The organism is Aliivibrio sp. EL58, from assembly GCF_900312675.1.
GTDB lineage: Bacteria > Pseudomonadota > Gammaproteobacteria > Enterobacterales > Vibrionaceae > Aliivibrio.
This window is the reverse complement of record NZ_OMPC01000001.1, coordinates 519,043-980,415: the sequence shown is the minus strand read 5'-3', so window position 1 is coordinate 980,415 and position 461,373 is coordinate 519,043. Positions and strand designations below refer to the sequence as shown.

The 461,373-nt window shown below is 38.3% G+C and carries 409 protein-coding genes and 4 pseudogenes (2 of these 413 cut by a window edge); 172 read left to right on the top strand and 241 right to left on the bottom strand.

Features of this window, described 5'->3' with window-relative positions; translation table 11 throughout:
• On the bottom strand, positions 1–44 hold the beginning of the coding sequence (malE, locus tag ED622_RS04225) for a maltose/maltodextrin ABC transporter substrate-binding protein MalE (protein WP_122032684.1). Its footprint begins 1,141 nt before the window's first position; only the first 44 of its 1,185 coding nucleotides appear in the window; it begins with the start codon at positions 42–44; its stop codon lies off the left edge, out of view.
• 425 nt (positions 45–469) lie between these two features.
• Here malE and malK point away from each other — a divergent pair, with 425 nt between their 5' ends.
• Both malK and glgX read left to right on the top strand, forming a co-directional pair.
• Positions 470–1,579: a maltose/maltodextrin ABC transporter ATP-binding protein MalK gene (gene malK, locus ED622_RS04220; protein WP_122032683.1), complete on the top strand. Its 1,110-nt coding sequence runs from the start codon at positions 470–472 to the stop codon at positions 1,577–1,579.
• Between the two features lie 66 nt (positions 1,580–1,645).
• The gene (glgX, locus tag ED622_RS04215; RefSeq protein WP_122032682.1) at positions 1,646–3,601 is read left to right on the top strand and encodes a glycogen debranching protein GlgX; all 1,956 of its coding nucleotides are present in this window, start codon (positions 1,646–1,648) and stop codon (positions 3,599–3,601) included.
• Between the two features lie 366 nt (positions 3,602–3,967).
• On the opposite strand, the gene ED622_RS04210 is transcribed toward glgX, so the two are convergent.
• Complete coding sequence (locus ED622_RS04210; protein ID WP_122032681.1) at positions 3,968–4,912, bottom strand: chemotaxis protein CheV; 945 nt, start codon at positions 4,910–4,912, stop codon at positions 3,968–3,970.
• Positions 4,913–5,109: 197 nt separating this feature from the next.
• Between ED622_RS04210 and sstT the strand changes: the two genes are divergently transcribed.
• Positions 5,110–6,354 carry a serine/threonine transporter SstT gene (gene sstT / locus ED622_RS04205; protein ID WP_122032680.1) on the top strand — a complete coding sequence of 415 codons (1,245 nt, stop codon included), beginning with the start codon at positions 5,110–5,112 and terminating at the stop codon, positions 6,352–6,354.
• Positions 6,355–6,439: 85 nt separating this feature from the next.
• Here the strand turns inward: sstT and ED622_RS04200 are convergent, their stop codons facing one another.
• From ED622_RS04200 to glgC, 3 genes are all read right to left on the bottom strand, one after another.
• The gene (locus tag ED622_RS04200; RefSeq protein WP_122032679.1) at positions 6,440–7,102 is read right to left on the bottom strand and encodes a YoaK family protein; all 663 of its coding nucleotides are present in this window, start codon (positions 7,100–7,102) and stop codon (positions 6,440–6,442) included.
• 163 nt (positions 7,103–7,265) lie between these two features.
• Positions 7,266–8,714, bottom strand: a complete 1,449-nt coding sequence (glgA, locus tag ED622_RS04195; protein WP_122032678.1) for a glycogen synthase GlgA — start codon at positions 8,712–8,714, stop codon at positions 7,266–7,268.
• Positions 8,704–9,921: a glucose-1-phosphate adenylyltransferase gene (glgC, locus tag ED622_RS04190; protein ID WP_122032677.1), complete on the bottom strand. Its 1,218-nt coding sequence runs from the start codon at positions 9,919–9,921 to the stop codon at positions 8,704–8,706. The genes glgA and glgC overlap by 11 nt, the downstream gene beginning before the upstream one ends.
• A 303-nt stretch (positions 9,922–10,224) precedes the next feature.
• Here glgC and ED622_RS04185 point away from each other — a divergent pair, with 303 nt between their 5' ends.
• Positions 10,225–10,872 (top strand): YdcF family protein, encoded by a 648-nt coding sequence (locus ED622_RS04185; protein ID WP_122032676.1) that lies wholly within the window; start codon positions 10,225–10,227, stop codon positions 10,870–10,872.
• A 75-nt stretch (positions 10,873–10,947) separates the two neighbouring features.
• On the opposite strand, the gene glgB is transcribed toward ED622_RS04185, so the two are convergent.
• The 3 genes from glgB to ED622_RS04170 are packed head-to-tail and all read right to left on the bottom strand — an operon-like array spanning position 10,948 to position 17,841.
• Positions 10,948–13,098: a 1,4-alpha-glucan branching protein GlgB gene (gene glgB, locus ED622_RS04180; RefSeq protein WP_122032852.1), complete on the bottom strand. Its 2,151-nt coding sequence runs from the start codon at positions 13,096–13,098 to the stop codon at positions 10,948–10,950.
• Between the two features lie 53 nt (positions 13,099–13,151).
• Complete coding sequence (gene malQ / locus ED622_RS04175) at positions 13,152–15,329, bottom strand: 4-alpha-glucanotransferase (protein ID WP_122032675.1); 2,178 nt, start codon at positions 15,327–15,329, stop codon at positions 13,152–13,154.
• 58 nt (positions 15,330–15,387) lie between these two features.
• Complete coding sequence (locus ED622_RS04170; RefSeq protein WP_122032674.1) at positions 15,388–17,841, bottom strand: glycogen/starch/alpha-glucan phosphorylase; 2,454 nt, start codon at positions 17,839–17,841, stop codon at positions 15,388–15,390.
• Positions 17,842–18,237: 396 nt separating this feature from the next.
• Between ED622_RS04170 and malT the strand changes: the two genes are divergently transcribed.
• Both malT and ED622_RS04160 read left to right on the top strand, forming a co-directional pair.
• The gene (gene malT, locus ED622_RS04165) at positions 18,238–20,943 is read left to right on the top strand and encodes an HTH-type transcriptional regulator MalT (protein ID WP_122032673.1); all 2,706 of its coding nucleotides are present in this window, start codon (positions 18,238–18,240) and stop codon (positions 20,941–20,943) included.
• Between the two features lie 134 nt (positions 20,944–21,077).
• Positions 21,078–21,998, top strand: a complete 921-nt coding sequence (locus tag ED622_RS04160) for a DUF368 domain-containing protein (protein WP_122032672.1) — start codon at positions 21,078–21,080, stop codon at positions 21,996–21,998.
• Between the two features lie 107 nt (positions 21,999–22,105).
• Here the strand turns inward: ED622_RS04160 and ED622_RS04155 are convergent, their stop codons facing one another.
• Positions 22,106–22,711, bottom strand: a complete 606-nt coding sequence (locus tag ED622_RS04155; protein ID WP_122032671.1) for a TetR/AcrR family transcriptional regulator — start codon at positions 22,709–22,711, stop codon at positions 22,106–22,108.
• 181 nt (positions 22,712–22,892) lie between these two features.
• Here ED622_RS04155 and ED622_RS04150 point away from each other — a divergent pair, with 181 nt between their 5' ends.
• Positions 22,893–24,008: an efflux RND transporter periplasmic adaptor subunit gene (locus ED622_RS04150; RefSeq protein ID WP_122032670.1), complete on the top strand. Its 1,116-nt coding sequence runs from the start codon at positions 22,893–22,895 to the stop codon at positions 24,006–24,008.
• Positions 24,009–24,010: 2 nt separating this feature from the next.
• Positions 24,011–27,058: an efflux RND transporter permease subunit gene (locus ED622_RS04145; protein WP_122032669.1), complete on the top strand. Its 3,048-nt coding sequence runs from the start codon at positions 24,011–24,013 to the stop codon at positions 27,056–27,058.
• A 92-nt stretch (positions 27,059–27,150) separates the two neighbouring features.
• On the opposite strand, the gene focA is transcribed toward ED622_RS04145, so the two are convergent.
• From focA to ED622_RS04130, 3 genes are all read right to left on the bottom strand, one after another.
• Positions 27,151–27,999 carry a formate transporter FocA gene (gene focA, locus ED622_RS04140; RefSeq protein ID WP_045104140.1) on the bottom strand — a complete coding sequence of 283 codons (849 nt, stop codon included), beginning with the start codon at positions 27,997–27,999 and terminating at the stop codon, positions 27,151–27,153.
• Positions 28,000–28,167: 168 nt separating this feature from the next.
• Positions 28,168–28,353, bottom strand: a complete 186-nt coding sequence (locus ED622_RS04135) for a hypothetical protein (protein ID WP_122032668.1) — start codon at positions 28,351–28,353, stop codon at positions 28,168–28,170.
• 9 nt (positions 28,354–28,362) lie between these two features.
• Positions 28,363–28,929, bottom strand: coding sequence for a DNA-3-methyladenine glycosylase I (locus tag ED622_RS04130; protein WP_122032667.1), 567 nt, complete (start codon positions 28,927–28,929; stop codon positions 28,363–28,365).
• Positions 28,930–29,046: 117 nt separating this feature from the next.
• Between ED622_RS04130 and ED622_RS04125 the strand changes: the two genes are divergently transcribed.
• From ED622_RS04125 to ED622_RS04110, 4 genes are all read left to right on the top strand, one after another.
• Positions 29,047–29,487, top strand: a complete 441-nt coding sequence (locus ED622_RS04125) for a hypothetical protein (RefSeq protein ID WP_122032666.1) — start codon at positions 29,047–29,049, stop codon at positions 29,485–29,487.
• Entirely contained in the window at positions 29,484–30,041 is a 558-nt protein-coding gene (locus ED622_RS04120; RefSeq protein ID WP_122032665.1) for an SCO family protein, read from the top strand. The genes ED622_RS04125 and ED622_RS04120 overlap by 4 nt, the downstream gene beginning before the upstream one ends.
• A gap of 48 nt (positions 30,042–30,089) precedes the next feature.
• Positions 30,090–30,536, top strand: coding sequence for a copper chaperone PCu(A)C (locus ED622_RS04115; protein WP_122032664.1), 447 nt, complete (start codon positions 30,090–30,092; stop codon positions 30,534–30,536).
• A 122-nt stretch (positions 30,537–30,658) separates the two neighbouring features.
• Positions 30,659–31,555, top strand: a complete 897-nt coding sequence (locus tag ED622_RS04110; RefSeq protein ID WP_122032663.1) for a DMT family transporter — start codon at positions 30,659–30,661, stop codon at positions 31,553–31,555.
• Between the two features lie 85 nt (positions 31,556–31,640).
• Here ED622_RS04110 and sigZ read toward each other — a convergent pair whose 3' ends face one another.
• The 14 genes from sigZ to ED622_RS04040 form a co-directional block, all read right to left on the bottom strand.
• Positions 31,641–32,186 (bottom strand): RNA polymerase sigma factor SigZ, encoded by a 546-nt coding sequence (gene sigZ / locus ED622_RS04105; RefSeq protein ID WP_122032662.1) that lies wholly within the window; start codon positions 32,184–32,186, stop codon positions 31,641–31,643.
• A 105-nt stretch (positions 32,187–32,291) separates the two neighbouring features.
• Positions 32,292–33,002: a glutathione S-transferase family protein gene (locus ED622_RS04100; RefSeq protein WP_122032661.1), complete on the bottom strand. Its 711-nt coding sequence runs from the start codon at positions 33,000–33,002 to the stop codon at positions 32,292–32,294.
• A 143-nt stretch (positions 33,003–33,145) separates the two neighbouring features.
• Complete coding sequence (locus tag ED622_RS04095; protein ID WP_122032660.1) at positions 33,146–33,403, bottom strand: YdcH family protein; 258 nt, start codon at positions 33,401–33,403, stop codon at positions 33,146–33,148.
• A gap of 83 nt (positions 33,404–33,486) precedes the next feature.
• Positions 33,487–34,281, bottom strand: a complete 795-nt coding sequence (locus ED622_RS04090; protein ID WP_122032659.1) for a siderophore-interacting protein — start codon at positions 34,279–34,281, stop codon at positions 33,487–33,489.
• An 11-nt stretch (positions 34,282–34,292) separates the two neighbouring features.
• Complete coding sequence (gene vctC / locus ED622_RS04085; RefSeq protein ID WP_122032658.1) at positions 34,293–35,054, bottom strand: iron chelate ABC transporter ATP-binding protein VctC; 762 nt, start codon at positions 35,052–35,054, stop codon at positions 34,293–34,295.
• Between the two features lie 8 nt (positions 35,055–35,062).
• Positions 35,063–36,013: an iron chelate uptake ABC transporter family permease subunit gene (locus ED622_RS04080; RefSeq protein ID WP_122032657.1), complete on the bottom strand. Its 951-nt coding sequence runs from the start codon at positions 36,011–36,013 to the stop codon at positions 35,063–35,065.
• Complete coding sequence (gene vctD, locus ED622_RS04075; RefSeq protein ID WP_122032656.1) at positions 36,006–36,941, bottom strand: iron chelate uptake ABC transporter permease subunit VctD; 936 nt, start codon at positions 36,939–36,941, stop codon at positions 36,006–36,008. Before vctD ends, ED622_RS04080 begins: the two co-directional genes overlap by 8 nt.
• A gap of 84 nt (positions 36,942–37,025) precedes the next feature.
• Entirely contained in the window at positions 37,026–37,931 is a 906-nt protein-coding gene (locus ED622_RS04070) for a siderophore ABC transporter substrate-binding protein (RefSeq protein WP_122032655.1), read from the bottom strand.
• Between the two features lie 234 nt (positions 37,932–38,165).
• Positions 38,166–38,408, bottom strand: a complete 243-nt coding sequence (locus ED622_RS04065) for a hypothetical protein (protein ID WP_012552096.1) — start codon at positions 38,406–38,408, stop codon at positions 38,166–38,168.
• A gap of 271 nt (positions 38,409–38,679) precedes the next feature.
• A complete protein-coding gene (locus ED622_RS04060) occupies positions 38,680–39,039 on the bottom strand; it encodes a glutathione S-transferase N-terminal domain-containing protein (protein WP_122032654.1) in 360 nt (119 codons plus the stop codon).
• Positions 39,040–39,193: 154 nt separating this feature from the next.
• A complete protein-coding gene (gene putP / locus ED622_RS04055; RefSeq protein WP_122032653.1) occupies positions 39,194–40,690 on the bottom strand; it encodes a sodium/proline symporter PutP in 1,497 nt (498 codons plus the stop codon).
• Positions 40,691–40,839: 149 nt separating this feature from the next.
• Positions 40,840–41,547, bottom strand: a complete 708-nt coding sequence (locus ED622_RS04050; RefSeq protein WP_122032652.1) for a 1-pyrroline-5-carboxylate dehydrogenase — start codon at positions 41,545–41,547, stop codon at positions 40,840–40,842.
• A gap of 14 nt (positions 41,548–41,561) precedes the next feature.
• On the bottom strand, positions 41,562–44,729 hold the full coding sequence (putA, locus tag ED622_RS04045) for a bifunctional proline dehydrogenase/L-glutamate gamma-semialdehyde dehydrogenase PutA (RefSeq protein WP_122032651.1): 3,168 nt from the start codon (positions 44,727–44,729) through the stop codon (positions 41,562–41,564).
• Positions 44,730–44,874: 145 nt separating this feature from the next.
• Positions 44,875–45,654, bottom strand: coding sequence for an AraC family transcriptional regulator (locus ED622_RS04040; protein WP_162922446.1), 780 nt, complete (start codon positions 45,652–45,654; stop codon positions 44,875–44,877).
• 501 nt (positions 45,655–46,155) lie between these two features.
• Between ED622_RS04040 and ED622_RS04035 the strand changes: the two genes are divergently transcribed.
• From ED622_RS04035 to ED622_RS04025, 3 genes are all read left to right on the top strand, one after another.
• Entirely contained in the window at positions 46,156–48,003 is a 1,848-nt protein-coding gene (locus tag ED622_RS04035; RefSeq protein ID WP_162922445.1) for an SUMF1/EgtB/PvdO family nonheme iron enzyme, read from the top strand.
• Between the two features lie 103 nt (positions 48,004–48,106).
• Positions 48,107–48,898, top strand: coding sequence for an ABC transporter permease (locus ED622_RS04030; RefSeq protein WP_122032649.1), 792 nt, complete (start codon positions 48,107–48,109; stop codon positions 48,896–48,898).
• Positions 48,899–48,931: 33 nt separating this feature from the next.
• Positions 48,932–49,984, top strand: a complete 1,053-nt coding sequence (locus ED622_RS04025) for an aldo/keto reductase (protein WP_122032648.1) — start codon at positions 48,932–48,934, stop codon at positions 49,982–49,984.
• 98 nt (positions 49,985–50,082) lie between these two features.
• Here the strand turns inward: ED622_RS04025 and ED622_RS04020 are convergent, their stop codons facing one another.
• On the bottom strand, positions 50,083–53,139 hold the full coding sequence (locus ED622_RS04020) for a DUF748 domain-containing protein (protein WP_122032647.1): 3,057 nt from the start codon (positions 53,137–53,139) through the stop codon (positions 50,083–50,085).
• Positions 53,140–53,516: 377 nt separating this feature from the next.
• Here ED622_RS04020 and ED622_RS04015 point away from each other — a divergent pair, with 377 nt between their 5' ends.
• Positions 53,517–54,425, top strand: coding sequence for a M15 family metallopeptidase (locus ED622_RS04015; RefSeq protein ID WP_122032646.1), 909 nt, complete (start codon positions 53,517–53,519; stop codon positions 54,423–54,425).
• Positions 54,426–54,486: 61 nt separating this feature from the next.
• On the opposite strand, the gene speB is transcribed toward ED622_RS04015, so the two are convergent.
• Complete coding sequence (gene speB / locus ED622_RS04010) at positions 54,487–55,413, bottom strand: agmatinase (protein WP_122032645.1); 927 nt, start codon at positions 55,411–55,413, stop codon at positions 54,487–54,489.
• A complete protein-coding gene (gene speA / locus ED622_RS04005) occupies positions 55,413–57,305 on the bottom strand; it encodes an arginine decarboxylase (RefSeq protein WP_371413427.1) in 1,893 nt (630 codons plus the stop codon). The genes speB and speA overlap by 1 nt, the downstream gene beginning before the upstream one ends.
• Before the next feature lie 344 nt (positions 57,306–57,649).
• Here speA and ED622_RS04000 point away from each other — a divergent pair, with 344 nt between their 5' ends.
• Positions 57,650–58,909 (top strand): hydroxymethylglutaryl-CoA reductase, encoded by a 1,260-nt coding sequence (locus ED622_RS04000; protein WP_122032643.1) that lies wholly within the window; start codon positions 57,650–57,652, stop codon positions 58,907–58,909.
• A 60-nt stretch (positions 58,910–58,969) separates the two neighbouring features.
• Here ED622_RS04000 and ED622_RS03995 read toward each other — a convergent pair whose 3' ends face one another.
• The 3 genes from ED622_RS03995 to ED622_RS03985 all read right to left on the bottom strand — a co-directional run bounded on the left by ED622_RS03995 (position 58,970) and on the right by ED622_RS03985 (position 60,989).
• On the bottom strand, positions 58,970–59,497 hold the full coding sequence (locus ED622_RS03995) for a lipocalin family protein (RefSeq protein WP_122032642.1): 528 nt from the start codon (positions 59,495–59,497) through the stop codon (positions 58,970–58,972).
• Positions 59,498–59,649: 152 nt separating this feature from the next.
• The gene (locus ED622_RS03990) at positions 59,650–60,681 is read right to left on the bottom strand and encodes an HlyD family secretion protein (protein ID WP_122032641.1); all 1,032 of its coding nucleotides are present in this window, start codon (positions 60,679–60,681) and stop codon (positions 59,650–59,652) included.
• Positions 60,678–60,989: an Mg2+ and Co2+ transporter gene (locus tag ED622_RS03985; RefSeq protein WP_122032640.1), complete on the bottom strand. Its 312-nt coding sequence runs from the start codon at positions 60,987–60,989 to the stop codon at positions 60,678–60,680. The genes ED622_RS03990 and ED622_RS03985 overlap by 4 nt, the downstream gene beginning before the upstream one ends.
• A 210-nt stretch (positions 60,990–61,199) precedes the next feature.
• On the opposite strand from ED622_RS03985, the gene ED622_RS03980 reads away from it, so the two are divergent.
• From ED622_RS03980 to ED622_RS03965, 4 genes are all read left to right on the top strand, one after another.
• The gene (locus ED622_RS03980; RefSeq protein WP_122032639.1) at positions 61,200–62,120 is read left to right on the top strand and encodes a LysR family transcriptional regulator; all 921 of its coding nucleotides are present in this window, start codon (positions 61,200–61,202) and stop codon (positions 62,118–62,120) included.
• Positions 62,121–62,290: 170 nt separating this feature from the next.
• Positions 62,291–63,430, top strand: a complete 1,140-nt coding sequence (locus ED622_RS03975) for a DUF1214 domain-containing protein (protein WP_122032638.1) — start codon at positions 62,291–62,293, stop codon at positions 63,428–63,430.
• 252 nt (positions 63,431–63,682) lie between these two features.
• Positions 63,683–64,828, top strand: a complete 1,146-nt coding sequence (locus ED622_RS03970) for an OmpP1/FadL family transporter (RefSeq protein ID WP_122032637.1) — start codon at positions 63,683–63,685, stop codon at positions 64,826–64,828.
• A gap of 142 nt (positions 64,829–64,970) precedes the next feature.
• Positions 64,971–65,903, top strand: coding sequence for a LysR family transcriptional regulator (locus tag ED622_RS03965; protein WP_122032636.1), 933 nt, complete (start codon positions 64,971–64,973; stop codon positions 65,901–65,903).
• Here ED622_RS03965 and ED622_RS03960 read toward each other — a convergent pair.
• The 3 genes from ED622_RS03960 to ED622_RS03950 all read right to left on the bottom strand — a co-directional run bounded on the left by ED622_RS03960 (position 65,894) and on the right by ED622_RS03950 (position 68,686).
• Positions 65,894–67,045 (bottom strand): GGDEF domain-containing protein, encoded by a 1,152-nt coding sequence (locus tag ED622_RS03960; protein WP_162922444.1) that lies wholly within the window; start codon positions 67,043–67,045, stop codon positions 65,894–65,896. The two genes, ED622_RS03965 and ED622_RS03960, sit on opposite strands and share 10 nt — an antisense overlap.
• 10 nt (positions 67,046–67,055) lie before the next feature.
• The gene (locus ED622_RS03955) at positions 67,056–67,748 is read right to left on the bottom strand and encodes a hypothetical protein (RefSeq protein WP_122032850.1); all 693 of its coding nucleotides are present in this window, start codon (positions 67,746–67,748) and stop codon (positions 67,056–67,058) included.
• A gap of 116 nt (positions 67,749–67,864) precedes the next feature.
• Positions 67,865–68,686, bottom strand: coding sequence for a hypothetical protein (locus tag ED622_RS03950; protein ID WP_162922443.1), 822 nt, complete (start codon positions 68,684–68,686; stop codon positions 67,865–67,867).
• A 204-nt stretch (positions 68,687–68,890) separates the two neighbouring features.
• On the opposite strand from ED622_RS03950, the gene ED622_RS03945 reads away from it, so the two are divergent.
• Positions 68,891–70,081, top strand: a complete 1,191-nt coding sequence (locus ED622_RS03945) for a leucine-rich repeat-containing protein kinase family protein (RefSeq protein WP_122032634.1) — start codon at positions 68,891–68,893, stop codon at positions 70,079–70,081.
• A 52-nt stretch (positions 70,082–70,133) separates the two neighbouring features.
• Here the strand turns inward: ED622_RS03945 and ED622_RS03940 are convergent, their stop codons facing one another.
• Together ED622_RS03940 and ED622_RS03935 are read right to left on the bottom strand one after the other, a co-directional pair.
• The gene (locus ED622_RS03940) at positions 70,134–70,598 is read right to left on the bottom strand and encodes a hypothetical protein (protein ID WP_122032633.1); all 465 of its coding nucleotides are present in this window, start codon (positions 70,596–70,598) and stop codon (positions 70,134–70,136) included.
• An 11-nt stretch (positions 70,599–70,609) separates the two neighbouring features.
• Positions 70,610–72,754, bottom strand: coding sequence for an LruC domain-containing protein (locus ED622_RS03935; RefSeq protein ID WP_122032632.1), 2,145 nt, complete (start codon positions 72,752–72,754; stop codon positions 70,610–70,612).
• A 361-nt stretch (positions 72,755–73,115) separates the two neighbouring features.
• Between ED622_RS03935 and ED622_RS03930 the strand changes: the two genes are divergently transcribed.
• From ED622_RS03930 to ED622_RS03920, 3 genes are read left to right on the top strand one after another with little or no spacing between them, the layout of a single operon-like run.
• The gene (locus ED622_RS03930) at positions 73,116–74,078 is read left to right on the top strand and encodes an HlyD family secretion protein (RefSeq protein ID WP_122032631.1); all 963 of its coding nucleotides are present in this window, start codon (positions 73,116–73,118) and stop codon (positions 74,076–74,078) included.
• Positions 74,071–74,997 carry an ABC transporter ATP-binding protein gene (locus tag ED622_RS03925; RefSeq protein WP_122032630.1) on the top strand — a complete coding sequence of 309 codons (927 nt, stop codon included), beginning with the start codon at positions 74,071–74,073 and terminating at the stop codon, positions 74,995–74,997. Before ED622_RS03930 ends, ED622_RS03925 begins: the two co-directional genes overlap by 8 nt.
• The gene (locus ED622_RS03920; protein WP_122032629.1) at positions 74,994–76,094 is read left to right on the top strand and encodes an ABC transporter permease; all 1,101 of its coding nucleotides are present in this window, start codon (positions 74,994–74,996) and stop codon (positions 76,092–76,094) included. The genes ED622_RS03925 and ED622_RS03920 overlap by 4 nt, the downstream gene beginning before the upstream one ends.
• A 105-nt stretch (positions 76,095–76,199) precedes the next feature.
• On the opposite strand, the gene ED622_RS03915 is transcribed toward ED622_RS03920, so the two are convergent.
• Positions 76,200–77,669: a NarK family nitrate/nitrite MFS transporter gene (locus tag ED622_RS03915; protein WP_122032628.1), complete on the bottom strand. Its 1,470-nt coding sequence runs from the start codon at positions 77,667–77,669 to the stop codon at positions 76,200–76,202.
• 488 nt (positions 77,670–78,157) lie between these two features.
• A complete protein-coding gene (astB, locus tag ED622_RS03910) occupies positions 78,158–79,492 on the bottom strand; it encodes an N-succinylarginine dihydrolase (RefSeq protein ID WP_122032627.1) in 1,335 nt (444 codons plus the stop codon).
• 322 nt (positions 79,493–79,814) lie between these two features.
• On the opposite strand from astB, the gene ED622_RS03905 reads away from it, so the two are divergent.
• Complete coding sequence (locus tag ED622_RS03905) at positions 79,815–81,017, top strand: putative manganese transporter (protein ID WP_122032626.1); 1,203 nt, start codon at positions 79,815–79,817, stop codon at positions 81,015–81,017.
• An 80-nt stretch (positions 81,018–81,097) separates the two neighbouring features.
• Here the strand turns inward: ED622_RS03905 and yghU are convergent, their stop codons facing one another.
• On the bottom strand, positions 81,098–81,958 hold the full coding sequence (gene yghU / locus ED622_RS03900) for a glutathione-dependent disulfide-bond oxidoreductase (RefSeq protein WP_122032625.1): 861 nt from the start codon (positions 81,956–81,958) through the stop codon (positions 81,098–81,100).
• 52 nt (positions 81,959–82,010) lie between these two features.
• The gene (locus tag ED622_RS03895) at positions 82,011–82,631 is read right to left on the bottom strand and encodes a DsbA family protein (RefSeq protein WP_045104190.1); all 621 of its coding nucleotides are present in this window, start codon (positions 82,629–82,631) and stop codon (positions 82,011–82,013) included.
• A gap of 152 nt (positions 82,632–82,783) precedes the next feature.
• On the opposite strand from ED622_RS03895, the gene ED622_RS03890 reads away from it, so the two are divergent.
• Entirely contained in the window at positions 82,784–83,635 is an 852-nt protein-coding gene (locus ED622_RS03890) for an EamA family transporter (RefSeq protein WP_122032624.1), read from the top strand.
• Here the strand turns inward: ED622_RS03890 and ED622_RS03885 are convergent.
• On the bottom strand, positions 83,622–84,491 hold the full coding sequence (locus ED622_RS03885; protein ID WP_122032623.1) for a GyrI-like domain-containing protein: 870 nt from the start codon (positions 84,489–84,491) through the stop codon (positions 83,622–83,624). The genes ED622_RS03890 and ED622_RS03885 overlap by 14 nt on opposite strands.
• Before the next feature lie 113 nt (positions 84,492–84,604).
• On the opposite strand from ED622_RS03885, the gene ED622_RS03880 reads away from it, so the two are divergent.
• Positions 84,605–85,759: a PLP-dependent aminotransferase family protein gene (locus ED622_RS03880; protein WP_122032622.1), complete on the top strand. Its 1,155-nt coding sequence runs from the start codon at positions 84,605–84,607 to the stop codon at positions 85,757–85,759.
• A gap of 45 nt (positions 85,760–85,804) precedes the next feature.
• On the top strand, positions 85,805–86,929 hold the full coding sequence (locus ED622_RS03875; protein ID WP_122032621.1) for a M14-type cytosolic carboxypeptidase: 1,125 nt from the start codon (positions 85,805–85,807) through the stop codon (positions 86,927–86,929).
• A 70-nt stretch (positions 86,930–86,999) separates the two neighbouring features.
• On the opposite strand, the gene ED622_RS03870 is transcribed toward ED622_RS03875, so the two are convergent.
• From ED622_RS03870 to ED622_RS03845, 6 genes are all read right to left on the bottom strand, one after another.
• Positions 87,000–89,156, bottom strand: coding sequence for a c-type cytochrome (locus ED622_RS03870; RefSeq protein ID WP_122032620.1), 2,157 nt, complete (start codon positions 89,154–89,156; stop codon positions 87,000–87,002).
• A 2-nt stretch (positions 89,157–89,158) separates the two neighbouring features.
• Positions 89,159–89,773: a cytochrome-c oxidase, cbb3-type subunit II gene (ccoO, locus tag ED622_RS03865; protein WP_122032848.1), complete on the bottom strand. Its 615-nt coding sequence runs from the start codon at positions 89,771–89,773 to the stop codon at positions 89,159–89,161.
• Positions 89,773–91,188 (bottom strand): cytochrome-c oxidase, cbb3-type subunit I, encoded by a 1,416-nt coding sequence (gene ccoN, locus ED622_RS03860; protein ID WP_122032619.1) that lies wholly within the window; start codon positions 91,186–91,188, stop codon positions 89,773–89,775. Before ccoN ends, ccoO begins: the two co-directional genes overlap by 1 nt.
• A gap of 5 nt (positions 91,189–91,193) precedes the next feature.
• Positions 91,194–91,532, bottom strand: a complete 339-nt coding sequence (locus tag ED622_RS03855; protein WP_122032618.1) for a cytochrome c — start codon at positions 91,530–91,532, stop codon at positions 91,194–91,196.
• 491 nt (positions 91,533–92,023) lie between these two features.
• A complete protein-coding gene (locus ED622_RS03850; RefSeq protein WP_174213421.1) occupies positions 92,024–92,686 on the bottom strand; it encodes a hypothetical protein in 663 nt (220 codons plus the stop codon).
• A 75-nt stretch (positions 92,687–92,761) separates the two neighbouring features.
• On the bottom strand, positions 92,762–93,100 hold the full coding sequence (locus tag ED622_RS03845; RefSeq protein ID WP_371413426.1) for a hypothetical protein: 339 nt from the start codon (positions 93,098–93,100) through the stop codon (positions 92,762–92,764).
• Between the two features lie 273 nt (positions 93,101–93,373).
• On the opposite strand from ED622_RS03845, the gene ED622_RS03840 reads away from it, so the two are divergent.
• Complete coding sequence (locus tag ED622_RS03840; protein ID WP_371413425.1) at positions 93,374–93,715, top strand: ArsR/SmtB family transcription factor; 342 nt, start codon at positions 93,374–93,376, stop codon at positions 93,713–93,715.
• A 181-nt stretch (positions 93,716–93,896) separates the two neighbouring features.
• Positions 93,897–94,940, top strand: a complete 1,044-nt coding sequence (arsB, locus tag ED622_RS03835) for an ACR3 family arsenite efflux transporter (RefSeq protein WP_122032615.1) — start codon at positions 93,897–93,899, stop codon at positions 94,938–94,940.
• Between the two features lie 82 nt (positions 94,941–95,022).
• On the opposite strand, the gene ED622_RS03830 is transcribed toward arsB, so the two are convergent.
• Together ED622_RS03830 and ED622_RS03825 are read right to left on the bottom strand one after the other, a co-directional pair.
• Positions 95,023–97,446 carry an EAL domain-containing protein gene (locus ED622_RS03830; RefSeq protein ID WP_162922442.1) on the bottom strand — a complete coding sequence of 808 codons (2,424 nt, stop codon included), beginning with the start codon at positions 97,444–97,446 and terminating at the stop codon, positions 95,023–95,025.
• A gap of 315 nt (positions 97,447–97,761) precedes the next feature.
• Positions 97,762–99,645 carry a methyl-accepting chemotaxis protein gene (locus ED622_RS03825; protein ID WP_122032613.1) on the bottom strand — a complete coding sequence of 628 codons (1,884 nt, stop codon included), beginning with the start codon at positions 99,643–99,645 and terminating at the stop codon, positions 97,762–97,764.
• Between the two features lie 508 nt (positions 99,646–100,153).
• Here ED622_RS03825 and ED622_RS03820 point away from each other — a divergent pair.
• The 5 genes from ED622_RS03820 to ED622_RS03800 all read left to right on the top strand — a co-directional run bounded on the left by ED622_RS03820 (position 100,154) and on the right by ED622_RS03800 (position 105,788).
• Complete coding sequence (locus tag ED622_RS03820; RefSeq protein WP_122032612.1) at positions 100,154–100,660, top strand: winged helix-turn-helix domain-containing protein; 507 nt, start codon at positions 100,154–100,156, stop codon at positions 100,658–100,660.
• Positions 100,661–100,667: 7 nt separating this feature from the next.
• Positions 100,668–101,111: a hypothetical protein gene (locus ED622_RS03815; RefSeq protein WP_122032611.1), complete on the top strand. Its 444-nt coding sequence runs from the start codon at positions 100,668–100,670 to the stop codon at positions 101,109–101,111.
• Between the two features lie 97 nt (positions 101,112–101,208).
• Complete coding sequence (gene norR, locus ED622_RS03810) at positions 101,209–102,747, top strand: nitric oxide reductase transcriptional regulator NorR (RefSeq protein ID WP_122032610.1); 1,539 nt, start codon at positions 101,209–101,211, stop codon at positions 102,745–102,747.
• A 240-nt stretch (positions 102,748–102,987) separates the two neighbouring features.
• Positions 102,988–104,649 (top strand): hydroxylamine reductase, encoded by a 1,662-nt coding sequence (gene hcp, locus ED622_RS03805; protein ID WP_122032846.1) that lies wholly within the window; start codon positions 102,988–102,990, stop codon positions 104,647–104,649.
• Positions 104,650–104,756: 107 nt separating this feature from the next.
• Positions 104,757–105,788: a hybrid-cluster NAD(P)-dependent oxidoreductase gene (locus tag ED622_RS03800; protein ID WP_122032609.1), complete on the top strand. Its 1,032-nt coding sequence runs from the start codon at positions 104,757–104,759 to the stop codon at positions 105,786–105,788.
• A gap of 287 nt (positions 105,789–106,075) precedes the next feature.
• Here the strand turns inward: ED622_RS03800 and ED622_RS03795 are convergent, their stop codons facing one another.
• Together ED622_RS03795 and ED622_RS03790 are read right to left on the bottom strand one after the other, a co-directional pair.
• Complete coding sequence (locus ED622_RS03795) at positions 106,076–106,570, bottom strand: hypothetical protein (RefSeq protein ID WP_122032608.1); 495 nt, start codon at positions 106,568–106,570, stop codon at positions 106,076–106,078.
• A gap of 830 nt (positions 106,571–107,400) precedes the next feature.
• Positions 107,401–107,871 (bottom strand): YhcH/YjgK/YiaL family protein, encoded by a 471-nt coding sequence (locus ED622_RS03790; protein WP_122032607.1) that lies wholly within the window; start codon positions 107,869–107,871, stop codon positions 107,401–107,403.
• 104 nt (positions 107,872–107,975) lie between these two features.
• Here ED622_RS03790 and ED622_RS03785 point away from each other — a divergent pair, with 104 nt between their 5' ends.
• The 3 genes from ED622_RS03785 to ED622_RS03775 all read left to right on the top strand — a co-directional run bounded on the left by ED622_RS03785 (position 107,976) and on the right by ED622_RS03775 (position 110,700).
• Positions 107,976–108,986 (top strand): AraC family transcriptional regulator, encoded by a 1,011-nt coding sequence (locus ED622_RS03785; protein ID WP_122032606.1) that lies wholly within the window; start codon positions 107,976–107,978, stop codon positions 108,984–108,986.
• A gap of 126 nt (positions 108,987–109,112) precedes the next feature.
• Positions 109,113–109,484 carry an MFS transporter gene (locus ED622_RS03780; protein WP_122032605.1) on the top strand — a complete coding sequence of 124 codons (372 nt, stop codon included), beginning with the start codon at positions 109,113–109,115 and terminating at the stop codon, positions 109,482–109,484.
• A complete protein-coding gene (locus ED622_RS03775; RefSeq protein ID WP_122032604.1) occupies positions 109,477–110,700 on the top strand; it encodes an HlyD family secretion protein in 1,224 nt (407 codons plus the stop codon). The genes ED622_RS03780 and ED622_RS03775 overlap by 8 nt, the downstream gene beginning before the upstream one ends.
• Before the next feature lie 47 nt (positions 110,701–110,747).
• On the opposite strand, the gene ED622_RS03770 is transcribed toward ED622_RS03775, so the two are convergent.
• Positions 110,748–111,611, bottom strand: a complete 864-nt coding sequence (locus tag ED622_RS03770; RefSeq protein WP_122032603.1) for a LysR family transcriptional regulator — start codon at positions 111,609–111,611, stop codon at positions 110,748–110,750.
• A gap of 162 nt (positions 111,612–111,773) precedes the next feature.
• Between ED622_RS03770 and ED622_RS03765 the strand changes: the two genes are divergently transcribed.
• From ED622_RS03765 to ED622_RS03730, 8 genes are all read left to right on the top strand, one after another.
• A complete protein-coding gene (locus ED622_RS03765; protein WP_122032602.1) occupies positions 111,774–113,294 on the top strand; it encodes an arylsulfatase in 1,521 nt (506 codons plus the stop codon).
• 76 nt (positions 113,295–113,370) lie between these two features.
• A complete protein-coding gene (locus ED622_RS03760; protein ID WP_122032601.1) occupies positions 113,371–114,669 on the top strand; it encodes an anaerobic sulfatase maturase in 1,299 nt (432 codons plus the stop codon).
• Between the two features lie 25 nt (positions 114,670–114,694).
• Complete coding sequence (locus tag ED622_RS03755; protein ID WP_122032600.1) at positions 114,695–115,675, top strand: MoxR family ATPase; 981 nt, start codon at positions 114,695–114,697, stop codon at positions 115,673–115,675.
• Between the two features lie 5 nt (positions 115,676–115,680).
• A complete protein-coding gene (locus ED622_RS03750; RefSeq protein ID WP_122032599.1) occupies positions 115,681–116,637 on the top strand; it encodes a DUF58 domain-containing protein in 957 nt (318 codons plus the stop codon).
• A 5-nt stretch (positions 116,638–116,642) separates the two neighbouring features.
• Positions 116,643–117,173, top strand: coding sequence for a DUF4381 domain-containing protein (locus ED622_RS03745; protein ID WP_122032845.1), 531 nt, complete (start codon positions 116,643–116,645; stop codon positions 117,171–117,173).
• The gene (locus ED622_RS03740) at positions 117,166–118,215 is read left to right on the top strand and encodes a VWA domain-containing protein (RefSeq protein ID WP_122032598.1); all 1,050 of its coding nucleotides are present in this window, start codon (positions 117,166–117,168) and stop codon (positions 118,213–118,215) included. Before ED622_RS03745 ends, ED622_RS03740 begins: the two co-directional genes overlap by 8 nt.
• The gene (locus ED622_RS03735; protein ID WP_122032597.1) at positions 118,208–119,986 is read left to right on the top strand and encodes a VWA domain-containing protein; all 1,779 of its coding nucleotides are present in this window, start codon (positions 118,208–118,210) and stop codon (positions 119,984–119,986) included. Before ED622_RS03740 ends, ED622_RS03735 begins: the two co-directional genes overlap by 8 nt.
• Complete coding sequence (locus ED622_RS03730; protein ID WP_122032596.1) at positions 119,986–121,236, top strand: BatD family protein; 1,251 nt, start codon at positions 119,986–119,988, stop codon at positions 121,234–121,236. The genes ED622_RS03735 and ED622_RS03730 overlap by 1 nt, the downstream gene beginning before the upstream one ends.
• Positions 121,237–121,482: 246 nt before the next feature.
• On the opposite strand, the gene ED622_RS03725 is transcribed toward ED622_RS03730, so the two are convergent.
• The 3 genes from ED622_RS03725 to ED622_RS03710 form a co-directional block, all read right to left on the bottom strand.
• Positions 121,483–123,759, bottom strand: coding sequence for a hypothetical protein (locus ED622_RS03725; protein ID WP_122032595.1), 2,277 nt, complete (start codon positions 123,757–123,759; stop codon positions 121,483–121,485).
• Between the two features lie 564 nt (positions 123,760–124,323).
• Entirely contained in the window at positions 124,324–125,121 is a 798-nt protein-coding gene (locus ED622_RS03715) for a RecX family transcriptional regulator (RefSeq protein ID WP_122032593.1), read from the bottom strand.
• Between the two features lie 126 nt (positions 125,122–125,247).
• Positions 125,248–125,805 carry an NAD(P)H-dependent oxidoreductase gene (locus ED622_RS03710; RefSeq protein ID WP_122032592.1) on the bottom strand — a complete coding sequence of 186 codons (558 nt, stop codon included), beginning with the start codon at positions 125,803–125,805 and terminating at the stop codon, positions 125,248–125,250.
• Positions 125,806–125,916: 111 nt separating this feature from the next.
• Between ED622_RS03710 and ED622_RS03705 the strand changes: the two genes are divergently transcribed.
• Positions 125,917–126,828 carry a LysR family transcriptional regulator gene (locus ED622_RS03705; RefSeq protein ID WP_122032591.1) on the top strand — a complete coding sequence of 304 codons (912 nt, stop codon included), beginning with the start codon at positions 125,917–125,919 and terminating at the stop codon, positions 126,826–126,828.
• Between the two features lie 4 nt (positions 126,829–126,832).
• Here the strand turns inward: ED622_RS03705 and ED622_RS03700 are convergent, their stop codons facing one another.
• Entirely contained in the window at positions 126,833–128,260 is a 1,428-nt protein-coding gene (locus ED622_RS03700; RefSeq protein WP_162922441.1) for a PLP-dependent aminotransferase family protein, read from the bottom strand.
• A gap of 131 nt (positions 128,261–128,391) precedes the next feature.
• Between ED622_RS03700 and ED622_RS03695 the strand changes: the two genes are divergently transcribed.
• Positions 128,392–129,282: a DMT family transporter gene (locus ED622_RS03695; protein ID WP_122032589.1), complete on the top strand. Its 891-nt coding sequence runs from the start codon at positions 128,392–128,394 to the stop codon at positions 129,280–129,282.
• A 48-nt stretch (positions 129,283–129,330) separates the two neighbouring features.
• Here the strand turns inward: ED622_RS03695 and ED622_RS03690 are convergent, their stop codons facing one another.
• On the bottom strand, positions 129,331–129,597 hold the full coding sequence (locus ED622_RS03690) for a hypothetical protein (protein WP_162922440.1): 267 nt from the start codon (positions 129,595–129,597) through the stop codon (positions 129,331–129,333).
• Positions 129,598–129,778: 181 nt separating this feature from the next.
• Here ED622_RS03690 and ED622_RS03685 point away from each other — a divergent pair, with 181 nt between their 5' ends.
• Positions 129,779–130,495 carry an ABC transporter ATP-binding protein gene (locus ED622_RS03685; protein ID WP_122032587.1) on the top strand — a complete coding sequence of 239 codons (717 nt, stop codon included), beginning with the start codon at positions 129,779–129,781 and terminating at the stop codon, positions 130,493–130,495.
• Positions 130,495–131,367: a hypothetical protein gene (locus ED622_RS03680; RefSeq protein WP_122032586.1), complete on the top strand. Its 873-nt coding sequence runs from the start codon at positions 130,495–130,497 to the stop codon at positions 131,365–131,367. Before ED622_RS03685 ends, ED622_RS03680 begins: the two co-directional genes overlap by 1 nt.
• A 51-nt stretch (positions 131,368–131,418) precedes the next feature.
• Here ED622_RS03680 and ED622_RS03675 read toward each other — a convergent pair whose 3' ends face one another.
• The 6 genes from ED622_RS03675 to ED622_RS03650 all read right to left on the bottom strand — a co-directional run bounded on the left by ED622_RS03675 (position 131,419) and on the right by ED622_RS03650 (position 139,221).
• Positions 131,419–132,852: an EAL domain-containing protein gene (locus tag ED622_RS03675; protein WP_122032585.1), complete on the bottom strand. Its 1,434-nt coding sequence runs from the start codon at positions 132,850–132,852 to the stop codon at positions 131,419–131,421.
• A complete protein-coding gene (locus ED622_RS03670) occupies positions 132,853–134,178 on the bottom strand; it encodes a GGDEF domain-containing protein (RefSeq protein ID WP_254052579.1) in 1,326 nt (441 codons plus the stop codon).
• On the bottom strand, positions 134,168–135,499 hold the full coding sequence (locus ED622_RS03665) for a GGDEF domain-containing protein (protein WP_162922439.1): 1,332 nt from the start codon (positions 135,497–135,499) through the stop codon (positions 134,168–134,170). The genes ED622_RS03670 and ED622_RS03665 overlap by 11 nt, the downstream gene beginning before the upstream one ends.
• A 217-nt stretch (positions 135,500–135,716) precedes the next feature.
• A complete protein-coding gene (locus ED622_RS03660) occupies positions 135,717–136,997 on the bottom strand; it encodes a hemolysin family protein (RefSeq protein ID WP_122032584.1) in 1,281 nt (426 codons plus the stop codon).
• Positions 136,998–137,188: 191 nt separating this feature from the next.
• Positions 137,189–137,740, bottom strand: a complete 552-nt coding sequence (locus tag ED622_RS03655) for a sugar O-acetyltransferase (protein WP_122032583.1) — start codon at positions 137,738–137,740, stop codon at positions 137,189–137,191.
• A gap of 110 nt (positions 137,741–137,850) precedes the next feature.
• The gene (locus ED622_RS03650) at positions 137,851–139,221 is read right to left on the bottom strand and encodes an MATE family efflux transporter (RefSeq protein ID WP_122032582.1); all 1,371 of its coding nucleotides are present in this window, start codon (positions 139,219–139,221) and stop codon (positions 137,851–137,853) included.
• 205 nt (positions 139,222–139,426) lie between these two features.
• Here ED622_RS03650 and ED622_RS03645 point away from each other — a divergent pair, with 205 nt between their 5' ends.
• A complete protein-coding gene (locus ED622_RS03645) occupies positions 139,427–139,870 on the top strand; it encodes a dCMP deaminase family protein (protein WP_122032581.1) in 444 nt (147 codons plus the stop codon).
• Between the two features lie 68 nt (positions 139,871–139,938).
• Here ED622_RS03645 and fre read toward each other — a convergent pair whose 3' ends face one another.
• From fre to ED622_RS03610, 7 genes are all read right to left on the bottom strand, one after another.
• The gene (gene fre, locus ED622_RS03640; protein WP_122032580.1) at positions 139,939–140,649 is read right to left on the bottom strand and encodes an NAD(P)H-flavin reductase; all 711 of its coding nucleotides are present in this window, start codon (positions 140,647–140,649) and stop codon (positions 139,939–139,941) included.
• A 3-nt stretch (positions 140,650–140,652) separates the two neighbouring features.
• Entirely contained in the window at positions 140,653–141,795 is a 1,143-nt protein-coding gene (locus ED622_RS03635; protein WP_122032579.1) for a long-chain fatty acid--CoA ligase, read from the bottom strand.
• A gap of 83 nt (positions 141,796–141,878) precedes the next feature.
• Positions 141,879–142,859 carry an alkanal monooxygenase gene (locus tag ED622_RS03630; protein ID WP_122032578.1) on the bottom strand — a complete coding sequence of 327 codons (981 nt, stop codon included), beginning with the start codon at positions 142,857–142,859 and terminating at the stop codon, positions 141,879–141,881.
• Between the two features lie 35 nt (positions 142,860–142,894).
• Positions 142,895–143,959 carry an alkanal monooxygenase gene (locus tag ED622_RS03625; protein WP_122032577.1) on the bottom strand — a complete coding sequence of 355 codons (1,065 nt, stop codon included), beginning with the start codon at positions 143,957–143,959 and terminating at the stop codon, positions 142,895–142,897.
• Positions 143,960–144,000: 41 nt separating this feature from the next.
• Positions 144,001–144,924: an acyl transferase gene (locus tag ED622_RS03620; RefSeq protein ID WP_122032576.1), complete on the bottom strand. Its 924-nt coding sequence runs from the start codon at positions 144,922–144,924 to the stop codon at positions 144,001–144,003.
• 15 nt (positions 144,925–144,939) lie between these two features.
• Positions 144,940–146,376, bottom strand: coding sequence for an acyl-CoA reductase (locus tag ED622_RS03615; RefSeq protein WP_122032575.1), 1,437 nt, complete (start codon positions 146,374–146,376; stop codon positions 144,940–144,942).
• A gap of 82 nt (positions 146,377–146,458) precedes the next feature.
• Positions 146,459–147,040 carry an acyl-homoserine-lactone synthase gene (locus ED622_RS03610; RefSeq protein ID WP_122032574.1) on the bottom strand — a complete coding sequence of 194 codons (582 nt, stop codon included), beginning with the start codon at positions 147,038–147,040 and terminating at the stop codon, positions 146,459–146,461.
• Between the two features lie 241 nt (positions 147,041–147,281).
• Between ED622_RS03610 and ED622_RS03605 the strand changes: the two genes are divergently transcribed.
• Positions 147,282–148,025, top strand: coding sequence for a LuxR family transcriptional regulator (locus ED622_RS03605; RefSeq protein WP_122032573.1), 744 nt, complete (start codon positions 147,282–147,284; stop codon positions 148,023–148,025).
• 91 nt (positions 148,026–148,116) lie between these two features.
• On the opposite strand, the gene ED622_RS03600 is transcribed toward ED622_RS03605, so the two are convergent.
• Both ED622_RS03600 and ED622_RS03595 read right to left on the bottom strand, forming a co-directional pair.
• Positions 148,117–148,917, bottom strand: a complete 801-nt coding sequence (locus ED622_RS03600; protein ID WP_122032842.1) for a mechanosensitive ion channel family protein — start codon at positions 148,915–148,917, stop codon at positions 148,117–148,119.
• A 178-nt stretch (positions 148,918–149,095) separates the two neighbouring features.
• Positions 149,096–149,290, bottom strand: coding sequence for a hypothetical protein (locus ED622_RS03595; RefSeq protein WP_122032572.1), 195 nt, complete (start codon positions 149,288–149,290; stop codon positions 149,096–149,098).
• 317 nt (positions 149,291–149,607) lie between these two features.
• On the opposite strand from ED622_RS03595, the gene ED622_RS03590 reads away from it, so the two are divergent.
• Genes ED622_RS03590 through ED622_RS03580 form a run of 3 tightly spaced genes read left to right on the top strand, consistent with a single transcriptional unit; the run spans position 149,608 to position 151,946 of the window.
• A complete protein-coding gene (locus ED622_RS03590) occupies positions 149,608–150,345 on the top strand; it encodes a nucleoside recognition domain-containing protein (protein WP_122032571.1) in 738 nt (245 codons plus the stop codon).
• Positions 150,345–150,812, top strand: a complete 468-nt coding sequence (locus ED622_RS03585; RefSeq protein ID WP_045104213.1) for a YjiG family protein — start codon at positions 150,345–150,347, stop codon at positions 150,810–150,812. Before ED622_RS03590 ends, ED622_RS03585 begins: the two co-directional genes overlap by 1 nt.
• A gap of 9 nt (positions 150,813–150,821) precedes the next feature.
• A complete protein-coding gene (locus ED622_RS03580; protein ID WP_122032570.1) occupies positions 150,822–151,946 on the top strand; it encodes a M20 family metallopeptidase in 1,125 nt (374 codons plus the stop codon).
• A gap of 107 nt (positions 151,947–152,053) precedes the next feature.
• Here ED622_RS03580 and ED622_RS19925 read toward each other — a convergent pair whose 3' ends face one another.
• The 11 genes from ED622_RS19925 to ED622_RS03525 all read right to left on the bottom strand — a co-directional run bounded on the left by ED622_RS19925 (position 152,054) and on the right by ED622_RS03525 (position 163,593).
• A complete protein-coding gene (locus tag ED622_RS19925) occupies positions 152,054–152,224 on the bottom strand; it encodes a hypothetical protein (protein WP_162922438.1) in 171 nt (56 codons plus the stop codon).
• Between the two features lie 802 nt (positions 152,225–153,026).
• Positions 153,027–153,980, bottom strand: a complete 954-nt coding sequence (locus tag ED622_RS03570) for an LPP20 family lipoprotein (protein WP_122032568.1) — start codon at positions 153,978–153,980, stop codon at positions 153,027–153,029.
• 1 nt (position 153,981) lies between these two features.
• Entirely contained in the window at positions 153,982–155,142 is a 1,161-nt protein-coding gene (locus tag ED622_RS03565; protein ID WP_122032567.1) for a transglycosylase SLT domain-containing protein, read from the bottom strand.
• Positions 155,143–155,146: 4 nt separating this feature from the next.
• Positions 155,147–155,761, bottom strand: a complete 615-nt coding sequence (locus ED622_RS03560; RefSeq protein ID WP_122032566.1) for an LPP20 family lipoprotein — start codon at positions 155,759–155,761, stop codon at positions 155,147–155,149.
• 68 nt (positions 155,762–155,829) lie between these two features.
• On the bottom strand, positions 155,830–157,458 hold the full coding sequence (locus ED622_RS03555; protein ID WP_122032565.1) for a hypothetical protein: 1,629 nt from the start codon (positions 157,456–157,458) through the stop codon (positions 155,830–155,832).
• Position 157,459: 1 nt separating this feature from the next.
• Positions 157,460–158,566 carry a hypothetical protein gene (locus ED622_RS03550; protein ID WP_122032564.1) on the bottom strand — a complete coding sequence of 369 codons (1,107 nt, stop codon included), beginning with the start codon at positions 158,564–158,566 and terminating at the stop codon, positions 157,460–157,462.
• Complete coding sequence (locus ED622_RS03545; RefSeq protein ID WP_122032563.1) at positions 158,566–160,113, bottom strand: hypothetical protein; 1,548 nt, start codon at positions 160,111–160,113, stop codon at positions 158,566–158,568. The genes ED622_RS03550 and ED622_RS03545 overlap by 1 nt, the downstream gene beginning before the upstream one ends.
• A 2-nt stretch (positions 160,114–160,115) precedes the next feature.
• A complete protein-coding gene (locus ED622_RS03540; RefSeq protein ID WP_174213420.1) occupies positions 160,116–161,135 on the bottom strand; it encodes a penicillin-binding protein activator LpoB in 1,020 nt (339 codons plus the stop codon).
• Between the two features lie 61 nt (positions 161,136–161,196).
• Positions 161,197–161,844 carry a hypothetical protein gene (locus ED622_RS03535; RefSeq protein ID WP_122032562.1) on the bottom strand — a complete coding sequence of 216 codons (648 nt, stop codon included), beginning with the start codon at positions 161,842–161,844 and terminating at the stop codon, positions 161,197–161,199.
• Between the two features lie 395 nt (positions 161,845–162,239).
• Entirely contained in the window at positions 162,240–163,040 is an 801-nt protein-coding gene (locus tag ED622_RS03530) for a helix-turn-helix transcriptional regulator (protein ID WP_254052578.1), read from the bottom strand.
• Between the two features lie 34 nt (positions 163,041–163,074).
• Positions 163,075–163,593, bottom strand: coding sequence for a YbhB/YbcL family Raf kinase inhibitor-like protein (locus tag ED622_RS03525; protein WP_122032561.1), 519 nt, complete (start codon positions 163,591–163,593; stop codon positions 163,075–163,077).
• A 390-nt stretch (positions 163,594–163,983) separates the two neighbouring features.
• Between ED622_RS03525 and ED622_RS03520 the strand changes: the two genes are divergently transcribed.
• Positions 163,984–164,199 carry a hypothetical protein gene (locus ED622_RS03520; protein WP_122032560.1) on the top strand — a complete coding sequence of 72 codons (216 nt, stop codon included), beginning with the start codon at positions 163,984–163,986 and terminating at the stop codon, positions 164,197–164,199.
• 82 nt (positions 164,200–164,281) lie between these two features.
• On the opposite strand, the gene ED622_RS03515 is transcribed toward ED622_RS03520, so the two are convergent.
• Positions 164,282–164,746: a hypothetical protein gene (locus tag ED622_RS03515; protein WP_122032559.1), complete on the bottom strand. Its 465-nt coding sequence runs from the start codon at positions 164,744–164,746 to the stop codon at positions 164,282–164,284.
• A 235-nt stretch (positions 164,747–164,981) separates the two neighbouring features.
• Between ED622_RS03515 and ED622_RS03510 the strand changes: the two genes are divergently transcribed.
• Genes ED622_RS03510 through ED622_RS03500 form a run of 3 tightly spaced genes read left to right on the top strand, consistent with a single transcriptional unit; the run spans position 164,982 to position 167,094 of the window.
• The gene (locus tag ED622_RS03510; protein WP_122032839.1) at positions 164,982–165,371 is read left to right on the top strand and encodes a nitrous oxide-stimulated promoter family protein; all 390 of its coding nucleotides are present in this window, start codon (positions 164,982–164,984) and stop codon (positions 165,369–165,371) included.
• Positions 165,368–166,249, top strand: a complete 882-nt coding sequence (locus ED622_RS03505; RefSeq protein WP_122032558.1) for a LysR family transcriptional regulator — start codon at positions 165,368–165,370, stop codon at positions 166,247–166,249. Before ED622_RS03510 ends, ED622_RS03505 begins: the two co-directional genes overlap by 4 nt.
• 11 nt (positions 166,250–166,260) lie before the next feature.
• Positions 166,261–167,094 carry an SGNH/GDSL hydrolase family protein gene (locus ED622_RS03500; protein ID WP_371413424.1) on the top strand — a complete coding sequence of 278 codons (834 nt, stop codon included), beginning with the start codon at positions 166,261–166,263 and terminating at the stop codon, positions 167,092–167,094.
• A gap of 98 nt (positions 167,095–167,192) precedes the next feature.
• Here ED622_RS03500 and ED622_RS03495 read toward each other — a convergent pair whose 3' ends face one another.
• The gene (locus ED622_RS03495) at positions 167,193–167,852 is read right to left on the bottom strand and encodes an HAD family phosphatase (protein ID WP_122032556.1); all 660 of its coding nucleotides are present in this window, start codon (positions 167,850–167,852) and stop codon (positions 167,193–167,195) included.
• A 175-nt stretch (positions 167,853–168,027) separates the two neighbouring features.
• Positions 168,028–168,642 (bottom strand): LysE family translocator, encoded by a 615-nt coding sequence (locus tag ED622_RS03490; protein WP_122032555.1) that lies wholly within the window; start codon positions 168,640–168,642, stop codon positions 168,028–168,030.
• Positions 168,643–168,719: 77 nt separating this feature from the next.
• On the opposite strand from ED622_RS03490, the gene ED622_RS03485 reads away from it, so the two are divergent.
• Complete coding sequence (locus ED622_RS03485) at positions 168,720–169,244, top strand: outer membrane beta-barrel protein (RefSeq protein WP_122032554.1); 525 nt, start codon at positions 168,720–168,722, stop codon at positions 169,242–169,244.
• A gap of 75 nt (positions 169,245–169,319) precedes the next feature.
• Here ED622_RS03485 and fruA read toward each other — a convergent pair whose 3' ends face one another.
• Genes fruA through fruB form a run of 3 tightly spaced genes read right to left on the bottom strand, consistent with a single transcriptional unit; the run spans position 169,320 to position 173,215 of the window.
• Positions 169,320–171,062: a PTS fructose transporter subunit IIBC gene (gene fruA / locus ED622_RS03480; protein WP_122032553.1), complete on the bottom strand. Its 1,743-nt coding sequence runs from the start codon at positions 171,060–171,062 to the stop codon at positions 169,320–169,322.
• A 29-nt stretch (positions 171,063–171,091) separates the two neighbouring features.
• On the bottom strand, positions 171,092–172,075 hold the full coding sequence (gene pfkB / locus ED622_RS03475; RefSeq protein WP_122032552.1) for a 1-phosphofructokinase: 984 nt from the start codon (positions 172,073–172,075) through the stop codon (positions 171,092–171,094).
• 3 nt (positions 172,076–172,078) lie between these two features.
• Entirely contained in the window at positions 172,079–173,215 is a 1,137-nt protein-coding gene (gene fruB, locus ED622_RS03470) for a fused PTS fructose transporter subunit IIA/HPr protein (protein WP_122032551.1), read from the bottom strand.
• Positions 173,216–173,508: 293 nt separating this feature from the next.
• Between fruB and cra the strand changes: the two genes are divergently transcribed.
• Positions 173,509–174,486 carry a catabolite repressor/activator gene (gene cra / locus ED622_RS03460; protein WP_045104256.1) on the top strand — a complete coding sequence of 326 codons (978 nt, stop codon included), beginning with the start codon at positions 173,509–173,511 and terminating at the stop codon, positions 174,484–174,486.
• 21 nt (positions 174,487–174,507) lie between these two features.
• Here cra and ED622_RS03455 read toward each other — a convergent pair.
• The 3 genes and pseudogenes from ED622_RS03455 to ED622_RS03445 form a co-directional block, all read right to left on the bottom strand.
• A pseudogene (locus ED622_RS03455) lies at positions 174,508–174,726 on the bottom strand (IS6 family transposase); the annotation flags it as partial.
• Positions 174,727–174,919: 193 nt separating this feature from the next.
• Entirely contained in the window at positions 174,920–175,543 is a 624-nt protein-coding gene (locus ED622_RS03450; RefSeq protein ID WP_162922437.1) for a DUF922 domain-containing protein, read from the bottom strand.
• Positions 175,544–175,607: 64 nt separating this feature from the next.
• Positions 175,608–175,838: a hypothetical protein gene (locus ED622_RS03445; RefSeq protein WP_122032549.1), complete on the bottom strand. Its 231-nt coding sequence runs from the start codon at positions 175,836–175,838 to the stop codon at positions 175,608–175,610.
• A 219-nt stretch (positions 175,839–176,057) separates the two neighbouring features.
• Here ED622_RS03445 and ED622_RS03440 point away from each other — a divergent pair, with 219 nt between their 5' ends.
• From ED622_RS03440 to ED622_RS03410, 7 genes and pseudogenes are all read left to right on the top strand, one after another.
• Positions 176,058–177,296 (top strand): HlyD family secretion protein, encoded by a 1,239-nt coding sequence (locus ED622_RS03440; RefSeq protein WP_122032548.1) that lies wholly within the window; start codon positions 176,058–176,060, stop codon positions 177,294–177,296.
• Complete coding sequence (locus tag ED622_RS03435) at positions 177,296–179,416, top strand: peptidase domain-containing ABC transporter (RefSeq protein WP_122032547.1); 2,121 nt, start codon at positions 177,296–177,298, stop codon at positions 179,414–179,416. The genes ED622_RS03440 and ED622_RS03435 overlap by 1 nt, the downstream gene beginning before the upstream one ends.
• 50 nt (positions 179,417–179,466) lie before the next feature.
• Positions 179,467–179,688 (top strand): annotated as a pseudogene (locus ED622_RS03430) (catabolite repressor/activator); the annotation flags it as partial.
• 213 nt (positions 179,689–179,901) lie between these two features.
• Positions 179,902–180,636 (top strand): DUF1538 domain-containing protein, encoded by a 735-nt coding sequence (locus ED622_RS03425; protein ID WP_122032546.1) that lies wholly within the window; start codon positions 179,902–179,904, stop codon positions 180,634–180,636.
• Entirely contained in the window at positions 180,633–181,424 is a 792-nt protein-coding gene (locus ED622_RS03420; RefSeq protein WP_122032545.1) for a DUF1538 domain-containing protein, read from the top strand. The genes ED622_RS03425 and ED622_RS03420 overlap by 4 nt, the downstream gene beginning before the upstream one ends.
• 23 nt (positions 181,425–181,447) lie before the next feature.
• On the top strand, positions 181,448–181,798 hold the full coding sequence (locus ED622_RS03415) for a P-II family nitrogen regulator (protein ID WP_105056329.1): 351 nt from the start codon (positions 181,448–181,450) through the stop codon (positions 181,796–181,798).
• The gene (locus ED622_RS03410) at positions 181,795–182,193 is read left to right on the top strand and encodes a CBS domain-containing protein (protein ID WP_122032544.1); all 399 of its coding nucleotides are present in this window, start codon (positions 181,795–181,797) and stop codon (positions 182,191–182,193) included. Before ED622_RS03415 ends, ED622_RS03410 begins: the two co-directional genes overlap by 4 nt.
• Before the next feature lie 73 nt (positions 182,194–182,266).
• On the opposite strand, the gene ED622_RS03405 is transcribed toward ED622_RS03410, so the two are convergent.
• The gene (locus ED622_RS03405) at positions 182,267–183,394 is read right to left on the bottom strand and encodes a DUF3103 domain-containing protein (protein ID WP_122032543.1); all 1,128 of its coding nucleotides are present in this window, start codon (positions 183,392–183,394) and stop codon (positions 182,267–182,269) included.
• Positions 183,395–183,772: 378 nt separating this feature from the next.
• Between ED622_RS03405 and ED622_RS03400 the strand changes: the two genes are divergently transcribed.
• Genes ED622_RS03400 through ED622_RS03390 form a run of 3 tightly spaced genes read left to right on the top strand, consistent with a single transcriptional unit; the run spans position 183,773 to position 186,038 of the window.
• The gene (locus ED622_RS03400) at positions 183,773–184,627 is read left to right on the top strand and encodes an ABC transporter ATP-binding protein (RefSeq protein ID WP_122032542.1); all 855 of its coding nucleotides are present in this window, start codon (positions 183,773–183,775) and stop codon (positions 184,625–184,627) included.
• Positions 184,627–185,559, top strand: coding sequence for an ABC transporter ATP-binding protein (locus ED622_RS03395; RefSeq protein WP_122032541.1), 933 nt, complete (start codon positions 184,627–184,629; stop codon positions 185,557–185,559). Before ED622_RS03400 ends, ED622_RS03395 begins: the two co-directional genes overlap by 1 nt.
• Positions 185,559–186,038: a transcriptional regulator gene (locus ED622_RS03390; protein WP_122032540.1), complete on the top strand. Its 480-nt coding sequence runs from the start codon at positions 185,559–185,561 to the stop codon at positions 186,036–186,038. The genes ED622_RS03395 and ED622_RS03390 overlap by 1 nt, the downstream gene beginning before the upstream one ends.
• A 119-nt stretch (positions 186,039–186,157) precedes the next feature.
• Here the strand turns inward: ED622_RS03390 and ED622_RS03385 are convergent, their stop codons facing one another.
• From ED622_RS03385 to ED622_RS03310, 16 genes are all read right to left on the bottom strand, one after another.
• Positions 186,158–187,042 (bottom strand): metal ABC transporter solute-binding protein, Zn/Mn family, encoded by an 885-nt coding sequence (locus tag ED622_RS03385; RefSeq protein WP_122032539.1) that lies wholly within the window; start codon positions 187,040–187,042, stop codon positions 186,158–186,160.
• 52 nt (positions 187,043–187,094) lie between these two features.
• A complete protein-coding gene (locus ED622_RS03380) occupies positions 187,095–187,970 on the bottom strand; it encodes a metal ABC transporter permease (RefSeq protein WP_045104276.1) in 876 nt (291 codons plus the stop codon).
• Positions 187,970–188,734: a metal ABC transporter ATP-binding protein gene (locus tag ED622_RS03375; protein WP_012551535.1), complete on the bottom strand. Its 765-nt coding sequence runs from the start codon at positions 188,732–188,734 to the stop codon at positions 187,970–187,972. The genes ED622_RS03380 and ED622_RS03375 overlap by 1 nt, the downstream gene beginning before the upstream one ends.
• Positions 188,734–189,657: a metal ABC transporter solute-binding protein, Zn/Mn family gene (locus tag ED622_RS03370; RefSeq protein ID WP_122032538.1), complete on the bottom strand. Its 924-nt coding sequence runs from the start codon at positions 189,655–189,657 to the stop codon at positions 188,734–188,736. The genes ED622_RS03375 and ED622_RS03370 overlap by 1 nt, the downstream gene beginning before the upstream one ends.
• A gap of 22 nt (positions 189,658–189,679) precedes the next feature.
• Positions 189,680–190,243 (bottom strand): DUF6162 family protein, encoded by a 564-nt coding sequence (locus ED622_RS03365; protein ID WP_122032537.1) that lies wholly within the window; start codon positions 190,241–190,243, stop codon positions 189,680–189,682.
• Positions 190,240–190,557, bottom strand: coding sequence for a hypothetical protein (locus ED622_RS03360; RefSeq protein ID WP_017021649.1), 318 nt, complete (start codon positions 190,555–190,557; stop codon positions 190,240–190,242). The genes ED622_RS03365 and ED622_RS03360 overlap by 4 nt, the downstream gene beginning before the upstream one ends.
• Before the next feature lie 57 nt (positions 190,558–190,614).
• Positions 190,615–191,445, bottom strand: a complete 831-nt coding sequence (locus ED622_RS03355) for a DUF4198 domain-containing protein (protein ID WP_122032837.1) — start codon at positions 191,443–191,445, stop codon at positions 190,615–190,617.
• A gap of 50 nt (positions 191,446–191,495) precedes the next feature.
• Positions 191,496–191,978 (bottom strand): DUF2271 domain-containing protein, encoded by a 483-nt coding sequence (locus ED622_RS03350; protein ID WP_254052593.1) that lies wholly within the window; start codon positions 191,976–191,978, stop codon positions 191,496–191,498.
• A 75-nt stretch (positions 191,979–192,053) separates the two neighbouring features.
• The gene (locus ED622_RS03345) at positions 192,054–192,698 is read right to left on the bottom strand and encodes a PepSY-associated TM helix domain-containing protein (protein WP_122032836.1); all 645 of its coding nucleotides are present in this window, start codon (positions 192,696–192,698) and stop codon (positions 192,054–192,056) included.
• A 159-nt stretch (positions 192,699–192,857) separates the two neighbouring features.
• On the bottom strand, positions 192,858–194,060 hold the full coding sequence (locus ED622_RS03340; protein ID WP_122032535.1) for a hypothetical protein: 1,203 nt from the start codon (positions 194,058–194,060) through the stop codon (positions 192,858–192,860).
• Positions 194,057–194,677 (bottom strand): energy transducer TonB, encoded by a 621-nt coding sequence (locus ED622_RS03335; RefSeq protein ID WP_065592692.1) that lies wholly within the window; start codon positions 194,675–194,677, stop codon positions 194,057–194,059. The genes ED622_RS03340 and ED622_RS03335 overlap by 4 nt, the downstream gene beginning before the upstream one ends.
• Positions 194,677–195,081 (bottom strand): biopolymer transporter ExbD, encoded by a 405-nt coding sequence (locus tag ED622_RS03330; protein ID WP_017021643.1) that lies wholly within the window; start codon positions 195,079–195,081, stop codon positions 194,677–194,679. Before ED622_RS03330 ends, ED622_RS03335 begins: the two co-directional genes overlap by 1 nt.
• Positions 195,078–195,587 carry a MotA/TolQ/ExbB proton channel family protein gene (locus ED622_RS03325; protein WP_045104286.1) on the bottom strand — a complete coding sequence of 170 codons (510 nt, stop codon included), beginning with the start codon at positions 195,585–195,587 and terminating at the stop codon, positions 195,078–195,080. The genes ED622_RS03330 and ED622_RS03325 overlap by 4 nt, the downstream gene beginning before the upstream one ends.
• Positions 195,587–196,942, bottom strand: coding sequence for a MotA/TolQ/ExbB proton channel family protein (locus ED622_RS03320; protein WP_122032534.1), 1,356 nt, complete (start codon positions 196,940–196,942; stop codon positions 195,587–195,589). The genes ED622_RS03325 and ED622_RS03320 overlap by 1 nt, the downstream gene beginning before the upstream one ends.
• Before the next feature lies 1 nt (position 196,943).
• Positions 196,944–197,711, bottom strand: a complete 768-nt coding sequence (locus ED622_RS03315) for a DUF3450 domain-containing protein (protein ID WP_122032533.1) — start codon at positions 197,709–197,711, stop codon at positions 196,944–196,946.
• Positions 197,712–197,821: 110 nt separating this feature from the next.
• Entirely contained in the window at positions 197,822–199,918 is a 2,097-nt protein-coding gene (locus ED622_RS03310; protein WP_122032532.1) for a TonB-dependent siderophore receptor, read from the bottom strand.
• Positions 199,919–200,247: 329 nt separating this feature from the next.
• On the opposite strand from ED622_RS03310, the gene ED622_RS03305 reads away from it, so the two are divergent.
• Both ED622_RS03305 and ED622_RS03300 read left to right on the top strand, forming a co-directional pair.
• Entirely contained in the window at positions 200,248–201,339 is a 1,092-nt protein-coding gene (locus ED622_RS03305; protein ID WP_122032531.1) for a NapC/NirT family cytochrome c, read from the top strand.
• A gap of 10 nt (positions 201,340–201,349) precedes the next feature.
• The gene (locus ED622_RS03300) at positions 201,350–203,803 is read left to right on the top strand and encodes a molybdopterin guanine dinucleotide-containing S/N-oxide reductase (RefSeq protein WP_122032530.1); all 2,454 of its coding nucleotides are present in this window, start codon (positions 201,350–201,352) and stop codon (positions 203,801–203,803) included.
• 118 nt (positions 203,804–203,921) lie between these two features.
• Here the strand turns inward: ED622_RS03300 and ED622_RS03295 are convergent, their stop codons facing one another.
• Together ED622_RS03295 and ED622_RS03290 are read right to left on the bottom strand one after the other, a co-directional pair.
• Entirely contained in the window at positions 203,922–205,310 is a 1,389-nt protein-coding gene (locus ED622_RS03295; protein ID WP_122032529.1) for a sensor histidine kinase, read from the bottom strand.
• A gap of 16 nt (positions 205,311–205,326) precedes the next feature.
• Complete coding sequence (locus tag ED622_RS03290; protein ID WP_122032528.1) at positions 205,327–205,992, bottom strand: response regulator transcription factor; 666 nt, start codon at positions 205,990–205,992, stop codon at positions 205,327–205,329.
• Between the two features lie 233 nt (positions 205,993–206,225).
• Between ED622_RS03290 and ED622_RS03285 the strand changes: the two genes are divergently transcribed.
• From ED622_RS03285 to ED622_RS03275, 3 genes are all read left to right on the top strand, one after another.
• Positions 206,226–206,606, top strand: coding sequence for a DUF3316 domain-containing protein (locus tag ED622_RS03285; protein WP_122032527.1), 381 nt, complete (start codon positions 206,226–206,228; stop codon positions 206,604–206,606).
• A 104-nt stretch (positions 206,607–206,710) separates the two neighbouring features.
• Positions 206,711–207,394: a heavy metal response regulator transcription factor gene (locus ED622_RS03280; RefSeq protein ID WP_122032526.1), complete on the top strand. Its 684-nt coding sequence runs from the start codon at positions 206,711–206,713 to the stop codon at positions 207,392–207,394.
• A 4-nt stretch (positions 207,395–207,398) separates the two neighbouring features.
• Entirely contained in the window at positions 207,399–208,739 is a 1,341-nt protein-coding gene (locus ED622_RS03275; protein WP_122032525.1) for a heavy metal sensor histidine kinase, read from the top strand.
• A gap of 3 nt (positions 208,740–208,742) precedes the next feature.
• Here ED622_RS03275 and ED622_RS03270 read toward each other — a convergent pair whose 3' ends face one another.
• Genes ED622_RS03270 through ED622_RS03260 form a run of 3 tightly spaced genes read right to left on the bottom strand, consistent with a single transcriptional unit; the run spans position 208,743 to position 210,618 of the window.
• Positions 208,743–209,786 (bottom strand): potassium channel family protein, encoded by a 1,044-nt coding sequence (locus ED622_RS03270; RefSeq protein WP_065592681.1) that lies wholly within the window; start codon positions 209,784–209,786, stop codon positions 208,743–208,745.
• 50 nt (positions 209,787–209,836) lie between these two features.
• Positions 209,837–210,310 (bottom strand): methylated-DNA--[protein]-cysteine S-methyltransferase, encoded by a 474-nt coding sequence (locus ED622_RS03265; RefSeq protein WP_122032524.1) that lies wholly within the window; start codon positions 210,308–210,310, stop codon positions 209,837–209,839.
• 14 nt (positions 210,311–210,324) lie between these two features.
• Positions 210,325–210,618: a helix-turn-helix transcriptional regulator gene (locus ED622_RS03260; RefSeq protein WP_122032523.1), complete on the bottom strand. Its 294-nt coding sequence runs from the start codon at positions 210,616–210,618 to the stop codon at positions 210,325–210,327.
• Positions 210,619–210,725: 107 nt separating this feature from the next.
• On the opposite strand from ED622_RS03260, the gene ED622_RS03255 reads away from it, so the two are divergent.
• From ED622_RS03255 to ED622_RS03245, 3 genes are all read left to right on the top strand, one after another.
• Positions 210,726–211,646 (top strand): permease, encoded by a 921-nt coding sequence (locus tag ED622_RS03255; RefSeq protein ID WP_122032522.1) that lies wholly within the window; start codon positions 210,726–210,728, stop codon positions 211,644–211,646.
• A 197-nt stretch (positions 211,647–211,843) separates the two neighbouring features.
• Positions 211,844–212,368: a DUF3087 domain-containing protein gene (locus ED622_RS03250; RefSeq protein WP_122032521.1), complete on the top strand. Its 525-nt coding sequence runs from the start codon at positions 211,844–211,846 to the stop codon at positions 212,366–212,368.
• A gap of 128 nt (positions 212,369–212,496) precedes the next feature.
• Positions 212,497–213,375 (top strand): NAD(P)-dependent oxidoreductase, encoded by an 879-nt coding sequence (locus ED622_RS03245; protein ID WP_122032520.1) that lies wholly within the window; start codon positions 212,497–212,499, stop codon positions 213,373–213,375.
• Positions 213,376–213,469: 94 nt separating this feature from the next.
• Here ED622_RS03245 and ED622_RS03240 read toward each other — a convergent pair whose 3' ends face one another.
• The 12 genes from ED622_RS03240 to ED622_RS03185 all read right to left on the bottom strand — a co-directional run bounded on the left by ED622_RS03240 (position 213,470) and on the right by ED622_RS03185 (position 231,076).
• Complete coding sequence (locus tag ED622_RS03240; RefSeq protein WP_122032835.1) at positions 213,470–215,101, bottom strand: methyl-accepting chemotaxis protein; 1,632 nt, start codon at positions 215,099–215,101, stop codon at positions 213,470–213,472.
• A 535-nt stretch (positions 215,102–215,636) separates the two neighbouring features.
• Positions 215,637–217,262, bottom strand: coding sequence for a methyl-accepting chemotaxis protein (locus ED622_RS03235; RefSeq protein ID WP_122032519.1), 1,626 nt, complete (start codon positions 217,260–217,262; stop codon positions 215,637–215,639).
• Between the two features lie 284 nt (positions 217,263–217,546).
• Positions 217,547–217,999, bottom strand: coding sequence for an NfeD family protein (locus ED622_RS03230; protein ID WP_122032518.1), 453 nt, complete (start codon positions 217,997–217,999; stop codon positions 217,547–217,549).
• Between the two features lie 9 nt (positions 218,000–218,008).
• On the bottom strand, positions 218,009–218,932 hold the full coding sequence (locus tag ED622_RS03225; protein ID WP_045103573.1) for an SPFH domain-containing protein: 924 nt from the start codon (positions 218,930–218,932) through the stop codon (positions 218,009–218,011).
• 192 nt (positions 218,933–219,124) lie between these two features.
• Positions 219,125–221,296 (bottom strand): TonB-dependent receptor, encoded by a 2,172-nt coding sequence (locus tag ED622_RS03220; protein WP_122032517.1) that lies wholly within the window; start codon positions 221,294–221,296, stop codon positions 219,125–219,127.
• A 125-nt stretch (positions 221,297–221,421) separates the two neighbouring features.
• Positions 221,422–222,735, bottom strand: coding sequence for a lysine N(6)-hydroxylase/L-ornithine N(5)-oxygenase family protein (locus ED622_RS03215; RefSeq protein ID WP_162922435.1), 1,314 nt, complete (start codon positions 222,733–222,735; stop codon positions 221,422–221,424).
• 12 nt (positions 222,736–222,747) lie between these two features.
• Entirely contained in the window at positions 222,748–224,508 is a 1,761-nt protein-coding gene (locus ED622_RS03210) for an IucA/IucC family siderophore biosynthesis protein (RefSeq protein ID WP_122032515.1), read from the bottom strand.
• Positions 224,508–225,419 carry a GNAT family N-acetyltransferase gene (locus tag ED622_RS03205; RefSeq protein ID WP_122032514.1) on the bottom strand — a complete coding sequence of 304 codons (912 nt, stop codon included), beginning with the start codon at positions 225,417–225,419 and terminating at the stop codon, positions 224,508–224,510. Before ED622_RS03205 ends, ED622_RS03210 begins: the two co-directional genes overlap by 1 nt.
• On the bottom strand, positions 225,412–227,187 hold the full coding sequence (locus tag ED622_RS03200) for an IucA/IucC family siderophore biosynthesis protein (protein WP_122032513.1): 1,776 nt from the start codon (positions 227,185–227,187) through the stop codon (positions 225,412–225,414). The genes ED622_RS03205 and ED622_RS03200 overlap by 8 nt, the downstream gene beginning before the upstream one ends.
• A gap of 181 nt (positions 227,188–227,368) precedes the next feature.
• On the bottom strand, positions 227,369–229,324 hold the full coding sequence (fhuB, locus tag ED622_RS03195; RefSeq protein ID WP_254052592.1) for a Fe(3+)-hydroxamate ABC transporter permease FhuB: 1,956 nt from the start codon (positions 229,322–229,324) through the stop codon (positions 227,369–227,371).
• Between the two features lie 59 nt (positions 229,325–229,383).
• Positions 229,384–230,274, bottom strand: coding sequence for an iron-siderophore ABC transporter substrate-binding protein (locus tag ED622_RS03190; RefSeq protein WP_122032511.1), 891 nt, complete (start codon positions 230,272–230,274; stop codon positions 229,384–229,386).
• A gap of 34 nt (positions 230,275–230,308) precedes the next feature.
• Entirely contained in the window at positions 230,309–231,076 is a 768-nt protein-coding gene (locus ED622_RS03185; protein WP_122032510.1) for an ATP-binding cassette domain-containing protein, read from the bottom strand.
• 133 nt (positions 231,077–231,209) lie between these two features.
• Between ED622_RS03185 and ED622_RS03180 the strand changes: the two genes are divergently transcribed.
• Positions 231,210–232,418: an MFS transporter gene (locus ED622_RS03180; protein WP_122032509.1), complete on the top strand. Its 1,209-nt coding sequence runs from the start codon at positions 231,210–231,212 to the stop codon at positions 232,416–232,418.
• Here ED622_RS03180 and ED622_RS03175 read toward each other — a convergent pair.
• On the bottom strand, positions 232,413–233,141 hold the full coding sequence (locus ED622_RS03175) for a siderophore ferric iron reductase (protein WP_122032508.1): 729 nt from the start codon (positions 233,139–233,141) through the stop codon (positions 232,413–232,415). The two genes, ED622_RS03180 and ED622_RS03175, sit on opposite strands and share 6 nt — an antisense overlap.
• A gap of 42 nt (positions 233,142–233,183) precedes the next feature.
• A complete protein-coding gene (locus ED622_RS03170) occupies positions 233,184–234,653 on the bottom strand; it encodes a diguanylate cyclase (RefSeq protein ID WP_122032507.1) in 1,470 nt (489 codons plus the stop codon).
• Positions 234,654–235,068: 415 nt separating this feature from the next.
• Between ED622_RS03170 and dbpA the strand changes: the two genes are divergently transcribed.
• Positions 235,069–236,457, top strand: coding sequence for an ATP-dependent RNA helicase DbpA (gene dbpA / locus ED622_RS03165; protein WP_122032506.1), 1,389 nt, complete (start codon positions 235,069–235,071; stop codon positions 236,455–236,457).
• A 294-nt stretch (positions 236,458–236,751) separates the two neighbouring features.
• Here the strand turns inward: dbpA and emrD are convergent, their stop codons facing one another.
• The 6 genes from emrD to ED622_RS03135 form a co-directional block, all read right to left on the bottom strand.
• A complete protein-coding gene (gene emrD, locus ED622_RS03160; protein ID WP_122032505.1) occupies positions 236,752–237,954 on the bottom strand; it encodes a multidrug efflux MFS transporter EmrD in 1,203 nt (400 codons plus the stop codon).
• Positions 237,955–238,219: 265 nt separating this feature from the next.
• Positions 238,220–239,533, bottom strand: coding sequence for a diguanylate cyclase (locus ED622_RS03155; RefSeq protein ID WP_254052577.1), 1,314 nt, complete (start codon positions 239,531–239,533; stop codon positions 238,220–238,222).
• 353 nt (positions 239,534–239,886) lie between these two features.
• Positions 239,887–241,428: a DEAD/DEAH box helicase gene (locus ED622_RS03150; protein WP_122032503.1), complete on the bottom strand. Its 1,542-nt coding sequence runs from the start codon at positions 241,426–241,428 to the stop codon at positions 239,887–239,889.
• Positions 241,429–241,594: 166 nt separating this feature from the next.
• Positions 241,595–242,317, bottom strand: a complete 723-nt coding sequence (locus ED622_RS03145; protein ID WP_122032502.1) for a YebC/PmpR family DNA-binding transcriptional regulator — start codon at positions 242,315–242,317, stop codon at positions 241,595–241,597.
• A 92-nt stretch (positions 242,318–242,409) separates the two neighbouring features.
• Positions 242,410–242,616 (bottom strand): DUF3283 family protein, encoded by a 207-nt coding sequence (locus ED622_RS03140; protein ID WP_122032501.1) that lies wholly within the window; start codon positions 242,614–242,616, stop codon positions 242,410–242,412.
• Between the two features lie 171 nt (positions 242,617–242,787).
• The gene (locus ED622_RS03135) at positions 242,788–242,982 is read right to left on the bottom strand and encodes a PA3496 family putative envelope integrity protein (protein WP_122032500.1); all 195 of its coding nucleotides are present in this window, start codon (positions 242,980–242,982) and stop codon (positions 242,788–242,790) included.
• 307 nt (positions 242,983–243,289) lie between these two features.
• Here ED622_RS03135 and ED622_RS03130 point away from each other — a divergent pair, with 307 nt between their 5' ends.
• Positions 243,290–243,646 (top strand): YkgJ family cysteine cluster protein, encoded by a 357-nt coding sequence (locus ED622_RS03130; protein ID WP_122032499.1) that lies wholly within the window; start codon positions 243,290–243,292, stop codon positions 243,644–243,646.
• Positions 243,647–243,678: 32 nt separating this feature from the next.
• On the opposite strand, the gene ED622_RS03125 is transcribed toward ED622_RS03130, so the two are convergent.
• Positions 243,679–244,170 (bottom strand): M48 family metallopeptidase, encoded by a 492-nt coding sequence (locus ED622_RS03125; protein ID WP_122032498.1) that lies wholly within the window; start codon positions 244,168–244,170, stop codon positions 243,679–243,681.
• Between the two features lie 114 nt (positions 244,171–244,284).
• Here ED622_RS03125 and ED622_RS03120 point away from each other — a divergent pair, with 114 nt between their 5' ends.
• Positions 244,285–244,569 (top strand): hypothetical protein, encoded by a 285-nt coding sequence (locus ED622_RS03120; RefSeq protein ID WP_122032497.1) that lies wholly within the window; start codon positions 244,285–244,287, stop codon positions 244,567–244,569.
• 50 nt (positions 244,570–244,619) lie between these two features.
• Here ED622_RS03120 and ED622_RS03115 read toward each other — a convergent pair whose 3' ends face one another.
• Together ED622_RS03115 and gbpA are read right to left on the bottom strand one after the other, a co-directional pair.
• A complete protein-coding gene (locus ED622_RS03115) occupies positions 244,620–245,168 on the bottom strand; it encodes a cytochrome b (protein ID WP_122032496.1) in 549 nt (182 codons plus the stop codon).
• Between the two features lie 62 nt (positions 245,169–245,230).
• A complete protein-coding gene (gene gbpA / locus ED622_RS03110) occupies positions 245,231–246,703 on the bottom strand; it encodes an N-acetylglucosamine-binding protein GbpA (RefSeq protein WP_122032495.1) in 1,473 nt (490 codons plus the stop codon).
• Between the two features lie 455 nt (positions 246,704–247,158).
• Between gbpA and pflB the strand changes: the two genes are divergently transcribed.
• From pflB to ED622_RS03095, 3 genes are all read left to right on the top strand, one after another.
• A complete protein-coding gene (gene pflB / locus ED622_RS03105; RefSeq protein WP_122032494.1) occupies positions 247,159–249,456 on the top strand; it encodes a formate C-acetyltransferase in 2,298 nt (765 codons plus the stop codon).
• A gap of 348 nt (positions 249,457–249,804) precedes the next feature.
• A complete protein-coding gene (locus ED622_RS03100) occupies positions 249,805–251,193 on the top strand; it encodes a DASS family sodium-coupled anion symporter (protein ID WP_122032834.1) in 1,389 nt (462 codons plus the stop codon).
• A gap of 175 nt (positions 251,194–251,368) precedes the next feature.
• Positions 251,369–252,631, top strand: a complete 1,263-nt coding sequence (locus ED622_RS03095; RefSeq protein ID WP_122032493.1) for an alpha/beta hydrolase — start codon at positions 251,369–251,371, stop codon at positions 252,629–252,631.
• A 93-nt stretch (positions 252,632–252,724) separates the two neighbouring features.
• On the opposite strand, the gene ED622_RS03090 is transcribed toward ED622_RS03095, so the two are convergent.
• Positions 252,725–253,678 (bottom strand): hypothetical protein, encoded by a 954-nt coding sequence (locus tag ED622_RS03090; protein ID WP_122032492.1) that lies wholly within the window; start codon positions 253,676–253,678, stop codon positions 252,725–252,727.
• Between the two features lie 554 nt (positions 253,679–254,232).
• Between ED622_RS03090 and ED622_RS03085 the strand changes: the two genes are divergently transcribed.
• Together ED622_RS03085 and ED622_RS03080 are read left to right on the top strand one after the other, a co-directional pair.
• Positions 254,233–255,279 carry an alpha/beta hydrolase gene (locus ED622_RS03085; RefSeq protein WP_122032491.1) on the top strand — a complete coding sequence of 349 codons (1,047 nt, stop codon included), beginning with the start codon at positions 254,233–254,235 and terminating at the stop codon, positions 255,277–255,279.
• Between the two features lie 81 nt (positions 255,280–255,360).
• Positions 255,361–255,945 (top strand): bifunctional 2-polyprenyl-6-hydroxyphenol methylase/3-demethylubiquinol 3-O-methyltransferase UbiG, encoded by a 585-nt coding sequence (locus tag ED622_RS03080; RefSeq protein ID WP_122032490.1) that lies wholly within the window; start codon positions 255,361–255,363, stop codon positions 255,943–255,945.
• Here ED622_RS03080 and ED622_RS03075 read toward each other — a convergent pair.
• Positions 255,940–257,067 carry an HNH endonuclease gene (locus ED622_RS03075; protein ID WP_122032489.1) on the bottom strand — a complete coding sequence of 376 codons (1,128 nt, stop codon included), beginning with the start codon at positions 257,065–257,067 and terminating at the stop codon, positions 255,940–255,942. The genes ED622_RS03080 and ED622_RS03075 overlap by 6 nt on opposite strands.
• Before the next feature lie 223 nt (positions 257,068–257,290).
• On the opposite strand from ED622_RS03075, the gene ED622_RS03070 reads away from it, so the two are divergent.
• On the top strand, positions 257,291–259,150 hold the full coding sequence (locus tag ED622_RS03070) for a nuclease-related domain-containing DEAD/DEAH box helicase (RefSeq protein ID WP_122032488.1): 1,860 nt from the start codon (positions 257,291–257,293) through the stop codon (positions 259,148–259,150).
• A gap of 190 nt (positions 259,151–259,340) precedes the next feature.
• On the opposite strand, the gene ED622_RS03065 is transcribed toward ED622_RS03070, so the two are convergent.
• Positions 259,341–259,577, bottom strand: coding sequence for a hypothetical protein (locus ED622_RS03065; protein WP_122032487.1), 237 nt, complete (start codon positions 259,575–259,577; stop codon positions 259,341–259,343).
• 202 nt (positions 259,578–259,779) lie between these two features.
• On the opposite strand from ED622_RS03065, the gene ED622_RS03060 reads away from it, so the two are divergent.
• Positions 259,780–260,586 carry a crotonase/enoyl-CoA hydratase family protein gene (locus ED622_RS03060; protein WP_122032486.1) on the top strand — a complete coding sequence of 269 codons (807 nt, stop codon included), beginning with the start codon at positions 259,780–259,782 and terminating at the stop codon, positions 260,584–260,586.
• A gap of 15 nt (positions 260,587–260,601) precedes the next feature.
• Here the strand turns inward: ED622_RS03060 and ED622_RS03055 are convergent, their stop codons facing one another.
• The 3 genes from ED622_RS03055 to ED622_RS03045 form a co-directional block, all read right to left on the bottom strand.
• A complete protein-coding gene (locus ED622_RS03055; RefSeq protein WP_122032485.1) occupies positions 260,602–260,946 on the bottom strand; it encodes a rhodanese-like domain-containing protein in 345 nt (114 codons plus the stop codon).
• Positions 260,947–261,133: 187 nt separating this feature from the next.
• A complete protein-coding gene (dtpA, locus tag ED622_RS03050; RefSeq protein WP_122032484.1) occupies positions 261,134–262,618 on the bottom strand; it encodes a dipeptide/tripeptide permease DtpA in 1,485 nt (494 codons plus the stop codon).
• A gap of 353 nt (positions 262,619–262,971) precedes the next feature.
• Positions 262,972–264,438, bottom strand: a complete 1,467-nt coding sequence (locus ED622_RS03045) for a peptide MFS transporter (protein WP_122032483.1) — start codon at positions 264,436–264,438, stop codon at positions 262,972–262,974.
• Positions 264,439–264,776: 338 nt separating this feature from the next.
• Here ED622_RS03045 and ED622_RS03040 point away from each other — a divergent pair, with 338 nt between their 5' ends.
• On the top strand, positions 264,777–265,889 hold the full coding sequence (locus ED622_RS03040; protein ID WP_122032482.1) for an NADH:flavin oxidoreductase: 1,113 nt from the start codon (positions 264,777–264,779) through the stop codon (positions 265,887–265,889).
• An 87-nt stretch (positions 265,890–265,976) separates the two neighbouring features.
• Here the strand turns inward: ED622_RS03040 and ED622_RS03035 are convergent, their stop codons facing one another.
• The 4 genes from ED622_RS03035 to ED622_RS03020 all read right to left on the bottom strand — a co-directional run bounded on the left by ED622_RS03035 (position 265,977) and on the right by ED622_RS03020 (position 268,703).
• Complete coding sequence (locus ED622_RS03035; protein WP_162922434.1) at positions 265,977–266,426, bottom strand: PTS sugar transporter subunit IIA; 450 nt, start codon at positions 266,424–266,426, stop codon at positions 265,977–265,979.
• The gene (locus tag ED622_RS03030) at positions 266,423–267,679 is read right to left on the bottom strand and encodes a PTS ascorbate transporter subunit IIC (RefSeq protein ID WP_122032480.1); all 1,257 of its coding nucleotides are present in this window, start codon (positions 267,677–267,679) and stop codon (positions 266,423–266,425) included. Before ED622_RS03030 ends, ED622_RS03035 begins: the two co-directional genes overlap by 4 nt.
• A 12-nt stretch (positions 267,680–267,691) precedes the next feature.
• Positions 267,692–267,961, bottom strand: coding sequence for a PTS sugar transporter subunit IIB (locus ED622_RS03025; protein WP_122032479.1), 270 nt, complete (start codon positions 267,959–267,961; stop codon positions 267,692–267,694).
• Between the two features lie 271 nt (positions 267,962–268,232).
• On the bottom strand, positions 268,233–268,703 hold the full coding sequence (locus tag ED622_RS03020; RefSeq protein WP_174213426.1) for a hypothetical protein: 471 nt from the start codon (positions 268,701–268,703) through the stop codon (positions 268,233–268,235).
• 408 nt (positions 268,704–269,111) lie between these two features.
• Between ED622_RS03020 and ED622_RS03015 the strand changes: the two genes are divergently transcribed.
• Together ED622_RS03015 and ED622_RS03010 are read left to right on the top strand one after the other, a co-directional pair.
• The gene (locus tag ED622_RS03015) at positions 269,112–270,725 is read left to right on the top strand and encodes a methyl-accepting chemotaxis protein (protein ID WP_122032477.1); all 1,614 of its coding nucleotides are present in this window, start codon (positions 269,112–269,114) and stop codon (positions 270,723–270,725) included.
• A 152-nt stretch (positions 270,726–270,877) separates the two neighbouring features.
• A complete protein-coding gene (locus ED622_RS03010; RefSeq protein WP_122032476.1) occupies positions 270,878–271,537 on the top strand; it encodes a nitroreductase family protein in 660 nt (219 codons plus the stop codon).
• 60 nt (positions 271,538–271,597) lie between these two features.
• On the opposite strand, the gene ED622_RS03005 is transcribed toward ED622_RS03010, so the two are convergent.
• From ED622_RS03005 to ED622_RS02985, 5 genes are all read right to left on the bottom strand, one after another.
• Entirely contained in the window at positions 271,598–272,554 is a 957-nt protein-coding gene (locus ED622_RS03005; RefSeq protein ID WP_122032475.1) for a LysR family transcriptional regulator, read from the bottom strand.
• A gap of 93 nt (positions 272,555–272,647) precedes the next feature.
• Entirely contained in the window at positions 272,648–273,475 is an 828-nt protein-coding gene (locus ED622_RS03000) for a CPBP family intramembrane glutamic endopeptidase (RefSeq protein WP_122032474.1), read from the bottom strand.
• 143 nt (positions 273,476–273,618) lie between these two features.
• Complete coding sequence (locus tag ED622_RS02995) at positions 273,619–274,542, bottom strand: Gfo/Idh/MocA family protein (RefSeq protein WP_122032473.1); 924 nt, start codon at positions 274,540–274,542, stop codon at positions 273,619–273,621.
• Positions 274,543–274,654: 112 nt separating this feature from the next.
• Positions 274,655–275,191: a GNAT family N-acetyltransferase gene (locus tag ED622_RS02990; protein ID WP_122032472.1), complete on the bottom strand. Its 537-nt coding sequence runs from the start codon at positions 275,189–275,191 to the stop codon at positions 274,655–274,657.
• 4 nt (positions 275,192–275,195) lie between these two features.
• Complete coding sequence (locus ED622_RS02985; RefSeq protein ID WP_122032471.1) at positions 275,196–276,374, bottom strand: MerR family transcriptional regulator; 1,179 nt, start codon at positions 276,372–276,374, stop codon at positions 275,196–275,198.
• A 135-nt stretch (positions 276,375–276,509) separates the two neighbouring features.
• Here ED622_RS02985 and ED622_RS02980 point away from each other — a divergent pair, with 135 nt between their 5' ends.
• Together ED622_RS02980 and ED622_RS02975 are read left to right on the top strand one after the other, a co-directional pair.
• Positions 276,510–277,199, top strand: a complete 690-nt coding sequence (locus tag ED622_RS02980; RefSeq protein ID WP_122032833.1) for a DNA-3-methyladenine glycosylase I — start codon at positions 276,510–276,512, stop codon at positions 277,197–277,199.
• Between the two features lie 265 nt (positions 277,200–277,464).
• On the top strand, positions 277,465–279,246 hold the full coding sequence (locus tag ED622_RS02975; RefSeq protein ID WP_122032470.1) for a methyl-accepting chemotaxis protein: 1,782 nt from the start codon (positions 277,465–277,467) through the stop codon (positions 279,244–279,246).
• Between the two features lie 55 nt (positions 279,247–279,301).
• Here ED622_RS02975 and ED622_RS20075 read toward each other — a convergent pair whose 3' ends face one another.
• Positions 279,302–279,424 carry a hypothetical protein gene (locus ED622_RS20075; protein WP_256372588.1) on the bottom strand — a complete coding sequence of 41 codons (123 nt, stop codon included), beginning with the start codon at positions 279,422–279,424 and terminating at the stop codon, positions 279,302–279,304.
• Positions 279,425–279,875: 451 nt separating this feature from the next.
• On the opposite strand from ED622_RS20075, the gene ED622_RS02970 reads away from it, so the two are divergent.
• Entirely contained in the window at positions 279,876–280,361 is a 486-nt protein-coding gene (locus ED622_RS02970; protein WP_122032469.1) for a hypothetical protein, read from the top strand.
• On the opposite strand, the gene ED622_RS02965 is transcribed toward ED622_RS02970, so the two are convergent.
• From ED622_RS02965 to ED622_RS02955, 3 genes are all read right to left on the bottom strand, one after another.
• On the bottom strand, positions 280,353–280,781 hold the full coding sequence (locus tag ED622_RS02965; RefSeq protein WP_122032468.1) for a hypothetical protein: 429 nt from the start codon (positions 280,779–280,781) through the stop codon (positions 280,353–280,355). The genes ED622_RS02970 and ED622_RS02965 overlap by 9 nt on opposite strands.
• Positions 280,782–280,819: 38 nt before the next feature.
• Positions 280,820–281,107 carry a hypothetical protein gene (locus tag ED622_RS02960; protein WP_122032467.1) on the bottom strand — a complete coding sequence of 96 codons (288 nt, stop codon included), beginning with the start codon at positions 281,105–281,107 and terminating at the stop codon, positions 280,820–280,822.
• A 267-nt stretch (positions 281,108–281,374) separates the two neighbouring features.
• Positions 281,375–283,252 (bottom strand): methyl-accepting chemotaxis protein, encoded by a 1,878-nt coding sequence (locus tag ED622_RS02955; RefSeq protein ID WP_162922433.1) that lies wholly within the window; start codon positions 283,250–283,252, stop codon positions 281,375–281,377.
• Between the two features lie 521 nt (positions 283,253–283,773).
• On the opposite strand from ED622_RS02955, the gene ED622_RS02950 reads away from it, so the two are divergent.
• Positions 283,774–286,182, top strand: coding sequence for a glycoside hydrolase family 2 protein (locus tag ED622_RS02950; RefSeq protein WP_122032466.1), 2,409 nt, complete (start codon positions 283,774–283,776; stop codon positions 286,180–286,182).
• 108 nt (positions 286,183–286,290) lie between these two features.
• Here ED622_RS02950 and ED622_RS02945 read toward each other — a convergent pair whose 3' ends face one another.
• The 4 genes from ED622_RS02945 to ED622_RS02930 all read right to left on the bottom strand — a co-directional run bounded on the left by ED622_RS02945 (position 286,291) and on the right by ED622_RS02930 (position 290,400).
• Positions 286,291–287,217, bottom strand: a complete 927-nt coding sequence (locus tag ED622_RS02945; protein ID WP_122032465.1) for a LysR family transcriptional regulator — start codon at positions 287,215–287,217, stop codon at positions 286,291–286,293.
• A 90-nt stretch (positions 287,218–287,307) separates the two neighbouring features.
• Entirely contained in the window at positions 287,308–287,985 is a 678-nt protein-coding gene (locus tag ED622_RS02940; RefSeq protein ID WP_122032464.1) for an NAD-dependent epimerase/dehydratase family protein, read from the bottom strand.
• A 93-nt stretch (positions 287,986–288,078) separates the two neighbouring features.
• Positions 288,079–288,699: a response regulator transcription factor gene (locus ED622_RS02935; RefSeq protein WP_256372587.1), complete on the bottom strand. Its 621-nt coding sequence runs from the start codon at positions 288,697–288,699 to the stop codon at positions 288,079–288,081.
• 3 nt (positions 288,700–288,702) lie between these two features.
• Complete coding sequence (locus ED622_RS02930) at positions 288,703–290,400, bottom strand: sensor histidine kinase (protein ID WP_122032463.1); 1,698 nt, start codon at positions 290,398–290,400, stop codon at positions 288,703–288,705.
• 403 nt (positions 290,401–290,803) lie between these two features.
• Here ED622_RS02930 and ED622_RS02925 point away from each other — a divergent pair, with 403 nt between their 5' ends.
• The 7 genes from ED622_RS02925 (at position 290,804) to ED622_RS02895 (ending at position 298,187) form a co-directional block, all read left to right on the top strand.
• On the top strand, positions 290,804–291,790 hold the full coding sequence (locus ED622_RS02925; RefSeq protein WP_122032462.1) for a sulfurtransferase: 987 nt from the start codon (positions 290,804–290,806) through the stop codon (positions 291,788–291,790).
• 29 nt (positions 291,791–291,819) lie between these two features.
• The gene (locus ED622_RS02920) at positions 291,820–293,616 is read left to right on the top strand and encodes an FAD-dependent oxidoreductase (protein WP_122032461.1); all 1,797 of its coding nucleotides are present in this window, start codon (positions 291,820–291,822) and stop codon (positions 293,614–293,616) included.
• Positions 293,613–294,386, top strand: a complete 774-nt coding sequence (locus ED622_RS02915) for a (Fe-S)-binding protein (RefSeq protein WP_122032460.1) — start codon at positions 293,613–293,615, stop codon at positions 294,384–294,386. The genes ED622_RS02920 and ED622_RS02915 overlap by 4 nt, the downstream gene beginning before the upstream one ends.
• Before the next feature lie 15 nt (positions 294,387–294,401).
• Positions 294,402–295,079 (top strand): TVP38/TMEM64 family protein, encoded by a 678-nt coding sequence (locus tag ED622_RS02910; RefSeq protein ID WP_122032459.1) that lies wholly within the window; start codon positions 294,402–294,404, stop codon positions 295,077–295,079.
• A gap of 183 nt (positions 295,080–295,262) precedes the next feature.
• On the top strand, positions 295,263–296,924 hold the full coding sequence (locus ED622_RS02905; protein ID WP_122032458.1) for an ABC transporter permease: 1,662 nt from the start codon (positions 295,263–295,265) through the stop codon (positions 296,922–296,924).
• 14 nt (positions 296,925–296,938) lie between these two features.
• Positions 296,939–297,586 (top strand): ATP-binding cassette domain-containing protein, encoded by a 648-nt coding sequence (locus tag ED622_RS02900; RefSeq protein WP_122032457.1) that lies wholly within the window; start codon positions 296,939–296,941, stop codon positions 297,584–297,586.
• Positions 297,579–298,187 carry a CDP-alcohol phosphatidyltransferase family protein gene (locus ED622_RS02895; RefSeq protein ID WP_122032456.1) on the top strand — a complete coding sequence of 203 codons (609 nt, stop codon included), beginning with the start codon at positions 297,579–297,581 and terminating at the stop codon, positions 298,185–298,187. Before ED622_RS02900 ends, ED622_RS02895 begins: the two co-directional genes overlap by 8 nt.
• Before the next feature lie 97 nt (positions 298,188–298,284).
• Here ED622_RS02895 and ED622_RS02890 read toward each other — a convergent pair whose 3' ends face one another.
• Together ED622_RS02890 and ED622_RS02885 are read right to left on the bottom strand one after the other, a co-directional pair.
• Positions 298,285–299,655: an NCS2 family permease gene (locus ED622_RS02890; protein WP_122032455.1), complete on the bottom strand. Its 1,371-nt coding sequence runs from the start codon at positions 299,653–299,655 to the stop codon at positions 298,285–298,287.
• A 236-nt stretch (positions 299,656–299,891) separates the two neighbouring features.
• A complete protein-coding gene (locus tag ED622_RS02885) occupies positions 299,892–300,887 on the bottom strand; it encodes a methyl-accepting chemotaxis protein (protein WP_162922432.1) in 996 nt (331 codons plus the stop codon).
• Positions 300,888–301,488: 601 nt separating this feature from the next.
• On the opposite strand from ED622_RS02885, the gene ED622_RS02880 reads away from it, so the two are divergent.
• Positions 301,489–303,048 (top strand): PAS domain-containing methyl-accepting chemotaxis protein, encoded by a 1,560-nt coding sequence (locus ED622_RS02880; RefSeq protein ID WP_122032453.1) that lies wholly within the window; start codon positions 301,489–301,491, stop codon positions 303,046–303,048.
• A 152-nt stretch (positions 303,049–303,200) separates the two neighbouring features.
• Here ED622_RS02880 and ED622_RS02875 read toward each other — a convergent pair whose 3' ends face one another.
• The 4 genes from ED622_RS02875 to ED622_RS02860 are packed head-to-tail and all read right to left on the bottom strand — an operon-like array spanning position 303,201 to position 305,573.
• On the bottom strand, positions 303,201–304,037 hold the full coding sequence (locus ED622_RS02875; RefSeq protein WP_122032452.1) for a CsgG/HfaB family protein: 837 nt from the start codon (positions 304,035–304,037) through the stop codon (positions 303,201–303,203).
• 22 nt (positions 304,038–304,059) lie between these two features.
• The gene (locus ED622_RS02870) at positions 304,060–304,461 is read right to left on the bottom strand and encodes a curli assembly protein CsgF (protein WP_122032451.1); all 402 of its coding nucleotides are present in this window, start codon (positions 304,459–304,461) and stop codon (positions 304,060–304,062) included.
• Positions 304,462–304,470: 9 nt separating this feature from the next.
• Positions 304,471–304,932 carry a curli production assembly/transport protein CsgE gene (locus ED622_RS02865; protein ID WP_122032450.1) on the bottom strand — a complete coding sequence of 154 codons (462 nt, stop codon included), beginning with the start codon at positions 304,930–304,932 and terminating at the stop codon, positions 304,471–304,473.
• 2 nt (positions 304,933–304,934) lie between these two features.
• The gene (locus ED622_RS02860; RefSeq protein ID WP_122032449.1) at positions 304,935–305,573 is read right to left on the bottom strand and encodes a LuxR C-terminal-related transcriptional regulator; all 639 of its coding nucleotides are present in this window, start codon (positions 305,571–305,573) and stop codon (positions 304,935–304,937) included.
• A gap of 261 nt (positions 305,574–305,834) precedes the next feature.
• Between ED622_RS02860 and ED622_RS02855 the strand changes: the two genes are divergently transcribed.
• The 3 genes from ED622_RS02855 (at position 305,835) to ED622_RS02845 (ending at position 309,515) form a co-directional block, all read left to right on the top strand.
• Positions 305,835–306,404 carry a curlin subunit CsgB gene (locus tag ED622_RS02855; protein ID WP_122032448.1) on the top strand — a complete coding sequence of 190 codons (570 nt, stop codon included), beginning with the start codon at positions 305,835–305,837 and terminating at the stop codon, positions 306,402–306,404.
• Positions 306,405–306,426: 22 nt separating this feature from the next.
• Entirely contained in the window at positions 306,427–307,443 is a 1,017-nt protein-coding gene (locus ED622_RS02850; RefSeq protein WP_122032447.1) for a curlin associated precursor, CsgA like protein, read from the top strand.
• Positions 307,444–307,667: 224 nt separating this feature from the next.
• The gene (locus ED622_RS02845; protein ID WP_122032446.1) at positions 307,668–309,515 is read left to right on the top strand and encodes a M3 family metallopeptidase; all 1,848 of its coding nucleotides are present in this window, start codon (positions 307,668–307,670) and stop codon (positions 309,513–309,515) included.
• A 33-nt stretch (positions 309,516–309,548) separates the two neighbouring features.
• Here the strand turns inward: ED622_RS02845 and ED622_RS02840 are convergent, their stop codons facing one another.
• Entirely contained in the window at positions 309,549–310,550 is a 1,002-nt protein-coding gene (locus tag ED622_RS02840; protein ID WP_122032445.1) for a triacylglycerol lipase, read from the bottom strand.
• 277 nt (positions 310,551–310,827) lie between these two features.
• On the opposite strand from ED622_RS02840, the gene ggt reads away from it, so the two are divergent.
• The 8 genes from ggt (at position 310,828) to ED622_RS02800 (ending at position 322,320) form a co-directional block, all read left to right on the top strand.
• Positions 310,828–312,582: a gamma-glutamyltransferase gene (gene ggt / locus ED622_RS02835; protein WP_122032444.1), complete on the top strand. Its 1,755-nt coding sequence runs from the start codon at positions 310,828–310,830 to the stop codon at positions 312,580–312,582.
• Between the two features lie 360 nt (positions 312,583–312,942).
• The gene (locus ED622_RS02830) at positions 312,943–313,470 is read left to right on the top strand and encodes a Tfp pilus assembly protein FimT/FimU (RefSeq protein WP_122032443.1); all 528 of its coding nucleotides are present in this window, start codon (positions 312,943–312,945) and stop codon (positions 313,468–313,470) included.
• On the top strand, positions 313,460–314,008 hold the full coding sequence (locus tag ED622_RS02825; RefSeq protein ID WP_122032442.1) for a type II secretion system protein: 549 nt from the start codon (positions 313,460–313,462) through the stop codon (positions 314,006–314,008). Before ED622_RS02830 ends, ED622_RS02825 begins: the two co-directional genes overlap by 11 nt.
• On the top strand, positions 314,008–314,838 hold the full coding sequence (locus tag ED622_RS02820) for a PilW family protein (protein ID WP_122032441.1): 831 nt from the start codon (positions 314,008–314,010) through the stop codon (positions 314,836–314,838). Before ED622_RS02825 ends, ED622_RS02820 begins: the two co-directional genes overlap by 1 nt.
• Entirely contained in the window at positions 314,810–315,229 is a 420-nt protein-coding gene (locus ED622_RS02815; RefSeq protein WP_122032440.1) for an MSHA biogenesis protein MshP, read from the top strand. Before ED622_RS02820 ends, ED622_RS02815 begins: the two co-directional genes overlap by 29 nt.
• On the top strand, positions 315,226–319,629 hold the full coding sequence (locus tag ED622_RS02810; RefSeq protein WP_254052576.1) for a DUF6701 domain-containing protein: 4,404 nt from the start codon (positions 315,226–315,228) through the stop codon (positions 319,627–319,629). The genes ED622_RS02815 and ED622_RS02810 overlap by 4 nt, the downstream gene beginning before the upstream one ends.
• Positions 319,630–319,665: 36 nt before the next feature.
• Complete coding sequence (locus ED622_RS02805) at positions 319,666–320,586, top strand: M14 family metallocarboxypeptidase (protein ID WP_122032439.1); 921 nt, start codon at positions 319,666–319,668, stop codon at positions 320,584–320,586.
• Between the two features lie 264 nt (positions 320,587–320,850).
• Entirely contained in the window at positions 320,851–322,320 is a 1,470-nt protein-coding gene (locus ED622_RS02800; RefSeq protein ID WP_122032438.1) for a peptide MFS transporter, read from the top strand.
• A 60-nt stretch (positions 322,321–322,380) separates the two neighbouring features.
• Here ED622_RS02800 and ED622_RS02795 read toward each other — a convergent pair whose 3' ends face one another.
• The gene (locus ED622_RS02795) at positions 322,381–324,114 is read right to left on the bottom strand and encodes an ATP-binding protein (RefSeq protein WP_122032437.1); all 1,734 of its coding nucleotides are present in this window, start codon (positions 324,112–324,114) and stop codon (positions 322,381–322,383) included.
• Positions 324,115–324,133: 19 nt separating this feature from the next.
• Positions 324,134–324,667, bottom strand: a complete 534-nt coding sequence (locus ED622_RS02790) for a heme NO-binding domain-containing protein (protein WP_122032436.1) — start codon at positions 324,665–324,667, stop codon at positions 324,134–324,136.
• A gap of 115 nt (positions 324,668–324,782) precedes the next feature.
• Here ED622_RS02790 and ED622_RS02785 point away from each other — a divergent pair, with 115 nt between their 5' ends.
• The 5 genes from ED622_RS02785 to ED622_RS02765 all read left to right on the top strand — a co-directional run bounded on the left by ED622_RS02785 (position 324,783) and on the right by ED622_RS02765 (position 329,656).
• Entirely contained in the window at positions 324,783–325,319 is a 537-nt protein-coding gene (locus ED622_RS02785) for a DUF924 family protein (protein ID WP_122032435.1), read from the top strand.
• Positions 325,320–325,420: 101 nt separating this feature from the next.
• Positions 325,421–327,541 carry a diguanylate cyclase gene (locus ED622_RS02780; protein ID WP_122032434.1) on the top strand — a complete coding sequence of 707 codons (2,121 nt, stop codon included), beginning with the start codon at positions 325,421–325,423 and terminating at the stop codon, positions 327,539–327,541.
• Positions 327,542–327,659: 118 nt separating this feature from the next.
• Positions 327,660–328,124, top strand: a complete 465-nt coding sequence (locus tag ED622_RS02775) for a hypothetical protein (RefSeq protein WP_122032433.1) — start codon at positions 327,660–327,662, stop codon at positions 328,122–328,124.
• 131 nt (positions 328,125–328,255) lie between these two features.
• Positions 328,256–328,438, top strand: coding sequence for a hypothetical protein (locus tag ED622_RS02770; RefSeq protein ID WP_122032432.1), 183 nt, complete (start codon positions 328,256–328,258; stop codon positions 328,436–328,438).
• A gap of 9 nt (positions 328,439–328,447) precedes the next feature.
• Entirely contained in the window at positions 328,448–329,656 is a 1,209-nt protein-coding gene (locus tag ED622_RS02765; RefSeq protein ID WP_122032431.1) for an MFS transporter, read from the top strand.
• Between the two features lie 88 nt (positions 329,657–329,744).
• On the opposite strand, the gene ED622_RS02760 is transcribed toward ED622_RS02765, so the two are convergent.
• Genes ED622_RS02760 through ED622_RS02735 form a run of 6 tightly spaced genes read right to left on the bottom strand, consistent with a single transcriptional unit; the run spans position 329,745 to position 334,998 of the window.
• A complete protein-coding gene (locus ED622_RS02760; protein WP_122032430.1) occupies positions 329,745–330,491 on the bottom strand; it encodes a phosphatase in 747 nt (248 codons plus the stop codon).
• A gap of 9 nt (positions 330,492–330,500) precedes the next feature.
• Positions 330,501–331,235, bottom strand: coding sequence for a nucleoside/nucleotide kinase family protein (locus ED622_RS02755; RefSeq protein WP_122032429.1), 735 nt, complete (start codon positions 331,233–331,235; stop codon positions 330,501–330,503).
• A gap of 9 nt (positions 331,236–331,244) precedes the next feature.
• On the bottom strand, positions 331,245–331,763 hold the full coding sequence (locus ED622_RS02750; protein WP_122032428.1) for an MltR family transcriptional regulator: 519 nt from the start codon (positions 331,761–331,763) through the stop codon (positions 331,245–331,247).
• A gap of 58 nt (positions 331,764–331,821) precedes the next feature.
• Positions 331,822–333,093, bottom strand: a complete 1,272-nt coding sequence (locus tag ED622_RS02745; protein ID WP_122032427.1) for a zinc-binding dehydrogenase — start codon at positions 333,091–333,093, stop codon at positions 331,822–331,824.
• A gap of 50 nt (positions 333,094–333,143) precedes the next feature.
• Complete coding sequence (locus ED622_RS02740) at positions 333,144–334,541, bottom strand: PTS mannitol transporter subunit IICB (protein ID WP_122032426.1); 1,398 nt, start codon at positions 334,539–334,541, stop codon at positions 333,144–333,146.
• A 13-nt stretch (positions 334,542–334,554) separates the two neighbouring features.
• Complete coding sequence (locus ED622_RS02735) at positions 334,555–334,998, bottom strand: PTS sugar transporter subunit IIA (RefSeq protein WP_122032425.1); 444 nt, start codon at positions 334,996–334,998, stop codon at positions 334,555–334,557.
• Between the two features lie 564 nt (positions 334,999–335,562).
• Here ED622_RS02735 and ED622_RS02730 point away from each other — a divergent pair.
• The 3 genes from ED622_RS02730 to ED622_RS02720 are packed head-to-tail and all read left to right on the top strand — an operon-like array spanning position 335,563 to position 340,264.
• A complete protein-coding gene (locus ED622_RS02730; RefSeq protein WP_122032424.1) occupies positions 335,563–337,746 on the top strand; it encodes a TonB-dependent receptor plug domain-containing protein in 2,184 nt (727 codons plus the stop codon).
• A gap of 2 nt (positions 337,747–337,748) precedes the next feature.
• Complete coding sequence (locus ED622_RS02725) at positions 337,749–338,330, top strand: YfiR family protein (RefSeq protein ID WP_122032423.1); 582 nt, start codon at positions 337,749–337,751, stop codon at positions 338,328–338,330.
• Positions 338,327–340,264, top strand: coding sequence for a diguanylate cyclase domain-containing protein (locus ED622_RS02720; protein ID WP_122032422.1), 1,938 nt, complete (start codon positions 338,327–338,329; stop codon positions 340,262–340,264). Before ED622_RS02725 ends, ED622_RS02720 begins: the two co-directional genes overlap by 4 nt.
• A gap of 22 nt (positions 340,265–340,286) precedes the next feature.
• Here the strand turns inward: ED622_RS02720 and ED622_RS02715 are convergent, their stop codons facing one another.
• Together ED622_RS02715 and ED622_RS02710 are read right to left on the bottom strand one after the other, a co-directional pair.
• On the bottom strand, positions 340,287–341,588 hold the full coding sequence (locus ED622_RS02715) for a diguanylate cyclase domain-containing protein (RefSeq protein WP_122032830.1): 1,302 nt from the start codon (positions 341,586–341,588) through the stop codon (positions 340,287–340,289).
• 149 nt (positions 341,589–341,737) lie between these two features.
• The gene (locus tag ED622_RS02710; RefSeq protein ID WP_162922431.1) at positions 341,738–342,628 is read right to left on the bottom strand and encodes a LysR family transcriptional regulator; all 891 of its coding nucleotides are present in this window, start codon (positions 342,626–342,628) and stop codon (positions 341,738–341,740) included.
• A 165-nt stretch (positions 342,629–342,793) separates the two neighbouring features.
• Here ED622_RS02710 and ED622_RS02705 point away from each other — a divergent pair, with 165 nt between their 5' ends.
• Complete coding sequence (locus ED622_RS02705; RefSeq protein WP_122032420.1) at positions 342,794–343,513, top strand: SDR family oxidoreductase; 720 nt, start codon at positions 342,794–342,796, stop codon at positions 343,511–343,513.
• A gap of 130 nt (positions 343,514–343,643) precedes the next feature.
• Here the strand turns inward: ED622_RS02705 and eutH are convergent, their stop codons facing one another.
• The 19 genes from eutH to ED622_RS02610 form a co-directional block, all read right to left on the bottom strand.
• The gene (eutH, locus tag ED622_RS02700) at positions 343,644–344,762 is read right to left on the bottom strand and encodes an ethanolamine utilization protein EutH (RefSeq protein WP_122032419.1); all 1,119 of its coding nucleotides are present in this window, start codon (positions 344,760–344,762) and stop codon (positions 343,644–343,646) included.
• Between the two features lie 65 nt (positions 344,763–344,827).
• A complete protein-coding gene (locus ED622_RS02695) occupies positions 344,828–345,376 on the bottom strand; it encodes a BMC domain-containing protein (protein WP_122032418.1) in 549 nt (182 codons plus the stop codon).
• A gap of 13 nt (positions 345,377–345,389) precedes the next feature.
• Complete coding sequence (locus tag ED622_RS02690) at positions 345,390–346,751, bottom strand: 4Fe-4S dicluster domain-containing protein (RefSeq protein ID WP_122032417.1); 1,362 nt, start codon at positions 346,749–346,751, stop codon at positions 345,390–345,392.
• Between the two features lie 15 nt (positions 346,752–346,766).
• Positions 346,767–347,423, bottom strand: coding sequence for an ethanolamine utilization microcompartment protein EutL (gene eutL / locus ED622_RS02685; RefSeq protein ID WP_122032416.1), 657 nt, complete (start codon positions 347,421–347,423; stop codon positions 346,767–346,769).
• 12 nt (positions 347,424–347,435) lie between these two features.
• Positions 347,436–348,332 carry an ethanolamine ammonia-lyase subunit EutC gene (gene eutC / locus ED622_RS02680; RefSeq protein ID WP_122032415.1) on the bottom strand — a complete coding sequence of 299 codons (897 nt, stop codon included), beginning with the start codon at positions 348,330–348,332 and terminating at the stop codon, positions 347,436–347,438.
• A 10-nt stretch (positions 348,333–348,342) separates the two neighbouring features.
• Positions 348,343–349,707, bottom strand: coding sequence for an ethanolamine ammonia-lyase subunit EutB (locus ED622_RS02675; protein ID WP_122032414.1), 1,365 nt, complete (start codon positions 349,705–349,707; stop codon positions 348,343–348,345).
• 15 nt (positions 349,708–349,722) lie between these two features.
• Entirely contained in the window at positions 349,723–351,153 is a 1,431-nt protein-coding gene (locus ED622_RS02670) for an ethanolamine ammonia-lyase reactivating factor EutA (RefSeq protein WP_122032413.1), read from the bottom strand.
• A gap of 2 nt (positions 351,154–351,155) precedes the next feature.
• A complete protein-coding gene (locus ED622_RS02665) occupies positions 351,156–352,397 on the bottom strand; it encodes an iron-containing alcohol dehydrogenase family protein (RefSeq protein WP_122032412.1) in 1,242 nt (413 codons plus the stop codon).
• Positions 352,398–353,237: an ethanolamine utilization protein EutJ gene (gene eutJ, locus ED622_RS02660; RefSeq protein ID WP_122032411.1), complete on the bottom strand. Its 840-nt coding sequence runs from the start codon at positions 353,235–353,237 to the stop codon at positions 352,398–352,400.
• A 3-nt stretch (positions 353,238–353,240) separates the two neighbouring features.
• Positions 353,241–354,659: an aldehyde dehydrogenase family protein gene (locus tag ED622_RS02655; protein WP_122032410.1), complete on the bottom strand. Its 1,419-nt coding sequence runs from the start codon at positions 354,657–354,659 to the stop codon at positions 353,241–353,243.
• Between the two features lie 28 nt (positions 354,660–354,687).
• Positions 354,688–354,981, bottom strand: a complete 294-nt coding sequence (locus ED622_RS02650) for a EutN/CcmL family microcompartment protein (RefSeq protein WP_122032409.1) — start codon at positions 354,979–354,981, stop codon at positions 354,688–354,690.
• Positions 354,982–355,039: 58 nt separating this feature from the next.
• Positions 355,040–355,321, bottom strand: a complete 282-nt coding sequence (gene eutM / locus ED622_RS02645; RefSeq protein ID WP_122032408.1) for an ethanolamine utilization microcompartment protein EutM — start codon at positions 355,319–355,321, stop codon at positions 355,040–355,042.
• A 23-nt stretch (positions 355,322–355,344) separates the two neighbouring features.
• Positions 355,345–355,674 (bottom strand): ethanolamine utilization microcompartment protein EutM, encoded by a 330-nt coding sequence (gene eutM / locus ED622_RS02640; RefSeq protein ID WP_122032407.1) that lies wholly within the window; start codon positions 355,672–355,674, stop codon positions 355,345–355,347.
• 40 nt (positions 355,675–355,714) lie between these two features.
• A complete protein-coding gene (gene pta, locus ED622_RS02635; protein ID WP_122032406.1) occupies positions 355,715–356,686 on the bottom strand; it encodes a phosphate acetyltransferase in 972 nt (323 codons plus the stop codon).
• On the bottom strand, positions 356,683–357,531 hold the full coding sequence (eutT, locus tag ED622_RS02630; RefSeq protein WP_122032405.1) for an ethanolamine utilization cob(I)yrinic acid a,c-diamide adenosyltransferase EutT: 849 nt from the start codon (positions 357,529–357,531) through the stop codon (positions 356,683–356,685). Before eutT ends, pta begins: the two co-directional genes overlap by 4 nt.
• A 2-nt stretch (positions 357,532–357,533) precedes the next feature.
• Positions 357,534–358,232, bottom strand: coding sequence for an ethanolamine utilization acetate kinase EutQ (gene eutQ, locus ED622_RS02625; RefSeq protein WP_122032404.1), 699 nt, complete (start codon positions 358,230–358,232; stop codon positions 357,534–357,536).
• Positions 358,233–358,276: 44 nt separating this feature from the next.
• Positions 358,277–358,729 (bottom strand): EutP/PduV family microcompartment system protein, encoded by a 453-nt coding sequence (locus ED622_RS02620; protein WP_122032403.1) that lies wholly within the window; start codon positions 358,727–358,729, stop codon positions 358,277–358,279.
• A 3-nt stretch (positions 358,730–358,732) separates the two neighbouring features.
• The gene (gene eutS / locus ED622_RS02615) at positions 358,733–359,083 is read right to left on the bottom strand and encodes an ethanolamine utilization microcompartment protein EutS (protein WP_122032402.1); all 351 of its coding nucleotides are present in this window, start codon (positions 359,081–359,083) and stop codon (positions 358,733–358,735) included.
• A 348-nt stretch (positions 359,084–359,431) separates the two neighbouring features.
• Positions 359,432–359,845: a VF530 family DNA-binding protein gene (locus ED622_RS02610; protein ID WP_045103503.1), complete on the bottom strand. Its 414-nt coding sequence runs from the start codon at positions 359,843–359,845 to the stop codon at positions 359,432–359,434.
• Between the two features lie 229 nt (positions 359,846–360,074).
• Here ED622_RS02610 and ED622_RS02605 point away from each other — a divergent pair, with 229 nt between their 5' ends.
• From ED622_RS02605 to ED622_RS02595, 3 genes are read left to right on the top strand one after another with little or no spacing between them, the layout of a single operon-like run.
• Positions 360,075–360,995 carry a permease gene (locus ED622_RS02605; protein WP_162922430.1) on the top strand — a complete coding sequence of 307 codons (921 nt, stop codon included), beginning with the start codon at positions 360,075–360,077 and terminating at the stop codon, positions 360,993–360,995.
• A gap of 55 nt (positions 360,996–361,050) precedes the next feature.
• Positions 361,051–361,446, top strand: coding sequence for a metalloregulator ArsR/SmtB family transcription factor (locus ED622_RS02600; protein WP_122032400.1), 396 nt, complete (start codon positions 361,051–361,053; stop codon positions 361,444–361,446).
• Between the two features lie 8 nt (positions 361,447–361,454).
• Complete coding sequence (locus tag ED622_RS02595) at positions 361,455–361,904, top strand: pentapeptide repeat-containing protein (protein ID WP_162922429.1); 450 nt, start codon at positions 361,455–361,457, stop codon at positions 361,902–361,904.
• Between the two features lie 99 nt (positions 361,905–362,003).
• Here the strand turns inward: ED622_RS02595 and ED622_RS02590 are convergent, their stop codons facing one another.
• The 3 genes from ED622_RS02590 to ED622_RS02580 are packed head-to-tail and all read right to left on the bottom strand — an operon-like array spanning position 362,004 to position 367,200.
• Positions 362,004–365,066 carry an efflux RND transporter permease subunit gene (locus tag ED622_RS02590; RefSeq protein WP_122032398.1) on the bottom strand — a complete coding sequence of 1,021 codons (3,063 nt, stop codon included), beginning with the start codon at positions 365,064–365,066 and terminating at the stop codon, positions 362,004–362,006.
• A complete protein-coding gene (locus ED622_RS02585) occupies positions 365,066–366,127 on the bottom strand; it encodes an efflux RND transporter periplasmic adaptor subunit (RefSeq protein WP_122032397.1) in 1,062 nt (353 codons plus the stop codon). The genes ED622_RS02590 and ED622_RS02585 overlap by 1 nt, the downstream gene beginning before the upstream one ends.
• Positions 366,127–367,200 carry an efflux RND transporter periplasmic adaptor subunit gene (locus tag ED622_RS02580; RefSeq protein ID WP_122032396.1) on the bottom strand — a complete coding sequence of 358 codons (1,074 nt, stop codon included), beginning with the start codon at positions 367,198–367,200 and terminating at the stop codon, positions 366,127–366,129. The genes ED622_RS02585 and ED622_RS02580 overlap by 1 nt, the downstream gene beginning before the upstream one ends.
• 242 nt (positions 367,201–367,442) lie before the next feature.
• Between ED622_RS02580 and ED622_RS02575 the strand changes: the two genes are divergently transcribed.
• Positions 367,443–368,183 (top strand): TetR/AcrR family transcriptional regulator, encoded by a 741-nt coding sequence (locus tag ED622_RS02575; protein WP_122032395.1) that lies wholly within the window; start codon positions 367,443–367,445, stop codon positions 368,181–368,183.
• Between the two features lie 101 nt (positions 368,184–368,284).
• Here ED622_RS02575 and ED622_RS02570 read toward each other — a convergent pair whose 3' ends face one another.
• Positions 368,285–369,349, bottom strand: coding sequence for a DUF1214 domain-containing protein (locus ED622_RS02570; protein ID WP_174213418.1), 1,065 nt, complete (start codon positions 369,347–369,349; stop codon positions 368,285–368,287).
• A gap of 144 nt (positions 369,350–369,493) precedes the next feature.
• Here ED622_RS02570 and ED622_RS02565 point away from each other — a divergent pair, with 144 nt between their 5' ends.
• Positions 369,494–370,462 carry a LysR family transcriptional regulator gene (locus tag ED622_RS02565; RefSeq protein ID WP_122032394.1) on the top strand — a complete coding sequence of 323 codons (969 nt, stop codon included), beginning with the start codon at positions 369,494–369,496 and terminating at the stop codon, positions 370,460–370,462.
• A gap of 322 nt (positions 370,463–370,784) precedes the next feature.
• Here the strand turns inward: ED622_RS02565 and ED622_RS02555 are convergent, their stop codons facing one another.
• Positions 370,785–371,624, bottom strand: a complete 840-nt coding sequence (locus ED622_RS02555; RefSeq protein ID WP_122032392.1) for a LysR family transcriptional regulator — start codon at positions 371,622–371,624, stop codon at positions 370,785–370,787.
• Positions 371,625–371,879: 255 nt separating this feature from the next.
• Here ED622_RS02555 and ED622_RS02550 point away from each other — a divergent pair, with 255 nt between their 5' ends.
• Positions 371,880–372,716, top strand: a complete 837-nt coding sequence (locus tag ED622_RS02550; RefSeq protein WP_122032391.1) for a delta-class carbonic anhydrase — start codon at positions 371,880–371,882, stop codon at positions 372,714–372,716.
• 114 nt (positions 372,717–372,830) lie between these two features.
• On the opposite strand, the gene ED622_RS02545 is transcribed toward ED622_RS02550, so the two are convergent.
• Complete coding sequence (locus tag ED622_RS02545; protein ID WP_122032390.1) at positions 372,831–373,718, bottom strand: AraC family transcriptional regulator; 888 nt, start codon at positions 373,716–373,718, stop codon at positions 372,831–372,833.
• A 205-nt stretch (positions 373,719–373,923) separates the two neighbouring features.
• Between ED622_RS02545 and ED622_RS02540 the strand changes: the two genes are divergently transcribed.
• Positions 373,924–375,129 carry a sugar efflux transporter gene (locus tag ED622_RS02540; RefSeq protein ID WP_122032389.1) on the top strand — a complete coding sequence of 402 codons (1,206 nt, stop codon included), beginning with the start codon at positions 373,924–373,926 and terminating at the stop codon, positions 375,127–375,129.
• 186 nt (positions 375,130–375,315) lie between these two features.
• Here ED622_RS02540 and ED622_RS02535 read toward each other — a convergent pair whose 3' ends face one another.
• Complete coding sequence (locus tag ED622_RS02535; protein ID WP_122032388.1) at positions 375,316–376,230, bottom strand: hypothetical protein; 915 nt, start codon at positions 376,228–376,230, stop codon at positions 375,316–375,318.
• A 429-nt stretch (positions 376,231–376,659) separates the two neighbouring features.
• On the opposite strand from ED622_RS02535, the gene ED622_RS02530 reads away from it, so the two are divergent.
• Both ED622_RS02530 and ED622_RS02525 read left to right on the top strand, forming a co-directional pair.
• A complete protein-coding gene (locus ED622_RS02530) occupies positions 376,660–377,034 on the top strand; it encodes a hypothetical protein (RefSeq protein ID WP_122032387.1) in 375 nt (124 codons plus the stop codon).
• 254 nt (positions 377,035–377,288) lie between these two features.
• The gene (locus tag ED622_RS02525; RefSeq protein ID WP_122032386.1) at positions 377,289–377,924 is read left to right on the top strand and encodes a CatB-related O-acetyltransferase; all 636 of its coding nucleotides are present in this window, start codon (positions 377,289–377,291) and stop codon (positions 377,922–377,924) included.
• Between the two features lie 57 nt (positions 377,925–377,981).
• On the opposite strand, the gene ED622_RS02520 is transcribed toward ED622_RS02525, so the two are convergent.
• The gene (locus tag ED622_RS02520; RefSeq protein WP_122032385.1) at positions 377,982–378,344 is read right to left on the bottom strand and encodes a DoxX family protein; all 363 of its coding nucleotides are present in this window, start codon (positions 378,342–378,344) and stop codon (positions 377,982–377,984) included.
• Positions 378,345–378,443: 99 nt separating this feature from the next.
• Here ED622_RS02520 and ED622_RS02515 point away from each other — a divergent pair, with 99 nt between their 5' ends.
• On the top strand, positions 378,444–379,322 hold the full coding sequence (locus ED622_RS02515) for a LysR family transcriptional regulator (RefSeq protein WP_122032384.1): 879 nt from the start codon (positions 378,444–378,446) through the stop codon (positions 379,320–379,322).
• On the opposite strand, the gene ED622_RS02510 is transcribed toward ED622_RS02515, so the two are convergent.
• Complete coding sequence (locus ED622_RS02510) at positions 379,300–380,208, bottom strand: DMT family transporter (RefSeq protein WP_162922428.1); 909 nt, start codon at positions 380,206–380,208, stop codon at positions 379,300–379,302. The genes ED622_RS02515 and ED622_RS02510 overlap by 23 nt on opposite strands.
• A 299-nt stretch (positions 380,209–380,507) precedes the next feature.
• Here ED622_RS02510 and ED622_RS02505 point away from each other — a divergent pair, with 299 nt between their 5' ends.
• Together ED622_RS02505 and ED622_RS02500 are read left to right on the top strand one after the other, a co-directional pair.
• Positions 380,508–381,605 carry an alkene reductase gene (locus ED622_RS02505; protein ID WP_122032382.1) on the top strand — a complete coding sequence of 366 codons (1,098 nt, stop codon included), beginning with the start codon at positions 380,508–380,510 and terminating at the stop codon, positions 381,603–381,605.
• A gap of 274 nt (positions 381,606–381,879) precedes the next feature.
• A complete protein-coding gene (locus ED622_RS02500) occupies positions 381,880–383,115 on the top strand; it encodes a dipeptidase (protein ID WP_122032381.1) in 1,236 nt (411 codons plus the stop codon).
• A 49-nt stretch (positions 383,116–383,164) separates the two neighbouring features.
• Here ED622_RS02500 and ED622_RS02495 read toward each other — a convergent pair whose 3' ends face one another.
• A complete protein-coding gene (locus ED622_RS02495; RefSeq protein ID WP_122032380.1) occupies positions 383,165–384,169 on the bottom strand; it encodes an AraC family transcriptional regulator in 1,005 nt (334 codons plus the stop codon).
• A 208-nt stretch (positions 384,170–384,377) separates the two neighbouring features.
• Between ED622_RS02495 and ED622_RS02490 the strand changes: the two genes are divergently transcribed.
• The 4 genes and pseudogenes from ED622_RS02490 to ED622_RS02475 form a co-directional block, all read left to right on the top strand.
• Positions 384,378–385,019 carry a DUF3299 domain-containing protein gene (locus ED622_RS02490; RefSeq protein ID WP_122032379.1) on the top strand — a complete coding sequence of 214 codons (642 nt, stop codon included), beginning with the start codon at positions 384,378–384,380 and terminating at the stop codon, positions 385,017–385,019.
• A gap of 11 nt (positions 385,020–385,030) precedes the next feature.
• Positions 385,031–386,203, top strand: a complete 1,173-nt coding sequence (locus tag ED622_RS02485; RefSeq protein ID WP_122032378.1) for a dipeptidase — start codon at positions 385,031–385,033, stop codon at positions 386,201–386,203.
• A gap of 208 nt (positions 386,204–386,411) precedes the next feature.
• Positions 386,412–387,737 (top strand): carbohydrate porin, encoded by a 1,326-nt coding sequence (locus ED622_RS02480; RefSeq protein WP_122032377.1) that lies wholly within the window; start codon positions 386,412–386,414, stop codon positions 387,735–387,737.
• Between the two features lie 11 nt (positions 387,738–387,748).
• Positions 387,749–388,156: pseudogene (locus tag ED622_RS02475) on the top strand (NADH oxidase); the annotation flags it as partial.
• 11 nt (positions 388,157–388,167) lie between these two features.
• On the opposite strand, the gene ED622_RS02470 reads toward ED622_RS02475, so the two are convergent.
• From ED622_RS02470 to ED622_RS02460, 3 genes are all read right to left on the bottom strand, one after another.
• Positions 388,168–389,109 (bottom strand): LysR family transcriptional regulator, encoded by a 942-nt coding sequence (locus ED622_RS02470; protein WP_122032376.1) that lies wholly within the window; start codon positions 389,107–389,109, stop codon positions 388,168–388,170.
• A gap of 21 nt (positions 389,110–389,130) precedes the next feature.
• The gene (locus ED622_RS02465; RefSeq protein WP_122032828.1) at positions 389,131–389,613 is read right to left on the bottom strand and encodes a GNAT family N-acetyltransferase; all 483 of its coding nucleotides are present in this window, start codon (positions 389,611–389,613) and stop codon (positions 389,131–389,133) included.
• 414 nt (positions 389,614–390,027) lie between these two features.
• On the bottom strand, positions 390,028–390,330 hold the full coding sequence (locus ED622_RS02460) for a DUF3861 domain-containing protein (RefSeq protein ID WP_122032375.1): 303 nt from the start codon (positions 390,328–390,330) through the stop codon (positions 390,028–390,030).
• Positions 390,331–390,476: 146 nt separating this feature from the next.
• On the opposite strand from ED622_RS02460, the gene ED622_RS02455 reads away from it, so the two are divergent.
• Complete coding sequence (locus ED622_RS02455) at positions 390,477–390,902, top strand: MarR family winged helix-turn-helix transcriptional regulator (RefSeq protein ID WP_162922427.1); 426 nt, start codon at positions 390,477–390,479, stop codon at positions 390,900–390,902.
• 26 nt (positions 390,903–390,928) lie between these two features.
• Here ED622_RS02455 and ED622_RS02450 read toward each other — a convergent pair whose 3' ends face one another.
• The gene (locus ED622_RS02450) at positions 390,929–391,879 is read right to left on the bottom strand and encodes a LysR family transcriptional regulator (RefSeq protein WP_122032373.1); all 951 of its coding nucleotides are present in this window, start codon (positions 391,877–391,879) and stop codon (positions 390,929–390,931) included.
• A 178-nt stretch (positions 391,880–392,057) separates the two neighbouring features.
• Here ED622_RS02450 and ED622_RS02445 point away from each other — a divergent pair, with 178 nt between their 5' ends.
• The 3 genes from ED622_RS02445 to ED622_RS02435 all read left to right on the top strand — a co-directional run bounded on the left by ED622_RS02445 (position 392,058) and on the right by ED622_RS02435 (position 395,237).
• Positions 392,058–392,870, top strand: coding sequence for an enoyl-CoA hydratase/isomerase family protein (locus tag ED622_RS02445; RefSeq protein WP_122032372.1), 813 nt, complete (start codon positions 392,058–392,060; stop codon positions 392,868–392,870).
• A gap of 80 nt (positions 392,871–392,950) precedes the next feature.
• On the top strand, positions 392,951–393,832 hold the full coding sequence (locus tag ED622_RS02440) for a radical SAM protein (RefSeq protein WP_122032371.1): 882 nt from the start codon (positions 392,951–392,953) through the stop codon (positions 393,830–393,832).
• Positions 393,833–394,115: 283 nt separating this feature from the next.
• Positions 394,116–395,237 carry a DUF1254 domain-containing protein gene (locus tag ED622_RS02435; protein WP_122032370.1) on the top strand — a complete coding sequence of 374 codons (1,122 nt, stop codon included), beginning with the start codon at positions 394,116–394,118 and terminating at the stop codon, positions 395,235–395,237.
• Positions 395,238–395,302: 65 nt separating this feature from the next.
• Here the strand turns inward: ED622_RS02435 and ED622_RS02430 are convergent, their stop codons facing one another.
• Entirely contained in the window at positions 395,303–396,817 is a 1,515-nt protein-coding gene (locus ED622_RS02430; RefSeq protein WP_122032369.1) for a peptide MFS transporter, read from the bottom strand.
• A gap of 356 nt (positions 396,818–397,173) precedes the next feature.
• On the opposite strand from ED622_RS02430, the gene mepA reads away from it, so the two are divergent.
• Positions 397,174–397,983 (top strand): penicillin-insensitive murein endopeptidase, encoded by an 810-nt coding sequence (mepA, locus tag ED622_RS02425; protein WP_122032368.1) that lies wholly within the window; start codon positions 397,174–397,176, stop codon positions 397,981–397,983.
• Between the two features lie 53 nt (positions 397,984–398,036).
• Here the strand turns inward: mepA and ED622_RS02420 are convergent, their stop codons facing one another.
• On the bottom strand, positions 398,037–398,222 hold the full coding sequence (locus tag ED622_RS02420) for a hypothetical protein (protein WP_045103419.1): 186 nt from the start codon (positions 398,220–398,222) through the stop codon (positions 398,037–398,039).
• A gap of 271 nt (positions 398,223–398,493) precedes the next feature.
• The gene (locus ED622_RS02415) at positions 398,494–399,492 is read right to left on the bottom strand and encodes an NADP-dependent oxidoreductase (RefSeq protein WP_122032367.1); all 999 of its coding nucleotides are present in this window, start codon (positions 399,490–399,492) and stop codon (positions 398,494–398,496) included.
• Positions 399,493–399,609: 117 nt separating this feature from the next.
• On the opposite strand from ED622_RS02415, the gene ED622_RS02410 reads away from it, so the two are divergent.
• From ED622_RS02410 to ED622_RS02400, 3 genes are all read left to right on the top strand, one after another.
• Positions 399,610–400,515 carry a LysR family transcriptional regulator gene (locus ED622_RS02410; protein WP_122032366.1) on the top strand — a complete coding sequence of 302 codons (906 nt, stop codon included), beginning with the start codon at positions 399,610–399,612 and terminating at the stop codon, positions 400,513–400,515.
• Positions 400,516–400,686: 171 nt separating this feature from the next.
• Positions 400,687–403,536: a M66 family metalloprotease gene (locus ED622_RS02405; RefSeq protein WP_122032365.1), complete on the top strand. Its 2,850-nt coding sequence runs from the start codon at positions 400,687–400,689 to the stop codon at positions 403,534–403,536.
• Between the two features lie 214 nt (positions 403,537–403,750).
• Complete coding sequence (locus tag ED622_RS02400) at positions 403,751–403,984, top strand: D-fructose-6-phosphate amidotransferase (protein ID WP_122032364.1); 234 nt, start codon at positions 403,751–403,753, stop codon at positions 403,982–403,984.
• 319 nt (positions 403,985–404,303) lie between these two features.
• Here the strand turns inward: ED622_RS02400 and ED622_RS02395 are convergent, their stop codons facing one another.
• The 9 genes from ED622_RS02395 to ED622_RS02355 form a co-directional block, all read right to left on the bottom strand.
• Entirely contained in the window at positions 404,304–404,555 is a 252-nt protein-coding gene (locus ED622_RS02395) for a hypothetical protein (RefSeq protein ID WP_122032363.1), read from the bottom strand.
• Positions 404,556–404,739: 184 nt separating this feature from the next.
• Positions 404,740–405,186: a redox-sensitive transcriptional activator SoxR gene (soxR, locus tag ED622_RS02390; RefSeq protein ID WP_045103403.1), complete on the bottom strand. Its 447-nt coding sequence runs from the start codon at positions 405,184–405,186 to the stop codon at positions 404,740–404,742.
• 231 nt (positions 405,187–405,417) lie between these two features.
• Positions 405,418–406,479, bottom strand: a complete 1,062-nt coding sequence (rsgA, locus tag ED622_RS02385; protein WP_122032362.1) for a ribosome small subunit-dependent GTPase A — start codon at positions 406,477–406,479, stop codon at positions 405,418–405,420.
• A gap of 471 nt (positions 406,480–406,950) precedes the next feature.
• Positions 406,951–408,060 (bottom strand): hypothetical protein, encoded by a 1,110-nt coding sequence (locus ED622_RS02380; RefSeq protein WP_162922426.1) that lies wholly within the window; start codon positions 408,058–408,060, stop codon positions 406,951–406,953.
• A gap of 72 nt (positions 408,061–408,132) precedes the next feature.
• Complete coding sequence (locus tag ED622_RS02375; RefSeq protein ID WP_122032360.1) at positions 408,133–408,792, bottom strand: energy transducer TonB; 660 nt, start codon at positions 408,790–408,792, stop codon at positions 408,133–408,135.
• The gene (locus ED622_RS02370) at positions 408,764–409,171 is read right to left on the bottom strand and encodes a biopolymer transporter ExbD (RefSeq protein WP_122032359.1); all 408 of its coding nucleotides are present in this window, start codon (positions 409,169–409,171) and stop codon (positions 408,764–408,766) included. The genes ED622_RS02375 and ED622_RS02370 overlap by 29 nt, the downstream gene beginning before the upstream one ends.
• The gene (locus ED622_RS02365; protein WP_122032358.1) at positions 409,161–409,670 is read right to left on the bottom strand and encodes a MotA/TolQ/ExbB proton channel family protein; all 510 of its coding nucleotides are present in this window, start codon (positions 409,668–409,670) and stop codon (positions 409,161–409,163) included. The genes ED622_RS02370 and ED622_RS02365 overlap by 11 nt, the downstream gene beginning before the upstream one ends.
• Positions 409,664–410,968 carry a MotA/TolQ/ExbB proton channel family protein gene (locus ED622_RS02360; protein WP_122032357.1) on the bottom strand — a complete coding sequence of 435 codons (1,305 nt, stop codon included), beginning with the start codon at positions 410,966–410,968 and terminating at the stop codon, positions 409,664–409,666. Before ED622_RS02360 ends, ED622_RS02365 begins: the two co-directional genes overlap by 7 nt.
• Positions 410,969–410,973: 5 nt before the next feature.
• Entirely contained in the window at positions 410,974–411,738 is a 765-nt protein-coding gene (locus ED622_RS02355) for a DUF3450 domain-containing protein (RefSeq protein WP_122032356.1), read from the bottom strand.
• A 539-nt stretch (positions 411,739–412,277) separates the two neighbouring features.
• Between ED622_RS02355 and ED622_RS02350 the strand changes: the two genes are divergently transcribed.
• The 5 genes from ED622_RS02350 to ED622_RS02330 all read left to right on the top strand — a co-directional run bounded on the left by ED622_RS02350 (position 412,278) and on the right by ED622_RS02330 (position 420,411).
• On the top strand, positions 412,278–414,578 hold the full coding sequence (locus ED622_RS02350; protein WP_254052573.1) for a TonB-dependent siderophore receptor: 2,301 nt from the start codon (positions 412,278–412,280) through the stop codon (positions 414,576–414,578).
• 109 nt (positions 414,579–414,687) lie between these two features.
• Entirely contained in the window at positions 414,688–416,394 is a 1,707-nt protein-coding gene (locus tag ED622_RS02345; RefSeq protein ID WP_122032354.1) for an ABC transporter ATP-binding protein/permease, read from the top strand.
• Positions 416,391–419,171, top strand: coding sequence for a pitrilysin family protein (locus ED622_RS02340; RefSeq protein WP_174213417.1), 2,781 nt, complete (start codon positions 416,391–416,393; stop codon positions 419,169–419,171). Before ED622_RS02345 ends, ED622_RS02340 begins: the two co-directional genes overlap by 4 nt.
• Before the next feature lie 82 nt (positions 419,172–419,253).
• The gene (locus ED622_RS02335) at positions 419,254–419,730 is read left to right on the top strand and encodes a hypothetical protein (RefSeq protein ID WP_122032352.1); all 477 of its coding nucleotides are present in this window, start codon (positions 419,254–419,256) and stop codon (positions 419,728–419,730) included.
• Positions 419,731–419,865: 135 nt separating this feature from the next.
• Positions 419,866–420,411, top strand: a complete 546-nt coding sequence (locus ED622_RS02330; protein ID WP_122032351.1) for a type II secretion system protein — start codon at positions 419,866–419,868, stop codon at positions 420,409–420,411.
• A gap of 94 nt (positions 420,412–420,505) precedes the next feature.
• Here the strand turns inward: ED622_RS02330 and ED622_RS02325 are convergent, their stop codons facing one another.
• The 9 genes from ED622_RS02325 to ED622_RS02285 form a co-directional block, all read right to left on the bottom strand.
• Positions 420,506–422,473, bottom strand: a complete 1,968-nt coding sequence (locus tag ED622_RS02325) for an alkyl/aryl-sulfatase (protein ID WP_122032350.1) — start codon at positions 422,471–422,473, stop codon at positions 420,506–420,508.
• Positions 422,474–422,614: 141 nt separating this feature from the next.
• Positions 422,615–423,526 (bottom strand): LysR family transcriptional regulator, encoded by a 912-nt coding sequence (locus ED622_RS02320; RefSeq protein ID WP_122032827.1) that lies wholly within the window; start codon positions 423,524–423,526, stop codon positions 422,615–422,617.
• 83 nt (positions 423,527–423,609) lie between these two features.
• Positions 423,610–424,248, bottom strand: a complete 639-nt coding sequence (locus ED622_RS02315; RefSeq protein WP_122032349.1) for a PolC-type DNA polymerase III — start codon at positions 424,246–424,248, stop codon at positions 423,610–423,612.
• A 143-nt stretch (positions 424,249–424,391) separates the two neighbouring features.
• A complete protein-coding gene (locus ED622_RS02310; protein ID WP_122032348.1) occupies positions 424,392–426,005 on the bottom strand; it encodes an ABC-F family ATPase in 1,614 nt (537 codons plus the stop codon).
• Between the two features lie 228 nt (positions 426,006–426,233).
• Positions 426,234–426,773: a porin family protein gene (locus ED622_RS02305; protein ID WP_122032347.1), complete on the bottom strand. Its 540-nt coding sequence runs from the start codon at positions 426,771–426,773 to the stop codon at positions 426,234–426,236.
• Positions 426,774–426,985: 212 nt separating this feature from the next.
• Entirely contained in the window at positions 426,986–428,173 is a 1,188-nt protein-coding gene (locus ED622_RS02300) for a lytic polysaccharide monooxygenase (protein ID WP_122032346.1), read from the bottom strand.
• A 225-nt stretch (positions 428,174–428,398) separates the two neighbouring features.
• The gene (locus tag ED622_RS02295) at positions 428,399–429,379 is read right to left on the bottom strand and encodes a rhodanese-related sulfurtransferase (RefSeq protein ID WP_122032345.1); all 981 of its coding nucleotides are present in this window, start codon (positions 429,377–429,379) and stop codon (positions 428,399–428,401) included.
• A 270-nt stretch (positions 429,380–429,649) separates the two neighbouring features.
• On the bottom strand, positions 429,650–431,101 hold the full coding sequence (locus ED622_RS02290) for a catalase (RefSeq protein WP_122032344.1): 1,452 nt from the start codon (positions 431,099–431,101) through the stop codon (positions 429,650–429,652).
• 55 nt (positions 431,102–431,156) lie between these two features.
• Positions 431,157–432,029 (bottom strand): patatin family protein, encoded by an 873-nt coding sequence (locus tag ED622_RS02285; RefSeq protein ID WP_122032343.1) that lies wholly within the window; start codon positions 432,027–432,029, stop codon positions 431,157–431,159.
• 602 nt (positions 432,030–432,631) lie between these two features.
• Between ED622_RS02285 and gfa the strand changes: the two genes are divergently transcribed.
• Complete coding sequence (gfa, locus tag ED622_RS02280; protein ID WP_122032826.1) at positions 432,632–433,195, top strand: S-(hydroxymethyl)glutathione synthase; 564 nt, start codon at positions 432,632–432,634, stop codon at positions 433,193–433,195.
• A gap of 85 nt (positions 433,196–433,280) precedes the next feature.
• Here the strand turns inward: gfa and msrB are convergent, their stop codons facing one another.
• A complete protein-coding gene (gene msrB, locus ED622_RS02275; RefSeq protein WP_122032342.1) occupies positions 433,281–434,420 on the bottom strand; it encodes a peptide-methionine (R)-S-oxide reductase MsrB in 1,140 nt (379 codons plus the stop codon).
• Positions 434,421–434,650: 230 nt separating this feature from the next.
• Between msrB and ED622_RS02270 the strand changes: the two genes are divergently transcribed.
• Positions 434,651–435,757 (top strand): M20/M25/M40 family metallo-hydrolase, encoded by a 1,107-nt coding sequence (locus tag ED622_RS02270; RefSeq protein WP_122032341.1) that lies wholly within the window; start codon positions 434,651–434,653, stop codon positions 435,755–435,757.
• A gap of 593 nt (positions 435,758–436,350) precedes the next feature.
• A complete protein-coding gene (locus tag ED622_RS02265; RefSeq protein ID WP_122032340.1) occupies positions 436,351–437,439 on the top strand; it encodes an EAL domain-containing protein in 1,089 nt (362 codons plus the stop codon).
• Positions 437,440–437,686: 247 nt separating this feature from the next.
• On the opposite strand, the gene ED622_RS02260 is transcribed toward ED622_RS02265, so the two are convergent.
• From ED622_RS02260 to ED622_RS02250, 3 genes are all read right to left on the bottom strand, one after another.
• Positions 437,687–439,444 carry an Ig-like domain-containing protein gene (locus tag ED622_RS02260; RefSeq protein WP_122032339.1) on the bottom strand — a complete coding sequence of 586 codons (1,758 nt, stop codon included), beginning with the start codon at positions 439,442–439,444 and terminating at the stop codon, positions 437,687–437,689.
• Between the two features lie 228 nt (positions 439,445–439,672).
• Positions 439,673–443,755, bottom strand: a complete 4,083-nt coding sequence (locus ED622_RS02255) for an Ig-like domain-containing protein (RefSeq protein ID WP_122032338.1) — start codon at positions 443,753–443,755, stop codon at positions 439,673–439,675.
• Positions 443,752–444,774, bottom strand: coding sequence for an OmpA family protein (locus ED622_RS02250; protein WP_122032337.1), 1,023 nt, complete (start codon positions 444,772–444,774; stop codon positions 443,752–443,754). Before ED622_RS02250 ends, ED622_RS02255 begins: the two co-directional genes overlap by 4 nt.
• Before the next feature lie 290 nt (positions 444,775–445,064).
• Here ED622_RS02250 and ED622_RS02245 point away from each other — a divergent pair, with 290 nt between their 5' ends.
• Together ED622_RS02245 and ED622_RS02240 are read left to right on the top strand one after the other, a co-directional pair.
• Positions 445,065–445,268, top strand: coding sequence for a hypothetical protein (locus tag ED622_RS02245; protein WP_122032336.1), 204 nt, complete (start codon positions 445,065–445,067; stop codon positions 445,266–445,268).
• Positions 445,261–445,782 (top strand): superoxide dismutase family protein, encoded by a 522-nt coding sequence (locus ED622_RS02240; protein WP_122032335.1) that lies wholly within the window; start codon positions 445,261–445,263, stop codon positions 445,780–445,782. Before ED622_RS02245 ends, ED622_RS02240 begins: the two co-directional genes overlap by 8 nt.
• Before the next feature lie 45 nt (positions 445,783–445,827).
• Here the strand turns inward: ED622_RS02240 and ED622_RS02235 are convergent, their stop codons facing one another.
• A complete protein-coding gene (locus ED622_RS02235; RefSeq protein WP_162922424.1) occupies positions 445,828–446,187 on the bottom strand; it encodes a hypothetical protein in 360 nt (119 codons plus the stop codon).
• Between the two features lie 506 nt (positions 446,188–446,693).
• Between ED622_RS02235 and ED622_RS02230 the strand changes: the two genes are divergently transcribed.
• Complete coding sequence (locus tag ED622_RS02230; protein WP_122032333.1) at positions 446,694–448,241, top strand: methyl-accepting chemotaxis protein; 1,548 nt, start codon at positions 446,694–446,696, stop codon at positions 448,239–448,241.
• Positions 448,242–448,285: 44 nt separating this feature from the next.
• Here the strand turns inward: ED622_RS02230 and ED622_RS02225 are convergent, their stop codons facing one another.
• Positions 448,286–449,050 carry an AraC family transcriptional regulator gene (locus ED622_RS02225; protein WP_122032332.1) on the bottom strand — a complete coding sequence of 255 codons (765 nt, stop codon included), beginning with the start codon at positions 449,048–449,050 and terminating at the stop codon, positions 448,286–448,288.
• A 759-nt stretch (positions 449,051–449,809) separates the two neighbouring features.
• Here ED622_RS02225 and ED622_RS02220 point away from each other — a divergent pair.
• Positions 449,810–449,966 (top strand): annotated as a pseudogene (locus ED622_RS02220) (peptidase M20); the annotation flags it as partial.
• Between the two features lie 80 nt (positions 449,967–450,046).
• On the opposite strand, the gene ED622_RS02215 reads toward ED622_RS02220, so the two are convergent.
• Positions 450,047–451,957, bottom strand: a complete 1,911-nt coding sequence (locus ED622_RS02215; RefSeq protein ID WP_122032331.1) for an amidohydrolase — start codon at positions 451,955–451,957, stop codon at positions 450,047–450,049.
• Between the two features lie 147 nt (positions 451,958–452,104).
• On the opposite strand from ED622_RS02215, the gene ED622_RS02210 reads away from it, so the two are divergent.
• The 9 genes from ED622_RS02210 to ED622_RS02175 all read left to right on the top strand — a co-directional run bounded on the left by ED622_RS02210 (position 452,105) and on the right by ED622_RS02175 (position 458,281).
• Positions 452,105–452,995 (top strand): LysR family transcriptional regulator, encoded by an 891-nt coding sequence (locus ED622_RS02210; protein ID WP_122032330.1) that lies wholly within the window; start codon positions 452,105–452,107, stop codon positions 452,993–452,995.
• 119 nt (positions 452,996–453,114) lie between these two features.
• Positions 453,115–453,285 (top strand): hypothetical protein, encoded by a 171-nt coding sequence (locus tag ED622_RS19920; RefSeq protein WP_162922423.1) that lies wholly within the window; start codon positions 453,115–453,117, stop codon positions 453,283–453,285.
• 145 nt (positions 453,286–453,430) lie between these two features.
• Positions 453,431–454,657, top strand: a complete 1,227-nt coding sequence (gene gltS, locus ED622_RS02205) for a sodium/glutamate symporter (RefSeq protein WP_122032329.1) — start codon at positions 453,431–453,433, stop codon at positions 454,655–454,657.
• A 174-nt stretch (positions 454,658–454,831) separates the two neighbouring features.
• On the top strand, positions 454,832–455,179 hold the full coding sequence (locus ED622_RS02200; RefSeq protein ID WP_122032328.1) for a hypothetical protein: 348 nt from the start codon (positions 454,832–454,834) through the stop codon (positions 455,177–455,179).
• Between the two features lie 2 nt (positions 455,180–455,181).
• Entirely contained in the window at positions 455,182–455,622 is a 441-nt protein-coding gene (locus ED622_RS02195) for a hypothetical protein (protein ID WP_122032327.1), read from the top strand.
• A 2-nt stretch (positions 455,623–455,624) separates the two neighbouring features.
• Positions 455,625–456,122 carry a hypothetical protein gene (locus ED622_RS02190; protein WP_122032326.1) on the top strand — a complete coding sequence of 166 codons (498 nt, stop codon included), beginning with the start codon at positions 455,625–455,627 and terminating at the stop codon, positions 456,120–456,122.
• A 44-nt stretch (positions 456,123–456,166) separates the two neighbouring features.
• A complete protein-coding gene (locus ED622_RS02185) occupies positions 456,167–456,577 on the top strand; it encodes a hypothetical protein (RefSeq protein ID WP_122032325.1) in 411 nt (136 codons plus the stop codon).
• A gap of 2 nt (positions 456,578–456,579) precedes the next feature.
• Positions 456,580–457,047, top strand: coding sequence for a hypothetical protein (locus ED622_RS02180; RefSeq protein WP_122032324.1), 468 nt, complete (start codon positions 456,580–456,582; stop codon positions 457,045–457,047).
• 70 nt (positions 457,048–457,117) lie between these two features.
• The gene (locus ED622_RS02175) at positions 457,118–458,281 is read left to right on the top strand and encodes an alpha/beta fold hydrolase (RefSeq protein ID WP_122032323.1); all 1,164 of its coding nucleotides are present in this window, start codon (positions 457,118–457,120) and stop codon (positions 458,279–458,281) included.
• Between the two features lie 39 nt (positions 458,282–458,320).
• On the opposite strand, the gene ED622_RS02170 is transcribed toward ED622_RS02175, so the two are convergent.
• A complete protein-coding gene (locus tag ED622_RS02170) occupies positions 458,321–459,958 on the bottom strand; it encodes a DUF4832 domain-containing protein (RefSeq protein ID WP_122032322.1) in 1,638 nt (545 codons plus the stop codon).
• Positions 459,959–460,163: 205 nt separating this feature from the next.
• Between ED622_RS02170 and ED622_RS02165 the strand changes: the two genes are divergently transcribed.
• Positions 460,164–460,937 (top strand): DUF4344 domain-containing metallopeptidase, encoded by a 774-nt coding sequence (locus ED622_RS02165; RefSeq protein ID WP_122032825.1) that lies wholly within the window; start codon positions 460,164–460,166, stop codon positions 460,935–460,937.
• A 64-nt stretch (positions 460,938–461,001) separates the two neighbouring features.
• Here the strand turns inward: ED622_RS02165 and ED622_RS02160 are convergent, their stop codons facing one another.
• Positions 461,002–461,373: the final stretch of an alpha/beta fold hydrolase gene (locus tag ED622_RS02160; RefSeq protein WP_122032321.1), read on the bottom strand. Its footprint extends 936 nt past the window's final position; the window shows 372 of its 1,308 coding nt (coding positions 937–1,308); the start codon falls outside the window, past its right edge — the gene reads right to left on this strand; its stop codon occupies positions 461,002–461,004.

Here is a 461,373-nt window from a genome sequence, read left to right as displayed (position 1 = left end):
GCTGCCATTGTGCATAAAGCGACAGTGCTGAGGACTTTTTTCATTGTGAATCCTTCCTTTATAATTAGCGAATCATCCGTAGGGTTAGGTAAAAATAGGTGATGATTCAATTTTCAGGATGTATTTTCGGTAATTACGCCCCTTTAATCATCCTCCTACTCTCTACGCCTTTTCACTTGTCACTTAAAAGCGTGATCTTAATCTAGATTAGAGTTGAGCCAGCTCACAAAAGCATTCCTAAATGAGATCTTATTCACGTTGAATTTTAAAAAAACTTTGAACTCCGTCGACATTTATTAAAAACGTGATCTAAGTACTCCTCCCCCCTACTCCCCCAAAAAAAAGAAGAAGGAGGAGGATGACGAACGCCTCCTTTTGCATAAGAATGACACTATAAAAGCGCTTAGCTAATACCAAACTGAATAAGTAGTTGGTAAAAATTATTTAAAATTAAATGAGGATAGACACAATGACGAGTGTCACTTTACGTAACGTTTGCAAATCCTATGGCGACGTTAAAATCTCGAAGAATATTGATTTAGATATAAACTCTGGTGAATTTGTTGTTTTTGTTGGGCCATCGGGCTGTGGTAAATCAACATTATTACGTTGTATCGCGGGTTTAGAAGACATTACGTCTGGCGACTTATACATGGGTGAAAAGCGCATGAATGATGTCGAACCTTCTAAACGTGGCGTAGGTATGGTTTTCCAGTCTTATGCGCTTTATCCACATTTAAACTTGTTTGATAACATGTCTTTTGGCTTGAAGTTAGCAAAAGCAGATAAATCTGAAATCAAAAAACGTGTTGATCACGCTGCTGATATCCTACAGCTAGGTCATTTACTAGAACGTCAACCTAAAGCACTTTCTGGTGGTCAACGCCAACGTGTTGCTATCGGTCGTACTTTGGTGTCTCAACCAGACGTTTTTCTTCTTGATGAGCCTTTATCAAACCTTGATGCGGCATTACGTGTTCAAATGCGTATCGAAATTGCCAAACTGCATAAAAAACTAGGTTGCACCATGATCTACGTTACCCATGATCAGGTCGAAGCAATGACAATGGCTGAAAAAATTGTGGTACTAGATGGCGGGTATGTTTCTCAAGTTGGCGCGCCATTAGAACTGTACCATTACCCAAAAAACCGTTTTGTGGCTGGCTTTATTGGCTCTCCTAAAATGAACTTTATTAGTGTCTTCATTGAAGATGTTGAGAAGAATCAAGTTAAGGTTCAATTTAAGAACGGCGCTTCATTTTGGATCCCAGTCGATGGAACACAGGTCACTCGTGGTGAAAGAATGTCACTAGGTATTCGTCCTGAGCACTTAGTTGCTGCTGAAAATGGCGACGCAGTTATTAAAGGAGATGTTTTAGTTGTTGAAAAATTGGGATATGAAACACAAATTTATTTAACAATTGAAGATGCTGACGCCGATATGATATACCGTGTCCCTGATACAGCGTTAATTGAAGCAGGCGATGCCTTCTCTATTGGTATTCCTGCAAATCGATGCCATTTATTTCATAATGATGGAAAAGCATGCCAAAGGCTCTATAAAGAAGTCGGCGCTTAACAAACGTTACTAATTATAAAAAGCCCAATCTGCAATTGGGCTTTTGTTGTTTATTTGAGGAATATTGTGAACACACATCATGCATTCCCGTACCCTCTTGGTGCGACACTTACTCGCGATGGTTGTAATTTTTCTGTACATCACACCTCCGCATCTCCCGTTTCATTAATCATTTTTAATGATGACGGTACATATTGTGAATACCCGTTCACCGCAGAGTACGCCTCTATAAAATATACTTTTATCGATGGAATCACAGAAAATACCGCCTATGGCTTTAAAATCATTCAAGACCAAGAAGCCCTTCTTTTACTTGACCCCTATGCAAAAGCACTAAAAAATACACCTCACTATCAAGTACCTTACACTGCAGAACAAAGTTGGACACTCGCTCAGTCAGTGGTTGTCGACGACCAATTTGATTGGCAAGGTACTGCTAATCCAATGATCCCTCGTGCAGAAACCATCTTATTAGAAACTCACGTAAAAGGCTTTACGCTGTTAAACCCAGAAGTTAATAAGGATGTAAGAGGTTCATATCTTGGTTTAGCGGATGCTGCCTGCATCGCTCACTTAAAGCAACAAGGGATCACTACCGTACAATTACTTCCTGTAGCTGCTTGTATGCATGAACCACATTTACTTGAAATGGACATGGTGAATTATTGGGGATATAACCCTATCTCTTTTATGGCTCCAGATCCTCGCTATGCCAAAACTGATGCAGTTCGCGAGCTAAAAACGGCGATACGAGAATTACATAAAAATAATATTGAGGTGGTCTTAGATGTGGTATACAACCACACAGCAGAAGGTGGTAATGGCGGAACAACCTTTAATCTAAAAGGTTTAGACCAAGACTATTACTTACACCATAATGGTAATTACACTAACTATACCGGTTGTGGTAATACGCTGGACATTACACATCAACCAAGTTTAAACCTAGTTATGGATACTTTGCGGTATTGGGTTGAGCACTACCATATTGATGGCTTCCGATTTGATTTAGCTGCGACATTAGGTCGTAAGTATGACCAATTTAATCCTAACAATGCGTTCTTCAAAGCCGTTGCTCAAGATCCGATCCTTAGAAAAGTAAAACTGATTGCAGAGCCATGGGATATTGGCCCTAACGGCTATCAGGTTGGCCAATTTCCTGATGGTTGGAATGAGTGTAGCGATAAATTCCGTGATACCGCTAAGAGTTTTTGGCGCGGGGAGCAAAATTACCTAAAATCCATTGCGACTCGTCTTATGGGATCTCGAGATCTGGTTAGCGCTTCTCGTTGGCCACATAAACTTCCTGTTAACTATATTAGCTACCACGATGGATTTACTCTTCAAGACCTTGTTAGCTATAAAGAGCGTCATAATTACGCTAACGGTGAAGAGAATAGAGATGGCCATGGCGACAATCGTTCTGATAACTATGGTGTTGAAGGACCAACAAGTAACCCTAGAATTATCGCCCTTCGTGAGAAACAGAAACGCAATATGATGACAACGTTATTATTTAGTTTTGGGATCCCTCACCTTCTTGCAGCTGATAATTGCTCACACACTCAACAAGGTAACAATAACGCTTACTGCCAAGACAGTGATATTAGCTGGGTAAATTGGACATTAAATAAAGAAGCACAAGAGTTTAAAGCATGGTTATCAGAAATGATCCAAGCTAGACAAACTCATATGGTGCCTATTATAAATGCATTTAGCGGTTCAAATAGAACGAAACAAAAAGTTGAATGGTATACACCTGAAGGCAACTACATGACACACAGTGATTGGCATGGTGCTGAATCTTTATGCCTTCACCTTAATATCTATAATGGTGAAAAAGAATTACTGATTATAATTAATCAATCAAATGTGCCTACACGCTTTGAATTACCAAAGCCCAAAAAATACTCTCGCTGGTCTTTAATCTGTGATACTCAAGATACAAGAACCAGCACAAAACAGTTTATTTTCGATTACAGCTTATCACCACTATCAATCGCGATATTTAATGCCGAATAGGAAAAAAGATAACCACTAGTATTGGTATAAATAGACCGCAATAAAAAAAGGAGGCTCATAAGCCTCCTTTTTAATTTATCCACTAAGCTAATCAAGCTCAGCTTCAGATTTTACACGTCCTTTGTGATATGTTCTATACGCTAAAACCATCAGCGTAATTATTAACTTGGATGTCATCCAGATCATATGCGAACAAACTACCTTAAATTTGATGTGTAAAAGACAAAGTGCCTTGCTCTAATGCGCTCCAATGTCATGGAACTGTCAGAACTCTACCAAAACCAAACATAATTGTCACATTTAATATACAGCTTACCGTACCAATACTTTATATAACCCACCTATTTTTATAAGCAGGTTGACCCATTATTTAATAATTTGAGCAAGACGATCTTGCACTACACCAACAATGAGATCCGGCTGAAACTTAGAGATAAAACGATCACAGCCGACTTTTTGTACCATTGCATCATTAAAACTACCACTCAACGACGTATTCAGAGTAATAAAAAGATCATTCATTCGAGGATCGTTTCGAATTTCATGTGTCAGTTTATAACCATCCATCTCAGGCATTTCAGCGTCAGTAATCATTAATAAGATCTCATCCGTAACGACTTTCCCTTCGTTACACCACCCTTTTAGTAAATTCAGAGCCTGAAGCCCATCACTGCACTCAATAACTTCTAAACCCAACTGCTGCAACGTATTTCTAACTTGAGCACGAGCCGTACTCGAATCATCAACAGTAAGAACTTTACGTCCATGCATGTGGGCAAGAAGCTTCTCATCTAATACACCTTCAGAAATAGTAATATCATACTCAATGATCTCTGCCAGTACTTTTTCTACATCGATAATCTCGACTATACGAGTAACATTTGGCTCAACTTCAACTTGAGTGATTGCTGTAAGATAGTTATGACGCCCAACAGTTTTAGGTGGCGGTTGAATATCTGCCCAAGTCGTATTTATAATATTTTGAACTTGTCCAACTAAAAAACCTTGGGTGGTACGATTATATTCTGTGATAATTAATGTCGCCTCTTCATCACAACCCATCGATTTCATCCCAATAGCTCCTCGTAAATCGATCACAGGAACAGACTCACCGCGTAAGCTAGCCACTCCTGAAATATGATAATGAGAGCCTGGTAGTTTTGTTAATTTAGGAACTTTTAAAATCTCTTTTACTTTAAAAACATTGATCGCAAAAATTTGAGTAGTGTTAAGCTTAAAAAGCAACAATTCCAATCGATTTTCACCCACAAGCTGGGTGCGCTGATCAACACTATTTAATATTCCACTCATACATAACACCCACTCAGCCATTCAAATTATTAATAATATAACCAACAATTATTTATGTAACACGTTATTTATAATTATTATCGGCATTTATTGAGAACTCTTTAACAAGTTAGTGCAAAAAAATAGACAATAATGTTACTATTCTTCGCATAAGCATCAGATAAGATGTATGTTGTACTAAATTAAAGGAATTTAATATGCCGCAAGCCCAACCCTTACTCGTTCGTATGATGAATACCAACATCGTTATACAAATTTTAATCGGTATCGTTGCAGGTGTTGCTCTAGCAACATTATCACCAGATCTTGCTGTTTCTGCAGGTCTATTTGGTCAATTGTTTGTTAGTGCGCTAAAAGCAATTGCTCCTATCCTTGTATTCATTTTGGTCGCATCTTCTATCGCTAACCAAAAACGAGGCCAAGATTCAAATATGAAACCTGTCGTGGTTTTATATTTAGTCGGTACCTTTTGTGCTTCATTAACTGCAGTAGTTATGAGCTTTCTTTTTCCGACAACTCTTACTTTAGTTACAGATGCTGCAACAAACAGCGCACCAGAAGGAATAGCTGAAGTCCTTCACACTTTACTGTTTAAAATTATTGATAACCCAATCAATGCATTAATGACGGGGAATTTCATTGGTATCTTAGGCTGGGCTGTAGCGTTAGGTCTAGGGCTACACTCTGCATCTGATGCAACGAAAAAAGTATTTATTGACCTGTCTAACTGTATCTCAGATATCGTAACTGTTGTTATCCGTTTTGCTCCAATTGGTATCTTTGGTTTAGTATCAAGCACATTTGCAGAAACAGGTTTTGACGCGCTAGCAAGTTACTCACACCTATTAGCGGTACTGCTTGGTTCAATGGCGTTTATCGCGCTAATTGTGAATCCATTAATTGTATTTATTCGCACTAAGCGTAACCCATACCCACTTGTGTTCTTATGTCTACGTGAAAGCGGTGTAACTGCATTCTTTACACGAAGCTCTGCAGCAAACATTCCTGTAAATATGGCATTATGTGAGCGTTTAAATCTACATAAAGACACTTACTCTGTATCTATTCCACTAGGTGCAACAATTAACATGGCCGGTGCTGCGATTACTATCACTGTACTTACCCTTGCAGCCGTTCACACTGTTGGCGTAACCGTAGATTTACCTACGGCAATACTGCTTAGTTTAGTTGCGGCAGTATCTGCATGTGGTGCATCTGGTGTTGCTGGTGGTTCATTACTTTTAATTCCATTAGCATGTAGCCTATTTGGTATTCCAAACGAAATTGCAATGCAAGTCGTTGCTATTGGTTTCATCATTGGCGTTGTTCAAGATTCAGCTGAAACAGCGTTAAACAGCTCAACAGATGTTATCTTCACAACTGCAGCTTGTCGTAAAGCGGATAACCCATACAAACCACTAGTTCAACCATCAAATTCTTAATATTGAGTTAATAGTTGAAACTAAAATGGCCGCTAAATTAGCGGCCATTTTTATTTGATTATCTTCAGTAAAGACTTAAGAACGCCTAATGATCTTTATGCTGATATAAATAAACTGAGTAAGAAAACGCTAACAACGCACATAACGTTGCAGGAATCGCTAGTGTATTTATTCCAAGAAAAGGATAGAAATAACCACCAATCACCCCGCCAAAAACAAAGCCAAATGCGATAAATAGATACAATGCTAAACGACGACGATGAATGGGCTCTCCCTTTAACTTCATGCCTAGCATAATACCAAGATCAGTAAGCACACCAGTTACATGAGTGGTTCTAACCACAGCTCCACTGTAGGTAGTAACCAAGCCGTTTTGTAATCCACAAGCCGCAGAAGCAAAGTAATGCCCCCACTGGCTTCCTTCACCTAAAATAATCATTGCAGCAAACAACAAAACACTTTCAATACACAGTGCGAAATTATATCGTCGCCCTAATTTTAATGCCGTACAACCGACAATTAAGCTACTTAATGAAGAGCCTAAAATAAAGCTAAAGATAATAAAGAATAAGTGCCATGTTGTTTCATTGAACCCAAGTAATTGAGTTCCAAGTAACGTGGCAGTACCAGAGAGATGAGAGATAGATTGGTGCTGAAAACCCAGTAGGCCTACTGAGTTAGTGATCCCAGCTAAAAGTGCTAGAAAGAAGGTGCCGTATTCGACCCATTTAGGTAGTTTTGAAATCACGATGCGATACCTAACCAGTAAAGAGCGTTATTCTATACCCAAGTAACGTCAAGATACAGTTTCAGTACAATTTATCTGATCCTATACGCTTATCGACAGTAAATAAAAAGGAAAGACGTAATGTCTTTCCTTTAAGTATTTTTAATTGGCTGCTTTATTCAAATTATGATAAATACATTTTTATGTATTTTTCAGCCGCTTCATCCCAACTAAAATTTTGCGTCATTGCATGTAATTGAACACGCTTTATTTCATTTAGGTTCTGACTATAAAGTAATAATGAACGCATCAATACTAATAATAACTCAACCGGTTCTGGGTTTTTAAAACTAAAGCCAGTTGCATTATCAGGATCAATATCATAATCAATCACACTGTCCTTAAGACCACCGACTTCACGTACAATTGGAAGGGTACCATAAGCCATGCTATAAATTTGATTTAGTCCACAAGGTTCAAACTCTGAAGGCATTAAAAAGAAATCAGCAGCCGCTTCAACCCAATGTGCTAGCTTATTACTGTAAGCTTCTACAAAGGCAAATTTATCACTGTGTATTGCTGCAATCTCTGCCAATTGGTTAGCCAGAATAGGATCACCTGTACCTACTATTACAACTTGAGCATCATTCTTTAAGAACTGCTCTAAAATAGGTAATAGGTAATGAATGCCTTTTTGATTAGTTAAACGACAAACCATGCCATACATAGCAACGTCTTTTTGAGGAAGATTAACTTCTTCTTGCAACGCTGATTTACATGCTTTTTTACCACGAACCATACTAATGCGATTGGCCTTAAATTGCTTAGGAATGAAAGTATCCACTACAGGACTCCATTCTCCATAATCACAGCCATTTAAAATACCAAACAAATCGGCTTCTCTTGCTTGGAAATCAGCGGCCATGCCGTGAGAACCAAGTTCGGTCAGTAACTCTTTTGCATAAGTAGGGCTTACCGCATTAATTTTATCGGCACATAACACACCGGCTTTTAACATACTGATGTGCGTATGACTGACTGAGGCTTCAGGAACGTAATGCGTTTTGAACTCTGCAAGGCAATTAATTTCATCGTAATGAAAAATACCTTTAAACACCGCATTATGAACAGAAAGAACACTGCGTGTGTGTGCAAAAAAAACATCATTATTATAACGTTTCTTCAGTAAGTATGGCACTAAACCTGTGTGCCAGTCGTTTGCATGAATAATGTCAGGTTTCACATTGAGCTTTGGCAGCATATCAAGACAAGCTGCACTAAAAAAAGCGAAACGCTCACCATTATCAGCATAGGCTTGATTATTTTCAGCGTACATTTCTGCACGATCAAAATACTGAGCACACTCAATACCAAAGACAGAAACACCATCCACTTCTAACGCCCTTACTTGATAAGGTGTATGTGGCCAATGCTCTAAATTTGTCTCTAACAAAATCTCTGCGTCGTCTCGACCTGAAATATTTTTGTAAGCTGGCATCGCAATATTTACTCGATGCCCTAATGTGTTAAGGGACTTAGGCAGAGCCTTGGCTACATCAGCCAAGCCTCCACTTTTGATTAATCCTTCGACCTCAGATGCTACAAATAAAATTGAAAGCGTCTTAGTAACCAATTCTCTCTCCTTTAGGGATAACTACAATGCCTTCATCTGAAACATGGTATCTCTTCTTATCTTCCTGAAGATTAACACCAATTTCAGTTCCAGGGGCAATATCTACGCCTTTATCAATGATAACTCGGCGTAAAACGCATCCTTTTCCAATTTTCACATCACCTAAAAGAATACTTTCACTAATATCACAAGCAGAGGCAATATTACTACGGAAACCAAGTACCGATTTCTCAATACGAGAGCCGCGAACATAACTGCCACCACACACTAAACTGTCAATGATTTGAACACGACCATTGTCAGAGTCGCTGAATGTCGCAGGAGGAAGTGGCGGATAGTATGTATGAAGCGGCCATTTACGGTTATATAGAGAGAATGGTGCATCTTTCTTAAGAAGATCCATGTGCGCTTCCCAGTACGATTCAATCGTACCTACATCACGCCAGTAAACTTCTTCTTTTTCACCAGTAATATGATTGGTGCTGAAGTCATAAACATATACATTTCCTTCCGGAAACATCTTTGGAATAATATCTTTACCAAAGTCATGTGATGAGTCAGCAAGATCCGCATCATGTCTAAGCTCTTTACATAAGCTTTCTGATTCAAAAATGTAATTACCCATAGAAACAAGAGCAATACCAGGGTGGCCGGGAATACATTTTGGATTTGCCGGTTTTTCTTCAAAACCAATCATTTTTCCATGCTCGTCCACTTCGATAACACCAAAACCCGTCGCATCTTTAGCTGGCATACGAAGTGCTGAGACAGTTAACGCTGCTTGTTTTTTCTTATGGAAATCGAGCATTTGTCGAATATCCATTTTGTAGATGTGATCCGAACCAAAGATACATACGTGCTCAGGCTCTGATGCTTCAATAAAGCTGATATTTTGATAAATCGCATCGGCGGTACCTTCATACCAACGCTTCCCTGTTCGCATTTGTGCAGGGATAGGGTCAATAAAGCGATCTGTAATTCCATTTACATTCCAACCCTTTTTCATATGTTGGAATAATGATTGTGACTTAAACTGAGTCAATACATAAATTCGCATTAAATCTGCATTCACAAAATTGTTTAATGCAAAATCAATTAAACGATAGCTGCCACCAAACGGTACAGCAGGTTTTGTGCGAGACTCAGTTAACGGACGCAGACGTGAGCCTTCACCACCAGCCAAAATCATTCCTAATACACCAGCCATTTTCTCTCCTTGAGATTATTTTTAATATAATCACTATTAGTTAATAGTGCTTATTATCATTATTTGAGATTAACTTAACATATTTTATATGTAAAATTGAGAAAATTTAAGCTTATATCTATTTTCAATATTAATTCATCTGAGAGTGTGCTTCAGTTCAATCTTTCCGGCCAAAGCAACACAAACAGTTAACATTATATTCACCAATCTAATATATAGCTCATCATTCCATAAAAAATAGGAGTTGAAAGTTGTTTAAGGCAGTGCAATTATTTCATAATATCGTTTAACAGGAATTATTATATGCCGCTTCATTTGTTTCAACAGCTTCAACTTATCTGGGATTATCATCTTTTAAATCAACCAATAAAAAAAAGTGACGCTATTTTTGTACTATGTAGCTACGATTTACGTGTTGCTGAACATGCAGCTCAACTTTATCTCGACGGGTATGCCCCTTTGCTTATCTTCTCAGGAGCACAAGGACGTGCTACAGAAGGCTTATTCAACTTAAGCGAAGCTGAAACTTTTGCAAATGTGGCTAAAGATATGGGGGTTCCCTCTTCTGCTATTCTTGTTGAAACAAAAGCGACTAATACGGGTGAAAATATTTTCTTTACTCAAGATTTGCTTAAAGAAAAAAATATCAAGGTTGAATCTCTACTGTTAGTTCAAAAGCCTTATATGGAAAGAAGACTACTCGCTACATTCTTAAAAAACTGGAGCAATATAGAATTCTGTATTAGCTCGCCTAATATTAGTTTTATCAATTACCCTACTGAAGAGGTTACTTTTGATCATGTCGCTAGTATTATTTTAGGTGAATTACATCGATTAAAAATCTATCCAACATTAGGTTACCAAGAAGCACAAAATATTCCCAAAGAGGTATGGGAAGCGTTTGAAAACCTTACTCAACTTGGTTTTGATGAATATTTATTACCAGAATAAAATACATAAATTAAAATAGCCCTGAACCACAATCGTCATTCAGGGCTATGTATTATCTTACTATTTTTGAACTGATTACTTTAAACGATAGAATACCGTTGAAAGTGGCGGTAATGTAATCGAGATAGATTGAGGTAGTCCCTGAGACTCAATAGTTTCTGTTTTTACTTCGCCAATAACATAATAGTTACTGCCGCCATAGAAATTCGCATCACTATTAAGTAATAACTCATATTCACCAGAAACAGGCATACCTAAGCGGAAGTTTTCTCTTGGTGATGGCGTAAAGTTACTCACCACCAAAATACGCTCACCATTATCGCCTAAACGTTCATGAGCCAATACACTCATTTCGGCTTCATCTTGCAATCGCCATTCAAAACCTGAAGGGCTACAATCATTTTGATATAGTGCTGGTTGCGAAGTGTACATTTTATTCAAATCACGGACTAATGCCTGCATACCAGAGTGACGGTCAAATTCTGTTAAGAACCATTGCAGTTGACCATCATGATCCCACTCTGCACTTTGAGCAATTTCAGCACCCATGAAGTTCAGTTTCTTACCTGGCTGACCATACATATAACCCATGTATGCTCGCATATTAGCCGTCTTCTGCCATTCATCACCAGGCATTTTATCTAAAATAGAGCCTTTGCCATACACCACCTCATCGTGAGAAAGTGATAACACATAGTTTTCACTAAATGCATACACCATAGGAAAAGTAATGGTGTCATGATGGTAACGACGGTGAATAGGATCTTCTTGGATATAGCTCAGACTGTCATGCATCCAGCCCATATTCCATTTAAAACCGAAACCTAAGCCGCCATCAAACGTGGGTGCTGAAACCCCAGGAAAAGCCGTTGACTCTTCAGCAATAGTCATTGCATTTGGATAATGAGTGTAAACCTCTTCATTCATCCATTTTAATAAGGCAATGGCACCATGGTTGTGATTTCCGCCATCCCAGTTAGGGATCCACTCACCATCTTCACGTGAATAATCAAGGTAAAGCATTGACGCAACCGCATCAACACGTAAGCCATCGATATGGAAGTGTTCAAACCAATACAGTGCATTTGAAACTAAAAATTCACGTACGTGCTGTTGGTCATAGTTATAAATAAAACTCTGCCAATCATTGTGCCAACCACGACGCGGGTCAGGATCATTAAACAGTGACGTTCCATCAAAGTTCGCTAAACCGTGAGAATCAGATGGAAAGTGAGCTGGAACCCAATCCAAAACAATACCTACGCCTGCTTGGTGACACTGATCAACAAAAAATTTGAAGTCATCAGGTGTACCAAATCGACTTGTTGGTGAGAATAAACCAATTGGTTGATAGCCCCACGAACCATAAAACGGATGCTCCGAAACTGGCATCAACTCAATGTGCGTATAACCCATCTCAACGATGTATGGGATTAATTGCTCAGCCAATTCACGGTAAGTTAAAAACTCACCTTGTTCATTTCGCTTCCAAGAACCGGCATGAAGTTCATAAAAAGATAAGGCTTCTTTTTGCTTTTGAGTAACAGGCCGTGTTTGCCATGTCGTATCCTGCCACTGATATTCAGCTTGATCGTAAACAACAGAAGAGAAAGACGGGTATTGCTCGTTAAACGCACCAAATGGGTCCATTTTATGAGGAAGCGCTTCCCCACTAGGCCCTTTGAGTTCAAATTTATATTTTACTCCAGCCACATGCTCTGGAATAAATAATGCCCAAAGTCCATTATCAATGCGCTGCATAGGGTGACGACGGCCATCCCACTGGTTAAAATCACCAATAACACTGACAGCAGATGCATTCGGTGCAAACACAACATATCGCACACCTTGAACACTCTTTTTACCACGCTCAAGCGTAACTAAATGAGCACCCAAATGGTTATACATCTCTTTTGGCGCATGAGCCTGAGCATCTGTCGGGGAAATGTCGTGATATTGATAAGGATCATCAATGATTTGCTCTATGCCATTCCAATTAACGACTAGTTGGTAATGTTCATTGGTAATATCAAGGGATTCATTAAGAATAAACATCTCTTCTTGAGAAGGTTCAGAGCTTAATGCATAACTTTTCTGATTTGAAGAAAGACGCACACTAACCGAGGTTGCTCCAGGAAGCCAAACACGCAAGGCAATGTCAGAAGATTGATATTGTGGACCTAAAAAAGAAAATGGATCTGAAAATGCAGCCCTTTCAAGCTGCATGTAAATGTCCTTTTCTTTACGTTCAACAAGTAAGTTCAACGTAAATACTCCTATTATTTTCGGCTAGCTTGAGCACGAATGTCAGTTAAACGCTTAGTTAATTCATTCACTTCTTGGCGATTAAAAATCTCATCCAAGGTGACTGATAACTTACGACGCCAGTTTGGATATTCATCAACAGTTCCCGGTATGTTAACTGGTTTATCCATTTCTAGCCAATCTTCAAGCTGTAAACTGAGAAGCGTGCTCGATCCTGCAGCCAAATGACATTGCAATGCATCACTTAAATGTCTATCCATTGGTACAAATGACGCATCACGACCCACACCTTCAGGTAGGAAACCATGGAAATCAACGCTGTTTAAAATCTCTTGTTTAGATTCTGCTCGCGTTTCAAATAAGGCTTTTAACTGCTCAGCATCTGGATATAAGCCGATCTCTTCGCCCATTTTTAAGTCATCACAGTGCCAAAAGCCACGTAATGTTGGCATATCATGCGTACATAGTGCCGACATCGACTGCTCTTGATAATGAGTAGGCGAATAAAAACCACCATCTTCTGCTGTTTCAAAAAAGAAGACTTTATATGAATGAATACCGGCATCAGCAAGTAAATTCACAATTTCATCAGGCACGGTACCTAGATCTTCACCAATCACTGAACACTCATAACGATGGCTTTCTAGCGCAAGAATCGACAGCATATCTTCAACTGGGTAATACATGTATGCGCCTTTTGTCGCATCTTCACCCTTTGGTATCCACCATAAACGCAACAGACCCAATACATGATCAATACGTAATGCACCACAAGCTTTCATGTTTGCACGAAGCAGTTGAATATAAGCATCATAGCCTGTTGCTTTTAATGCATGCGGATTAAGTGGTGGTAAGCCCCAGTTTTGACCAAGAGGACCTAAAATATCAGGTGGCGCACCAATACTAGCATCTAGACATAGATTTCCGTGATCTGCCCATGTTTCAGAACCAGAATCCGCAACCCCTACCGCTAAATCGCGATATAGACCAATATCCATCCCTTTATCTTCAGCAAAATGCTGAACATCATTAATTTGAGTAAAGGCAATCCATTGTAGGTACATGTACAAATCAACCTGATCACGGTTGTCTTTAATAAATTGCTGTACTTGTTTATTATCAAAATGTTGTAATTCACTTGGGAATACAGGCCAGCCCCAAATGCTTTGATCTTTGGTATAAAGTGAATTATGCAGTGCATCAAATGCAGCTTGATGAAGTAGGCTTTCACCGCCCTCTTCTACAAATGCAAGGAACGCATCAGAGCGAGCGCTATTTTTATCTAAATGGCGCGCTTTAAATTCCGCAAATAATAGCGGCAACACACTCATTTTAAGCGCTGACACTTCGGTATAATTTACCCAATGAGATTGTCGAGCTTCAATCAAACGCTGCTGGAACTCCGCACTACCAACCAACTCTTGTGCTTGATTACACAGTGCAAACTCTGGTACTGAACACACGTCAATATACAGAATATTTAACCAACGACGAGAAGATGGGCTGTATGGACTTGCGCCTTCAGGGTTTGCAGGGAACAGTGAATGAATTGGGTTTAAACCAACAAAATCACCACCACGGTTTGCAATATCACCAACCAACTGTTTTAGATCACCAAAATCACCAATACCCCAGTTATGAGCGGTTCTTAGTGTATAAAGTTGAACACTTGGACCCCACAGTTTCTTCCCCTGATTAATTGCATCTTGTTTAAAACAAGCTTGAGGTGTCACGATTAATGTCATCACGTAAGGAGCTTTACGGCGCTTACGAATCACTTCTAATGTGTGATATCCCCAAGGTAATGTTGGTAAAGAAAATAATAATACCCCACCCTTTTCACGCTTATCCGCTACAATTTGAGATTGCAGGTAACCTTCAAGGACCTCACCATTTTCAGTCGTTACTTTCCAACTGAATTCACTAATGCGAGCACTTTTACCTAACTGCATAGAAACTTGAAGTGGCTCGTTATCACGAATAACAGACACCGGCGCTAACACGTCTTGCTTCTGCATTTTTTCAGAAGAACGCTGCAATGTAGCTTCATTCTTAGTGTCATAACCCAAAGAAGCCAGTAAACGAATTAAGGTATCGTCACTGACTTTTTCTTCATCGCCCCAAGCACTTACGTAACTATTTGCTAGCCCAGCCTGCTCTGCGATTTGATGTAGAGTATTATTATCTTTCATCGCTTTTTCTCCAAGGGCAGCATAATACTGCCCTCATTGTTATATTTTTAATTTCAAATTAACGGTTAACGGCTTTTAATTTCCAGATGTTATTCACATAGTCACGGATACTACGGTCAGAGCTGAATTTACCCACAAGTGCTGTGTTTAAAATCGCCATTTTCGCCCAATGCTTTTGATCACGGTAAGCCGCATCGATGTTATTTTGAGCACGAACATAATCTGCGAAATCTGCCAATACTAGGTACGGGTCACCGCCATAAAGTAGGTTGTCACGCGTTGCAGATAACAGGCCTACTTGACCTGGAGTAAATTCATCACCAGCCAATAGGTCTAATGACGCTTGCAGTAATGAATCGGCTTCGTAATATTTGTATGGGTTGTAACCAGATGCTTTTAGCGCTTCAACTTCATCAACATCAAGACCGAAGATAAAGATGTTTTCATCACCTACTTCTTCACGGATCTCAACGTTTGCACCATCCATTGTACCGACAGTCAACGCACCGTTTAGGGCCATTTTCATGTTACCAGTACCTGATGCTTCTTTACCTGCGGTAGAGATTTGTTCAGAAACGTCAGCTGCTGGAATGATGATTTCAGCCATGCTCACTCGGTAATCAGGAATGAAGACGACTTTTAAGAAGTCAGATACACGAGGGTCGTTATTTACTTTCTCTGCCACTTTATTAATAGCGAAGATGATCTCTTTAGCTAAGTGGTAACCCGGCGCTGCTTTCGCTGCAAAGAAGAACACACGTGGGTGCATATCAAAGCCAGGTTCATTCAAAATACGGTGGTATAAAGAAAGAATATTTAACAGATCTAAATGCTGACGTTTGTATTCGTGCAGACGTTTGATTTGAACATCAAAAATAGCATCAGTATTTAATTCAATACCCATGTTCTCTTGAACCCAATCCGCAAGACGTTGTTTGTTTTGCTTCTTAACGGCCATAAACTCTTTTTGGAATTTCGCGTCATCAGCAAATTTTGCAATATCACGTAGCTGATCTAGATCTGCTGGCCAGTCATTACCAATCTTAGTTGAAATCAAGTTAGAAAGACCTGGATTACAGAACTTCAACCAACGACGAGGAGTCACACCATTAGTTACGTTCGTCAGTTTACCTGGGAAGTATTCATTAAACTCTGGGAATAAATCACGCTTAACTAACTCAGAATGAAGTGCCGCAACACCATTCACCGCGTAAGAAGAAACCACACATAAGTTTGCCATGCGCACCATACGATGCGTACCTTCCTCAATGATTGAAAGCTTACGTAGCTTATCAACATCACCCGGCCATTTCAGTTTTACGCCTTCTAAGAATAGATAGTTAATGTGATAAATGATTTCCATATGACGTGGAAGTAAGCGAGAAATTAACGATTCGCTCCACGTTTCTAATGCTTCTGGAAGTAACGTATGGTTAGTGTAAGCAAATGTCTTCGAACAAATTGCCCACGCTGCATCCCATGTTAAGCCACGCTCATCAATTAGAATACGCATCAACTCAGGAATACCAATGGTAGGGTGAGTATCGTTTAGTTGGATAGTTTCGTATTTTGGAAGATCTTCAATCTTATGACCTGCCGCATCGTGGCGACGTAAGATATCCGCAATCGAACATGCACAGTGGAAATACTGCTGCATTAAACGCAGTGTTTTACCTTTCTCGTGGTTATCATTCGGATACAAGACTTTCGTTACGTTACCCGCATCAATCAGAGCATGTTGCGCTTCAAAGTAATCGCCATTGTTAAAGCTAGCTAAGCTAAACGGTGCTTTTGCACGACATTCCCACAAACGCAGTGGATAAACCGTATCACTTTGGTAACCAACAATTGGTAAATCCCAAGGCATACCTTCAACTGACATGCCAGGAACCCAGCGACGTTTCTCTTCGCCATTTTCAGTGTACGTTTCAACTTTACCGTAAAAACCAACGTTTTGTGCAAAGTCAGGACGAGCCACTTCCCACGGGTAACCTTCTACGCCACGCCATGCATCAGGTGCTTCTTGTTGGCGACAGTCATCAAAAGACTGACGGAACAGACCGTATTCATAATGCAGACCGTAACCAATAGCAGGGAACTCTTGCGCTGCTAATGAATCCATAAAACACGCAGCTAGACGACCAAGGCCACCATTACCCAGTGCAGGATCGCGCTCTTCTTCTAACAAATCCGTTAAGTTATGTCCTAACTCACCCATTGCATCGGTAATGTCTTCATAAAGACCCATGCTAATTAAGTTGTTACCTGTTAAACGACCAATTAAGAACTCTAAAGATAAGTAGTTCACACTACGTGCGTTCTTAATTTTCTCATCATTTTCAGTACCAACAAGGTCAAATGTAGTTAGTTCAGCTAGGGCTTTACCCATCGCTAAATACCATACCTTAGAAGTGGCTATTTTTTCATCAGCACCAAATGTTGTTACTAAATGCTGCTTTACAGAAGCTTGAAATGCCGCTTTATCAAAATCTTTGATGTTGTTCGTTTTCATCTTGTATCTCTCACGAAGGTTCATAAATCAACTGTGAGTAATCCTGCCTGTTTCAAATAATAGTCGCATCCTCCTCCTTGGGGGCGGAGACTAAAATCAAGAAAGGCGTAGTAAAAACGAGCATAATTTAGCGTGATATAACTCAAACTTTGTAGGCTTACAGGCTAATTTGACGTGATAACTGACACAGTTTTGCGGCATTAAATACAAAATGATAACAAGATCACAGTTTGGGACATTTTTGAAATTACATCATACAACGCAATAGAAGCGATTGATTTATAAAACAAACCACAACTAAAAAGAAACATAGATCACACTTATGGGGCGTAGATGAGACATTCTTTTCCAATATTATGGATAATCTTCTTAGTATTTTTAAGAAGAACAATAATTATGTTAATACCATCGAAATTACATTTTCCTAGACGCTTGCATAACGCCATCATAAGACAACGTGTGCTTAATACACTTGCAGATGCCATTCATTACAAACTGGTCTTATTTCGATCTCCAGCTGGCTATGGCAAAACAACAATGGCTGCACAGTGGCTATCAAATAAAGAAGCAACAGGTTGGTATAGCCTTGATGATGGTGATAATGATGAATATAAATTTGCTAAATATTTTGTTCAAACCATTAGTAATGCTACCGGACTAGATCTTCCTCACTCCAAAGCATTAACAGAGAAACGTCAATTTGCCTCTTTATCTAGCCTATTTTCTCAAGTATTTACTGAGCTGATCCCATTTCAAGAAGAAGCCTATTTCGTACTCGATGACTATCACTTAATTACCAATGACGCGATTCATCTTGGGCTAAAATTCTTCCTTAAGCATTTGCCTGATAATCTCACTCTGGTTATTACCAGTCGTTCTCAGCCGCCACTCAACACAGCAAATTTGCGAGTTCGAGATCTATTGATTGAAATTGACAATCAAAGTTTAGCTTTTGACCAATCAGAAACGTCTCTTTTCTTTAACCAACGTCTTAACGATGACATTGACCAAGAATCGATTACCAATGTTCGTAAACACGTTGAAGGTTGGCCATCTGCCTTGCAGCTCATAGCCCTGCATAGTATTCAAAATAATCAGTCTTTAAGTAACTCAACACAGGCGATGGCTCAGCTTAATCATGCTCATTTGTGGGATTATCTTGCCGAAGAAGTGTTTGATCATTTAGATAAAGAAACCCAACAATTTTTAATGCGTTGTGCGGTATTTGAACACTTTAGTACCCAGTTACTGGTCAGTGTCACAGGCCGAAATGACGCACAGCTATTAATTGAGAATCTAAACCGATTTGGCCTATTCATTAATAGCGATAGTGATAAAGAAGACTGGTATAAATTCCATAATTTATTTGCTGAATTCTTAACGCATCAACGCCAAAACTATTTAGCGCATGAAGAAGTACAGCTGCAGCAAAAAGCCGCAAACGCTTGGCTATCACAAAAGAATATTTATCAAGCACTTCGCCACGCGAAAAATGCTAAAGATGATCAATTGGTCGCAGAGATCTTAACGCAGTATGGCTGGCACCTATTCAATAATGGCGAGCTTACGTTGCTTGAATCTACCATTACGCAATTGGATCCTGAGGTGTTATTTACCTCTCCTCGATTAGTTATCATTCGAGCATGGTTAGCGCAAAGCCAGCACAACTACTTACAAGTGGATGATCTGTTATCTGAAGGGCAAAAAGAGATGTCTGCACGTAATATTACGTTAGACAGACAAATGCAGGGCGAACTCGATGCTTTACGCGCTCAAGTTTCTATCAACAAAAATGAACCTGAAGCTGCCCTCGCCTTTGCAGAAAAAGCCCTTGAAGAGTTAGATACCAATAAATATCGCAGCCGTATAGTCGCGACATCTGTAATTGGCGAATACCATCACGTTTCAGGAAACCTTGCACAAGCACTTGCCTTAATGCAGCAAACTGAAAAGATGGCAATGACCTATAATATTTATCACCAAGCGTTGTGGGCTATTTTGCAACAAAGTGAAATATTAATGGCACAGGGCTTCATGCAAGCCGCTTTTGATTTACAAGATAATGGCTTCAAACTGATTGAAGACCAAGATTTAGGCCAGCTGCCTTTACATGAATTTTTATTACGTTCGCGCGCGCAGATCTACTGGTTCTGGTTTCGTTTTGATGAAGCAGAACAGTGCACATGGAAAGGGTTAGATGTTCTTTCTCCATTTGATGAAACCAAACACCTACGTGGTTACTCAATGCTTGCTCGTTTAGCGGTAGCTCGTGGTGAACTAGACAAAGCCGAGCGCTATCTAGAAAAATGCCAGCAACTATTAAGCCAAGCAGATTATCATATTGATTGGAAAGCCAATGCCTCTTCAGCTCAGCTTTTCTATTGGCAGGCGAAAGGCAATACGGAAGCAATCAGCTATTGGTTAACGCATACAGAAAAACCTGAAACTCGTTGTAATCACTTTACTCAGCTTCAATGGCGCAATATTGCCAGAGCCTATTTCCATTTAGGAGATATTGAAACGGCGATTACAACACTGCAAGCTTCTCAAGCCATTGCTCAGCAACATAAATTACTCACCGATATTAACCGTAATGCCATTATGGAATCAGTATTGTTGTATGAGAATAAGCAAATAAATGAATCAATTGAAGCAATGCACCTAGCAATAAAGCAATCGAATCAAACGGGGATCATTGGCAGTTTCTTAATGGCAGGCCGAAACACCTTAAAGCCATTAGCAAAATTACTGCAAAAAGGAAATCTTACTGAGCTTGAAAAGCATCGTATTGAGCAATTACAAAAAGCATTATCAAATAATGAGCGCTCTCGCTCTGCCCATTTTGATGAAACCTTTATTGAAAAAGTGATTAATAACCCAGAGGTGCCAGAGCTGATAAGAACAAGCCCTCTTACTCATAGAGAGTGGCAAGTATTAGGATTAATTTATTCAGGTTTCAGTAACGAGCAAATTGCTGCAGAGTTTGATGTGGCTCCAACAACAATCAAAACTCACATTCGTAATTTATATCAAAAACTAAATTTAGCGAATAGAAAAGCAGCGATTGCCATGGCTGATGAGCTAGTAAGTATGATGAAGTAGTGCCTATGCCAACAATTATCTCATTAATGATATTGGGATAATCATTTTTACGACATTTTTTATACAAAACTTATGTATAATCACGTACCTTCGTGCATTATGCATAAGTTTTTTTTCATCTATATAGAGCTAAAATGAACTATTTAACGACATTCTTTAAAGGTATGGCAATGGGCGCAGCTGATGTTGTTCCTGGTGTATCTGGTGGTACGATTGCCTTTATTACTGGTATTTATGACACGCTTTTAGAAAGCATCCGTCGCATTAATCCTTCTATTTTAGGGTTATGGAAACGTGAAGGATTTAAAGCGGCATTTGCACACATTAATGGTTTTTTCCTTATTTCTCTTTTTGGTGGCATTTTAACGAGCATCTTAACACTCGCAAAAGTCATCACATGGATGCTGCACACGCACCCAATTCCTCTGTGGTCATTCTTCTTTGGTTTGATCATCATCTCAATCATTCATATCGCAAAACAAATTGAGAAATGGTCATTAGATCGTTTTGTTATGTTATTAGCAGGTGCCGCGTTTGCTTATAGCATTACGGTTCTAAACCCAATGACAATGACACCATCAACCTTTACTTATATTCTTGCTGGTTCAATTGCCATTTGTGCAATGATTTTACCTGGGATTTCAGGCAGCTTCATTCTTCTACTTATTGGTATGTACAGCCCTGTTCTTGGTGCAGTAAAGTCTCTTGATTTGGTCACAATGGGACTATTCGCGTCAGGTTGTGCCATTGGCCTACTGAGCTTTTCACACGTACTTTCTTTCTTATTAAGAAGATTCCGTGATATTACCTTAATCTTTTTAACCGGCTTAATGGCGGGCACATTAGGTAAGATCTGGCCTTGGAAAGAAGTGATTGAATGGCGCACCAACTCAAAAGGCGAGCAAGTACCATTGATTGAGCACAATTTATCACCATTCAACTATGAGCAAGTAACACAACAACCTGCACTTATTGGTTTTGCTGTTGTTGGTGTAATTCTAGGTATCGGCTTAGTAGTTGGTTTAGAAATGTACGCAAAGAAAAACGACAAGTAATACGTATTTTTTGAACAAGCTATAGAAACAAAAATGGCGGTGAAAGAAAGGTTATCCACCTTATCTTCACCGCCATTTTTATTAGATCTCTATTTAGTTGGGGCCACTTATTTAATACCATAAGATTGAATAAAAATAGACGTCACCGTATCTACCTTACTCTTCACCGCATCGCCTGCCGGTTCAGTATCTAAATTCATTACCTGCGGCCAAAATAGCAAGCCTTGAAACAGACTCACGTACACATCTGTCATTAATTTTGAATCGACATTCTTTAATCGCCCAGCTTCAATAGCCGTATTGAACCACTGCGTTATCGCGCGAATACTATAGATATTTTTTATTAAGTTTTTAGCCATATCTGGCTGACGTAAAAATTCCATCACTATGGTGCGAGCAAGAGAGATACCATAGATTTGATAAAGTATTTCTATCTCTTTATAAGCAATATCATTCAATTGCTCTTCGGTACTTTTCTCTTCATCAAATTGATAAGAAACGTTTTCGTTTACTGAGTCATTAATAATGGTTAATACCGATTCAAATAACACTTCTTTACTTTCAAAATGACGATAAAGGGTACGTTTAGACACTTCAGCCGATGAGGTAATTCTATCCATATTGGCAGCAAGAAAACCGTGCTCAATAAATTCTTCTTTTGCCGCATTGATAATATCAAGGTGCTTTTGCTGTGATCGTGTCAGTTTTTTCATAGTCCCTCCATCACTAAATTTAGAACATTCTACCCATTCAAAATAAAAATGTACACTCAAGAGTTTACTTTATTGCAATTTAGCCATAAAATAAACTCACGAGTTTACTTTAGTAATTGAAAAATGATTTGCTCGATTATTTTATATTCAACCAACCACTCTTTTCATGAGGAATGAGTCAATGAATTCACGTATTTCGACTGTTATGTTAATGAAGAAAACCGTACTGGCTGTCAGCCTTGCGATTGGCACACTAATAATCTCTGGTTGTGACTCAAACAAAGCACAATTAGAAACAACAAAAGTCGACACTATTCGCCCTGCACTTATTGAAGTGATTAGCCCAAGTATAAATGCGCAATTACGCTTTAACGGTGTTGTACGCTCTGCCGAACGTGCTGATTTAGCTTTTAGAATGAATGGACGTGTTATTAATGTGCTTGTTGAAGAGGGCCAACAGGTAACAAAAGGACAATTACTGGCGCAATTAGATCCTCGTGATGCGAAAACGGCACTAGAGTCAGCACGTGTTGAATATAAAAATAGCCAAGCAGAATACAACCGTGGCAAAGCGATTTATGAAAAAAGCCAAGCCATTGCTAAGAGCGATTTAGATACGTTAAGCACTCGCTATAACCTAGCTAAAAATCGACTAGAAGAAGCAAAACGTCAATTAGAGTACACCCAATTGACCGCTCCTTTTGATGGTATTGTTGGTCGTAAGATGATCGACAATCATGTGCAAATACAAGCAAATAGCCCAGTATTGACCATTCATGATCTTGATAACTTAGAAGTACTTATCAATATTCCAGACAGTGTCATGTTGGGTGAATTAAAAGGCTCAGAAGCGATAGCTCAAATCAGTGCTGTTCCTAATGTCCGCTTTCCTCTTGTATTAAGTACGTATGGCACTCAAGCGGACCCAATAACGCAAACCTACCCTGTGGTACTAAAGTTTAAAGAATTAAGCGGCTTTAATGTATTACCGGGCATGACAGTAAAAGTGACTCCTGTGTATCCAAAAGACTCAGCAGAAGAGAACACTCTTATTACCGTGCCTTTAACCGCTATCGTCCCAGATAACAAAGGCAGTCAATTTGTGTGGGTGGTTGATGCTCAAAATCAAGTACAGCAACGCGCGGTTAATACCGGTGAATTACTGGCAAACCGAGTGGTTATTACTCAAGGCTTGCAAATGAACGAGCGCATTATCATTGCCGGTGTAACCAGTATTAAAACCGACATGATCGTAAAACCATATTCTGAACAATCAGCAATGAGTGACGGGGAATAAAAATGGACATTGCACGTTATACCATTACTAAGCGTACCTCAGTGTGGGTGCTTATCACTCTGATCTTATTTGGTGGTTACTTAAGCTATTTAAAACTAGGTCGTTTTGAAGATCCTGAATTTGTCATTCGTCAAGCGGTAATCAATACCCCATATTCTGGCGCAACCGCTCAGGAAGTATCAGACGAAGTAACCGATATTATTGAAGGTGCCGTTCAATCACTTCAAGAAGTAAAAGAAGTGAAGTCTGTCTCTAAACAAGGCATGTCTGAAGTGACGGTTGAAATCAAACTTGAATTTGCTCAAAGCCAAGCCGCTTTGCAACAAGTGTGGGATAAACTGCGTCGTAAAATTGGGGATGCACAACGCCAATTACCACCAGGAGCAAGCGCATCTATTGTTAATGATGACTTTTCTGATGTGTACTCGCTATTTTTTGCCGTAACAGGCGAAGGCTTTAGTGACAAACAACTGCAAGATTATGTCGATGACTTACGACGTGAACTTGTTCTTGTCCCTGGCGTTGCAAAAACAGCAACACTAGGCGAGCGCCAAGAAACCATTTTCGTTGAAATGTCGAGCGAGCGCATGGCGCAATTTGGCGTGTCTGCAGAGAAAGTGTATCAGGTACTACAAAAGCAAAACATCGTAACGGTTGCCGGAAGTATTGAAACGGATGCAATGCGTATTCCTGTGATCCCAAACTCTGGAATTAACTCAATTAATGACTTAAATAACCTGCAAGTAAGCCTTGGGGATAATAATACTGTCCTTCGTTTAGGTGATATTGCAACGGTTATTCGTGGCTACCAAGAACCGACTTCTATGCTGGTTCGTTACAATGGTGAACGTGCCGTAGGTTTTGGTATTTCAAACGTATCAGGCGGTAACGTGGTTGATATGGGCGATGCCGTAAAAGCGCGCATTGCAGAGCTAGAAGGTCAACGTCCATTAGGGATAGAGCTTAACGTTATCTCTATGCAATCGGATTCGGTTCGTGCGTCGGTAACCAACTTTATTGATAACCTCATTGCTGCTGTTGTAATTGTATTTGTCGTCTTACTGCTATTTATGGGGCTACGCTCAGGCATCGTCATTGGCTTTGTTTTGCTACTGACGGTTGCAGGCACGTTATGCATCATGTTAATCCAAGACATCGCAATGCAAAGGATCTCTCTGGGTGCATTGATCATTGCATTAGGCATGCTGGTAGATAATGCGATTGTGGTGACAGATGGTATTTTAGTACGCTTACAAACCACACCAAATGATAGCCGTGAGGAGATTGTTTCTGATGTGGTTAATGCAACTAAATGGCCTCTTTTAGGTGGTACGGTTGTAGGTATTTGTGCTTTTAGTGCTATCGGTCTTTCTCCATCAGACATGGGCGAATATGCAGGATCTCTGTTTTGGGTGATTTTATACTCAATGCTATTAAGTTGGGTATTTGCGATTACAATCACGCCAATGCTATGCCACGATTTTCTAACCGTGAAACCAATAGATAGCCAAGCACCACCAAGCCGTATTAGTCAACAATACCGTCAATTATTAACTTGGGTATTAGCACATCGTGGTATCAGTGTAGGTCTTTTACTGGTTGTTTTATTTACTTCTATTTATGGTGTTCGTTATATTCCACCGGGCTTTATGCCAGAATCTCAACGTGCTCAATTTGTGGTTGATGTTTATTTACCACAAGGATCAGACATTAAGCGCACAGAGCAAACTATTGCGGCCATAGAGCAAGATGTAAAACAGAAAGAAGGCATCACAAATATCACCAGTTTTGTGGGCGGTGGCGGTTTACGCTTTATGCTAACCTACTCACCAGAAGCTCGTAACCCAAGTTACGGCCAGCTACTGATTGATATTGATGACTATCAAAACATTGCTCCACTGTTGGTTGAACTTCAAACTGAATTAGATGCAAAATACACCAATGCATCGATTAAAGTATGGAAATTCATGCTAGGTCGCGGCGGCGGTAAAAAAATTGAAGCTGGATTTAAAGGTCCAGATAGCTATGTACTGCGACAATTAGCAGAGCAAGCAAAAGCGATCATGATTAATGATCCACAATTGATTGCGGTGCAAGACGATTGGCGTCAACAAGTGCCAGTGCTGCGTCCTCAGTTTTCAGAAGAAAAAGCACAACAATTTGGATTAACCACACAAGACATAAATAAAGCCATCGCTCAGACATTATCTGGACGAAACGTTGGCGTTTATCGTGAAGGTAATGACTTAATTCCAATTGTGGCTCGCTCACCAGAAACAGAGCGTAATCATCAACGTGCGATAGAAAATACAGAGGTCTTTAGCCCAACAACCGGCAGTTTTATCTCAGTAAGCCAACTAATTGAATCATCAAACTTAGTTTGGGAAGATGCGATTCTACGCCGTATTGATAGAATGCCGACAATTTTAGTGCAAGCTGATCCTGCACCTAGAGTACTGACTGCGGATGCCTTTAAACAAGTAAGAGAGAAAGTTGAAGCAATAGAACTACCATCTGGATACCAGTTGATTTGGTACGGGGAATATAAAGCCTCTAAAGACGCCAATGAAGGATTAGTTATTTCGGCACCTTATGGGTTTGCAGCGATGATCTTAGCGGTTATTTTCATGTTCAACGCACTACGTCAACCATTGGTTATTTGGTTAACCGCACCACTTGCGATCATTGGTGTATCAATAGGATTAGTCATATTCCAAACGCCATTTGAGTTTATGGCGATACTTGGGTTCTTAAGTCTTATTGGTATGATGGTAAAAAACGCAATCGTACTTGTTGACCAAGCGGATGTTGAAGTCGGAAATGGTAAGCACCCTTATAACGCGATTATTGATGCGTCATTAAGCCGCGCAAGACCAGTATTACTCGGAGCACTAACAACCATACTTGGTGTTGCTCCCCTGCTTATCGACCCATTCTTTAAAAGCATGGCAGTGACTATTATGTTTGGTTTGTTGTTCGCAACCATACTGACATTAGTGGTTATCCCACTCTTTTATGCGATGTTCTTTAGGATCAAGGTAAACCACTAGTTGAAAATTACTAAATAACAGGCATAAAAAAGGAGCGTTCAATACGCTCCTTTTCTTTATCTAACGTCTACATAAGCAGTTAACGAATCAAATTAATGATGGTTTGGCTCACGTAGATAGATAATCCAGTAACCCATACCAACGAAGATACCACCACCAATGATGTTACCAATTGTCACAGGGATAAGGTTATTAATAACAAAATTACTTAATGTTAAGTCTGCAAAATCTAATGCAGAATAACCGCTTGCCGCCCAGAATTCAGGAGAAGCAAATGTTTTAATACCGATAGCCATTGGAATTTGGAACATGTTTGCAATACAGTGCTCAAAGCCCGCAGAAACAAACATAGCAACCGGAAGGATCATCACTAAAATTTTATCTGTTAATGTACGACCTGAGAATGTCATCCAAACACCAACACACACCAATACGTTACACATTAAGCCTAGTGCTATTGCCTGCCAAAAACCGTGATGAAGTTTATGCTGAGCAATCTTCATGGTATTAATACCAACAGCACCGCCATCACTCATGTATTGTTTTGCAACTAACATGATACCAACAAGCAGCATAGCACCAATAAAGTTACCTACATACACTACAGCCCAGTTAGCACAAAGGCTTTTCCAGCTAATTTTTCCACTTGCACGAGCAACCAGTGTTAACACAGAACTGGTAAATAGTTCGCCACCCGTTACTACCACTAAAATGAGACCAAGACTGAAGGCTAAACCACCAATAAAGTGAGTCATACCCCATGGCATATCTTCAGCACCGGTTGTTACCGTAGTATAAAAGATGAAAGCAATACCAATGTGTATACCAGCGGTAATTGCTAATAAGAATGATTTAAATGGGTCTTTAGTTGCTTTTGCTACGCCAACTTCAGCAGCGCGTTCAGCCATTTGTGGCGGTAATAAAGAGTCGAACTGGTTCATATTAGAAACATTTTGATACAAGTGAAAAGGAAAGCGGATAATCCTCCTATTTTGTACGGAATACAAGCGATTTTCTGACTTGCAAGCATTAAAATTGAGAAAATTTACAACTATTTCCAAAAAACACAAAATGTGACATGATTCACACTCATTAAGTAAATATAAGATTTAAATTTTGATGTCTACCTTGTCTTTATAACGACGATCCTCTTTAAATCGTCTCTCATATAAAACAGGTTTAGAAGGGTAATTTCGACGTTCCTTTTTCTTACGTAGCTCTTCTTGATACGTTCCGTCCACATCCACCGTTTCAATAACATTTTCTTCTACATCAGGTAATGATTTCTTATCCATTACTTCTCCTTACTGTTCTTTGTTATAACAAGGGCAACTAACCAAATGATCATTAACAACGCCTGTTGCTTGCAAAAAGGCATAGCAAATAGTTGAACCGACAAACTTAAAACCACGTTTCTTTAAATCTTTGCTGAGCTTATCTGATAATTCAGTTGTTGCAGGTACCTCAGACATACTTTGCCAGTGATTGTTGATCGGTGTTTTATTAACATAGCCCCACAAGTAATCAGAAAAACTACCAAACTCTTTTTGTATTTCAATAAAAGCGTGAGCATTAGTGATCGTCGAATTAATCTTTAGGCGATTGCGTATAATTCGTGCATCCAACATTAAGGCTTCGACTTTCTCTTGATCGTATTGACTGATTTTTTCAATATCAAACTGATCAAACAGAAGTCGATATCCTTCTCGCTTCTTTAAAATTGTAGACCAGCTTAACCCTGCTTGCGCGCCTTCCAAGGTTAAATACTCAAACAATTCATCATCAGAATAAACAGGAACACCCCATTCATTGTCGTGATAATCTCTATCTAAATCAGAAACCTCTGCCCATTCGCAACGCTTTTCATCCATTGTTATAACCTCTTTTCTTAGACAACTTAACTGAGCTCACACTACAGTAACTAGTACTCTATCCTGTATTTTCATTATGCTACCCTTTGCACACTTTTTTCTTGAGTTACTGTCTGTATGAAAATACTTTCTACTGTATTCAAAATATTATTTGTTGTTGCCTTATTACTTATCGGCTTCTTTTTCTCTGACATGACTAATTTTGTCAAAAACAAGATGAAGCCAAGCATTGCAATTGAAGATACTTGTCAACTGTCCAGCCAACCTTGCACCCAGCATGGGGTTGATATTCGTCTACAAAAAGACACTCTTACGCCTTTAGAGCCTAGCCCTATTACCGTTAAATGGCCAAATACAAACTCAGAAAAGCTCCTTATTTCTCTCCAAGGGGTAGATATGGAAATGGGTAATCCTATTTTTCAACTAACCAAAACCAACGACAGTACGTTTGAAGGCGAGATCCTATTACCTATTTGTACTCAAAATACCATGGTGTGGACAGGAACCCTCACTGATGGAAATACAGAAGTCACTATTTCATTAAAGGCTCAACAATGAAAAAACTCTTACTCATTATCGCGATCATCTTCGCAGGATTTGCGTTAAAACAGATCTACTTAGCAAACGTCACTGACGATGTGTCTCTTTATGGTGAAAGCAATAATGCCGTTGATCTGTTTGATCTGAACGATCCCCGTATTCGCATTGTCTATTTTGGCTTTACTCGTTGTCCTGATGTCTGCCCGACCTCATTAGCCATGCTTTCAGGCGCATTCAATCAAATAGAGGACACCACATTATCTCAATTTCGCCCTATCTTTATCACTCTTGATCCTGAAAGAGATTCACCAGAACACTCAGCTGAATACGCCCATTACTTTCATAAAAAGATAGAAGGCAGTTCTGGCTCACTGCAAGCGGTCAATATGTTAGCTGAGCGTTACGGCGTCACCTTCCATAAAACCGAACTCAAAGACTCAGCTCTAGAGTATACGATTGATCACTCCTCTTACTTTTACTTTTTAAAACCAGACGGAACATTAATCACAAAAGTGCCTCATACCGTGACACCTGATCCAATAGTGAAAGCGATGCTATCTCTTTCACAATAAAAATAACTCGTGTCCCTAAGGGACCATTACTTCTTAAAGGAATATCCGATGAAAAAAACAATCTTTGCTCTAAGTGCCCTTTTACTTAGCTCTAGCGCTTTTGCTCAAAGCGACTTAATCATTGAAAATCCATACGCACGAGCAACACCACCCAATGCGGTAAATAGCGCGATTTTCATGACAATTAAAAATGACGGTGATAACGATCGAACACTGGTATCAGCCACTACCTCAGCAGCAAATAAAGTTGAGCTTCATACTGTAATAAACACAGATGGCATGATGAAGATGCGTGAAGTGAAATCCATAACCATTACAAAAAATGCAAACACCGCTCTAAAACCGGGTGGATTACACATTATGCTTTTTGAATTAACAGGCCCATTAAAAGAAGAAGAGTTTATTGATGTCACCCTGAATTTTGCCAATGGTGATAAAGAGCAATTTAAAGCTCCTGTGAAAAAAGTAATGGCTGGAATGAAACACAAAATGTAACCGTGATCTGGTTTAATACCATAATGTCTTTCTACTAAATCAAAGTGTCTGATTAGAGATATATACATTTCAATAGACCTGTCAAACTGCATCTCATTAACCCCTAACGAGATGCAGATCACATGTATTATCTTTTACCGCTATTTACCGTACTTATTTGGGGCGGCAATTCTATTATCAATAAGATGGCAGCTTCTGCTATTGAGCCAAGTGCAATGAGTTTTTACCGTTGGGCTTTTGCGATGCTTTTATTGACTCCATTTTGTTTACCTTCGGTCATAAAATCTCGTCATGTTATTCGCCCGTATCTTTCTAAATTGGCATTTTTGGCGCTGCTTGGTATGGTTTTAAACCAATCTTTAGGGTATTACGCCGGCCTAACGACAACGGCTTCTAACATGTCTCTTATTACGTCGTTAGTACCGTTAATCAGTATTTTTCTTAGTCTGCCTCTATTGGGTAAACGTATCTCTAAATTAAGTATTGTCGGTGCAGTGATCTCACTGGCGGGCTTAACCTTTATGCTTGGTCATGGTGATATTACGTTCTTTTTACACCAACCAATTACAGAAGGTGATGGCTTAATGGTCATTGCTGCAAGTTGCTATGCGACTTATTGTGTATTACTAAAACGCTGGAAAATGCCCATCACTAGCTGGCAGCTAATTTATATGCAAGGGTTGTTTGCTGTCGCCATGCTAGCGCCATTATGGTTAACCAGCGACAATTTATTACCAACAGAAAGTTCTATCCCATTAATCATGTATGCATCTATTGCTGCGTCTATTTTAGCGCCTTGGATGTGGGTAAAAGCGATTGATGTTATTGGAGCTGAATCAAGCGCCATGTTCATGAACTTATTGCCTGTGGTAGCCGTGTCACTTGCCGCAATCCTATTGGGCGAGAAGATTGAAAGCTATCATTTAATGGGTGGTTTAATGGTAATTTCTGGTGTTATCTTGGCTCAAGTTAAAACCAAAAAAGCCAAGCAAGAAGCAAGCTTACTTATCAAAGCGTAATTATTGTTAGTAGTAAAATGATATAAGAAAGCCGACTGTTCATAAGTCGGCTTTTTTGTAAACGTTAGATGCACTTTAACTAAAATCAACAGCGATCACACTCACCTGATTTGGATTTATATTCGATTAAATTTCCTTGAGAGTCTATCGAGAAATCACAACAAGTCATAAATAAACCATGCAATTTTTCACGACTTTTCTTTACTCTGGATTTTAACGTTGAATACTTTAACCCGCTTTTTTCAGCATACTCTTTTTGAGATATCCCCTCGATTTCAATCAAAGATAATAACTCAGCATCCTCATCAGGCAATTGCTTGATAAACGGTAAAAGACATCGAGAAAGATCTTTCACTATTTGCTCTTCGTTTTGTTCATCGAACCACAAATCATCTTCAGTTAGCTCTGTGCGTTTTTTATTTTGGCGATAAAAATCAATAATGGTGTTATTTGCTATCTGAAATAGCCAAGATTTAACTTTTTGATTATCCGATATCGTTGTAAGGTTTTTATGCGTTTTAATCAAAATTTCCTGCAGCAGGTCTTCTACATCTTCAGGATTAGAGACTTTACTCCGTAAAAACGCTTTTAAACTTGATTGATACTCAGACCAAATCACTTCTAATTTCATACAAATAACTTACCTTTACACTGCTAATTTTTGAATGACACAACCAATTTAAGGTAACCAATAACATTGATTACCTTAATTAAAGCATATAAGTTACAAATATTGCTAGTTACAACATGAACTTGATGATGTTGAGCATGTGCCTGTTGCACACTCTTCTTCTGTACCATTCATCACATGTGCAAGGTAGGTATTCTTCAGATAGAACCCACTAAAAGTAGCAACAAAATCATGTGGTACTGTTTTCTCTGTAAGGCCAGATTCAATAAGAGCTGATTGCCATTTTTGAACTTTTGGAAAACCATCTAGCATATCAAACCCTGATTGAGCTTTAATCACAGCCGCACGGTGCAGTAAGGGTAGCCAAGCGATATCTACATTTGAGATATAATCCCCTTTAAAGAATAATGATTCACCTAATTTACCTTCTGCCTTCGCAAACGCTTTAGAAAGGTTCGTCAAACGCGTTTCGAATGTCTCTTTATCTTTACTACCCATGGCTCCGCATTGAGGCATATAGTGTTTACTTGCTTGATATGACCATGCACGATCTAACGCTTTTTGTTCTGCTGATAAGTCCTCGATTGGAGCATATTTATCATCTAGGTATTCAACAATTGCATCAGACTCAAATAATACCGTTTCATTTTCAGTAATTAATACAGGGACTTGACCATTGGGAGCTATATCTAAGAACCATTGTGGCTTATTATTTAATTCAATGTACTCTATTTCAAATGGCACATTTTTGGTCACAAGAGCTCCCATTACACGTTGTACAAATGGGCAGTTTTTAAAGCTAATTAATTTAATCATTGTGTTACTCCAAATAGGTTCAATATTTTCTACTTACATCTATAAGACGAACACCATTTGAAAAAGACGATATTTTTTAAAATTTATGCAAAAAAAATCCCCATCAATAATCGACAGGGATTCATTATTCATAAAATGTTAAATTAATGAGTGACTTGCTCATGATGTTCAGTCAGCTGCTTATACAGGGTGTCTTTTAACTCCATGCGCTGATGTTTAAGTGTATTCATGTTTTCATCATCAATTGGACTGCCTGATATCTCTAACTCTCGAATGTCATAATCCAATTGATGGTATTTTTGAAGTTCTGCTTTGAATGCGGGATCGTCATGATTTAGCTGAACAATGTCTAATTTAAGCTCTGGAAAATCTAAGATAAAAGCATGGTTTTCATTAAGCATTGGCATTTCCTTTTCTATTAGATTGTTTACCAGTATAGGAGCAATCCATCAAAAGAAATGTGGGCCATCACGCAAAGTTTATCTTAACCTTCAGCGAGTTGATCTTCATGCTTTGCTACTTTATGCCCATCTTCAGTACAGCCTTCTTTCCAATAGCTACTGATATAAAGATCGTCTTTATCCACTTCTTTTTCACTACGGAAATACGTACGAAGCGCTCTCATTTGATTAAACTCACACGCACTCCAAACCGAAACTCGACCCGCTTTCCACCCTTGCTCTCGAACCGTATCTGTTAAATCTTGCGGATCAGATTTAATAACCCATACAAGCTCAATACCTTGTGGTTTAATTAACGTCTGTTTATCTGATTGATGGTTAATTTCAATCACTGCGTAGCCTACCGCGGTTGCTGGTAGAGACTCAAGTTTTGCAGACAAAGCAGGTAACGCTGTCATATCTGCCACTAAAAAGAACCAATCTGCACCATGGTTAAGCCCTTTGATACTGCCTGGTCCAGCAATTGAAATCGTATCACCATTTACCGCATTCTGAGCCCAAGCAGAAGCAAAGCCGCCTGTTTCAGCACTCATCACTGTATTCGCATGGTGATGGCGAACAAAATCCACATCTAGCTGATTTTGCTCTTTTCTCAAATTACGCACGGTATAAGTACGCATCATTGGACGAGTGCCTTCAGCGATACCAGAAAGATCGGTTCCGCCATTTTCATTAAACATCAGCTTAATGTAACCACCCTCTGTTTCCATATCAAAATTTGAAAGATCTTCTGCTTTAAAAGTAATGCGCTGCATATTGGCGGTAAGCTGTAGATTATTAACCACGGTCAATACACGTGGAGAAGGTTTCTTATTCATAACTTAATCCTTTATTGTCCGTAATACATACAGATACGTTGACCATTAACTTCATGGATATCAAATTCAGTTTCGTATATTTCTGATAACACGTCTTTTCTGATCACTTCAGCAACCGTGCCATTAGCAACTACTTTGCCTTTTTTAAGTGCCACAATATTGTCTGAATAGCATGATGCGAAATTAATATCATGGATCACTATCACTACCGCTTTTCCTAATTCATGGGCTAACGTTTTAATGTTTTTCATGATTTGCAATGAATGCTTAATATCTAGGTTATTTAACGGTTCATCTAAAAAGACATAATCCGTATCTTGTGCAACCACCATGGCAATGAATGCCAATTGACGCTGGCCACCACTTAATTGATCTAAGTACTTATTCTGAATAGGAGCAAGATCTAAATAATTGATCGCCTTATCCATCACTTCATTATCGTGCTTTGTTAGCTTACCTTGGCTATAAGGAAACCGACCAAAGGCAACAAGCTCACGCACCGTAAAGCGCATGTTTAAATTGTTCGATTGTCTAAGAACGGCTAGTTTTTTCGCTAAAGCTTTTGTTTCCCAATCCACCACTTCTTGGTTTTCAATGAGCACACTGCCACTGTCTTTGGCCAATAAGCGACTTGCCATAGATAACACGGTACTTTTACCTGCGCCATTAGGTCCAATGATTGACGTCACTTCACCTTTAATAAAAGAAGCAGAAGCTTGATCAACCACTTTTTGCTGACCAAATGATTTTGAAAGTTGAGATAATGAAATCATACGTTTCTCTATTGAATTTTTTGTCTAACTAACAGTGATAAGAAGTACAAACCACCGATAAAATTAATCACTACGCTTAATGTCGTTTCAAACTTAAAGATGTTCTCAATCGCCCATTGCCCTGAAAGCAACATCGACATTGCCATTAAACTGCTTCCCAGTAGCAAAGTTCGGTGACGATAGGTATTGAAAAACTCTTTTGCTAAGTTTGCCACCAATAAACCAAAGAACATCACTGGACCAACTAACGCGGTAGATACCGAAATTAAGATAGCCACTAAAATAAGCACCTGCTTGGTTATTTTGCCCACATCAACGCCTAAACTGGTCGCATTATCGTTATCAAGCCAGAACACATCAAGCACGTTAGACATTCGAAATAACACGGCACTAATTAGTAATAATGGGATAACACAAAAATAAACTAAGTCTTTGTTAATATTATTAAAGCTAGCAAACATACTTGATTGAATCGAAGCAAAATCATTTGGATCAACCAACATCATAAAAAATGACGACACATTAGAAAACAGCTGTCCAAAAATCACACCAAGTAATAATAAGGTGATTACGTTACTGTTGTTTTTCTTGAAGTAAAAACCAAATAACAATAAAGAAAACCCGACCATTATCACCACTGACATAGCAAAGTTAACAAATGGGTTTAATAAGAAAATACTAAAGCTGCCAAAAATAACCACAACCAATACTTGAGTCAGTAAATACAAGGCATCAAAGCCCATAATACTTGGTGTTAAAATGCGATTATGTGTAATAGTTTGAAATACCAAAGATGACTGTGCAATCGCAATACTGGCTAAGATCATCGCTAATACTTTAGGCACGCGACGTGACAAAAAGTACTCATAGTTAGAAGCATCCAGTCCAATACCAATAAACAAAAAGGTGAATAGAACGGTTATGAATGCCAATGCCGTTAGTTTAATTGAATCAGACATTCTGCTTACCTTTAACGATAAAGAAAATAAACACCATTCCACCAAGAATACTAATGATCATAGAGATTGGGATTTCATAAGGGAAAATGATCACACGTCCTACAACGTCACACACAAGGATTAATATCGCGCCAACAATCGCCGTTAGAGGGATGTTTCTTCGTAGGTTATCACCATAAAACTGAGCAACTAAGTTTGGTACGATTAAGCCAAGGAAAGGCAATTGACCGACAATCATCACTACCGTTGCTGACATAACAGAAACTAAAATAATGCCGAGAAATAGAATTTGCTTGTACTTCAAACCAATATTGGTCGCAAAATCTTTCCCCATGCCAACGGCAGATAAACGCGTCGCGTACCAATAGCTGATCACTGAAATTGGCACAGCAATGTATAGCAGCTCATAGTTACCTTGCAGAATATTGGCGAAATTCGCGACCGTCCATGCAGAAAGGTTCTGAACTGCATCGTATTTATACGCGACAAAGGTTGCAGCAGATGAAACAACGTTACCAAAAATGATGCCAATTAGAGGAACATAGATAGCGTTTTTAAATTGAATACGATGAATGAATTGAATAAAAAGAAGTGTACCGCCAATCGCCGTTGCAAAAATTAGCAGTAAGTTATCGCCATGCCCAAAGATCACCAAGCTTAATACGTAACCCAACATTGCACACTCAATGGTGCCAGAGGTTGATGGGGCTGCAAATCGGTTTTGGCTTATCTGTTGCATGATTAAGCCTGCAATACTCAGACCTGCACCTGATAGCAGAATAGCCAATAAACGTGGGAGACGACTTACAACAAGGAGTTCTAGAGCTTCTGTATCTCCTCGGAAAATAGCTGACAACGGCAAGTCAGCAACACCGATGAATACCGAAGCAAAGCTCAACACAATAAGAACAAGCAATAACTTTTTCAAAGCTAACCTCAGCCTGCACAAAGCGTGCTATCTCAAAGAAATAGCACGCTTTACAGTGGAATTAAAAATAAATAACGATCAAACTTAAAGATGAATAGACTGTTTTACATCAGCAATCATTTGGTCTGTTGCGGTAACACCTGCAATTGCTAGGTACCATGCATTGATATCAAGATACGTTAAGCTGTCATTCTTATAGGCATCGGTTGCTTTCACTAATGGATTAGCAAACTCTTCACGAGTACGGCTTTTATCTTTGCTAATTAACTTATCTTTATCAACAATAAGAAGGTTTGATGGGTTCACATTACGAATAAACTCATACGATACCAAATCACCATGGCGAGATTCTTTAATGCCTTCTACCGCTTCATTAAAACCAAAATCTTTATAAATAGAAGAAAAACGAGATTGAGCACCAAAAGTCGTAATATTACCGCCTGCGCTCATTACTGTTAACGCTGCAACATTATTTGTTTTGTTGTGTTCAGCAATCGCTTTGAACTCACTGTCTACACTAGCAATTTTCTCTTCTACTTTATCTTGGATCTCAAAGACATTGCCTAGCATACGCCATTGTTGCTGTGTACTTTCCCAATAGCTTTTTGAATCCGCAGTAAAGACGATTGTTGGTGCGATTTCAGATAACTCTTTGTAGGCTTTAACAGCACGAGAACCAATAATGATCACATCCGGCTTTTGCATATAGATAGTTTCAAAATCTGGCTCACTTAAACTACCAGAAGAAGCAAACTCTTTTGTTTTGTATTTTAATAGATACGGAGGCATTGTGGTTGCTTGAGTAACCGCTACTGGTTTGATACCAAAGTAATCAATGGCATCTAAGGTTCCCGTTCCAATAACAACAACACGCTGAGGTTTTGTCTCAAGCGTTGTTTTACCTAATTGGTGAGAAACCGTAATAGTTTCTGCATAAGAAGACGCAGAAAACATCAAACCAAATAACATTGTAGCGATACTTTTTTTCATATTTTTTACACTCAAGTGATAATTGTTCGTATTTAAATATCACTATAATGAAAACGATTCGCATTCACCAGAATAAAAAAGTAAAGATTGTAAAGACGCACTTAATGTAAGGTTTATTGCGTTCAAAGAGGTTTTTTAGAGAGTAGAAAATGATTAGTTTGGTTTATAACAGACAATAAAAAAGGCCATTATTGGGGAATAATAATGGCCTTAAAAATACATAGCTTGTTTACTTTAGTGTAAGTGTCTCTTCGTTACTTCACATGAAAGAGTCTCATGATCAAATAAGAAGCGAAATGCGTGAGAATTGAAATATTTCCCATCACTCCATAAAACTTCACCAAAGATCTTACAGAGATCCATATCTGATGCTGAACCTTTCTTATCGATTAATCCAATAACAGATAAAACTTGGCTCTCTATATCCTTGGGACAATTTTTAATTGACCATTTATGAGTTGTACTCATTTTATCCATAATCACTAGCCTAATGTGTTTTTATTTTATTGTGAATCAAGTCACGAAGAACAGTTTAACTGAACTATAACTTAAAACCAAGTATTTTGTGACTTGAGTCTCATAAAATAAATAGAATAGCTAGTAATAGAAGTATTAACAACCAATTATCAAAAGTAAGACTATTAATAATTTACATATTTTAAACATAAAAAAGGCGTACTATTAATGGTACGCCTAGATGAAATCAACCAATAAATACCACCTTAGTAGTATTACAAGCTTATGAAAATTAAGGGTATTGCTTCTCTAAAAACGCCATAATATCTGACGATTCATACATCCATGTTGTCTCTCCGTTATTATCAATTCGCAGGCATGGCACTTTTACACGGCCACCGCCGGCTAATAATTCAGATCTATGCTGCTCATTATTTTTTGCATCTCGCAGTTCGATCTTTAATGATTGACGCTTAATTGTACGACGAACTTTCACACAGAATGGACATGCTTCAAATTGGTATAGTGAATAGTTTGCTGTTTCTGCATCTATCTCGGCTTGCTTTGCAGGATCGCGTTTTACCCCTGATGGTGTAAATACACAATCTGCCGCCAAAATAATCTTGCCAAGCACCAAACGAATTAATTTCATGTTTACTCTCCTAATAATGCAATCTAATTGATTATAATTGTTATTTCTTTTTGAAGTGTTTGGATTGTAACAGTTTCATTTCATTGAACCTACAAAAAAGCCCCAAAAGAGAGCACTCTAATGGGGCTAAATTCTATTATTGATTTACGTAAGCTTATTCAAACTCAACCAAGTTACGTTCAAATTTCTTATGTTGCTGAGCGACCGCCTCTTCAGGTTTACCTGTCAACTTACTCACAGCAATAATTGCCGTCGTTGCGAAAATGATCCCAGGGACAATTTCGTAAACATCGAACCAACCGCCTGTTAGCTGTTTCCAAACAACAATCGTGATACCACCGACAACAATACCAGCAAGAGCCCCATTACGGTTCATTCCTTTCCAGTAAAGACTTAGTACAATGGCAGGACCAAATGCTGCACCAAAACCAGCCCAAGCATAAGAAACTAAACCAAGTACTGAGCTATCAGGATTCATCGCTAACGCTAATGCGATAAGTGATAACGCAATCACTGCAAGACGTCCTACATTAACGACCTCTTTACTGGTTGCGTCTTTTTTCACTAGTTGTTTATATAGATCTTCAGATAATGCTGAAGAAGAAACTAATAGTTGTGAATCTGCAGTACTCATGATGGCAGCAAGGATCGCAGCCAATAAGATGCCAGCAATAACTGGGTGGAACATCGCATTCACTAATAGCATGAAGATTTTTTCGCCATCAATCGCTTGACCTGCCATTGAGCCATTTACATAAAGTAAACCAACAAGACCAACCAACACAGCACCAACCATCGATAACGCAGTCCATACTACGGCGATTCGACGAGCAGTCGTCAGCTCTCTGTTTGTGCGAGAAGCAAGGAAACGCGCTAGGATGTGTGGTTGACCAAAGTAACCAAGACCCCAAGCCGCTAATGAAATAATCGCAATCGCACTTAGCGGTTTGCCATCCATGCCTGTCCATAGCGTCATAAGCTCTGGGTTAATCGCAACTAAATCCGCACTCAACTGACCAAAACCACCTTGCATGGCTGCAATAGGAACAATCATAAGCGCTGCTGACATTAATAGACCTTGAACTAAATCAGTCCAAGCTACCGCTAAGAAACCACCAAATAAGGTATAAGACACAACACAAAGCGTACCAATAACCACCGCTACTTTGTAATCTAGACCAAATACAGTTTCAAATAATTTACCACCAGCAACCAAACCAGAACTCGTATAGAAAAGGAAGAACAGCAAAATAAACAACGCTGAAATGGTTTGAATTAGTTTAGATTTATCATTGAAACGGCGTGATAAAAACTCTGGCAGTGTTAATGCATCATCGGTTGTCATGCTGTAGGTTCTTAAACGTTTAGCACAGATTAACCAGTTCAGCCATGTACCCACTAATAAACCACCAGCAAGCCATAAAGACTCTAAACCCGCAGCGTAAGCATAGCCAGGTAGACCAAGTAACAACCAACCACTCATATCAGAGGCACCCGCTGATAGTGCTGCAGGCCAAGGTCCTAGAGTTCGACCACCTAAAAAGTAATCAGATGAGCTGCTCGTTCGCTTGTAGGCATAAACCCCAATCGCAAGCATCATTATCAGGTAAGCGATAAACGTACCTGTAATGGCAAAATTATTTTCAATCATTGTATTTCCTTTATGTTATTGGCAGTAAGTTTAACGTCGTTACTGCTGTATGAGCATCTTAGCCCTATTGTTATGGTGCAATAACGACGATGGGATCCAACACCAATGTGGACAACTACTTTATCCAAATTGATATCAATCATTCAATATCAGTGGTTACCACCCCCAAGTTCAAGCAATGTTGCGTTGCCGCCAACCGCTGTCACATTGATTGTTCGTGTACGCTCTGTAATAAAACGTAGAACAAAATGAGGATCTGTAATTACTGGTAAGCGTTCTTGATCGGTTTCTGCAACCAATTGCGCTAATAATCCATCTCGTTTTGCTAATTGTTGGTTAAGCACTATCGACTTTTGCTCGTTACCAACAAAGCAGACGCCCGCTAAACGAACATCATTAATGTCTGTTATTGCAAACTCTGCTTGTTGAGCCGCTAATCTTGGCACTTTAGCTTGGTGCAACCCTTCAAGAATAACTGAAGTTAGTTTCGCATCCTGACTCGAAAGGGCGACAATAATAGCGTTTCCTGCGATTAATGACGCAGTTATTTGTCCAATCAATGCAACAACCGATGCTTTTTCATCCGATGTGATGTAAAAAACGCCTCTTGCTGCTGTGTAAAGCTCATTGCTCTCCCCTGTTGGACCTGGCATTAGCTCAGTTTCTGAAATTAAATGCTGCGCGCGTTGGCATTGAAAACGAACCATTTTTGCTGCTAGAACACCAAAGTCAGGATGTTCAGCTAAACGGTGCGACCATTGCCATAGTTTCTCCATTCGAGTTGAGAATGAATCAACTTGCCACTCTACTTGGCCTTGAGAAAGAGCTGAGTCAATAATGTGAGTAATCGTTGTCATGAGGATCTCCTTTCTCATTTAGTAGAGGTAGTCGCAATTGAAGTGATCTGCTGTGCTTGGGTATAGCGGAATAAATAACGTGGTCCGCCCGCTTTTGGTCCCGTACCAGACAGCCCTTGCCCACCAAATGGTTGAACGCCAACAACCGCACCAACTTGATCTCGGTTGATGTAACAGTTACCGACTTTACTGTTTTTCTCTATTCGTGTGTACGTCACTTCATTTCGACTGTGGATCCCCATTGTTAATCCAAAACCGGTGCAGTTAATCTCAGTAACTATGTTATCCAGATCTTCTGCTTTAAAACGAACAATATGTAAAATTGGCCCAAATTGTTCATTCTCTAATTGACTAATAGACTCAATTTCAAAGGCCGTTGGCGGAACAAAATCACCCTTTTCAGCCCAATCAGGTAACTCTGCTTGAGCAACCAATTTGCCTTCAATGGTCATTTTCTCAATGTGAGCTAATAATTTTTCTTTTGCTTTCGAGTCAATAACAGGGCCGACATCAGTACTGTGCAGTTCAGGTAAATCAACACTTAGTTCTGCCATCGCCCCTTTTATTAAGTTCACAATTCTATCGGCAATGTCTTGTTGAACAAAAAGCACACGCAATGCAGAACAACGCTGACCTGCAGATGCAAAGGCTGAGCGAACGACATCACGCACCACTTGTTCAGGTAATGCAGTACTGTCCACTATCATTGCGTTTTGACCACCAGTTTCAGCGATAAAAGGAACCGGAGCTACGCCATTACCTTCAAAGGTTCGATTAGCTAAAGTTCGATTAATTAATTGCGCGGTTTCTGTTGAACCAGTAAAGGCTACGCCTGCTACACGATGATCTGAAGTTAATGGTGCCCCCACTGTTTTACCATCACCCGGTAATAGGTGAACGGCTTGCGGTGCGATACCCGTTTCTAATAGCAACTCCATCGAACGAACGGCGATCAACGAGGTTTGTTCCGCAGGTTTTGCAACGACGGTGTTACCTGCGACTAATGCCGCGGAAACTTGACCTAAGAAAATAGCTAATGGAAAATTCCACGGGCTGATACACACAAATACACCACGACCTTGGCGTGCAATTTGATGTGACACGTCATCAAAACCGACAATAGTTTCAGGCGTTGTAAAATTTAGCTTAGCTTGAACGGCATAGTAACGACAAAAATCGACTGCTTCACGCACTTCATCAATGCTGTCATGAATAGTTTTTCCCGCTTCTTTATGACATAAAGCAACCAACTCAGGCATGTTCTCTTCAAGTTTATCCGCCAATAAGTCTAAATACTCGGCACGTTCTGATACTGGCGTAGCCTGCCATGTTGGAAAGAAATCATGAGCGATAGTTAATGCGTCTGATACTTGCTCTTCAGAGCTCCATACTAATGAACCTACATTATTGCTTCTGTCATATGGCGAAGTAATCTTGTGTAAGTCAGCAGAGCTATCCTTGATCATGTTTTCGTAATAACGGCTATTGTTAACGATTGGACCACCTTGCCAATACGTAGTCATCTGCTCTTTAACCAATGCTTCAAACGGCTGAGCTTCACTCTCTACATCAAAATTAATGCTGTATGAGTTTTTACGATCAGAAAATATCTGTGGCGGTAATGGGATCAATTGATTATCTAGGGATGGACACGCTAATAATGTATCAACCGGGTGCTCTGTTAAACTTTCGATTGGGCAGTTTGCATCAACTAAACGGTGAACAAACGAGCTGTTTGCCCCATTCTCAAGTAAACGGCGAACTAAATAAGGCAATAGATCCTTATGGCTGCCAACAGGTGCATAAATTCGAACACTGCGCTTAAACATATCCATTGCGTGATCGTATAATGCATCTCCCATTCCATGTAGACGCTGAAACTCAAACTCATCATGAGTAGCCATTGACGAAATAGCAGCAACCGTATGGGCATTATGGCTAGCAAATTGTGGGAAAATATTACCTTTAACATGGGCACTTAATAGGTAACGTGCACACGCTAAATAAGAAACATCGGTCGCTTCTTTTCGAGTAAACACAGGATAACGAGCAAAGCCAAGTTGCTGAGATATTTTAAGTTCGGTATCCCAATAAGCGCCCTTCACTAAACGAAGCGGGATCATATCACCCTGCTCTTTTGCTAACGCAGTTAACCAGACTAATACTGGCAACGCGCGTTTAGAATACGCCTGAACAACGATACCAAACTTACCCCATCCTTTAACAATGTCACTGCGATACAATTTCTCAAATAACATTAAAGACAGTTCTAAACGATCGGCTTCTTCAGCATCAATGGTAATACCAACATCAAGCTCACGAGCACGTTCTAGTAACTTAAGTACTGAATCACACATTTCACCCATAACACGGGCTTTGTTCGCCATTTCATAACGAGGATGTAGTGCTGATAATTTAATTGATACGGTTGGATCAGGAGAGCCCGCAATCGTTGTAGCTCTACCGACACTTTCGATTGCGACAATGTAGTCTTTGAAATATTTATGTGCATCAGATTGTGTTAATGCTGCCTCACCTAGCATATCAAATGAATAGGTATAGCCCTTTTCGCGCATTGGCTTGCCTTTCTTTTGCGCTTCTTCAATCGTTCTGCCCAACACAAATTGATGGCCCATGATCTTCATGGCTTGGTTCATTGCTTGACGAATAACAGGTTCTGAAAACTTATTCACTAAACGGCTAATAGCGTTAGAGGGAGAACCATCAGTTTTTACATCCATACTAACCACTTTACCAGTCAGCAATAGCCCCCAGGTAGAAGCGTTAACGAACGTTGAGTCTGAATTTTTTAAATGAGATTTCCAATCGGCTACGCTTAATTTGTCACGAATAAGTGCATCTGCTGTTGCTGAATCAGGAATACGCATTAACGCTTCAGCAAGACACATTAATAAAATGCCTTCTTTTGTGTCTAAGCTGTACTCTAGCAATAGCGCATCAATCATCTGTACGGCTTGCTTATCATTGCGGACACGTTGAATAAGTTCACCAGCCTGATCTCTCATAATGTTGGCTTCTTGCTCACTCGGCTGAGCTAATGGGATCAGCTCTTTTAACCATTGAGCTTCATCGACCATATAAAGAGGGGAAATTATTGACCATAAGGAAGTTAATGGCTGGTCAACAATGGATGACACCAATACATCTTTCGCTTGAAACATATCTGTTCCTCTTATTAATCTGTTCGTTAGTAAGGCTAATTGCGAAAGAGTCTATTTTCTATTTACTTAAATTACTTGTCAAAACCTACGATTTAATTGTTAAATCGTCCATACGGTTACAAAATGAGAACAAAAGCGGTAAATTTTAATTACGAATAAAGTGTAAATGACGATATTTACTTGGTGAGATCCCTTTATATTTCACAAAAGCATGACTAAACGCGCTCTGATTCGCGAATCCTGTTTGTTGAGCAATTTCTCCAATACTCAATAGACTTTGATTCAGTAGCTTTTTGGCAAAATCTAGCCGCTTTACGATAATATATTGATGTGGGGTAGTTCCAAATTCTTGCTTAAAAATGGCATAAAATTGACTCTCCCCGAGGAAAACTGTACTAGCCAACTGAGCAATTGTGATCTTACTTCCAATGTGCTGCGTTATAAAATTGTCAATCACATCAGAATTTAGTCGTTGAACTTTTTTTTCTGAATTTTCATCAATTAAATGACGGTGGAGCAAGGAAATTATCGTGTCACTGCAGGCTTTATTTAAAAGGTGATCATTAACACTCGCTTGAATTTCACAGACCAATAATTGAATCAAATTCTGGATCTGACCATCTAATTCATAATACCCAGACTGACTAAACAATTCATTGACCCTCGAAGCTAGCTCACGATCTTCAAAAAACTGAGGAAAATTAAGTACTAAGACTTCAGCTTGATGCAAACTAGAAAAAGCATGTTCTTGGTAAGCAGGTATTACTCCGACTTTAGCTGCGTAAATCAAACTGCTTTTTCCATTGATTTCAAACTCAGCTTGGCCTTTTAAACCTATTACTAATTGATGGTATTCATGTGAATGAAGATCTCTCTCTTCGGGCAGCATGATAATTTGTGCGGGTGAAATCCAATTCTTTTTCATGATAAATCCATCTATATCTAGGTAAAGTCTTTTCGTTAAAATGTTATCTACATCATAGTACCACTCTATTTCAAATATCACTACGAAAGCATGATCATGTTTTCGTATGATACAGTCGATGTACTTTCAACTAGTCACATTAGATTTAACTTTGTGGATTTTATATAAAAAATCTTTATTTACAGTAAATTAGAGTGGTTATTCAGATTTAAGAAAGTACTTTCTTATTTATAACCTTGATCATCGTTCTTAGTTATTGAAACGATGATCAAGTAAAGCTCTAATTTACACTCTCGGTGTCGTCTATATTTGGTATAGAAATTGCATCAGCACTTAGTGTCAAAACTATGAATACACGGATACTCATCTGCCTAGGATATTTTTAAAAATGGGCTATGCAGATCAGTATCGAGATACCGTAACCCTTATAATCGAAGGGTTAACTAAAAATGAATTAAAGAACCAAATTATCTTATGTCTAAAATTAAAAGCAGAAAAATTATGAACCGTAAAGGATTACCCGCACTAGCACTACTGTTATCGCCGGCGCTTTTTACCTCTGTTGCGCTTGCTAATACCGACACTCAATCAACAACTATTAGCGTTGATTCTGTTGCTTCAATTGATACCAAATTAACTCACAAGCGTGATGAAGTTAAGCAATTAGAAAGCACCGTGGTAAACGATCAACATCGTCTTCGTGATTTGCGTAATCAAAGTGATGCTTTAGATAAAAAAGCAAAGCAGTTAGATTCAAAACGAAAACTTGCTCAACGTAATTTAGATGAGCAATATAACCGAATGATTGATGATCCTGAACTTGACATTACTCCTTTCCAAAAGCAATACCAAGACTCTTGGAAAGAAGTAAAAGAAAACCAAGTCGCTAAATTATCTATTCAACAAGATATCCAAGAACAGACTCGTGTATTAAAAGCAAGCAGTACAAAAAAACAACGCGCATTAGATGAGCTTGAAATTCTCGGTGAATCTCGTCAAGAAGCTCGTGTTCTTCGCCTACAAGAAGAACTATCAACTCAAGATTCTTTAGATGTGGTTCATACGATTACTTGTAAAATGTCGATGACATTAGATGCGTGTTCAAGCCAAGGTAAAACACTGAGTATGCAAAAAGCAGTAAATAGCTTTCAGCAGCAGTTAATTAACGGTTTTACAGAAGCGGACACAGTTAAGCAACACGTTGAGAATGTATCCCTTAATATTCACGTTCTTGATAGCGCAATTATTGACAGTGGTTTTAATGGTAGTAACCGTTACACAACTAAGCTGCAAGCGTCACTACGCGCTCGTCCAAATTCAACGGCAGCATGTCAACTGCTTGGTTTAGAAAACCGTTACTGTATTGAACCAGGAACATCACAAGCATCTAACGATAAAATCAAAAAAGAAAAAAAATGGGTTGGTATTACCATTCGCTCTAACCGTCATGAAGATAACGTAACTGTTAATGGCGTTAATTACGGCAGCACTCCTGTAGATGTAATGCTACCTGCAGGTCAACATCAAATTACAGTTGAGAAATCAGGTTTTGAACCATACAGCCGCCAAATGTCATTATCTAAAGACATGACAGTATGGGCTGAATTAAAATTACAAGAAAACCGCCCAAAGCCAGGTAAAAAGTTTGCTGACCGCCTAAGTAACAACCAAAAAGCACCACAAATGGTTGTGATTGGCTCTGGTAATTACCACATAGGTAAAGATGCTGCAAAAAACATCAATATCTCAACAGCCTACTCTATTGCAGCAACACCAGTAACGGTTAATCAATTTGATGCCTTTGTTGCGAGCTCAGGCTACATCACTGAAGCAGAAAAAGGCGCGGGTTGTAATGCTATCAATGGCGGCGAGACTAAACGTCACCAAAATCAAAACTGGCGCAAACCTGGTTTTGAACAGTCAAAAAATGCGCCTGCTGTATGTATCTCTAAGAAAGATGCTGAAACCTACGCACAATGGCTGACAAAACAAACTGGCTTTAAATACGCACTGCCTTCTGAAGCGCAATGGGAAATTGCAGCTCGTGCAGGAAGTAAAGAAGCTTACTGGTGGGGCTCTGACATTGGTTCAGGCAACGCAAACACTGGCTGGGGTGGTTCTTCTTGGGCAAACAAGTCAACTTCCCCTGTAGGTAGCTTTGGCGCAAACCCTTACGGTATCTATGATACAGCAGGTAATGTTTGGGAATGGACAAACACTAAATCAGGGGTTGTTCGTGGCGGCGCATGGAGCTTTGCACCAACAAAAGCAAAAGCATATGAATCTCTAGAGCTTAACCCATCTACAAGCGCTAACTACACTGGTTTCCGTGTGGTTCGAACTCTGTAGTTAATCAATATGCTTTAACTAAATTCATAAATAAAAAAAACCGCTGACATCAGCGGTTTTTTTATGTTCAAATAACGTTAATTAACCGCTTTAGGCAAAACGCATGCAAGAATCTTTAGATATCAGTTGGGCATTGATGGGGCTATTTAGCCTTACTCTCATTATTCCCTTTACCATTAACCGCATTTACCAATTGGATCTCGCTAAAGAGATCGGTATTAGTGTGTTTCGTATGGTGGCACAACTGGCTTTTATTGGTTTATATCTTGAGTTTATTTTCCAATTAAATGATCCACTACTGAATACCCTTTGGATTATTTTAATGATAGGGATTGGATCTAGCTCTATCATTTCTAAAGCTAAACTCCCTAGAAAACAATTACTGCTTCCGGTTGCAACTGGTTTACTGGTTGGGCTATCGCCATTAGTTATTTTACTCAGCTCTGTGATTATTCAACCAACCCCACTATATAGTGCTCAGTATGTGATCCCTTTAGCCGGAATGCTGCTAGGTAATAGTTTGAGTGGAAATATCGTTGCATTGCAAAACTTATTCACCGCGTTTAAAGAGCGTGAAAGTGAATATCACGCAGCTATCGCTCTTGGCGCATCTCCTCACTATGCGACTCTTCCTTTTGTTCGTGCTGCGATGCAAAAAGCGTTTGCCCCTATTATGGCATCAATGGCCACCACTGGATTAGTTACGCTACCCGGCATGATGACAGGTCAAATTTTAGGTGGGGTAAACCCAATGGTTGCTATCAAATATCAATTACTTATTTTAATCGCCATTTTTGTTATGCTGACAATATCAGTCACCATCACGTTACAACTGACCCTCAAACATAATATTTCTAAAGAAGGGAAAGTATTGGTACGTTTTCTAGATCAATGATCTAATAAAAATCAAATAAAGGAACCTTCTCAAATGGAATACTCAACACTTGGTAGCAGCAATCTCTCTGTCTCTCGTATCTGCTTAGGTAGCATGACTTGGGGAAAGCAAAACAATCAAGAAGATGCCAATCAACAAATTGACTATGCACTTAGCCAAGGTATTAATTTCATTGATACGGCTGAGATGTATGCAGTGCCACCCTCGCCTGATACCTACGGTAAAACAGAAACCATTATTGGTAATTGGTTAGCTGCAAACCCTGAACGACGTAAAGAGATTATCTTAGCCTCTAAAATCGCAGGTCCGGGATTACCTTGGGTTCGTGAAGGTGCACCGATTACAGGTGAAGCCGTCATTGCTGCGGTAGATGCATCACTTGCTCGTCTACAAACGGATTATATTGATCTGTACCAATTGCACTGGCCAAACCGTACTTCTCCACATTTTGGTAAGCATTTTCCTAATCAGTTCAAGTTCAGTAATTTTGATGCGAAAAAAGAAGAAGCCGATATGCTTGAAATCTTACAAGCATTAAATGAATGTGTTAAAGCAGGTAAGATCCGCCATATCGGATTATCAGACGACACGCCTTGGGGCATCAACACTTACCTTAAACTGAGTGCTAAATACGATTTACCAAGAATGGTATCAATTCAAAATGAATTCAGTTTATTACACGCTAAAGACTGGCCTTATTTAATCGAAAACTGCATTCACGAAGAGGTGGCCTATTTGCCGTGGTCACCATTAGCGGGCGGAATGTTAAGTGGCAAATACTTAGATGGAAAAATGCCAGAAGGCAGCCGTTGGACGTTCTCACAACGTAATGGTATTTTCCGAGATACGCCAGCTGCAAATGAAGCGGTACGAGCGTATATGCAAGTGGCAGAAAAACACGGTTATACACCTTGTCAGCTTGCATTAGCATGGTGTGACCAAGTGGATGGAGTGACATCAACTATTATTGGCGCAACGTCTCTAGAGCAATTGAAAGAAGACATTGACGCTTTTTCAAAACCATTAAGTGACGAAGCTATTTCAGATATTAATCTAGTCTTTAAAAAGTACCCAATGCCGTTCTAAAAAAGAATCTAAATAACAAATAAAAATGGCGACCAGATTCATTTGGTCGCCATTTTTCTATCTCACTGAATCAATCCCAGTAACTATTGAGCTTGAGTTTACTTAGCTTCAAGTGTTAGTAATACGCTACTCGTGTCTTGCTCAATATCGAATCGGCTATCAAGTAAAAATACACGAGATGCATCAACTTTAACGATATCAACCAAATAGGCTTTTACTGCTTGAGCACGTTGTTGCGCCAGTTGACCTAATTCACCTTTTGCGATTTCTTGCTTATTAAGCACTAAATTATACAACGCAATATGCCAGCGCTGATCTAACTCTTCATCGGTTAGCTCTACACCCTTTTCATCTTGCTCATCTTCAATTTTATCTTCTACTTTACTCGCTTTTTCACCAAATTCGGCTTTATAAAGCTTTTGTAATCCATCAGATAATTTCCCAGAAGTTGGCATCGTACTCGCACTTAAATTCGCAGGAAATTCGGCAACGCTCATTTGCGCGCTCTCGGCAAGTTTCTCATTAAATTGCGCAAGAGCTAACGCTTTACTGTCTTCTGGTGCATTTACTGCTCCATCAACGGTTAGCTTTAATTTCGGGCGAGTTTCTAGTGCAGAACCCAGTGTTTTTAACTTCTCTTGCTCTTCCGTCGTTAACGTATTCGTACCAAAATCAAACGCGATCACATTTAATTCTTCATCTGAGTCCGCAAGGCCTGCAATAAACGAGAATGGCGCAGTTACTGCTTTAGTTATGATGTTTGAAATCGTACTCCAAATCACCGCACCAAGGCTGAATTCTGGATCGTTGACATCACCAGAGACTTCAACCCCTAAGTCAATTACTCCATTATTATCTTGCAGTAAAGCGATAGCCAACTCTAATGGCAGTGAGGTCGCGATATCACTATCACTGGCTTTACCTAGCTGTAGTTGGTCGATAATAACGTGATTTTCACCCTTTAATTGGTTATTTTCTAATTTATAGTTAAGCGCTAATGTTAATTGGCCTTTATCAATGTAATGGCCTGCGTACGTACCTGAGTAAGGGTTTACCGTTGTTAGCTCTACACTTTGGAATATGACATCAAGATCCAAGTAAGGCTGTTTAAGTAATGGGTTTATTTCGCCCTTCACTTTTACCGGTGCGTATTTTTCAATATTACCGCTGATATCAACCGTTGCTTTCGTTCCTGGAATACTCGATACATGACCGACATTGCCTTTTAATTGCTCAATACCTGAAGAGAAATTCGGCGTGAGTGAGTTATCAGCAAAGAACGCTGAACCATTATTAAACGCTATTTTTCGAACACTTAATGCAAACGGCTTCTCTTTCTTACTCTTCGCTTTTACAGATGCTGCCTTTTTCTTTTTCGTGCTTGGTTGAGCGACAATCAAGTCACCGATATTAGTTGTACGATCTTCATTGATCACCACTCGCGCATAAGGTTGGCTTAAACTTAGCGTATCGACTGCTAATTTGTTTTTTTGCAAATCAAAATCAAACTTATTGACCGCCAATGAACGCCATTTTACAAACGGTTTTCTTAACTTATTATCACGAATTGAAAGGTGGTTTACTTGAACGCCACCGCTCACCTCAACTTTACCTTTTGCATTTGCGTCTAACTTAGCTTGCGTACTCACTTCCCCTTTGGTTAGCGTCGCATTTACAGCGGTTGCTAAATAAGGCTGGAATTGCGCTAACTTCAGTGATTTCACATCAATATCAGCTAATACGGCTTGTTGTTTAGCATCGGCTTGGCCTTTAACGCTAATGTCACCTTTACCATTAACCGACGTGAAGAAATCAAAATCTATCGGTTTAGATAAATCACTTACAATCTGACTTGTCGTTAAGTTAATTGGGGAGATCTGCCATTGGTTGGCTTTTTTGGTAACGACTTTTTCTTCGACGTTTAACTGATAGTTTTTAATTTCTACACCATCAAGTGTCACTAACCATGAAGGTGCATCAACCGTTGATTTTGGCTCTTTTTCTATAGGTTCCGCTTTATTTTCTTTTGCTGCTTCTGTAATAAATTTAGGAGTGAATAATCTAACAAGATCGGCCCCTTTATCATCAACCTTTGCTGATACATTTAAACCATGAGAAGTAACAGAATCAATGTTAACGGTTTGCTTCTCTACATTCGTCGCAATACCATTGACTGAAAAATCAGGCAAAGAGACAATCGATTTGCCCTCAGCATTAAAATTCAAATCATTAACAGAGAACATGCCCTTATCAGTAGTAATACTAATCGTATCACCACTCTCGGTGTCACCGATGGTTTGAGCCAAATGATAGTTTGATGAAAAATTTACATTACCCGAGGTTAATTTGGCAATAATGTCTTTTTCAATAAAGCCCCATAAGCGTGGCAATTGAATGTGTTGAACCTTAATATCACCAAGCACTTCTAGCGGTTTTAATTGCACTTCGCCTTTAAGCTCTACCTTGCCAGAATCTGCATCGGTAATTTGCAAATGGTAGTTATTCTTTTTCTCTGCATCTGTGAATAAGCTTTGGGTAGAAAACGCACCTAACGTGACATTAATATCTGGATACGCTAATTCTGTTGCTGTCACACCATCAAAAAAGCGCACATTACCTTGAGTCAATGCAGTTTGTTTAATTAGAACAGGGAATAGCGGAGCATGTCGATCAGTAGTCTCATCAACGTTAGGTTCTGGAGCCTCACTTGTTACAGTATTACGAGCAACTGCATCTAAAATATCGCTAAAATTAAAAGCTAATGTGTCACTATTATTCAAACGTTCAATATTAATGTAAGGCTTATCTAATGAGATATATTCAACTGAAATTGCGGCATTGAAAATAGACTCCCAAAAGTTAACTTGAATACGGGCATCTTCAAAGCTAACAAAAGGCGCCGATTCTTCTAAAATAGCAAACTGATGAACGTCAAACTGAAGGGTAAATGGATTAATCGAAATATCCGTCAATGTCACTGGCCGCTCGATCAACTTAGACACTTGCTCTGGGATCTGCTGTTTAGCAATATAAGGAACGAGTAAACCAAGCAATGCTGCGTAAAAAAGGTAGCTACTTATCGCATAAGTACTCCAACGAATTCGACGCGGAAATGCACGAAACTTGGCTATTGCTATTTTGAATTTGTTCGACATTATGACTCTCTACTCCTACGTCTATATCGACAAGAATCGGATACTCATCTGGATAACCCTTAATACTAAAACTTATCCAGATAGGTATCTTTCCCTGATTTTATAAAAGCCATCAATGGCATAAATACAAGAATGATTACTTTTGTCTATAGACACTAAGTAAAACATCAAAATTCTATCCCTAGTGTTTGTTTATGTCCACCACTCTCCTCTTATCCTTTCTTAAAATTAGACAAAAGTAACTTTGAAGCAGTATCACCTTAATTAATGGGGTGATATTTACTCTACATCGCTAAATAAATACTGTCATAGTCCTGCTATACATTTATTATCAATACATAAAGTAATTCATCAGTACATGGTTAGGTACCCTAAAAATGAAAATCATTCCTATAATAAGCGCGGTTATTGTCACTGCTTTTTCCACTTCGCTTTGGGCTAACGTGACTCCACTTAGTTCATCTCAATGCCAAGCCATGATTGGTAAAAGTGTTATGTCTACTAAAGCACCAGTGCAATGTGACCGTTTGCGTAATGTGACCTTTCAGCATTACACCTTTAATGGAAAAACTGCGTCAGGTAAGCTGATTGTATTAGATGCTGTGGCGCCTCATGTTGAACGTATTTTTGCTGAGCTTTATCAACAAGGTTTCCCTATTGCCCAAGCAAAACCCATCGAGTATTACGCTGGCAACGATATTAAATCAATGGATGCCAATAACACCTCAGCATTTAACTACCGACCGATTGCGGGGAAATCATCGCTTTCTTTGCATGCTTATGGCGTTGCTATTGATATCAATCCCCTACAAAATCCGTTCGTTGAATTTACCTCTTGGGGAACCGCAACATTCAAACCGCTAAAAGGCCACGAATATTCAAATCGAATGTTACAACGTTTAGGTAAGGAAGATAGAAAAGGATTTGCAGAAGAGGTCATTAATCTTTTTGCTAAAAATGGATTCATCTATTGGGGTGGCTATTGGGACACACCAATTGATTTTCAGCATTTTCAAACCAGCCGAGATATGGCGTATTTGATGACAGCAATGCCAACCAAAGAGGCATCGAAATTTTTTACGAACTACGTTAATTGGGTTCAATCTTGCCAAAACAACTATGGCTCAGAAAATATGAATAGCTTTAAAGATTATAGTTCATATTTACAAACAGAATTAAAAACAATGACCTCTTTAAATCGCCTATATAAAGCAAACCCTAACGCGGTTATGCAAGCGATAAACAAGAAAGCACAAGTATCAGAATCTCGCTGCTTTAAATCCTGAAAAGCATAAACCCGTTGAACTCTCATTCAACGGGTTTATTTTTACTCAAAGCTTATCATTCTTATTTGTTTAAACGATTCGCCGTCCAAACATATAATAATTCAAGAGCTATCGTCGCGCCTGCTAATGCTGTGATATCACTTTGGTCATACGCAGGTGATACTTCTACCACATCCATACCTACCATGTTGATACCTTGCAAACCACGAATGATTTTTAAGATCTTATCTGAGTTCAAGCCACCACACACAGGGGTTCCTGTACCCGGAGCAAACGCAGGATCAAGACAATCAATATCAAACGTTAGGTAGACTGGTTTGTCGCCAACAATACCTTTTACTTGTTCGATAATTGCATCAACACTCATGTCATTCGCTTGCATCGCATTGATCACATTAAAGCCATGATCTTTTTGGTCATACTCAGTACGAATACCAATCTGAACAGAATGCTCTGGTGAAATTAACCCTTCGTTTGGTGCATGATAGAACATAGTGCCGTGATCGTAACGGCTACCATGACTATAAGTATCCGTGTGAGCATCAAAATGAATCAATGCCATTTCACCGTATTTTTTCGCATAAGAACGAAGTAATGGAAGCGTGATAAAGTGATCGCCGCCTAAACCTAACAGCGTTTTACCATTATCTAGAATCGCATCAGCCGCCGCTTCAAGACGTACAGTAAAGTCTTCAGCATCACCGGTATCAAACACTAAATCACCGGCATCAATGACTTTAGTATGATCAAATACATTGAAGTCCCATGGGAATTTTTTACCTTCCCACGATAAATTTACTGACGCACGACGGATCGCATCAGGGCCTAAACGCGCACCAGGACGACCAGAGGTAGCCATATCTAATGGCGCACCTAGAACAACGATATCTGCATCGTTATCAATTGGGTTTTGCACCAATGGACGACGCATAAATGTCATTGCATTTGAGTACAATGAATAATCTTTTTTGGTGAATAAATCGTTCATTAAAAATCTTCCAAATAGGTGTAACCCATCAAGCCCTGCTCTAACTCTTCAAGCACGCTTTGTTGTTCTTCTTTTGCTACTTTCGCTGTTACCATGTCTTTGTAGTTTTGACGGATCAAATCTACATCGATATGCACATAACGCATCATATCTTCAACGGTATCGCCTTCATTGATGTAATCAATATTCGCTTCACCATTTTCATCAACATTTACAACAACGCTGTGGGTATCACCAAATAGGTTATGCATATCACCCAAGATCTCTTGGTATGCACCCACTAAGAAGAAGCCCATCAAATAAGGCTCATCAGGGTTCCAAGCTGGTACTGGCAGTGTAGTTTCAATACCTTGGCCATCAACGTATTGGTCAATCGTACCGTCTGAGTCACACGTTATATCCAATACCACTGCGCGATGTTCATCCGCATTATCAAGACCACTTAATGGCATTACAGGGAATACCTGATCAATGCCCCATGCATCGGGTAATGATTGGAACAGAGAGAAGTTCACAAAGAATTTATCCGCTAAACGCTCACTCAATTCATCTAGAATTGGACGGTGGTAGCGGTTCTTGGTGCTCATTTTTACGCTTAATTCATAGTTAATGCGTAATGATATTTGCTCTGCCCATGCACGATGCTGAAGGTTAATCATGCCTGTTGCAAACTGATTATGCGCTTCTGCTACGTCACATTGAGTATCGTTATAAATCTCAATTAATGCGCGATCATCGCCGCCATTTTCTAACTGTTCTAGGTTACGCCACATATTGTGTAATAACAAAGGATCATCACCACAAGGCGCTTCTATTGCTTCTGGCGTGTAGCTTTCTGTACCAATAACGTTGGTAATTAACACGGCGTGATGCGCGGTTAACGAACGTCCAGATTCAGAAATAATCACTGGCATTGGTTGTGAGTAAAGCTGACAAATATCACCAATGGTCATCACGATATTACGCGCGTATTCCGCCAAACCGTAGTTCATTGAGTTAGATGATTGGCTACGTGTTCCATCATAATCAACTGCTAAACCACCACCTACATCGAGGTATTTAAGTTTTGCGCCAATATCACGTAATTCGCAATAGAATCGTGCCGCTTCACTTACGCCATTTCGTACATCACGAATGTTCGCCATTTGTGAGCCAAGATGAAAATGAACAAGCTCTAAAATATCTAACTGATCTTCTGCTTTTAGACGATTAATTACCGTCAATACTTGAGAGGCAGACAGGCCAAATTTCGATTTTTCACCACCACTTGCTTGCCATTTACCTGCACCTTGAGAGGCCAGACGAATACGCAAACCAAGGCGAGGTTTTACACCTAATGCCTTTGCTTCAGATAGAACTAAATCTAATTCTGATAATTTTTCTAGAACGATAAAAACACTGTGGCCAAGTTTCTCACCAATCAACGCTAAGCGAACGTATTCACGGTCTTTATAACCATTACATACAATCACTGAACTCGCTTTTTGAGCTAATGCTAATACGGCCAATAGCTCAGGCTTACTGCCCGCTTCTAAGCCTAATTGCTTTTGCTCTAATTGCGCCTGACTTGCAAGAATTTCATCAACCACTTCTTTTTGTTGGTTTACTTTAATAGGGTAAACAAGAAGATAATGGTTTTCATATTGGTATTCTTCAATCGCTTGGTTAAATGCGTTACAAATATTATGTACACGCTGATGTACGATTTGAGGAAAACGAACCAAAGCAGGCAATCCAATATTTCGCTGCTCTAATTGATTCACAATATGACTTAATGGGACTTGATGATCTGATTCACTACGTGGTGAAACATACACTTCACCATTATCATCAATACCGTAAAAACCTTGGCTCCAATGCTTTACATTATACTCAGCACGGATGCGTTCCAAATTAACCGAATGTTCCAAATCTAGAGACCTCACACAATAGGGCCATCAACAGAAAATACCTCGTTGGAATATCGAGGCATAACCCAACAAACATCGCAATCTAGCGAAGTGTTGACGGCATTAACTAACATTATTAAAAGGTAGTCCAATAATGAATATTTATCGTGATAATCAAAAAAACTTGTCGATAAATGTGATCTTTATAATGTTGTTTTATCTGCATCTCTTAGCCCTAATAAGCCCCTAAAATATAAGCAAACTGTAACCGTTTATATCTATCTCTTGTTTCTCTCTCATTACTCAGTAAAATCACTCTTAACATTTGCTGTAATTAATATGTTCCTATGCCAAAACTGAATCTGCACCGTCGTGACTATGTATCAATCTTAGGAGGCGATATCTCCGCAGATAAATTAGAGCAATCGCTCAACCCTCATTTTGAAAGACCAACCAATAGAATCACCCCTAGCCCTTATCTAACAGAAAAGAACCTTACTCGCCGTTGGGATAAGCTAGCAAAGCCTGAGCTGCAATCAGAATTACTCGATCCGCACACTCAAGCCCAAAGCCATGTGTACGAGAAGAATATCGAGCATTTTATTGGCACGGTGAAATTACCCGTTGGTCTTGCTGGCCCATTACGTGTGAATGGATTATTTGCCAATGATGATTACTTAGTACCTCTTGCAACCACAGAAGCGGCTTTAGTGGCCTCTTATAATCGCGGGGCACAACTGCTAACAGCAAGTGGTGGCGCAAGTGCCATGCTATTAAACGAAGGGGTTACTCGTACTCCTGCTTTTGCATTTTTTGGTTTAGCTGAAGCTGGACAATTTGTGGCATGGGCCGTTACCCAATACGACACCTTTAAACAATTAGCAGAAGCGACAACTTCACACGGTAAACTCAGCGACATTAATATAAGTATTGAAGGCAATCATGTTTATCTGGTCTTTGAGTTTTTAACTGGTGATGCTTCTGGACAAAATATGGTCACCATCGCTACCAATGCCGTGTTTAGTTACATCATGGAGCACTCTCCAATTACTCCAGAAAATGCCTATTTAGATGGCAACTTATCAGGAGATAAAAAAGCAAGCAGCCAAACTTTGCGCAGTGTTCGTGGTAAAAAAGTCACCGCTGAGGCGCATATTCCTGCCGAATTAGTTAAAAAGTATCTCCACACGACACCTGAAAAAATGATGCAATTTACTCAGATGAGTACGGTTGGCGCAACACTAAGTGGCACCATAGGTATTAATGCTCATTATGCTAATGCGCTTGCTGCCCTTTATATTGCGTGTGGTCAAGATGCTGCGTGTGTGGCCGAATCTGCTATTGGTATGACACGAATTGAAGTGGATAAAAATGGCGATTTATACGCAAGTGTAACCTTACCAAACTTAATGCTGGGTACGGTTGGCGGTGGAACTGGATTACCGAGTCAAAAAGCCTGTTTAGAATTGATGGGACTGCACGGTGCAGGAAAATCACAAGCGTTAGCTGAAGTATGTGCTGCCTTATGTTTAGCAGGAGAGTTATCTATTGTAGGTGCATTTTGTGCGGGGCATTTTTCACGAGCACACCATAAGTTAGCGCGCTAGTTAATAGACAGGGATATCCCTTAGATCCCAAGAATATCCGTTAACTAACGCGACATTTAATTATTGCTCAACAAAGATAAGTTCATTTGTTTTAAAACCGAGTGATTGAGCCGTTGATACAAAGTGCTCAATCACTTCTTGGTCAACTTCTTTTGTTCGAGATAGTAGCCATAAATAATCAAGATCAGGGCCTGATACAAATGCATATTGATAATTTTCTTTATCTAATTCAAACACCACGTATGAGCCGTAGAAAGGACCAAAGAACGAGACTTTAAGATAACCTTGATCTTCTGCATCAATGAACTTAGCTTTCCCTTCTGCTTCATTCCACTCTTTCTCTTCTTTTGAATAGCCTCGGTTAATGACCTTAACGCTTCCATCTTCATTAATGCTGTACTCGGCGCTGACTTTACTCAACCCTTCTTCAAAAGAATGATTTAACCGTGCCACTTCATACCATTTGCCTAAATAGCGATTTAATTCAAAGCCTGATACGGGTTCAACACCCTTTGGCATCCCTAAGCAGCCGCTTAATATCATTAATACTGTTCCTATGAAACCTATTTTAGTTATACGCTTTATCATCGTTAGCTCCCTTAACTTTATCTTTTTAATATTACGGCAGATTAGCGTAAAAAGATCACTTAGTTAATCAGTACATACATAAAAAGCGAGCTAACTTCACTTACTGAAATTAACTCGCCTTTTTTAACATTGTATTGATCTATATTGTAGAACTACAAAGCTTGTAAATAAGATTTAGCTGCACTTAAACGAACCGTCGCTCCACCAATAATATCCATAAAGCCTAAGATTGAATGTGGCTTCTCAGCACTGATCCATGCCGAACCTGTCGCTCCAATCGGTAGCATATCCATCGTATCTTGATCTATTTCAAGAATAACCGTTCGACCAACTGGCGCAGATCCTCGTTGAATATGACTCGATACTGACTGCTCTTGAGGTAATAAACTGCCTTGAGCTTCACCTGTTGCTTTTACTACGCTATGCACTTTTGATCTAAAAATCTCACCTGGGTAAGCACTAACAAAAAACTCACTAAATTGCCCCGGCTTAATATTTTTATACGATTGATCTGGTATACGCATTTCAACAAACTTTTTACTCGTATCCCACAAGTGAAGTGAACCAATACGAGAGCCATCAGCAATAAAAATATGTGTCACCATGCCATCAAAGGGTGCGGTAATAGTTAAGCGGTCCAATTCAAAATTTAGATTGGTTAACTGCGCTTTTAAGCCTAAATCTTTTGCTTCTAAAACATGAATTTCAGCGATTAGCATTTCAACTAAGTCCTGTGATTCCTCGGTATCACGTACTGACACATGTTCTTTCATACCTAAGTTTCTCAGGTGATTACGCTCTGCTTGTTGTAAAGCGACCTTTTTTGCTTCAATACTTTTTTCTACTTCCAATTGAGCTGACTCAACCTCGATTATCGCAGAAGTAATTTTGTCATCTTTTAGTAGATAAAGTACATCGCCTTTTTTAACATGTTGGTTATGTTCAATGTAGATCTCATCAATATGTTGGCCAACTGATGGAGACAGAACAGCATGAGGAGCTTTAACTGTCGTAGAATTAGTTAAATCCGCAGGCGAATAGAATCGATGTCCAAAAAATAGTGCTAGCGCTAAAATTACACCAACAAAAGTTGTAATAAAGTAATTCCCTGCGGTTCGCTTTAATACATTAAATTTAAACAATAACCACACGATTAAAATGTACGGCAACATTATCTCTTTCATGATTGCGCCCCTTTAAACCACGTTTGAACTTTATCCCAATCGGTTACTATAGCTAGTACAGCCAGTACCCATAATGGCTTCCAAACTAAGCCTAAAATACACATCCAAAAAATCAATTTGGCCTGTGCTAATCCCTTTTCTTTCGCCAAATGCTTTGGAATGGAATGAATGTGCCAAACCTTCGCCGCTACCCATGAAATAATGCCAACCGTAACTAAAATGATAAACCACATAAATACAATGGAATCGAGAAGTGCATAAACACTAGGGAGGTTTTCAAACTCTAAACTTGTAGGATGTATCTGCATTGGAACACCTATTGTCGTTATTCTATTTATCCTTAGATTTAAAAGCCCTCTTATTCCTTAAAATGGCACATCTAAACTATTTGTTGATAAAATAATCAAATTTAATCGTTTTACCAATGGCATACACGTATTTCTGATATAACAGATTTGATATTTCTAATGAATGACGTTAGTTTATAGTTAATCGATAGCTATCAATAAGGGCATAAAATGGATTTAGCCAAATTTGATCTTAATCTACTTAAAACTCTCTTAGTGCTACTGCAAGAAAAAAACACCAATAAAGCAGCAGAGCGACTTAACACTAGCCAGCCTGCGGTAAGTCGCACTCTAGCCAAGATCCGAGAAGAATTTGATGATCCTCTATTTATCCGGCAGTCTCGCGGATTGAAACTCACACCAAAAGCTGAAGAATTGGCGATCAGTTTACCTAAGATCTTCGAAGCGCTTGAAGGAACTCTAAAGAACGACAGCTTCTCGCCCAAGCAGCTAACAGGGAAAATTAAGATCGCAATGAATGGATTTGTAATTGAAACTCATGGATATCAGATCTGCCAAGCAATTAAAAAAGATGCGCCTAATATCAGCATTGAACTGCATAGTTTTACTCAAACCACTGCGGATGATTTAATTAACGGCGAGCTCGATTTTGCTCTTAACTATTATCCTATTGATGTCTCCAAAGAGTTACGACAAGTACCGGTCGGTTTATTTACTTATGCTGGTATCTGTAATATTAATCATCCGATGGCAAATAAGACTATCGACCTTCAAGAAATCTTTAATTATCCCCTTGCCGGATTAATCGTTCCTGAATTTAACTTTAAAACCATGTTAGCGCCTCAATATTCAGATAGAGATATTACTAATCAACCTGAATTCCGTTCTCAGCAAGTCAATCCCATTTTGAAAGCGCTTGAAAACTCAAACATGCTGTTTATTGCTCCACAGAGCTTAATGGATGTACTTGATCCTAAAAAATACGCTCTTATTGAAGTGGAAGACAAACTAAAGCGCCATGAGATGAAAATCGCATTAATTTACAATACTAAGTACATGAACTCAGAAAAATTTAACTGGCTAGAAAAGTTAGTAGACACCATCTTACCGCCTAAGATGACCAAGCATTAGAAAGAACGACATTTAAATTAGCCATAACAAATTTGTTATATTCAAGATAGACGTTATCAATTAGTCAAATCCGCGGTGATCGATAAAAATAGCACTCAGTTAACGAGTTTGAGCCAACGGGATATTCACTCGTAGCTCTGTATGAAAATACTATTTTTTACGAGGTCACTATGAAGAAAACACTTATCGCATTGAGCTTATTTACCGCTTTTAATGTCTCAGCATTTACATCAACCACTGCAACAAATAATGATGTAACTTCTGCTATAAAACCATCCGTTTTCCCAGCTATTGATTCATCAAACTGGAAAGTAAACCCTGAAGATTATGGAATGACAGTAGAAGAGTATTTTCTTGCTGAAAGTCATGCCTTTATGAATGAGTTTGCAATCAACCGTGAATTAGGCGTAAACAATTTCTTTCATTTCACTAAGCTAGCCAAAGCAGAAGATAAGTGGGTTGTATCACCATCATTAGATCACCTTTACTCCATCGCAATTGTTGATGCATCAAAAGGTTTTAGTATTACGGTTCCAGAAAATATCGACAAACGGTTTGTATCGCTACACATTCAAGATGAAAACCATACCTTTGTTGATTATGAAGTGGGTGCGGGTACTTTTACTTATGATGCTAAAGATGTGGATACTAAATACGTCGTTGTTGGTATTCGTATGGCTTCAGATGGAACAGAACAAAACCTTGATTACATCGCCAATACTTTACAGCCACAATATCAAATCAATGCAGGTTCAGCCGATTCTAATATCCCTAGCGTAGATCTAGCTAAAATGATGAAAGTACGTACTGCATTAATTACAGAGTATGACAAACTGCCAAATACGTATGAAACGGTTACTTACGATATCAATGATGTTTCTAATTGGGAAAAAACCACCTATAGCATTGCGGGAGCGTGGGGATTATCACCAGAAGATACCGCAATGTATCCTGCTTATGCATTAAAAGGAGTGGAAGGTGGTTCTTGTTACCAAGCCAACTACCCTGCGCCACCGACAAGATTAGAAGATGGAGGATATTTTTCTATTACTGTTTATGGTGAAGACAAATACTTAATGTCTGATGAGTACAATATCGTTTCATCAAACCACGCCTCGACTAAATACAACTCGGATGGATCGTTTGACGTTATCTTTGGTTCTATGGAATGTAAAACCGTAGCAGATATAACAGGAAGCAATTTTGCTTATACGCCAGATGATAACTGGGGTTTCTTAATGCGCGTATATTTACCAAAAGTTGATGAAATGAAACAATATAAAATGCCTGAAATAACACCGATAAAATAGTTCGGTATTCCTTATTAAGGGTAAATAACTAAGTAAGACATAGTAAATTAATCGGCCTTAATTGTTGTTGAGGTCGATTTTATATATCCATAACGTAATTAATATCGCAAGTGACCGCTTCACACTTTTCTATTACTTTTAGATATATTCATTATTCCTAATCGTAATCCATTTTTCTTTATCATGAAGTGAAAACTCGCGTTTTTAAGCGTAAGTATTTTTATACTCTAAACTCCATAATAAGAGCACTTTATGAAACCTATTTTTAATTACTCTTTAACTGCTTCTGCTATCCTTCTTAGCTTTAATGCCTTTTCTAGCGGACTCTTTCTTCAAGAAGCCATTGTTGCAAACGCCGGTACCACTGGAGCAGGTGACGGTGTGTACACTAAATCTGCTGCTGCCATGTGGACAAACCCTGCAACAATGTCGTCAATGGGTGAAAGAAAAACCACCATTAATGCACTCGCGTTTGATCTGGAAATGAAATTCGATGATAAAAATGGCTCAGAAAACGGTAAAGCACATTCAGTTTTACCTTCTGCAGGTGCATTCCATGTAGAACAGATAACAGACAAACTTCATTTTGGATTAGCCCTTGGCGCTGTTGGTGGCTCAAGTCTAGACTATGGCAGTGAATGGGCCGGAAACCATTTATTAGAAGATATCACTCTTACGGCCATGCAACTAAACCCTGCCCTTAGTTATAAAGTGAATGACAAATTATCACTTGGAGCTGGGTTACAGTTAAGCTGGGCTTCTTTTGAACAATCAATGGGATCTATCACCGCAGAACAAGATTCTGATTGGGCGTATGGTTATAACCTTGGAGCTATGTATCAAGCATCAGAAAAGCTCTCTCTTGGTTTAAGTTATCGCTCAAAGCTAGAGCACGAATTTAATAATGATTTGGCCAGAAATCAGACATTATCTAGCGGAATGATCATGCCTGAGATTGTCGATATGAGCTCAAGCTACGCATTAAGTAAGGACCTAAACCTACTTGCAAGCATACAATTCCATCGTTGGAGTCACTGGGATTCTACCGCTTTGAATTTAAATTACGGTAATGGAATAGAGATCCAGCGAGATTGGGATGATGTATGGAAGTTTGCTATAGGTACTGATTATCGCTTAAATGCAGATTGGCGCTTAAAAGCGGGCTTCTCATATGAAACATCACCACAAGATGACCCTTCGATGCAATGGGTTGATTTACCCGTTGGTGAACAATACCGCTATTCAGTTGGTGCATCTACCTCATGGGATGACATCACGATGGACATGTTTTACGAATACGCAGATCTTGGCTCTGTTGATATGAACCGCCCTAATGTCAACGTAAATGGGACTTTCGACGGACGTATTCATTTTGTCGGAGTGAATTTTACATTCTAATCAATCATAAACATCTAACCTCATTTAAGCAGCATACCCTCTATGCTGCTTGTTATCCTCATCACTAATCCATAACAAATAAGTTATGTCTCTAATGAAAACAGCTATAGTTCATGTAAGGAATAAAAATAAAGAGAGCATAATGACCACTAAAAAATTAGCACAATTAGATCTCAATTTACTTAAAGTTCTAAAAGTATTGATCGAAGAAAAAAACGTTACAAAAGCAGCGGACCGATTACATCTAGCTCAACCATCTGTCAGCCGGCAATTAAGGAAATTACGCGATAATTTAGATGATGCTCTGTTTATTTCCTCTCCCAAAGGACTCATTCTTACGCCGCGATGTGAACAAATTGCGCAAGTATTACCTGATTTACTCGATGCAATTTATCAAACGCTATCACCCGAGCAAGAATTTGATCCCGCAAAAAAAGAAGGCCATATATCACTCGCTATTAATCCAATTCTAGGTCAAACATTACCGGCAGAAATTTATTTATTACTGGCTAAACACTCACCTAAAGTCACTTTTTCTTGTCACTTATGGAATAAATACACCTTAGAGAATATTGAAACAGATCAAATCTATATGGGGATTCACTACGATATAGACGTGCCAAATAAATTGGTCGTTGCTTCATGTTTACTAAAAGATCGTTTTAAAGCTTATGTTAGTGATAAACACCCTCTAAACAAGCAATCCAAGATCACGATTAATGACTTATCACACTACCCAATCACAACAGCCATTTTACCCAACTGGAATGATAGGAAAGGATTACTCGAAAGATTATTTGAACTTGAAGGACGAACATTTACAAAAGGGTTTAGCTCAGAAGTCATTTCAAATATCTCAAAAGTCGTTTCAGAAACAGATTCTATCTTCCCTGTTTCTGAATTATATATAGAACCTCATCAAAACTTGACCCCTATATACCATGATCGACTACCAAAAATAGAGCCAAGAAACATTCTTTTATATAGTAATTATAAATACCGTAATGACCCTTACTTTCAATGGCTACAAGAGCAAATTACGACATTAATCCAACAGATCATTAATCATGAGTAACGCAAAATACAGGCACCATCTCGTCCGTTATGCTTTACCGTATACAAATTTTCGTCAGCCTTTTTGATAAATGCTTTTTTATCCGTAATTTTATTAGAGGCGACGGCACCACCAATACTGACAGTGACATGCTCCATAAATGGGTGCTGTAGATTTAATCTTCGAATATATTGATTAATATGATTGGCAAGCCCCAAGGCACCAGCAATGTCTGTATTAGGCAATAAAACAATAAACTCTTCGCCACCATAACGAGCAACTACATCGTCTTTTCGTGTTACACATTGATTAAGAGCTGTTGCGATTTGACGAATACATTGATCTCCACGGTCATGACCAAAACTATCATTAACCGCTTTAAAATGGTCTATATCAACCAATAGCACCGCTAATGAACGGCAACTTCTATTCATACCAAGAAGTTCATCATTGTAGGCTTTTTCAAAAAAACGACGGTTATATAGTGCCGTTAACTCATCCACATTCGATTTACGTTCTAAAATCATATTATGAGATTCAATCAACATTCTTTGTAGTGTAATTTGACTCAATTGCCGAGCTTGCCTTCTCTTATATACAAATTGATTTCTCTCTTTCTTATAATGGTCTAACCCTAGGTAAAGTAACCAAATAAATAACATAACCAAGAAAAAATAAAACTGAATGCCTAAGGTTTCTGTATCATGAAACTCTACAATGGTTAAAAAGCCAAAGAGAACATAGCTACCAAAAAGAAAGATCAACGATATCGTTTTAAGAATAAATATTTTCGCCATTAATGTAATAGCGATGATACTAATAGGAGAAAAGGTTAATGCGTCGGTTAATATGACGGTATGTATAGCTGCAAGACTGGCATTCAACGAGAAAATACCACCTATATTCAAAGGATTACTTGGTAAAGAAAACCTAAAAACCAAACCAACGCATAGACATATAATTGGTATCCCCATTAATAACGTATTATATAATACAAACAATTCATGTTCAGAATCGATAATTGCACTACGTGAGATCCACAAATCTAAGGTTAATCCTAAAAATACAGAAATAAATAAAATCACTAATGAAATAGTAAAAATACGTTGATGGTTATGCACATTAACATAATCCGAAAATTGTTTAGTATAATGGCTCTGCATATTCAAATTGCTACTTAAACTCATAGGTATAAGACAAGCCTACTTTTTCATTGTGACCAAAATCATCTTCACTAATTACCCCGTAGAAATTAAAAGATTGGTGTTCATTTATCTTATAGCTAAGGCCACCGCCTCCCCAATAACTGCTGTAATCATCAGAACCTAAAGCCCCTCCACCAAAAGCGAGAATACTCCATGTATCTGTAAGTGGTTTTAATGCAAACGCCCCTAAATAGCCACTATGATTTGAGTTAGACATCAAGACATAATCACCAGATTGCATTTCATTATGTTGCTCAACAGCAAATTCACCATCGTTATAAGCATAACCAGCCATTGGGAAAATTTGCCAGCCCATAGGCTCTACCCCAAAATAGGATAATGGTATAAAGGTTCCAATACTGTAGTTATTTTTATAGGCACTATGGTCATACTCTGTACGGCTAAAATTGACATTAATAATACCTATTGGTAATAGCCATGAACCACCAAGACGCCAATCATCCCCATCAGCAGTGGTTCTCATATTTAGCATTCGCACCGGATCTAACCCGATGGAACCAGAAATAGTTAAATCATCGTTATACCCAAAACCCAATTTTGTCACTATTTTTGTTGGATCATCTTGATGCTTTTCTTCAGTAGAAGCAAAAGAAGGATTAACAAGAAAAAGGCTTAAAATAGGAAATACACCTTGGTACATTGATGTAGATTTTAGATTCATGAATTACTCAATATTTATTTTTAAAAGGCAAAAAATCCAACGAATTAATTAATCCATTGGATGATATAAGATCGAATTTTTAAATGATGAATATTTTAAAATTGATAGTTAAATTCAATTCTATGGTCACCATCGGAATAATGAGTATCTTCTGTCCAGTTTGCAAAATAACGAACATTTGAACGCTTAGTTATTTGGTAACTAATCGCTGCTTCATGAGTTAGAATGGCATCATTATCAATGCCATAAGCATTATCTTTATATTCTTCAGAACCAGAAATCGTACCTAAATACATTGGATTATAGTTAATCCAGATCTTATCGGTAATTTCAATTTTACTGTAGAGGCCAGCAACATAAAAAGACCCATGCAAGTCATAACGGTCTTGTGCTTGAGCTGCCCCTTTATCCTGAGGATCGTATGCTTCACCAGCTGCCAAACCTAATCCTGCTAAAGGATATAAACTAACAGGTCCCATTTTTGGAAGTGCCTGTATGAAACTATAAGAAGCTGAGCCTTGGTTGCTATCAAAGTTCCAATCGACATCAACCTGAGCACCACGGCCATTGGTTAAATCGACACTAAAATTACGAAAACGAAGAGAATCTATACTGTCATCGTTGTCTGAACGAGCGTCCCCATTCCATCCAACGGCTTCACCACCGATGCCTTTAATTTCAATAATATTCATCCCCATCGTTGTATCACTACCTGTATCGTAGGTCTGTCCAACTTTTAGGTTCAACCCTTTATCCGTATAACCTGCACCAGCTTGGGTGTATACAGCTAATGGATCTGACATATCTTGTATATCGTCATTTGACTCTTGAGCCGAAACACTCGTAGAACATAATAATAGACTTGTAATTATCAACCCTGCTTTTGATACTTTATCTCTATTTTTTAATACAGCCATTTGAACTTCTCCACGTAATTTGAAGTAAGTTCCATTTACTCCCTTATCCACAATATATTTCAATGGGACAAAAGATACGTGATGACAATTCAAGAGCCAATGACCCATCCGTTATATCCATTATAACCAAATAGGTATATTAGATTTTCATACTGAAACACCGTACAATCAGCGGCAAAATATAAACAACATAGGTAGATTAGTTTGCATACATTAGCGCAGTTACAATCCGGTGAATTACAAGGTATTACTCGATTACAATTAAGTGAAGGGTTAACAGAGTTTCCACTTGAGATCTTATCTCTTGCTGATTCATTAGAAATCTTAGATTTATCGAATAATCAACTAACTACGCTACCGATTGAGATCGCTCAATTACCTAACTTGAAGATTTTCTTTGCATCAAACAATCCATTTACTGTGTTCCCTGATGTTCTGGTGCAGTGTCAAAATCTTGAGATGATTGGATTCAAATCGTGTCAAATTCAGCATATTCCTGAAGATGCCTTTCCGCCAAAATTACGTTGGTTGATCTTAACCGATAACCAAGTAGAAGTATTACCAAACTCATTGGGTGACTGCCACTTAATGCAAAAACTGGCATTAGCAGGCAACAAACTGACTGAACTGCCAAACAACTTGTCTCAACTTCATAACTTGGAATTACTGCGTATTTCAGCAAACCAATTGATTGAGTGCCCAGAGCAACTGCTTAATTTACCAAAACTGGCGTGGTTTGCGTTTGCCGGTAATCCATTCTGCAAATCTGATGTGAAAGTGAAATCCGTTCCTAGTATCGCCTCATCAGACTACACATTAGAAAATGTATTAGGCCAAGGCGCATCAGGTGTCATTTCTAAAGCCCGTTGGAATAAAGAACAAATGGATTTTCCACAAGAAATTGCAGTTAAAGTATTTAAAGGCGAAGTCACCAGTGATGGTTACCCTGAAGATGAGTTACAAGCGTGTTTAAAAGTCGGCAATCATCCAAGTTTGGTGCAATCATTAGCACAGGTGAATGAAGACAATCATCTGGCGTTGATCATGAACTTGATCCCTTCACATTATAAAAACTTAGGTTTACCACCAAGTTTAGAAAGCTGCACGCGTGATACTTTCCCTGCAGGGTTTACCTTATCGTTAGAGCACATCAATAAAATGACCGCTGAAATGCGTAATGTGTTTGAACACCTGCATGATAACCAAGTGTGTCATGGTGATTTGTATGCGCATAACACCTTATTTGATGCAGATGCGAACATTATCTTTGGCGACTTTGGTGCCGCGAGTATGTACCACATGCTAAGTGAGAGTCAGCAACAGAAAGTTAGAGCCATTGAAGAGCGTGCATTGAATCACTTTGTCGATGATTTAATGAATATTTGCACTAAATAAATATGACAACCGCCTTTACTAAGGCGGTTTGTCAATCGCATTATTTATACTCTTAATTAATTAACCAATAATTTTCTTTTTGATTATTATGCGACAAAGTATAGATAAGAGGCTCCCTATCTTTTTCCATGATCCATATGATGGTAATTAACTCTTCACAATGATTCGCAACACGAAGGTCAAATTTACCAACACCTTGCTCTAAGCGACCTTTAAGTAAACACATATCAAAATCTACTTTAGATAAATCACCTTGTGCTTGACTATTATCACAAATAGAAATAAATGCACGCTTAGTGGAACGCTCTGAAATATCAACATCAATATCAACGCTATATACCGAACTAAGGCTATTCTCAGCACTAATTTTTAAATCTAAAACCGATAATTGAGGGCTCACAGATGACCCTGTACCTGAATCATTTGAGCCACCAGAACTATCACTATTACAAGCAGTGAGTAGACTAAAACTAGCAGCAAAAAGTAATAAATACATTTTATTCACGATACTATTCATAAAATATTTCCTTAATCTATATAAGTTTTTCCAGCGCTAGGCGTGGTATACCAATCTGCAGCTGTTTGTCCTGTTGCATCCTGAGAAAAACCTGCAAATTGAGGATACGCTTCAAGAATGCTGACTGACTCATTTGGATGCTCCCAATTAAGCGGAATTTCAATTGCCCATGGAAGCCCGTTATCTGTCTGGAAGTAAGTGCTGTTCGCGGTATTGGTTGCATCATCACTTCGACCAATATAGCGATAATCAAACTTAGAGGTCGGTTTTTTGTTTTTCAGGTGTACTTCTAAATTACGTCCAGGATGGCCACCACTCACTTGTAAGCCATTCTCCCCGTAGTAATAACCTGGAGTCGCAAAAATGAATGGGTCGTAAGGTAAAGCAGGCATTTGTCCTTGAGAAATAGGTGATTCAAACGGGACGGTAAGTGACCAACTAGGACGATATTGAGTCCCACAACCGGGTTCAGTTCGGAACATATTACAACCGTCAGCCTCACCGGACTCGGTAAGAGACCAAAGATCTTCATGAATAATCAAAACGGCATCTAAAGTGCCACTCTCTAACACTGTTGTATTTTGTAATTCTCCATCAATGAATAATTTAACTGAATCAGCCTTTATTTTATCTGGGCTGATATTAGGCAAACGAATAGCAAAACCAGAGTGATAAGTACCGCCAAGAGCTGCAACTTGCCCTTCAATTTTAAGTTGAATCACTTGGTTATTATGACTAAATTCAGTGTACTTGACGTTCATAAGGACGTCATTCATATCGTAGTCACCGACTTTAGGAAATTGATCTTCATAAGCGAAAGTGGTGTAGTCAGATCCTACAGGGTAAAGCTCAACGGATACACCTTGGTCTGTAACAGTAACTTGATAATCTTCAACTTCACCTGCACTTACCCCACCATTTGGACCAACATCATAAGTATGGCTTAAACGAAAACGAGCCCAAGTATCTCCTGCTAGAGCCCAGCTTGGTACTTCAAAATAGAGTTGATTCTGGCCATCATCTACCCATTCACTGTTAAGGATCATTTCATCATCATTAAACACCCCGTCTTGGTCCCAATCAATCCAAGCACTAAGTACCCCTTCTCCCTCTGCACCTTCAACATCGGCATAAATGAAGCTTGTTTCCTTAATTTCAAGTGGTACAGGAAATGAAATACCATCATCATCATTACTTGAATCTGATGTGTCATCTGAAAGCGGGTACACATAAGCTTCACTTTCTCCATCAACGATAGGACCCAATTTTAAATCAGAAATACCATGACGAGCACCAAATGAATCATATAAAGTACCGTAAGTATCGGGAGCATCCCCGTAATCGCTATTATCATTTTGTCCCACCGCAGCAAATGCACAGCGAGCACCATCATTTGAATTACTCGATGGTCCATAAGCAAAAAAGGCTGAAGTTGAATTTACATCATCAATATTAATAAGATAGATATACCCATTCCCATTATTACTGAGATAAAGATTACCATCGACATCAAAATATTGAGCACCAAAAGCTAAACTATGACCAACATTATCACTGCTGATAACTTTGTTTAATTGGGTACTTAACCCTGTATTTGGATCAATTCTATAAAGATATCCAGAATTATCAACACTGTAGATAAGTCCATCATCTGGATGAAAAGCCATATCAAGTATACGAATATTGCCAATAGTGCCAGAGTTGGCAACTTTAGTCATAATCAAGTCATCCAAGCCAATTCTAAAAAGTCCTTGATTAACTCTGTAGCCATACCAAGCATTTTCAATGGTCGATACATCACCAACATAAATTGAAGTAGGCCCAACATTTAGGTTAGAGACCGATAATGGCGTTGATACGAAATCGGAACCAATTTTAGTTAAGGTTTTCGCTCCATAATCCCACCCATAAATATAATCATCATGAACGCTATATCCAATAGCATTAATTTTTCCGCTTCCAACTTCCCAAGATAAAGTGCTATAGCTACCTACATCCAAATTAATGCCATAAGCTACCGGAGTTCCAGAAGGGTTTTGTATCATAAATGCTTGTCCTGGACAGGAAGCAAATGGAATTGCAGCTTCCACTTGTCCACTGACTCCAACAGTAAGACTTAATGTAGCGATACAAGAAAGTAATCTGCTTTTTTTCATAATATTCCCTCATTTATACCTAGCGTATAATGAAGAAAAGCACAACCCATACCAAACTTTTAAAACATTGATATTAATGGTATTTTAATGTAATTGAGATAAATAGAATCAAAATAAGAATTCTGTATTATCTTTTTGAGACGCAAACTGATAACAGTATATTGATGATTTGCAGAAAGGAAGTCCGTTAAATCAACCTAAATTAAGCGAAAGCGCATTTTAAATTGAATTAAATAATTTGCGCTTCTCGTTAATTGAGTATAGTTTCTTTAAATACCTTATAAGCAATTGATATTACTTTAAGCTATGACGATCCCCTGATTAGGCTATAAGTAAACAATCAATGTCAGGAGATTTAAAGATGAAACAGCTATTCTTAGGATTCTTATGTGTCGCACTATTACAAGGTTGTGGCTCAGACAAAGGAGATGAAGCATTAGGAACCTTAGAGCGAGACCGGGTCACTTTCTCCGCGACTTCAAATGAAATTATCCGAGCTTTACCTATCAAAGAAGGCAGTGAAGTCAAAGTCGGTGACGTATTAGTCCAATTGGACACAAAAAATCAAAACGCCATCCTTGCCCATGCCATTGCAAACGCCGCGAAAGCCCAAGCCTATTTATTACGCTTAACCAATGGTGAGCGCCCTGAAGATATTGCATCAGCCAAAGCCAAAGTAGACCAAGCAAAAGCACAGCTTATTGATGCTGAAAAAAATTACCGTCGAATGGTTGAGCTAGTAAAGAAAAAACTCACTAGCCAATCCAATAAAGATACTGCCCTCGCCTCCCGAGACTCTGCGCGCGCTACATTAAACTCAGCTAATGAAGAATTCTCAAAATTAACCGCAGGAGCAAGACCTGAAGATATAGACCAAGCAAAAGCAGAACTTGATGCGATGGATGCTGAAGTTGTATTGCAGCAACAGAAACTGGATGAATTAACCATCGTCGCCACTCGTAACGGCATTTTAGATAATCTTCCGTATAACCTTGGCGAGCGTGTTCCTGTAAATGGTTTTGTTGCTGTTATTCAAGCCAATCGTATCCCTTACGCTCGTGTTTACGTTCCTGCCTCTTATCGTGTTGGATTCATCCCAGGGAAAACATTTTCAGTGACTGTGGATGGTGTTAGCTCTCCATTTAAAGGAACCGTTCGTTGGGTTTCCTCTGAACCGTCATTTACGCCATATTACGCCTTAACAGAAGAAGACCGATCTCATTTAATGTACTTAGCAGAAGTAGATTTACCTGAATCTGCGGCCTCTTTACCTTCTGGCGTACCTGCCCAAGTCCTCTTAGAAAAGGACAATGAAAATGACTGAGTTTGCTATTCAAGCCACTGATGTTATGAAAAAATTTGGGGATTTTACCGCTATTGATGGCATTAACTTATCCGTACCCAAAGGCTGTATTTATGGCTTTTTAGGCCCTAATGGTTGTGGTAAATCTACTACCATTCGTACCTTAACCGGCCTATTAAGCCCTACCTCTGGTCAGGTGAATGTCCTTGGTTTAAGTATCCCTAAAGAATCAGAAGCTCTGCGTTTAAAAATTGGCTATATGACGCAAAAATTCTCTTTGTATGATGATTTAAGTGTAGAAGAAAACCTCGAATTCATTGGCCAAATTTTTGGTATGGAAAAACAAACGTTACTCCAACGCATAACGGAGCAACTCTCTACCTATGGGCTTGATCAATTACGAAAACAACGAGTATCAGGCATGAGTGGAGGTCAAAAACAGCGCCTTTCACTAGCTGCTGCAACCATGCATAAGCCTGAACTATTGTTTCTAGATGAACCAACCTCTGCGGTTGACCCTGAGAATCGTCGAGATTTCTGGGAGCAACTATTTGATTTATCAGATAAAGGAACCACCATCCTTATTACAACCCATTACATGGATGAAGCTGAACGCTGTCATCGATTGGCAATAATGGAATCAGGTATTATCCGTGCCGATGGAGAGCCAGAGACATTAATGGCTAACATGGGGGTTAATATCGTTGAAGTGAAAACAAATAATTTACGCGCATTAAAAAACACATTAATTCAACGTAATGAAATCAGATCTGCAGCCCAAATAGGTATTCGATTACGAGTACTTATTCATCAAGATATTAATGACCCCATTTCATGGTTAAGATCTGAATTCCCTGAATTAAAAGATTCCGAAATGAATATCGCGCGTCCAAGTTTAGAAGATGTCTTTGTTACCGTAACAGGGAAGGGTCGTCAATGAAGTCACTCAATCGAATGAAAGCCATCATGGTCAAAGAAATTCGTCAATTATCACGAGATAAGTTGACCTTTGGTATGGTTATTATGATCCCTTTAATACAATTGTTATTATTTGGATACGCTATTAATACTGATATTAGAGATATACCTATTGCGGTTGTTGACCAAAGTGAGAGTACTTTTGGTCGACTCATTACTGAATCAGTGAAAGTCACGCAAGTCGTCAGTGTTAAACAACATTATCCAACAGTAAAAGAAGCCGAAAAAGCAATTCAGCAAGGCGTTGTGCGTGCTGCACTGATATTACCCAAAGACATTACACAACGCATGGTACAAGGCAGAGAGCTAGGCCAATGGATTGTAGATGGTTCAGACACCATGATAAGTGCAGCCATTCTTGGATTGCAAAGCATGCCATTAAGCGATTTGGATTTTGATATTCGCAATAGTGCCCACGCTAAGACATTTGAGGTGACGCTATTTTATAACCCTAGCCGACAATCCGCAGTGAATATTGTACCGGGACTATTAGGCGTTATATTAACCATGACAATGATACTCTTCACCAGCTCAGCCATTGTACGAGAACGTGAAAGAGGAAACTTAGAATTACTTATTACTACCCCTATTCACTCTTTTGAACTAATGGTTGCTAAAATCATCCCTTATATCTTTGTCGGTTTGATTCAAGTATTTATTATTCTTGGGTTAGGATATTTCATTTTTGACGTTCCGATTAATGGCTCATTAAGTCAAATTTTGCTTGGTACATTGTTATTTATTTCAGCAAGTCTTACGCTTGGATTAGTTATTTCAACCATTGCTAAAACACAGCTTCAAGCGATGCAGATGACGATATTTATTCTATTGCCATCGATTTTATTATCAGGTTTTATGTTTCCCTATGAAGGAATGCCTGTCGTTGCTCAATGGATAGCTGAGATTTTACCCGCGACTCACTTTATGAGATTAATTCGCGGTATTGTTTTACGTGGCGCTGATTTAATTGATTTATGGCGAGATACTGTCTGGATGATCATTTTTACCATCATTGGTTTATTTATTGCCTCAAAACGATTTAAAAAATCATTAGATTAAGTAAACAAACTCATGCTGAGAGGTTATTTGATGCGACATGAAACACGCCTCCTTGCTATTACCCATTGAAAAGCCACTTTCAAAGATGGCTACCCAAAGCTTAGTTTAATGAGAGACATCGATAAGTGTAATGCTGCCGTCATCATTCACTTCGGTGATCTTCCCTTTTGGCTCTTCCATCAACAGTGATGTTGCAAAGCCAAGTACTGCCGTTGCTGCTATCACCAAGAAAAAGGTTTGGTACTCAACAAAGGAAAGTATGGTTAGATAAACTACAGCACCTACATTGCCATACGCCCCAGTCATCCCCGCTATTTGCCCTGTCATACGACGTTTAATTAATGGAACGGTAGCAAATACGGCGCCTTCACCTGCTTGAACAAAGAAAGAACACGCCATAGCTGCCACCACAGCAAGCCATAGTGGCCACTCACTATCGACTTGACCCATGATAAAATAGCCTACTGCCAACCCTGCGGTTAAGATCATTAATGTCAGTTTTCGACCAAATCGATCCGATATCCATCCACCTCCGGGACGTGACATTAAGTTCATAAACGCATACGCCGAGGCCACCATTCCTGCCATAATAGGCGTCAATTCAAACGTATCTAAAAAAAACAATGGCAACATAGATACAACTGCTAACTCTGATCCAAAGGTCGCAAAATACAAAACGTTTAATACCGCTACTTGCTTAAATTTATATTGGTGATGTGGCGCAACATTATTGGTAAATATGGCTTTATTAACCTTCCAAACTTGTGATACTTCATAAAAATAAATCACAATTAACGCCATATAAATTGCATTAACCATCACGCTTGAAAGAATATCGATACCCGATGGTAACAATTTCCAAGCCAACAATGCTAATGCGGCATACATTGGTATTTTCATAATCAAAAGCAGATAGAAGTCACTGATAGAGGTCACTTCCATTGCCGTTAAATGGGTAGGTTTAAAATACGTCGCGCCTTTTGGTGTATCAGTAACATTCGAATAAAATACAAAAGCAAACAGTAAACTCATGACTCCGGTGATCGCGACTGCATAACGCCAACCCTCATCACCACCAAACCATAGGGCAACCGTTGGCAATGTAAATGCAGCGGCGGCAGAGCCAAAGTTACCCCAGCCCCCATAAATCCCTTCAGCAGTACCTAGCTCATGATGAGGAAACCATTCTGAAACTAAACGAATACCGACGACAAAGCCTGCTCCTATGAACCCAAGTAAAAAACGAGCAATAGCTGCTTGCATAAACGAATCAGAAAAAGCGAACATAAAACAAGGAAGAGAGCAGACCGCAAGCAAGACAGAATAGACAATTCTTGGTCCATATTTATCCGTTAGCATTCCGACAATAACGCGTGCAGGGATCGTCAAAGCGACGTTAAGAATTAATAAAGTTTTTATCTGCTCAGAGCTTAATCCAAGCGTTTCTTTAACGACATTAAGTAAAGGAGCAAAGTTAAACCACACCATGAATGTAATAAAAAAAGCCATCCAGCTTAAATGCAGTACTTTCATCTTTCCTGAAAATGAAAACAGTGAAAATTTATCTGTCATCATTGAGTCCTTTAATGAGTTAGACATATTTGTACATAGTGATCCATCACACGCACAGAGTAAGTCGTTAACGATATATCCGGTGATGCTTATAAAGCGATGAAGATAGGTAAGGTTCACCTTCTAATGACCCCATACTCCTAGTGAGATCACATCGCTTGACCAATTTGATAACGCTCACTTAGCTTACAGTAAAGGCACATCAACTCGAAACGACCATATAGCGACGATTTACAATGTAAACAATGAAATTCAAGCACGAGTTAAAATCACCAACGACATTGCTGAATCCTCCCTGTTTATGCCAATTCATTGGAACAATTCAACACAGTTATCGAGTATTTAAACCAGTTAGGATGATCAGTTATTTACTACGATTGATATTACTCTATAACTAAATCGAAGAATAAAAAATGGCTCTATAATCAAATTTAAACTTAGCATACGACTTAATTCGCTTAAGCATAATCTGATGTAAAGCCATTAATCACTTATTTTTGGAAAGGATACACAGAACCAAGCTGCATGATTTGTGTTAACTCATCCAGCGCTGCTCGTGATTCTAATAATAACTGTGGATCCGCAAGATCTTTGTCTTCAATACGATCTCGATAATGCTTATCAGCCCACAGATTTAACGTTGTAAATAGCTGTTCGTTCATCAAGGTATGTTGATTGACGGCTTTTTTCTCTGCTTCATTTAATACAACCCGTAGACGTAAACACGCTGGCCCACCACCATTTTGCATACTCTGTTTTAAATCAAAGGTATGCAACTCATCAATACCGCGTTTTTGCTCTACTAGCTCATTTAGATATGCCCATACTCTTGGATTCTCACGACAATGTTGTGGAAGAATGATCAAGGTAGTCCCATCCGACTTGGTGATTAGCTGACTGTTAAACAGGTAAGTTTCGACTGCATCTTGCACCGACACTTTATCTGTTGGAACCTCAATAACATTAAAGCCAGAACCATAAGAAGCACTTAGAGCTAACTTCACTTGTTCTTGATTCAAAAATGCTTGTTGATGGCAAAATAAGGTGTTCTTATTACCGACAGCAATAACGTCATTATGAAATACACCTTGGTCAATAACATCAGGGTTCTGTTGTGCAAATACCGTAAATTGAGCGCGTAAACCATGCGTTCGTGCAATCGCTTCACTGGCTTCTAACGTCTGGCGTGCTGGGTATTTTTTCGGAGCAAGGTAGCTCTCATCAAATGCACTTTTACCAAAGACAAAGAACTCAACACCTTGTTCGCCATATTCATTACAAAAACGAGTGTGGTTTGCCGCCCCTTCATCACCAAAGTAGTCACTATGTGGCAAAGCTTCATGATGAGCAAAGTGCTTTTCATCCGCAAACGTGGCTTTTAAGATATTACCCGTCACTTCATCTTCAATTGAACGGTGAAACTTATTAATTAAGTTAGCAGGAGTAAAATGGACTTTGCCATCAGAGGTATCTGCACTTGGAGAAACCGTACCTGCGTTTGCTGTCCACATACTTGAGGCAGAGCTACACGCAGCGAGTAGTTGTGGTGAATATTGATGAGATTTTTGTAACACTTCAGCGTCTGAACCAGAAAAGCCTAAACGACGCAGAGTATGAATGTCTGGACGCTCTTGTGGCGCTAACACCCCTTGAGTAAAGCCCATATCATGCAGAGCCTTCATTTTTTCTAGGCCTTGCTTTACCGCTTGTTTTGGGTTCGATGCGCCGGATTTATTATTTTTAGAGGCGATGTTCCCTACCGATAAACCGCTGTAGTTATGCGTTGGCCCAACAAGGCCATCAAAATTCGCTTCAACTGCTTTCATATGTTCCCTCATAACCGTTCTCTTATCAGCTAACTAAGCACTTTGGCCTAATCTATTTATTGGCCTGATAGTAGCAAATTAAACTGAGTCAGCAGCATTTGATCTCACCAAACAAGCGCACAATCACAACTTTTATTTAACATTTAATGACTTTTAATTAACTATTCTCTGTTATCAAATAACTATGCAGATTTTTATTCTAATTATTTTATGTATACAAAAATATCTTATCCATCGGGAAAAACTATTAAAATGATAGTTGATAATAATTCTCATTTGCATATACTGATAATCATTCGCATTTACTGATGGCTTTATTCTTATGATGACTACTCATTCATTTTCACAATCACTCTCGCTTTCGCAGTTTTCACTGCAACACAAGCGTCTATTATTGCCTATCACTTTATTGGCCTTAGTCGGGGCAGAAACGACAAGAGAAATCACCGTAACAACCTTATCTGATGCTTTTTGGGCGGTATCTACCTACGTAGCTTTCACATTGGTTATTTACCATTACCTATCGAATATAATGGGTAAAACCAATCGTATTACTGCACTTTATAATAAATCTCGTACCAACCAAGTGGTGTTTTCATCTTTACTCGGTGCTCTGCCTGGTTGTGGTGGTGCCATTGTCGTTACCACTCAATACATTAGCGGTAAAGTTGGTTTTGGCTCAGTCGTCGCGGTATTAACGGCTACCATGGGTGATGCGGCGTTCTTATTAATTGCCGCACAACCTAAAGTGGGATTTGGCGTAATGGCATTAGGCGTTGTGGTTGGTGCAATCTCAGGCATTGTTGTAAATGCATTACATAAAGACGATTTTTTACGCCCTGAGACTCAAGATAAACAACAAGATCAAAAATCTGAAAATTCAGAACAAAACACATCATGTTTACAAGTAAAGGCGATCAACTTACAGGGTGTATTTTGGAAATGGGTATTAATTCCAGCAACTGTAATTGCCCTACTCGGTTCGTTTCAAGTGGATATAAATCAGCTGTTTCATTTACCACAACACAGCATTGAATGGATTGGCGCAATATTAGCGATTGGCAGCATGATGTTATGGTCGTTAACCAAAGAGATCAGTGATTATCAATCAACGGTTTCAGAAGATAATAAGTGTGTAAGTTCGCACCCAATGCAAAAGGCTGCGCAAGACACTAACTTTATCTCTGCTTGGGTAATTGTCGCTTTCTTAATTTTTGAACTAACCACCTACTTCTCAGGCATCAATTTACAAACGGTCTTCTTAGGCTATGGAATGTGGATGCCACTGATTGGCTTGGCGATTGGTTTACTTCCGGGTTGTGGTCCTCAGATTTTAGTGACGAGCCTATATTTATCCGGTGCGATGCCAATGTCAGCACAGCTTTCAAATGCAATTTCAAATGATGGTGACGCGCTATTCCCGGCAATTGCTTTAGCACCAAAAGCGGCAATGGTTGCGACCTTCTACTCAGCAGTTCCTGCCTTTGTAGTTGGCTATGGTTATTACTTCTTGTTTGAGATGTAAGTTATTGTTCAGAACATGCGAATGAAAAAGGCGACAGTATAATACTGTCGCCTTTGGTATATAAAAAATAACAACGAAATTTACTTCGGTTTTTTCTTTAATACTTCATCAATATCCGCGGCACTATGACGTTCTGGCACTTGCTCCCACTCTTCGCCCCACCCACGGTTGACAATTTTACCGCGCTGTACTGCTTCTCTGGCTTCAAGCATTTTTGCCCAACGGACCACATTGGTGTAAGAGTCTACTTGTAAAAACTCCGCAGCATCATACAAGTTACCTAATACTAGGTTGCCATACCATGGCCAAATCGCCATATCAGCAATGCTGTACTCTTCACCTGCAACATAAGTATTTTTAGCAAGTTGCTTATCAAGTACGTCTAGTTGGCGTTTTGCTTCCATTGAAAAGCGGTTAATTGGGTATTCTTGTTTTTCATCAGCATACGCATAGAAATGACCAAAACCACCACCTAAGAATGGTGCAGAGCCTTGAGCCCAAAATAGCCAATTAAAGGTTTGGGTTCTCGCACTGCCTTCTTTTGGTAAAAACTGACCAAATTTCTCAGCCAAATGAACCAAGATAGAAGCAGATTCAAAAACATGAACTTCAGGATCAACAGAATGATCAACTAGCGCAGGGATTTTTGAATTTGGATTAACATCCACAAAGCCTGATGAGAATTGGTCACTCTCACCAATATTGATTAAGTAGGCATCGTATTCAGCCTCTTTAATGCCTAGTGCTAATAACTCTTCTAATAGAATCGTCACTTTTTGGCCATTAGGCGTCGCTAAAGAATAAAGCTGTAAAGAATGCTCGCCTACCGGAAGCTTTTTCTCATGCCTTGCACCTGATTCTGGGCTATTGATATTCGCCCATTTATTACCGCCATCAGTGTCATTAACCCAAATTTTCGGTGGTGTGTATTCAATTGCCATCGTCATTCCTTATCCATTTAGAAAGTTAAGTACATCGCTACCTTGTTATCTATTAATATAGACGACTTTTTAATAATGCTACGGTTCCTTCTGATTTTTCATAATCAATTGGAAACTCAATCAGCTCATCTTCTGTTTTAAAAAATAAAGAAGGAAAGCCACTTCGACCAATTGATCGAGAAAATGTAATTTCATCTAACAATGCTTGGTTTGTCTCTGGAGATAATAAGTCTAACTCGAAGCGAGTCATATCTAAGCCAATATTTCTAGCACAGTCGAGCAATACGTCATTATCACTTGGATTCTTAGCGTCTAAATAATAAGCGGTTTGGATTGCTTCAAGCATTGCTAATTCAGCACCTTGAGATCGTGCAGCAAGAATGGCACGGCAAGAGGGATATGTAGAACGACGCGGTGTATTTTTCTCCCAAAAGTCATGATTGAAAGAAGTACCTAGGTAATTTTCTATTTTTTGCCAATATGACGCAATTTGAACCTGCATCTCTTGTGGCATAGGCTCGGCTGAATCTGGCGCTAACCCACCAAGAACATAGACAATATCGACATCATTAGAAACGGCTTTCTTCACCTTATCCCATACTGGTTTATAGCCCCAACACCATGAACACATTGGATCATAGACGTAATAAAGTATCGCTTTTTCATCTGACATAATTTAATTCCTTTATATTAATATCAGTAATCATTCCTTTCATCATATGGGATGCATTACTTAATAGCAAAAAATCAAAGAAGGGCATAGAATCGACACCATTCAAATAGCGCACTACTGTCATGTTGATGTAGATTATTAAAAGGTTCGTTATGTATACATTTTTTGGGGCTTTGGCTTTTATTATATGGGGATTAGTGCCTGTTTACTTCCACCAACTGGAAGGCTTCAGCCCTGCATTAATTCTATCTAACCGTATCTTTTGGTCGGCTGTGATTCTAATTGCTGTTTTTTGCTTTAAACCCAACTTAATAGATAAGAAACAATGTACAGCTAAAAATATCTCTATCGCTTTTGTGGCGGGGATCTTGATGAATTTATCGTGGTTGGGATTTGTGTATGCAACCATCACCAATAATATCATGGCAGCATCATTAGCCTTTTATATCACGCCTGTTTTTGTGTTCTTTATGGGCTTTGTCTTTTTTAAAGAAGAACTTAAATCTCCCCAAAAAATTGCTCTATTTCTGATGGTATTGGCCATTGTTAGTTATGTTTATTTAGATCAACAATTGCCTGTTTTAAGTTTGGCTATTTCACTCTCTTTTGCTAGCTATATTGCCATTAAAAAACTGATTAAATTAAATACGTTTGGTGCGATTTTCTTTGAGCATATCCTTTTTGCACCTATTGCCTTGTGGTACATCATGACTCACTCTGATGGCCTCTTATTGGCAGATTTTGGCAAGTTAATGGGAACGGCACCATTGCAACTCGCTTCAATTCTGCTATTGAGTATCTCTATTCTCAAAACACCATTAAGCAAGATAAGCTTACTTCAATATATTGAACCGACTTTGCATCTCGCCTTAGCAATATGGATTTATCATGAGCCTATCTCTAATGGTCAAAAATGCGCCCTAATATTGGTTATTCTTTCTATCATGGTTGCTAACATCAAAATGAAGAAACCAAATAAGCCGAATCTTGCTAATAAAAGCTAATTGGCAGATAAAAATCCAACTCAAATTCTTCGGTTTCATTTAAAAAATGGTTTTTGTGGTAACGCACATACGCTGGTGTCGATCTTAATTTAAAGCCTGACGCCGGCAACCATTTCTCTAATACTGTACTGATTTGTGGCAGTAGTTGCCCATATACACCATGTAACCGAAACACCGCATGTAACCCACCAGGGATCACCATTTGATTTACCACACCACGATATTTCAATGGTTTATCAATCGCAATACACGCTACATAACGACACTTATTAAGCTCAACCCATGCAGGATTTGAATGGTGTAAGCCAAACTGAGTAGAGAAATCTCGATTCTCTGTATCTGCCCACGCTTTTAATACCAGCCACGCATTACGAATAGAGCGGTTATAGCCATCGTGTCTCACATAAGCCGCCAGCAGTTCTGAAACTTCTGTGATTTTTGGTTGAGGTAACACTCTATCAGCCACACTTAAATACCCCTCTGCAATTTCAGGATCTTTCAAATACGGTTTATCTGATATCTGTAAATCATGCTTGCGCCATTCCCCCGGAGACATATCAAAAGTCGACTTAAATGCACGACTAAAAGAAGAGAGCGAACTAAACCCACAGGTATTGGCAATGTCTAAAACGGTCGATTTAGTATCAAACATAAGCTGATTCGCTGCATATTCCATGCGAGTTCGACGAATATACTGATGAATAGACTCTCCGACCACTTGTTTAAAGATGCGATGAAAATGCTGCTCTGAATACGCCGCTACCTCAGAAAGCTCTTTTGCCGTAAGCTCTTTGCTGATGTCTTTATGTATATAAAACAGAACATCATTGATTCTTGATATATGTTGTTGGGTCATAAACTCAAAATAGCATAAATGGACATATTTATAAGCATAAACGGACAAACATAGTTGTGCAACGCCTTGTACTATCAAAGGATAAAATAAATAAGATAATGATGGGAACACATATGGAAATAGCTCACTCACTGCAACAGATCCAATCTTCTTATATCAGAGAGATCTTAGCGGCAGCAACGGACAAGAATGTTATCTCTCTCGCTGGTGGATTACCTGATGAGAAAACGTTCCCAATTGATTTAATGAAGCCAACATTAGAAAGCCTGTCTGATATGCCAGAAGTCTTTCAATACGGTGCGACTGCAGGTTATGGCCCTCTGTTAGAACTACTGACAGAAATGTACCAATTACCAGAAACGCATATGCCAATGATCTGTACTGGCTCTCAGCAAGGATTAGATCTTATTGCGCGAGCTTACATTAACCCAAATGATACCGTAGTAATGGAAGCGCCGAGCTACCTTGGTGCTATGCAAGTATTTGGTTTGGTTCAAGCAAATATTGCAACCGTATCTCAAACAGATTTTGGTCCTAACCTTGAAGAGCTAGAGCAATGCTTTATTCAAGACTCACCAAAAATGTTCTATGCCGTGCCTGATTTCCACAACCCAACGGGTGTATGTTGGTCATTAGAAACACGCAAAAAAGTGGCTGAATTGTGCATTAAATACAAAGTCGCTTTCATTGAAGATGCGCCATATCGTGAACTACGCTTTACCGGCGAAGCGCTGCCAATGGTTTCAACTTTTTGCCCTGACGATTCTATCGTGCTGCGTTCATTCTCAAAAATTGCCTCTCCGGGTTTACGTATTGGCGCAGTAACAGGTAAGAAAGGCTATTTAGAACCTCTGATTAAAGTAAAACAAGGCGCTGATTTACATTCAAGCGTACCAATGCAAGCTCTACTGGTTGGTTTATTAAAACACGCTGATTTTGGTCTGCACATGGAACAAATTCAAGCACTGTATAAAACTCGCTATGAAGTGCTATTTGCGGAACTTCAGAAGCAATTACCTAAAAACTGTGTGCTTAATCCTGTTGATGGCGGCATGTTCATTTGGTTATCTCTACCAGATTGCGACACTTTCGCTCTGGCTAAAACATTAATTGCTAACGGTGTAGCAGTGGTACCAAGCCCTGTATTTTATCCAAAACCAGAAGGCGCACCCTCAGCACTACGTCTAAACTTTACTAATGCAAATACTGAAGAGTTGGTTGAAGCCGTAGGTCGTTTAACTAAAGTATTGAATGAAGCGCTAAACTAGGCGTAGACTAATCATCATAAAATTTATAATTTAAGTGGTATATAAATGAAAATATTCAGTAATTTTGAAAGTGGTAACATCCATGTCGTTGCAGCGAATACGCCTAATGATATTCAGCTGACTATTCCTGCCGATAACCAAACTGAGATCTCTCAATGGTTTCACTTTCGTTTAGAAAGCCAGCCTCAACAGCAGCATTCATTTAAAATTTTAGGATTGGCTAAATCTGCTTATCCTGAAGGTTGGCAAGATTACGATGTGGTTGCTTCTTATGACCGTGAAGAGTGGTTCCGCATTCCAGCTGAATTTGATGGTGATACACTTAGCTTTAATGTAATGCCAGAGTACCGTTCAATGTATTTCGCGTACTTTGCACCTTACTCGTACGACCGTCACCAAGACCTACTTCACGGTGCACAAACGCACCACAGCTGCCAGTTAGAAACGCTTGGTGTGACATTAGATAACAATGACATCAGTATTCTAACGATTGGTGAGCCTGCCGAAGGTAAGAAAAACATCTGGATCACTGGTCGTCAGCATCCGGGTGAGACAATGGCGGAATGGTTCATTGAAGGCTTATTATCACGCCTATTAGATGAAACCGACACGGTTGGCCGTGCCCTACTTGATACAGCTGTTTTCCATATTGTCCCTAACATGAACCCTGATGGCAGTATCCGTGGTCATTTACGTACCAATGCGATTGGCGTGAATTTAAACCGTGAATGGCAAACACCATCAATGGAAAGATCACCGGAAGTATTCCTTGTCCGTGAGCGTATGCTAGCAACCGGCGTTGATATGTTCTTAGATATTCACGGCGATGAGGCTATTCCATACAACTTCGTTGCAGGCAGTGAAGGCCTTCCTTCTTACAATGAGCGTATAGCTAAATTAGAGAATACCTTTAAACAAGCGCTACTAACGATTACTCCTGAGTTTCAAGACGAGATTGGCTACGACAAAGATGAGCCAGGTACTGCAAACTTAACCGTTGGTTCTAACTGGGTTGGTGAGCAATTCAAATGTCTATCTTATACGGTTGAAATGCCATTTAAAGATCACATTAGCCACGCTGATGAACTGTATGGTTGGTCTCCAGAGCGAAGCATCGCCTTTGGTCAAGACACGCTATCTGCAATCTGGGCTACCGTTGGTAAGCTGTAAATTTATATAACTAAAGCCGATCATATGATCGGCTTTTTATTACATCAGCGTTTATGTTCACAAATCTGAATTAATCGACATTGATATTACGATCTCGTTTATCGTACATGTCAGGCGTAGTATGGAAATTCCCAGCATAACCTGCTTGTTGAAGTTTCTCTCGTACCGTTTTTACCTCTTCTGTCGTCACCACCTCAGTTCGGTCTCCAAGGTAATCTCGAATAAACGAAATCAATTCAGACAACTGTGCATCCGTTAATATATTTTGGAAGCTCACCATTGGCATAAAATTTCTTTCTTCATTAAGGTAGCTTGGTTCTAACCCTCGAATGACCACCGCAATGGTATTGTATGGGTCTCGGTGCATGATAATACCGTTATTTAACAACGTCGGAGCAATAGGATCTCGCCCTTTACCGTCTTCACCATGGCATGCGCCACAGGTTGATACAAATAAAGAATACATATCAGATTGTTTGGCTTCTTCTGTGAATCCTGTCGGTTGCAACTGCTTCGTATTTGGCGGAATGGTATTATTTTCATCCCCCACCAATAGATACGTCGCCATTGCTTCTACATCTTCACGCGTCATAAAGCTTGTGCTGTTCTTAATCACATCAGCCATACCACCAAAAGCAGAACCCTTATCTGAATGCCCTGTATGTAAGAAATCAGTCAGTGATTTAATATCCCAGCGGTCTTGATATAACTCACGAGATGAAATATCTGGCGCATTCCAACCATCAATAATATTACCTTGGAAGATCTTATCCGTTTCTAATGCCTGAGCAATATTACGTGGCGTATGACACTCCGAACAATGCCCAAGCCCCGCGACTAAATATTTACCACGAGCCCAAATATCCGCCTCTTCTTTTGTGGAGCCTTCTGGTATGTTGCTGGTTAAATCAAGAGGGTCCCTGTCCATAAATACGATATTCCAACCTAACAACCCTAATCGAATATTTGACGGAAACATCATGCTATTGTCATCATTACGACGTGAAACCGCAGGTATTGATTGCAAATAATCCCACAGTATTTTTACATCTTCTTCTGTCACATATTGATAAGACGTATAAGGCATTGCAGGGTACAGGTAGCCATGTTTTCCTTTACCATCATAAAGGGCCGCTTTGAATTCTTCATAACTGTAATCACCAATCCCTTCTGTGTAATGAGGCGTAATATTGGTTGAATACACAGTTCCAAATGGTGTAACAAAAGGCAGCCCACCCGCAAATGGTTCTCCTCCTTCTGCACTATGACAAGCAACACAATCCCCTGCATAAGCAAGGTATTCGCCTTGTGTTAATTCCTCTTGTGGAATAGCGGCCATTTTTTCATCATAAGCTAGGCGCTGAGAGGTAATAAACGCCCCTAACGCTAGGATATCGTTATCACTGAGTTGTTCTTCAAACGCAGGCATGATGTTATTCAAACCATAATTAATGGTGTGCTGTATTTCTTCAATGCTTCCTCCATGCAACCACACATTATCAGATAGATTTGGTGCCCCAATCGCTTGGTTTCCTTTTGCATCTACCCCATGACACGCAATGCAACTTTTCATAAAGGCTGTTTTACCAAGATCTATCTTTAATGAAGGGGCATTAAGTGGGCGCTGCTGTAAAGAAGCCAGATAATAAGAGATGTTTTGAATATCCTCTTTAGGAAGAATATTTATCCACCCAGCCATTGCTCCATAACGTCCCTTTTGAATCGAATGCAAAATGGCATCATCAGAGCCACCATATAACCACACATTATCAATTAAATTAGGGAAATGCTTTTGACCTTGCCCATTAGCACGATGACAAGCTGCGCAATGGGTTTGAAATAGCCCTTTGCCAGAAGCCACAATATTAGGCTCGGCAGTGAGTACCGTTAAATCGGCCTCACCTAATTGAGCTATTTGTTCATCCAAAGACTTATTGTGATCCTGAACCGTATCATCACTTTGCTGCCACCCTAACAGTCCTTGCCAATTACCTAGCCCCGGATATAAAACGAGGAAAACCAAAGAGCAAGCGAAGGCGACAAAGTAGCCCACAAACATAATGCGTGGCGGTGGTCCGTCGTTCTCATCAATATCATCAAATGAATCAATAGTTTTATCTTTATCGGCAAGGTGATTGGTTCGCCAATATTTAATCACCACATAGACCATTAGCGCTAAGAAGATAACAGTAAGACTAATGACCCATACGTTCCAAAATCCAGTCATAATTATTCTCCCTGATCTTGCATGGTATCAACACCCAAGCTCTGCAAGTAACGGATTAACGCTTCACCTTGAGTTTTCCCAATAACTTGAAGTCGAGCTCCATCAATGTCTGCATCCGTATAAGGTACACCAAGCTTACGTAACGCTCGCATTTTGTCGGAAATGGCCTCTCCATCGAGCGTTTGTTCAAACAACCATGGATAGCTTGGCATGATAGAGGTTGGCACCACATTACGAGGGTCCATTAAATGAATCACATGCCATTGATCTGAATACTTACGCCCCATGTTCGTCAAATCAGGACCGGTACGTTTTGAACCCCATAAATTTGGAAACTCATAAATATCATCGGCTTCTTTATTGGCACGGCCATTACGCAGTATTTCTGCTTCTAACGGACGCACCATTTGAGTATGACAAACATGACACCCTTCGCTGATATAAATATCTCGTCCTGCAAGTTCAATCGCCGTCAGTGGTTTAGCCAAGGATATTTTCTTCAAATCCGAGGCCATAAACACATTAGGAACGACCCAAACTAACAACGAAAAAGAGGCAACAATAACCGTTGAAAGAATTAAAATGAACACCGATTGGGTAAAGTCTTTACTTAAGATCATGATTTACCCTCCATTGCTGCCGTGGGAACCGAATTTGAGGTAACCGTTTTATACAGATTAAAGACCATCATCAATAAACCGACGACAAAGAACACACCACCAAGGAATCGAACAAACAACCACGGCGCTTTAAAGTCCATCGCTTCCACAAAACTGTAAGCGAGTGAGCCATTATCTAGCTGGGTAAGCCACATGTACCCTTCACCAATCCCTGCAACCCATAGGGCAATAGCATAAAGAGCAACCCCAATATGAGCGAACCAGAAATGCCATTTTAATAGACGGAGTGACCACAGATCTTCTTTTCCCCATAAACGAGGAATAAAGTAATAAAATACAGCAATGGCAGACATACCAACCCAACCTAAGGCAGCAGAATGCACATGACCAATGATCCACTCGGTATTATGAGCAACCATATTAAACCAACGAATCGCCAATAATGGCCCTTCAAACGTCGCTAGACAGTAATAAAGAATGGCCGAGAAAAAGAACAACATAATGTAGTCTTTTTTCAGTTTTGCTTTGTTAGAAAGTAAGGTCATCGCACTATTAAATGCGCCTGCCCATGATGGGATCCACAAAATCAGCGACATAACTATACCAATATTTTGCACCCACTCTGGTACAGAGGAATAGATCAGATGATGCGTTCCTGCCCATGTATAAAAGCCTACTAATCCCCAAAAATGAATGATAGATAAACGGTAGGAATAAATAGGACGTTCTGACACTTTAGGAATGAAGTAGTAGTTCATGGCAATAATGCCCGCTGTTAACAAGAAACCTACTGCATTGTGACCCCACCACCACTGAACAATGGCATCTTGCGCACCTGCATAAACAGAATAAGATTTCCACATCGACACGGGTAATGCCAAATTATTAATAATGAAAATCATCGCGATAACGAGAATAAATGCCCCGAAAAACCAATTGGCAACAAAGATATGGCTGACGGTTCGTTTCGCAATAGTACCGAAGAACAAGACCGCATAAAGCACCCAAACTAAGGCGATTAATATATCGATTGGCCACTCTAATTCGGCGTATTCTTTGGTGGTTGTGTATCCTAATGGGAGGGTTATCAAGGCGAGAATTAAAATAAACTGCCATCCCCAGAACACCATCCAAGACAGGCTTTTATTAAATAACTCAATTTTACTTGTTCGTTGAACAATATACAGCGAGGTCCCCATTAATATATTGACGACGAAACCAAAAATAACACCCGAGGTATGCAGTGGTCTCAACCGTCCAAACTGAAAATATTGTGAATCAAAATTGAGTGATGGCCAATAAAGCTGGGCGGCGAGTATGACGCCAACGCTCATGCCAATAACGGCCCAAATAACTGCGGCAATAATAAAATAGCGTACAACTTTTGTATCGTAATCCCTGATATCTGTCATCGCCTTTACTCCATTTTATCTTGAGACTCAGAACCTAACATCGAGTAATAGTAGGCAATATCTTTCATATCTTGATTGGATAAAGTATCTGCTTGTTGCTGCATTAGAATGGCTAACCCACTCGTTCTCTCGCGGGATTTATAATCTTTTAGTGCAGACACAAGGTAAGAAGCACGCTGGCCTCGTAGGTTTGGATAGGGATCAATCAATGCAATACCATCAGCACCATGACAAGTCATACATACTTTGGCTTTTTGTTTTCCAATTTCAAACTGATTTGATTCTTCAGCAGAAAGAAAACCACTAAATAAAAAAGCAAAATAAACGACAATCCACTTATTCATATTTAAAACCCTTATGGTTTAACAATAATAATAAGCTTAGGTTATTTATTTTAAGCTTGCCTAATTTAGGTCGTATAAAATCATAAATATAAGTGCTAAATGTGGCTTACTCACTATTCAGGATAAGATGCGAAGCTCCTTGTTATAGATTGGTCAATTATCTAATATCAAACGCTCATACCTTTCAATCCAAACTGAATCAATGAAATCAAGAATATCCATTCCAATTTTAGAGCTATGTTTCTTACTATTATCTAACAGCAACAAGGTAATATGAAGGTATGTCGAATTATATAGAAAAGTTCCTGGTTCGTAAGAAAGTGTAATAATGGACCTTTCTGTTTTATATTCGAGCAATTTCATATAGCGACCAATAACGAATGGCCGAGTATTATTGCAAACTGCCCCTACACCTTAATGGCATCTATAAACATTCAATTTTTTAAAATGCTATGGCGAACACCTTAGAAGCAATTTGATAAAAGTAGTGGTTATTTCTGAACTTTAGATTGAATCTCCGTTCCCGCTTCTCTCAATAGATTAAACGGCGACATTATTACTCCTTTCACAGCACCTTGGGTAGCTTGTTGAGATAACTCTTCCGTTTTATCGATAATTTGATCGGCTTTTACCATGATTGGAGGAACTTCTTTACGCAATCTCTCCGATTCTTTAATCACAGCAGGAATTGTTGTTATTCGATAACCTTTACTTTCTACAAAGGCTTTAGGGAAAACCTGTTCGCGATAATGTTTCAACTCAACCAGTGTATTAGGCACAGTTTCTTTATTAACAGCATTCATGACTGTGAACACTTCAGGTAACGATTCTGTGCGAATAGCCTTAACTTCATTAAGGATAAGCGGGATTTTATTATCAACAGAAGCAACGGTCTGATTTACATCCTTTACCGTATCTTTCACTTCACTGACTAAGGTTAATATTTGAGGGGTGAGATCATCAATGTGCTGAGCTAATAATAACCACTGATCAATTTCCAATTTATCAGCCGTTTTATTCACCTCAGTCATTAATTCTGGATATTTCTCAACTACAGTATTTACTGAGTTAGTAAACGCGTAAATAGTATAGCCCAAATAAAAAATTGAGATCGCTAATAACGCCTGTATTGCTATTCCTAATCGAGCCAACATAATCATACCTATTATTGTATTTTCTTAACGATAACCTAAGTTTAGATAAGAATACACAATAACGAGAATAGATTATCAAACTAGAGCCAATAACACCCCACCTACGGTTAATGCTGCTGACAAGTATTGCCCAGCAGAATAAGAGGAATCATTTTCTTCTTCGATTTTATCCGGATGATCCATTCCTAAAGCGCCATGAGCAAAAGATTCGACGTCATCACTGACATCTTTGGTTAAATTACGGTTTAGCTGGCTTTCTTTTTCAATATCTTGAAGCGCATACAATAAAGCTTTCCCTTCACTTGATAAGCTGACTTGGTTATCACTCACTGTTACTGCCGTTCCCATTGAAGAGACCTTCACACTTGGACTAGCAGCCATTACAGTAGAAGGCCCTGCTTTACTGTATGTCATTGCATTTTGATATGAAGAAACGCCACTTATCATTACCCTGTCCTTTGATGAATAATTAACCGTCTATATATTATATCGGTCATAACGTAGAAAACTTGTGAATATTTATCGCCCATTGATTTGATTTTTTGATGCACTTCACTCTTTTTTGCTGCCTTTACTTATTGTTTATTTTCCATAAGTGGAATTCAGGGCTTGATCTCTTTCTTAACTCCGCCTATAGTTAATCGTAATTCGACGATTGATCTTAGTAGCTGTAAAAAAGGTAAGATAATAACGATGACTTGTAACGTAAATGATGTTTGTACTTTTAGCTCAACAGAGCAAGATCTTCAAAAAGAGAAAGAATTTGCACTATTAGCAAAAGCCCTTTCACATCCTGCACGTGTGCGAATTTTACATATTCTATCTGCACTAGAAAAAGCAGGAGGCTGCCTAAACAGCGATTTAGTATCAGAATTAGGCTTGGCACAATCAACCGTTTCTGAGCATTTACGTATTTTAAAACTGGCAGGGTTTATTACTGCTGAGTCGATACCACCAAAAATGTGCTATCGCATAAATCGAGAGTGCATTCGTCAATTCAAAAATCTGACACAAAGTATTTTAGATTAATACCAAAGCGATTATTAGCGACACACTGTCACGAATGCTTAATGACCTAACTGTTAAATGAACTGGTCACTTTAAACTTTGTAATAAAGAAGCTTCGTGATAATTTTTAATCTCATCAATCGATTTTCGACGATGTACGATTAAATTATTTGAAATTTACAACATTAATTAAGGCGAGACTATGCAACCTAAACTGGGCTTTCTAGATAGATATTTAACACTGTGGATTTTTATCGCCATGGCTATAGGCGTATTACTTGGGGTTCAGTGCCCCCAAGTTGCACAATGGAATGAATCGATGTCGGTCGGTACAACCAATATTCCATTAGCTATCGGTCTGATCTTAATGATGTATCCACCGTTAGCAAAAGTGAATTACAACTTACTTGGTACGGTCGTAAAAGACAAACAAGCGATTACCCTTTCTCTAATTATGAACTGGGTTGTCGGCCCAATTCTTATGTTTATTCTGGCCTTGACCTTTTTAGGTGATCACCCAGGTTACATGGTTGGTATTATTCTTATTGGCCTAGCTCGCTGTATTGCCATGGTATTAGTTTGGAATGATATTGGTGGCGGCAATAAAGAGTATGGTGCGGCTTTAGTTGCGATAAACTCTGCATTTCAAATCGTAACGTACAGCTTTATGGCGTGGTTATTCATTAGTGTGCTACCACCAGTATTTGGTTATGAAAGCATGGTGGTTGATATCTCTATGATGGATATTGCTGAAAGTGTTCTGATTTATCTTGGTATCCCATTTCTAGCTGGATTTTTAAGCCGTAAGATTTTAGTCTCTAAAAAAGGCGAAGAGTGGTACAACACAGTTTTCATCCCTAAGATCTCACCAATCACCTTGATTGCGCTGCTAGGTACGATTGTACTTATGTTTAGCTTAAAAGGAGAGATGATCCTTGAGCTTCCAATGGACGTGGTTCGCATTGCTATTCCACTGGCTATTTATTTTGTCTTAATGTTCTTCACTAGTTTCTTTATCGGTAAGAAAATGGGGATTCCTTATGATAAGAACGCCTCTATCGCTTTTACAGCAACGGGAAATAACTTTGAGCTAGCTATTGCGGTTTCTATTGCGGTATTTGGTTTGAACTCTGACCAAGCTTTTGCAGGTGTTATTGGGCCTCTGATCGAAGTACCCGTCTTAATCGCTTTAGTTAATGTTGCTTTGAGAATGAAAGGAAAAGAAAAAGCAAACTCAGTCGCTTAAATTATCGATATCTAAGAAGACGCATGTGGAGCGTTAGTGTTTGAATCATTCAACACTAACGCTCCATTTTTAATGCCACTAATTAACTCGCCAATATTTGTTTATCAGTATAACGCTCAATCAAATCAGCAATAATTAATGGCTTATCAAAGTAATACCCTTGCAGTAAATCACAATGATATTCTTTTAATTTTTGATGTTGCTCTATAGTTTCGACCCCTTCTGCCACCACCTTCATATGACAAGAAGAGCCAATCGCTATAATCGCTTTCACTAACGTATCACTTTGCTTATTACTCAGTAATTTATCAACAAAAGAGCGATCTATTTTAATTTCAGTTATAGGAAGGTTATTTAAGTAATTCAGTGACGAATAGCCAGTACAGAAATCATCCAATGAAATCCCAAAGCCATGATCTCTAAAGCGATTTAAGATAGGAGAAATAGAGTGTAAATCTTCAATAAAAATGTTCTCAGTGATCTCTAATGTAATGCGCTCAATATCAATACCAACTCGCTTAACAATTGACAGTACCTTATCTTCAAAACCAGGATATGAAAATTGCTTTGGCGAAATATTAATTGATACCCCTATCGCATTAACGCCATTAGGCATAAGCGCTAAGGTATCTCGACACGCCGTTTCAAATACAAACTCACCCACTTGGTGGATCAAACCCGTCCGTTCAGCTAAAGGAATAAAATCCAGTGGCGAGATAAAACCAAGAGCATGGCTATTCCAACGGCATAACGCTTCAACAGCACAGATTTGTTGTGTTTCCGCATCGATCTGAGGTTGATAAACAACACTTATTTCATTGTTATCTAGCGCTTGTCTTAAATGGTTTTCTAATTGGAAATCATGTTGAACTTGTTGATTAATTTCAGCATCATAAAATAAAATATTCCCTTTTTCTTGGTCTTTCACCTTGTATAAAACAATATCCGCTTTTGATATCAAGTCTTCAACACTATGGCCGTCATCGGGGTACATAGAAACCCCAATAGAACAACTGGTTTGCACAGACTGTCCATTTAATAAAAAGGGGATCTCAAAGGATTGTAAAATTTGTTCCACTTTGAGCTTTGCTTCATCGATATCTTTTAGTAAAGAAAAACAAAACACAAATTCGTCGCCGCCAAATCGTGCGACAAAATCAGAACAATCAATAATACTCTCAAAGCGCGCACCAATTTGCTGCAATAGTTGATCACCCGCAGAGTGGCCAAACTGATCATTCACATTTTTAAAATCATCAAGATCAACAAAAACAACCGCTACCTTTCTATCTTCCAATCTGGATAAACCAATACTTTTTTGAATATGAGTCGATAATAAGGTGCGATTTGGTAAATTCGTTAGCACATCAAACTCAGCCATGTACTGCATCTCATTTTTAGTGCTTTCAAGACGCTCATAATCTCCAATGACCCGCTCTTCTAAAAAGATAACGTGATTAGTCACTCGTTTACCAATCACAAGAACAACTACCGTTAACAAGATGGTTAACATCACGCTGAATGCCAGCATAATTTGTAATTCGAAATGGGATTCAGCAATCAATTTTTGTTTCTTTTCTTCTGTAATTTTAGTGATATCAGAAGTATAAAAACCAGTTCCAATGACCCAATTCCAATCTTCGATGAGGCGGACGTAACTTATTTTTTCTTCAAGCTTTTTAGAATATGCATCAATATGTTCATAGGTAAAAAAGTCCCCAGTTTTAGCCGTTTGAATTAATTTTTGATGCACTTCGTTATTATCAGCCAAAAATGAAGAGGAATGATCAGTAATCACTTTTTGATTCTGTAACTTCACATCACCGTTAATGTCCGAAACAAAAATGTAGCCTGTATTGCCTAAATTCACACTCGATAACATGCTTAATACTTGAGCTTGTATTTGCTTTTCAATATCTTCCACATAAGCACCAGAGCCTATATACCAACCAAGAGACTCTAAATGACGATCAAAACTAACTTTTTCAAATTCTCTATCTTGCTGACTTGGTTTTATATACCAATAATGATTATATGCTTGACCAGTTTCTTTTAGTGATTTGAGTTGATTCTGAATAATATAATTACCACGCGAATCAACCATATCAAGCACCAATGTATTTTCCACTTCAGGTAAAATTGGGTGCATGATATTTCGCCCCTCCATATCATAGATATAGAAATAGCCAGTCCCATCATCAAACCTCATCGCTCTTAAGGCATCTATTATCTGCTGTTTGGCTTCACTGACTGGCTTAACTTTATTTATCTTAAGTAAACCATCGACAATACTAAAAGCGGTCTGCACACGAAGACGTAATTTTTCACGAGCAATCCTATCAATCAATGCTTTTTCATGCTCAACCTGTTGATAAGCTTGTTCAACAACGGCTTGTGCTTGCCGTTGTTTTGTTTCTAACACCTCACTATGAACCGCATCAAGTAATGCTGTTATTTTCCTTTCGTTACTATTAATAACATTCAAATTTAGAACGATAGTAAACACAACGATCACCATAATTGGTAAATACTGTAGTAATCGTAGTAATTTACTATTTTTTAGTGAATGCATAGATACTCAAACTCGCTTAGAAAACAAACAGTGATATTTTGCCCTATATTTTATAATACATCAAACCCTAAAATTAAAAGTATCAAAATTGAGCTATTTTACCGACACCTAAACAAGGGGTATTTATTCCTATAAGTATGAGTCCTATTATGCTTATCTTCTATTTATGCTTGGAAGGCCAGAATGAAACCTAGTCATAAACCTATAAAAGCCTTTAGACATAATGGTCTAAAGGCAATTATTGTAGATTTACTTCGCTTTAAAAAAATCCAGCTCCATTTTTTGAGCAACAGCTAATTTAGATAGTTCACCAGCTGCTTGTTGAGTTTGATTTATGGCTGATACATTCTGTGTAACTAAATCAAACGTTCGGGTCGTATTCTTAGCGATATCTTCAGTCACACTAAACTGCTCTTGCGATGCCGTAGCAACTAACGTATTAATATCAGAAATAGACTGAACAGCATTTACAATTTCATTAAACGATTCTTTGACACTTTCAGTCAGATTCACTGATTCTTGAATTGAGTGGACATTTTCCAACATATTCTTATTAGCGTTTTCTGATTGAGCTTGTAATTTACTAATAATTCCCTGAATATTTATTGTTGATTCTTGAGTTTTCGCAGCAAGATTTCTAACTTCATCTGCTACAACAGCAAAGCCTCTCCCTGCCTCTCCGGCTCTCGCCGCTTCGATGGCCGCATTAAGAGCAAGCAAATTGGTTTGTTCTGATATGCTCCTAATCACATCAGTGACTTCGCCAATATTTATAGCATCATCTCTTAGGGCCGTAATCATTTCCGCAGTTTGCTGAACTGATTCATTAATATTAATAGTTAATGATATAGAATCTTCCAATGTCGAGCGGCCACTTGATACATTTGTAATGGCTTTTTGTGCTTCTTCTTCTGCATGAGATGCATTTGTTGTTACTTCTTTAGAGGTGCTCGATAATTCACTAATTGCTGTCGAGATCTCCTCTATCTGCGCTAGTTCATGCTGTGAGTTTTTTGCAGTATCAGACATCACAACAGTTAATTCCTCAGATGAAGCAGATACATTATTTGAAATTGAATGGCTACTTGTTACTATCTCAGAAAGCTTAGCATTTAAATCTAAAAGGGATAAATATATGCCGGTATCTTTACCTGATGAAGTCAACTCTTGTGATAGATCACCTTTTGATATATTAGATAAAATCCCTGATATTTCAACAGGTTCACCACCTATTGGTTTGTATATTAAATGAATAATCGAATAATAAACAAGCGCTAATGATGAAACTAAAATCACAAAGAAAGCCGCTAATGACTCTTTAAGCATATTATTACTTTCTGCATACACTTCATCTTCATACTGATAAATTATCAGCCTCCAATCGGCTGAGTCAATATCCGCAACTGAGGCTATAACATAATCATCCCTAAAAACACTTTTAAACCTTAAAGTTCCATCAATGAAACCGTCTAAATCCGGATTAATATTAAACAATGATTGCCCTATATGCTTCTTATTTTTAGAGCTAATAACCTGTTCGGAGTCTATCTCATATAAATATATTTGCCCATCTTCAGCTATATCATCCATTATTTTATCAAGAGCATTAACCTTTACACCTACAGCAACAATTGCTACAACTTTCCCTTTATTAATTATCGGATGGGCAATACCAAAAACCGTATCTCCATTAGAATTCAAATAACTACTCGTTACTATTCGCTCTTCACCCTTAATACCTCTAAAATACCATTCTCTCTTATCTTCTATTGCATTAAAAGTAGGATGAAATTGACCTGTATATTCTAAAGCTCTACCATCAGCCATTCCTAACCAAGCATCATCGGCTCCTAATCTGTTATAAATCAATCTTAATTGCTCAACAACTAACTCTTGATTTGATAACTCTCCATCATTATCGAATTCCACACTAAATGTTTCTAATGCGATAAAATATTTATCAAGAGCACTTTCTAATGATTCTGAGTAAAGGTCGTCATTTTTATCTAAACTAGAATATGTTATTTTCTCGTTATAAGCCTTAAATGAAGAGTATCCAAGCCATGTTAACCCTGCTGATACTAAAAAAAGTAATGCAAATGTAGATATTAATATCTTGTTTTTCAAATCCATATAACTAACCCTAAGTAATATTACTATTTACTATGCCATCAAATAACATAGATATATTTATCTTCATTCTAAATACATTTCATCACATAATTATGTAAAAATTCGACATTAAATAATTTCATCCTCAAACTCATAAAATCTATCGTTATTAACGTCAACTATAAATATTATTTCAAATACATCATTAAGATAAGAGATTTCATCTATAGTTAAGTAATCAATTGAATTTGATTTTTTATGACTCCCACATAATGACACCTTCACCTCCCTTTCTTATCTATTTATGTTTTTTTAGAAAGTAAAGTATCTGTAAACTTTTAACACTTATCCAGTAATAATATTTAATTTAAGTATAAACACATTAAAATCAATAGTTTAAATCAAAACAAACTTACGATAAGATTATTTAAATTATAATGACAAATTTATTAACTGTGATCTTGATGCTGTATTTTATAAAATCTAAATGATATATTCCCAATCACAAACAAAACTAATAATGATAACCATGGCAACTTCAATAACACATTTCAATAACTCAATGCTATCAATGGAGGATAGGCCAGAGATTATAATAGATAAGCAATCTCACCCTATTTCAATACCTGAAAGTAAAATACTTCAACTTTTAATTAAAAATAAAAATGAGTCAATAGATAAAAACACATTAATCATTGCAGCTTGGGAACATCCTGATTTCATTGGTCCAAATTCTTTAGCTGTAGCCATCTCTAACCTAAGAAAGATACTAAAACACGACAATATAAAAATAATAAACACACCTAAAGTTGGGTATAAGATTAGTTTCAAGGAAAAGGAAAAGGAAAAGGAAAAGGAAAAGGAAAAGGAAAAGGAAAAGGAAAAGGAAAAGGAAATATACCAAGAAAATATCAGCCCTCCTAATAATTACAATAAATTAATGGATGTATTTTCATCATCACCAACTCAATTGTTAATATTTTTATTATTAACATATTTTATATTAAACGTAATTCATTCATGGGTAATAATTTAAAATTATAATGAAAAGAATAAATTTAACATTAGCTACTCTTATTACTACCATTACTTTATATTCATTTGTAAATGGCAGCGGGTGTAACTATAAAGTGAACATTATAGATTCAGTTAATCCAAACCATAAAATAAAAATGACCTGTTATAGAGGAGATTTTGTTGCTCTTCATACATTAAAATATGGCGATAACATAGCAAAATGGAAAGTCACAGGAAAACAATTCAACTTATCAAATCAATTAATTTACTTTATTGAAACCAGAACGCCTTTAATTGAACCAAATTACAAAAACAAATTAGACGATACGATTCAAATGTCAAAAGAACATAGATTACTATTTTATGCCTACAAATTAGATGGGGATAATTTAACTATTTATGAAGATTTTCCTGAAGTTAAAACGTTAACAACAAATTTTACAGGCCAAATGAGTCAGTGGAATAACTAACAAAGCCAGAGTAATTAATCCCATTATTGTTAATAATACTATTAATTATGATATGGTAGATGATGTTATTTTTACATCATCTACCAAAGTGATTCGTATGAAACCTTCTGTTGAAAAAATCTTATTACAAATAGCTCTGGATTTAAGCTCTAATCTAGCCAGTGATCTGCACTACCAAAGACTGATTAACTCTATTCATCAGGTTTTTCCTTGTGACGCTAGCGCTCTATTTGTTCTCGATGATAGTGGGTCATTAACGCCTGTTGCGGTTAAAGGCTTATCTCAAGCGGTATTAGGTCGTCGTTTTCAACCTGAATTACATCCTCGGTTACAGGCTATTTTAGAAAGCAAACACCCTGTTCGTTTTAAATCAGACTCAGACTTACCTGATCCTTTTGATGGTTTACTGCTCGTCGATGAACACATCAGTATTGAAGTGCATGACTGTTTGGGTTGTAGCTTGTATGTCGATAATACGCTCGTAGGACTATTAACATTAGATGCACTAGAGGTTGGCGCATTCAATAAAATAGATAACATTACCATTGAAACCTTTGCAGCCCTTGCCGCTGCAACATTGCACAATAAAACTCTGATAAAATCCTTACAAAACAGTAATCAGCATCAGAAATCGATAAATAAAACCTTAATCCAACAAGCTAGGCATCAAAAAGGTAAGTTAATCGGTATTAGCCCACAAATGACGCACCTTAAAACTAATATCAATACCGTTGCTCATTCTGACTATGCGGTATTAATCAGTGGTGAAACTGGCTCCGGTAAAGAGTTAGTCGCCCACTCAGTTCATGCAAAGTCACAGCGTAACGAGCAACCAATGATTTACGTTAACTGTGCTGCATTACCTGAGTCTTTAGCTGAAAGTGAATTGTTTGGTCATGTTAAAGGGGCATTTACTGGTGCGAACAGTCATCGTGCAGGTAAATTTGAACTCGCTAATAACGGCACTATTTTCTTAGATGAAATTGGCGAACTACCACTGCTTATTCAAGCAAAGCTGTTACGTGTTATCCAGCAAGGCGAAGTACAGCGCGTAGGGTCAGATAAAAATAGCATGATTGATGTCCGTATCATTGCAGCTACAAATCGAGATTTAGAGCAGGAAGTTGAACAAGGACGCTTTCGTGCGGATCTCTATCATCGCTTAAACGTCTTCCCTATTCATGTTCCACCACTGCGTGAGCGTGAAGGTGATGTGGCAGTATTAGCGGGCCATTTATTAGAAAAAGTACGCCTACAGTTTAATGTACCTAATTTACACATTCATCCAAGAACCCTATCTCATCTAGAGCAAAGCCCATGGCTTGGTAATGTTCGAGAATTAGAGCATACGTTAATGCGTGCAGGGCTTCGAGCCATTCAGAACAATGAATCCAGTATCACACTGGCGCACTTCTTAGGAGATATCGCAACAGGTCGCGATGTAAAAATGACATCAACCCTTTTACCTAATGAAAGCAAACCAATGCGAGAGTTAGTAGAAAGCTATCAAAAACAGTTAATTGAGCACGCTTTAGCTGAATCGAACGGAACTTGGTCAAAAGCCGCCGAATTTTTACAAATGGATAGAGGGAATTTATACCGAATGGGAAAAAAATTCGGGATATCTAATTTATAAAATATGATCCGGCGATGTATTTATTACAACAACCTCGATGTAATAAATACATCAAATCGATTTCAAATACAAATTAACGACAATAAAATCAATAACTTAAAATTGGCACACCCTATGCAATAGAGAGCTCATCAATGTCGATTCAAATCGAGATGAGTTCAGCAATCTATTCCACAAGGATAGAACGCACTGAACTGACGTGATTTGAACAATATGTATTCAATGACTGGAGTTCCAACTATGTTCTGTATCCAATGTGAACAAACAATTCAAACACCAACAACGAAAGGCTGTTCTTTTGCACAAGGTATGTGTGGTAAAACAGCTGAAGTATCTGACTTACAAGATATTCTAGTTTACGCATTACAAGGTGTTTCTTTCTGGGCAGAGCAAGGCCGTAAAGTAAACGTTGTGATTGATGAGATCGACCAATGGGCGCCAAAAGCCTTCTTCGCAACACTAACTAACGTTAACTTCGACCCTGAGCGTGTTATCGAATTCGCACTGCAAGCACACGCTTACAAAAAGCAATTAGAAGAACAAATTCGCGCTGCGGCTCTTCTTAGCAATACCGAACTATCTGAACTTTCTCCTGCCGCCTTATTTGATTTACCAACTAATGCAGAAGAACTTATCGCATTAGCACCACAAGCCGCGGTTAACCGTGGTCACGAATCGCAACATGAAGATGTAATTGGCCTACGCCTACTTTGTCTTTACGGCTTAAAAGGCGCAGCTGCTTACATGGAGCACGCTCGAGTTCTTGGTCAAACTGATGATGCTGTATTTGCTGAATATCATGAAATCATGGCGTGGTTAGGCACTGATCCTAGTGAGCTTGGTGAGTTATTAGATTGTTCAATGAAAATTGGCCTAATGAACTACCGTGTAATGGAAATGCTAGATGCGGGTGAAACAAAAACATTTGGTCACCCAGAGCCTTCACAAGTAAACGTAAAAACTATTGAAGGTAAATGCATTCTGGTTTCTGGTCACGACTTACATGACTTAGAGAAAATCCTTCAACAAACGGAAGGCAAAGGCATCAACGTTTATACTAACGGTGAAATGCTTCCTGCTCACTCTTACCCTGAACTTAAAAAATACCCTCACCTTGTAGGTAACTACGGCAGCGCATGGCAGAACCAGCAAAAAGAATTTGCTAACTTCCCTGGTGCTATCGTAATGACATCAAACTGTCTATTAAACCCAAATGTAGGTCAATACGCAGATCGTCTATTTACTCGTAGCATCGTAGGCTGGCCTGGTGTTGCTCACTTAGAAGGTGACGATTTCACAGCGGTTGTTGATTGTGCATTAGCGCAAGAAGGCTTTAAGCATAACGAAATCGAGCAAATGATCACGGTTGGATTTGGTCGTAACGCACTAATGGCTGCTGCGCCTGCGGTTATTGAGCAAGTTAAAGAAGGTAACATCAATCACTTCTTCCTTGTTGGTGGTTGTGATGGGGACAAATCAGAACGTAGCTACTACACAGATTTCACAGCTCAAGCACCTGAAGATTCAGTAATTTTAACACTTGCTTGTGGTAAATTCCGTTTTAACAAAAATGAATTCGGCGATATTAATGGTATCCCGCGTTTATTGGATGTTGGTCAATGTAACGATGCTTACTCAGCGATTCAACTCGCACTTGCACTCGCTGATGAGTTTGATTGTGGCATTAACGAACTTCCATTAACGCTGGTACTTTCGTGGTTTGAACAAAAAGCGATTGTTATCCTACTAACTCTATTCGCTCTTGGTGTTAAAGGTATTTACACAGGCCCAACAGCGCCTGCGTTCTTAACTGATAACCTGCTTGCTATCATTCAAGATAAGTTTGATATGCGTAGTATCACGACAGTTGAAGAAGATCTAAAAACGATCTTAACTGCGTAATCGACGTTTATTAGTCTTAATCTATGCCTCAGTTTATCTGGGGCATTTTTCGCTATAAAACGAGCAATAACATTTGACCAATAACTTCTAAGTAATAGAGAACCAATATGACACAATTTATTTGGCCAACAACCCCTGTTCAACTTCGCTGTAATAAAAAATGGTTTGAAACCACTGATACCATTAGCTTACAACTAACAAACCAACACCAAGAAAGCTTTGATTTTAAACCGGGTCAATTTATTAGTGTCGGTATTGAAATTGAAGGAAAGATGGAATATCGCGCCTACTCTATCAGCTCAATGCCAAATCAAGATTTTCTACAATTAACCATTAAACGCGTGGAAGGTGGGAAGGTATCAAACTACTTAATTGATCAACTAAGTGAAGGGGACGAGGTTGCCGTTTTAGCACCTACAGGTCCATTCAACTCAATCGATTGCAAGCCAAGAAAAAAAGTCGCGTTATTAAGTGCTGGTTGTGGCATTACACCAGTTATGTCGATAGCGAAATCATGGATAGCTCAAGATATTGAGATCGATATTACCTTTATTCACATGGCAAAAAACAAAGAACAGACCATCTTTTTTGAAGAACTTGAGCTGCTACATGAGACTCACGCCAACTTTCATTTAAAGCTGTTATTAAAAGATAATACAGAGACAATTCACCCACAAGGACGCCTAGATCAAGAGTGGTTACATACCCTTTGTCCTGATATCAACGAGCGCACGGTTTACTTATGTGGTCCTAACTTATTTATGCAAGACATGAAAGCCAATGTAGAAAACCTTGGTTTAGATATGGCGCACTTCTTCCAAGAAAGCTTTACCCCAATTGAAGCCGAAGTAACAGAAACAGCAGGAAACACTGGCGTAGTGCAATTTGAAGTCCCTGCTTTTGGTGTATCAAAAGAAATCGATAAAGGCGCAACCCTTGCTGACGTATTAGAAGAGAGTGGTGTTCCTATTATTATCGCTTGTCGCAGTGGTATGTGTGGCTCATGTAAATGTAAAGTAGAGAAAGGCGAAGTAAGCCGAACCAGCACTGAAACCTTAAGCGAAGAAGATATTGCTCAAGGGTATACGCTTGCGTGTTCAAGCCAAGTGCAGAGCGATGTTGAAGTGAGTTTGGTTTAAAATAAGTCTTATTCTGTAAACATACCATGGTGCTTTTAGGAGCAGTATAAGATTCAGATAGGCATCAAAAATGATTCTATTACATCAAATTATTGCATTAAAAAAAAATACGGCATAAACTAACTACGTGAAAGGGCTTTTATAGTTAACTCCCCAGATTATGTTATCTATAAGTAGAGTCACCAAGCTTAACTGGGATAGCTTGTTTAATAGCTACACAATTATTGTGTTCTCTGACCCCTAGAGCTAAAGAGAAGCCACGCGCTATTACTAATTTGCCCAATCGATTATTCGATTGGGCTTTTTAATGTCCCAATGACGGTACCTGGTGCATTTTTGTTACCATACGCAGAGACAATACTATAATACGTTTTACCAGCCTTCATTTCTGGCTCAAGAGCAACACGGCCTAATTTTGTATTTAGAACTACAGGTCTCTTGTTATTTTTAATAGCAAAGTTAACCAAAACATTAGTACCCTCTACCAACATATCCGCGATAATCTGAGGCAACATCTCTTGTTTTGGAATACATAAATCTACGTTATGTTTTTCCCAGATATGCCTTGCACCAAATGCGCCATACCTTTTAAACCCTCTTCCCATAAGGCCGAGTTTTAAATAAATATCACCACTTGGTATATCATTATTATTATCCGGCACTCTTCCAAAAGATAATTTACCTGTCTTGGGATTTACTATTTTTGCATTCTTTTCATTTTTTCCAGACATTAACTGTTCGTTTAAATCTGTAGATTGGTAAATGGATGTCTGGTTATTCATGTTACTTCCTACGTCAATTAATCAAAATTAAATATCCTATATAACCATAGCTATAACTCTATATAATATATAGACTCAATGGGCTAGTAATAATACGGTACCACGATTTGATAAGGGAGCAAGTCGGAAATAAAGAGAGCGCTGTGGATAAGTAACGAATTTAAAAAAACAGTAAGTAAATACTAACATGCTACATTTATTGATAGTAAACAAATACATCATAAATGCTAACCGATAAAGACAATGAATTTTTTACTTTCCTTTTCAATTAATTAACACTCTTTTATTTTAAAAATAATCAATAAATTCAGTAATTAATACATACAAGCGACTCTCAATATTCGTCATCAATTTTCTATTTCAAAAGTAGCTCTTAGCTCCCACCATAACCGATACACTTTGGTATAGAATAGATAAGAGAGTCAGTTGTCTATTAAGCTGTAAGATCCAACCAATAAGCCAAGATAACCACATGGAAACCAATATAAGCAACTCTCAATATTCATTATCACCTTTCTATTTCAAAGGAAGATTACGGTATAATCCCCTCAACATTTCTGCCTAATATAATCTATTTTTCAATTCATAAATTCTATAAAAATATAACTCTGGCATCAGTTTTCTAATTTTTACTTAGTCTAAAAACTGTACACTATCGTTAATTACTCCTCATTCTACAGTTCTCTATTATTGTTATCGCGTTCATTTCGCACTTAACACCTTGCTGAACGTTCATTACTGCTCAGTAAGGTGCATTTTATTTATATGTCTAAAAAATAGAGCTATGGTGATATAAATTATTTACCTGAAGTAATATTTCTTGAATACAACTACATCAACAGCGCACTGTTCACTTTAATGATCAGCTTCTTCACCGCTGCTGGCTTATCATCAACAGCAACCAATGGGCGATGCGGTTGCTTAGGATTAAAGACAATAAACTCACCAGCTTCTAACGTTACAAATTGCTCATCTTTCACGTCGTTGCTAAAAGCAATGTCTTTCTCTGCAAGATAGTCATCTTCAATCGACAGTAACGGATAGTCACTGTATCCAAAGGTTTCTGTGCCTTCTAATATCAATTGTACATCAAGGTATTTATGATGAATTTCAGAGCGACGTTTTTCTCTTAACTCGGTTTTATCATCAACAATAAAATACACCGACTCATCATAAGATAATGGGTAATTCCCAACCTCTGTATTGTTGGCCGTTTGCTCTTTTACTTTCTGAATAATCTCAATGATAACAGGGTGTAATGCAGCCCCTTGAATATCGTCACTCCATTTACCTTTAAACAAAATAGCCTCTCAATGATATCGATTATGAAGTTAAAAATAGTAGCATGAGATATTGATATCAGTAAGATATAATGCTGTTTAAAAGTGACTTTTAATGAGGCTTCATGGCTAAACCAAACGCAACTTATCTCGTGCGAGTGCATAGTGCAAAAATGCTGATAGACCATGCTATGAAATATTATGGTTTAACCTATGCCGATTTTGATATGCCTCCTCACTTATTTGATTATCAACTAAAATTGATGCCATTAAGCGATCTCGAAGCGCTACTCTGTAAAATTGAATTATTAACCCAAGATCCAGCTTATACAGCAAAGTTGACACAATCAGACAGTTTGAAACAGTTTGGCCCTTTTGTGCAGTTACTAGCAAGCTCGACCAATTTGGGTATGGCAATCAAGCGTATGAATACCATACATAATGCCCTTCAGTCTGGGGTGCAGGTCAATATGCTACTGAGCGGCTCGATTGCAAAATGGCGAATTTTAACGCCAACAATGCTTCCTCAAGCTCGCATCCATGAGAGTATTTTGGCGGCGGGATCATTCGTTCGATTATTAAAACTGTTCCATGGCGACGACTATCAACCCGTCGCCATTCACTTATCAGGTAACATGATTGGTAAAACAGGAGAAATCGAAGCTATATTTAACTGCCCTATCGTGTGGAACAGTCCAAATACTCAAGTCTGGTTTCCCGTTAAAGACATCACTTGCCCTCGCCGTTTTAAGCTACCAACATCACAAGTGAAGGCATTTACCGTAGAACAAGCGATGAGTTATATGCTTATTCCACAGCCTCAAGATACGTTAAAAGTGGTATTTGAACTCACTAAATATGCCTTATTTTTTGGTTATCCTACGCTTGAGTTTGTCGCCCAAAAAATGGGGATGAAGCCACTTACGCTTCAACGTCGCTTACAAGACCAAAGCATTGCCTTTACCGATATTGTCCACCACAGCATTTGTGATGAGGCTATCGCATTAATGGGTAGTGATTTATCTATGCAAGAAATTGCACAACGAGTTGGCTATAAAACTATGGCTTCATTTTCTGTTGCGTTTAAACGTATGTACGGTGTTACCCCTGTTCAATACAGGAAAACACTACTTTAATAACCAAACAAATATTTCCATACATCATTTATATCTATTTTTTGATATATATAAACCCATTTAATCGACATATTACTCAGTTACCCTTCATGCTTACTGCTCATTATTATTTAAGGTAAATCATTTATGAGTTTAGTCAGCATGCCCTTCGTTGGATCAGGTCAGGATCTTGGGCTGCATATTGCTGCGAGCGTCGTCATGATAGGAAGTATTGTCGCTCTCGCGTATGGTTTCTGGAAACTTCATGAACTACCAATCAACAAAGCACACAGTAAACAACACCAACAAATAGGACTGATCACTGCCCTCACCTGGATAGGATTTGTCTGGCATTGGGTCTGGGTTTTAGCCGTGATTTGTGCTTTTGTCGATGCAGAAAAAGCATTAATTAAAATTCGTGATATTTGGCATCAACCTACTTCACCATCACAGACACAAGCACCAATAACAGAAACAGGCACAACAGCATCAACTCAAGAGGAGAATCACAATGCTTGAGGGATTAGCGGTATGGGCTCTGTTTATTTATCTTCTTCGTCTGGTTGGAATGCCCTGGAATAAGTTTACTCAAGGGTTTGCCTACATTGGCGGTGGGTCTTGGTTATTATTTGTATGGGCGGGCTTACTTAATTTTACGCCAATGGATCTTTCTGGCGGCTCTGTAGTGCAATCACCACACATTCAACTTCGTCCTGCCAGTACGCAAATTAAAGGCGTTGTGACTAAGATCCACGTAAAACCAAACCAGGAGATCACAAAGGGCCAATTAGTGTATGAAATTGATGATGAGCTATATCAAATAGCACTAAATAAAGCAGAGGTCTCTTTAGAAGCAAGTCAGGTCGCCCTTGAAGTTGCACAGCAAAATGTGAAATTGGCACGCCAAGCTATTACCGCATCAGAAAGCGATATCGTGGTTAGCCAAAAACAAATTGAAGCAAAAAGCCAAGATTTGAAATACAAAAAACTCACACTGCAGCGCTATATCGAGCAAAATCGTAAAGTAAAAAACACCATTACTCAAAGTGCATTAGATGAACAAGGTACACTCGTCTCTATCGGTGAAATTGAAGTAGCCAGTGCAGTTGCTCAATTAGATAAAGCCAAACTTGCCAATGAGAAAGCATTGCTTGATTTTGATAACGCAAAGCTAGGTGTAAAAGCCAAAGAAAGTGAGCTTGCAAGTGCCAAAGAAAGCGTCGCTCAAGCACAGTGGAATTTAGACAACACTAAAGTCTATGCCCCTGCTGATGGTTATGTAACAAACTTTATTCTGCGTGAAGGTCAATATATTGGTGCCATTCCACGTATGCAAATGTATACCAATGAGAAGTACGTATTGATGCGAGTAAACCACCAAGCAATACGTAATGTCACGGTTGGTCGCCCTGCTGAGTTCTCTAGTGCAGTTTATCCTGGCAAAGTATTTATTGCCGAAGTGGAAGGCATTGTTGAAGCGACAGGTGAAGCACAAGGAAATCTATTAGGTCGAGAAACTAATGTACGCCAAACCACAGGTTTAAACGTCAATAACAAGCACCACTTTGTACGTTTAAAACTGGAAGAAGGTGAAGGCTATGATATTCCTGTTGGGTCGGTTGGCTTAGCGTGGATATCTGGTGAAAAACCAATTGGCTTCATGGCTTTCTTGGATGTGATTCGTGGCATTATTATCCGCATGAAATCACAAATCTACTTCTTCTATTCACTATAAAACTTCCATGTTTTCCCTCTGCTCTGCTCTCTCGAGCAGAGGGCTTTTTACAATCTCATCCATTCCATTAATGGTTTCTTCTTACTCAACTTATCAATAATCTGCTGCCTCACCTTCTTATGCTGAGGGTCATTAATATAACGCTTGTGATAAATAAATTTATAATCTGCCAAGTGCAACTTTACAGGGCAAGGATAAATCGCTAAATCTAGCTGTTTTTGCCAACGTTTTGCAAATGATTGAGAAACTAAACCTAACGATTCACCATGAGAGACGAACATTATTACGCTTGATAAGGAAGAAACACTAAGTGCTATTTTCCGCTCTTTTATTGGCTCTTGCGCAATTTGTTCAAATCCATTTAGCCCCTGCCAACGTCCTGAATAAATCACATGTGATTCACGATAATAATCTTCTTTCGTTAATTGTTCTTGAATTCGAGGATGATCTTTTGCACAGACAACAACTAAAGGTTCAGTGTATACATCTTCAATAATGAACGCAGAATCTTTTATAGTGACAACATCTAATACCAAATCTACTTTTTGTTCTCTAAGGTGTTCAAATATCATTGATTGGCTTCGAGGAGATTCGGAGAAATCGATTTGCTCTAAACCAACTAAAGAGTGAAGAATAATCTCCGCACAATAGACCGATAAAGTATTTTTATCATTAACTGCATCATTAATCGTATCTAAAGCAAATTGAAATTTGTTCGCTAACGCATGAGCTTTAGACGTCGCTTCTATCCCCCGCCCTTTTTTAATAAATAATTGCTTATCTATCTCAGTTTCAAGACGTTTAATCGCAGCACTCACTGCAGGTTGGGTTAATTCCAGTAACTCTGATGCTTTGGTGTATGACTGGCATTGATATACCGCCATAAATGTACGAATCAAATTTAAATCCATTCTTGCTCCACTACCGATAAATAGGCCTTAAATAACCACACTCATAAATAAAACTTAGGTAATACCGTTGTTTAACCTTATTTATCAAAACCAAACCACAGGTATATTTATTGTGCACTGCCTTTTTTAAAAGAGCAAACTTCTCTACTTTACGGATCTTTTATGAACTTAAAAAAAAACAACGCTAAAAAATTTGTGCTTAATGCTTGCACACTTGCACTTGGTGCAGCTTCAGCTGTTGCTCACGCTGCAGATCAACCTAACATCGTCGTTATCTTTGGCGATGATGTCGGTTACTGGAACATCAGCGCTTACAACCAAGACATGCTGGGATACTCAACACCAAATATCGATAGTATTGCAAAAGATGGGGTGAAGTTTACTAACTTCTATGCACAACAAAGTTCAACTGCAGGCCGCTCAGCTTTCATCACCGGCCAAATGCCAAAACGAACAGGCTTATCAAAAGTTGGGATGCCTGGTGCACCAGAAGGCATTAGCGAAAAAGATCCAACTATCGCAACACTATTGAAAGATCTTGGTTACGCAACTGGTCAATTTGGTAAAAACCACTTAGGCGACCGTGATGATATGCTTCCTACAAATCACGGCTTTGATGAGTTCTTTGGTAACCTGTATCACCTAAATGCAGAAGAAGAACCTGAAAATGTCGATTATCCTAAAGATCCTGAATTCCGTAAACAATATGGTCCTCGAGGCGTAATTAAGTCGTCTGCGGATGGAAAAATCGAAGATACGGGCCCATTAACTAAAAAGCGTATGGAAACAATCGATACTGAAGTCTTAGGCATGGCTGAAACCTTCATTGAAAAACAAGTAAAAGCAGATAAACCATTCTTTACTTGGATCAATACCACTCGTATGCATAACAATACTCATATTGATGGTAAAGCCCGTGGCAAAACCGGTTTAGGTGATTATGCCGATGGCATGGTTCAACACGATGAACAAGTTGGCCAAGTACTAAAACAAATCAAAGACCTTGGTATTGAAGATAACACGATTGTTATTTACACCACTGATAATGGCCCAATGATCGCAACATGGCCAGATGCAGCAATGACACCATTCCGCAGTGAGAAAAATACGGGCTGGGAAGGGGGTTTCCGTGTACCAGCAATGGTTAAATGGCCAAACCATATCCCTAAAGGCAAAAACGTAAATGGCATGATGTCACTAGAAGATTGGATGCCAACACTGCTTGCAGCTGCAGGTAATAATCACGTTAAACAAGACCTTCTAAAAGGCGAACGTATCCAAGGGAAAAAATATAACGTTCATCTAGATGGTTATAACCAATTACCAATGATCACTGGAAAAACAGAAGAAAGTGCTCGTAAAGAGTTTGCTTACTGGAGTGATGATGGTGACTTACTCGCAATCCGTTACGATCGCTGGAAATTCCACTTCATGATTCAAGAACATGAGACAGGGTTAGACGTATGGAGATACCCATTCACAAAACTTCGTGTACCACTGATCTTCGATTTAAAAGTCGATCCACTAGAACGTGGTGACGGCGGTATGGGCTATGACAAATGGATGTATGACCGCTCTTATGTACTTGCACTCGCTAAACGTGAAGCTGGCAAGATCTATAAGTCTTTTGAAAAATTCCCGCCTCGTATGAAAGCCGGCAGTTTTGTTCCAAAAGAAGATTAATCATTTTTAATTGATGATTTGTAATGTGCAGTGGCTCATTTCTGAGCCACTCTCTTTTTAATATATAAGTGATTCTATGTCTTATTCTTCTGTAAAAAATTCAACGTTCTTGGACGTTGTTCCATTAAAAACAGCAACAAAAAACACAGACTATCAACGTCGATTTCACGTAATGTCTAAACCCGGTGGTTCAAAATGTAACCTTGATTGCCAATATTGCTTTTATCTTCATAAGGATGAGTTGCTTCACCAACCAAAACAACCCGTAATGGATGATGCGACTTTAGAAGCCTTTATAAAGAGCTATATTGAGAATCAAGATGGCAACGAGATTGTCTTCTCATGGCAAGGAGGAGAACCTACCTTATTGGGTGTCGATTACTTCAGAAAAGTCGTCCAACTACAACAAAAGCACTGCCCTAAAGGCGTAAAAATTGAAAACGATTTACAAACCAATGGCATTTTATTGAATGACGAATGGTGTCAATTTTTAAAAGATAACGGATTTCTAGTTGGCTTATCAATTGATGGACCAAGAGAACTGCATGATAAGTATCGTGTGACTCGTAGTGGTAAACCTACTTTTCATTTAGTAATGGCGGCGGTTGAGCGCCTGCAAGATTATCAAATACCTTTTAACGCTCTGGTTGTCGTAAATCGCCATAACGTAAAACACCCACTCGAGGTTTATCGATTCTTAACAAAAGAGCTTGGTGCTACTTACATTCAGTTCACTCCTTGTGTTGAAGCTAAAGATTTTGCCACTACTGCTCCTCAGTTTTGGAACGAATCAATGACACCAGAAAAAAGCAATGAGTTAGCTAAACCCGGACACCCAATGTCAATCGTCACTGACTGGTCTGTCGATCCAGATGACTGGGGCTACTTTTTAAATACCGTATTTGTGGAGTGGGTTAATAATGATTTAGGTCGTGTGTTAGTTAACTTATTTGAAACCGCAGTTGCTCAGGTAATGGGTAAAGAATCTCAATTATGTGTGACTGCCGAGTTCTGCGGTAAAGGCCTAGCAATGGAACACAATGGTGATGTATTTAGCTGTGATCATTACGTATACCCTGAATATAAGCTTGGCAATATCAACGAACGTGGCTTAAACGAATTTGCTTTTTCAATCCGGCAGCATAGCTTTGGAATGGCGAAAAGAGACAGTCTTCCTGCCTACTGTAAAGCCTGCCCTTATTTAAATTTATGTTGGGGAGAGTGTCCTAAAAATCGATTCATAAAATCTCCTGATGGTGAACTTGGATTGAACTATTTGTGCAGTGGCATTCGCGCTTTCTTCGATGAAAGCCTCCCTATGCTTACCGGATTATCTGTTTTATTAAAAAAGCAGCAAGACGCACTTAACCAATAAATATATGAATACTTCTGGAGTCATTATGCACAAAGCTCAAGATGCGGTTGCCAAATTAATTAATCATGTAAACCAATCGGTTGTTGGCCAACCTCATGTCGTTAAATCTCTGATTATCGGTTTGTTAACCAATGGTCACGTCCTACTTGAAGGCTTACCAGGAACGGCAAAAACACGCTCAATTAAAACGCTAGCGAATGCATTAAATACATCGTTTGGTCGAATTCAATTCACTCCAGATCTACTGCCTTCTGATGTAACGGGGACAGAGGTTTATCAAGAGATCAGTGGCAAACCTCAGCTGCATTTTCAAGCTGGTCCAATTTTTAACAGCATCGTTTTGGCTGATGAAATAAACCGTGCTCCTGCAAAGGTACAAGCAGCATTACTCGAAGCCATGGCCGAAGGCACTATCACAGTCAATGATACCACCCATACCTTGCCTGAACTCTTTATGGTACTCGCAACACAAAACCCAGTAGAGCAAGAAGGAACTTACCCATTACCAGAAGCACAAATGGACCGCTTTATGATGAAAGTAAGTGTGAGTTATCCCGATGATGAAGCCGAAAAAGAAATCATTCGTTTAGTTCGCGATGAAGAAAATGAGCAAGCGAATCAATCACAAAAAGAAACCGTAACGATTGATCCAAAAGCTATTTTAGAAGGACGTAAAGAGCTGCCTTTTATACATGTCTCTGACATTGCAGAGAACTATATCGTCGCTTTAGTCATGGCAACTCGCCACCCCAAGCGTTACCCACATACTCAATTATCACAATGGATAGACGTTGGAGCTAGCCCTCGAGCCTCTATCGCATTAGACAAATGTGCTCGTGCCCACGCTTGGTTAGAAAACAGAGAACATGTACTTCCCGATGATATTCGAGCGGTTGCTCATTCGGTACTAGGTCACCGTATCAGCTTAAGCTATGACGCTCTGGCGGATGGAATATCCACACAAGATATTGTAGCAATACTCTTAAACACCGTAGTTATTGGTTAATCCTGATGGATTTAATAAAAAAAACCTCATCAAATCAAACTATAGATCCTAGGATCCATTGCGAACACTCTCAGCTTGTTAAACTTCAAGCTCATATCAATGGATTCTCGTTATTTCCTCATTTAAAAACCAGTCGTTTACTTTCTGGTCGTCATCTCTCAGGCTATCGTGGTAGAGGATTAAACTTTGAAGAACTGCGTCATTATCACATCGGTGATGATATTCGCAACCTCGATTGGAAGGTCACCTTAAGAACCGGTAAACCTCATGTAAGATCGTATACAGAAGAAAAAGATCACAATATTATTCTTTGTGTTGATCAGCGTTCAACCATGTTTTTCTCTTCCGTTAATACCATGAAATCCGTTGTTGCTGCAGAGCTTGCGAGCTTATGTGCATGGCGTGTAATTAAAGAAAGTGACCGTGTGGGACTGTTTTTAATTAAAGACGACAATACACAATGGATGCCACCAAAACGCAGTCAATCTGATGTATTACATTATCTCAAACATCTTGCTTTTGTTAACCAACAATTAAACGCAGAAAAAAATAGTCCCCACCCTATATCTTTATCTGATGCCCTTCACTCGCTTAATCGTCGAAAAATCAAAGACAGCGTCATTATTATCTTCAGTGACTGGCTTGGCATGACAGAAAAAGACACGTCATTACTCAAGCATCTTCAAAAAAGTAATGATGTATTAAGCATGTTAATTAGCGATCCTATGGAAGCCTCTCTTACTTTCAATCCCACCTCAAAATGGGTGTTTAGTGATGGGACTCATCAAATTAATGTAGAGAAAAAAAAAGACGTAATAAAAGCCAACCAATACCTCCAAACTGAGCATCAAAAACGTTGTGATACGTTACGTCATTTAATGGCAATTAAACGCTTACCTTTCATGGAAATTTCAACGTCAGGAACACACATAGCTCAATTTACTCATCTACTGAGAACGTAATGACCATGACTCATACCCCTCCAAATACTTATACCTTAAAAGGTATTATTGATGTTCAAGTTCCTGAATCAATCGCTTGGTTCCCTCAGACGCTGGGTTGGCAAATTCTATTCACCTTACTCAGCGCTCTTATGCTTTTTGTGATTTATAGAGCCGCTAAGATCCATCATAAAAACCGATATCGCCGTCAAGCATTAAAAGATCTTAGCGAGATCAACAGTGACCGCCCTTATCAAGCAACCTGTGAGCTCTTTCATTTAATGAAGCGTATTGCCGTTTATTTAGATAAAACAAATGCATCAAAATCAGGTGATGATTTATTGCAGTTCTTTGTGTTAACCAAAACGTCCCGCTGTGTGCATTTTCATCACGCTTTAAGCAAGCGTGCATTAAATGAAATTTGGCTTCCTGAGGCTAAATTTACCCTTATTCCAGAACAAGCAGAAGTTCTTATTAGTCAATTCAGAGAGTGGGTAATTCACCACACAATTGAAGAAAAATGCAGCTCAAAAAATCAGGTGAAAATTAATGAGTAACCTGTCTTGGTCTAGTATCGAGTTTCTATATCCAATGTGGTTATGGTTACTGCCTTTACCTTTGCTTATCACTCGTATTGCCCCCTCTTATCGCACTCAACAGGCTGCGATAAAAGTGCCATTTTTCAATCTACTCGTTGATGCTTTAAAGCTCCCGACATCAGATGGGGCAAGTCAGTTGACCCCTGCCAAATGGCAACGCATCTTACTTTGTCTTTCTTGGGTATTAATTTTACTCGCTGTAACCAAGCCGACCTTATTAGGCCCTCCTCAGGTTCGTGAACAAATAGGTCGTGACATCATGGTTGTCGTTGATTTATCAGGCTCAATGGCTGAGAAAGACTTCACTGCCAAAAACGGTCAAAAAGTGAGTCGATTAGACGCAGCCAAAGAAGTATTAAAAGATTTTGCTAAAACACGAAAAGGCGATCGCCTTGGTTTGGTTTTATTTGGTGATGCCGCTTTTGTACAAACACCTTTCACTTCAGACCATCAAGTTTGGCTCGATTTACTTGAACAAACCCGTGTAGAAATGGCAGGTCAAAGTACCCATTTGGGAGATGCTATTGGCTTAACTATTAAACGATTTGAAGACAGTAAAAAACCGTTACCAACCGATAAATCCCGCGAAAAGGTCGCAATAATCCTCACCGATGGCAATGATACCGACAGCTATGTCCCCCCAATCGACGCTGCAAAAGTAGCGAAAGTTAAAGGAGTACGCATACATATGATTGCAATAGGTGACCCACAAACTGTAGGAGAACAAGCTCTTGATATGGATACTATTAATACTGTTGCTAATGCATCTGGCGGTCAAGCATTTCAAGCGCTAAACCAAAATGAATTACGTAACGCGTACGCTGAAATTGGCAAATTAGAACCACAACTTTATCAAAGCACAACCTACAGAACAAAGCAGAGTATTCATCAATACCCTGTGATGTTTTTAGTCTTAATACATCTGTTCTTCTTTGGGTTTATGTCATGTAAACGTGCAAAGCAAAAATCTCATCAATCCAAAGGGGAACATCATGTTTGATTCACTCTCAACACAATGGCTTTTGATAAAACAAGGGGTTGTTCAATTTCATTTTATTCGCCCATTATGGTTGTTATTATTGATTCCTTTTGTTGTGATTATCTATCTAAAATGGCGACAAGAGACGCAAAACGACCAGAAAAATCAACTTCCCGAACATTTACAAAAAGCGTTAGTAGTAGGAAATGAGGGATGGAAACAGCAACTACCTTTAAAATTACTCGCGGTTGTATTATCGCTTACCATACTTATTTGTGCCGGCCCTACATGGCTAAAAGAACTGTCACCTTTTGGAGAAGATAAAGCGCCATTATTAATCGTATTAGATACGAGTGCGTCCATGCTTGAAAAAGACGTATTACCTAATCGATTAACGCGTTCTAAACAAAAGATCCAAAATTTATTAGCGCTACGAGAAGGTGGAAAAACAGGGTTAATCGTTTATTCAGGTACCGCACATATTGCGATGCCATTAACACAAGATTCTGCGGTATTTAAACCGTATCTTGCAGCCATTAGCCCTAAAATAATGCCTGTAGAAGGAAAATCAGCTTACAAAGCATTACCATTAATCAAACAGCAGTTTTCAACCTTATCTTCTTTACAACAACCACAAATCACAGGGACGGTTGTATTAATCACTGATGGGGTAACCACACAAGATTATGAACGTTTTGAGGAACACTTTACTTATTCTTCCAACCAATTACTTATTCTTGCTGTGGGTGATGAAAATAGAACCAGTAATTTCCCGTTAAATATGGCTTCTTTAAATGAATTAAAGCGCTTGAGTCATGGAAAAATAATTCAAATCTCAATTGATAACAGCGATGTAAATTGGCTCAATCATCAAATCAAACGTCACATGCAATTAAACAATGATTCCGTTATGCCATGGGAAGATTTAGGTTATTTTCTGCTGTTCCCTGTTTTATTACTCATACTATTATGGTTTAGACGAGGTTGGTTAGTTCAGTGGTGCGCCGCCTTTATTCTTGTAGGGAGTCTTGGACTTTATTCACCCTCAACATTGGCTGAAATGGTTCAATCAACAGCAACACACTCTACAGAAAAAGAAGATAACAAGAAAGATATGTGGGATAAAACCACACAATGGTGGATGGATTTATGGCTCACTCCAGATCAACAAGGCCAATGGTATTTCAACAAAAATGACTATATTAAAGCCGCGCAACATTATCAAGACCCATTGCAGAAAGGGGTCGCGTTCTATTATGCAGCAGAATACCAACAAGCCTATACGGCATTCATTGCGGGAATTCCAGATCTTCAAACTGCATTAGAAAACACTCAGCAAACAAATAATAACCAAGAGTCTAAAGAAGATTCGAACATCGAGGTTTTATTATTTAATACCGCGAATTCACTTGCCAGACAGAGAGAGTATATTGCTGCTCGGGATTTACTTAGCTCCACTGTGAAGCGCTATCCAAACAACAAGCCTGCTAAACATAACCTGAATCTAATACAAAATATGATTGATGAGATTAACCGCTTAAGTGAAAGCCAAGCCAACACAGGTGAACTTGAGCCAGCTCAAGAACTGCCAGAAAACGAACCTCAAACCTCCGACGGTGCTAACGAGCAAGTATTTGAATCTCAGATAAAAAAACAAACTCTCTCTGCGGAACAAATCTTGGCTAATGAGAAAATAGCCGATAAGTGGTTACGTCGAGTAGAAGCTGATCCTAAATATTTTTTACAAAACAAATTCCACCTACAAACGCTTTCTAAAAAAGGAAATGAATAATGCGCCGAGCACACACATCCCTTTTACTTTTACTTATGCTTTTCGTAACCAGTTTTCCTCTTTACGCCAAAGAAGAAGCATTACCAACAATGCAAGAATTGCTAAACAATCATCAAATTACGCTTACGAGTTTTCTAAGCTCGGAAAACGAAAGCTCAGATAAGAAAAGACCGACCATTATTGCGATTAACCAACCTGTTATTCTGACTATTGATATTGCGACGCCTCGATGGTTTACCGATGGAACCGTAATTGAAACCATTTCAATCCCAAACCTTATTGCTCAACAACGTAATTTACAAGCAACCAATTATAGCCAGATGGAAGGTGGGCAAACATGGTCACACCAACGTTGGGAGATCCCTCTATTTCCCCAGCAAACAGGGCAATTTATAGTACCCTCTATCGGTATTAAAATTACGGTTTCGGTAGCTACAGGGAAAAATATTCAAGGCGTTTTATTTACCCAACCTCATCGTTTCTCAGCACAACGACCAACAGTAAAAATGACTGCCCCTGAAGAATGGGTTGTCTCTTCAGACGCCATATTAACTCAAACCTGGGAGATCTTAACTTCAAAAATAACAACAAAAGAATCTGCCAAACCGATTTTTACTGTTGGGGATACAGTGACTCGACAAGTATCATTACAAGCGTCTAATTCTCTGGCAATCCTACTGCCTACCCTAATCCCTATACAACAGGACAAAGCGGTCCTAACTTATACTAATCCCGTGCAACTCAAAGACATGAATAACAGAGGAAAACATACTGCACTAAGAAAAGAGTCTGAAACTTATATTCTACAAAATGGTGGGAAAATAACCTTACCAAGCATTATTATGCCTTATTGGAATACAACAACACAGCAGTCAGAAATACTCCTTCTTAAAGGTAAAACTATTCAAGTGAAACACTCTCTGGCTTCTTGGCTAAAGGCTTATTGGGCGTTATTAGCGTTAGCTTTAACCATTATTGTTTTTTTTGTTTTCCTAATAAAAAAGATAACCAACTATTACCAAACAAATCCTTACCCTGATTGGCTATTATTTTTTCAGGCTACCAAGTGCCATTCTTCGCCTGAAATTAGGCTATATCTATATCGTAAACTCTTTAAGAAAACAGAATTACTAGAACTGAAAAAGTATCAAATAAATAATCAAGAAGCATGGAATTCAGATAGTGAAGACGTGCAAAAAACAATGCTATCACCCCATAAGTTATGGCGATTTTGGTTAAAAATAAAGTAACAATTTAAACCGTAAAAACACCCTAACCTATAGATTTACAAGGAATTTATTAAATCCTTGTGGGCTATCTCTCACAACTCAAGAATTGAATTTATTTAAAACCTTAATAATAGAAAACATCACTCAGGCACAATGGAGTGTAGACAATACTAAAGTTTATGCCCTTGCTTTTACTTCTTCTATTCATTGTCATTCTTAGCTATTTTTAGCCCCATGATTCACTCTCTCGAATCGTGGGGATTTTTTCTATTGACTACAAATAATAAGCGCCCCTTTATCAACTTCTTTAATGCTTGATGGCCTATATGTGGTGGGAACAGAAATAGCAATTGGCAACCCTGTCTCGTAAGAAATACCAACCTGCGAGCCATATATTTGGTATTTTGATTGAAATTCCATCATCTCATCTGAACGAAAAGGCTTAAGTATGCCTAGGTTTAAACCTTTATTTTTACAAATCATTTCGGCTTCACTTGGTGAGTAAAGTTGAGCTTCACGTGTAAAAATACCATTATCATTTTTTTCTCTATTCTTAAACAAGTAGATGTACTCATTATCCACAGTAGCAAACCCACTTGCTCCAGAATAACCAACAATGAGGTTAGCTTGCTGTCTATTGTCTTTTTCACTTCCTCCAATAAATGTTAAAGAGGCAGGAACATCGTTTATAATAGCTTGCTCTGGTTTATCAAAAATAAAAACAAGCTTTGACGGAGTAGCTTCTGAATTTGTTTCATTGATACTTAACGTATTTAAATTATTTATATCTTTAAAAGTATAAGTACCTTCATACACAGAAGGTTCTTCAGGAAAAATTCTTATGGCCTTTGAACTATTATCTATGAAGTAGCTTTCTTTTAATTTAGGTAATGACGTTGTTAATAAGATGAACTTATCAATACTTCTTGGCCCTATGTTTGATGCAGCTTTATCTAAAAATGAAACCTCAAATTTAAACTGAGTACCAAGGTCTTCAAATTTATAATTACTTGCTATAGTCGATGTAGATATTTCAACAGCTTTATCTTCATAGAAATCTCTCCAATAATGATTTACGAACGTACCTGTTTCAGCAGGATAGCCATACGTCATCCCCCCAGAGTGCCCAAAACCGTGATTATGCATTTTTTCATGAAGGTAAGTAGTCTTAGGAGCTGTTGCACCTTCCGTGAACAACCTAAAATCACGTACACTTAGCCAGCCATCCCCAATAGTAGCAACTCCATTCGAAGTTCTCGTGAGCATCATATAAGTTGCACTAGGTTTGTTAGCTATTAGACTCACATGTTTTAGAGTATTCGGGGAGGTATCATTACCTCTAAATTTAGTAAAATCATCAGAGCTACTTTCAAATGAATGCGGTATTTGAGTAAGTTCTTCAACTTCACACCAATGACCTTCATGTTTTATTGAGCGTAATTTTGAATTCATGTAATTATCAATGAAACTAATAAACCTAAAATTATAATCGTAATTATTCATTAATAGTTTGAAGGCTCGTAACTCTTTTTCGTATTGATATACGTTCTCTTCTGTCGGCTGAGCATACTTATCATCATCTTGTTTTATATCAGCATAAGCTCGTACATTGGCTTTAAATAAAGGTTGTTCTTCGACAAAATAGGCTGAGGTAACTTGCTCATCAAACCATTCTGGTAATTTAAAGTTAACCGCTTGAAATGGGTAAATAAAAGAGTCCATTCGAAAATATTGTTGGTTAACCTTTACTAGCGGATTATTTAAATACCTAGGAGTTGTGTTTAATAAATCAAAATTAGTTGAATAGTTATGACGAACCTGTACATCATCGAGATCATAACCTTCAAACATAGAACGAGATATCTGGGATACCGAATTATTCGAGACACTAATTACATAATTTTTAGGGGTAACAATAAATGTACTGTGCGCTTTAATAGATGAAGAAGAGCCAATGGACACTGTAACCTTAACTTCGCCTTCTTTATCCCCTCTTATTACCATACCTTCATCAGAAGAAGTAAGCGTCACGGCATCACTCTTATTAACCTCCCATTCTAGTTCTGAATTATTAGTTACACTCACTTTAGAACCGTCAGAAAGAGTTGCGGTTACTTGTAATACGACAGGAACACCAACAATAATTTCTGCAGGTATTGATTCAATAGCAAGCTCTCTAATCGTGGGGTTAGTTATTTTCACTTTCATAACACTTTGATATTCAGATGCATCAAAAGTACCAGAGGCAGTAATGGACACCATACCAATATTCTGACCTAGAAGTACATTCTGTTCATTTTCTTTAAAAAGCGCTATATTTTCATCACTAATAATAAAATTAATATTTGATGTATCAGAGATCTCCGTAACACTACCGTCAGACAATAACGTATTTACCTTTAAAGTGTAACTTCTCCCTAAAGGAAGAGATACTTCTTGTTCATGAAAAGTTAAATTTACAATGACAGGTTCTTCTTCTGTCAAATCACATCCAGTTAAAAGTAGCAGGTAAAAAATAATAAAATAGATAGGTTTATTTTTCATTTACTTATAATCTCTAGCTTTTATTAATATATAATAAATATGAATTTCTTTATGGCCGTCACTCATCTTATATAGAGAAGAACTAGGAGAAACGAAACCTTTAACGGCCCTTAAAAATCAATCATATGTCATTTATAATCAAAAGCTTGTAAGACACTCCCTTCCGTCGCGTAGGAAACGTCTTGAAATCATTCTTATCTCCAATCGAATAACGATATATTTAATAAAAATTTCTATTATCTTAAATTATTTCTCTAATCTAAAGAACTGCATTGAAGACAATCATCGATCAACCTTTTATCATGAATGCAATAACCCAATACAGTTTGTTGTTTTATTATTCGCTCACCTTTAATTTCATACTGCTTAAATGGCAATATAGATTTACTTTTCCCTCTTATTAATAGTGCCGCTCTACTTTTATCATCAATAATAATTTTTTTATTATTTAGAATATCTATCACAGTTACAACCAAACCCTTTACAAAAGGAAAACTATAATAAGATAATCTTGTAGTGTAAATTCAGACTTTTCTGAAAAACAATTAAATAAAGGTGATATTTTTAACTAGACAACGTCTCTTTAATTTCATCAGAGCTAAAACCATGAGAATACAGATACGCATAAGCTTTGCTTTTGTCTTTTGAATTACTTAAATCAAAGCGCTTTTTGTCTAATCTTGCTTGGCAGTTCTCATAAAAATCAATCGAACCGTCCATCTCTAACTTTTCAATTTCTTCATCAAAAGTAGATACATCGATCAGTTTTTGTTTTAGCTCCCGCTTGATAACAGACTTACCTTTTAGTTTACGGGTAAGCTTCTCAATTTCTTTAACGAGATCCGCTTTATCGGCTTTTATTTGCATTTTAGAGGGTAGCGCAGAAGCAACAGGGTGAGATTTGATTGCCTCACGAACATCGGCAGATTTAAAACCATATTTAGTTAGCGTTGCATAAAGTTTATCACTCGATAATGAGCCTAAATTCATATTCGCTAATCGGTTATTCAATAACGTTATTTCACACACTTCATCGCGGTTAGATACATAAGCAATCGCTTCATTAACGATAGATTCATTAATGCCTTTCTCTCTTAATTTAGACAGAATAAACTGACTGCCTTTCTCGCCACTAAACGCCATTTCTACAAAGTTAATTGCAAAGTTTTTGTCTGATTTTAGATAGCCACGGCCGATCAGATCTTCAAGTACGGTATCAATCCACTCTTGATTATCAGTCTTAGCAATTAGCTTCTTTCTTAACTCATCGATAGTTCTGTCTTTGGCTTCAAGATGGTAAAAAGCACTGCCATATACATTATCAATAGTTTTTGCGGGTTTGACTGGACGTTGGCTGAACATAAGAACCTCGGGTAATTGCGTTAACTTATTACCCCAGACTCTAATGCAGATTAAGATTAGTTACTATCATTAAATCCGATGTGTAAGCAGAGTTGCTACCCATTCAAACATATCATCAATCTATAATCACTCAATCATAGACAACACTTTATTTGCGTGAATTACAGAACGTGATTGAATATCGTCAATTGAACCATACATATTAGGGATATAAAGCATATTACAGCTGTATACATAATCGATATCGGATACTTGGCAATATTTCAGGATCTGTATCAATGGTTTCATTAACTCTTCAATCGTTAACGCAATTTCGTCTTCATTACCATAAGCGGACTCCTGTCCACCAAGCGTAAAAGAAAAAACAAACTTCTTATCTTTTAACTGCGTGCCTTTTTCACCACCAAAAGCGAAACCATAACAAATTACGTCATCAATCCATTTTTTCATTAATGCAGGGAATGAATACCAAAATAGTGGAAACTGGAAAATAATAGTATCTGCTTCCAACAAGGCGACTTGCTCTTTTTCAATATCAAACTCAAAATTAGAATGTAGATTTTCCAACATTCTCACATGCAAATTATCTTTAATAATACTTTGCTCTAAATGACTAATAACCCCATGATTGCTAATTGAATTATCATTATTTGGATGTCCCGAAATTACTGTAATATTTTTCATTTTCTACACCTGATTAAGTAAACACCTAGACAGGATAGCGAATTTTTTATATTTGATAATATGGTACTATCGGATAACACTTTACCAAAAATGGGATAATAAGGATGTGGTATGTCAAATGATGATTGGTTACTATTTGCAAAAGTAGCTCAATACAAAAGTTTTTCTGAAGCGGCTAGACGACTAGCTATTCCGACAACAACCGTTAGTAGACGTATACAACAGCTTGAATCTCAATTAGGTGAAAGGCTATTTATTCGCAGTACAAGAAACGTAGCCCTTACCGAATTAGGGCTGCGCTTACTACCGAAAACAAAGCGTTTAGAAACTGTATTAGAAGAGCTAAGAACAACCATAGAAAATAACTCTATTGATATAACAGGAAAACTAAAATTATCTACCTCAGATACTTTAGCCCAATTTTTGATACCAACTCTCGTAGCCTCTTTTTCTGAACAATATCCTTTTGTTAATGTGGATATATCCTCATCAAATAGGAACGAACAAATCATCAATGAAAGTATTGATTTCTCTTTTCGTATTGGCAATTTAGAAGACTCAAACTTAATTGCTTATAACATTTGCGAAATAGAATATGTTTTTGTCGCCTCTCCTCAATTTATTGCTAAGTCTGATTGCGAAATCACCCTATCGGCTCTAGAACAGCTTCCGTGTACTGTCATTAATATTGATGGTAAAAATGTTCCTTGGCTCATTTCAGAAAGCAATAATGCTCTAGAGTTAAACATAAATACAAAATACCAAGTAGATAGCCTTTATGTCGCTAAATCTCTGGCTAAAGCAGGATGTGGGATAGCTTTGTTACCTAAATTCATCGTAAAAGATCCAATAAAGAGTGGCACACTTGTAACTCTATTAGATGAAGTAAATATACAAAAAAAACCACTGAACCTAATCTATTTTGATAAACACTTTCTTTCTGAGAAATCTAAAGTATTTCTAGAACATATTAAGGCTCAACACTCGCATCTAGAAAATATGATTAATCCCGTAATAAGTTGATGACTTAATCACACGAAAGGCATTGATTTGCAACAATACTCGCTAGACTTTCTATGCCCTTTCTCCATTTATCGTTCTCTCGATAAGAGGCAAAACTAATTCGAATACAGTGTTTATATTGATCTTGAGTACAAAACATCGAGCCAGGTAACACACTGATGTTCTCTTCTAACGCTCTTTTATAAATCTCTGTACCATCAGTGCCTAAAGGTAAGGTTAGCCAACATAAAAAGCCGCCCTCAGGCTGAGAAAGATAATAGCGCCCCTTCATATGTTCATAGTTATCTAGTGCTTCTGTTAATTGCTGAAATAGTCGTTTTTGATTGTTTTTATAACTACGTTGAGCCTTATGAATATGCTGTTTATATTTACCTTTTTTTAAGAAATCACTCACCGCCGATTGAATAAGGTTAACGCTACCCATATTTTCTGACATTAAGCGTTTTTCTATTTGAGTTTGATATTTTCCAGCAAGGATCCAGCCTATCCGTAAACGCGAATCTAAGGTTTTTGAAAGTGAACTGCAATAGATCACCCTATCTTCAGTATCTAACGCTTTAAAGGTTTTCTGCGTCCCTTCGTAGGTAAGGCCTCCAAAGATATCTTCTTCGATAAATGGAATACCTGATGTGGCCTTCAGTAAAGCCAAACGTGCTGATTCAGATTGAGTGTAACCGGTTGGATTATTATGAGTGGGATTAACTAATATAGCTTTCACATCCCAAGTTTCTATCGCCTGCTTTACTGCATCAATGTCCAATCCATAGGTAAAATGATTTGGGATCTCAATTACTTTTAAATTCAGGGATTCAAGTAATAACAAAGAGCCAAAATAACAAGGGGAATCAACCAGGACAATATCTCCAGGTTTGGTTAACGCCTGCAAACTTAAACTGATGGCTTGCTGTGCTCCATGAGTTATCAATACCTCATTCGAAGAAACTGAAACGCCTAGCTCTTGTGTAATGTTTGCGATGTATTTCAGTAAAGAAGCATTACCCGGTGGTAATTGATAACAACTAGGTATATTGATTTGCTGACGACTATGGCGACCAATTTCTGCGTATAGACTGCGTATGGCTGGAAAATCAATATCAGGGTGAGCCGATCCCATTGGCAATAAGTTCTGGTGATTTGGTTGGCGTAAAATGGCTTTGCTGAGCGACAGTAAATCAATATCACAAGGCTCGTTCAAGTATTCATTCATGTTATTTAGATGAATATTTTTACTTCCAACTCGGTAGCCCGAACGATCATGGGCAACCACGATTTGTTTTGCTTCAAGCTCTTCATAAGCACGAATAACCGTATTTTTTCCTACCGATAAAGAATCGCTTAACTCTCGGATCGAAGGCAGCTTATCTCCTTTTAGATACAAGCCACGCTCAATCCCTTGTTGTATATGTTCCTTTATTTGTTGATATTTCTTCATCACCCTAACCCAATTATCAACAGTTATCATCTGTACCCAATAAAATAACGAAAACTGTCTCTTACCTCAATAGCTGTACCTAGTTAAAGTACGCGAAAGACAACAATATAAAACAATACACAGGAATTCTCATGCTAACTAAATTCATCCCTTTTATCTTCGTCGCTTTATGGAGTTCTGGCTTTATCGGTGCTCAATATGGATTGCAATTTGCTGAGCCTGCCACTTTTTTATTGATTAGAATGGTTGGGAATATTGTCGTTTTTATTTTATTGTTATTTATATTCAAAGCTCATCTTCCAAAAGGTAAAGATGCAATTCACTCTTTGATTGCCGGTGTATTGATTCATGGATTCTATCTAGGAGGGACTTATCAAGCTATTGCTCTTGGAATGTCATCGGGCTTGTGTGCGTTACTTGTCGGGGTTCAACCGATTCTTACTGCGGTATTATTGGTTAACTTTGGCAACCAACGCCTAAAACCTGTGCAATGGGTAGGCTTAGCGCTTGGTTTAATAGGGATAACCTTAGTATTACAAGGTAATATCGAATGGCAGGACACCAGTAATCAATACACCGCATACTTGTTTGCGTTTATCGCATTAATTGGCATTACCTTTGGCACTTTATACCAAAAAAGATACTGCCAGAACGTAGATTTAGTCGGTAGCATGGTTTGGCAATACAGTGCCGCTTCTTTGGTCTTTTTACCTGTCGCTTTATTAAATGAAACCATGGTGGTGACATGGAATGCTGAATTTATTTTTGGTTTATCATGGTTAGTTTTGGTTGTCTCTGTTACTGCTATTTCATTACTGCTTTATATGATAAAAAAAGGCGACTCTTCTAGCGTGGCTTCTACTTTTTATCTCATACCGCCAATGACTGCATTTCAAGCATGGATAGTATTTGGTGAACACTTTGATACCCAAGGTGCTCTGGGCTTTGCTCTTGCGGCTATTGCGGTTTACTTAGTAATAAGAAAGCCTAAACCATTATTAATTAAAGAACTTAATACATAGTTTCACCAGATTACCCTCTCATTTTCACTCATGTGATAAGTGCAGAATTTAAGCAGCTTCACGCTTTAATTTCTGCACTTTATTTGCTTTATGTAACGCTTTACGCATCTGTTCTAAACGATCTAAAGGTATATTTTGCGTATAAGTGGTGAAAGGTTGTAAATCAGCACACTTAATTGGTTCAAAATCATTAGGCTCTTTTCTATAGAAAAAATAGCTACTTGCAATAGCTTCTAAAGATATATAGCCAAACCTTTCATGAGTTTTTTGTAACCGCTGTTCAAATCTTTTTATTCTCAAACCTTTCTTACTCACATGTAGGGCCTCTAATTTTAAAGTCGCCTTTAGCTTACCAATTAGAGGGGGGTATTCATTTAGCATCTAAACTTAAATTTATTTTAAAATGCACAATTAATGATTATTCTTTCTTTAATGAACTTATCGTGATATTGCTACTCAACATACAATATGCAATTTATAATCGATAAGGTATAGGATGACTTCTCTTGTCCATGTAAGAAATGTCTCAAAACACTATTCAGACTCTAATAAAAATCAACAAGCATTAAGCGATATCAGTTTTGATTTAAAAGCAGGGCAAGTTCTCGGTTTGCTTGGGCACAACGGCGCGGGAAAATCGACACTAATTAATGCCTTATTGGGAACCCATCGTTATGATGGTGAGATCAGTATTAATGGTCTGCATCCTATCGATCAGCACGCCAAATTAATGCAGCATTTAGCGTACATTTCTGATGTGAATGTGTTACCTGAATGGATGAGTGTGAAACAACTTTTAAAATATACCTCAGGAATACACCCAAGCTTTGATATTAATAAAGCGACTTCTGTATTGAGTAATACCAATATCAAATTAAATAGCAAGATAAGCTCACTATCAAAAGGCATGAAGGTACAAGTCCATTTAGCGATAGTCATAGCAACCGATACTAAAGTTCTGATTTTAGATGAACCAACCTTAGGGTTAGATTTATTATATCGCGACACGTTTTATCAGCACTTAACAACTTGGTTTAATGCAGGAGAGCGCTGTTTAATTATTGCAAGCCATGAAGTGGCTGAAATTGAGCATCTATTGACGGATGTATTGATCTTAAAACAAGGTAAATGTGTGAAGAAAGATACTATGGATAACATACCTCAAGGTACATTAGCTGAACTCTTTATTGCTCTTCAAAAGGAATCTATTTAATGCGTCCATCATTATATATGCTTGAAAAAGAGCTTATTGAACACAAAACGATTACTCGTGTCCCTCTGTTTATTCTTCTTTGCGGTGCGGTACTTTTTATTAGCTTAATGATGAACACTAGCCTACAAGATAATTTATTTATTTCCGTCGAGACTCAAGGTAACTTCACTCCGTTTAGCTCTGAGTTTTCAAACGATCTACAACTCGCATTAAGCTTTATCGTTGGTATTTTATCATTAGCTCTAACAACGACTTACCTTTCAAAAACATTACGTAAAGAGCGTAATGAAGGCAGCTCTGCATTTTGGCGCAGCATGCCAGTATCCAGCCAATATACACACGTGGTAAAACTGGCTTTTGGTTTAATTGTAATTCCATTGATTTTTTCTGCATTAGTACTTATCGCCAATCTATTTTTCTGGATAATGAGCCTATCAAGCGACACTGTATTAGTGATGCTTCATGAACACACCTCGTTTATGTCAGTAATTACCAATTGGCTGCAGTTTATGGGAAGAATGCTGCTGGTTAGCGTGGTTATGTTACCTATTGCAGGATTAGTTTTAGCTATATCTCAAGTCAGTAATTCCCCTTTAATCATCTTACTATTAGGTGGTTATGCACTGAAACTGCTTTCAACTTGGGTGCTAAACTGGGATGGTATTGCCGTATTTCTAACTCATATGTATAAGATCCCAACAACGATCTTGCTCTCTTCAAATCCTTTGATGAGTTTTTCACAAGCTGGGATTGGATTCTTAAGCTTGTATAGTTTACTTGGCGCTATTTCATTGTTCGTTAGTATCTCTTTGTATCGAACCACAGAGATCTCTTGGCAATCACTAAACCCACGTTGGTTGTTTAATAAGTAAATAAAAAGGGAGAGGCGCATAAACTGACCTCTCCCTTACTCTTGTTAGTTACTACTTATCTTTAACTACTATATTAAAATCTTTAAGTGACATTGGCTTAAAGTACAAGAAGCCTTGATGCGATGAGATCTGTAACTCATTCAGCATCTCTTGTTGATTCTTATTTTCTACCCCTTCTGCAATCAATTTAATATCTAGATTGTTTGCCAGTAAAATAATATTTTCCAGTATCTTAAGTGACTGTGAATTAGTTTCAATGTCATCAATAAATGATTTATCAATCTTAATAAAATCAAACTGATAATAATTTAGATACCGCAAAGAAGAATAACCAGTACCGTAATCATCCAAAGCAAACTTCACTCCAATCGCTCGAAATTTTTGCATATAACTTGTTATTTTTTCTCTATTTTCAAACTCAGTTGATTCTGTAAATTCTAATACTAACGTAAGTTTTTTAGATAACTGCTCACATAATGTATAAATTTCATCATCATAAAGACAACTTTCCGTCAGGTTCACGCTTATTTTTAAATCAGTACCGTTCAAATCTTTATAACCATCATTAAGTTGGCACAATATCGATTTTGTCATTGCACCAATCAATCCAAATTTTTCCATTTGAGGGATAAAATCCAGAGGTGAAATGATGGTACCACACGGCTTAATCCAGCGAGCCAATACTTCCCCCCCAATGATTTTTTCTTTCTCATTAACTATTGGCTGAACATACGGTGTTATTTGATTTTTTCTAATTGCTTTTCTTAGTTTATAAAAATCAAAATTTAATCGCGTACTTGTGCTTGGTAAAACACGTAACAATATCGACATTAACAGCAAGATGACAATAAGGATTCGATTATCAACAATATAAGCTTTAATTGAACTCCATCTATCGTATTTAAGTAACAAATGAAAATCATACTTATCTGATGAATATATTTTCTCACCGTTTAGAATATGGATACTAAATTGATTTCCTTTCGATATCACATATTGTGAGTTTGATAGTGACATCTGGCCAAGTCGAGAATCCTCTAACTCCATTGGTATTTCTTTCATGAAAAATTGAATACCATTACTATCATCATAACGGTGATAGTATGAAATGCTTGGCTTACCCGTTAATAGGTTCTTTTCTTTTATGTATATCTCTTTTTCAGGTATGCTTTTTTTCGATATGTTGCTACCAACAATCGAGCTACAAAAATACTGGCCATCTTGGATCACTGAGATACTATTGATAGATGGAGAGTCTGCTACCTGTTTTTGCAATGGTAACATCATCTCTTGGCAAGTTTTGCCTTTTAGGTAAGTGAACTCATCGACTAACACTGCCACTTTATCAAATTTCAATTCTATATTTTTAACCGTTTTCTGGATATTTGATTCAACATAGCGTTGATAATCGGTACAGATAGCATACTCAAACAAAATAAATAGGATAACAACGCCAACTATATATTTATTAACAATAAATTTCATTTAGATTACGTCTTCTAATACAGTAACTCTGTTTCTACCAGAGTTTTTTGATTGATATAATGCAGTATCTGCCAGTTTAAATGCTTTTTTAAAAGACATTTTTTTACCCGTTGTTGCACCAATAGAAACTGACACACAGATCTCCGCTATAGGCTCTGCGCAGATTGCTCTTCGAATAGCCTCAGATCGTTTTAGTAACTCACTATCCGATATATGATTAAGAACGATAATAAATTCTTCACCACCCCATCGAATGGCCATATCATCTCTTCTCATATGCTGTTTTATTCGATGACACACTTCTTTTATCACTACATCACCTTTCTGGTGCCCATACTGATCATTAATACGTTTAAATTCATCGATATCAATCACGATAACAGCTCTCCCAAACGTTAAGTTTAGTTTTAATTCATAAAAATCACGACGATATAAGCCAGTCATATGATCTAATCGACAATATGAAAGAAACCGATATAGTGACCTATTAATTGAAAACAATAGAAATGTCATCATCAATGCAATGCCTGAACTTAGCATAAACAAATCAACCATATTTATAGATAGATTTAGTTTTTTACTTACCGGTGTACAAGGGATCTCAATTAAACCACTTGATAAGGATAATGTATGATCACCACCGTAATTCAGAAAGCTATATCTCTTTTTATTGAAATCATTCAACCAATTTGAAAATACACTTACTTTCATATCTAAAATAAACATAGCTCTTAACTGTTTATTTTCATAAATTGGATAGAATATACTTCTAACATTTTTACCTGTAAGCGGTTCTACATAAGGCTCTGTTAATTTAAGATCACATTGAGCAAATGCTTGATAACTTTTTGACATTTTTTCGTTATCTACAATCCGATCAATCCAACTGGAACCTGATGCTTCCTTAGAGTTCAATTTCTCATGCACTTCATGTAATGGTTTAAAATGACCGATATTAACATTAGATTCTAACTTCTCTAGAATAGCTAGACTCCAATAATCATCATTTATATAAATCTTCAACTCGTCTTCTAATAAATTAATACCGCAAGACAAATTTTTGACCTTGCTATCCTCATCAACCATAATAGAAACATCATCACGTTCATGAGTTCCCTTACTAAGAACTACTGTTGTTGTATTTAAATAAAAAGGCGTAATCTTTCTAACAGTATCATATAACTTTGTTATTTTTTCATGAAACTCCATTCTAAATGAATTAGCTTCTAACTTGTTATATTGATATAGCATATAAAAAGACAATAGGAACAAGAATGAGAATGTCTTCAAATACGCATTATTAATACTAATTATTTCACGCATCATCTTCATTCTTATCTAAAGTCACGCGGTTACGCCCCGTATTTTTTGATTGATAAAGAGCTATATCTGCCCTTTTTATTGCATCAAAAGCCAATTCAGAGTGTTGCTGTTTAGAGCCCCCAATAGAAATGGTAATATGCATATTTTCTATCCTCTCTCTTTCTATTCTTGCTCGAATCATTTCTGCTTTTTGATGAAAGAAATCATGCCTCATATGATAGAAAACAATAACAAACTCTTCACCACCCCAGCGGATCGCAATGTCATCTTCTCTAATACTCTCTTTTATACGTTGGGTTACCACTTTGATAACTTTGTCACCAACATCATGACCATAGTTATCATTTACTTGCTTAAAATGGTCTATATCAATAATAAGAAAGGAAGCGCCTTCAACCCGCTTCAGTTTACTTTCAATAAAATCTCGACGAAAAAAACCAGTCATCCGATCATTGCATCGAATATTGTTAATTTTTAGATAAAAGCAATACAAGAATATCGAAAATAAATAAATTGCAGAAGATAAATAAAAACTAACACTTAACAATTTAAATATATCAATACTAACCATTAATGATGGCGCATTTAATGTATATGGGACTTTTATATTAAATGTAGCCCAGTCAAAACCTTTATTTCTAGTAATAAATATCCATCTTTTATTACTCAGGTCACTAACTAATGAATCATTCCAACCTTCTTTAATATCAACAATGATAACTGACACTAATTTTGATTTTAAATAAATAGGATATATAACAGAATGTATTCTTTCATTCGATGAATCTTCTGTATACACCTCTGTGATTCTTATATCATAATTATGAAAGCCTTTATACGTTTTATCTAAACCTTCTAATTTAACAATTCGATCTAACATTAATGAGTCATGCAGTGTTTTATCATTAAATTTTATATAGATATCTCTTAAAGGTAAGAAATAGGAATTACCTGTATTCTCGCCATGCAACTTTTCAATAACTGCAATAGTCCATATATATTTTTTATCTATCGCCTTTAAAAGACTTTGCGAAAGTAAGTTTATCGCTGGTGATAATACTTTGACGGGTCCTGTTTTATTAACAATAATACCAACATTATTAAAATTGTGGATCCCCTCTTCAAGCTCTACTGTATTAGAGTTAATGTAATAACCATGAAATCGTTTTGTTATATCCACAATCTCTTGATATTTTATATTAATTTTCTTTTCTAAAATTGGAATCGATAATACATTATAATAAAACAATGATGAGTATATTCCAGAAAACAACACAAAAAACAAACAAGGTTTAAAAAACCATAATCTTTTTATATTATTCATAGCGCTTAATTATTTATCACTAATCATATATGACTAAAATGCACTCTTACTAAAACAGTGTGATGCACTACAAATGAAAGCATTAATAAGATCCCTCATCGCTTTCAATATGTCCTTTATTTTTGTTTAAAAAAATCTTTAGTCGACAGCACGATCAAAGAATCACTACGATATAATTATCGTAGTGATTCTATTGCTACTGGTTTTATTCTATTTCTTAAATCTGAGTAACTCGTACTTTACTTGCTCTATTATTATCTATTGAAAGTACTTCAAAGTTCCAATCTTGATACTGAACAGAATCACCTACCATAGGAACATTCGTTGTTAACCACATAAACATTCCTGTTAGCGTTTGATAATCTGCTTCTTTCTCTTCAGGTAAAGAATCTAAACTTAAGGTATCTTTTAACACCGTTGTGGGGATAGAACCATCTAGTAACCATTCCGTTTCAGATACTTTTTCCGCCCATGAATCATTTGGGTTTTCAGATTTAAATTCACCCGCTAGTGCCTCAAGTAAATCTTTTTGAGTCACAATACCTTGAGCGTCACCGTATTCATCAACAACCAGCACGATTTCATCACCAGTCGTTTTCAACAACTCAAGCAGTTCACTACCAAACTTATTTTCTAAAATCGTTAAACACGGCAATAAATTACGCATTAACCATTTAGTTCTATGCTCTTGATGTGCTGCTTTCAATAAAAATCGAGCAGTTGTAAACCCAAGTACATTATCCATTCCACCACGAGTCACAGGGTAAATTGAATAATCTGAACGTAATAATTTAGGTAAGTTTTCATCCCATGATTGTTCAGTATCAAAATAAACAAGCTCACTTCTTGGTGTCATTAAGGATGCGACTTTTCGGTCATCTAACTGAAAAATATTACGCACCATTGTGTGTTCTTTTTTCTCAATAACACCCTGCTCTGAGCCTTCATGTAACAGAGCATGAATATCATCTTCCGTAATAGAAGCTCCATCTTGATTTGAACGCCCAAGCAAACGCAGCAAAGCATCCGTAGAGATCGAGAGTAAGAAAACAAAAGGTCTAGAAATAGACGCTAGCACACTAATTAATGGTGCAATAAGTGTAGATATACGCTCAGCATGGAACTGTGCTATACGTTTTGGTACTAATTCACCAACAACAATAGAAACGTAGGTAATAACAACAACTGTAGAGATAGTTGATATGGTCGGCGCTATCGTTACAGGGACACCTAACGATATGACCAACTCTGATATTGGTCCTGCAAGTGCAGCTTCGCCTAAAATACCATTAAGAATACCAATAACGGTAATGCCTATCTGTACAGTAGATAAAAACTGTGTCGGCTCTTCAGCCAGTTTTATTGCTTTAGCCGCAGATGAACTTCCTTCTGCTGCTAGTTTTTGTAATCGACTCTTTTTTGCTGTCATCAATGCAATTTCAGACATAGCAAACACACCATTAATCACAATTAAAAAAAGTAAAATGGCAATATCCAATGTAAACCTCGAATTAATAAATAATGAAAATCAACATAAAGTATGCTGAAATTTTCTACACTTATATGCCTGATTTACAAGAAGGTCAATCATTATATTGAACTATTTTTAAACAAGAAGCTTAATATATACATATAGAAATAAGCTGAAATAATTTGTCGCTAATAGTTCATTATTTTATATATTAATCGCTATTTTTGGTCTAGTTTTTTAATAAATTTAGCAGGACTTCCACCATATAAACAATCAGTTGGCACATCATGATTTACGACAGAGTTTGCTGCAATAACAGAACGAGCACCAATAGTTACGCCTTGATTAATGACTACACTTCCTCCTATCCACACATCATCTTCAACGACAATAGGCTTACAGAAAGTTTCCCAGCGACGACGACTTTTATAATCCAATGAATGTGAAGCCGTGTAAAACTGAGCATTTGGGCCAATTAATACATGATTGCCAATGGTAATTTCAGCACCATCAAGCATGGTCACGTTCATATTAATGAAGGTTTCATTACCAATAGAAATCGTTTTACCAAATTCACAAAAGAAAGGCGCCTGAATAAAACTGTTTCCAAATGCGCTAAATACACTGGGTAAAATGGTTAACTTTTCTTCTGTTTCAACACTCTGATTAAATTTTTTAAGGTATTGTTGTGTTTGATTACGAATAGTATCGATCTCAGGATCGGCGCCATTAAATTCTTGCCCACTTTTCATTTTTTCAAATTCTGTCATCACCGTCTCCCTAAAAAACAAAAATCGAATAGACCAAGTAAAGTCTATTCGATTGAATTTATAAAAAAAGAGTAAATCTTCGTCTAAAAAACTTCCTATTTTAGCGAGGCTTAATGACTCATTACTGATGTCGATGCAATCGGTAATGGTTTAATCAATTTCTGAGCTTTCAAATGCTTCCATACCATTGGTGTAATACAGATAATCAGGGCAATATTAGAGATAGGCATCGCTAGCCATACCCCATCAATGCCAAACCATTTTGGAAGTATCAGCAAGAAAGGCAGTTGAATAATGATATTACTCATTGAGATCACCATCGCTTTTTTGCCTTCATTCACCGATAAGAAGTAGATAGTAACAAGTACAATAATACCGTCTAAGAACATAGCAAACAGGTGATAGCGGATACCAACAATCGTTTCAGCAATTAATGACTGATCACCGTTAGTAAACAGGGCTGTCGTTAGCTCTGGTGAAATATTTAAAATAGCAACCCAAGCTATACCGGTAATAGTTACCCATTTAAGCGCCAGTTTAAAGATTTGGTACACTTTCTTATTTTCTTTCGCGCCATAATAGTAACTAATTGGTGGTTGTGCGCCTTCCGCAATGCCCTGCGCTAGAAGGTAATACAACATAAATAGGTAACCTACAATGGCATAAGCCCCCACTGTCGTTGCCGAGCCATAATGCATCATTAACGCATTATGCATTGCCACAACAAAGCTACCATATAAATACATCACTAGTGCTGACGAACCCAAAGCTAAAGACTGCTTAGCTTTATTTAACGAGAACACAATGTCTTTTAGTGTGATCTGAATACTTGAGCGCTTAGTAAAGAAGTAACCAATACCAAAGACAGTTACAAATGCCTGAGCAATTAATGTCGCTAACGCTGCACCTGATAACCCTAAGCCCATCACACCGATAAACAAATAATCCAATACGATATTTATTAAAGCACCAAGCATCAATAAAAAGGTGGCTACATTAGGCGACTCATCATTTCTGACTAACATCGGCAATGCTGTTGCACAGGCAGTAAAAAAACCACCAAACATTAGTACATTGATGTAATCCATTGCATAAGCAAAGTTCTGGCCTTCAGCCCCTTGTGCAGACAAAATATCTTTAGCGAATAAAACGATAAAGAAGATAGCTATCGCACTTAAAATAGCTAATAGCCAAAAACCCGTAGTAAGCGCGACTTTAGTTTTTTCTAACTTATTTTCACCACGATAAATAGACATTACACTGCCTGTGCCCATGCCTATCATTACGCCTATTGCGCCTAACACACAAATAGCAGGCCATGCCATATTTATACCCGCAAGACCTTCAAAGCCAATATAATGGCCAACAAAGACCCCATCGATAATTTGATACAGACCACTCACCACCATTGCTGCAATAGAAGGGATGGCATAACGCCAAAAAGTACGTGTGATGGATGACTCTGCATGAAATGTTGTCATAATTTACCTCGGTAACAACAAAGAATTGCGGCGAGTATATGGCAGAAATAATGATTGAAAAAGTTAGTATCCATCCGATTTTAAGATAGATGAGTGGTTATTAGAACGGATTATTGCTTTGCGCTTATTGACACTCACAAATTGTGTTATAAGCTTATGAAATAGATATAATTATTCGATATATTCAGTAACAAAGGGCAGAATTATGGTTTCTAAATGGGCAAAACGATTTTTCCAAATGGCTGAATTAGTCGGTTCGTGGAGTAAAGACCCATCAACACAAGTTGGTGCCGTCATAACCAAACACAACCGTATTGTATCAGTTGGGTTTAATGGCTATCCACATGGGGTATCCGACAGCGCAGATACCGATGATCGTGAACTTAAATACTTAAAAACACTTCACGCCGAAGAAAACGCAATTTTATTTGCTAAGCGAGATTTAGAAGGCTGTGATATTTGGGTTACTCATTTTCCTTGCCCTAACTGTGCGGCGAAGATCATTCAAACCGATATTTCAAAAGTATATTGCCCTGAGCAGACCGAAGATTTCTTATCTCGTTGGGGTGAGAAGATCCAGATCAGCCAAGATATGTTTGCTCAAGCAGGTGTTGAGGTGACGTGGTTGCCTTTGGATACATTAAAATAACCGGATAATGAATAATATTAATCCGGCTATTGATGTTGTGGTATTAAATAATAAATACCACAACATTATTACAAATAAGCAAAAGCATCTGCATACATTCGTTCTTGTTGCGCCTTCTTTTTTGCCACTAATTGTTCTTTTACTGCTTTTGCCATCATTGGTGGTCCGCACACATAAATATCAAATAAGGTAAGATCTATAAAATCTTCCATAATGGCATCAAGCACCGTTCCCCGCTTTCCTGACCATAAATTTGAATCGTCATCAATAACAACAGGTACATAAGATAAATTGGTGTATTTTATTGATAACAGTTTCAGTTCTTCATCTATATATAAAAATTCACTGTTCTTTACTCCCCAATACACATAAATCGGCTGAGTAAATCGTCGATTTAAACAATTTTTAAGAATGCTGTTGATATAAGATAATCCTGTCCCACCAGCGATTAATAATAAAGGTTTTCGACTGTCTTCACGCAACCAAGCATCACCATGAGGAGCATCAATTTCAATCGTAGAATTTTTAAGTAAAGCATCCACAAAATACTCCATCGCCTCTAATGAACTGTCTTTGTCAGAACTGCCGATATGCAATTCAATTGCACCTGTCTCAGTAGGGCAACTCGCAATTGAAAAAGGCTGTTTTTTGTTGTCTTCTAAATAGGCAAAGATATATTGCCCCGCTTTAAACACAATAGATTCACTTGACGTAATATAGACTCTATAAATATGATTTTTAGCCGCCTCTATTTTTAAAACCTTACATTTAACTCGCATACGCTACTCCTGATTGTCGATTCTTTCTTGCATTATGTTTGCCATAGAAAGTGCACAGCCTTTTTGTGCTCGGGTATTTAACCGTCGAACAATATTCACCGTCGTACCTGGATAAGCATCAGGCGCTTTTACATGATGAACCGTGCCAATATCATCCGTGACAATAAACGCGGGATAACCTGTTGCAGATGCATCCATATAGCTTAATAAGCCTAATTCCCCCTCATCAACAGGTTGTAAGGTTTCTGGATCTAATGCACGTGCGTATACCCATGGAGGTACATGCTTTCGTTGCTGCTTGTCTTCAAAAAAACAGGTATTTAATTCAACTTGATTAAAAGTGTCACGAATTTGATTGATATTAGATAAGTGAAAAGTATCCATCACCATGTCATTAAACTCATTGCGATTTAACGATTCACTTTGATTTGATTTCCAGCCACCTCCAGTAATGACATGCAAGCGATCTCCCGCTTTTAATTGAATTTCATGCTCTTTCATGTATTGGCATAACAGATAAACAAAATAAGGAGGGCCGATTAAACACATGTCCTTTTTAGAATAATAAATACGAAATAGGTGATCAATCGTACTTTCAAAATCAATCTCATCATCATTAACAGTGAACTCTGTCGGGTACAGTAATTCAACTAAGCTCATGACATATTTAAACCATACATTATTGGTATTAAATCGATCTGGCCCAAGATTGACTAACTCCATTTGGTGATCAAACCAATCTCCCACATATTTCATTCCAAAATTTACAGATCCTAATAAACGTTCAATACTGAGACGATCACGTCCAATATAACTTTTGACTCCACTGGTTCCGCTGCTGGTATACCAATTTTCTATTTCGGCTTCACTTGCAGTATGGACTTTCAATTGCTTAAAAACAGAGGTTGGAAATACAGGAATATCGTCAAGTGTGTGAATGTTTTCACTAACGTGTTGAGTGACACAATAATTTCGGTAAGTTTCATTTCGATTATAGTGAAAGTGAAACGCTTCTCTCACTAGTTTATCTTGTATTCTTTGTTGCTCTTCAAATGTCCATTCTTGCGGAGAACTCATAAAAATAAGATCATCAATTTCTGAGCTTGCTATAATTTCATGCTTCTCAACAGATACCTGAATACTCATATATACTCCAAATTATTAAAGTAATAATTAGCATTATAAGATATAGATAATGGCAGAAGAAATCTGCCATTATTTAATCATGATTAAGTAAGATTCTGATGAATTTTCTGATTGACCATATTAATAACATTCTCAATGTTATTTTGATCTCTCATTGATTCAAAAGATAAAAGAACAGTCGAGGCGCCGGTTTTTTCAATCGCTAATTTAGTCGATTCATAATAATCACTATCCGTTCCCACTGCATTCTCTTGAATGATCCTATTCATTTTTTCTGCTGGGTCGATATTTGGCCAAGTTTCTATAATATAACTTTCTAAATATTGCCTAACCTCTTCACGAGCTATGTCACCATCAGCATTTAGATTAACAATAACGGTTAATTGGTGATCTATTTTTGAAGTATCAACGCAATATTGTGTCGCTATTTTATTATAAAGTAAGGCGTACTCTTCTTTCATATTAAGATCGTCATCCCATTTAAAGGTTAACGGTAACCCCTTTCTCGCAGCCCAAGCGACTACTTCATCACTGCTTGCAACAACGTATTGTTTAGGGCCATTTTCACTATAACAATGAGGGTTAATTGACACTCTAGGAAAATCATAAAAATCATTTTGAGGGTGACAATAACCTGTAGTTAATGCCTCATTAATAATGGCGTAGCAAGCTTCAAATTGTGTGTGTTGAGACAGGGTATTACGTTTAAAAAATATCATTTCAAAGTCATTTTCGCTATCACTAAAACCAAGTATAAAACGCCCTTCAGATACTTGATCCAATAAACTGACTTCTTCAGCAATACGAACAGGATGATGGGTTGTTATCACCTGATTTAATGAACCAATGTGCAACTTATCTGTTAACCCAAGTAAAAATCCAGCCGCGGTAATTGGAGCGCCTATAATGCCATTTTTCGAAAAATGATGCTCATGAACAAAAACGGTGTCAAAATGGTATTTTTCAGAATCAATGAGCGTTACCGTATTTATCATATTATCGAGCGTTTCTTCGGAGGTAGATCCATCAACTTGAAAGTTGAGGAAAAATAATCCAAATTTCATAATGTATTCCTTACGCTATTAAAATGTATTTATAATCACTTAGGGTCTTTTAAGAAAGGGGCGACTTCTGTCATGAAAAGCTCCATGGATGCTATTATTTCATCTTCAGTACCGTTAGCTTCAAAACCACACGTAATATTAGTGATACCTGTAGCATCAATGTCACGCTGAATGATATCGATACAATCTTCAGGCGTTCCTACCGGATTGAGATTATGGCTGTAATCAACACGTCGATTTGTATTTGTGTGACCTTGTAAAACGAAATCTCGCCACTGTCCTTTATGGTAATCATAACCACGAGTCTGATTACTATCACTGAAGATATTTGTGGCATTAACATAAGACTCATACCAATTTACTAGGAATTTTCGACAAATTTCGCGCGCTTTTTCTCTATCGTAATCCACAGAACAAATGTAGGTTAATGAATGATCAATCTTGGTAATATCGTGACCATACTCTGTCGCGATCTCATTATAGAGTTCCATTTGTGCCTTCTTCTCATTCGTTCCGATAATCCAACTTAGAACCATAGGAAGCCCTTGGCTCGCCAACCATTCTGTTGTGCTAGCTGATTCTGCAGTCATGCACGTTGCTATTTCTTTTGAATATGTCGTTGGATAAATCTCAACACTAGGGAAATCAATATGTTTACCATCAGTGCTAATGGTTCCAGTTTTAAAGCTATTAGTAATCATCTTATGAAAATCTTGTGTTATTTCACGAGACTCTTCCATATTAGCCCCAAACACTCGGAAGTCTTTATGATACAACCCTCTCACAACACCAAAGTTGAAACGCCCTTTCGACAGTTGGTCTAATAACAAAACATCTTCTGCCTGACGAACTGGATGAGCAGTTGGAATAACCACTCCCATTGTTCCTACTTTCAGAGTTTTGGTTCGTCCCAGTATATTCGCGGCTGACACAAAAAGACTCCCTGTAAGGCCAAATTCTGTGAAATGGTGTTCAAGAGTCCAATAAGTATCAAAACCCAGTTCTTCAGATGCAACGCCAAGCCGAACAAAGCGGTCCATTACTTGTTTATGACTTTCATCAGGTGGTTGGTATGAAAAACAAATATTTCCGAACTTCATAATATCTTCCTTTATTGTGATATGTCGTTTACGCTATCGAACTAGGCCAATATGAAAGATTCATTTTCAATTTGGCTTTTTAATCGACGTTCTTTTACTGTCACACTCGTCACCTCTTGAAATTTTGGTTCGATGATTTTGAACTCTAAATCTAAAGATCCTTTATCTAAAGCCATTGCGGCTTTCGTTACTGATTGATAAAAATTTCTTAAAACAACAAGGTTTTCCCCTAAATCATGTGAGCTACCAATTAATGAATACAGTTTGCACTTTTTAGGATCAAGCGTATTAATTAATGTAATAACCTCATCTTGTTTAACCCAATTATCATCGTTAGCCGTAAATGCAATAAATGGAACATCGCTGTTTTTCATCTTATTAATTGTCGAATGTAACGTGTCCCACTCATGCTTAAAGCAATCGGTAACAAAAGTCTCTGAACCTAAATTATGTCCCTCAAAATCTAAATCTTCGGGTAAATCATGAATCGCTAATTGAAGATAATCATACTTTAATGCTCGTTCCAATGTATCCCGCAAGTTAACAACACCAACCGCAGTCACTAAGAAAGAAATGTCTATTTCATTCGCTATCTCATAAGCAATTCGAGCAGATAAACTGGCGGCAATAAGCCCCAAGTTATTAATACCGCGTTCATTAAGCCAATCAATAACCGTCAATAAACTATTCTTTCCGATCGTCATGGAGAATTCATTAATATCACCACTGCTTAAACCTACATGATGAAGAGAATCATAACGAATGACATGGAATCCATTACTTGATAGGTATTCTGCAAGACCAGCAAAATGATCCATTCGTCGAGCAAAACCAGAAGCAATGAGGATCGTGTTATTTTTTATCTTTGTATTTTCTTTGGGCAACGTTTCCCAAACCCTAATGGTTTGACCATTTACAAGAGTAATAACATGATCAATGGTTGAGAACGTGTCTGTATTTTCCATGTAATATCCTTTTGGTTATGGAACAAAAACAAGAAACTTGTCTTCTTCTAAATAACGGGTTTGTTCTATCTCTACTGCAACATCCTTAGTGGTATAAGTAGAGGGTCTTTCTTGTGAAATGTAATTAACGAGGTGCTGAAGTGGTCGCATGCCATCATGAGAACCTCCAACACGAAATATATTATTCATACCCGATTCAACAATTCGTTCCGCCCCACATTCAGCCAGTTGATCTCTATATTTAAATGAAGAATCCCATGGCGTAATAGAAACAGTTTGAGTCGTATTTTTATTAATAAATGGGTATACGTCTGCAATATTATAAATTTGGTGGATATAAACAGAGCGAGACAGTGGCTGATTATTAAAACTATTTAATGGTGATTCTATTAGTAGCCAACTCTGATTTTCTCCTTTTCTTACTTGGTAACCGGAAAACAAACATTCTTTTTCTGTTAAACTGAATGCCGCTTTTTCATCGAAGCTTTGGTCGCCTTTCGGTAAAATTCGAGCATATAGCATTAGTTGTTTCTCAAGCTCATTAATGAACTCGTTTAACCTACCGCCAATGTAGTAAATATTTTGAGTTGAAAAGCACGCTTGTTGATCATAGAAACAAATATCATGCGCAACGCCAGTCGCCGATTCGATAAGATCTTCTGGATTATCAACAATAGTTAGGCTTTTCTTAGGACCAAATTTTAAAATGTTCACATGAGGAGGTGTATGGTTAACCGCCCACTTAATTGCCTCTTCACCTCCCCACGCAACCACAACATCTGCACTATCCATTATCCTTTGCGGTAAGCTCATGTCTTCATGATACGACCAATACATGACCGACATAGACCTTGTGATTGGGTGTTCAGCATTAACATCAATAAAACTAGAAACTAAGGCATTTGCAGTAAATGGGTCTGCTGCTGGGGTTTTAATGATGCATTGATTTTTAGTTAAAATAGCTCGGAGAATAGAAGTAACGCCCGATAAGGGGACATTACCCGCGAGTAAATGAACAGACTTACCTTTAGGCAACGCTTTTACATAGCAATCTCCCTGAGGTAGCCATTCATCAGTAATATACTGTGAACCTAAATCGTTTTTTACAATATCATACAGTGCACTTTTTGAGCACAATAGCATCGCAATCCAATTTGCTTCTAACTTTGCCATTTCGCTCGAATAGCCAAGATATTTTTCTAAATCCCGAATATAAGCTCGGCGACGTGTGTATTCTTCACTTTTCCAACGCTGTCCAACAGTATATAAAAAATTAACGGTCTGATTTAATGTCAATTTATTCTTTACGTTATTATTTATAGCAAGATCTATATTTACCTCATCTGGAATTGTAATAAATAAGGTATTATCGTTTAATAACACCTCCCTAGCGTATGTATTTTCACTCTCTTTTATTATTCCAGAGATTATCATTGGGATATTTTTTTTCATTATAATCCTATACACAATCATTAAATAGCCAACTAACGATGTTAATATATCGTCAGGTCATTGCATTCTTAATACAGATATATCAACTTGCTATTGCTTCTTTAAACATATTATTAATAGGCATTGATAATACAATAGATTTGGTTTCACCTAATAAATGAACCTTTTGGTCTCCAATTCGTTCACAAGGAATATTCATACGTTTTAAAAGTCGTTCAATCGCAATAGATGTAACTGTTACGTATTCTTTTATGTCATTTTTAATTGCATGAAAATATATTGCTTCAAATAACTTCATAGTTATTTCACTAACAGATTCATTCATTTTTGAAGTACGTTTTCCTACCGCAAAACGACTTAATTCCACCACTTGAGGGTCACTGGGTGCCTTATGATGGCCGAGTAATTCAGAAAATATGCTTTTTAACATATAATCACCAGTAGTCGGCAATAACCTCCAACATCCATTTACATTTCGGCTGTCATCACACGCATAAATATATTCTGCTGAGTCATTGTCATACTGATCAGATTCTAAATCATTTTCAGATGCTAAATCCCATTGTAATCTTTTCTTAAAAACCTGATATCGAAGACTTAATATCCCTAAATACTCACCTTTTGAGATTGTAGTAAATTCTGCATTTTTAATCATTATAGCCATCATATACTCCTTCGTTTTGGTCACTATAACAATCAAATCTCATCCGTAAACCTGTACAACTCTACAGGTGATTAACATTAAACCTACATTTAAACTTACTTATACCATTGTGTGATGTAAGCTATGTTTATAGTAAACATTTTTCACTAAACACCTGTTTTAATGATATATAACACGCAAAAATATAATTATAAAAGTAACAAATATTAAACTTTAATCAGACTAACTAGGGGATTAACAAATGAACATTGAGAATATAGATTCAACACTTGAATTAGTTAATAGTATTCAAACATCTAAAAAATATCAGGATATAGATAATAATTTAGAAAAACTTACAGATATGATCCATTGCGAATATTATCTTTTCGCAATTATAAACCCAAAGTCGATGATCAAATCAGATGTATTAATATTAGACAATTACCCAAAACAATGGCGCGACTATTATGATGAAGAAAACTTAATAAAGTATGACCCAATTGTCGATTATTGCTTCTCTAATCACTCACCAATATCTTGGAATCTCTTTGATCAAAAAACACAAAAAAAAAGCAAACCTAATGTAATTAAAGAAGCGAAGATCTCAGGATTACATTCAGGATTTAGTTTTCCTATTCATACCATAAATGGGGGGTTTGGAATGATAAGCTTTGCTCACTCAAACAAAGAAAAGAATATAGATTATATCTATTCTAATGCTTGCATGAATATCCCTCCTATTATTCCAGCCTTGCTAGACAGCTATCATAGAATTAATCAAAATAAACCAACATCAAGCACCTACTTAACAAAGCGAGAGAAAGAATGCTTATCATGGGCTTGTGAAGGGAAAAGCTCATGGGAAATATCTAAAATTCTAGGTTGTGCTGAACGCACAGTTACATTTCATCTCACCAATTCACAAACGAAGTTAGGTACGAACAATCGTTGTCAAAGCGTCTCAAAGGCCATCTTAACTGGCGCTATCAATCCTTCATATTAATCACTTTTATACACGGATAAAAAATGAGCGCGACTTAAATAAATCGCGCTCACATAAAAATTCAATCCTGTCTCTAATACAAAAACGTTACTTAACCCTCTTTCTGAGGAAACTTCTCTTCATACATCACCATAAAATCTTGGCGAATAAGTTGCTCCAAATGAGATGCTTTTTCTGTTGGGCAAAAAATCATGTAGTGAACTTTTTGATCCCCAAGTGACGTTGTCGTGATGTGGATATGAGGCTCAGAGCCTGGTAAATCAACCCCTGCATGTTTTTCTATCACACTATTATAGCGTCTAGCGACATCAATAAAATCTTCACAATGCACATCAATTTTATGTAATAAGTCAGGAAGCACTGGATACAAGTTTACAAACTCTTTTACACAAATAGAAAAGTTATGATAAACATAGCGCTTCATGAAGTTAAGGTTTTTGACTGGGTATGTGAAGAACATACTATTAGGTAAGGTTGCTGTTTTTCCGGTGTAGTCGTACTGTCCATGATGCAAGTCAATCTCTTGAATCACAGTTGCCATCATATTGTGCTCAATCACTTCACCACACAAGGAACCAACTTCTATCCAATCACCGATACGAAAAGAACGTGAACTCGCACGTTGAATTGAACCAGTAAAACAAAGAATAATCTCTTTAGAGGCCACTACTAATGCCACTGCGATCGCTGTAACAGATAAAGCAAATTCATTAATCTCTGATTGCCAAAGAATAAATAGAATAATAACAATGAAGGTGAATGAGCCGTTTTTGGTACGGGAGATCCATTTTCGCTGATCTTCGGTTAAAAAAGGAATATCCCCTCTAATCCTCTTGACCGCATAATGACGCAATAAAAAGATAAAGCTAATAATCAACACACTAAAAATCATTTTATGTGTTAATAAAAAATCTATGACTAATAACAGTCTATCCACACTCACCTCTTCTATTTACCGCTGCTTTCTAAAATCAACGGTAAATATCCCATAGGTAAGCAATAATTTCATCCCTATCGCCCCATTTCCTCGAACTTGATTCACTTTATACTAATCAATGGCTCTCAATTGATTAATAATTCGTCACGTCAGAGTATTCACCTTCAATAATTCTCGCTTCTCTGTCTTCTTTAGTACTCATTCTCTTGCTCTGTGTTTTTGACATAATAAAGCCAACAATACTCAATCCAATCGCAAAAAATAAGCTTGAAACAAGAACAAAAAAACCAACAAACAAAGCGACTATCGTTGCAAATAACTGTTTCATATTTTTACTCTCTCTATAAATGAAGTCTCACTCTATCACCTCATTTCTGAATGGAAGATGAACAAGCCTATCTTGATATAAAAAGACTCAATATATAATCCTCTATTAAAAATAACAAAAGACAAAATTAAACAACAAATCAACATAAAACTCTACAATTTCAGATAGATCACAAAATAATAATCTTCATATATAGAATATTACTTTTAGAAATAGTTATTGATACGTATCAAATCCCATAAGCCAGATTAACGCACAATACCACTAAATAGTTAACCACTTACAATTTCTAATCTTAACTTTTAAACGAGGTAATTATGACTCAATCGACTGACAAAGATTCTAAAGTCGGTATTGGCAGCTACGTGGCTCTCGCCTTCGCTGTTGTGTTCTTTTCTGGCTTAATGCAATCTAACGAATGGTATGGTGTTCTCGATTTCACCACGCTAAATGGCTCTTTTGGACAAGTCGCTTATTCTGTTTCTGAAACAGCGGATGGTGTTCAAGCAGCAACAACTTCACTACGCGGTAAAGGCGGTAGTGGTGCTCGTGACGGTTTCATCTTTGCATTAACTCTTATCCCTACCGTGATGTTTGCATTAGGTATGATCAATGTTCTTGAGCATTACGGCGCACTTAACGCAGCTCGTAAACTGCTTACTCCTCTTCTACGTCCTTTAATGGGTATTCCTGGTAACTCTGGTTTGGCTTTAATCGCCTCATTACAAAGTACCGATGCGGGTGCGGCGATGACTCGTCAATTAAAAGACGAAAAACATTTAACTAAACGCGAAACCGACATCTTCACTATGTTCCAATTCACTGCTGGTGCAGCAATTGTAAACTTCTTCTCGTCTGGGGCGGTGCTATTTACGTTAACAAATCCTGATGGTTCTTTGGCGGTTCCTTCTTCTATCGGCCTAGCGGTTGTTGTGATGTTTGCTTTCAAATTTGTTGGTGCAAACTTATTCCGTATTTACCTAAACATTACGGAAGGTAAAGAAGGCCAAGACAGCGATAAGCAAGACAAGAAAATGACTGAGGAGACTGCATAATGAGCGACGTTAAAGCGAAAAAACCAATGGTGACTGACATCTTCGTTGAAGGCGCTAAAAAAGGCTGGGTTATTGCAACCACTTCAACGGTTCCTAACGTACTAATGGCGTTTGTTATCATTAAAGCACTTCAGATCACTGGTGCTCTTGAACTAATGGGAACTCTGTTCTCTCCTATCATGGCTGTCTTTGGTTTACCGGGTGAAGCTGCTGCAGTATTAATTGGCGCATGGATGTCAATGGGTGGCGCGGTTGGTGTAGTTATCACATTGTTTGACCAAGGTATTTTAGATGGTAACCACATTGCCATTCTTGCACCTGCGATTTACCTAATGGGCTCGCAAGTACAGTATATGGGCCGCATCATGGGTCCTATAGGTACTGAAGGCCGCTATATTCCAGTAATGATTGCAATTTCAGTATTGAACGCATTCGGTGCTATGTTTGTTATGAACATGATTCTATAAGGACTCAAGATGAATTTTTCTCTAAACGATTATCTAGAAGAGCTACGCCCACTGATTGATGTGGATTGCGGTACGTATACCGTTGAAGGCATCGAAGTAATTGCGAATCATATGGCTGCAAAATACGAAGCAATGAACGGCTGGTCTGTTAAGCGCATTGATTGTGGTAAAGCAGGCGTTGGTCTTGAAGTTCGTAACAAACCAGATGCTGAACATATTGATGTAATGATGATTGGTCACATGGATACGGTTTTCCCTGTAGGTACTGCGGCAGAGCGCCCAATGTCTATGGATGCTGAAAAAGCGTATGGCCCTGGTGTTTCTGATATGAAATCGGGTCTATTAAACGTGGTGTATGCACTGCGTAACCTAGACCAAGCGGTATTAGATAAACTGTCTATTTGTGTCTGCATGAACCCAGATGAAGAGACGGGTTCTTTAGATTCAGTTGATTGGATCCAAGAAACAGCTAAGAAAGCGAAAAACGTATTAGTCGCAGAAGCAGCTCGTGCGGATGGTGGCTTAGTTAAAGCTCGTAAAGGCATGGCTCGCTATAAAATGACCTTCAATGGTAAAGCAGCTCATGCTGGTAACGAACCAGAAAATGGTCGCAGTGCTATCACTGAAATGGCCAACTGGATCTTAGCGGCGAATGCGATGACTGACTTTGAATCAGGCACGACATTAAATGTTGGTGTAGTTTCTGGTGGTGCTGGCGCAAACATCGTTCCTGATTTAGCAACGGCGATTGTGGATGTTCGTTTCTGGGATAACTCAGAATACGATCAAGTAGATACTACGCTAAACGGCATGATTGAAACGCCATTTGTTGACGGTGTCACTATCACTCTAGAGCGTGAAGCGTACAAACCATCAATGGTGCCATCTGATTTAACAGAATCATTAATGGCTATGATTGAAGAATCAGCTCAAGAGCTAAACATTGATATCAACTGGAAAGAAGTAGGCGGCGGCTCTGATGCTAACAACACCGCAATCTTAGGTGTTCCAACATTAGATGGTTTAGGTCCAATCGGTGCAGGCTTCCACAGTGCCGATGAGTACTTGCTACTTGAATCAATCGAACCACGTATCAAGTTGTTAATGAGTGTACTGACTAAACTGGCGAAGTAGATCTCTACTTATTCAGGGTTAAAAATAAAAACAGCGAGCCTAAGTGCTCGCTGTTTTTTATGTTCGTTGGGAACGCCACTAATCTACTGAAAAACCGTGTTATTTAATTAATTCTTAGCTTCTTCAAGCTTATCAATAACTAGGTCTTTGCTATTTTCTACCTTGTCTTGAACTTGTTCAAAAACATCAGTATCCATAATACTTTCAATTTCATCTGAATAGTTCATTCCAAGGTAAATACCGACACAGATAAATATAAGTGCAAAAATTTTAAACATGAAAAAACCTCTAATTAATAATTTAAAAAGCTCTATAAAATTGAGTTAAATAATTTAGCAGTACAAATCAAAATGATACTTGTAAGAATAATCACTATATAAAACGATAATAGAACTGAAACCAAATTCAAAATTACGGGTAATAACATTGAACTTATTACTGAGACACCAAAAGTAAATAATAATAATGAAACGAGTAATATTAAAAATATTAGTCCATCTTTAACACCTTCAAAATCTGATGAAGAAGGTATTATGTGTGTAATAATAGATGATATAACAAACAACCAAATAAAATATTTGACATTACTTTCTGTGAATAATATTACGTGTAAATCTATACTAGAAAACAGATTACTGATGAATAACCCTACGATGTCTGTAAACCTTGTGATTTCCAGTAAATCATTATAAATAGGTCTGTTGAATGAGGCGAAATCTATTTCTGAAAATAGCAATTTAGTAAATAAAACGCACAATATTAAGCCTATATATATCGGTGCTAGCCCAATAAATAAATTGCCTATTCTATGATAAACATTCCTTTTAGAGTAACTATGGTTAACATAACCCAGTGTAGGTGTACCATTAAACTGTAATAGCTTAATTTCATTGATTTTATGCCCGAATATCAAACATGCAATGGCATGTGAGATCTCATGGGCAGGTACACCAATAAATGCAGTAGCAAACCTAAGTTTTGGATAACCTAATCGTGTAAGTTTTGCTGTTGTATATAACTCAACTTGCCTCTGAATGAACAAAAGAAAGAAAAGAGTCATCAATCCGATGATTATTGACATTATTTTATAGTTAGCTCAGGTAAATTTGAATCTAAAAGGTAGTGTACTAAATTATTACGTTGATCAAAATGAGATAAAAATTTACTCGAAACATCACTCATTGCTGCTTTTTTTGAACCCGAACTACTACCAATAACTGATATTACTTTTGATGCAATAGCAGGGCTTCCCAAACTAATGTGTATTTTTACACTTTCAGTTCGGATCCCATTATTTTTACTTGTTGTACTATTTGAATTGAAAGTGACTAATTCACATGAAGACTCTGATTTTAGCTTTAAACCAGAGTTCTGAATCGCACTTTCAATCGATGGTTGTAACATTTTTCTTTCAAAAGAAGAATGCCCTTTATATGTTACCGTCATACACATACTGTTTTTAAACGCATTTTTCTTATCTAGAATACTCATTACCTTATTGTATTCATTTTTAGCAATTTCAGATCCTGACATTATGATTGTCGACTGAATGAGGTGTGTTTGCAAAGCTTCAGATGATTGGGTTATAGCTAGATAATCTGATAGATCAATTTCCTTTTCGCTTAATAAATAATCAAATCGTTTTGATTGAGAGCGAAGCGTATTTTCATACAACTTAATAACTTCAGTTTTATCCACACTACCTTGAGTGTAGTAAATCCCATGTTCTGCTTCTATATGTTTCCATGTGATTTTAGGCAATAAAATTGATTTATTTACCATTTCCGTAGATGATTTTGTTTCCATTATTCCGCTGTTACCCACGGTTTTTATTGTTTCGTTTAGACTGCTAGATATAGTAGAAGAAAGAGTAAATGAGATCTGTTTTATAGCTTCTTGTTTTGCTAAACCAATACTTTCACCTAAACCCGAACCTATATATTGGTTAGAATTAAGTTCTGGATTATCGTACCAAGATGGGGCAGCGATAACTAGACTAGGTAATAAACCTAAAAGAATGAATGTAATTCTCATTTTACATACTGCCTGTATTCAGCACTTTAGCGTAATACTCTCGTTTATCATTTACTTTTTTTAAGTAATCTCGTGCTTCTTTCGCAGGATGGTCTTTAGATAATTTATGATAAATCTCATCAGGGGTTAGTTTGTTTGCATTAACAGCTAATGATGATAATTTTGAATTTCGGTTACCATTAATTACTTTTGCTGCTGCACCAATCCCACCATTATATGAGATAATAGATAAATACAACCGTGACTGTTTATTATCAACTCGTTTTAAATAACGAGTGTCCAAAATATTTAGATAAGCAGTACCTATATCAATATTGAATTCTGGATTAAATAGTATTTCAGGGGAAAGTAATTGTTCTTTCCCTAAATAGATCTTAGTCACATCTCTACCCGCAGATGTCGGGACGACTTGCATTAAACCATAAGCAGGAATATGAGATTGTGCCATTGGATTAAAGTGACTTTCGGTATGCATAATCGCAAGGATTAACTCAGGTTCAACCCCCCACTTCTCCGAAGTTTTACTCACATGTGGCAGATAGATCATAGCTCGTTTGGCAACTTTATTCTGCGGTACGGCCATGCTAACACGAGTTACTTTCAATCCATTTTTCTGCGTGTAACTCGACTTTGTTTGTGCCATCAATAATTCTTTAGAGCTGACATCTGGTAGCACTTTCGCTTTTGATTCTATTTTATTAGGTTTTATTTTTGTCGCTGCTAATACACTATCTTTAGTATAGGCATTTGTTGTTGTTTGATTTTCTAGCTCAGAAACTTGGCCTTTAATGATTTTATTTATTTGTTCTTCTGAAAGATCATTACCAACAACCTCAACCACAACACTACCGGTTTCAAAATCTACAGAACGTTTTACTTGATCATTATTAGAATATTGAACCCACTTTGATTTATTCGTCAGTTCTGGAATATCCCATGTTTTACTTAACTTTTCTTTTGCTTTATTAAAAGCAGATAAATAAGAAGTCTTAGACTGTTCAAATTTATCAACATTCTCTTTTTTAGAGCTTTCAAAAGAAGAAAGCATACTCGCTTTCTTCTTTTCAAAAGCATCAACTGAATCAGACGCATGCACTACGGCTAAGCTCGAAAAACAACTTAAACCGATTACAAGTGATTTTACAAATTTAGCCGTAGTCATTGGATTACATACCTTCTAGTGCTTTAGCGATATCGTCAGATAACTGCTTATTTTGTGCAGGCGTTACATTAGTAGGTAAGGAGTTTGGTGCTTTCTCTTGTACAACCTCAAGCGCTAAATCAATATTCTGTTGTAACGCGGCACGTGGCATACCTACATGAACATAAACATGACCATTTGGACCTGTCATCGTACGAATGATTTCAGTTCCTTTTAGTTCGAAATTAACTAATGCTTCTGAAACATCTTTAGTTGCACCAGCACCACCAGCTGCGCCATCAATACCTAACGTCCCGCTCGATGATTTAATCGTAGCAATTACATCCGTCTTAAACTGACCAGCAAGTGTTCTATTTGCATCTAAAATAGCTAACTGACGCTGATGAGCTACTCCACCTGATTTATTTGCACTTGAACCAGACGCCTGTTTTGCATACATTTCGCGGTTAGTATTTGGTTCACATTTCCATTTTGGAGCTGCTACTTCGTAATATTCCCCACCAAAATTACACTCTAAATATGCAGGAGATTTCTCTACTACTGGCTTGCTTTCTTGTTGTGTTGACTGGCAACCAACCAAAGCCATTGCCACTACCGATAAAGCTAAGATCTTTTTCATTGTAATATCTCTTGGTTATTTAATTTTAGGGAGTTCTCACTCCCTGTTTTAATTTATGATTTGTTTGATTAAAAATCATCTTCATCAATTGTTGGTGCATTCAACAACGAACTACTATTAGATTTAACCTTACTTGATGAAGTAGAATGAGATGCAGAACTTCTCGTCGAATTAGATACATTTTCTATTTCTTGCTCTACATCATTAACCGATACAGATGATGTTTTTGACGTTTCAAGTTGCGTTTCTAAAGTTTTATGAACAGCTTGGCTTACTTTATTACTTTTATTTGCGCTACTTGCGGCTTGATAAGCGGAATACTCCATCTTTAATGCTTCTGAAGCACTACTTGAAGAAATACCATAAGCTACAACATAAATCTTTTGTTGAGATATTGGATGTAAGACTGTTTTTGTAAATAGGGGTGATAAACCATTTACTTGACGGTTTTCTATTGATTGGCGCGTTGTTTCTGCAAAACTTGTTGCTATCGCGGTATGATCTTTTCCTTTCAAGTCACCAGAACGAGTTTGCATCGCTATTTCAGCTTGCTTTTGAGTTTCGACATCAGCATATAATGCCATCGCAGCCTCTTTTTTAGCCATCAAGTCTGCAATTCCTTTATTTTTACGAACTAATGAAGATGAACCTTCAACAGGCATTGAATACGCACCAATAAACCAACGGTCCCCATTTTTATCAACGTACTGTCTAGGTCCAACTAACGTTGCTGCTTCTTGAGAACGTAACCACTTTTGCACTGTTAAAGCTTTTTTAGGTTTTAAAGTAGCCTTCTCACCAGTAACAATTGCTTTAGCTGCTTTCTCTAATTTAGGGCTCCAAACCATCAATGTAGATACTTCGTATTTTTCTTCCTCAGAATCCCAAGATTCAGCTTGAAGTAATACAGATGCCCCCATGATTGGTGCTTTTGCTAAAGTTTCAACACGACTTGATGATTCTAGTTTTGTCTTACCTTTAATTGCGCTAGCTTGTTTCATGATCTCAGACATTTCTGTCTGTGCTTCAACATAGCGCTGTTTTGCCTTTTGATACTTCTTAACTTTTTTTTCTTCAATCTTTCCTGCACTGTATGATTCATCAATTTTTTTAATTAATGCATCCATATAAGCATCACGGCGATCTTGCCAAGTTACACCTTTTAATTTTTCTGCTTCAGTTGCATTAACTTCTGCTAATAATTTCTCTAATGTACGCTGTTGGGCTTCTACTTTTTTGTTTAATTTTACATATTGTGCATTCAATTCAGCGTGAACATCAGTGCCGGGAGCAGTTAGCTGGTCAACTGCACTCATTTGGGTACGCATGAATTCAACCATCTTCGCTTTAGCGCCCATAGTTGCCATCATTGCGTATTGAGAGCGTTTAGTAATAAATGAATCATCATAAGTCGGATCTTCAGAATCAAACATCTCAGTGTTGACTACAAACAGACGCTTTTTATTAGCATCCCAACCTTGACTCCAACCTTTTTTATTTAATTCATCTAAAATTTGCTGCTCTGCTGAAACGTAAGTTTCCTCATTGATTTCAGCTTGAACGAAGGGTTCTTCTACCATTGCTGATACCGCTTCTAATGCAGAGGAGTCAGCTTTCGGAATAAAGTCCTCCGCTATTACATTACTTGATAATGCTAAACTAATTACAATAGCCAAAGGTGTTAGAATTTTTTTCATTTTAATTACCTATTTGTTTCTTCGCCCATGACGAAAATTGAACATGATTTTTTAAAAGGCTTAACCAATGGTTAAGATCTTCAGATGATTCTGTATGTATTTTTTTCCCTGCTAAATAAAAATAAACCCAAGTTTCTGCATCGTTTGGATTTTGCAAAACATATTGAACTGTAGCTGCATACGCTTCTTTGTTTTTGCCTAGAGCTCTATATATATTCGCTAACATTTTCCAGTACTTACTATTATTCGGTTCTAAATTAACAGCTAGAGTTAAGTCATTAATAATTTCTTCTGGATTCTTACCATGATTAAAATTAATAGATGCTTTTTTATATAAGTGCTCTGCTAACTTATTACTTGGGTTTTTATTCTCAAACTTTACAAAGCCTTGATTTAGAAATGAGGTAGATACAACATGGTTGATATCAAATTCAGAAAATGGCTTATTTGCTAATCGGCAATATGTTTGAGTGCAAACTTGATTACGGTCTGTTGTTCTAAGATTGATTGATATTACATCTTCAAGTACTAACATTTCATATATAGCAGCTAACTTACTCAGCTCTAAGCTATGTAAATATACTGATAACGTCGAATAGTCCCCTTCAGATAAAACGTTAATCAATAGTTTTACCACTATATTTTCAACTTCATCATTAGGAATTTTAATACCGTTATTCTTAAATAAATCAGTTTTAACAGTTGCAACATACTCTTGAGTACATGGGAAAACCTTTGAATTCCTATCAAAAACAAGTTGATACGGTATATTTGATACCACATTATAATTAGCTGAAATTACATTTTTAACATCAGTCCTTAATGGCTCTGAGATCCCTGAAATATCATTCGAAAATGATACATTCCGTTTTGCAACTTCACTAACTAACTGTTTATAAAATGTTTTCTCTGCTTCTTTTGACTCTTGAGTTCCTGCATATTTCTTTTGAGTTAGGCATTCTTGTTTAATGACAAAGAATACCCATTGCTCATCATCATAAACACCTGTTTCTTTTTCACTAAATTTAGATTCATAAACATCATAAACGGTATTTCCGTATGATGAATAAGAAACTAGCAATGAAAACAATAGTAAAATATATTTCATTAGCTTCTCACAATGTCAAAGTATGCAGCATCACGTTCCACTTTTTTCATATGTGGTCTACGGCCTTTGCCTTCTTTTTTAAATGTGGAATATATTTCTTTCAGGCTTTGGTCAAAAGCTTCACTTAACGGTCCTGAAAAACGGTAATCTAATGTCATCGTTTTATGTTTTTTATCCCATTTCCAGGTTTCAACATTTCCACTTGTGCCGTTATTTAAAACATGTTTAAAAATATCAACGTCTGTTCGTTTTGCGTTCTTTAACACAATTTGATAAACAATGCCTTTTTCTGCATGACGTGCTAAAGATTGAATTACTTCAACACCCATTTTTTTCTTCATTTGCTTATAAGCAACATGCTCTGAAACTTGTTTAGCTCTTGATACTGGCTGAACATAAATACGGGTTTTCATCGGGTTATTATTTATCGTAAATAATATGTCTCCAGAGTTATTATCTTTAAGGACAATACTCAGCACCGTTTCAATACCTTTAGACCCTTTATGGTCTTCTACATTTGATTGTCTTTGCTTTAAATAGAAAGTATGCGTTGCTTTTTTCTTACCATCATTAATTGTAAATCCAAGGCGCTCAAGTTCATCAATCACCCAATCTGATTTCTTATCATTTTCAGAATTAATAGAAAAAACAGGTTGCCCTAGTACTTGAGTATAAAAATTAACATCATTTAATAATTTACCTGCATCAACAATTGCTTCAATAATCACGTAATATTGACCACGAGAAATATCTTCATCAAGCATTTCATAGCTACTTACATAGCCTTCTGTTTTTGTTGATATTGCAACAGCAATTGCATCATTAAATTTGCCAGACTTGCCCTGCATCATAACGCCCTGTGCTTGTTGAACAGCGTTGTGAATAGCATCATTTAATGCTTTTTTACGAGCCTCTGTTTCACCAACCTTCATTGATGCTAAACCTTTAGATTCTACGGTTTTAGCTCCTTGTTTGACTTGAGCAATAGATTGATTACTTGCATCAGTGGCAATGATAATTGTATTGCCTGAATGACTATTACCAGAATTAGCGGTTGAGCGAAGTGATGCTGCCTGTTTAAGATCAGTTTGTGTAATAACAATTGCAACAAAATAGTCACCATCGTATTTACCTGATTTCAATTGTTTAGCAGCAGAAAGTTGACCTTTGAAGCTAGTATTAACGACATCAACGAAACTTTCTCGAGAAAACTCTTGAGTGCCATTTTCATCTGATACTGTAATATATTTCATTGAAGCACTAGTATTACCGCTCATGGTTACGCCATTGATCATTTCAGATAATTGACGTAATGCCTCCATTCTTGCTTCTTCAAGGCCTTTATTTTCATTTGAACGACTTGATGTACCCATAGCTACTACGTAATAACCATCAATTTTATTTTTACCAGTACGAGTTCCACCTCCATCTTCTAACATAGAGAAAACATCATCCATTGGTTCCGCAGATAAAGAACCAATAGTAAATAAATTTATTGTTGCAGTGATTAAGATACCTGCATAAATATTACGTAGTAGTTTAAGCATAATTATAGTTTCCAGTCTTCTGGCGTACCTACTGATACTGCATAGATTTTATTGCGCTTAAGGTAATCTTTACCCATCGCTTCTAGTTTCTTCTTCACATCATCAGCATCAAGGTCATCTTCTTTCCAAATAAACATAACGCCTGAGCCACCATTAGTCTTTGGTGTTACTTCACCAGAGGCGATTGGTATATCTAAACCATCATCACTTAAAAATAAAACTACTGGCTGCTTAGTCGCAAAACCTTGATCGATACCGGCATCAATAGCAAAACGTCCATTTCTAAAGTTTGTTACACGACCACCAACTGGGTAGTAATCCATTGTTCTATTAACTAATACTTGAATTGCTTTTTGAGCAGCTTCTTTGTAAGCTTCTTGAAGTTCATTTTGTTTTCGGTAATCAAAACCACCTAAAAACTTTCCTTCCATTGCAAAAAATCGTTTAGCTGGCATGTTGTGACGAATTGGTTCAAATGAGTGGATTATTTTGCCCGATGTTGGGTCAACGACTTTTGTTGTCACTAAACTTCTAAAGATGATCTCATTATGATCACTCATTTTTTTAATCACAGTTCCCAATGCAATTGAAGTCTCAAAAACATATTCAGGATTTAATTGCTCACCAAGTTGAATAGATCCTTCTTCAACGGTATTTTCAGCTTGAAAAGCAACTTCATAGTCACAAGCATCACAATTACGAGTTAATACTTCATAGCGCTTAGTTCTTGCCAACTCATTTTCTAATAATTTGGCGATAATCCCATTATCAATTTGAGTCTTTTTAGCATCTTTTTCAAAACGCACATGATCTACGTACGCTGCAATACTCATTTTATTAAATGCTTTTACATCGTAATTGCTTGGTAATTCAATATTTTCACTTTCGAATAAAGCGTCTCTACTGACTTTCTCTATTTGAGAATTTGATTCAATATCAGCTTCAGAATTTACTTTTAAACTAGTTGATTGGCAGCCAACCAAAAATAAAGATACGACTAATAAATATGAGATCTTTTTCATTTTATCCTCTCAAAAAAAAGCCGGTAAATAATCACCGGCTTTAATAAGTTTTTAATTGAAATTATTGTGCTGAGCTAAAAGCAGAAATGATTTTGTAGTTTTCATATGCAGAAACTACAGTCTTATCCAGATAAATAACCTGTTCAGCAGTTAAAGAAACTGCATCTTTTTCATCCATCAGTTTTGAGAAATCAACATCAGATAACATTGCTGTTGTATCTGCTTTTAAGAATACAGCTGAATTTTCTAGAGCAACCAATGCTGCATCTTTTAGGCCAGACATAATCTCATCACTCACTGATGACTTATTAAAATCGTCAACTTTTACTTTCATTTCATCACTTAAAGAGTCATATACCGCACGTTTTTCTTCCTCAGTATCTTTTGCTTCTACTGCAGAAAAATAATTACCTAGTTCTGGTGTAGCAAGAAGTTCATCCGTGTAACGCTCATAAGCTGGTTTCGCTGATAAAAATGCTGAATTAACAAGTAAACGAATAGCTTCTAATTGAGCTACATCAGATACTTGGTAACCTTCTTCAATTATCTTTCCTTCGTCATCTCTTACTGCTGGTTTTGACTCTGCATATAACGCATCACCTTCAGCTCGAAGATCTGCATATGATGTAGTTTCAGAACCACCAATCATTGAACAACCAGATACCATTGTTGCAGCTAAAACCATTGCTAATACTGTCTTTTTCATCATTATTCACTCATCAATCATTATTAATTTTAGAACATGCTGTTCCACCAACTAGATGCAGAATACTATATCTTAAATTTAATGCAATACGATATGTCATATTTTATATATTATGTGATTAATTCATGTAATTAGCCATAAAAAACAAAGAAATAAACACCAAAATACATCATTAAACAAACAATTTCACAACAATTGAGAGGGGGATTGATATATACATCAATAGCGGGAGGGAGAGGTAAGTAAGGAAACAATCAGATGTTATAAATATTTTCTATTTTAGGTATTTTATACTATTAATAAAATAACATGACAAAGATCTATTTTAATAATTACACATAGTATATTTTCACCGCTCTCAATAACTCAAAGTATGTAATTATTAAATTGCAAAAACATCAATAAGCCACCGTCTTCATATACTGCTTTGGCGTCATCCCAAACTGCTGATGGAAACGCTGGCTAAAACGACTTTCTGATTGATAACCACACTGCAACGCCAAGTCTAACTGGGTTTGGCGTTTCTCTTGCATTAAAGACAGAGCATGAGTCATTCGAACGTTCGATAATACCGTTCTAAAATTGGTGCCATCTCGCTGTAATCGACGGATTAGCGTTGCGCGACTCATAGAAAAATCATCGCATACCGTTTCTAAATGATAAGGTTCGGCTGGATCTTTAGAAAAGTACGCACTCAACTCATTTTGAAAAGAAGTGAACGTTGGAGAGAATAAAACATGCAGCACACCCAATTCTGCCAATTGCTGATATAAGGCCAACAAGTGAAATTGCTGTGTTTTAGAACTTAGCTTTTGGGTATTCGTATCGGTTAAGAATGTGAATCCATAAGCCAACAATGATGAAACAGTGACCGCATGAGTATGTAAGCGAGTGCTTTCGTTACTTTGACTTTCTTCTAGCATCTCCTTAGGGGGCGCTAAAAAAAAGCAGATCTGAATAGAATAAAAATTATCCTCTGTCGTTTTATTAATAAAGTTTAAGCCTTGGTTGGCTGACGTAAGCAACCAAGAGTGTGCATCAATATCAAATTGCTCACTCTCTTGAAAGACGGTTTTTACACCAGACTTAACCCAAATAATACTAGGGGCATAAATATGAACATTACGTAAATGTTGATCGCTCTGGCCTGAATAGGTTTGAACTCGGAACATGGGTTCGTTCAACATCACTTTATCCATTTTATACCCCTATATTTTTATATTTAAATGGTAATTAACGTACATATGTCGCTGTTAATACGGCTTTGTCTAATGCCATGCTATTTAAAGTATAACCGACTACCGCTGGTGAGATATCTGCTGGTAAATCAATTTTCTCTTGTGGTAATGCCCACACTGTATATTGATATCTGTGCATCCCATCACCAGCAGGAGGACACGCACCGCCGTAGCTCATTGTGCCAAAGTCATTTTTAGTCTGTAGTACATTTTTCATTGGAGAGCCTTGGGCAACACTGCTTACATTAGCAGGAATGTTAAGAGCTAACCAATGCCACCAACCACTACCTGTTGGAGCATCTGGATCAAATACCGTAATAGCAAAGCTTTTTGTTCCTTCTGGTGCATCTTTCCAGCTTAGTTGTGGTGAAATATTGTCACCAGTACAACCCATGCCTGAGAAAACAAACTCACTGCTCATCAACTGACCTTCGTGAATATCCTTACTCGATACTTCAAAAGCCTGGCTAGAGAATGATGCAAGAGTCAGTAACACTAATAATGCTTTGTTCATAATAATTTCCTTTACTGTTTATAGGGGATCTTAATAAGTACAGGAACAATATTAAAGATCACACAAAAACAAAATCACCTAAAAGTTTCAATATGAGATTATAAAAAACAATAAATGATACTTTGAGTAACCTAAGAGACCAAAACAATTAATGACTCATTTGAATTAAAGGGTTTAAAATAGAAACAAAACGTATTCATACGCTTCATTAACTAAGGGCTAACATAGCATTACAGATACTAAAAAATACGATATTAAAGACGCCTCACAAGTTTAATGATTACAAGTGATGTACATCTAACTATTCATTTTTTTAGCTATCAACTACCTCTAATAGGCGTATTGTAATTATTCGATATTGCTATTAAACATTAATGATTAGAGGTGGTTATGAGTTTATTTTATGTAGATAAAAACGAACAAGCTAATGGTGATCATGAAGTTCACACTGCAACATGCACTCACAGTCCTGGGATCGCAAAGTGCGAGCCTCTTGGTTATCATACTGCATGTAGCACAGCACTAAATGCCGCTAAAGAAATATATCCAAAATCAAATGGTTGCTATTACTGCTCGTACTCTAGTTACACATCAGAAGATAAATAGAGCCTATTATTCAACGTTTTCATTTACCGTAAAATATTAATAATTAGTGAGATCCACTCCACATTAATACTTTACGGTACTCTTAAGGCTTATTTCGAATATCAATGTGGTACATCATCGTCGAAGAAGCAGACGGCCCTTCGGTTGGAGGAGAAATAAGTCCAGAAACCGTATTTTCAAAAAATAAAAGGTATGTTGTTTCTTCTGTAATAGCGGAATGTAAATCTTGCCAGCCCGATGAGTGCTTTCCAGATAATGGGGGGAAGTGGTAATAACCATAAATATCAGCATCTTTAAAACCAATATTTTGAGTATCAGACACCCAGTCATCGTACAAATCAGGATGAGTTATCGACGTCTCAGCTAAAACACTACTAAGATCAGTTACTGTAATATTCACTTGTTGCCCAGGCTTTAACGTAAATTCCACCACTTTATATTCATTACGCTTTACTAATACTGAATCAATATCGTTATCATCTTCAGTATCGCAGCCCATCAATATCCCAGTAGAAAGTATGACACCTAAGACTTTTAAAATATTCATTATTTATATACCTAAGTCATTTTTTAACAGTATACCTAATGATAACTAATAATCATAAAAAAAAGCCACTTAGCGTGATGCTAAATGGCTTTTGGCGCATACACTTAGGAGCAATATGCTTTAGGGGATAACTAAATACTAAGCCATATTTCATTTATGAAAAAGTGAACACTTCACCCAATATCATTTCCCCTTTATACTGGTTTGATTAGGATTTAACATGCATGGGTTAGACATGAAAAGCAGTAATATTCTACTTGGTAAACTCAATACTGAGTTCAAAACCGTATCAGCAATGATTGAGATTTATTGTAAAAAAAACCATCACTCTCAATCACTATGTGAAGAATGCCAAAACTTAATGGATTATGCTGAAGTTCGCTTAGATCGCTGCCCTTACGGTGAAAACAAACCCACTTGCAATACCTGCCCTATCCACTGCTACAAGCCTGAACCTAAAGAACAGATGAGATTAGTGATGCGCTTTTCTGGTCCACGAATGCTATTAAAACATCCCATTTTAGCTATCCGTCATTTACTGTCTGAAAAACGAACAGTGAACCCTAAGCCTTCAGCAAATTGCTCTAACCGCCATATACGTTTACAAAAAGGTGAGAAAAAATGAATTGGACTTTAGATCAACTCAATGCCTTTGTTACTTCCGTAAAATGTGGTTCATTTTCTGCTGCAGCACGCAAAATGGGGAAGGCGCAATCGCGAATTAGTACCGCAATTGCCAATCTAGAGGCAGATCTTGGGTTTGATCTCTTTGATAGAAGTGCCCGCTTACCGGTTTTAACACAAGATGGCGAAGACATGTTTATTGAGGCTCAGGCAATTCTTGAGCAATGTGAACGCCTACAAGCCAGAGCTGATACCGTTGCGACAGGTGAAGAGATAGCATTAACGGTTGCACTCGATGAAGCAGTGCCTATTGATGTATTTGAAGATTTCTTTCAAAAATTATCGATCAAATTTCCATTATTAAAACTGACGATCATTAATGGCTCTCAGGCTGATATTGCGGAATGGGTCAATGATAAAAAAGCAGATCTTGGTTTTCTATTTCGCGTAAATACCTTATCTGATTCTTTAGAATATCTTTCGCTAGGCTTTTTTAATCAGGCACTTATCGTATCTCCAAAACACCCATTGGCTAAAATAAGAAAACCGACGTTAGTAGACTTAAATCAACATCGTCAACTTGTAATTCGTGACCGTGTTGGTCATTCACATGAAAAGGCCATTTCTGCCAACCATTGGTATATAGACAGTTATTACTACATTACAGCCTTGGTGATCCGCAATGTTGGTTGGGCTTTAGTACCTGAGCATGTATTAGAATCAGACTGGTATCGAGATCAAACTATCCGACTGTCGGCTTTTCATGTTCCTGATGCATTACAGATTGAGATAGGAGTAGTAAAGCGCCGTGACAGTGGAATGGGGAATGTCATGGAGTGGATGCTTGATGAAATTGAACATACATTTGAAAAATTATAGAAGATGAATGAATAATGAAAGCACAACTAAGAACCTATTTACTTAATAATCAAGCTATCGATTTATATGATCTGTTTCATCAATTTCAATCGATCTCAGTGTATACATTAATCAATGAACTACATGCTTTAAAAGAAGAGTTACAGCTCTCTATCAAACTCAGCGCTCTTGTTTCTCAGATTGATGGATTATTGCCAAAACTGGATGCCATCGAAGATCCAACCCAACAAGTTAAGTTTCTTTGCAAAGAAATAGATATAGCTCAACGAGGACATAGCATAAGCCGTTATATTCATTTAGTCGATTCACATCAGACATTTACGCCGGAAGTGGATGTGGTTCTATTTGGTGACTCAATTACGGAATGGGGACCATGGCAAGATGTTTTTACTCACATTCCTCACGTAAACCGAGGAATTGCTGGTGACACTACGCTTGGCATGCTACGTCGAATAGAAACGACACTAGCCGTTAAACCTAAACTCATTTCAATCATGGCAGGGATCAACGATTTATCTCAAGGTTTTGCTGTGGATTCTGTTTTTGATAATTACATCGCAATGCTAACTTATTGGCAAAAGAATGACTGCTCTATATTGGTTCAAAGCACTTTATATTGTGGTAATAGACTCGCTCATTTAAACCCAAAAGTGACAGAGTTAAACTCTCGTTTAGAATCTTATTGTCAACAGCACAATATTCATTATTTGAACGTTAATCAGATCCTGAGCCCTAATAGCTTCTTATCGAATGACTTTACTTGTGATGATCTTCATTTAAACGCTAATGCCTACTCTGCTTGGATTAAAGTACTTCAGCCTAAATTAGAAACTCTATTATCTTAATCCTAACTATATCTACTAATACACGTTAAACAAAAAAGGCGGACACTACACAGTGATCCGCCTTTCTTTTATTTCTACATTATTGAGTTCAAAACAAGCTAGGCTTTGCGGTTTTTTAAATCAACCAACACATCAATCATAGAAGGTAGGATTTGATGACCAAGTTTAATAACTTCTGCACTTGGCTCTACTAAATCTGGAATTTGATAAGTGATCATATTTGCTGCAACGGCAGCATGAGTTCCGTTATTTGAATCTTCAAACGCAAGACAAGTATTAGCAGCAATACCTAAACGCTCTGCCGCTAAGAAGTAGATCTCAGGGTGCGGTTTACCATGTTCAACTTCACAGCCTGTTGCCAGTACATCAAAGTAGCCATCAAGACCTGCTAATTCCAATTTTTTAATCGCAATATCATGCTGTGTGGATGTCGCAACGGCCATTGGGATTTCATTTGCTTTTAGCCACTCTAGTAGCTCAATAACCCCTTCTTTTACTGGGATTGCTTGATGCTTAACTACAGCAGTATAACGCACTCGCCACTCTTGATTTAATGCTGGGTAGTCAACACTTGGTCCATAACCTTCGCGAAACAGTTGTTCAATACGCTTTGCATTACAGCCAATAATAGAAAGATACAGCTCTTCAATAAATGGGACATTTTGAGCTTCACATGCCTCTTTAAAGATCCCCATACACACACGTTCAGTGTCTAATAGTAGTCCATCCATATCGAAAATTGCAGCTTGAAATGTCATGAGAAACCTTATGTATTAATAACAAAAAATAGAATAACTTTACGTATAAAATGACAATGCTATACGTTTGAGACTGCTCATACTAAGCCAAAACTATTGGATAAAAAAGTGAACTCTTCTTTTAAGCTCACTTCCTCTTTTAAATTAAGCAAAATAAAGATTGTAGAGTAATTTACTACGCAGAAAACACCACTCGAATTGCAAGAAGAATAAGCACGACACCAGAGAGGCGATCAATCCATTTGGCTTGATTTCGAAGCTTATCTACAATCTTAGGAGCCGACAATAAGTAGCTAATAATGGTGTACCACAAACCATCAATAATAATAGGCGTAATCACGATAATCGCTTTATCTAATGGATCGTTACCGACAGCCACAAATTGACTAAATAGGGCTAAAAAGAACAGTGCAATTTTGGGGTTTAACAGTGAAATCAATAAACCTTCTTTTGCTGATTCTAGAATAGAAACTTGTTCTCCAGATTCAAGCTTTGCTGCTATTCCCCCAGTAGATCGCAATGCACCAAATCCTAGATAAGCAAGATAGGCGGCACCTAGATAGCTGATAGCTTTAAATACTGTCGGTGACTGCTGTAAGACGACCGCTAACCCAATAACGGTAACAAATGCATAGATACCAATCCCAATGGAGTGTGCCCATGCCGCTGCAATGCCATTAATACGGCGGCCAGATAACGTATGCTTTGCGACAGTTGCCAGACTCGGCCCCGGCGACATTGCTCCCAACATTGATACCAATAATAATGAAAACCAAATAGTTAATGTCATTTCTTCTTTAATTCCTCTTTACAACATTGTCTCATTCACAATAAAATCGCGCATTAGGTTAAAAAGACGAGTTTATAATGAAAAGGTTACTTCCACTTTTGTTGCTAGGTGCTTCTGCATCTGCACAAGCAACAGACACTTTACACCAAATCTATATTCAGCCAAGTTTTGCTAACCTGAAAATTGATGACTCACATGGTAGTGGTTTAATGACCCAAGTCGGATATAACTACCATTTCGCGCCGATGATAGCGATGGATCTAAGCTATTACATGACTGCATCAATGAATGATATCGCAATTGATAATGATAAAGCATCGGCTACGGGTGCGACTATTGCAGCAAAAATGTATTTCCCTATGTCTTATTATGGCTCTTTCTATGGGAAGTTCGGTTTAAATCGCACTAATGTTGAATATAAATATAACGAAGGTAATCAAACCTTAAAACAAGAGGCGGTATCAACTAAGCCTTACGTTGCAGTCGGTACGGTAATGAAACTGTTTCCTTCTGTAAGCTTCAATCTTGAATACCAATATATGCCTTTAGCTTCTGACGATTACATATCTTCAATTGGTGCTGGTGTGAACTTTATGTTCTAACTTTTAAAAAACATAAAAAAGGGCGCTTCCAATCACCTTGGAAGCGCCCTTTTTATATCAGTATATCTGCACTTATTAAGCTGCTACTGCTTCTTTCTCATCTGCTTTATTTTTCAAGAAAGCATAAGTGAAACCCGTTACCGCAGTACCTGCTGCAATTGCTACTAAGTACATGAACACTGGCGTAATCGCGTTTGGAATAAGAAGTACGAACAGACCACCGTGTGGAGCAAGTAGTTGAGCACCAAATAGCATAGATAGACCACCCGTTAATGCACCACCCGCCATACAGCTTGGAATCACACGCATTGGGTCTTTCGCTGCAAATGGAATCGCACCTTCAGAGATAAAGCATAAGCCAAGTACAAATGATGCTTTACCTGCTTCACGTTCACCCGCTTCAAACTTGTTCTTAGCAAGGAATGTCGCTAAACCCATACCTAGCGCAGGAACCATACCTGCCGCCATGATAGCCGCCATTGGACCGTACGTTTGTGAAGCCAGAAGACCAACACCAAATGTATATGCTGCTTTGTTTACTGGACCACCTAAGTCGAAACACATCATACAACCAAGAATCACACCCAGTAATACAGCGTTAGTTGAACCCATGTTGTTTAGGAACTCTGTCAGTGCAGACATGATGCCTGATACAGGACCACCAACAACATAAATCATTACCAAACCAGTGAACAAACTCGCCACAAATGGAATGATTAGGATTGGTTTAAGCGCTTCCATTGATTGAGGAAGAGACACTTTATCTGCGATGAATTTTGCAGAATAACCCGCAATGAAACCCGCCGCGATACCACCAAGGAAACCTGCGCCAGTTGAGCTCGCCAACATACCACCAATTAAACCTGGCGCTAAACCAGGACGGTCAGCAATTGAGAATGCAATGAAACCAGCAAGAACAGGGATCATCAACGCAAATGCCGCGCCGCCACCAATGTCCATCAGCGTTGCTGCAATAGTACCCGGCTCTTTAAATGCTTCGATACCAAATACAAATGACAATGCAATCAATAAACCACCCGCGATAACAACAGGAAGCATGTGCGATACCCCTGTCATTAGGTGTTTGTACATTCCTTTTTTCTCTTCGGTTTGAGAAGATTGCGCTTTACCTGATGATTGGAAAACCGTCGCATCTGAGAAGGCTTTATTCATCTCTTGTTCTGTTTTCTTCAGCGCTAAACCTGTGCTTGTTTTGTACAGGCGCTTACCATTAAAGCGATCAAGTGCAACTTCGATATCCGCTGCGATGATTACTAAATCAGCCTCGGCAATTTCTTGGTCCGTTAACTGATTTTTTGCACCCACAGAGCCACGAGTTTCTACTTTAATAATGTGGCCTTGGCGTTTACCTTCTTCTTCTAGCGCTTCTGCCGCCATGAAAGTATGCGCAACACCCGTTGGACATGCCGTAATCGCTACGATTTTCTTAGGTCCTGTCGCGTCAGTCGATGCCACTGTCTCTGAAACCGTCACTTCTGAAGCGGTTAGTTCTTTGGCATTATTTACTGCATTTTCTAACCAAACTTCCGAATTAATTGCACATTCAGAAATTGAACCTTGGTGTACTTTTTTACCAACAAAACGAGATGTATCAACCACCGAGTTTGCGGCAATAACAATTGCATCCGCCGTATCAATGACTTCTTGAGTTAAAACCTCAACGGGTAACACGCTTGATTGACATTCAATCGTCGCTTTCCAATTTAGTTTGGTTGCTGCTTGTTCTAATAAACCTGCTGCAATAATGCTGTTTGCTACACCACTTGGGCATGCAGTAACGATAGCTATATTTTTCATAATCTGTCCTTAAACTAAGTCTAAACGCATTACTGCACGTTTGTAGAAATAGGGTTATGTAGGGTTACTTGTTTTTGTAATTCTTTTACGTCTTCGACATTTGGTACGCCAACGCCAACCTGCGATACAGCTAAAGCAGATAAAGCGGTAGCAAAAGATAAGATTTGTGAACGATCCCAATCTTTCTGCATGTGACCCCAACATAGGCCAGCAACTAACGTATCACCAGCACCTACAGTACTTACTACGTTCATTTTTGGCGGTTGAGAGTAGATCCATTCCGTCTTGTTTTGCTCATTATTGCCAAGCCACATTACGCCTTTTGAGCCTAATGACACGACGATATTTTCAATGCCTTTTTGTGCAAGATCTTGAGCCGCTTTCTGACACGCTTCTGGCGTTTCTAACTCACGCCCAACAAATTCAGATAGCTCTTCATCGTTTGGTTTAATTAACCAAGGGTGAGCCTCTAAACCTGCTGCCAATGCCGCACGACTGCTATCAAATAGTACTTTTTTACCCATTTGATGCAGCTTTTCAATCCACTCAGCACACAGCTCAGGAGAAATACCTTTTGGTAAACTGCCTGCTAATACGAAAAAATCATGTGTTTTAGCTAATTCAAATAAACGAACTTCAAACTCGGCAATCGCTTGTTCAGAGACATCAACACCCGGAAAGTTGATGTCACTCACTCGGCCATCTTGCTCTACTAATTTCACATTAATGCGAGTAGCACCATCGACACGGATAAACTCATCGTTAGCGTTCATCTCTTCAAATAATTGACAGAACAGCTCTTCATTATCACGACCTAAAAAACCGGTAACCGTCACTTCAGCACCTAAGTCAGACAGTACTTTAGCAACGTTTACGCCTTTACCCGCCGCATGAAGTGAGCCTTTACTAACTAAACTCACAGAGCCAACCGATAACGCATCTAAACTGCCTGTTAAATCTAAAGCAGGGTTTAGCGTGATAGTAACTACTTTGCTTTTTGGATTAGTACTCATCAATTAACCCTCGCCTAAACCAGAAGCAATTGCAGCACCAATGCCAGCAAGCGCTTTTTTTGCATCTGAGCCATCTGCAATAAATTGCAGTTCATGACCGTGTTTAACGCCAAGCGCAATCACTTTCATTAAGCTTTTCGCATTCACCGCTTTACCGTCACCATTTATGTTTAATACGGTGATTTTTGATTCGTATTTTTTCGCTTCAGCAACAAGCATTGCACCCGGGCGAGCGTGTAAACCGTGTGCATTTTTAATTTTAAAGGTTGCTGTATTATCAGCATCAGCACTTACTGTTGTTTCTTCAGCAGAAGTAGAGAACATCGCAAGTAACTGCTCAGAAGTTGCAGATAGAATCGAGTCTTGTTTTTGCCCAGCTACTGCTTTGGTGATCGTTGTTAAGAACGATTTATGAGAGGCGTTACAAGAAGCAATCGCAATCAAACCTTTAACAGGCAAGCCATTAAACTCGCACCCATTTGCTGTCGTTACGATAGACATACCAGAGCGTTTAACGCCTTTGTCAGTACTTACCAACCATAAACCGTTGCCTAGATGCGTAGGCTCTTTAATGACTAACTCTGCAACAAATTGGCTTTCTGCATTACCACTGTTCTTTAGTAAACCGCCCGCAACCGCACTCATTTGGATCATATCGCTTGCAGGGAAAAGCAATTGGATTAGTGATGCATCAAAATCGGCTTCAAACTGCACTTCACCATTTAGTAATGCAATAATGTCAGCTTCTGTTTTTGCTTGTTTTAATTTCTCTTCTACGCCATCAGCAGAAAGAACTTTAGTCAGTTGTTTTAAAATACCTAGGTGCTCATCTGATTTAGCCGCAATACCAATGGCTACATAAACCACATTACCATCACCCCAGTTAACGCCTTGCGGGAAATGATGCACAGCAACGCCGGTGTTATTAACTAAATCACGAGTATCTGTTGTACCGTGTGGGATAGCAATACCATTGCCTAAAAACGTTGAGTTCTGTTGCTCACGATTTAACATCCCTTCTACGTACTTCTCTGCAACTAAACCTTTTTCTGTCAGTTGCTTTGCAATCGCTTTGATTGCTGTTGTCTTATCCGTTGCTGCTTGTTGCAACGTAATGTCATTCTTTGTCAATGTCAGCATGGGTCTTAGCCTCTCGCTTGTTTATCTGTAATTTGTGCTCTGCTAAATCACCGTTTAAGCGTTGCTTGAGTAAAGCTTAATCGATTCAGCAAAACAGTTAAAAAAGTTCAGCAAATGCTTTCTACTTATTAATACGCTTCATAAAAAGTAAAAACAACGTAAATATCACGTTTTTCAAATTTGCTGAATCGTTTCAGCTTTTATACTGAAACGATTCAGCATATAATTCAACTCATAAAATGATTGGATCTAAATTTATATGATCCGACCCACAGAATTTAAGGATCTTATCCATGACATTAGATGAAATTGCCAAACTTGCTGGCGTCTCTAAAACCACCGCAAGCTATGTCATTAATGGTAAAGCACAGAAATATCGCATCAGTGAAAAGACCCAATTAAAAGTCATGGCTGTGGTTGATGAGCATAATTATCGTCCAGACCATGCCGCTTCTGCATTACGTGCGGGCAGTAGCCGTTCGTTTGGTTTAATCATTCCTGATCTTGAAAACACCAGTTACGCCAAGCTGGCTAAACTTTTAGAATACAACTCTCGTAAAGCGGGTTATCAGATCTTAATTGGTTGCTCTGATGATGATCCTGAAACAGAAAAAAACGTAGCCCATGCTTTAATCAGTCGTCGTATAGACGCGTTGTTTGTTGCAAGCTGTTTGCCCGATGGCAGTGAGTACTATTTAACGATTCAAGAAAAAGGCACACCCATTATCGCGATTGACCGCTCTTTGGATGATGAACATTTTGGTTGCGTGATCAGTGAAGATTTTGAAGCGGCTTATGAGCTAACCAAATCGGTAGTTAATGAAAACGTAAAATCGATCGGCTTAATTGGGGCATTACCTGATCTCAACATATCTCGTCAGCGTCATTTAGGCTTTAAAGCAAAAGCTAAAGAGAAAGGTTTAGCGAGTATCACTGGTTATGGCGAACACTTTAACAGTGAATCAGGCAAAGCAATTTTTGAACAATGGATAAAAGAAGAGACGATTCCAGATGCGATCATTACAACCTCTTATATCCTACTTGAAGGCATTTTGGATGTACTCATTGAAAAGCCTGAATTGATGACCAAAATAAAATTAGGCACTTTTGGTGATAATCGTTTGCTTGATTTTTTACCTATCAAAGTAAACTCTCTACCACAGCAATTCGAACTGATTGCTGATAGTGCCTTGGCATTAGGGTTGAATGCTTCAGCAAAGCGTTATCAAGCAGGAATAGAGTTAATTCCTAGGAAAATTGTTATTCGCTAGGGTTCTGTCGCACGGTGGAGTACGCCACGATGATGATACTTTACGTTTTAATTGACGAGATTTGTGCTCAAGCATTGGCGAAAAAGTAATGACCCAACGGTTAATTGTAGAATGATCAATAGCGCTACCACGTTCTGTAAAAATCTCTTCGATATCACGAGTGCTGAGTTTGTATGAGACGTAATAACGTACCGCTTGAAGAATGATATCTGAAGGGTATTGGTAGTCAGTGAAATCCATTAATGACTCGAAATGATATTAAATATAACTATTTTGAACTTACAACGTCACTTTAGTTCCTTACCGTGCGACAGAACCGAAAAAAGTTATGCCCGATATACACAAAACAATAACTTTCGACTGCGACTTTCAGTGACAGTCATGTTATTAAGTGCAGTAGAAAGAATTGAATGATGATAAGTCTTAGTGCCTATTAATTATTTTTAAACACAGGCAACGAAATCTTACAGTAAGCCAAATACTTTTCTTCTCCAAAAGGTGAATTAGCTAATTCTATTTCACCATGATTGGTATACATATCAAATGCTTCTTGGTTTTTGCTTATATCTTGTTCTAGTCTATCAGCAATTTCACGTTGATCATTACAATTACTAGATTGTCCCTTCTCAATAGCTATATAAATATCATGTAATAACTTAACAGATATAGCGCAATGTGTCTCTTCATGGCGGTATAAACGCTCTAAATATGATTTAAATAAATTCGCAACCTCTTTATTTGAATCAGAGATTATAATCTGAGGTAATATATAAGTAACACTCACAGAAAACTTGTTTATTTCACATGTGGTGTCATCATTAATTATATTATAATTCCACTGTGTATAAGCATCAATATATATAATATCTATATTTTCTATAAATTTAATTTTATTATTAAAGGAAGTATTAATTTCAGTTTCAGTTTCACCTATTACATTATAAGTTTGATAATTAATTTCTAAAGAATACCCAATGTCTGGTTGTGACTCTGCTTTGGCATAATTAAAAATTATTAATATCAGAGAAATAAATATAGGTAATAATTTACTTGTCACTTCTATCTCCATTTGTATGGCTACACTCACATGAAGCCACACTTAAATATCACATTAACTATTTTTAACGCTCTGTTGAACGACCGCCACCTTCTCTTCTACTGCGATCCCCACCCTTACGTCTCCCACCCTCATGTGACTTATGGCCATTATTTCGAGCATCTCTTCCCCGCTCTCTTCTATCTTGAGATCGACTTCCTCCTCTAGAAGAGCTTAAATTCCCACCGCCACCAGCTCTGTGCTCTAGTCTACCGCCAATCACAAGTTCTAAATCTTCCCTAGTTATTTCTTTCACAATATTATCCTTATTTTACATGAGTTTAGGTATAACATTAACCAACAAAAGTATTTTTCAAATCGAAAGATACCATTGAAAATATTTAATTTTCAAGTTTATTTTCATATATTTTATAAATGAATGACATCAATCACATAACAAATACTTATTAAGTGACTCACAATTACAAAAAATACATAGTAAATTTACTACATTTCATTGACAATTAAAGAGCACATGTTATTCCGAAAAGAAGTAACTAATCTTAAACAAAATCGACTTACCGGTAAGATGATTCTTACTCAACCTCCTTCCTTTTATGTTATATCAATCGTTACATTCGTATTTTTAGTTATTTCAATAATTTATTTAATCGAATCTAAATATTCACGAAAAGAAACGGTTAAAGGTTATTTATTACCTCAAAAAGGAGTAATTAAAGTCTATTCAGGTAGAACTGGAATTCTTGATGAATTATTTGTCCATGAAGGAGACATAGTTGAAGAAGGACAATTAATCGCTAAAATTCGAAATAGTCAAAGTTTAGTGAATGGTGTGGAAGTATCAGAAGCTTTGAGTAAAGAAATTAAAATTCAAATTGAAGCTCTTACAAAAGAGAAAAATGTAACAGAAATTTTATTTAAAAAAGATGAACAACGTATAAAGCGACAATTGGTACAATTACAAAAGAGCTTACAAGCAATGAACAAAGCTAAAGAAACCAGTCAACAAAGATTTCGACTCAAGGAGAATCTATTTTATAAAAATAGAAGCTTGCACCAAAAGGGATTTCTTTCGTCTGCTCTACTCTCTTCAATTCAAGAATTGTATTTAGAAGCCTTAGAGGCCACTAATAGATTAGAAAGAGAGATAGCTTCAGTATCTGTCGATATAGATAATTTGAAATCCGAGCATATAGCTTTGCCAGAAAAGCGTCTTTTAAAAAAAGCAGTAATTCAACGACAAATTTCTGAATTACAAGTTAAACTGGTCGAGCTCAATAATACGTATGAATTCATTAAAAAAGCGCCAGAATCAGGCATGGTTACTGCGATTCAACCTTCAATAGGTACTCAAATTAATGCTGATTCACCTATTTTAAGTATTATACCTGAGGGGTCTCCCTTAGAAGTTGAATTGCTACTCCCCACAAGTTCTGCCGGATTTGTACAAATAGGAGATGAAGTAAAAATTAGATTTGATGCCTTTCCTTATCAAAAATTTGGTTTATCTCAAGGGTTTATTATAAACATAGATAAAGCATTAATTCTCCCAACAGACAAAATTCTCCCGATAAAAATGGACGAAGCTATATATCGAGTTCGAGTTAAGTTAACTAATCAAATAATTTCAGCTTATGGGAAAAAATTTCCATTAAAAGTAGGGATGATTGCCGATGCTGATATTATTTTGGAAAAAAGAAGTCTTTTAGAATGGTTACTTGACCCTATCTATGCAATAAAAGGGAAAATGTAATGACAAGGTTACAAACATTAAAACAAAAAATAAAAGTACAAAACCCTCTGGATCTATTATCGTATTCAGGAAAAAAAAGAGTCCCTTTAATCGTACAGTCTGAAGCGGGGGAATGTGGATTAGCTTCTCTAGCTATGGTTTCATCATATCACGGTCATCAAATAAATACTTCTTCTCTTAGAAAGTTCCTAACAATTGATACCCAAGGAATGAATCTAAATCAGATTATGGAAATCGCGAGTGAATTAGGATTAGCTTCTCGTGCAATTCAGTGTGAATTACATGAAATTAAGCAATTAACCTTACCTTGTATACTTCATTGGAATTTAGACCATTTTGTAGTGTTAACCGAGGTATCAAAAAAAGGGATATTAATTAATGACCCATCGATTGGAAAACGTAAACTTACATTTACTGAATTTAGTAGGTGTTATACAGGTGTAGCTTTAGAGTTGACACCTACAACATCTTTTAAAAAACAAGATGTAAGAACTGTTATGAAAATATCTCAACTTTGGGACAAAATAACAGGATTAAAACGATCTCTAACTTCTTTGTTCCTTTTGTCTACTATTATGCAATCAGCAGCATTATTCTCTCCTTATTACATACAATGGGTAGTAGATAACGTCCTAATGAGTAATGATAAACCTCTCTTAATTGTATTAGCTATTGGATTTGGATTATTAGCACTAATTCAAGTTGTAGTAAGTGCTTTTCGAAACTGGCTTATTATTCGATTTAGTAGTGCCATCAACATCCAAATGGGATCAAACTTATTTTATCATTTAATCCGATTACCCATGAATTACTTTGAGAAACGTCATATTGGAGATGTTATTTCTCGTTTCAGTTCAATGAGCTCTATCAAGGAATTACTAACTACAGGGGTCATTGAATCAATTATTGACGGTCTCATGGCAACAGTCGTATTGCTCATGATGTTTTTATATAGTCAAAAGCTTACCTTTCTAGTGATCTTTGTTGTTCTCGTTTCTTTCCTCATACAGCTTATATTTTATTTCCCTAATAGACGAATAACAGAAGAAGCAATTTTGGCAGATGCGAAAGAAGATTCTATCTTTTTAGAAAGTATTAGAGCAATCCAAACTATTAAATTATTTAATCATGAAACGAGCAGACAAAATACGTGGTTAAACCAATATTCTGAGGTTATCAATATAGATATTCGTTTAGGTAAATTAAGGATAGCTGAAGATAGCCTGAATAATTTAATATACAGTTTAGAAACCATTTTAGTTGTATTCTTTGGTGCCTTAGCCGTAATAGAAGGAGACCTTACAATTGGAATGTTATTAGCATTTATTGCTTACAAAAACCAGTTTACGACAAATATATATGCTTTCATTGATAACATGTTCTCTTTTAAATTATTGAGTTTACATTTGAATCGTTTATCAGACATTACGTTGGAGCAAAGAGAGCAGCATTCAATGCATAATAAACTTCCTAACGTGCTTAATGCTCACCTACGAGTTGAAAACTTAAGCTTTCGTTATACGGACAATTCAGAATGGCTATTTAGCAACCTAACATTTGAAATTCAACCTGGTGAATGTATTGCCATCATAGGCTCTTCTGGCTGCGGTAAAACTACCTTAATGAAGTTACTTCTCGGTTTATTAAAACCTACTTCAGGAAATATTTATATTGATAATATAAACATTCAAGATATTTCTTTAAATGACTATCGAAAACATTTAGGCAGTGTCATGCAAGATGATACATTACTTTCAGGAACCCTTTCAGAAAACATTACCATGTTTGATTCAAGTTATGATGAGAAGCGATTAATACAATGTTGTAAACATGCTAATATTTTAGAAGATATTCAATCACTTCCTATGGGGTTTCATTCTTTAGTTGGGGATATGGGTAATAATTTTTCTGGTGGACAATTACAGCGTATTTTTTTAGCAAGGGCCTTATATAAAAAACCAGACATTCTCTGCTTAGATGAATCAACGAGCCATTTAGACTGTGACAATGAATATAAAATAAATAAACATATAAGTAGATTAGATATAACAAGAATTATTATTTCTCATCGAAAAGAAACAATTGAATCAGCAGATAGAGTAATAGATATTACAAAATAACATTTGAGTGATTTGTAGTAACCAAGAAAAACTAGCCTCCGTTTTATATTCTATTAGATGTACTAATTGAAAAGCCTGAATTGATGACCAAAATAAAATTAGGTACGTTTGGTGATAATCGTTTGCTTGATTTTTTACCTATCAAAGTAAACTCTCTACCACAGCAATTCGAACTGATTGCTGATAGTGCCTTGGCATTAGGGTTGAATGCTTCAGCAAAGCGTTATCAAGCAGGAATAGAGTTAATTCCTAGGAAAATTGTTATTCGCTAGTCGTTAAATTGGCTGTTACGGCAGCCAATTTATATTGAATTCCACACCAAAATAAACACGTTCGAACCACACCACAAATAATGACCTTTCTATTCAATTAACATTTTGAAACATTCTCTTCGTAAATAAACGAAAATCTATCTTTGATCACACTCTCATTTTAATTCGTACAGTATAAAGAATATACAGATGCGAACTTAAAAAGGAGAATAAATGAACGCGATTAAAGCAATGTTAAGTGCCATGTTTGGAAGTTTTCGCGATCTCCTACCTATTATTCTGGTCATTGCTTTCTTTCAACTCGTAGTACTGCAAGAGCCATTACCAAACATTGGTTCCATCCTCTTTGGCTTGCTACTTGTTGTATTGGGTTTGACCTTTTTTATCTTTGGTTTAGAGATGGGGTTATTTCCTATTGGCGAGTCGATGGCCCAAGCCTTTGCCAGAAAAGGCAGCGTGGCTTGGTTATTACTTTTCTCTTTTTGTTTGGGTTTTGGAACGACTATTGCGGAGCCTGCACTCACAGCCGTAGCGGCAGAGGCGGCTGAAGTCGCCGCCGAAGGAGGAATGATCCCACATACAGAAAACGATATGGATGATTATGCCAACGGACTACGTTTAACCGTCGCACTCTCTGTTGGTTTTGCCATTGTGATTGGGGTGTTACGTATTTTAAAAGGTTGGCCAATCCATATCATGATCATCGGGGGTTATATTACCGTGGTCGCTCTTACATGGTTAGCACCTGAGAACATCATCGGGATTGCTTATGATTCTGGTGGCGTGACGACATCTACCATTACCGTTCCCTTAGTTACCGCTCTTGGTGTCGGCCTTGCTTCTACCATTAAAGGGCGAAATCCTATGCTTGATGGTTTTGGTTTAATCGCCTTCGCCTCCCTCCTTCCGATGATTTTTGTCATGCTCTATGGGATGGTATTAGCATGAACAGTCTAACTCTATTTTTTGAAACCTTCTTATCAACCATTCGTGATGTATTACCGATTGTCGTTATTATTTTTGGTTTCCAATTTGCGGTATTAAAAAAACCAATAACCAATTTACCTAAAGTCATTCTAGGGTTTTTCTACGTAATTTTAGGATTGTCCCTCTTTTTAATGGGATTAGAACTCGCGTTGTTTCCACTCGGTGAATCGATGGCTGCACAATTAACCGCGCCTGATTTTATCTATGAAGGAAAAGATTTATTAATCCAAACCTTTGATTGGGTCGATTACTATTGGGTCTATATTTTTGCGGCGACGATTGGTTTTAGTACCACTATTGCTGAGCCATCACTCATTGCTGTTGCTATAAAAGCCAATGCGGTTTCTGGCGGCAGTATCAGTATTAATGGATTACGAATAACCGTTGCTTTAGGTGTTGCCTTTGGTATCTCGCTAGGAAGTTATCGAATTGTAGTTGGTGATCCCATTCATTATTACATCATGGTGGGCTATGTCATTGTGGTTGTTCAAACCTTCTATGCCCCTAAAATGATCATTCCACTGGCTTACGATTCTGGTGGTGTAACAACCTCAACGGTCACCGTACCTTTGGTAACCGCACTAGGGTTGGGACTTGCTTCAACTATTCCCGGTCGAAACCCAATGATTGATGGCTTTGGATTAATTGCCTTTGCCAGCTTGTTCCCCATTATTTCTGTTATGGCTTATGCGCAGATCAGTGCTTATAGAGCCAAAACAAAATCTAGTCCTCAAGAAAATACGAATTAATCGATGAATTTAGGAGAAAGCTGATGCGTTTTAAATTGTTACTCGCTTTTGTAGAAGAAGCCAAAACTGATGCGGTTCTCGATGCTGCGCGTAATGCAGGAGCAACAGGAGCAACAGTTATTAATCATGCTCGCGGTGAAGGTCTCAATAAGAAAAAGACTTTCTTTGGCCTAACACTCGAAGTCCAAAAAGATGTTTTATTATTCGTGGTTGAAGAGCACCTTGCACGCTCTATTTTAGAGACCATCAATGATGTCGGAGAGTTTGATACTGAATCAGGCCAAGGAATTGCCATTCAAATAGATATTGAAGATGCAGTAGGAGTCGCACATCAAGTTGAGACATTAACCAAGGTTGTAGAGGAAAAACTATGAATAAAGTAAAAGTAGAAAACGTTATGTCAAATACCTACGTCATGGTTGATGGATTAATGACGGTAGCCGAAGGAATTCAATTAGCTAAGCAGAAGCAAGTAAAAGCACTGATTGTAAAAAAACGCCATGATGATGATGAATACGGCATTGTCCTAATGAATGATATTGCTAAAAAAGTACTCGCACAAAACCGTCCAACAGAGAGAACGAATATTTATGAGATCATGACAAAACCTGCGCTTTCTGTCTCTCCTGATATGAACGTAAAGTACTGTGCACGATTATTCGAACGCTTTGGGATAAGCAGAGCACCTGTCATTAAAAATGGTCAGATAGTTGGAATGGTCAGTTATAACAACATTGTTTTGAATGGGATGGCTGGCGTAAGCCCCTAGTCCAAAGATGCGAGTTTCGGTGACTTAAAGCTTAGTTCCCAAGAACATAAACCTCTCTAAGCCACCGATTTAATTACTCTGTTTTTTTAATGACCAAAGGTGCAAAGTCAGCTACTGCATTATTACCAGCACCTGAATGATCAGTGTATTCCGTATCCTTCATTATGGTGTAAAACACATCAACGAAATCATCATCATTAATAAATAAATCATCAGGAAGCAAAGCAATGATTGCACTCGTCATTTGAGGAATAATCAAATATGCCTGTGCTTCTTTATCTGGAATAGTCGCTAAAAAATCACTTGCTGCTTTTAGAATCGTTTGAGCTAGCTCTTTATAGTCCGTTTTATCATCTTGCTCCATCAAAATAATATCAGCAGCTCCCCAACGATAACGTTGCCAGAAAATCATAATTTGATTTGCAGGGTAAGACTGCTCGGCGTAATCAAGATACGGCATTTCAATCAAATCGATCATTGGTTCATCACGATCAGGGCTGACACCAGAAACAATCGCATACACTTCTGCTTTACCAGAGATCCATGGTTCATGATCATCCTTTAGCTGAATTTTTTTCAATATAGTCGTATTGATTTCAGTTGGCTCTACTGGTGCACTTTGGCTCATAGAGTAACGAGCCATTTTTTCTGCTTTCGGCTGCTCTTGTAATGCTTTTAACTCATCACGCATTAACGCTAAGCCAGCTTTTAGTTCTTCACGGTTATTGGTATCAACCACTAAAACAGGACGCTCTGGAATATCATAAATATCTAGGTAATGGACGTTGCCATCAATATCAAATGCTTCAATATATTGCCATTCACTTTCTGCCCCTTCAGGTTCAAAAGCAAATAATGGACTTTGCCCTGCCTGCCAACGAGCAAGCATACTTGGATCAGCAAGACGTAATTCCAACAATTCATCAGTATAGTGCTGTAACCCACGAGATTCGATCTCTGTATCATTAGCCGCACTCATTGCAGCCATAAAAGTTCGAGCTTGAGGTTTGGGTTGAATAGGCAAATCAGATAAAGAGGCACTTAACTGGTACTGATTAATCGTACCTTTTAAACTCTTCTCTAATTGTAGAAAAGCGCGACTCAGTTCCTGAGCTAAGTCACGTTTAGACACTTCATCTTGCGCATTCGCTGAAACAGGAGTCATCAAACAAAGTACGAGTAGCGCTGTTAATTTGTTCATACAGCATTCCTTTTTATAATTATTGTATTTATTTACATCCGTTTACATTTGTCCTTCCCCCCCACTGTAACAAAATCATGCAAAAATTAAAGTCAATACTCTAAAATAGATTTCCGACACTCAGTCTTATACTTGAAACAGTTAAATACCTGGCAATTTAAACAAAAAATGAAAACCAGCTAAAAAATGGCATCATGCTCCTCTTTGTATTTTTCTCATATGTTCAATATCACCGGCAACTCCGATTGAAACGAACAACAAATTGCATTCATACTTCGAGTCACTTCACTAATTAACCTTAGACTCCTTTCTTACCTAAATAACGCATGTTAATACTAATGATAATTATTATCTTTTAAGTTTTTAACGAGTGACTACATGAGTAATATAAACATCACTAACGGCTCTCACCCTGAACCGTTAATTCAAATAAAAGAACTCTGTGTTGATTACATCACTGATAATGGTGATTTCAATGCCGTGAAGTCCGTCAGCTTTGATGTCGGTAAAGGAGAAATATTTGGTCTTGCGGGAGAATCTGGTTGTGGGAAAAGTACCATTGCCTTTGCTATTAACCGCCTTCATAAGCCACCGGCATTTATTTCTGGAGGGAGTATTTTATTTCAAGATAAAGACTTACTCCGATTATCTGATGGACAATTAAATGTTATCCGATGGAGTGAGATAGCAATGGTTTTTCAAAGTGCCATGAACTCACTGAATCCTGTTCTTCCTATTCAGGAACAATTTGCTGATGTATTACGCCACCACAAAGGCATGACAAACGAACAAGCGAAAGACAGAGCAGAGAAACTATTGGATTTAGTTAATATCCCTCGTGAACGCTTAGCCGATTATCCCCATCAATTTAGTGGAGGGATGAGGCAACGTCTAGTCATTGCCATTGCACTTTCTCTAAGCCCAAAACTGATCATAATGGATGAACCAACAACCGCTCTCGATGTCGTCGTCCAACGAGAAATCTTGCAACAAATCTATCAATTAAAGCAAGAATTTGGCTTCTCAGTCTTATTTATTACCCACGATTTAGCGCTAATGAGTCAGCTTTGTGATCGTATTGCGATTATGCGCCACGGTGAAATTGTTGAAGTTGGTACATCATCAGACATTAGAAATAACCCACAACACCCTTACACTCAGAAATTATGGGCTTCATTCCCAAATATTCATGAAGAAAGACGTCAATCCCCAACATTAGAAGGAGTTTTATAATGGATAAGCCTCTTATTCAAGTTAAGAACATCGTTAAAGAATTTACTGTTGGTGGAGGCTTCGCAAAGGAAGATACCTTTAAAGCATTACAAGGGATCAGTTTTGATCTCTATGCAGGACGCACCTTAGCCCTGGTTGGAGAATCTGGTTGTGGCAAAAGTACCTGTGCTCGCCTAATTACTAAGGTATACCCTGCGACGAACGGGGAAATTCTGTTTGATGGAAAAAATATCAATGAGATAACATCATCAAAAGAGATCTTGAAGTATCGCAGCCAAGTACAAATGATATTTCAAGACCCATTTGGTTCATTAAACCCAACGCATACCATTGCACATCATTTAACTCGACCACTTAAAATTCATAAACAAATAGCGAATGATAAAAACATACCTGCACGCCTACTTGAATTATTGGATTTGGTTGAATTGGATCACGACACTTTAGCTAAGTTTCCTCATGAACTCAGCGGTGGTCAGCGTCAAAGAGTCAATCTTGCCCGCGCTTTAGCGGTTGGTTCTAAGATCATTCTAGCTGATGAGCCTACCTCGATGCTTGATGTATCAATTCGATTAGGCGTTCTTAACCTAATGCAGAACATGAAAAAAGAACTCGGTATTGGCTTTTTGTATATCACACATGATCTCGCTACTGCTCATTATATCGCCGAAGAAACCGCCGTGATGTACAAAGGCCAAATTGTAGAATGGGGAGACACTCGCTCAATTTTACGTAACCCTCAGCACCCTTACACCAAGCTATTAATCTCAGCAGTGCCTGATCCTGATTTACCGTTTGGCAATTTAGTCGAAAGTGAACCAAACTATTCTATAGACGCTGATGAAATTAGAAAACGCAGCAGTATTGTAATAGAAGGGTGTAAACAGGTCGGCGATAATCATTTTGTTAAACATTGGGATGAGGCAGCATAATGACATTAGATACTTGGTTAGTTTCAATTTCTAATTGGTATGAAGCAAAACAATATGACCAAATAGAAACGCTTGAAACACTCTTATATTCTGCACCTAATTCGGTGTGGGGACCAGCATTGACAGATGATCAAAGTAAAGCGATAGCCTGTTGGTTAGACGGATGTTTAAGAGTGTTTGAGCACACTAAGTATCATAATACGAAAAAAGCATACCAAACATTACAATACGCCAGTGCAAAGTTAGAAGTGGCCGCCTTTAACTCTGCAGCGGATATTGATATTAAAGATTGGTGCTTAAAACGATTACAACACCTCACCGTACTCAGCTTGGAGTTTTGTAATCAACAACAAGATCAATCCACATGGAATAAGAAAGCCCATTCACTCATTGAAATGCACGTTAAATTAATGGCGAGCCTTTCTTGGAATGAATCGTTAAATAGCAGTAACACTCCAAGTTTAATGTCCCCCCATTAAATGTATTACCTTATAAAATGACCATAATAAAACCATAAAAAAAGCAGTAGGTGCTAGATCGTAACGATAGGCCCCTACTGCTTTTCTGTTTAGAGTAAACTCGCCAAATTTAGACCAGGCTATAACGCTAATTGCCATCTCTGTAATGGCGCTTTACTGTTTATTCCTGCTCTGCCCCAACGATCAACCGCATCAACAACTAATACACGTTCCATTGGCAGCAACGCTTGCATCTGCTTGTTTGGTTTTTGAGTTGTGATAATCCAAACTGACTCATCTTCTTCAATTAAGACTTTCAACTGTGCTTTATCATCTTCAGTCCATTCAAGAGCAGGTTTTGTTAAACGATCAACCACAAATAATTGATTGCCAGAAGCAAAGTCTTCTAACTGCTCAGACAACAAAATAACCGAGTCGATATCATTCTCTAAAATCACTTTTTGCTGCTGGTTGATTAATTGACGTACCGACAACATAAACTGCTCTTGGTTTTTTTGGATCTGCTCTGATTTATCAGGCCAGATACGTTGAAAATCATCACTAACAATCGCTACCATTCTGATTAAGTTTGTTGGATTTAACCATGCGTATTTTGAGGTCGTTCCATCAGATAAACGTAATGCTGCTACACCTTGTGCTCGAGGCGTTATCGCTTGAGAGGCGTCAACCTCAATAATCTGAATATTGCTGTATCTTGCGTTCACATACAGAGGATCATCAGCCCATACTGCCCCAATCGTCACCACCACTTGGGCTGTTTTTGCCAAGTCTTGAACGGTTTTAGCCCCTTTATTGGCAAACCAATTGGGTAAACGCTCAATCCCATAACGATTTGGTGGTAAATATTTTGTCGTTAATGAGGTCTCTTTTAATAACTCGCTTGATAGCATATACGTCACAGGGGTTGCCGTTAATACATCTGCTGCGATTGCTGCTTTCATATTAAATAGTGAGGCTACACATACACTAGCAATCACTATCCATTTCATTGAATTCTGTTTCATTTCTTATCCTATCTATATCCATATTCTTCGATTATTATTGAGGTCTACTCTGTTAATTCTTACGAATAATTCGGTAGGTGGTCGCAAGTAAAAAGAAGAAAGCTGAAACAATAATAATCGCAGCCCCAGAAGGTACTGGCATTTCTAATTCCATCGGTAATACGGTGCCAATCAAGCACGATATTGTCGCTAATAGCGCAGACATCAAGACAAAACTGCCCATATTCTTAGTTAACAATCGAGCCGTCGCACCAGGTATGAGCAATAACGCGCCAACTAAAACCGCACCGACAATTTTTACCGATGCAATCGTCACAAGGGTAATCATCATCACAAAAAGGTAATCATAAAAATTAGTTTTGTAGCCACGAACTCTGGCAATATCAGGGCTAATACAAGTTAATAAAATACGATTAAACGTCGGAATTAATACCACCACAATCAATAAGCAACTGCCTGCTAGAATCGCAATGTCTTGGTCCGTAACCGTTAGGATAGAACCGAACAATACGTTCTCTAGCATGTGAATATTAATTTTACGTGCTACGTACATCAGTAATGCAGCGCCCACAGCCAATGCCAAGGCAAGGAAAACCCCAACTAACGTATCGTAAGGCACGTTAGTTCGGTTTCTTACAAAATGCAGCAACAAAGCAAAGATCATACAGAAACTAAATAAGCCGATGATTGGATTCTCTGCGGGCTCTCCCAATAACACACCTAACGCGATACCCGTTAAGGCAGCGTGACCAACGGCTTCAGAGAAAAAGGCCAAACGCTTTGCAATCACTAACGTCCCCAAACCACCTAACAATGGCCCTAAGAGGATGGCGGCAACAATAGCATTAACCATAAAGGCATACGAAAAACTGTCACTTAAGAAACCTTGCTCGACGCCATATAACGCCCACTGACGAAACAGTTCCATTACGCAGCCTCTCCATTGTTGGTTTTTGATGCATCGTACTGAGCACTTGCACCCGTATAATGATTGAATAATCGCTCAATTTTCTCAGGTTTTAATACTTCTGAATAACAACCAGAATCAACCAAATTACGATTGATAACATGAACATGTGCTTTAAGACGGCGAACAGCGGTCACATCGTGGTGAACGGCTAATACCGTTTTACCTTGCGCGATAAATTCATGCATTAAGGATTCAAGATAACGAACCCCGTGCTCATCCATGCCTGTGGTTGGTTCATCAAGAACGAGTAGATCAGGGTTATCCAATAGCGCTTGAGCGAATAACACGCGCTGTTGCTCCCCACCAGAAAGTTGCCCCATTCGACGATCGGCACGGTTAGACATGCCAACGCGCTCTAACTGCGCCATTGCAAATGCTTCTTGGCTGCTTTTCTTACGCCATAACGCACTTAAAAACAGAGGCACTCGCGTTTGATTCAATAAAATGAAATCTTTCACTGTTAGCGGCAGGCTAGATTCAAAGACGGCTTTTTGTGGTACATAACCAATCACGCCTTTCTGCTCTGGCCACTCAATATTAATTTCCCCCTGAAACGCGGTTAATCCTAAAATTGAACGCAATAACGAGGTTTTACCACCGCCATTAGGACCCATCACCACATGGCATTGACCGGCTTCAAAGCGTTGGTTAACTCCTTCTAAAATGGTATTTTCACCATAAGTAAGCCCAACATTGGTTAACGAAATTGCTGGTCCTGACATTATTTAGCGTCCTTATCAGCGGCAAATTTCATAGCTTCGATTAGAGTGTCTAAATTTGATTTCATTTCAATTTCAACTTTATTGTCTTCATAAGGACCGTGCGTCATGTGCGAAAAGCGATACAACTGAACGCCTGTCGCCTCTTCAATCGTGTCGACAAAACGGTTTGGCATGTTCAATTCATAAAATAAAACATCAATGTCGGATTCACGGATCTTTTCAATCGTCCCTTGCAGTTGACTCGCACTTGGTTCTACACCGTGAGCGGGTTCAATGACAGCTGCCACATCCACACCAAACTCTTGAAGAATATAACCATACGCATTGTGCGTTGTTGCTACCTTCATTCCTGCAGTGTCTAATTCACCCAGAGAGAGCATGGCATCACGCTTCATTAATCGGAATTTTTTCGCGTATTTACGCGCATTTTTACGGTAGAACGAGGCATTTTCAGGATCAATTCGAGATAGCTCATTGGCAATGGTGTAAACCTTTTGAATTGTTGTAGATAGACCAACAAATGTGTGAGGATTCACCGCCCCTTTACCGACCGATTGCCCCATCGCTGGTAACAAAGGAACGTCTTTATTGGCTTCTAATACCATTAATTCGCTGTTATTTGCTGCCGAAATTACTTTTAACGCAAAGTCATCATGACCAATACCATTAACAACAATCACATCCATTTTATTTAAACGTTTTAAATCGTTTGGTTGGGGTAAATAATTGTGTGGATTAAACCCTGCATCAACCAAAGGAAGGATTTCTGCTTTATCTCCCACAACCGCTTTTACATAGCTGTAGTAAGGTTGTAAGGTAATGCCAATCACCAAAGGTTTTGTTGCCGATATCGCCGATGCAGAAAACAAAGAGAGTAAGCTAAGCAGAACAAAAGAACGTACGTATAAAATAGATTTCATCATTATTATTTATCTTTTATTGGTATCAATTTAAATGAGAGTCATGAGTAGGAAAGATAACTTGTACCCAGTGCTGTTGAATGAGTTCGCTTTCATTCCAAGAGATTAGAGCAGGAGAGATGGTTGTCGACATCAATTCAGAGTTTAGCCAAAGCTCAATATCATCGCCTTTCACATTAAAAATGAATGACGCAGCGCCTTCTTTTTTCACTTTTAAACCCAAATAAACTCCAGAACCTAAATGCTGCCATTGGTGTTTTCCGCGACGCTCCCAGCTTTGGTCTTGCACAAAAGGTGGTAACCATTCATCCGCTAGGTAAGCAATCTCTGGCCATGCATTTTCTTCTGTTGATTCAGCCTGAATATCGTAAATTTCTTCATAGGCTAAACGTAATTCAGCGATCATAGCTAAATCATCTTGCGTTAAATCGGTAATTAATACTTGGTGTGATTCAAGCTTTACGCCCTCATCGTTCGATTGATGATATGGCAATGCGACCACCGCAATAAGCAAAATGCACCCAATAATGAGTGCTATCCATTTTCCTTCTGCGCTTCCATTATCTGGAATGACTGATTGAATGATCATTTCTCTGAGATCTCGACAACATCGACTTCCACTGGGCTTTCGTGTCCTGAATCAAACACCAAATAAAAATCTGTTTCAGGATTTGTAAATTCCGCAATTGAGCGTTTATCAGTGGTGACTTTTGCAATCAAATTATCATCGTAATCATACATATTTACGTCATAATCAACGGCTTTACTGCCATCACTGTAGCCTGTTTCACACAATACTAAATCCGATTCAAACCAACAGCTCATTAATGGAAAATGAGCAAAACTCGCAGAAGAAAAAAGAAGAGAAGAAACAAAAAGGGTTTTCAGGTTTACTTTAGTCATGGATAAATCTCGATAAAAAAGCACCACAAACTTTTATGGAAAGTGGTGCTAACTACATTATTGAAGTAGAGCTTCAAACGTTAAGTGAACATTTACACTGGCTTGTTCTGCAAGTGGGTGGTCTTTCAGCTCACCTTTGTAATTTGATTTCATCAGGTAACGACCCGCAGTTTCAGGAGTAAAGGTGATCTTTCCGTCTTTATCACTCACTACGTCAATTTGTTCTTGATGATTACGATATAGTGTCCCTTCACGAGTAATATCAGCCGTTACACCCGCTTGAGGTTTACCATTAAAGAAGAACTGAAAAATCACAGGTTCACCTTCTAGAATATCCGACGGATGAGTTAATGGCTTAAGCTCTAACAAGGTATTATCAAGCTTCATCGCTTCTGTTGTTGGCTTACCTACTGTTACGTAACTCTCAGCACGAGTGAAACTCACTTGGCTTACAACATCTCGTGCTTTTTCTGGAAGTACTAACGCACGATCTGCCTTGGTTGCTTTAATCCATTTCACAGTATCACGACGGCCTGCTTTATATTGGGTATAGTAAGTAGGTTCATTGTTGATACGAACTTTATGTGTGCCTTCTTCTTCAAAATAGAAATCAAACATTGAACGGCGTTTGCCTTTAACAACAAAGTTTGGGCGCTCAGTACGGCCATCAGGCATCACTACTTGTGCCTGATCACTACCCGCCGGCTTATCAAATACAAACGTACCGTGTGACGCGGTAACATCAAACGTAAGCCAATCACCACCTTCTTTAGATACGGTAAAATGAGAAGGTAAAACCCAACGAGGGTGTGCGTTAGCCGTCGTTGCAGCCAATAAACCTGCAGCCATCACGCCGGTTAATACTGCCGCTTTGAACTTACTGTTCATTAATGTTGTTTTCATAATGTGTTTAATTCCCTGATAAATAGACATCTAAATTATTTTTTATAATGAATGGTAATTTCGCCAGTCTCTTCTGTTGGCTTTAATTGGTAAGTCATATCACTATTCGCTAACGTCATTTTTTGACGTAAATAGTTACGGCCACCATGCTCGCGAACCACTTCGATATGTAACGTATAATCCCCTTGTGGTAGCACCTGACCTGAGTCATCTTTGCCATCCCAACTGAATTTGTATTTACCAGCTGGTCGTGTTGCAGAAGTAACAGCATCAACTAATTCACGATCGTAACGACCGACTTTACGCCACCAACTTCTTAAATCTTTTAGCCACTCATCTTTACCTACCCACAGCTCAATCGTTTTTACTGACTTACGTTCGCTGTTTTCAATCCATACCGCTACATAAGGGCGTGCATACATGGTGGTCGTAATCGTTGGAAGCTCAAAAGCAACATCGACTTTTGCACTCTCAGAAATAGCCGCTGAATTAACAAAAAGAGGTGTTGTTAATACCATTGCAGCAATTGAATGACGTAAATAGGTAGAGAGTGAAGCCATTGTGATGTCCTTATGGATACAAGATTAAAAGGGTTAAGGTACGGCAATAAAATACAATGCAAGCGTGATTGATGAGCCAAATACCATCCACTTCATTGATGTCATTAGTGTTCTTTTTTTCGGTAAAATTAAGCACACACCTGTTAGTACAAAAAAGATCATTAATAACGCGGTAATATCAATGAATGCTTTCCAAACTTCACCGCTGTTTCGTCCTTTATGTAAATCATTTAATAACGCAACAACGCCATAGTTTGAGCTTTCGATATCTGCCATGCCTGTCGTTAAATCGATATAAACAGACGCGTTATAACCGGGTCCTTTGTAATTTAATGACAATTCCCCCTCGACTAGTTCACCATCTTCAACGTCGGTAAAAACATCAACATTAGAAGGCGTTCCAGAGAGATCGGTGTGTTGATTTAAGTAATCAAGCAAAGCAGCGGTATTTGGTTTATTCCAAAGGGTGTGTTGTTTTTCATCTTGAGAAAAAAGCACATTGTTAGGAACAGAAAGAGTGGTGTTTTTGATGTCTGGAGAGCTACTAACAAACCAATCAGGACGATTTAGCGTGATCCCGGTGATCGAGAAAAATAAGACAACGAGTAGAAGCGCCATTGATACATAGACATGTAAGCGACGCGCCCACAATTGTACTTGTTTATTTTTCAGCAACATGAATAAAACAGGATCATTTAAGAATAATGGATGGTAATGTAATTGATAATGATTTGCGTTGACATTCAATTTACATTGTTTACGTTTGGGGATTCTTTACTGTTTATTTTACGAGCAATAGAAAAGCCCTCATCATTCGATAAGGGCATTAAATGGAGTTTACGCTGAAGTATTGGCTGTTTTTCTCAATTGAGACAAATACTTTATCCACCCTTTCGCTTCATTTGAGGGCGTAAAATCATTGGCTCTTTTCGCATAAAGTAAGGCTGAATCTATTTGGTTTAATTTGTAATAAGCTCTGACTTTAGCTAATGCAATATCATCTGTCTTTTTGTAATCCTTAACCTTATCTAAAGTCTTCAAGCCTTGTTGATGATGACCCTCTTGGATCTGTAATTGGGCCACTTGCCAATAATAACGTGAATCTAGCGTTGCAGCCTTTGACCAAGTGACAGTGGCTTTATCCCACTCTTTTGCTGCTTGCCAATAACTTGCTTGCATAGTCAGTAAATCAATATCACTTTGCGCTTCATCTAACTGACTTAATACTTCAGCGGCTTTCTCTGGGATACCACGCTGAGCATAAAGTTGAGCCAACAATTTCAACTCTGATTGACTCAATTCAATTCCTTGTCGCTCTGCAAGAATAAGAGTATCTAACGCATTTTTAGGTTGATTCAAACGAAGCTGAATACTCGTTAACTGCTGCCACCATGTCGCTTTATTTGGTTCAAGTACAATTAAACGGTTCAAGGTAGGGATCGCCGATTTCCATTGTTTTAATTGAAGTTGCGCCCCTAACTTCAGCACTAGCGATTGGCTTCTTTCACTTTGTTTCTTATATATCGCAACACGTTCATGCTTATTTAATGCAGAAAGGACCTTTTTCCATTGCGCCAACTGGTAATGGGTTTGAGAAATACGGAACCATAAATCGCCTATTTTTTGTTTTTCAGGCACTGAGTTCGCTAATTGATAATAATGCGGTAACGCATCACTAAAGCGCTGCTCTGTTAATAATAAATCGGCAAGCATACGTTGCGTTATCCATGCTTGCTCATCGGCTAATTGCTGGCTATTTACTGCTTTAGTGAGATATTTAACTGCCGACTTACTACTCCCTGCCTGCCAATGAAACACACCCAACATACGTTGAATATAGGCTTTATCATAATCCTGAGAAGGGGTTAATTCTGCCAAAACAGCAATTGCCTCAGGCATTTTTTCTTGCTGTTGTAATTGCAACGCTCGCTGTACTTTACCTGCATTGTATTGACTAAGTTGCTGAGCTTGCACTGCCCCAGCAAAAAATAAAGCGAAGCTAAGAATAAGAACAGAAGAATGTAATTTTAATTTCATCATTTTGCTAACGTAAACTCCAATTTCACCGTTTGTCCAACTTGAGCAATGGCTTTCCCACCGACTACTTTTGGTTGATATTTCCATTTTTTCAACGCTTTAACTGCTTCTCTTTCAAACATTCGACGCGGTTTAGCATCCGTCACTTTTACATTAGTTGGGCGACCTTGTTCATCAATGGTAAATGACATAACAACAAAGCCCTCTGCGCCTCTTTTCATCGCTTTTGATGGATAACGAGGCTCAACACGATACAACGGCATCGCTTGTTGGTTACCTGTAAAATCTGCGAAACTCGGTGCATTTATCGCTAACCCCGAAATACCAGAATCCAAGCTCATTGGTGGCATTGAACTTTGTGGCGTCGCCATTGAAGTTTGAGTTTGAGACGCCATTGGTTTTGCCTCTGGCGGCGGCTCTGGTGTTTCTGGTTTTTCCGGCACTCGACGTTGACGGCGCTGAATATCTTGTTCTTGCTCAACCATCACCATATCAAAGCGGATCGTCTCACTGCTTTCTGGTTTCCCGTTATGACCGTTGTCTACCATCCACGCCATAAAGGTGAATAGTCCTACCGTCATAGAAAGCGCAATAGGCACTGCCAACAATAATCGCCACATTAGTTTTTCTCCGCAGCCAATGCGATGCCTTTAACTCCCGCACCTTTAGCCGCATCCATTACTTTTACAACCGTCCCGTTATACGCATGCTCATCTGCTTGGATCACTAATGATGCATCAGGTTGTTCTAATAACAAATGCTCTAATGTCGCTTGAACTCGCTCTGCATCCACCATACGTTTATCAATGAAAATATCATTTGAAGCGGTAATAGCGACAAAGATACCCGCGTCTTTTTGACTTGATACATTACTGGCTTGAGGGCGATTCACCTCAACCCCTGATTCACGTACAAATGAGCTTGTTACGATAAAAAAGATCAGCATGATAAATACGATATCGAGCATTGATGTTAAATCTATTTGTGCTTCTTCTTGGTTTGAAGAACGGCGGCCAAGTCTCATGACTGACTCCTTAATGCTTTTTCTAAATGATGTTCTTTACGGCGGCATACTTTGGCTAAACGAGCATGAACAAACATACCCGCTAGCGCAGCAACCATTCCTGCCATGGTTGGTAATGTGGCTAATGAGATACCAGAAGCCATCAGTTTTGGCTGGCTACTGCCTTGATTTGCCATTACATCAAACACTGAGATCATGCCTGTTACCGTGCCTAGCAAACCGAGCATTGGGCAAATGGCGACAAGAACTTTGATGAAATTCATGTATTGATTAAGCTGAAGATGTGCTTCGCTTACCCAGCCATCACGGATCGTTTTCGCATACCACGAATCATGATCGTCTCGCTGTTGCCATTTATCTAACCATACTTTTCGCTGTGCCGGAAAAGTGAAAGATAAGAAAAATACACGCTCAACCACTAGTAACCAACACACAGCAACAACAGCGCCTAACCACCATAAAATGGGGCCGCCTTGTGCCATAAAGTGAGATAAGAAGGCCGTCATTAAGCTGCGATTCCCATTGGTTTATTTATTGTTTCTTTTTCTGCTTGTTCAGCCACTAAACTCAAGCCCTGTTTTTCAAGGATGGTACGAATACTCTCTGCTTGTGAGCTTAAGATATTGTGAGTTAATAACAGAGGCATCGCTGCAACTAAGCCTAATACCGTAGTCACAAGAGCCATTGAAATACCGCCCGCCATTACTTTTGGATCGCCATTACCAAATTGCGTAATCACTTGGAATGTTTCGATCATGCCAGTAACAGTACCTAAAAGACCTAACATAGGTGCTAATGCAGCGAGAAGCTTAAGCATTGAAAGACCTTTTTCTAAGCCTTGTTGCTCATCGACAATGGTTTCTAGTAAGCGAAGTTCTAACGCTTCTACCGAACGAGTTTTTTCTGCATCATAAACAGATAAAACACGACCAAGAGGATTATTACCGATGTGTTCAGGATCTTTTAATTGAGTACGGATCTGCTGACGAATAACCAACAATCTTGCACCATTAAATAACGAAATAAGCAGGCCAATTGCCAATAGAGCGATAATGATTTGTCCAACCACACCACCCGCTTGAAGGCGATCTTTTAGCGTTGGCGAATTTGCAAGTTGCTCTAGCATGATGCCACGCGATGGATCCACTGCCATCATGATCACTTGTTTCTGCGCCATATCAGATAATGTTGCTACTGATGGCGCAAGCTCTGGCTGTTGTGCATAATACGTCGCAACTTGTTTTTTGTTATCCCAACGTAAAAAGCCTTCGTCGCCAACCAATGCCATATTTCCTAAACGGTAAGCATTCACTTCTGCGCGATGACCTGCACCGTTAATAACAGTTACAGGAACTAAAGTCAGTTGTGAACTTACCTGTGCTTGTTGTGCCATTGTTTGCCATAAACCGGTCAATTGGCCCATCGAAGGCAAAGATTTCGCAGCAACGATATCATTAATTACTTGGCTATTTTTCTTATCATCAAAGCCTGTTACTGAGTTCTTTAACTCTAAATCGACATCTTTTGCTGTTTGTCTTACAACACCAAACAGCTCTCCCAGACTGCCAGTTTCTAGATGTAATTTTTGCTCTAAAGAGGCTAACGTTTTTTCATTATTGCTGAACGTTGAGCTTAATTTATCACTCTCTTTCTGTAGCTGTTTTCGTTCTGCTATTAACGCATTTCTTTGTGCTTTTAAACTTTGTTCTGTTTGTTTAAAACCAGACTCACGCTGTGCATTATGTTGTTTTTGAATTTGGCTTGCTTGCTTGGTGTCTTGAACTAATTCAGAGCTTGCTGCCGATGTGTTAGCTGAAAAACTTAATACTGAAATAGCTAAAATAAGTGGTTTGATCGTCATGTTATTTCACCTCTTTCAGTGATAAAGAAACGGGTAGAGTCAATAAGCTCGGAGCCACTTGTTTATAAGCGACAGAGTAAGCTTTAGCTAAGTCGTCATTAAATGATGAATCCAATAATGTCCACTGATTACTGTAGGTATTCCAGCTCCAGTATTGTGAAGCATCCAAACGACGAGCAAGCAATGAAACACGGCCTAAATGCAACATATCAGCATCGATTAATTCATCATTATCAACCGTGATTTGAGTTTGATATGTACCTAGCTTCGAGCCGTAATCCATCTCAATTTGATACGCTTCGAGAATACGACGGTATTTTTCTGCATCGCTCACATCGGCTCTTGTCATCATGTGTTCAAGTTTTTCAATACGTTGTTGGCGTTCTACTATCTTGATTGGTTTATCTTGCTCAACTAACACAGTAAGGCCCGATAACATTTTATACATCAATGGCACGACACCTTGTCTTGTCTCTTTAATTGTCTCTATTTGATTATTTAGGTTACCCATTTCTTGTTGCTGACTATTCACCAAACCAGTGAGGTGATCACGATAAACCGCAAGATTCTTTACTTCTTCTTGCAGTTGTTCGATCTCTGCTTTATATGCCAATGTTGCTTCTGAGCTTTTATCAATTTTTGTTTGGCTCACAGCAGAGGCTGTATTCGATTTATTTTCGATAGATCGAGCTTGATCAAGTGTAGATGCTTGAGCCGTTGTGATCACGGTAGCTAACGCTATTCCAATACTGGTTTTTAAAATATTCATATTATCTATTTCTTAACTGTTATTTTTTAAGATCTATCTCTTAAAGAATTTGCCTTTAAATAAACGCACTAAAGGGAGACCGTAGTCTCCCTTATATTTAATGCGCTAAATTAGTATTTAACTTGTAGTGTCGCCATGTAGTTTCGGCCCTCGCCAACCACTACACCACTTGCACTACCACCTGCTAGGTAATCGGTATCTAATAGGTTTTCCACATTGAACCGAGCAACAAAGTCTAAGTTCTCGTCATACTTAATCGTATGAGAAACACCCATATCTACTCGTGTATACGCGTCCTTTTTAAACTCATTTTTAGAATCGCCGTAACGTTCACCTACATGATAAACACCAAGGTTAATTCCTGTGCCGTTATTGAAATCGTATTGAGACCAAATACTTGCACTAAATTCAGGAACATCAGCAGGCGTTTTACCTTCTAACGATGGATCATTTTCATATTTTGCATCAAGTAAAGTTGTTGATGCACTTAATGAGAATGCTTCCGTCAAATAACCTGTTGCCGCTAATTCGATACCAGTATGAACTTGTTCACCGACTTGAGTCGTTCGTGTATCAGTAGTACTGATATCTTCAGACACTTGCATGTTTGATTGTACAATTTGGAATAAAGCACCAGATACATACAAGCTATTGTCTAGTAGTTCCCACTTAGAACCAAGTTCGTATAATTTACCTTTACTAGGGTCTTGTTCGGCACCATTATTAACATCATTTTCGTCATCAATTGTAGCAATAGGTTCAAAGCTTTCAGAATATACAGCATAAATAGAACCATTATCAGCAGGATGATAAATCACACCAACCTTAGGAAGGATATTTGTATAATCTTCTTTTTTTCCTTTACTATCTTCTGTTTTATCTACCGCAAAACGAACACCAGCAAGTACTTGCCATGACTCATTAAATGTCACCAAGTCTTGAAGATAAATACCATAATGCTGACTCTTAGAGTGAGCAACTTCAGTGTCATTTTTATAGCTCAAATCACTAGGACGATTAAAACCATCACTACATGTATCAGGAGAGGCATTCTTGCACGACTCAACACTGTCATAAAGCATCTTATAATCGTAATGCAATCCATTAGCGCCCACTAACAAACGATGATTAACCCCTAAAGCGTCAACATCACCCGTAAAGTCAACATAAGCAGTATCAAACGTCCATTCATCATGGCGATCAGATGATTTATAAAATGTATCACCCGCTTTATTACTATCTAAATGGATATCAGATTCTGTACGTTGACGTTCATAAAACTGACGACTAATACCAGTTTTAACAGACCATGAATTTGTCAAATTTGCAGTTAAACCAACACCGTAGTTTGCAACGTCATTGTCTGTCTCAGCCCAGCTTTGGTCTTTAACTGTATTTGGGTCAATCACTTCACCTGTTGTTGTATCAACCTTTGAGCCATTATCCAAATCACCTAGTTCATTTGTTCTGTCGTAGTGAGCTGACAGCATAATGTCTTCATTAATATCGTAATCAACAAATAAACCACCAACAGTACGGTCCGTTTCTACATCAGTACCATCAAAACGTGTACGCCATGAATCTTGGTTTTCTTGAGATAAAATAACACGAGCACGTAATGTTTTATCTTCATTCAATGCACCACTAATATCTGCCATTGAACGAGTATAATTGTTTGACCCTATATCTTGGCTGATAGTTACTTGTGTTTCATACGTTGGTTTTTTAGAGATCATATTGATCAAACCACCAGGAGTTGACTGACCATAAAGCAAACCTGCAGGCCCTTTTACAACTTCAACTCGTTCTAATAATTCAATTGGTTGGCGATAATGAGACCAGTGTTGAACACCATCACGTAAAAAGCCTGATTTGCTTTCAAGCTCAAAACCACGTAAATAGAAACGCTCACGGTTAGTTGATTTAGAACCTTCAGAAATACTCGCATCATTCTTCAGAACTTCACCAAGCGTACTTGCACGTTGCTCATCAATAAGCTGCTCATCAATCACACTTACTTGTCCTGGAGTTTCTAGCTGAGTTGCTTCCATACGCATTGATGTTGAGTTTGTATCGGCTTTATAACCGTAATCACGGCCTGTAACGACCATGTGCTCATCAGTAGTTGATGTATCTGTTTCAGCGTAAGCAAGAGGGGTAGACAAAACTGCGCCAATAACAAGAGCCAACTGACTTTTAGAAAACATATTCCATTATCTCCAAAGATTTATAAAAGGGGTGATAAAATCTGAGATGGAATATAAATGATAATTGTTATTATTTGCATTAAATTTACATTCTTTGCATTCGTAAAGGTTTGTAAAGAAAAAGAAGAATGACTTAACAAAACGTTAAACCAATAAAAATGACACCAAAATAAACAATAAAAATGAATCTTTATTAATAGAACTCTCAATTATGAGCTACCGCTTACATTTATTGACATAACTTCGATTTAAATTACAAAAAATAATACAAAAGTGGTAGGATTTTAGGTTGACCACACAAAGATTGTGGCTAATTAAAGGATCATATTATGAACAAACGCTATATTGCTTTAATCATCGCCGTTGGTATTGCCATTGGCTGGATAACCTTAGGGGGTACCCAAGCAGTACTTCACGCAACATCAACCACTGAATTTTGTGTTTCATGCCACACAATGGAAAAACCACTACACGAATATCAAGGTTCTGTTCATTTCAGTAACCAAAAAGGCATCCGTGCCGAATGTGCAGATTGCCACATTCCTGAAGAACCAATTGATTACCTAATTACCAAAATCCGTGCGTCTAAAGACATCTATCACGAATTTGTTACTGGCAAAATTGACACTGATGAAAAGTATGAAGAACATCGTTTAGCGATGGCTGAAACTGTATGGGATCAAATGCGTGAGAACGATTCTGCTACTTGTCGTTCTTGTCACAGCTTTGATGCAATGGAAACTTACGACCAATCTGCTAGTGCACAAAAAATGCACGCATACGGAAGAGAAAATAACCAAACCTGTATTGATTGTCATAAAGGCGTTGCTCACTTTGCACCACAAGCCACATTAGATACGTCTGCTTTTGATCACCTTTTTGATATGGCGAAAAACACCAAAGCTGATGCTGAAAAAGTTTACCCAATTGAAAGCATCAAAATGGCCGATCTTGCTACAATTAACCCTACCGTTGAACTATCAACTGTTAGTAACGATGAAGGTAAACGTACAGTGACTGTTTCTGGTTACCAAATGAAAGACGCAGAATCTGTTATTTACATGGGTGAAGGCCAACGTTCAATCATTGCGACTCTTACTGATACCGGCATCAAAGCTCTGACACTAGGTGAAGCAAACACTGATGCTTATGGCAACGAATGGCGCACGGCTGAGCTAACAGGCACAATTGAAGCACCTGTTCTTGCATCAAATCAACCATTATGGGACTACGCAGAAGAGCTAGACAACGTCTACTGTGCAACGTGTCACGCGAAAATTCCGGCAAATCACTTCACTGTTAACTCTTGGGGGCCTGTTGCAAAAAGCATGGGCGCACGTACTGATATCTCTGAGCTAAACCTTGAGATCTTAACTAAATTCTTCCAAAACCACGCGAAAGACGTGGCAAACCATAAATAAGGGAGTGACTATGACTACTATTACTCGTCGCGGCTTTTTAAAAGGCGCAGGTGCATCTGCTGGTGCATTAGCGATCACGTCTATCGCTCCGTTATCTGTAAACGCCTCTACACTTGGTCGTACAGATTCATTAATTCTAACCGCTGGTCGTATGGGTCCATTACTTTGTGAAGTCAAAGATGGTCAACTTATTTCAACCAAAAGTGGCTTAGCGCAAACCGTACCAAACAGCTTGCAACAAACAGGTCCATCACAGGTTTACACCAAGGCTCGTGTTAAATACCCAATGGTTCGTAAAGGCTATTTAGAAAACCCAAGCAACCCTCAAGGGGTTCGTGGTAGCGATGAGTTTGTGCAAGTATCATGGGATGACGCTTATAAGCTAATTCACGAACAGCATATGCGCATTCGTGAAGCTTACGGTCCTGAATCAATCTTTGCTGGCTCTTATGGTTGGCGCTCAAGTGGTGTATTACATAAAGCTCAAACACTACTTCAACGTTACATGAGTATGTCTGGTGGTTATGCTGGTCACCTAGGTGATTACTCAACGGGTGCAGCTCAAGTTATTATGCCTCACGTTGTTGGCTCTATCGAAGTATATGAACAACAAACGACTTACCCGGTAATTTTAGAAAACAGTGAAGTGGTTGTGTTATGGGGCTTAAACCCAATTAACACTCTAAAAATCGCATGGTCTTCAACCGATGGTCAAGGTCTTGAGTTTTTCCATCAACTGAAAAAATCAGGCAAAACCGTTATTATTATTGACCCAATGCGTTCAGAAACCGCTGAATTCTTTGGTGATAAAGCAGAATGGATTGCACCTAACCCGCAATCTGATGTCGCTATGATGATGGGTATTGCTTACCAATTAATCAAAACACAACAGCACGATGCTGAATTCCTAGCTAAATACACTGTAGGCTTTGAGGAATTTGAAGCGTACTTGATGGGTAAAGAAGACGGCATCGAGAAAAGCCCACAATGGGCTGAAGCGATCTGTGGCGTTCCTGCAAAACAAATCGAACTACTGGCTAAGATCTTCAAAGAAAACCGTACCATGCTGATGGCGGGTTGGGGTATGCAACGTCAACAACACGGTGAACAACGTCACTGGATGCTTACCGTTCTTGCTTCAATGCTTGGTCAAGTTGGCTTACCTGGCGGTGGTTTTGGTTATTCATACCATTACTCAAATGGCGGTAACCCAACACGTGACGCAGGTGTATTACCTGCAATGTCTCCATCGCTAGGTGGCAGCTCAGCAGGTGGTAATGACTGGGCTATTCAAGGTTCAGTTACGGCTTTCCCTGTCGCTCGTATTGTTGAATGTTTAGAAAAACCGGGAACTGAGTACCAACACAATGGCCATACGCTAACCTTCCCTGAGCTGAAAATGATCTGGTGGGCGGGCGGTGCTAACTTTACCCATCACCAAGATACAAACCGTTTGATCAAAGCATGGCAAAAACCTGAGATGATCGTTATTTCAGAACCATACTGGACTGCTGCGGCTAAACACGCGGATATCGTTCTCCCAATTACGACGTCATTTGAGCGTAATGATATGACGATGACAGGCGATTACTCTAACCAGCATCTTGTTCCTATGAAGCAAGTCGTTGAGCCACAAAACGAAGCTCGTAGTGATCTTGACGTATTCGCAGATATGGCTGAGTTCCTAAAGCCTGGCGGTAAAAATGTGTATATGGAAAACAAAACGGAGATGGAATGGCTTCGTGATTTCTATAAAACAGCACAAAAAGGCGGCCGCAACGCACGTGTACCTATGATGAATTTCTCTAAGTTCTGGGAAGCAAACAAGCTTATCGAAATGAAGTGGAATGCAAAGAATGCAGAGTTTGTACGTTTTGGTGATTTCCGTAAAGATCCAATCATGAACCCACTAGGCACGCCAAGTGGTAAGATTGAGATCTTCTCTAAAACTATCGAAAGTTACAAACTGGATGATTGTCCTCCACACCCAGTATGGATGGAACCAACAGAGTGGATGTTTAACTACACTGATGGCGAACTACAGTTAATGACATCGCACTCAGCACACCGTTTGCACAGCCAATTTAACTATGCCGATCTTCGTAAAAAATACGCGGTACAAAACCGTGAGCCTATTACGATTCACCCAGAAGATGCAAAAGCACGTGGTATTAAAGATGGCGATTTAGTTCGCGCTTATAACCAACGTGGCCAAGTTCTGGTTGGTGCTTTTGTTTCTAATGGCATCAAAAAAGGCAGCGTATGTATCCACGAAGGAGCATGGCCTGATTTAGATCCTAAGACAGGTATGTGTAAAAACGGTGGACCAAACGTACTAACGATGGATATTCCGACCTCTCGTTTAGGTAATGGTAACTGTGGTAACTCTGGTGTTGTAAAAATTGAAAAATACACGGGTGTTGCACCAACATTAACGGCGTTTACGCCACCAATGAATGGTTAATATGATTTAGTTCATATCCATAAATAACAAACCCGAGCATGTAATGTGCTCGGGTTTATTTTTATCTTCACTTCAATGTTTCTTATAACCATCGCAGTAATTCTAATCAAAGCAAATACTAAACAGGAAACAGCAGTGAGATCCTCAGGCCGCCCTCTTTTCGATTCTCAGCCTTCACTTTCCCCTTCATTACTGACATCGCTTCTTTAACAATCGCAAGCCCTAAACCATAACCACCAGATTGCTTATCTCTAGCTGACTCTAAGCGGGTAAATGGAGAAAATATATCCGATAACTGATGTTCTTGGATCCCTAAACCATCATCTTCAACGATTACCGCCACATACTCTTTATCTTGCTCTGTATATGGCGTCACGATAACCTGAATCACCGCACTGTCACCGGCATATTTAATCGCATTACCAATCAGATTGCTAATAATCCGAGTCACCAAACGAGGATCTGCCATCGCCATTGGAATAGGTTGTGTGGCTGTCATTTCTAAACTTTGATTTAATTTTAAATCGACGCGACGTTGAGCCACTTGAGCGCTGCAGTGGCTCTCTAACATAATCGCTTCTAACTTTGTGGAGTAACGAGCGTTCTCTAAACGGCTAAACTCTAAGATCTCACCCACTAATTCATTCATCTCATTAGATTCACTCTCTAATCTATCCAATAAATGTTGATGCTCGCTGTCCACTTTCTTTCTCAGTAAATGCAGCGCTAAATTATGTCGAGCTAATGGCGTTCGTAATTCATGAGAAACATCACGGATCAGTCTCTGCTGCTTTTCAGCTAAAGAGTGGATCTCATGGGTCATATTATCAAAGTCATGAGCTAACTCGCTAAACTCTCGAACCGAATGTCCTATCTCTTCTCCCACTTTAACGTCAAAATCGCCTTGCGCTAATTTATGACTTACTTCGCGTAATTTAGCGAGTGGCTGCTGTAAATAGTGAGCAATAACCCAAGAGAACAACCCTAGGATCAACCCTGAAATAACGAACTTTATAATGCCAAAATAAAGAGGGAAATCTTTTGCGGGATGGTACTGATACGGCATTTGAATTACTATCGTTAAACCATCCTTTAATGGAATACCGATAATCGGACGGTTCACTTCATTATCTAATTGCGTATCTAATGGACGTAGATATCTGAGTTTAAATGCAAAATGAGGATGCATATCACGATGAGTAATTGGTCGTTTATTTTCATCAAGAACAAAAAGATAATACTCTTGTGCTCTTGCCCAATCGGCTAACTCATCCATATCCCCATCTTCAATCATCACATTTGCTTGGTCAGCCAAATCTAACATCTTAGTTTGTATGGATGCAGGAATACGCAACATTGATTTCATTAAGGCAATTTCAGCCAAGCTTTGTAGCGATATGATCAAAAATAAGCTGACTGCGAATGCACTAAATAAACGAAACGCTAATCCATTTTTATGCTTACGTACAAAAGAGGGACAAGTACAAAACCAATGAAGCATATTCATTAAACCTTACCCATCATTAGTTATTAACCGTTTTGATAAAGCTATAGCCACGCCCACGAACGGTTTTAATGTGCTGTTTAGATAAACCAGATTGAAGTAATTTACGACGAATATTACTGATATGCATATCTAGGTTACGATCAAACGGGCATAACTCTTTTTTGAGAATGTTAACTTGAAGATCAGATTTAGACACCACAACATCAGCATTCTTAATCAGATATTGCAGTAATTCGGATTCCGTTTCAGTCAATGGTAAACGTAAAAATTGCTCTGCCAGATCTTCGGTCGCACCCACATAATTTTGGCGCTGACGCTCTAAACCGACACGACGTAAAATAGCGGTAATACGCACCAATAATTCAGGAACATTGAAAGGTTTAGCAAGAAAATGATCTGCGCCTGCTTGCAAACCATCAAGCATAGACTCTTCATCACCTAAAGCAGTAAGCATAAGAATAGGAGTGGCAAAGCGCTGACAAATGCGTCTCGCCACTTGATAACCATCTAATTTTGGTAACATGACATCAAGTAAAACAAGGTCAACTGAATGCGTCTGAATAAACTCTAGCGCACTTTCTCCACAATGTACGCAATCGACATCGTAGCCTTCATCTTGTAATACTTCTTGTAATAAATTGCATAACGCAATGTCATCATCAACCACTAAAATACGGGACACGTTTACTCACCAATTAAATGAAAATCGTTCGCATTCTAATCTCAGCATTACCTCAGTGCAATAAAGAATTTCAAATGGCGACAGTTTCTCTCTTCTTAATGATATCAGTCATAAAAACACGACCCATTCCCCAAACCAACATGACAAAAATGTCATATACCAGACCCCGTCATGTCACTTTCAGTCCACTATTATGAACCTACTTAAACCAAACAGCTCATTAAGGGATCATCATGAAATCATTCAAAACACTTGCTCTATCAGCCGTTATTATTCTTGCAAGTTCAAATGCGATGGCTAACTCAGTTATCACTAGCGGCAACTATATTAGTAAAACAAGCAATACGACGCTCTATACTGACCATGTAACAACGAAAAAAGAAGCCTACAATCAAGCTTTAACTCAATTAAATAAACTTGATACAAGCTCACCGTCAGAACTTAAAAATGCATTAAAAATCAAATCATTTGAATCAAAAACAACCCAAAGTATTAGCTTAGATGACAAGAGTTACATCACAGTTCAAGAAACAATGAACATGGCAGGGCAAATACAATACACAGGATTAATACACGCAAATTATCATTACTTAGAGCACACCTCTAATGACTAGTTTTTTTGTACTATTCTTTATAAATCAACGTGCCATATAAGAAAGATGCGACTATATTGTATTGATACCCACTGATTGTTCTCCATATTTAAAGAAATAACGTGATGAAACTACTTATAATAGAAGATGAAACGAAAGCTGGAGATTATCTAAAAAAGGGATTAACAGAGTCCGGTTACACTGTTGATCTTTCGCGTGATGGCGTTGATGGTTTGTATAACGCAACGACATATCAATACGATTTAATTATCTTAGATGTCATGCTGCCAAAATTGAATGGGTGGCAAATTTTGCAAACGCTCAGAAACTGCGAAAATAGCACGCCTATTATTATGCTGACGGCAAAAGATCAAGTAGATGACAAAGTAAAAGGGTTTGAACTCGGCGCGAATGATTACCTAATCAAGCCCTTTGCCTTTGCTGAATTAAAAGCTCGTATTGAAAATGCACTGAGATCTCAAACTGCAAACTCGCACACCCAAAAAGTAAACGAGTTAGTCTTATGTGATTTACAACTCGACCTTTTAAAACATACTGCGACAAGAAATCACGATAATATTACGTTAACAGCAAAAGAATTTTCATTACTCGAATTGTTCATGCGAAAGCAAGGAGAAGTACTATCAAGAACCACCATCGCTTCTCTCATTTGGGATATGAATTTCGACAGTGATACCAATGTCATTGACGTTGCCGTTAAGCGACTCAGAGCAAAAATCGATAAACCTTACGACACGCCATTGATCCATACGGTGCGAGGTATGGGCTATAAAATGGACGAGGTGTGATGCGATGAAAACTCATTATCTTTCAATGAAATTAAAGCTCACCCTCATGTTTTTCTCCACCTCGGTATTTGTGTTTATTGGCCTTGGCATCGCCATTCAGTATCTCGTTCAATCCCATTTCTATGAAGAAGACCGTAATCAACTAACCTCCAACCGCACTTCCATTTCCGTCTTACTGCAAAACAAAGGGATTACTAGTACCGAGATATTTTCATCGTTAAAAAGCAGAGGAATTAATGTATGGATAACCAAAAAGAACGGAGAGCAAACCCAAAACACCAACGTAATCGCAAATGATGATGCATTTTCTCCATCAAAAGACCTTAACGAGTGGACGTATAATAACTACACATTTAGAACCTTATATTATCCTCTAAACGCACATGATGAGTACACTGGCCTTCTCATTGGCATTAACATTGATCACCACATTCAATTTAATAAAAAACTCAAAGTTATTTTAATGTGGTCTATTAGCATCGCGAGTTTGCTGTCTTTTCTTTACAGTTTTTTGATCGTGAGTATGGGGTTTAAACCGCTTAGATCACTGCAAAATCAAATCAAAGAAGTTCAACCAAATAAATTGCATATCCGATTATCTGATGAGAGGTTACCCACTGAGCTCATTGAGTTTGCGAGGGTGCAAAACCAAATGCTTGAACGATTAGAATTGGGGTTTCAGCGCTTAAGTGACTTTTCTTCTGATATTGCCCATGAGTTAAAAACCCCATTATCGAACATTGTGACACAAACTCAAGTCACGCTATCACACCCAAGATCCACACAAGACTATCAAGACATTTTATCGTCTAATTTAGAAGAATTGGAACGGATCAATAAAACCATTAACGATACTCTTTATCTTGCTAAGTCAGAAAATGATTTGCTATTAAAAAGTAATATCCACTTAGATTTAGTCTCATTATTTGAACCTATTGTAGAATATTACAGCATCATTTCTGAAGAGTCAGACGTTACTATTCGGCTTTCTGGTAAGGGCATACTATGGGGGGATAAATCGATGATACAGCGAATTGCTAATAATCTCTTATCAAACGCAATTCGTCATTCAGCACCAAATAGTTCTATTTTAATTGATATCAAAGAAAGCCCAAATAAAGTGCAATTATCAATTTCAAACACAGGTGACATCATCCAAGAAAAGGATCTGCCTTTTATTTTTGAGCGCTTTTACAGAGCCGATAAATCACGAAGACATTCAAGCAGCACAGGCGCAGGGCTTGGATTAACTATCGTTCGCTCGATTGTAAATGCACATAATGGAAAGATAACAGTGCAGTCTGCCGATACACAAACAACGTTTACCGTTTCTTTCCAAAAATAATGATTAATTCGTAATGTTAGCCCAATTAAGATCGACAATACGTTCATCCGCAATGTAATAAATCACATCGCCTGGCGATAGTATGGTTTCTAGACTTGGGTTAATTTTACACCCTTCATTATTTGTCTGTATGGCAATAATAATCGCTTCATACTGCTTCTTAAATGGCGTATACACCGATTCAATCGTAAATGGCGTGATGTCGCTCGGTATCTCAATTGAGTATTGAGTCTGACCTTCATGCGCACTCACCAACTCAGAATGAATAAAACTTGAGCCTTTATCCATTACAGACTTCGCCACTAATTCTGTCGACAGTGACGAAATACACTCTGAATTCGGGCAATATTTATGCAATAAATCTCGTTTGATTGGGTCTTCAAAGTGAGCAACTAAATGCGCATCGCTGTTTTGCTCTGCGACAAACAAGCTAATGGTTAACGTTGCATCATCTAAATCGGTATCAACAATAACCGCACTGGCTTTCGATAAGTTTGAGCGTTCCATTTCTGTTGCATCGGTAAACGAGTTAACGCGCACAAAATGAATATCAGAATCAAAAGGAGACTCTTCATACTCACAAGAGACAACCACCACTTCTCGTCGGCCTTGCTCTTCTCTTCTTAACATTTGAACAAGGTGAGGCGTTCGCCCACTGTTTATTCCAATAACGATAATGTGATTTTCTAAGTTCAAGTTTCGTCTCCCTCTTCTGTTTGTACGCCAAAAATCGGTAAAAAATACCGCGGCACGTCCCACTGACAACGCAAATAAACCAACACCACATGGAATAATAAACAAGGCTGAAAAGAGTCGACCATGATCGGTTGTTGGGCTTAAATCGCCATACCCTACGGTACTACTGGTGGTAACGATATAGTAAAAAAAGCTGGATAGGTTATCGGTTAAATGAGGTTCATTAGCCAAGGTTAACCCTAGCCAACTTAACGCGACGTAACTGATAAGAAGAAACATCAGCGTATACATATTAATCGCCATAAAATGCTTATTAATTAAGTTAGCAATGACTTTTAATATTGCGTGCATTGTTATTCCTTCATCATCCATAATTCCGATCAGTGTAGCGTACTACAAAATTAACGTATACCTTCTAACTTTAATAATGCTTGTTTGATGTCAACTCCACCAGCGTATCCCGTTAGGCTGCCATTTTTACCAATCACACGATGGCAAGGAACGATAATTGATATTGGATTTTTACCATTAGCTCCACCAACCGCTTGAGACGCCTTTGGGTTACCGACTGCAATGGCAAGATCTTTATAGCACCATGTTTCACCATAAGGGATTGTTGTTAATGCTTTCCATACCTTATTTTGAAACTCTGTGCCATTTGCCGCTAATGGAATAGAAAACTCACGGCGGTTTCCTGAAAAATATTCCTGTAATTGAAGAACGGTAAGTTTCAAAACAGGATGGTCATCTGCTTGCGTTCCAAAATCACTTAATTCCATCTCATGACTTTCAAACCAAACACCAAGCAAGCCATCGTCATTCGCGTTGGCAGTCACAAGACCTAACGGGCTTTCAAATTGAGTATACACATTCATTTCATTGCTCCTTTTTAACATTCTTCATCAAAACAACATTCATCTTGTAAGAAACCAATCACCGAAGATAGTTTCTCATATTCAGCCACACAAAAAAGAGTTCGCCCTTCACGGCGTTGAGAAATTAATCCTGCAGAAGCCAAACCTGATACATGATGAGACAAGGTAGAACCCGGAATATCTAATTTTTCTTGTATTCCACCAACAGCAATCCCTTGGTGCCCAGCACGAACTACAACATTATAAATAGCTAAACGGGTGGGATGCCCTAATTCTTTCAATGCTTTAGCAACAATTTCAATATCCATTATGTATTCCTCTTTAAATTTATATTTCGATATTACTAGAAATAACTTGATCGCGCCAATAGTTATGTATATATTTCGACTATTCCAGAAATATAGAGATTTAGATTATGTTTACAATTACACAAGACATGGTGATGGACACCTTAAATATGTTCGCGTTTTTAGCGGCAGAATTAACCGTACTGTTCCTATTAATTAGCTACCTTGTTGGCGTCTTACAGGAATACATTCCACCAGCGAAGATCCAAAGTATTCTGAGCGGGAAAAATGGCCGAGGCTATATTGTTGCCGGCTTACTTGGTGCAATTACTCCGTTTTGCTCATGCTCAACCATTCCTTTTTTGAAAGGTCTATTAAGAGCTAAAGCTGGTTTTGGTACGATGATGGTGTTCTTGTTTGCAAGCCCACTATTAAACCCAATCATTATTGGACTATTCGCTGTCACCTTTGGTCTTAAAGTGACTGTGTTCTACTTTGCAATTGCAATGGGTGTATCCATTATTGCAGGTTACACCTTAGAAAAACTGGGCTTTGAAAAATACGTAAAAGAAAGCGCGTATATCGCACCTGAATCAAAAGGCTGTGGTTCAACCTGTGGCGCTGCGAAAAAAGCACCTCAAAGTAAATGGATGAAAATTTGGAACAGTACTTGGACTGATTTTAAGAAAGTATTGCCTTATTTAATTGGTGGTATTGCTCTTGGCTCAATGATTTATGGCTTTATGCCAACAGAATTCGTTGCTCGTATCGCAAGTGAAAATAACCCATTTGCTATCCCAGTTGCGGCGGTCATTGGTATTCCTCTTTACATTCGTGCTGAAGCGGTTATTCCACTAAGTGCAGCACTAGCAGCAAAAGGAATGAGTCTTGGTGCAGTAATGGCGTTAATCATTGGTAGTGCAGGGGCAAGTTTAACCGAAGTAATTTTGCTTAAATCTATCTTCAAAAACCAAATGATTGCAGCGTTCTTAGTCGTAATTCTAGGCATGGCAATTGGTGCGGGCTTCTTGTATCAATTTATCTTCTAAAGATTAAACACCTCAAAAAATAATACGCAATATTAACGAAGCCATATCACTCAATTTGATATGGCTTTTTGTCTTTAACATCATCTATTTCTTGATAAAACTTTGATGAAACTAACGGTTACTCTTTCTTAATTCCAATTTTATTCCTTTTTGCACTACACTGCCCTTCTATTTACTATCATCGAGAGCGGTGTGACATGAAAATTCTAAATATAGACAAAGACACGTATCGTAAAAAAACTAACTTGGTTATGGTGGGTTTTGTTGGTTGTCTTGCGGTGTTAGCCCTTGCATTCGGCTCAATTCTTATTGCTTTATTTGGCTCAGAAGGCATTACTGAATCCGGCTCTACTGGCAACTTTCATCTCAATGTTCTTGGCGTTATCTTAGCGGTAATAGTAAGTTCTGTGGTTATGAACAAAGTTAAAAGTAATCCGTATTTTGATGAGATCATGTACGCATGGCAACTAAAACAAATTCATAATCGTATCTATCGTAAGCTAGCAAAGATTAAAGAAAAAGCGGCCAGAAATGATCACAACTCTCTGTTGATACTCGCTTTCTACTACACGACTCAACAACAAGTATTCACCTTGGATAACAACACGCTTACCATTACAGCAGTTCAAAAAAGCTTAAATGAAGTATATGAACAAGCAGCAGAAATGAACTTTACGCTTGATCTTGATGATTTTACTGTCGACTTACTAGATAGATACTAATAACAGATACAACTGATCATGAATTAGTTTCATAACAATATTACAAATAATCTCAATATTGACCTATGTCAAATTGTTACGAGCTGTGTTTTAATCGCTAATAACAACAGCACATAATAAGGAATGACATGGAAATCACTAACGTTAGCTTCATTGGTTTGGGCGTAATGGGCTACCCAATGGCCCGCCATTTAAAAAATGCAGGCTTTTCAACTACGGTATATAACCGCACAGAAGAAAAAGCAAAACAATGGGCTGCGGAATGCCAAGGTCAATCCGCCGCTACTCCTCGTGAAGCATCAGAAGGCTCAGACATCGTTTTTGTTTGTGTTGGTAATGATGACGATGTTCGTAGTGTTATTTATGGTGAAGATGGTGTTCTTGCAGGTTTAAAACCTGGTGCTATTTTAGTCGATAACACCACCACATCAGCTACCTTAGCGGTTGAACTTGCAAAAGCGTCTGAAGCACAAGGTAATCAATTTATTGATGCGCCGGTCTCTGGTGGTCAAGCCGGTGCTGAAAACGGTGTATTAACCGTGATGTGTGGCGGTAATGAAGCAGCATTCAATACAGCAAAACCTGTGATTCAAAGCTTTGCTAAAGCGATTACTCTTCTTGGTGAAAATGGCCAAGGCCAACGCTGTAAAATGGCAAACCAAATCTGTATCGCTGGTGTATTAAAAGGCCTAAGTGAAGCGCTTATTCTTGCTGAAAAAGCCAACCTAGATATCGATCTTGTGGTTGATACGCTAAAACACGGCGCGGCGGGTTCATGGCAGATGGAAAACCGTGCAAGCACCATGGCACAAGATAAATTCGATTTCGGTTTTGCCATTGATTGGATGAGAAAAGATCTTGGCATTTGTCTAGATGAAGCAAAAGCTCATGGGATTAAACTGCCACTCACAGAAGAAGTAGATCAGGAATACAAAAACCTGCAAGAACAAGGTTTAGGTCGAATGGATACGTCTGTGCTAATCAAAGCGGTTAAAGCAAAAAGCTAATACCAATTTAATATAGATAAGATACAAAAAAGGAGATCATACGATCTCCTTTTTTATTTTAGTTTTTGATTTCAACGATAAACGCTAAATCAGCTTACACTTTAAAGCGAGATAGAGACATTTGCAGTGTGGTTGCTAACTGCGCTAGCTCAACACTTGATTGTGCAGTTTGCTCTGCACCTAATGCGACTTCACTTGCTGATAAGCTCATGCTTTGAATGTTGCGACCAAGTTCTTCTGTTACTGAATCTTGCTGGCTACACGCACTCGCGATTTGAATACCAGTATCCGCCACCTTCATCATGGTTTCTTCAATCATTTGGATTGATTGACCCGTTTGAACACTTTGCTCTACACAAACACGGATCTTAGAACAACTTTGATCTGTTGCATTTTTAGCATGTGCTGCACTTGCTTGTAGTTTTTCAATGATCTCAACGATTTCGCTAGTTGATGATTGAGTACGACCCGCAAGAGAACGAACTTCATCCGCAACTACCGCAAAACCACGACCTTGCTCACCAGCACGCGCCGCTTCAATTGCTGCATTCAGTGCTAATAAGTTTGTTTGATCAGCAATACCGCGAATCACTTCAACCACAACGCTGATGTTGTTTGATTCACGCTCTAGCTCTTCAACCAACTCACCTGCTTGTTCAATATCACGAGACACAACTTGAATTTGTTCAATATTCGACTGAACATCTTGGTTGCCTTGTTTAGCCTCTTCAGATGCTTCTAGAGCTGATGTAGACGCTGTTTCAGTGTTATTTGCTACTTCTGCTACGGTTGCTTTCATTTCTTCCATTGCAGCGGCTACCGTTGTAATGTCAGATTGTTGTTGTTGCATACCGCGAGCTGATTGTTCTGAGATTGCACTCATTTCTTCTACTGCTGCAGAAAGTTGCGTTACCGCTGAAATCGTATCTTCAATCAAAATGCGCAGTTGATTTTGCATCTCAATATTAGTATCAGCCAGTTCACCTAGCTCATCGTTACCAATTTCATTACGTTCAAGACGGAATGTTAAATCACCAGCAGCAATCGCTTTAGACTGTTCTACAACTAAATTTAATGGGCGACAAATTTGGCGAGCTAAGAAGAACGTAATAAAGATCATAAATGCAATTAATGCAGTAAACGACACTTGAGTCGCTGTTGTTACATTATCAACACTCCCCATAATTCTAGTGCGGTTATTAGCAACAAAACCTAGATTAATATCAATCAATGCATCCATTGCTGAACCAACAGTATTAAAAGCATCTAATGACCCCGATAAAACTTGTTGAGCTTTACGTAAATCTCGATCTTTTACTGATTGATTAAAGCCTGAAAGAATATTTGAATAGCTCTTCCAAGAGTTCAATACATTATCAAAAACTCGACGCTCATCGTCGCTACCTACTGTCGCATCATAACGATCAAGCATAATTTGAATTTCTTGCTTCGTCTTTTCTTGACGGCCAAATAATGCTTTTAAACTTTCATTATATTCAGGATACGTTAGCGATGCGTATTGACTACGACGTAGCACTGACATTTCAAAATATAAATTTTCAACCGAGATTACACTTGGTATTGTCGAATCAGTAAAGTTAATAACCTCTGATTCCACTTTATTTAATTCTTGTAATAGGAAAACAGCAAACGCTATCATCACTAAACTGATCGCCGAAAATACAACGGCAATCTTATTACGTACTGCTAAATTTTTATAACTCATGTTTTGACAACCTTTAGATAGTTCTTCATAACTCATCCATGAGTGTTATTTTATAGAGAAAATTGCTTAACTCTTTTACCTTATAACGGCAGATTGACGAGAAAATAAAATAAAAACAGATAAAAGTCACACACTTTTATAATTCAAAAAATGTAAATAATAACAATGATTTGTAATAAAAAAAAGAAAGCAAACCATTGCTAAATTAGAGATGTGACAAAATGAGTGCCCAGTAATTTATTAGGTTAATTAATTGGTCGTTTTACTTTGAAAAGCATGACTATTTACTTTCTAGTTAGCTCAATAGTCAAAATAACACCGCCAATAGTTCATTAATAAACCAATAATTCAGTAAAATAAATTTTACCTTTTTCTTAAAATAGTGATGTTTTAGTCATTAATATATTCAATATTCCATTACAGCTAAAATTTAAATGCGACATTCATTCTAAAAAAGATTACTTTCAACATAAAAAAAGGAGATCTAGTGATCTCCTTTTCTATTTATACCAATACTGGTTTAACGTCGTTTTTATTACACTTTAAAGCGTGATAAAGAAGTTTGTAGTGTCGTTGCTAATTGTGCTAATTCAACACTCGATTGTGCTGTTTGATCAGCCCCTAATGCCACTTCACTTGCTGATAAACTCATGCTTTGAATGTTACGACCAAGCTCTTCTGTTACTGAATCTTGTTGGCTACATGCACTCGCAATTTGAATACTCGTATCTGTTACTTTCATCATGGTTTCTTCAATCATTTGGATTGAATTACCCGTTTGAACGCTTTGCTCTACACAAATACGGATCTTAGAACAACTTTGATCGGTTGCTGCTTTTGCATGTGTCGCACTTGCTTGAAGTTTCTCAATGATCTCAACAATTTCTGTTGTTGATGATTGAGTACGACCTGCAAGAGAGCGAACTTCATCAGCAACTACCGCAAAACCACGACCTTGCTCACCAGCACGCGCCGCTTCAATTGCTGCATTCAGTGCTAATAAGTTTGTTTGATCAGCAATACCACGAATAACTTCAACCACAACGCTGATGTTATTTGATTCACGTTCTAGCTCTTCAACCAATTCACCTGCTTGTTCGATATCACGAGACACAACCTGAATTTGTTCAATATTCGACTGGACGTCTTGGTTACCTTGTTTTGCTTCTTCTGACGCTTCTAAAGCCGATGCAGAGGCCATCTCAGTATTATTTGCTACTTCTGCTACCGTTGCTTTCATTTCTTCCATTGCAGCGGCTACCGTTGTAATGTCAGATTGCTGCTGTTGCATACCACGCGCAGATTGTTCTGAAATCGCACTCATTTCTTCTACTGCTGCAGAAAGTTGCGTTACCGCAGAGATAGTATCTTCAATAAGCTCACGTAATTGATTTTGCATTTCAATATTGGTATCAGCCAGTTCACCTAGCTCATCATTACCAATCTCTTCACGTTGAAGGCGGAAAGTTAAATCACCCGCCGCAATCGCTTTAGACTGCTCTACCACTAAATTTAATGGGCGACAGATTTGGCGTGCTAAGAAGAAAGTAATAAAAATCATGAACGCAATTAAAGCAGTAAATGACACTTTGGTTGCCATTGTTACGTTATTAACACTGCTCATAATTGAAGTACGGTTGTTTGCTACAAACCCAAGGTTAGCCTCAACTAACGCATCCATTGCTGCACCAACTTCTTCAAATTGACGGAATGAATCAAGTAATTCAGCTTGAGCTGACGTTTTTTCGCCATTACTGATCTTTTGAGTAAAACCATTTAAAAGACGTAAATATTCTTGCCAACCATTATTAACACGATCAAATACACGACGCTCATCAGCACTTGCCACTGTCGCTTCATATTTTGCAAGATCAACTTTGATATCGTTTTTTTGTGAAGACAAAATCGACACTAAGCCAGGTAAATCCTTTTCTTGATATGTCAAAGCTGCATATTGATTTCGACGATACGCATTCATTTCAAAATATATGTCTTCCACAGATAACACGCTTGGTACAGTAGAGTCAGTAAAGTTAATCACCTCTGCCTCTACCTTGTTTAATTCTTGTAATAAGAAAAAGCCAAATGCGATCATCACTAATCCAATGCCTGAAAAAACAACGGCAATTTTCTTTCTTACTGCTAAATTTTTGTAACTCATGTTTTACACCTTCAACTAATTATTAATAACTCGCTCCATGAGTATTTACGATAATAGAAATCATTTTTAACGCTTTGAGCCTATATCGGCCAAACCTCAAAAAACATGAAATAAAAAGCTACAAAAACCACACCAATTTATAACACACGATACGTTAAAAACAACCATAAAAGGTTAATAAAAAAGGTAAATCACAAGAACTCAAATAACAGATGTAAAAAATGAGCAATTCACGAACGCATTGCGCTAATAAATTGCTCATTTTAATTTAAAGCAATGTTAACTTATTTCTTAACTGGCTCAATGGTCAAAATAATACCGTCAACAGACACAACATGAACTAGCGTACCCTTTGGGATATCTTGAAAACTTTTTGCGGACCATGTGGTATCTCCTAGGACAATTCTGCAAGAACCCGCAATAACGTCTTCTTCCAAACGAGAAGTTTGTCCAATTAGTTGCTTATCTTTTTGATTCAAAGCTCGTTTAGCATCCGATGAACCGTCTTTTTTGTGCTGATATCTCCACCACAGCCACGTTGCAAAAAGAGAGAAAACAGCAAAGCTTACCCATTGTAATTGCCAGCTAAGTGGGATAACGGCATACAATACACCAACGGTAACAGCAGATAGCCCTATCCATAAAAAGTAACCTGCCGTTCCTAATAATTCACCTGCAAGTAGCAATAACCCAAGCGTTAACCAGTGCCAGTGATTCATTTGCTCAAAAAATTCCATTATGAACTCCTATTTAGAACCCTCTTTGTCTACCTTAAACATTTCAGCAATACCCGCAACTGATCCCATTAAGCCCGATGCTTCTAAAGGCAGCATAATGATCTTGCTGTTTTCTGCCTGTCCTATGGATTTTAGTGCTTCAGTATAGCCTTGCGCAATAAAGTAATTCACGGCTTGCATATCACCTTGAGAAATCGCTTCTGATACCATTCTTGTTGCATTTGCTTCGGCTTCGGCTGCACGTTCACGGGCTTCGGCTTGAAGAATTGCAGCTTGTTTATCACCTTCTGCTTTTAGGATCTCGCCTTGTTTATGACCTTCTGCTTTTAGTATTTCAGCCTGACGTTTACCTTCAGCTTCTAGTACATCGGCACGTTTATGACGCTCAGCCTTCATTTGTGCATTCATCGCTGCCGTTAGATCTGCAGGTGGTTGCACATCTTTAATTTCAATACGTGTAATTTTGACGCCCCATGGATTGGTTGCTGCATCAACAATAGCTAAAAGCTTCACGTTAATCATGTCACGTTGACTCAGCATTTCATCAAGCTCCATAGAACCTAACACTGTACGCATATTCGTTAATGTTAAATTACGAATGGCATGCTGAAGATCGCTCACTTCATAAGCCGCTTTTGCAGCATCAACCACTTGCACAAAACACACGGCATCAATGGTTACATTGGCATTATCTTTTGAAATCACTTCCTGTGCAGGAATATCTAATACCTGCTCCATCATATTTATTTTGTGACCAATCGTATCAATAAATGGAATGATCAAATTCAAACCTGGTTGTAACGTCTGTGTATATCGACCAAATCGTTCGACAGTCCAATTGTGGCCTTGAGGTACCGTTTTAACACCAAGGGCAATTAATATGAGTACAAGGAATACCAGTACTCCAATTGTTATTAACGTATCATATGCCATTATTTTTCTTCCTTGTATAATTGATAATTATCTTAATATATCCGCATCTTACAAATAAACGTTTGTTTTTTAATCATACCTAATTTTATTATAAATGTATGGACGCATTCCGCAGTATTAATGAAAAATAAGACTACCTCTTACGAAATAGTCTTATTTAATTGTGGTACAAAATGTAGAAGTAACTAAATATTAATATTTAACTTGGTAATTTAGCGTATAGGTTCGTCCGCGGCCTTTGTAATCATAAGCCGCTGCACCATAGTGGCTAGAATATAGGATTTGAGCTCGTTGGCCCCATGCCGTCGTGTAATCTTTATTAAACAAGTTTTGAATACCAAACCCTAAACTACCCACTGGTAACTCATAACTACCGACTAAATCAAACACGGTATAACCAGATAACTCATTATCGTCTGCATCTTTGTAATCAAACATTGTCTGGCTTTGTACTTTCAGCGCAAGATCTGATTCATACCACCCAACCCACGAGTTCGCTTTTGATGTACTTGCTTCACCCGCACTTAAATCATCCCATTTATCATCGGTTTGAAGTTCAGAAACAACATAATGACCAGATGCACCGACTTGAATATTATCCATTACCCAATAAGAAACTAGCGCTTCAGCTCCATAGACACGCTTTTCATTATCAACATCTTCAATTAGCAATGTCTGCTTATTGTATTTAACCGACTTATCCGATTGTGAGAAATACGCCGCGGCCTGAAAACTTAATGCATCTTGTTCAGTTCTAAAGCCAATTTCATAACTGTTAGTTTTAATCCCTGACATTTTAGAATCAGAAACATTAATGCTGTTTTGCAGAGCATAATGTCCATTAGCATCAACCGCTGAATAACTTCCTTGCCCATAATATTTCGCAGGATCAGCAAGATCGAAACCTTGCGAGAAACTAGCCCATACTTGTGAATCAGACGTGAGTTTATAAATAGTCCCTAAATTAAATAAACCGACAGAATAATTAGTTTCTCCCCCAGGAACGGCATCAGCAGAAGAGCCATTTCCTGCAGCAATTTTCTTTTGAATTTTATAATCAACAAAATCATCGATCTTATTGTTCATATATTGGTAACGGTAACCCCCTTGAATTGACCAATCATCGGTAATATTCATATCAGCTTGAATAAACCCAGCAACCGAACCGACCTCTACCCCAGGGTAGCGCCCCACTTCAGCGTAAGTTTTATTCACTAGATTACCTGAGTTATTCGCAATCGTTGGATCAAAGAGCGCTTGGTTACTATCGAACTTATCCATGTAAGCGTCTACACCGTAAACCAAATTCACTTTACCAAACGATTTAGCTAAAGCGGTTTTTAAAGAGATGACATCAGTCGTTTGCTGTGAAGCACTTTGGTAATACGGTGTATAAGTTTGATCTTCTTTTCGATAAGAGGCTTCAACAACTAATTGATGGCTCAGAAATTCAGAATCACTATAAGCCGCACTTAGCATGATTCGTTCTGTACCGTGTTGACGATCAGATTCGAAACCTTTACGCACATCAATAAACTTATAATTTTTAATATAAAGGCCGTATGGCGAGTCTTGTTGACTATCGTAATATTGCGCTAAAAAGTTAATATTTTTAGTATCAGAAATCGAAACATCAACCGTACTTTGTAGATCTATTGTTTTATTGTATTGCAGCGAGCCTTGAGATATATCAGGGGTAATGATATCGCCTTCACCATCATAATAACCTTGTGTTTCGGTATAAACCGCTGATACTCTCGCTGCGACATTCTCTGTTCCACCAGAGATAGATTGGGCCACTTTGTAATCAAAGTCATCACCCCCATTAAAGCCAGTCGTGCCACTTACATAACTTTCAAACTGCAACTCATCACTGTCTGATTTTTTGGTTATAATGTTTATCACACCACCAGTTGCACCGGCCCCATAAATAGAGGTCGCCCCAGAAAGTACCTCAATACGTTCAATATTAAATGGGTCAATCGCATCTAATTGGCGACTAATAGGACGAGAAGATTGAAGCGATACCCCATCAATCATGACGAGCATTGCACGGCCACGTAAGTTTTGACCGTAGTTAGTTCTTGCACCACTACTCACATCTAGTGATGGAATGGTTGTTGCTAAAATCTCACCCAGTGTTTTACCACCACGATATTCTTGTTCAATTTGTTCTGAGTCAACAAACCAAACCGTTCCTGGGATCTCACTAATTGCTTTAGGCGTACGACTTGATACCACCACCATGGTTTCTTCTGTATTTTTATACGCTTCTGCTTGAGCTGCTACAGAGACAAAAGTAGTCGCTGTTGCAACGGCAATAGCGACTAAGGTGAGCGGATAATTCCCTTTTTTAACGTTCATTTATGTTCTCTTTTTTATATTGATGTTGCACTAAAATGAATACGAATGATAAAAATCCGTATTCAACTATTTATTACTTAAAAAATAATATTAATTAAAAAATAAGTGTCGGTTTGCTAACAAAACTAAGCATTTACTAATTCATCAACAACCGACTCTGAGATCCAATCAATCATCCCTTTATCAGAAGCAATGTCGTATATCTCTTTTTCTGATAATCGATTGATAATACTGGCACTTCGCCACGCCATTAAGCTGAGTTGAGGTTCCGCAATACCATGACTATGCATGCCTGCATTCACCGCAAATATCTTATTATTCTTGCTGCCTTTCCATTTCAGTTCAAAGTCAGGCGTAAGTTGGTAACGTCCCTCTTTATCTAAATCCAATAGAGGAAGAATTGAGTTTAAACAAGCAGGATAAGGAGACTTAAATCCCGTAGCTAAAATCACAATATCTGCTTGATGCATTTCTGATTTTTGGCTTAACGCATTCTGCACTTCCAAAGAAAAGCCTGATGTTGTTTGTTCTAATTTATCCATCGTTCGATGCGGTAATAAACGCACCCATTTGTCTTCTTTCATCACATCAAAACGATGATATAGCTCTCGATAGATATCCAATAACGCTAATTGAGTAATGCCGTCTGATGTCAATTTCTGAGCTGTGATCTCTGAGTGCTTTACTTCAGGGTTAAGCTGAACAAATGCATTTACATAATCAGGAGTGAAGAACTCATTAGTAAATGAAGCCTCATCAAGAGGTTGGAAATTAGAGCGACGAGAAACCCAATCTAATGAAGCGGCCTTACCCCATTTTTCACGTAATACATTTAAGAAAATATCAGCGCCACTTTGTCCACCACCAACAATCATGACCCTTTTTCCAGTAAAGTCACGATCACGTAATCCCATTTCGGCGGCATGAAAAACGGTTGGGCCGATATGGGGAAATGCACATTCAGGAATGAAAGGGACTTTACCTGTTCCTATACAGAGATTCTGCGCTTCATATATTCCATTACTGGTTTTAATTTCAAAACTATCACCATTAAATTCGATCTGTTCAACTTCAGTAGAAAACTGAACATTACTAAGTTGTTGAGCAACCCAAGATAAATAGTCAGAAAACTCATGGCGGCTAATACAGTTAAGCTCTGCGGATAAAAATCGATAAAACTTTTTATTTTTCACCAAGTAAGATAAGAATGAATAAGGGCTTTCAGGACATACTGCACTGACTAAATCCTTTAAAAACATCGTTTGCATGTTAGTGTTATCAAGCAACAAACCAGGATGCCAAGCAAAAGAATCTCTACTTTCAAAAAACGTCGCTTTAATTTGTTTTTTAGGCTCTAAAAGAGAGGCCACACTCAAGTTAAACGGACCAACACCGATACCTGCCAAATCCAATTTGATATTCATATTATTATTCTCCATTTAATATTATTGTTATTTATTCATCGCCATATATAACGGGTTATCTAACTGGTTCTCCATATCTGGAAGCATGCGAGATGCACTAGCATCCGTACTGTGTCTAAACTTCGCCAGATTAAGCCCAATACGTAATATTTTTGGTTTAAACAAATCTAAACGCTCAAACCTATCTTGATAATCAGGATTTTCTTTTACATATGCTTTAATTCGTAACCCAAGCAATTGATAAAAATCGATTTCAGGTAAACCTAGTTTTTCAACCAGTGGAGAAATAAAGCGAAGAACCGTAACAAAATGGCCTGTTTGTAAATCATGAATAATCAAATCTTCAGGCAAAGAGACCGTGACATCTCTAGCTAAAGGGTCTAAGGTTTTTTGCTCTGGAATATCACGTTCAATTAAACGCATATCCCCTTGAAAGTCCTTTAATAAAATTCGTTTGGGTTGAGCATTTTCCATTACTAACGTTACGTTTTGTCCGTGAGCAATTAAAGAAACCCCGTATTTACAAAGTAAGTGATAATAAGGAATGACAACCGCATCAAAAAGCTTGTTTAGCCACTCTTCTATTGATAGCCCTGACGCTGTAATATATTCAGAAATTAATGGGATCCCTTCTTCATCTGATTCCATCAACGCCGCCATTAAAATTGCCGTTTCATTATTAGAAAGCTTAGATTGAGCGGATTCTCGCCATATCACACCAAGTAATTCATGATAACGATATGGAGCGCCAACCAGTAATTTATAATCAGATTGAGCTACAAAACCAGCGGCAGGCTCTTGTAAGATTTCAGCCTGTTTATCAATAAATAAATCGTCTGATTTAAAAATAGAATCAAGCCAATCAGAGGCCATTGGACCCGCTAAAATATAGCGCCCAGGGATACCTCGATAGCAAGAGGTATTCATAATGGTTAAAGGTAACTTAATGTCATAGCTATCTGGTCTTGTGGTATTACTCAAGGTTCGAATTGACAGCTGAGGCAAAAATTCATCACCGAATTCACCTAAATAGATCAGTGTTTTTTCTGCCATTTCTCGTGCAAATAATATTGATAACTTTTGACACCACTGCCAAGGATGAACAGGGACATAAATATAATCACTGATATCCACATTAAATGACGAAAGTAATGCGTCCATCTCATACTGTTCAGTTTCATTAACAGCGGATTCGATTAGCTGTTCCCACTCTACTTTATGGTTTGTTGCTTTCTGTAAAATAGAGTGATGCACTGCAACCCAGCTTAATTGAAAAGAACGTTCAGATTCTGGTGCATATAATGCGAGATCATCACTTCCCCATCCTCTTCGTCCTTTATTGAAGGCAAACTTAGGATGTCCATCAAACAAAAGCTGTTGCTGTTCACACGACAAAAAAGCAAGTTCTTTCGCCGACATATTCGCTTTACGTAATGCAAGTTTACAGTCACCTAGTAGCGTCGCATTCAGATCTTCAAAATGCTCGGCTAATACATCATCATCGATACCAATTAAGCATTGAATATCACGCATAAATTGCGTTGCAGTTATCTCCGATGAATTCCCAGCAGGTCTACGATCTAATGAAATCGGGTCAATCACAATTTGCCCCCAAATATTGCGTTTACCAGAGAAGTAATACCCAACACCTTGAGAAGGAGTGAACGAAAACTCAGCGTTATTTTCTTCAATAGTAAACGCTTGTTCATACGCCAATTCACTGATCAACTTTGCTACCATTTTCCGGTTTGCCGCTGGCCAGTGAGCATGTAATGCTATTTGATCCATCAACATTGCTCCGTAAAAAAGGCTTTTCGTTCAAGCATCATTAATGCCGAGCGTTTGTGAGGAAAATTAAACTCGAAACATTTTTTATAGCCAACTTCTTGAATACGATTAAATAAACGCTGGTTATCCGCTCTCGGTTCTAAAACAATGCGCTGGGTTCTGACATCATCCACAAACAAATAATGACTAATAGCTCTCATCCAACAATTGAAATAATCAGGACCTCGAAACGCCTGCTCACCCACTAAGAGATGGATACCACGGTCATAAGGTTGAACATCATAATATGGACTTAATCTATCCTCGCTAACCCAATACGCTTCAACATAACCAAAAGGTTCACCATTAAACTCACCAATTAATGGGATGATATGATCATCACTCAAACGCTCTTTAATAAATTCGGCGAGCTTTTCATAACTCCACGCTTGCTCCCAAAAATTTGCCACTCTAGGATCATTCATCCAAGCAGTAAAACGCTCGATATCTTTATCAAGATCAAACAATCTAAAACTAATTTCTGCATCAATATTATGATCATAGCGTTGATATACCTTCCCTGTTGGCATTTCAGGACGAACGGGATGATGTCGATATTGCAATAATGATTGCACCTCTACCCAAGGAAATAGCGTAGAAGGCGCATGCAAATGCCATGGTCGCACTTGTTGATAAAAACCCTGGCGTGACAAACTATTCTTGTAAAGCGATGGTAACGATTGTGCAAGCAGGCTCGGGACTTCTGACTCAATAATAAGCTCATTAACCGTTTTATTCGTACTAAATATATGATCAATTTCTTTTAGACATTGAGTGATAACTGATGGGTCCTCAACATCTTGTTTTGATAATGTAATCGCAATTGTTGGATTAGTATTTAAACTTAAAAGTAACGTCCTGTAATTAAACATTCATAGCATCCTTTATATGAACCAATGGGTTAGGTAGATCAAAATAAATAACGGCAGGATCAAGAATTGAGTTCTCGTTCATGTTCTGTAAATAACAATAGAAATTGCCTTTACAACACAGAGCTTCACTGTCTAATACATAGTTTAAACATTGCTGATCTCTAACGCCTTTATCTCTCAATACTTCTAATTGTTTACGCAGCTCTTTCACTAATGTCTTTTCACTAACGTCACAATAAGAAGCGATGGACGCAATAACATTAAACGTAGAATTAATAATAAGGTAATAGGCAAAATAACGACGTACTTTGTCATTATTCCAATAGTTTTCAATATCTTGCTTAGTTTGATTTAATGCTTCAGGAAAACGTTCAAAAGCCAAGTCTGTATAGCCTGTCCCTTGGCAATCACGATAGTACATACCAATTGGAAACCCTCTCTTTAACTGCATAACAATATTCTGCTGATGAGCCAAAAAGACAACGCCATAATTTGCTTGAAGATTAAATAATGGAACAACAGCATATTGGCAATACGCACTAAACCATTGTTGGGCAACTTGAGCTAACGGCAGTATGCTTGAATCAGCATAATCTTTGATTCTTTTAGCCAATAAACTCTCACCACCATAAGGGTTTTGCTGAGTGAGTGTTGCAAGAACAACAGCTTCTTCATCAGGTTTACAGCTTAATGGGTTTTCTCGAAATGCCACAAGGCTCTCGTCTATTACCTTGTTATTCTTATCCATTAACCCAAGGTAGCAGGGCTCTTGCATCACTTGAAAACCTTGCTGATGACCTAACTCATTACTAATGTCTGTATCGGTGAACAATTGATTTAATCTGGTTCCTCTGATCACCTCTTTAAGCGATAAATTACGAATAGAATTGGTCAATTTAACACTGAGTGAAAACTTCAACATATAAGGCAGTTTAGGCGAATAAAGCGAACGAGTTGATGACGTTGGGTACCATATTGCACCTAATGAGCCCAGCTCTCTTATTAACCCTGTCGTTAAATAACGTTGAATGTCTTCTTTCTCTTGTAAGACTTTCCACTGCCATGGATGCACAGGAAATACACTTTCATTTTCATTCACAATTCCATTGATCGCTAAAGTCAGCATCTGATCTGAAAAAACCAATTCATCCAATCGCTCTGCTGCGGTTTTCTCTCCTGAAGAGCCTGACATAAGAATAGAATGATTAACCGCTAACCAAAGTAGAGGAAACTCACCTCCTAGCTCTGGGGAATACGTTTTGGCATCTTCAGCACTAAATTGCTCTCTACTTTTTGGAGCAGGATGGAAAGAGTGACCAATCAATAACCCTTGCTCTGCTTGTTGAAAATTAAGCGCCTCTGAAAATAGTCTCTCTGCATAAGGGCTTCTACTTATTCCGGTATAGGTATTTGTATAGCTCTCTGTCACTCGATCTAAAAAGATATTTCTTTGCTCTTCTGAGATAACCCCAACTAAGGCCGGTTGGTCTAAAACTCGGCATAATATTTGTCCAAAACCGACAGTAACTGCTTCTTCTGCGTATAACACAGCAGGAAAACGATATTCATGTAAACCAACCGATGAGACATAGCTCAATGGAATTTGAATTTCACCCTCGTCACCCAGAGGGATCAAATAATAGGCCCCGTACTGATTTTCAACAATTTGAATTGCGGAACACTCTCTTGCTAAAGAATTAAGAAAACATGCTGCAGGAACGTCATTACCGCCGTTTATTATGTAGCCCAATTGGTCATTAGTTGTCATAACACTTCCATTGTTTTTAATTAACAGATGCGAATGCTAATGATTCTCATTAAAATGATCAACTACTTTTTCACTATATTTATAAAATAAATCATTTACGCTGTATTATTTAACTTAGCTATGGGAACAATTAACAGAAATCACTTTAAATACTTATTTATCAATAACTAAATCAAGATAACTACTTCCTCATTAAATACAAAAAGTACACTCCTCCAAGTAACGAGGCCAATAAACCCGCAGGAAACTGCCATGGGAACCATACCGTTCTTCCTATCCAATCAGCGATAATCATCAAACATCCCCCCAGCAAACTAGCCGTTAACAATTGATGAGAAGCCCGATATTGATGAAGTGAACGTGCCATGTGCGGGGCTAACAAACCAATAAAGCTGAGGGGTCCTATAATGATGGTACAGAGGGTTGTTAATGCAGCCACAAGGAGTAATAAAGAGACTCTAACCTTACGGCAATGTAATCCCACACTGGTTGAGGTTATTTCACCCAAACCAATAATATCTAACCATCGATGACAGCACATTGCCGCAATAAAAAATAATCCAACACCAACACCCAACAAATAGACATCACTCATGCTAACTAAATAGGTTGAGCCGGAAAGCCACGTTAATAGCGCCCTTACATTATCTTGACCTGATGACATGGCAATGCGTAAAAAAGCGTCTAGTCCTGCACTCAACGCAATGCCGGTTAATAACATTTGAGCAGGTGCAAAGTTTTGTTTGCGTCCCATCAACCAAATAATACCCGTTACAAACAATGCGCCGAAGGTACCTAGTAGCATTTGCTCATGCCTTTCAGCAGCAATACCAAATATAGCCCCTAGCACCAAAGCCAATGCCGCTCCTGAACTAATACCTAAAATCTCAGGGCTTGCCATCGGATTGGTTGATACTCGTTGAATTACTGTTCCTGCAACAGCTAACCCTACTCCTGCTAAAAACGAAACAAAAACTCTAGGAGTACGTAATTCGACTATCGATGGATTTACCGAAACTAGCCAACCACTTTGTCCCTTACCAATAAATACCGCGATAATAAATAAAGCAATAATCAGAACACCCAGAGGCAACACCACTTTCTGTAACGGTTTATATTTATAATGAACTTGAGCTGTTTCTCTGCTTTTCATATCCGATTGAAAAACTTTACGATTTAACAACCAAAGTAAAAATGGCGCTCCCAATAATGCAGTCATTGCCCCTGTGGGTAATAACTCACCTCCAACGCCTGAAAATGGCTGAATAATCAAATCAGCAAGCAATAACATCACGCTGCCAACTGTGCCACTGACGATGATCTGTGGTACTAACTTCCTTGCCCCACACATACGAGCGATAGCAGGGGCAACAACCCCAACAAAGCCAATTAAACCGACTTCACTCACAACCGCGGCAGTCATAAATATAGCTAACGTCAGTGAAATGACTTTAATTTGCTTAATATTTACACCAATAGAAGCTGATACATTATCTCCTAATTGAAGGGCAGATAAGGGTCTTGATAGTAATAAAAGAGCAAGAACAGGGAGTATAATTAATGGAAGAAGCGTTTCCACACTTGACCAATCGTTTTGGTTTAATGTCCCCGCCCCCCAAACAAAAACACTTGCTAATTGTTGCTCATTCAATAGCAATAACATGGTATTTAGTGAACCAAAAAACAGGCTAATCACCATACCAGAGAGCACCATATGAACAGGTGAAAAACCACGTTTAGCTGACAGTAAGAAAACCAGTCCTGTTGCAAAACCACCCCCTAAAAACGCAGGAATAAATCCACTAATCATACTGTTTACTGGCAAGAATAAGATCCCAAGAACCATGCCTAATTCAGCCCCTGCAGCAACACCAAGAGTCGTCGGGGATGCAATAGGGTTACGTAATACAAATTGCATTACACAACCAGCAACAGCAAGAGAAAAACCACACAGCACAGCAATAACAAGACGAGGGAGGTACGTAAGATGTGTGATTAAATGTTGATAATTACTTGAATCATAATCAAACACCGTTTGCCACAATAAGCTCAATCCTTGAGAATAAGGCGCAGTCCATTGCAGTAACCCTAAGATGATAATGATTAATAATATCGCAAAACCAATAGGTATTCTCATGATGTGTAGAGGTAGAATGGATCGCTGTTTTGATATCAACATAGGGACGGTTTTCACAATTATTGAGTAAGTTGTTGAGTAATATTGTCACTAAAACGCTGCGCTGAAATTAATCCACCAAACGTCCAAATAGCAGGAAGTTCATACACTAAATTAGATCGAGTAAAAGCCATCGCTTGCCATAAAGCCGATTGAGTTAATTGCTTCTTTTCTGCCTCTTTTAATGGACCAAAGATCAATACATTTGATTGCTGATGTTGTGCTAGAGCTTCAAACCCTGCTGTTGTAAATCCCCACATATTCGTTACTTCTTGCCATGCGTTTACTAACCTCATTTCATCAATCGTTGCTTGGGCTAATGAACCTTCACTGTGGACTCGTACGGTTTTATCATTAATAAAACGAATGAAAAGCAGTGGTTTATGATTTAATTGAAAACGGCGGACCTTATCGCCATTATCGCTTAACCGTTGCTCCGTTTTTATTATTACTTCTCGAGCTTGTTGATCTTTATTCAACAACTTACCAAGCTGAAGCGTAATTTCTTTTGCTGAAACCAAAGGCGTTTTTTTATTGCTATAAACGGTATAAACCAACGTTGGAGCAATCGCATTGAGCTTTTCGTACATTGATAACATATGCTGACTGATCAAAATAACATCTGGCTTCAACTCTGTAATTAACTCTAAATTAGGCTCTCTTCTTGAGCCTACATCCATCACAGAATCATTCAATTCTGGTTTTTTTACCCATGACTGATAACCTTGTACATCTGCAACACCAATTGGATTTACGCCTAAACTCAATACCGTTTCTGTTAATGCCCAATCAAGGGCTATTACTTTTTTCGGGGGTTTGTCTAACTGAACCTGGCCTAGATCATGTTTAATATCCATTGCCTGAGTCGATGGAATAAAAAACATCATTATCAAACCAAAAATCTTATTCATCTCACTTCCTTGTTGTTCATTTTATGTATTAAATTTATGGGATATAGCTTATCGCTTGACCTGTTTCTGGATGGGGAAATAACGCTAATTCCATTCCATAGATTTGCTGTAATGTGTCTTTATTCATTAACGTCTCAGGTGAGCCTTGAGCAATAACTTCACCTGAATGTAATGCAACAAGATAGTCGCTGAACTTGGCCGCCATGTTGACATCATGTAATACCATAATGACCGTCAGCCCTAGGGTTTGATTTAATTCTCGAATTAACGTTAATAATTCATATTGATGAGCAACATCCAGTGCAGAAGTCGGCTCATCAAGTAAAATACACTGACTTTGTTGAGCTAACAGCATCGCGACCCAAGCTCTTTGACGCTCTCCACCTGATAACGTAGCGACAAAGCGATCACTAAATAGCGTTAGACCCACCTTTTCTATTGCCTCATCAACCAGTTGATAGTCTTTTTTACTGTATCGTCCAAAGGCTCCTTTCCACGGATAACGACCAAAACAGACAAGTTCACGAACAGTAACTCCATCAGTTATGGGTGGGTGCTGGGGAAGATAAGCAACATTAAGAGCAAATTCTTGATGAGATAAGAGGTTAACGCCTTTTTGATTAAATAGAACCGTTCCTGACGTTGGTACATTCTGGCGGCTGAGCAGTTTAACTAACGTAGACTTCCCACACCCATTATGTCCAAGTAACGTTGTCACTTTCCCTTTTGGAAAAAGTAAGCTAGTAGGATAAAGGATCTGTTGTCCGTCAATTTCAAACGAGGCGTCGACAAGTTGGTACATGAGATAAACTAATTATTCGGTCCATGAATGATGGGCAGAACTGTAACACAAAGAAATCGTAATGATAATTGTTTTTATTCTCATGAAATAAACGTAGGATACTGAGGCTTATCAATTCAAACAGGACGTTTAAATGCCTCTCTTTCGAAAAATACAAAATTCAAAAATTCAATTAACCATTATTGGATTAATTGCCGCATTAATGGGGGTTGGTCAAAATGGATTATTGGTCTCTTTGCCTTTTTTGGTAAGCCACTCAGCTTTCTCTTTGCCAACGTGGTCTATCGTTATTGCCATTGGTAGTTTTCTATTCTTACCATCAGCACCATTTTGGGGAAGATACAGTGATAAAAAAGGCCCTAAAAATGTGGTATTACAAGCATTGTGTGGCATGAGTATCAGTTTTTTACTTTTGCTTTCTTTTGCATTTTTAAGTGGTCATTACTCTGAAACAACAAACTATTGGTTAATCGGCTTAATATTAGCAAGGGTAATTTATGGCTTCACTGTTGCCGGAATGGTTCCTGCAAGCCAACATTGGGCAATTCTAATTTTCGGAGAAAACAACAGACTAAAAGCGATCACCTCAGTCAGCATTGGGCTTAGTTTAGGTCGTCTTCTTGGTCCAGTATTATCCATTATTTTATTAAAGCTAGGGCCTTTCTCTCCACTAGCCATGATGGTGATTTTCCCGTTCTTAGCTTTTTTAATCGCCATTTTCTTACCTAGTCCAAAAATAATAGAAAGAACAACTAGCAATAACACGACGAAACATTCTTTTATTCCTAATCTAAATTTACTGCCTTACTTATTCACTGGCTTATCGCTTTGTTTAGCCATTGCGTTATTGCAATACAGTTTCTCGCCACTAATAGAAAATATCACTCAATGGGACACCAATAAAATCAGTGACACAATTGGCCTATTACTAACGATTAGTGCCGCTGTAACCTTAACGACTCAACTTGCTGTAATTAAAAAGAAAAAGCTTAAAATTTCAATCATGTACCAATCAGGATCTTTATGTTTACTACTTGGGTTTTTACTCTTTTTGATTTCCAACATTTGGACACTAGGTATCGCAATGGCAATAAGTGCATGTGGAGCAGCATTACTCGTACCGGCTTATACATCAAAGGCCACAGCGATGGATCCTAACAACCCTGGGGTTGTTGCAGGTTATGTTTCTATGTCACACACATTAGGATATGGCATCGCTTCATTATTAGCTTATACATCTACGCTCTCCCCTATTTACCCTATCTATATTTGTATTCTATTTTCTAGTGGGATAATGGTAATCGCTTTTATGAAGCCTCAAATAACAAAAATAACCTTATAAGCCTTTATTATCAGGGTGACGCGGACAATCTAAACACAGCTTTCGACCATCGCATTTATAAACTAAACAACAACTAGTACGAACCAATTTAAGTTTGTTAGTCACAGTATCAATCTTCAAGCTTGATAAATGCTTACTTGGTAATTCAAAAACCTCTAACCATAACTGAGCCTGTGCTATTAAATATTCACTCGATAATGTCGGCTCAAAGGATTGAAGCTTGATAATGCAATTAAGTAAACCATCTGCAATTAAATGATTAGTAAACCCTGGTCGAATACGGGTCCAATGAGAAATATCCTCTCGATATGAATCAAACAAAGTTCTTAATTGTAAAGCGGCGGTAGGGACGACATCTTCAGGAGAACCGAAGATCAGTTCTGAACGATGGAAAGTAAAACCTGAAATGAAATACGACTGAATTGATTGGCTCATATTTTTAATATCAGGGAGCGCATTTAGTCGATAAACAGAAATAAAACTAATATAGATAGGCTGCCAGCAAAGTAAATCCCATGTTCGAGTTAACCAATATGCATGACCGCCTTCAGGAGACTCTTGAGATAATTGCTCGTAAAGCCCCTTTATCGTTGTACTATTATCATGAACTATATTGATGTCGGCAATATCTGGGCTGCTACCTTCAATTATATTACCTGAGAGATAAGGGGTTACTTGTTTTGATAATTTAAAAAGTGACTCAAAGTATTCATTCGTTGGCATATAGAGCGATCGTTATAAAATGTAAACGCGAGGTTAATCATTCTATGATACAAATGCAAGTGGTTCGCATTTACATTTAACGCAGTTGCGGCCTGCTTTTTTAGCGTCATATAAACAATCATCTGCAATACTCAGTAACTCTTGAATCGTCATCTTAGGATCAGAAATTGTACTGACCCCCATACTACACGTCATCGTTAACTCTTCATCTTCCACCAATACCGAGATATCTCTGATCACTTTTTGTAGCTTTTGAGTCACTATCAATGCTTGCTTATTGTTTTGCTCAGGAATAAGAATAACAAACTCATCACCGCCAAAACGTCCTAAAATATCTGAATCTCTCAAATTAGATAAACACGCCTCAGCAAAAGAAGTAATCATTATATCTCCTACCTCATGGCCATATTTATCGTTATATTCTTTAAAATTATCAATATCACACATAATAATAGAAAACGGCTGCTTGCTACGACGATAAGTTGCTAATACCTGAGATGCTTTTAACTCAAATGATCGACGATTATTAGTTCCAGTTAAGTAATCGTTATAGGCTAACTCTGAATATTTTTCTGTTTGTTCTTTCGTGCGATTCATATATTTAAGATTAAAAATAAGTAAACCCATAATAATAAAAAAACAGCTTACAATACTTAATAATGACAACGACAGCATGGTTCCCCAATATTCTTGCTGTTTTGTCACGACAACAATAAATGGGAGATCTTTAATCTTACGAACATAAATGGTATCAACATAACCATCATTATAAATATCCGAGCTAAAAACCACTTCGCCTTTTTGATAAAACACTTCAAACACATCCGGGGACACTCTTGAAATTTCAATCGTTTTGCCAATTTCCACATTAGTTTTTGGTACTGACGCTAATAAATTAAGATTAGAGCTCAAAATTGAAATACCTGTTGATTCAGGTAAATTTAAGTGACGGATGGTCGAATTAAAAAAATTCAGGTTAGTCGAGATCCCAACCATTCCCGCAAAGTGACCATCATCATCAATTATTTTATGACCTTGCACTACAACGTTTCTCTGCTGTAAGTCACGAAAAGGAAGCGTGACTACAAGCTCTTGATCTTGATTTTTTTTAAAAGTTTTGCAGTATTCACGTTCAGAAAGGTCAATGTTTTTTAAGGTTTTACTGTGAGTTAATCTGCATTCTTTATCAATAACAAACGCCAAGATAGCATTTGGTAATGCATCTTCTTTTTCACGCAAATAGGCCAATTCAGCATTATGTTTTAATTGGTCTTCATTAAAAGTATGTAAACCATTGATTGATAAATCACTTACCATGTCTTTTAACACAAGAGAGGAATCATCAAATGACTTCGTTAACCACAACTCTACAAAACTTGCGTTGAGATGCAAGCGATCAATAACCCTTTCACGATCAGCCTTATATGCACTGTAAACATATGATAGTGAAAGGATAATCAAAAGAAAACCAATAATTAATGAGCTGTAAACAAATGCGTTTCTATTCCTCATACCTTCCCTATCATGTTAAAGCAATTCCATTTCGTCGCGGAATATAACATAGGATAGAAATTTGTAAAATCAATGAGGAATATTAATCTTTTCATCCAATTTAATATAACGATTTTACAGCGAATATATAGTTGCAACATCTAAAAGATATGACTAAATATTAACTTAATTTTTACTTGTCTTGGGTTATTATTACTCTAATCAACCGTTGCTGCATATTTCAATTAACTCTATTGCTATTTATATCATTGCCTCAGCTTAGAGTATCATAGGATTAATTTATTCCAGACTTCTTAATTGCTGTTTTTTTGTACACAAAAAGTGTGATCCTTCTTGCTTTTTAGGCCTCTTCTCTTTACTCTGCTTTCCATTAGGCAAATCTTACTTTGCTTCTACTTGTTTATAGGAAATCACCTTGAGCCAAACATCTTTCTCATCATTAGATCTAAACCCATCTCTTCTTCAAAACCTAGAAACTTTAGGCTACAACGAGATGACTCCAATTCAAGCTCAAAGCTTACCATTCATGCTGAAAGGGAAAGATGTCATTGCCCAAGGAAAAACGGGCTCAGGTAAAACAGCTGCGTTTGGTTTAGGCTTATTGGCTAACCTAGATGTAAAACGTTTTCGCGTTCAATCACTAGTATTATGTCCAACACGTGAACTTGCAGACCAAGTTGCGGTAGAAATCCGTAAGCTTGCTCGCTCTATCCACAACATCAAAGTTCTAACGTTATGTGGTGGTGTTCCATTTGGTCCACAAATCGGTTCACTTGAGCACGGTGCACACATCATCGTTGGTACTCCTGGCCGTGTTGAAGAACACCTACGTAAAGGTTATTTAAACCTAGACAACCTAAATACATTTGTTCTTGATGAAGCTGACCGTATGTTAGAAATGGGCTTCCAAGACGCGATTGATATGGTATTGGATCACGCACCAGCTAAGCGTCAAAACTTACTGTTCAGTGCAACGTTCCCACCACAAATCAAATCAATTGCAGATCGCATCATGAACGATCCGATCATGGCAAAAGCAGAAGACAAAGTAGAAAATACTTCTATTGAGCAGCATTTCTACAAAGTTGATGATTTTGAAGATCGCCTACGTGCACTTCAAATCCTACTGCTTAAGCATCGTCCTGAATCAGCGGTGATCTTCTGTAATACAAAGCGTGTTACTCAAGAAGTTGCTGACGAGCTTCGTCACTTTGATTTCAGCGTAACTGCACTTCACGGTGATTTAGAGCAACGTGACCGTGATAAAGCATTAGTTCGCTTTGCTAACAAGAGTACATCTATCCTAGTAGCGACTGATGTTGCCGCTCGTGGTCTTGATATCGAATCTCTAGATGCAGTAATCAACTTTGAATTATCGCGTGATCCTGAAGTTCACGTTCACCGTATCGGTCGTACTGGCCGTGCTGGTAAAAAAGGCATCGCATTAAGCTTATTCAATAACAAAGAAACGAACAGCTTTGCTCAAATTGAAGATTACATGAGCATCACTATTAATGATGAACCGCTACCAAGTGAAGATTATCTAAATGAGCGTCCTCACTACCCTGAGATGGTAACGCTTTGGATCGACGGCGGTAAGAAAAACAAACTACGCCCTGGCGATATCCTTGGTGCATTAACTGGTAAAGACGGCGTTGATGGTAAAAAAGTAGGTAAAATCAACGTGTTTGATTTCCACGCTTACGTTGCCGTTCACAGCTCAATTGCTAAAGCAGCACTAGATAAGATCGCAACAGGTAAAATGAAAGGTCGTACGTTCCGCGTAAGCCGTATGCGCGGTTAATAGCAAATACAAAACAAGTAACGTCAACTAATGCCATACATCGCTTAGTTGACGTCACATACCAAAAAGGCCGAGTAGACATTTCTACTCGGCCTTTTTTAATTGCGATCAATTATTTATACCATTCTGGATAAGTAGTTGTTCAGATAATTGCGTAGGAAAAATCGATTAGAGCAAGGCATAAATTGCAGTAACTAGTTGATCTAATTACAAAATTTATAACGCAGATATAATCGATTTTAACAAGCAAGAATGATCAAATACTTATGTAGATTGGTATTACTACGATTGGTATTACACCGCTAATGGCATTTCGCTTGATGGTGGAATTGAATGTACTTTACGTAAGCCGTACACCGCAAGTAACGCCATTAAAAACATAATTAACCCTACAGGCATTTGGCTATTAGCAGGGATCATAGAAGCCACCATTGTCGCTAAACCCGCACCCAAGTTTTGCATGCCGCCCAGTAATGCGCCTGCTGTTCCTGCATGTTGTGGGAAAGGTGATAATGCCCCTGTTGTTGCAGCAGGAAATAAAATACCCGCGCCTAAGAAATACAATACTGCACCACCAATTAGAGTTGGTGCTGTTGTTAATCCCATAATGCCAGGAACCAACACAATCGCCGCGCCTAAAACAATAGAGACAAGACCGACATCTAATGACTTCTTCTCAGACCAACGCTTTGCAATCACACTTGATAAACCAGCACCCGCTAAATAACCAGGGATAGGTAAAATAAACAGAATACTTACTGTTGTTGCTGCTAATTTAAGTTTGCCACCTAGCAATACCCCTGCAGCCGCTTCAAATACGGCAACCCCTGCAAATGTAGCAACCAAGCAGATCAAATAGCCTTGAAATCGGTGCTCAGATAATACGTGACGGTAACTCTTCAATACTGGCTCTTTACGACGCACTTCTAACGGTAACGTCTCTTTCATTGACGTTGTCATTATGATCAATACCGCAATACTGAACAAAGCCAAGAATAAGTAGCTTGAACGCCAACCAAATGCTTCTGTTAAATAGCCACCTAACACTGGAGCCAAAAGTGGTGAAAACATCATGCACATACTAATAATACTGTTAGTTCTATGTAGTTCATCACCAGAGAAGCAATCACGAGGAATAGTACGGCACATCACACCTGCAGCACCAATACCTAAACCTTGCACAAAACAGCCCGCTAAAAATAACGAATAATCATGAGCAAATAACGCTAGGATTGTGCCAGCAATATATAAAGTAAGACCTGATAAGATCACTACTCGACGGCCTATACGATCAGAAATTGGGCCGTAGAAAAATTGTGATAAACCATAAGGGATCAAATACACAGCCATAACCGCTTGTAATGATGCAGGGCTTACTTTGAATTCACTTGCCATGTAGCCAATAGATGGTACATACATAGTTTGGCTCATTTGACCAACAGCAACTAAAATAACGATCAGGAAACTGAACGTCGCAAGTGAATACGACTTTTGCATGACTGCTCTCCGAAAAACAGCAAATATTAATAAGATAAGTTAATTAGTTACATTACCTTATTAATTAAATAATAAAAATTGAATGAATAGAGCCGATATTATCCTGCCCTTATGGCGCGAGATAATAAGGTGATTCTATAAAACTGGCAATCAAAATCCGTTGTATTTCAGGAGAGTTTTTTTGTGATATTTGGATAAGTTTTTCTAATGCAAAAACCAATAAATTAACATATTGGGTTTTGCATTTTTTTAACAGAAAAATCGGCTAATATTGATAGATAACGACTTGATTACGTCCTAGCTTTTTGGCTTGATAAAGTGCTTCGTCAGCCTTATTTAGAACTTCCGTACAATCTCGAGTTGCTTTACTTACTTCAGCGACACCAATGCTACAGGTTAATCGAATGATACCGGCATCTGTCGCTATTTCTATCTTACAAATAGATCGAAGTAACTCGTTAAGTATAGCTTTAACTTGCAACCCAGTGGTATTAACTAAAACCATTACAAATTCATCGCCACCTAAACGGGCAAATAGACCCCCATTCGTCACCTTAGCTTCGCAAATAAGGCTAAATTGTCGTAATACTTCATCACCAATGTCATGACCATAGGTATCGTTAATTTGCTTAAAATAATCAATATCAAAAAGGGCAACCGAGAACATACGATCCCTCTCATGATAAGCCGCGATATAATCCATCATTTTAGCTTTAAAACAACGACGGTTGCATGAGCCTGTTAAATCGTCATAAAGAGCTAGTTTAGAGTAATGCTGAGCCTTGATGTCTAGCCTAGAAAAGTAATTTACATTTTTAATCAAAAATAGAGTTAAGGCCAAAAGTAGGAAAATCACCGTTGCTATTGTGATATAAAGGGGCATAAACCAATAATTTTTCGCTTTTGTTACCAAAATAATAAAGGGTAAATCAGACGCCTTCTTAACAAAAACACCTTGATAAGCACCGTTATATTTTTTATTTGAATCAAACATTAATTCTTGGTTATATTTTAAGCCATTGATTTTGTCATAAGGCACATAATCAAAATCCATCGGCTCACCAATAGGTAAATACCTAGGTACAGTCGTCGCAAGTACTGTGAAATCACGACTCAGTATCGTAATGCTTGAGCCCTCAGATAAATTGGCACTTCTCAATGCTTTGGTAAAAAACGTAAAGTCAGTTAACAATCCAACAATTCCGGCAAAGTCTCCTTTTTTATTGGTTATCCTCACCCCTTGTACTACCACATTACGATTGAGAATATCTTTAAAAGGCGCGGTAATAACTGATTTTATCTCACCGTCGTTATTGCGTAATTTCTGGCAGTACTCACGAGAGGAAAGATCAACCCCACCGATGGTTTTCGTTTTTAGTAATACACAATCTTTATCTACCGCAAATACATGAATCGCATTCATTAACGTTTGATAGTGTAACTCAAAGACTTCTGCTTGCTCTTGATAATGGTTGTCAGAAAGGGCTAATTGAGCAAAGCCGTCTTGAGTTAAATCTTTAGATAATTGAGTCAATACAAAATTGGAGTGATTAAAAGCGGTTTGAAGCCAAATAGACACAAAGTTCGCATTAAACTTTAATTCACTTTCAATAAGTCGACTCTGCTTTTGATAACTCTTCACGACATAAGATACCGCGCAAGTGAGAGCAATGCACAATAGCAGCAATGACCCACCCAAAATAATTCGTTTTACCCTCATTTTTCCTCAAAACATTCACACTAGCGATCAATATTCACACGGTACATGAATATATTTTGCATAAAAATAAATCATTGTTAATTTTAATAACAGTATTAATAATGGTGCACTGTCTTTTAATTGATAATCTTGTTATCTAAAAATCTAGACACGACAGGCACAAAAAAGCCAGCTACATGAGCTGGCTTCTGTTTATCTTTTTTACCTAACCATTATTGCTGTGGTTGAGGCTTACGTGCTGGGCGTGGGCCTTGACGACGAGGCTTTGTGTTACTTGTTGATGATCCACCAGTCTTTGGCTTTCCACCACTAAAGTTGCTGCCATTTCCACGATTTTCACCGTTGCCTTTTGACTTTGGTTTTCCAGAGCTAGTTGGTTTGCCAGAACCTGTAGGCTTACCAATGATAGAACGTCTCTTATTATCCGCCCCACCTTCTTTTTTAGCGCCACCGTCTTTATTATCAGTATTACGACGTTGACCTGGCTTTGCACCTTGCTTATGACCATTACGGTTTTCGCCAGAACGTTGACCATCTTTATGTTCTACACGTGGTGCGTGTGTTTTCTTTGGTTTCTTAGCTTTAATAGGGCGAGTATCTAATCTAGATTCAGGCACTTTCATTTCAGGTTCAAAACCTTCAAGCGTATGACGAGGTAAAACTTTTTGAATTAAACGCTCAATAGCGAATAACTCTTTAGCTTCATCTTCACTCACAAAAGAAACCGCTTTACCCGTTGCACCAGCACGACCAGTACGGCCAATACGGTGAACGTAATCTTCAGGCACTTTTGGTAAATCAACGTTAATAACTTGAGGCAGTTGTTCGATATCTAAACCACGAGCAGCAATGTCTGTCGCAACTAATACACGAACTTGACCTGATTTGAAGTTAGCTAACGCTTTAGTACGTGCGCCTTGGCTCTTATTACCATGAATAGCAGCCGCGCTAACGCCTTTCTCTTCAAGTGTTTTTGCTAAACGGTTTGCACCATGTTTAGTCTTACTGAACACCAATACTTGCTTCCAGTCATTATCTTTAATTAGCTTAGTAAGCACACGTGCTTTTTTCGTTTTATCTACAACGTATACTGATTGCTCAACGGTCTCAGCGGTTGTATTGCGTTGTGCAACTGAGATCTCAACAGGGTTATTCACTAAGCCTTTTGCTAACTGACGGATCTCATCAGAAAACGTTGCAGAGAAAAGTAGATTTTGGCGATTCTTAGGTAATTTATTTAAGATCTTTTTGATGTCATGAATAAAGCCCATATCTAACATACGGTCAGCTTCATCCAGAACTAGGATTTCTAGTTGGTCGAATTTAATCGCGTTTTGGTTAGCAAGATCTAATAAACGACCTGGCGTTGCAACCAATACATCAACACCCTTACGAAGACGCTGCATTTGTGGATTAGCTTTAACGCCACCAAAAACTACATCAGAAGTAAGAGGAAGGTTTACACTGTACTTTTCAACACTCTCATGAACTTGTGCTGCAAGCTCACGTGTTGGCGTTAATACCAATGCACGAACTTGATTAAACTTACGTGTAGGACCTTTTGATAAACGCTCAAGAAGAGGAAGAGTAAAGCCTGCTGTTTTACCTGTACCCGTTTGAGCTGCCGCCATAACATCCTTCCCTTCAATTACCGCAGGGATAGCTTGTAATTGGATTGGTGAAGGTGTGCTGTAACCTTGAGCTTCTACAGCTTTTAAAATAGGGGCAGATAAGCCCAGAGAGGTAAAACCCATACTAATATTTACTCTATAATGTTCATTAAGCGCAAAACTGCGAGCGCTGTAGGATACAGTAACTGAGAGATTACTCAATCTTTGATTACCATAACCCATAAAGTACCGTTATAAAAAAACCGAGCATAATAGCTCGGCCTTTTTAGTATTAATTGAAACGAATCAATTAATCTTCTAATTCCGCATTATGATAAACCTGTTGCACGTCATCACAATCGTCAAGTAGGTCTAAGAATTTTTGGAATTTCTCAGCGTCTTCGCCTGTAACCGCCATTGGGTTTTGAGGTACAAACGTAATTTCTTCCACATCTACAACTAGATCTGGGAATTCAGCAGCCAGTGCTGTTTTCACTTTAAAGAACTCAGTGTTTGGTGCGAATACTGTGATCACGCCATCTTCAAGTTCGATATCAGTCACGTCAGCATCTTGCATCATAAGCGCTTCAAGTACAGCTTCTTCGTCGTCGCCTTTAAACTGGAATACAGCTTGGTGATCGAACATGTGAGCACTTGTGCCTGGGCTACCAATTTTAGCGCCAGTCTTAACGAAACATTGACGAACGTCTTGGAAAGTACGGTTACCATTATCTGTTAAACAGTCAACGATTACGCTTGCGCCGCCTGGAGCAAAACCTTCATAACGAGCGTGTTGGTAATCTTCACCACCGCCGCCATTTGCTTTGTCGATTGCTTTATCAATAATGTGTGTAGGAACCTGATCTTTTTTCGCTTTCGAAATAAGATGTTTTAGAGACAAGTTCATGTCTGGATCAGGACCGCCATTCTTAGCACACATGTAAATTTCTTTACCGTATTTAGAATAAACTTTGATTTTTGCGCCTTGTGTTTTAGCCATTGAAGACTTGCGCACTTCAAAACTTCTTCCCATCGGAATTCTCTCTTTGTTGTTTATGGACTTAAAAAGTATCGGCAGATTCTACCAAATTACTGAGGCTGTAGGCTAGTAAAGATCAAGGAACCTTACGCTACGCCCATTTTTGATTTATATTTTTCGATAGATTGCTGAAAAAACAGGCGTTCTGTCTCATCTTCAAGCTTTTCTGCTTCAACAATCCAAAGGTCTGGGCCTGCTTTTGCATTTTTTACCTTCCAAACAAAGAACGCTGCTTGTTTATCAAGTTCGATTTCATTTTTTTCTTTTGGGGGTAATAGTGACAAGTTTTTCATAACAAGCTCATTTAATTAATCACATCTTATAATAGCCACAAAGTGTAATGCTTCATCGCTATATTATCTACCTCTAAAACTGCAGGGGACTTTTCTTACCGGCAACAAAAATGCGCCGTAATAGACGCATTAATAATAAAACACTGAAGGTATGAAGGTAGAACTTAAACGTTAATGGATAAGACCTAAGTCTCTGGCTTCTGAAAGCGTAAGACCACTTTCTCTGATTTCTCGCATTGCTTCAATACGACGACGTGCTTCTGTTCTCTTTTGACATTGCGTAATATCTGTAACTACTTCATCGGCAATTTCATACTTGCCTTTAATGTCGGTGATTTCACCGTGATCAATAGAATTAATAGACATAATAACCTCCTAAATCCATACTCTTCAGGTGTATATTTAGCAAAGCCGATTACGGTTGTTAAACCAATTTATCCCATAATGTGACCTGAGTAATATTTGTGATTTTTTTTCTAAAAAACACTATCTTTAATTATATCAGTTGAACTACATTTAAGGTTCTACCCTAGAGAAAAGTCATTGCGCAACATCACTTTTTATCCCTCTATTTTCTCACGACTTTCTTTTTCTTCTATTTGGTTTTTATTATTCGAGATATCTCACTATCTGAGTTATCCTAGTGCATATATTGATAAAAATAATGATACCTATGACCATCAACGCTATCGACATCACAGTCCTGACTGAATCATCGTCTACAGAATCTCTGCTAACATCAGCCTCATCAAATACCGCTTCTGGCATCACTTGTGAGAACTGCCAGGCGTGCTGCTGTAAATTAGAAGTGATGATCATTACCGACACTGGCGTACCAGAAGAGTATATTGATCATGATGATTGGGGAGGCGAGGTTATGTTACGCCTAGATGATGGCTGGTGTGCTGCAGTTGATCGCGAAACACTAATGTGTACTATTTATGAAAACCGACCGTGGATCTGCCGTGAGTTTGAAATGGCCTCTTACGAATGCGAAGAAGAGCGCAAAGAACAGGGCATCGATAAATAGACACCCCCAAAACTTGCTAGCCTATATAAAATCTATAATGTTTCTAAATAGGTTAAATACAAACGCGCATCAAACTCTAACTGGTGGTAGTCCGGCTCCATATGGCAACATAAGGCATAAAATGCTTTGTTATGTGCCTTCTCTTTAATATGAGCTAACTCATGCACCACCAGCATACGAAGCAATGGCTCAGGCGCTTTACGAAAGACACTCGATATACGTATCTCATTTTTTGCTTTTAACTTATTGCCATGTATACGTGACACGAACGTATGTAAACCCAGCGCATTATTTACAATATGAATTTTAGGGTCATACACCACCTTACTTAATGGTGAAGACTTTTTGATGTACTTATTTTTCAATGCTTGAGTGTAATCAAACAATGCCTTTTCAGAAGTAATATCATGCATTGTTGGGTATTTATTCTTCACCCACTCCGCTAATTTACCATTCGCAACCATCGGCTCAACTTGTGCCAAGATATGCTCAGGATAGCCTTTTAAATAACGTAACTTAGTCATGCTTTATACTCATGATCTCATTTTACTCATAATGCGCTATTGTACCCTACTTTCTTTATCGCTACTCTACCCTCTCTTCTTTCTTCACTTTTCTATTTTACCCTAAGAGATTTTATGAACTTTCGTCACTTACTCTCTAACACCATCAAGCAAATAAAAACGGCAATTGGTGAAGTCATCGAGTTTCAATCACGCATCTGGGTAATCAATATCCATGAAGGTACGCTAAACGATGAATCCTTCATTATTAATGAAGATAACTTCCAAGAACCAATGCAGTGGATGGTAAAAAGGCAGTATAGCCCTGAAATGATTGAAAAAGTCGATGCGATGAAACGATCCCAAATAGTGGTACTGATACTTAATAATGTAGAGCATCGATTAATACGAGTAAAATAAAAAAGGCCCTTATTTCTAAAGGCCTTTTAACGCAGCATATTTTGGTCGTATTAGATTGCTTTCAAAGATTTATTACTTTTGGTCATTCTATCAAACAGATTATTTTTTCGAACATAATGATGGTAGCAAGCCGCTATAATATGAATTATCACACTACATGCTAACGCAATACACCCCACCCGATGAACCATAAAAAAGAATTGATTAATCACGAGTTCTTCGACCATGTTATCTATACTAAATAGCCAGAAAAATTGATACGGGCTTTCTAGCATCAGATAACCAGAAATAAAAACAATGAACATTAAAAAGTACAATAGAGCATGCATAAAGTGCGCAATATTTGCTTCTGTCATATTATTGTGTTTGACCGCCTTAACCGCAGGACGGAAATAAGACCAAAGCCAGCGAACAATAAACAAAATGGTTCCCACCGTTGCTAGTGACATATTCATAATTGATAGCGTATAAAACAGTTCTTTATTGCTATTAATGACTAAATGCATAACATAGCCTGCGATGGTGGCGTAAATAATAATAACAGCCATAACCCAATGCAATATTTGACTAAAACGATCATAAGAAGTTTGTAAATTCATATAAACTCTTTAAAAAATTGGCCATATTAAAAATATACGGCCAATGATGATATCAATTTTAGTTAGATCTTATCCCATGCCATTGTCCAGTGAGAACCCACCGCTGGAGAATATTGAGTTGCCACGTCTGACCATTGTGAACAGTAACCAGAATATGGGAATGGTTTACATTGGTAGATAGCGCCATCTTCCGCTAACACTTTTGTTCCTGCTGTGTAATTTTTCACATTCTCAGGGAACACGAAATCATAATCACCCGCTGGTGGTGGAGTTTGCTCTTCCATCAAATGGAAATCAGATGTGGTTTGTTCAATTAACTCGCCCTCTGTATTTTTGATGCGAGAAACAAGCATATGATGACCTTTTTCTGATTTAGATAATGTCATTAATACTGACTTAGTATCACCATCTTTTAGATCAACAACCGCGTTCGATAATGCTTCTTTTGCATGGTTATAAACCGTCAGTTCTACATTCATATCACCCACAGCATATAGATTAAGATCTAATTCTGTCGCTGTATCACCAATGGTATACATAGACTCTAGACCTTGAATATCTAACTCATACGTTGGCTCTGGCGTTTCAATTTGGTAACCAATCTCAACACTCTTTAGGCCACTTCCTGCTTTTAAATACACAGGGTTTGAACCAAATACAGGTACAAATTCACCTTTATCGTTTAGCTGACCAGCACCAATATTAGTTTGCTCTTGGTTCACCTTAGTTGCTAATGCATGCGTCCAGTTATTTGCTTGACCTTGAGTTGCATTTTCAATCGTTACGCTTGTCGATAAAGCGCTGTTTTCGCCCGATGCATCAAATACACGAGTAAACACACGGTCGCCCACATTTAGATCACGCGTAGGATTAATTTGACCACCTTGAGTCCAAGTTGGGTCAACCACACCGCCATCACCTTCAAATTTCACATCAATTACGTTATAGAATGCCGCTGCAGTATCGCCCACATCCCAAACAGCAAGGATCACTTGATAACCTTTACGCTCAGGAACCACACACTCATGAGAGAATGTTTGTGGGTATAGCGGCGGTTTTGCCATGTTGTAATCAAGTTCACAGAACGGCGTCAAGTCAAAAGAGTCACGCGTTAATACTGAATTTTGATTCCAGTTCTGTTTTGTCATGTAGTACTTCCACGTTTTTGTTACGTGGTTAGCTGTGAACGTCCATTCAAACGTTTGTGCACCTGCAGTAATTGGACGCTTTACCCAACGATCAGACGTTTGTTCATTTAGCTCAGAGAACTGAACCAAGCCTGCTCCTGCGATTTGACCATCTGCTGGGCCATTTTCAGGAAAGCCTTCAGGGCCTTCAACACTTTGAGGCTCCCATTGCACAGAGCCACAATTTGTATTTTTTTCTTGAGTATCAGAGGTTGGAAACTTACACAGTGCCGCACGAGAACCAGCAATACCACCATTTGTTTCAGATACATAACCATGGGCTGAAGCACCCGTACTTGCAGCCATTAACGACAACGCTAAGGCCATTTTTTTTGAGCATTTGTTCATAATATTTCCTTTTAGTATTATTGTTTTTTCTCGCAAAAATTTAGTCGATAATAAGAATATAAACGACTGATATTGCTACTAATTGGAAGTCAAATCACAAAACAAAATAGCCATACAAACCTCGTTACAATTTGTTCATACACCCATTCATAAAACTCTATTACTTATTTTATAAATCACGAATTTGAAATAAACATCGTCTATATATTTATCCAAATGAAACCAAAGCAAGGTGTAAATTCACATAAAAACAACGTAATTATTAGATGAATCAGTTAATTAATACAGTAAATCCCCTCCTTAATATATGCATTAAATGCATTTTAAAAATGAAAAGCATTCATTTTACTCATATAGCTCTTAGGAATAAGATCATTTCCAGACAAAAAACGGCTTGTTATTTATTTCTTAAAATATCATGCCCGATTAAAAATAATTAAAGATAGGTAAGCATTATGACTATTCCAACTACTGGTATGATAGAAGCATGGCACGGTTTTAATAACGGTGAATGGCAAAAGAATGTTAACACTCGTGATTTTATTCAAACCAACTACACTCCTTATGAAGGTGATGAATCTTTTCTTGCTGAGGTAACCGAGTCAACAACCTCTCTTTGGAACAATGTATTAGAAGGCATTAAACAAGAGAGCCGAACTCATGCTCCTGTTGATTTTGATACCAGCTTACCTTCAACCATCATTTCTCATGACGCGGGTTACATTAATAAAGATCTCGAAAAAATCGTCGGTCTACAAACAGATAAACCACTAAAACGATCTATTATCGCTAATGGTGGTATTCGTATGGTGAAAAGTTCATGTGAAGTTTACGGTCGTGAATTAGATCCAAGCGTAGAAAAAATATTCACGGAATATCGCAAAACACACAACAAAGCATGCTTTGATCTTTACACTAAAGACATCCTTGCATGCCGTAAGTCAGGCATTATCACAGGGCTTCCAGATGCTTATGGCCGCGGCCGTATCATTGGTGACTACCGTCGTTTAGCGCTTTACGGCATTGATTTCTTAAAAGCTGACAAAAAAGAGCAATACAACTCAACTCAAGCCTTCCTTGAACAAGGTCAAGATCTTGAAAAAACAATGCGCCTTCGTGAAGAATTAGCAGACCAAATTCAAGCCTTAGAAGACATTCTTCAGATGGGCCTAAAATACGGTATTGATATGTCTTTACCGGCTAAAACAGCCCAAGAAGCGATTCAATTTACCTACTTTGGTTATCTTGCTGCGGTTAAATCACAAAATGGGGCAGCAATGTCACTAGGCCGCACGTCTACCTTTATTGATGTCTATGTAGAGCGTGATATTGCCAATGGATTGATCACTGAAGAACAAGCGCAAGAAATGGTTGATCACTTCATCATGAAATTGCGTATGGTTCGCTTCCTACGTACACCAGAATACGATTCACTGTTCTCTGGCGACCCAATTTGGGCCACAGAAGCAATGGCAGGTATGGGGGTTGATGGCCGTACATTAGTAACGAAAACCACATTCCGTTACCTACATACACTACACACAATGGGCCCAGCACCAGAGCCAAACATGACCATTCTTTGGTCAGAACAACTGCCTATCGCCTTTAAAAAATACGCAGCAAAAGTGTCTATTGATACCTCATCAGTTCAGTATGAAAACGACGATTTAATGCGTCCAGATTTCGATAACGATGATTACGCTATTGCATGTTGTGTCAGCCCGCAAGTAGTGGGTAAACACATGCAATTCTTTGGCGCTCGTGCCAACCTTGCTAAAGCATTGCTTTATACCATCAATGGCGGTGTCGATGAAAAATCAAAATCACAAGTTGGACCAAAAGTAGACAAAGTAACCGATGAGGTTCTTGACTTTGATAACTTAATGCCACGTTTTGATTCAATGCTAGATTGGTTAGCGACCCAATACGTAACTGCATTAAACATCATTCATTACTCACATGACCGTTATAGCTACGAAGCGTCACTAATGGCATTAATGGATCGCGATGTGCGCCGCACTATGGCTTGTGGTATTGCTGGTCTATCAGTGGTTGCTGACTCATTAGCAGCGATTAAATTTGCGAAAGTAACACCAGTTCGTGACGAAGACGGCGTAGCCATCGATTTTAACATCGAAGGGGATTACCCTAAATTCGGTAACAACGATGACCGTGTTGATGACATTGCTTGTGATCTTGTTGAACGCTTCATGAAAAAAATTCAAAAAATGAGCATGTACCGAGAAGCCATTCCAACACAATCGATTCTTACCATCACCTCAAACGTTGTGTACGGTAAGAAAACAGGTAACACTCCGGATGGTCGCCGTGCTGGTATGCCTTTTGGACCTGGTGCAAACCCAATGCACGGTCGTGATGAGAACGGTGCTGTCGCGTCACTAACATCAGTATCTAAACTGCCGTTTGCTTATGCTAAAGATGGTATTTCTTACACCTTCTCAATCGTACCAAGTGCATTAGGTAAAGATGACGAAGCACAAAAACAAAACCTTGCTGCTCTTATGGATGGTTACTTCCACCACGAAGCTGCAAATGTTAATGACGGGGTTGAAGGTGGCCAACATCTTAATGTTAACGTGCTAAACCGCGATACATTATTAGATGCAGTTGATCACCCAGAAAAATACCCACAATTAACCATTCGTGTATCAGGTTATGCAGTGCGTTTTAACTCACTGACTCGTGAACAACAGCAAGACGTGATTACCCGTACATTTACAAACCACATGTAAAACAGAGTTACTGTTTTTATGAATTAAAACCAACGTTCATTATTTATGATGACGTTGGTTTTTTTTGATTTAACCTACTGTAAATTGATAAAAACACCACGCCACACAGCCCCAAAAAACCTCTCAAATCAGTACCATTTCCGCAAATAACAATTAACACAAAAACAACAACTTTAGATGAAAATCTGTTTAAAAAGTGAGTCCCCGCATAGTTATGAAAACAGTAAAACGATCAAAACGACAATCTTAATAACCTTTTATTTACTCAGGTTAATATTCTGTAACAATGACGCCCAAGTTAGTCTGAAATTCATCGTTAGAATGGAGCTCGTCATGCACAAAAATGAAATAGATAAAAATGAACACATCCCATTACCCACAAATACCAAGGAATGGTTCTTAAGTAGAAACAGTTTTATTATCCTCGCCGATATTGTTCTTTTTGCTTTAATGTATAAATTTTTACCGTTTGAGCAAAATGTCGTTCTTGGCTTAAGTATCTTAGTTTTTGTTGCCATCTTATGGTTAACTGAAGCACTGCACGTCAGTATTACCGCATTACTTGTTCCCCTACTTGCCGTTGCTTTTGGGATCTTTGATACATCAAAAGCCCTGAGTAATTTTTCAAATCCAATCATCTTCTTATTTTTAGGTGGCTTTGCTCTAGCTGCTGCTCTACATCGACAAGAACTTGATAAAGTCATCGCCGATAAAGTACTGGTCTTAGCCAACGGCAAAATGAGTACTGCGGTTTATATGCTATTTGGTGTCACTGCTGGTTTATCAATGTGGATAAGTAACACCGCCACCACAGCCATGATGTTGCCATTAGTATTGGGCGTACTAAGTAAAGTAAACTCAAAAACCGGTCATAACACTTACGTATTTGTGCTTTTAGGTATCGCTTATTGTGCAAGTATTGGTGGTATATCCACTATCGTAGGTAGCCCACCAAATGCAATTGCAGCGGCTGAAGTCGGGTTAAGCTTTACAGAATGGATGGCATTTGGGGTCCCTGTAACCTTAATTCTATTGCCTGTTACCGTTGCTCTATTGTATGTAATGCTAAAACCAAATCTAAATGAAGTATTCGAACTAAACCATGAACCTGTAACTTGGGATAAAGGTAAAATCGTTACCCTTATGATCTTTGGTCTTACCGTTACGCTATGGATATTCAGTAAACCAATCAATGCCATGCTAGGTGGTTTCTCGAAATTCGATACCTTAGTCGCACTAATGGCTATCGTCTTACTTGGATTCTCTCGAGTCGTGCATTGGAAAGACGTTGAAAAAACCACAGACTGGGGCGTTCTACTGTTATTTGGCGGTGGTATTTGTTTAAGTAACATCTTAAAAGCGACAGGAACAAGTAGCTTCTTAGCGCACAGCCTAAGTGATATTTTATCGCAAGCTGGGATCTTATTTACCATTTTAACTGTTGCGGCGTTCGTTGTGTTCTTAACCGAATTTGCCAGTAATACCGCCAGTGCTGCACTGCTTATTCCTGTGTTTGCCAGTGTTGCCGAAGTACTTGGGATCTCGCCTGTGGTGCTTTCAGCCATGATAGCTATCTCAGCCTCTTGTGCCTTTATGCTACCCGTTGCTACACCACCAAATGCCATTGTGTTTGGCTCGGGTCATATAAAACAATCTGAGATGATGCGCGTTGGTGTTTATCTAAACCTAGTGTGTATTGTTATCTTAACGGCATTTGCTTCTATCTTCTGGGCATAACCTAGACCGCGCTTAATTAAGAACCACTACATAAACAACATGACCTTGGCCTTTATCGCCAAGGTCATTTTTTTATCATACTTCTAATAAAAATAACGATTACTTAATCCTCTTTGACATTTTTTTTACATTAAGCCTCTTATACTGAACTCAATCTCATATAGGAGCCGACATCATGAAAAAACCACTTCTTGCTCTATTTATTGCTGCTTCACTTTCTGCCTTTGGCACCTCTTCTACAGCAGCTGAAACATCCATTGATATCGTAAGTAATACCGCGACAAACATCGAAGGTCACCAAAACTTTCGTGGCGCAGAGCTTATTGTAGAAGGGCAAGAAAATTGGTATCGAGAACTACGTTTAGATAGCTGGGTTGAGATGGGGGTAACAGAGTCTGAAATTGCAGCGGTGCTTACTCGCATTGATGCAGGCAAAAAACTGCGCGATGCAACTAATGAAAACACACAAGGCCACTGGACGTTTGAGTTTGCAAAAGAAGCCGAACGCTTTAACCTACAAGCCAAGCAAGTAACAGGCATAGCCGCTGCCGCTTTATATCAAAAAGCATCAACGTTTTGGTTAATCGCAAGCTACCCGAACCTGCACCAAGCTAACGAACTTACTGCACTAAACAAATCGGTTGATGCGTATATACAAGCAGCTACATTACGTCGCGAGAATGTAGAAAAGGTAAAATTACCATTAGCAGATAAATCAATCTCACCAGCATACATCACTGGCATCCTTCACCTTCCAAAAGGGACGAAAAAAGCCCCTGTTGTATTATGGACAGGCGGCGTAGATAAAGCATTAGTTGAACATCATAGCTCTCTTATTGACACCGTAAACAACGGCACAGCAGTACTAACGTTTGATATGCCAGGTGCAGGCTTAAACAACAACATCATATTAGAACTAGGTAAAGAGACCGAAGCACACGATGCCGCTCTTGCGTTCGTAAAAAATGACGATCGTATCGACAACACACGCATTGCTGTTCTGTCACAATCTGGCGCTGGTATTCCATTAATGGAATTTGCGATAGATAACCCAGAGCTAAAAGCCATTGTTGCTCGTTGTGCCGTTGTGGATGGCGTATTAACCAAGCCTTTCTTATTCCCTAAACTGCCACTAATGACCTCACAATCTTTTGGTCAACGTATTGGTGCAGACATCACTAAACTGGATTCATTTGGTGAGCTGACGGTTCCACTGTCTTTAAAAACTAAAGGTTACTTTGATGGCAAACCACGCATGAACACCCCACTGCTAGTGATCAACACATCAGGTGATATGGTTGCTTCAGCAGAAGACATGCAAAAAACAGCGGCGCTATCAACACAAGGTGTGGTTGAGTTTTATGGTGAGGAAGGACACTGCCCAGAAGGCCAAGAAGCTGCAGATTCAATCACTAACTTTATTAATGATCGCATCTAATTCACGATTTTTAGTCATACCGTAAACATTAATGGCCGCGCTTCTCACTTATACTGCCTTAGTGAGAGTCGCGGCCATTTCTCATTTCAAACCCTAAGCTTCACGCCAAAACTCATCGTTAGGATCGCTCTCTACACACCATGTATTATCTCGACGCGCCGCCAAATACCATTGCAACCCATCAAATAGCGCAAACGCCGTTGGTCCGCCCAAGTGCTCAAACGCATCAAAAAAAGCATCTTCTTGCTCAATTAAGCACTCTAATGTGGTGCATGAATGGGTAATCGCCCACTCAATTGCCTCTGGCTGAGCCGTCGCTTCATTCATAACAACAGCAACAAGAGGAAGAACAACACTTGATTTCTCAGCCTCATTTAACGCACGAAGATCGTCTTTATCTTGCTCTTGGTTTTTTATCTCATCAATAATTGACAAACGCTCTCGATAAGAGACATCACGATTTAGCTCAGCAATACGCAGCGCATAAGCAAAACGCTCAGAACCAACAATCTCGATTAAGGTTTCTAGCAACACCAGATCCAACGACATCGCTTTTACATGATACTCAATACAAGTCTGAATACTTAAATAACGCACACCGTTAAATTCATAACCATAACTTTCATCAAACCCATCTAAAGGCTCGCCATTCACCATTAAATCCCAACCAATATACTCAACACGCTCTTTCGCAATTTCATACATCGGCCATGCACTTTTACCAAAGCCTTCTAGTATCGCCCCATGAAATTCAGAAGCTTCGAGCTCTTCTTTAGTCCATTGCAAGCCAATACCCAAATGCTTAGCGTACTTATTCATTAATGCGTGTTTGATTTGATCACGAAACGACCAGATAGATTCAGATACCCCAGCCGATGGCAGCGCCAAACACTCTTTGCATGCGGGCAATTCAATCGGTTGATGAGCAATTTTACTTACTTGATGTGATGATTTAGGAAAAGAGAGGAGATCGAACGAAGGCTCACCACAAAACCAGCAGGTGTGTCTGAGGTTAAAAGGAATATCGATAAGTGAATAGTGAGACATTAGGGCTTCCGATCTAAAAAAGAAAGCCCTAGTTTAACTGATACTGCGTATTAAGAAATTACTCTTTTTCCCTTAATATGCGAAATGTGTGTATTGCCATAGGAATGATAACAACAGCTAATCCTGTAATTAAAAAACCCATAAATATCATGAATGTGCTTTGTCCACCCATATTAAACATACCCTTATCTTATTACTAATTAAGCCAATATCACCTAGTCCAGCCGTGCTTATATGCATCTTTTTGCTGAAATTTTACTTAAAAGAGTGTATCTCAAGTTGTTATAGGGCGAATTATGCTTTATTTATTGTTTAATGGAAACGTTTTATTCACAAACTCATGATCTAGGTTCATAAATACAAATATAATTTAACTTATTGATATAACACATAGTTAATTCAAATACAGACTATAAAGTCTTAAGAGTGATACACTTATACATCGCTTTCATTGCTCTTTTATCCTCGTTCACAATTTCTTTTATTGCAGTTTGTCACCTTTATAAAAGCTTTTATTCTAGTTACCTCTAAAAATAAGGTTACAAGGATGTCACATGATATTCATATTAAGCACTCGACAAATCAAGAATACTATTCCAAATAGTCAATACTCAAATGAGCCAGGGGATGCGCACTATCTTATGCTACCCAACAACGCCACCACTCCCGACCCAAACACCCATCAATTAACGCAAGAGCAGTGGATAAAGAAGTTAACCCAAGACGCCACAACAGGACATCACCCTAACGAGCACCCACTCGCCCAATTTAAAACCGGTAATATTCTGTTCTTTGCTCATGGGTACAACAACAGCCAAGAAGAAGTCATTGCACGCCATAAATTGTTAGATACCCACTTAAAACAACACGGATTCACAGGCACCATTGTGAGTTTTGATTGGCCTTGTGCAACTTATACGCTCAACTACCTTGAAGACAGAATGGACGCCTACCAAAGTGCACTAAAATTAGTGACTGCGGGTATTACTCCACTGGCGATAAATCAACTTAAAGAGCACGAGAACCAGTGTGATATTGATGTGCATTTACTTGGCCACTCAACAGGGGCTTATGTCATACGAGAAGCCTTTTACCAAGCCAGTAAAAACCGGACCCTACAGCGCATTCACTGGAACGTTGGCCAGATCTGCTTTATAGGTGCCGATATTGCCAGACAATCATTACACCAAGATGACAACAAATCTAACCCATTATTTTCTCAAGCCGCGCGCATTACCAACTACCAAAGCCCATTTGATAGCGCTTTAAAAATCTCAAACATAAAACGCGCAGGCCTAGCCCCACGTTGCGGACGCGTAGGTTTACCAGAGGATGCACCAAGCAATGTTGTTAACGTGAACTGTGGCGCTCACTGGCAGCAATTAACCGAGCCAAATAAAGACCAAACTATTGGGAACTGGACTCACTCATGGCACTTTCACTGCAGCCACTTTGCCGAAGATTTGGCGCACACCCTACAAGGCGATATTGATAGGTTAGCCATACCAACCAGAGAACGAGTGGATGGAGAATTGCGATTAAAGGTAAAGAAAGCCGATATACCAAAGAAGGAGACACGTAGGATTAAAGAGTGGGAGTGAGCACAGTAAATAGCTAATTATTTCATTACAAAAGAAAAGCTTGGTATGATTTGAGGAAAATAATCCATATGGTTAAACGTCATGGCTACTCGAAATTATTACAGTAACAACGCAGATGCTTTTTTTAATAATACGATTGATGTAAATGTTGAATCTCTCTACCAAGAATTCATACCTTACTTACCAGCCAATGCAAAAATTATTGATGCAGGGTGTGGCTCTGGCCGTGACACTCTGCATTTCTCAAATCAAGGTCATGATGTTATCGCTTTTGATGCAAGTAAAGAACTAATCACTCTTGCAGAAAAGTATACTAATCACCCTATTCAGCATTCCACTTTTTTAAGTTTTACTACTGAGCATAATAGCCAAGATGGTATTTGGGCTTGCGCTTCATTACTTCACGTACCAATGAATGAGCTAGTAGCAACACTCCTTCATTTAAGTCAATTTCTTAAAACCGGTGGTATTTTCTATTGCTCATTCAAATATGGGAATGCTGAAGTAGAACGTAATGGACGTCGTTTTACTAACTTAAATGAAATACTATTAAACCAATTACTGTCTACGCTGCCTCTTTCAATTCAAAAGACATGGATTACAGAAGACTTGCGACCAGATAGAGCCGATGAAAAATGGTTAAATGTAGTTTTATTTAAATTATAATCCTTTAAATAAAGTCATTCGATGGTGCTTTAAATATTTCTCATGTTCTCTATTTACATGAAAGGACATTCCATCAGTAATGCCTAATACTTCTGGCTTCTCTAATTGTTTCGATACCATGACTTTTCCTGAATTCTCAAAAGAAATAAACCCAAGATCAAACGCTTTGTCTAAGTTTGCAAGTAATAATAAACCATTAAATTTATCTAATCGCTCATCATTATTAGCATCTCGCCAAGGTTTAATGTGCGATGCAACTAACATCTGTGTATTTTTATATCCAGTTACCGAGCATCCCTTCCACATTTCAATAAGTTGCTTTCTAAAGGTTCCCTGTCCCATTCTGGTATTAATCATTATCGATTTTTCAGTTTGGCTTAGTTTTTTATCTTGAAAAATATCTTGGATATCAGCTTTTACATCTATTTGAGATAAATCAGCAAGAAATCGCTGATATGAGTTTAATGCAGCACTATACATACTGTTTCCTCTAGCATTAAATTCTTTGAATTTCTCAAGAGAGCGAGCTCTTTCTGAAAGACGACAAAACTCTCGAAAAGACTTCACTTCTGTTAATGGCGCATCTATAAGATTCTCTTGTACCATCCAGTTGGAAATAGAGCCTCGAATCGCGTGAGAATAATTTTTAGCTGTTTTTTCTGATTTACCAATATCAATAAGCCATTGAATATAAAGATCGGTTAGATCAGATAAATTCTCGACTAATGCATCTTTAAAGTCATTAACCACTATTGAACTTTTTAAGTAATCAAAAAGCTCACAATCCAAATAAGCATAATCAACCGCTTTGTTTGAATACCCTTTAATAAGAGAAGCATCAATACCCTCTTGATAACTTAAATGCCAAAAACCTTCACTTTTTAAATGATAAAAAGGATTTTCTGGAGTATCTCTATCCTGACCTTGCTTACGCTCATTAAAAAAATAAGTGAAGCGCTCTTTCAAAGTCACATCGAGTTTAATCTTATTTTCATAAATATATCCTGCCTGTATTAAATCCATAACAGCAAGTAACATGCATACTTTATGAGGACTTTTCTTCCCCTTACAACTATTCATGTTTAAATTACGGAACTTGTCTACATAATACTCAACAGACATACATCACCTTAATAAACTAAAATCAAACGGTATAGACAGTCAATAAAGATACAACAACACGGTGCACAAAGCATTATAAAGTACTATTTTCTAATAAAAAATATCCACTTAGACTCTATATAAATATATTTAAATCAAAGTTTTACTTTAGTTAGTCATCCCTCACAAATTTTAATCGAATATAACCCTATAATTTAGCCAAAATTATTGTCTTGAGTAGTACATGGCTGAGTTAATACCTACATTAAACACCTGCTTATCAAAAATGACATCAGGTGAAAAACGTTTTGCTCAACGTCTAGAAAGCTTATTAGAAGATGATTATGTTTGCTGGTATGACATTCCTGTAGGTCGTCTGCGTCGCTATCCAGACTTTATAATTCTTCATCCTGCTCGTGGATTACTATTTCTTGAAGTAAAAGACTGGAAACTTGATACAATCAAAAATATTGATGCCGCTCGAGTTGAATTACTGACCCCTAAAGGAATTGAAACAACCAGTAACCCTATTGAACAAGTTCGTCAATGCAGTTATCAGGTTATCGATAAGCTCAAACGAGATAAATTACTTATCAATCAAGAAGGGAAATACAAAGGCAATTTATGCGTTCCTTATGGCTATGGTGTTGTGCTAACCAATATTTCTCGAGCGCAATTAGATAGAGCTATTCCCTTAGAAGCCCAAGACTCAATACTCCCTCATCATCTGGTAATCTGCAAAGATGAAATGGTAAGTACAATAGATCCTGAGCATTTTCAATCTAAGCTGTGGCATATGTTTAATTATCAGTTTGGAAACAAATTAACATTGCCTCAAATTGACCGTATTCGTTGGCATCTTTTCCCTGAAATTCGTATTTCAACCTCTGAACAACAAACTCTATTACCTTTAGATAATGACGACGAATCAGTAAATACCAATGCCCATATCCCTGACATTATAAAAATCATGGATATTCAACAGGAGCAATTAGCTCGAAGTTTAGGTGACGGACATCGTGTAATCCATGGTGTAGCAGGCTCTGGAAAAACACTCATCTTAGGCTATCGCTGTTTACATTTGGCTGAACAGCTAAAAAAACCAATTCTAGTTCTTTGTTTTAATATTACGTTAGCTGCAAGATTACGCAGTTTTATTGATGATAAAGGCATTTCAGGACAAGTTCAGGTTTATCATTTTCACGACTGGTGCGGTCAACAAATTAAAACCTATCATTTAGACGTAATAAAAGGTGAAGCGCCTTACTGGGAGCGACAAGTAGAAACCGTTATTAGTGGTGTGGAAAAAGGAGATATTCCAAAAGGACAATACGGTGCATTATTAATTGATGAGGGCCATGATTTTGAAGCTGAATGGCTGACATTAATTACTCAAATGATCGATCCAGATACCAACTCTCTATTACTTCTTTATGATGATGCTCAATCAATCTATAAAAAGAAAAATAACTTAGATTTTAGCTTAGCAAGTGTTGGTATTCAGGCTCAAGGTCGAACAACTGTACTACGTTTAAATTATCGTAATACAAGAGAGATCCTGTCTTTCTCATATAATTTTGCTAAGCAATATTTTGAAAATTCAGACGCTAAGGAAATCCCATTAATTCACCCAGAATCTGCTGGTATTACTGGTACTCATCCTGTTGTTAAAAAGTTTTCAACAATGGAGCAAGAAGTTGAATATGCAATAAAATGTTTATTACATTGGCAAAAAAATGGTTATGCGTGGAGTGATATTGCCATTATCTACCCTTGTAAGCATATTGGAACAAAAGTGTCTGAAGCATTAAAAGCTAAAAATATTCCTTATATTTTACTCGCTAAATCTGAGTATAAGAAAAAATATAACCCAAGCACAAATGTTGTTAATGTCCTGCCAATCCCAAGTAGTAAAGGGCTAGAGTTTAAAACTGTTGTCATTCTAAACTCATCAAATATCCCTAAAAAAAGCAGTGATAGATCAGAAGATATTCGTCGTCTATACGTGGGTATGACCCGCGCAACTCATAATTTATTAGCCACTTATCATAAAGAAAATGAGTTAAGTGAAAGCCTTGAGGCTGCCGCTACTATAAATACCTAACCCATAGTTCTGATTGTGACCCGTAGAGACAAGACACAGCGAAGGTGGGCTATAAAGACGTGGATGAAGAGTTTGTTGATAACGATGCGTTCTATGCCGGCATTGCGATTCGTTTTAAATAATGGGCAATAAGCAGATATGACGATCTTGATGACTAAGAAATGGGGCTCATTGTCTTAATCATCAAGCGTTAGGCGATGTTGTTTAAATTACGCTGTTGGTCCATGTAGACTTTTAATCGGTTCACTCTTGATTCGATTTCTTGCTCTCTTAATTCTCCGCGCTTCATAGCGAAATTAATGGCTTTTTGGTCGTACACACCTTCGTTCTGCATTTTCATGTTACTAATGCTGTTTTTTAACTCTTCTTGGCTTCTATCTCTTTCAATAGATTCGGTTTGAATTTTACCAATTGCTTCTACTTTCATAACGTCTCTGAACCCCTACCTGCTTTTTTATAAATTTAGTTCTAAGCGCTATGTTGGTCAAGCAATAGTGAAGCAACTTTCACAACTTTATGGCATAGATCAGTTCTTCGTGTTCTATCTCTTATATCTATCACGCTTATCCTGCCCTTTTTTGCTTTTTAACTATACTGATGGCGGGATTGAAAGATTAAAAAGGATTTGTATGAACTACCATCATATTCAGGTTGAGCAAGACAATAATATTCTAATTGTTCGTTTGCACCGCCCTGAAAAGTTAAACGCGATAAATTACCCTATGTTTGATGAGTTAATTGATGTTAGCCGCAAGGTTAAGCATGATCGCGCTATTCGAGCGGTTATACTTACTGGCAGTGGCGATAATTTTAGCTCTGGTTTGGATTTTAATTCGATCATTAAACAGAAATCTCATGCCATTAAGTTGCTGTTAAAGATCTGGCCGGGTAATGCTAATAAGGCGCAACAAGTAAGTGCTAATTGGCGTGGGCTTTCAGTGCCTGTGATTGCGGCGATTGATGGTTATTGTTGGGGAGCGGGGCTTCAAATTGCACTTGGGGCTGATTTTAGAATCGCCTCTTCTCGCGCTAACTTGTCGATTATGGAGTCGAAAATGGGGTTAACGTCTGATATGGCAGGGTCTTTAACGCTTAGAGAAATCATGCCTAAAGATCAGGCGATGAAGATAAGTATGTGTGCGACTCAATTAGATGCAAAAACAGCACTGCAATATGGGTTAATTACCGAGATACATGAACAGCCCTTAGAGGCGGCGATTGAGTTAGGCCAACAGCTTTCTCGTACTTCTCCTGATGCAATAGCGGCGACTAAGCATATTTATAACCGCTATTGGACGGCGCCTAAATGGAAGCTTCTGGCTTATGAGAGTTATAGCCAAGTGCGTATTTTGGTGGGTAAGAATTTTATGCAGGCGCAATATGCATTAAAGAAAAAAGCGCTGCCTATGTTTAAAAATAGACAACGCTTTTGGTGAGTTAACTGGCTGAGTTTATGGCTTAGTCGATAACATTTCGTCTAAGCCACCACCATTATGAACTTGGGTGAAACCTGCTTGTTTTAAGTAACTCATGGCTTGTCCTGAGCGATTTCCACTGCGGCAATACACCACAATTGGCGTGTCTTTATCCATATTGGCAAAGGCGGTATCCACGGTATTTAATGGCAAGTTTGCGGCGTCGGTTAGGTGTCCTTGGCTAAATTCACCTGGGGTGCGAACATCTATTAATAATGCGCCTTGCTCGACAAGATCCCACGCTTGTTCACTGCGCTCTGATGCCCAGCTATTAAAAGATAGCATTGCGAATAGTAGACATAATCCAGCTTTAATTTTCATTTATTGTCCTTTTAAAATGCTCAGTAAAATTTGTCCTTATTTTAATCTGGATTGCGCGTTTTCACATAGGTTGTTGATCGTATTTATAGGCTAGATCAAAAAAGCCAGCGTATTCACTTTAATAAGGAAATAACACTGGCTTTCTTTTCTATCTACTTTGTTACATGTCGCTAACTGTCTTTAGCGCTTATGCATTGGCTGTTTCAACTTGCTCGGTTGTTTCACCACGGATAATTCGCGTTAGCTTAGGTGCGATTAGTAATGTGATCACAGCAACAGCTGCGGTTGCATACCCAATTTTACCAAAAACATCGCTGTAAATAGCCAGAGTTTGGTTGGCATCGGTTAAACCTGCTGGTGCTGTTGTTAATGTTGCTACCCAACCTGCAATAACTGCGGCAGTTGCTGAGGTTAAGAACCACATACCCATTGCAAAACCCATCATGCGTTGTGGTACAAGCTGTGCCACCATCGCAAGACCTAAACCAGACACAAGAAGCTCACCTAATGATTGGAAAGCATAACAAACCACAAGCCAGTTAGAGCTCATGATGCCCTCTGCATTGGCAAAGCTTGCACCAAACTTTAGCACTAAGAAAGATAACGCACACAGCACCATACCAAAGGCAAACTTGTACGGCATGGCAAAGCGCTCACCTAAGTTGTTATAAGCAACCGCTAAGATTGGGCTCGCTATCATGATCCAAAATGGATTCAATGCTTGGAACTGCTCAGGCGCAACTGAAATACCAAATAAGTTATGCTCGATATTATGGATTGCAAAGAAGTTCAATGAGGTTGGCATTTGGAAGTAAAGCACAAAGAACACCACGCCTTGTAGCATTAGTGCAAACGCTACGAGCATTTTTGCACGCTCTAGCCCTTGGATTTTGAATGCTTCTTTCATATAAAGAACAACAATCGTTACGCCTACCACCACTAAAATAGCGTGGGCATAGAATAGGTGTTGCAATAATATTGAACATAGAAAGCTTAATGCCACCGCGCCAATAACAACGCCTAAATAACGCGTTTTATTTAGAGGAATAAGATCAGGATCTGAACCAACACCTTTTACCATGCGAGAGCACATTAAGAAGTTTATAACGGTAATGATAAGACCAACCGCACTCACACTAAATGCCATGCCATAGCCAAACTGACTCGCTATCCATGGCGTTAATAACATTGAGAAGAATGAACCAAGGTTGATAGCCATATAGTACATAGTGAATGCACCATCTAAACGCTTATCATCTTGGTCATATACTTTAGCAAGTAAGCTTGATGGGTTGGCTTTAAACAGACCATTACCCATAGTAATAAAGCCCATTGCAACGTAGATAAGGCCTGAGCCACCAATGTTCCCTGCCGATGCCGAAACACCTAATAGTGCGTAACCAATGGTTAATATTAGCGCGCCAAGAGTGATGGTGCGTTTGGTGCCGATGACTTTATCTCCGACCCAACCGCCTATCGCTACCGAGCCAAAAATAAGTGCTGAGAATGCCCCAAAGAGTACAAATGATTCTGACTCTGACATTCCTAAAATTTTAACAAGATAAACGGCGAGAATGGCTTGCATACCATAGAAGCCAAAACGCTCCCAAAACTCGATTGAGAAGATTAAATAAAACTGCTTAGGCTGCTTGAATACATTCAAGTTAGACATAAATAAATCCCTGTATGTTGTGATTAGCTATTTTTCTTATGCATTTTTACGCATTACACAACCAACTTACTTATTTAACATTTACTTATCACTAGCCAGAAATGGGATCTCAATTATCATTTATGGAAAATGAATTAAAACTTCATAAGATCATAGGGTTACAATAAATTACCAAATGAAACATTTTGAAACATTTATTACTGACACTATGATGACAAATTGAATGCGTTATTAGGGAAGGAAATAAATACTGCTCTAGATAAGTATTTAATCTTAAAAGAAGTTTTAAATGAGGTAACAGCAGAGGTGATTCTCTGCTGTTGTTTTAGGGATTCGTTTATATGAAGTGGAAGTTACATTGCTGCTTGTTTACGGTGTTTGAAATCGACAAGCAGACCTAATACAAACACACCGATAGTCACAAATAAGATACTTTGAAATACGTGGTGATATTGCGTTGCTGAGACAATCAGATCTAATGCATCTGCGTTCGCACTTGTGTCTGTTGAAGTGAACTGAGCAATATCTGCCGCTAAGTAGTTCGCCACAGAGCCTCCTGCAAGCATATAGATACCCGCTAATGTACCTGTTGCGCCTTGTGGGTTTAAGCGAGTAATGGCAGCAAGTGCGACTGGGTCAATAAACAGCTCAGCAACACCAATACACAATAAGCCAACCATTAACCAAACGAAGGTTGTCTCACCGCTTGCCATCGCTAGTTTTGATGACAAGGTAATCAAGCTAAAGCCTGCGGTTAACAGTAAAAGACCGATATTCAATTTGGTCAGTGTTCTTACTGAGATACTTTTTGAATCTAATATTTTCCATAACCATGCTACAGCTGCACCACCAACAATAACCGCAACAGGGTTAATGGCTTGGAAGAACGCGGTTGGAATGGTAAAGCCGCCAATATTGGTGTTGATGTTGCGCTCAATGAACAAGCTAATTGAGCTGCCGCCTTGTTGATCAAATGCCCAAAACACGGTACCAAAGAGCATGAAGTACATAATTGAGTTTAGCTTTTGGCGATCTTCTGCATCACTTTTACGATATAAGTTGATGATGTGAACCACTGAGATGAAACAAATCACAAATAAGATGTAACCTGCCCATAAGTTTTCAAGTACAAATACTAAGCCTAATGTCGCCACAGCAATAGCGATAATCAGTAGAGACCAATGAGGGATCCCCGCACTCTTTTGTTGCAGTGCAGTGAAGTTCGGCTGGCTTACATGAGCAAAGTTTTTACGACCTGAGATAAATACCCCCAAGCCAATAAGCATTCCTACCCCTGCCAATGAAAAGCCGATGTGCCATCCCCATTTCATGGCTGCAAAACCACATAAGATAGGTGCAATCATTGAGCCGATGTTGCCACCAATATAAGAGATAGAGAAGCCAGCTTCACGTCCGTGCTCTTGCTCTTTAGTTTGGTATAACTCGCCTAACAAACAGCTTGAGTTGGTTTTAAAGAAACCGTAGCCACAGATAATCAATGAAAGTGCTACATAGAGTGTGGTGTGATCGCTACTTGGAATACTGAGAACAAAGTGCCCCCCAACCATCAATAAGCCACCTAAGATCACTGACCAATAGTTACCTAAATATTTATCCGCTAGATAACCACCAATGATTGGCGTCACGTATACCAGTGAGGTATAGGCTCCATATAAGGCGTAAGCATGTTGATCTGACATTAATAGCTTTTCGGTTAAGAAAAGGATCAATAAAGAGCGCATGCCGTAATAGCTGAAAAACTCCCACATTTGAATCGCAATAATGTGGAATAGCCCTTTAGGTTGTTTGATCGTGTTCATCTGCTGTCCCATGATGGTTTCATCGAATAAGTATCACTATTATCTACTGGTACTTATTCACTAATATTGGCTAAACATACACAGCAACGATAAAAACACCAAGAAATTTGCGGCAAATCCCGTGTAACATAAGTTTTCAAAAATGAAGGTAAGAAAACAGACTGATTTTGACAATAACTCAGCTCAGTCTCATTGCTAAAAATAGCGCTTTTTTTTGCCTTTTTAGCGACTGATATGCCCACTTCTTAATATAGATTAAGGTTTTGCTCTTTTCTTAGCGCTACTATTGCCGCCCTTTTATCCCAACGACATGACAGAACACTTCTAGAGGATTGCACTTGAGCACTTTGTTTACACAAACCCAGATTGGCAACATGACACTAAAGAACCGCTTTGTTCGAAGTGCAACGTGGGAAAATATGGCAACTGAAGATGGCCATATGACAGACAAACTTTACGATATCTATGAAGAGCTAGCCCAAGGTGAAGTCGGCTTAATAGTGACAGGTTATGCAAATATCGTTGAGGAAGAAAAACCTAATGCAGGCATGATGGGCATGTACAACGACTCTTTTATTGCTGAATACCAAAAGCTGACTGAGTTAGTGCACAAGTATGATTCTAAGATTGCGATGCAACTGGCGTATGGTGGCACAAAAACCACGTATAACGTCGGCGAGCGTGTGATCTTTGCACCAAGTGACGTATGCGAAAGAGGCACGCAAACTCTTGGTAAAGCGATGACTAAAGATGAGATTGATTACATTGTTGATGCTTTTGCTCAAGCAAGCCGACGAGCACAAGAGTCTGGTTTTGATGGCGTTGAAATTCACGCGGCGCACACTTATTTAATCAATCAATTTTTAAGCCCATATTATAACCGTCGTGAAGATGAATACGGCGGTAGCTTAGAAAACCGCATGAGATTCTTAATTGAGATTTATGCCAAGATCAGAGAATTAGTGGGTAATGATTTCCCTATCTTAGTTAAGCTAACGGCCACGGAGTTTTTTGATGGCGGCTTAACCTTTGATGACACTCGCCTTATCTGTAAAAAACTGGAAGAGATTGGGGTTGATGCCATTATCGTTTCAGGCAATATTCACGGCAATGCGAGCACCATGATTGGCGAATCGTTCGATGGTTATACGCTGCAAGATGAAGGCTATTTCCGTGAGTATGGTGCGGTAATCAGTGAAGATATATCTATCCCTGTGATTACGGTGGGTGGTCTTAACGATATTGGTGCGATTGAAGCCATTGCAGAGAACACCAATATTCAATATTTTGCTTTATCACGCCCTTTGCTTGCTGAGCCTCAGTTAATTAAGCGCTGGAAAGAAGGCAGCAGAGCAGAAGTGGATTGCGAGCGTTGTTCTAAGTGTCGCACCAAACGCGGTAATTTCTGCGTGGTGTATAAAAAGAGAAAACCAAAGAAAGACCAAGCGTAAGATAGATTAATGGTTTAAATCGCCAAAACAAAAAAACGCCGCAGGTATTAACTGCGGCGTTTTAGTTTGATTTACTAGAGGGGAATTCTAGTATTTTTTTAGGATCTCAACGATGTCACTTTGGCTATCTGAATTGATGATTGCCTCGATATCTTCATCGTTTTGGAACAACTCAGATAACGCCATAATAGTATTGATATGGCTGTCTGAATCCATCGCGGCTAATGTCACTGAAAAGTACACATCGCCATTGTCTTCTGACTCTAGGTTCACACCATTCTTAAACACGGTGATTTGAAGCGCCGCTTCGTTTACCCCATCTTCAGGTCTTGCGTGTGGCATTGCAATTTTAGGAGCAAGCACATAGTAAGCACCAATTTCATTGTGTTTCTGTTTGATGGCTTCTAAATAACTTGGTTCAATCTTTCCGTTTTTTAGCAATACTGAACACGTTAGCGCTAACGCTGAATCGACACTTAAATTGCTTTCAGATGTGATAACGATACCGTCGTCACCAATTAATTCTAATAAACTCATGATACAAACCATCCAAGTAGTAGACCAACAACACCAAAGTCAAAATCAGAGAAGGTTGTTGCTTCTAATCCTAAACCACCAAGTACCGGAAGCAGTAACATTGGCAAGATAGAGATACAAATACCTTGTGTAAATGAACCTAAGATAGCACCACGTAAACCACCCGTTGCATTACCGTATACACCAGAAGCGCCGCCCACGAAGAAGTGAGGAACAACACCAGCAACAATAATCGTCCATCCCATCATGCCTTGTACACCCATCATTAATAGGCCAGCAGAGAATGAAGATAAGAAGCCAATTAATACCGCGTTAGGCGCAACAGGGAATACCATTGGGCAATCTAGCGCAGGTTTTGCACCTGGAACTAATGTGTCTGAAATGCCTTTAAACGCTGGAACAATCTCAGCAATCAACATTTTTACACCTTGAAGTACGATGTAAACACCGCCAGCAAAAGTAAGTGATTGCATAAAGGTGAATACCACCCAGTTTTGCCCACCAGATACACTCTCAACAAATTCACCACCAGCAAAGCTAGAAGCCAATAAGAAGAACAATGCCATAGTTGCAGCAACAGCCACTGGCGTATCACGTAAGAACATTAGGCTTTTTGGTACGTTAATGTCTTCTGTTGATTTTGATGTATCACCAAACTTGCTGCCAATATAGCCTGAAACCACATAAGATAACGTTGAGAAGTGACCCATTGCAAGTTGGTCTGTGCCCATTACTTTTTCAGTATATTTTTGAGCAATCGCTGGCATGATAACCATTAGCGAACCAACAATGATAGAGCCTACTGCAACTAACGTTGTACCTGTAATATCTGCTGTTGATAAAATTACCGCAACAAGCATCGACATAAACATGGTGTGGTGGCCCGTTAAAAATATATATTTTAAAGGAGTAATACGAGCCAGTACGATATTCACAATAAATGAGAAGAACATAATTAATGCCATTTCATAACCAAACGCTTCTTGTGCTAATGCCACAATCGCTTCGTTATTTGGAATAACACCACTTACACCAAAGGCTTCGGTAAATACCACTGAAAAGTTATTTAATGCGCCAACTAATGCACCAGCACCAAAACCTAGAATTAAGAATCCCATTACGGTTTTGATGGTACCTTTTAGAATCGTTGATATATCAGACTTTTGAGCAACAAGGCCAATAAAAGCAATAAGGCCCACCATGATTGCTGGCTCTTTTAATAAGCCGAGCATGAATTCAAAGAAATTTATCATAATAATAAGACCTTACATGAATGCTTTTAGTTGCTCTTCAATAGACACTTTGTCAAAAATATTTTTAAGACTAATGATATTCTGTTTGCCAGCTTCTTCTAATTGACTTGCTACATCCGTTGCTGCAACCCAGATATCAGCGTTGCTTGATGTTGCTGATGATAGATCTTCGTGATCAACTTCTGCTTCAAAACCTACTTTTTTAATTACATCTTTTACGGCCATTTCCATCATTAATGAAGTGCCTAAACCGTTACCACATACAACTAAGATCTTTTTCATTTTATATACTCTCTGTAGGATTAATTTGGAATGTAACATTCATTCCCTATTTATTATGTTGAGAATCTTAATGGGTAAATCGAAGATTTAAATAGATCTAAATCACAAAGCCAAAATGAGATTGTGATGCAGATCTACTTAATACGGTCTTATTAACAAAAAGCTTTGTTAATTTTTTCTGAGGAATTTGAAACTGTGATGGGTGTTGTATTTATAAATGGATGAGCTTTTTTAATTCGACCTGTAAAAATAATCAATAAGTATTAGTCTGTTATTTCCCGTAATCTGTCAGCATTTTTTTCAATAGATTATTTACGTCTTTGGTCTTTTTATTTCGTTTTGTTAGCGCGCTTAATGACATTGGCATTTTCGGCTCTTCTTTTTGTATTTCGCCTTCGCCTGCTTTGAGCTTCATTTTTTGTACGGCAGGTAATAGCATTCGTACTTCTTCACCTTTTTCATCGGTTAAGAGAACAATGTTTTCTGACTCCACTTGAACAATGGTTAATAAGCCATGTTTTACTGACTCTATTTTTTCCCCCACCATTATGGATTCAGGCGGCACTGAACGATCAGCCAATTGACCACTTCTTAATTTAGCAGCGCTAATCGCACGAACATTCCCTGTATTCTCAAACGCTACAATCACGGTATGCGTATTGTAGTATTCGATCACGGTAACATAGCCGTGCTTTTTGGTTTTAAACCTTGCGCCATTTTGCATATCTAGCGGCGCGTCCATCTTCTTTGCTAACATCTGTCCTTCCTATCTCACACACCTTAACAAATCAAAGCACACTCTTTTGCACCTAGATCGGCTTAGCCCACCGAGAGTATATACATATAAAACATCAAGATAAATCTATCATTTAGGTTACAACTCACGCTTATATATAAAGCATAATCTAAAATATTGTATTTATCCTACTCTTAGGAATGGTTCTTATTTTGCAGGAAAATCGCTCTTCTAGTGTTAATTTCATTAATTAGGGGGCGATATCCATGACAGGACAAGACTGTGTACAGAACATTTGTCACATAACAATAACCCTGTTTTGTTTATGGTCACATTACAGAATCGAACTCTTAGCCCCCATTAACAGTTAACTATATAGTTACACAATTCTAAATAATTATTATAAATAGCCCTATGTTCTCAACAATTACCTCTAAACTTCTCATTACTTTACTAAGTGTTTTTACTTGCGTGCTCGTGGTATCGACAACTTATCAGTATTTCCAGCAGAAAAACCTCATTAATGTCATGCTAAGTGAACAACTTCATGACAAAGCAAGTAACTATTTTGATAGTTTAAATATGATGATGCTAACAGGGACTATGTCTCAAAAAGAAACCTTACGACAAAAATCACTGGCTCAAGATGGGATCGAACAAGTTCGTGTTCTACGTTCAGAATCAGTAAGTAAACTTTATGGACCTGGAAACAAAAACCAAATCCCTGTTGATGACATTGATCGTAGAGCGCTTGCTGGAGAAACGGTTATAGAAGCATTTAGTGCCGATTGGGGTCGAGGTTTAGTTGTCGCTTTACCAATGAAATCAAGTAAAGATTACCGTGGAACCAATTGTGTAGCGTGCCACATGACTCCTGAAGGTGAAGTTTTGGGCGCTATTCGATTAGAATATAACCTTAGCAACGTAAATAAACTTATCAGCAAACAGACTTTTTTAGCGATTGTAATTATGGCTAGTATTTCTTTTGGTGGTTTTATGATCACGATGTGGTTAATACGAAAAATAGTTATCCGCCCAATTCAACAAACCTCTGCTTACATGGCAACAGTGAGTGAAAATAAAAACCTCTCTTTACGATTAGATAACAAACAAAATGATGAGGTAGGTACGTTAGCACAGGCAATCAACTCTTTTATGGATACCGTCTCTGATAGCTTAATTAGAGTCCAAGAAACATCTCATTCTCTCTCTGGCTCTGCTTCTCAATTAACAAATGTCGCTCAAATTACAAATAAAGCCGCCAGCAATCAGCAGTGTGAAACCGCTGAGGTTCAGAACAATATTGAAAGTATGCAAAGCGAACAAATGAATGTTGAACAAGCAACATTGAATACATCAGCATTAATAAATCATACAACAGAAGTTGCTCAAGCCAGTGCTGAACAGGCACACCTAGCTAGTCAGGATATCAATATTCTGGTGGGTGATATTGAATCAGTAAAAGACAAGATCTCAGAGCTTAATCAACGTACTGGCCAAGTGTCTTCTATTCTAGAGGTCATTAATGGCATTGCTGAACAAACTAATTTACTCGCCCTTAATGCCGCAATTGAAGCTGCACGAGCAGGTGACCAAGGACGAGGATTTGCCGTTGTTGCTGATGAAGTCAGACTCTTATCTTCTCGTACCGCAGAAGCTACCGGTAATATACGAACTATTATTTCAGATCTACAAAAAGGCAGTGAGTCTTCTCTGCAATCTGTTGATACTGTCTGCGCCCTTGCTCATCAACGATCATCTGAAATTGAAGAATTATCACTGACGATTAATACGATGGTAAGTGAAATGCAACAAGTGCTACAGCATGCAACTCAAATACAGCAACAGACTCAAACGACGACTCGCTTAACTCAAGATGTGCAGACAAAAGTAGAGATCATTACCCAACACGCCAACGACACCTCACACTCTGCGGAGCAAACCAGAGATATCAGTGTCGGGCTAGAACAATTGGCAGATAGGTTGGAAGTATTACTTAATCAGTTCACTTTATCTAACAAGCGATAGCTAATTACATCATTATGGAACTTTTCTTCCATAGTTATTGGGTAATTACGCTATTTCTCTCTTAGCGAGTTTTGTTTATCTTACACCCATCAACAGCGCGTAGGTCGGATGTTCCCTCTTACGCTTTTGTTCACCGAATTTAGGAAGTAGATATGACTCACCCAATTATTGCCGATTTAAACACTCGTTACACAGCAAAAAAATACGATGCAACTAAACGTATCTCTGCAGAAGATATGGATGTGATTAAAGAGGCAATCCGCCTGTCTGCTTCTTCAATTAACTCACAACCATGGAAATTCATTGTTCTTGAAAGTGATGTAGCAAAAGAGCGTTTCCACGGTACGTTTGCGAATATGTTCCAGTTTAACCAGCCGCATGCAAAAGAAGCGTCGCATACAATTTTGTTTGCACACAACCCGAAATTTGATAAAGACCAATACCGTAAAGTGGTTGATGCTGAAGTAAGTTCTGGGCACCTTCCTGCTGAGCGTTACAACGACATGCTTGATGGTGCTTACGGTTTTGTTGAGTTGAATACTGATGAAAATGGCTTTAATGGCAACTGGACTAAAGCACAATCTTACATCGCTTTAGGTAACACGCTGCACACACTTGCACGTATGGGTATTGCTTCTACTTCTATGGAAGGCGTTGATGCTCAACTAATTGGCGAAGAGTTTAAAGACGAACTTGATGGCTATGTGTGTGATTTTGCTCTTGCTCTGGGTTACCACAAAGAAGTTGAAGATTATAACCACGGTCTTCCAAAAGCACGTCTAGCTATGGAAGATGTGATTACGGTTCTTTAAGAATAGATAGTTACAGAAATGAATATTACGTTAACCCTGCTCTTTTGAGTGGGGTTATTTTTATTTATGGATTTGGTACATGGTTTCAAAATTTGGGATATGTTGCTCCCAACGAGGTGACTCTCCAATATACTCTTTCACTGCCGCAATAAACTCTCTCACTAACGCGGTCTGTTTTCTGTGTGGATATAAGGCATAAACCGCAAGCCCTTTATTACAAATAGCATAATTCGTTAATAACGGTTTTAGTTTCATCTCTTCAATTGAACAAGCTAAATTGGAAGAGGCGATAACGGCATAACCTAAACCATCTTTTACACCTTCCAATAAAGTTCTTACGTCATTCACCTTGTAGTTCCCCTTCATCTTGTAGTTTTTAAACTGCTTTGAATCTGGTGTTTCACTAAACCTAACAGTATCCACTGTTAGCGTACCATTGCTATAGATAACAGAAGGCAAACTGACCAATTCTTCTGGGGTGCTAGGCTCCCCATATTGCTCAATGAATTCATGAGAGGCTAAAACAACCGCACGAATATCCGCTATTTTTTTGGCAATCAAACTTGAATCATCTAAACGACCTAAGCGAAAAGCGACATCGAAGTGATCGGTTATAATGTCAGAGCGTTTGTCGTCCATTAGCAGCACAATCTCTACATCTGGGTACGATTTCATGAATTTACTGATCACAGGTTGCAGATATTGCTGTCCAATATGCACTGGTGCTGTTATTCGAATACGACCTTTTGGCTCTGCATGATAAGAATCAGCAATAGTTTGTACATGGCCGATGGTGTTAACCAGTTGATGAGCTTGCTCTAAGATCTCTTCACCGGCAGGAGTTAAAGAAAAGGAACGAGTCGAGCGATTGAGTAGTTGCACTCCAAGCTCTGTCTCTAATTTTTTTATCTGCTTAGAAAGCGTTGAATTGTCCATATCATGCAGCGCAGCGGCTTTGGTAAACGAGCCTTGTTGTACAACATCAATAAAGAGTGAAAGCTGATTAACCAGAGACATGACGGATCCTTTGTTTAAATAGAGAGGCGTTAACTAATGACATTATAAATCATTAACTAAAGCCTATCATCTTTGTCTAAATATAAAGTGCTATCAACGCATCAATGGATAAGTAAAAAACACTAGATGTAAAAAGTTAAACAAAAAGTGGAAACCGACCGCGACCCATAAACGATTGCTGTAATGAAACGCTAAACCATATCCAACGCCTGCTAAGGTAGCAAAAGCAACGAGCAACCAGCCACCGCCAATATGCGCTAAGCCAAACAATACACTTGCTACTGCTATCCCTAAAACCCAGCCAAAACGTTTCCCTAATTCTTGTTGAATAAAACCACGGAAAAAAGCCTCTTCTGCAACACAAGTCAGTAATAAATTATTTAAAGCAAATACCCACCACCAACTTGGAATTGTAAACTCTGGCTTTAATGCCCCTAATCCCCACGCAAGAGGCAGTAAAGCAAATAAGGGAACAGCAATAAGCATTAATGCTTGTTTGTTGAAGGTGTCTTTTTTACCTAATAAAGCAGGGTAAGCCAGTAACAATCCAAAAAATATCAGCGGCTTATCTAAGTTCAAATACATCGTAAACGGAATACTTAATGGTCCAGAAACGACAGAATCTAAAACTTTAGCATTATTAAAACCGGGGATAAAATGTAGGAACAACGCAATCGACCAAATAAAAATAAAAGCATAAGCGCCATACTGCCACTTACGCTCTAAATTTGGTGCTTTATAAGCAATGACTAAGCCGACCATCACCCCAGCTAGTCCTGTAAAATTTAATCTCTGCTCTATAATTGCACCGATTAAACTTATTCCAAGTAAAATAAAACTCGCTTTCATTTGTTGGACAAAAGCCAGAACAATAGCTAAAGCAAGTGATATCCAAATCCACATCGAAAAATCAAAGACCAAAATAATACCTACAAAACAACAATAAAAATTGATGGAAATAATACAGGGTAATAGATTTTATAGAAAGACAAATGAATATCATTATCATCAATATATTTGGCTATTAGTATACATTTACGGATATATTTTTCTTTATTTTACTGTTACTTACCAAGGATCTTTTGATAAATGCGTTCTGCTAATTGATGACTGGCAATATTACGATCTACCGTTGTTGTGGCTAACTTCCCTTTCTCTACAACACTAATCCAATCTTGGATCATATGGTCAAATCCTTTACTGGTTAGCATTGGCGTCCAATCTTTAAGAGAAAGCTTTTGCTCTGTACTGTTATGCCAGATTTTCCCTTCAACAAAAGAGTTAAATTCAACGGCTTGATTTACATAACTTGCCGATACTCGCTCTGTTGTGATGCCAAAATGACGATCCATTGAAGCATGCAATAAAGTCTCACCAACTTGCCATTGCACATCTAATCTTGCTAGTTGATTGCCTTGCATTTGATGTGTGATATACAAATCATCAATCGTCGCCTGAGCATTTAAGTTGATACTGTCTAATGGATGGATAAAATCATCAAAAATAAAAGTGCGAAGATCACCCGGCAAAGCATGACGGTGTTTCTCCCAGCGCAGTGAGCGTAGCTGACCTACTTCTCCGTTTGCCAACTCTGGTAAATGTTGATTATAGAGCGGGATGTGGCGACGATTAAAACCAACATAGAGTGGCTGATTATGCTTGGCAGCAACAGTGTAAAGTTGCTCAACCTCTTCTGCTGAATCCGCTAACGGTTTATCTACAAAGGTAGGTACTCCATTTTTAAGAAAGAAGGAGGCGATGTCAAAATGCACGCGAGTAGCCGCATGGATCATTACCGCATCAACGCCCAAAGTTAATAGCTCTTGGTAATCTTCACAATATTGATCCACACGATATTTCTGTGCCAATTGTTTAAGTACCTCTGGATTGCGAGTACAAAAAACCGGCTGAACATTCTCAAGCTGTGTGATGATAGGCAGGTACGCTTTTTGAGCAATATCACCCAAGCCAATGATTCCAATTTTCATGATGATCCTTGTTTAAATACGATAGGTATACTGCAACGCTATCACAACTTTATAAGACTGCCATCAAGAATTAAATAGAAAAGCTAGCGGTAATGATTAACAAAAATCATAATCACCAAAGTTCCGGTTTATTAAACGCAGGAACACATGAAGAGTCACCATCAATCCCGATCAGCTCTTGACCACTTAGAGATTGTGCTAACCAGCCATGAGGGTAACTAAGGGTAAGCGGTGCTTTAAATTGCGCTTCTGTTACTGGTTGGAAAGCCACTTTTGAATAAAAGCTAGGATCACCATAAGTAAACGCCAATTCCACACCCTCTTTTTTCATTGCTTGAAGGCCAAAATTAATCATCTCCTGACCAACGCCTTTACCTTGATAATCAGTATGTACAGCTACTGGCGCAAGTAAGAAGACACTGATAGCCACTTCAAAAGTCAGTCTGGTGAATAAAATACTGCCTATTACTTTCTCGTTTTCTGTTGCTACAAATACATATAAGTCTTCAGCTTTAGTGGTTCCAATAAGATCTTCTACTAACTGACCAATTAACTGCCCCTCTTGCTCTCCTTCTGAGTCAGAAAAAGTTTTGGTAAATAGTGCGTTAATCTCGTTTGTTTGTGTTGCTGTATATAAAGAATATTTCATTGTCTTATCCTATCTTTGAATTTTTTAATATAAACATTTGGTAATCATACTCACCGGCTCTTTGATGAAAAATTGCGATTTCGCGCTTGATATCAGCCAACACAGAAGATCCGTATAATTCTTCTTTTAGCTCGTTTAATCTTGCTTCTAATGGGCGGTAATAGGCTTGCCAAGCTTCTTCGCTGAGTGAGAAAGTATCAATCAATTCATAACCCGCGGCTTCTGCCTGCTTAATGCGAGCAGCCGTAGTTGTCATGTCTGGATATTCTTTTTGCCAAAAATCGACGCTCTCTTGCTTTGGCTTATCAACGCTCCATACGGCGTCACTTAATACAAGGACACCATCTTCTTTCAATAACGGTTTCCACGCTTTTAATGCCGCTTCAACTCCCATGATATAAGCACTGCCCTCTGACCAAATAAGATCAAAACTTGCAGCTTCACAAGGTAGGCTTGTCATGTTGGCGCAAAGGGTTGAGATCCTATTATCGAAGCCTTTTGCTTTCATTTTTTGCATTAACGCGTCTAGGGCAAACTCTTCATTATCTACCGCTGTGATTGTCGCTTGAGTATTCTCCGCTAATATCTGAGTCGCGATACCTTGCCCACAACCAATTTCCAGTATGGTATCAATTTGGTTCGGTACTATATTTAATGCTTTCAACCTGTCAGCTTTACTGCCTGGCCCCCACGTTTCTAACGCTTCAAATACCAAGTTAAAATCTTGCATATAACGATCATGTTCATTCATGTCTTTTGATAACCACTTTAATCTCATGGCTTGTTTTTCATCAAACCCTTGTTTTATTAGCCATTCTAAATGTGCTGAAGGCGCTTGTTGTTCAATGGTTTGATGCCACTCTCTCATTGAGTTCATACCAAGCATTGAGGATAGAAGCTCTCTCGCTTTTTGTTTCTTTGCGATTTCATCATCTAATACATCTAGCCTATGCAGCAGCTTCTCTCTGTCTATTTTGGCCTCTAAGCAAGCCTGACACTCTTTTAATGATAAGCCTCCTGCTTGCAGTTGTTGCAATAACACTAGACGCTGAAGATCGTTTTCTGAATAGCTGCGATAACCATTGGCTTGTCGTTTTGCTGAAATCAGGCCTAACTTCTCGTAATACAACAAGGTTGAACGACTTAATCCCACGTGCTGTGCTAACTCAGAAATACGATACATACACTCTTTCCTCTTGGTTGATAACAAACACTATAAACTATGAAGCTTTAGACAGGTCAAGCGTTCACTCTTTTTAATACAAAAATAGATCCATTTATGCTTCAATCTCTTCATGCTTTTAAATCAGAGACAATCATGACTATTGAAAAATTTGAATCCATTTATCAACGAGCGGCACAGCGTAAAGGTGGGGAAGCGCAACTAGAGCTGATGCTACATAAGCCATTATCACCAGAAGAATTAGCCGCGATCCCTGATGATCGTTGGTTAGCAGTATTTACAGAAAAGGTTTTTCAGTGTGGTATTTCATGGAATGTAGTTCGTAAAAAGTGGCCTGAGTTTGAAGAGGTTTTCTTTCAATTTCGCATTCAACCGTTGCTACTCCAACCCGATGAAACATGGGAGGAGAAAGCTAAAGATCCGCGTATTATCCGCCATCTAACTAAGGTAATGACGATCCCTGCTAATGCCATGATGATTAATATGGCAAGCTTAAGGTATGGATCATTTGGCAAGATGGTAGCAAATTGGCCTGAGGACGATATTACGGGGTTATGGGCATATCTTAAAAAACACGGAAAACGCTTAGGTGGAAATACTGGTGCTTATGCATTACGCCAAATGGGTGTCGATACCTTCATTTTATCTTCCGATGTAGAGTGGTATTTACGTCATTGCGATATTATTGATAGTGGCCGAGATACGAAGCGAGCACTTCAAGCAGCAACTCAAGCATTTAACCAATGGAAAACTGAGTCAGGGCGATCTTTGTCTGAAATTAGCCAAATAATTGCTTATAGCTGTGGGGATAATCGAGTCGTGTAATTTTCTTCATTCTAAGGGGGAGCATTCTAATATCCCCCCAATTTTGACTCTTATTTTGTTTTGAAAATTAAATTTATCCATATGATATATGTAAGGTTATCATTTTATTTATTATTCAGGCCAAAAAACTCTATCCATTAATTTCCTTTACCACCCTAACACATCAAAAAATCCGATGATTTGCAATGCTATATTCACACTATTGATAATTTACAAAATAGTAGGTATGGTCGCAAAGTAATCGAAATTATGGACAGCCAATTAAATGAAAATTAAACATATACTTTACTCTTTATGCCTAGTCGGTGTTCTAGGTATGACCTTTACCCTTGGGTATGCTTACAAAATCAGCCAAGATTCAAACCAACTAAACCAAGCCCGTTTAGATTTAGCAGAATTAGAAATTAATTTGCTTAATATGCGTCGTAATGAAAAAGACTTTATGGCGAGAATGGATTTAAAATACCTTACGAAGTTTGATAAAAATGCTCAAAAATTCATGGATAAGAGCCAAGAGATATCTCAAATATTTGATGATTTTGATATTAAACTTGAGCGCAATGATCTAATAAAGAAAGAATTAGAAGAATACCAAGTCACGTTTAAAAACCTTATTAGTGCCTATCAAGTATTAGGACTAACTCAGCAAGGTGGATTGCTTGCCAATTATCATAAAAATCGAAAAATATTATTCTCTAAAGCGTTTCGCCAGCAAAACATCAGTTTATTAGAAGGGATTCTACGCTTTGATGAAAGTGTAGCTAACGGTAACCTTATTACGCTAAATAATTATACTGGCGAGCTATTTTCCTTAGCTTCTCAGGCCAATGCGGTAATTCAGCAAAAAATCAAATTAGGCTTAAAATACGATCAAGGCTTGAAAGGCGAAACTCGTGTAGAGTCTTCTGAAGTTGAAAGTAATTTCTCTCTGTTAGCTCAAGAGCTAAACGAAAAAGTGGATGAACATATTGCCTATTTAAATTGGAAAAAATACCTTGTCTCTGGCTTTTTAATCCTCTCATTAATTGCCCTGTCTATTACACTCTCATTAATGATTGTTCGCCGTATTTCAAACCAAGCTAATGTCATTAAAGAAATCACTGATACCAATAATATTTCATTACGTGCTCAAAATATGGGCAATGATGAGATCAGTAAAATAGGGTTAAGTTTTAATCAATTACTAGATAACATTCAGTCTCTGGTTGGTGATACACAACAAAAATCAATTCATTTAGCAGGCAGTGCGTCTGAAATGAGAGAGCAATTAGAAGGTGTGTTACGCGATTTTGATCAGCAGTCACAACATACAATGATGATGGCAACGGCAGTCAATGAAATGAGTCTAACCGTCGCTGAAATTGCGAACAATACTGAGGCTGCAGCAAGTAATGCCACTCAATCACATCAACACGCTACAGAAGGCCAAGAGACCTTACATGCGGCATCTCAGGAGATCTCTCAGTTATCAAGTACTCTGCTCTTAAGCCAAACAGACATTTCGCATTTAAGCGGTTTAGTTGGTCAAGTAGGTAGTGTGGTTGAGATGATTCAAAGTATTGCTGAACAAACTAATCTTCTAGCGCTTAATGCCGCAATTGAAGCCGCTCGTGCTGGTGAACAAGGTCGAGGATTTGCCGTCGTTGCTGACGAAGTTCGCTCTTTAGCCACAAGAACACAATCATCGACTGAAGAGATACGAACGATCATTGAATCCATTCAAACTCAAACGGATAAAGTGGTTACGAATATTGAGAAATGCAGTGACCAAGGTGAAAGTTCGGTTGAAAAAGCCAGCAGTGCAGAAGCGATATTAAATAAAATCATCGTGGATATGTCGACCATTTCTGACTCATCAATTCAGATAGCTTCAGCCATTGAAGAGCAGAACACAACAACCAACGAAGTAAGCCAAACTATTACAGAGCTTAATGACTTAACTGACAGCAACATTAATTCAGCACAAGCATGCTTAACAGAGCTGCAACAGGTAGCAGAACAAGCTGAAGAGATGAAGGTGCAAGTTTCACAATTTAAGACAAGTTAGAAACTAGCCTTAAACTAAAAAAGACAGCCATATGAAAATATCGCTGTCTTTTATTTTACTCTTTTTTATTGAACTCGATCAAAATACTGACACCGAGAACTGCAATCACAATGGTTATTGCATAACTCATCCAAATGACTAATTCTGTCAGTGGACTTAACCCTTCCGATATAAACATTACTCCTCCTTGAGCAAACTTTTGTTTCGGTAACTTATTCTACCTCTATTCGTTACATTCAAAATGTGACACTCGCCAAAAACATGACTAAATATCGAGGTTTAAAAGACTATTTATCAAAACATTGTTACTGTTATTTCTAACAGTTACATAAAAACATTAGTTAACTCTAAATGAACCTCATGAGCTCAAATATTGGTTTGCCAAAAAGAAAATAGATTCCATAATTAATAAAAGAAAGAATATTAAGTGAGGATATATGGATAAGATGATTTGCCCATGTTGTCGCCAGCATCAAGAGTGGTTTTATAGCGAAACCAGCTGTATTTGGTATTGTATTTGTGGTCATGTTATTTTTATAGCATAAGTCCAAAAAACCAGAAATAAACAAGAAAAATCAAGATTATCTGACTACCATTACATTTTACCTTCTTACTTTTTAGGAGCCTGAATGAAATGGATTTCACTGCCTGGTTTACTTTTAATTTTCTTTACAACTAATGCATATTCAAACTCTGTCGAAGTCGTTTTTTTAGGCTACAGTAACCATTATGTGGACCGAGATTATGATTATAATGAAAGCCACCAGTTAATTGGATTAAGCATTAATAATGGCTTTAGTGTTGCGCACTTTGTTAACTCTTACCATAACAAATCTACGTTAGTGGGTTGGAAGTTTCTAATGGAGGATAGCGTAAAAATATACGATCTATCCGTTCATTTAGGTGCTGTCGCTGGCGTAGTTACTGGTTATGAAAAAGACCAAATAATCACTTACATTAATGACGACATTAGTCTTTATTTAATACCCCAACTGATCTTTACTTACCCTATTACCGACACAATCGCCTTTTCTGTTGTTAATGGCATTGTGCCGGATTCCAAAGGTGTTATTTTCATGCACCATCTTCAGCTATCTTTTAACGATTTATTTTAGCTTTTTAGCCTCAACAAAGGCCACTAATAGCTTATCAAAATCTAATCGATGGATGCATTTTCCTATGGTTCCTTTGTTCCCATTGGCTTTCTCTAACTCTAATGTGTATCCCTTACGAGAAAGGTAACCTAACACACTAAAAAAGATGAAAACTAATGAAGTAACGGCTTCAACTAAATAATCAGATAACTCATTCCCACTTAACGCATCGAGGATTGGCAATATTAAAAACCAGCCAATGGTATAGAACATGATCACACTGAATATGCCTAGTCCCATTCCATACTTAATACGCTCTTTTCTCCCCCACTGAATTATATTAAGACTTAAAATATGTTCTAATTTTTCCTTGTGGCCTTGATAGGTAAAACTGCTTTCGGTGAGCTGATATTTCTTCGAATCAAATAATACCTTGTCCATGCTTTTTCCTTTTCATGCACTGTTATTGTTACGATAAGTTATTTAACTTTCTTAGAAAAAATCATTTTATAGATCGATTGTAGAAAGACGACAAAGCCATAACTAACATTTGCTTTACCATATTCATCAACCGCATAAATGAAATTTGATTTAAATTTTTCAACAGCGTCTTCAGGAGTATCTGCATAGATGACATCATCCTCTACTTCAAAACCTTGATCTAAAATCGCAGATTTCTCTTGTAAGAACGAGCTTGATGCCATATCAAGAAAGGTGTATTGCTTACGATTGCTATTGGGAATGCAAAAGAATTGGTATTTAGCCATAGTTAGTTTCCTCTATTAAATAAAACGTCTCAAAAATGATTTAAAATTGGATGCGATATTTTATTATTTAGAGTTAACCGTTTTTTATAAAACCTATGAATGAATCTATTTATTCACAACAAAACAATCAATAGATAGTTCAGCAAAAATAGACCTATATCTCACTATACTCAATTAATGTATACAAAAATGCCTCCATTGAAGATTATTAACAAATAACATAATTAATAAGTTCAACAGAGGCATAGGTACTATTTTTATTACCGTTTAATATTTAAATAAGTGTACTTGATTATTCAACTGCGTTGCGATCTCACGCAACTCTTCAGATAGCTGCTGTGAATTGCTTGCTTCGTTTGACATTTGATCGGATACATCACTTGCTGATTGAATGTTTTGGCTTACTTCGTCCGTCACGGTTCTTTGCTCCGCTGCCGCATTTGAGATCTGCATTGCCATGTCTGAGATTTGTTGAATAGAAAACGAGATTTCTTCTAATGCAGTCGTAGCATTATTTGCATCATCGACACTTGATTGAGCAAACTTCTTACTCTCGTCCATACTATGAACTGCGCTATTGGTATTGCGCTGCAATGTTTCAATCATCTGGCGAATTTCATCTGTTGAACTGTGAGTTCGCTGTGAAAGCACACGCACTTCATCAGCCACAACCGCAAAACCTCGACCTTGATCACCTGCGCGAGCTGCCTCTATCGCCGCATTTAGCGCTAATAGATTCGTTTGTTCAGCAATATCACGGATGGTTGAAAGTATGGTGTTAATCTGTTGAGCATTGCTTTCAAGCTCTTGAATTATCCCAGACGCGTTATCAACTTGGTTTGCTAGATTCGTAATTGATTCTTGGTTGCGAATAATGACTTGCTTGCCTTGCTCGCAGCTTTCTGTTGAGTTAATTGCTGATTCTGCGGTTAGCTGAGCGTTATTAGCCACTTCTTGAGCCGTCGCGGACATTTCATGTACTGCCGCTGCAATTTGAGTGATTTCATTCACTTGAATCGCTAAACCATCACTGGTTTTACATGCCACCTGCGTACTTACTTTTGATTGGGAGTTAAGCTCTGATGATGATGTTGCGATATCTTTAATGATGGTGTGCAACTTCTCAATAAAGGCATTTACATGAGCAGCTAAATGACCAATTTCATCTTTTGAATCAACTTCAATGCGCTGAGTTAAGTCACCTTCTCCTTTAGAAAGATCTTCCATCGCTTTGCTTAATATATTCAATGGCGCCAGTGCTTTCTTGATTAAAAACATAGCTAAAGCGGCAATAATCACCAGCTGTAAAACAACCATAAATGCAGAATCACGGATCACGCTGCGAACCGAGGCGAATGCAAGATCTTTATCAACAACAGCAATAAAGTACCAACCAGAAGTCGTCTCTTTAGCTGCTGTGATGAATGCCTCTTTGCCATTAACGATGCCTTCTGATTGAGAATGATTACGAGCCAACTTCTCAATATTATTCATCGTAAATCCACTGCCTAAAACTGTCGCGGATTTTTGCAGCATACTGCGGTCATCGTGAGCAACAAATTTACCATCACTATCCACAAGATAAGCAGTTACACCATCTTGATTAATCGACAAAACATCATCAACAATAGCTTGAATGCTAATGTCTGCGCCAATAACCCCTGTGTATCCATTAGTATTGAATGAATCAGCAATAGTAATCACTAACTTACCTGTACCCACATCAATATAAGGGCTCGTAACAATGGCATTGGTTGAGTTTTTCGCTTGGTTGTACCAATCTCTAGTTCGTGGGTCATAACCATTAGGTACCGGTATATTTTTACTTTGATAAAACTCACCCGTTGAAAGGCCTGCATAAGTAATATCAAATCGGCCTGAATGTTCCGATTGAGAAAAATAACTGATTGGCTCTGCTGAATAGTTAAAGGCTTGTTCTGTTGCTTGTAAGATCTGAATTTTACCGTCAATCCATTTCTCGATACCAAGTACACTCGATTTGGTAATTGCTGCGGAGAACTGGTTAACAGAACGATACGTTTCTTCCATTAACTGCTTACCCGTCATGTATGTTTGTATTGAAGCCATGATTAATATAACTGCGACAAACATGATAGTCAGTTTGTTCTTTATTGAAATATTCATTTTTATGTTAACCCGTTTATAAAATTCCGCACATGCTAATAATAATAGTATCAACAGCAAGATATAACAGAATATCATACCACTTAAGTTGAAGGTTTTGGAATGGCATTTTCTATATTGTGTTTACTATTCCATGAAAATAAATTCAACCTCTCATTATTACAATGGTTAATACTGATAAATTTAAGATTTTATAAATACAGAGCACCGAAGAAAAAGACTTTATCTGTTTATGGATGAAATTTTTTATCCATCAGTCAAATGGATTGCATAACTCAAGTAATGGTTAATAAAAGAAAGCCACAGATAAGTGGCGACCGGACATGAGAACAGCCTACTTTTCTAACTCTCTTAAACAGTTAAGTATCAATAAGTATTTTGTGCATTCACTCTAATATATAGAAAAATAAGCCTATGGTTCGCTCTTATCCGAGAGTGAACTCACATTTTTTTTCTCATCTCAAACATACACTCCCTCCTTACTTACGGTCTCTATATCAACGGCATCAGAAGGATTTTTTATGTCGCAGGTTTCTCTTAATGGTGATTGGACACTGACCTCTCCGACACACCCAACTATCTGTATTCCCATGACTATTCCAGGGGATAATTATCAAGCTCTCTATCATGCGAATATTATTACTGATCCCTACCAAGGAGTGAACGAGAAAGACGTTCAATGGGTAAGAGAATGCGATTGGCATTTATCTCATACTTTTTATTTGTCGCAACAAGAACTCAATGCCTCTTCATTGCTATTAAATCTAAGTCGCTTAGATACCCTTGCCGATGTATTCATTAATGGTGAACTGGTGTTACACAGTACCAATATGTTTCAGTTACATCACATCAATATCAAACCGTTTGTTGAACTGGGCGACAATATCATCTCTGTGCATTTTTCTAGAGTTGATAAAGAAGGAGAGCAACGAGCCGAAACCTTACCGATGCCTATTCCATGGGCGGTAGGTAATAACAAAGTGCCGCACATGAATCTGATCCGTAAAACACAATGCCATTCAGGATGGGATTGGGGGATCTGTTTATTAGTCTCTGGTATTTATGATCCTGTTTATATTGATGTAATTGAACACATCACTTTATTGTCTGCCCAAACAGAGCAGATTTGGCATCAAAATAGGGTTGAAGTTAATGTCACGATTAACCATGATCCTATTGCTGATCATGAAATAACGGTGACGTTTGGCGATCAAATTCAGATGACTACCACCAGTAAAACGGGGATGACGACGGTTAGTTTTCATATTACAGAGCCTGAACTTTGGTGGCCTTCAGGCTATGGTGAACAGCCTTTATATTCTTTGCATGTTGATCTTAATAACCAGACTATTTCTAAAAAAATCGGTCTTAGAGAGCTAGTACTTAACAACAAGCCTGACCAAATTGGTTCAGCAATGGAGTTTGTCATTAATGGCTTTCCTATCAATTCAAAAGGGGCAAATTGGATCCCGATGGATGCCATGCCAAGCCGAGAATCAAAAGTGCGTTATCGTGAATTATTAGGCAGTGCGAAAGACGCTAATATGAACATGATCAGAGTATGGGGCGGCGGGCAATATGAGTCCGATATGTTCTATGACATCTGTGATGAGCTAGGGTTAATGGTTTGGCAAGACATGATGTTTGCCTGCTCACTCTACCCTTCTACTGATGCCTTTATAGATGAAGTTGAGCCTGAAATTCGCCAACAGATCCAACGGTTGAAAGATCACCCATCTATTGTAATTTGGTGTGGTGATAACGAAGTCATTGGTGCCATTGGTTGGTATGATGAATCTAAAAACAACAAGACGACCTACACGGTTAATTACGATCGTTTAAACCGAAATATTGCTAAATGGGTTGCAGAGGAAGACCCAAACCGTCGTTTTTGGACGAGCTCACCTTGTAATGGCGATATGGATTTTGGTGATGCGTGGCATAACGACAATCGTGGTGATATGCATTTTTGGGATGTTTGGCACTCAGGTAAATCATTCGATGCCTATCTCGATATTAAGCCTCGTTTTTGCTCTGAATTTGGCTTTCAATCTTGGCCCTCTTTTGCCGAGGTGAAAACCTTTGTCCCTGAAGAAGATTGGAACGTCACCTCTCCAACCTTTGAAGCACATCAAAAAAATGGCCGCGGAAACAGCATCATCACTGAGATGTTTACTCGCTATTTCCGTTTCCCATCTAGCTTTGAAAACATGCTGTATTTAAGCCAAGTGCAGCAAGCTATTGCGATTAAAACAGGGTGTGACTATTGGCGAGCAATTAGCCCAATTTGCCGTGGCATGTTGTATTGGCAGTTAAATGATAACTGGCCTGTCAGTTCATGGTCGAGCATTGAATACAGTGGTCGATGGAAGCAACTTCACTACCATGCTAAACGATTTTTTGCACCGACATACCTTCCTTTTGAGATCTCAAATAATGAGGTTCGTATTAGAGCGGTAAATGACTGTCGTAATGAAAATCATATTGATGGTACGGTTTATTGGATGGACTTTAATGGAGAGATCTTAAAACAATGGTCAATTAATTACTCGATTGAGCCTGATGGTAATGATGTTATTTGGTCATTAAGCCATGAGAAATACCACGATTGTGCTAATAACAGCTTCTTCTTTGTTGACGCATTCGTTAACGGAAAACAGCTCCAAAATACGTGGTTTGCAAATCAACGATTAAAACAGCTCACTCTAAAAAAAGCGAATATTGAGGTGGTTCAAGAAGGCGCGAGCATTACGTTACGAACCGATAATCCTGCTTTTTTTGTGCATTTAGAACACGATGGAAAGGGCAGATTTAGTGACTCAAGCTTTACATTGTTACCTGAAAATCCAGTCACCATAACCTACATTGGAGATGATCTCGAAACGCTCACGAACACGTTGCGAGTCTATGATTTATCTAACAGTTATTAGTTCTTATACCAATGTAATTAATTAGCTGTTCTATATATTAAGCCGAAAAATAAAAGCCAATGACTCTCACCATTGGCTTTTTTCTATCACTCATTTTGTACTAAAAAATTAAACCATCCCTTTTACTTTATCGATGATTAACTCTCTAAACCAACGATGGGAGTGGTCAAAATCGAAATGCTTATGCCACATCAATACATAACATCCGGGCTCCATTTTTAATGGTGCTTTGAGTTTTTTAAGTGGTGATCCCTTGAGCATCGTATCGACGTACTTTGCCGGAGCACATAAAATTAAATCACTGTTTTCACATAACTCCATTGCTGAATGGAAGTCAGTTAAGTTAACCGCGATGTCTCGTTTTAGGTGCTGTAAATTAAGAATATCATCCAATAACCACTGCTCAATACCACCAAAAACCACTTGTAAATGACGATATTTTAAAAAGGTATCTAGATTCCATTCCTCTTGAAACAATGGATGATCTTCACGGACTAAACACACCGCGTGATCTTGGATCAACTCAACGTAGTTCAACTCCGAGGGAATGTTCTCAATGTGCCATTTTGAGCGAGGATCCCACTCCCAACAACTGATCGCCAAATCAATTTCACAACGTAATAATTGCTCTAAACTATCACGACGCCAAGTTTTAGCGTGCACATTAACTTGAGGTGCTTGCTTTAATAAATCGGGCATAAAGTAGGGGTAAGTCAACGAATACGCAGGCTCTACCATATGAATATCAAAGGTTCGTTTACTTTTATCTGGCTCAAAGTCATTTGGTCGCGTAAATAACTCTAATCGTTGTAATACTTGACGCAGCTCTGGTGCTAACTGTTTTGCTCTTGGTGTGGCTCGTAATCCATAAGGTGTTCGCTCAAACAAGGGATCATCAAATACTTCTCGTAACTTTGCCAATTGCTTACTGACTGCCGATTGGCTTAAATGTAATCTTGATGCGGCTGCAGTTACGCTCTGCTCTTCTAGCAATACTTCTAATGTATTCAATAAATTATAATCAAACTGCAACACGGGTTACTCCACTAATTTTTACAAACCAGAATAAGCTGGCTTGGTTATCATCTCTTTTATTGTAATCCCTATTGTTATCTCAAGGTCATTTTACTTCTTTTGTAATCTAAACATCTCTTTTGAGGTATAACGATGAATACCCATAAGATCTTGATTTTCGAATGCTAAATCAAGCATGCATTGCGCCACGACTTCTCCCTCAATAGGCTTATAATTTAATAAAAAGCCTTTCATTAAAGGATTTAAAACAGTCATAACCCCTTGTAGGAATGTCTCATCTTTTCGAACTTCTGTTCTGTCTCCTGCCAGTGGTCCTGGTTGCATAAACGTGACACTTTTAAAACCAACTTGAGTCACCTTATCTTCCATCTCACCTTTGCATTTTAAATAGTGCGATAACGCTGATGATGAAGCGCCAATGCAAGAGACAATATAAACATGCTCGACACCAACCTCATGCATAGATTGCGCGACGTCCACTACCAGAGAGGCATCTACCGCTTTTAATGCTGCTTTGCTGCCTGCTTTTTTAATCGTAGTTCCTAGAGTAATAAAACCAATGCTAGGTTTATTATCGGCCAGTGCCATTTTATCTATGGATAAGTCAGGAGTGACTAACTGAGTCAACTTAGTACAAGCTTCTTCAATAGGTCGACGACTTAGGCTATACACACATTCTACGTCTTCACTTTTTAACGCAAAATTCAATAAATGATGGCCAATTAACCCTGTTGAACCAGCAATAATGATCGATATTGAATCTGACATAATGTACTCCTGAGTATTCACTTTCATCACTGTAATTTTAGCTTAATAATGTCATTGAAAACACAGGTTCACCATTCTTTATATCGATGACAACTAATTACTGATGCTATTGCCATATCTCATGATCAAATCAACCACGCTATTTACCCCTAATTTTTTCATTAAATTAGATCGATGAACTTCAATCGTTCGCAAAGAAACACACATAGAATCAGACATTTGTTGATTTTTAAAACCTTTTACAATCAGTTGTAGAACTTCTTGCTCTCTAGAGGTTAAATTTTGATATGCTCGTTTAACATCCAAATCCTTACACTGCCTATCTGATAACTGTAACCCCTTCTTTATGGCTGCACAAAGGTCTTCACCTTCGACTGGCTTTTGAAAAAAATCAACGGCACCACATTTTAGAGCTTCAACTGCCATGGGAATATCGCCATGGCCCGTTAAAAAAATCACACTTAATGGGCTTTTTTCATTATTCAATAAGCTATGTACGTCTTGCCCTCTAAGTTCTGGCATTCGACTGTCTAAAATTGCACATCCCGGTAAAGTGATATCAACCTTATCTAAAAATTGTTGGCCACTAGAAAATTCAGAAACGGTAAAACCATACCCTTCAAGCATAAAAACCAGAGATTCTCGTACTGAATTTTCATCATCAACGACATAAACATTATAAGCGCTTAGCTCTGTGTATCCCTTATCTAACAATTGTCATCCCTTCTGATATGGTAAAACTACCACCACACGGCAGCCTCTTGGTTGTACTGAGTGATACTCTATGGTGCCATTGTGGTTTTCGATAACCTCTCGACAAATAGCTAATCCTAAGCCCAATCCATTGTTTTTTGTTGTATAAAATGCCTGATCCAACGGTATTTTATTGTTTTCAATTCCAACTCCATTATCGGTCACAGAAATCTGAACCCGGTCTTCTTGATAGATTATTTCAATCGTAACCAATAATGCTTGTTGCAAGTCATTCACCATGACACAGGCATCTTTCGCATTATTTAATACGTTAAGCAGCAACTGTTGAAAACCAGTAAAGTCCGCTAAAACCATACTCGGCTCACCATAACTATTGATTTCTAATTCAATATTATTTCGTTGAAAATCATGCTCTAACAATCGATAGGTGTCATTCACTAACGTACCTAACCAGAAGCGTTTTTTTTCTGTCGGTTTCTTATGGATCAAATCTCGAAGACGTTGAATAATGTCACTTGCCACATTAACTTGTTGTTGAATTTTTTCCATCACAGGCAGTAACTCTTCAGGTTTACTTCCCCTTTCAACTCGCAATTTAACGCCTTGGCTGTAATTTTTTATTGCTGACAATGGTTGATTGATTTCATGAGCAAGACTACTGCCTAATTCTCCCACTATCATGATACGTTGAGCATGCTCTAGCAGAGTGCTTTTTTGACGTAAATCTTCTAATGTTTTCCGCAATGCTTTCTTACTGCGCTTAAAACGCCATTCCAGTAATAAATGGTAAATATTTAAACCAAATAAGCCAATTATCATCATCAAGGCTAGATAAGGATTTCGATGTAACCAATCTTCCATTTGCTGCGTCCATGGTGTTTGTAAAGGATGCATATCTAGATGTTGGTAAGCCTTATCAACATTCAAACTGCTTTCTGGCAATGTCCAACCAACATTACTCGCAGCTTTAGCTGCCTCTGCATTCGCAGGCATTGCTAATAAAGCTTGGGTAACTTGCTTACCTATCTCATTGGTAGCTCTACTTGTCTTTGCAAAAGTCCAATTCGGATATAATGGCGTGCTCACTGCACACGTAAATCCATCATGTTGTTGTTCACCTAAAACTCTAAATTGAGAGCGCTCAACAAAACCTTCTTCGACCATTTCTTCTAGTGTACAAGCGGGGGCAATCGCTACGTCTAGCTCCTTTTTCTCAATCGCTCGAATCAAGTTATCCGTTGGTGGTCCTGGAAATTGAATGCGATCATAAAAAGCAGTATTAAAATAGCCACGTTTATCCATCTCAAAATGGAAAGCAATAAAACCGCCAAAGGCCTTTTCAGAAACCGCCGCTACTCTCGCATATTCGATATCTTGTAAAGAATGATAGGGAGAATCAGCCCGAACAATCACCGCCGATGCAATGGCTTTACTCAATGCGACTTCATGCTGTTTTTTCTGTGTGGCTAACCAGTGAATCGGAAGCTGTCTTGCAAAAGTGGTGGCTTGCCCCGGACTCGTTAATAAAAAATCAAGCTCTCCAGATTTGAATGCATTCTCCAAGCCATCAAAATTATAAGAATGTAATACAAACTTTGAGTTTGGTATTTGCGATTCCAACCAATTCATTGTTGGCTCCCAAGCAATATTACAATGATAGTGGCCTCTTAACGCCAAAACGCCCACGTCATATTGCTTCACTTTTATTTCATTGGCATAACACAACGATGGACAAATAAGCAGCAAGAATGCACTGCAAAACAGACAGAAAGCCGATAATTTTGGGGAATGGTTATCAAACAATGAAAATAGCCTTAAACATCATATTTTATATGTGCAGTTATCATCGATTTTCACAATATTTTTATTGTTTTAGATCAAGTCCTTATCAATATTGTGGTTTACCACAATAGTTGTGAATTACTGAATAACTCAAAATCACCCTACTACCTTGGGGGTAAGTGAGTGATTATGATTTGTCACCACGATCTAACACCAACAATTATAAAAAAGTTAGTTATCACACTCTCCAGTATTGGTTCAAAAAATGCTAACCGCCTTGCTTTTGCGAGGCTTAAAAACTTTAACTTACTGGAAATAGACAATGAAAAAATCAACCCTTGCTCTTGGCATTCTTGCCGCTGCTGTCGCCATAGGATATCCAACCTATAACGCTATGTTCTCTGCTCCTTCGTTTGAAATCAGTGACGAGAAACTCAATGCGAAATTCTCTCATTACTCCCAACCAGAACACTTCATTTGTGCTCAAGACCTTAAGAAATTGATGGATAGTAATGAGGATGTCGTGGTTATTGGCGCTCTTAACCCAATGAAACCTGATGCACCTATCGAAGGATCTTTTACTATGTGGCGTGATGGCTACTCAGCAAAAGAAGGCGCGTATGAATTTGATGGCATGAGTAACACCACGGAAGAAATGGAGAAAATCCTAAGTACTTACGGCGCAACTTCTGACTCAACCATCGTTGTTTATGCAGCAACATCACACCACGATGCTGCGCGTTTATTTTGGCAAATTGAAGCGCTAGGCCATAAAGACATTCGTTATTTAGATGGCGGATTAAACGCCTGGGTTGGCGCAGATTTACCAACAGGCAATGCAAACCCTTCACAAGAAGAGTCTGATTATCAAGCAGCAGAACCAACTCATGAGCACACAGCTCTTGCTACATTGGATATGGTCATTCAAGCACAGAATAATGATGAATGGGTAATCATAGATACTCGTGGTAATGACGAATTTAACGGTACTACGACAGTTGGTGGTGCATTTGGCCCGGGGACAATCCCAAACAGTGTTCACATTAACTGGACCAAGGCAGTAAATGAAGACACTACCTTAAAATCAGTAGAAGAATTACAAGCACTATACGGTGATGTAATTAAAGGCAAAAAAGTCATTGCCTACTGCCAATCAGGCGTTCGCTCTGCACACACCACCATGATTTTACAAAACGTTCTGGGTGCAGACGAAGTTTACAACTACGACGGCTCATGGATTGAGTACAGCCACGCTCACTATGAAGAAAAACAGCCGAACGTTACCGTTATCAACGGCCAACAAAGCTAATTCAATCTTAAATTGGAATCATAATAAAAATGAGCAATGTAATTTTTAGTCAAAAACTCTACGATACGGCTCAGCTGATTGTAGATGGCTGTATGGGTGATGCCGATCCAGCATGTCAAACCGCATGTCCAATGCACACGGATGTAAAACAGTATGTACGTTTAGCAGGAGAAGGACATTATCAAGAAGCCTTAGATTTAATTCGCGGCAAACTTTTCTTACCTCAAACGCTTGGTCGTATTTGTGCTCACCCATGTGAAGCTGCATGTCGCCGTAATACTGAATTTAATCAACCAATCAGTGTTGCTGGGATCAAACGCTTTGTTGCTGAAAAAATGGATAAACAAAGTAACTGGGATCTAACCGTTGCAAATGATAGTGGTAAAAAAATCGCTATCATTGGTGCTGGACCCGCAGGTGCGCAAGCGGCAATTGAGCTTCGTCGTAGCGGCCACCAAGTCACTATCTTTGAAAAACTGAATGTCTATGGTGGCATGATGCGTGTGGGTATTCCTGAATACCGTTTACCACGTGATGTTATCGATTTTGAATACCGTTATTTAGATATGCTAGGTATCGAAACAAAATTCGGTGTAGAGATAGGTAAAGACATCTCTTTTAATGAACTTCGTCTTTCTCATGACGCAATTGTATTGGCTCATGGGGCTCATGTAGGTTCTATCATTCCTCTTCCAGGACACAAAGCACAAGGCGTATTCTCTGCAGTTGAATACCTAAAAGAAGTTTCAGAAACACGAGATTTTCCTCGCGCTGGCAAACGTATCATGGTCATTGGCGGCGGTGATGTTGCTATGGATTGTGCTCGTTCATCGTGGCGTATTGGTGCTGATGAAGTACACCAATGTTCGTTAGAAGAGATGACAAAACTTCCTGCGAGCCAAGTTGAAATTGATGAGTCTCTCGAAGAAGGCGTACTATTTAATGCGGGCTGGGGACCGATATCAATTGAAGAAACAGACGGAAAAGTAACGGGCGTAGTGCTTAAAAAAGTCATCTCAATTTTAGATGAAAATGGCAACTTTGCACCGAGTTACTCAGATGAAACCCGCACTATCGCTGTAGATACGGTTATTTTCGCAACAGGCCAAGTCGTCGCAGATATCACTGATGGCGCACTTGAGCAAACTCGTGGCGGTCGTTATGTGGTTGATAAGCAAACCTTAGTCTCTTCTGTTGATGGGGTTTATGTTGCTGGTGACGCTTGTGGCGGTAACATTGTCGTTGAGGCAATGGCATTGGGTCATAAAGCCGCACTGAGCATTGAGCGTCAATTTGCAAAACGCCCTCTCACCGAAGAGCGTAATTTCGAGCAAGAGTACAGTTACCCCTCTCGCCTTGAAATTCCTCTTCCAAAAGGCACAACAGACACTCCTCGTTTGCATGGTCAATTACGCAACATAGAAGAACGTAAGCAAGACTTTAAACAAGTTGACCTTGGTTTTTCTGAAGAACAAATCAAGCAAGAAGCATCTCGTTGTCTGCAATGTACTTGTAAATTATGCATGAACGAATGTGTGATGATGAATGACTTTGGAGATTGTCCTAAAACCTTGTTTAGTGACTTCATTAATAACAAAGCCATGGACCCGCTATTGGCTTACTCATGTAATGCCTGTGACCAATGTACGATTGTTTGCCCTAAAGATTATCCAATGAAAGAGATGTTCTTAGGCGCTCGCGTGGATTTTGTTAATGCCAATGGCGGTAACTCTCCAATACCTGGGCACAAAGCAATCAATATGCATCAGAAGCTTGGCTTCTCTAAACTCTTTACTATGGCTAAACGTACGGTGACTTCAAAATGAGTAATAAAGTATTTATGCCAGGATGCAGTCTGCCATCCTACTCGCCAGAAGGCGTTGCAAGCATCGCAAAATATCTAAAAGAAGTGTATCCAGACATGGGTGCCGTCCAAAAGTGTTGTGGCAAACCAACCGCAGCTATTGGTCAATATGAATTATTTAAAGAACGTTACGGCCAGCTACAAGCTGATTTCGATAAGCTTGATGCGCAAGAAGTAATCGTGGCTTGCCAAAGCTGTTACGGCATGATCAAAAAGTCAGGGGGAAATCAAACACCAGTATCACTTTGGAAGTTGTTACCTCAAATCGGACTTCCTGCTGAATTAATTGGTAAAGCAAAAAACAGCGATGTGGTGTTCACCATTCATGACTCTTGTTCTACACGCTACGAGAGCGAGCTTCAAGCGGGTATCCGTTGGATATTAACTGAGCTTGGCTATCAAATTGAAGAGCCTGAATACACCAAAGAAAACACGCGTTGTTGTGGCTTTGGTGGCATGGTAGTTCCAGCTAACCCAGATGTAGCAAACCGAGTAATCAAACGTCGTGTTGAAGAGTTTAAAACCGGTCACGTCGTTGTGTACTGTGCCGCATGTCGTGCCTCTATGATGGGTGTCGATACTAAAGCATGGCACATCCTTGATTTAATGTTTGGTCCTGTCGTAATGAATGGTGATGAACCACCAGCAAACGTATTGGCGAGCCCTGTTAAATCATGGTTCAACCGCTATAAGTCAAAAGCGGGTCTAATCAAGTGTATGTCAGTCGATTAATTAAAAGGATTTAAAATGAAATTTGTAAAAATTGCTCTTATCATTGCGGTAATTGCACTGGCACTTTTTGCCGCTAAACAAACTGGTATTCTTGAAATCATCACTGATATTAAGAGCCTTCAAGAGTGGATCGCAGGCTTTGGTGCATGGGGCTATGTCGTCTTTATCATTGCGTTTGTTTTTGCTTGTGTGTTCTTACTTCCTGGCAGTGCATTTACCATCGTTGCAGGTATTGTTTTTGGTCCAATCAAAGGTGGGATCTTAGCTCTATTTTCAGCGACACTAGGGGCTGTTGTTGCATTTATTGTTGCTCGTTTTCTTCTTCGAAATACCATCATGAAGAAATTCGGTGACAATCCAATGTTTAAAAAGATTGATGATGGCGTCGCAAAGAATGGAACTAGCTTCTTAATTTTAACGCGCTTAGTTCCTGTATTCCCATTTAGCTTACAAAACTACGCTTATGGCCTAACTAGTTTGAACTTAGGTACTTATGCATTGGTCTCATTAGTAACAATGGCTCCGGGTGCATTCATTTTCGCTTACATGGCTGGGGATATTGCAACGAACGGTGTCTCGGCAATGTTATTAGTTAAATTCGCCGTTGCTGGGCTAATCCTATTTGGTATGTCTCTTATTCCTAAATACATAGCAAAGAAGAAAGGCATCAACATGGAAGAGTTAGCAAAGTAGTTGCTGAATAGCTATGACAGGGATAGTAATTGTTTGAATCTATTATCAAATTAAGATGCATAATAGAGATAGATAACTTACTATCCCTTTTATTGTTACCTAAACATAACAACTATTTTTTACTCTATAATTACACGGATGAATTTATGAAATACCACGCAAGCCGAGTTAAAGTTAATTAAGATGTTACGAGTTTTATATCTCCTCATTATTGTGATTTGTATTCTACCCACCTTACCTGGTTTACTGGGTGTAGCTCTGTCTGCATTTGGTTATATTCCACCATTAGGTATGAACCGCTTTTCTCTCACAGGCTTTGCTATGGTGTTTGATTGGCAAGGTGTATGGCGATCCATTGGTCTTACGGTTTACTCTGCTATTGCCAGTAGCTATCTTGCGTGCTTAATTACCTTTGCTATTTTACAGGCGACATGGGGCACTCGGATTTGGCGTAAAATCGAACTCTCTCTATCCCCTTTGCTTGCAATGCCGCACGTGGCTTTTGCCATTGGCTTTGCCTTTTTATTTGCTCCAACCGGTATGGGCATTAGAGCGCTGCACAGTCTGTTTGGTTATGATCCTGCCACCCAAGGCGTTAATGATGCGGTTCTATTGATTAAAGACCCTCACGCACTTGGCCTAATTGTTATGCTCGCATTAAAAGAAGTGCCCTTTTTACTCTTAATGAGCATCTCTATCTTAGCGCAACTAAAAGTCACTCAAATAGAAAAAGTCAGTGCTTCATTAGGCTACAGTAAAAACCAAATGTGGTGGAAATGCATCTTGCCACAATGGTTTGCGAAACTTCGCTTTCCCATGTTAGCGGTGATTGCTTATAGCTTATCCGTAGTCGATGTCGCTCTGATCATTGGCCCAACAAACCCACCTACCTTTGCCGTGTTAGTTTGGCAATGGTTTAGCGACCCTGACTTAAGTTTATTACCTCGCGCTGCAGCAGGAGCGGTGATTCTATTTGCTATTGCCTCACTATTAATTGCATTTGCTCGTTTAGTTGAATGGACAATAATCAAAGGGGTTAAATGTTGGCAATTCTCAGGTCGATATGGCATATCACTGCCTGGAAAATCTTTATTTATCACGCTTATTTCACTGACTATTTTAATGGTTCCTCTAATGGTCATGTGGAGCTTTGCACAGCGTTGGCGTTTTCCTGATCTTTTACCAAGCCGATACAGTAATCATTTTTGGCAACTCGAATGGGACAGTATTGTAAGTACGATTAATCAGAGCCTCATTATCGCCATAATCACCGCCACTATTACGTTGGTACTGGCACTATTAGCTCATGAATATCGCATCAAATATAAATGGCAAATTCCAGGTTATGTCATTGCTATTCCAATGCTTATTCCACAGCTATCTATTTTATTTGGCTTGCAAGTCGCTACACTATATTTAAGCAGCGATTCATACCTTTTTTGGGTATGTTGGGCACACATCTTTTTTTCTTTCCCGTTTGTCTACTTAGCCCTTGATGGACCTTGGCGCAGTTTCGATATAAGGCTTATTCGCGCAGCCCTCAGTCTTGGTAAATCACCTCTGCAAGCGTGGCTCAAAGTGAAAATGCCGATTCTTCTGCCCGCCATTATATTTGCGTGGGCGGTTGGTATCAGTGTCAGTTTAGCTCAATATTTACCTACACTAATGTTAGGTGCTGGGCGTATTAGTACCATCACAACCGAAGCGGTTGCGCTTTCAAGTGGATTTGACCGCAGGGTCACTGCCATTTATGCAATTTGGCAGGCTTTATTACCATTAATTTTCTTTACCATTGCGATAGTTTTCAGCCGAGTTCAAGGCAGGTATCGCCGTATTTCAACCTAAGGGTATTTCTCACAATGTGTCTTAACCTTAACAATATCACCATAAAGAAAAACAGCGGTGATGCCTTATTCTTTTCACTTAATATGACAGTGAAACAAGGAGAGATCTTAACTCTTATGGGGCCAAGTGGCTGTGGTAAATCAACCCTATTAGATGTGATCGCAGGACATCTTTCTGAAGAGTTTTCCTACTCAGGTACGGTCATGCTCGACAGTGTAGATTTAAGCCAATTACCAGCCCATAAACGCAATGTAGGTATACTCTTTCAAGATGACTTACTTTTTCCTCACCTTTGCGTTTGGGAGAATCTTGCTTTTGCTTTACCAAACTCAGTTAAAGGTAACGAGCGCAAAATACAAGCCATGCAAGCACTAGAACATATCTCTCTCGTTAAACTGGCTGAGTCATTTCCTGACCAAATTTCAGGAGGTCAACGAGCCCGTATCAGCCTTACTCGTATGTTACTTGCTAAACCTAAAGTCGCTTTGCTTGATGAGCCCTTCAGTAAACTTGATAAAGATTTGCGTATTCAATTTAGAGATTGGGTGGTAGAGCAACTTAAAGAGGCCAATATTCCGGCCTTAATGGTAACTCATGACAAAGAAGATGTTCCACAAGGAAGCCGAGTATTAACTTGGCCATGGGAGATGAATCATGCTTGATAGTTTTAGTATAAAAGTGATCCGCTGGCCGCTTACGCAGAGTGCTAAACTGGTTAATAAATTCGGTGTCACTGCCAATCAAACCACCTTATTTGGCTTCTTTTTAGGTTGCTTGGCTTTTCCTGCACTGATCACAGAACATTATCTAGTCGCCTTAGTGTTTATTGTACTCAATAGAGTTTGTGATGGACTGGATGGTGCATTAGCCCGTATTCAAGGCATTACCGATGCGGGAGGATTTTTAGATATCAGTCTCGATTTTCTATTTTACTCACTCATTCCTTTTGGTTTTGTTCTCGCAAATCCAGAGCAAAATGCAGTAGCTGGTGCTTTTTTAATTTTCTCATTTATTGGCAGCGGCAGTAGCTTTCTTGCTTTTGCTGTCATGGCGAGTAAACAAGGCATTGATAATCCAGTTTATAAACATAAATCACTTTACTACATGAGTGGCTTAACCGAGGGAACAGAGACTATTGGCTGCTTTGTCGCTATTTGTTTGTTCCCTGCTCATTTCGCCATTATTGCTTATATCTTTGGTGCTGCTTGTTGGTTTACTACCTTTACTCGGATCTATTCTGGGTTCCACACCTTGAAATCCTAGTTCTGTAAATATTCTAAAAAAGCAATAAAAAAACGGATGGTATCACTACCATCCGTTTTTGTTTTATTCTGATTTGTTGCTGTGTTTTTAACGTAGACTAGATAGCCCAACCACCAACATAAAATACAATCAAAGCAACCGTAATTGAAACAATACCAACGTTTAACTTCTTAAACTCACCAGCAAAAACACGACCCACGACCAGCGTAGTAAAGCCAATCATAATGCCTGTTACAATGTTTGCTGAAAGAATAATGAATACCGCACAAACCAAGCCAGAAAGTGCATCAACAGAGTCTTCAAAATCTAACTTTGATACATTACTTAGCATCAACAAACCTACGTACATCAGTGCAGGAGCCGTTGCATAAGCAGGAACCAAGTAGCTTACTGGCGATAAGAAGATCATCACTAAAAATAGCGCACCAACCACTGTTGCCGTTAGGCCTGTTTTACCACCAGCAGCTGTACCTGCTGCTGATTCAATATAAACCGCCGCAGGAGCACCACCAACAAGACCAGCGACCATTGAACTTGCAGAATCCGCTGTTAATGCCTTACCGCCGTCGATGATTTTACCGTTCTTATCTAACAAGTTTGCTTGACCCGCAAGAGCACGGATTGTACCTGTTGCATCAAATACTGCCGTCATTACCAAAGCAATCACCACAGGAAGGATAGCTGGTGTTAATGCACCCATAATATCCATTGAGCCAATCAAAGAGCCACCATCCGCTGTTTGCAAGCTTGGTAATGCAAAGAAGCCGTTGTAGGTTACGCTTGGATCAAAGATTAAGCCAATAATTGAAATAGCCACAATCACCAATAAAATACCACCTGGTACGCGTTTCTTCTCTAAGCCAAAAATAGCAGCAAGACCAAGTACCGACATGATCACAGAGAATGACTTAATATCACCTAACATGATTGGAAGACCAGCGTGTGCATTTTTAACGATTAGACCAGTTCCATCCGCAGCAATAAGCAGTAGGAATAAACCGATACCAATACCCGTACCATGTGCAATACCTGATGGTAGGTTATTCAAGATCCACTGACGAATACCTGTTACCGTAATAAGCGTAAATAGCGCACCCATAATAAATACAGCACCCAGCGCAACAGGAATACTAACCCCTTGACCAAGTACCAAGCTAAATGCAGTAAAAGCGGTTAATGAGATAGCACAACCAATAGCCATTGGAAGGTTTACCCATAATCCCATTAGTAACGAACCAAATGCCGCCACTAAACAGGTAGCAACAAAAACAGCCCCTGTATCAAAACCTGCAGCACCTAGCATACTTGGAACAACGATAACGGAATAAACCATCGCTAAGAATGTAGTTAAACCTGCGATCATCTCTGTTTTAACGGTACTGCCACGCTCAGAAATTTTAAAAAAGCCATCTAGCTTTTTATCTAAATTAGATTGTGGTGCTGTATTCTGTACATTGTCCTGCGACATTAGAACATTCCTTAAATAGGTAACAGTAAAGTGGAGTTAATTTTCTGCGCGCATTTTTGCATAAACTGAGCAAAATATAAATAAGCAATCGTTATCGTCACGAGATTACAATTACTTACCATTAATCGTTAAGCAAATGAAATTACTGTTAATTCTTCCTAAAATGCTCTAAAAACAAAAAATGAGAATCAATTTTATTTCACTGATTCTCATAAAAGTGGTCTTTAAACTTCAATTTATAACTTAAAAGTGTGTAGCATTTCTTTCAACTCTGCATTTTTATCAGCCAAAAACTGACCTTCAAAATTGATCTCTTCACATAATTTAAAGTTGGTAGCAACGTGAGATCTTGTATCATTAACATCATCAAATAATCGATGAATACTAGATTTTATACCATGCAACCCTGATTCAGACTGATTATCAGCAAGCAACTCTTTCACTTCGGCAATGGTATTATGTGCATTCTGAACTGATATTTTATTGATTTGGTATTGTTCACCTAACTTAATTAGTTCTGATTCTTGGTAGTTAATCTGCTCTTGAGTTTGAGCTATCGTCTGATTGACCGAAGTAACAATACTGGTAATTTCTTCAAGACTTGTTTGTGTAGATAACGCTAAGGTTCTAACTTCATCCGCAACAACAGCAAACCCTCTACCTTGCTCTCCGGCACGAGCGGCTTCAATCGCCGCATTTAAAGACAATAGATTGGTTTGGTCTGAAATTTTTTGAATCACAGTAACAAATTTATTAATCGCATTTGTTTGTGTTAATAAGGAATAAAAATTATGACTCAGCTCTGTTGTACTTTGCGCATAATTATCGAGTTGAACCATGATCTTTTCATTAGTCGTATTTACTTCAATTAACTCTTCTTGAGCGATCGTCGCCTTTTTCTCTGTGCTTACTGAACGATTAATTAATATTGCAGAGTTACTGTCTAGATCTTCTAACTGGGTATAAATCGAATCAAACAATTGAGATTGTTCTTGTAGATGTCGCGTGATATCTGCGGTTTTTTCAGTTAATACATGTGATGTATGATCAGAAGTAATCGACAAATGGGTGATCTCAGAGAGTGCTTGATTAATATTAATTCTAAAACTTTCAATAACCGATAAGACCCCACTCATTTCACTATTAAACGAGCTATTGATGACATTTTTAAGTGCTAAGTTTTTCTGCTCAAAATTGGCCATATAAACTTGAGTGTCTTTTAACGTATCCACACCCCAATGCTTTTCATCTCTATCATGAATAAACAGAAAGAGCGCCAATATGCATTGAATAATTTGAGACGTTATATTTTCTGTAAAGAGGAAAGCATTCAAGATTAACAGAATAATACCAAGCCAATGAGTCATTCTCATTCGGAAAAAAAGGGATTTGAGCATAAGTAAGCCTTTAAAAGATAAAAAGAAATTTGATATTTCACATTATCTACACAGCAAATACTGAGCCAATCGTAAGTCATTGATAATTAATGATACAGACGAAATTCTGTGTCTATATGACATCATAACAAGTGTCAAATAGACACCTACACTGTCTTTATGACACTTATTTTAATGTTCTATTTAAATCATTTACTTAATCGGTTTAGACATCTTATAAAACTTATTTCAACTTTCTTGCTAATTTTTGACATACCATTTAGGTATAGTTCAAGCAATAACCATTCATCATACCAAAGGATTTTCTTTTAGAGTCTCTATATAGGTTAAAGAATGCTCATTAAATGTTAATTGAAGTAGAAACTTCGGCATACACATCAAACTGGTGCAATATTTGCTTACATTAGGAAATAAATACTAATGAGAATAATCAAACATGACGTCTAAAATACATATGAGCAATAAGGAGATTCTGTTTCCTAAAGAGTACAACTTGTTATCTATTACTACTCCTTCAAGCCATATTTCCTATGCCAGTAAAGAATTTTGTGAGGTCGCAGGTTTTACATTAAATGAGATCATTAATAAACCTCATAACATTGTGCGTCACCCCGATATGCCTTCTGACGCATTTAAAGATATGTGGGCTCACCTTAAAGAAAAAAAATCATGGATGGGGTTAGTTAAAAACCGCTGTAAAGATGGCAACTATTATTGGGTTGACGCTTTTGCTTCACCTATTTTAAAAAATGGTGCTATTCAAGAGTATCAATCAGTTCGTTTATGCCCTTCTCGCGAACACGTTAAAAATGCAGAAAAAGTATATGCCGCGTTAAAATCAGGTAATAAACCATTAAAAATGAAGCTACCAAGAACGCGTTTATGGCAACGTTATGCGTTAACTTTGATTCCTAATTTTGCAATTTCAGCAGCAGTAACTCAAATATCACCATTATTGGGCCTTGCTTCTTTCGCTGGAATTTCACTCATAAGCACCTATTCATTAACTCGTCGATTAGAGGCCTTAACAACCAAAGCCAGAAAAGTGTTCGATAATCCATTAATGGAATTGGTTTACACCAACCATATTGATGATATCTCAGAGATCGAACTGGCGCTAAAAATGCGTCAATCAGAAATCAATGCGGTTATTGGTCGTATTCAAGATTCCAATGAAAAAATTGAAGCATTAGCACAATCATCAACAAGTAACTGCCAAGACACCGTAAATAACATTACGATTCAAAGCAAAGAAACAGCTCAAGTTGCCAATGCAATTCAAGAGATGAGTACTTCTGTTAATGATATTTCAAGCAGTGTTCAAACAACAGCGAGTGCAACAGAGCATACACACCAAATCGCTTCTGAAGGTATGTTAGCTGTTACCGACACAGTAAAATCAATTGAAATGCTAGTATCGCAACTAACCAACGCTTCAGGTGTAATTAGTACATTACAGGAACACGGTAACACCATTGGTTCTGTATTAACTGTCATTCAATCTATTGCTGAACAAACAAATTTACTAGCATTAAATGCCGCTATTGAAGCTGCGCGTGCTGGTGAGCAAGGCCGTGGTTTTGCTGTTGTTGCGGATGAAGTAAGAGCCTTAGCGCAAAGAAGCCAAGAATCGACCAAAGAAATCCAAGAAATCATTTTACATATTCAGTCAAGTACACAAGAAGCAGTACAAACGATAGAAGAAGGTAGAGATCTTTCTGAAGTGTGCGTTGATAATGCAAAAAAATCAGGAAATAAACTGCAGGAATCATTAGATCAAGTCACTAATATTTCAGCGCAAAACACCCAAATTTCTGTTGCGGTAGAACAAATGGTAAAAGTAGCAGACGAGATGAATACCAATATTCAATTAATTAATAATGTCTGTTTAGAAACAAATAGCATTGCGAATGGAACAATGGAGCAATGCCAAACACTTTCAAAAACTATTCACTCTCAAGGAGATTTAGTGTCTCAATTCAGGACGTTAAGCTAAAGTAAGAGCACCTACACAAAATCCGTTTATCATCATAACAATGATAAACGGATTGCTCCTTACACTTATCTTTACTACTTTTATATCTCTTCCTTGATATTGCATTGCTGTTTCTATTTCTATTTGTTGTTTTCTATTTAACTGGGCAACCTTTACAGAACCTGATGGGTTTCTGAAGCGTATTTACGGAAAATTGGATTATCTATACTGTCCTTATTTTCTGGACGCCATAACCCTTCCTCAACCCCTTTAACGATCAAATGAATCACCGCAGAGTCAATCGCTGACATTAAGGCTATATTTACCGGTTCATTATTTGTATAACCTAATTCAACTTCCAATAGTTCTTTATAATCTACAAATCGAAAAGCACCGGCTGAAACTTCATACGAGAGTATCGTTTTACTGGTTGTAACACTTGTTAAGATCTTACCACTACGAACATCGACCGCTCGAATATTAACAGTAACTTGATCCGCTCTGTATTGTCCTGAACCACCAATACCTAAGTATCTAGCCCCTGCCCCTCCCGTTTTAATATTTGAATCATAGGCTACGATTCCACCTTCAATCATTACGTTTGCAGATAACAAAGATGGAAGCGTAGAACCATGATTAGAAATAGATTCTTGTTTTTTTTGTGCCGCTCTAATAATTTTTCTTTCCGTTAAAAGGTTTTGTAAACCTTGACGCTCTAGTGGATAGAACCATTCAGAATCTAATAGAGCCATCGTTAAAAGAGCAGTACCACCTTGAGGTACAGCCGTTGAGAAATTACTGTTTGGTTGTGGCTTATATTGACCCGTTTGGTCTCTAAAATCATACACCGAAACAAATATTCTCCCTCTTGGTTTAGGTAAAGAAATGAGTTCTACATAATTAGCACCACGCTGCATTAATGTCGGCAATTCTGAAGTTTCAGGTACATCAATAGAATTAGAGCAACCTGAAATAATAAAAAGTAATAAAAATAACATTGAATATTTCATTGCTGATTCCTTAGCTTAGAAATTAATCTGGAGTAAGACCACTTACTTGGATTTCCGAGCTTTCACCCGTTTCTTTATCTATGATTTGAATAAGCAGCGCTCCAGAATCATCAACAATATTTAGAACAAAATCATCGGTGACAAGCTGCCCAGTATTACCATTACCTACATCAGCTAATAACTGGCTTATTAATCGAGATTCTAAACTTGAAGTGAGACGATCTAACGCTGACTCTTCTTCAAACAGTGAATCATCTTTTGGTGCTTTATAATCATTAATCGCATTTGCGCCAGCAAAAAGATGAGATGTATTTAGAGGATTCCCTCCAAAATTAGGGTTCACTGGCGTATAAACTAACTCACTGGCTTGACTTAATGGTATAAAACTACTTATTAGAACAAGAAATATAATCCTTATGCTCATACTAAATCCTTAGATCTCAGGCAGTTCAAGATCGTATGTGTCTGTAAATAATTTCTCTGTTTTCCATCTTATAATATATTGATTTACAGACTCTATCGCTTGCTCTGCTTTCTCATCAGCCTGTCTTTGACCCGGTGAAAGCGCTCCTCTGTAAATAACTTTATCAAAATGGTAAACTCCTATAATGCTTCCAGATAATGCGGTTGGCCTCTCTTTTACTGTTAAATTCACATCTATTCCATCGTATTTACTATTCATTTTCATAGAAAAAGCAACGTAAAAATCTCTTCCTAATCGAGTCAATGTTCGATCAATGATTAAGCCATCAATCTCAACTAAGTCATCGACTTCATTAACCTTATTATTTTCTAACGGTGTTTTTGATTCCAAATCATTTTTATTATCAGACGCATAAGTGAATAACGAAATAAATAGAAATATAAAAAAAGAAAATATAGCCTTAAAATTCATGCTCAATCCTCTTTAAAGTCATATCCTTTTGCCCACATCATTGCTTGCAAACGATTTTTAACATTAATCTTTTTAAAAATATTATAAAGGTGTGTTTTAACTGTATTTTCACTAACAAAAAGAGATTTAGCCATATCTATATTTGAAGAACCTAATGATAATAATTTTAATATTTCTTTTTCTCTTTCAGTTAACGACACTGCTGTTGTTAAAATTCCATCTTGCTTTTCGCGATAAGAAAATATGATTTCTTTTGTAATTTCTCTACTAAGCCATATTTCTCCGATTATTATTTTTTTAATTCCTTGCGATATTACTTTGATATCATCACTCTCATAAAAAACACCAACAACATTTGGATATTTCATTATCTCTTTTAATATATTACAACCAGTTACATTGAAAAGAATCTCTTTGAATTTCATTTTCCCTTGATTAATCATATATAAATAATTTTTATAATTTTTATCTGTTTGATTTTTCAAATCTAAAATAATAAAAACATCTTCATCTGACTCATTCATGATGCTTAATTCATCAAAGCTAAGAGAGACAATATTCATACATGACGATTTTTCTAACAAATCAATCAGTAATGATGAATATAGGGTTTGGCATGATGACAAGTAATAAATGGTCATATCCTACCTCCACAATTAACATTATTTAAAACTAGTTCAATACATAAGTATATCCAGGAATAAGTAGTAAACTAATGGACATTATTGCTTTATTCTCAAGTTTGAGAATTTAATAATGACAGTAAAAATGAGCCTTCTCATGCTTTAGTTTATTTCTATTAAATTAAAATATCATAAAAAAGTTCATGGTTGTTCTCTCTGTAAAACCCATACTTTTGGAGTAGCAAAAAATGCTATTACAAAAGAAAGAGGGACACTGATATGAAAAAATTATCAGTAAGTTATCTCTATTTATTATTAACTGTAAGCAGTTACACCTATGCAAATAGTGATTTAGGCATTAGTGAATTCAATGCTCCTGAAGAACTAACGGCATTATCAGAATTAAATACTGGCAATGATAATCATGCCATTGTAGAACTTACAAATTCAACAAATTCTAGTGTAATTATTTTACAGAATAACGTGAATGGGGCAGGAAGTAATAAAGCAAAAGTACAACAAACTGGCTATGAAAATAATGCAATCATAGCGCAGGTTGGAAGTAGTAATATAGGCCTAGTTATCCAAGATGGAATTAATAATCATGCTTCTCTTGAGCAATGGGGAGCTAATCATGAAGGAGCCATAATACAAAATGGTAATGACAATATCGCTCATTTAAAGCAAACGGGTAATGGTAAAAAAAATGCAGTAAATCAGACAGGTGATTCAAATATTGCAGCAGCAGTCAACAAAAGTAATGGAGCAGGTTTTTCCATTAATCAAACTGGCAATCAAGGAATTATCTTAGTCAATGGAATGGATAGATTTATATCCATCATAAATTAAAATCATTTCAAGGAAGTTTATTATGAAAAATTTAGCAATCGCAATCTCAACCATCTTACTTTCTGGTGCAGTGTACGCAGGAAATACCGCTGATGTTGAATTAGTTAACGCTGATGATAACAATGTGAATATTTTCCAAATGTCGCCAGTAATGGGTAATGATGCAGATGTTTTAATCAAAAATTCAGATCTAAATGATGTTGAAGTTTATCAAATGGGCCGTCATAACGATGCTGTAGTTAGGGCTCGTAATAACAGTGATGACAATGACCTATTCATTGGTCAACAAGGTCGACACAATGAAGCTGTAGTAAAAGCTCGTCGCCATAGTGATGGTAATGATCTTACTGTTGAGCAAGATGGTCGTCGTAATTTCGGTAAAATTGAAGCTTATGACAGTGATAATAATATGGCACTGATTGACCAAGATGGACGCCATAATGACGCTCTAATTGATATGGATTATTCTGATAACAATATGGTTAATACGATTGAGCAAGATGGTCGTCGAAATGATGCGGCTATTTACCTAGATGGTGCTGATGGCAATATGAGTAATACCATTGTACAAGATGGCCGTCGAAATGACGCAACCATTGGTATTTATGGTGGTTCTAACAATGACTCACTTGCCATTGTACAAGATGGTCGCCGAAATGACTCCACGATTAGTGTTTATGGTGGCTCTGGTAATACCGCTTTAACTGATATTGATGGCCATGATAATGACACTTACACTGCCTTTTATGCTGGTGCGTCGGATAATGACACTGAAATCCTACTAGAAAATGGGGCTTTAGATAATACAGTTTACGCCGTTGTTGTTGGCGGGAATGATAATGAGGCAGATATACTTATTGATGCCAGTCACGATAACTTCGCTATGGTTGGTCAATGGGGTAGTAACTCTGATGCAACCATTAACCTAGTAAACGACTCTAACAGTAACGTCGTTGTGGTTAACCAAACTAACAACGATTCAGCCACTGTTCTAGCAGACAATAGTAATAGTAATGCTGTCTTTATTACTCAATTCTAAATTTAAAGATAGAACTAACTATTATTTAATCTAAACTATTGAAAAAATTAAATAAAAATCCTAATCAGTAATTGATTAGGATTTTTCTATTTTAGCGATGATAAATGATAAGTACTTAAAGTAGAAATAGGGTTAAACATAATGTCATTCATTTTAATCTCCTCATCCCTATACAATCTATGTCATAATAATCCTTTGTATATGCTGTATTTAAAGGGACGAAAATGACTGCCACTACTTATCTTAATGACTTAAACCAACGTTATTTATCGATTCATCGCACCAAAGAAAACTTCTTTTGGGATACCTACATGGGTTTAAGCGATGATCACCAAGGCTCTACGGAAGCAGAAACTGCATGGACGAACTTTTTAAGCAATGCAGAGCAAATCTCCGCAGTTAAAGAACAAATCATACTGGCTGAATCAATCACTGATAATGAAGAAAAAAAACAAACCTTGATTGGTTTAAAAGGCTGGTTAGCAACATTTGAATCTCACGCAATAGAATCAAAACAAGCTCAACAACAAAAAGCAGATCTAATAAAATTTGAAGCGGGTCTATTTGAGAAAAAGCAAAACCACACCATGACGTATGTAAACGAAGAAGGTGAAACGGTTGAAGGCTCTCTTCCTGTACTCGCTTCTATTGTTCGCACCAGTGCTAATGCCGCAACACGTCAATCAGCTCATCAAGCGTTTCTTGGCTTAGAGCAATGGCTATTACAAAACGGATTTATTGAATTAATTAAACTTCGCAACAAATTTTCTCGCTCTCAAGGGTTTGATACTTTCTTTGATTACTCGGTAACAAAAAAAGAAAAAATGACGACAGATCAACTATTTACTATTTTAGATGATTTTGAAATTCGTACTCGTGATTGTCACCAACGTAGCTTAGATCAACTTACAACGGATAAAGGCAATGAAGCCTTACTCGCGCATAACTTTATCTTCTCGTTTGCAGGCGATGTGATGCGAGATCTAGACCCTTACGTACCGTTCTCAAAATCATTACGTCGTTGGGTTGAATCGTTTGGCCGTTTAAATATTGAGTTCTCAGGCGCAGAATTAACGCTTGATTTATTGGATCGTAAAGGCAAATACCCTAACGGTTTTTGTCATGGCCCTATTCCTTCTTTTTATAATCAAGATCAATGGGTTGCTGCTAAAGTTAACTTTACTAGCAACGCAAAACCAGACCAAGTTGGCAGTGGTTATGACGGTATGAACACCTTATTTCACGAAGGTGGCCATGCGGCTCATTTCTCTAACGTGAAGATGAACGCACCCTGCTTTTCACAAGAATTTGCGCCTACCTCAATGGCCTATGCAGAAACCCAATCCATGTTCTGCGATAGCTTGCTAGAAGATGCAGATTGGTTAAAACAGTATGCGCTTGATGAAAATGGCAACGCTGTACCTGATTCGATTATCAAAGCAATGATCGACAGCAAACAACCTTTCCGTGCATATCAAGAACGCAGTATTTTAGTGGTACCGTATTTTGAACGAGCGCTTTATCAATTAACTGATGAAGAACTTACGCCAGAAAACATCACAGCATTAGCTCGTACTACAGAAAAGAAAATTCTTGGATTAGCGTGTAGTCCACGTCCATTAATGGCTATCCCTCACTTAGTGTCTGATGAAGCCTCATGTGCTTATCATGGTTACTTGTTGGCACACATGGCGGTCTACCAAACTCGCGCCTATTTCACTGAGAAATTTGGTTACTTAACTGATAATCCTGAGATTGGTCCATTACTAGCAAAACACTATTGGAATGCCGGTAACAGCGTTAACCATAATGACTCAATCATAGCTCTTACTGGTGAAGGCTTTAACGCTAAATATTTAGCTGATAAGTGTAATTTATCTGTTGAAGAGGCGTGGAAATCTGAGCAAGAAAAAATGGCAGAGTTAGATTCTAGAACTCAAGCCGAAGTGGCACCGCTAAACGCAACAATCTCTATTATTGATGGTCCAAAAACATTAGCAAGTAATACAGAATCAAACACAAAAATGTGTGACGAGTTTGAAGCCTATATTATGAAAACGTACGGACGCTAAACTGATTTCAGGGTGGTATTTATGCCACCCTGCTTATTTCAATATAGATAAATTAGAGCTATCGTCTTGAGAATAAAGTTGCTCAATTAAACGTGCTTGCTCTAGCTGGCCAACCGTTCCATTATCAATCAGCAATTGTTGTTCTTTTAAGATATCAATCAAATCCGTCGGAACAGAATTGCCATTACCGACAATCTCAACATGACCTGCTTTCACCGTTATTGGATTCGCATGAACGACATCATCCACGTTTTGATTTGACTGCTCACTAACACTAAAAACGTAATCATCTTCAACGCATATTCCGTCATCATTGGTTCTTCGACACGTATCACGCTCATCCGTTTTAATTACTAAATGCTGAGAAACTGAAGGGAGAAGCTCTCCCGGTTGTTCAATAAAATCAGCATTAGGTGGGATCTGTTGATATTTCTCGCCTGTCACTGCATAGCAGATCAAATCAACAATACCCAAAGACAAGATCCGTAAAGAAGTCATTCCACAATGTGACGATATTTCAATGCCATTAAATGGGGAAGAGACAGTGGTAAGTTGCAGTTGTTTTGTGGCGACTTTTTTCTCATCTTCTCTATCAACCGTAAGTGCTCTACGAGCGACCAAACCACCTTGGCTATGACCAATAATATGGAGAGGCTGATTGGGATTTTCATTTGATAATTGATTTAGAGCAGAAACAAGCTCGCCAGAGGTCTCTTCTAGACTCTTTCTGTCATCATATTCAAAACAGATAGCTTGTTGATCATATAAACCATAAACATCCGCTAAGGTTTTAAATTGACCCGCAGAAGCAAAGCAGCCATGAGCAATAATGGTTAATGGTTCATCTGGATTTAAATGAATACGACTATCATTGGCATTATTACAATGCTTTAGCCCTTCAATATTTAGGGTTTGCTTGGTCAACATCGTTGGTTCTTCAACCTCATCAATATCATTGACAGAGTTTGACGAACAACCAGCTAGGCCGAAAAGTACTCCCACACTGGCACATCGCAAATAATCCATTTGATTCATTAAGTTCATCCATAAACACAATATAAAACCATCATAGGGTATTTCTCATTCAATTATTACTTTTATATGAGGACCAAATAGTGATATCGGTGATTGATGTGATATCTATCCTCCTGCAAGTAAGATTGTAATTCTCAATTCGTTTAAAACGTGAGCATTAACCAAGAACGCTAATAACCTATTCGACAGGCCTTCTTTCCTCTGCCAATCTTTTCTTCTCAGTGTATTTTACTCGACGCCTTTACCTACATCCAATTGATACAATTAAGGAATATCTATGCAGTGGAAAGCATCAACTCTTGCGTTACTAGTTTCAACCTCTCTTATTACGCCAATATCATTTGCAGCTCAAACGGCAGACAATGTTGCCCCTGAAGCCGCAACGGGCTTAACCAAGCAAAACCTCGTTGAAGGAAAAGAGTGGATGATCGCCTCCGCAAACCCTTATGCCAGTGAAGCGGGGGCTGAGATGCTACGCAAAGGCGGTAATGCGATTGATGCCATGGTTGCTACGCAATTGGTGCTTGGGCTAGTAGAGCCTCAGTCATCAGGTATTGGGGGCGGTGCATTTCTTGTCTATTGGAATGCAAAACAGCAAGAGCTTACTACTTTTGATGGAAGGGAAACGGCACCATTAGAAGTGACACCTCAATTATTTCAAGATGACAAAGGCCAACCTCTTAAGTTTTATGATGCCGTAGTCGGAGGGCGATCTGTTGGTACTCCTGGCACAGTAAAATTGATGTGGGATACTCATCAAAAACTAGGCAAACTGGATTGGAAAACCCTATTTGAACCAGCCATTGATCTTGCAACTAATGGATTCACCGTAAGTCCTCGTTTAGCAAAATTGGTTGATAATGACCAAGAGTTTCTACAACGCTCTCCTGCCGCTAAAGCCTACTTCTTTAACCAAGACGGTTCACCAATAAAAGCTGGTCAGAAGCTTAAAAATCCAGATTATGCAAAAACACTGCAGGTTATTTCTGAGCAAGGCGCAGTCGCTTTTTATCAAGGAAAAATGGCACAAGATATTGTGAACACAGTAAGAAATGAGACCTCAAATCCTGGGGTACTTAACCTCATTGATTTTACGGCTTATCAAGTAAAAGAGCGTGAACCCGTCTGCGCACCTTATCGCCAATACGCAATTTGTGGTATGGGGCCACCAAGTTCAGGAGCATTGGCACTTGGACAAATTATGGGGGTACTCAGCCATTACCCAATTTCAGATATGGGTAAAGACAATGTACAAAGTTGGAGATTATTAGGGGATGCTTCTCGCCTAGCCTTTGCTGATCGCGGTAAATACATGGCAGACAGTGATTATGTTCCAATGCCAACTCAAGGCTTATTAGATAAAACGTATTTAGAAAAACGTGCTGAACTACTAAAAGGAAAGAATGCATTAGCTGAAACTTCTGCGGGCTCTCCACCGTGGTCTCATGCCAACAATTACGCATTAGATGAAGCGATTGAATTACCCTCTACCAGTCACTTTTCGATTGTCGATAAAGACCGTAATGTGGTTTCAATTACCACCACAATAGAAAATGGCTTTGGCTCTCGCTTAATGGTTGGCGGGTTCTTACTGAATAACGAATTAACTGATTTCTCTTTTAGAAGTCATGTCGATGGTGTTCCTATTGCCAATCGCATCGAACCGGGTAAACGTCCACGTTCATCCATGGCACCCACTATCGTAATGAAAGACAATAAACCGTATATGGCAATTGGATCTCCCGGTGGTAGCCAAATTATCGGATACGTAGTAAAAACATTGGTTGCTCATCTAGATTGGAGTTTAGACCTACAGCAAGCCATTGATTTGCCTAACATGAATAATCGCTTTGGGGCATTTGAAATAGAAAAAGACACCACCGCTGAAGCATGGGTCCCTAAGTTAGAAAAGCTAGGATTTAAAGTTCAAGTTAAGGAATTAAACTCAGGGGTTCAAGCGATTAAACTGCAAGGAAATTCTCTTGTGGGGGCCGCCGATCCTCGCCGTGAAGGTAAAGTGATTTCGCAATAAACTAGTATCCGTTTATTTATGGCAATAATGATGATCTCATTGTTGCCATTTTTGTATTTAATCAATGTCACTTAAACACCGCTTTCACACTTCATGCCCCAGCCACAGACGGATCAATCTAAGGTGTGCTTTTTACTTCATAAATATCGATTGACAGTTTATAAAAAGCGAGTATTTTTCATTGACATTAATTATTTGAATTGAATCGCAAAATAAATACTATAAATGCAAATAATTTAACGCTTTACAAACATGAAAAAAGCAAAATAATTACGTTAATAGACCTTATTTCACTTCTATTAAAAACTTTCTTCCGTACACTACACAACTCCTATATGACTTACATTTTGTAACGAAAAAATGACTAGAAATCATACCTCTGGATTCACTTTGATTGAGCTAATTGCTGTTATTGTTTTGCTCTCAATTCTCTCCCTCAGCGCGAGCAGCTATTTCTCAGGAATTAGCAGTATTTCTGCGCACACATTACAAACGGAACTGCTGCGCTCTTTGCGTTTAACTCAAACTCGCGCCATGCACAGAAATGGGCAATGTAATCGATGGTTAATTGATGAGCATAGAGCACAACAAGTGAGCTTAGATAAACTATCTAACGATTGTTCATCAGTCTTTCCTAGTACTCAAAAAAGAGATGTTTATCTTGAAAACGAAGATATAAGTTATGTCGCGATATTAGCTAACCAAAATGCATATTTCTCTTTAATCGCAAATAATACCCTTATCAATTTGGCCTTTCCTTATGCACTAGATTTTGATGGCATGGGTCGTATCGAACAATGTAAAACAGATAAGTGTGAAATTACTATTTTTGGCCAATCACAACAAAAAATCTGCATTGAAAAAGAGGGGTATATTCATGCCTGTTAAGCATCAGCGTGGATTCAGTTTAATCTCCATTGTGTTGTCTATTATATTAATGAGTTTTGCATTACTTACCGTAACAACCGCCTTAGTACCTAAATCGCAGCAAAACGTAGAATTAATCTACTCAACAAAAGCGGCTGAACTTGGTGCTGCTGTGATGGATGAGATATTAGGTCGCCAATTTGACCAAAACAGTGGGCCTAATGGGGGTTTGCCTGTATGTGAACCGACCAAAAAACCTTTTTGTACAACTCCTGACAAATTAGGACCAGATGAAGAAGCTAACGAAGATAAAACAACACGAACTCTCTACAACGATGTCGATGATTTTGATGGACTCTCTGGCAATATTCAGGATGTATTAGGCGATAACTTAGGGTCTGTGTATCCTAATTTTTCAATTTCTATCACCGTTTTTTATGATACAAATCTAGATGGAATTGCCGATACCGTAAGCGGAAACCGAAAGCGCATTGTTGTTGATGTTATTGACCCTAGTGGCCAACACTATCCTTTCTCTGTCTTTCGAGGAAACTTCTAATGCTATTTAAAAAACAGCAAGGTTTTACCTTAATCGAGATGGTTATCTCTATTGTTTTATTAGGGGTTGTCGGAGTTTCGCTCAGTGCCATTATTCAGCACAGTATGACAATTTATACCGATACCACCACCCGTGAAGAACTGCTACTTCAAGGTCGTTTTGTTACTGAACATATGCACAAAGAAATTCGTGATGCCGTACCAAACAGTGTACAAGTTAACGCATCTACCCACTGTATTGAGTGGTTACCAATCACTAATACTGCTGTCTATGAGGCATTACCATTAGCACCAGAATCGGCAGAGACGATGAGAGTATTACCTGAACATGGGTTCACTAAAGCAGAGCGTATCGTGATCATGCCGATGAATGCAGATGCCCTATTAAAGGACATTTCACCTTTAGATACCATAAAGATAGAGCCCACAACAATTGCAGAAGTAAAACAAGATGTGGATTTTATTCCATTGCTTGAGACAAACACATCACAATCAACCATGGTTGTACTTCCCTTTACTCAAGAGACAAGCTTTAAAGCAAACTCCCCTGCACATCGTTTATTCGCCTATAAAACCCCAGTGGCTTATTGCTTAGAGGGGAGCCAACTATATCGTTATGCGAATTATCCGCTGTCTCGTAGTGAGCTTTCCCCTGCAGAATTAAGCGTAGGAGATCGTGACTTAATGGCTGAAAAAATCAAAAGTGTACAATTTGATGTAGAGCACGCCTCTCTTGTACGTAATGGTTTAGTTAAGCTGCAGTTTGTCTTTAATGATAACAATGAAGAAGTGAGGTTGGATCATGATGTCCTTATCGCAAACACGCCGTAGTCGTAATAATGGCTCTGCGCTTATCCTTACTATTTTTGTCATTATCGTTGTTGGTTTTCTCGCGCTAATGGCGACTAAAAATCAACAAAAAATGAGTCATCATATCGTGACATCTATTATGGGGACTCGCACTAATATGGCGGCGCAGTCAGGAATACAGCTGAGTTTAAGTGAGTTTTATGCAACAGAGACTACCGACAGATGCGCAAATATAAACTCACCTTATACGTTTTCTGGTACAGGGCTATCTCAATGTACTGCCACTGTAGAGTGTAAGCGTATTGGAATTTTAGATTCAGGAATTACAGTAAATCAATTGGTTAGTACAGCCCGATGTCAATTTGGCACCACCACATTACAACGTGTTATTGAAGTAGGAATTCGTCAATGATGGCTACACTTTTCTCTCGCTCACTTATTATTTCAGTTTTCAGCTTATGTTTGATGCCCCTGAATGCATCCGCTTTTCCAACAATTAATCCAAATACTTACTTTCAGGGTATTGCACAAGGGCATTCGATGCAATGCTCTAGTCCAAAACAACTGACCATGTACAACGATGCAAAAATCGAAGGTACACAAGGTCGTAGTTTGGATTTTTGTTCAAGTATCAACCAATACGAATTACCAGATGATAGCTGTGACGATGGAAAAGGGGGTTATCATCAATGTTCAATTACAGGAAGAAATACTCCAACACTTAACTTGGGGTCGTTTATTAATAACAATTCTCACAGATCAAATACCTGCGATTCTGGTACTTCCTACTTTGATAAGAAAAAATACTCCAATATCACCTTACGTGGGTCATGTGATGGTTATTTAGGTCATAATAGCCAAGAACAACTGATCAAAACTCTGACATTAGAAAGTACTCAAGTCACTTTAAGTTCTGGCGATTACTGGATCGAAAGTTTAAATATGTTCGGGTTTGCGCATATTAACGTGACAGGCAATGCACGTTTATTTGTAAAAAATGATATTGAATTAAACAACGATGCAAAAATAACGAAAACAGGAAGTGGCTCACTTTTCGTTGTTGGCTATGATGATATTTCCCTCCATGATAATAGCTATATCGAAGGCTATGTTTATGCGAATGATAAACTCACATTAAACAACCAGTCTCATATTGATGGTCGAGCTTCTAGCCGAAGTTTATTTATGGAAGGTGATACCTATATAAATAAAACACTAACCCCTCCTCCAACCCTTCCAACTGCGGCATTATCTCTTCGCTTAGATGAAGACTCGTGGAACGGCTCTATTGGCGAAGTCAAAGATAGCTCTGGTAACAGCTATAACGGTACAGCTATAAATAATCCTGCTCCTCAAAAGGACAACCCTGCTCTGCCTATCGATTTAGCCAAGATGGGAACTTGTGGCTATGGCGCGTTTAATAAATCACAGCAACAATATATTGAAGTTCCTAATAATAGCAAACTCTCTAATGAAGATACTATTACGGTCAGTGCATGGATAAACCCTAGCTCATACCCTTCTAGCAATCGCCTTAATACTATTGTCTCTAAAAATGGTAATTATGAATTTCATTTAAATTCATACGGTCAAATCAATTGGTATTGGGAATTAAAAAATACAAACTACCCAATGAACCTAACGACTAGAGAGAGTATCCCAAAGAATCAATGGTCACATGTGGCAATTCGCTATAATGCACACAACACAAAAAAAGCGACTATTTTTATTGATGGCGTTGAAGTGATATCTAAGTCAGAATCAGTTAACCCTCTCAAATACTTAAAAGAAAACAATCAACCGCTGCAAGTAGGTAATGATTATGATTTAACTCGTACTTTTAATGGCTTAATTGATGAAGTCAACGTATTTGATCAAGCCTTATCAGACGACCAAATTGAACAGTTATATGAACAACGTCATCCCTGCCCTGATGTGGTTTTACCTACCTGTTATGAAGATAATTTCAATAATGGCAGCTTAGACAGTAACTGGGTGACCAGCTCTAGTAGCGGTAATTTTATACCTAAAATAATTAATGGCCGCTTGCAGTTAACTCAAGCACAACGAGCACAATCAACAGCATCTTCTTATCAGTATTTATACCCTGCTCTTGGTAACAAAATTGAAGTTGAATTCGATTATATGGCGTATGGAGGTAATGGTGCTGATGGTCTTGCCATTGTATTTTCTGATGCCGAAATAACTCCTCAAGCTGGTGCATTTGGTGGGCCTTTAGGCTATGGATTTAAGAGAAATTCAGAAGCAACAAAGCCTGGTTTTGCGGGTGGTTGGCTTGGTATTGGTCTTGATGAATATGGTAACTACTCTAAAGAAGGCGGTTCAAAAAACCACAACTCTTACTCTACCAATCAATCTGTTGTGCTCAGAGGTTCAGGCCAACAATACTCCGGATATAATTACATTAGCGGTAATAAAGTCAGCCCCAATATTGATGGAAATAACGGTAATAGCAAAACTCATCGCTATCGTATTACCATAGATTCAAGAAGTCATAATACCGCTAATGTAACGGTTGAACGTAGTGTTGAGAATAAAGGAAGTACTCCTCGCTTTAGCAAAATCATTGGCCCAATCAATGTCTTAAGCTCTCAATACAATCAAGATGATATTCCTGAAAATTTCATCATGTCATTAACCGGTTCTACTGGCCAGCTGTATAACACCCATGAAATTGATAATTTCAAAATGTGTGCTTTGTATTCAAAGCCTATTGGTGAACAAATTGATCATTTTGAGTTTGACCACTCAGGGCAAGGCTCTACTTGTGATGTATCTAACGTAACATTACGAGCGTGTGCTGATGCCTCTTGTTCAAGCTTATTTACTGATGAGATTGATGTCACACTTAATACCAGTAACTTAGGGACTGATGGTTATTGGCTTAACGGCAACAACATAACAATGAGAAATGGTATTGCGAATCTATCCATAGGTAAACCGACTCAAGGGAATGTAGGACTAAACGTTGATAGCTCATCTCCTTCAACAAAACCCTTCAGTAACACTTTATGTAGTATCAATGGCGATTCATTAAGTAGTCAAAACTGTACTCTCAATTTTAAATCGGAGGGGTTAACAGTTGTTGTCCCTGATAAATTTGCCAATAAACCCGTTACAGCAACCATTAAAGGCTGCGGTAGTACATTTACTGGTACAAAAAACATTCAATTATGGTCTGATTATATTTCACCAAGTAAAACAAATATTATTGGCTCACCAAGCTTATATGGACTCGTTAATAATTCATGGAATGAGATAGGGAAACAAGAAGCATCTCCAACAACCTTTGCGTTAAATTTTGCCAACAATGAAGCACAAATTACCGTAAATTACGCCGATGCGGGACAACTGCAACTCAATGCTAGATACACAAAATCGTATAATCAAGACATTGAAGGCAGTGATCAATTTGTCAGTTTTCCAGTTGGCTTAAGTGCGTCAGTAAGCGATAAAAACAATTCAAGTTCTAACAGTCTTTGTCAATCAGAAGACACGAATTGCTCCATTTTTGCTCGCGCTGGTGAAGAGTTTAACTTAATCATTAAGGCTCACGCTTGGGAAAAGGATAACGATTCTGATCTAGCTAATAATCTGGTAACACCGAACTATGCTCAAGATAATTTAATACTAGATCATACTCTCGTCGCCCCTTCTCAAAAAATTGGAGGCAATACAGGTAACTTATTAATTAATACTTATAATCATGCGGCAAAACAAGGCAGCACAAATACGTTTAAGCAAAGTATCAGTGAAGTCGGTGTTTTCGATATTTCAGTAACACCACCTGCTGGCTATTTAGGTAGCAATGCGTTCCAAATTAAAGCCGCCAATACCGGCTCAATTGGTCGATTTACCCCCGCTTATTTTGACTTATCTGCGGTGCAACCAACAATAAAAGATGCCTGTGGTGATTTTACGTACATGGGCCAAACGTTCGAGTTTGATACCTTACCAACATTAGAGTTAACACCGCTGTCCTACACTGGTGGTCAACTACAAAACTATAATATTGGTCCATGGTGGCGCTATAACAATAAATGGGATTTTAGAACCTATTCGGCTTCACCTTCCGACATTGCAGTAATAGACAGTGACTCACTTTCTATCCTTGGTCGTAGAGATGGATTTGCAACATCAGGTAGCGTAGATAAATTACCTCTACAAAATAAAGTACAGCTGCAAAATGCCAAATTGCGTTATAACAAACCATTTGATCCTATATCGCCAACGAATGACACTATCACTTTAACGCTTAGTGCTGAAGATACGAAAGACCAAGATAAGGTTTGCTACAAAACTAACGCGACAGGAAACTGCCTTGAGTATAATTTCCCTGCTACACCAGAGCACCAGCAAGAGTGGGGCCGAATCACAATGGAAGATGCCTATGGCTCAGAGTTAAATGATCTTCAATCAAGAATTGAGACTGAATCTTACGTGGGTGGTCGTTTCATACGTAACAGTGATTCTTGTACAATATTTAGCTTGTCTAATTTTCGCTTTGATGTAGGTACCGATCCGAATGCCCTTCCTGTAGGAAAAGGAACAACGAAAGCGAGTTTAACCAGTACCGATATGAGTAATGGATTAACAAGCATGAATTTCACTGCCCCTGGAAATGGAAATCAAGGGCAGGTCATTCCTACCTTGTCATTAGTTAACCTACCTTGGCTGCAACAAGACCAAGATAATAATGATTCTTTTGAGGATTTCATTAAAGCGACCATTCATTTTGGGATTTATCGCGGAAGTGATCGTATTATATGGAGTCATGAACAAACCAACTAAGTTCATACAGATAGCCATAATTAATAAGGAAGCATCATGAAAGACGATTACAGCTACCCAATTGGAACAAAAGGCAAACCTTGGGGCGAAGCAGAAAAAGCGGCTTGGCTTGCAAGCATGACAGTAAAGCGCTCTTACCAAGAAGAAGTAGCAACTAAAATTCATGCGCTTTCTGATCGCTTCGATGTCTCTCAATATGGTGCGCTATCGTATGACGAAACGCGCTTTCCATTATTGTGTATTAAAACTCGCCAATGGGATAATGCCAAACCGACACTACTAATCAGTGGTGGTGTTCATGGCTATGAAACTTCAGGCGTTCACGGTGCATTGCAATTTGTAGACACAAAAGCTGAGCACTATAGCCAATGGTTTAATATTGTTGTTGCCCCTTGTGTTAGCCCGTGGGGTTATGAAGTGATTAATCGTTGGAACCCAACAGCGACCGATCCAAACCGTTCTTTTTATGCAGATAGCCCTGCTGAAGAGTCAGCAGGATTAATGGCATTAGTAGCATCACTTGAAACACCTATTTTTGCCCATATCGATCTGCATGAAACGACAGACAGTGATGAGACAGAATTTCGTCCTGCATTAGCCGCACGCGATGGCTTAGAATATATCGAAGGTTATATTCCTGATGGTTTCTATACTGTGGGCGATACCGAAAAGCCAGCTACGGCATTTCAAACAGCAATCATTGATTCAGTTCGTACTGTTACGCACATTGCCCCACCTGATGAAAATAACCAAATTATTGGATCTGATGTCGTGCAAGAAGGTGTTATTGAATATCCGACTAAAAAACTAGGCCTATGTGCAGGTCTAACCGATGCTGATTTTGTATCAACAACTGAAGTCTACCCTGATAGCGATAAAGTCACTGCGCAAGAGTGTAATGATGCTCAAGTTGCAGCTATTGTTGGTGGTGTAGAGTACTTATTAGCTCAAAAATAATACACACTCCGTTCTATTTGCGAAATAGATGATTCTAGTCAAAAAGTTTACACTTTGAATGATTCATCTATTTCCCATCAACATATTGAACACTTTCTAACCACCAAAAGTGTAATATATAGAATTATTAATAACGAATAAAATATACTGCTAAAACATACCCTTGGTTACAATATTTCCACAATGCCTCCTTGATAAATCCGTACTTTGTTACATTCTTTTAATGGTAAAATACCTAGAGTAATTATCTAAAAGAGAACCCTTATGTGGAACAAACTAAATAAGTCCATGATGTTTTGCCAAATGATGTTTGGCTTATCATTTTATGGCGTAATGGTTATATTAACTCGATTTTTCCTTGAAGAACTTAACTACAGCGAAGCTGATACCATGATGGTAGTCGGGGCCTTTTCATCAATTGGCCCTCTATTTGCTATTGCTGGTGGTTTTATTGCCGATAAATTTTTAGGCGCTTACCGCTCATTAACCATTAGTTATCTTGGTTTCTCTGTGGGTTACGCTTTACTTGTTCTAGGCTCATACACCGCCAATGTTCCAATGGCATTATGTGGTATCGCATTAGCAAGTTATGGACGTGGCTTAATGTCACCTTCTTACCCAAGCCTTTACAAGCGTACCTTTGATACTCAAGAACATTTTGAAAACTGTTACCCTGTAAACTACTCTGTTAACAACGTTGGTGCATTATTAGGGCAATACTTATTCCCTATGTTTGTTCTTGTGTTAGGCTTCCACGGAAGCTTTATGTTATCTGCAATCCTTGCCTTCTTTGCATTAGCAACATTAGTGATTTTCCGTAAATCATTATTAACAGTTGGTGCAGATATTGATCAGCAACCAGTAAGCACTAAAAACTGGATTGCATTTCTAGTCACCTCTGCCGCCATGATTGGACTTGTATTCTTCATGTTCTCAAACATGGATATCGGTCAAAACATTGTTTATGCGATTGGACTTGCAGCGATTGGTTATTTCGTACTTCTAATGATTAAATCTGAGAAATCCGACGCACTGAAAATGGGGACGATCCTTATCGTAACGGCATTGACTACTGCTTTCTTTGTGTACTACGGTCAAATGATGACATCGATGACCATGGTAACTATCAATACTATGCGTGGTAATCTATTCAACCTTATTCCTATCGCACCAGAAGCATCAATGGCGATGAATCCATTATGGTGTATTATCGCAGGCCCTGTAATTGCAATGATATTCTCGGCTCTTGAGAAACGTGATATTCACTTTTCAACAGCAACGAAGATTGGCTTTGCCTTTATCCTAACAGCTATTGCATTTGGTATTTTAACCATGGCAGTGATGAGTATTGGTGAAAATGTAATCATTCGTCCAGAAGTATTCCTACTTATTCACTTCTTCCAAGCATTTGCAGAAGTTATTGTAGGTAGCTTGGTCGTTGCATTCATCTTATCTGTGGCTCCAAAACATATTGAAGGCTTCTCAGTAAGTCTGTTCTCTGTTGCGATGGCATTAAGTGGTATTGTTGGTGCGGTATTCTCAACCTCAATCGCTCAAGAGAAAGGCCAAGTCATCACTCAAGAGTTCGTACAAACGGTTTATGGCGATTACTTCCAACTACTGACTGTACTTGCTGTTGTTATGGTTGCTGTTGCTTTTATTGCTTCATTCATTATTCGTAAGATGCTTGAAAGTAGCAAGCATGCTGCGGCTCTAAAAGAACAAGAAGCATAACCAAGAAATTATAATTTTAAGATCAAAGCCTTACTTTATTTATCGATAAAGTAAGGCTTTTTAAGTTCGACAATTATGCCCCCATCGCTGCAACATCCTTTGAAGCTCTTCCGACTTATAGGGCTTATTCAAAATATCATCCATTCCTACTGTAATACATTGTTCAACTTCCATTGTCGTAGTCCCAGCGGTCAATGCAATAATCGGTTTACGATAACCGGATTTTCTAAGCTCTTTTGTTGCTTCAAACCCATCCATGATCGGCATTCTGCAATCCATTAGTATGATATCAACTTCATTTTCACTAAGGAAATCAATTGCCTGTAGACCATTATCTGCAAATTCTGGAATAACCCCTATTTTAGCTAGCATCATTTTTAAGATTATTTGATTCATCTTAATATCTTCTACCGCCAAAATAGATAATTGTTCAACCGGAAAAGGAAAGTCCACCTCATTATCATTATCACCTTGCTGAATTGAAGGTTCCTTGAGTGGAATTAAAACGGTAAAACTAGAACCTATACCCTCTTGGCTTGAGAGAGAAATCTCCCCATGCATAACTGAAACCAAAAACTGACAAATAGATAAACCAAGACCAGTACCTTCAAACTGTCTCTGGCTCGAATTATCTACCTGTGTAAAAGGATCAAATAAGCTTGCTTGCTTATCTTTAGGAATTCCACACCCAGTATCTGAAACGATTATTTGTAGATTTTTATCAATCCAAGATACTGAGAATACTATCGTGCCTTCTTTAGTAAACTTAATTGAATTACCAATTAAATTGACGATAATTTGTTGAATTCTATCTACATCACCTTGCAATAAATCGGGTATGTTATCTGTCACATTAACGTCAAAAGCCAATCTTTTTTCTTCAATTTGTTGCGTAAAAATTTGCTGAACGGTCGATATTAATCGATTAGGTTCAAAGCTATCCACTTTAAGGTCTAGCATTCCTGCACTCATTTTACTGAAATCAAGTAAGTCATTAATAATAACCCGAAGCATCTCCCCTGACTGATGTATGGTGTTGAGCAAGGTTTGTTGATATGACGTAATGACTGTATCTTCCATCAACTCAGCAGAGCCTAATAATCCATTGAGAGGCGTTCGTAATTCATGATTGATCATAGCAACAAAATCACGAGTTGCTCGTTCTGATTTTTCCGCTCTTTGTTTCTCTTTAAGCGTATCTTCTAATAGTTTCTGTCTTTCAAAAGCAGAACTGATCATCTCAGAAAATAAACTAAATTGCTTTTCAATCGTGTCATACCAAGTAGAGTTAGGAATTCGAGTGAAAATAAAATGCAAGGAACCACAGCGCAGATCCTCATGATGAAGAAAAACAACTAATTGAGTATGATCTGAGTTCCAATTAAGAGAGTGTTCAGAGAGAGATAAATCACTAAATAACATGCCATTATCTAATCTAAAAACACTAATATCTTGCTCTTGTGTAGCGACATTTGAAGAAAGGTGGATAGCTTGTATTAACTCAAGATTAAGCAAATCTTCGAGGAGTTTAGTTAACAGCCCTTTGACTAATTTCTCTTGCAATAATCGTTGGCTATACTCTAGCAATATAGCATCAAGATCATTTTTAAACTTCAATAAAGCGACATCATTTTCAGACTGTTTTTGAACTATCAGCAAGCTTTCTTCTACCAATTTCTTGGCGTAATATAACTCATTACTTTTCTTTTCAAGTAATGTTTCAGCTGCTTTTCGAGCTTGTTTCTCTCGCTGAATTTTTTTATTCAGTAGCTCAATCATTTTCTCGCTATCCATCTTTACCCCCTTAATGAAATTATACTTTCAATAAAGTAAAACGAACTTGAGAACCATCTTGTTGTATCGCCTGCATTTGAATATCTATATTTTCATTGAAGTACTCTGCGCACCCTTGGATTAGGCCAAAACAAACATTAGAAAAACAACGTGCCGAAATATAGTCCATCACCATTTCAGATTCAGTATTCGAAATAAAAATAAACTCTGGAGGGCTAGCTTCTGCAGACAATTTTTTAACTTCAAGATGAATATAACTTTCTACCTGCTTAATAAAATCAAAGGTATTCGACGATTTTCCTTCTAAACTTGGCATACTTTTGTAGAGAGTAAGAAAGACAGATTTTCCATACACCTGTTGTAAATCTTCAATGCTGATATTCGTTAATTTACTTAACGAGATAATCAGCTTCACTAAGTCTTTATGATCATAAGTGCCCACAGAGGTATAAGCACCTTCATCATTACTATCGTCCAGCATTTTCTGACAAACTTCTAAACCAAAAGTATCTTCAACTAACTCTAAAAACTCTGAAAAAATAATCCCTTTCATATTTCATCCTATTTCTCGATAACATCTCTCTAAGTGTAGGAAGTAATAACTAGATAAGGTAGGTTTTATCTTTATCATCTATACTCGGATGAATAAAAATATGAAGGAAGTCTATATGTATCAAGAAATAATTAAATTTTGGTTTGAAGAATTAGAGCCTAAAGATTGGTTTGTCAGTAGTGATGACGTTGATAACAACATAAAACTTCGCTTTCTTTCAGTACTTGAACAAGCCTCACAAGCAGAGCTATTTACATGGCGTGCAGAGCCATTGGGACGTTTAGCTGAAATTATTGTATTAGACCAATTCTCTCGTAACGTCTATCGCAACACTCCAAAAGCCTTTGCACAAGATGCCCTTGCCTTAGCTCTGGCCCAAGAAGCCATCTCACTTAAGGCTGACCAATCTTTATCAGAAGAGCAACGTAGCTTTCTATATATGCCTTTTATGCACAGTGAATCTCAGCTAATTCATGAAGAAGCCCTAACATTATTTAAATCATTAGGCCGCGAAGGCAACTACGAATTTGAAGTAAAACATAAAATCATCATTGATAAGTTTGGTCGTTATCCACACCGAAATACCATTTTAAATAGAGAAAGTACACCTGAAGAGATTGAATTTTTAACTCAACCAGGATCTTCTTTTTAAAATAGAATTATCTCCCATTAAACTAACAAACAGATAGCGATACTGTTTGATATCAGATATTGATACCGCTAAGATACGGCATCAATATCTGAGGATGCAGCATGAGTGATAAGGTTTATTCTCAATTAATGGGAATCGTTACTAGGGTTCAAAACTACCCAGGGTTAGATGGACTGGAACAGATTAAGTCCAAGGTGGATCTTATCTGCCAAGAAAATAATTACCCTTGCCCTAAATCTATTGAACTCTTTCTCAACGCCTATACATTTGATCGAGAAGATAAACTTAAATCGGCAGTTGTTGCTTATAACCTCTGTTTATCATCTTTAATTGATGATGAACTGCCACTTCGTATTTATATAAATGCATTATTAGCATCCATTTATATTGACGCTGAAAACTACACAACCGCTTATATTCTGTATAAAGAAGTTTTAGAAAACATACATCTACTTGATGATAATATTCGTTCTCTGATTTACTGTAATATCAGCGATATGTATTTATGTTTAGATCAATATGAACAAGCTATTGAGTATGCAAAACAAGGTGTCACTGCCGCTAAAAATTCAAATAATTTACAGAACAAAGCCATCTCACTACTTAATATTGGTTATGCCTACGGGCACTTATCGCAGTTTAAAAAAGCCATAAGCATTATCCATAGAGCAAAAAATATCGCCAAAAAGAACCATTCTAGTCGTATTATGGCTCTTTCTTATGGTTATTTAGCTCAGATATTGGCTAAACAACCTAATGCCTCACAAGAGCTTGTCATTGAGTATTTTAAAAAAGCAGAAGCTCTCTACACTGATATTCACGATAAGCATAACCAATTAGAAAACTGTATCTTTTTCGCTCAATACTTAGAAAGCATTAACCACAACGATGATGCTTTATTACTGTGTAAACAAATAGAAAAGAAACTACAATCCGCTAATAATTATGGGTTTTATAGTGTATATGCCAATGTGCAAGCAAACCTGATTGAAAAACAACAACAGTGGCCTCAATTAATTGCCCATCAAAAACTGCATATCCAAAAAGCAGAAAAGACATTAGACGCATTAAAACAACAGCAAAATAAAGCGCTCATAAAAAATGTAGATGTGATTGAAGACAACCAGCAACAGCAAGTATTAAGCGACATGCAAGAGCACATGGGAGCGATTACCGAAATTGGTCAATATATAGCAACAACACCAGATTTAACTGCATCACTTACAGAAATATTGGCTAAAATAAACACTATCTTACCAACTTTCGAGTTCGGTATTGCCTTATATGATAAAGAAACTCATGATCTTGATTATCGCTATTTTGTTGATACAAATGGCCTAGTACCTCTTCTAACAATTAACTGTCAACAGCATAAAACCGTTGGTACTTACGTTATTAAAAATCGTGCTACTGTACATCTAAATACCGTGACAGATGATGCTCTCGCTCCCTTTGTTGATAACGAACAGCGTAAAAAAAATGACATGGTTGTGCGTAAAAATAGCCCTGCGGTGCATTCTATTATTCTGACGCCTATTATTTTAAAAGACGACGTACTTGGTTTGTTATCTGTTCAACATCATAATGCAAATCAATACCATGAACACCATCGTCATCTGATAGAGCATTTAGCCAGTTTTATCGCGGTATCATTAGAAAATCAAAAACAAAGACAACGATTAGAAGATGCCAATAAAGCATTAGAGCAACTCTCTACAACAGAGCCATTAACGGGGTTATACAACCGTTATCAACTAGATAAAATTACACCAAAATTAGTCGATCAAGCACTAAAAGAAAACACCAATATTGCTGTTTTGATGTTGGATTTAGATGACTATAAAACCTATAACGATACGTATGGCCATATTGCAGGTGATAATATCCTTAAAGTTATCAGTCAATTAATGAAAAATGCATTCAGCGACAGTAATGATTATTTATTCCGTTATGGGGGTGATGAGTTTTTGATCATCTCTTTCGATCAGACCTCAGATGCAGTAGAAACAAAAATACGCAGCTTACGAGATTCTTTACATCAAGCTAATGTACAGAACCCAAAGTCACGCTATTCTGATCGCTTAAGTTTATCGATTGGCGGTATTAATGCACAATTAAACCAAGCCTCATCAATTGAAAGCTTTAGCCAACTTAGCCAGATTGCCGATAAACAACTCTATAAAGTAAAAAAAGCGGGACGTAATAATTACTTATTGATCTAATATGATAAATACTTCTGTTTCAACATTTATCAAAATAAAGACACCATATTTGTCTTCTACGTTATACACTAGTCTTCATAATTATTAATAATAGTAACGATAGATAGAGCCTCTTTTTATGAAGCCAGTACTTCCATTATTTTCATTACTGACTCTTCTTGGTGGTTGCCAATTAGATAGTAATGTAGAGCAAAATACAGTCCAGTGTAGTAATAATGAATTCTTATTATCATTGCCAAAGGATATTCCAGATTACCGTCATGCTATGGCTGAATTTTCTCAAATAGGAGGAGAGAGCCCACTTAACTCAATGACATTTGTGAGCCAGTGTATCCATAAAACCTCTTTTAAAGAACTTGCTGAACGAAGTGCAAAAGAAATCTTACTACCGAACTATAAAAGTGCAGGTCAAGTCACCCACTTTAGAATTAAAAACAACGTTGCTTATGTTGAACTTGCTGCTCATACTGACCATTGGGCAGGCTCTTCTGCTGCACTAGCCGCTGTCGATCCTATAATTAAACGTAATCTATTTTTAAATAGCAAAGTTGAAGATGTCATTGTTGGTGAAATTACAGACTAACAACGTTATTTATTCTTAATCTAAATCAATATATGCATAAAAATCATAGACTCACTGAAAAATAGTCATTTGCTTCATAGTCCCCCTTTCCCTACTATGCGCGCTCTTATTTTTAACCCTAAGAGCGCAGCATGTTTTCACAATCCATTTTCGCTCAATTGGTCAGAATGAATGTGTTATTAGTTTTATCCCTTATTGCCGTTCATAACTCACCTGCTTTGTTGAATTTATTAGCTCAACAAGCAGTAAATAGTGGGTGTCATCAGCAAACAGGTCAAGACGATAACCACCACCATTCTCATCACCACCATTAAGAGCACATTATGAGTATTTTTCGCTTTCCACCACTAGTATGGCTTGGGATCGGGATTTTAATTATCAGTCTAGGGATCAGACAATCATTCGGCATTTTTATGATGCCAATTTCAGACCATTTCCAAACTGGACGTGAATTTTTTAGCTTTGCTATTGCACTACAAAACCTATTATTTGGTATTTTCCAGCCATTTGTTGGCATGGCATCAGATAAGTGGGGCTCTAAGCGCATTATCATGTTAGGCGCTGTCGCTTATGCTTTAGGGCTTGCTCTCACATCGGTGGCGACTGAGCCAAGCATGTTGTATTTATCTCTTGGCGCGCTAGTTGGCTTTGGTTTAAGTGCCACCAGTTATGTAATTATTTTAGGGGCCGTCGCTAAAGTCGTTCCTGCTGAACACGCAGCAAAAGCGTTTGGCTTAACAACGGCTGCTGGCTCTTTTGGTATGTTTGCGGTCATTCCTGGCGCTCAAACCTTAATGCATAATTTTAACTGGCAGTTTGCATTACAAATATTCGCTATGCTATGTACGCTTATTATTACCTTTGCTCTGTTTATGAAAACAGCAAATCCATCAGAAAAACAAACAGAAGAAGAAAATACACAAACATTAACTGAAGCGCTAAAAGAAGCATTTGCTAACAAAAGTTACTGGTTAATCCACGCAGGCTTTTTTGTATGTGGTTTTCACGTGATGTTCATTGCTACGCATCTACCTAGTTACTTAGCCGATAAAGATCTCCCTGCTTCAAGTGCGGCAATGGCATTGGCTTATGTCGGTATTTTTAATATCTTCGGTTCATACTTCTGGGGTGTGATGGGCGATAAGTACAGTAAGCGACACGTAATGTCTGCACTGTATTTTGTTCGTACTATTGTGATTGGTGCATTTGTAACGCTACCAGTTACTGAACACACAGCGGCTATTTTTGGTGGTGCAATTGGTTTCTGTTGGTTAGGGACAGTGCCATTAACCTCTGGTTTGGTTCGTCAGATCTTCGGCGCTCGTTATTTATCAACTCTGTATGGTTTAGTTTTCTTTACTCATCAGGTTGGTAGCTTTTTAGGCGCTTGGGCTGGCGGTCGTATTTATGATTACTATGGCTCATACGAACCAATTTGGTGGTCTACGGTTGTTCTTGCTTTCTGTGCAGCATTAATTCACTTACCAATTAATGATAAGCCAATACAAAGGCTGAAATTACAAACCGCATAAATACGTTTTTAGACAACACTAACAATAAAGCCGATACTACCCATGTGGGTATATGTATCGGCTTTTTGTTGCCTGTTAGACTGATCTATTAATACAGGCTTTCAAACTCTGGAATCGCTGACTTTCCTCTTAATAAAAGAAAGTTAAGAAAGCGAGGCGTCGACGTTGTAATGATTTTGTCTTCCGTAATCTCGTATTTTTCGAGCAATGTTATCGCAAGATCTAACCGTGCTATTTCCTCACAAAAATGAGCATCAGAGCCTGTTGTAAAATACACACCAATCTCTTTGCCTATTTCTACAATTTTATCGCAACGAACATCACTTCCTTTACGGCTTTTCCCTGTTAGCGACGTATTATTTACCTCTATCGCAACATTATACTCTTTTGCACACTGTAGCACTCGTTCAATATCAAATGGATAATTAGGGTTTCCTGTATGACCAAGCACATCAATACGCCCACTTTTAATCACATTAATCAAAGCAGCCGTATGTTCAGCTTCACTCGCTGGAGCAAATACAGGCTCATGAAAGCTAGCAATAACCCAATCGAGGTGTTGATCTGACGAGAGTGGGAGGTCTATTTCACCTTTCACATTTAATATATTCGCCTCAACACCACGAAGAATACCGACGTGATGAAGAAAGCGGGGCAAAATTCTCTGATTATTGAAATACCAGTAATGGGGGGCACCCGGCATTTCTGGGGCATGATCAGTGGTGCAAAGAAGTTTTAGCCCCTTGTTCTGCGCAGAGTGTGCATTTTCAATGATCGTACTATAAGCATGACCACTCGCAAGAGTATGGGTATGAGTGTCTACAACGATATTCATGATGCTCTCCTACTGAATTTCAAACGATCCATTTTGATGCATATACAAATTTAAATTCGCTTTAACTGAATGCGTTAATACTTTCTCTACATTTACCGCGTCTGAATCCTCGTAAAAAGCTAAAGCCTCTTCTTCTGATACTCCACCTCGTATTTTGCGATTAACTAACCTGTCCTTTAAGAAATTCGGATCAGTATCAATAAACACAGTAAAGTCAGCAAGCTTATGTAAATCACACCAAACGGGCTCATTGAGCAATAACCAATTGCCCTCTACCACCACAATATTCTGTTCAACTTGAATCGCATCATCAACCGGATCATGCAAGTTACGATCATAATATGGCCACTTTGGCGATTGAGTTTTTAACCTTTTCAACTTACTGATCAAGTCGGTTAAGTTAAAGGTTTCAAATCCACCTTTAATACTTCTTAATGAAACCGTTTCACCATTTCGTTGTGCGGTATTGCTTTCTAAGATTTCATTGGTGTAATGAAAGCCATCAAAAGGCAACACTTGTAATGGTTCTACATTTGGAAGTTGATGAGATAAGTGCTCCCAGAATGCAGCTAACGTTGACTTACCACTACCCGGAGGCGCACAGAGAAAAATAATGACTCGCTCTTCTTGCTCTTGGTACAAACGGGTAAATTTTTCGACTAACGGTTTATGAATCTTAGTAATGTCTTTATCTGGGAAAAATGCTTTTGTATCAAAACCACTAACGTTTAAATTCACTTTCATTACGAAACCTTATTGAGTGATTTCCTCTTCAATTTTTTCTAATAACATTTCACAAGAAAGCTTGAGAACGGTTTTTATTAGAGATTCATATCTCATTTGAGAAAAGACTTCAAAAGAAGAAAACTTTAACTGATTGATTGACTCAAGATAAAAGCTGTCTTGCTGTGTTGATAATACCGCTTGATTACTAATGAAGTCATAAATCATATCATCACCAAATGATACGTGATTAGGCTGACTCTGTGCATACTCTAAAACTTGTGCATACAAGCCTATGTCTGCATAAGTTTGTATTGAGATTTTTCCCATCGCCAAGACTAATTTAGATACCACATCAGTTGTCACAAGCGGACCATCTTCTTTTAAAAGTGGCTCGACCGCATGCTCCCTAACCAATTCATCTTGAACAAAGACTTTAGGGAGTAATGCTTTTAATTTGAGATTAACTAATTGATTAGACAGCACAAGAAAAGAGGTCGCATCCTCACAATCATCTAGTGCTTCTAACAATTCAACTTTTTGTGACAAGGCTTAAACCTCTCTGTATGTGGTAACCCCTAGAGGCTACCACATAAAGTTAATAGAATTAAACGCTTAAGCTCACGTCGTAGAACTCTAGTAATGCTTTTTCTGCATGTTGATCCCACACATAATTATTCTTCGCTAAAATCACATCCAACTCAGCAAAAAATGAGTCTTGATCTGCAAGTGAAGCAAAATTATCAATGGCTGTTAGTGGTAAATCAATATGTGGATAAATCAGCTTTTTACCACCTGGAATATCCAACTGATTTAAAATGGTATGGGGCGTAGCTTGTAAGCCTCCAACATGAGTAATCATGAACGAAGGGTTAATATTACCTTTAGCTGATAATTCTAAAGACTCCACCATATCACCTGTAGAACCGCCTGATGTTCCCACAATATGCGTTGATTCATAGTGCACGTTATAGAAATTAAATGGCACTTTAAACTCTTTATCCGTAGGTCCTGCAAAGAAATTTAAACAACCATCGTTACCTAAAAGGGCATCGGCTTGCTCTAACACTTGTGCAACCGCAGCATATACCATTACATCATCATACCCTTGATCATCGTTCAGGGATTTAAGATAAGTAACCGGATCTTCCATCTCTATCGTGTTGACATAAACCAGTTCAATACCTTGTGCTTTTGCTGCACTAACAGGGATCAAACTTTCAGCACGGGATAAGCGATCTTCATCAATATCCGTAACCACAATTCGTCTTGGTTTTACTGACCCATTAATCGCATAATCAATCGCACCTATCCCCATAGGCCCCGCACAAGCAAGTAACGCCAGCGTTCCCCCTTCCTTGATACCCATATGATGCTCATACACAAACTGCGTGGTGTGATAACTTGCATGGAAAGCACCAATAATGCATGACATTGGCTCAGCCAAAGAAGCATCGGCGTAATATGAACCGTCATAAGGCAATACACAGCCTAAATCGATAGCAATTTTAGGAATGATAGAATACGTTGCATTTCCACCAAAAGTTTCATAACTATAACCCGCAGAATAACCTGTTGGTAAACCCATTGCTGGTTGAAGTACAAAAGAATCACCCGCTTTAAATTGATCTTTTAAATTATCACCAACTTCAACAATTATTCCTGCATATTCATGACCTGTGATAACAGGAACTTCATCAATATTTTCTGGTACTCGCTTATGTTGACTACCAAGTAATGCCGCTTTATATGTTGATAAACATACGCTGTTTGAAATATTTTTGACCAGTAATTCGTCGGCAGAAATTGACGGTAATTCAAATGTTCTTAATTGGATGTCTTTCTCACCACAAATAACCGCAGCTGTTGTTTGTACCATAATTTTTTCTCCTACTTGGGAGATATACGATCCCCCAGAAATAAATATCGTTAGGCCTGTTGGGTCTCAATAGTACTGAGTAACTCATTAAGCGCAGGGTCATTAAGGAAGTTAGTAATTGTAATTACAGGTAAGCCCGTCGCTTTAATTGCACGTTCTTCTAGGCTTTCATGGGTCACCACAACATCCGCATCACTTGGTACTTTTTCTATCGCGAAGTTTTTAACCTCTACGTCATAACCTGCTTTAATCAGTTTTCGCTTAAAGGTTGACGCTCCCATTGCACTTGAACCCATTCCTGCGTCACAAGCAAAAGCGACAAATTTAATTGGTAGCGCATCCGTTTTTTCTACTGATGCTTGAGGCTGTGCTTTACCTTCAGCTTTCATTTCTTTCATATCGATAACAGATTGTTCAAACTCTTCTTCTAATTGTTCTTTCTTACTCACTTTAAGAATTGCGCTTGCTACAAGGAAAGAAACAACTGTGGCACTTGCAACACCCGCAAGCATAGCCATGAAGCTGCCTTTTGGTGTTAAAGCTAAATAAGAGAAAATAGAGCCCGGACTAGGACCAGCAACTAAACCAGCATCAAGTAGGTTGAATGTTGCAATACCTGTTGCCGCACCTGCAATCATGGCAACAATCATTACTGGCTTCATAAGAACGTATGGGAAATACAATTCATGAATACCGCCAAAGAAGTGAATGATAATGGCACTTGGTGCAGATCGTTTACTTAACCCTTGACCAAATTTCGCATAAGCCAGCAACATACCTAGACCCGGCCCTGGGTTAGATGCCACCATGAAAAAGATGGATTTACCAGTTTCAGCGGCCGCTTGTAAGCCAAGTGGGTAATAAATACCTTGATCGATAGCGTTGTTTAAAAAGAGAACTTTTGCAGGCTCATTAATTACCGCAAGTAAAGGAAGAAAACCTGTTGCTACTAATGCTTCGATACCTGATTTTACAAACAAGTTAGCGGCAGTGACCGCTGGGCCAACAATTTCATACGCAATCAAACAGCAGATCATACCGATAATGCCAAGCGAGAAATTATTCACTACCATCTCAAAACCTGATGGAATTTTATGTTCAACTCGTTTATCAAACTGAACAATCGCCCACGCACTCACAGGCCCCATGATCATTGCACCAACGAACATAGGAATATCAGCACCCACGATGACACCCATTGTACCGATAGCACCAGCAACAGCACCACGCTTATCACCGACTAGCTGACCACCGGTATAGCCGATAAGTAGTGGCAATAAATAAGTAATCATAGGTCCAACAATTTCACCAAACTGTTCATTTGGCATCCAACCCGTTGGAATAAATAACGCAGTAATAAAGCCCCATGCAATAAAGGCCCCTATATTTGGCAGTACCATCGCGGTCAAATGACCCCCGAAGGCCTGTACTTTTGCTCTAGCGTTCATGAGATATCCTTTCTTAATATGCTTTAATAATATCGAGCACTTCTTTTTTTGAAGTAGCTGCGGTTAATTTGGCAATGTTCTCTTCATCTACTAGCATTTCACTCAATGCTTGAATAACTTCAATATGGGTATCTGAATCTTTTGCGGCTAAGGTAAGTAATATATTGGCAGGACCAAGATCTGAGCCAAATTCAATGCCTGATGGGAATATATGAATACCTAATCCTGTTTTTAATACTCCAGTTTCAGGACGAGCATGAGGCATGGCAATACCTGGACAAAGTACGTAATATGGACCATTATCATATGTGGATTGAATAATGGCATCAGCATAACTTGCCGTAACGTATCCTTTTTGTTCTAAATAACGTGTTGTGGTTTTTACTGCGTCTTCCCACGCATCAATATTATGATTAACAACATCAATTAAATCATGATCAATTAAATCGTATAGCATGAGCAAGCCTTCTTCTTGGTTTGTATTTGATGTTGTTATTATCAATATAAATGAGGTATTTCAGCAATAGACTGAATATTGTGAAATAAGCCACACTTTTCATTCAGTCAAGCTAATATAAAGAACCACTACCTCAAATATAGAAAGTAATATAAGAACAAATTTTGTTTTAACTACATAGCAATAGAGAAAGTAAGACAAGGAACACGTTTCAGTAATTTTCTTTTAAATTTTAAATTAAGACATTAATCACACTTAGGTGATTGACACTTCAAAATATGTGATAAATAACTTCTTTTATTTCTGCTAAATACGAATTCCCTTTCATATCTTAAGTGATCGAAATCACCATTCTTCTTTTACTAGCCAATAATGTTATTTTCTTACCTAAGCATTCGGCATCACAATACTGCAATGAGATGAAATAAATTACACGAATATAGAGTTAAGTCGTAAATATGTTTCCTAGTGTTATCTTAAATCTAAGAATTGAATCAAAATATACAAAATAGGTATTTACTTAGTACCGTTCATTCATTCTCCATATGTAGTGTGTTAGATATTATGTTAATTCGTCCTAGAGCATCACTCCTATATGCTGTATGTGTCTTTATGTCTTTTCCCGCAATTGCAAACATAGAGCAAGAGTTTGATGAGCTTGATGCACTGTTAAATATGCCTCTCGATTCATTGGCTGAAACAAAAGTCGTTACTGCAACCAAAACCTCCTTAAGCTTATCGGATGTTCCAGCTTCTGTGCATGTTATTACCTCAAAAGAAATTGAACGCTCTAGTGCACGCTCGATTGCTGATGTCCTTATTCTTGCTCCGGGCCTTCATGTCGCTAAATTTTCAGATTATGACTGGACAGTCTCTGCTCGTAGTAAAAACCAAGGAGAAAACAATACATTACTAGTAATGATTGACGGAAGAAGTGCCATTAATCCGATGTACTCTGGTGTAAATTGGGATACTTTGCCCGTAAGCCTAGATAATATTGACCGTATTGAAGTGGTATTAGGTTCAGTCGGTACCCTCTGGGGAGGAAACGCGGTTAACGGCGTAATAAACATCATCACTAAAGATGCAGAAGACGCTCCAAAAGCACAAGTGAGTGCCGCTGCCGGTAATTATGATTATAAAGAGTTTAAAGCTCATCATAGTGGTCAACTCAATGAATATACCCATTTGTCTGGTTATATAGAGTCATTACAACATTCACCATTTACTGATGAAGACCCTCACTTTGAAGAGCTTCGCCATTTAAAAGTATTAACCGAACGTTTTGGTATGCGAGCTGATTATCAAAACCAACAAAATACCGTTTCAATGCAATTTGGTGGGAGCAGCTCTCGTGAAGACTACCAATGGTTGCAATACACACCCGCCTTTTTAGACCCAGCATCACATCAAAATGATTACGACGCTTTCTTTACAGAAATGAACTCTCAAGAACTGTTTGCTGGCTTTCAATATTTGCACGAAAAGTTGGATGGCGACCAATGGGAAAATCAAGTTTGGTTAACTCATAGTGAATCAGACGGTACCAATGAACCCGCCAGTTTTACTCGTTTGGATCTCGATAGTCGCTATACCTTTAATACTCAAGAATGGGGCATTTTAACTCTAGGTATTAACGCTCGAATTATTGATGAAGAATACGCTACCTTCTCTCAAGAAGAGCAATATTTTTCACCTTATGTACGCACAATCGAAGATCATGAGTTCTTAAACCAAAGTTATGGTATCTACACAAACTGGAGCATTAACGTAACTGACAGTACAGAAGTTACTCTTGGTAATCGCATTCAATATGCAAACATTACTGAAGAGTGGTATTCACAACCACAAGTGCGTGCACTGCAAAAATTAACGGATAATCAACGTCTATGGATGGGTTGGGGTCGCGCAGTGATTACGCCTTCTCGCTTAGAGTTAGATACTCAGTTTCAAGAAAACAGTTATTGCAGTAGCTGTGCTTATACCATCAACCCTGATGGCAGTTTGAATTACTATGACTACATGATGTCATATCACTACCTTGGTAATCGCGATCTAAAACTAGAATCTATCGACACTTATGAGCTAGGTTATCGCTATTGGCAAGATAACCAGTTTCAGTTAAGTGTGAGCCTCTTCTACAGCCAACATGACAATGTTCGTGCTTATAAAGGATTAGGAGGTAATCGATACTTTACTCCCGACAGCTCAGAGCACTCTAGTGGCACCATCATTGATGATATGTTTGCTCAGCTTATCGACCCTCTATCTCAAGAAACTTTGGGTGGCGAAATCAGTGCTCAGTGGAAACCTACTGATGTACTGCAAGTTAATGCTAATTACAGCTACAAAACCATTAAAGGGGGTTGTACTGGGTCTATTTGTGGCTCAAATGAATTACCTATTTTAGATCTAGAAAATACCCCAAACCATTACGCTACTTTGCATATTATGTGGGATATCCATCCAACCGTTTGGGTATCATCTGTTGTTAACTATACTTCAGCATCAGAACCTGATGACGCGCTCATTGCTGCCTATAAAGACTATGGTGATGATTACTTAGTGTGGCCAGAGATAATCACTCTTGATATGTCGGTTAACTGGCAGCACAAACCGACATGGCCAAGCATAAAAGTGAGCGCAGAAAACCTAGGTAACGATCAACTAAAAGAATATCCTGAACAATTTGGCTCCTTTGCTAATGGTACCCAATACTACGCTGAAATCAGCTGGAACTTCATATAGCTATGCTAAATACAAAAGTACAGGCAAGTTCAGTGACCTCTTTTTTTTACAGCTTACGTTGTAAAATCATGGGCTGCCTGTTTCTTTTACTTATCGGGTTTCCTCTAAAAGCAAATGATAACAACATTCAAGATCACAACCTAAAAGCGGTCTATCTTTTTCGTTTTGCCTTTTTAACCACTTGGGGTGAGTTTGCTCCAACCAATAAGCAATTCAATTTTTGCTCTGACAAAGAGCTAGACACTAGCCATTCACTACAAGCCCTTATTAAGAAAAGACCTTCACAAGCGGTATTTACCCCTTACACATCAATAAAAGAATTAGAGCAAGAAAACTGTCATATCATTTATCTTTCAACTCAAAATTCTAATGTCATTCAGCAATTAAAAACGACGCAACCACACGCACTGCTCATCGGTGACGGAAAGCCATTTGTGCAATCTGGCGGGATGATTGCATTTATTAAAGTAAACAACAGAATTAAACCTTTGATCAGTTTAAATAATATTAAGCCAACTGGGCTATCAATTCGTTCACAGCTGCTTTCAGTGTCAGAAATAGCAATCAATAAGGAGTCATTATGATTCATCATTGGTTTAGTGCATTACCCTTGCGTAAAAAAGTCATTTACCCAATTTGGACGCTATTAACACTTAGTAGCCTTATTCTTGGGGCCAGTGTTTCCCATTTTGTTGGGGTTACTCATAGCACGAATTTGTATACGAGAACGTCCATTCTTGCCCAAGGGATCGCGAGCAATCTACCTGGTGCTTTAATTTTTAATGATAAAGAAACGGGGTTAGACCAAATGAACGCCCTCTCTTTTGACCCCGAAATCATTGCTGCTCACGTTGAACATATAAATAATGAACCTTTTGCAAAACTGGATAATTTACCAGAAAGCTGTCAGTGGAAAGGTAAAGCCATTCATTGCTCTGACTCTGTTTTCTTTGCTGTGACCCATCCAATTACACTAGATAATGAACATCTTGGAAATCTAACGGTATGGGCATCCAAAGATAATATGTTTAAACAGCGTAATCAGATCATCGTTATTTTCTTAGTTACTTCAATAATGCTGTCTATCTTAGCACTCTTTTTTGCCCATGGATTACACAAATTAATTGCCATGCCTTTATTGTCTTTGTTTCATTCAATGCAGAGTGTTATTAAGAAAGGCGTAACCACTAGACGTCTTGATGTTTTACACCCTGATGAACTCGGTATGGTGACTCACTGTTTTAATGAAATGCTCGATAATCTTAGTCATCGAGACGACTTATTAACTCAAGCATTCCAAAAACTAGAGGATCGAAATCACTATATTAACCAAGTTCTTGATTCTATTGAGCAAGGTTTATTAGTCATTTTGCCAAGTCAAGAAATTACCTATTTCAACCCTGCTGCCTGTTTACTTTTTCCTGATATTAAAAGCCAAGGTAATAATATCAATGGAAATTTCACCCCTAATGGCATGCTATATGAATTTGAACCAAACGCACGCATCACAGAATTACTCGATCATATTGAGCACCATAAACGCTTACTCCCAGTTATCATTCGCCATCAAATTACTGGTGTACGCTATCAAATTTCGTCATACCCAATTTCAGGTGAACAAAGCTCGTTATTGCATATTGAAGACATCACTACACGCTATGCAGCAGAGCAACGTCAACGATTAGCTGAGACCATTTTTGATCAGAACCCAAGCTCTGTCGTGGTTCTTTTACGAGATATGACAGTTGAAACTAAGAATACCTCCTTTATTCACAATTTTGGTGACATTAATGATTTAAATCAACTAATTATTCGTAATCCTCTTGAGTTTTCTTATCGCATATTAAAGCAATTACTCACTCGTGGTTCTTTTCAAATCAAAGCAGATGTGTCTAGTTGTGGAGAGTGGCTGCCTTGCTTAATTACCATTAAAATCATTAAAAATAGTGAAAACAAAATAGAGTCTTTTGTTGTCTCCATTAGTGATAAAACACAAGATGTAAAATTAAAGCAATTAAAGTTTGAAGCGAATCATGACGCATTAACGCATTTAGCCAATAGACAGAAGGCTTACAGAAGCTTACTTAAATACCACCAAAACAATACATCGGTTTATATTTTATTTCTTGATTTAGATGGTTTTAAAGCCGTGAATGATACTTATGGTCACCAGTGTGGTGATGACCTACTTAAGATAATTGCACAACGGTTGAAAAATTGTGTATTAAAAGAAGATTTAGTCGCTCGTTTAGCTGGAGATGAATTTTTATTAGCATTTACTTTAAAAAATGATGAAGAGAAAACTCATAACCATATACATACCGTTCTAAATCGAATTTTAGATACGATTAATCAACCAATTATTATTAATCATTGTGAGCCGATGATCTCAGCAAGTATTGGTGTGTATTATTGGAAAGCAGATGAAGACTTAAGTGTCGAAGCCGCACTCAACAAGGCAGATAAAGCAATGTATTGCGCAAAAGTATCAGGAAAAAATCGATACCATATCGCTTAATGGTATCGATATAATTTATTCTTTAATCACTCTCTCTTTTAAGCATAGAGGGAGTGAAATCGCAACATGTCGTGCCTTCGTCTTTTTTAGCTTCGTACATGGCAATGTCGGCATACTTAATCAACTCCTCCCCCTGTTGAGCGTGATCGGGATAAATCGCCACCCCAATACTTAGCGATACATCCATCGGTTCCGTACCTATCATCATAGGAACACTAAATTGCGCTAACAACTTTGAAGATAATCTTTTGATACCTGAGTTTTGAGTGATTTCTTGACCAATGATCAAAAACTCATCTCCCCCTAAACGATAAATATTATCTCTTTTGCGCACTGTTTTAGTTAATAATTGCGATGTTTTAACCAAAACTTCATCACCAACATCATGACCTAGCGTGTCGTTAATTTCTTTAAACTTATTTAAATCAATAAAATACACTGCAACTTTAGAGTGTGAACGTTTAGCATGTTGAAGCGCATACTCAAGATCATCATTCACCATGCTGCGGTTTTTAAGGCCAGTCAATTCATCGTGGTGTGCTTTATAAGTCAGAGTTTCTGTTTTCTCATGAACAATTTCATTCATGGTAAAGAATGCAGATAAAAGATTGCCCATCTCATTTTTTTCAACAATGTCAGAAATATCTAATTTTTCACCTTGTTGCATTTTTTTAGTACTAGAGAGTAATAGATGAAGTGGGTCGAACAGATTTCGCTTCATAAAGAAGATCGTTGCAATGGCTAAAAAGACGAGAAAAACCATTTGCAGTTTGATGAAGGTCACTAGCTGGCTACGGTTCTCTTTATAATCACCCTTACGCTTTTCTAATAATAACAACTCAATATTTATGAATTGAGTTAAGTCTTTTCTTAAGTCATCCATATACACTTTACCTTTGTCTTCTTTAACAATGGCTAACGCTTCAGTCTGTTGATTATTTTGAGCTAATTCAATGGTTGATCTTAATTCATCAAATTTCAATTGCATTACACCGGAAAGATGATCAAGGGCTTTTTGCTGTTCTTTATTATCACTAGTTAGCTGATATAAACGGTCTAAAACATTTTTAGCTTCTGATTTCCCAACATAATATGGCTTAAGGTAACTGAGATTATGAGTTAATAAAAATCCTCTTTGGCCCGTCTCGGCATCTTTAAGACTACTTAATAGTTTTTCTGAACTTGTTATCACATTATTGGTATGAATAACCCACTCAAGCTTTTCATCGCTATAAGCTTCTAACTTAAAGGTCAACATCGAACTTGCAATAGATACAGAGAACAATACCAACAAATATAACGCTAATTTTAATCGAACACTCATATCATCCATGACCTTACTACTATTCATTATAGTGAATAGTAGGCGTTATAAAAAAAAATGCCAAAACTCTTTATTAATAAAGTGCACAATATCAACTTTAATTAATATTGTGCAGTTATCTCACCCATCAATAGCAAATAATAAAACACCTAGAATTGACAAGCATTAGCGATAAACTCAATGAAGGTTCTTAATCGTTTTGGCTGGTAACGGTCACGATGATAAAGAGCAGAGAAATCGACACTTGGAATTCCCCACTCTTCAAATACTTGCTCAAGCTTATTATCATCTAACTCTTGCTGGCAATAAATCAGTGGAACACGAATAATCCCATTGCCAGCTAACGCACCAGAGACCAATACTCGACCATTTTTACACTGTAAATTACCCTTCACCGTAACATCATAATGCTCTTTACTATTAAGAGATTGAAAATGCCATTTTCGTACTGAACCCGTTAAACAATAATGTTGATTCAACTCTTTTGGGTGAGTTGGCCTTCCATGTTGAGCCAAATAAGAGGGACTTGCTAGCGTTCCCATTTCAATATTCAACAGTTTTTTAGCGATAAAACCTGAGTCTTCAAGTGAGCCCATACGAAACGCAATATCAAACTCTTCTTCGATTAAATCAACACGGTTACTGCTGAAATCTAAGCTGACAGAAACATCTGGGTATTGCTGCATAAAATCATTTACTAATTCCGCAAGAAACACCTCACCTAAATAACCACCAACACAGTTTATCTTTATCTCGCCTTGTACTTTTTCTACATCATCGACGGCAGATAACAGCGCTTGATCTATAGTATGTAGGGCTTGCTCGCATTGATGATAAAAGTGCTTACCGGCCTCAGTTAAACGAAGTGTGCGTGTTGTTCGTATTAATAAGGTCACGCCCATTTGCTTTTCTAAGCTACTTATTTGGCGTGATACATGTGAACGAGAAACATCTAAGGTTTCAGCCGCTTTAGTAAAGTTGCCTAAACGAGCAATAAGAACAAAAGATCGGATATCGGTAAGGTTAATATGATTAATCATAATTTAGGCATCATAAAGTAAAGATGGCCTATTGTTGCAGTACAGCAACAGAGTTTCAAGTAAATGACTATATATCAACAATACGAGTCGCAGTAATATACCTCCATCGCAACGAAGCAGGGTTCTGCATTCGATTGTTCATTGAATTTATTGAGGAAATAGAAGATGAAAAAATTAGTTGTTATTACAGGTGCAAGTTCTGGTATTGGTGAAGCAATCGCACGTCGTTTAAGCGATGAAGGCCATCCTCTGCTTCTTCTTGCTCGTCGTGTTGACCGTCTTGAAGCGCTTAACTTACCAAACTCTCTATCAGTAAAAGTAGACGTTACAGACAAAGCGTCTTTTGATGCTGCAATCGCTCAAGGTGAAGCAAAATTCGGCCCTGTTGATGCACTAATCAACAACGCAGGCGCTATGCTTCTTGGTCAAATCGACACTCAAGACGCACAAGAGTGGAAGACCATGTTTGATGTAAACGTTATTGGCCTTCTAAATGGTATGCAAGCGGTTCTAGCGCCTATGATGGAGCGCAACACAGGTACTATCATCAACATCAGTTCTATCGCTGGTAAGAAAACATTCCCAAGCCATGCGGCTTACTGTGGTACTAAATTTGCGGTTCACGCTATCTCTGAAAATGTACGTGAAGAAGTGGCTTTATCAAACGTTCGTGTAACTACGATTGCACCGGGTGCAGTTGAAACTGAGCTTCTGTCTCATACAACTTCTCAAGAGATCAAAGACGGTTACGGCGAATGGAAAGAAAGCATGGGCGGCGTACTAGCTGCTGACGATATCGCACGCGCTGTATCTTTTGCTTACCAACAACCTCAAAACGTATGTATCCGTGAGATTGCACTTGCTCCAACAAAGCAGCAACCATAGTTGGTACTAACTACTTGATGCTATAAAAAGTAGTAAATAATAAACACAAAAAAGCCAAGCTTGGGTAACCTAATAATTGGGTTTCCTAACTTGGCTTTTTTATAGTAAAAATAACAAAATAAGTAAACCGTTATGCTACTTTTTCTTCAACCTTTTCTTCTGTATCTGGCTTGTCTGCAACGCTCATATTGCGAGTAATGTATACCGCAATAAAGAGTGCTGTTACACCACCGACCAATTTACCTAATACTACCGCAGAAATAAGCTCACTGTTTACCGCTGCAGTAAAACCTAAATGATCCCCAAAAGCAAAAGACGCACACACCGCAAAGGCAACGTTAATGATTTTTCCACGGTCATCCATATCTTTCATGATATTAAACATAGCGATACTGTTGGCGAGGGTTGCCACTAAACCAGCCGCGGCGGTTTCACCCATGCCCATAGCACGACCAAGCTGAATTAACGGCTTATTAAAGTGCTTAGTAATGAAGTGAACCATTGGGAAAGCACCTGCAAGTACAATAGCAATGGCACCGATAATTTCAATACCATCAGAGATTGGAGCCATACCTGGAATGACGACAAAACCTGTTAGTGTTTCAACTACAATTGCGGCTAAAGCTAATGTGATAATGGCAATAACGCCTTTACCAAAGATCTCAAAACCTCGGATCATAGCATCCGGTTTAAGCCATAGACCTACAGCAATTAAACCAGCCACAATAACGATAGGGATCAGGTTACCTAAGATCATTGCAAAATCGAACCCCGCAAATAATCCACCAACCAAACAACCTACTGGAATAGTCGTTAAACCAATCAACACACCACGAGCTAAAAATGGGGTATCTTCTTTATTGATGATCCCAAGAGCAACAGGAATAGTAAATACAATCGTTGGTCCCATCATTGAGCCTAAAATAAGACCAGCAAAGTTACCCGCTTCTGGTGTTTGAGCCATGCTCATCGCTAGTGGGTAACCACCCATGTCATTTGCTAATAAAGTACCAGCAAACATCGCAGGATCAGCACCTAAAGCGGTGTATAACGGCACAACAACAGGACTAAGTAAGGTTGCAAGTACAGGCGCTAAACTCACGACACCGACCATGGCTAAGGCTAATGCCCCCATTGCCATAAAGCCTTCATCGAATTTCTCTCCGTACCCCCACCTATTTCCAAGTGCTTTATCCACTGCACCAAGAACCATAAAGCCGACCATAATGTATATAATAATGTCATTCATGATATTTTTTCCCTAAAATTCTATTCACTCACTGATGAATATTCAAAGTGTTAATCACTATTAAACTAAATCGTACCTTGCAATATTTCTTTAGAAGGTTGGGCTATTACTACTTTATCCACCAACACTCCTTTTCCTTTTATTCTCTCAGCTGCGGCATCGACTGCGGCTTGCACTGACGCGACATCTCCTGTTAACGTTACAAATCCTTTGCCACCTATTGCCATTGCCATGTGAACTTCTAATAATTCAACATTAGCTGCTTTTACCGCGGCGTCTGCTGCTTCAACAATGGCAGCAACAGAGAAAGTCTCTACAATTCCTAACGCTCCGGTTTGCTCAACAATGCGAGTACCTGATATAGCAGGGAAAACATCAGGATGAACGTTAGCAATGATCAAGTCATCCACCACTTCTCCGCCACCTATTCGAAGTCCAGTTTCAACGGCAGCATTCACCGCAGCCACGTCGCCCCCTACCATGATCATGAATTTCCCAGGACAAATAGTGCGATTAAATAGAATCTCAACACTGGCTGCTTTTAGCATCGCATCAGAGACTAAAAAACCACGAGCAATAGAATTTAATTCGATACAACCTATTGAATTTAACATCACATTCTCTTTCTTAAATTCGTTCAATAACAATACTATTGCCAACAGAAACTACAGTTCCATTAACACTTGAGTGCACAGCAACACTTAACCCATCTGGTGCTGCTTGTCCTAACATTTGCCCCTTTTTAACTTCATCACCCACGCTTACCATTGCTAATGCTGGCTTACCTATATGCTGAGATAAGGGAATAGACACCTGCTTCATGAAGTTAGAGTTTTGAGATAAAGCGGCACTAAATAAGGCATCAAACTCCATGAATTCCGCTTTTGTACAGATATAATCAGTCAACTCTAAGCGACGAACCAAGCGCTTAGTTGGCACGCCTCGATACTCTCTTAATGGATGCACATCTATCGTTTTCGCTTGTAATTGAGCTGGCGTTTGTAGTTGATTATTATCTCGCAGGGTTCTTTTAGTTATGCCACAGACTCGACTTGGATCTAACCCCTCAGGGCATGACCACATCGTACATAAATTACACCCACTGCACGCTTGAGCCGCCAATGCATCAGGCAAGTTATTCACGCCAGAAACTTGCAATGAACGCATGGCCAAATGCGGTTGAATGGGGTAGCCGAGTAACCCTCTTGGACACATGGAACTGCACAAACGACATTGATCACACGCCGCTTTTCCAATACGCAATAAATCCTGTTCACTGCGTAATTTAATACGAGCGACTCGATTGTTTTTTGGCAATACTAGTAAACCACTGGAAATCTTAGTAATTGGTAAGGAAAGATCTTCTGTCACAGAGCCCATCATGGGGCCACCTTCTACAATTACGTAATCTTGGCAAGTGATCCCACCCGCTAAATCAATCGCTTCTTGGTAACTCATACCCACAGGCAACCACGCAGTGTAAGGCTTTGATACCTCTCCATGTACTGTGATCATCGTTTCAGTTGTGACGATGCCTTTTGATGCACGGTATACATTGATAAAGGATTCAATGTTATTCACCATGACACCAATATCTTTTGGTAAACCACCTGATGGAATGCGCTTACCTGTCGCTTCATAAACTAATTCAACTTCATCACCAGCAGGGTATACGTCCTCCATCAAACATAGCTCAATGGTTTCTGGTAATGAGGCTTCTAAAATAGCGATGGTATCAGCGTTTTTCTTTTTAATGCCTATCACACCACGGCTTGCACCGACTTCTTTCATCGCAAGCAGCATTCCGCCAAAAAGATCTCTTGCCCAACGCTGCATAAGAACCTGATCTTTATATAATAATGGTTCACACTCTGCGCCATTGGCTAAGATAAGATCCACCTGACAGTCTAGTTTAACGTAAGTGGGGAACCCTGCCCCACCTGCGCCAATCACACCACTGTCTTGAACCTGTTTTAACAACGGATTCATCGACTACTCCTACACTCAGTTAGAAATTGGGTTACAAGCAACATCAATCACTGCTGCTTCAAACGCTTCACAAGCCGCACGACACGCTGCTTGAGAACCCGTTAAATGACCACCACCAAAGTTAGTTTCAGAAGGTGGAGCAAATAGATTCACCAGTTTCACATCAGCCGCTTTTAATGCGGCATCTAGCCCCACCATGGCTTCAAGCGGCGGCGCAATTAAGTACGCCAGCGCTTCGCCCTTTTCAACGCCCGCTTCTTGAGATAGGAAAGTTCCAGTCGATGACACAAGATGAGCAAAATACGCAATATCGCCGTCTTCACTTGCACATTGAAAGCCCGCTTCAAATTCAATGAAGGCTTTGATTCGCTCAAGCCCAGCAATCACATCTGCAGGGTTGGTGGCAGCAATAATGCCAATCACTTCACCCGATGTTGGACCTGAAGAGTGCGCAGCACCCGCATAGAAAGATTTGGCGTAAACCACATCGACATTGGCCGCTTTTGTCGCTTCATCTAACGCACAATATGTCACATCATCACAATCAGCCGTGATTAAACCAATGCTGTTATGGTGTGCTGCTAGCCCCAATTTTTCTTTGTATACTGGGTCAACAGAAGCAATAACGCGAGTTGCTAAAACAGCGGGTTGGATCTTGTCATAAATAGCCATGTTACTCTCCTGCTAACGCTTTAAATTAATGCCGCTGGCTTTCTTCGCCAACATATCTTTTACTAGGTCAACAATCACTGCTGCCGCTTCCACTGGTGGTGTACCGCCGGCGTGAATGTTTGAAATCACAGTACGATCGGATTCCACTGTATTTTCTGTTGGATTATAAATGGCGTAACAACTAAGTGACTCTGATTGACCAAGCCCCGGACGTTCACCAATCAATAGAATGTTCACTTGTGCATTCAATAACATACCAATTTCATCTTGCGCTTTTACTCGGCCATAACGCAGGAAGAAAGGCGTACCTACATCTAACCCCGCATTTTTAAGACCATTTAGTAACGCAGGAAGAATTTCACCGTGATTACTGGTCACCGCATCTAGGCTCAATCCATCCGATAGGACCACTTGCACTTGAGGCGCTTGTTTACATTTATCTTTTATGATTAATTTTGCTTCATCATTTAACTTACGACCAAGATCTGGGCGTGTTAGATATTGGTCTTTATCTATTGCGCATGTTTGCACTTCCATCAAACCGCGCTCTTCTAACCACGAAGATTCCACGTTTTTGATTACCGTGTCTTTTGAGCGAGAGTGATCCGCCAAAAATCGCAATAACGCCACAGTACGAGGGCGAGGGCCTGCACGACCAGTCCCCATTCGGGCGTTCGTTTGGCTCATTAGATCGTCAATGATTTTTGGATCTGCAGCGTTTTGCACTCCATTCCATTTTTTAAAACGAACTTCACCAAGGTCTGGCAACGAACCCTCATCCATTGATGGGGATTGAATCGCATTAACAGAATCGTCAACAATTTTAGTAATAGTGGAAGACTGTATATTCGTTTCACCAAGTTGAGCTAATACCGTCGCTACAATGTTTTGAATATTTTGATCGTTCATTACCTATTCCTTACTTAAAGAAAATTGACGGGTCGCCCGCTTTCGATGTTAAGCGACCATTTTCCATTAATCCCATGGTTTCCATCCACGCTTCAAACTCTGGCGCTGGGCGTAAGTTCAATAGCTGACGAGCCGTTGCGGTGTCATGAAATGCCGTTGTTTGATAATTCAGCATAATGTCATCACCCAATGGCATGCCTATCACGAAGTTCACGCCGGATGCCGCTAACAATACCAATAGGTTTTCATTTGAGTTTTGGTCAGTATCTGCATGGTTGGTGTAACAGGCATCACACCCCATTGGCATGCCTGATAATTTCCCCATGAAATGATCTTCTAACCCTGCACGAATGATCTGTTGATGGTTGTATAGATACTCAGGACCGATAAAGCCAACAACGGTGTTCACCAAGTGTGGATTATAACGTTGAGCCAATGCGTAACAGCGGGCTTCCATGGTCATTTGGTCAGCGCCGTTGTGTGCATTTGCTGATAACGCAGAGCCTTGCCCCGTTTCAAAATACATCATATTATCGCCGGCTAACTTGCTGTATTGCTTACCTATTTCATATGCTTCATCCAGCATATCTACCGTAACACCGAACTCATTAAGCCCTTTCTCTGAGCCTGCAATACTTTGGAATAACAGACCCGCAGGTGCGCCTTTACGTACCGCTTCCATTTGGGTCGTAATGTGCGCTAATACACAGGGCTGCGTAGGGATATCAAACTTGGTGATCACTTCTTGAATCGAATTCAACATTTGAGTGGTGTTTTCAACGCTGTCGGTCACTGGGTTAATACCAATAACCGCATCACCACAACCAAAAGACAGCCCTTCATACGTTTGCGCTAAAATAGAACCCACATTATCACGCGTGTCGTTTGGTTGTAGACGGCAGCTAAAGCGACCCGGAAGGCCTACCGTTGCATTCGCTTTTGTGACTACGTTAAGTTTTTTACCACCATACATAAGATCACTGTTTGAGCTTAATTTAGCCGTTGCCGACACCATTTCTGCGGTTAAGCCTTTACGTAGGCGTTGGTAATCTTCTTTGGTTGGATCATCAGACAATACGTATTCACGCAGTTCACTCACCGTCCAGTTTTTAATGCTTTCAAAAACAGAGCGGTTCAAGCTGTCTTGGTTAATACGCGTAATAATGTCTGATTCGTAACTCACGACTGGGTTTTCACGTAAGTCGTTAAGTGTCATTTCAGATAATACATGTTTTGCAGCAATACGCTCTTGGGCTGTCTCTGCTGCAACCCCTGCCAATACATCACCTGATCGAAGTTCTGATGCTTTTGCTAACACATCTTTTACATCCCTAAATTGATAGCTTTGACCAAACAGGTTCGTTTTCAATTTCATAAAAATACTTCCTAATTAAGATGGAAAGGCAAGAGATTTAACGGTTAACGGTACAATCTCCCCACCGAAATAACTTTTACCAATGTCGATGTAATCCCCTTCGTGAGTGGCTACCTCGTCAATAACACTTAACGCATTTGTTGCTAATAAAGGCTGTAATTCCATGCCTACCGCTTTACCAATATCGTTATGCAGGATCACTAAAAACATCGTATGGTGATTACCATGCTTGTCATAAAATGCCGCTAATTCTCGGGCGACATGCTGCACTGCTTGATAAGTTATGGGCATGGTTTCGTCAAAAGAGATGGCGTAATGGTCATGTGATAACGCCAGATCCATTCTTTCTGCAGCAAGAACAATTTCATTACAGATCTCAGGCGTAACTTGTTGCCAATCAACCGATGGATGCACTACAGGAATGTTCTTTAAAGGCAATTCATCTGAGTTCAACCAAATCGTTGAGCCAGAGAGCGTTAATGAATAAGCACCCGCTCCAATCACTGTGGCTCTGACCGTTTGATTTGGTTTTTTTATCGTGAATTTTTCTAATTCTTGATGGCGTAATAACGCACGAGCCAGCAATGGCCCAATATCACCAAATTCCGTAATATCTTGTTCTTCTTGTTGTTGAAGATAGAAACAATCACCGACGCCACCGCTAATAAACACGGCATCAATATCGGTAATATCTTTTAGTTCTGGTGTTTGTAATAAGCGCGCGGATAACTCCGTTAACTTGCCATTCATTTGCTCGATAATTAAATCGGCCATGCGTGCCACAATACGTAATAAGTGATCACGACTGATCTGTCTTGGGTTTAACGCTTCACCAAATAAATCATTAATAACGGCAATGGCAGGCTTATGTAAGTAACTTACTTCGCCTTGTGCATTCAGCTCAACCAAGCGCCCACCAATGTTTAAGCACGCGGTATCCACTACTTTTCCGTTGTTAAACACCACATAATTTGATGTTCCACCACCAATATCAATGTTGACTACTTTCGCATGATTTTTTTCTGAAAATTCTTGAGCGCCGCTCCCTCTACCCGCAATGATCGACTCTAGATTAGGACCTGCGGTAGCGACCACAAAATCACCTAATTGATGTGATAAATCCATAATGGCATCACGTGCGTTATGGGCTTTTGCGGTTTCACCTGTGATGATGATAGCCCCCGTTTCAACCCCTTTCGCATCAAATCCTGCCTGTTCAATTTGCTGATCAATAAACTGGCGCAGTGCCACTACGTCTATCACGCCATCGTGCGCAATTGGAGTAAATGACACTGGGCTTTGGTAGCTAATTTCACGGTCAATAAACTCATACATAGGCACTTGTGACGCAGGTGCTCGGTTAACCACTGTCAGGGTAGAAAAAATAACTTGTGTTGTCGTGGTGCCAATATCAATACCTACGCTGTGAATGATTTTTCTTTCCATGATTAATCTTCCATTCTCAAGTCACCCACTAATGCTTGTTCAAGTAACGTTACAATTTGAGTTGCATTTACTTGGCGAGGCGTTCCCGCTAAACAAATGTCTGACATGGCTTGTTCTGCAATAACACTAAAATCACTTGGGTTAACATTAAACTCAGCTAATGAGCTTGGTAGCCCTAAATCCGAGATCAATTGTCTTACTTTTAGAATGGCTGCCTGACAACGCTCTCTTGGTGTCATCATGTCGCGATCAACCCCTAATGCTTTTGCAATTTCAGCGTAGGTGTTTTCACAACATAAACGGTTAAACACCATCACATAAGGCAGTAAAATGGCATTCGCCACACCATGAGGGATATGATAAAACGCCCCAACTTGATGAGAAATTGCGTGAACTAACCCAAGCCCAGCATTACTGAATGATAAACCTGCTTTATAAGCGGCAATCGCCATGCTTAAGCGCATATCCATATCGTCGCCACACCCAACCGCAGTAGGTAGCGCTTTTACTACCATCTCAATCGAGTGGTATGCATAAGCCTGAGCTAATGGATTAGAATGTCTTGAGGTATAGGCTTCAATGGCGTGCGTTAAAGTATCTATCCCTGTTGCTGCTGTGATGTGAGAAGGCACACCTAGCATTAATGCAGGATCAAGCAAGGCTAGATCTGGCACTAATGCTGGCCCCTTGATTGGCACTTTAATGTTGTTAATCACGTCTTTAATAACGGTAATATCGGTGGCTTCTGAACCAGTACCTGCAGTGGTAGGAATGGCACCTAACCCCACATGACGAGAAGCCAAACCACCTACCTTAAACTCAGTCAATGCGCCGTTATAATCGCCCAACACAGCAATCGCTTTTGCGGTGTCTAACGCTGAACCACCACCTAAACCTAAAACAAAATCAGCACCACTTTCATTTAAGATTCCGATACCTTTAGCGACCAACTCGCTGTCTGGTTCGCCTTGAATATCCGTAAATAAGGTTAACGTTAGCCCCGCTAATCGAATGGCAATTTCACAGCTTGCGGTTAACCCTAATTGCCACACCATTTTGTCGGCAACCAATAAAACATGCTTCGCCCCAAGTTCATTCAATGCCGAACCAAGTTGGTTAATACAATACGGTCCAGTTACGGTGATCGCTGGAGAGCGAAAAGTGAAACCCGTAGTAAAATGGCATTGCTGTAACGTTTGAGTCACTATGGTTGCGATCGTATTTGGAGTGAGCGTTGTCATCATTTATGCCTCTTCTTGCAAGGTCAGTCCGTAACTTGCTATCGCTAACGGCGTTAAGTACAAGGCACGAGACAATTCAATAATTTCAATGGTTGGAAAGGTGTGTTTGAAAATATCAGAAAACCCTTTTATTAAGGTGCCACCGCCCGTCAGATAAATCGCTTCAGGTTGATGGTTTTCAATGTGACCTGCCACAATGTCTGACATTTTTTCAATCACAGGTCTCACCATTGCAGCTATCATTGGATCTTCATGGCTGCGGCGTTTGCATACCTCAGCTTCTTCCATATCAACCCCTAAACCACCTGCAATCGTTAAGCTTACGTGACGACCGCCTGACGGTTCATCTAAAGATAATTGAAGCTCACCATTTTCAATAATGGCCGTCCCTGTTGTGCCTCCTCCTACGTCAACGACTGCTCCATTTTTAATATGAAGAAGTGCCGCTACGCTGCAAGGTTCATCAATTACATGACTTACTACGACACCTGAAGATTCCACTACATTGATTGAAATTCTAGGATCGGTTCCCGGAGGATAAGAGGTAATCACCTCTTTTGGTTCAATGCCTAACTTCTGTTGAACTTTGTTTAGTTGACTGCGCACAATATGACACGCACCTGCGTAATCGACGACCACGCCATCTCTTACGACATCCGCCCAATCTAGGAACGCCGCAATTGGCGTCCCTTGATCATTAATGACGACGGTTTGAATGTCTGCTGTGCCTAAATCAACGCCAATAAAGATCGTTTCTGGAGCGATAAATGGCGTTTCGTCATTCACGATATCATCAATGATCAATAGGTTTTCATTAGCTTTAGCTAGATAATCCGTCTTCATGGTTTATACAATCCTAAATGAATTTACTGCGGTACAACGACGTTTACGGGTAAAGGTCAGCGCATTAGTTACGCCTTCACCTGTTGGGGTCGAGATAGTCATAGTTGTCCAACCTTCGCCACCAGCACCAATCGCAGCAATAGCAGGACCGTTTTTCGCTAATAAACTACAATCCATTTCATATGCCATGCGTGTTAACACATCGATGTTTTTAGAGTGAATTGCTGCGGTATGACGATTTTTGTTCTCTAACTCAACCGCCCAATCAATTGCTTGATCCGCATTTGCAGCACGGATTAACGGTAAGATAGGCATCATTTGCTCTGTCACTGCAAATACGTGAGATTTCTCAGCTTCAAAAATCAACAAACGGGTCTCTTCTGGCACCTCAATACCGGCAGCGGCTGCCAACTTAGACGCATCACGACCTACCCATTGTGGGTTGGCTGATGGCTTATCGCCTGGGTAACCTTTTAGCACCACTTTAGCGATGGCTTCGGCTTCATCTAGGCTCAATAAATACGCACCATTTCGACACATTGCTGCTTTTAAATCATCAGCAATCACGTCAACGGCAATGATTTCTTTTTCTGTTGCACACACAATGTTGTTATCAAACGAGGCACCTTGAACGATAGAAACTGCCGCACGTTCAATGTCTGCTGTTTCATCAACTACTACTGGTGGATTTCCCGGACCAGCGGCAATTAATCGCTTATCAGTAACCCGGCGAGCCGCCTCAACCACAGCATCGCCACCAGTAACTACCAACAAATGTATACCAGGGTAAACAAATAGGGCTTCTGCGTTTTCCAGTGATGGTGTTTCTACTGTGGTACAAATAGCATTAGGGCCACCAACACTCTCACAAGCTCTATTGACTAATTGAATCGCATATTGAGATACTTTTTTGGCTGCGGGGTGCGGTGCAAACACAATCGCATTTCCACCCGCAATCATACTGATCGCGTTATTAATAACTGTACAGCTTGGGTTAGTACTTGGGGTCACTGAGGCAATCACCCCCCAAGGGGCATTTTCCATCAAGCTCATCCCCATATCACCCGAAGCAGCTTGAGGCGACAAAATCTCAGTACCCGGCGTACGCTGAGAAACTAAGATATGTTTTTTAATTTTGTCTTCAACACGACCGAATCCCGTTTCTTCCACTGCCATTTCCGACAGCTCTTGTGCGTATTTTTTCGCCATACGACGAATGGCAGTGATCATTTCATCACGCAACGCAACGCTTCTGATCTGTTTTTGAGCTTTTGTTGCTGCAGCAACGGCACCGTCTAAGGTTGGGAATACGCCGTAATTCCCTTTTTCCGTGTTGATTTTCTGATCCAAAGCAGTGTGAGTATTACCATTCAGCTGTAATACAATCTGCTTTACGATTTCTTCAATTTGTTTTGGATCCATGTTCACTACTCCACCGCTCTTGCTAGAGTTACTTTCCGTAACAACGCTCGCCGCCTGCGGTAACTTCATCAATAATACCAACAACACAAAGATCAACTGGAGACCCATCATTCGAGCCAGAATAAGCTGTTCTTGCTGAGCTACCAGACACCACCATTACCCATTCGCCTTCACCAGCACCGAGCTGATCCATCGCAATATGAACTTCACCTGTGGCCTTACCTTGAGGGTTAACAAACTCAACTAAACACAACTTATCCATTTGCATATTTCGACTGCGTACGGTTGCAATCACATGACCGATAACACGAGCAATTCTCATGAGATCTCCTTACTAAAAGGTATCCCCCTAGATCCACCATGAATCTAAGGGCAAGCCATTACTTTGATTTAGGGGTAATAGGGAATACTTTTTCTAAATCTTTTGATGGACGAGGAATAACATGTACCGCAACCAACTCACCTAAACGCTGAGCAACCACAGAACCCGCATCCGTTGCGGCTTTACATGACGCAACATCACCACGAATAAGGGCAACGACATAACCCGAGCCAATTTGTTGGTAACCCACCAATTCAACACGAGCAGCTTTCACCATGGCATCTGACGCTTCAATTAACGCCGTTAACCCTTTGGTTTCTAAAATACCTAATGCATCCATTTTTCTACCCTTCTCTAAAATATCTATTTTGTATTGCGAGCCGATTTAGCCGCGGTTGTTTCTTTTTCTGAGGCGATTTCTTCTAGTTTAATAGGGAAAATCGCTTCTAAATCACTGTGTGGACGAGGGATAACGTGTACTGCTACCACTTCACCTAAACGTTGCGCTGCTGCTGCACCTGCATCGGTTGCTGCTTTACATGCGGCTACGTCACCACGAACAATTGCCGACACAATGCCAGAACCAATTTGTTTGTAGCCAACTAACTCAACACGTGCCGCTTTTACCATCGCATCTGATGCTTCAATCAATGCTGTAAGACCTTTTGTTTCAATAATACCTAGAGCTTCCATTTTATTTCCTTTTAAATATCAGTCATTTAATTACTTAACATTAAAGATTAGAGGCAAGTAGTGAGATATCAACGATATCGTCAGCGCTGCACCCTCTTGATAAATCATGAACCGAACCAGCAAGCCCCTGTAGCATTGGGCCTAATGCAATGTAACCACCTAAACGCTGAGCTACTTTGTAGGCGATATTTCCCGCATTTAACGATGGGAAAATAAACACATTTGCGCTACCTTCTAATTTACTTCCCGGCATTTTTTGAGAAGCAATGGCAGGAACTATTGCTGCATCAAATTGCACTTCACCTTCAATGATCAAATTTGGCTCACGCTCTCGCACTATGTTCGTGGCTTCAATAACGTGATTAATGGTGGCATGCTGCGCACTGCCTTTGGTTGAAAAAGACAACATGGCAACACGGGGTTCAATACCGGTTAAACGGTGATAATTACGCGCGGTGTCTATAGCGATATCAGCCAATTGTTCTGCTGTAGGAAGTGGGATCACTCCCGCATCTGAAAAAGCAAACGTATTTTGACCATCCGGTGACAGCATGATAAAAAAGCTCGATACCGTGTTACTTTGTTCAGCAATACCAACACCACGTAAAGAGGCTCTAATCACATCTCCTGTTGAGGATTGATTACCCGCAATACAAATATCCGCATACCCTTGGTCCACCATCATCATGGCAAAATTCAATGGCTGTTTAAGCAAGTCAATGGCGGTCTCTCTCTCCATTGGTTTACGTTGTTTTGCTATATAACGTGCGACCATTTCATCAAAACAGCCTGCAAATTCTGGTGACAACACAGTTAAACATGGCATCGCAACACCGCTGTTATGAGCGTAATCACGCAGTAGATGCGGACTACCCAATAAAATAGGTTCCGCTAAACCTGCGCGTTTTAAATCATTCGCCGCATGCAGCAAACGAACGTCATTACAATCAGGAAAAACAATGCGCTTTGGCTGTTTTAAGCAAGCTTCTCGGCACTTATCCAATAACGTCATTTTGAAATACCTTTCAATACGATCTCATGCCCGTTCTGGTACTGCCATACCAAAATCATTACCACGTACACGGCGCTAGAAAGACGATTGAGACCTGCGATAATGTCTTCACGATTTACGCCATTGCTTGTGAGTTGCATGCTAGGATCAAGAAACGTCGTTATCGCTGTCAGTTCCAATTCACGAATTTGTGCACGTAAATAATTCAGCTCTGCCACTAATGTTCCATAATTTGCATCAGGTAGCATATGATCATGACCAAGATGCATTAATGGATTATGTGACCATTGATGAATAACGGTAGAATCAAACTCACCCAAATTAAGTTCAGGTAAGGGTTGGCTAGTGACTTCTGATTGTAAAATTTGCCCTAAATACGAACGAATATCTGCCATGAAACATTTTACTATTTCAGGTTGTTTATTCATTGCACATTGCACAACAACACAATAGCTAATACAGCTGTCTAACTTGCCTCGTAATAAAATACGAGGATGCGTTTTAGGCACAAGTACTCTGTCGTCAAGATGTGTCATTAATGACGGTTTCTCATCGACACTTGAATGGCATAACATACAGCTATTTTCAGGACGAACATTGTTGCTTTTCAGTGGGTGCACACGTTCAAATTTTGGCGTCACGGGATCAACAGATTCTGTTTCTACAAAGACTTGGCCTTTGTCATCGTGCCAACGTACCGTTATTTTTTTCTCTGTCAGCATTTGCTGAGCGGCAGGGGTAAAACGGGTGCCAATTTCTAGCTGAATTTCACCATTTTGTCGCATACCAAAATACTGCTTGAGATAATCTTCAGTAATAAAGTTAGGTATACTGCGCGTGCTCATACTTATGCCCACTCAACAGGGTAAGTGATATAAACGTAACGTACATGGGTTGGCGTACCAAACTCGACAGTGCTGTTTTTAGGGATAAAGATGATTTCACCCGGTTTCGCAATGGTTGTCCCTGATGCCGTTTTCACATGAAGTTCACCTTCAAGAACCACATTCACTTCATCATAATTTAATGTCCAAGGGAAAAATGCATTCTCCCATCCCATGTAGCCCACTCCCATGTTGCTGCCTTCTTTAGCACCAATCACATCAGTTAAGCCAATATTTTTACCCGGAGCACCGTCAAATACATCGAGTTTCACCGCATTACCGTGGATCAAAACAATGCCATCATCATTAATTTGACGAGGAGATGCTGGTAGTTGTTGGTTAAAATCAACCATTGCAGCTGTGATTAATTGCTGAATATGCGCACTTTTTTCAGCATCTACATGAGGTAATTGTGATTCAATTTCAGCCTGAATTCGTGAAGTTTGATCCTTCAAACATGTTGATTCTGATGCTTTGCATTTAGATTCAGGCACAACAGTTTCAACCACAACTGGCACTGAATCTAACAACTCTATGCCTTCAACTTTTGCCACTTCACGAGCTTCTGGGGTAATAATAAAATCTTTAATAGGTGCCACAAGGTAAGTCTTTTTATCAGACTTTGCTTGTCGAATATCCGCAGCAGAAATTAGCTGTTTCATAACGTCACTTCCTTATCCGTTTTCACAACACCACTTCAGCAACACTACTGAAGTGATAATAAATAGTGAGAAAGCTTATCTATCGAATCTTGCTCAAAAATAGAGACTTCAAAATAAGGCTCTGGAATTCTATTTTGTTTAAATAATTTTTTTGCGTGTTCTATATCTGCGTCAGATTCATCAATTTTACTAATTACGCCTATAATGTTTTTATTTGGATAAACATTTAACAACCCACTTGGCGGAGCAAACCTTTTTCCATTCGCAGGTTGTAATAGGACAATAGTTTTTATATTGCAGACGGTTGTAAGCAATGCACCATTTAAAGATCTTTTATCAATGAACTCACCAGGAGTATCAATCACTTTCCCTGGATAAAATATAGGCGCTTGTGTTTTACCAGTATTAATATCAATATTGACTAGCTTATCAACCAGAGCAGATTTACCTGCATCTACCTCTCCAATAAAAACAACATTATCTAAGTTTTTTTTCATAGATTAGGTTCTTGTTATTTGGCAAGCATTGTAAGACAAGGTTCTATTTAATACATCGCATACCGACTTCAGCGATTCCTCAACCGCTGCGACAGATCCCGTTATTACCAATGCACCGGAGAATCTATCAAGGAACCCAATATGAACGTTAGCCGATTTTGTTGCGATATCACCAGCAATTATCGATGTTTCTCCCGGAGTTAGCGTCAATATGCCAATAGCACCTTGACTCTCTACTCCAACTCTTTCACACAGTTCTTCCGTTGGATTTGCAATCAGATGCGCTAAAGTCACCTGCTTACCAGGCACAAACTCTTGAATAATTCTTTCTTTTCCAGATGTAAGATCAAGCATATAAGAGAATAATTTATAAACTGAATTTCACTCAAATCTACTCCTAAAGTATTAAGTAGGCAATCCAGCATAGTTCATTATTATTATTATTATTTATTACTTATGATCTTAATCACAAATTATTATTTAATATATTTTTCTAAAATATATTAAATTTGTCATCGCTAATTAGTAATAAACAAATTAAGTTAACATCAGACTTAATTTAAATTGAAAATAAACATATTTTAAACACACTATCAATTATAAAATAATTATTAAAAAAAAAGCCAAATAAGAAATAAATCTTATTTGGCTTTTTATATGTTAATCAATATAATTATTTTTGTTAGTAAATTATATTAATATTTATCGACGATAATTACCGCCACGGTTTTGAGAACGGGCTTGGTGCGCTGACGCTGATTTAGCTTGAGAAAGCAGAATCGATTCAACGGTCAATTCCATTGGTTCACGAGGCTCAAGACCATGAGCGAATGTGCGTGAACGTGGAGGCATTTGATATTCAAGATCAGACGCTTTAGGCATACGTTTAAAACGGTACAAATAGAAGTTTTCAACCTTCTCTCTTGCCCACTGTGTTTTCTTTAGATATTTAACACTACTCGCCATTGACGGGTTTGTGTTAAAGCAGTTTAAACGCATTGCGGTATCTAGAATTTCCCATCCGTAATGATCAACCAACTCTTGCAGTAAAATTTCTAACTTAAGACCGTGTAATGGGTTGTTCTGTTGCAGTTCAATTCTTTCTTCTTCAGTCATAACGAATTCCTAAGTTTAACTAACGCGTGAATGATTGTCTTAGAGAGACAATAATATTACCAGTAAATAGGCGGCGGATTATACAGGGTTATCACTCAAAATATAGTATTAACACATGAAAACAAATCGACACGTGTATTACCTATCCATTTTTTAAAAATAAAATACTTGCACAAATGCACATATGTGCTTATATTTGCATTTCTTTCACTTATTAGAGATTCAAATTTTGGATGCGAAACTAGCTATTGCTTTAAACGAGTTCTTTTATGTTGCTAAAGGCTTAGTCGTTATTATTGCTATTGTGTCAGTATTAACAGGCTTAATGCGCGAATATATACCTCAAGATAAGCTTCAGAAAACGTTAACTAAACATGATAAATGGGGAAGCCTATTAGGCGCCTTGTTCGGCATGTTGACACCATTTTGCAGTGCCGCTGTTGTGCCGGTCACAATGGCGATGGCATCAATGGGAGCCTCACTTGGTACCGTAATGAGCTTCATCATTTCAGCCCCACTGTGTAATTTCATTGTATTAGCGATGATTTATGCGGCATTTGGTTTTAAGATCACTGTCGTTTACTTTTTGATCACATTCACTGCCGCTGTTCTTGGTGGCTTCTTAATTTCTAGATCTCCTTGGAGAAATGAGATTAAACGTGGAGATGAATTAGAAGATACTAAAGCTAAAGGATGCAGTGGAAATAAACCCAACACTTGCGGTGCTGCGCCGTCTTCAAAATCAAGAATACGAAACGCAATGGATGGCGCATTTTCTTTATTTAAAAGAATCATTCCATACGTTCTACTGGGTGCAGCCATTAGTGGGTTCTCGGCAGCATACCTGCCAGCTGACTTAGTCGAGAAATATGTTGGTGGTGACGGATTCCAATCAATCGTTATTGCTTCACTGATTGGTATTCCACTTTACTTACGTATTGAAATGGCAATTCCTTTACTTAATGTATTGATTGCTAAAGGAATGGGACTTGGTGCTGCATTAGCATTAATTATTGGCGGTACTGGTGCCAGTTTGCCTGAAATTGCGCTAGTATCAGCAGTTCTAAAAAGAAAAGCGGTCATCGCTTTTGTGGGGATAGTATTAACTACCGCGATTGTCGGTGGTGCCATCTTCCAATACGTAATATAAACACATCGCGCCACTAATATCAGTGGCGCAATGATTAACATAAAAGGCAGTAATCATAATGGATGAAAAATATATCGATGCGTTAAAGGCATTATCGGAACCAAATAGGTTACGTTTATTTTGGTTATTCCTTCATGTCGATGAATGTATCGCAGTCGCTGAAGCGCTAGATATCATTGGTGACACTCAATACAACGTTTCTCGTAATCTGAAAATGCTGTATCGAGCAGGGTTGCTTAACCATCAAAAGAAAGGCAAATGGGTATTTTATACTTTAAAAGAACAAGCAGCTCCTCACTGTAAAGCACTGGTCGATTCGGTTCGTTTTTTACCAAAAGATGAATTTGAAGAAGTGACCAGACGTTGCGTATTACGATTATCACTTCGAGTAAATGGTGAGTGCGTATTAGGGGCAGATACTGAAACATGGCAGAAAAAATTAAATGAGTAGGTACAATAATGAAAAAGCTCACTCAAACCGAGCTTAATTATATTCTTCAACAACACTCTCTTTGGTTACAACACCAAGGGGGCGAACGTGCTGTTTTAAACAATACCGATTTAAGTCATCTTAATCTTGAAGGTGTGGTTCTACATCGCGCAAATTTGACTCGAACTAACTTCACTAACGCTAACTTATGTGGCTCAGATATGAGTGACGCTGATATTACTTATGCGATATTTAAAGAAGCCGACCTCAACAACGCAAGCTTTAGAGACGCCGATTTACGTAATGCAGATTTCAGTAATGCACAAATGTTGAATGTCGATTTATCTCGCGCTGATGTTTATCGTGCTGACTTTAATAATGCGACTCTAAGTGACGATGCATTTAATAAACCAGCAATAGGCAACACCATCATGGCATTACGAGGAACCAGTAAATCGGAGTGTCTTGCTTTTCATTAAAAGAGAGTGAATTAAGCGCAAGCCTTAAACAAAAAAACCAATCACTGCGAATAATACGACACAGTGATTGGCCAGATAGGTTATCTGAAATAGCAGTAATTAAATCGTTTGTTCTGCTGGCTTAATCTTAAATAAAATCGCGTACATTACTGGCACTACAATCAAGGTCAGAATGGTCGCAAAACCTAAACCCGCCATGATAGTGATTGCCATTGAGCTAAAGAAGGCATCAAACAATAATGGGATAAGCCCTAGTATTGTCGTTAACGCCGCCATACTCACAGGGCGCACACGACTGACCGCACTGTCCACTATCGCAATGTACGGGTCTTTACCTGATGACAATTCAATGTTGATTTGATCAAGCAAGACAATCCCGTTTTTCAAAATCATACCGCTTAAACTTAATAAACCTAAGAACGCGGTAAAGCTAAACGGCATGTTGGTACTTAACAAACCAAACGCGACACCAATGATAGAAAGCGGAACCGTAAACCAAATCACTAACGGCTTTTTAAACGAGTTAAATAGCAACATTGTGATGATAAACATGAACAAGTAACCCATTGGCAGCGAACCAAATAGAGACTCTTGTGCATCTTTTGATGATTCATATTCGCCACCCCAGGTAATTTCATACCCTTCAGGTAACGGCATTTCCAACACTTTTGGTTGAACACGCGCTAACAAACTTGCAGGTGTATCATCACTCAATAAATCGTGATCGGCCATTACCGTAATGGTGCGTTTTCTATCGCGACGCTGGATAAGAGGCTCACTCCAATCTAGGTTCACACCATCAATCACTTGGTCTACTGGAATGTAGCTTTGTAGTGATGGACTCCAGATCTTCACGTTTTGCAGTGATTCAAAATCCACACGCTCTACTTCTGGCAAACGCGCCACAATTGGTAGAGTATGTGTGCCATCACGCAGCATTCCTAATGTATTACCACCAAATGCCATTTGCAGCGTATTTGATAAATCTTCTTTTGAGATCCCTAAACGACGCGCTTTTGATTCATTAAACTCAGGCGTTAACTCTTTAGTACGTTCACGCCAATCATGTCGAATGTTTCTTGAGCCTGAATCTGTCGCAAGAATATCTTCAACATCGGTCGCTAAATCACGCAGAATTTGAGGATCAGGCCCTGAAATACGAACTTCGATCTTAGATGCAGGAGAAGGGCCAAATTCCATCATTTTGAATTGGAAGGTAGGCTTCTCAAAGCGCTTATCTAATGAGTTGGTTAAGTTTTCTAACAAGCTAAACATTGATTCACGATCTGTGGTTCTGATCTGAAATTGCGCATACGCTTCATAGCTTTTTTCTGGTTGGTAAGTTAGCGCAAAACGCTGCATACCTTGACCAATCGAGGCTGAGACAAACTCAATATTGTCTTGCTTATTAATGTAGCTCTCAACCGCTTCTGATTGCTTAATTGTCTCACGAATATCAGTGCCTTCTGGCATCCACATATCCACGTAAAACATTGGCGTATTTGATGCTGGGAAGAATTGCTGCTTCACATTACCAAACGCCATTACCGCAACGACAAGTAAGCCCACTAGCGAAACAACCGTTACCCAACGGAAACGTAAAGCCAACTTAAGAGATGAACCAAACGCAGTAAATAAGAACCCTTTGTAAGCGTCTTCTTCTTCACCTGTGTTTTTATCTTCTTCTTTCAATAGCAAGTCAGCTAAGAATGGGGTGATTGTAATAGCCGTTACCCAACTTAAAAACAGTGAGTAACACAACACCCAATACAAGTCGCCCATGAACTCGCCAGTAGCATCTTCAGACAGACCAATCGGAGCAAATGCGGCAATCGCTATTACTGTTGCGCCCAATAAAGGCCATTGTGTTTGTTTTACAATGTCCGCTGCTGCTTGAACCTTGGTGCGTCCTTTTTTAAGACCAACTAAAATCCCCTCAACCACTACAATGGCATTATCTACTAGCATCCCTAGCGCAATAATTAATGCACCCAATGAGATACGGTGAAGGTCAATGTTGTTGTAGCTCATTAAGATAAACGTGCCGAATACGGTCAGTAGTAACACCACACCAATAATTAGGCCGCTTCGCATACCCATAGCGAACAGTAGAACCACAATAACAATCGCGACCGCTTCACCTAAGCTGATGATAAAATCACGAACTGACGTATCGACTTCTTGCGCTTGGTTATAGAAATAACTCAGCTCAAGTCCCGCAGGTTTGATCGATTCTAGATAAGCTAATTCGTCTTGTACACGTTGACCAACTTCAACCACGTTTACACCAGAAGCGAACGATAAACCGATATTTAACGCATCTTTCCCGTTAAATCGGATCACATTGCTTGGTTTCTCTTGCGTGCCACGGCTAATGGTTGCGACGTCTTTTAAACGAATTAGATTACCCGTATCACGACCATGAATAATCAAGTCTTCTAACGATTCAATCGTGGTTAACGTACCGCTTGGACGAATGGTTAAGCTCTCGCCATTCACCAATACTTCACCCGCCTGAACCACGTTATTTTGTTGGTTTAATAGGCCAGCCACGGTGTTCATGTCTAGGTTCAGTGCGGCTAAACGATCGAGTGATATTTCAACAAACAGCATTTCTTGTTGATCGCCCGCGATAGAGACTTTACCTACCCCATCAATCAACTCTAATTCACGCGTTAATGTATCGGCATAACGTTTTAACTCTACATAGTTATAATCGTCACCCGTCAGCATCATCATTACACCAAACACGTCACCAAAATCATCAATGATCTGTAAAGATTGAACCCCTTGAGGCAAAGTTGGTTTCAAATCATTAATTTTACGACGCATTTCATCCCAGATCTGTGGCAACTCATCTGGACCGTAATCCATCTTCATACTCACCATGATCTGCGACATCCCATTAGACGACGTCGATGTGATTTTATCTATATAAGGTAATTTACGGATCGCTTTTTCTAACGGGTACGTTAACTCTTCTTCAACTTCTTTTGAGGTAGCCCCCGGATAAGTCGAGATGATCATCGCATCTTTAATCGTAAAAGCTGGGTCTTCTAAACGGCCTAAATCTAAAAATGAGGTGATACCACCAATGGTTAAAATAACAATGAATAGCCAGCTAATGACTTTGTTTTTTATTGAATATTCAGCAATGTTCATTATTGTTGATTCTCCACTAACGTTACCTTTTTACCTTCACGTAATTTTCGTAAACTTGAGTTGGCAAGAACATCACCTTGAGTAATGCCAGAAGCCACAATTGCCCCTTCACCGTTAATTTGGCGAATGGTTACTGGCACTTTAACCGCTTGCCCATCACGTATGATCCACACATAAAACAGACCTGCTTTTTGACCCGCTTGCAATACCGTCACTGGAACATGGTAGCCATCAATTGAGGTGATCCCGGCTTCTACCATGTCCACATTCACAGTGGCACTGGTACCAGGCAAAATCTCAGTACTCGGTTGAGGCATGGTTAAGTACATCTCATAGGTTTGAGTTTGAGCATTTGGCTCACTAGTGTGCTCTAAGTACTCCATAGAATAAGAATCGGATAAACCTACAAATGTGGTCACCGGATGGTAAGAGTCTCGATTGGTTTCAGGATTTATCATGGCTAACACGTTATCTGCAAGATCAATACGCACGTACACTTTATCGTTTTGATACAAATTCAGAATTGGCTCGCCTGCCGCTGCACGTTCAAACTGCTCTTTATAAACATCAAGCACTTTGCCGCTAAATGGCGCAACAAGATGAGTATAAGTTAATTGGTTTTTTGCTGAACGATACGTCGCTTGAGCCAGTTCTCTATTCGCAAATAACTCATCAAGTTCCGCTTTTGAAATCATAGCGCGACGATTCAATTCTTTACCGCGTTGGTACTGTTTTGACGCTAACGAATACTGTGCTTTAGCATCATTAACCGCTTGTTTTACCTTGCTATCTTCTAGTTTTGCAATGAGTTGGCCTTGTTTAACCACATCTCCGGCTTTAACTAAGACCTCTTGGATCTCACCTGTTACTCGAAACGCAATAGGGGTTTGCTCAGCAGGAACCACTTGGCCTTTAAAAGAGCGAAATTGTTGGGTCACAGGTGTACCAACTGTAAAGCCAGATATATAAAATGGCTCACTGGTTTCTGTTACTACTTCTTCTTGGCAACCCGTTAACATAAAAAGGCTCAGAACCAATAATGAATATAATGAACGCTTCATTAGATACCTTCCTCACGTTGCCATGCTTTTACTGTTTGACCTTCAACAAGGCTATCAACGCCGGCAATCACAACATAGTCATTTGCATTTAAACCAGATATCACCAACCCTTGCTCGTTTAACGGTAACGTCGCTTTAGTAACCGTATTTGTTTCATCATTCATTAACCACACTTGCCCTTGATTGGTGTTTTTATTTACCCACGCACTTTGGGGAAGTTGCAAATAATCAGAGCTTTTCTGTTTTGGAATATGAACTTGTCCCGTCATGCCCGTTAATAAATTACGCCCTTCTGGCAAAGCCATCGTTACAATCGCTTCATAACTATTCGTGTCTAAATTAGGCTGCGTTGAGATCTCTTTAAATCTACCTTGAATTTGATTGTTAGGCTCATTATCCATGGTTACCCACATATCACTGCTGATTAATGCCGGAATAGAAACTGAATCTACATAGCTAATAGGTAAGGTTACCGACACATCCAATGTTGAGTTATCAATCAAATTTAAAATCTCTTGTTTCTCACCCACAATTTGATGTGGTTTTACGTAGGTATACGAAATAATGCCAGAGAACGGCGCATGAATTTCGGTATAACTTAAATCCGTTTTTGCTTGTTCGTAATTTGCCAATGCCGCTTGATATTGCGTCTCACGCTGATCGTAATCATTGGTACTAATAAGCTTCTTACCGTACAAACTTTTAGCGCGACTCCATTGTGTCTTCGCTAGTGAGAACTGTGCTTTCGCTGCATCCAATGCCAGTTGTAAATCGTTTGGATCTAGTGATGCCAATAATTCACCTTTAGTTACCGCTTGTCCCATTTTAACTTTGATATCAGAGACTTCACCACCTACTTGAAATGACAATTGTGCTCGATATGTCGCATCAATACGCGCAAGAAACGCATCAGAATCAGCAACAGCGAGATCTTTTACCGACAATAGTTTTACAGGCTTAATTGTCATATCTGTTGTTTCAGATATCGCTTTTTCACAACCAGTTAGCATTCCTGACAGACTTAATGCCATTACAGCACCTAGGAATGTGCGCTTTATATTTAGTTTTCGCACAAGTATCTCCACTCATATTATTTATTACACACCTGTGCAGTATAGTTTTAATTTGAAGTAGATCAATATATTTTACACCCGTGCAGTAAAATAGTTGAAAAGTGCATTTTTAAGTACGCGTTAGGCGCTGAACTTGGTATGCTTAGGCCATCAATACGCATTCGGCTGTTCAGAAATCAAAGCGATTAGCAACACTTAATACGTATATATTGGTAATTAAGAGCACAAACTAAGGGTGAATAATGACAGAGAAAAAGCAGGGAAAAAGAAGTACCGAAGCTGCTGAGCAAACAAAATGTCAAATCTTAATGGTTGCGGCAACGATGTTTGGCGAGCTAGGTTACGAGCGTGTATCACTGCGTAATATCAGTGAAAAAGCGGGCGTTTCCCATAGTCTTATTCGTCACCACTTTGGTAGTAAAGATATGATTTGGAAGGCGATTTGTGATGCCTGTGATAAACATATGCAAAGCTACTTAGATGCCATTATCGAGTCACTACCAACCGATAAAACACCCAGCTATCGTATTTATCTCTTCATCGTTAAGCTGTCTGCGTTTACCTTGATGAACCCACAGCCAATTAAAATGATCGCCGATGCCATTCGCCAAGATGACAACGCATTACTTGAGTACTTCTTAAAAACCAAGTGTGAATTTGAAGCGATATTTAAAGATCTTTTTGAAGAATACAATGAAGCCAACCCTGATGGAAAACTCGATATTTGGGAAACCAAGTGGCAAATGCTAATTTTTGCTCATGGTGCATCAAGCTTAACGCCAATGATGTCTGAAACCTGGCCGAAGTTTGCAGATAACCACGAAAAGCTGTTACTGCAACATTGGAATCTTTTTAATCAAATCATGGTTGCTAAGTTCTCAGTAGCTAAAGAAGATATGCTGTGCCCCGCGGAACTTAGTGAATTATTAATTGATGTGGAATGCCCGTTAGAGCAAGAAAATCTTATTGCTATCAATGAATAAAAAATATGAATATTCCTAACATTACATTTAGTCACGATAAGAGTAATAAAAAGCCGTCAGAGAATATCTAACGGCTTACGAACTTCTTTACTTTATTTCAATTACTGCGCTTTCACCATTGGTAAAATACGGTAACCATCGATTCGAACTTTATCGCTTGGTTGGTAATGACGAATACCTAAGTTAAATACACCCGAATCGTTCGCGGTTTCAATATTGTTCGGCGCATCTGCACCACAACCAAAACTTACCGTGTAGGTTCCATCTTCGTTTGCCGTCGCCGTATTAGAGCTTACGTTCGCCACGTCATTAAACATAAAGCCCGCTTTGTTGTACACAGTGATAGACCAAAACGCTTTATTTTTAGGATCTTCAAACGTTGCTTGATAACAAGTATCTATCGGGTAGTTACCTGACACTTCATAAATATTATCAATCATTTGAGCACCGCCCCAACCAATCGCAGCCCCAACTTCATATTTCTCTTGAGTAAACAATTTCGTCGATTCATCATTAAAACCAGTAAACATGCCTGTTAATGCTGCGCTGCCATCACGTTTATTGATCATTGGCATTTTAGCTTTCAACTCATCTTCCACTTTTTTAAATGACGCTTGATTTACACTTTCAGAAGTAAACAGCTCTGCGCTATTGGCATTAATTTTCATTTGGTCTTGATACATCGCCGCTTCTTTTTCAGTAAAAGTAGCATCAAGACGGATCACTAAATAAAGATGTTTACCTCTATGAGTCGATAAATTAAATGTGCCACCGCCGTAGTACATTGGTTGAATATGGTGATCTTCTGTAATCGGTTGCACTGAGATGTATTTGCCTTCTGGTAGCTCAGGCATTGTCACTGTAGCCCCTCTTGATACATCAACAACGGCCATTGAATAATAGGTATCACGGTTCATACGAACCACAGGCTGTGCATCTGTTGGGGTAAGCTGGCGTTTATGTAAAAACTCATTAACCCCCACAAGATCTTGATTCTTCAAAATTTGGTGAGCCGTTTCATCGGTTGGGTACGTCTGCGCTGTCACCATTTTTCCATCAGCAGTAAAAAAACCATCTAGACTTGTCGTAGGTTGAGAAGCCGAAACGCAAGTTGCCGTAACCATTGCACCTAGTAAAACACTTTTCGTAATCAGAGAAAGTTTCATTTAATAGCTCCTCAGCTGTTATTCAATTCTGTTGGATTGATTAAATAATAGACTGCAAATCACATTTATAGAAATCATAAGATCACATAACTGATATGCTGTGGTGTAATATCTCTATTGAACATTAATACCGTGAGGGTAAGAATGAAAACACTTGAACAAACGCTTTCTCGAATTGATCTCAACTTACTCGTCTCGCTTAGTGTATTAATTAAAGAAAAAAACGTATCGCGAGCAGCAGAGAAGCTATTTCTTTCTCAGCCTGCAATGAGTCGAGTTTTAGGCCGTCTTAGAGAGCTATTTGATGATCCTCTGTTTTATCGTGAATCAAACGGCTTACAACCTACCGCTAAAACATTAGAGTTAGAGGAGCAGCTTGATGCTATTTTATTTTCGATTGATAATTTAGTGAACAACTCCGCTTTTTCTGCTGAGTCGTGTGAAAAAGCCTTTCGCATATCAACACCACCACTCATGAGTAAACTGCTTACTGCCCCATTAGCCAAAGCAATTTATGAGGCAGCACCAAAAGTAACTCTTGAAGAGTACCCCTCTGCCATTGACCCTATTTTGTTACTAAAAGAGAGTCACGTTGATTTCTCTATACATATCAAAGAGACGATCGTTAACGATGAATATCACTCAGAGAAGATCGGTTATACCTACCCTGTTATTTATGGCGCTTCAGATCATCCTTTATTGCAAAAAGAAAACATCACTATAGATGATTGCCTTGAATACTCATTTGTGGATTTATCATTCGATATTCGATCGGAAGGTGAGTACCTTAATCCCATAGATATAGAGCTAAGAAAACAAGGGAAATACAGAAATATTGCACTTAAATCAGGGCAGTTATCAACCCTAATAGAATCGATTAAAGGCACCGATCGCCTTATTATTGGTGGGCATTTATTAGAAAAAGATTCAATTTTAGATTCAAGTTTTAAAGTAATTAAAGCGTTTGATAGCAAACCATATATTGTTGATATTTACTTAATTGAACACAGAAGAACATTAACTAGCTCACCTCATCGCTGGTTAAAACTGATGATCAGTGAGTCAATAAAGAAAGGTTTTCAAGATAAATCAGAAAAGAAGATTAAGCAGTAGATTAGGGGGATTTAGCGGTCAAGTAGAGGAGTTCGTTAGCTCACTAACTGATACTTGTACCGCTGGCAGTGTATTTATATCTCGCTCAGCTACACATTAGGAGCAATAACTAAAACAGCAACAATAGCGGCAATCAGTGTACGAGGAATAACAACATCTTTATCAAATTTCATCAAATAACTCCGGTTTACCTATCATTCAAATAAATCTAATTTTTCATTAAAGATTAATGAATTAGACTCTAATCAGGTAATACTATGATGCTTGATAACGAGAAACTATCGGTCACTGACTATTCGATACATAGTTTTTATCTATGCATTTATTGATGCAGTTCCCTTAGTCTAGCTTTAATCTGCTCACGTACATATTGATGTGTTTTATTGCTTATATTACGGCGATGGTAAATGAGCTTAATTTCATACGGTTGAAGTGGAAAAGGTGACTCCAATACTTTTAGGCCGAGCTCTTTGGCTAAACCAAACATACTTTCAGCCACAATGCAGATCGCATCCGTGTGTCTAACACTTAACAATAAATTAGATGGCCCACTCACTTCACGAACGATATTGCGCTCAAATATCTCATCAGGACGGGTTTCAAATGCGCCCATGTTCTCGTTTTTCAATTTAAGCATGACATGCTCAGCTTGGTTAAATTGCTCTAAACTTAATGAATTACCCGTAATGCTTGGGTGATCGCATCGACACGCAAAAGCGATATCCAATTTACCTAAACTCTCACTCACAAAGGTGTAGTCAGTCACGGTAATATCATCAATCAAAATATCAACTTCACCTGAGCGAATTTTATCAAGCATTTGGTACTCAACGGCAGGGCTTTCTGTCAGCAAAGCATCGGCCATATCAGGCAAAGATTGCAATACGATTTCTGGCGCGCTGATTATCAAACGACGTGGAGATTCCAACGCCACCACAAGTTGCTCCATTATCGGACGCACTTGATAGGCCAGTGAATGAGCCGCATCGGTTGGCTCAAGAGATCGCCCTACTTTTAAAAATAGCGGCTGCCCGTAACTCTCTTCAAATTTTTTAATCGCACTGCTCATTGAAGGCTGGGTAATATTCAAATGATCAGCGGCTTTTGTCACGCTACCAAAGTCATACACCGCTAAAAAATGTTTGATAAAGTTTAAATTCATTTCGCTTCCCTACTCGATATCTCGATTTAATCGACATAAGCACTCTATTAGCATTGGTATTTTTTATAAAATAATGAACTATTTACAACAAAGTATGTATTTTATATAGAAATATATTTGCAAATAAGAGGCAATCATCAAATCACTTACATCTGTAACATTGCGTACACTAATGTTACATTCTTTTCGTTTTATAATATCTAATTCTTATGTAAATTTATTTTGATAATGTTATCACGATAAGGTATCTATTTTATGAAAGCAAAACTACTGGTTACTTCACTTGTTTTTATGAGCACTACTGCCGCAGCCTTTACAGACACTAATAAAGCAGTTAATGATAATGTCATTACTGAACAGAAAGCGGCTCTATCAAAGAATACTGATGGAAAAGGATTTGGTCCTCAATCTCCTAGAGATATCGATAACTTAACTGGCAATAATCAACGTCTATTTGGATTAGCACCAGAATATACTCAAATGAATTTATGTAATATTCATTTCCATAAAAATGCGGAACATAAAGGTGGCGAATTTACTACCTACGTTGGCAATGGCGATGGAAAGGGCAGCAATACTGGTTATGCGTATAATGGTAAATTAAGTAAAGCAGAGCTAAAACCATTTAATCACAAAAATGGCACACTACAATCTGGTGACACCATTGAAGTACATTATGTTCATACCACGGCTAACGTTAAGCCCGGTCCAACACTTGGTGCATGTTTATCTGACTCAATTGGAAACCCACAATTACGTGTAGAAACACAAGTGTATGTTTTAGTTAATGATAGTTCAGCTCAAAATTTTGACTATTTAACTGAATACGCTAAAAAATCAGGTTATTACCAAGCAGTGAACATTCCGGCTAATACAGGGAAAGCAATTCAATATGCAGGTTCAACAACAGGGCCTAGCTATAATGAGCAAGGATCACCTTTACAAGTAACTTGGAGCGTTAGACCGCAAGTAACTAAAGTTAATATTAGTTCTGTCGCTGAATGGTTAACAGAAAATGACTTTAAAGAAGATCACGCACATGGTGTAAGAAACCTAGTGACTAATCCAGATCTACTTTCTTCTGGGCACTAACTGTTACCCTATCTATTCAAAGGTCGCTACTTGCGGCCTTTTTTATAATCTTAATTTAATCATGCTGAAGATAATCAAGATGCGCCGTTTACCTATTGCGCCCAACGTTCTTATCTAATTAAATCGGCGTCGAAACTCAGTCGGCGTCATCATTTTTAACTCTTTAAACTGGCGATTAAAGTTAGATATATTTTTAAATCCCGTTTTTTCTGCCACTAATGCGATAGGAAAGTTAGTACTCGCTAACAGCTCACATGCCTTACCAATACGATATTGCTTTAGATGATCAGAAAAACTCATTCCATAATGCTTCTCAAACATTCGATAAGCCGAGCTTTCACTCATATGAAGTCGCTTACATAAATCAGAGATCTTAATTGCATCACCATAATATGTTTCTATATAACGAGTTGCTCGCTCAATTCGATGATTTAATTCTGAATCATCAGAAAGCGGCTTAATTCGATAAGGTGTGGTTGATAGTTTTTTGGCTTTCGTATCATCAGAAAGACTGACTAATATTTCAATCACTTTTATCGCCTGCAAATGACGATCTAACGTATTAGCTTGTTTTAATAATTCTGACATCTTATGTGCGGTTTCTGGGCTAAACGATAGGCCATAAGCAGAATTATCTAATAACCGCTTTAGATTTCTTGCTTCAGGGATCAGTACCATTAAGCGCTCAACCCAATGATGAGCAAACCAAATAATTAAGGTGTGATGCTTCGACTGCTCTAATTTTACGCTTCGTCCTGCCACCATATGAGGCAAACCCGGCCCATAAAGAAGCAGAGAATTATGATGGATATCGCCAATCGCATCCCCTGCAAAATAACTGCCTTGAAATGCCTCATCAGGGTCTAGATACAACACCAATTCATATTCAGAATGATAATGCCAAGAACACGCAAACTCATTGTCTTCTACACGACAATGAAATTCTCTTACTATCCAATCAAAACTAGGCACATTTTGCACGTGTTCTTTAAATGGTTTCATTCTTGGCCTTAACGGTTAATACCGCTCTAAATATGTCACTCTCAGGCTAATCGTGTAAGCGTCACCTGTCAAAGAAAGATAACAAAATGACTGAATAGTATTAGAGGTAGCTCGAATAACATCACTCACCTTCCCTATCATTGAGTAGACTACGCCTAAATAAAACGGTTCAGCCACTTTCTATTTCGTACACTGGAGCTTCACTATGCCGCAAAACAAGAAGACATTTTTGTTTATTTTTATCGCCTTTATTACTGGGCTTTGTAGTGCGTTTTTTTACCCACTATCAAGTTTATTTATTGTAGAGGAGTTGGGCGCATCACCAATGATGTTAAGCCTGTATATGACGCTCGCTGTCAGCAGCTCTGTGATCGTATCTCAGTTTATTGCCAAACGCTCAGACATGCATTGGAACCGTAAAACCATTTTGATTGTCTCTTTAGCAAGTTACTTAATTTTGGTCGCCAGTTTTACCGTTATTCGTGATTATTGGTTAGCAATTACCATGGCCGTAGTGTTTGGTAGTGTCAGTGGCGCTTCTTTTGGTCAACTGTTTGCTCTAGGCCGAGAATATGGTGACAGACACGTCGCTAACAGCACCAGTTTTTTAGCCAAGATGCGTGCAGGCCTTGCCATTGCATGGGTATTTGGTCCACCTGCGGCGTTCATGCTTAAAGCACAATTTGGCTTTAGTGCAGCGTTTGCGGTCTCTGCGATTACGGTCTCTATCGCAATACTCATCATCGCTAAGTTGATTCCTGATAACGTGGTGACAAAAGAAGAACGAACTGCAACCATTGTTGAGCATAAACCACTAGGTCGTATGGTGATTCTCTATTGTTTCATCATTGTATGTGCGTTTTCTGCCAACAATTTATACATCACCAGTATGCCTCTGTATCTTTCACAAGAGCTGCAAGTCGATGTCAGTTGGTTAGGCTTAATGTTTGGTATGGCGGCAGCTTGCGAGATCCCAGTGATGCTTGGAGCAGGTAAAATGGCTGAAAAACTAGGCACAACCAGAGTAATGACGCTTGGTGTAATATCTGGTGCCATGTTCTTTCTTGTTATGCTATCAGCCACCAGTTTTACAGGTATGCTGATTGCTCAAATACTTAATGGATTTTTCATTGGTGTGTGTGCAACGTTAGGAATGGTCGCACTGCAAGATATGATGAAAGACCGATTAGGCACGGCCTCTACCCTGTTCTCAAACATGCTGAACATCAGTGTCTTGGTATCAAGCGTGATGGTGGGTATTGTGGGTGAGTTATACAACTACTACAGCGCACTGTATTTATGCTTTGTTGGTGCCGTTATAGCTGCTGTGTTGTTGATTGTGTTTGAGATGCTAGAGAAGAAACAGAAGGTAGTAATTGAAGGCCAATGTGCGGTGGCTGGAGAGGTTTAGGGTTAATACTATCTAAGCTCTGGGGTAGTAGCTGATTTGCGATTGCCCCCTTTTTTGTTGACGTAAATACTCAGTGGAAAACCACAATTAGAATACAGTACTTACTCTGATTACTGACGGTTGAGAGGCGCGGTAAAGCGCCTAAAGCATAATAGCACTGCATTTCTAATTACTAGAATTGACTGTTTACAAGTCATTTCTCGTCATGTTAGGCATCACACCCAACATATCAGGCTCCCCAAAATGGAATGTTTCTAACTGGGCTCGCGGTGTTGAACTGGATTTGATTGAGCTTGTATGCAATGCATCATCTTTTGTGTTAGCGGCATAAAGCTGACCAGAGAATGGAATGCTTGTGTCGTAGTTTTCGAACCATATCCCCATTGCCTCTGTTAACTCTTGATCTGATTTATCTACATGCGCCAAAAATGCGCTATGGTTTGCAAAAATCCTTAAATCATGGACTAAATTCGGAGTCTTTTCATCAGGAAATACCGCAGCCATCAGAATCCCAGGAATTTTTTCATACCATAAATTACAGACTGTTTGAAAAGAAGCCCCTAACGCTTTCATCTGGTCAGGTTTAACATATCGCATAGTAAATCCAAATAATGCAGGGCCCTCTTCTCCTCCGCCATCAGTCTTAATAAAACCAGCCATACTTTTCTTAAAATCGTAGCGTACAGATGGAATATCCTGAGTTTCAGCAAGTGCACCCTTGTCCCAACCTCCATATACAGTCAGGGTATCTGGGTCTTCAGATGTACTTTTATAGGTAGCCCATAACGGTTCACTCTCAGTTGGACGATTCCAATAGTTCTCGAAAGAATTTGCATTCTTAACCCAGATAACATGCCAGTAAACAAATGGATCTTCTTTGTCTGGAAATGCAAATATAGCCTTAATATCTGGATTGGCCTCATAGATAGACTTGGAAAACTCTTGATACTGGATCTTAAATTCTTCTAACATGTCACTCTTGATGCGACGCTTTCCATAAATGATGACTGGTGTTATTTCTGTTGCCCCTTCAAATGCCTTTGCTTCACCAGATAACTGCAAACCTACATTATCTATTTTTTCATTCTTTGCTAATTTCATATCTACTCCTAGTAAAGATCGCTCTATTTTGAATAACTCAAAAATGTAAAATTTCAGGTATAAAAAAACCCTCTGGCGGTTTCGCTCAGAGGGTTTTTTAAGACGCAAAAAACTACCCCCCGAGATCTATCGTGGTGGTGGTAGTTGCGTTAAATGCGATTACATAATTTCGATTCATATTTTATATGTAACAAATTGTTTATAGCTCAGCAAGCTTTTTATTCCTGAGCATGGCGTAGGTATATGAAGCCGAACAGGGCATGAGTGTCATAGTAAAATATCGGCATCTTTAGATTAACGCCCTAAAGGCTCACCTACTTATCTTTGATCCGCAGAAAATTAGTTTCGTGGTAATAACCTAATTTAAGATAGTATTTTCCTCAAAAATACGCATAATCTTGCTATACAACACTCAAAGAGAAATTACCTATGACTAACTTTCAATATTACTTTCACAAACTGCCTTGTTTTAACTGTAAAAAAACCAAAGTAAACACTGATCTTGGTTGGTTAACAGCAACAATGAAAGATGATGTCGTAGCCCAAGCGGCTGCAATTATCGAGCAAGAAGGCGTTGAAGCTGATCTTTCAGTAAACGTAACTTGCACTAAAGCTGAAGCTCGTGATTACTTATTACTGAATTTCTACGGTTACTCTGAAGAAGAACTAGAAAGTCAAATTGAAGCAGATGATGAGAAAGAAGTTGCAGATGAAATCGCTGAGTTGCTAAAAGACGGTAACGAGGTAGCAGTATTTGAGCACGAAATCGCTCTACAAAGCTGTACTGATTGCGACGTTGAATAAGCGTTAATAACGCTCAATATACAAATTCTAGGCATTAGCAGAATCAAATTTGCTAATGCCTTTTTTGTTTTTACCTCTCGATATTTCTAAATATCAGAAGTACCCCATAAAACAACTCAATGTGTTATTATCCCCTCAAATTGTAAGGACAATAATCATGAAGCTTATCCCCCTACTGAAACAACCTAGAATCCACTGACTTATTTTAAATTAATGCCAACTCCATTATTTTTATATAAGTTTAAAGGTTTATTATGCAAGAAAAGCACTGGTCAAAGTTTCAGTTACTTCATGAAGTCGTAACCAACAAAAACATTCACATTAAAGGCACCCATAGCTACTACAGTGATTGCTGGGATAACGGCTTTGAAAGCTCTGTTGTTCGATATTTACACGGAGATAAAATCAGCCGCCAATGGGAGCCAAGATGGGAAATCGATAAGCTTCATATTGGTGACTACGTCTGTATCGCCGCTGAAGTTATTATCTTAATGGGCGGAAACCATAATCACAGAACAGATTGGTTTTGTTTATACCCATTTATGGACTTTATCGACGACTCTTATGCGAGCAAAGGGGACACTCACATTCATGACGGCGCTTGGTTAGGCATGAGATCAATGATCATGCCCGGCGTAGCGATTGGAGAAGGAGCCGTTATTGCCGCAAATAGTGTCGTCACCAAAGACGTTGAGCCATATAGCGTGGTTGCAGGCTCTCCAGCAAAACATGTGAAATATCGCTTTGAGCCTTCCGTGATAGAAGAGCTATTGTCTTTTAAGGTTTACGATTGGCCTACTGATAAATTCAATGCGCTCAAACCGCATTTATGCAGCCCTGATTTTGAGCAACTAAAGCAAGCCATCACATCTTACGACACGCTTAATTAGAGCATTACTATTAAATAACTCAAACGGTGCGGCAGTGTCGCACCGTTTCTTATCCCTCTAAATCAATCTCTCCAATAACGGTAACGCAATAATAAGAGACAACACTAACGTCACCATTGATGGAACCGCGTCTTTCCAAGTATCAAATCGAAAATGAAAGAACATCGCCCCAATGGAAGTTAGCGTAACTAAACTAGCACCCATCGCACTTAATACTGGGTTTGCTGTAAACATTCCCACTAGCATCACAACAGCACCTGTGGCTTCAATAACACCCACAGCAAACATTGCCGCACGGTTAAGGCCATAACGATGAAAGAAGGCAAGTTGTGGTTCAAATATCGCCTTTACCCAGCCAAACATTTTGACTGAGCTAGCAAACAAGAAAAACGCGATTAATAACCCTTGGATAAATAACATGATGTAACTCCTCTATAAACAATAGAGCCATTAAAGCATTCCAATTGAGATAGAAGAATACTAGAATTAGGTTTATTACTATTCCAAATAGGAATGACTATGGATAAGTTTGATTGTTTAAACGTCTTTACTCGTGTTGCTAGATTAGGCACATTTACTGCTGCTGCGAACGAACTCAATACAACGCAAAGTGCGGTCAGTAAAAAGATTGCATGGCTTGAAAAACAAGTAGGCATTACCTTATTTCACCGCCATGCTCGTGCGATCAGCCTAACAACAGGTGGTAAACAATATTTACGTTTAGCGCTGAAACTTACTGACGAAATGAACCTTGTTGAATCTCAATTACGACAGGAACAAACCTCCATATCTGGCACTTTAAAGCTGTCTGTTCCTAGTGCTTTTAGTGTTCAAAAGCTCTCTGAGCCACTCAATGAATTCCTAAATTCACACCCAGAGCTTTCTGTTGATGTGTCGGTATCGGATAAGTTTGTTGATTTAGTTGAGAGCGACATAGACATTGCTATTCGAGCGGCCTACCTCAAAGACTCAGGGCTAAAAGCAAGATGGATAATGGATAATGAACTCGCCTATTTTGCTTCTCCTGACTATTTAGAAAAACATCCTCCTATCGAAATTGCAGACGATTTAGCACAACACCAATGCCTAACTTATTCGTTATCGACACCATCGAACCTATGGCGTTTCAATGATGGGCAAGAGACAAAAGTTAAGATAAAAGAACAAGTACGAAGTGATAGCCCAGAGATGCTGGTTCAAATGGCAAAACTAGGACAAGGCGTAGCGGCAATGCCAAAATGGATGGTAGAACACGAATTAAAATCGGGCTCACTAACGCAGATATTAGACCAATATAAAACGGTGAAATTACCTATGTACATGGTCTATAAAGATAGTGAGCACCAACCCCAACGCATTCGTGCGTTTATTGATTTTATTTCAAATTACTTTTCTTAGGAATAGAGACTGACTGCTTACCAAATACGTTAATAAGCGCACCGGTCACAATCAAACCACCACCGATATAAGTCCACATTGATGGGATCTCATTAAATATCCAAACACCTAATAGCGCAGAAAAGACAATCTGAACATAGGAATACGCAGACGCTTTACCTGCGGCTTGGGTTTGCATGGCTTTGGTCAGTCCATATTGTCCAATTTGCGTGAAGATACCGATTAAAATCAGGATCATGGTAAGGAACAGACTTGGCCATACAAAGTCATTCCAAATCAGTACGCTTGAGATAGGTAGTGCCACTAATGGGAAATAAAATATGATCACCGAGCTGTCTTCTGTTTGGCTAAGTTTTCTTACTATCACATAGGCAATCGAACTTCCTAATGCACCACACAACGCAACAAGGATACTAAAAACAGGCAGTTCACTTGTACTGCCACTGTTCATGCTTGGTTGAACCATAACAAACAAGCCCAAAAGACAAAACGCAATGCATATCATGGTTGATTTTTGAATGTGTTCTTTAAGAAATAGGACGCCGAGCAATGCGGTAAAGATAGGGTGAACGTATTGTAAGATGGTTGCTTCAGCCAGAGGTAAGGTCGTCACTGCGTAGTAAACACACATAAGCGCTGCTGTGCCTACTGCCCCACGAGCAAGAAGTAAGGGCTTGTTGTGCCCCCATATCGAAATGCCTTTTCGTTTCACATCTGCATAGCTAATGATCAAAGAAACTAATGCCCTTGCTGCCACAATTTCAAATACTGGAATGCCGTAATTACTCACGTATTTTACACACGCCGACATGAGCGCGAATCCAAGCGCAGAAAGAAACATAAATCTAACCCCTGTCGGGATCATTGAAAAAGAGAAAGTAGGCATAACAACATCAACCAAATTTAGAAGGTAATGAATGATAGCCTAGTTTACTCGCTGCACCCAAAACTCTTATCTTAATCACATCGAGATTCAGGCTCTATTCCAAATATCTGCTCTCCCCACAATAGATCATTACACTTTGTTATTAAAATAATAAGCAATCATAATTTCATGTAACCCTCTTTTTTGTATATCTTAATCCCATACAAAATAACAACCGTTAGCTAGGCAAAGGGAAGCACCACATCGCTTCCACTAATTAGATAATAATAACCTTCGCATAAGCAAAAAGAGGATTTACCATGACAAATGCACTATTTCAACCAATGCAACTGGGTAATCTTACGCTTAAAAACCGTATTGTTATGCCACCAATGACTCGCTCTCGTGCTACCCAACCAGGTAACATTGCAAACGACATGATGGCGCAATATTACGCACAACGCGCAACTGCAGGGCTTATCATTGCTGAAGGTACTCAAATTTCAGAAATGGGCCAAGGTTATGCATGGACTCCTGGTATCTACTCTCAAGAACAAATTGCAGGTTGGAAAAAAGTCACTGACGCTGTGCACGCAAAAGGTGGTGCTATTTTTGCTCAACTTTGGCACGTTGGCCGTGTTACTCACCCTGATAATATTGGTGGACAACAGCCTATTTCATCGTCTGCACTAAAAGCAGAAAACGTAAAAGTGTTTATTGATAATGGCACTGATGCTCCGGGCTTTGTTGATGTGGTTGAACCTCGTGAAATGACAAAGCAAGACATTACTGATGTTGTTGCAGAGTATCGTCAAGCTGCGCTAAATGCAGTAGAAGCTGGTTTTGATGGCATTGAACTTCATGCTGCAAATGGCTATTTAATTAACCAATTTATTGATTCTGAAGCCAATAATCGTACCGATGAATATGGTGGTTCTATCGACAATCGTCTGCGCTTTTTAGGCGAAGTGGTTGAGGCAATGACTGACGCTATTGGTCATGATCGTGTCGGTGTTCGTCTTGCTCCGTTTACTTCATTAAATGGGACAGTTGATAAGACTCCAATTGAAACCTACACCGCTGCTGCTGTGTTATTAAATAAACTCAATGTGGTTTATATGCACATTGCTGAAGTAGATTGGGATGATGCACCTGAGACACCTACAGAATTCAAAGAAGCAATTCGTGACGCATTCAAAGGCACTATTATTTATGCTGGTCGCTACAATACCGAAAAAGCAGATCAAGCATTATTAAGCGGTTTAGCAAACATGATCAGCTTTGGTCGTCCATTTGTTGCGAACCCTGATTTACCGACTCGCATTAAACACGGTTACCCTCTAGCTCAACATGATCCAAATACGTTATTTGGCGGTGCAGAGCAAGGCTTAACAGATTACCCTAAGTATCAAGCGTAATTGCCTTACTAATTAGAGTTCAAAAAATAAATCATATAACCCTGCTTATTTAAGTGGGGTTATTTTTTATATTCAGAGTATATATTTATACGTGAAGTCCTTTACCTAGTCATCACTATGATTATTTTACCTTGGCTGTTTTATATCAAACTATCACGAAGACTCAGGCAAATACCATCACTGGCGTAAAATGCACATTTAAAGGTATTAATTATCTTATTATCTTCTACATCAACTACGGGTTAAATCGTTAAATAATGTATGAGGTAATACAATGAAAAAAATATTCCTAGCGACCATAATCGCATCACTATCAACAACAGCTGCAGCATCAATTGAAACCAAAGATTGGTATGAATTCGCTTCTCCTGAAGCAAAAGAGTTTGTGAAAGATAACCTAGTATTAGATTTCTACGCCTCTCCTAGCGCGGTAGGTTTTACTGCTGATTCAGAGGTTGCACAGTACATTGATTTAGCTCATGAACGTGGCGTAACTGGTGCTTCAGTTACCATTGCAGCTCCTCATACCCCCAATATGCTTGCATTTAAATCTGAACACGCAAAATGGAAAAAAGCATCATCTTCGGCAAAAACACCTATCCGTTATGTTAATAGCGTAGAAGACTTCCAGTTGGCTCATGATAATGGTGAATATGCCATCATGTGGGCAAGCCAAACAACAATGCCTTTAGAAGGGGACGCTTCAAACGTTGCTGTGATGGCAGAATATGGAATTAAAACAATGCAACTGACCTACAATGAAACAGAACTAACGGGATCGGGTGTTATCTCTATGATAAATGGTGATAAATCTGGTCTAACTGATTTTGGTAAAGAAGTCATTGATGAAATGGTTAAACATGGTATTACTGTCGATTTATCTCATACGTCTCATTACACAACCGAAGATATTACAGACTATATGCAGAAGCACCATAAAGGGGTTCCGGTTATCTATTCACACTCCCCTATTGCTTCGACTTATAATTGTCAGCCACATGAAACTCTCAGCGAAACAAAGCAACGAATGGCCGAGAAAAACCTACAAAAAGATCATCCAGATTATCGTTTAGCTGCGTGTTACCGATTGCTCTCTGATGAGCAAGCTGAAACTGTGGCGAAAATGGATGGTGTAATAGCAGTGACAGCAACTGAATGGATGATGGATGGCGTTTGGCCTGAAGGTATCACTCCAAAACAGTTCGCAGAGATGATTGATGGTGCAGTAAAAGTTGCGGGGATTGATCATGTAGGCATTGCGACTGACGATATGATGACGACAGCTAAAGTAGTTCCATTTACGATGGCTAATGCCGATAAGTATGCAGATAACGGATACATGGTTGATGCCTTTAGTAAAGGCTCGACAGGATGTGCAGAGCTGTCTAAGCATATTGCTGGCGTTGTGGATGAATTATGGAAGATGGGTTATTCAAATGAAGATTTGACGAAACTCTTCGCTGGTAACTTAATGCGTGTTTACCAACAAACTTGGACACCTAAAGCGTAATTCATTTTTTGCCAACATTAACGTTGGCATTTTTATATGCACAGGACGGTTAGGATTTCCTTCCTGTCCTCGCTTTCTTGCGCCATTGAAGTGGGGTTATGTTTTCTATTTTTCTAAAGGCACGAATAAATTGGGAAGGATCTGTATAGCCCAGATGTCCAGATATATCAGAGATCGACACCTCCCTTTCAACCATTACTCGCTTAGCAAATGCTATATTTAACGATTCTTTTATTTTTCTGTAGCTAGAACCATCTTGCGCCAAGTGACGCTGAATAGTCCGCACCGGAATGCCAATGATGTCACTAAACGCCTCCAAGCTTAAATCCTGTCGCCCAATGTAACTTTCAAGCGCATTAGAAAGTTGTTTAGAAAAAGGAGGCTTTATTTTTTCCCAAGTTAATTGCTGCGAACTCGCTGATGCCTCAATAGTAGAGTTATAAAAAATGGCTGTACTCATTTGTCCCATAAATTGAGGAGTGTCCGTTGAAATTTGAAGCTTATCTAAACCGGATTTTTCTTGTGATACTACATGATATTTTGAAGGTACTTTGATATCAAAACAGTGCTGAGTTAAGTAATGATGTGCAACACAAATAGTATAAAGCTCACTGACGAAACCAAAGGGTTTAATATCCTCTAATGTTAATTCAAGGCAATGTTGTAAACACTTTGTATTGAGAAAAGCTGATGAAAGTTTAGCGCTTTGAATAGGAAGAAATAACCCCAAAGCATCAAGTGATATCTGCATTGTTTTTGCTTGTTTAATGGGAGCAATTTCCTTGGAATACCGCTCAGCGCCCTGCTGCACAAAGGTGATAAAATCTTGTGATGAGAGGCGCTCAAAAACAGCCTGTAAAAACTTCGCAAACGTTCGAAAAGGAATGTACTGCGCAGAGGTAGAATCCAAATAAATGGGTAACTGAGCCTCATTAATTATTGGCCACATATCATCTACATATTGCTTCAGTATGCCTAATTGCATTATTGCGGCTGTTTTATGGATAAGCGGAATCGTTTTAGTCATAGAGAGTCCAGATTGTAAATGCTGCATATAGATAAACCCTATGCCTAACCTGTTGATATTAAAGATGCCAAAAAGCAATACTGAGTTGGTTACATATTTACATTTACTATGCTAAATTAATTAACTAGGAGTTAACATTCAATAAGCTTAATAGTAAAATGAATAGTATGATTTGCCCATAACTATAATAGCTAAATCAGTATTATTGAATAAAAACATAGCGAAGGAACGCTTTATGATTTCATTTTCACGTCTTCTATTTTTAGTTGTTTGCTTATCTTTAAGCACGAACAGCCATGCTTCGGAGCAGTGGACTTGGCGCGATTTAGTCTCAGAAGAATCAAAATCTTTCATTGACCCATTTGTGCGTTTTTCCTCCATGCAGAAATACGACTTATATAATGTTATGACTTATTTAGATAGTGATAACGCTCCTGAACTTAAAGCAAACTATGAAATTGCAATTCAACGTTTTAACGATTCAAACATCGACATTCTAGAGCTAATAAAACAGCGCGCTGAAATCGCAAAACAACGTAACTCCGCCCAAAACTCAATAAATAAAAGCTTAATTGGTAAAACAGGACGCTTGCCTGGCTACATAGTGCCATTAGAAATGGACGGTATGCTAGTCACTCAATTTTTGCTTGTACCAACAGCCGGAGCTTGTATCCACACTCCACCACCACCAGCCAACCAAATTGTATTAGTCACCCCAAAAGAAGGCGTTGAATTAATTAGCTTGTATACACCAGTGTGGATAGAAGGAGAGTTAAACACAAGTAACACTAAATCAGACGTTCAATTATCAGATGGTATCGCAGAAGTCGATACTGCTTACACCATGCTAGCAACTTCAGTAGAACTCTATAATTAAAGGTAAAGGATATGCTTAAAAAATTATCAGTGTCATTAATCTCGATAGCATTAGCCTCAGGCAGTGCATATGCCAGTCAAGAAAGTAAGAGCTGGGATGCCTCTAAAAAAGCACAGGCATTTGTAAAAGAATCATTAGTTATGGACATGTTTGCCTCACCTTATGGTGCAGGTTGGACTGAAGATAAACAAATGGAAGACTATATTCAACGCGCTATTGATACCGGAATTTCAGGGGTAAGTGCAACGTTGGCGGCAACATATTATACATTTGAACAGTTCGAAGCCGAGCGTAATAAGTGGCAAAGTGTAATCAATAAACACCCAGACACAATGACCGTTGGGTATACCGTTGAAGACATTAAACAAGCCAAAGAAAATGGCAAATATGTATTCATTTGGAACTCACAAACACCCACCATTTTAAATGGCGATCTTAATAAAGTAGCAACCGTTAAAGCCATGGGGGTAAATACTATGCAGCTCGTTTATAACGGTCGTTATCGTACTGGTTTAGGCGTAATCGAAGCACTCCATTATGATGATATCGGCTTATCTGATTGGGGTCGTTCACTCATTGATGAGATGGTTAAAAATGGCATCTTAGTCGACATGAGTCATACCTCATATCAAACCACAATGGATATCATGAGCTACATGGAAGAAAAACATCCTGGTGTCCCTGCTGTATTTACTCACTCAGGTCCTGCAGGGTTATACGAATGTAGTCCTAAAGAAAAAATCAAGAAAGAAGCACTAGCTCCTTGTTATCGCTTAATTACTGATGAACAAGCTATCCGTGTAGCGAAGATGGGCGGTGTTGTCAGCCCAACATTTACCGAGTGGATGTTAGATGGCATCTTCCCTGACGATATCACTCCTGCACAAGCCGCTGATATGCTGGAATACTACATCAAGTTAGTCGGCATAGATCATGTAGGTATTGCTACTGATGATATGTTTAGTACTGCATTGGTAAAAACATTCGCCAAAAATAGTCCCCAAAGCTACAACGACTTTGGCTACATGATTGATGCCTTTGATCGTGGTGCTGACAGCGGTGCTGAGCTTGCTAAGTTTTTACCAGCCTTAACGGATGAGCTTTGGAAGCGTGGCTATAAAAACGAAGATATTCTAAAAATGTACTCTGGAAACTTAATGAGAGTTTGGGAACAGACTTGGTAATGAACCTCTAAGTCTCTATTTTTACGTCGCCTAAATACTACCAGTAATGCACAAATAGGCGGCGTTTCTTTTCATCTCTTGCTTCTATCAATCACGCTAGCTTTATACTGTAAATCTTAAGTTGTTCACTTCAATTGGCGCAAAATGACAATTTTAAAATGGGATATTAGCCATAATAGCTTTTTAACCATTCTTTTAGGAAGGTCCTATGAATAAATACACCGCTTCCTTGCAACAACCTTTTCCGATTCAAATTAATCGTCACTTTTCTTTATTAAAAGTCAGTACGTTAGGGGTAAGTATTGCTGTTGCTCTATTTTCTTCCTCCCTACTCGCGAGCGCAAATTTTGGCAGCCCTGATACGGTCGATAATACACTTGCCGAAAATACTCGACAAAAAAAGAGTTGGCGAGAAAACTTAGCAGAGCAACACAATCTCACTTTTGGGCTTGATTATCAAATGCTTGGCCTAAGTGCTTCTGACCCCGTATCTGGCGGGGAAGATAAAGCATCTTCTGGTGTCGCACGATTTTATGGTTCATGGAATCTTGTCGGGTTAGAAACAGGTAATACCGGAGGAGTCGTATGGAAAGTAGAACACCGCCACGGCTATTCTGACATGACACCAAAAGAACTTGCTTTCCAAGGCAATTTTACTGGGGCTGGCAACGGCATTGGTTACGGAGGAATGATAGGTCCAGCTTACAGCGATCAAGGTACTCGATTAACCAACCTATACTGGAAGCAAAAACTCAATAACGGTAATACATCATTTATGGTCGGTTATTTAGATACCACTGACTATGTCGATGTCTATGCGTTAGCAAGCCCATGGAATGGATTTACTAACCTTGCTTTTAGTACTGGTGCTGGTGCGATTGGCTTACCGGATGATGGCATTCTTGGCTTCGCTGTAGGGCATATGATTACTGATAATGTTTACACCATTGCGGGTGTGGCTGATGGTAAAGGTAAATCGGATGAACCATTAGAAGGTTTTGATACTTTATTTAATGATCACCGACTGTTTACGACACTTGAGCTGGGTTGGACTGCCTCTAAAGAGCAAATTTACACCGATAATATTCACCTAACATTTTGGCATTTAGACTCTGGAACTCAACATAGTCTCGTCGATGGGGGAAGCGGCCAAGGGGTTAACTTTTCAGCCAGTTTTATGGCAACATCGCAAATTATGCCGTTTATACGAGGAGGGTTTTCTGAAGGAGATGTCGCACTCTACGATAAATCAGTAACGGCTGGACTCGGATATTTTGGCTTAGGAAATGCAAAAAATAACTTAGGGTTTGCGTTTAACTGGAGTGAAGTCAACAATGACTTCTCTAATGTAATGAAAAGCATTAACTCGGTAGCTGACTCAAGTGACTCTCAATTAACCAGTGAGTTATATTACAAAATGGCATTAGGAGAATTTGTCGAACTCACTCCTAATCTTCAATATATTAAAGACCCTGCCTTTTCAAATGAAGACAGTACATGGGTTGCAGGAATTAGAGCTCGCATTATTATCTAATTATTATTGAAAGCACCATTAAACGTGAAGCTTACTTTATGGATTACATGGAGAAAGTAAGAAAACTGGTCAATACCCCCTTGGTTGTTACCGGTGGTTTTCGTACTGCTCCTGCAATGAATGAAGCCTTAAACACCTCTGCAACTGACTTCATTGGCATTGCACGAACCATGGCGGTTGACCCTGATTTTCCTAATAAACTAATTGAAGACCCAAACCATGGCATGCCACTAGCCGAACCAACAACGGGCAAACCGGCATTAGATAAAATGGCGATGGTTGGGCTTGTTTGGTATGAACACCAAATGTGGCGTATTGCTGATGGAAAAGAGGCCGATCCTCAATTAAGTGCCTTTGGTGTGGTATTTAAAACTCTACTAAGTGCAGGTTGGTATGCATTTAAAAAGCGCAGAGCGTAAGCAGAGAAGCGCTATTTAAAATCTATTACATGATGATTCAGCTTACCCACGTCATAGGTCTCTTTTAGATGCTGTTGTAACAGCAAGAAACTTTGATCTCTAAACCAACGGTGAGCAGGATCATTCTGGAATTTACTGTGCCAAAGTAAATAATAACTATGAACTGGTAGCTCAAACGGTAACGGTTTAATGGTAATTGGCAGTTTATCGATAAATTGACCAGCGATATGCAGTGGTGCAGTCACAAGCGCATCTGTCTGGCATATAAGCTCTATGGCTGAAGTAAATGAAGGGGTCTTTGCGAGTACTTTTCTTTTTTTCTTATGTTGCTGAAATAGATCTCCTACATACTGCTTCATTTCTCGTAATCCATGAACCAATACGTGCTTTGATTCAAAGTAAACGTCTTGGCTCACCGCTTGATTAGCTAAGGGATGTGAATCAGCCATGATGATAACGTACTCATCATCAATCAATTTTTTCCCATAAATATTCTCAGGGAAATAATCCAATGTTGAGGCCACAAGCTCAATCTTATTCTCAGACAGCGCTTGAATGTGTTGCTCTTGCCAAAGCTGACTATATAACGAGGCATTAGGTGCTTGAGCCACTATTTCTTTGCAAATAACGGGAACAATGGCTTCCGAAAGAAAGGCGGTGTAAGCCAGTGTAAACTCTCGGCTGCATTCTTTAGGAGAGAATACCTCTACGTCATATAAGTCATCAAGAGTCGCCAATATTGATGGCAGTTTTTTCAGTAATGCCTCACCTTTTGCACTGACCACAAACTGGTTCCCCTCTCGGATCAAAATAGGATCATTAAAGGCGGTTCTAATTTGAGTTAAGGTTCTACTCATTGCTGATTGTGTTACGTTTAGGCGTTTCGCTGATCCTGTCAAACTTCGTGTTTGTAGCAAGGTGTATAACGGGCGTAGCAGTTTGTAGTTATTCATACCTCATCCTTGAGTTCTTATTTACAATTGTTTTAGCATCCAAACATCACATGCCCCATGAAGTGTTTCTTCAAGTGGTTGTGGTAAATGTTCAAAGCCTAGTTTTTCGTACAATCGCACTGCCGCAACCATATTAGAAAGCGTATCAAGATAACATTGAGTAAATCCCTGCTCTTTCCCAAACGCTAAACACGCAACAGCAAGTTGCTTTCCAAGGCCTAACCCTCTGCTTTCTTCAAGCAAGAACAGTTTTTTTAATTCACAGGTATTTGTGTCATTACCAAAAGGAGCAAGACCGCAACCTCCTACGACTTTTCCATCCAGTAACGCGACCAAATAATGACTGCGATTTTCTTTGGTGTAATAGGCACTCATCTCATCAACTTCGGCATCTGATGGACCAAAGCCCTCACCTACTGCACCGTATTCTGCTCCTACACGCTTGATAACACAGCTTAACTCTTTATCATGTCCTGCTGACACTTCAACAATATTAAGACTCATAATTTCTCTCTTAGGGTTCATCTCATTCATCTTTGATTACTCATTTTGTCTTTGATGAATTAACTATAAGGTGACACAGTTATGATTAAAAATCACATTAACGAATACTTAGCATGACTTAAAATCAACTCTATAAACTATCTCTTACTACCATATACTTTGTCAAAGTTCGGTGTAATTTTAATAATGCTGTGCAGGTAATATTAAAAACAAAATTTACTCGTGTTTTTAGAACAACTCTCTTTCAGTATGAGGTGAGTATTCTAAGAGATAAAAATGGATTTAAATCGGTTTAATTGAAGGAAGTTATGAAGAGAATATACAGCTCATCTAGGCTTTACTCAGTCACAGAAAAGCCGAGTGTATTCCTCACTCGGCTTTAGGTTTTCAATATGTTCTTAAAGTATTACTTTTTTATTTGCCTTTCACTTTACTCTTCAAGTTTTGCATAAAGGTTTTAAAGTGCGGCATAAAATCAACAAACAATTCATGTTTACGGTTTGCCATCATCACTGGACCTAATAAACGCAATGCAACACCTACCTTTGTTGCAATCTCTGGCTCTAAGCCACTCTTTTGTTTTAGTTTATCGACAATATTAAATACATCTTCACGATCTTGAAATTCAAACGCCAATGTTTGAGCTGTTTCTTGCTCTGGTGTTATCTCTTCAATGGTCACTCGGTAACACTTATCTTTTCTAATTTTAGGGATCATAGTTCTACCTTCTAATAGTCTTGATGACATCATATTCAACAGCAAACCAATTTGAACTTCCTCTTGAAAGAACGCTCAATTAAGTTGATAATATCAACTATATATTTTTAGTTGATAATATCAACCACTTTTAAATGGTAATATTTATGTCTGATAGAAAATCATTAGATAGCTTGTTCACGTTAGTACATACGTTAAAGCGTAATTTGCATGACCAAATTGAAGAGTTAGCGCTTGGGATCACGCCTATGCATGTGCGTGTTATCAAGATCATTAACCACAAACCACATTGCACAGCCGTTGATATTGCTAATTATTTACATAGAGATAAAGCTCAAGTCACACGCCTTTTAAGCAGTTTACTTACACAAGATCTCATCATTAAAGAGCCTAATCCTGAAGATAAGCGCAGCCAATGCCTTCGTATCACTGAAGGTGGCAAAGAGATCATGAAAAAAATCTCGGGGATTGATAAAAGTATGTTTGAAAAGGTGTCGATGGATCTCTCTAATGAAGAGATCGCTGAATTTAAGCGTATTGCAGAGAAGATGGCGAGAAACCTTAACACTTAAAAACAGCTCAAAGCTAAACCGACAAACTACTTCGTACCGCCGTATAATTTGGCGAAACCTGGTATATTCTGCTCCCAAATAGGGGAGCTTTCTCCAATGATCGACTTTAATACATCAATAAATAACTTGGTTTTGATGGGTGCATCTCGATGTGGGTATACGGCATAAAAAGTCCCAAAATCTTCAAGATTCAAATGCGTCATGATCGGGATAAGCTTCCCTTCAGTGATTTCATTCTCAATCATTTGAGCAGTGACCACAGCAAGCGTATTACCAGCCACCGCGCTTTTTACTACCATCTCAACATCATTCACTTTATAAGCAACATTAAGTTGAAATTGCTGTTCAATATTGTTCTCATCGAGATAATTAAATTTATTGATGAACAATCCAGGCGCGGCATAAATCGTCGCTGGAAGTGATTCCAGCGTTTCAATTGTCTCTATCTGACCGTGTTCCTGAATGAAATCTGGAGAGGCGACGATTAATAAACGACTTCGAGCAATCTTACGAGAGATCAAACTGGAGTTCTTTGGTCTACCAATACGAAAACCAATATCAAAGCCTTCCTGCACAATATCAACCACTCTGTCTTCTAATCTTAGCTCGCATTTCACATCAGGATATTGCTTCTGAAAAACAGAGATCGCATCTTGAACGTACTGACGGCCAAACATCATTGAGCTGGTGATCTTTAATATCCCTCTTGGCTCTGAATGGTAGTTCTGCGCTAAACGGTGGGTATTGTTAAGCAAGTCACGTAACAGTTTTGCTTGGCTCACCATTTCATTACCTGCTGCTGTTAATGATAACGAGCGCGTGGTGCGGTTAAGTAAGCGAACCCCTAACTCTTCTTCTAAGCGACTGATCTGCTTTGATATGACAGAGCGATCTAGATTCTTTTGCTCGGCAACATTAGTAAAAGAGCCAAGTTCAGTGACTTCTAACAATAAAAGTAAGCGATTAGAAAAATCCATTTGAGCCTCACGAGAATAAATAAAAACACCATTGGTGCAATATTAGCATCAATCTTATGCCATTAACGGTATTTTTCTCACCTAATGGATTGCTTATAGTTATCTCACTGACGGAGAGGATGACCTTTCAACGTAACCATATTTAACTAGCCAATAGGCGATTTAGAGGAAGTACATTATGAAAACATTATCAATCACTAATCAAAATGGTATCGCAACAGTTGCTATCAACAACCCACCAGTGAATGTATTAACCATTAATCTAATCAACGAAATTAATGAATATGTACTTTCTTTAAAAGATGACCGAGAAACTAAAGTAGTGGTGTTTAAATCACTGCATGAAACCTTCTTTTTAGCGCATCTTGATCTGAACGTGATTAACGGCACGCAAGGCGGTCAAGCAGCGTCTATTGAGTTCAACCACATGATCATGAACATCAAGGCGATGAAACAAGTGTCTGTTGCTTTGGTTGATGGTGTGGCTCGTGGGGGCGGTAATGAGTTTGTTATGGCGTGTGACCTTGCTTACGGCACTGAGAATGCAGCGTTTGCTCAACCAGAAGTTCACGTAAATATTCCTACTGGCGGCCAAGGTGCGGTTCAGTTCGCAAGAAGAATGGGCAAAAACAAAGCATTACAAGCTCTTCTATTGGGTAACGATTTCACAGCACAACAAGCTGAGAACTTAAATATCATTACTCAATTTGTACCTAAAGCAGAAATGGATAACTTTTTAGCGATGACTTTAGGTGTGATTAGTACATTAGAAGTGCGTGATATTGTGATGTACAAAGAGATCATTGCTGCATCAATTAAAGATGAAGACGCGGGTGCAGAGTTAGAGTTACGTTACTTTTTAGAACGTGCTAAAGAGCAAAAAACAGCCGCTATTATCTCTGCATTTTTAAAACATGGCGGACAAACAGAGCGTGAAGCAAAAGACATTCAAGGTATTTTTGTTGATACGGCGGCTGAACTGTCTAAATAAAATTAAATCACTCCATTATTAGCCGTCGTATTGGCGGCTAATTATAGTTGACCACTAAAATAATACTGTGAAGGTAACTCATGAGATACGAAGGTGATATTTATCGTCCGCCGCCAGAGGCTGATGCTTATATTTTGCAATGTACGATTGGTTGTTCTTACAATAAATGTACCTATTGCTCAATGTACAAAGATGTTCGTTATAGAGTTCGTCCTATTGAGGACTTAAAAGAAGATATCCGTATGGCGAAAGCGGCATTCGGGAATAAAATCGAAAAAGTATTCTTAAGTGATGGTGATGCGATTTCATTACCAACAGAGATGCTGTTAGAGATTTTATCGGAACTTTATTCGGCTTTTCCAAAGTTGACACATGTAAGTACCTACGCAGGGCCACAAAGCACGCTTGATAAAACATTAGATGAATTCAAACAACTGAAAAAAGCAGGGTTAAGCATGACTTACCTTGGCGTTGAATCGGGCTCTGATGAGGTTTTAAAAGCGGTTCGTAAAGGGGTTAACTCGGCAGAAATGCTCGCAGCAGGTCAAAACATTGTCGGTGCTGGCATTAAACTGGTTGCTATGGTGATGATTGGTCTTGGCGGTAGCCCTGAACTATCTAAACGTCATGCGTTAGAAACCGCGCAATTAATTAACCAAATGAATCCATATTTATTGGGTTTATTAACCACGGTTCCAATGGAAGGAACGGCACTGTTTAGACAAGTCACTAAGGGCGATTTCAAACTGCTCGACCCTTATGAAGTTCTAGAGGAGTTGAAACTTTTATTAGATACTTTAGACAATGACAGTTTGTTGATTGATAGCACGCATGGCTCAAATTTATTATCAATGAAAGGGACATTACATGAGATTAAATCAAGCACATTGCCTCATATTAACAACCATTTACTAAAGAAAGATAACGACCTTATTGGTAAAGCTTATCTTGGACGATTTTAATGGTAGATCAAAGGGCGAGATTCGCCCTTTTATTCTAATTGCACAAATACCTCACTCGGTGTTTAAGATATAGTTTAATTAATCGTCCCACCAAATAGTTTTCAACACTCCCAACGAACGTTACATACCTCTAGTTTTATTCTACTCATTACTCTGAAACAGTACCAACCTCAAAAATGAACTTATCTTTTATCAATAAAGAGATTCATTTATACCTATCCTTATTCTATCGACACAAACAGTGGCGTCACAAAAAATTATTTTTACGTATTAGAGGTTTATTATGAAACGAAATATTATTCTTTCAGCGATTCTTGCAACGGGTCTTTTTTCAGGTTTTGTATCAGCTCATGACCTTGGTGATAACTTACCAAAGAAAGGGCAACCAACGGCTCTACAGCTTGAAAATGGCGGAACGATTCAAGTAACTAAAGATAATTTTATTGCTGCAGAGTCTGATAAATACTTCTTTGAGCAACAAGAAAAGTCAGGTATTAATCACTTCACTCATGATCGCATTCTACTAACAATGGATACGCAAACCGTTGTTCGTCAAAACAGAGATACACTATATTCTAAGTCAATTTGGGATACATCTGGAGGCGTAACTTTTGAGCTTCCAATTCTTGATACATACCAAACATTACAAGTCATTGATGAGAACCATCGTAGCATCGCCGTTCTTTATGCTGAAGAAGGTAAAAACAAAATTACTATCACTCCTGATATGCTCAGCTCTGGCCAACATGTCTGGACGATAGCTCGAACTCAGGTGGACTCAAATACACCGAGAGCAATAGAAGACGGCAACAAAAAACAAGATATGATCAAGGGCACTGCGAACTCAGATAATCTTTATATACCAAAGGGTTTTGATCAGGTAACAAGAGAAAACGTACGATTATCACTTGAAGATGATGTACTAAAACTCGATTTTACCAAAGCAATGGGCGCACCAGAAGAGAAGGCGATTAAACCCGTTCAAAATCTTAAAGATCGTCAAGTAGAGCTATTTCATGCTCGTGGGTTAACATCAATGGGCTTTGGTGGTTTATCAAGCGAACATGCTTTCTACAAAGTATTACTTGCTGATGACCGAAGCGGCGTTTGCCAAACGATGACTTTCAACACTCCACCGCTAACAGAAAAAGGCTTTTTCTCCATTACAACCTATGGTTCTGATGCCTATGTTCATACTGAGAACTTTGCGTTATCAAGTCGTAAGGATGAATTACAAGCCAATAAAGATGGTTCGTACACCGTAAACTTTAATTGTGGCGATACAGCAATAAATAACATTGATGTAGAAGCTGGATGGACAGGGATCTTACGTATGTATCAACCTAAATCAGAAGAGCAAATTGTTAAGTACGCAAAGGAAATTAAACAACCTCATTCTTTATAATTGAAAAATAAGAAAAGGGCCATAATAGCCCTTTTCTTTTATCAAAAATTAGAGATTGATGTTCATTAAATCACTTTTGGTTTCATCGTTGCTTCAGCTTTTTCTTCGGCTTCTAACGCTTCTCCACGAGCGATTAATCTTTGAATCACTTTAGATAACCCTAACGTCAATACCGCCATAAATGCCGCCACTTGCGCTAACATATAAAAGTAACTGGTATATACCGTCTCAACCACTTCTGGGGTAAATACGATATCTTTAGGCAACGCGATTTTTGTTGCTATTACCGCCGCTAAAATACCACTTAATGAGATAGCCACAGCACGTAATCCAATCGAGAATGCAGCAAGGTAACGTGGCACCATTTCAAAAATAAACCCAGCGCCTAGTGCTCCAACGATAAGCTCCGCGCCTGATTGGAAAAAGTGAACAAATAAAATCCAATCCGCTGAAATTTTACCATTTTCACCCATCGTACCTGCCGAGAACCCCAATAAACCAAACGCAATAGTCGTGAGCATAAATGCGCCTGCAATTTTAGTTGGAATAGTTGGTGAGTAGCCTTTACGATCTAACCATGCGTAAAGTTGGATCATTGGCCCACCAAGCACAAAACACCACAGCGGGTTGAACGCCATATTTGATTCAGGGTGAATTGGAATAAAGCCAAGTAAGGTATCATCCATTAAATTGATGGCATACATGTTCATCGAGGTAAACATTTGACCATAAAAGAAATAGAACACGATTAAGATACAAACGGTGATCAGCACTGCCACCATTTTATATTGGAATGCGCGCGTTGCTTTTGTTATTTCATAAATGAAGTAACCAATAGCCCCAAAACCTAATGTATAAAGAATGTATTTACCGGTATCAAGATTAGAGAAAATCCAGAATATTAAAGCAAGCATTGCTGCAGAGCCCGCAAAAAATAGAGCCCACGTTTTTAATGATAATGGCGCTTTATCTAAATCATTACCTACACTTGCCAACTCTTTACGATACTTATAAAACATCAATAAATTCAGAGCCATTAAGATAGCCGATACGAAGAAAACACCTTGGTATGCCAGATAAGTGATTAAAAAAGGAAAAAGGTATTTAGCAGAAAAAGATCCAAGGTTATTAATTGAATAGTTAACCGTAAGACCTTGCTGGAAAGCTTCACGGTTCGTCTCTGAATAAGAGTTACCAAACAGTACTGTTGGACAAGTTGCCGATAAACCTCGAGCAAAGCCAATTAAAGCGATGGCTAAAATACTCATTGGTATATTCAATTGACTTGCTCCCACCCCTAGCAGTAAAAAACCCGCTAAATAGGTCGCATAACCAATATAAACAGCACGAAACGCACCAATAAATTTATCCGCTAAAAAACCACCAACTGCTGAAAATACAGGCCCAACCGCACCAAACGCCCCCATCATCATAATAGTGTCGGCTTCACTGTAATTAAGATCATTAAGGAAGAACTTAGTTAAGAGAACAAAGGCACCATAAAAGGCGGCACCCCATAAAAATTGTCTAAGAATGAGAATTTTAGCTATCGTGGGAAATCGTGCATTACTGTCTTGCATACTACTACTCCAGAATCATAATGACATTATTAACACCTACTTTTTGTAAGTGTATTTTGGTCTTTATATCATCTGGTCACTTCTCCATTTGATACGCAAGTCTCAAACCGCCGAGTTAAAAAGTTCTCTTTTTCAGAATGAGACCTGAAGCAAAATTAACTAATATTAGTGTTAATTACAGGTCTATATTTCCAATAAATATTAAATAACGGCCTTATCAACTATATGTTAGTAATTATGTAGCTATATATTTCTCAACGAATTCTAAGAGCAGTTAAGAAAGAAATTACCATGAGTATGCTCGCTTTATTTAGGTTAATATATTGTAAATTACAATGTAGCTTAGGAATAAATCAATGCGTTACTACCTCATTACTTTTTATTTTATCTGCTATAGCTTTTCGGTAAATGCGACATCTTGGGAATCAATGCAATCCCCAACTAATCAAGCAATTGAATCTATTGGTAGTTATGCCAATGGTTGTCTTGAAGGTGCAAACGCTTTGCCTTTAAGCGGAAAAGGTTATCAAGTGGTTCGCAGTGAACGTAAGCGTTATTTCGCTCATTCAGATACCATCCATTTTATTCAAGATCTCGCTATCTCTTCAGAAAAGGATCTCAATAAACAGTTGTTAATTGCTGATATGTCTTTACCGCAAGGAGGGCGATTTTCTCACGGCCATTCCAGCCATCAGACAGGACTTGATGTTGATATTTGGCTACGCTTATTAAATACACCGTTGACCCAAAAAGAGCTGAAAAAGCCCTACTCGATTAGTCTGGTAGATAAACCAACGACAACAATTAAAGAGCAATACTGGCAACCAGAACACTTTGAATTAATTAAAATGGCAGCAAAAGATGAAAGAGTAGCTCGTATATTTGTTAACTCTGCAATCAAAGAAAAACTGTGTGAAGAAGAAAGTAAGAATACAGAATGGTTACGCAAGGTGCGTCCTTGGTGGGGACACAGTGCTCATATGCATGTGCGCCTTAATTGTCCTAAAGAGGATAAAAGCTGTATTAACCAAGCTGAGCCACCAGAAGGGGATGGTTGTGGACACGAGGCGCAAAGCTGGCGATTGAACCCAACACCAAAGAAAAAAAGAGCATCTGCACCCGTTATGCCAAAGCAATGTTCTGAGATGCTAAATGCCCTTAATTAATCAGAAAAAACGAACAAGGTTATTACTGATATTCAATTTAGATTCACACGATTTTACTCAACAGGTAGTAACTCAATAGAATCCTGATTAAGTGATTGCCTAAAGAAGTCAGGCATGGATTCCATAGTAAATACAACCGCATCTTCAAAAATGGTTGTGGAACCGCTAAGTGTCCAATAAGAACTTCCTTTATGTGTGTTCACTTTCACCTTAAAACGCGTTGGAGTGGTAGTAACCATTTTTCTGTTCCTTAAATAACATACAAGATAATGCTACCACTTCCATTTGATGAAACCAGACTTTTACCCTATAAATAGTAAGGTTTTTGTTGTTTGTAATCATAGTGAAAACTCAACCACATCAATTTGTTATACCAATGTAATCAATTAGGTGTTCTATTTATTACGCAGGAAAATCACTTGTTCTTCTATATTTACGTTTATATCGCTATAAAAAATCCGAGAGCATAATCACTCTCGGATTTTTTATTCAAATAAGATAACGGTTGTCTTACAGTTTAACGAGCAATTTGCCTTTATTTTCACCCGTAAAGAACATATTCAAACCAGACATTGCGCTTTCTAAGCCATCCAATTGGTGAGTTCGGTATTTCACTTTTCCTTGCATCACATATGGAGTTAACTTTTCTAATAGCGCAGGAACATTGCCTAGATGATCTGGCATAGCGAAGCCTTGGATCATCACGCGTTTCTTAATCAGGTTAATCCAGTTTGGTCCTGGTGCTGGCTCTGCTGCGGTGTAATCCGCTATCATGCCACATACAACGATTCGCCCGTGCGTGTTCATACGATTAAAAATATGGTGTTGAATTGGGCCACCTGTATTTTCAAAAAACACGTCAACACCCTCTGGCGTAAGTTCTGCCAATTTTGCTTCTAAATCATCTGTTTTGTAGTTGATAGCGCCATCAAAGCCCAATTCATTCACTATCCAATCGGCTTTTTCATCACTGCCTACAACACCAATGACACGCAAACCATCTGCTTTGGCTAATTGACCCACAATTGAACCAACAGAGCCTGCTGCGCCAGTAACAACTAAGGTTTCACCCGCTTGTGGTTTAGCAATATTAAGCAGGCCTTGTGTTGCTGTTAAACCCGGAAGTGCGAACACGGCCAGTGCCATCTCAGCACTTACACCTGCTTGAACTTTATTAATGCCTTGCCCATTGGTTACTAAATATTCTGTCCAGCCCATCATGCCCATGACTGAGTCACCAACAACAAAATCAGGATGGTTTGATTCTACGACTTCACCAAAACCGCTTGAGCGCATCACTTGACCTAACTCGACACGCGGAATGTAGCTATTGGTGTCAGGGCTCATCCAACCCATCATTGCAGGATCTAAAGACATATAAGTTTGCTTGATCAGAATTTGTCCTGGGCCAGCCATTGGGATCTCTTTTTTTACCACCTCAAACAGCTGTGGGCCGATTGGGTTTCCATCTGGACGTTGGCTCAATTGAATTTCAGTGTACTGACTCATAACATTTCCTTTTTGTTGTTAGTATTTGTGCAAGTGATTACAGTATTACTTATGTTTTTCATGAGATATAGAGGGTAATATAGGAAAGTCTATTGTTAAAAAGGCAATAATGAAATTATGGATCAATTACGTGCGTTAAAATATTTTACCGCAACAGTAGAGGCTGGCAACTTCTCAGCGGCAGCAAAAAAGTTTGATGTTCCTGCTTCTTCTGTCTCGCGTCGCATTGCCGATCTAGAGGCGTCACTCGGTGCTCAATTATTGAAACGAACCACTCGAACCGTCTCTCTCACTGAGGTTGGCTTGCAATACTACAATCAAGTCACGACACTAATTCAGCAATTAGATCAATGCGATAAAGCAGTCAAAGATTACCAAACCATTCCAACAGGCACGCTTAAAATCAGCTCAATGGTGGGTTTTGGTGAGCGTATTCTTGCCCCGATTTTGGATGAATTTACCCTTCGCTATCCGGATATTGTTTTAGATGTAGAGCTAAACGATCAACTCTCTAAGTTAGATAGGGACGACGTAGATATCGCTATTCGTGGTGGTTTTGCTCCAGATGAGCGTGTGGTTGCGATTCATCTTATGGATAATCAGTTTATTCCTGCTGCTTCTTCCTCTTATCTTAAGCAATATGGTCACCCTAAGAGCACAAAAGAGTTACCTAATCACAAAGGCTTGTTCTTCAAAACGCCGCACGGTCCCACACCTTGGTTAAGTGAAATAAACGGTGAGTGGCAAGACGTCTCGGCTCCTAGTTTACTCACAACAAATAATGGTCAGTGGTTGGCAGATAAAGCGATAAAGGGCGATGGAATAATCATGATGCCCCGCTGGGTTTTACAGCCTTATTTTGAACGTAATGAACTCATTGAGTTACACTTTAATGAGCCATTAAATATCACACAAAACCAAACACTTGGGGTATATATGTTGTATCAAAAATTAGCGTATTCAACCCCTAAGGTGAAGGCGGCGGTTGATTTTATTGTGGCGAGGATTAAAGGGAATAAATAGCGATATTGCTGCCTAATATTTCATTTTCTATATTGATATTTGGAATAGATCTCTTACTTTCAATTTATTTAAATATCTTATTTTAAGCTTTAATTTATAAGCTTTAAAAATGAGAGGGCGAGCTATCGTACCCTTGCTTATTAAAAATAATAATAAAACAGTGAGAGTTATATGAAAAAGAAAATATTAGGCGTGGTCATTGGAACAACACTAGCAGCAAATGCATATGCAACACCGCATCCGCTAGAAGACGCCAGTCTTCAAATTACAAAAAAAATGGCGGAACTGGCAGTGCTCGCCACGAACCCAAACAATGTAATCGTAGAAAGTAAGGGAGAGTTCGAATACAGCTATCTAGTGTATAAAGATAAAAAATTAAGAATCAATTATGACGGTAATATTTTATTTGATTTCATGGATTTTGAATCTGAATTTGAAACCGTATTTGATTTTCTTCCTAAGACATGGGAAAAATATTCGTACGACGGTGGTTTCGATATTTTCCCTGAAGGTTTCTATACCGCTGAAAAATGTACTTTCGGTCTTTACTCAGCAATGAGAGGCTCAAAAGATAACGAAGGCAATTATATATGGGAACGTGACATGACGACCCATTTAGATACCTCTGCTTGTACGGATATAGTCCAAAAGCCAAGCATCGTATTTAATACCAATCAATTAGACAATATGCTTGTAGGTAAATTGTCTGGTGGCGTGTTATTTGCTCAAGCACACATCATTCCAGCAAAAACAGAATCGCAAGAAAAACGCATGCATCTGGTGGCTCAGCGTGCCACAAAAGTCATGTTTAAACCGACAGAAGCCTTTCCTTCGTACTCTGAAGTCAGGGTAACAGCAACGGATCGTGATGGAAAAATGCTAGGCTCAATAGAGATGAAACGCCCTGATGAATTAGCGCGTAATGTCATGGCTATTTCTGAGATCACCGATAGCAATATTGATTTCAGTTATGATCCTGAAGCGGTATTTAATGTCCGTGAAGTATCAAGTGACGCTATTTCAGACGCCCTTACTGACCACAATGTAGTACAACTTCGCACGAGTGATGGCCATTGGAACAGAGATTTCGCTCTTGAACAAAATAACCCTAAACTTGATGGGAAAACAGTTATCTTTACCTCAAGCGCTGGTTATAACTCAAATGTAAGTTACTACCCACTACGCTCTAAAACGATTGTAAATGGAACCTCAACTGTATTTAAAAACGTTAAAGGAACATGGGTCCTTCAAGACGATTTGATTTTTAATGAGATCGGTTATGCCGACGGTTTCTGGTCAGCAGAGTTACCGAAAGAGTGGCTGAATGCGGGCCTACAACTATCGTTTGAAAATCAAGGAAACACGGGGACATTAACACAAATAAAAGTAGGCGCACCTACTGAATTATTACTTCACACCATTGATGTAGGTATGCTTGTTGAGCCTCGCAATGCATTTCATTTCCAAACAGATAAAGAAGCACAACGCGAATATTTTGAGACAGCTCCAATTAGTAAAATGATCGTGAATGAGTATGAACCAGTACACTTAACAGAAGTAATGCTGCCAGATGGCACGTTACTAACCGATCTTGACCCAAGTGACGGCGGTTGGCATTCGGGGACTATGCGTCAGCGAATTGGTAAAGAATTATTCTCTATCGGTATTAATAACGCAAACTATGGTATCCATTCAACAGCTGGCGTTGGTGAAGGTGAAAATCCATATTTAGCGGCTCAATTAACGGCTCATAATACTCGCGGAAACTACAATAACGGCGTGCAAGTTCATGGTGGTTCTGGTGGCGCAGGTATGGTGACACTTGATAGCTCAATCGGGAACGAATTTAGCCATGAAGTTGGTCATAACTACGGTTTAGGTCACTACCCCGGTGGATTTGAAGGCTCTATTCACAAACCTTCAAACATGACTAACTCTACTTGGGGTTGGGATTCTGAGCGTGATGTCTTTATTCCAAACTTTTCACCGGTAAGTAACGGCGTGGAAAGCTGTTTTGAAGGTCAATGTGTTGAATCATTTAATGGCATGTTCAGCTTTGGTTTTGATTCAATGGCGAGCGGGGGAGCAATGTATGGTGCGCAACGATTCACGCTATATACACCTTATTCAATGCACTTCATTCAAAAGAATTTAGAAAGCAAAGCCGTCTTTGATGAAACCTCATCAACAGGCTTTAGAAAGTGGGATGAAGCAACAGAAACAATGGTTGAGTACACACACTCTATCGATGTTTTAGAAATCACATCAGTTAATCCATGGGAAGCGAATGCGAACCATATTGATACGTTATTGAGCCATTACAATAAAGTGGAACTTTCAACATTTAACGGTCATTGGGCACGAGATATGTCAGTACCTACTGCATCATCAGCGAACAAGGGTAAGATCTTTACCTTTAATTCTGATGCAGGTTACAACTCTAACTTAGCCATCAATGGTGAAAATATTGTTGTTAACTACGGTAGCCGTTTGGTATTTGTCTCTAACGGGGAAACTTGGATCCAAAATGGCGAGTATGAACAAAACAAAGTTATTCGTCCTAGTTTATTTGGTGTTCCGGTAACGACATTAGTAGGCTATTACGATCCTCAAAACACATTAAATAGTTATATTTTCCCTGCAATGCACGGTTCTTATGGTTATGTTTATCCTGATGACTCAGCAAGCTTAATCGCAAATAGCTGTGCATTAGAAGTAAACATGAAGAATGGTGAGATTCAGAAATTTGCTTTGAAGAACAACCGTCGTAATGCAGATAATATGAACAAATTTCATGTGAACGTTGCTCGCTCTGAAAACCCAGTATCTGCCTCTGTTGTGTGTGATGGCAAGGAGCTTAACTCGATAGCGATAAATAAACCAACACTTGAGCCAATCTATACCCTGCAAGGTGGAAATAAACTTGAACGCTCAATAACACAACCAATGGATAATGCACCAAGAGTATTAGCAAAACACTATGACGCTAAACATTGTGACAATGCTGAACACAATCATTAATTAATATTCTAAATTAGAAACCTTTATTTCTTATAGAAAACCAAAAGGGTTAAGATCTTTTTATACAAAGTATCTTAGCCCTTTTTACTTTTAATGATTAAATTGTAAATATTACTTTTCATCTTCTCCCAAACCAAACATTGATATAGCTCAAAAAAGCACCTACTAATTAGGCGTAGATTAAAATGTACATTACGTTTTTGAGGGAATAAAAATGACTATATCAAAAGTATTTCAAAAAGACCTTCTTGGTTTGATCTTAGTTGCTTTAACGGCTTTAGTTGCACTTTATGTTCTATTAAATATCTTTGCTTTATTTGCTTACGTAAATCAAGAGACACAAATTGCATCAACCTTCTTAGAGCAATCTTTCTATCTTATCGTCTTTGTTATACCACCTTACTTTATCGAGAAGTATATCAAGCACCTGAATGTAGTATTACCGTAAACATCATTGACATATGGACAGAAAAATTAAACGCTTGTTTTATATTATTCAATTTAACTAAACATTGAATCACGATAACTTTACCTCAACTTACTCAGATGAAGGATTGGTTATGTGCGATTTGAATGATGATTTTGAAGATTTAGAAATGAATTTCACTCAATCAGAAATTAAGATGCTTGGTTGGGATGACAAAGAATGGATTGTCGAAGGGGTGACATTTCTTTTATTTATCTGCGGAATAATTTATCTCTATTGTTCCTAATTATAGTTTAAAAGCAAATATCTAATTAGAAACAATAGAGTTAATACAATTGAATTAGTGGGTGGTACGGCTTGAGCCATTACGCACTAAATCTTGCCCTGTTTGGAATACTTCTTCTGTTACCCAACGAGATAATAATAGTTGGTGTTTATCATCCAGTACGGCAACAAAGCGACGACCATCTTTATTATTTGTTGCCATTGCAATGCCTGCAACATTAGTTAAACCGAAACCACCATTTTCAGCGGCAACGATAAATGTTTCTAGATCTTCTAAATTGGTGATCATCTCTAATTCTTGCGTCATATTTGTATTCTCTTACTAAACAATTTGGCTACGCCGTTTCTATGGGCGCTACTTTAACTAGATTCAGAGAAAATTGAAACTTGAATTTATCAGCAAGCAAAGTCACTCCGGTTTTAATCTTCTTAATACTAATTTGCCTACGTGTTTATTATTCACAACCACTTCATTAAAATCTACCCCGTTATTATTCAGGTAAAATTCGCTGGGCTCCACTACCCTCTTCATGCAAAATGTCATCTGGATTCAATAACTGACATTTTTCCATGCTCAAACAACCACAGCCTATACAGCCTGTTAGGTTCTCTTTGAGTAATTTAATTTGCTGTAATTTAGCATCGAGATCTTTTTGCCATTTATTGGCGACCTTTTCCCAATCACGTTTCGTGGCCGTCTTTTTCATTGGTAACTCTTCAAGCTCTTTGGCTATTTCTTCTAATGTAAAACCAACAAGTTGTGCCACTTGAATCAAAGCAATTCGACGAAGCATTGAGGGGTGATAACGACGTTGATTACCAGAAGTTCGAATAGAGGCTATGAGTTCTTTTGTTTCATAAAAACGCAAGGCAGAGTGTGCTACGCCACTTCGCTCAGATAGTGAACCAATGGTTAGTAGTGTTTTTTCATTCAACATTTTTCACTCCCTGACTCTGTATAAATATTAAGTTAACTTTACCTTTATACATGCTATTACAGATAAAAAAACAGCCCTTACTAAAAAGTAAGAGCTGCTTTTAGTTTATACCAATGAAATTAATTAGATAATCTATTTATTACGCAGGGAAATCGCTTAATAACAAGCGCAAAAAAACCGCCAATCAAAGACGGGCGGCTTATTACATGAACTTGATGTTATATCGCTAAATTAGTAGGCGTTTGACTCATAGTCTTTTTTACGAGAACGAGCATCAGCAATAGCGCCATGCACCATTTTTCCAAATGCTTTGTCTTTTGCACGTTGCTCTGCCAACGTCGCACCATTAATCGCTTGTTCGCGCATTAATTTTTGGTAACTCACTAAGCGGCGCTCTTCTAACTCACCTGATTCTACCGCTTTTAATACGGCACAGCCTGGCTCTGAAATATGAGTACAATCACCAAAGCGACATTTTTCAGCAAGATCAGTAATCTCACTAAACGTTGCGCTTACGCCTTGCTCACAATCACTTAATTGAAGCTCACGCATTCCCGGAGTGTCCATTAATAGACCGCCTTGTGGCATCAATTTAAGTGCTCGGTGTGTCGTCGTATGGCGACCTTTGCTGTCATCTTCACGGATATCACCCGTTTTCAACGCTTCAAAACCAAGTAAGCCGTTTACCAGTGTTGATTTACCTACACCTGATGAACCTAAGAAAGCGATCGTTTGTCCGTTTTTACAATAGCTATGTAGAGCAACTAAATCATTGGTATCAAGGGCATTTACACTGTAAACACTCATCATACGATTCAGTTTCTGAACTTGGTCTTGCTTATCATCTGTATCGTCACATAAGTCCGCTTTAGTTAGTACCACAACTGGTTCTACTTCGGCTTCTTTTGCAATAGCAAGGTAACGTTCAATACGACTCAAATTAAAGTCATTATTTAATGAACATACAATCATGACGCTATCTACGTTCGCTGCAATTAATTGCGTTGCAACTTTTGACCCTGGTGCTTTGCGATCAAACAGAGATTGTCTATCCAATACGCGTTGAATTCGTAGATTTTCATCAAACAATACCCAATCACCTACACAAACACGATCATCGCCTGATGGTGGTAATAAGCTTACTTGGCCCTGTTCACTCAAAACAATAATACTGCTTCGGTGCTGCTCGATAATTCGACCTGTTTGTAAGTCAGTTAAATCATCTAGAGTCAGTTGTTGTTGAAAATAAGGACGCCAGCCTAGTTGTGATAGTGTGAGAATTTGCTCACTCATTTGTTGCTCCATACATATGGTAGATTGTTTACTATTAATGATGCCAATGTGACTTCATGACATAACTTTCAAATCGCGAAACATTAATAGTAAACACTCTTTATTCAATTGAATTTATTGTATTTTAGCTTCCAATATAAACACGAGGATAGTAGCATTTTCTATTGGATAATTAGCCATAATACTTTTAACTTTGAGATAATTATTATCGTTTTAAGATCTTGGTAGCAATTATTCTAGTCGATCTCTGTCGTAATAAGGACACTTACGAATCATAGCAGTTCAAATGTATAAAATAGGCCTCACTTTTATTCATGTAAAACAATTTTGTCTTGTCATCACGATAAAAAAAATTGATTGATACCATGAAAAGGTGCCATTTTCTCTAGCAATATAAAAGCTCTTACTCATACTGAAATGAAATTAAAGCCTTTAAATAGCAATAAGTCCTGTTGCCCTTATTACTTCAATTTATATGGAATGAGTACCAAAAAGATACTGAGATTGAGATAACCACTGCTGCGCTGAGTTTTTATACTTACCTTTTTGTAACGATTGAAATTCAATAATAGCAAGTGAGTATTGCTGCAATTCAAAATGTGCAATACCTTTAAGTAATCGCCATTTATCTTGTTTAGGTTCAAGAGCTATTTGTTGCTGTAATAAAGACACCGCCAATGGCCATTTACCTTCTGCATACGCAAGTTGTGATTTTGTAGCGAGATACTTAGGTTGTGAAAACGTCTCAAGTAATTGAAGGGCTTTTTCCCTCTGTCGTGATAATAACAAAGCTTGAAGCTTTAAATTATCAACCTTCATTTGATTCTTATTAGACACACGCAGCCCTTCAAGCGTTTTATAAGCCGCTACTGGTGAGTTTTCTTGCAACTGCAGCTGAGCTAATAAGATAACTTGTTTCTCTTCCAGTTGACCTTGTGCTTTGAGTACTGAAAGTGCAGCTATCGCCATTTTTGGTTGCTGAGTAATTAGTCGATTTTGAGCTAATCTTAACCAGAACATGGATTCTTCAGGATAAAGCCCTGTTAACTTAACCAACAAGGCAGTTTCTTTAGACATCGCTTGTGTCTGCTGATAAATACCAAGTAAGAATTGGTATCTATTTTTTGTCGCTACAGTATCTAACGCGTCTTTAATATAACGTTCAGACAAATGCCAATGATTTAGATAAGACGCACTGTAAGCGGCGAGGGTATAAATTTCTGCTATTTCACTCACAGAGGGTTGTTGTTTTGGTTCAAGCAGACCGACACTATGTTTCCATTGTTGTGTTGCTTCTAACGCACGCTCGTATTGCTTCACTTGAAAGCTAAGTTGCACAGCAAGCGCTGTGAGTTGATGTCTTTTTTCTTGCGTTGGAGCTAGTGTTAATAGTTCATCAACACGGTTCAACGCGCACTGGTAATTCTGAAATTTTATACACGCTTGTAAATAAAGCCCCGCAGCAATCTCTTGAGTATCTTGCCCCTTCCCTTGTTGTTGATTGTAGAATCGAATAATAGGTTGTAGCTCTGCATTCTCAGTATCTAACCAGCGAGATAATTGCTGATAGCGTTCGACCACATCAATATCAACCTCCGCGAAAACAGAGTGACAATAAAAACACAGAAGTATGAGGAATTTTACACGCACAGATCATTTCTCCAAGCTGTAGTTAAGCGTTACTTGTTGCCATTGTTGATCCGTTTTAGGCGGAACAAATTTCCAGCGCATCACCGATCGTAATGACGAACGTAAAAAAACACCTTCTGGTTTTTCTTCAATAACTCTGTGTTGTATAGGAATGCCTTTTTCATTAACTAACAACTCAAGAATGACATGCCCTTCAATCCCATTACGTTTGGCTTTATTTGGATATTTAGGCGGCACTTGATAAGTGGGTTTAGCAAACACAACCTGAGATTGAATATGGCTTCCATTCTTGGTTCCAATCGCCCTAACATCAAACTCAAAGGTAGGGTTAATACTTAATTCTATGTCTGGAGAAAACACAATATCTGGCAACACCACTGCACTGTCCATCTCAGGAATAGAGAAGTTCACAATAGTCGGCTTCGCTGGTGCTGAGTTTGGCGCGTCCGCTGCTACAATTAATTCTACTTTTTTAGGTTTTGGTTTCTCTTTTGGCCGTACAGTACGAACCGTATAAGCAGGAACATTATTTAATACCGTGACAGTATGAGAAGGTGTGATCACTAAATATAACATATACGCTAGACCGATATTTACCGCAATAGATAGCCCGCCGACCATAAATAGTTGAGACTTACTGTTCTTGGGTAGCGATAGCAACATTACTAATTCCTGTTAGACGAATGGCATCGATAATTTGTACGAGCGTACCCGTATCTACACTTTTATCAGCATTAATAATGGTGTTAATTTTCTCTTTTTTTAATACTACTGATTTCATTTGAAATTGCAGCTGAGTTAAGTTCACTACACTGCCTTTAAACCAAATTTGATGATTACGATCTACCGCAACCGTCAGAGTTTTCGATGCTTCTTTTACTGTACTTGAACTCGCGCTTGGTCTGTCTACTTCAATGCTTGATTCTTTTTGAAAATTGGCAGACAAAATGAAGAATATCAATAAGATAAATACCACATCAATTAAGGGAGTAAGATCAACTTGTGGTGATTCTTCTGTGGTCATAAAAGGTTTAATTTTCATCGTGAGCTAACTCATATTTCAATTTTAAAAGTATTTTCTGTTGTCGCCTATTTAGGTTATAGGCTAGATACATTCCAGAAAGTGCCGCCAATAATCCTGCTAATGTGGTAAACATCGCTTGGCTAATGCCTTTAGATATAGCATCAAGTACCTTGGTATTATTTAGGTTAGCAAAGCAATCCATCATGCCATCTACCGTGCCAAGCAAACCCAACATAGGTAATAAGCGAACAAACAAACGCACTTCTGAATTCCCTTTTTTCAGGTACAGTTTTACCTCACTTTGCCAACCAATAAATAGGTACTCAGTCTCTGATTTTGTTAGCGAGGAATACCCTTTAAGTCGTAAATTTAATTGCGTTATATAGCCTGATGTTCGTAATTTATTAATCCGCCAATAACCTTGAATTAGATTTACCCACATACAAAAAGAAACAAACAAAATTGCCCACATAATGACGCTTGGCGCTGGTAGCGGATACCCAAGAAAACTTAGCATTTATCACCTTTTCGGTAACGCATATCCACCACTAAGCTAGATACTTGGTATTCAATAACCTCTGCCAACACTTGAGCTTTACTGCGAATAACACAGTGAAGAATAAGCAGTGGAATAGCCACTAACAAGCCTAACTTAGTCGTAAGTAATGCCTCTGCAATACCACCTGATAATAAATCACTATTGGTTGCACCTTGCGTGGTAATAGCAGTAAATGTTTCGATAATGCCGCCAACGGTACCCAATAAGCCCATTAGAGGGGCAATAGCGGCAAGAACCGCCAACGTACCAATACCTTTATTTAACCAAGGTAACTCTCGGCTAATACTTGCATCTACAATGTCTTCCATTTGCTGATTGGTTTTGCTTGTTTGCAGCTCAGCCACCACTCGACCTAATATATTATTGTCATTCAATGTATCTAACTGCGTAACTTGGTTATCAACCGCGCGTTTTTCTTTGGTTAATACAAAGAGCCTCGCCACACCAATAGAAAAACCGACAATCGCAAGTAACGTAATTAACACACCAATAATTCCAGCAGGTTTATACTTTACAAACCAACCATCACGCTGAGAAAAAGAGTCAAAAGCATAACCAAAAGACGGATCTACAACCCACGAAGACGTTGATAATTCAATTTCTGGTTGCGGTTGTATTTGAAACCAACTTTGTCTGCTAGGTTCAAATTTTAGCCAGCCGTAATCAATCGAATATTGGCTAAACGGGCCAGTATGAATAATATCGCTATTAACCACCTCACCACTTGGCAAAATCACTTCACCGGTAGTTTTTATTACTTGGCCAGAGATAACAAACTGCTCTGCCATTTCAAGCCAAAATTGACGCAGATCGCCAATAGTAAATTCTGATCCAACAATTTGTTGGTGTAGTTGGCTCAAATTCCAACCACTAAACCGCTCTCCATTAGTGATGAAGTTTTTTTGTTGCGCGACAGTCAGCGCAATGATGTCATCAATCGCTTGTTTGTTTTGCTCAACTTGCTGTTGCTTAGTATGCAGCGCATTTTGAACACTCAGAATTTTTTCTTCTAACTCTCTGTTATTTTGATTAATTTCAACTAATTGTTGGTTGCGTAATGTGAGTACTTTCTTAATATCCTGTAATCCAACGGCTTTATCGTTTTCTATTTTTTTATATGCGGAAATATCACGTTTACCCGATGCTTTTAGATCATTAAGCACCTGCTCTAACGTGCCCGCGTGACAAAAAATAGGCGTAAATAAGCTGCACATGATCACCCATGTCAGAGACACATATTTTGTTGAATTTTTCATACTGCTCAAATCGCTTTTGGAATGGTTAATAAAGAAGGCGTTGTCGTATTTTTTGCTTTAGTAATTGCCAGTGCGAGCTGCTTAGTCTGAGGTTTGTTTAAGTTTTGCCATCCTAAATTATCTTTCCACACCGCCCCCCTAGAACCATCAAGAGACAAGTAGTAATAGCCAATACGGCCAACACTTAAAAAAGTCACCTCTTGTGTTTCATTCAACCGGTCTTGCCATACTAAAACACGATTCCCAAAGGAAATTTCTGTTTGATAAGCAATCAGTATGCGTTCTAATTTATGCGCATCTGATAACGCAGAATTCATAAGCATTTCGGATAGGTTATCTAACCGTTGTTTTCTTTTTTGTATTTGAAATGGAAGGTCAGCGTTCACTAGACTTTGTAAACCATTAAACATCTCTAACAACAAAGGTTGTAGATTGATTTTTATTTGCCTAATACTATCAAGTTCATCATCAAGTTCGATAAATGACCTCTGTAATTGTGCAAGTTGGTTTTCTAGTTGCTGATGATATTTGGATTGCAAACGGATCTCATGACTCAATTGCCTTGCTTCACCATTCATCTGTTGAAGAGTGTCATCTAGTGACTCAATCGTAACTTGAGTCACAATACCTTGCGAAAGAGTTTCGATCTCACGACCTACAACCTCTTCAGAATTTATAGCTGCAAAAGATCTATTTTGAAGGACAAAAAATAAAACAATGGCAGCTAACAGAACATTTTTATTTATTGATATAGCGAATACTTTAAGCATAAATAGTACGTCGAATTACACATAATTGCCGTAATGATAATTGTTTTCATTTACAAATAAAACTACAATTTTATCAAAACACCCGAAAGCAACATGTAAACTGCTGAATATTAAGTTAAATAATTTAATTACTTGAATAACAATAATTATTTAATCTAAATTTCAATCAATATTCATTTTTCAATACAATCGTTTGCGTAAAAATAAATTAATTTTTTTAACATTTCTTTTGTTTAACCATTGTTATAAAAACAACAAAATCAGAATATAATTCCAAATGATAATTAATATCAACTAAGCCTTTCTACACCTAGCTTTCGAATAAATTAATCACTTTTATTTTTTGTTTAATTTTACAAAATAATAACTTTAATGACCGTATAAATGAGAATGGCAGTGCTTATCCTTTGATTTTATGGGATTTACTCGGTGAATATTTTACTGATAACATAGATGGTAATGATTCTCACTTAGATTAAATAATAATGTGCCTATTTAAAAAAACCATTCTTGCTACTACGATTACATCGCTCTGTATCGTGTCTAATGTTTACGCAGATCCACAACCTAACTCTGAAAAAAACTCTTCGGATCTGACCATTACGATTACCGCTTCACAAGACGAGGATTTATCTTCTAAGCAAAGTCTTGATTCGGAAGACATCAAAAACACGCCATCTTCAAATGGTAATTTGACTGATTATTTAAAAGATAACCCAAATGTTCGTTTTGCAGACTCTGATCAAAGCGGTTTTACAGGCGGTGAAATTAAACCAACCTCTGTATCTATCAATGGTGCAGATACCAATCAAACCGCCTACATGATAGACGGTATTAATGTAAACAATGATATCGACCCTTCAGGTGAATTATTTGATGGCAGCATGTCAGTAAACCCAAGCCAAAGTTCAGAACAAGCCTACTTCTTTGATGCAAATATGCTTTCTGGTGTAACGGTTTATAGCAGTGACGTTCCTGCTAAGTTAGGTGGCTTTACTGGTGGTGCAGTGTCTGCAGAAACCCGTCAATACAGTGGCGAAAACCGCGTTAAATTACGTTATCGCACCACTCAATCTGACTGGTCATCAATGCAAGTAGATGATAATGCAAAAAATATTGTTGATAGCGCCACCCCAAATGGCTCAGATGCAGTGTATCAACCTGAATACAAAAAGAATTTTTTCAGCATCATGGCAGAGCAAGAACTCACTGATGATATTGGTATGGTCGTTGGTTTTAGCCGCCGTGAATCTGATATTCAACAATCTCGAATGATAAATCCTGAAGGAGACATAGATAAACAAGCTCACACCCGGCTTTCTGATAACTTCTTAGCGAATTTTAATTGGACTCCAACAGTAGAAAAAAGCCTTGAATGGGGTTTACGTTTGTCTGATTACCAAGAAGGTAAATACTATGCTGATAACATTAATGGCAATGTAACAGACTCACATCTGGCTTATGGTAGCACCCTTAGATGGAATCAGTATTTAGGTAATGGCACGTTAACAGCTACAGCAGCCTACGATAAATTTACAGATGAACGTGAATCATCTTCAAACGATGCCGTTGTCACCATTGACTTAGATACTAACGCTAACTACGAACAAGGCGGTTATGGCAATAGCCAAATGACACAAGAAAATACCAATTTAATGCTCGATTATGTATTTGATAGCTTTTCGTTAGCCGATACCAATCATGTATTTTCATTGGGTACCTCTTATCGAAAAACTAAATACAAATTTAATCGTGATAACAATGTAACCCAGCAAACCATTATGACCATGGGTGGATGGGAAATGATGAATGAAACCAAAACCGTCCGTAAAGGGACGGTGGGGACTCAATATCAAGATTATGCCTTTTATGCTGAAGATGTTATTCAGTGGAATAATGTCACCATTCGCCCTGGTGTGCGTGTTGATCGCGATGATTATCTTGAAAATACAAATGTAGCCCCTCGCTTTGTTACCCACTGGCAAGCACTGCAAGACACTCGTCTTAACTTTGGTTTAAACCGTTATTATGGTCGCTCATTTGCCTCAATGAAGTTAGCAGGTGAGGTTCTAAAATTAAACGATGATCAAACACGCCGCTACGAAACTATCGACAGTTTAGAGACTCCTTATGCTGATGAACTCAGTGTAGGTGTAAACCAAAACATCGGTAACTTTATGCTAACCGCTCAGTATGTACTTCGTGATAATCAGCAACGAATTACAGTAGACCGAGAAAAAATTGCCGGTGAGAATGTCGATTCTTACTCTAATGGCAGTAACTACAAAGTCGATGTTTATACGCTACAAGTCAGCAATATGACTCCTTGGGTTGTTGGCCCTACACAGTGGAATGCCACGCTTGGTGCTGATTGGTTACAAACTGATCGCGCCGCTCTTAATAAGGGAACCGATCCAAATCAAGCCGTTTATCTTGACGGAAAATTAATGAGTCGCTCTCAAATGGAGCAAGCCGTTAATAGCAGTGAAGAAGAATGGATTGTGCGATTAGGTTCAGACATGAGTATCCCTGCTATTGATGTTGTTTGGTCTAACAAAGTGTATATCAAAGCACCAGTTCAAGGTTATGACTACATCACAGATGCCCCTGATGGTACTGAAATGCACACCAGTTATGATTTTGGTACACACACACAATGGGATACTCGTATGCGCTGGCAGCCAAATTTAGTTGGTACACACAACGCTTATGTTCAGCTAGATGTCCTTAATGTACTCAACAAGGTACGTAAAAAAGCAACAATGGGAACATCGAGTGGTGATTACGGTATCTACTCCCCAGGCCGTGAATTCTGGCTAGAACTAGGCTATGAGTTCTAAATTTCTTCTCTCTATTATTTCTTTTAATTACTAATTTTTTAATAACAAACAACAATATCAACCAGTGACTTTCATTCGTTACTGGTTGCCTTGTTGTCTTTGGTGATCTATGTCTAATCAAGCTAATTTAACCTTACGGAACAAACCTTTTCTCTCTCAAGTGTGGTCACTTGCTAAACCTTATTGGCAAAGTGATGAAAAGCTGATTGCTTGGCTTTTACTCGGCTTTGTTGTCGGTCTTAATTATTTAATCGTAGAAGTTGCTGTGTTTTACAGTAATTGGAACCGTGACTTCTTTAACTTAATGCAAAATAAAGAATGGCATAATTTTTGGTCAATGTTAGGCCAATTTGTGCTTATCATGGGCATATACACCCTTGTCGATCTTGCAGAAGAATACCTTAGACGAACCTTACGTATTCGATGGCGCCGTTGGTTAACACATGCTTTTTTACAACAATGGCTTGGCGATAAACGCCTCTACCGTCATCAACTGGCTTACCCTACAAGTGATAACCCTGACCAACGTATCTCACAAGACGTGAAAGATTTTTGTGACAACACCCTATCAATGGGATTAGGTCTGTTAAGGACAGTCACTAGCTTATTTTCATTCATCGTGATCTTATGGAATTTATCAGGCAGTGTCACTTTTGAATTAGCAGGCAGCGAGTGGGTAATTTCTGGCTATATGGTGTGGGTGGCGATTGTGTACTCCATCATTGGCACTTGGTTAACACATAAAATTGCAAAACGATTAGTTCCCTTAAACTTTGAACAAGAAAAAAGTGAAGCCGATTTTCGTTTTCATTTAATGCGAGTTCGTGAGCACGCAGAATCTATCGCATTACAGCGTGGCGAATCCGCAGAAGAAAAACGTACCCATCACCTATTTAGTAAAGTATGGGATAACTGGCAGCAACTCACTGGCATGAAATTAAAATACAACGCCTTTACCAGTGGCTACAACGAAGGGGCACGTATTTTCCCTTACCTTGTCGCCTCTCCAAGATTAATGAGTGGCGCTTTGCAATTGGGCGATATGATGCAAACAGCAACGGGTTTTTATCGAGTTCAAGAAGCCTTTAGCTGGTTTGTCGATTCTTATGAATCTGTCGCTGATTGGCGCGCAGTGACTGACCGATTAATTGCCTTTCATACTCAACTTGAAGCGTTACCAAGCAGTTCTCCGTTGCAACAATCTGAGCAACCTACTTGGCGCGACCTAGATGTTTATTCTCCATCACAGCAACCACTAGTAACGGCACAAACCGGTGAAATTTTACAAGCGATCACGATTAAGGGTGCATCAGGTTCAGGAAAAAGTACTTTCTTACGAACCTTGGCTGGTTTATGGCCATACCATAATGGCCAAATCTCAATGCCAAATGATGCGATTTGTATGTTTGTACCTCAGCGCCCTTACTTACCTAATGCGACATTGCGTGAAATTTTACTTTACCCAACCAATGATCAATCAACCTCAGACAGTGTGCTGATTACGGCATTAGAAAAGGCAGGGATCAGTAAATTTACAGCGCAACTAGATGAAAAAGCCAATTGGCAACAAAACGTCTCTGGTGGAGAGCTTCAAAAGATAATGTTAGCTCGTGCGCTTATAGAAAAACCAACGTGGCTATTTTTAGACGAAGCATTATCAGCGCTTGATCCAGAAAGCTACAACTCAATAAAACAAGTAATGGCATCGTCACTGCCTAGCACTCATGTTGTTGAAATTTCTCACCGCGAAGAAGGTAAAGAAGAAACTCAAGAACTGATTTTATGTCCTCACACTCAATCGTTGAAATTCTCATGATACTAAAAAATATATTACTTTTAGGCAGCGCCTTATTACTCAGTGCTTGCCAACTGATGTCGTCTTCTAATGAGTCTACTCAATTACGCTTTAATCCAGCAGTGTCTGTTGGCGTACTTGATAATGGATTTACCTACTACATTGCAGAAAACCAACGCCCAGAATCTCGCGTGTACATTCGCTTTGTGGTGAATGCAGGCTCAATGAATGAAGATGACGATCAGCGTGGTGTTGCTCATATTGTTGAGCACATGGCGTTCAATGGCACAAAAAGTTACCCTGAAAACCAAGTAATTACTGAACTTGAAAAAGTAGGTATGAAGTTTGGGGTTGATATTAATGCCTTTACTGATTTTGAGAATACCGTTTACACCCTAAACCTGCCTAATAACGACACTAAAACACTCGCTCTAACACTGGATATTGTTTCTGATTGGGCAAGTAATGTGACGATGTTAAAAGGCGATCTGGACGCCGAACGTGGCATTGTTTTAGAAGAATGGCGCGCTCGATTAGGGCCAATGCTTAGATTAGGCGATAAAAAAAGTGCAATTGAAATGGCAGGTTCCCGCTATGTTACCCGTGATCCTATTGGTGATGCTGAAACCATAAAAACCGTATCTAAATATCGCGTAGCTGATTTTTATAATAAATGGTATCGCCCAGATAATATGTCTATTGTGATTGTTGGTGATATTAATACTCAAGAAGTAAAACAGCTTATTGAAAAAAAATTGGGGGATAAGAAAACACCGACAACCCCAGTAGAGTCAATTGATTATAGTGTGCCTCTAAATAACAAATGGCGCAGTGCGACAGTATCAGAAGAAGGCATGTCATCGCCTTCTGTTGAGCTGAGTTTTTTCTCTCGTTACCAGTCAGAAAACAGTTACGCTCGTTATAAACAAGACTTAACCAAGCAAGTCGCTACCCGTTTATTAAACGTGCGTTTACAACGATGGGAACAACAAGAATCAACCGCCATTAATTCTGCTAATTTCTACAGCTCAAATATAGGCAGAGAAACCACTCAATCAGTCTTTTCTCTACAACTGTTTGATGAGAATTACGCTGAAGCAACTCAAGAGCTGATCGCCTTTATTGCACAAATAACGCAATACGGCTTTAGTTCTGCAGAGGTTAATGGTGAGATATCACGCTTACATAAAATCAACGAATCGATAAAAGAGCAAACAACTTACAGTATTGATCTTGCTGGTGATTTAATGGTTTCAGCGGCAAGTGAACAATTATTAATTGGTGATAATGATAAATACCAATTAAATAAACGCTTCCTTACAGAGATCACCCTTGCTGAAGTTAATAATGTGCTTAGCACTATTGTTGCTCAAAAATCTAAGTTACTGCTTACCACGCAGCCAATCACTAAACAAAAAGCGGTTCTGTCTGCTTCACAACTAGAAAAAATATGGCAACAAACAATGATAGAAACTCAGCCACGTTGGCTAGTTGATAATAACCAAGCGGTTTTACCTAAAATTACAGTAAAAAAAGGAACCATTAAACAAGAAAAAAAATGGGCCGAGTATAACTTAACCGAATACCGCCTAAGTAATGGCAGCAAATTAATTTATCGCTACAGTGACAATAATCCAGGACAAGTACACTTTAAAGCACTGACTTCAGGAGGGTTACGTTCTGTACCAAAAAGTGATTACCATGCATTAAGAATCGCTACTAGTTTGGTGGATGAAACAGGCGTTGGTGACGTACCTCAAGCGGATATTCAAACGATATTTCGTGGCAACCCTGTAGTCATGTCTACGATGTTAGATGAACATCAACAAGGCTATTCTGGTTGGGCAAAAACAGACAGCTTAGATAAAATGTTTCAACTATTTCATTTAAAACTCCAAGCAAGTCCAATCTCGGATAAGGTATTAAAACAGTATCAAATTGAAACAGTTCAGCGCAGTAATGAGCTTAACAGTGCCGATAGATTTGTTCGTAAAGTCTCAACCTTACGCTACCCAGATGTAGAAACCGTTTACAGTGAAAACAACGTTGAAGTTGCAAACCTTACCTCTGAGGATCTAAGTGCCATCTACCAACACTATATCTCGAGTAAAACCGATTATACGTATTTTGTGGTCGGTGATGTATCTCCAAAAGAAATAGAAAAGCTGGCAGCGACTTATCTTTCTTCAATACGACGTGAAGAAGCAGTGAGGCAGCCATATCAGGTAATAGCACACTCTCCAAAACAGCGTTATACCGCGCGTGATTCAAAAGAGCCTCGTGCAGAGGTCGAGCTTTATTTAACGCAGCCATCGCAGTGGAGACCAGATAATGCCTATTATTTAGAATTATCTGGAGAGCTTGTTCAAGAGCAATTACGTTTAAAACTCAGAGAGCAAGCCTCTGGTATTTATAGCGTGACAAGTTGGTTCTGGCAAAACCCAGATAACAGACAAGCTGAAGGTAGAATTCAATTTACCTGTGCTCCAGACAGAGTCGATGAGCTACTTACATTAACCCATCAGGTACTAGAAGACATCGTCACTCAAGGGGCTGATGAGCAAGTCCTACAAAATAAGCTATTACAACGCAGCGACCAAATTGACCGTTATTTACGTTCTGATTTAGGCATGTTAAACGCGATTGAATACAGTTATATGCTTACAGAAAGCCCTACTCTCATTAAAGCCCAGAAAAGAGCAAATAATGTGGCAACAAAACAAAAAGTAGACACCATAATGCGAAATTTCTTAATCGAAGCTAAGCAGTTTGAAGCGGTATTGCTTCCTAAAAAGTAATCTCTATCGTGTGATCAGGTATTCGAAAAATGCCTGATCACAATTTCTATTTATATATTTAGATTTAAAGGCTCCCCTTCCAATGAAACGATTTTTACAAATATTGACCTTATGTATGATTTCTTATCAATCCTATGCGGCATTAGAGTTAATGCATACCTATCAAGATTGGCAACATTATCAATCACAAGATATTGAGACTGGTGAACCTATCATCTTAGGCGTCAGTGATGTAAGTAGTGATCATTCCGTTAATACGGTCGTTCTTCGTTGTACTACTGAGGGCGTAAATCTACTCTTTCTAAAATCACTTTCTTATGAAGAACGAGGATATTCAGCAAAAGCTTCTGTAGATTCTGGCTCAACATTTGGAATGGATGTATGGGTAAAAGGTCGTACTCATTGGGCAACCATCCCACTAAAAAAATCGGAAGAATTTATTAACGGCAATTCTTTATCCGTCACTTTACTTGGTGATGCTAACAGCACAGAGAAAATTACCCTTTCGCTTAAAGGGTTTAAAACAATGTATGACGCAATTCTGCCTAGTTGCAAGTAATAAGAGACAGTAATAATTAAAATTTAACCCTCTACAAAAAAAATCATCAACAGTGAATTAGTACTAAATTAGTATTCCCATACCAATGATAGTATGTCATTCTAATTATAAGTTTAATCTCTGGATGGGATAATAATGATTCAAACAAAAAGTAAAGGATTTACACTGATTGAACTCATTGTCGCGATTGTGCTGCTTGCCATTCTTTCTATTGTCGTAGCCCCTAAATTCTTATCTTTGAAAACTGATTCAAAAAATCAAAGCCTTCAAGGTGTAGGAGCGGCAATGAAAAGTGCATTAATGCTCCTCAATTCACAAGCAGCCATTGAAAATAAAGAGCATGGTAACACTACAATTATTATTAATGGTGTAGAAGTACCTTTATACAATGGCTATCCCTCTGTGCGTGGTAGCGATAACTTTGTAAAAATTAATCAACAAGTTAAAGCTTGGTTAGATATAGATTCTGTTGATAGAAATACCGCACGTAAAGATAGAAATGCAGCTCCTTTTTTTACAGATAAATCAACAAGAAACAATCAAATATTTATCTTTTTCACTTCAGATTATGATAATAAAAGCGTTAGGTTCAAGTGTCACATTCGTTATGAGAACCCTGAATCTACTCCTCCTACTCCGTTTACAGGCCCAATAGTTATTATTGAAACTGATGACTGCTAGCACTAGTGTTTTTATTCCAAGAAATACCTAGAAAAAAGCCCCATTGAATCCCTTAATTCAACGGGGCTTGCCATATCATTATTTCATCTTTTTACTATGGCGTTACTACACCAAACCATAGATTAAACTGATCAAATATCGACATTAGTTGCTGGAACTTCGCTTGATCGGACACACTAAACTCACCCGTTTTCATTTCATCTTTCAATGTCGATTTCTTGGTCATCATATTTTCAAATGCCTGACGAGACAAAGTAATGTTTAAATCTGCATTTTCAAATTGAGTATCTGTGTAAGACTTCAATACTGAATTACTTAAATCCATTGAGTATTTACCATCCCCTTTCACATCAATATTTACCTTCATGTTCATACCTTTCGCAACATCAGGCTTCACTGTCACTCCAAGATACTTCATGAATTGATTGAATGGCATGTTCACTGCAATCGCTGCGGTATTTGGTGTTGCTACCGGTTTAATCCCATTACGTAGCTCTTTAGCACCGCCTAAGTAATAGTTTCTCCAAGGACCTGATTCAGATTGATAGCCAAGTTGCTCCATCGCATCAGCTTCTAAATAACGCGCATCCATATTTTTAGGATTAGAGAAAGTGACATTATTAAGCAGTGTCACAGCCCAACGATACTCGCCTTTTTTAATCGCCGCTTCTGCAAGTTCAACCACTTTTTTCTCGCCGCCCATCGCTTCAACGTATTTGGTGCCTTCTTCTGTTGGTGTTAATGGGTTTAGGTTTGCAGGGTTACCATCCCACCATGCACCAAAGTAGTAATCATAGGTTGCACGAGCATTGTGTGAAACGGTGCCGTAATAGCCGCGGTTGTACCACTCCTTGCCTAATGAATCCGGCAGTTTAATGGTCGCTGAGATCTCGTTAGGCGTATAACCTTTATTTGCTAAACGTAACGTTTGATCGTGTACATACTTATACATATCACGAGTTTTCGCTAGCTGGCCTTTGATGTTCTCTTGGCCCCATGTTGGCCAGTGGTGAGAAGCAATCATCGTATCTGCCTTATCTCCATAAGTGTGTAGAGCTTGATCAACGTAAGTCGCCCATGAAGAAGCATCACGAGTTTTTGCACCACGTAAGGTCGAGATATTGTGAATAGTATGAGTCATCACCTCTGCAGCCATCATGGTTTTATATTGAGGGAAATAGAACATAAACTCAGAAGGTGCTTCTGACTCTTGAGCCATCATAACTTCTAAATCAACACCATCAATTGTCATTTCTTGACCAGTGTGATTTGCAATTTCTGTTGGCTTCACAATACCTGGCGAGCCAGATGAGGTCGTTTTACCTAAACCACCATCAACCATCCCTTTATTATTAGCATCAAGAAGATTGCCATACATATAAGATGAGCGACGCGACATGGTTGTGCCTGCCATTAAGTTCTCTGCAATTGAGTGCGAAAAGAAGCCTTCTGGGGCAGCAATCGTTACATCACCATTGTCGATGTCTGCTTGCGTTGTCACACCTAATATCCCACCAAAATGGTCGACATGAGAGTGAGTGAAAATAACGCCAGTCACTGGTACATCTGCCACTTTCTCTTTTAATAGCTTAAGACCAGCAGCAGCCGTCTCTGGAGAAATAAGAGGATCAATAACTATCCAACCATCGTCACCACGAATAAACGACATGACTGATAAATCAAATCCGCGAACTTGATATACCCCGTCTTTTACTTTAAATAGGCCATTGATATTATTTAATTTAGCTTGACGAAGAAGCGATGGGTTAATGGTTTCTACCCCATTATCTTGATTAATAAAATCAAATTTTGAGAAGTCCCAAATCACGTTGCCTTGTGCATCTTTAATGGTTTTTTCTGGCCAAGTAGCAATAAAACCACGTGAAGCATTTTCAAAATCGGCTTTATTATCAAAATCTAGATATTGTTTTAGCTGATCGTTTTTTTGAACGGTGAATTCCGTTGCATCTTTTGGTTGGTTAGTTGTTGGTGCTGCAAATACAAGCGCTGGAGCCAATGTTGTAATTACCGCAAGTGATACTATGGTTTTTTTAAATAACATAACTCATCTCTCTATAAGTGCGAACAACTCATCTTGTTCATCGATAGAGAAATAATAGGGCGAGCCAGTTAAACGATCGATAGCGTCACTTTTAAAAGTGGATTTAGTTTTATTTAATCCACATTATAATTGGATTTATCTTTATAGTTCTAAATCGGTTAAGTTTTGTGTGACCAGTTCAAACACAGTTTTGAGCCATTGATGCCCTGTATCTGATTGTTGTGAGTGATGCCATGTCATATAAACGGGAAATGGTTGTGATTCAAAAGGCAATGGAAGGATAGTTAAAGGAAGCATTTGAGACAACATCTTGGCATGCCAAACACTGGTAACGCATAACCAATCCGTTTGGGCTGCCATCACAAGTGAGTTACAAATTGAATCGGTGGTATACGCTTCTTTTCTTTTTGGAAGCTTCTCTTTCACTACTGATTCCATCGTGTATTTATTCATTCTTTGGGTTTGCCACAATAAGTGCTGCTCTGCAAAGAATTGATCGTGAGTAATATTGTCTTTAATTCTTGGATGATCTTTTCTACACACCACCACTAACTGTTGCTCAAATAGCAATTTATTATGATAGCCGTGATCTTCCAATGGCACTGTCGCAAGAATTATATCAACCTTACGCATTCTCAAATCTGTTTGTCTATCTTGCTCATTTAAGTGTTCAATATCTGCTTTAAATTTTACATTTGGCGCATATTGATCTCGATAAGAGATTAGCGGGGGGACGACCATTAAATCTAAATCTTTATGGCTCGATATACGAAAGGTTCGCTTGCTGGTTTTTGGATCAAATGCTTGACGAGATTTAGCGCCATTTAATAGTCGAGTAAGTGGCTCTTGAATCTCAGCGTGTAGCTCTGTCGCAAAGTTCGTCGGTGCTATTCCTCTTCCTTGACGCACAAATAATGGATCCTGATACTGCTCACGTAAACGATTTAAGGTGTGGCTCACAGCAGGAGCCGTAACGCCTAATGTTTCCGCCGCTTCATTAACACTGAGCGTGTTCATCACTACATCAAAGGTTTTGAGTAAATTTAAGTCCATTATTTTACCACTCAGTGAATTACGAGCCATTTATCACACAATTGTAAGCCGTCTGTTTTTAAAACAGAACGCTAATCTTCTTATTAACGGCTCTTTTTCAAGAAATTCTCAATTGTTGCTTTTGGTGTTTTTCCTATTTTCATCATCAACTCAAAACTTGGGTTAGTGATGCCATGATCTCGCTCTAACGCTTCTAGTTGCACTAACCATAGTGACGCGGTTACTTCAGCATCGGCTAACGCTCGGTGAAATACACCATCATTATCGATTTGATGATACGCCACTAAATCACCCAGTTTATGTGATGAAACCTCTTGAGTTAATCGTCTTGATACTAGTAATGAACAAGCAAAATCACCTTCATAACCACGCTGAATCAACTCGAGTTCGGCATCTAAAAAACGTTTATCAAATGAGGCATTGTGAGCGACTAAATTACAGCCTTGGATAAAGTCAGCAAACTCATGCATAACGACATCACAACTCGCTGCATCAACTAGCATTCGATTTGAAATACCAGTGTAGTTCTCGATGAACGAACTCACTCTAAAGCCCGGATTCATCAAACCTTGAAAACGATCAACTACCACGCCGTTTTCTAATTTAACCGCACCAATTTCTATTGCACGATCGCCTTGGTTTGGTGATAAGCCTGTGGTTTCGAAATCGAGTACAACGACGGTATTTGCTGGGGCTGTTTTTTTAGCGCTAATTACTGACACAAATGATTTCCAAATAATAAATAAGAAGTGAGAGAGATTAATCGTAATGGAACAAAGCATATAGACTTCGATCAAAAAACGCGAGCTGATAACCAGTCTCGCGTTTTTAAATATGCTTATTATTTTATTGCTTAGAAATACGCTTATTTAGCGATATTAACCTGAAGCATTTTAACTTGGTGATCTAAGTACTCTTCATAAGTACCTTGGAAGTTCACTATTTTCTTATCTTTAACATCAATGATTTGTGTCGCTAGAGAAGAAACAAACTCACGGTCATGGCTTACAAAGATTAATGTGCCAGTGTACACTTTTAATGCTTCGTTCAATGCTTCAATCGCTTCCATATCCATGTGGTTGGTTGGTTCATCCATAACAAGTACGTTGATGTCTTGCATCATTAACTTGCCAAATAACAGACGGTTTTTCTCACCACCAGAACAGTTTTTAGCTTGCTTATTTGTATCATCAGCTGTGAATAGTAGACGACCCAAAATACCACGAACCATCAAGTCATCATGCTTCACTGTGCGCCACTGAGAAATCCAATCAAAGATGCTTAGATCATTATCAAAATCAGCTGTGCTGTCTTGTGGGCAGTAACCAAAAGATGCATTTTCAGACCACTTAACAATACCTTCGTTTTGCTCTAGGTCATTCACTAAACAACGTAAGAATGTCGTTTTACCCACACCATTCTCACCGATAACAGCAAGACGAGTGCCAGCCTCTAGTAATAAATTACCGCCTTCAAACAGAACTTCACCATCAAAGCCGTGGCCTAGGTTCTCAAGCTCTAGTGCCTGGCGATGCAGTTTTTTGCCTTCACCAAAGTTAATTGATGGGCTCATGCGGCTTGATGATTTCACTTCATCTAATGAGATTTTGTCCATTTTCTTTGCACGAGAACTTGCTTGTTTCGCTTTAGATGCGTTAGCACCAAAACGGTTTACGAAGTCTTGTAGCTCACTAATCTCAGCTTCTTTTTTCGCGTTGCCCGCTAGTAGTTGATCACGGATCAGGCTTGATGCTTCTAAGAAGTACTCATAGTTACCTGGGTAAATACGCAATTCACCGTAATCGATATCTGCCATGTGGGTACATACAGAATTTAAGAAGTGTCTGTCATGCGAAATGATGATCATTGTACATTTACGCTTGTTTAGCTCTTCTGCTAACCAGTTGATCGTATTAATGTCCAAGTTGTTGGTTGGTTCATCAAGTAGCAAAATATCTGGGTTTGCAAACAGTGCTTGTGCTAGTAACACACGCAGTTTCCAACCAGGAGCAACTTGCTGCATTAAACCAAAATGAAGTGATTCATCAATACCAGCTTGAATTAGGATATCACCAGCACGGCTTTCTGCACTGTAGCCATCCATTTCAGCGAATTCGCTTTCAAGCTCGGCTACTTTCATGCCATCTTCTTCACTCATTTCTGGTAGTGAATAGATACGATCACGCTCTTGTTTGATTTCCCATAGTTTTTTGTCACCCATGATAACAACATCAACTACGTTGTATTTTTCAAACGCAAACTGATCTTGACTCAATACGCCTAACTTCTGTCCTGGCGTCATTGATACGTTGCCTGAACTAGGAGTTAATGCACCACTAAGAATCTTCATGAACGTTGATTTTCCGCAACCATTCGCACCGATCAAACCATAACGGTTACCGTTGCCAAATTTTGCTGAAATGTTTTCAAATAAAGGCTCTGCGCCAAATTGCATTGTGATGTTGTTTGATTGTATCAACGAAATAATTCCTAGGGTTTACTGACAAGTCATGATTTGGCTATAGAAAGCCACAAGATGAAGGACGAAAGTATGATGAATGAGAAAATCTAGCCGCGGATTATACAGAGATCTTGATCACAATGTCGAGGAATATGATGTTTTAATACCCAATAAAAAAGCCCCGGAGAAATCCAGAGCTTTATGATGGTATTTAACGTCGTAGTGATGCTAAAAAAGAACCATTAATTAGAATTTATAACCGACAGTGAAAGAGAATTGATCAGCAAAAATATCATCACCACTCTCTTTTAAGTTAATAAAATCCAATCTTAAGTCGGTATAGAAATGCTGGTTGAACGTGGCCCTTGTACCAATACCTACAAAAATAGTTGAGTCATCCCACTTCCCAGCATCTAACCCAAAAACACTAATTTCTTCTTTAAATTTTGCAAAACCTAATACACCATAAGGCTTAATCGATGCATTTTGCATATGGAACGTATAACCAATATCAGTATCTAGCTTAAAAGTTGATGTATCAATATCAAAAGGAGAATCCGTACCACTGCCTTTATTTAAAGAAACATTAATACCAACAATGTCGTTAATGTCGTAACCATAAGCCAAAGTAAAGCCGCTTGTTGAATATTTACTATCAAAAGCAATATCATCAATACTGGTTGAATTAAAGCCTAATCCAATTCGATGACCTTCTAAAACATTAGCATAAAGGGCAGTTGAAGATAACAGTGAAGCTGCAAGAAGGGTTTTTAGTACTAGTTTCATAATTACTCTCATTTAAAATAATAATAATGATTTCATCCATGAATTCGTGTTCTTAGTCGTTGAGTAAATAATATGAAATTAAGTGTATTAAGACTAAACAGCTCTCGTTATTACATTTATAAGTGTTACTTATCACAAAAAGCCCTAAATTAGATTTAGGGCTTAAATACTATAAATACCAGTTTAAGTGAGTATCCATTTGTTATCTTCTGTTAACGCCAAACACCCCATTCTCCGGTTGTTCCTGGTTCTTCCCCTTTTGTCCACCACTGTGCTATCCATTCTCTATTATTATGGCTAACTATATCTCCAGTATTATAAGTTGAAGCTGATTTCCATGCGTTTATTGGTTCAACTGGCGGCTCTACCGGTGGTGTTGTATCCGCTTTAATTAAAGAAAGTTGATAACTAAGATCTGCACTTGGTGCAAAAACTCGGTTTGCGTAAATATTATTGGTATCGTACATATAATGATTCATTTCTTGATGCCAAATACCAATAAACCATTCTTTATTTTTTAACTGATTAAATTGCCCTGCCAGTTCCGCTGACCATGTCGCCGTATTATTCACATTAATGGCTAAACTGATGTCTGTTGTTTCCGCCCCTGTCGCATCAAACGTTCGGAACCGAATCGTATCGCCTGATTCTACTGGCCCAAATCCTTGGCTAATGTAATAACCTAAATCAGAATATGATGGTGGTGGGTCGACTGGATCTGTCGGTCCTGGAGGTGCAGTTCCCGTTCCATCAAATGAAATATCGCTACAGTTATAAAAGCCTTCACCAGCAGCATCTTCACGCTGCCAGCGAGTATAAAGGACAGCCGAATCTGCTCTATCTGCAGGAAGAGTAATATTAATACGGTATTTCTTATCTTCCCCTACAGGCACATTGCCTGCGGTATCAATTAGATCTAAGTCACCCCATGTTAATGGAACGGTTGGATCGTAATTAGAATTAGATAAATAGAATTGCCAGTAAGAAGGGTTGTGAGGTGCTGTTGCATTAAAGATAAGTTCAATCTGATTATTCTCATCTAAGGTAACCGCCGTTTTTTGCCAATGAGAAGAACCTACGCTTAAGCCTGCTTTTGCATTATCCCCTGCTGAACATAAGTTACCATCACGAACAATGGCTTGAACGTGTGCCATGTCTTTATAGTTTGGAACATTAGCCGCAACCTCATTACGTTGAACAAAAGGAAACGCTCCTGATTCATCATATGCCGCCTGACATGCCTGATTTGGAATAGTGTTATCCCAAAATCCTCCATCTAAATAACACGTATTTTGTCTTGCACTCGGGTACTCGACCCAGCCATGAGCCTGCGCTCCCATTGATGATAATGCACCAACAAAGGCAATAGTGAACGAACTGATTTTTATTTTATTTTTCATGATTTCATCCTTGTTTATAAACAATAAAAATGAGGCGATTAACGCCCCACTTTCGTTTATAAAATTAGCAAGGATTGATGAATTGACGATAAAAATAGAAACAAATAAGCGCTTTATTTACGCATTTGTTATCTGCTTTCCATCTAATAATGAGTTAAATGAAAACACATTATATTCTTTCGAGTCAGTTCATTATTTATAACTCATATCACCATAAAATCTGAGTTACTTAGTACTTCTCTGCTGCTGTTTTCTCTCTTTCTTTTCTTGCTTACGTTGCTCAATGAGTTTGGCTGCATCTCCACCTACGTGAGTTTCACCTCTTTCGTCCGCAAGTTGCACTTGTTTTTCTCGCTCACGAAAACGGGATTTTTGCTCATCACTGTGCTGATCAATACATTTAGGGCAGCTAACGCCTTTCTCAAACGCATCAGACTGCTTATCTTCATCTGTGATTGGCAAACGGCACGCATTACATACATCGTAATGGCTTTTTTCTAATTGATGGTTAACCGCAACTCGGCCATCAAACACATAGCAATCTCCTTCCCATAAGCTGTTTTCTTCTGGCACTTCTTCAAGGTACTTTAAGATGCCGCCTTCAAGGTGATAGACCTCATCAAACCCTTGCTCTTTCATATACGCGGTCGATTTTTCACAACGAATACCACCAGTACAGAACATCGCTACTTTTTTATGTTTTTCAGGGTCTAAATTATCAGCAACGTATTGAGGAAAATCGCGGAACGTTTCTGTCTTTGGGTTAACAGCATGTTTGAATGTGCCTATATCTACTTCATAATCATTTCGAGTATCAACCAATAGCACGTCTGGATCAGAAATAAGTGCATTCCAATCAGCAGGTTTAACGTACGTACCCACTACATTAAGAGGATCGATACCTTCTACGCCCATGGTGACGATTTCTTTTTTTAACTTTACTTTAGTACGGTTAAACGGCTGCACGTCATTAATTGATTCTTTATAAACCACATCAGCTAAACGAGGATCTTCTTTAAACCAAGCGAGTAGTGTATTAATCGCTTCACGAGAGCCTGCAACCGTGCCATTAATACCTTCACTTGCTAGCAGCAATGTGCCGCGAATATTATTATCTTCTAATACTTGAGTTAATGGTTGACGAATGTCGGTGTAATTTTCTAATGAAACAAATTTGTATAACGCACAAACGATATATTGAGACATGAGTAACTTTCCTTTTTTGCGAGGCTGGATCGTAAGTCCAGAGCAATGAGTATTTGCCTTAGCGGCTTATAATAGTGCGGGGAGTATAACGGAGGTCTATCGACACAAATACCGACAGTTTTTGTGGTTTTTCTAACCAAATTGAATCAAATAATAAAATAACCACCTTTCAAATAGCAAGAGAGCTAAAATTTACAATGTAAACAGACATAAAAAAAGCGCTGAATGTAATACTCAACGCTTTGATTTATAGTTACTTAATAGGATAAATTACGAGTTAAATTCACTCACATCAATATCAAGTAATTTACCGATACCTTCGCCATAAGCAGGATCGGCTTTATAACAATGTCTTAAGTGACGAAGTTGAATTTCTTTTGGCACACCGTTTAAGTTACGCGCTGTGTTATCAAATAAGATAGCTTGTTTCTCAGCGGTCATTAGACGGAATAGATCGCCCGGTTGTGAGAAGTAATCTTCATCTTCACGGTGATCCCAATGTGCTGCTGCGCCATCTAAGTTTAGTGGTGGCTCAGAAAAATCTGGTTGCTCTGCCCATTGGCCTTCGTTGTTTGGTTCATAGCCTAATGTGCTACCAAAGTTGCCATCAACACGCATTGCACCATCACGGTGGTAACTATGAACAGGACAACGAGGTGCGTTCACTGGGATGTGTTGGTGGTTTACACCTAAACGGTAACGTTGTGCATCACCATACGCAAATAAACGACCTTGTAGCATTTTATCTGGAGAGAAGCTGATACCCGGAACCACGTTTGCAGGGTTAAATGCCGACTGCTCTACTTCTGCGAAGAAGTTTTGTGGGTTACGGTTTAGTTCAAATTCACCCACTTCAATTAATGGGTAATCTTTATGTGGCCATACTTTGGTTAAATCGAATGGGTTATAAGAAACCGTCGCCGCTTCTGCTTCTGGCATGATCTGAACTTTCAATGTCCATTTAGGGAAATCTTGGTTATCAATGCTTTCTAACAAATCACGTTGATGACTTTCACGATCATTACCAATCACTGCACCCGCTTCAGCATCTGATAAGTTTTTAATGCCTTGCTGAGATACAAAGTGGAATTTCACCCAGTAACGCTCGTTATCACTGTTGATAAAGCTAAACGTGTGGCTACCAAAACCATGCATATGACGGTAAGTAGCAGGAATACCACGATCACTCATCACGATCGTTACTTGGTGAAGCGCTTCAGGTAATGATGTCCAGAAATCCCAGTTATTTTTCGCGCTTCGCATATTTGTGCGAGGATCACGTTTAACCGCGTGGTTTAAATCAGGGAATTTAAGAGGATCACGCAGGAAGAATACGGGTGTGTTGTTACCCACTAAATCCCAGTTACCCTCTTCTGTGTAGAATTTTAGCGCAAAACCACGGATATCACGCTCTGCATCTGCTGCGCCACGCTCACCAGCTACGGTAGTAAAACGTGCAAATAGCTCAGTTTGTTTACCAATTTCAGAGAACAATTTTGCTTTTGTGTACTTTGTAATGTCATGAGTAACCGTAAATGTACCGTAAGCACCAGACCCTTTTGCGTGCATACGACGCTCTGGAATCACTTCACGATCAAAATGCGCCAGTTTTTCTAAAAACCACACATCTTGCAATAATTGAGGGCCACGTTTACCCGCAGTTTGAACATTTTGGTTATGTGCAACAGGACAACCTGCTGCTGTAGTTAATTTTTTACTCATTATTCATTCCTTAATATAGTAATAAAGCTCACGAAAAAACTGTTATAAAATAGGGTTATAAGCAAAAGTGACAGTTTTCTATATCTAATCCAAAAGTTCCCTCACGGCTGGATAAATGATCAACGCCTGCGGACACTCCCATTTCATATCCTGCAATCAGTGTAGGAGATTTCATAGAAAGACGCTTAACAGCAAAATCTTCAGGTGGTGCTATCACTCGAATCATCGTTCCTTCAGGGGGATTGCGAATAAATTCCAATGATTGATTGTAATTTTCAGCACGAACTAACATTGCTTGTGCTATTTGAGGATATCGCGCTAATAGTTTAGTCATTAACCAAGGTGAACGTGCTGGTTTCATCTCATAGCTTAAAGGGTGAGATAAGATCACCGTAATATCTCTCGCCCCTCGACGATAAGCCTCTTTTACCGGAATAGAGTCAGCTACTCCACCATCGGTATAACAACCGCCAGAGAAACAAGGTGTTGATTTATAAGCGATAGGTAAAGCGGTTGTTGCTTCAAGAACATTATTTAAATTACTTTCTTTTACTTGATAATAATCGGCGTTACCACTATCAATATTAGTTACTGCCGCATACATAGGAATAGAAGAAAATAAACGTTCAGAATCTAATGGATGTCTTCTGTTCGACTCCTCAATTAACCATTTAACATCAACAAGATCACCACCGCGAGCAAATCGTGCTGGATTAAAAAAGCGTTTGTGGGTTGCAAGTTTCGTAATGACATCAAAGCTACGTTGAGGAGCATAAGAAAGATACCCTATTAGATTCGATGCTCCGGCAGAGACTCCAATGGCGAAATCATAAGGCATAAATTCTTTCTTCATAAAAGTGTCCAAAACACCGCTAGCAAAAATGCCACGCATTGCTCCGCCTTCTACGACTAATGCACTCTTCACCATACTCTCTCTTTAACCCCTAAAATACTGTGGGGATAGAATAAACACTTTAGAGAATAAGAGATAATCGCTTGTACTTATAGCTGTGATTTATAAAACCTATCAAAAATTAGATTTACATCATAAACTCGATTTATAACTTACCTTTCAGCAAAGAATAGATTGAACCTTTAAATGAAAAGGTTTAATAAACATAAAGTTATAATATTTATTCCAAACGAAATAACTTTCTACTTATCTGCCTTCATTTGATGAAACATATTTCACTGCAAGATCTATTTTTTATTCTCCTTTTCTTTCCAGTTCTCTCAGCCTAAAAGCCACACATAAAATATTTTTATCATTAAATATTAATAAGTTATTCAATAGTTCAACCTGATTTATGATTACATAAATTACAACTAAGCACTAAATAAAAACGCCATTATTACAATACAGTAATAATCATTTACTGTTTTCAGTATTGTTTGAAGAGCAAGAAAGGCGAAAAATGCCTCCCATCGTTTGAGCAATCAAATCATCAAACTAATTAAGAGATTTCCATGGCTACAAGCTGCTTGAATAAACAAATAACAAAAATATTAAAATTAATTAAGAGAGATAAAATGACTATTACAAAACTACACCCAGCTATTGATAACGGCTTCGCAGCTACTAATGAAAACTTCCAAGGCGGAACATTACACTGTCAATGTAAAGAAAATAAAGTAGCCGTTAAGCTAACAGCTCAAACTGCACATAACCATGCATGTGGCTGTTCTAAGTGTTGGAAACCAGAAGGCGCTATCTTCTCTCAAGTAGCGGTAATTTCACGTGATAACGTTGAAGTGATTACGAACGCAGAAAAATTAGTGGTTATCGATGAAGCGGCAACAATCAAACGTCACGCTTGTAAAGAGTGTGGTACTCACATGTACGGTCGTATTGATAACCAAGATCACCCATTCTTTGGTTTAGATTTCGTTCACACTGAACTGTCTGAGGATGCAGGTTTCTCTGCACCACAATTCGCTGCATTTGTTTCATCTATTATCGAAACAGGCACTGATCCTAAAGACATGGATGCTATCCGTGCTCGCTTTGTTGAACTAGGTCTTCCAACTTACGATTGCCTATCTCCAGCACTAATGGATGCAATTGCTACTCACATCGCAGCGCAAAATAAATAAGATTATCTCTATTTGTAACTGCTAAATAAAAAATCCGGATCACCCACTGAATGATCCGGATTTTTATTACTATTTTCTGTATTTATTAAGACTCAAATAATGGAAGGTATTCTCCATAGCCTTCTTTTTCTAAATCTGCTTTTGGAACAAAACGCATTGCAGCTGAGTTCATACAGTAACGTAGTCCTGTTGGTTTAGGTCCATCACTAAATACATGGCCTAAGTGTGAATCTGCAAATTTGCTACGGATCTCGGTACGTTTACTGAATAATGCAAAATCATCTTCTTCGGTAATGTACGCTTTATTAATTGGTTTGGTAAAACTTGGCCAACCCGTTCCTGATTTATATTTGTCTGTTGATGAGAATAACGGCTCACCACTGACGATATCAACATAAATCCCTTCGGCTTTATTATCCCAATACGCATTATCAAATGGACGTTCAGTCCCTTCTTTTTGTGTTACGTAATATTGTTGTTCAGTCAGCATTTTCTTAATTTCTGATTCTGATGGTTTACTGTATTGCTTTACATTTTGAGCCATTTTTTGCTCATCAATGTACTGACGTAATGTTTTTGGTTTATCTTCTCTATCTTCACCAAATACCGAATCTAGATATTTATCACGGCCTGAACCATTACGATAATACTTATAACGAATTGGATTACGTTTGTAATAATCTTGGTGGTAATCTTCTGCTGGCCAAAACTTTTTAAACTCAATTAATTCTGTAGCTAAAGGCTTTGGATAGACTTTCGCTGCATCAATCGCATTCATAAACTCTTGAGCAATTACTTGCTGACTTTCATTATGGAAAAAGATAGCAGGGCGATACTGTGGACCTCTATCAACAAATGAGCCTTGATTATCCGTTGGGTCCATATGTCTAAACAGCTGATCAAGCACTTGCTCATAGCTAACGATCTTTGGATCAAACGTCACTTGAATCACTTCAATGTGGCCTGACTTTCCTGATGACACTTGCTTATAGGTTGGATTTTCAAGCTCTCCCCCTGAATAGCCTGAAACAACATCCACCACCCCATCTAATTTTTCTAAATCAGATTCAGTACACCAAAAGCATCCTCCTGCGAGAGTGGCAACCTCATAGTCCCCTTTCATTGGCTGAGTCATGTCTTCAGCGGTAGAAAAGAAACTTGTTATAACAGCAAAAAATGAAGCGAACAGTAGAGCAACTGTTGTGATTTTTAATCGTAATTTCATAGCAACCTCTTTTATGGTTTCTTATTAATATAGTTATCAGAGTGATATGAATCTAGAAAGTTGCAAAATGTTATCAATTATTAATTATGTGTTATAACTTTTAATTATTAAGATATAACGCATGGCTATGCTAGATAAGTCGGACGATTTATTGATTCAGTGCATCTTTTTCTGCACTTTCTTTAGTTAGAGTGATCTTATTATTCCCTATCAATGAAAGAAGAGAAGTCATGACTCAAGTAAATCAAGAACGTTTAGTAAATCACTTCCTAGATATTATTCAGATCGACAGCGAATCAAAAAATGAAAAAGCGATTGCAGAAGCATTAGCAGAGCAATTAGGGGAATTAGGCTTTACGGTATCAAAGCTACCAGTACCTGAGCATGTATCAAATGGCTTTAATATTTACGCAAAATTAGAAGGCTCATTAGAGGGCAGCATTGTATTTAGCTCTCACATGGACACAGTTACTCCGGGTAACGGTATTGAGCCAATTATTGAAGATGGTGTGATCCGCTCTAAAGGTAACACTATCCTTGGCGGTGATGATAAATCAGGTATTGCTGCTGTAATGGAAGCGGTACGTGTGATTAAAGAAAACAATCAAGCACACAAAACACTAGAGCTTGCATTTACGGTTTATGAAGAAGGCGGTTTACACGGTTCTAAAAACTTTGATATGAGTTACATTCAATCTAACCACGCTATCGTATTAGATTCAGGTGGCCCTATCGGGACTATTATTACTTCTGCTCCTGGTCAACAAAACCTAAAAGTAACCATCACAGGTCGTCCAGCACACGCAGGTTTAGCACCAGAAGAAGGCATCAATGCCCTAACGGTTGCTGCAGATGCCATTACTAACATGACACTGTCTCGCATTGACGAAGAAACAACAGCTAACATTGGTGTGGTTCGTGGTGGTCAAGCGACAAACATTGTTATGCCTGAACTGTACATTGAAGGTGAAGCTCGCTCTCTAGATGATGAAAAGCTCGCGAAACAAGTTGAGCACATGGAATCAACCTTTAAAGCAGCGGCAGATAAACACGGTGCTGAAATTGAAATCATTTCAACTCGAGCATACAACGCATACAAAATTGCAGATGAAAGCCCACACGTAGCTAGCATTAAAGAAGCGTTTGAAAGCATTAACATCGACCCATTTACTAAACCAACAGGTGGTGGCTCAGATGCAAACGTATTTAATGAAAGGGGCTTAACAACGGTTAACCTTTCTACAGGTATGGCGAAAGTTCATACTACGGAAGAGTTCATTAAAGTATCAGATATGGTAGACATTACGCGCTTTGTCGCGGCATATTTGACTCGTTAATTACCGACTTTAATTGATACACAAATGAAAGAGCGACTCCAACTGAGAGTCGCTCTTTTTTATAAGATATTTCAGAATATTCCCCTCTTTAATGACTTGCCTCTTAGGCTTAAAACAAAATTAATACATTGGTATTTTTAATGGATTTTCTTCGTCATTATCAAGCTATTGAAAATTCTTTATTTATAAGATTACTATCTGGTGAAAGTCATAATAACCACACAGTCGATTTTCGTAAAAACAGCTAAATAAGTCCACCTTGTACCAATCCAAATGTAAGTGACATCACCGTGCCAAAATATTAAATTATCGTTTCAATAAATGAGAGGCAATCATACTTTCATGATTTGATTTCTCATAGGCATAGTTCGGCATTTATGTACTTACTAAATAATCACGATGCTAGATTATTTTCTCATAGTTCATACATAGTAACTCAACAACCTTATACGCAACATTGTTTGCATATAAAACGGTATTTGTTGCACTTAATGCGATGTATTTTCATTAAATGTAACTCATAATAAAAATATTACTAAACGATAACTAAGATTGAAATATCTTACTAATCATTTGGATTTAATAAGGAAAACATGAAAATAACAACAAAAATAAAGCTAACTAACTGGCCTTTAATTATAGACCTTCTGGGTGATTCCTACTGTCGAAAAGTATGGAAAGATTTAGCTATCTGTATACCATCGATTACTGGAGGTTTTTTACAAAAACAGGTATATGATGCTGGAGAATTATTTTTAACTAATAAGACTAATAACATTGAAGACGTCGAATTAAATATTCATAATTCTGTGTCTAAATTTTTTCAAGATAAATTTAGTCTATCAATTTTCAGGTTAACAAATATAGAATTAATTAGTTATGAATACAAATATAATTTTGACGAAAACCTAACAATGCAGGATTTGAATATAAAAAAATCTAAGTTCTCACGCTCTAAATCTAAAGCCACTGGTGAATTAAAAAAGATTATAGATAATAGATTAATAACTCCATATTTACAAGGTATATATGATACAAAAAAACAAAATCTTGTAGGGTATGAAGCGTTATCTAGAGGACCAATAAACTCATCATTATTTGAGGCAAAAAAATTATTTTCAGCTGCTTTATCACAAGATGCAACTTATGAACTAGAGTTAATATGCTTAGAGCGAATATTAAATATAATTGAATATATAAATGATGACCAATTTATATCCATAAATATTTCACCATATATGCTATTAGATAATAATGTAAAATTTCTATTAGACTCTATTGATAATAAATTTAAAGTAAAATTAGAACTAACAGAGCATATTTTCATTCCTTGTTGGGAGGAAATAATCTCTGCTATGAATAAATACAGAATGGAAGGGTTTGAGTTTTGGCTTGATGATGTTGGATGCGGATACTTTAACTTCGAAACAATAAAAATAGTTAATCCTGAGTTAACAAAAATTGGAATGACTCTAATAGACAAAATTAGCCATAATTACGATATAATCAAAAAACTAAAACTAGTAACAGAAGACATTCATAATAATGGAGGAAAAGTACTAGCGGAAGGCATTGAAAATTTGGAACAATTAAAAATAATCAGAGAAATTAATATTGATTATGTTCAAGGGTTCATTTTTGATTCTCCTAATGAAGCATTTGAAAAGTTACGCAATAATTAAGAAACTATATTTTTATATCATATATTCCCGTTAAACCGACAAGTTGTTGGGCTCTATTCGCATGAATTAAAATTAGTAGAAACTGCTTTAAACACTGATAAAATCACCTTTAAATTACCCCATTTTTAATAGCCTGTTTTTACACTGATAGATAGTTCCTTAATCGATTATCACCACAAAAATAAATCCAAGGATAAGATTCAATATATAAAAAAGCCGCTTATAAAAACGGCTTTATACATAATAATTACCTTACTATAAACTCACCTGAACTAACTCTACCTTCATAACTTGCTGTAATAGTTGCAGAACCAGAACCTACTGCATACATTATTGGCCCATCCATTCTAATAACGTTTGGGTTAGAACTGGTCCATATAGAAGAGTAGCTTAAGTCAACAAATCCACCATTTAATAAACTGTACAAACCATTAACTGTTAAGCCTGATTTATCACCAACATTTAGAACATTACCTCCAGATATATTCATAGTATACGAAAATAATGTTTGAATATTAATAACACTTAGTGTTGTTTCCCCCCAAACATTAATATTATCAATTAATATCGCTTTTATTCGAGTTCCACCATCCACAATGCCTTTGGCTCGACCATTATTCGTTATCGTTGCAATATTAAATGCCGAGCTATTCCATATCACTCTATCATTTGACAAGATCTCTTTAGAGCCATCATCATAAATGAGTTCTGCCTCAAATTGCTGGGTACTCCCAACAAATATGACTGTATGTTTAGGCCTCACATTAACAACGTAATTAACAGGAAGAGGGATTGGTGTTACATCCAAATGAGCGTTATTACTTGTGATTCCTCCCTTAGTAGCCATCACAATAACAGAGCCAACATCAACACCAGTCACTTCACCAGTTAGACTGATTGTTGCTAATTCTGTTGATGACATGTGCCAATCAACACTACGGCTAATATTAATTGAGTTACCATCACTGTAAATCCCTGTGGCAGCATACTGTAATGTACTGCCTTTGATTACTGATGCACTCACAGGAGAAATTGTAATTGATTCCAAAACTGCTTCATTAACAATAAGATTGACTCGGTTACTCATGACTCCATCTTTTACTGCACTAATGATAGTTTCACCAACATTTATGCCAACAGCCATCCCTTGCTCGCTAATGGTCGCAACCCTTGTTTCGCTACTGCGCCACGACACCTCATTGGAGATATTTCGACTAGTATCATCACTGTAAAAACCCACCGCCGTGTACTGCTGTCGATCCCCCTTAGCAAGGCTCACGACTACTGGGCTGATCTGAATGCGTTCAACTACTGCCGCGGTCACAGTTAAACTAGCCTCATTACYCACCACTCCATTAATTATCGCGCTGATAATAGTTTCACCAACATTTATGCCAACAGCCATCCCTTGCTCGCTGATGGTCGCAACCCTTGTTTCGCTACTGCGCCACGACACCTCATTGGAGATATTTCGACTAGTATCGTCACTGTAAAAACCCACCGCCATGTACTGCTGTCGATCACCCTTAGCAAGACTGACTACCGCTGGCGTTATCTGAATGCTTTCTAGAGCAGCTGCCGTTACCGTTAAACTCAATTCATTACTTATAATTCCATTTTTTGTGGCTTTAATTGATGCGAGACCTACAGCAACCCCCTTCGCAATTCCAATTTCTGTTATCATTGCAATTTCTGGAAATGTACTACTCCAAGAAACCTTATCACTAATATTTTCACTCGAATCATCGCTATAAAAACCAATAGCAACAAACGCTTGATAACTACCTTTCACTATTTGTAAATCACTTACCCCTAAAGTTAAATTTTTAACTGGCAATATTTGAATATTAACTAATACTTTTTCACTTTCAATAATATTGTCATCAAAAGCCCCCTCAGAATTACATCCATATAAAAAGAGCAAAATAACAGATAAAACTAAACTTCGAAGAAAATAATAGTTTATTTCCGAATTAAAAATGTAATCACGCTTTATTTTATTCATATATACCTAGCCTACTTTTTCAATAAAGAGCAATAAGTATTAACAATAGGCCATAAAAAAGATCTATGTAAAAGTGCAAAATAACCACAATAAGTGCAAAGAAAATAATATTGATTAATTAAAAGCATTTTTATTATCAGAAATAAAAATAAAAAAACCGAGTACATATTAAATATACTCGGTTTTTATAAAACAAATTTAATTTAGAATGTTTTTACTATATGAAATCTATTTAGCACGAACAAACACAAGCGTTTCTCCCCAGATTACCGAGTTATGATGAAAAGTAGCCGATATTCTTGCGGCATTTCCTTCGTTCGAACTAACTGCAGTTACCATTCCAGTCTGATCAACAGTGATGTCTTGCGGATCACTGCTTTCCCAAGTTGCTTGATTAGTTATATCTACAACTCGGCCATCTCCATACTGAGCTTCAGCCTTAAGCTGCAATTGACTACCAGTCGTAACAAACTGATTTCTAGGCGAAACGCTTACAAAAGGACGAGCAACTGTCACATTAGCACGGCCACTGATACCATCTTTTGTCGCTGTAATTATCGTACTGCCATTACGCACACCCACAGCAAGTCCTTCTGTACTAATCGTCGCAACATTTGCATTCCCACTAGTCCATGAAACTTCATTAGTAATATCACGACTCGTATTATCACTATAAGATCCTGTTGCTACATACTGCAGCTCATCGCCATCACTAATGGTAATTGTCGAAGGAGTAATCTGAATACTTTCAAGAACTACCCCTATAACATTTAGCTCAGAATCATTACTAACGATACCATCTTTTGCAGCACTTATCGTTGTACTCCCTACCCCCACACCAATAGCTAACCCTGTTTGACTAACTGTTGCTACCCTCGTATCATCACTCATCCATGATACATCATTAGAGATAGCACGGGAGCTACCGTCACTATAAACCCCTGTCGCAATATATTGTTGATTATTACTTACAGTAATGTCCGCGTTTGACGGTGACAATTCAATACTTCTAAGAATTGCAGCTGTAACATTGATTACTGAATCATTACTAACAATACTATCTTTTGAGGCCTTTATTGTTGAATTCCCTATATCAACCCCCACAGCAAGACCACTACTACTAATGGTCGCAACCGCTGTTACTGTACTTTGCCATGAAACTTCTGAGCTAATATCACGATGACTATCGTCACTATAATAACCCGTCGCAACATATTGTTGGTTATTACCCTTCGCAAGACTAACATTTAAAGGAGTTAATTCGATTCTCTCAAGGATCGCAGCGGTTACTGTCAATGTAGCCTCGTTACTATTAATCCCATTTAAAGAACCAGTTATTGTAACATTACCTTCAATAACACCCTGCGCTAAACCAACATTTGTAATCGTTGCAATACTTCTATCTGATGAATTCCAATTAATTCGTCCTGTAACATCCAATGTCGAGTTATCAGAATATGTAGCAACTGCCGTATATTGCTGTTGATTACCCTTAGGGATACTTTGCATTGCTGGCGTTATCTGCAAAGAACGCACAACAGCTGAAGTTATTGTTAATGTTGCTGAATTGCTACTTACACCGTTCAATGTTGCTTGTATCGTTACCACTCCCTCAGTAACACCGGTCCCTAAGCCTTCAGAACTAATTGTTGCAACTCCAGTATTAGAACTAGACCAACTGACACTATCACTAACATCTTTTGTTGTGTTGTTATTATAAGTGGCCACCGCAACATATTGTTGGGTATCACCTTTAGCAATACTCTTCGTAGGAGGTGTGACCTGAATAGAAACAACACTTGCACTTATAACTGTTAATGTCGCTTCATTACTTGAAACTTCATCTTGTCTTGCAAAAATCTGAACCTCTCCAAGACTAACACCTGTTGCTAAACCTTGAGTATTAATAGTTGCTAAACCCGTATCAGAACTAGACCAACTAACCAAGTTAGTGACATCGGCGGTATGGCCATCCGTATAGGTTGCAGTAGCTAAATACCGTTGAGTATTACCTTCTGCAATACTTACTGTTGCTGGAGTTATCTGGATAGAAACAAGTTCAGCCACAGTTACTGATAAGGTAGCTTGATTACTAACATTCGAATTTAATTCAGCTAAAATTTTAACTTGGCCTTCATGATCGCCACTCGCTAAACCGCCAGATACTCCAGAAGAAATAGTAACTAAAGCCGGGTTGGAACTACTCCAAGTAACAGAATCTGTAATATCTACATTCTGATCATCACTATAGTAACCCACAGCGGTATACTGTTGTGCATTACCCTTTGCAATACTGACTTCAGGAGGCGTAATTTGTATAGACTCTAGCTCTGCAGCAGTCACAGTTAAAGTTACATTATTACTAGTAACAGAATTAAATGTAGCATGAACATTAACTTCGCCCTCGCTAACACCAGTCGCTAAACCAACTGATGTAATCGAGGCAAGCAAAGTATCAGAACTAAACCAGCTGACTGAACTACTAATATCAACAGTTGTATTATCCGTATAAGTAGCAGTCGCGATATATTGTTGTGTATTACCTTTTGCGACACTTGCACTCGGTGGTGTTATTTGAATTGATATAACATCCGCCGCCGCAACATTTAACACTGCGGTATTACTTATGATTTTCCCCAAAGTAGCTTTAATATCTATATTACTACCTATAGCAACCCCAGAAGCTAGGCCGTGAATAGAAATAGTAGCTACATTTTTATCAGAACTAGACCAACTTACTAGCGTGCTGATATCTTGCACCTTACCATCAGTATATGTACCTAATGCCTCATATTGCTGAGTATTACCTTTTGCTATGCTTTTTCTTGCGGGCGTAATTTGAATTGATTGCAGTTCAGCAGAAGTCACCGTTAATTCTGAATCGTTACTTACTACAGAATCCAAAGATGCAGTCACCGTAACTTGGCCAACTTTAACACCAGAGCCTAACCCACCAACACTCACTGTCGCAATTGCTGAATCCGAGCTTAGCCAACTAACATTGTCATTAACAACAGCAAAACTACCATCAGTATAAGTCGCTGTTGCTGTATATTGATGAGATGTACCTTTTGCAAGACTATAAACAGCAGGGGAAACCTGAAGACTAACAACTTCAGCAGCAGTGACAGATAAAGCTGCATTTTCACTATTAATACCACCAAAAATAGCGTTAATAGTAGAACTTCCAATCGCTATTCCATTAGCAACTCCATTAGTTATTGTTGCAGTACGAGTATCAGAGCTATTCCAAGTAGCCCGAGCTGTCACATCTGTTTTTTTTCCATCAGAATAAGTAGCCAAAGCTTCATATTTTTGAGAATTACCCTTAGCAATACTGACATTTAAAGGAGTAATATTAAGAACTGTGACAACTGCATCCGTAATTTCTAAAGAGGCATTATTACTTTTAATCCCGCCAATAGAGGCTTGAATATTAACGTCTCCAATTTCGTCGCCAGAAGCCAAACCACGCTCAGAGATAGAAACACCATCACCAGTAACAACCCAACTAACATCATTAGTAATATCTTGAGTTGTATTATCACTTAACGTACCTACTGCTGTGTATTGTTGTTTATTTCCCTTAGCTATCACTTTAACTGCAGGCTCAATCTGAATAGAAGTTATTGCTGCATTAGTTACTATCAAATCCGCTACGTTACTTTTTATTTCTCCTAACATGGCAAAAATTGCCATGTTTCCTGTACCAACGGCAGTTGCTTTACCTGTTGGTGTCATAGTCACTTTTGTTGGGCTTGAAACGAACCACTCAATACGATCATGATTATTAATAATCATTGTTGTTCCATCAGTGTAAGTCGCCACAGCTTCATATTGCTGAAAACTACCTAAAGGAATATTCTTCATTGCTGGCGTAATCTGAATAGAAACGGCTTCTGCTGGATTGACTAAAATAACAAGCTCATTACTTACGATATTCCCAAGAGTAGCAACAATTTCACTTTGACCTTCTGCTACCCCTCTAGTAATACCAACATTAGAGACACTAACGATTAACTGTTCTGAACTTACCCAATCAACCTTATCAGTAATATTTTCATTTGAGCCGTCGCTATAAGCTCCAGTTGCGATTAACGGTAATTTATTTCCTTTTGCAACCTGCAAGTCACTTCTACCAAAACTTAATTTTTCAGCAGGTGCTATTTGAATACTAACTAATACTTTATCGACACCATCATTTGTTGGAGGAACACTAAACGCATCTTCAGCATTACATCCAAATAGGCTTATGGTTGTTAGAAATAGAGTAAGTAACTTAACACCCATTATGGTTATAGATTTAATCATTTTGAGGCCACTACTTCATAAGAGAAACTAGGAATATTCATATCAACACGAAGGTTCTGACTTCTTCCTACTGCTGTCATATTGCTCGCAACAGGATTTGTTTCACCATCTGCACGAACCGTTATTCTAGATATTGAAATACCTCTATCAGTGAAAAAACGCGCCACACTATTTGCACGTTTTTGCGATAATCTTTGATTAGCAGCATAAGAACCAATGGAGTCTGTATTACCGGTTAAAATCAGATTACTTTGTGGATATTTATTAAGAATATCCAACACTTTTTTCAGTTCAAGACTTCCCGTATCAACCTTACTGCTAGCAAATGAAAAATACGTTACATACGATTCTTCATTTGTAGTAATTGTCTTTTTAACCGGAATAACAACAGGTACTGGAGGTAAAATTTTAGGCTCCTTTTTAACTATGATTTTTTTCTCAGCAATCACTTTCTTTTCATTAAAAAATTTATAATTTAAATTAATAACAAAGGAATTATTATCATATCTACCAGTATATTTATCACCAATTTCATTTATATATTTAAAGCCACCTTCAATATCAATATTAGGCGTCACCGCATAACTAATACCAACCTCACCTAGTGGAGAAACACCTTGTGTTGAACGTGTTTCAGCTCCTTGAATATGCTTATCAACATCCCAATAAGCCACACCTATTCTCGCGTAGGCTTTATAGTTTTGCTGTAATACCCAATCATAGCGAAGTGCAGTTTCAAACCACATAGGATTAATTTCTATATTATTTTCACGAGCTTTAAGGCCTCCTGAATATTGGTAACCAATATCCCAACGCCAAGCATCATTAAACTGAACTCCAGAGCTAACGCCAAAAGACGGTGCACTAGGATCTGAATAACTATAATTATCATCATCAGCAAACTGATAACTCAGATTTCCACCGATAAAATAACTTGGATAAACAATTTCTGCTTTAGCAGAAAAAACTAAAAAAACAGATAAAGCCGACACTACTTTAATGGAAAGAGAAGTACACATTAGATAATCACCTATGTTTCTAATAAATTCCCACCGATATTAAATAAGTAAAAGGCAAATAAAAACAATAAAACATGCAAAAACATCATGTAATTACGCACAAAAACACTAACCAAACCACATACAATAAAACAATAAAATAAACAATAAATTTTTTTTAAATATATAAAATTTCATGCAATTTTATGAAAGGTTTATTAAAACAATAAAAAGTAATATCTTTCCACCCTCTTATTTTTATAAAGTTAGCTAGCTTACAATAAATCATAAATTTCGATTAGAGGCTTATTATGAAAATAAAAGAAATAAAGGACCAGATTAAACTAAAAAATCAAGCAAAAGAAAGGATAATGAAAATAAAGATGACACTTATTAGTGAGATAGCAAAAGAGAATGATAGTAAAAAAAATAAACGGATAAAAGAACTACTAGTAGAATACAACAATGCGATTTTTATTTATGAATCAATACAAGTGAAAGAAAAAAATGAATAAGATATTATTTTTCTATTTTATAACTTTATTACCATTTTATTCGATTGGATCAACTAATGATATTAGCGTAAAAATGAAAGATCTAAAAACTGGTGAGTTAATAGGAGATATAACAATAAAAAGTAGTTTATACGGTGTAGTATTTACACCAAATCTAATAAATTTAGAACCAGGGTTACATGGTTTTCATATTCACGAAAAAGGAGATTGTGGTACAGCTCTTATGAATGGAATATATATATTAGGAGGAAAAGCTGGTGGTCATTATGACCCAGAAAAGGCAAAAAAACACGGTTTTCCATGGACGACAGATAATCATAAGGGGGACCTACCACCATTATATGTAGATAATAATGGCGATGCGACAAACCCCGTCCTTGCTCCTCGTATAAAGATTAAAGAGTTAAAAGGAAAGTCCATAATGGTGCATAAAGGCTCGGATAATCATTCAGATCACCCTGCACCTCTTGGAGGGGGATATGATCGTATTTCATGTGGTGTAATAATAAACTAAGTAATAAGGGTTTGTATACAAACCCTTATTTTAATAAGTTTTTATTTATTCTTTTATCTCTTCAACAATTAAAAGTAAAATATACTCAACCTCATTTAAGAATATTATAGTTCTTAATGTGATGTATTTTTTATAAAAAAAGAGTTCTCTTTTTATGCATGTTTGCCTATTTACTAAAAATACTGATTCTAGATGTTTACAGTATAATGCATTTGCTTTTATTAACGGATCATTTGTCATTCCTATAATATTATCAATTACGCTATATTCTTCATTACTTACTCCACAATAAAATTGAGACTTATATGAAGAATTCGCATAAACCATAATTCCACTAGTCGTAGTTAATACTGATGGTTGAGGATAGGAATTCATGAACGCAAAGATTTCATTTTTATTCATCATTGGCTTCTATAGGTTAACATTCATTATAAAACGTAGGTATTTTATACTATATAAAAAAATTTTTACTAGTTACAAAGGAGCATAAAAACACAAAACCTGCACATTAAAATATTTTTTTGCACATTTATTAAATAAGTTAAATTTATTAAAAATACTGACCAATCAAAATATACATTTAGTTACAGAATAACAGCTAAAATTTAAAGGTTAAATTTTGAAAACTTACAATAATAGTCTTGAAAGAAAAATAATAACATGCTTTGAAAAAGCCATAGATAAAAGAGGATTTCTATCTCTACGCTCTATTATTGAATCCCAATATAACATTGGACATCGTCACTTTATTATTGAACCCATACGAAAAAGTAGCATAAATTATCGATAAAAATAATGCACTTTCCATAAATACTTTGCGCATTTACGCCTTTTAAATGCGCAATTTTACATATAAATTCCTCATAATTTCAATTTAAATCACATCAACAAAAAATCATGAGTACCCTGTTATGACATTAAAAAAATTAAGCTTTATAACAACCCTGTTAGTTATTTTAATAAACATTATAATGATAGTATTTATAAACTCAAATTTTGAATTTATAAAAAATCAAACAAGAGTATTAAATGGTATCTCTGACGTAGAAATTGAGATTAGAGATTCAATTATCGAAAATCTAACGTTTCAAATAAGCAAAAGTCATAATAAAATAGAAGACTTCAAACTAAGCATGGCTAAAAATAAAGACACTATTAGTGAAGTAAAATCCTACATGATCTCAAATGAAAATAAAAACCGCCTAGATATTATATCAAAAGACATCGCAGCATACGAAAGTAGTATTCTAAATATTTTCAATTCAACATCAGACGCAATGAAAAAATCTCATTTAGAAAATGCTCAGCAAACAGAAAGTAAAGTGATGAAAGATCTATCTTACTTAAATAATAAAATAACAACTTTTACCTTCAATGTCATCGCTGATATAAGTTTAAAGAGCTTATTTTTGTTATTATCATCTATAATTTTCACAATTATACTCATAATATACCTAGTTAAAAATGTGATGATGAACGTAGGAGGTGAACCAAGTTCAATCTCTTTAATATTATCTAACATCGCAAATGGAGATCTATCTCAGGAATTAATAAAATCGAAAAAAGATACAGGTATATACGCATCAATGCTGATATTAAATGAAAAGCTATCTGCCATAGTAAAAAATAGTCTTGCTGTCGCTGATAATGTGTCTTCGGCATCAGAAGAACTAAGCTATGTAATGACCGACACCACGAAAAACTCTCAAAACGAATTAGCTCAAATTGAAGGAATATCCGCAGCAATAAGTGAATTATCTAGTACTTCAAAAGAAGTCACAGCAAATGCTTTTGATGCAGAAAATGAAACTCAAAAAGCAATTAATGATATTGAAATAGGTAATTCAACTCTAGATAAATCAATACACCTAACTAAAAACATCAATGATTCGGTTCAACAAACCGCAGATATGATTGCGGAATTAAGAATTGATGCAATTGATATAGGCGAAGTGACAAATGTGATTAGTACAATTTCAGAACAAACTAACCTTCTCGCATTAAATGCAGCGATTGAAGCTGCTCGCGCAGGTGAGCAAGGAAGGGGTTTTGCTGTTGTTGCTGATGAAGTCCGTAGCCTTGCTGAAAAAACGCAAAAATCAACAATAAACATCCAAGAAATTATTGTGAAACTACAAGCTCAATCAGAAATAGCAAATCGAAATATGATTGAAAACGTATTATTGATTCAAGAATCGGTATCATTATCTGAAGAAGTAAAATTTTCTTTTGATAAAATTGTTAATTCAGCAAAATCCATTTCAGATGTAAATACATTAGTTGCTACTGCTTCTCAAGAGCAATTTAACGTAACAGAAGAAATAGCAATCAATGTTACGAACACATTTGATTTAGTAAATGAAAATGTAGCAGCAATAAATCAAGCACAGCAAGCATCAAAGGATCTCTCATCTTTGGCTATATCTCAGAGAGAAGAGTTATCCTACTTTAAAATTTAGTATTTTAGAACACATAAAAAAGCCTAGAAACTAGGCTTTTTTATTTATGCTTTCATTATTTTTTTCTTATATTGATAAAGAGTTTCCCCTTTTGCTATTTTAAATGCATTACTAGCTGATGAGTGGGAATTGAAACCACACTTAGACAATATATATTTAATACTAACATCAGGATTATCATTAATGCTAGATATCAATAAATCAACTTTTACCTCATTTAACGTTTTTTTATACGTCGTTTTATTCTTTGAAAAGATATATTGTAATTTTCTTTTTGACATATATAGATTTTGAGCTAAATAATCAAGAGATAGTTTGTTGTTTGAAATGTTCAACTTAATAAATTCAATAATTTTATCTATTACCTTTTCTTTTTCTGATTCAATTAATGATATTAGTACCAAGCAGATTATCGCATTAACTTCAACAGACCTTTTATAATCATCTTCAGAAAAATTATTTCTCAATTTATTAATTATACTTTCATAAACAACATTTATTTTCTTACTCTCACTCCAATCAGATACTTCTTTTGACAATGGAAATAGTATAATAATTCCTTGTTTTCCATTAGTCTCAATATATATTGGTAAATTAATAACAGGTAAAAAAAAAGCATTTACGTCATCTCCATCACTTGATTGATATGATACAAATGCTCCATATTTTTGGTCTTTAAAAGATAACGAAAACCTATTTTCATTTTTATCTATAATAAAGAAATACTTATCCTCAATTGGCTCTAATATTATTCTATTTTTTCTATAAGTCAAAACCTCAAAAGAGGACTCATGTGTTTTTTCTTTCATACTAAAACTCACACAATACAAAATAATGTAGGTAATATGCGAATATCCACTAAATTAGCTATTATTAATTGCTAGTGCTAATGAATGATAGCTATAAAATGACTTCATACTGCTATTCACTTATTTTTAAATGCTTCATAACTAAATTAACATTAATCAGCGCTCTTTTTCACAAAGGAGTGACCTGTATCATAAATCAGATGCAAATGATTTACGTGCAAAAAACATAACGAAATGTGCAGACTTTCGCATTGTTACAATTTTCACCTAACCAGTTACACTTTGTTAATAATGAAATGTATTTTTTCATAATTATAAATATGTACCTAAGAGTATACTTATATATACAAACATTAATATATAAAAAAATAATTACTTAGACCTATTAATAATAGAAAATTCATATGTATTGTGAGTATTTTATATGTGGAAAAATGTAATCGTTTGCTTTGAGTTTAATATTAACAATTGAAGTATTTTGTTATTTTAAATAATCAACATTAAATATATAAATAACGATATGTATTAATAATATTACTTACTAAACCGACATTAATAAAATCATAATTCCCATATTTGATGATAATGACTCTGTACAATTAACCTTATATAATTAAAAATAGCAGTATAACGACGCAACCTTTATCTTTATTTTACATAAAATATATCCCCAATTACTGTAATCGAAATGAAAGGTCTCGTTCCCCAAAATACCCATGGCATGGTGGCCTTAACAAATATTATCCTAGCTAAAACTCTACTGGTGGCGGCTCTGATGCAAACGTATTTAATGAAAGGGGCTTAACAACGGTTAACCTTTCTACAGGTATGGCGAGTTCATACTACGGAAGAGTTCATTAAAGTATCAGATATGGTAGACATTACGCGCTTTGTCGCGGCATATTTGACTCGTTAAGTTTCCTCATTGTTATAGAATATAAACAAAAGAGCCACTTTAATTAGAGTGGCTCTTTTTTATAAATGATCTGCGTGATTTTATTTTCCGATCATGATTTGTTGAAACAACAAACTGGTTTCACAAATATCATGATCATGCGAATGCCCTTCGTGCTGGTTCAAATAATTCATTACTGCTTGGCTTTTCGCCGTTAGTTGCATTCCAATTTTGCCACTATCAATCATTTTTGGCACGCCTCGATATACTGTGGCGGTAATATTAATATCATCAATTGTTTCCGGTTTTACGCTGTAAGGGCTCTCATCCAATACAGCAAAATCAGCAAATTTTCCTATTTCAATCGATCCTACCGTCTCTTCTAGTCTGGCAGTATAAGCAGCGTTAATAGTGATTGCTTTCATCGCTTCATCAACCGTAATGCGCTCTTGCGGGCCTTGAACCGTTTCACCAGATAAACCAATACGATTCACAGCAGCCCAGACTAAACTTAACGGTTGAGCTGGTGCCATAGGTGCATCTGAATGCAAAGATAACATGCCACCCGCATCAATAAATGAGCGTCCTCTTGACATCACTTCCGCTCGCTCTTTACCTACCCCTTGTTCACCATATAATTCAGCTAAGATATGCGTGTAATATGGATTAACACTGAAGTTAGCTCCCGCTTCGACCGCCCTTGGTATATCATCTTTATCTGTAATACCTAAATGATGAAACCCCGTTCTATGATCGCTACGCGGCACCTCCGAATTTAATGTTTCAACAATATCAACAGCGGTTTCAAATCCAACATCACCATTCGCGTGTATGACAACCGTATAATCATCTTTCCAATAGGGGCGCATGCTGTCTTCAAGCTCTTGTGGGGTTTGTAACCACTCACCTTCATGTCCATCAATATAACCCTCTTTTAAATGCATCAATTGGCTATACATCGCACCATCTGTAAATAACTTAACGTATTTTGGTAACCAACGGATTTGTTCATTCTCACTGTAAGTTTGAGTTTGAGTCTCTGCAATTACTTTGCCTTTTTCTGCGTCATATCCTCCCATGGCATAAGTAAAGTTACCCGCAGGGATCAACCAATAATCCAAAGCAAGTGTATCTTCCATCAGAATATCAATCATTTGATCATACATTTCAGGAGTCACTACCACACCGGGATCAATAGCTGTTGTGATCCCCCCCGCCTGAACATAATCACGAGTACGCTCCATACCTGTGGCAAATAAACCACTTTCCACCATAAACTCTAAAACGTCATTCAAGATTACTTTGGCACCATTTTCATAGGCATGCCCTTTATCCCAATCCAATTGCGCGTAACCTTGCCCTTCTCCCGTCCATGAGGCTTCACTCCAGCCAAACATTTCCATTGCTGCATCATTAAAATACAACTCGTGGAAACTGCGGTGCCAAACAATAATTGGGCGAGTATTAGAGATCGCATTCAATTTCTCTTTACTCATTTCACTGCCATGAAAGTAATTATGATAACCCCATGTCAATAAAGGGGTTTCTTTATCTTTCATTTCAGATTCGATTTCTGTTAAGCGAGCGAAATAAGCATCATGGCCTTGTATTCCTTCTACATTTCCCCATGGAAAATTCCAATCTGCAGGCGTAATAAATTCAGAACCCAATAAAATAGCACTGAGCCATAAATGAATGTGTGGTTCAACAAAACCAGGAGTGATTACCTTATCTTCAAATTGATCATCAATCGTAAAGCTTGGATGCGATTGATACTTTGCAATCAATGTTTCTTTTTTCCCTAAATCAACAATTTTCCCTTCTTGTACCACCACAGAATTTGCACCTATTGGCGTCTTGTCTGACATGGTAAGTAATTCATTTGAAGAATAGAGAATTATCGGATTTTGGCTAACAACAGAAGCGTCATAAGTCGGTGTTTTCGTTTGTGTGCAGCCGATCAGAGCAGAGAGCGCAATGGCAATAGAAGAAACTTTAAAGAATCGATTCATAATTTTGGCCTTTCATAATAAATTTCAATTTCAACTTGTGAGCCACTGCATACTTCAGCGTCGCGCTCTGTAATAAAGCCATATTACTTATGAATCGGCGTTCTAAATAATGCATTATGATGGGAGATACCCAACATTGGAGTGACTATGTTTTCTTATGAACACCTAACCTCATTTTGCGCTACCGTTGAAGAGGGCAGCTATAGCCAAGCAGCTCGAAAACTAGGAAAAGATCGCACAACGATTAGAGAACAAATCAAAGCATTAGAAGACAGCTATGCAATTGAATTGTTTAATATTCAAGGAAAAAAAGCCATTGCTTCACCGGCAGGACTTGCTATCTATAAGCAAGCAAAACTGTTGGTTAAAAACAGTGAAAAACTCAATTTACGCATGATGAATAATTACCAACAGCCGATCACTCAGTTAGATATATTTCACGATATTATTGTGCCGAATTCTTTAATTCTATTAGTTGAAGAATTTATAACTAATACATTCCCTCATATTAAAATTCATTGGCTTCACCGTAATAGAGATCAGGCCCTTTCATCTCTGGTTGAAGGTAAGCATCAATTAGCTATCATGCAAAATAAACCATCAAATGAAACACAATTCCCAGTTGGTTTTTTGAATTTAGGTACACACAGTTTTTCAGCCTATTGCCACCCTAAACATTCTCTTACTAAATTATCAGAGCTATCCCTACTTGATTTACAATTAGAAAAGCAATACATCAGTGAAAATCATTACAACACCATGCCTGAACTCTTCGCTGTATCGACCGATTTACGTTTAATAAGTAACAATGATGTATTACTTAAACTTGTAAGACACGATGGCTGGGCATTAATGAGTAAAGGGTTGGCTCAACCTTATATTGAAAGTAACGAATTGATTGAGCTTAAAATAAAAGAGTTATCCAATGATCTGCAAATTGGGATTTCCTTCTTTTACCCTTTAACTATTGAATCAAATGAGGAAATACAAGAGTTAACGACATTTTTACGTCAATATGCTCAACAAAATTTAAATTAAAAAATGATAAAAGTAAGATGTTGGATTTATCCCATCATGATGCATTAGTAAATGAATAATAATTAACCTATAGTTATTTCAGCGGTCATTATCATTGTTTTTCAATAAGGTGGTGCAGCATGAACATATCAACTAATGGAATTATTTATGTCGTCGCATTTGTTCTTATTTTGGTTGTTGGTTTTCGAATCTATACGATTAAACAACAATTAATCCAGATAAATGAACACGTCCCTACTCAATCAGAAACAAATCATATCTACGACTATTTACTCTTTAATCAACGTTAATATATTGATCTCTTGAGTGCTTATAGCCAGTAAAAGAACAGGATAAAATTAGAAACAGTTCACGGAATTACCTTAGAGAAGAAAAGCCGTCATCAAACCCAGTTATGATACCTTTTTACGATATTTTCATATTAAAGGATTATTTATGAACTTCGTTGATGGTGTACTACACATCGAATCATTTTTGGCTATTACTCTCGGGATAATTGTTCTTTTCTTAGGTCGTCGTCTAACACAGATGAGCTATTGGTTAAAAGAATTTAGTATTCCAGAACCCGTTTCTGGCGGTATTCTCGTTTCTGTTCTTTTCGCCATTCTTCACTACGTAACACAAGTTGATGTCTCTTTTGATTTAGCTACTCGAGATCTCCTACTGGTTTACTTCTTCACGACTATTGGTATTAACGCCAGCCTAAAAGATCTCTTTAAAGGCGGTAAGCCTCTCATTATTTTATTAACCATCACCATCGGATACATGTTCATTCAAAACCTCACCGGCATAGGGTTCGCTTTGCTGCTTGATCAACCAGCCGTTTTTGGTTTGTTAAGTGGATCTGTTTCTTTAATTGGCGGGCATGGAACAGCCATCGCATGGGCACCAAAGATTGGTGAGCAATTCGATTTAAATACCGCTATGGAAATAGGCATTGCAAGTGCCACCTTTGGGTTAATTCTTGCCAGTTTAATGGGCGGGCCAATAGCAAAATATTTAATTAATAAACACAATTTAAAAGCGACTGAAGGCGAAAAGGTTGATGTTGGAACTCAGCAAGACTCTAAGCAAACTCACATTACTTCTTATGATTTCTTAGATGCGATGCTCGCGATTCACATCTGTATTATATTAGGGGCAATATTAAATGAAGTGGTTTCTGGGCTTGGGTTAGATCTTCCTTTGTTCGTGAGTTGCTTGTTTGCCGGTATTTTAATTTCTAATTTAATACCAGCCTCTTACCCCCGCTTAACAGGTACTCGTTGGCCAGCTCGTAAACCTGCGGTTGCTCTGATTGCTGATATGGCATTAGGGGCATTTTTATCGATGTCTTTAATGAGTATGCAATTATGGGCGTTAGTCGACTTAGCAGGCCCTATCTTTATTATTTTGGCTGCTCAGTTCTTTATTGCTATATGTATTGCTATTTTTGTTGTCTTTCCTCTTATGGGAAAAACATACGATGCAGCGGTAGTTTGTGCAGGGTTTGGAGGCATATCACTAGGGTCTACCCCAACAGCGATGGCAAACATGTCAGCAGTAGCGCAGAAATATGGTAATTCACACCAAGCCTTTATTATCGTGCCTTTGGTTTGTGCCTTTTTTATCGATCTCGCTAACGCGCTTATTATTCCTTATTTTATTGGTATCGTCGGATAACACTTCCCTCTTCTAGAAAGCTCTTCACTTAAAAATAGTCAGACCTAAAATCTGGCTATTTTTTACGCTCAAAATCAAATAAAAGCACTAAAATTTCTTCTGGCGTAAAATGGTAAGTATCATTTTCTTAAATTTATAACATACCTCCTTATTAAATTTATTTAGGAGATTGCCATGAAAGCTATATCATTTATTGCTTGCCTGTTTTTATTCAGCACAACTTTCGTTCACGCCAATGTTCATAAATGGAAAAACAAAACATTCGAAACTTATTCAGATAAAACCCAAGTTCAGTTTGTCTTAGTTAATCGTTATAACCAATCCGCTGATTACTATTTAAGAATTGATAATAAATCATTTCCTACAAAGATTACGTTAAAGCCTAACCAAGAGGTTGAGCTTGATATAACAGTAAAAACACCCCCGAGCCAAACCACAAAGAAAAAAGTGTGTACTCGCATGGTATCAGACTCACCAAACAGCTATGAAGTGTGTACCAATCTATCATTTAAAAGGCATTAATTATGCGCTACTTATTAAGTGGCCTTTTAGGGCTCTCTTTAGCGATCCCTGTATTTGCTAACCCTATTCCTAGCCTTTCAAACCCATCAGGTACAGACAGGATAAGAACCTCTGGGGGATCATCTTGTGAACAAGCCATAGCTACAGGAAAAACATTTCAAGTAGGCACTTATGGCTCATCAGGTAATGAAGACAGTGACAATTATTACAATAATTATTATCACCAAAATCAAGATGAAGCCGGTATTTATGCTGCTGTAACCTTTCAGTTTGGTGGAGAAGACCGCGTGGATTGTACGAGGCTTTATGAACTCGAGCTTCGCGATCGCACTCGAGAAGAAGAATTAGCTCAAGCAGAGCATGAACTTAAGCTTTTACAAATCGAAGCTGAAAAATATCGATTACTTAAAATGAAACAAACTAACACAACCTTCTCGGAGTAAATATGCAAAATAAAAAACAGACACTAGTGATTGCTACGGCTTCTTTACTAACGGCACTCACTGTTTATGCAAGTCCACCCGATCACCCTTCTAGCACAACAGGTGATGTGACTTTTTCGGCAAAAGTAGAAGAACAGTGTGGTATTGAAGCGACACAACCAACTGCTGATCTAGCCTTTGGGGACACTTATAATCAATCAAATGCAACAGTTAAAATAATAAGTAACAGCAGTAGACACGTTAAGTTTAAAGCGTCTTCTATTGATCTTGATTCATTCGGCAACCAAATCGAATTACAAAATGTGCATTTCAAAGCCGCAGGAACGATCAATGTAGACCAAAATGCAGACGAATGGCTGGAAGATATCACCATTGAGCGTGAAGACATCAAAGAAAACAATAATATAGACCTATTAGCACGAGTAAATATTGATGAAGGAGATCTTGATGCTAATGATAACTATGAAATAAAAACAACTTGGACGATTGAGTGTCATTAACTTTGTAGGCCCTTTGTAAGGGCTTATTTTTATAAGAAGAAACCATGAAAAAATATCTATTAATTCTTAGTTTTCCCTTTATAAGCTCTTATTCACTCAGTTCTGGTTTAGATAAAAATGAAGTTCTGGACTTCAATAAACAGTGTGTTGATGCATCAAATAACCATGAACGCCGGATCTTTGATGCTTTATCGAATTCTGAGTACATAAATTGGTCGAAAATAAAGCTGGTTGATACTACCAGTCGCTTAAATTACACAGATACCGTCTTAGGAAAAAATGAAGGCAGTGGACTTCTGGCTTGTGATCTTGTTATCAATTACCTGTATGACGATAAAGATATCGTTTTAAATTCAAGCTATCAGGTATCACCAGAAAATAATCAAACAATCAGCCGTGTTGCAGTTACTGAAAAAGCCATTACTGATTTTATTGTGCAAGTTATAGTGAACTAATCATGAATCATCTAACCCTATTCTTATTGATGCTACTCATCTCACCGTTTGCAAGCGCCAATAATACTCACTCAACCCTCAGCTTTAAGAAACAGATAAAAGAGCGCTGTGGGCTGATTGTTGTTGAAGACTCTGGTGGGCTCAATTTTGGTAGTGATTATGATGAACAAGCCATAATGCTTAAACTCATATCCAACAAAAAACATGCGCGATTACTCCTTCGTTTAAGCCATTTTGATTTAGGGGATTTGTCTGGTGAGATTCCAAATAATCACGTTTATTTTAGGTTAGAGACCCCAAATTATTATGAGGGTAATATCGATTACTGGCGACAAGGGGTTGAGATATCAGCACCTCGCTTAAATAATACTAAAGACGTTTATATTCGAGCACGCATAAATAAACCTGAATTATCCTTACCAGCAGGCGATATACGCCTGAACATGGAGTGGTCATTGGAGTGCCTATAAGTATTCACACTCTGTTCATTCTCACTAAATTATACTAACCTCACTTATTATCGTTCAACAGGCCATTTACGTGATTTCATCATTATTTTCGCGCTTTGCAGTCATTGGATCTCTAACAATATTAGGCGCATGTAGCCAATCCACCACAAATGCTAATTATGTACCATCCGATTCTCTGCCTAACTACTCACAAAGCAGCTTTCAACAGTACATGGATGAAACCAAACAGTGGTTAACTGAACATCGAGTATTTAAAAGTAACGATCTAGAAAAAGAACTTGCTGTTAATTTACCTTTTGAAATAAAGCCACATAAGCCAAACGGAAAAGGTGTGCTTTTAGTTCATGGTTTGGGTGACTCCCCTTTTTCTTTTATCGATGTTGCCCAGCACCTAGCTGAACAAGGTTATTTAGTTCGCTCAATATTACTTCCTGGTCATGGCAGTAAAGTGGGAGATCTCATGCTGCCTAGCCTTGAAGATTGGCAAAATGTCGTTCATCACCATACTCAATTATTAAAAGAGCAAACAGGGGAAGTCTGGCTTGGAGGCTATTCTACTGGTGCTAATCTAGTAACTTCTGAAGCGTTACAAGACAGTGATATCGCAGGGTTACTTTTATTCTCTCCGGCGTTTAAACCGGGATCACCGACCGTTAAATTTGCAAAAATCGCAAGCTATTTTGTAACGTGGGCAGATCAAGAGCCTGAAACTAACCCTATTCGTTATAACTCACTCCCGATGCACGGTGCTGCGGTTTATTATGATACGGCGAAAATTGTCCAACAAGACCTTAAAGGTAAAAAATACACAAAACCTGTCTTTATGATAGCCAGTGAGGGCGACCATGTTATCGATACGACATTTGCAACCTCTGTTTTTGAAACCCAATTCACTAATATTAAAAATCACCTAGTGTGGCAGGGAGAAAATGCATTCCCTGCAACCAATACCACGACATTCAGTATGAATAGACCAGATTTAAAAATAGTTGATGGCTCTCATATGGGATTACTTTTCTCTCCAAATAACCCAGAATACGGAGAAAAAGGAACCGTAAGAATTTGCAGTAATGGGCAGACAGAAGAACAAGAATTTGCTTGTGAAGAAGGCGCTGATGTATGGTTTTCTGCTTATGGAATTAAAGAAGAAGGTAAGATTTTTGCACGTTTAACTTATAACCCTTACTTTGAACAAAGCATGGCAATGTTAGATCATGTTATGTCTGAAAAATAAAATAAGCCCGTATTCAATCGGTGTACGGGCCTACTTTTATTAATTTACCTGAATATTAGAGATTGTGTACCAATTTTCTTTCTGTGGCATATCTATCGCGAGCTTGATTTTCGCCTCTCCAAGATCATTAACTAAAGCAATTTGTAAATCATACTCACCAGCTAAAGCAGGGACGGTTATTCCATCAACAATATTAAGCACTGGAGCATCTCCTACTCTAGTCTCTGCCGGTAACCAATCTAAAACGTTTCTTGAGGTCTCTTGAGTTATCTCTACTTTCCCTGATGCGTCAACAAAACGATAAGCGACTCGATATGGGTAGTAAGAAGGTGCTACACCACTGTTTTTCCATTCAGAGGTGATAGTCATCGTACTTGATGAATTAACCTCTTTAGAATGCGTTAAAGAGGTTAGCTCAAAACGATAGCCTAGCTTTTTAAGAACGTCTTGAACTGCAGGCTGAAACTCATCAGGAATAGGTTTCGATTTCCCATTAATTAGAGATGCGTGGTGGTCGAGAGCGTAATTGAATATATAACTAACATTCTCAATGCTATAGCCATAACCACCATCTACAGAGCTCACATCTCTTTGCCAATATTCCATATCATGACAAACCTCAAATTGAGTTGGAGCATGCTCCCAGCTTGAAGTAATATTTGGATCATCATCTTCCGCTTTTTTTAATGCTTCAGGGTATGCATTATCCATATGAGTCCATTTTGTCTTTGTTGGATCATAATCCCCCAAACAATCTGCACGCCAACCAGACCCACCTAACGTCGCCTTTCCTAAAAACGTTTCATTCTCAGATTCAGAACCAATTAACATCACAGTAGGTACTTGAGTAAATGAGTTTTGATACATAGATGCATACTCAGAAAAACGTTCAAAATTCGAAAATAGTCCTCCTTTATTGTTTGCATATGAGCCTAAAGCTCCATCTCCTGGATAAGCATCTTCAAGATTCCATTCACCCCAAGAGCCAACCATTCCGACATCTATACTTGTTATATAATCAGCGCTGTCGAATACTCTTCCTAGCTCTTGAACAAGGCTTCTCGCTGCAGCTAAGTAAGATTCAGATGTAAAATCAGGAACAAATGGACCATTTGGAGATATTTTTCCTGAGATTTTATTCATTAACCACTTTGGTAATCGACTCTCTTCAATAATCGTTCCTTCTTCACCTGAAACCTGAGACGTTTCTTCCATTGCTGTTATACGTATGGCCAATTTCTTATGTGCAGCAACGGCTTCTCTTACCACGTTACACATAGGAGTAAAATCAAACTCATTTTCATTATTTGGTTGAAGAACAGACCAATCCCAACGGTAATAAACAGTGCTGGTTTCTGGGTAGGAGGGTACTGAATTATTAACACTACTACTTCCATCGGTATCTATATGTGAATCAATTCGATGAAAATCCGTAAAACCAATATCAGGGTTAATAAGAATATCTTGAGATACGTGAGGCTCAATTGTTCGAGTATTCTCTGTTTCTATAATTCTAGCACTTGGTTTTTTAGACATACTGCTAATAGGTAGATAATTAAGATCTGATAAATCACAACCAATAACAACGGGATCTTTTTTATCTATATTTTCAGATTCAGAGCCACAACCCACTAAAAATAACGACAATAAGAAAGGAGATACTTTTAAGAAATACATAAATAAACCAAACAGATAAACTAACTAAAGTTTACAAAGTAAAAGATAAAACATGTAAATCCTCTGTCAGATCTTCCTTTATTCTTACTTCTAATAAAGAAAATAGAGTTAAAATCAGAAGCATGATCAAGGGGGCATTCTTCTGGATCCTTAATTTACTTATACTATGCTACAACGAACTCAAGATATGATTAATGGACTAACTATGAAAACAGATATCCGCTCCCCTCTCTTCATTGCTTTAATGGGCATCAGTTTATGTAGCTTTGCTGAAAAACCTAATATATCAATACAATATTCAAAACCTTTAAATCAGCAAGAAATCACAATTCAGCAAACAATAAAAGAAAGTGATATTAATGACACATTGATAGCTCTTTCTAACAACTATTTCCCATTTAATAAAACAGTCACCATTCAATATGGAAGCACGGAAGGGCCACTCTATGATCCTAACTTTCATACGATACAGATCCCTTATTCGTTTTATCAAGAATCACTCGATTATTTTTCAAAAAATAAATACCAAGAACGCTTTAATAAATCACCGCAGTTAGGTGCCCTTGATACTCTACTTCATACTTTATTACATGAGGCAGGTCATGCTTTTATCGCTGATCAGAACATTCCGGTTTTAGGAAAAGAAGAAGATACCGTCGATAACTTTGCAACCATCTTATTATTAAACTATGTAAATAATGGTGATGATATTGCGATAAGTGCGGCAGATATGTTTGCATTTGAGTCTGAGGATAGACCTGATTACTACGATTTCGGAGAGTACATAGATGAGCACAGCTTTGATTTACAGCGCTATTTCTCTACCTTATGCCTTGTTTATGGTAGTGATCCAAAAAAGCAAAGTAATTTATTGGATGAAGTCGAAAACGATTATTTGAAGGATAGAAAAGAGTTTTGTGAGTTTCAATTTGATTCATTAAGTCAAAGTTGGGATCATTATTTTAAGCAAACAAACTAAATATAAGAAGCATGATCAAGGGATCGAATCCTACTTGATCATGCTTCTGGATCAATAAAAAAGCTTATTGAATGGCTTTAATATCTTCAGCCATTGATATTAGAGTTGATAAGATCTTCTCCCCATCGACTCGCAAGCCATTGTGCTCATACTCACTGGTCATCCATGCTTTTGAATTAGGAATTGCTCTCAATGTTTCACGAGAGAAATCAAACTCAACAAACATATCATTGACATACGTTGCCGCAGCCATGGGAACCGTATTCTTTGCTAATTGCTCAATATTGTATAAATTTGGCCAATCAGACTTTGCCGCCAAAAGCTCTGCAGCTTCTTTTAATGGCTTTAAGGTTTCAAGCTGGTCAAAGAACCATGGATAGACCATTTCGCCGGTAAAACGCAGTGGAGCGCCTTTCTGGTGGTTAAATTGAGGATA

Coding starts and splice junctions, on each gene's coding strand:
- malK (WP_122032683.1), top strand. CDS start 470: ATGACGAGTGTCACTTTACGTAACGTTTGCAAATCCTATGGCGACGTT.
- ED622_RS04210 (WP_122032681.1), bottom strand. CDS start 4,912: ATGAGTGGAATATTAAATAGTGTTGATCAGCGCACCCAGCTTGTGGGT.
- sstT (WP_122032680.1), top strand. CDS start 5,110: ATGCCGCAAGCCCAACCCTTACTCGTTCGTATGATGAATACCAACATC.
- glgC (WP_122032677.1), bottom strand. CDS start 9,921: ATGGCTGGTGTATTAGGAATGATTTTGGCTGGTGGTGAAGGCTCACGT.
- ED622_RS04185 (WP_122032676.1), top strand. CDS start 10,225: ATGCCGCTTCATTTGTTTCAACAGCTTCAACTTATCTGGGATTATCAT.
- glgB (WP_122032852.1), bottom strand. CDS start 13,098: ATGCAGCTTGAAAGGGCTGCATTTTCAGATCCATTTTCTTTTTTAGGT.
- malQ (WP_122032675.1), bottom strand. CDS start 15,329: ATGAAAGATAATAATACTCTACATCAAATCGCAGAGCAGGCTGGGCTA.
- ED622_RS04170 (WP_122032674.1), bottom strand. CDS start 17,841: ATGAAAACGAACAACATCAAAGATTTTGATAAAGCGGCATTTCAAGCT.
- malT (WP_122032673.1), top strand. CDS start 18,238: ATGTTAATACCATCGAAATTACATTTTCCTAGACGCTTGCATAACGCC.
- ED622_RS04160 (WP_122032672.1), top strand. CDS start 21,078: ATGAACTATTTAACGACATTCTTTAAAGGTATGGCAATGGGCGCAGCT.
- ED622_RS04155 (WP_122032671.1), bottom strand. CDS start 22,711: ATGAAAAAACTGACACGATCACAGCAAAAGCACCTTGATATTATCAAT.
- ED622_RS04150 (WP_122032670.1), top strand. CDS start 22,893: ATGAATTCACGTATTTCGACTGTTATGTTAATGAAGAAAACCGTACTG.
- ED622_RS04145 (WP_122032669.1), top strand. CDS start 24,011: ATGGACATTGCACGTTATACCATTACTAAGCGTACCTCAGTGTGGGTG.
- focA (WP_045104140.1), bottom strand. CDS start 27,999: ATGAACCAGTTCGACTCTTTATTACCGCCACAAATGGCTGAACGCGCT.
- ED622_RS04135 (WP_122032668.1), bottom strand. CDS start 28,353: ATGGATAAGAAATCATTACCTGATGTAGAAGAAAATGTTATTGAAACG.
- ED622_RS04130 (WP_122032667.1), bottom strand. CDS start 28,929: ATGGATGAAAAGCGTTGCGAATGGGCAGAGGTTTCTGATTTAGATAGA.
- ED622_RS04125 (WP_122032666.1), top strand. CDS start 29,047: ATGAAAATACTTTCTACTGTATTCAAAATATTATTTGTTGTTGCCTTA.
- ED622_RS04120 (WP_122032665.1), top strand. CDS start 29,484: ATGAAAAAACTCTTACTCATTATCGCGATCATCTTCGCAGGATTTGCG.
- ED622_RS04115 (WP_122032664.1), top strand. CDS start 30,090: ATGAAAAAAACAATCTTTGCTCTAAGTGCCCTTTTACTTAGCTCTAGC.
- ED622_RS04110 (WP_122032663.1), top strand. CDS start 30,659: ATGTATTATCTTTTACCGCTATTTACCGTACTTATTTGGGGCGGCAAT.
- sigZ (WP_122032662.1), bottom strand. CDS start 32,186: ATGAAATTAGAAGTGATTTGGTCTGAGTATCAATCAAGTTTAAAAGCG.
- ED622_RS04100 (WP_122032661.1), bottom strand. CDS start 33,002: ATGATTAAATTAATTAGCTTTAAAAACTGCCCATTTGTACAACGTGTA.
- ED622_RS04095 (WP_122032660.1), bottom strand. CDS start 33,403: ATGCTTAATGAAAACCATGCTTTTATCTTAGATTTTCCAGAGCTTAAA.
- ED622_RS04090 (WP_122032659.1), bottom strand. CDS start 34,281: ATGAATAAGAAACCTTCTCCACGTGTATTGACCGTGGTTAATAATCTA.
- vctC (WP_122032658.1), bottom strand. CDS start 35,054: ATGATTTCATTATCTCAACTTTCAAAATCATTTGGTCAGCAAAAAGTG.
- ED622_RS04080 (WP_122032657.1), bottom strand. CDS start 36,013: ATGTCTGATTCAATTAAACTAACGGCATTGGCATTCATAACCGTTCTA.
- ED622_RS04070 (WP_122032655.1), bottom strand. CDS start 37,931: ATGAAAAAAAGTATCGCTACAATGTTATTTGGTTTGATGTTTTCTGCG.
- ED622_RS04065 (WP_012552096.1), bottom strand. CDS start 38,408: ATGGATAAAATGAGTACAACTCATAAATGGTCAATTAAAAATTGTCCC.
- ED622_RS04060 (WP_122032654.1), bottom strand. CDS start 39,039: ATGAAATTAATTCGTTTGGTGCTTGGCAAGATTATTTTGGCGGCAGAT.
- putP (WP_122032653.1), bottom strand. CDS start 40,690: ATGATTGAAAATAATTTTGCCATTACAGGTACGTTTATCGCTTACCTG.
- ED622_RS04050 (WP_122032652.1), bottom strand. CDS start 41,547: ATGACAACGATTACTCACATTATTGACTCAGCTCTTTCTCAAGGCCAA.
- putA (WP_122032651.1), bottom strand. CDS start 44,729: ATGTTTCAAGCGAAAGATGTATTGGTGTCATCCATTGTTGACCAGCCA.
- ED622_RS04040 (WP_162922446.1), bottom strand. CDS start 45,654: ATGAAAAAGAATTGGATTTCACCCGCACAAATTATCATGCTGCCCGAA.
- ED622_RS04035 (WP_162922445.1), top strand. CDS start 46,156: ATGAACCGTAAAGGATTACCCGCACTAGCACTACTGTTATCGCCGGCG.
- ED622_RS04030 (WP_122032649.1), top strand. CDS start 48,107: ATGCAAGAATCTTTAGATATCAGTTGGGCATTGATGGGGCTATTTAGC.
- ED622_RS04025 (WP_122032648.1), top strand. CDS start 48,932: ATGGAATACTCAACACTTGGTAGCAGCAATCTCTCTGTCTCTCGTATC.
- ED622_RS04020 (WP_122032647.1), bottom strand. CDS start 53,139: ATGTCGAACAAATTCAAAATAGCAATAGCCAAGTTTCGTGCATTTCCG.
- ED622_RS04015 (WP_122032646.1), top strand. CDS start 53,517: ATGAAAATCATTCCTATAATAAGCGCGGTTATTGTCACTGCTTTTTCC.
- speB (WP_122032645.1), bottom strand. CDS start 55,413: ATGAACGATTTATTCACCAAAAAAGATTATTCATTGTACTCAAATGCA.
- ED622_RS04000 (WP_122032643.1), top strand. CDS start 57,650: ATGCCAAAACTGAATCTGCACCGTCGTGACTATGTATCAATCTTAGGA.
- ED622_RS03995 (WP_122032642.1), bottom strand. CDS start 59,497: ATGATAAAGCGTATAACTAAAATAGGTTTCATAGGAACAGTATTAATG.
- ED622_RS03990 (WP_122032641.1), bottom strand. CDS start 60,681: ATGAAAGAGATAATGTTGCCGTACATTTTAATCGTGTGGTTATTGTTT.
- ED622_RS03985 (WP_122032640.1), bottom strand. CDS start 60,989: ATGCAGATACATCCTACAAGTTTAGAGTTTGAAAACCTCCCTAGTGTT.
- ED622_RS03980 (WP_122032639.1), top strand. CDS start 61,200: ATGGATTTAGCCAAATTTGATCTTAATCTACTTAAAACTCTCTTAGTG.
- ED622_RS03975 (WP_122032638.1), top strand. CDS start 62,291: ATGAAGAAAACACTTATCGCATTGAGCTTATTTACCGCTTTTAATGTC.
- ED622_RS03970 (WP_122032637.1), top strand. CDS start 63,683: ATGAAACCTATTTTTAATTACTCTTTAACTGCTTCTGCTATCCTTCTT.
- ED622_RS03965 (WP_122032636.1), top strand. CDS start 64,971: ATGACCACTAAAAAATTAGCACAATTAGATCTCAATTTACTTAAAGTT.
- ED622_RS03960 (WP_162922444.1), bottom strand. CDS start 67,045: ATGCAGAGCCATTATACTAAACAATTTTCGGATTATGTTAATGTGCAT.
- ED622_RS03955 (WP_122032850.1), bottom strand. CDS start 67,748: ATGTACCAAGGTGTATTTCCTATTTTAAGCCTTTTTCTTGTTAATCCT.
- ED622_RS03950 (WP_162922443.1), bottom strand. CDS start 68,686: ATGGCTGTATTAAAAAATAGAGATAAAGTATCAAAAGCAGGGTTGATA.
- ED622_RS03940 (WP_122032633.1), bottom strand. CDS start 70,598: ATGAATAGTATCGTGAATAAAATGTATTTATTACTTTTTGCTGCTAGT.
- ED622_RS03935 (WP_122032632.1), bottom strand. CDS start 72,754: ATGAAAAAAAGCAGATTACTTTCTTGTATCGCTACATTAAGTCTTACT.
- ED622_RS03930 (WP_122032631.1), top strand. CDS start 73,116: ATGAAACAGCTATTCTTAGGATTCTTATGTGTCGCACTATTACAAGGT.
- ED622_RS03925 (WP_122032630.1), top strand. CDS start 74,071: ATGACTGAGTTTGCTATTCAAGCCACTGATGTTATGAAAAAATTTGGG.
- ED622_RS03920 (WP_122032629.1), top strand. CDS start 74,994: ATGAAGTCACTCAATCGAATGAAAGCCATCATGGTCAAAGAAATTCGT.
- ED622_RS03915 (WP_122032628.1), bottom strand. CDS start 77,669: ATGATGACAGATAAATTTTCACTGTTTTCATTTTCAGGAAAGATGAAA.
- astB (WP_122032627.1), bottom strand. CDS start 79,492: ATGAAAGCAGTTGAAGCGAATTTTGATGGCCTTGTTGGGCCAACGCAT.
- ED622_RS03905 (WP_122032626.1), top strand. CDS start 79,815: ATGATGACTACTCATTCATTTTCACAATCACTCTCGCTTTCGCAGTTT.
- yghU (WP_122032625.1), bottom strand. CDS start 81,958: ATGGCAATTGAATACACACCACCGAAAATTTGGGTTAATGACACTGAT.
- ED622_RS03895 (WP_045104190.1), bottom strand. CDS start 82,631: ATGTCAGATGAAAAAGCGATACTTTATTACGTCTATGATCCAATGTGT.
- ED622_RS03890 (WP_122032624.1), top strand. CDS start 82,784: ATGTATACATTTTTTGGGGCTTTGGCTTTTATTATATGGGGATTAGTG.
- ED622_RS03885 (WP_122032623.1), bottom strand. CDS start 84,491: ATGACCCAACAACATATATCAAGAATCAATGATGTTCTGTTTTATATA.
- ED622_RS03880 (WP_122032622.1), top strand. CDS start 84,605: ATGGAAATAGCTCACTCACTGCAACAGATCCAATCTTCTTATATCAGA.
- ED622_RS03875 (WP_122032621.1), top strand. CDS start 85,805: ATGAAAATATTCAGTAATTTTGAAAGTGGTAACATCCATGTCGTTGCA.
- ED622_RS03870 (WP_122032620.1), bottom strand. CDS start 89,156: ATGACTGGATTTTGGAACGTATGGGTCATTAGTCTTACTGTTATCTTC.
- ccoN (WP_122032619.1), bottom strand. CDS start 91,188: ATGACAGATATCAGGGATTACGATACAAAAGTTGTACGCTATTTTATT.
- ED622_RS03855 (WP_122032618.1), bottom strand. CDS start 91,532: ATGAATAAGTGGATTGTCGTTTATTTTGCTTTTTTATTTAGTGGTTTT.
- ED622_RS03850 (WP_174213421.1), bottom strand. CDS start 92,686: ATGTTGGCTCGATTAGGAATAGCAATACAGGCGTTATTAGCGATCTCA.
- ED622_RS03845 (WP_371413426.1), bottom strand. CDS start 93,100: ATGACATACAGTAAAGCAGGGCCTTCTACTGTAATGGCTGCTAGTCCA.
- arsB (WP_122032615.1), top strand. CDS start 93,897: ATGCAACCTAAACTGGGCTTTCTAGATAGATATTTAACACTGTGGATT.
- ED622_RS03825 (WP_122032613.1), bottom strand. CDS start 99,645: ATGGATTTGAAAAACAAGATATTAATATCTACATTTGCATTACTTTTT.
- ED622_RS03820 (WP_122032612.1), top strand. CDS start 100,154: ATGGCAACTTCAATAACACATTTCAATAACTCAATGCTATCAATGGAG.
- ED622_RS03815 (WP_122032611.1), top strand. CDS start 100,668: ATGAAAAGAATAAATTTAACATTAGCTACTCTTATTACTACCATTACT.
- norR (WP_122032610.1), top strand. CDS start 101,209: ATGAAACCTTCTGTTGAAAAAATCTTATTACAAATAGCTCTGGATTTA.
- hcp (WP_122032846.1), top strand. CDS start 102,988: ATGTTCTGTATCCAATGTGAACAAACAATTCAAACACCAACAACGAAA.
- ED622_RS03800 (WP_122032609.1), top strand. CDS start 104,757: ATGACACAATTTATTTGGCCAACAACCCCTGTTCAACTTCGCTGTAAT.
- ED622_RS03795 (WP_122032608.1), bottom strand. CDS start 106,570: ATGAATAACCAGACATCCATTTACCAATCTACAGATTTAAACGAACAG.
- ED622_RS03785 (WP_122032606.1), top strand. CDS start 107,976: ATGGCTAAACCAAACGCAACTTATCTCGTGCGAGTGCATAGTGCAAAA.
- ED622_RS03780 (WP_122032605.1), top strand. CDS start 109,113: ATGAGTTTAGTCAGCATGCCCTTCGTTGGATCAGGTCAGGATCTTGGG.
- ED622_RS03775 (WP_122032604.1), top strand. CDS start 109,477: ATGCTTGAGGGATTAGCGGTATGGGCTCTGTTTATTTATCTTCTTCGT.
- ED622_RS03770 (WP_122032603.1), bottom strand. CDS start 111,611: ATGGATTTAAATTTGATTCGTACATTTATGGCGGTATATCAATGCCAG.
- ED622_RS03765 (WP_122032602.1), top strand. CDS start 111,774: ATGAACTTAAAAAAAAACAACGCTAAAAAATTTGTGCTTAATGCTTGC.
- ED622_RS03760 (WP_122032601.1), top strand. CDS start 113,371: ATGTCTTATTCTTCTGTAAAAAATTCAACGTTCTTGGACGTTGTTCCA.
- ED622_RS03755 (WP_122032600.1), top strand. CDS start 114,695: ATGCACAAAGCTCAAGATGCGGTTGCCAAATTAATTAATCATGTAAAC.
- ED622_RS03750 (WP_122032599.1), top strand. CDS start 115,681: ATGGATTTAATAAAAAAAACCTCATCAAATCAAACTATAGATCCTAGG.
- ED622_RS03745 (WP_122032845.1), top strand. CDS start 116,643: ATGACTCATACCCCTCCAAATACTTATACCTTAAAAGGTATTATTGAT.
- ED622_RS03740 (WP_122032598.1), top strand. CDS start 117,166: ATGAGTAACCTGTCTTGGTCTAGTATCGAGTTTCTATATCCAATGTGG.
- ED622_RS03735 (WP_122032597.1), top strand. CDS start 118,208: ATGTTTGATTCACTCTCAACACAATGGCTTTTGATAAAACAAGGGGTT.
- ED622_RS03730 (WP_122032596.1), top strand. CDS start 119,986: ATGCGCCGAGCACACACATCCCTTTTACTTTTACTTATGCTTTTCGTA.
- ED622_RS03725 (WP_122032595.1), bottom strand. CDS start 123,759: ATGAAAAATAAACCTATCTATTTTATTATTTTTTACCTGCTACTTTTA.
- ED622_RS03715 (WP_122032593.1), bottom strand. CDS start 125,121: ATGTTCAGCCAACGTCCAGTCAAACCCGCAAAAACTATTGATAATGTA.
- ED622_RS03710 (WP_122032592.1), bottom strand. CDS start 125,805: ATGAAAAATATTACAGTAATTTCGGGACATCCAAATAATGATAATTCA.
- ED622_RS03705 (WP_122032591.1), top strand. CDS start 125,917: ATGTCAAATGATGATTGGTTACTATTTGCAAAAGTAGCTCAATACAAA.
- ED622_RS03700 (WP_162922441.1), bottom strand. CDS start 128,260: ATGAAGAAATATCAACAAATAAAGGAACATATACAACAAGGGATTGAG.
- ED622_RS03695 (WP_122032589.1), top strand. CDS start 128,392: ATGCTAACTAAATTCATCCCTTTTATCTTCGTCGCTTTATGGAGTTCT.
- ED622_RS03685 (WP_122032587.1), top strand. CDS start 129,779: ATGACTTCTCTTGTCCATGTAAGAAATGTCTCAAAACACTATTCAGAC.
- ED622_RS03680 (WP_122032586.1), top strand. CDS start 130,495: ATGCGTCCATCATTATATATGCTTGAAAAAGAGCTTATTGAACACAAA.
- ED622_RS03675 (WP_122032585.1), bottom strand. CDS start 132,852: ATGAAATTTATTGTTAATAAATATATAGTTGGCGTTGTTATCCTATTT.
- ED622_RS03670 (WP_254052579.1), bottom strand. CDS start 134,178: ATGATGCGTGAAATAATTAGTATTAATAATGCGTATTTGAAGACATTC.
- ED622_RS03665 (WP_162922439.1), bottom strand. CDS start 135,499: ATGAATAATATAAAAAGATTATGGTTTTTTAAACCTTGTTTGTTTTTT.
- ED622_RS03655 (WP_122032583.1), bottom strand. CDS start 137,740: ATGACAGAATTTGAAAAAATGAAAAGTGGGCAAGAATTTAATGGCGCC.
- ED622_RS03650 (WP_122032582.1), bottom strand. CDS start 139,221: ATGACAACATTTCATGCAGAGTCATCCATCACACGTACTTTTTGGCGT.
- ED622_RS03645 (WP_122032581.1), top strand. CDS start 139,427: ATGGTTTCTAAATGGGCAAAACGATTTTTCCAAATGGCTGAATTAGTC.
- fre (WP_122032580.1), bottom strand. CDS start 140,649: ATGCGAGTTAAATGTAAGGTTTTAAAAATAGAGGCGGCTAAAAATCAT.
- ED622_RS03635 (WP_122032579.1), bottom strand. CDS start 141,795: ATGAGTATTCAGGTATCTGTTGAGAAGCATGAAATTATAGCAAGCTCA.
- ED622_RS03630 (WP_122032578.1), bottom strand. CDS start 142,859: ATGAAATTTGGATTATTTTTCCTCAACTTTCAAGTTGATGGATCTACC.
- ED622_RS03625 (WP_122032577.1), bottom strand. CDS start 143,959: ATGAAGTTCGGAAATATTTGTTTTTCATACCAACCACCTGATGAAAGT.
- ED622_RS03620 (WP_122032576.1), bottom strand. CDS start 144,924: ATGGAAAATACAGACACGTTCTCAACCATTGATCATGTTATTACTCTT.
- ED622_RS03615 (WP_122032575.1), bottom strand. CDS start 146,376: ATGAAAAAAAATATCCCAATGATAATCTCTGGAATAATAAAAGAGAGT.
- ED622_RS03610 (WP_122032574.1), bottom strand. CDS start 147,040: ATGGCTATAATGATTAAAAATGCAGAATTTACTACAATCTCAAAAGGT.
- ED622_RS03605 (WP_122032573.1), top strand. CDS start 147,282: ATGAACATTGAGAATATAGATTCAACACTTGAATTAGTTAATAGTATT.
- ED622_RS03600 (WP_122032842.1), bottom strand. CDS start 148,917: ATGATTTTTAGTGTGTTGATTATTAGCTTTATCTTTTTATTGCGTCAT.
- ED622_RS03595 (WP_122032572.1), bottom strand. CDS start 149,290: ATGAAACAGTTATTTGCAACGATAGTCGCTTTGTTTGTTGGTTTTTTT.
- ED622_RS03590 (WP_122032571.1), top strand. CDS start 149,608: ATGACTCAATCGACTGACAAAGATTCTAAAGTCGGTATTGGCAGCTAC.
- ED622_RS03585 (WP_045104213.1), top strand. CDS start 150,345: ATGAGCGACGTTAAAGCGAAAAAACCAATGGTGACTGACATCTTCGTT.
- ED622_RS03580 (WP_122032570.1), top strand. CDS start 150,822: ATGAATTTTTCTCTAAACGATTATCTAGAAGAGCTACGCCCACTGATT.
- ED622_RS19925 (WP_162922438.1), bottom strand. CDS start 152,224: ATGTTTAAAATTTTTGCACTTATATTTATCTGTGTCGGTATTTACCTT.
- ED622_RS03570 (WP_122032568.1), bottom strand. CDS start 153,980: ATGAGAATTACATTCATTCTTTTAGGTTTATTACCTAGTCTAGTTATC.
- ED622_RS03565 (WP_122032567.1), bottom strand. CDS start 155,142: ATGACTACGGCTAAATTTGTAAAATCACTTGTAATCGGTTTAAGTTGT.
- ED622_RS03560 (WP_122032566.1), bottom strand. CDS start 155,761: ATGAAAAAGATCTTAGCTTTATCGGTAGTGGCAATGGCTTTGGTTGGT.
- ED622_RS03555 (WP_122032565.1), bottom strand. CDS start 157,458: ATGAAAAAAATTCTAACACCTTTGGCTATTGTAATTAGTTTAGCATTA.
- ED622_RS03550 (WP_122032564.1), bottom strand. CDS start 158,566: ATGAAATATATTTTACTATTGTTTTCATTGCTAGTTTCTTATTCATCA.
- ED622_RS03545 (WP_122032563.1), bottom strand. CDS start 160,113: ATGCTTAAACTACTACGTAATATTTATGCAGGTATCTTAATCACTGCA.
- ED622_RS03540 (WP_174213420.1), bottom strand. CDS start 161,135: ATGAAAAAGATCTCATATTTATTAGTCGTATCTTTATTTTTGGTTGGC.
- ED622_RS03535 (WP_122032562.1), bottom strand. CDS start 161,844: ATGATGAAAAAGACAGTATTAGCAATGGTTTTAGCTGCAACAATGGTA.
- ED622_RS03530 (WP_254052578.1), bottom strand. CDS start 163,040: ATGGATAAAGTGATGTTGAACGAACCCATGTTCCGAGTTCAAACCTAT.
- ED622_RS03525 (WP_122032561.1), bottom strand. CDS start 163,593: ATGAACAAAGCATTATTAGTGTTACTGACTCTTGCATCATTCTCTAGC.
- ED622_RS03520 (WP_122032560.1), top strand. CDS start 163,984: ATGAGTTTATTTTATGTAGATAAAAACGAACAAGCTAATGGTGATCAT.
- ED622_RS03515 (WP_122032559.1), bottom strand. CDS start 164,746: ATGAATATTTTAAAAGTCTTAGGTGTCATACTTTCTACTGGGATATTG.
- ED622_RS03510 (WP_122032839.1), top strand. CDS start 164,982: ATGAAAAGCAGTAATATTCTACTTGGTAAACTCAATACTGAGTTCAAA.
- ED622_RS03505 (WP_122032558.1), top strand. CDS start 165,368: ATGAATTGGACTTTAGATCAACTCAATGCCTTTGTTACTTCCGTAAAA.
- ED622_RS03495 (WP_122032556.1), bottom strand. CDS start 167,852: ATGACATTTCAAGCTGCAATTTTCGATATGGATGGACTACTATTAGAC.
- ED622_RS03490 (WP_122032555.1), bottom strand. CDS start 168,642: ATGACATTAACTATTTGGTTTTCATTATTATTGGTATCAATGTTGGGA.
- ED622_RS03485 (WP_122032554.1), top strand. CDS start 168,720: ATGAAAAGGTTACTTCCACTTTTGTTGCTAGGTGCTTCTGCATCTGCA.
- fruA (WP_122032553.1), bottom strand. CDS start 171,062: ATGAAAAATATAGCTATCGTTACTGCATGCCCAAGTGGTGTAGCAAAC.
- pfkB (WP_122032552.1), bottom strand. CDS start 172,075: ATGAGTACTAATCCAAAAAGCAAAGTAGTTACTATCACGCTAAACCCT.
- fruB (WP_122032551.1), bottom strand. CDS start 173,215: ATGCTGACATTGACAAAGAATGACATTACGTTGCAACAAGCAGCAACG.
- cra (WP_045104256.1), top strand. CDS start 173,509: ATGACATTAGATGAAATTGCCAAACTTGCTGGCGTCTCTAAAACCACC.
- ED622_RS03440 (WP_122032548.1), top strand. CDS start 176,058: ATGTTATTCCGAAAAGAAGTAACTAATCTTAAACAAAATCGACTTACC.
- ED622_RS03435 (WP_122032547.1), top strand. CDS start 177,296: ATGACAAGGTTACAAACATTAAAACAAAAAATAAAAGTACAAAACCCT.
- ED622_RS03425 (WP_122032546.1), top strand. CDS start 179,902: ATGAACGCGATTAAAGCAATGTTAAGTGCCATGTTTGGAAGTTTTCGC.
- ED622_RS03420 (WP_122032545.1), top strand. CDS start 180,633: ATGAACAGTCTAACTCTATTTTTTGAAACCTTCTTATCAACCATTCGT.
- ED622_RS03415 (WP_105056329.1), top strand. CDS start 181,448: ATGCGTTTTAAATTGTTACTCGCTTTTGTAGAAGAAGCCAAAACTGAT.
- ED622_RS03410 (WP_122032544.1), top strand. CDS start 181,795: ATGAATAAAGTAAAAGTAGAAAACGTTATGTCAAATACCTACGTCATG.
- ED622_RS03405 (WP_122032543.1), bottom strand. CDS start 183,394: ATGAACAAATTAACAGCGCTACTCGTACTTTGTTTGATGACTCCTGTT.
- ED622_RS03400 (WP_122032542.1), top strand. CDS start 183,773: ATGAGTAATATAAACATCACTAACGGCTCTCACCCTGAACCGTTAATT.
- ED622_RS03395 (WP_122032541.1), top strand. CDS start 184,627: ATGGATAAGCCTCTTATTCAAGTTAAGAACATCGTTAAAGAATTTACT.
- ED622_RS03390 (WP_122032540.1), top strand. CDS start 185,559: ATGACATTAGATACTTGGTTAGTTTCAATTTCTAATTGGTATGAAGCA.
- ED622_RS03385 (WP_122032539.1), bottom strand. CDS start 187,042: ATGAAACAGAATTCAATGAAATGGATAGTGATTGCTAGTGTATGTGTA.
- ED622_RS03380 (WP_045104276.1), bottom strand. CDS start 187,970: ATGGAACTGTTTCGTCAGTGGGCGTTATATGGCGTCGAGCAAGGTTTC.
- ED622_RS03375 (WP_012551535.1), bottom strand. CDS start 188,734: ATGTCAGGACCAGCAATTTCGTTAACCAATGTTGGGCTTACTTATGGT.
- ED622_RS03370 (WP_122032538.1), bottom strand. CDS start 189,657: ATGATGAAATCTATTTTATACGTACGTTCTTTTGTTCTGCTTAGCTTA.
- ED622_RS03365 (WP_122032537.1), bottom strand. CDS start 190,243: ATGATCATTCAATCAGTCATTCCAGATAATGGAAGCGCAGAAGGAAAA.
- ED622_RS03360 (WP_017021649.1), bottom strand. CDS start 190,557: ATGACTAAAGTAAACCTGAAAACCCTTTTTGTTTCTTCTCTTCTTTTT.
- ED622_RS03355 (WP_122032837.1), bottom strand. CDS start 191,445: ATGAACAGTAAGTTCAAAGCGGCAGTATTAACCGGCGTGATGGCTGCA.
- ED622_RS03350 (WP_254052593.1), bottom strand. CDS start 191,978: ATGGTATTAACAACACCTCTTTTTGTTAATTCAGCGGCTATTTCTGAG.
- ED622_RS03345 (WP_122032836.1), bottom strand. CDS start 192,698: ATGTTGCTGAAAAATAAACAAGTACAATTGTGGGCGCGTCGCTTACAT.
- ED622_RS03340 (WP_122032535.1), bottom strand. CDS start 194,060: ATGATGAAATTAAAATTACATTCTTCTGTTCTTATTCTTAGCTTCGCT.
- ED622_RS03335 (WP_065592692.1), bottom strand. CDS start 194,677: ATGTGGCGATTATTGTTGGCAGTGCCTATTGCGCTTTCTATGACGGTA.
- ED622_RS03330 (WP_017021643.1), bottom strand. CDS start 195,081: ATGAGACTTGGCCGCCGTTCTTCAAACCAAGAAGAAGCACAAATAGAT.
- ED622_RS03325 (WP_045104286.1), bottom strand. CDS start 195,587: ATGACGGCCTTCTTATCTCACTTTATGGCACAAGGCGGCCCCATTTTA.
- ED622_RS03320 (WP_122032534.1), bottom strand. CDS start 196,942: ATGACGATCAAACCACTTATTTTAGCTATTTCAGTATTAAGTTTTTCA.
- ED622_RS03315 (WP_122032533.1), bottom strand. CDS start 197,711: ATGAATATTTTAAAAACCAGTATTGGAATAGCGTTAGCTACCGTGATC.
- ED622_RS03310 (WP_122032532.1), bottom strand. CDS start 199,918: ATGTTTTCTAAAAGTCAGTTGGCTCTTGTTATTGGCGCAGTTTTGTCT.
- ED622_RS03305 (WP_122032531.1), top strand. CDS start 200,248: ATGAACAAACGCTATATTGCTTTAATCATCGCCGTTGGTATTGCCATT.
- ED622_RS03300 (WP_122032530.1), top strand. CDS start 201,350: ATGACTACTATTACTCGTCGCGGCTTTTTAAAAGGCGCAGGTGCATCT.
- ED622_RS03295 (WP_122032529.1), bottom strand. CDS start 205,310: ATGAATATGCTTCATTGGTTTTGTACTTGTCCCTCTTTTGTACGTAAG.
- ED622_RS03285 (WP_122032527.1), top strand. CDS start 206,226: ATGAAATCATTCAAAACACTTGCTCTATCAGCCGTTATTATTCTTGCA.
- ED622_RS03280 (WP_122032526.1), top strand. CDS start 206,711: ATGAAACTACTTATAATAGAAGATGAAACGAAAGCTGGAGATTATCTA.
- ED622_RS03275 (WP_122032525.1), top strand. CDS start 207,399: ATGAAAACTCATTATCTTTCAATGAAATTAAAGCTCACCCTCATGTTT.
- ED622_RS03270 (WP_065592681.1), bottom strand. CDS start 209,786: ATGCACGCAATATTAAAAGTCATTGCTAACTTAATTAATAAGCATTTT.
- ED622_RS03265 (WP_122032524.1), bottom strand. CDS start 210,310: ATGAATGTGTATACTCAATTTGAAAGCCCGTTAGGTCTTGTGACTGCC.
- ED622_RS03260 (WP_122032523.1), bottom strand. CDS start 210,618: ATGGATATTGAAATTGTTGCTAAAGCATTGAAAGAATTAGGGCATCCC.
- ED622_RS03255 (WP_122032522.1), top strand. CDS start 210,726: ATGTTTACAATTACACAAGACATGGTGATGGACACCTTAAATATGTTC.
- ED622_RS03250 (WP_122032521.1), top strand. CDS start 211,844: ATGAAAATTCTAAATATAGACAAAGACACGTATCGTAAAAAAACTAAC.
- ED622_RS03245 (WP_122032520.1), top strand. CDS start 212,497: ATGGAAATCACTAACGTTAGCTTCATTGGTTTGGGCGTAATGGGCTAC.
- ED622_RS03240 (WP_122032835.1), bottom strand. CDS start 215,101: ATGAGTTATAAAAATTTAGCAGTACGTAATAAGATTGCCGTTGTATTT.
- ED622_RS03235 (WP_122032519.1), bottom strand. CDS start 217,262: ATGAGTTACAAAAATTTAGCAGTAAGAAAGAAAATTGCCGTTGTTTTT.
- ED622_RS03230 (WP_122032518.1), bottom strand. CDS start 217,999: ATGGAATTTTTTGAGCAAATGAATCACTGGCACTGGTTAACGCTTGGG.
- ED622_RS03225 (WP_045103573.1), bottom strand. CDS start 218,932: ATGGCATATGATACGTTAATAACAATTGGAGTACTGGTATTCCTTGTA.
- ED622_RS03220 (WP_122032517.1), bottom strand. CDS start 221,296: ATGAACGTTAAAAAAGGGAATTATCCGCTCACCTTAGTCGCTATTGCC.
- ED622_RS03215 (WP_162922435.1), bottom strand. CDS start 222,735: ATGGAGAATAATAATATGAATATCAAATTGGATTTGGCAGGTATCGGT.
- ED622_RS03210 (WP_122032515.1), bottom strand. CDS start 224,508: ATGGATCAAATAGCATTACATGCTCACTGGCCAGCGGCAAACCGGAAA.
- ED622_RS03205 (WP_122032514.1), bottom strand. CDS start 225,419: ATGTTTAATTACAGGACGTTACTTTTAAGTTTAAATACTAATCCAACA.
- ED622_RS03200 (WP_122032513.1), bottom strand. CDS start 227,187: ATGACAACTAATGACCAATTGGGCTACATAATAAACGGCGGTAATGAC.
- fhuB (WP_254052592.1), bottom strand. CDS start 229,324: ATGAGAATACCTATTGGTTTTGCGATATTATTAATCATTATCATCTTA.
- ED622_RS03190 (WP_122032511.1), bottom strand. CDS start 230,274: ATGAATAAGATTTTTGGTTTGATAATGATGTTTTTTATTCCATCGACT.
- ED622_RS03185 (WP_122032510.1), bottom strand. CDS start 231,076: ATGTACCAACTTGTCGACGCCTCGTTTGAAATTGACGGACAACAGATC.
- ED622_RS03180 (WP_122032509.1), top strand. CDS start 231,210: ATGCCTCTCTTTCGAAAAATACAAAATTCAAAAATTCAATTAACCATT.
- ED622_RS03175 (WP_122032508.1), bottom strand. CDS start 233,141: ATGCCAACGAATGAATACTTTGAGTCACTTTTTAAATTATCAAAACAA.
- ED622_RS03170 (WP_122032507.1), bottom strand. CDS start 234,653: ATGAGGAATAGAAACGCATTTGTTTACAGCTCATTAATTATTGGTTTT.
- emrD (WP_122032505.1), bottom strand. CDS start 237,954: ATGCAAAAGTCGTATTCACTTGCGACGTTCAGTTTCCTGATCGTTATT.
- ED622_RS03150 (WP_122032503.1), bottom strand. CDS start 241,428: ATGGGTTTTACCTCTCTGGGCTTATCTGCCCCTATTTTAAAAGCTGTA.
- ED622_RS03145 (WP_122032502.1), bottom strand. CDS start 242,317: ATGGGAAGAAGTTTTGAAGTGCGCAAGTCTTCAATGGCTAAAACACAA.
- ED622_RS03140 (WP_122032501.1), bottom strand. CDS start 242,616: ATGAAAAACTTGTCACTATTACCCCCAAAAGAAAAAAATGAAATCGAA.
- ED622_RS03135 (WP_122032500.1), bottom strand. CDS start 242,982: ATGTCTATTAATTCTATTGATCACGGTGAAATCACCGACATTAAAGGC.
- ED622_RS03130 (WP_122032499.1), top strand. CDS start 243,290: ATGACCATCAACGCTATCGACATCACAGTCCTGACTGAATCATCGTCT.
- ED622_RS03125 (WP_122032498.1), bottom strand. CDS start 244,170: ATGACTAAGTTACGTTATTTAAAAGGCTATCCTGAGCATATCTTGGCA.
- ED622_RS03120 (WP_122032497.1), top strand. CDS start 244,285: ATGAACTTTCGTCACTTACTCTCTAACACCATCAAGCAAATAAAAACG.
- ED622_RS03115 (WP_122032496.1), bottom strand. CDS start 245,168: ATGAATTTACAAACTTCTTATGATCGTTTTAGTCAAATATTGCATTGG.
- gbpA (WP_122032495.1), bottom strand. CDS start 246,703: ATGAACAAATGCTCAAAAAAAATGGCCTTAGCGTTGTCGTTAATGGCT.
- pflB (WP_122032494.1), top strand. CDS start 247,159: ATGACTATTCCAACTACTGGTATGATAGAAGCATGGCACGGTTTTAAT.
- ED622_RS03095 (WP_122032493.1), top strand. CDS start 251,369: ATGAAAAAACCACTTCTTGCTCTATTTATTGCTGCTTCACTTTCTGCC.
- ED622_RS03090 (WP_122032492.1), bottom strand. CDS start 253,678: ATGTCTCACTATTCACTTATCGATATTCCTTTTAACCTCAGACACACC.
- ED622_RS03085 (WP_122032491.1), top strand. CDS start 254,233: ATGATATTCATATTAAGCACTCGACAAATCAAGAATACTATTCCAAAT.
- ED622_RS03080 (WP_122032490.1), top strand. CDS start 255,361: ATGGCTACTCGAAATTATTACAGTAACAACGCAGATGCTTTTTTTAAT.
- ED622_RS03075 (WP_122032489.1), bottom strand. CDS start 257,067: ATGTCTGTTGAGTATTATGTAGACAAGTTCCGTAATTTAAACATGAAT.
- ED622_RS03070 (WP_122032488.1), top strand. CDS start 257,291: ATGGCTGAGTTAATACCTACATTAAACACCTGCTTATCAAAAATGACA.
- ED622_RS03065 (WP_122032487.1), bottom strand. CDS start 259,577: ATGAAAGTAGAAGCAATTGGTAAAATTCAAACCGAATCTATTGAAAGA.
- ED622_RS03060 (WP_122032486.1), top strand. CDS start 259,780: ATGAACTACCATCATATTCAGGTTGAGCAAGACAATAATATTCTAATT.
- ED622_RS03055 (WP_122032485.1), bottom strand. CDS start 260,946: ATGAAAATTAAAGCTGGATTATGTCTACTATTCGCAATGCTATCTTTT.
- dtpA (WP_122032484.1), bottom strand. CDS start 262,618: ATGTCTAACTTGAATGTATTCAAGCAGCCTAAGCAGTTTTATTTAATC.
- ED622_RS03045 (WP_122032483.1), bottom strand. CDS start 264,438: ATGAACACGATCAAACAACCTAAAGGGCTATTCCACATTATTGCGATT.
- ED622_RS03035 (WP_162922434.1), bottom strand. CDS start 266,426: ATGAGTTTATTAGAATTAATTGGTGACGACGGTATCGTTATCACATCT.
- ED622_RS03030 (WP_122032480.1), bottom strand. CDS start 267,679: ATGATAAATTTCTTTGAATTCATGCTCGGCTTATTAAAAGAGCCAGCA.
- ED622_RS03025 (WP_122032479.1), bottom strand. CDS start 267,961: ATGAAAAAGATCTTAGTTGTATGTGGTAACGGTTTAGGCACTTCATTA.
- ED622_RS03020 (WP_174213426.1), bottom strand. CDS start 268,703: ATGGACGCGCCGCTAGATATGCAAAATGGCGCAAGGTTTAAAACCAAA.
- ED622_RS03015 (WP_122032477.1), top strand. CDS start 269,112: ATGTTCTCAACAATTACCTCTAAACTTCTCATTACTTTACTAAGTGTT.
- ED622_RS03010 (WP_122032476.1), top strand. CDS start 270,878: ATGACTCACCCAATTATTGCCGATTTAAACACTCGTTACACAGCAAAA.
- ED622_RS03005 (WP_122032475.1), bottom strand. CDS start 272,554: ATGTCTCTGGTTAATCAGCTTTCACTCTTTATTGATGTTGTACAACAA.
- ED622_RS02995 (WP_122032473.1), bottom strand. CDS start 274,542: ATGAAAATTGGAATCATTGGCTTGGGTGATATTGCTCAAAAAGCGTAC.
- ED622_RS02990 (WP_122032472.1), bottom strand. CDS start 275,191: ATGAAATATTCTTTATATACAGCAACACAAACAAACGAGATTAACGCA.
- ED622_RS02985 (WP_122032471.1), bottom strand. CDS start 276,374: ATGTATCGTATTTCTGAGTTAGCACAGCACGTGGGATTAAGTCGTTCA.
- ED622_RS02980 (WP_122032833.1), top strand. CDS start 276,510: ATGACTATTGAAAAATTTGAATCCATTTATCAACGAGCGGCACAGCGT.
- ED622_RS02975 (WP_122032470.1), top strand. CDS start 277,465: ATGAAAATTAAACATATACTTTACTCTTTATGCCTAGTCGGTGTTCTA.
- ED622_RS20075 (WP_256372588.1), bottom strand. CDS start 279,424: ATGTTTATATCGGAAGGGTTAAGTCCACTGACAGAATTAGTCATTTGG.
- ED622_RS02970 (WP_122032469.1), top strand. CDS start 279,876: ATGAAATGGATTTCACTGCCTGGTTTACTTTTAATTTTCTTTACAACT.
- ED622_RS02965 (WP_122032468.1), bottom strand. CDS start 280,781: ATGGACAAGGTATTATTTGATTCGAAGAAATATCAGCTCACCGAAAGC.
- ED622_RS02960 (WP_122032467.1), bottom strand. CDS start 281,107: ATGGCTAAATACCAATTCTTTTGCATTCCCAATAGCAATCGTAAGCAA.
- ED622_RS02955 (WP_162922433.1), bottom strand. CDS start 283,252: ATGAATATTTCAATAAAGAACAAACTGACTATCATGTTTGTCGCAGTT.
- ED622_RS02950 (WP_122032466.1), top strand. CDS start 283,774: ATGTCGCAGGTTTCTCTTAATGGTGATTGGACACTGACCTCTCCGACA.
- ED622_RS02940 (WP_122032464.1), bottom strand. CDS start 287,985: ATGTCAGATTCAATATCGATCATTATTGCTGGTTCAACAGGGTTAATT.
- ED622_RS02925 (WP_122032462.1), top strand. CDS start 290,804: ATGAAAAAATCAACCCTTGCTCTTGGCATTCTTGCCGCTGCTGTCGCC.
- ED622_RS02920 (WP_122032461.1), top strand. CDS start 291,820: ATGAGCAATGTAATTTTTAGTCAAAAACTCTACGATACGGCTCAGCTG.
- ED622_RS02915 (WP_122032460.1), top strand. CDS start 293,613: ATGAGTAATAAAGTATTTATGCCAGGATGCAGTCTGCCATCCTACTCG.
- ED622_RS02910 (WP_122032459.1), top strand. CDS start 294,402: ATGAAATTTGTAAAAATTGCTCTTATCATTGCGGTAATTGCACTGGCA.
- ED622_RS02905 (WP_122032458.1), top strand. CDS start 295,263: ATGTTACGAGTTTTATATCTCCTCATTATTGTGATTTGTATTCTACCC.
- ED622_RS02900 (WP_122032457.1), top strand. CDS start 296,939: ATGTGTCTTAACCTTAACAATATCACCATAAAGAAAAACAGCGGTGAT.
- ED622_RS02895 (WP_122032456.1), top strand. CDS start 297,579: ATGCTTGATAGTTTTAGTATAAAAGTGATCCGCTGGCCGCTTACGCAG.
- ED622_RS02890 (WP_122032455.1), bottom strand. CDS start 299,655: ATGTCGCAGGACAATGTACAGAATACAGCACCACAATCTAATTTAGAT.
- ED622_RS02880 (WP_122032453.1), top strand. CDS start 301,489: ATGACGTCTAAAATACATATGAGCAATAAGGAGATTCTGTTTCCTAAA.
- ED622_RS02875 (WP_122032452.1), bottom strand. CDS start 304,037: ATGAAATATTCAATGTTATTTTTATTACTTTTTATTATTTCAGGTTGC.
- ED622_RS02870 (WP_122032451.1), bottom strand. CDS start 304,461: ATGAGCATAAGGATTATATTTCTTGTTCTAATAAGTAGTTTTATACCA.
- ED622_RS02865 (WP_122032450.1), bottom strand. CDS start 304,932: ATGAATTTTAAGGCTATATTTTCTTTTTTTATATTTCTATTTATTTCG.
- ED622_RS02860 (WP_122032449.1), bottom strand. CDS start 305,573: ATGACCATTTATTACTTGTCATCATGCCAAACCCTATATTCATCATTA.
- ED622_RS02855 (WP_122032448.1), top strand. CDS start 305,835: ATGAAAAAATTATCAGTAAGTTATCTCTATTTATTATTAACTGTAAGC.
- ED622_RS02850 (WP_122032447.1), top strand. CDS start 306,427: ATGAAAAATTTAGCAATCGCAATCTCAACCATCTTACTTTCTGGTGCA.
- ED622_RS02845 (WP_122032446.1), top strand. CDS start 307,668: ATGACTGCCACTACTTATCTTAATGACTTAAACCAACGTTATTTATCG.
- ED622_RS02840 (WP_122032445.1), bottom strand. CDS start 310,550: ATGAATCAAATGGATTATTTGCGATGTGCCAGTGTGGGAGTACTTTTC.
- ggt (WP_122032444.1), top strand. CDS start 310,828: ATGCAGTGGAAAGCATCAACTCTTGCGTTACTAGTTTCAACCTCTCTT.
- ED622_RS02830 (WP_122032443.1), top strand. CDS start 312,943: ATGACTAGAAATCATACCTCTGGATTCACTTTGATTGAGCTAATTGCT.
- ED622_RS02825 (WP_122032442.1), top strand. CDS start 313,460: ATGCCTGTTAAGCATCAGCGTGGATTCAGTTTAATCTCCATTGTGTTG.
- ED622_RS02820 (WP_122032441.1), top strand. CDS start 314,008: ATGCTATTTAAAAAACAGCAAGGTTTTACCTTAATCGAGATGGTTATC.
- ED622_RS02815 (WP_122032440.1), top strand. CDS start 314,810: ATGATGTCCTTATCGCAAACACGCCGTAGTCGTAATAATGGCTCTGCG.
- ED622_RS02810 (WP_254052576.1), top strand. CDS start 315,226: ATGATGGCTACACTTTTCTCTCGCTCACTTATTATTTCAGTTTTCAGC.
- ED622_RS02805 (WP_122032439.1), top strand. CDS start 319,666: ATGAAAGACGATTACAGCTACCCAATTGGAACAAAAGGCAAACCTTGG.
- ED622_RS02800 (WP_122032438.1), top strand. CDS start 320,851: ATGTGGAACAAACTAAATAAGTCCATGATGTTTTGCCAAATGATGTTT.
- ED622_RS02795 (WP_122032437.1), bottom strand. CDS start 324,114: ATGGATAGCGAGAAAATGATTGAGCTACTGAATAAAAAAATTCAGCGA.
- ED622_RS02790 (WP_122032436.1), bottom strand. CDS start 324,667: ATGAAAGGGATTATTTTTTCAGAGTTTTTAGAGTTAGTTGAAGATACT.
- ED622_RS02785 (WP_122032435.1), top strand. CDS start 324,783: ATGTATCAAGAAATAATTAAATTTTGGTTTGAAGAATTAGAGCCTAAA.
- ED622_RS02780 (WP_122032434.1), top strand. CDS start 325,421: ATGAGTGATAAGGTTTATTCTCAATTAATGGGAATCGTTACTAGGGTT.
- ED622_RS02775 (WP_122032433.1), top strand. CDS start 327,660: ATGAAGCCAGTACTTCCATTATTTTCATTACTGACTCTTCTTGGTGGT.
- ED622_RS02770 (WP_122032432.1), top strand. CDS start 328,256: ATGTTTTCACAATCCATTTTCGCTCAATTGGTCAGAATGAATGTGTTA.
- ED622_RS02765 (WP_122032431.1), top strand. CDS start 328,448: ATGAGTATTTTTCGCTTTCCACCACTAGTATGGCTTGGGATCGGGATT.
- ED622_RS02760 (WP_122032430.1), bottom strand. CDS start 330,491: ATGAATATCGTTGTAGACACTCATACCCATACTCTTGCGAGTGGTCAT.
- ED622_RS02755 (WP_122032429.1), bottom strand. CDS start 331,235: ATGAAAGTGAATTTAAACGTTAGTGGTTTTGATACAAAAGCATTTTTC.
- ED622_RS02745 (WP_122032427.1), bottom strand. CDS start 333,093: ATGGTACAAACAACAGCTGCGGTTATTTGTGGTGAGAAAGACATCCAA.
- ED622_RS02740 (WP_122032426.1), bottom strand. CDS start 334,541: ATGAACGCTAGAGCAAAAGTACAGGCCTTCGGGGGTCATTTGACCGCG.
- ED622_RS02735 (WP_122032425.1), bottom strand. CDS start 334,998: ATGCTATACGATTTAATTGATCATGATTTAATTGATGTTGTTAATCAT.
- ED622_RS02730 (WP_122032424.1), top strand. CDS start 335,563: ATGTTAATTCGTCCTAGAGCATCACTCCTATATGCTGTATGTGTCTTT.
- ED622_RS02725 (WP_122032423.1), top strand. CDS start 337,749: ATGCTAAATACAAAAGTACAGGCAAGTTCAGTGACCTCTTTTTTTTAC.
- ED622_RS02720 (WP_122032422.1), top strand. CDS start 338,327: ATGATTCATCATTGGTTTAGTGCATTACCCTTGCGTAAAAAAGTCATT.
- ED622_RS02715 (WP_122032830.1), bottom strand. CDS start 341,588: ATGAGTGTTCGATTAAAATTAGCGTTATATTTGTTGGTATTGTTCTCT.
- ED622_RS02710 (WP_162922431.1), bottom strand. CDS start 342,628: ATGATTAATCATATTAACCTTACCGATATCCGATCTTTTGTTCTTATT.
- ED622_RS02705 (WP_122032420.1), top strand. CDS start 342,794: ATGAAAAAATTAGTTGTTATTACAGGTGCAAGTTCTGGTATTGGTGAA.
- eutH (WP_122032419.1), bottom strand. CDS start 344,762: ATGAATGACATTATTATATACATTATGGTCGGCTTTATGGTTCTTGGT.
- ED622_RS02695 (WP_122032418.1), bottom strand. CDS start 345,376: ATGTTAAATTCAATAGGTTGTATCGAATTAAATTCTATTGCTCGTGGT.
- ED622_RS02690 (WP_122032417.1), bottom strand. CDS start 346,751: ATGAATCCGTTGTTAAAACAGGTTCAAGACAGTGGTGTGATTGGCGCA.
- eutL (WP_122032416.1), bottom strand. CDS start 347,423: ATGGCTATTTATGACAAGATCCAACCCGCTGTTTTAGCAACTCGCGTT.
- eutC (WP_122032415.1), bottom strand. CDS start 348,332: ATGAACGATCAAAATATTCAAAACATTGTAGCGACGGTATTAGCTCAA.
- ED622_RS02675 (WP_122032414.1), bottom strand. CDS start 349,707: ATGAAATTGAAAACGAACCTGTTTGGTCAAAGCTATCAATTTAGGGAT.
- ED622_RS02670 (WP_122032413.1), bottom strand. CDS start 351,153: ATGGAAAGAAAAATCATTCACAGCGTAGGTATTGATATTGGCACCACG.
- ED622_RS02665 (WP_122032412.1), bottom strand. CDS start 352,397: ATGATGACAACGCTCACTCCAAATACGATCGCAACCATAGTGACTCAA.
- eutJ (WP_122032411.1), bottom strand. CDS start 353,237: ATGAAGACGGATTATCTAGCTAAAGCTAATGAAAACCTATTGATCATT.
- ED622_RS02655 (WP_122032410.1), bottom strand. CDS start 354,659: ATGGATCCAAAACAAATTGAAGAAATCGTAAAGCAGATTGTATTACAG.
- ED622_RS02650 (WP_122032409.1), bottom strand. CDS start 354,981: ATGAGAATTGCTCGTGTTATCGGTCATGTGATTGCAACCGTACGCAGT.
- eutM (WP_122032408.1), bottom strand. CDS start 355,321: ATGGATGCATTAGGTATTTTAGAAACCAAAGGGTTAACGGCGTTAATT.
- eutM (WP_122032407.1), bottom strand. CDS start 355,674: ATGGAAGCTCTAGGTATTATTGAAACAAAAGGTCTTACAGCATTGATT.
- pta (WP_122032406.1), bottom strand. CDS start 356,686: ATGACGTTATTGGATAAGTGCCGAGAAGCTTGCTTAAAACAGCCAAAG.
- eutT (WP_122032405.1), bottom strand. CDS start 357,531: ATGAGCACGCGCAGTATACCTAACTTTATTACTGAAGATTATCTCAAG.
- eutQ (WP_122032404.1), bottom strand. CDS start 358,232: ATGAAACAGCTAATTTCTGCTGCGGATATTCGACAAGCAAAGTCTGAT.
- ED622_RS02620 (WP_122032403.1), bottom strand. CDS start 358,729: ATGAAAAAAAACTTAGATAATGTTGTTTTTATTGGAGAGGTAGATGCA.
- eutS (WP_122032402.1), bottom strand. CDS start 359,083: ATGCTTGATCTTACATCTGGAAAAGAAAGAATTATTCAAGAGTTTGTG.
- ED622_RS02610 (WP_045103503.1), bottom strand. CDS start 359,845: ATGACTGAAGAAGAAAGAATTGAACTGCAACAGAACAACCCATTACAC.
- ED622_RS02595 (WP_162922429.1), top strand. CDS start 361,455: ATGAAAAAGCTCACTCAAACCGAGCTTAATTATATTCTTCAACAACAC.
- ED622_RS02590 (WP_122032398.1), bottom strand. CDS start 365,066: ATGAACATTGCTGAATATTCAATAAAAAACAAAGTCATTAGCTGGCTA.
- ED622_RS02585 (WP_122032397.1), bottom strand. CDS start 366,127: ATGAAGCGTTCATTATATTCATTATTGGTTCTGAGCCTTTTTATGTTA.
- ED622_RS02575 (WP_122032395.1), top strand. CDS start 367,443: ATGACAGAGAAAAAGCAGGGAAAAAGAAGTACCGAAGCTGCTGAGCAA.
- ED622_RS02570 (WP_174213418.1), bottom strand. CDS start 369,349: ATGAAACTTTCTCTGATTACGAAAAGTGTTTTACTAGGTGCAATGGTT.
- ED622_RS02565 (WP_122032394.1), top strand. CDS start 369,494: ATGAAAACACTTGAACAAACGCTTTCTCGAATTGATCTCAACTTACTC.
- ED622_RS02555 (WP_122032392.1), bottom strand. CDS start 371,624: ATGAATTTAAACTTTATCAAACATTTTTTAGCGGTGTATGACTTTGGT.
- ED622_RS02550 (WP_122032391.1), top strand. CDS start 371,880: ATGAAAGCAAAACTACTGGTTACTTCACTTGTTTTTATGAGCACTACT.
- ED622_RS02545 (WP_122032390.1), bottom strand. CDS start 373,718: ATGAAACCATTTAAAGAACACGTGCAAAATGTGCCTAGTTTTGATTGG.
- ED622_RS02540 (WP_122032389.1), top strand. CDS start 373,924: ATGCCGCAAAACAAGAAGACATTTTTGTTTATTTTTATCGCCTTTATT.
- ED622_RS02535 (WP_122032388.1), bottom strand. CDS start 376,230: ATGAAATTAGCAAAGAATGAAAAAATAGATAATGTAGGTTTGCAGTTA.
- ED622_RS02530 (WP_122032387.1), top strand. CDS start 376,660: ATGACTAACTTTCAATATTACTTTCACAAACTGCCTTGTTTTAACTGT.
- ED622_RS02525 (WP_122032386.1), top strand. CDS start 377,289: ATGCAAGAAAAGCACTGGTCAAAGTTTCAGTTACTTCATGAAGTCGTA.
- ED622_RS02520 (WP_122032385.1), bottom strand. CDS start 378,344: ATGTTATTTATCCAAGGGTTATTAATCGCGTTTTTCTTGTTTGCTAGC.
- ED622_RS02515 (WP_122032384.1), top strand. CDS start 378,444: ATGGATAAGTTTGATTGTTTAAACGTCTTTACTCGTGTTGCTAGATTA.
- ED622_RS02510 (WP_162922428.1), bottom strand. CDS start 380,208: ATGCCTACTTTCTCTTTTTCAATGATCCCGACAGGGGTTAGATTTATG.
- ED622_RS02505 (WP_122032382.1), top strand. CDS start 380,508: ATGACAAATGCACTATTTCAACCAATGCAACTGGGTAATCTTACGCTT.
- ED622_RS02500 (WP_122032381.1), top strand. CDS start 381,880: ATGAAAAAAATATTCCTAGCGACCATAATCGCATCACTATCAACAACA.
- ED622_RS02495 (WP_122032380.1), bottom strand. CDS start 384,169: ATGCAGCATTTACAATCTGGACTCTCTATGACTAAAACGATTCCGCTT.
- ED622_RS02490 (WP_122032379.1), top strand. CDS start 384,378: ATGATTTCATTTTCACGTCTTCTATTTTTAGTTGTTTGCTTATCTTTA.
- ED622_RS02485 (WP_122032378.1), top strand. CDS start 385,031: ATGCTTAAAAAATTATCAGTGTCATTAATCTCGATAGCATTAGCCTCA.
- ED622_RS02480 (WP_122032377.1), top strand. CDS start 386,412: ATGAATAAATACACCGCTTCCTTGCAACAACCTTTTCCGATTCAAATT.
- ED622_RS02470 (WP_122032376.1), bottom strand. CDS start 389,109: ATGAATAACTACAAACTGCTACGCCCGTTATACACCTTGCTACAAACA.
- ED622_RS02465 (WP_122032828.1), bottom strand. CDS start 389,613: ATGAGTCTTAATATTGTTGAAGTGTCAGCAGGACATGATAAAGAGTTA.
- ED622_RS02460 (WP_122032375.1), bottom strand. CDS start 390,330: ATGATCCCTAAAATTAGAAAAGATAAGTGTTACCGAGTGACCATTGAA.
- ED622_RS02455 (WP_162922427.1), top strand. CDS start 390,477: ATGTCTGATAGAAAATCATTAGATAGCTTGTTCACGTTAGTACATACG.
- ED622_RS02450 (WP_122032373.1), bottom strand. CDS start 391,879: ATGGATTTTTCTAATCGCTTACTTTTATTGTTAGAAGTCACTGAACTT.
- ED622_RS02445 (WP_122032372.1), top strand. CDS start 392,058: ATGAAAACATTATCAATCACTAATCAAAATGGTATCGCAACAGTTGCT.
- ED622_RS02440 (WP_122032371.1), top strand. CDS start 392,951: ATGAGATACGAAGGTGATATTTATCGTCCGCCGCCAGAGGCTGATGCT.
- ED622_RS02435 (WP_122032370.1), top strand. CDS start 394,116: ATGAAACGAAATATTATTCTTTCAGCGATTCTTGCAACGGGTCTTTTT.
- ED622_RS02430 (WP_122032369.1), bottom strand. CDS start 396,817: ATGCAAGACAGTAATGCACGATTTCCCACGATAGCTAAAATTCTCATT.
- mepA (WP_122032368.1), top strand. CDS start 397,174: ATGCGTTACTACCTCATTACTTTTTATTTTATCTGCTATAGCTTTTCG.
- ED622_RS02420 (WP_045103419.1), bottom strand. CDS start 398,222: ATGGTTACTACCACTCCAACGCGTTTTAAGGTGAAAGTGAACACACAT.
- ED622_RS02415 (WP_122032367.1), bottom strand. CDS start 399,492: ATGAGTCAGTACACTGAAATTCAATTGAGCCAACGTCCAGATGGAAAC.
- ED622_RS02410 (WP_122032366.1), top strand. CDS start 399,610: ATGGATCAATTACGTGCGTTAAAATATTTTACCGCAACAGTAGAGGCT.
- ED622_RS02405 (WP_122032365.1), top strand. CDS start 400,687: ATGAAAAAGAAAATATTAGGCGTGGTCATTGGAACAACACTAGCAGCA.
- ED622_RS02400 (WP_122032364.1), top strand. CDS start 403,751: ATGACTATATCAAAAGTATTTCAAAAAGACCTTCTTGGTTTGATCTTA.
- ED622_RS02395 (WP_122032363.1), bottom strand. CDS start 404,555: ATGACGCAAGAATTAGAGATGATCACCAATTTAGAAGATCTAGAAACA.
- soxR (WP_045103403.1), bottom strand. CDS start 405,186: ATGTTGAATGAAAAAACACTACTAACCATTGGTTCACTATCTGAGCGA.
- rsgA (WP_122032362.1), bottom strand. CDS start 406,479: ATGAGTGAGCAAATTCTCACACTATCACAACTAGGCTGGCGTCCTTAT.
- ED622_RS02375 (WP_122032360.1), bottom strand. CDS start 408,792: ATGTTGCTATCGCTACCCAAGAACAGTAAGTCTCAACTATTTATGGTC.
- ED622_RS02370 (WP_122032359.1), bottom strand. CDS start 409,171: ATGAAAATTAAACCTTTTATGACCACAGAAGAATCACCACAAGTTGAT.
- ED622_RS02365 (WP_122032358.1), bottom strand. CDS start 409,670: ATGCTAAGTTTTCTTGGGTATCCGCTACCAGCGCCAAGCGTCATTATG.
- ED622_RS02360 (WP_122032357.1), bottom strand. CDS start 410,968: ATGAAAAATTCAACAAAATATGTGTCTCTGACATGGGTGATCATGTGC.
- ED622_RS02355 (WP_122032356.1), bottom strand. CDS start 411,738: ATGCTTAAAGTATTCGCTATATCAATAAATAAAAATGTTCTGTTAGCT.
- ED622_RS02345 (WP_122032354.1), top strand. CDS start 414,688: ATGTCTAATCAAGCTAATTTAACCTTACGGAACAAACCTTTTCTCTCT.
- ED622_RS02340 (WP_174213417.1), top strand. CDS start 416,391: ATGATACTAAAAAATATATTACTTTTAGGCAGCGCCTTATTACTCAGT.
- ED622_RS02335 (WP_122032352.1), top strand. CDS start 419,254: ATGAAACGATTTTTACAAATATTGACCTTATGTATGATTTCTTATCAA.
- ED622_RS02330 (WP_122032351.1), top strand. CDS start 419,866: ATGATTCAAACAAAAAGTAAAGGATTTACACTGATTGAACTCATTGTC.
- ED622_RS02325 (WP_122032350.1), bottom strand. CDS start 422,473: ATGTTATTTAAAAAAACCATAGTATCACTTGCGGTAATTACAACATTG.
- ED622_RS02320 (WP_122032827.1), bottom strand. CDS start 423,526: ATGGACTTAAATTTACTCAAAACCTTTGATGTAGTGATGAACACGCTC.
- ED622_RS02305 (WP_122032347.1), bottom strand. CDS start 426,773: ATGAAACTAGTACTAAAAACCCTTCTTGCAGCTTCACTGTTATCTTCA.
- ED622_RS02300 (WP_122032346.1), bottom strand. CDS start 428,173: ATGAAAAATAAAATAAAAATCAGTTCGTTCACTATTGCCTTTGTTGGT.
- ED622_RS02295 (WP_122032345.1), bottom strand. CDS start 429,379: ATGTCTCAATATATCGTTTGTGCGTTATACAAATTTGTTTCATTAGAA.
- ED622_RS02290 (WP_122032344.1), bottom strand. CDS start 431,101: ATGAGTAAAAAATTAACTACAGCAGCAGGTTGTCCTGTTGCACATAAC.
- ED622_RS02285 (WP_122032343.1), bottom strand. CDS start 432,029: ATGGTGAAGAGTGCATTAGTCGTAGAAGGCGGAGCAATGCGTGGCATT.
- gfa (WP_122032826.1), top strand. CDS start 432,632: ATGACTATTACAAAACTACACCCAGCTATTGATAACGGCTTCGCAGCT.
- msrB (WP_122032342.1), bottom strand. CDS start 434,420: ATGAAATTACGATTAAAAATCACAACAGTTGCTCTACTGTTCGCTTCA.
- ED622_RS02270 (WP_122032341.1), top strand. CDS start 434,651: ATGACTCAAGTAAATCAAGAACGTTTAGTAAATCACTTCCTAGATATT.
- ED622_RS02265 (WP_122032340.1), top strand. CDS start 436,351: ATGAAAATAACAACAAAAATAAAGCTAACTAACTGGCCTTTAATTATA.
- ED622_RS02255 (WP_122032338.1), bottom strand. CDS start 443,755: ATGATTAAATCTATAACCATAATGGGTGTTAAGTTACTTACTCTATTT.
- ED622_RS02250 (WP_122032337.1), bottom strand. CDS start 444,774: ATGTGTACTTCTCTTTCCATTAAAGTAGTGTCGGCTTTATCTGTTTTT.
- ED622_RS02245 (WP_122032336.1), top strand. CDS start 445,065: ATGAAAATAAAAGAAATAAAGGACCAGATTAAACTAAAAAATCAAGCA.
- ED622_RS02240 (WP_122032335.1), top strand. CDS start 445,261: ATGAATAAGATATTATTTTTCTATTTTATAACTTTATTACCATTTTAT.
- ED622_RS02235 (WP_162922424.1), bottom strand. CDS start 446,187: ATGATGAATAAAAATGAAATCTTTGCGTTCATGAATTCCTATCCTCAA.
- ED622_RS02230 (WP_122032333.1), top strand. CDS start 446,694: ATGACATTAAAAAAATTAAGCTTTATAACAACCCTGTTAGTTATTTTA.
- ED622_RS02225 (WP_122032332.1), bottom strand. CDS start 449,050: ATGAAAGAAAAAACACATGAGTCCTCTTTTGAGGTTTTGACTTATAGA.
- ED622_RS02215 (WP_122032331.1), bottom strand. CDS start 451,957: ATGAATCGATTCTTTAAAGTTTCTTCTATTGCCATTGCGCTCTCTGCT.
- ED622_RS02210 (WP_122032330.1), top strand. CDS start 452,105: ATGTTTTCTTATGAACACCTAACCTCATTTTGCGCTACCGTTGAAGAG.
- ED622_RS19920 (WP_162922423.1), top strand. CDS start 453,115: ATGAACATATCAACTAATGGAATTATTTATGTCGTCGCATTTGTTCTT.
- gltS (WP_122032329.1), top strand. CDS start 453,431: ATGAACTTCGTTGATGGTGTACTACACATCGAATCATTTTTGGCTATT.
- ED622_RS02200 (WP_122032328.1), top strand. CDS start 454,832: ATGAAAGCTATATCATTTATTGCTTGCCTGTTTTTATTCAGCACAACT.
- ED622_RS02195 (WP_122032327.1), top strand. CDS start 455,182: ATGCGCTACTTATTAAGTGGCCTTTTAGGGCTCTCTTTAGCGATCCCT.
- ED622_RS02190 (WP_122032326.1), top strand. CDS start 455,625: ATGCAAAATAAAAAACAGACACTAGTGATTGCTACGGCTTCTTTACTA.
- ED622_RS02185 (WP_122032325.1), top strand. CDS start 456,167: ATGAAAAAATATCTATTAATTCTTAGTTTTCCCTTTATAAGCTCTTAT.
- ED622_RS02180 (WP_122032324.1), top strand. CDS start 456,580: ATGAATCATCTAACCCTATTCTTATTGATGCTACTCATCTCACCGTTT.
- ED622_RS02170 (WP_122032322.1), bottom strand. CDS start 459,958: ATGTATTTCTTAAAAGTATCTCCTTTCTTATTGTCGTTATTTTTAGTG.
- ED622_RS02165 (WP_122032825.1), top strand. CDS start 460,164: ATGAAAACAGATATCCGCTCCCCTCTCTTCATTGCTTTAATGGGCATC.